This window comes from Pseudomonas sp. B23(2017) (assembly GCF_002113725.1).
GTDB lineage: Bacteria > Pseudomonadota > Gammaproteobacteria > Pseudomonadales > Pseudomonadaceae > Aquipseudomonas > Aquipseudomonas putida_Z.
Genome location: NZ_NEJM01000005.1, coordinates 1 through 360,771, shown reverse-complemented (window position 1 = coordinate 360,771; position 360,771 = coordinate 1). Strand labels below are relative to the sequence as shown.

309 protein-coding genes, 5 pseudogenes and 2 riboswitches are annotated in these 360,771 nt (G+C 63.9%); of the genes and pseudogenes, 172 read left to right on the top strand and 142 right to left on the bottom strand.

Translation table 11 applies throughout. The features are described from left to right. Window positions 1-385: 385 nt before the first annotated feature. Window positions 386-652: a hypothetical protein gene (locus tag CAG46_RS11730; RefSeq protein ID WP_085615397.1), complete on the bottom strand. Its 267-nt coding sequence runs from the start codon at window positions 650-652 to the stop codon at window positions 386-388. A 503-nt stretch (window positions 653-1,155) separates the two neighbouring features. On the opposite strand from CAG46_RS11730, the gene mnxG reads away from it, so the two are divergent. The 25 genes from mnxG (at window position 1,156) to CAG46_RS11605 (ending at window position 30,770) form a co-directional block, all read left to right on the top strand. Next, window positions 1,156-7,005: a manganese-oxidizing multicopper oxidase MnxG gene (gene mnxG / locus CAG46_RS11725; protein WP_085615399.1), complete on the top strand. Its 5,850-nt coding sequence runs from the start codon at window positions 1,156-1,158 to the stop codon at window positions 7,003-7,005. 20 nt (window positions 7,006-7,025) lie between these two features. Continuing rightward, window positions 7,026-9,002, top strand: coding sequence for a cytochrome D1 domain-containing protein (locus CAG46_RS11720; protein WP_085615401.1), 1,977 nt, complete (start codon window positions 7,026-7,028; stop codon window positions 9,000-9,002). Beyond that, window positions 8,999-9,655: an SCO family protein gene (locus tag CAG46_RS11715; protein ID WP_085615403.1), complete on the top strand. Its 657-nt coding sequence runs from the start codon at window positions 8,999-9,001 to the stop codon at window positions 9,653-9,655. Before CAG46_RS11720 ends, CAG46_RS11715 begins: the two co-directional genes overlap by 4 nt. Next, on the top strand, window positions 9,652-10,317 hold the full coding sequence (locus tag CAG46_RS11710; RefSeq protein WP_085615405.1) for an SCO family protein: 666 nt from the start codon (window positions 9,652-9,654) through the stop codon (window positions 10,315-10,317). The genes CAG46_RS11715 and CAG46_RS11710 overlap by 4 nt, the downstream gene beginning before the upstream one ends. 239 nt (window positions 10,318-10,556) lie before the next feature. Beyond that, entirely contained in the window at window positions 10,557-12,047 is a 1,491-nt protein-coding gene (locus tag CAG46_RS11705) for an ABC transporter substrate-binding protein (protein WP_178080699.1), read from the top strand. 12 nt (window positions 12,048-12,059) lie between these two features. Continuing rightward, window positions 12,060-12,701, top strand: coding sequence for a SurA N-terminal domain-containing protein (locus tag CAG46_RS11700; RefSeq protein ID WP_085615407.1), 642 nt, complete (start codon window positions 12,060-12,062; stop codon window positions 12,699-12,701). A 248-nt stretch (window positions 12,702-12,949) separates the two neighbouring features. Continuing rightward, entirely contained in the window at window positions 12,950-13,483 is a 534-nt protein-coding gene (locus CAG46_RS11695) for a response regulator (RefSeq protein ID WP_178080698.1), read from the top strand. Window positions 13,484-13,543: 60 nt separating this feature from the next. Further along, entirely contained in the window at window positions 13,544-15,349 is a 1,806-nt protein-coding gene (locus CAG46_RS11690) for a GspE/PulE family protein (protein WP_256575077.1), read from the top strand. Continuing rightward, the gene (locus CAG46_RS11685) at window positions 15,333-16,124 is read left to right on the top strand and encodes a hypothetical protein (protein ID WP_085615412.1); all 792 of its coding nucleotides are present in this window, start codon (window positions 15,333-15,335) and stop codon (window positions 16,122-16,124) included. The genes CAG46_RS11690 and CAG46_RS11685 overlap by 17 nt, the downstream gene beginning before the upstream one ends. Window position 16,125: 1 nt before the next feature. Then, entirely contained in the window at window positions 16,126-16,668 is a 543-nt protein-coding gene (locus CAG46_RS11680) for a PilN domain-containing protein (RefSeq protein WP_085615414.1), read from the top strand. After that, the gene (locus CAG46_RS11675; RefSeq protein ID WP_085615416.1) at window positions 16,655-17,218 is read left to right on the top strand and encodes a GspMb/PilO family protein; all 564 of its coding nucleotides are present in this window, start codon (window positions 16,655-16,657) and stop codon (window positions 17,216-17,218) included. The genes CAG46_RS11680 and CAG46_RS11675 overlap by 14 nt, the downstream gene beginning before the upstream one ends. Further along, window positions 17,218-17,727, top strand: coding sequence for a hypothetical protein (locus CAG46_RS11670; protein ID WP_085615418.1), 510 nt, complete (start codon window positions 17,218-17,220; stop codon window positions 17,725-17,727). Before CAG46_RS11675 ends, CAG46_RS11670 begins: the two co-directional genes overlap by 1 nt. Further along, window positions 17,724-19,589, top strand: coding sequence for a secretin N-terminal domain-containing protein (locus tag CAG46_RS11665; protein WP_085615420.1), 1,866 nt, complete (start codon window positions 17,724-17,726; stop codon window positions 19,587-19,589). The genes CAG46_RS11670 and CAG46_RS11665 overlap by 4 nt, the downstream gene beginning before the upstream one ends. After that, entirely contained in the window at window positions 19,586-20,065 is a 480-nt protein-coding gene (locus CAG46_RS11660; protein WP_015270589.1) for a type II secretion system protein, read from the top strand. Before CAG46_RS11665 ends, CAG46_RS11660 begins: the two co-directional genes overlap by 4 nt. 5 nt (window positions 20,066-20,070) lie before the next feature. Then, on the top strand, window positions 20,071-20,445 hold the full coding sequence (locus tag CAG46_RS11655; protein WP_024087221.1) for a type II secretion system protein: 375 nt from the start codon (window positions 20,071-20,073) through the stop codon (window positions 20,443-20,445). Continuing rightward, on the top strand, window positions 20,420-20,947 hold the full coding sequence (locus CAG46_RS11650; protein WP_013972856.1) for a type II secretion system protein: 528 nt from the start codon (window positions 20,420-20,422) through the stop codon (window positions 20,945-20,947). The genes CAG46_RS11655 and CAG46_RS11650 overlap by 26 nt, the downstream gene beginning before the upstream one ends. Continuing rightward, window positions 20,944-21,345, top strand: coding sequence for a curli production assembly/transport protein CsgE (csgE, locus tag CAG46_RS11645; RefSeq protein WP_085615422.1), 402 nt, complete (start codon window positions 20,944-20,946; stop codon window positions 21,343-21,345). Before CAG46_RS11650 ends, csgE begins: the two co-directional genes overlap by 4 nt. Then, window positions 21,342-21,755 carry a curli assembly protein CsgF gene (locus CAG46_RS11640; RefSeq protein WP_085615425.1) on the top strand — a complete coding sequence of 138 codons (414 nt, stop codon included), beginning with the start codon at window positions 21,342-21,344 and terminating at the stop codon, window positions 21,753-21,755. The genes csgE and CAG46_RS11640 overlap by 4 nt, the downstream gene beginning before the upstream one ends. A gap of 33 nt (window positions 21,756-21,788) precedes the next feature. After that, window positions 21,789-22,640, top strand: a complete 852-nt coding sequence (locus tag CAG46_RS11635) for a CsgG/HfaB family protein (RefSeq protein WP_085615427.1) — start codon at window positions 21,789-21,791, stop codon at window positions 22,638-22,640. Window positions 22,641-22,917: 277 nt separating this feature from the next. Beyond that, window positions 22,918-23,829: a serine protease gene (locus CAG46_RS28085; protein WP_143493404.1), complete on the top strand. Its 912-nt coding sequence runs from the start codon at window positions 22,918-22,920 to the stop codon at window positions 23,827-23,829. 686 nt (window positions 23,830-24,515) lie between these two features. Next, window positions 24,516-24,752: a hypothetical protein gene (locus CAG46_RS11625; protein WP_015270586.1), complete on the top strand. Its 237-nt coding sequence runs from the start codon at window positions 24,516-24,518 to the stop codon at window positions 24,750-24,752. A gap of 420 nt (window positions 24,753-25,172) precedes the next feature. Then, complete coding sequence (locus CAG46_RS11620) at window positions 25,173-27,083, top strand: sigma-54-dependent Fis family transcriptional regulator (RefSeq protein ID WP_085615431.1); 1,911 nt, start codon at window positions 25,173-25,175, stop codon at window positions 27,081-27,083. Window position 27,084: 1 nt separating this feature from the next. After that, window positions 27,085-28,818: an ABC transporter ATP-binding protein gene (locus CAG46_RS11615; RefSeq protein ID WP_085615433.1), complete on the top strand. Its 1,734-nt coding sequence runs from the start codon at window positions 27,085-27,087 to the stop codon at window positions 28,816-28,818. Further along, on the top strand, window positions 28,808-29,485 hold the full coding sequence (locus CAG46_RS11610) for a peptidase S8 and S53 subtilisin kexin sedolisin (RefSeq protein ID WP_085615435.1): 678 nt from the start codon (window positions 28,808-28,810) through the stop codon (window positions 29,483-29,485). Before CAG46_RS11615 ends, CAG46_RS11610 begins: the two co-directional genes overlap by 11 nt. Further along, window positions 29,478-30,770, top strand: coding sequence for an NAD(P)/FAD-dependent oxidoreductase (locus CAG46_RS11605; RefSeq protein WP_085615829.1), 1,293 nt, complete (start codon window positions 29,478-29,480; stop codon window positions 30,768-30,770). Before CAG46_RS11610 ends, CAG46_RS11605 begins: the two co-directional genes overlap by 8 nt. Before the next feature lie 138 nt (window positions 30,771-30,908). Here CAG46_RS11605 and CAG46_RS11600 read toward each other — a convergent pair whose 3' ends face one another. Together CAG46_RS11600 and CAG46_RS11595 are read right to left on the bottom strand one after the other, a co-directional pair. Further along, a complete protein-coding gene (locus tag CAG46_RS11600; protein ID WP_085615438.1) occupies window positions 30,909-32,222 on the bottom strand; it encodes a hypothetical protein in 1,314 nt (437 codons plus the stop codon). Window positions 32,223-32,373: 151 nt separating this feature from the next. Next, on the bottom strand, window positions 32,374-33,867 hold the full coding sequence (locus CAG46_RS11595; RefSeq protein WP_085615440.1) for an aldehyde dehydrogenase: 1,494 nt from the start codon (window positions 33,865-33,867) through the stop codon (window positions 32,374-32,376). Window positions 33,868-34,361: 494 nt separating this feature from the next. Here CAG46_RS11595 and peaA point away from each other — a divergent pair, with 494 nt between their 5' ends. The 5 genes from peaA to CAG46_RS11570 all read left to right on the top strand — a co-directional run bounded on the left by peaA (window position 34,362) and on the right by CAG46_RS11570 (window position 40,698). Then, window positions 34,362-35,927 (top strand): quinohemoprotein amine dehydrogenase subunit alpha, encoded by a 1,566-nt coding sequence (peaA, locus tag CAG46_RS11590; protein ID WP_085615442.1) that lies wholly within the window; start codon window positions 34,362-34,364, stop codon window positions 35,925-35,927. A 48-nt stretch (window positions 35,928-35,975) separates the two neighbouring features. Next, window positions 35,976-37,406: a quinohemoprotein amine dehydrogenase maturation protein gene (gene peaB, locus CAG46_RS11585; RefSeq protein WP_013972844.1), complete on the top strand. Its 1,431-nt coding sequence runs from the start codon at window positions 35,976-35,978 to the stop codon at window positions 37,404-37,406. A gap of 1 nt (window position 37,407) precedes the next feature. After that, window positions 37,408-37,731 carry a quinohemoprotein amine dehydrogenase subunit gamma gene (gene qhpC, locus CAG46_RS11580; protein WP_085615444.1) on the top strand — a complete coding sequence of 108 codons (324 nt, stop codon included), beginning with the start codon at window positions 37,408-37,410 and terminating at the stop codon, window positions 37,729-37,731. 32 nt (window positions 37,732-37,763) lie between these two features. Continuing rightward, a complete protein-coding gene (gene peaD / locus CAG46_RS11575) occupies window positions 37,764-38,885 on the top strand; it encodes a quinohemoprotein amine dehydrogenase subunit beta (RefSeq protein WP_085615446.1) in 1,122 nt (373 codons plus the stop codon). A 139-nt stretch (window positions 38,886-39,024) separates the two neighbouring features. Next, entirely contained in the window at window positions 39,025-40,698 is a 1,674-nt protein-coding gene (locus tag CAG46_RS11570) for a fatty acid CoA ligase family protein (RefSeq protein ID WP_085615448.1), read from the top strand. 129 nt (window positions 40,699-40,827) lie between these two features. Here the strand turns inward: CAG46_RS11570 and mobA are convergent, their stop codons facing one another. The 3 genes from mobA to CAG46_RS11555 form a co-directional block, all read right to left on the bottom strand. Then, window positions 40,828-41,403, bottom strand: coding sequence for a molybdenum cofactor guanylyltransferase MobA (gene mobA, locus CAG46_RS11565; RefSeq protein ID WP_085615450.1), 576 nt, complete (start codon window positions 41,401-41,403; stop codon window positions 40,828-40,830). Window positions 41,404-41,464: 61 nt separating this feature from the next. Then, window positions 41,465-44,593, bottom strand: a complete 3,129-nt coding sequence (locus CAG46_RS11560) for an efflux RND transporter permease subunit (protein ID WP_085615452.1) — start codon at window positions 44,591-44,593, stop codon at window positions 41,465-41,467. Between the two features lie 11 nt (window positions 44,594-44,604). Continuing rightward, entirely contained in the window at window positions 44,605-45,780 is a 1,176-nt protein-coding gene (locus tag CAG46_RS11555) for an efflux RND transporter periplasmic adaptor subunit (protein WP_024087211.1), read from the bottom strand. Between the two features lie 272 nt (window positions 45,781-46,052). On the opposite strand from CAG46_RS11555, the gene CAG46_RS11550 reads away from it, so the two are divergent. Continuing rightward, window positions 46,053-46,754: a response regulator transcription factor gene (locus tag CAG46_RS11550; RefSeq protein ID WP_085615454.1), complete on the top strand. Its 702-nt coding sequence runs from the start codon at window positions 46,053-46,055 to the stop codon at window positions 46,752-46,754. 6 nt (window positions 46,755-46,760) lie between these two features. Further along, the gene (locus CAG46_RS11545) at window positions 46,761-48,059 is read left to right on the top strand and encodes an ATP-binding protein (protein WP_013972839.1); all 1,299 of its coding nucleotides are present in this window, start codon (window positions 46,761-46,763) and stop codon (window positions 48,057-48,059) included. 206 nt (window positions 48,060-48,265) lie between these two features. Here the strand turns inward: CAG46_RS11545 and CAG46_RS11540 are convergent, their stop codons facing one another. The 4 genes from CAG46_RS11540 to nrfB form a co-directional block, all read right to left on the bottom strand. Next, window positions 48,266-49,357 carry a diguanylate cyclase gene (locus CAG46_RS11540; RefSeq protein ID WP_085615456.1) on the bottom strand — a complete coding sequence of 364 codons (1,092 nt, stop codon included), beginning with the start codon at window positions 49,355-49,357 and terminating at the stop codon, window positions 48,266-48,268. A 141-nt stretch (window positions 49,358-49,498) separates the two neighbouring features. Further along, window positions 49,499-50,338: a DUF4434 family protein gene (locus tag CAG46_RS11535; RefSeq protein ID WP_085615458.1), complete on the bottom strand. Its 840-nt coding sequence runs from the start codon at window positions 50,336-50,338 to the stop codon at window positions 49,499-49,501. Further along, window positions 50,338-53,343 (bottom strand): phage receptor, encoded by a 3,006-nt coding sequence (locus CAG46_RS11530; protein WP_085615460.1) that lies wholly within the window; start codon window positions 53,341-53,343, stop codon window positions 50,338-50,340. Before CAG46_RS11530 ends, CAG46_RS11535 begins: the two co-directional genes overlap by 1 nt. Continuing rightward, complete coding sequence (nrfB, locus tag CAG46_RS11525) at window positions 53,340-55,514, bottom strand: cyclic di-3',5'-guanylate-activated glycosyltransferase NrfB (protein WP_025339343.1); 2,175 nt, start codon at window positions 55,512-55,514, stop codon at window positions 53,340-53,342. The genes CAG46_RS11530 and nrfB overlap by 4 nt, the downstream gene beginning before the upstream one ends. Window positions 55,515-55,707: 193 nt before the next feature. On the opposite strand from nrfB, the gene CAG46_RS11520 reads away from it, so the two are divergent. Next, window positions 55,708-56,139 carry a PACE efflux transporter gene (locus CAG46_RS11520; protein WP_085615462.1) on the top strand — a complete coding sequence of 144 codons (432 nt, stop codon included), beginning with the start codon at window positions 55,708-55,710 and terminating at the stop codon, window positions 56,137-56,139. 181 nt (window positions 56,140-56,320) lie between these two features. Beyond that, complete coding sequence (gene ilvA, locus CAG46_RS11515; RefSeq protein ID WP_085615464.1) at window positions 56,321-57,880, top strand: threonine ammonia-lyase, biosynthetic; 1,560 nt, start codon at window positions 56,321-56,323, stop codon at window positions 57,878-57,880. Between the two features lie 431 nt (window positions 57,881-58,311). Here the strand turns inward: ilvA and CAG46_RS11510 are convergent, their stop codons facing one another. From CAG46_RS11510 to CAG46_RS11495, 4 genes are all read right to left on the bottom strand, one after another. Then, window positions 58,312-59,493 (bottom strand): hypothetical protein, encoded by a 1,182-nt coding sequence (locus CAG46_RS11510; protein WP_085615466.1) that lies wholly within the window; start codon window positions 59,491-59,493, stop codon window positions 58,312-58,314. 63 nt (window positions 59,494-59,556) lie between these two features. After that, complete coding sequence (locus tag CAG46_RS11505; RefSeq protein ID WP_025339339.1) at window positions 59,557-60,024, bottom strand: VOC family protein; 468 nt, start codon at window positions 60,022-60,024, stop codon at window positions 59,557-59,559. A gap of 110 nt (window positions 60,025-60,134) precedes the next feature. After that, window positions 60,135-61,754 carry an NADP-dependent glyceraldehyde-3-phosphate dehydrogenase gene (locus CAG46_RS11500; RefSeq protein ID WP_085615468.1) on the bottom strand — a complete coding sequence of 540 codons (1,620 nt, stop codon included), beginning with the start codon at window positions 61,752-61,754 and terminating at the stop codon, window positions 60,135-60,137. A 148-nt stretch (window positions 61,755-61,902) separates the two neighbouring features. Beyond that, entirely contained in the window at window positions 61,903-65,730 is a 3,828-nt protein-coding gene (locus CAG46_RS11495; RefSeq protein ID WP_085615470.1) for a leucine-rich repeat domain-containing protein, read from the bottom strand. Window positions 65,731-65,891: 161 nt separating this feature from the next. Between CAG46_RS11495 and CAG46_RS11490 the strand changes: the two genes are divergently transcribed. Then, entirely contained in the window at window positions 65,892-66,674 is a 783-nt protein-coding gene (locus CAG46_RS11490; RefSeq protein WP_085615472.1) for an AraC family transcriptional regulator, read from the top strand. 259 nt (window positions 66,675-66,933) lie between these two features. On the opposite strand, the gene CAG46_RS11485 is transcribed toward CAG46_RS11490, so the two are convergent. Continuing rightward, complete coding sequence (locus CAG46_RS11485; RefSeq protein WP_085615474.1) at window positions 66,934-67,521, bottom strand: LysE family translocator; 588 nt, start codon at window positions 67,519-67,521, stop codon at window positions 66,934-66,936. 395 nt (window positions 67,522-67,916) lie between these two features. On the opposite strand from CAG46_RS11485, the gene CAG46_RS11475 reads away from it, so the two are divergent. Further along, window positions 67,917-69,488, top strand: a complete 1,572-nt coding sequence (locus CAG46_RS11475; protein WP_085615478.1) for a TerC family protein — start codon at window positions 67,917-67,919, stop codon at window positions 69,486-69,488. Here CAG46_RS11475 and rarD read toward each other — a convergent pair. Together rarD and CAG46_RS11465 are read right to left on the bottom strand one after the other, a co-directional pair. Continuing rightward, window positions 69,451-70,338: an EamA family transporter RarD gene (gene rarD, locus CAG46_RS11470; RefSeq protein ID WP_085615480.1), complete on the bottom strand. Its 888-nt coding sequence runs from the start codon at window positions 70,336-70,338 to the stop codon at window positions 69,451-69,453. The genes CAG46_RS11475 and rarD overlap by 38 nt on opposite strands. A 32-nt stretch (window positions 70,339-70,370) precedes the next feature. Beyond that, on the bottom strand, window positions 70,371-71,957 hold the full coding sequence (locus tag CAG46_RS11465; protein WP_085615482.1) for an EAL domain-containing protein: 1,587 nt from the start codon (window positions 71,955-71,957) through the stop codon (window positions 70,371-70,373). Window positions 71,958-72,256: 299 nt separating this feature from the next. Between CAG46_RS11465 and hppD the strand changes: the two genes are divergently transcribed. Continuing rightward, entirely contained in the window at window positions 72,257-73,333 is a 1,077-nt protein-coding gene (hppD, locus tag CAG46_RS11460; protein WP_025339331.1) for a 4-hydroxyphenylpyruvate dioxygenase, read from the top strand. A gap of 39 nt (window positions 73,334-73,372) precedes the next feature. Here the strand turns inward: hppD and CAG46_RS11455 are convergent, their stop codons facing one another. Beyond that, on the bottom strand, window positions 73,373-74,158 hold the full coding sequence (locus CAG46_RS11455) for a CSS-motif domain-containing protein (protein ID WP_256575075.1): 786 nt from the start codon (window positions 74,156-74,158) through the stop codon (window positions 73,373-73,375). Window positions 74,159-74,291: 133 nt separating this feature from the next. Then, complete coding sequence (locus CAG46_RS11450) at window positions 74,292-74,972, bottom strand: type 1 glutamine amidotransferase domain-containing protein (RefSeq protein ID WP_085615484.1); 681 nt, start codon at window positions 74,970-74,972, stop codon at window positions 74,292-74,294. A gap of 174 nt (window positions 74,973-75,146) precedes the next feature. On the opposite strand from CAG46_RS11450, the gene CAG46_RS11445 reads away from it, so the two are divergent. Continuing rightward, window positions 75,147-77,213, top strand: a complete 2,067-nt coding sequence (locus tag CAG46_RS11445) for an ATP-binding protein (RefSeq protein WP_085615486.1) — start codon at window positions 75,147-75,149, stop codon at window positions 77,211-77,213. 6 nt (window positions 77,214-77,219) lie between these two features. Here CAG46_RS11445 and CAG46_RS11440 read toward each other — a convergent pair whose 3' ends face one another. The 9 genes from CAG46_RS11440 to CAG46_RS11400 all read right to left on the bottom strand — a co-directional run bounded on the left by CAG46_RS11440 (window position 77,220) and on the right by CAG46_RS11400 (window position 89,874). Continuing rightward, a complete protein-coding gene (locus CAG46_RS11440) occupies window positions 77,220-78,836 on the bottom strand; it encodes a response regulator (protein WP_085615488.1) in 1,617 nt (538 codons plus the stop codon). A gap of 80 nt (window positions 78,837-78,916) precedes the next feature. Next, complete coding sequence (locus tag CAG46_RS11435; protein ID WP_085588518.1) at window positions 78,917-79,972, bottom strand: tetratricopeptide repeat protein; 1,056 nt, start codon at window positions 79,970-79,972, stop codon at window positions 78,917-78,919. Between the two features lie 307 nt (window positions 79,973-80,279). Then, entirely contained in the window at window positions 80,280-80,564 is a 285-nt protein-coding gene (locus tag CAG46_RS11430; RefSeq protein WP_085615490.1) for a helix-turn-helix domain-containing protein, read from the bottom strand. Window positions 80,565-80,577: 13 nt separating this feature from the next. Beyond that, window positions 80,578-80,904: a type II toxin-antitoxin system RelE/ParE family toxin gene (locus CAG46_RS11425; protein WP_085615492.1), complete on the bottom strand. Its 327-nt coding sequence runs from the start codon at window positions 80,902-80,904 to the stop codon at window positions 80,578-80,580. A 681-nt stretch (window positions 80,905-81,585) separates the two neighbouring features. Continuing rightward, window positions 81,586-83,001, bottom strand: coding sequence for an efflux transporter outer membrane subunit (locus tag CAG46_RS11420; RefSeq protein ID WP_075045355.1), 1,416 nt, complete (start codon window positions 82,999-83,001; stop codon window positions 81,586-81,588). Then, window positions 82,998-86,177, bottom strand: a complete 3,180-nt coding sequence (locus tag CAG46_RS11415) for an efflux RND transporter permease subunit (RefSeq protein ID WP_025339324.1) — start codon at window positions 86,175-86,177, stop codon at window positions 82,998-83,000. The genes CAG46_RS11420 and CAG46_RS11415 overlap by 4 nt, the downstream gene beginning before the upstream one ends. Before the next feature lie 12 nt (window positions 86,178-86,189). Continuing rightward, on the bottom strand, window positions 86,190-87,431 hold the full coding sequence (gene mexE, locus CAG46_RS11410; RefSeq protein WP_085615494.1) for a multidrug efflux RND transporter periplasmic adaptor subunit MexE: 1,242 nt from the start codon (window positions 87,429-87,431) through the stop codon (window positions 86,190-86,192). Between the two features lie 251 nt (window positions 87,432-87,682). After that, window positions 87,683-89,269, bottom strand: coding sequence for a rhodanese-related sulfurtransferase (locus tag CAG46_RS11405; RefSeq protein ID WP_085615496.1), 1,587 nt, complete (start codon window positions 89,267-89,269; stop codon window positions 87,683-87,685). Then, window positions 89,266-89,874 (bottom strand): cysteine dioxygenase, encoded by a 609-nt coding sequence (locus tag CAG46_RS11400; RefSeq protein ID WP_075045352.1) that lies wholly within the window; start codon window positions 89,872-89,874, stop codon window positions 89,266-89,268. The genes CAG46_RS11405 and CAG46_RS11400 overlap by 4 nt, the downstream gene beginning before the upstream one ends. Window positions 89,875-90,088: 214 nt before the next feature. Between CAG46_RS11400 and CAG46_RS11395 the strand changes: the two genes are divergently transcribed. Then, window positions 90,089-91,024 carry an ABC transporter substrate-binding protein gene (locus tag CAG46_RS11395; RefSeq protein ID WP_025339320.1) on the top strand — a complete coding sequence of 312 codons (936 nt, stop codon included), beginning with the start codon at window positions 90,089-90,091 and terminating at the stop codon, window positions 91,022-91,024. Window positions 91,025-91,164: 140 nt separating this feature from the next. Next, window positions 91,165-92,472 (top strand): LLM class flavin-dependent oxidoreductase, encoded by a 1,308-nt coding sequence (locus CAG46_RS11390; protein WP_025339319.1) that lies wholly within the window; start codon window positions 91,165-91,167, stop codon window positions 92,470-92,472. Here the strand turns inward: CAG46_RS11390 and CAG46_RS11385 are convergent. Further along, window positions 92,466-93,656, bottom strand: coding sequence for a type II secretion system F family protein (locus tag CAG46_RS11385; RefSeq protein ID WP_085615498.1), 1,191 nt, complete (start codon window positions 93,654-93,656; stop codon window positions 92,466-92,468). The two genes, CAG46_RS11390 and CAG46_RS11385, sit on opposite strands and share 7 nt — an antisense overlap. An 11-nt stretch (window positions 93,657-93,667) precedes the next feature. After that, the gene (gene gspG / locus CAG46_RS11380; RefSeq protein ID WP_025339317.1) at window positions 93,668-94,093 is read right to left on the bottom strand and encodes a type II secretion system major pseudopilin GspG; all 426 of its coding nucleotides are present in this window, start codon (window positions 94,091-94,093) and stop codon (window positions 93,668-93,670) included. Window positions 94,094-94,278: 185 nt separating this feature from the next. Between gspG and CAG46_RS11375 the strand changes: the two genes are divergently transcribed. From CAG46_RS11375 to CAG46_RS11360, 4 genes are all read left to right on the top strand, one after another. After that, window positions 94,279-94,863 (top strand): lytic transglycosylase domain-containing protein, encoded by a 585-nt coding sequence (locus CAG46_RS11375; protein ID WP_023662492.1) that lies wholly within the window; start codon window positions 94,279-94,281, stop codon window positions 94,861-94,863. Window positions 94,864-95,134: 271 nt separating this feature from the next. After that, complete coding sequence (locus CAG46_RS11370) at window positions 95,135-96,592, top strand: sensor histidine kinase (protein ID WP_085615500.1); 1,458 nt, start codon at window positions 95,135-95,137, stop codon at window positions 96,590-96,592. A 300-nt stretch (window positions 96,593-96,892) separates the two neighbouring features. After that, window positions 96,893-98,386, top strand: a complete 1,494-nt coding sequence (locus tag CAG46_RS11365; protein ID WP_085615502.1) for a HAMP domain-containing sensor histidine kinase — start codon at window positions 96,893-96,895, stop codon at window positions 98,384-98,386. Further along, complete coding sequence (locus CAG46_RS11360; RefSeq protein WP_025339314.1) at window positions 98,355-99,782, top strand: sigma-54 dependent transcriptional regulator; 1,428 nt, start codon at window positions 98,355-98,357, stop codon at window positions 99,780-99,782. The genes CAG46_RS11365 and CAG46_RS11360 overlap by 32 nt, the downstream gene beginning before the upstream one ends. 168 nt (window positions 99,783-99,950) lie before the next feature. On the opposite strand, the gene CAG46_RS11355 is transcribed toward CAG46_RS11360, so the two are convergent. From CAG46_RS11355 to CAG46_RS11345, 3 genes are all read right to left on the bottom strand, one after another. Next, window positions 99,951-100,244, bottom strand: a complete 294-nt coding sequence (locus CAG46_RS11355) for a hypothetical protein (RefSeq protein ID WP_013972806.1) — start codon at window positions 100,242-100,244, stop codon at window positions 99,951-99,953. Window positions 100,245-100,328: 84 nt separating this feature from the next. After that, window positions 100,329-101,681 carry a GntP family permease gene (locus CAG46_RS11350; protein WP_015270532.1) on the bottom strand — a complete coding sequence of 451 codons (1,353 nt, stop codon included), beginning with the start codon at window positions 101,679-101,681 and terminating at the stop codon, window positions 100,329-100,331. Window positions 101,682-101,792: 111 nt separating this feature from the next. Further along, window positions 101,793-102,332: a gluconokinase gene (locus CAG46_RS11345; protein WP_025339313.1), complete on the bottom strand. Its 540-nt coding sequence runs from the start codon at window positions 102,330-102,332 to the stop codon at window positions 101,793-101,795. A 206-nt stretch (window positions 102,333-102,538) separates the two neighbouring features. On the opposite strand from CAG46_RS11345, the gene CAG46_RS11340 reads away from it, so the two are divergent. From CAG46_RS11340 to CAG46_RS29310, 3 genes and pseudogenes are all read left to right on the top strand, one after another. Continuing rightward, window positions 102,539-103,558, top strand: a complete 1,020-nt coding sequence (locus CAG46_RS11340) for a LacI family DNA-binding transcriptional regulator (protein WP_025339312.1) — start codon at window positions 102,539-102,541, stop codon at window positions 103,556-103,558. 102 nt (window positions 103,559-103,660) lie between these two features. After that, window positions 103,661-104,479, top strand: a pseudogene (locus tag CAG46_RS29315) (PAS domain-containing protein); the annotation flags it as partial. Window positions 104,480-104,521: 42 nt separating this feature from the next. Next, on the top strand, window positions 104,522-105,016 hold the full coding sequence (locus CAG46_RS29310; protein WP_256575079.1) for a methyl-accepting chemotaxis protein: 495 nt from the start codon (window positions 104,522-104,524) through the stop codon (window positions 105,014-105,016). Here CAG46_RS29310 and CAG46_RS11330 read toward each other — a convergent pair. The 8 genes from CAG46_RS11330 to CAG46_RS11295 form a co-directional block, all read right to left on the bottom strand. Further along, on the bottom strand, window positions 104,991-108,260 hold the full coding sequence (locus tag CAG46_RS11330) for a transporter substrate-binding domain-containing protein (RefSeq protein ID WP_085615506.1): 3,270 nt from the start codon (window positions 108,258-108,260) through the stop codon (window positions 104,991-104,993). The genes CAG46_RS29310 and CAG46_RS11330 overlap by 26 nt on opposite strands. Before the next feature lie 13 nt (window positions 108,261-108,273). After that, window positions 108,274-108,888, bottom strand: a complete 615-nt coding sequence (locus CAG46_RS11325; protein ID WP_085615508.1) for a response regulator transcription factor — start codon at window positions 108,886-108,888, stop codon at window positions 108,274-108,276. Window positions 108,889-109,119: 231 nt separating this feature from the next. Further along, window positions 109,120-109,362, bottom strand: coding sequence for a DUF1272 domain-containing protein (locus CAG46_RS11320; RefSeq protein ID WP_085615510.1), 243 nt, complete (start codon window positions 109,360-109,362; stop codon window positions 109,120-109,122). A 66-nt stretch (window positions 109,363-109,428) separates the two neighbouring features. Further along, window positions 109,429-110,181, bottom strand: coding sequence for a precorrin-4 C(11)-methyltransferase (gene cobM, locus CAG46_RS11315; RefSeq protein ID WP_085615512.1), 753 nt, complete (start codon window positions 110,179-110,181; stop codon window positions 109,429-109,431). Window positions 110,182-110,212: 31 nt separating this feature from the next. Further along, window positions 110,213-110,599, bottom strand: coding sequence for a cobalamin biosynthesis protein (locus CAG46_RS11310; protein WP_085615514.1), 387 nt, complete (start codon window positions 110,597-110,599; stop codon window positions 110,213-110,215). Further along, window positions 110,599-111,285, bottom strand: coding sequence for a CbtA family protein (locus CAG46_RS11305; RefSeq protein WP_085615516.1), 687 nt, complete (start codon window positions 111,283-111,285; stop codon window positions 110,599-110,601). The genes CAG46_RS11310 and CAG46_RS11305 overlap by 1 nt, the downstream gene beginning before the upstream one ends. A 9-nt stretch (window positions 111,286-111,294) precedes the next feature. Beyond that, window positions 111,295-111,483, bottom strand: a complete 189-nt coding sequence (locus tag CAG46_RS11300) for a CbtB domain-containing protein (RefSeq protein WP_025339304.1) — start codon at window positions 111,481-111,483, stop codon at window positions 111,295-111,297. 92 nt (window positions 111,484-111,575) lie between these two features. After that, window positions 111,576-111,800: riboswitch (cobalamin riboswitch) on the bottom strand. A 305-nt stretch (window positions 111,801-112,105) separates the two neighbouring features. After that, complete coding sequence (locus tag CAG46_RS11295) at window positions 112,106-112,585, bottom strand: GNAT family N-acetyltransferase (protein ID WP_085615518.1); 480 nt, start codon at window positions 112,583-112,585, stop codon at window positions 112,106-112,108. A gap of 125 nt (window positions 112,586-112,710) precedes the next feature. Here CAG46_RS11295 and CAG46_RS11290 point away from each other — a divergent pair, with 125 nt between their 5' ends. From CAG46_RS11290 to CAG46_RS11270, 5 genes are all read left to right on the top strand, one after another. Beyond that, window positions 112,711-113,340 (top strand): LysE family translocator, encoded by a 630-nt coding sequence (locus CAG46_RS11290; protein ID WP_170978850.1) that lies wholly within the window; start codon window positions 112,711-112,713, stop codon window positions 113,338-113,340. 21 nt (window positions 113,341-113,361) lie between these two features. Beyond that, on the top strand, window positions 113,362-114,234 hold the full coding sequence (locus CAG46_RS11285) for an alpha/beta fold hydrolase (RefSeq protein ID WP_085615520.1): 873 nt from the start codon (window positions 113,362-113,364) through the stop codon (window positions 114,232-114,234). A 96-nt stretch (window positions 114,235-114,330) separates the two neighbouring features. Beyond that, complete coding sequence (locus tag CAG46_RS11280) at window positions 114,331-115,218, top strand: pirin family protein (RefSeq protein ID WP_085615522.1); 888 nt, start codon at window positions 114,331-114,333, stop codon at window positions 115,216-115,218. A gap of 179 nt (window positions 115,219-115,397) precedes the next feature. Further along, on the top strand, window positions 115,398-116,327 hold the full coding sequence (locus tag CAG46_RS11275) for a DNA-3-methyladenine glycosylase (RefSeq protein ID WP_085615524.1): 930 nt from the start codon (window positions 115,398-115,400) through the stop codon (window positions 116,325-116,327). Window positions 116,328-116,511: 184 nt separating this feature from the next. Beyond that, window positions 116,512-116,772, top strand: a complete 261-nt coding sequence (locus tag CAG46_RS11270) for a DUF1652 domain-containing protein (RefSeq protein WP_025339297.1) — start codon at window positions 116,512-116,514, stop codon at window positions 116,770-116,772. A 19-nt stretch (window positions 116,773-116,791) separates the two neighbouring features. Here CAG46_RS11270 and CAG46_RS11265 read toward each other — a convergent pair whose 3' ends face one another. The 7 genes from CAG46_RS11265 to CAG46_RS11235 form a co-directional block, all read right to left on the bottom strand. Further along, window positions 116,792-117,406, bottom strand: a complete 615-nt coding sequence (locus CAG46_RS11265; RefSeq protein WP_085615526.1) for a Yip1 family protein — start codon at window positions 117,404-117,406, stop codon at window positions 116,792-116,794. A 96-nt stretch (window positions 117,407-117,502) separates the two neighbouring features. Beyond that, window positions 117,503-117,790, bottom strand: a complete 288-nt coding sequence (locus CAG46_RS11260) for a hypothetical protein (RefSeq protein WP_075045331.1) — start codon at window positions 117,788-117,790, stop codon at window positions 117,503-117,505. Between the two features lie 169 nt (window positions 117,791-117,959). Beyond that, complete coding sequence (gene alkB, locus CAG46_RS11255) at window positions 117,960-118,607, bottom strand: DNA oxidative demethylase AlkB (protein ID WP_085615833.1); 648 nt, start codon at window positions 118,605-118,607, stop codon at window positions 117,960-117,962. A gap of 227 nt (window positions 118,608-118,834) precedes the next feature. Continuing rightward, on the bottom strand, window positions 118,835-120,280 hold the full coding sequence (locus CAG46_RS11250; protein WP_085615528.1) for a curlin: 1,446 nt from the start codon (window positions 120,278-120,280) through the stop codon (window positions 118,835-118,837). A 16-nt stretch (window positions 120,281-120,296) separates the two neighbouring features. Then, on the bottom strand, window positions 120,297-120,770 hold the full coding sequence (locus CAG46_RS11245) for a curlin (RefSeq protein ID WP_025339292.1): 474 nt from the start codon (window positions 120,768-120,770) through the stop codon (window positions 120,297-120,299). 15 nt (window positions 120,771-120,785) lie between these two features. Beyond that, window positions 120,786-123,023 (bottom strand): Ig-like domain-containing protein, encoded by a 2,238-nt coding sequence (locus CAG46_RS11240; protein ID WP_085615530.1) that lies wholly within the window; start codon window positions 123,021-123,023, stop codon window positions 120,786-120,788. Window positions 123,024-123,055: 32 nt separating this feature from the next. Then, window positions 123,056-124,384, bottom strand: coding sequence for a hypothetical protein (locus tag CAG46_RS11235; protein WP_085615532.1), 1,329 nt, complete (start codon window positions 124,382-124,384; stop codon window positions 123,056-123,058). Window positions 124,385-124,700: 316 nt separating this feature from the next. Here CAG46_RS11235 and CAG46_RS11230 point away from each other — a divergent pair, with 316 nt between their 5' ends. The 6 genes from CAG46_RS11230 to CAG46_RS11205 all read left to right on the top strand — a co-directional run bounded on the left by CAG46_RS11230 (window position 124,701) and on the right by CAG46_RS11205 (window position 131,100). Beyond that, on the top strand, window positions 124,701-125,612 hold the full coding sequence (locus CAG46_RS11230; RefSeq protein ID WP_085615534.1) for a LysR family transcriptional regulator: 912 nt from the start codon (window positions 124,701-124,703) through the stop codon (window positions 125,610-125,612). Between the two features lie 98 nt (window positions 125,613-125,710). Next, window positions 125,711-126,640: a hydroxymethylglutaryl-CoA lyase gene (locus tag CAG46_RS11225; protein ID WP_085615536.1), complete on the top strand. Its 930-nt coding sequence runs from the start codon at window positions 125,711-125,713 to the stop codon at window positions 126,638-126,640. 24 nt (window positions 126,641-126,664) lie between these two features. Continuing rightward, on the top strand, window positions 126,665-127,855 hold the full coding sequence (locus CAG46_RS11220) for a CaiB/BaiF CoA-transferase family protein (protein WP_025339287.1): 1,191 nt from the start codon (window positions 126,665-126,667) through the stop codon (window positions 127,853-127,855). 12 nt (window positions 127,856-127,867) lie between these two features. After that, complete coding sequence (locus CAG46_RS11215; protein WP_085615538.1) at window positions 127,868-128,392, top strand: gamma carbonic anhydrase family protein; 525 nt, start codon at window positions 127,868-127,870, stop codon at window positions 128,390-128,392. A gap of 67 nt (window positions 128,393-128,459) precedes the next feature. Further along, on the top strand, window positions 128,460-129,776 hold the full coding sequence (locus CAG46_RS11210; protein ID WP_025339285.1) for an MFS transporter: 1,317 nt from the start codon (window positions 128,460-128,462) through the stop codon (window positions 129,774-129,776). A 43-nt stretch (window positions 129,777-129,819) separates the two neighbouring features. Then, a complete protein-coding gene (locus CAG46_RS11205) occupies window positions 129,820-131,100 on the top strand; it encodes an OprD family porin (RefSeq protein WP_085615540.1) in 1,281 nt (426 codons plus the stop codon). On the opposite strand, the gene CAG46_RS11200 is transcribed toward CAG46_RS11205, so the two are convergent. Further along, complete coding sequence (locus CAG46_RS11200) at window positions 131,082-131,960, bottom strand: phosphatase PAP2 family protein (RefSeq protein ID WP_085615542.1); 879 nt, start codon at window positions 131,958-131,960, stop codon at window positions 131,082-131,084. The two genes, CAG46_RS11205 and CAG46_RS11200, sit on opposite strands and share 19 nt — an antisense overlap. Window positions 131,961-131,962: 2 nt before the next feature. After that, window positions 131,963-132,652 carry a histidine phosphatase family protein gene (locus tag CAG46_RS11195; RefSeq protein WP_085615544.1) on the bottom strand — a complete coding sequence of 230 codons (690 nt, stop codon included), beginning with the start codon at window positions 132,650-132,652 and terminating at the stop codon, window positions 131,963-131,965. Between the two features lie 285 nt (window positions 132,653-132,937). Between CAG46_RS11195 and CAG46_RS11190 the strand changes: the two genes are divergently transcribed. The 8 genes from CAG46_RS11190 (at window position 132,938) to CAG46_RS11155 (ending at window position 142,139) form a co-directional block, all read left to right on the top strand. Further along, the gene (locus CAG46_RS11190; protein ID WP_085615546.1) at window positions 132,938-133,678 is read left to right on the top strand and encodes a gluconate 2-dehydrogenase subunit 3 family protein; all 741 of its coding nucleotides are present in this window, start codon (window positions 132,938-132,940) and stop codon (window positions 133,676-133,678) included. A 3-nt stretch (window positions 133,679-133,681) separates the two neighbouring features. Continuing rightward, window positions 133,682-135,466: a GMC family oxidoreductase gene (locus CAG46_RS11185; protein ID WP_025339280.1), complete on the top strand. Its 1,785-nt coding sequence runs from the start codon at window positions 133,682-133,684 to the stop codon at window positions 135,464-135,466. 12 nt (window positions 135,467-135,478) lie between these two features. Further along, window positions 135,479-136,723, top strand: coding sequence for a cytochrome c (locus CAG46_RS11180; RefSeq protein ID WP_084785192.1), 1,245 nt, complete (start codon window positions 135,479-135,481; stop codon window positions 136,721-136,723). Window positions 136,724-136,995: 272 nt separating this feature from the next. Next, a complete protein-coding gene (ptxS, locus tag CAG46_RS11175; RefSeq protein WP_025339278.1) occupies window positions 136,996-138,015 on the top strand; it encodes a transcriptional regulator PtxS in 1,020 nt (339 codons plus the stop codon). A 67-nt stretch (window positions 138,016-138,082) separates the two neighbouring features. Continuing rightward, complete coding sequence (locus CAG46_RS11170; protein WP_085615548.1) at window positions 138,083-138,871, top strand: TIM barrel protein; 789 nt, start codon at window positions 138,083-138,085, stop codon at window positions 138,869-138,871. Further along, on the top strand, window positions 138,864-139,814 hold the full coding sequence (locus tag CAG46_RS11165; RefSeq protein WP_075045318.1) for a sugar kinase: 951 nt from the start codon (window positions 138,864-138,866) through the stop codon (window positions 139,812-139,814). Before CAG46_RS11170 ends, CAG46_RS11165 begins: the two co-directional genes overlap by 8 nt. Before the next feature lie 58 nt (window positions 139,815-139,872). Further along, window positions 139,873-141,165, top strand: a complete 1,293-nt coding sequence (locus tag CAG46_RS11160; RefSeq protein WP_054571847.1) for an MFS transporter — start codon at window positions 139,873-139,875, stop codon at window positions 141,163-141,165. An 11-nt stretch (window positions 141,166-141,176) separates the two neighbouring features. Next, a complete protein-coding gene (locus tag CAG46_RS11155) occupies window positions 141,177-142,139 on the top strand; it encodes a D-glycerate dehydrogenase (RefSeq protein ID WP_085615550.1) in 963 nt (320 codons plus the stop codon). 195 nt (window positions 142,140-142,334) lie between these two features. On the opposite strand, the gene CAG46_RS11150 is transcribed toward CAG46_RS11155, so the two are convergent. After that, window positions 142,335-143,639 carry an MFS transporter gene (locus CAG46_RS11150; RefSeq protein WP_063914168.1) on the bottom strand — a complete coding sequence of 435 codons (1,305 nt, stop codon included), beginning with the start codon at window positions 143,637-143,639 and terminating at the stop codon, window positions 142,335-142,337. 330 nt (window positions 143,640-143,969) lie between these two features. Between CAG46_RS11150 and CAG46_RS11145 the strand changes: the two genes are divergently transcribed. Next, window positions 143,970-144,845 (top strand): AEC family transporter, encoded by an 876-nt coding sequence (locus tag CAG46_RS11145; RefSeq protein ID WP_025339272.1) that lies wholly within the window; start codon window positions 143,970-143,972, stop codon window positions 144,843-144,845. 117 nt (window positions 144,846-144,962) lie between these two features. Here the strand turns inward: CAG46_RS11145 and CAG46_RS11140 are convergent, their stop codons facing one another. From CAG46_RS11140 to CAG46_RS11125, 4 genes are all read right to left on the bottom strand, one after another. Next, a complete protein-coding gene (locus CAG46_RS11140) occupies window positions 144,963-145,556 on the bottom strand; it encodes a hypothetical protein (protein ID WP_025339271.1) in 594 nt (197 codons plus the stop codon). 214 nt (window positions 145,557-145,770) lie between these two features. Then, complete coding sequence (locus CAG46_RS11135; RefSeq protein ID WP_084785191.1) at window positions 145,771-146,904, bottom strand: HlyD family secretion protein; 1,134 nt, start codon at window positions 146,902-146,904, stop codon at window positions 145,771-145,773. Further along, window positions 146,901-148,550: an MFS transporter gene (locus CAG46_RS11130; RefSeq protein WP_085615552.1), complete on the bottom strand. Its 1,650-nt coding sequence runs from the start codon at window positions 148,548-148,550 to the stop codon at window positions 146,901-146,903. The genes CAG46_RS11135 and CAG46_RS11130 overlap by 4 nt, the downstream gene beginning before the upstream one ends. A 728-nt stretch (window positions 148,551-149,278) precedes the next feature. Next, complete coding sequence (locus CAG46_RS11125) at window positions 149,279-151,795, bottom strand: excinuclease ABC subunit UvrA (RefSeq protein WP_085615554.1); 2,517 nt, start codon at window positions 151,793-151,795, stop codon at window positions 149,279-149,281. A gap of 202 nt (window positions 151,796-151,997) precedes the next feature. Between CAG46_RS11125 and CAG46_RS11120 the strand changes: the two genes are divergently transcribed. The 4 genes from CAG46_RS11120 (at window position 151,998) to CAG46_RS11105 (ending at window position 156,859) form a co-directional block, all read left to right on the top strand. Beyond that, window positions 151,998-153,173 (top strand): M20 aminoacylase family protein, encoded by a 1,176-nt coding sequence (locus CAG46_RS11120; RefSeq protein ID WP_085615556.1) that lies wholly within the window; start codon window positions 151,998-152,000, stop codon window positions 153,171-153,173. 82 nt (window positions 153,174-153,255) lie between these two features. Beyond that, entirely contained in the window at window positions 153,256-154,566 is a 1,311-nt protein-coding gene (locus CAG46_RS11115; protein ID WP_015270478.1) for a citrate-proton symporter, read from the top strand. After that, on the top strand, window positions 154,566-156,020 hold the full coding sequence (locus CAG46_RS11110; RefSeq protein WP_178080700.1) for an amidase: 1,455 nt from the start codon (window positions 154,566-154,568) through the stop codon (window positions 156,018-156,020). Before CAG46_RS11115 ends, CAG46_RS11110 begins: the two co-directional genes overlap by 1 nt. A 65-nt stretch (window positions 156,021-156,085) precedes the next feature. Then, window positions 156,086-156,859: an IclR family transcriptional regulator gene (locus CAG46_RS11105; protein ID WP_085615560.1), complete on the top strand. Its 774-nt coding sequence runs from the start codon at window positions 156,086-156,088 to the stop codon at window positions 156,857-156,859. Window positions 156,860-157,006: 147 nt separating this feature from the next. Here CAG46_RS11105 and CAG46_RS11100 read toward each other — a convergent pair whose 3' ends face one another. The 3 genes from CAG46_RS11100 to CAG46_RS11090 all read right to left on the bottom strand — a co-directional run bounded on the left by CAG46_RS11100 (window position 157,007) and on the right by CAG46_RS11090 (window position 159,135). Continuing rightward, window positions 157,007-157,918 carry a LysR substrate-binding domain-containing protein gene (locus CAG46_RS11100; RefSeq protein WP_085615563.1) on the bottom strand — a complete coding sequence of 304 codons (912 nt, stop codon included), beginning with the start codon at window positions 157,916-157,918 and terminating at the stop codon, window positions 157,007-157,009. Between the two features lie 90 nt (window positions 157,919-158,008). Continuing rightward, the gene (locus CAG46_RS11095; RefSeq protein ID WP_085615565.1) at window positions 158,009-158,665 is read right to left on the bottom strand and encodes an HAD family phosphatase; all 657 of its coding nucleotides are present in this window, start codon (window positions 158,663-158,665) and stop codon (window positions 158,009-158,011) included. Window positions 158,666-158,889: 224 nt separating this feature from the next. Then, window positions 158,890-159,135, bottom strand: a complete 246-nt coding sequence (locus tag CAG46_RS11090) for a DUF2790 domain-containing protein (protein WP_084785190.1) — start codon at window positions 159,133-159,135, stop codon at window positions 158,890-158,892. A 219-nt stretch (window positions 159,136-159,354) separates the two neighbouring features. Here CAG46_RS11090 and CAG46_RS11085 point away from each other — a divergent pair, with 219 nt between their 5' ends. From CAG46_RS11085 to CAG46_RS11065, 5 genes are all read left to right on the top strand, one after another. Further along, window positions 159,355-160,386 (top strand): alpha/beta fold hydrolase, encoded by a 1,032-nt coding sequence (locus CAG46_RS11085; protein ID WP_085615567.1) that lies wholly within the window; start codon window positions 159,355-159,357, stop codon window positions 160,384-160,386. A 91-nt stretch (window positions 160,387-160,477) separates the two neighbouring features. Next, window positions 160,478-161,095, top strand: a complete 618-nt coding sequence (gene lexA / locus CAG46_RS11080) for a transcriptional repressor LexA (protein WP_025339260.1) — start codon at window positions 160,478-160,480, stop codon at window positions 161,093-161,095. Beyond that, a complete protein-coding gene (gene imuA / locus CAG46_RS11075; RefSeq protein WP_085615570.1) occupies window positions 161,095-161,715 on the top strand; it encodes a translesion DNA synthesis-associated protein ImuA in 621 nt (206 codons plus the stop codon). Before lexA ends, imuA begins: the two co-directional genes overlap by 1 nt. 6 nt (window positions 161,716-161,721) lie before the next feature. Further along, complete coding sequence (locus CAG46_RS11070) at window positions 161,722-163,140, top strand: DNA polymerase Y family protein (RefSeq protein WP_085615572.1); 1,419 nt, start codon at window positions 161,722-161,724, stop codon at window positions 163,138-163,140. Beyond that, window positions 163,137-166,217: an error-prone DNA polymerase gene (locus CAG46_RS11065; RefSeq protein ID WP_085615574.1), complete on the top strand. Its 3,081-nt coding sequence runs from the start codon at window positions 163,137-163,139 to the stop codon at window positions 166,215-166,217. The genes CAG46_RS11070 and CAG46_RS11065 overlap by 4 nt, the downstream gene beginning before the upstream one ends. A gap of 973 nt (window positions 166,218-167,190) precedes the next feature. Here the strand turns inward: CAG46_RS11065 and CAG46_RS11055 are convergent. Continuing rightward, entirely contained in the window at window positions 167,191-168,012 is an 822-nt protein-coding gene (locus tag CAG46_RS11055; RefSeq protein ID WP_085615576.1) for an aldo/keto reductase, read from the bottom strand. After that, window positions 168,000-168,905: a LysR family transcriptional regulator gene (locus CAG46_RS11050; RefSeq protein WP_025339255.1), complete on the bottom strand. Its 906-nt coding sequence runs from the start codon at window positions 168,903-168,905 to the stop codon at window positions 168,000-168,002. Before CAG46_RS11050 ends, CAG46_RS11055 begins: the two co-directional genes overlap by 13 nt. A 140-nt stretch (window positions 168,906-169,045) precedes the next feature. On the opposite strand from CAG46_RS11050, the gene CAG46_RS11045 reads away from it, so the two are divergent. From CAG46_RS11045 to CAG46_RS11010, 9 genes are all read left to right on the top strand, one after another. Beyond that, window positions 169,046-169,744, top strand: coding sequence for a CoA transferase subunit A (locus CAG46_RS11045; RefSeq protein ID WP_015270421.1), 699 nt, complete (start codon window positions 169,046-169,048; stop codon window positions 169,742-169,744). A gap of 35 nt (window positions 169,745-169,779) precedes the next feature. Next, window positions 169,780-170,436: a CoA transferase subunit B gene (locus CAG46_RS11040; RefSeq protein WP_085615578.1), complete on the top strand. Its 657-nt coding sequence runs from the start codon at window positions 169,780-169,782 to the stop codon at window positions 170,434-170,436. Between the two features lie 190 nt (window positions 170,437-170,626). Next, a complete protein-coding gene (locus CAG46_RS11035) occupies window positions 170,627-172,045 on the top strand; it encodes a short-chain fatty acid transporter (RefSeq protein WP_075045303.1) in 1,419 nt (472 codons plus the stop codon). Between the two features lie 223 nt (window positions 172,046-172,268). Then, window positions 172,269-172,811, top strand: coding sequence for a helix-turn-helix domain-containing protein (locus CAG46_RS11030; RefSeq protein ID WP_075045302.1), 543 nt, complete (start codon window positions 172,269-172,271; stop codon window positions 172,809-172,811). A 251-nt stretch (window positions 172,812-173,062) separates the two neighbouring features. Continuing rightward, entirely contained in the window at window positions 173,063-173,239 is a 177-nt protein-coding gene (gene eppA, locus CAG46_RS28900; RefSeq protein ID WP_075045301.1) for an EPS-associated small membrane protein EppA, read from the top strand. A gap of 243 nt (window positions 173,240-173,482) precedes the next feature. Further along, window positions 173,483-174,040: a polysaccharide biosynthesis/export family protein gene (locus CAG46_RS11025; RefSeq protein WP_025339251.1), complete on the top strand. Its 558-nt coding sequence runs from the start codon at window positions 173,483-173,485 to the stop codon at window positions 174,038-174,040. Window positions 174,041-174,064: 24 nt separating this feature from the next. Continuing rightward, complete coding sequence (locus tag CAG46_RS11020) at window positions 174,065-175,180, top strand: hypothetical protein (RefSeq protein WP_085615580.1); 1,116 nt, start codon at window positions 174,065-174,067, stop codon at window positions 175,178-175,180. A gap of 19 nt (window positions 175,181-175,199) precedes the next feature. After that, window positions 175,200-176,762, top strand: coding sequence for a Wzz/FepE/Etk N-terminal domain-containing protein (locus CAG46_RS11015; protein ID WP_085593461.1), 1,563 nt, complete (start codon window positions 175,200-175,202; stop codon window positions 176,760-176,762). Window positions 176,763-176,772: 10 nt separating this feature from the next. Next, window positions 176,773-177,579, top strand: a complete 807-nt coding sequence (locus CAG46_RS11010) for a CpsD/CapB family tyrosine-protein kinase (protein ID WP_085593459.1) — start codon at window positions 176,773-176,775, stop codon at window positions 177,577-177,579. A 923-nt stretch (window positions 177,580-178,502) separates the two neighbouring features. On the opposite strand, the gene galE is transcribed toward CAG46_RS11010, so the two are convergent. From galE to CAG46_RS10990, 3 genes are all read right to left on the bottom strand, one after another. Then, a complete protein-coding gene (gene galE, locus CAG46_RS11000) occupies window positions 178,503-179,477 on the bottom strand; it encodes a UDP-glucose 4-epimerase GalE (RefSeq protein WP_085615582.1) in 975 nt (324 codons plus the stop codon). Between the two features lie 79 nt (window positions 179,478-179,556). Continuing rightward, the gene (locus tag CAG46_RS10995) at window positions 179,557-182,172 is read right to left on the bottom strand and encodes a cellulase family glycosylhydrolase (protein ID WP_085615584.1); all 2,616 of its coding nucleotides are present in this window, start codon (window positions 182,170-182,172) and stop codon (window positions 179,557-179,559) included. A gap of 5 nt (window positions 182,173-182,177) precedes the next feature. Beyond that, complete coding sequence (locus tag CAG46_RS10990; protein WP_085615586.1) at window positions 182,178-183,704, bottom strand: O-antigen ligase family protein; 1,527 nt, start codon at window positions 183,702-183,704, stop codon at window positions 182,178-182,180. Between the two features lie 373 nt (window positions 183,705-184,077). On the opposite strand from CAG46_RS10990, the gene CAG46_RS10980 reads away from it, so the two are divergent. From CAG46_RS10980 to CAG46_RS10940, 9 genes are all read left to right on the top strand, one after another. Further along, window positions 184,078-185,544, top strand: a complete 1,467-nt coding sequence (locus CAG46_RS10980; RefSeq protein WP_085615590.1) for an FAD-dependent oxidoreductase — start codon at window positions 184,078-184,080, stop codon at window positions 185,542-185,544. 55 nt (window positions 185,545-185,599) lie between these two features. Further along, window positions 185,600-186,556: a glycosyltransferase family 2 protein gene (locus CAG46_RS10975; RefSeq protein ID WP_085615592.1), complete on the top strand. Its 957-nt coding sequence runs from the start codon at window positions 185,600-185,602 to the stop codon at window positions 186,554-186,556. Between the two features lie 8 nt (window positions 186,557-186,564). Then, window positions 186,565-187,089, top strand: a complete 525-nt coding sequence (locus tag CAG46_RS10970; protein ID WP_025339010.1) for a serine O-acetyltransferase — start codon at window positions 186,565-186,567, stop codon at window positions 187,087-187,089. Between the two features lie 5 nt (window positions 187,090-187,094). Next, window positions 187,095-188,072 carry a glycosyltransferase family 2 protein gene (locus CAG46_RS10965; RefSeq protein ID WP_085615594.1) on the top strand — a complete coding sequence of 326 codons (978 nt, stop codon included), beginning with the start codon at window positions 187,095-187,097 and terminating at the stop codon, window positions 188,070-188,072. Between the two features lie 70 nt (window positions 188,073-188,142). Further along, window positions 188,143-189,147 carry a VirK/YbjX family protein gene (locus CAG46_RS10960; RefSeq protein WP_025339012.1) on the top strand — a complete coding sequence of 335 codons (1,005 nt, stop codon included), beginning with the start codon at window positions 188,143-188,145 and terminating at the stop codon, window positions 189,145-189,147. A 60-nt stretch (window positions 189,148-189,207) separates the two neighbouring features. Next, on the top strand, window positions 189,208-190,410 hold the full coding sequence (locus CAG46_RS10955; RefSeq protein WP_085615596.1) for a glycosyltransferase: 1,203 nt from the start codon (window positions 189,208-189,210) through the stop codon (window positions 190,408-190,410). Beyond that, a complete protein-coding gene (locus tag CAG46_RS10950) occupies window positions 190,407-191,594 on the top strand; it encodes a glycosyltransferase family 2 protein (RefSeq protein WP_085615598.1) in 1,188 nt (395 codons plus the stop codon). The genes CAG46_RS10955 and CAG46_RS10950 overlap by 4 nt, the downstream gene beginning before the upstream one ends. Further along, window positions 191,594-192,346: a WecB/TagA/CpsF family glycosyltransferase gene (locus tag CAG46_RS10945; RefSeq protein ID WP_085615600.1), complete on the top strand. Its 753-nt coding sequence runs from the start codon at window positions 191,594-191,596 to the stop codon at window positions 192,344-192,346. Before CAG46_RS10950 ends, CAG46_RS10945 begins: the two co-directional genes overlap by 1 nt. A gap of 157 nt (window positions 192,347-192,503) precedes the next feature. After that, complete coding sequence (locus CAG46_RS10940; protein ID WP_085615602.1) at window positions 192,504-193,925, top strand: undecaprenyl-phosphate glucose phosphotransferase; 1,422 nt, start codon at window positions 192,504-192,506, stop codon at window positions 193,923-193,925. 181 nt (window positions 193,926-194,106) lie between these two features. Here CAG46_RS10940 and CAG46_RS10935 read toward each other — a convergent pair whose 3' ends face one another. After that, the gene (locus tag CAG46_RS10935) at window positions 194,107-195,048 is read right to left on the bottom strand and encodes a LysR substrate-binding domain-containing protein (RefSeq protein WP_075046970.1); all 942 of its coding nucleotides are present in this window, start codon (window positions 195,046-195,048) and stop codon (window positions 194,107-194,109) included. Between the two features lie 146 nt (window positions 195,049-195,194). Between CAG46_RS10935 and CAG46_RS10930 the strand changes: the two genes are divergently transcribed. Further along, window positions 195,195-196,571, top strand: a complete 1,377-nt coding sequence (locus tag CAG46_RS10930; RefSeq protein ID WP_085615604.1) for an L-serine ammonia-lyase — start codon at window positions 195,195-195,197, stop codon at window positions 196,569-196,571. Between the two features lie 140 nt (window positions 196,572-196,711). On the opposite strand, the gene CAG46_RS10925 is transcribed toward CAG46_RS10930, so the two are convergent. Then, window positions 196,712-197,389, bottom strand: coding sequence for a DUF3313 domain-containing protein (locus CAG46_RS10925; protein WP_025339019.1), 678 nt, complete (start codon window positions 197,387-197,389; stop codon window positions 196,712-196,714). Window positions 197,390-197,600: 211 nt separating this feature from the next. Here CAG46_RS10925 and CAG46_RS10920 point away from each other — a divergent pair, with 211 nt between their 5' ends. After that, complete coding sequence (locus CAG46_RS10920) at window positions 197,601-197,984, top strand: type II toxin-antitoxin system RelE/ParE family toxin (RefSeq protein WP_085615606.1); 384 nt, start codon at window positions 197,601-197,603, stop codon at window positions 197,982-197,984. Next, the gene (locus CAG46_RS10915; protein WP_085615608.1) at window positions 197,965-198,270 is read left to right on the top strand and encodes a DNA-binding transcriptional regulator; all 306 of its coding nucleotides are present in this window, start codon (window positions 197,965-197,967) and stop codon (window positions 198,268-198,270) included. The genes CAG46_RS10920 and CAG46_RS10915 overlap by 20 nt, the downstream gene beginning before the upstream one ends. Window positions 198,271-198,373: 103 nt before the next feature. Here CAG46_RS10915 and CAG46_RS10910 read toward each other — a convergent pair whose 3' ends face one another. From CAG46_RS10910 to CAG46_RS10900, 3 genes are all read right to left on the bottom strand, one after another. Next, the gene (locus CAG46_RS10910; protein WP_085615610.1) at window positions 198,374-199,669 is read right to left on the bottom strand and encodes an FAD-binding oxidoreductase; all 1,296 of its coding nucleotides are present in this window, start codon (window positions 199,667-199,669) and stop codon (window positions 198,374-198,376) included. Between the two features lie 13 nt (window positions 199,670-199,682). Continuing rightward, window positions 199,683-200,771: a polyamine ABC transporter substrate-binding protein gene (locus CAG46_RS10905; protein WP_085615612.1), complete on the bottom strand. Its 1,089-nt coding sequence runs from the start codon at window positions 200,769-200,771 to the stop codon at window positions 199,683-199,685. A gap of 139 nt (window positions 200,772-200,910) precedes the next feature. After that, entirely contained in the window at window positions 200,911-202,269 is a 1,359-nt protein-coding gene (locus CAG46_RS10900; RefSeq protein ID WP_025339022.1) for a glutamine synthetase family protein, read from the bottom strand. 183 nt (window positions 202,270-202,452) lie between these two features. Between CAG46_RS10900 and CAG46_RS10895 the strand changes: the two genes are divergently transcribed. Both CAG46_RS10895 and CAG46_RS10890 read left to right on the top strand, forming a co-directional pair. After that, the gene (locus CAG46_RS10895) at window positions 202,453-203,352 is read left to right on the top strand and encodes a helix-turn-helix domain-containing protein (protein ID WP_084785176.1); all 900 of its coding nucleotides are present in this window, start codon (window positions 202,453-202,455) and stop codon (window positions 203,350-203,352) included. Between the two features lie 164 nt (window positions 203,353-203,516). Then, entirely contained in the window at window positions 203,517-205,427 is a 1,911-nt protein-coding gene (locus CAG46_RS10890) for an AAA family ATPase (RefSeq protein ID WP_085615614.1), read from the top strand. 149 nt (window positions 205,428-205,576) lie between these two features. Here the strand turns inward: CAG46_RS10890 and CAG46_RS10885 are convergent, their stop codons facing one another. Next, a complete protein-coding gene (locus tag CAG46_RS10885) occupies window positions 205,577-206,962 on the bottom strand; it encodes an aldehyde dehydrogenase family protein (protein ID WP_085615616.1) in 1,386 nt (461 codons plus the stop codon). A gap of 107 nt (window positions 206,963-207,069) precedes the next feature. Here CAG46_RS10885 and CAG46_RS10880 point away from each other — a divergent pair, with 107 nt between their 5' ends. The 4 genes from CAG46_RS10880 (at window position 207,070) to CAG46_RS10865 (ending at window position 210,027) form a co-directional block, all read left to right on the top strand. Then, the gene (locus CAG46_RS10880) at window positions 207,070-207,936 is read left to right on the top strand and encodes a LysR substrate-binding domain-containing protein (RefSeq protein ID WP_013972688.1); all 867 of its coding nucleotides are present in this window, start codon (window positions 207,070-207,072) and stop codon (window positions 207,934-207,936) included. A gap of 125 nt (window positions 207,937-208,061) precedes the next feature. Continuing rightward, window positions 208,062-208,505 carry a hypothetical protein gene (locus tag CAG46_RS10875; RefSeq protein WP_025339026.1) on the top strand — a complete coding sequence of 148 codons (444 nt, stop codon included), beginning with the start codon at window positions 208,062-208,064 and terminating at the stop codon, window positions 208,503-208,505. Window positions 208,506-208,561: 56 nt separating this feature from the next. Then, window positions 208,562-209,308 carry a phytanoyl-CoA dioxygenase family protein gene (locus CAG46_RS10870; RefSeq protein ID WP_025339027.1) on the top strand — a complete coding sequence of 249 codons (747 nt, stop codon included), beginning with the start codon at window positions 208,562-208,564 and terminating at the stop codon, window positions 209,306-209,308. Window positions 209,309-209,505: 197 nt separating this feature from the next. Then, window positions 209,506-210,027 carry an acyloxyacyl hydrolase gene (locus CAG46_RS10865; RefSeq protein ID WP_015270391.1) on the top strand — a complete coding sequence of 174 codons (522 nt, stop codon included), beginning with the start codon at window positions 209,506-209,508 and terminating at the stop codon, window positions 210,025-210,027. A 117-nt stretch (window positions 210,028-210,144) separates the two neighbouring features. Here CAG46_RS10865 and CAG46_RS10860 read toward each other — a convergent pair whose 3' ends face one another. Together CAG46_RS10860 and CAG46_RS10855 are read right to left on the bottom strand one after the other, a co-directional pair. Then, a complete protein-coding gene (locus CAG46_RS10860) occupies window positions 210,145-212,274 on the bottom strand; it encodes a TonB-dependent siderophore receptor (protein WP_085615618.1) in 2,130 nt (709 codons plus the stop codon). A gap of 242 nt (window positions 212,275-212,516) precedes the next feature. Further along, entirely contained in the window at window positions 212,517-213,407 is an 891-nt protein-coding gene (locus CAG46_RS10855) for a universal stress protein (RefSeq protein WP_025339029.1), read from the bottom strand. Window positions 213,408-213,553: 146 nt separating this feature from the next. Between CAG46_RS10855 and hisN the strand changes: the two genes are divergently transcribed. After that, window positions 213,554-214,345, top strand: coding sequence for a histidinol-phosphatase (hisN, locus tag CAG46_RS10850; RefSeq protein WP_085615620.1), 792 nt, complete (start codon window positions 213,554-213,556; stop codon window positions 214,343-214,345). Window positions 214,346-214,404: 59 nt separating this feature from the next. On the opposite strand, the gene CAG46_RS10845 is transcribed toward hisN, so the two are convergent. Further along, window positions 214,405-215,799 (bottom strand): hypothetical protein, encoded by a 1,395-nt coding sequence (locus CAG46_RS10845; RefSeq protein WP_085615622.1) that lies wholly within the window; start codon window positions 215,797-215,799, stop codon window positions 214,405-214,407. Window positions 215,800-215,980: 181 nt separating this feature from the next. Between CAG46_RS10845 and CAG46_RS10840 the strand changes: the two genes are divergently transcribed. After that, a complete protein-coding gene (locus tag CAG46_RS10840; RefSeq protein WP_085615835.1) occupies window positions 215,981-216,712 on the top strand; it encodes a hypothetical protein in 732 nt (243 codons plus the stop codon). Between the two features lie 139 nt (window positions 216,713-216,851). Here the strand turns inward: CAG46_RS10840 and CAG46_RS10835 are convergent, their stop codons facing one another. Beyond that, complete coding sequence (locus CAG46_RS10835) at window positions 216,852-217,832, bottom strand: LysR family transcriptional regulator (RefSeq protein ID WP_085615624.1); 981 nt, start codon at window positions 217,830-217,832, stop codon at window positions 216,852-216,854. Between the two features lie 417 nt (window positions 217,833-218,249). Between CAG46_RS10835 and CAG46_RS10830 the strand changes: the two genes are divergently transcribed. The 18 genes from CAG46_RS10830 to CAG46_RS10745 all read left to right on the top strand — a co-directional run bounded on the left by CAG46_RS10830 (window position 218,250) and on the right by CAG46_RS10745 (window position 238,069). Further along, window positions 218,250-219,410, top strand: coding sequence for a glycine betaine/L-proline ABC transporter ATP-binding protein (locus tag CAG46_RS10830; RefSeq protein ID WP_025339033.1), 1,161 nt, complete (start codon window positions 218,250-218,252; stop codon window positions 219,408-219,410). Between the two features lie 19 nt (window positions 219,411-219,429). Next, a complete protein-coding gene (proW, locus tag CAG46_RS10825; protein ID WP_025339034.1) occupies window positions 219,430-220,383 on the top strand; it encodes a glycine betaine/L-proline ABC transporter permease ProW in 954 nt (317 codons plus the stop codon). A gap of 70 nt (window positions 220,384-220,453) precedes the next feature. Beyond that, entirely contained in the window at window positions 220,454-221,482 is a 1,029-nt protein-coding gene (gene proX / locus CAG46_RS10820; RefSeq protein ID WP_085615626.1) for a glycine betaine/L-proline ABC transporter substrate-binding protein ProX, read from the top strand. 141 nt (window positions 221,483-221,623) lie between these two features. After that, window positions 221,624-222,679, top strand: a complete 1,056-nt coding sequence (locus CAG46_RS10815; RefSeq protein ID WP_085615628.1) for a GlxA family transcriptional regulator — start codon at window positions 221,624-221,626, stop codon at window positions 222,677-222,679. Between the two features lie 361 nt (window positions 222,680-223,040). Next, on the top strand, window positions 223,041-223,997 hold the full coding sequence (benR, locus tag CAG46_RS10810; protein ID WP_085615630.1) for a benABC operon transcriptional activator BenR: 957 nt from the start codon (window positions 223,041-223,043) through the stop codon (window positions 223,995-223,997). Between the two features lie 94 nt (window positions 223,998-224,091). Continuing rightward, window positions 224,092-224,985, top strand: a complete 894-nt coding sequence (locus CAG46_RS10805) for an RHS repeat-associated core domain-containing protein (RefSeq protein ID WP_256575072.1) — start codon at window positions 224,092-224,094, stop codon at window positions 224,983-224,985. Window positions 224,986-225,068: 83 nt separating this feature from the next. Further along, window positions 225,069-226,427: a benzoate 1,2-dioxygenase large subunit gene (gene benA / locus CAG46_RS10800; protein ID WP_085615634.1), complete on the top strand. Its 1,359-nt coding sequence runs from the start codon at window positions 225,069-225,071 to the stop codon at window positions 226,425-226,427. Next, on the top strand, window positions 226,424-226,909 hold the full coding sequence (gene benB / locus CAG46_RS10795) for a benzoate 1,2-dioxygenase small subunit (RefSeq protein ID WP_085615636.1): 486 nt from the start codon (window positions 226,424-226,426) through the stop codon (window positions 226,907-226,909). The genes benA and benB overlap by 4 nt, the downstream gene beginning before the upstream one ends. A 72-nt stretch (window positions 226,910-226,981) precedes the next feature. Further along, entirely contained in the window at window positions 226,982-227,992 is a 1,011-nt protein-coding gene (gene benC / locus CAG46_RS10790; RefSeq protein ID WP_085615638.1) for a benzoate 1,2-dioxygenase electron transfer component BenC, read from the top strand. A gap of 145 nt (window positions 227,993-228,137) precedes the next feature. Beyond that, window positions 228,138-228,899, top strand: a complete 762-nt coding sequence (locus CAG46_RS10785) for a 1,6-dihydroxycyclohexa-2,4-diene-1-carboxylate dehydrogenase (RefSeq protein WP_085615640.1) — start codon at window positions 228,138-228,140, stop codon at window positions 228,897-228,899. A gap of 58 nt (window positions 228,900-228,957) precedes the next feature. Further along, window positions 228,958-230,307, top strand: coding sequence for an aromatic acid/H+ symport family MFS transporter (locus CAG46_RS10780; protein WP_085615642.1), 1,350 nt, complete (start codon window positions 228,958-228,960; stop codon window positions 230,305-230,307). A 30-nt stretch (window positions 230,308-230,337) separates the two neighbouring features. Then, the gene (gene catA / locus CAG46_RS10775; protein ID WP_085615644.1) at window positions 230,338-231,252 is read left to right on the top strand and encodes a catechol 1,2-dioxygenase; all 915 of its coding nucleotides are present in this window, start codon (window positions 230,338-230,340) and stop codon (window positions 231,250-231,252) included. A 161-nt stretch (window positions 231,253-231,413) separates the two neighbouring features. Further along, window positions 231,414-232,613: a benzoate/H(+) symporter BenE family transporter gene (locus tag CAG46_RS10770; protein WP_085615646.1), complete on the top strand. Its 1,200-nt coding sequence runs from the start codon at window positions 231,414-231,416 to the stop codon at window positions 232,611-232,613. A gap of 54 nt (window positions 232,614-232,667) precedes the next feature. Then, entirely contained in the window at window positions 232,668-233,918 is a 1,251-nt protein-coding gene (locus CAG46_RS10765) for an OprD family porin (RefSeq protein WP_085615648.1), read from the top strand. 309 nt (window positions 233,919-234,227) lie between these two features. Next, window positions 234,228-235,304 (top strand): metal-dependent hydrolase, encoded by a 1,077-nt coding sequence (locus tag CAG46_RS10760; protein WP_085615650.1) that lies wholly within the window; start codon window positions 234,228-234,230, stop codon window positions 235,302-235,304. A 3-nt stretch (window positions 235,305-235,307) separates the two neighbouring features. Beyond that, on the top strand, window positions 235,308-236,000 hold the full coding sequence (locus CAG46_RS10755) for a TraX family protein (protein ID WP_085615652.1): 693 nt from the start codon (window positions 235,308-235,310) through the stop codon (window positions 235,998-236,000). A gap of 76 nt (window positions 236,001-236,076) precedes the next feature. Further along, window positions 236,077-236,988, top strand: a complete 912-nt coding sequence (locus tag CAG46_RS10750; protein WP_085615654.1) for a LysR family transcriptional regulator — start codon at window positions 236,077-236,079, stop codon at window positions 236,986-236,988. Between the two features lie 100 nt (window positions 236,989-237,088). Beyond that, on the top strand, window positions 237,089-238,069 hold the full coding sequence (locus CAG46_RS10745) for an LLM class flavin-dependent oxidoreductase (protein WP_085615656.1): 981 nt from the start codon (window positions 237,089-237,091) through the stop codon (window positions 238,067-238,069). 146 nt (window positions 238,070-238,215) lie between these two features. Here the strand turns inward: CAG46_RS10745 and CAG46_RS10740 are convergent, their stop codons facing one another. From CAG46_RS10740 to CAG46_RS10725, 4 genes are all read right to left on the bottom strand, one after another. Continuing rightward, window positions 238,216-239,313 (bottom strand): alkene reductase, encoded by a 1,098-nt coding sequence (locus CAG46_RS10740; RefSeq protein ID WP_085615658.1) that lies wholly within the window; start codon window positions 239,311-239,313, stop codon window positions 238,216-238,218. Between the two features lie 235 nt (window positions 239,314-239,548). Beyond that, window positions 239,549-240,559, bottom strand: a complete 1,011-nt coding sequence (locus CAG46_RS10735) for an aldo/keto reductase (RefSeq protein WP_085615660.1) — start codon at window positions 240,557-240,559, stop codon at window positions 239,549-239,551. 71 nt (window positions 240,560-240,630) lie between these two features. Continuing rightward, window positions 240,631-242,151, bottom strand: a complete 1,521-nt coding sequence (locus tag CAG46_RS10730) for an FAD-dependent oxidoreductase (protein WP_085615662.1) — start codon at window positions 242,149-242,151, stop codon at window positions 240,631-240,633. A 197-nt stretch (window positions 242,152-242,348) separates the two neighbouring features. Next, window positions 242,349-243,677, bottom strand: a complete 1,329-nt coding sequence (locus CAG46_RS10725; RefSeq protein ID WP_085615664.1) for an MFS transporter — start codon at window positions 243,675-243,677, stop codon at window positions 242,349-242,351. A gap of 163 nt (window positions 243,678-243,840) precedes the next feature. Here CAG46_RS10725 and CAG46_RS10720 point away from each other — a divergent pair, with 163 nt between their 5' ends. Continuing rightward, window positions 243,841-244,938, top strand: a complete 1,098-nt coding sequence (locus CAG46_RS10720) for a sugar diacid recognition domain-containing protein (protein WP_025339054.1) — start codon at window positions 243,841-243,843, stop codon at window positions 244,936-244,938. A gap of 231 nt (window positions 244,939-245,169) precedes the next feature. Continuing rightward, window positions 245,170-246,330: a glycerate kinase gene (locus CAG46_RS10715; RefSeq protein WP_085615666.1), complete on the top strand. Its 1,161-nt coding sequence runs from the start codon at window positions 245,170-245,172 to the stop codon at window positions 246,328-246,330. Window positions 246,331-246,632: 302 nt separating this feature from the next. On the opposite strand, the gene CAG46_RS10710 is transcribed toward CAG46_RS10715, so the two are convergent. Next, complete coding sequence (locus CAG46_RS10710; RefSeq protein ID WP_085615668.1) at window positions 246,633-247,574, bottom strand: LysR substrate-binding domain-containing protein; 942 nt, start codon at window positions 247,572-247,574, stop codon at window positions 246,633-246,635. A 206-nt stretch (window positions 247,575-247,780) separates the two neighbouring features. On the opposite strand from CAG46_RS10710, the gene CAG46_RS10705 reads away from it, so the two are divergent. Beyond that, a complete protein-coding gene (locus CAG46_RS10705) occupies window positions 247,781-248,698 on the top strand; it encodes an SMP-30/gluconolactonase/LRE family protein (RefSeq protein ID WP_256575078.1) in 918 nt (305 codons plus the stop codon). Here the strand turns inward: CAG46_RS10705 and CAG46_RS10700 are convergent. The 4 genes from CAG46_RS10700 to CAG46_RS10685 form a co-directional block, all read right to left on the bottom strand. Further along, window positions 248,688-249,638, bottom strand: coding sequence for a site-specific integrase (locus CAG46_RS10700; RefSeq protein ID WP_075045195.1), 951 nt, complete (start codon window positions 249,636-249,638; stop codon window positions 248,688-248,690). The two genes, CAG46_RS10705 and CAG46_RS10700, sit on opposite strands and share 11 nt — an antisense overlap. A gap of 214 nt (window positions 249,639-249,852) precedes the next feature. Then, window positions 249,853-252,177: a bifunctional diguanylate cyclase/phosphodiesterase gene (locus CAG46_RS10695; protein ID WP_085615671.1), complete on the bottom strand. Its 2,325-nt coding sequence runs from the start codon at window positions 252,175-252,177 to the stop codon at window positions 249,853-249,855. Window positions 252,178-252,258: 81 nt separating this feature from the next. After that, window positions 252,259-253,242: an SCO family protein gene (locus tag CAG46_RS10690; protein WP_085615673.1), complete on the bottom strand. Its 984-nt coding sequence runs from the start codon at window positions 253,240-253,242 to the stop codon at window positions 252,259-252,261. A gap of 123 nt (window positions 253,243-253,365) precedes the next feature. Continuing rightward, window positions 253,366-256,758, bottom strand: coding sequence for an Ig-like domain-containing protein (locus CAG46_RS10685; protein WP_085615675.1), 3,393 nt, complete (start codon window positions 256,756-256,758; stop codon window positions 253,366-253,368). A 242-nt stretch (window positions 256,759-257,000) separates the two neighbouring features. Next, window positions 257,001-257,116, top strand: a riboswitch (TPP riboswitch). An 80-nt stretch (window positions 257,117-257,196) separates the two neighbouring features. Between CAG46_RS10685 and CAG46_RS10680 the strand changes: the two genes are divergently transcribed. From CAG46_RS10680 to CAG46_RS29070, 5 genes are all read left to right on the top strand, one after another. Then, a complete protein-coding gene (locus CAG46_RS10680) occupies window positions 257,197-257,844 on the top strand; it encodes a TenA family protein (protein WP_085615677.1) in 648 nt (215 codons plus the stop codon). After that, window positions 257,841-258,503: a thiaminase II gene (gene tenA, locus CAG46_RS10675; protein WP_084785179.1), complete on the top strand. Its 663-nt coding sequence runs from the start codon at window positions 257,841-257,843 to the stop codon at window positions 258,501-258,503. The genes CAG46_RS10680 and tenA overlap by 4 nt, the downstream gene beginning before the upstream one ends. 178 nt (window positions 258,504-258,681) lie before the next feature. Then, the gene (codA, locus tag CAG46_RS10670; protein ID WP_085615679.1) at window positions 258,682-259,923 is read left to right on the top strand and encodes a cytosine deaminase; all 1,242 of its coding nucleotides are present in this window, start codon (window positions 258,682-258,684) and stop codon (window positions 259,921-259,923) included. A 227-nt stretch (window positions 259,924-260,150) separates the two neighbouring features. Then, window positions 260,151-261,137: a DNA-binding protein gene (locus tag CAG46_RS10665; RefSeq protein ID WP_085615681.1), complete on the top strand. Its 987-nt coding sequence runs from the start codon at window positions 260,151-260,153 to the stop codon at window positions 261,135-261,137. Window positions 261,138-261,192: 55 nt separating this feature from the next. Continuing rightward, complete coding sequence (locus CAG46_RS29070) at window positions 261,193-261,363, top strand: DUF6021 family protein (RefSeq protein ID WP_238066344.1); 171 nt, start codon at window positions 261,193-261,195, stop codon at window positions 261,361-261,363. A gap of 96 nt (window positions 261,364-261,459) precedes the next feature. Here CAG46_RS29070 and CAG46_RS10660 read toward each other — a convergent pair whose 3' ends face one another. Both CAG46_RS10660 and CAG46_RS10655 read right to left on the bottom strand, forming a co-directional pair. Next, entirely contained in the window at window positions 261,460-261,711 is a 252-nt protein-coding gene (locus CAG46_RS10660) for a hypothetical protein (protein ID WP_013972652.1), read from the bottom strand. A gap of 8 nt (window positions 261,712-261,719) precedes the next feature. Continuing rightward, the gene (locus tag CAG46_RS10655; RefSeq protein ID WP_085615683.1) at window positions 261,720-262,220 is read right to left on the bottom strand and encodes a DUF4142 domain-containing protein; all 501 of its coding nucleotides are present in this window, start codon (window positions 262,218-262,220) and stop codon (window positions 261,720-261,722) included. 152 nt (window positions 262,221-262,372) lie between these two features. On the opposite strand from CAG46_RS10655, the gene CAG46_RS10650 reads away from it, so the two are divergent. After that, complete coding sequence (locus CAG46_RS10650; RefSeq protein ID WP_085615686.1) at window positions 262,373-263,941, top strand: sensor domain-containing diguanylate cyclase; 1,569 nt, start codon at window positions 262,373-262,375, stop codon at window positions 263,939-263,941. A 133-nt stretch (window positions 263,942-264,074) separates the two neighbouring features. Here the strand turns inward: CAG46_RS10650 and CAG46_RS10645 are convergent, their stop codons facing one another. Then, complete coding sequence (locus tag CAG46_RS10645; RefSeq protein WP_085615688.1) at window positions 264,075-264,584, bottom strand: GNAT family N-acetyltransferase; 510 nt, start codon at window positions 264,582-264,584, stop codon at window positions 264,075-264,077. A gap of 17 nt (window positions 264,585-264,601) precedes the next feature. After that, window positions 264,602-265,315, bottom strand: coding sequence for an MgtC/SapB family protein (locus CAG46_RS10640; protein WP_013972648.1), 714 nt, complete (start codon window positions 265,313-265,315; stop codon window positions 264,602-264,604). Between the two features lie 397 nt (window positions 265,316-265,712). Here CAG46_RS10640 and CAG46_RS10635 point away from each other — a divergent pair, with 397 nt between their 5' ends. Continuing rightward, window positions 265,713-266,180, top strand: a complete 468-nt coding sequence (locus CAG46_RS10635; RefSeq protein ID WP_085589635.1) for a sterol desaturase family protein — start codon at window positions 265,713-265,715, stop codon at window positions 266,178-266,180. Window positions 266,181-266,348: 168 nt separating this feature from the next. Here the strand turns inward: CAG46_RS10635 and CAG46_RS10630 are convergent, their stop codons facing one another. After that, the gene (locus CAG46_RS10630; protein WP_085615691.1) at window positions 266,349-267,242 is read right to left on the bottom strand and encodes a bile acid:sodium symporter family protein; all 894 of its coding nucleotides are present in this window, start codon (window positions 267,240-267,242) and stop codon (window positions 266,349-266,351) included. Between the two features lie 184 nt (window positions 267,243-267,426). Between CAG46_RS10630 and CAG46_RS10625 the strand changes: the two genes are divergently transcribed. The 12 genes and pseudogenes from CAG46_RS10625 to CAG46_RS10565 all read left to right on the top strand — a co-directional run bounded on the left by CAG46_RS10625 (window position 267,427) and on the right by CAG46_RS10565 (window position 278,454). Continuing rightward, complete coding sequence (locus CAG46_RS10625) at window positions 267,427-268,290, top strand: Dyp-type peroxidase (protein WP_085615693.1); 864 nt, start codon at window positions 267,427-267,429, stop codon at window positions 268,288-268,290. A gap of 89 nt (window positions 268,291-268,379) precedes the next feature. Further along, window positions 268,380-269,288, top strand: coding sequence for an aldo/keto reductase (locus tag CAG46_RS10620; RefSeq protein ID WP_085615695.1), 909 nt, complete (start codon window positions 268,380-268,382; stop codon window positions 269,286-269,288). Between the two features lie 4 nt (window positions 269,289-269,292). Beyond that, complete coding sequence (locus CAG46_RS10615) at window positions 269,293-270,576, top strand: NTP/NDP exchange transporter (RefSeq protein WP_085615697.1); 1,284 nt, start codon at window positions 269,293-269,295, stop codon at window positions 270,574-270,576. Window positions 270,577-270,781: 205 nt separating this feature from the next. Then, window positions 270,782-270,901, top strand: a pseudogene (locus tag CAG46_RS10610) (general stress protein); the annotation flags it as partial. 60 nt (window positions 270,902-270,961) lie between these two features. After that, window positions 270,962-271,159 (top strand): hypothetical protein, encoded by a 198-nt coding sequence (locus tag CAG46_RS10605; protein ID WP_003259932.1) that lies wholly within the window; start codon window positions 270,962-270,964, stop codon window positions 271,157-271,159. Window positions 271,160-271,180: 21 nt separating this feature from the next. Continuing rightward, the gene (locus CAG46_RS10600) at window positions 271,181-272,515 is read left to right on the top strand and encodes an iron-containing redox enzyme family protein (RefSeq protein ID WP_085615699.1); all 1,335 of its coding nucleotides are present in this window, start codon (window positions 271,181-271,183) and stop codon (window positions 272,513-272,515) included. Then, complete coding sequence (locus tag CAG46_RS10595) at window positions 272,515-273,468, top strand: class I SAM-dependent methyltransferase (RefSeq protein WP_085615701.1); 954 nt, start codon at window positions 272,515-272,517, stop codon at window positions 273,466-273,468. Before CAG46_RS10600 ends, CAG46_RS10595 begins: the two co-directional genes overlap by 1 nt. Window positions 273,469-273,474: 6 nt before the next feature. Continuing rightward, the gene (locus tag CAG46_RS10590) at window positions 273,475-274,581 is read left to right on the top strand and encodes a carboxylate-amine ligase (protein WP_085615703.1); all 1,107 of its coding nucleotides are present in this window, start codon (window positions 273,475-273,477) and stop codon (window positions 274,579-274,581) included. A 56-nt stretch (window positions 274,582-274,637) separates the two neighbouring features. Then, complete coding sequence (locus CAG46_RS10585) at window positions 274,638-275,225, top strand: nucleosidase (protein ID WP_085615705.1); 588 nt, start codon at window positions 274,638-274,640, stop codon at window positions 275,223-275,225. A 442-nt stretch (window positions 275,226-275,667) separates the two neighbouring features. Next, window positions 275,668-276,204, top strand: a complete 537-nt coding sequence (locus CAG46_RS28895) for a hypothetical protein (protein ID WP_085615707.1) — start codon at window positions 275,668-275,670, stop codon at window positions 276,202-276,204. A 450-nt stretch (window positions 276,205-276,654) separates the two neighbouring features. After that, a complete protein-coding gene (locus CAG46_RS10570) occupies window positions 276,655-277,560 on the top strand; it encodes an SDR family oxidoreductase (RefSeq protein WP_075045213.1) in 906 nt (301 codons plus the stop codon). A 72-nt stretch (window positions 277,561-277,632) separates the two neighbouring features. Then, the gene (locus CAG46_RS10565) at window positions 277,633-278,454 is read left to right on the top strand and encodes a Ku protein (protein ID WP_085615711.1); all 822 of its coding nucleotides are present in this window, start codon (window positions 277,633-277,635) and stop codon (window positions 278,452-278,454) included. A gap of 315 nt (window positions 278,455-278,769) precedes the next feature. Here CAG46_RS10565 and CAG46_RS10555 read toward each other — a convergent pair whose 3' ends face one another. From CAG46_RS10555 to ligD, 5 genes are read right to left on the bottom strand one after another with little or no spacing between them, the layout of a single operon-like run. Continuing rightward, window positions 278,770-279,429 (bottom strand): glycosyltransferase family 2 protein, encoded by a 660-nt coding sequence (locus CAG46_RS10555; RefSeq protein ID WP_085615713.1) that lies wholly within the window; start codon window positions 279,427-279,429, stop codon window positions 278,770-278,772. Further along, window positions 279,426-280,025 carry a bifunctional 2-polyprenyl-6-hydroxyphenol methylase/3-demethylubiquinol 3-O-methyltransferase UbiG gene (locus tag CAG46_RS10550; RefSeq protein WP_025339086.1) on the bottom strand — a complete coding sequence of 200 codons (600 nt, stop codon included), beginning with the start codon at window positions 280,023-280,025 and terminating at the stop codon, window positions 279,426-279,428. The genes CAG46_RS10555 and CAG46_RS10550 overlap by 4 nt, the downstream gene beginning before the upstream one ends. A gap of 11 nt (window positions 280,026-280,036) precedes the next feature. Then, window positions 280,037-280,792: a PIG-L deacetylase family protein gene (locus CAG46_RS10545; RefSeq protein WP_085615715.1), complete on the bottom strand. Its 756-nt coding sequence runs from the start codon at window positions 280,790-280,792 to the stop codon at window positions 280,037-280,039. Then, the gene (locus CAG46_RS10540) at window positions 280,789-281,832 is read right to left on the bottom strand and encodes an acyl-CoA dehydrogenase family protein (RefSeq protein WP_085615717.1); all 1,044 of its coding nucleotides are present in this window, start codon (window positions 281,830-281,832) and stop codon (window positions 280,789-280,791) included. The genes CAG46_RS10545 and CAG46_RS10540 overlap by 4 nt, the downstream gene beginning before the upstream one ends. Window positions 281,833-281,892: 60 nt before the next feature. Further along, window positions 281,893-284,385: a DNA ligase D gene (gene ligD, locus CAG46_RS10535; RefSeq protein WP_085615720.1), complete on the bottom strand. Its 2,493-nt coding sequence runs from the start codon at window positions 284,383-284,385 to the stop codon at window positions 281,893-281,895. A gap of 128 nt (window positions 284,386-284,513) precedes the next feature. On the opposite strand from ligD, the gene CAG46_RS10530 reads away from it, so the two are divergent. Together CAG46_RS10530 and CAG46_RS10525 are read left to right on the top strand one after the other, a co-directional pair. Beyond that, entirely contained in the window at window positions 284,514-284,978 is a 465-nt protein-coding gene (locus tag CAG46_RS10530) for a phosphotransferase system, HPr-related protein (protein ID WP_085589667.1), read from the top strand. Next, window positions 284,975-285,199 (top strand): metallothionein, encoded by a 225-nt coding sequence (locus tag CAG46_RS10525; RefSeq protein WP_025339091.1) that lies wholly within the window; start codon window positions 284,975-284,977, stop codon window positions 285,197-285,199. The genes CAG46_RS10530 and CAG46_RS10525 overlap by 4 nt, the downstream gene beginning before the upstream one ends. Before the next feature lie 192 nt (window positions 285,200-285,391). Here the strand turns inward: CAG46_RS10525 and CAG46_RS10520 are convergent, their stop codons facing one another. Genes CAG46_RS10520 through CAG46_RS10500 form a run of 5 tightly spaced genes read right to left on the bottom strand, consistent with a single transcriptional unit; the run spans window position 285,392 to window position 289,700 of the window. Next, window positions 285,392-285,820 (bottom strand): hypothetical protein, encoded by a 429-nt coding sequence (locus tag CAG46_RS10520; RefSeq protein WP_085615722.1) that lies wholly within the window; start codon window positions 285,818-285,820, stop codon window positions 285,392-285,394. A gap of 34 nt (window positions 285,821-285,854) precedes the next feature. Next, the gene (locus CAG46_RS10515; RefSeq protein ID WP_085615732.1) at window positions 285,855-286,802 is read right to left on the bottom strand and encodes a lysylphosphatidylglycerol synthase domain-containing protein; all 948 of its coding nucleotides are present in this window, start codon (window positions 286,800-286,802) and stop codon (window positions 285,855-285,857) included. Beyond that, a complete protein-coding gene (clsB, locus tag CAG46_RS10510) occupies window positions 286,802-288,004 on the bottom strand; it encodes a cardiolipin synthase ClsB (protein WP_075045223.1) in 1,203 nt (400 codons plus the stop codon). The genes CAG46_RS10515 and clsB overlap by 1 nt, the downstream gene beginning before the upstream one ends. Continuing rightward, window positions 288,001-288,786 carry an endonuclease/exonuclease/phosphatase family protein gene (locus CAG46_RS10505; RefSeq protein ID WP_085615733.1) on the bottom strand — a complete coding sequence of 262 codons (786 nt, stop codon included), beginning with the start codon at window positions 288,784-288,786 and terminating at the stop codon, window positions 288,001-288,003. Before CAG46_RS10505 ends, clsB begins: the two co-directional genes overlap by 4 nt. Next, complete coding sequence (locus CAG46_RS10500) at window positions 288,783-289,700, bottom strand: DUF72 domain-containing protein (protein ID WP_085615734.1); 918 nt, start codon at window positions 289,698-289,700, stop codon at window positions 288,783-288,785. The genes CAG46_RS10505 and CAG46_RS10500 overlap by 4 nt, the downstream gene beginning before the upstream one ends. Before the next feature lie 166 nt (window positions 289,701-289,866). On the opposite strand from CAG46_RS10500, the gene CAG46_RS10495 reads away from it, so the two are divergent. Then, entirely contained in the window at window positions 289,867-290,241 is a 375-nt protein-coding gene (locus CAG46_RS10495) for a low affinity iron permease family protein (RefSeq protein ID WP_085615735.1), read from the top strand. 22 nt (window positions 290,242-290,263) lie between these two features. After that, window positions 290,264-290,815, top strand: a complete 552-nt coding sequence (locus CAG46_RS10490) for an ATP-dependent Clp protease proteolytic subunit (protein ID WP_025339098.1) — start codon at window positions 290,264-290,266, stop codon at window positions 290,813-290,815. Between the two features lie 108 nt (window positions 290,816-290,923). On the opposite strand, the gene CAG46_RS10485 is transcribed toward CAG46_RS10490, so the two are convergent. Beyond that, window positions 290,924-291,322: an NUDIX hydrolase gene (locus tag CAG46_RS10485; RefSeq protein ID WP_075045227.1), complete on the bottom strand. Its 399-nt coding sequence runs from the start codon at window positions 291,320-291,322 to the stop codon at window positions 290,924-290,926. An 81-nt stretch (window positions 291,323-291,403) separates the two neighbouring features. Beyond that, a complete protein-coding gene (locus tag CAG46_RS10480; protein ID WP_085615736.1) occupies window positions 291,404-295,186 on the bottom strand; it encodes a CheR family methyltransferase in 3,783 nt (1,260 codons plus the stop codon). A 275-nt stretch (window positions 295,187-295,461) separates the two neighbouring features. Here CAG46_RS10480 and CAG46_RS10475 point away from each other — a divergent pair, with 275 nt between their 5' ends. Beyond that, window positions 295,462-295,671 (top strand): general stress protein, encoded by a 210-nt coding sequence (locus CAG46_RS10475; RefSeq protein ID WP_085615737.1) that lies wholly within the window; start codon window positions 295,462-295,464, stop codon window positions 295,669-295,671. Window positions 295,672-295,840: 169 nt separating this feature from the next. After that, window positions 295,841-296,098, top strand: coding sequence for a DUF6555 family protein (locus CAG46_RS10470; RefSeq protein ID WP_025339101.1), 258 nt, complete (start codon window positions 295,841-295,843; stop codon window positions 296,096-296,098). A 255-nt stretch (window positions 296,099-296,353) separates the two neighbouring features. Here the strand turns inward: CAG46_RS10470 and CAG46_RS28745 are convergent, their stop codons facing one another. The 16 genes and pseudogenes from CAG46_RS28745 to paaF form a co-directional block, all read right to left on the bottom strand. Further along, window positions 296,354-296,524: a hypothetical protein gene (locus tag CAG46_RS28745; RefSeq protein WP_158090796.1), complete on the bottom strand. Its 171-nt coding sequence runs from the start codon at window positions 296,522-296,524 to the stop codon at window positions 296,354-296,356. Between the two features lie 156 nt (window positions 296,525-296,680). After that, window positions 296,681-298,732: a phenylacetic acid degradation bifunctional protein PaaZ gene (paaZ, locus tag CAG46_RS10465; RefSeq protein WP_085615739.1), complete on the bottom strand. Its 2,052-nt coding sequence runs from the start codon at window positions 298,730-298,732 to the stop codon at window positions 296,681-296,683. 29 nt (window positions 298,733-298,761) lie between these two features. Beyond that, complete coding sequence (locus CAG46_RS10460; RefSeq protein ID WP_085615741.1) at window positions 298,762-299,994, bottom strand: OprD family porin; 1,233 nt, start codon at window positions 299,992-299,994, stop codon at window positions 298,762-298,764. Window positions 299,995-300,034: 40 nt separating this feature from the next. Next, window positions 300,035-301,603 (bottom strand): annotated as a pseudogene (locus CAG46_RS10455) (cation acetate symporter); the annotation flags it as partial. Beyond that, window positions 301,594-301,902: a DUF485 domain-containing protein gene (locus CAG46_RS10450; RefSeq protein ID WP_004376242.1), complete on the bottom strand. Its 309-nt coding sequence runs from the start codon at window positions 301,900-301,902 to the stop codon at window positions 301,594-301,596. The gene CAG46_RS10450 and the pseudogene CAG46_RS10455, both read right to left, overlap by 10 nt. Window positions 301,903-302,120: 218 nt before the next feature. Further along, a complete protein-coding gene (paaE, locus tag CAG46_RS10445) occupies window positions 302,121-303,197 on the bottom strand; it encodes a 1,2-phenylacetyl-CoA epoxidase subunit PaaE (RefSeq protein WP_025339106.1) in 1,077 nt (358 codons plus the stop codon). Window positions 303,198-303,212: 15 nt separating this feature from the next. Continuing rightward, window positions 303,213-303,746 (bottom strand): 1,2-phenylacetyl-CoA epoxidase subunit PaaD, encoded by a 534-nt coding sequence (gene paaD / locus CAG46_RS10440; RefSeq protein ID WP_025339107.1) that lies wholly within the window; start codon window positions 303,744-303,746, stop codon window positions 303,213-303,215. Further along, on the bottom strand, window positions 303,733-304,491 hold the full coding sequence (gene paaC / locus CAG46_RS10435) for a 1,2-phenylacetyl-CoA epoxidase subunit PaaC (protein ID WP_085615743.1): 759 nt from the start codon (window positions 304,489-304,491) through the stop codon (window positions 303,733-303,735). The genes paaD and paaC overlap by 14 nt, the downstream gene beginning before the upstream one ends. An 8-nt stretch (window positions 304,492-304,499) precedes the next feature. Beyond that, on the bottom strand, window positions 304,500-304,781 hold the full coding sequence (gene paaB / locus CAG46_RS10430) for a 1,2-phenylacetyl-CoA epoxidase subunit PaaB (RefSeq protein WP_013972614.1): 282 nt from the start codon (window positions 304,779-304,781) through the stop codon (window positions 304,500-304,502). A 25-nt stretch (window positions 304,782-304,806) separates the two neighbouring features. Beyond that, window positions 304,807-305,796, bottom strand: a complete 990-nt coding sequence (gene paaA / locus CAG46_RS10425) for a 1,2-phenylacetyl-CoA epoxidase subunit PaaA (RefSeq protein ID WP_025339109.1) — start codon at window positions 305,794-305,796, stop codon at window positions 304,807-304,809. A 257-nt stretch (window positions 305,797-306,053) separates the two neighbouring features. Next, window positions 306,054-307,373 (bottom strand): phenylacetate--CoA ligase PaaK, encoded by a 1,320-nt coding sequence (paaK, locus tag CAG46_RS10420; RefSeq protein WP_085615745.1) that lies wholly within the window; start codon window positions 307,371-307,373, stop codon window positions 306,054-306,056. Between the two features lie 121 nt (window positions 307,374-307,494). After that, window positions 307,495-308,715 carry a 3-oxoadipyl-CoA thiolase gene (gene pcaF / locus CAG46_RS10415; protein WP_085615747.1) on the bottom strand — a complete coding sequence of 407 codons (1,221 nt, stop codon included), beginning with the start codon at window positions 308,713-308,715 and terminating at the stop codon, window positions 307,495-307,497. Further along, on the bottom strand, window positions 308,708-309,148 hold the full coding sequence (gene paaI / locus CAG46_RS10410; RefSeq protein WP_013972610.1) for a hydroxyphenylacetyl-CoA thioesterase PaaI: 441 nt from the start codon (window positions 309,146-309,148) through the stop codon (window positions 308,708-308,710). The genes pcaF and paaI overlap by 8 nt, the downstream gene beginning before the upstream one ends. After that, window positions 309,141-310,658: a 3-hydroxyacyl-CoA dehydrogenase PaaH gene (gene paaH, locus CAG46_RS10405; protein ID WP_085615749.1), complete on the bottom strand. Its 1,518-nt coding sequence runs from the start codon at window positions 310,656-310,658 to the stop codon at window positions 309,141-309,143. The genes paaI and paaH overlap by 8 nt, the downstream gene beginning before the upstream one ends. 2 nt (window positions 310,659-310,660) lie before the next feature. Next, a complete protein-coding gene (gene paaG / locus CAG46_RS10400) occupies window positions 310,661-311,452 on the bottom strand; it encodes a 2-(1,2-epoxy-1,2-dihydrophenyl)acetyl-CoA isomerase PaaG (RefSeq protein WP_085615751.1) in 792 nt (263 codons plus the stop codon). A gap of 34 nt (window positions 311,453-311,486) precedes the next feature. Then, on the bottom strand, window positions 311,487-312,260 hold the full coding sequence (gene paaF, locus CAG46_RS10395) for a 2,3-dehydroadipyl-CoA hydratase PaaF (protein WP_085615753.1): 774 nt from the start codon (window positions 312,258-312,260) through the stop codon (window positions 311,487-311,489). A 355-nt stretch (window positions 312,261-312,615) separates the two neighbouring features. Here paaF and paaY point away from each other — a divergent pair, with 355 nt between their 5' ends. After that, window positions 312,616-313,215: a phenylacetic acid degradation protein PaaY gene (paaY, locus tag CAG46_RS10390; protein WP_038409635.1), complete on the top strand. Its 600-nt coding sequence runs from the start codon at window positions 312,616-312,618 to the stop codon at window positions 313,213-313,215. 77 nt (window positions 313,216-313,292) lie between these two features. After that, window positions 313,293-314,216, top strand: a complete 924-nt coding sequence (gene paaX, locus CAG46_RS10385) for a phenylacetic acid degradation operon negative regulatory protein PaaX (RefSeq protein WP_178080697.1) — start codon at window positions 313,293-313,295, stop codon at window positions 314,214-314,216. Between the two features lie 955 nt (window positions 314,217-315,171). Here paaX and CAG46_RS10380 read toward each other — a convergent pair. From CAG46_RS10380 to CAG46_RS29065, 4 genes and pseudogenes are all read right to left on the bottom strand, one after another. Then, the gene (locus CAG46_RS10380; RefSeq protein WP_085615758.1) at window positions 315,172-316,179 is read right to left on the bottom strand and encodes a hypothetical protein; all 1,008 of its coding nucleotides are present in this window, start codon (window positions 316,177-316,179) and stop codon (window positions 315,172-315,174) included. A 521-nt stretch (window positions 316,180-316,700) separates the two neighbouring features. Beyond that, window positions 316,701-323,324 carry a DUF3320 domain-containing protein gene (locus tag CAG46_RS10375; RefSeq protein ID WP_085615760.1) on the bottom strand — a complete coding sequence of 2,208 codons (6,624 nt, stop codon included), beginning with the start codon at window positions 323,322-323,324 and terminating at the stop codon, window positions 316,701-316,703. Between the two features lie 324 nt (window positions 323,325-323,648). After that, complete coding sequence (locus CAG46_RS10370) at window positions 323,649-323,864, bottom strand: hypothetical protein (RefSeq protein WP_016499708.1); 216 nt, start codon at window positions 323,862-323,864, stop codon at window positions 323,649-323,651. Between the two features lie 676 nt (window positions 323,865-324,540). Continuing rightward, window positions 324,541-324,795: pseudogene (locus tag CAG46_RS29065) on the bottom strand (hypothetical protein); the annotation flags it as partial. Between the two features lie 489 nt (window positions 324,796-325,284). Here CAG46_RS29065 and CAG46_RS10365 point away from each other — a divergent pair. From CAG46_RS10365 to CAG46_RS10345, 5 genes are all read left to right on the top strand, one after another. Then, the gene (locus CAG46_RS10365; protein ID WP_085615762.1) at window positions 325,285-326,508 is read left to right on the top strand and encodes an SfnB family sulfur acquisition oxidoreductase; all 1,224 of its coding nucleotides are present in this window, start codon (window positions 325,285-325,287) and stop codon (window positions 326,506-326,508) included. Between the two features lie 9 nt (window positions 326,509-326,517). Beyond that, window positions 326,518-327,891, top strand: coding sequence for an LLM class flavin-dependent oxidoreductase (locus CAG46_RS10360; protein WP_085615764.1), 1,374 nt, complete (start codon window positions 326,518-326,520; stop codon window positions 327,889-327,891). Further along, the gene (locus tag CAG46_RS10355) at window positions 327,888-328,553 is read left to right on the top strand and encodes a methionine ABC transporter permease (protein ID WP_085615766.1); all 666 of its coding nucleotides are present in this window, start codon (window positions 327,888-327,890) and stop codon (window positions 328,551-328,553) included. Before CAG46_RS10360 ends, CAG46_RS10355 begins: the two co-directional genes overlap by 4 nt. Window positions 328,554-328,577: 24 nt before the next feature. Beyond that, on the top strand, window positions 328,578-329,357 hold the full coding sequence (locus CAG46_RS10350) for a MetQ/NlpA family ABC transporter substrate-binding protein (protein WP_085615768.1): 780 nt from the start codon (window positions 328,578-328,580) through the stop codon (window positions 329,355-329,357). A 64-nt stretch (window positions 329,358-329,421) separates the two neighbouring features. After that, on the top strand, window positions 329,422-330,444 hold the full coding sequence (locus tag CAG46_RS10345) for a methionine ABC transporter ATP-binding protein (protein WP_085615770.1): 1,023 nt from the start codon (window positions 329,422-329,424) through the stop codon (window positions 330,442-330,444). A 131-nt stretch (window positions 330,445-330,575) separates the two neighbouring features. On the opposite strand, the gene arfB is transcribed toward CAG46_RS10345, so the two are convergent. Further along, window positions 330,576-330,989 carry an alternative ribosome rescue aminoacyl-tRNA hydrolase ArfB gene (arfB, locus tag CAG46_RS10340; RefSeq protein WP_085615837.1) on the bottom strand — a complete coding sequence of 138 codons (414 nt, stop codon included), beginning with the start codon at window positions 330,987-330,989 and terminating at the stop codon, window positions 330,576-330,578. Window positions 330,990-331,066: 77 nt separating this feature from the next. Next, entirely contained in the window at window positions 331,067-331,489 is a 423-nt protein-coding gene (locus CAG46_RS10335; RefSeq protein WP_085615771.1) for a hypothetical protein, read from the bottom strand. 218 nt (window positions 331,490-331,707) lie between these two features. Here CAG46_RS10335 and CAG46_RS10330 point away from each other — a divergent pair, with 218 nt between their 5' ends. Continuing rightward, on the top strand, window positions 331,708-332,634 hold the full coding sequence (locus CAG46_RS10330; protein ID WP_085615772.1) for a LysR family transcriptional regulator: 927 nt from the start codon (window positions 331,708-331,710) through the stop codon (window positions 332,632-332,634). Between the two features lie 20 nt (window positions 332,635-332,654). On the opposite strand, the gene CAG46_RS10325 is transcribed toward CAG46_RS10330, so the two are convergent. Continuing rightward, a complete protein-coding gene (locus tag CAG46_RS10325) occupies window positions 332,655-333,116 on the bottom strand; it encodes a Rid family hydrolase (protein WP_015270292.1) in 462 nt (153 codons plus the stop codon). A gap of 263 nt (window positions 333,117-333,379) precedes the next feature. On the opposite strand from CAG46_RS10325, the gene CAG46_RS10320 reads away from it, so the two are divergent. Beyond that, on the top strand, window positions 333,380-334,066 hold the full coding sequence (locus CAG46_RS10320) for a hydrolase (protein ID WP_003258732.1): 687 nt from the start codon (window positions 333,380-333,382) through the stop codon (window positions 334,064-334,066). A gap of 173 nt (window positions 334,067-334,239) precedes the next feature. Next, on the top strand, window positions 334,240-334,644 hold the full coding sequence (locus CAG46_RS10315) for a helix-turn-helix domain-containing protein (protein ID WP_085615774.1): 405 nt from the start codon (window positions 334,240-334,242) through the stop codon (window positions 334,642-334,644). Between the two features lie 16 nt (window positions 334,645-334,660). Here the strand turns inward: CAG46_RS10315 and CAG46_RS10310 are convergent, their stop codons facing one another. Further along, a complete protein-coding gene (locus CAG46_RS10310) occupies window positions 334,661-335,839 on the bottom strand; it encodes an MFS transporter (RefSeq protein ID WP_085615776.1) in 1,179 nt (392 codons plus the stop codon). A gap of 219 nt (window positions 335,840-336,058) precedes the next feature. On the opposite strand from CAG46_RS10310, the gene CAG46_RS10305 reads away from it, so the two are divergent. After that, window positions 336,059-336,991: an AraC family transcriptional regulator gene (locus CAG46_RS10305; protein ID WP_085615778.1), complete on the top strand. Its 933-nt coding sequence runs from the start codon at window positions 336,059-336,061 to the stop codon at window positions 336,989-336,991. Between the two features lie 207 nt (window positions 336,992-337,198). Here the strand turns inward: CAG46_RS10305 and CAG46_RS10295 are convergent. Next, window positions 337,199-337,399, bottom strand: a pseudogene (locus tag CAG46_RS10295) (Lrp/AsnC family transcriptional regulator); the annotation flags it as partial. A gap of 145 nt (window positions 337,400-337,544) precedes the next feature. On the opposite strand from CAG46_RS10295, the gene CAG46_RS10290 reads away from it, so the two are divergent. From CAG46_RS10290 to CAG46_RS10280, 3 genes are all read left to right on the top strand, one after another. After that, window positions 337,545-337,859 carry a hypothetical protein gene (locus CAG46_RS10290; RefSeq protein WP_075045255.1) on the top strand — a complete coding sequence of 105 codons (315 nt, stop codon included), beginning with the start codon at window positions 337,545-337,547 and terminating at the stop codon, window positions 337,857-337,859. A 66-nt stretch (window positions 337,860-337,925) separates the two neighbouring features. Next, entirely contained in the window at window positions 337,926-338,303 is a 378-nt protein-coding gene (locus CAG46_RS10285) for an NUDIX domain-containing protein (protein WP_085615782.1), read from the top strand. A gap of 112 nt (window positions 338,304-338,415) precedes the next feature. After that, a complete protein-coding gene (locus CAG46_RS10280; protein WP_085615784.1) occupies window positions 338,416-339,423 on the top strand; it encodes a zinc-binding alcohol dehydrogenase family protein in 1,008 nt (335 codons plus the stop codon). 49 nt (window positions 339,424-339,472) lie between these two features. On the opposite strand, the gene CAG46_RS10275 is transcribed toward CAG46_RS10280, so the two are convergent. Then, on the bottom strand, window positions 339,473-340,390 hold the full coding sequence (locus tag CAG46_RS10275; protein ID WP_143493428.1) for a LysR family transcriptional regulator: 918 nt from the start codon (window positions 340,388-340,390) through the stop codon (window positions 339,473-339,475). 180 nt (window positions 340,391-340,570) lie between these two features. Between CAG46_RS10275 and CAG46_RS10270 the strand changes: the two genes are divergently transcribed. After that, window positions 340,571-340,987, top strand: a complete 417-nt coding sequence (locus CAG46_RS10270) for a low affinity iron permease family protein (RefSeq protein ID WP_085615839.1) — start codon at window positions 340,571-340,573, stop codon at window positions 340,985-340,987. A gap of 3 nt (window positions 340,988-340,990) precedes the next feature. Here the strand turns inward: CAG46_RS10270 and CAG46_RS10265 are convergent, their stop codons facing one another. The 10 genes from CAG46_RS10265 to CAG46_RS10220 all read right to left on the bottom strand — a co-directional run bounded on the left by CAG46_RS10265 (window position 340,991) and on the right by CAG46_RS10220 (window position 347,155). Further along, window positions 340,991-342,070, bottom strand: coding sequence for a peptidase M42 (locus CAG46_RS10265; RefSeq protein WP_085615788.1), 1,080 nt, complete (start codon window positions 342,068-342,070; stop codon window positions 340,991-340,993). A gap of 102 nt (window positions 342,071-342,172) precedes the next feature. Further along, the gene (locus CAG46_RS10260) at window positions 342,173-342,979 is read right to left on the bottom strand and encodes a DUF3618 domain-containing protein (protein ID WP_085615790.1); all 807 of its coding nucleotides are present in this window, start codon (window positions 342,977-342,979) and stop codon (window positions 342,173-342,175) included. Further along, entirely contained in the window at window positions 342,976-343,404 is a 429-nt protein-coding gene (locus tag CAG46_RS10255; protein WP_085615792.1) for a phage holin family protein, read from the bottom strand. Before CAG46_RS10255 ends, CAG46_RS10260 begins: the two co-directional genes overlap by 4 nt. Further along, entirely contained in the window at window positions 343,404-343,991 is a 588-nt protein-coding gene (locus CAG46_RS10250) for a hypothetical protein (protein ID WP_085615794.1), read from the bottom strand. The genes CAG46_RS10255 and CAG46_RS10250 overlap by 1 nt, the downstream gene beginning before the upstream one ends. 241 nt (window positions 343,992-344,232) lie before the next feature. Next, window positions 344,233-344,757: a hypothetical protein gene (locus CAG46_RS10245; RefSeq protein ID WP_025339189.1), complete on the bottom strand. Its 525-nt coding sequence runs from the start codon at window positions 344,755-344,757 to the stop codon at window positions 344,233-344,235. Window positions 344,758-344,864: 107 nt separating this feature from the next. Beyond that, on the bottom strand, window positions 344,865-345,161 hold the full coding sequence (locus tag CAG46_RS10240) for a DUF6555 family protein (protein WP_025339190.1): 297 nt from the start codon (window positions 345,159-345,161) through the stop codon (window positions 344,865-344,867). A gap of 112 nt (window positions 345,162-345,273) precedes the next feature. Continuing rightward, entirely contained in the window at window positions 345,274-345,987 is a 714-nt protein-coding gene (locus CAG46_RS10235) for a DUF72 domain-containing protein (protein ID WP_085615796.1), read from the bottom strand. Continuing rightward, window positions 345,988-346,284 carry a hypothetical protein gene (locus CAG46_RS10230; RefSeq protein ID WP_085615798.1) on the bottom strand — a complete coding sequence of 99 codons (297 nt, stop codon included), beginning with the start codon at window positions 346,282-346,284 and terminating at the stop codon, window positions 345,988-345,990. Window positions 346,285-346,302: 18 nt separating this feature from the next. Beyond that, entirely contained in the window at window positions 346,303-346,521 is a 219-nt protein-coding gene (locus CAG46_RS10225; RefSeq protein WP_003258752.1) for a hypothetical protein, read from the bottom strand. Between the two features lie 100 nt (window positions 346,522-346,621). After that, window positions 346,622-347,155, bottom strand: coding sequence for a cupin domain-containing protein (locus tag CAG46_RS10220; RefSeq protein ID WP_085589826.1), 534 nt, complete (start codon window positions 347,153-347,155; stop codon window positions 346,622-346,624). A 139-nt stretch (window positions 347,156-347,294) separates the two neighbouring features. Between CAG46_RS10220 and CAG46_RS10215 the strand changes: the two genes are divergently transcribed. Further along, window positions 347,295-349,082, top strand: a complete 1,788-nt coding sequence (locus CAG46_RS10215) for a thiamine pyrophosphate-requiring protein (protein WP_085615800.1) — start codon at window positions 347,295-347,297, stop codon at window positions 349,080-349,082. Between the two features lie 164 nt (window positions 349,083-349,246). Here the strand turns inward: CAG46_RS10215 and CAG46_RS10210 are convergent, their stop codons facing one another. Beyond that, entirely contained in the window at window positions 349,247-350,137 is an 891-nt protein-coding gene (locus tag CAG46_RS10210) for a LysR family transcriptional regulator (RefSeq protein WP_075045265.1), read from the bottom strand. A gap of 127 nt (window positions 350,138-350,264) precedes the next feature. Here CAG46_RS10210 and CAG46_RS10205 point away from each other — a divergent pair, with 127 nt between their 5' ends. Continuing rightward, complete coding sequence (locus tag CAG46_RS10205; RefSeq protein WP_085615802.1) at window positions 350,265-351,095, top strand: oxidoreductase; 831 nt, start codon at window positions 350,265-350,267, stop codon at window positions 351,093-351,095. Window positions 351,096-351,329: 234 nt separating this feature from the next. On the opposite strand, the gene CAG46_RS10200 is transcribed toward CAG46_RS10205, so the two are convergent. The 3 genes from CAG46_RS10200 to CAG46_RS10185 form a co-directional block, all read right to left on the bottom strand. After that, window positions 351,330-351,833 carry a peroxiredoxin gene (locus CAG46_RS10200; RefSeq protein WP_085615804.1) on the bottom strand — a complete coding sequence of 168 codons (504 nt, stop codon included), beginning with the start codon at window positions 351,831-351,833 and terminating at the stop codon, window positions 351,330-351,332. 57 nt (window positions 351,834-351,890) lie between these two features. Beyond that, window positions 351,891-352,544 (bottom strand): dTMP kinase, encoded by a 654-nt coding sequence (locus tag CAG46_RS10195; RefSeq protein WP_085615806.1) that lies wholly within the window; start codon window positions 352,542-352,544, stop codon window positions 351,891-351,893. A gap of 207 nt (window positions 352,545-352,751) precedes the next feature. After that, the gene (locus CAG46_RS10185; RefSeq protein ID WP_075045269.1) at window positions 352,752-353,540 is read right to left on the bottom strand and encodes a LuxR C-terminal-related transcriptional regulator; all 789 of its coding nucleotides are present in this window, start codon (window positions 353,538-353,540) and stop codon (window positions 352,752-352,754) included. 162 nt (window positions 353,541-353,702) lie between these two features. Between CAG46_RS10185 and CAG46_RS10180 the strand changes: the two genes are divergently transcribed. Next, complete coding sequence (locus CAG46_RS10180; protein ID WP_085615810.1) at window positions 353,703-354,524, top strand: carbon-nitrogen hydrolase family protein; 822 nt, start codon at window positions 353,703-353,705, stop codon at window positions 354,522-354,524. Between the two features lie 99 nt (window positions 354,525-354,623). Then, window positions 354,624-355,946: an APC family permease gene (locus CAG46_RS10175; RefSeq protein WP_085615812.1), complete on the top strand. Its 1,323-nt coding sequence runs from the start codon at window positions 354,624-354,626 to the stop codon at window positions 355,944-355,946. Window positions 355,947-355,954: 8 nt separating this feature from the next. On the opposite strand, the gene CAG46_RS10170 is transcribed toward CAG46_RS10175, so the two are convergent. Further along, window positions 355,955-356,899 (bottom strand): GlxA family transcriptional regulator, encoded by a 945-nt coding sequence (locus CAG46_RS10170; RefSeq protein WP_085615814.1) that lies wholly within the window; start codon window positions 356,897-356,899, stop codon window positions 355,955-355,957. Window positions 356,900-357,007: 108 nt separating this feature from the next. On the opposite strand from CAG46_RS10170, the gene CAG46_RS10165 reads away from it, so the two are divergent. After that, window positions 357,008-357,805: an SDR family oxidoreductase gene (locus CAG46_RS10165; protein WP_085615816.1), complete on the top strand. Its 798-nt coding sequence runs from the start codon at window positions 357,008-357,010 to the stop codon at window positions 357,803-357,805. 66 nt (window positions 357,806-357,871) lie between these two features. On the opposite strand, the gene CAG46_RS10160 is transcribed toward CAG46_RS10165, so the two are convergent. Then, entirely contained in the window at window positions 357,872-358,762 is an 891-nt protein-coding gene (locus CAG46_RS10160; RefSeq protein ID WP_085615819.1) for a LysR family transcriptional regulator, read from the bottom strand. 120 nt (window positions 358,763-358,882) lie between these two features. Between CAG46_RS10160 and CAG46_RS10155 the strand changes: the two genes are divergently transcribed. Then, entirely contained in the window at window positions 358,883-359,983 is a 1,101-nt protein-coding gene (locus tag CAG46_RS10155; RefSeq protein ID WP_085615822.1) for an NADH:flavin oxidoreductase, read from the top strand. 673 nt (window positions 359,984-360,656) lie between these two features. Here CAG46_RS10155 and CAG46_RS29060 read toward each other — a convergent pair. After that, a partial coding sequence (locus tag CAG46_RS29060) for a hypothetical protein (RefSeq protein WP_252957594.1) occupies window positions 360,657-360,771 on the bottom strand: 115 nt, incomplete at its 5' end.

Here is a 360,771-nt window from a genome sequence, read left to right as displayed (position 1 = left end):
ACAGCTACAACGGCTATGAAACGCCAGTAGCCATGGAGGAAAAGCTCAAGGCAGCGGCATGAACCTTAACCGGTGTCCAAAATTACTTGACCAGATCAAGGCCGCTCCTACACCGACCGCATCGGTTTCAAGCCATGCGCTGTACCTGGGAGCAACTGTCTTGCTCAAATTCCAAAAGGTGGCGCGATTTGTGTGGGAGCGGCCTTGTGTCGCGAAAGGGCTGCAAAGCAGCCCCAGCAATTTCAACTGTTGCGCATCAACCCTGGGGCCGCGTTGCGGCCCTTTCGCGACACAAGGCCGCTCCCACAGGTACAGCGATAACCTCGAGAGCAATGCTGTACCTGTGGGAGCTGGCTTGCCGGCGATGAGGCCAGTCGACTCTACTTCAATGCCAGGTGATATCCCCGGCCTGTCGGTGGAACAGCAACTCTGTCAGGGCCTTGGTCATCTGAACATGATGTACCGCATTGACCAACATATTGATGCCGGGCTCGCCGGCGTTGGCGCAGATGAATTCGTCCAGCGTGTCTTCGATGCCAGACATCAGCTGAAGGGTGTGGATCAGAGCTTCAACCGAGGGCATGTCCTGGTTGATGGTGTAGAAGGGGCGGGACGTCAGTTTGACGGGTGGGTCGGGGACGAGCTTTTTCATTATGTAATTCCAGCTTCTAGAGGAATGGAACTACCACCGGAATCTTTCTCATGGATTGAAGGTGGCAGCCGTACGCGGGTGTGAGAAAGCCGAGAAGAAGCTAGCAAAGACCCGGCCAGGCGAAAGCCCGCCCACGTACGGCCACCATAGAGGTGCTGCTAGCTTATCTGTCGGGTTCTCATGCCCGGTCACCAAAGCGACCCGAAAACGTTATCCGTGAGGTGTTTCCCCGACAACAGCGATAGTTCGGCAGCGCGCGTAGGATAATTCCCAAGCGGGTCGTTTCTGAAGTATTTGGATTTATGTTCAGAAATGTCTTACAGGCGCTGAAAATCTTGTGACGAACACCTGCAACCCACCCCCCGTTTCGGGGAAAACCGCTGGGGAATCCTCCCCAATCTGTTTCGTTTGCCGCTGCAACCAACTGAAAACAAAAGCAATCCGCTCCTGGCATACACCTTGCTCCAGCTCCACGCAGAGATCCTGTGTCCCGGAGGTGCAGCATGTCTATGCCACTCAAAGGCCCCATCCTGTCATCACTCGTTCTGGCCTTGCTCGGCTGGGAGTCGACCAGCGAAGCCGCCGTGCAGTGCCAGCGCACCCTGGTCGCCAACGTGGTGGCGCTGGACCAGCCACTGATGTTCAACCGCCTTGGCGCGCAAAACGCCAACGGCATGATGTTCGCCCTGCGCGAGGATGTGGTGGACGACAAGATGGTCCCCCTCAGCAGCGGCGGGGCGGCAGTACCGGGCAAGGTCACCCTGCGCCCGGACAAGCGCCCGCGGCCCATCGTGCTGCGGGTGGCCGCCGGTGAATGCCTTACCGTCAACCTGACCAACCTGCTCGACTACAAGGCCAACCCCAACAAGCACGGCATCGAGGCCGAAGAGGCTGAGGGCGAAGAGGAGGGGCCGGAGCTCGAAAACGAAGCCGCCGAAGGCTTCGTCGCCGACGAGCAGGTGGCCGAGCGCATGGTCGGCTTCCAGGTCAATGGCATGCAGGCGGTCAACAGCATCGCCGACATTTCTGCCTACACCGGGCGTAACGGCAACTTCTTCGTCAGCCCTGGCAGCACGCGCAGCTATACCTTGTACGCCGAACGCGAAGGCGCTTTCGCCGCTACCAGCAAAGCCGCCACCTTCGGCGGCGAGGGCACTGCGGGTAACGTTGCCAACGGCCTGTTCGGCCAGGTAGTGGTGGTGCCCAAACTCGGCCGCACCTACCGCAATACCCTCACCGAAGAAGAAATGCGCCTGGCCACCACCGGCCGTACCGCCACCGGCCAGCCGGTGATCGACTACGAAGCCCGCTACCCACAAATGCAGCCCTGGATCGCCGAAGGCAAGGCTGGCAAGCCGATCATTGCCATGGTCGACGGCAACCAGATCATCAACAGCGAAACCGATGCCATCGTCATGGGCCCCAACCCCGATGGCAGCTTCCCCAAATCCACCTATCCGCTGGAAAGCCTGGGCAAGCGCAACCCGGCGTTGCCCAACCGCCTGGAGGCGTTCCGTGACTTCGCCTCGCAGTTCGCCGACGAGGTTGCCGGCACCCAGGCGTTCCCTGGCTACTGGGCGGACCCGGTGATGGGCCACGTACTGGAACCCACCCGCGACTCGTTCATGATCAACTACGGTTCCGGTGGCATGGGCGCCGAAGTGGTGGCCAACCGCCTGGGCGTGGGGCCGATGCATGACTGCCTGTCGTGCGCCTATGAGGAGTTCTTCCTCAGTGCGCACACTGTCGGTGACGTCGGTACCTTGGTGGACGTGCCGGCCAACGTCGGCCTGGAGCACATCCGCCCTGGCGAGGTACCACCGGCCAGCGCTGTCGGGGTCAAGGCCAGCATGGCCCTGTTCCCGGCGGAACCGGCCAACGTGCACCACAGCTACATCGGTGACTTCACCAAGTTCCGCAACACCCACAACGGCCATGAGCAGCACATCTTCCACCTGCACGGCCACCAGTGGCTGTTCAACCCCAATGACGACAATTCCGACTACATCGATGCCCAGGGCATCGGCGCGGGGGTCGGCTACACCTACGAAATCGCCAACGGCGGTTCGGGCAACCGCAACCGGGTGGCGGGCGATGCCATCTACCATTGCCACTTCTACCCGCACTTCGCCCAGGGCATGTGGGCCATGTGGCGGGTGCACGACGTGTTCGAGGAAGGCACCCGCCTCGAGGTGAGCGGGCAGGGCGAGAACGGCTTCCACAGCACCCCGTTCGCCCTGCGCAGCGGCAAGCCGGCGGTTGGCGCCCGGGCCCTGCCCGATGGCGAGATCGTTGCCGGCACGCCGATCCCGGCCATCGTGCCGCTACCTGGCAAGGCCATGGCTCCCATGCCAGGCAAGGTGGTGGTGGTACCGAAGCTGTCCGAAGCGCTGGTTGCCGCCAATGATGACGACGACGAGCCCGAGGAAGAAGAGGATGAGGAGCCAGCCAACCAGGCGCCCGTTCGCAAGGCCATCGGCTCGCTGGCGCTGGTCGACCGCAGCGACGCCAACCGCAACGCCGACGGCACCTTGAAAAACCCTGGCTATCCGTTCTGGATCGGCGGCATGGAAAGCAGTGTGGGCAACCGCCCACCAACCCCGCCACTGGACATGCTCGACCCGGCCATGGCACGCCAGCTCAAGGAAAGCGGCAAGGCACTGTGGGCCAACCTCGACCCGAACCAGGTCGATGGCTGGGATGGCGGCCTGGGGCGCCATGCGCTGGACGGCGTATCCGCCGGCGGCGAGGCCGAAACCACCACCACCAAGCTCGATTTCACCAAGGTGGTACACAAGGCCAAGCCGATCTACCTGCCCGAAGAGGGCACCGATGTCGAGCAGGCGGCCATGCAGTTCCACGCCCTGGCCGAACACCCAAGCTTCGCCCTGATCCCCGGCAGCCAGCCGGTGGCCAAGGCGTTCCGCACCAACGGCGCCCTGCCGACTGCCGGCGCGCCGTTCTACGAGCCGTGCATGGATGACCGGGGCAAACGCCTGACCCAGTCTTCCGGGGTAGGCGAGTACTTCAGCGGCGAGAGCCTGTCGGGCCTGAACTTCCGTGGCGCCTCGGCCTTCACCGCCGACCGCCCACGCATCTACAAGGGCGCCAACATCCAGTTCGACGCGGTGTACAACAAGGTCGGCTACCACTTCCCGCAGGCCCGCATCATCGCCCTGTGGGAAGACGCCTGGCCGGTGATCACCAAGCAGCGCCCGCCAGAGCCGCTGGTGATGCGCATGAACACCTTCGACTGCACCATGTACCAGCACACCAACCTGATCCCGAACATCTATGAGATGGACGACTACCAGGTGCGCACCCCGACCGACGTGATCGGCCAGCACATTCACCTGCCCAAGTGGGACCTGACCGCCGCCGATGGCTCGGCCAACGGCTGGAACTACGAAGACGGCATCCTTTCGCCCGGCAGCGTGGTCGAGCGGGTGCAGGCCATTCGTGCCTACAACGGCTGCACCCAGGGCGATAGCCGCGACGGCACCGCCGCCTGCCCGCAAGCCCGGCAGCACCCGTACTTCGGCCGCTTCGGCCGGGCCGACTGGCTGGGCGCACGCACGGCCATGCAGCGCTGGTTCGCCGACCCACTGGTGAACGTGTACAACGTCGACCGTGGCCTGGGCACCATCTTCACCCACGACCACCTCGGCCCATCGACCCACCAGCAGCTTGGGCTGTATGCCACCGTATTGGCCGAGCCGGCCAACTCCACCTGGTACCACGCCGAAACCGGCGAGAAGCTGTACAACCCGGCCACGCGCCAGGACGGTGGCCCGACCTCGTGGCAGGCGGTGATCCAGACCGGTGACCACGATGGCGACGGCAAGAACGACAGCTACCGCGAGTTCTTCCTGGAATACAGCGACTTCCAGCACGCCTACGAGGCCGGTGTGTACGTCGGCGCCGGGCCGGACGGCATCCCCAATGCCCAGTCGTACCCGGCCACCGCCGACAGCTTCCGCTACGCCATCAACCCGCCGGTGCGCGGCAAGGCGTCGAACCTGCTGGAAGCCATCGTCGAGGAACGCGGCGGCATCAACCCCGGTTGCCCAAGCCGGCCCTGCCCGCAGGCGATCTCGGTGGATGACCCGGGCATGTTCGTCGTCAACTACCGCAACGAGCCCCTGGCCCTGCGTGTGTACGACCCGAACAAGGTCGGCCCGGACGGCAAGCGTGGCATGCAGGCCGACGGCCTGGCCGGCGACCTGAGCTACGCCTTGCAAACCCGTACCGACCGCGCCATCCCGGCACTTAACCTGGCGCCCTCGGCGATCACCTCGGCGGTCGGCCCCACCGGCGGCACCACGCTGTTCCCGCCGCACATCAACGTGGCCGGCAGCGAACCGGGCGACCCGTTTACCCCGATGCTGCGCACCTACTCCGGTGACAACGTACGCCTGCGCATGCACGCCGGTGGCCATGAAGAGGAGCACAACATCACCTTGCATGGCGTGAAGTGGCTGCAGAACGGCACCGGCTACGGCAACAGCTCCAACTCGGGCTGGAAGGCATCGCAGATGATCGGTATTTCCGAACAACTGGGCTTCATGGCACCGGTGTCGATGATCTCCAGTTCCGCAGCCACCAACGGTGACTACCTGTATTCGCTGGATGCGGCCCTGGAGGGCTACTGGAACGGCATCTGGGGCATCATGCGTAACTACACCGCGCAGCGTGCCGACCTGTTCCCGCTGCCCAACAACCCGCAGCCGGTGGCCATGCGCAACACCGTGAACTTCGATGGCATCTGCCCGAAAACCACGGCCAACCCCAACGGCATCGGCAGCCGCCCCACGGTCAAGCGCAGCTACGAAATCGTCGCGGCACTGGCCAACGACATCCTCGAGAACCGCAACGGCGTCAGCATCAACGACCCGGCCGGTGTCGGCCAGCATGTCGGCGGCCCGCTCAAGGCCAACGGCGGCACCCTGGTGTTCAACAGCCGCAAGACCGCCATCCCGCTGGTCAGTGGGGTAGACCCCGAAGATGGGGAACCCTTCACCATCGGTGGCCACAGCGCGCCGCTGCACGACCCGACCGCGATCCTGTACGTGCGCAAGGCCGACCTGGACGCCACCACCGGCAAGCTCAAGGCGGGCGTGCCCGTGGAGCCGCTGGTGCTGCGCGCCAACGCCGGCGAGTGCATCAGCATCACCCTGGAAAACCGCCTGCCACTGGTGATGCCGGACCTGCCCAGCACTGCGGTGATGCACAACGTGGTCAAGCGTGACCGCTTCGACAGCGAGGGTGCCACCGCCTTTGCCAACAACCTGATGCGGCCGTCCAGTCACGTGGGCCTGCATGCCCAGCTGCTGGCCTACGACATCACCAAGTCCGACGGCGCCAACGTCGGCCTCAACCCGGTGCAGACCGTGGCCCCGCGTGCCGGCACCAGCGGCGCCTGGCCGACCCGTACCTACCAGTACTATGCCGGCCACCTGGAGCGTGAAGGCAAGCCGGTGTCGCAACTGGGCCGCACGGTGGACAACATCAACACCACGGCCATCGAGTTCGGCGGCCTCAACCTGACCCCGTCGGACTTCATCAAGCAGCCGCAGAAAGGCCTGGTGGGTGCCATGAGCATCCTGCCGCAGACCGCCACCTGGACCGAGGACACCGCAACACGGGCCCAGGCTACGGTCAAGGTCACCGGCCAGCCGGACTACCGCGACTTCGTCACGGTCTGGCAGCGTGCGCTGAACATGCGCTGGGCCGACGGCCGCCCGGTGGAGGGCATCAATACCGAAGGCAACGGCGCCGCTGGCGACCCGCAGGACAACGGCAACATGGCGGTCAACTACAAGACCGAGCCCCTGTGGCTGCGCTTCGGCATGGCCCCCGACTCACCCTTCGGCCGCGCCGCCGGCCTGGGCTTTGGCGATGTGCCCAACGCCCACATGGCCTACGCCAACGCCCTGGTCGGCGGCGACCCGCAAACCCCGGTGCTGTACGCCAAGCCCGGCCAGCCAGTGCGCAACCATATCGTGATGCCCAGTGGTGGCAGCCGCGGCATGGTCTACCAGCTGGATGGCCACTTGTGGCCGCTGCACAACTACCAGGCCGAGAAGAACGACGTGGACGGCTACCCGCTGAGCCTGCCCGGCATCGGCTCGGTGCGCTTCGGCTACAACCCGATGGCCATGTACATCGGGGCCCAGGAAAGCGTGCTGCCGGCCGCGCACTTCAGCTTCATGCTGCCCAGTGCCGGCGGTGCCAACGCGGTGGCGGGCGACTACCTGTTCCGCGACTACGCCGCCTACGGCAACCTCTCGGGGCTGTGGGGGATCTTGCGGGTGACCAATGAAGCGCCGCCGGCAACGGCACCGGCGCAGTGACGGTAAATGGGGGCGCGAACATGAACAAGAAGACCCGCCTTGCATACATGGGGGTAGCACTGGGGGCTGTGCTGATCGGCCTGGGCGTGGCCTATGAAAGCCTCTGGTGCGATCCGCGCGAGTATTTGCAGGGCTCTGACGACCCGCAGGCCCCGCACCGGCTCAGCCGCGACGGCGTAACCGTGGAGTTCGAGGCCCGGCCGCTGGCGGGGGGCGAGCTGCAGGAGGGCAGCTTCGCCAACATCCGTTTCAAGGTCAGCGACCAGGCCAGTGGCCAGCCGCTGTCGGGCATGGCCCCAGGGGCGTGGATCGACCCGACGCAGTCGGCCCCGGAGGGCGACCGCGACCAGAGCTGCAAGGCCCGTGTCGCGCTGTTCCTCAAAAGCAGTATCGGCGCCCGGCCTTTGCTCGACCTGAACAGCTACTTCCTGTTGATGATGAACAAGGACGCCAGCCTGACGGTGATCGACCCGACCGTATCGGTGGGCGGCGTGACCAGCACCATGGCCCGCATCGACCTGCCTGGGCGGCCCATGGACTGGGTGGCCACCGGTGACGACAAGCTGGTGTTCGTGTCCATCCCGGAGCGCGGCAAGGTTTCGGTGATCGACACCGAAACCTTCACCCGCGTGGCCGACCTGAACGCTGGCGACCAGCCCCTGCGCGTGGCCCTGCAGCCGGACCAGCACCGGTTGTGGGTAGGCAACAACAGCAGCGATCCGGCCAAGGGCGGGGTAACGGTGATCGATGTACCGGGGCGCAACACCCTGAAAACCTTCAATACCGGCGGCGGGCACCACGAAATCGCCTTCAGTGCCGACTCGCGCTACGCCTATGTCAGCAACCGCGACAGCGGCACCCTGAGCGTCATCGACATCCCGGAAATGCGCCTGGCCAAGACCATCAAGGTTGGCCCGCACCCGCTGTCGGTCAGTTATTCGGCGTTGTCCCAGGCGGTGTACGTGGTCGATGGCGAGGAGGGCAGCGTGCGCGTGTTCGATGCCCGCAACCACCAGCTGCGCCACACGGTCCAGGCCGCCCAGGGCCTGGGGCCGATGCGCTTCAGCAGCGATGGCCGCTACGGCATCGTGCTCAACACCCTGGAGAACCAGGCCCTGGTGATCGACGCCAGTACCGACAAGCTGATCCACCAGATCCCGGTGGCGGCCGAACCGTACCAGCTGACCTTCACCAAGGGCTATGCCTACGTGCGCGGCCTGGCTTCGCCGAAGGTGAGCATGATCAACCTGGCCAGCCTGGGCGAAGGGCGTTCGCCGATCATCCAGGGCTTCGAGGCCGGCCCGGCGGCGCCACGCCAGGCCGGTGACCTGCCGCTGGCCCAGGGGCTGTCGGTGTCGCGTGACGACAATTCGGTGTTCGTGGTCAACCCGGTGGACAACACCACCTATTTCTACGCCGAAGGCATGAACGCACCGATGTCCGGCTACAACAACCGTGGCCACCAGGCCCGCGCCGCCATCGTCGTCGACCGCAGCCTGCGCGAACTGGCGCCGGGCGTGTACGGCTCGACGGTTAAGATGCCCGCTGCCGGCAAGTTCGACGTGGCCTTCCTGCTCAACCAGCCGCAGATCATCCACTGCTTCAGCACCGATGTGGCCGCAGCGCCGAATGCCGGCAGGCGCAAGGGCGCCCACGCCGAGTTCATCGGCCTGGACCGGCCGTTGTCGCAGCACAGCGCCGTTACCGCGCGGGTGCGCATCGTCGGCGACGACGGCCAGCCGCGCCTGGGCCTGAGCGACCTGAGCCTGCGCTACTTCCTGGCGCCTTCGTCGATGCCGCAAAACCTGCAACTGGAGGAGGTGGGCGAGGGCATCTATCAGGCAGCCCTGACCCTGCCCGAAGCCGGCGCCTGGTACCTGCACGTGCAGTCGCCGTCGCTGGGGCGCAAGTTCGCCGAGGAAAACTACACCAGCCTGCGCGTCCTGCCGGCCGCATCGTCCACCGTTTCCGAGAATGACGTGAGGAATCTGCGATGAACGCCAAGCATGCTTGCAAACTGTTGGCTCTGAGCCTGGCTTTGGCCGGCAACCTGGCCCAGGCCCATGGTGGCCACGACCACAACGGCCACGCCGAACAGCCGCCGGCGGCGCGCCAGGAAAAGGCCAGCGTGCGCTTTGCCGATGTCTCGCTGCTGAACCAGGACGGCATGCCGGTACGCCTGGAAAAAGACCTGGTGGGCGACCACCTGGTGGTCATGGGCTTCATCTACACCAGCTGCACCACGGTGTGCCCGGTGGTGTCGTCGATCATGGGCAAGGTCCAGCAGCAGCTGGGTGGCCGGGTAGGGCAGGACATTCATCTGGTGTCGATCAGCGTCGACCCGCAACGTGACGACGCCAAGCGCCTGCAGGACTACGCCAAGGCCTTCCAGAAGGGGCCGGGTTGGAGCTGGCTGACCGGCACGCCGTACGCCATCAGCGAAACCCTCAAGGGCCTGGGCAGCTTCAGCGCCGACCTCAGCCAGCACCCGCCGCTGATTTTGGTGGGTGACGGGCGCACCGGGCACTGGACGCGCTACTACGGGTTCACCGACCCGGCAGTGCTGATCGACGAAATCAACCGCCTCGGCGCCCGCCGTGTGCATGCCAAGAGCACGGCCATTGCCGACCATCACGAGGTGCAACCATGAGCCAGGTAAGCAACCGCCGCGTTGGCATGCGCGGTTTTGACTGGCTGGTGCTGGGTGGCTGCCTGTGGATCCTCGCCTCGGTGGCGTTCGCCCATGACGGCCATGCCCCGCAGGCGCCAGAACCGCAACCGGCCCCGCAGGCGATGACCAGTGGCGGCGGCACCCGCGATGCCCAGACCTGGTTCACCGACACTGTGCTCAAGGACCAGAACGGCCGCGAGCTGCGCTTCTACAGCGATGTGCTCAAGGACAAGGTGGTGATGCTCAACGTGATCTTCACCCACTGCACCGACGCCTGCCCGCTGATTACCCGCAAGTTGCGTGAAGTGCGCGAGACCATGGGGCCGCAGGTGGCCAGCCAGGTGACCTTCGTGTCGATCAGCAGCGACCCGCTCAACGACACCCCCGAGGTGCTCAAGGCGTTTGCCGAGAAGCAGGGCGTGGATGGGCCCAACTGGTTGTTCCTGACGGGTGACAAGGCCAATGTCGACCTGGTGCTCGGCCGCATCGGCCAGTTCCTGCCCAGCCCCGAGCAGCATTCGACACAGCTGATTGCCGGCGACGTGGCCGGCAAGCGCTGGAGCAAGATCCGCCCGGATGCGCCGCCTGCGGCGATTGCCCAGCGCATGCAGTTGCTGGCACTGCCTTTGGCAGGGCGGTGAGCATCATGCGATCTCTGCGGCATTGGCCTCTGTGGCATCTGCCACTCTGGGAACTCACTTTGTGGATGCGGTCTTTGTGGGAGCGGCCTTGCGTCGCGAAAGGAGCGCGCAGCGCTCCCCGTTATCTGGGTTGGTGCAACTATCGCTGGGGCTGCTGCGCAGCCCTTTCGCGACGCAAGGCCGCTCCCACAAAGGCCGCTCCCACAGGGCTTGCGATCTGGTTGGCGTTCGTGCTCGGCATGGCACACTTTTCTTCTGCCTTTGCCCTGGACCTGACCGAACATGAACAAGCCGGCAAACACCTCTACCGCGAAGGCGTCTCCAGCAGCGACGCACAGCTGCAAGCCCGTGTCGGCGCCAGTGACATGACGGTCCCCGCCAGCGTGCTGCCCTGTGCCAGCTGCCACGGTAACGATGGCCGCGGCCGCGCCGAAGGGGGGGTACGCCCGCCCAGCCTCGACTGGCAGCGCCTGGCGCAAGGCCAGGGCGAACGCGAGGTCAACGGCCGCCGCTATCCGGCCTACACCGACAGCAGCCTGGCCCGGGCCATTCAGCAAGGCCTCGACCCGGCTGGCAATCGCCTGGACCCGGCCATGCCACGCTTCGAGCTGACCCTGGCCGACCAGCGCAACCTCACGGCCTACCTCAAGCGCCTGGCCCAGGAGCGCGACCCCGGCGTGGAGGAGGGTGTGCTGCGCCTGGGCACCTTGCTGCCGGCATCCGGCCCGCTGGCCGAGGCCGGGCAGGTGGTGCGTGCGGTGCTGGAAGACGGCCTGACGCAACTCAACCAGCAGGGTGGCATCCACGGGCGACGCCTGGAACTGGTAGTGCTCGACCCGGGCGCCGACCCGGCGAGCGCCGAACGGGCACTGCAGCAGTTGCTGGAGCAGGAGCGGGTGTTCGCCCTGATCGCGCCATTGGTACCCATGCTCGACCAGCGCCTGGCAACCTTGCTGGCGCCACACAATGTACCGCTGATCGGCAGCACCCCACGCAGCGGCGGCAGCCCACAGATTTTCGACCCGTTGCCCGGCTTGCCCGCGCAATTGCTGAGCCTGGCCGGCCACGCCCGCGCAGCGCTGGGCCTGGCAGCGGGCGACCTGCGTGTGGTGTATGCCGGCAATGAACATGCGGCGTTGGCCGAACAGGTGCGCGAACGCCTGCAGCAGCAGGGCTGGGCAACACCTGCGGCCCAGGCCTTTGCTGGCCATGCCGTGGACGGGCAGGGCATTGTCTTCCTCGGCCGTGCCCAGGCCTTTGCCGAACTGGCTTCGGCGCTGCAGTCAGCCGGCCGCCAGCCATACCTGTTTGGCGCCTCCAGCCAGGTGACCGGCGCCGTGGCGCGCTTGCCCGAGTTCTGGTCGCAACGGGTGTTCCTGGCTTATCCCTACGTGCCCGAGGACTGGACCGAACAGGGCCTGGCGACCCTGGCCGGCCTGCAGCAGCGCCAGGGCCTCGACCCTCGCCAGGCGTCGTTGCAGGTCAACACCCTGTGCGCCCTGCGCCTGTTGAGCGAAGCGTTGAAGCAGACTGGCCGTGACACCAGCCGCGAGCAGCTGATTGCCGCGCTGGAAGGCCTGCATGATGTGTCCACCGGCCTGACCCCGGCCCTGGGCTTCGGCCCCGGTCGCCGCCAGGGCATGGCCGGTGCCCATGTGGTGGCGGTGGCCCTGCCCGGGCCGCGCTTTACCGCGGTCACCCCGTACCGGCCACTGCCGGACAGCCCTTGAGCGGAGGTTGCCATGCGTGTTCTGTTGTTGTGCCTGTTGCAGGTGCTGGCCAAGGCAAGCTGGGCCGATATGCCGGCGGCGCGGGTCAACGGTGTGGAGATCGAGACGATGCGCCTGGAGCGCTATTTCAGCGAATACCTGGACGCCCAGGGCCGCGCGGTGGCCAGCATCCGCAACCCGAACCTGTACCAGCGCCTGCGCGATCAGGCACTGGATGAACTGATCGACAAGGAGCTGTTGTGGCAGGAGGCCCAACGCCTCGGCATAGCCATCAGCGACGAGCAGGTGTCGGCGCATGTGGGCGACATCGAGGCCGCGCTTGGCAGCCCGGCAATTTTTGAGCGGCGGCTGGCGGAAGCGGGCTTCGATAGGGCACAGTACAATGAGTACACCCGGCGCGAGCTGGCCGCGCAGCAGGTGTACGCCCAGCTCAGCGCGGTCGCCGCGCCCAGCGAGGCCGAAGTGGAGGCATTCTATGATGCCAATTCGCAGAACCTGCAAGGAGTGCAGCAACAAAGTGACGAGCCTTCGGTCATACGCGAACAGGGCCTGGTCCTGGCCAGGGCCACGCTCATCGGGCAGCGGGAGGCGCAGGCGCGCCAGTCCGTGCGCCAACGTTTGCGTGCGTCCGCTACCGTGGAGATCGCCGACTGAGGCCCCTGATGGCGTTTCCCCAATGCTGGGGAATTACGAAATGGCAGTGTGCCATCAGTTTCCCCGCATGTGGGGAACGGGGCCGGTGCGCCTGCCCGCCGCGTTGCGGGGATTGATCGGTGCACCTGCAAAATCAATGAGTTACGGTTATTCAGCATGACTATTCACGCCTGGCACGAAGCCTGCTCAAGCCTGTACAGGGGCGCACTTCGCAGACCGGGTAACCGGGCAGTTCTTGGGAGTCGACCTTGGTGAACAGAGTATTGGTAGTCGATGACGAACAGACTCTTGCGCAGAACCTGCAAGCGTACCTGCAGGCGCAAGGCCTGGAAGTTCATGTTGCCCACGACGGTGCCAGTGGTATCGAGCAGGCTGCAAGCCTGGCACCGCAAGTGATCGTGCTGGATTACCGCTTGCCCGACATGGAGGGTTTTCAGGTTCTGGAGACCGTACGCAGGAACAGGCAGTGCCACTTCGTGCTGATTACCGCCCACCCCACCGTCGAAGTGCGTGAGCGGGCCGCCGAACTGGGTGTGAGCCATGTCCTGTTCAAGCCGTTCCCGTTGGCGGAACTGGCCCGTGCAGTCTTCGACCTGATGGGCATCGAGCGCCGGCGCAGGGCCACGGACAACCCGGCTGAAGGGTTCGTCGAACGACGCCAGAACAGGAACGAATCGTTCCCCCTGCAGTTGTACGATGGAAGCTGGGTATTGGCCGACCGCCGCCGCAACGGCGCCAAGCCCCCAGGGCCCGACGACGATCAACTGCTCACAGGGGAATAGCGGCGCCCGCACCCCTGGCCGAGCCAGCCTGCGACGCGCCCCTGAGCGGAGTCGCAGGCCATGCCAGAAGCATTCGATGCAACCCAGGACGCTCCACCGCCTGCACCGGCCTCTTCGCGGGTAAACCCGCTCCCACAGGGGCACTGCAATCCTGAAGATATCGAAAATCCTGTGGGAGCGGGTTTACCCGCGAAAGGGCCGGCACAGGTAAAAGCATATTCTGCCTACCCCCGCGACCTCTTGGCCCAGGCCCGCCTGCAAACCAGCGACGAACGCCTGCTCACCCGTCTGGAACAGCTGGCCGGCGACACCCCCGACACCTTCACCCAGCGCCTGGGCCTGACCCTGCATTACCCGGTGCTGGGCAGCCACCCGCTGCTGGCGAGCACCCCACGCTTCGACAAGGTCAGCCTGGCGATGTGCCTGAAGCGTGAATTCGTGCTGATCGAGCAGGGCGGCCAACTGCTGGGCGTGTTCGCCGACCCCTTCGACCACGCCCGTCTGGCCTGGATCGACGACGTGCTGCAAGGCGCACCGCTGTACCTGGCCCACGCCGCCGACCTGGCCACCTTCCTGGCCCGCCACGAAGAAAGCTTCCACGCCGTGGACGCCCTTGACCACGACGCCGAAACCAGCAGCGAAAGCGACCCGCTGCAGCGCCTGTCGCTGGCCAGCATCAGCGAAGACCAGAGCCGCGTGGTCAAGCTGGTCAACTCCACGCTGTACGACGCCCTCAAACTGCACGCCAGCGACATCCACCTGGGCATGACCGGCCAGGGCCTGACCATCAAGTACCGCATCGACGGTGTGCTAAACGGCGCCGGCAAGGCCAGCGGCAGCGCCTTCGCCGACCAGGTGATCTCGCGCATCAAGGTGATGGCCGAGCTGGACATCGGCGAAAAACGCGTGCCCCAGGACGGCCGTTTCAAGGTTGCCGTGGGCGACCGGCAAATCGACTTCCGGGTATCGATCATGCCCAGCATCTTCGGCGAAGACGCGGTGCTGCGGGTGCTCGACAAGCAGGACCTGTCCGACCGGGTCAGCGGCGTTCAGCTGCAGGCCCTGGGCTTTGCCGAGGAAACCCTGCGCGCCCTGCGCCGGCTGGCCGCCGAACCCTACGGCATGATCCTGGTCACCGGCCCCACCGGCAGCGGCAAGACCACCACCCTGTACGCCATGATCAGCGAGATCAACCACGGCGTGGACAAGATCATCACCATCGAGGACCCGGTCGAATACCAGCTGCCCGGCGTGCTGCAGATCCCGGTCAACGAAAAGAAGGGCCTGACGTTCGCCCGCGGCCTGCGCTCGATCCTGCGCCACGACCCGGACAAGATCCTGGTCGGTGAAATCCGCGATCCGGACACCGCGCAAATCGCCGTGCAGTCGGCGCTCACCGGCCACCTGGTGTTCACCACCATCCACGCCAACAACGTGTTCGATGTGATCGGCCGCTTCAGCCAGATGCAGGTCGACCCCTACAGCTTCGTCTCCGCGCTCAATGCGGTGCTGGCCCAGCGCCTGATCCGCCTGGCCTGCCCGCACTGCGCCACGCCGTGCGAAGTCGACGACGACACCCTGTACGGCGCGGGCCTGACCCGCGAGAACGTGGCCGGCTGGAAGTTCGTCCGCGCCCAGGGCTGCGGCCAGTGCCGCGGCAGTGGCTACCGCGGCCGCAGCGCCATCGCCGAGCTGCTGCACCTGGACGACGACCTGCGGCAGATGATCGTCGAGCGCCGCCCCCTGTCGCAAATCAAGAACCTCGCCTGCCAGCGCGGCCTGCGCTTGCTGCGGGCCTCGGCCCTGGACCTGGTCCGGGATGGCCGTACCACTCTCGAGGAGATCAACCGTGTCACATTCATCTGATCGTGGCGCTTACAGATACAGTGCCGTACTCGGCGCCGAAGGTGCAGGCCTGGGTAGCTGGCACACCAATCACCACCAATGGCTGGGCAGCCGCGACTTTACCTGTGATGCCGCCCAACCGGCCTGGGAGGCCGCCGTCGATGCCCTGGCCACGCTGCTGGCCGAGCATGCCGTGCGCGGTGCCCAGTTGCGGGTGCTGCTGTCGGCCCGCTACAGCCGCTTCTGCCTGGTGCCCTGGAGTGATGCCATCAGCCACCCGCGCGAACTGGACGCCTACGCCCGGGCCTGTTTCGAAAACCTCTACGGGCAGCCGCTGGACGACTGGCGCATCGTGCTGTCGCCCGAGCCGGCCGGTGCCGCACGCATCGCCACGGCGCTGCCCGAAGCCCTGCTGCAGCGGCTGCAGGCGCTGGGCCGGGAAAGTCACCTGAGCCTGCGCTCGGTGCAGCCGTACCTGATGGCCGCCTACAACCGCTGCTCGGCACAGCTGGAGCAGGGCGACTTCCTGTTCGTCCTGGCCGAACCGCGCCGCAGCGTGCTGCTGCTGGCCGCCGGCGGGGCCTGGCAGCAAGTGCTGGCGCAAGGCTGCGCCGACAGCGACCAGGCCCTGCAAGCATTGATCGAGCGCACCTGCGAGCTGTACGGCGAGCACCTGCCACGGGTCTACCTGCATGCCCCGGGCCGGGGCGAGGTGCCGCAACTGGCGGCGGTGCAGCTGTGCCAGCCGGCCAGCGACGCCGACCCGCTGTGCGCCATGTGGCGGGCGGTGGCCTGACATGCGCCGCCTCGACCTGGAATTCCAGCCCCGGCGCAGCAGCCCGTTGGCCTGGTCGCTGCTGGCCGTGGCGATTGCCATGGTCGCCGGCCTGGTGCTGCTGCAACAAAGCTTGCAGGCCGAGCAGGTCGAAGTGGAGGCCAGCGTGCACAGCCTGGAGCAGCAACTGGGCCGTCGCCCGGCCACTGTCGCACCGCTGGGCAGCGCCGCCAGCCGCGAACAGGCCGAGCGCCTGGCGCAGATGCAAAGCGTGTCGCAGCAGCTGCAACGGCCCTGGCAGCAGCTGTTCGCCATGCTCGAAGCGCAGCCGCAGGACGACGTGGCGCTGCTCAGCCTGGCCCCCGACGCGCGCAAAGGCCAGCTGCGCATCACCGCCGAGGCGCGCAACCTGGAAGCGATGCTGCAGTACCACCAGCGCCTGGAAGCCAGTGCCGAGCTCAGCGATGTGTCGCTGCTCAACCACGAGGTGCTGGCCGCGCAGCCCGAGCACCCGGTGCGCTTCACCCTCACCGCCACCTGGGAGACCGGCCATGCGCGCCCGTGAATCGCTGAACAGCCTGATCCTCCAGGAACGCCTGCGTCGCGTCGGCCCGGTCGGCCTGGCTGCGGTTGCGGTGGGCCTGCTGGCCGTTGGCGTGCTGTGCGGTGGGGTGGTGCCGCAATGGCAGAACCTGCGCGAACTGCGCGCCGCCGAAGCGGACGCCAGCGTGCAGGTCGAGCGGGTCAGGCGTGGCGAGCTGAAGATCGCCATCAAGCCCGAGCAGCAGGCCCTCGACAGCCTGCGCCAGCAACTGCCGGGGCAGCCCCGGGCCAGCGAGCTGATCGAGCGCCTGTACCACCTGGCCAGCGCCGAGCATATCAGCCTGGCGCGTGGCGAATATGCCCTGGGCATCGACCCCAGGACGCAACTGGCGCGCTACCAGATCGTGCTGCCGGTGCGCGGCAGCTACCCGCAGATTCGCGGTTTCCTCAGGGGCCTGCTCAAGCAGTTGCCGACCCTGGTGCTGGAGGACCTGGAGCTGCAACGCAAACGCATTGGCGACAGCGAGCTCAACGCCCGCCTGCGCATGACCCTTTACCTGTCGAGGTCGTGATGAACACACAACGTGCTGTCATCTGGGTTGGCTTCCTCGGCGTGAGCGCGGCGCTGGCCTGGGCCCCGGGTCATTGGTTCGGCGAGGAAGACAGTGTTGCCCCCTTCGCGGGCAAACCCACTACCACAAAATCGGCGGTATCCACGGTCCCTGTGGGAGCGGGTTTACCCGCGAAAGGGCCGGAACAAGCCTCAAGAGATCTCTTCCCAACCCAGCAATGGACCAAACCCCAGGCCCTGGCCACCGTCACCGAACAACCCGTGGTCACCGCACCCGCCGTAGCCGCAGCCCCGACTGCCCCGGCCCTGCCATTCCAGTTCATTGGCCGCATCGGCGACCGCGACGACCTGCAGATCTTCCTGCAGAGCGGCGAAAAACTCTACGTCGTGCGCCAGGGCGACGTGATCGAAGACACCTACCGCCTCGAACGGGTATCGGCCAGCGAGCTGCACCTGGTCTACCTGCCTTTGCATCAGTCGCAGACTTTGTCTGTAGGGAGCGCTCCATGAAGTCGTCAAAGCTGTGCAAACCGGCTCCGTTCCTGCTAGTGGCGCTGTGCGTGGCCATTGCCGGCTGCGGCTCCAACGCGGTACGCAAGGACAGCGACCAGCTGATGAAGGAGGGCCAGTACGAAGCCGGCATCGCCCGCCTGGAAGAAGCCCTGCGCGAGGACCCGCGTGACACCGAGCTGAACATCGCCCTGGCCCACAGCCGCCAGGCCGCGGTCGAAGCGCTGCTGACCCAGGCCGACGCCGACCGCATCCGCCACGACTTCGCCAGCGCCCGCATGGGCTATGGCCGGGTGCTGACCCTGGAGCCGAACAACCGCCGCGCCCAGGAAGGCATCCGCCAGCTGGAGCTGATCCGCACCCTCGACGAGCGCGTGGCGCTGGGCCAGGCGGCGCTGCGCCAGGGCGACCTGTTCGGTGCCGAGCGCTACATGCGCGAAGTGCTGCGCCTGGACCCGCAGAACCAGAAGGGCATTGCCCTGCGCAGCGACATCGAGAACGTGCAGGCGCGCACCGCGCAACCGTTCCCGCAGCTGCGCAGCAAGCTGGAGCGGCCGGTGACCCTGGAGTTTCGCGATGCCAACCTGAAGAGCATCTTCGAGGTGCTGTCCCAGGTCGCCGGCATCAACTTCATCTTCGACAAGGACATGCGCCCGGACATGAAGGCCACCATCTTCGTGCGCGAGTTGCGCATCGAGGACGCCGTGGCGCTGCTGCTGGAGCAGAACCAGCTGCGGCAGAAGATCGTCAACGAAAACACCCTGATGATCTACCCCGACTCGCCGCAGAAGACCAAGGACTACCAGGAACTGGTCATGCGCACCTTCTACCTGACCAGCATCGACTCCAACACCGCGCTGAACATGGTCAAGACCATGCTCAAGACCCGCGACGTGTTCGTCGACGAACGCCTCAACACCCTGACCATGCGCGACACCCCCGATGCCGTGCGCATGGCCGAGAAGCTGCTGCAGTCGCAGGACCAGTCCAACCCCGAGGTGGTGCTGGAAGTGGAGGTGATGGAAGTGGCCACTTCGCGCATCCTCGACCTCGGCCTGCAATGGCCCAACACCTTCGGCGTGCTGAGCTCCGACGGCCAGCCGGTGAGCGTGCTCGACCAGCTCAAGGGCATCGACTCCAGCCGCATCAGCATCGCGCCGGCGCCGCAGGCCAAGATCAACGCCCAGGACAAGGACATCAACACCCTGGCCAGCCCGGTAATCCGCGTCAGCAACCGTGAGCAGGCGCGCATCCACATCGGCCAGCGGGTACCGATCATCAGCGCCACCTCGGTGCCGTCCACCCAGGGCCCGGTGATCACCGAAAGCGTCACCTACCTGGACGTGGGCCTTAAGCTAGAGGTGCAGCCCACCGTGCACCTGAACAACGAAGTGGCGATCAAGGTAGCCCTGGAGGTGAGCAACGCCACCCCGCTGGAAGCCACGCGCCAGGGCACCATCCCGGTCCAGGTCGACACCCGCAACGCCCAGACCACCCTGCGCCTGCACGATGGCGAAACCCAGGTGCTGGCCGGCCTGGTGCGCAACGACCACAACGCCAGCGGCAACAAGATCCCGGGCCTTGGCGACATCCCCGGTCTGGGCCGGCTGTTCGGCAGCAACAAGGATGACATGAGCAAGTCGGAGCTGGTGCTGGCGATCACCCCGCGCATCGTGCGCAACCTGCCGTACCAGAGCCCGTCGGACATGGAGTTCGCCACCGGCACCGAGTCGGCCATGCAGGTGCGGCAGATGGCGCCGTTGCCGCCGGCGGATGTGCCTGGCAATGCCCCGGCCACCGATGCCCCGGTGGTGGAAAGCCAGATGGCGATCGCCCCGGCCAAAGGGAGCCCGCGGCCATGATCGCGCAGCGCCGCATGCAGGGCTTCAGCCTGATCGAGGTGGTGCTGACCCTGGCACTGCTCGGGCTGCTTGCCAGCATGGCCGCGCCGCTGACCGAAACCGTGGTGCGCCGCGGCAAGGAACAGCAGCTGCGCGAGGCGCTGTACCAGATTCGCGACGCCATCGACGCCTACAAGCGCGCGTTCGATGCCGGCTACATCGAGAAGCGCCTGGACGCCAGTGGCTACCCGCCGAACCTGCAAGTGCTGGTGGACGGCGTGCGCGATGTGCGCAGCGCCAAGGGCGCCAAGTTCTACTTCCTGCGGCGCATCCCGCACGACCCGCTGGTGGCGGCCAAGGGTGAGGACGAAGGCGGGTGGGGGCTGCGCGCCTACGACAGCAGCCCCGACAACCCGCGCGAAGGCGAAGACGTGTTCGACGTGTATTCCAAGGCCCGCGGCAAAGGCCTGAACAACATCCCCTACGGGCAATGGTGACAGCCATGAAACGCAGCAAAGGCTTCACCCTGATCGAACTGCTGGTGGTGCTGGCGATCATCGCCACGCTGATGACCATCGCCATGCCGCGCTACTTCAACAGCCTGGAAAGCTCCCGTGAAGCCACCCTGCGCCAGAGCCTGGCGGTGCTGCGCGAGGCGCTGGACCACTACTACGGCGACACCGGCCACTACCCCGACTCGCTGGAGCAGTTGGTGGAGCAGCGTTACCTGCGCAACACCCCGATAGACCCGATCACCGAGCGCAGTGATGCCTGGCAGCTGGTGCCACCGCCCGAAGGCGTGGCCGGCGGCGTGGCCGATATCAAGAGCGGTGCCACAGGGAGGGCGCGCGATGGCAGCCTGTTCGCGGAATGGTAAGGCCGACGCCGGCTTCACCTACCTGGGCGTGTTGCTGCTGATTGCGGTCAGCAGCGTGGCCCTGGCCGCCACCGGCACGCTCTGGGCCAGTGCCGCCCAGCGTGACCGCGAACGCCAGCTGTTGTGGGTGGGCAGCCAGTATGCCCAGGCCCTGCGCAGCTACTACCGCGCCTCGCCGGGGCTGGCCCAGTATCCGCAGGAACTGGCCGACCTGCTGCAGGACAACCGCTTCCCGCAGGCCAGGCGGCACATTCGCCGGCTGTACCCAGACCCCATCACCAACAGTGACGATTGGGGCCTGCTGCGCTCGATCGATGGCCGCATCACCGGCGTGCACAGCCGCTCGGACGCCACTCCGTTCAAGCGCAGTGGCTTCAGCGCCGAATGGAGCGGTTTCGATGGGCTGGAACATTACAGCGACTGGCAGTTCGTCGCCGAGCAGGCCTTTACCGAAAGTGCCGGTGGCGTGCAGACCCATGCCGGCCCGGGAGACACGCCATGAGCCGCCTGGCCGCGCTGTGCCTGGGCCTGCTGCTGGTGGCAGTGCTGGCCACCTCGGCCAGGGCCGGGGACGAGGACGAGATGCAAGGCTTCATCGTCGACAACACCATCTCGCACATCGGCCACGACTTTTACTACTACTTCGCCGACCGCCTGCGCGCCACCAGCCGGCTTGATTTCAACCTGGTGGTGCGCGAACGCCCGGATGCCCGTTGGGGCAGCCTGGTCACCGTGGAATTCGAGCGTGAGGTGGTGTACCGCCGTTTCCTGCCGCCGAACATCACCGAGCTCAAGGACGAGGCCGTTGCAGCAGCCGACCTGGTCAAGCAGCAAATCATCCAACGCAAGTTGCAACGCCTGCTGCAGGACACCACCGATCTGGAGAGGGACGAGCTATGAAGTACCACATACCCCGTTGCATCGCCGCCTGCCTGTTTGCCAGCGCATGTGCCGCCCAGGCCACCGAGCTGGTGTACACCCCGGTCAACCCGGCCTTTGGCGGCAACCCACTCAATGGCACCTGGTTGCTGAACAACGCCCAGGCGCAGAACGACTACGACGACCCCGACCTCAAGGACCGCTCCTCGGCCTTTACCGGCACCACGGCCCTGGAGCGCTTCAGCAACCAGCTGGAGTCGCGGATGTTGTCGCAGTTGCTGGACAACATCAGTAACGGCAACACCGGCAGCATGGCGACCGATGCATTTCTCATCGACGTCATCGACGATTCCGGGGCCTTGAGTATCAAGGTCACCGATCGCGCCACAGGAGAAGTTTCGATCATTGAGGTCAGCGGCCTGAACCCTTGAGGGGGCAAGGCTATTTGTTGGGGAGAGAACACCATGAAACGTCTGCTGAGCACGCTGCTGATCCTCACCGCCCTGGGTCTGCACGGTTGTGGCCTGCGCGAACCGATGCCCGCCGAACAGGATTCGGAAACCCCGACCCTGACCCCGCGTGCCTCGACCTACTACGACCTGATCAACATGCCACGGCCCAAGGGCCGGTTGATGGCGGTGGTGTATGGCTTCCGCGACCAGACCGGGCAGTACAAGCCGACGCCGGCCAGCTCGTTCTCCACCAGCGTCACCCAGGGCGCGGCAAGCATGCTGATGGACGCCCTGAACGCCAGCGGCTGGTTCGTGGTGCTGGAGCGTGAAGGCCTGCAGAACCTGCTGACCGAGCGCAAGATCATCCGTGCTTCGCAGAAAAAGCCCGACGTGCCGGAAAACATCATGGGCGAGCTGCCACCGCTGCAGGCCGCCAACCTGATGCTGGAGGGCGGCATCATTGCCTACGACACCAACGTGCGCAGCGGCGGCGAGGGGGCGCGCTACCTGGGTATAGACATCTCCCGCGAGTACCGGGTCGACCAGGTGACCGTGAACCTGCGCGCGGTGGACGTGCGCACCGGGCAGGTGCTGGCCAACGTGATGACCAGCAAGACCATCTATTCGGTTGGGCGCAGTGCGGGGGTGTTCAAGTTCATCGAGTTCAAGAAGCTGCTCGAGGCCGAGGTGGGGTACACCACCAACGAACCGGCGCAGCTGTGCGTGCTGTCGGCGATCGAGGCGGCGGTGGGGCATTTGCTGGCGCAGGGGATTGAACGGCGGCTGTGGCAGGTGGCGGGGGATGCGGGGGAGGGGCAGGCTACGGTGGACAAGTACCTGAGCCAGAATCAGCAGCCTGATTGAGCTTGAGGGTCTCTTCGCGGGTGAACTCGCTTCTACAGGGACAGCGCTGGCCTCGGGCTTGGAGGTCAGATTGATCCACCGAGCGCCAAGTCAAGGTCGGCCTGGGTCATGGTCGTACGGATTCAGGTTACGGCGATGTTTGCGTGGAGTGGGACAAAATGCTTCTACCCGTTTTAGCAGCTTGCGGATTGCGTCGCTACTGACATTTCTGGCAGCTGTCATATTTAACAGAGTCTGATTCAATTCTGTTTCAACCAGAATTGGCTCGGGATCGAAAATGAAGCGTTTACTGACCACCTTCGTGACATCTGCTGCTTTTTTGTTTGCCGAGGTGGGTGTTTGCGCGCCAATCCGAAGCCCGGAACAAGACGAAGTGAACGTATTGGCTTACTGGACGCCGGAAAACATGAAATTGGCCGAGTCGGCGGTCGGTGGCCCAGCCAATCCGGTCAATGAGGTACTAACAAAATACGGGGATAGATTTGGCTTCATCAAAGTAACTCAAGCACATACAGACAAACTGGGTCGTCGTGCGGGAGTTCTGTTCTACGTTTCCACAGACGGCGTGCCCCAGCACTGCTCGGCCACGGTGCTTGACGCTCCGAAGGGTGACCTGGTGCTTACTGCCGCGCATTGCGTTGTCGAGAGGGGATGCAACTGGAAGGGCATGGCACTTTTTGTACCAAGTTATGATGGCACAGCAGCAGAGTCTCAGCGCACGCCCTTGGGACGCTGGCCTGTTCATTATAAATACATTCCGGTTGAAGACGCTTATGCACGCGTAGATAGCGACCTGGCAATTGTCAGTGTCTTTCCTCAGCAAGGCATGTCGTTGCAGTCCAAGCTTGGTGGTGCGAGCAAGCCATATATATCGGAAACGGAGGAAAAATTACCTAACGGCGAGATCTGGAGTTACCCCGGCGTTAACTACAGCGGCGGTGAGATGCAAAGATGCGTGTCAAGGCTGGAACCCATAGTGAACTCGACCGGTATAAGCACACCTAATTGCGCGACCATGTCTGGCAGCAGCGGAAGCGGTTTCAGAATTGTGGAAGAAGACAGCGATTGGGTCGCCGGGGTTGTACATGGCACTGGTATTTCATCGCGACTGCGCGAAAGCACGTTCGATGGCCTCTATAAATTGGCAAGCGGTGCCAGTGAACAGGCTTCTGAATGTTCAGCCCCATGAGTGCTGAGCATTTGAGGGAAAGTAAAAGGGCCTCTTCGCGGGTGAACCCGCTCCCACAGGTACCGCGTCAACTCGAAGCCAGCGCCGTCCTTGTGGGAGCGGGCGCGCCCGCGAAACAGGCGACGCGGAGGATGGCACCGGCTTTGCCGGTGTTCGCGGGCTTGCCCGCTCCCGCAGGTACCGCGTGATCTCAAGTGCGACGCCGTCCCTGTGGGAGCGGGTTTACCCGCGAAGAGGCCGTTGCAGGCGACACAACATGGTGATCACTGCTGATTCGCCGGCCGGTAATGAGTGAGAGGCGGCAACGGAAGTGTTACTGCACATTCCCTTCGCTTGAAACGCTTCCCCGACACCGGTAGTCTTTGCCCGCTGCTGTAAGTCCAGCAGCCGGGTTTGGTAGCCCGCGATCAATCACAAGCGCCCGCTCTGCGATACAGTTGGCGCTTTTTTGTGCCCGGCTGTTTCGTTTTATGGCGGCTGTGCGTAGGGCGCCTCCGTGCGCGCCGGTTTCCTTGATTCCCGGTCTACCAACCTGCGTACAGCCGTCACCATCTCGTTTGGTAGCGATTTGTGGCGGCTCCAGTGAATCAAGGCGCGACACAATGACAAAAGGCTTACCCGATCCTCCCGTACGCGCCACCACGGCGTTCTCCAGTTTCTCCACGTGCGAATGCAGCCATCTGCCGTTGTTTGCCGTGCGTTCGGGGGTGGACTACGAAGATGCGCTGGTACATCTGTCCACGCTGCTCAAAGGCGCGTTTGCGACCAATCTCAAGGCACTGGAGCTGGCCAAGGGGACCTGTCGTGATCTGTTGTTGAGCAATGACCATGGGCTGGATTCGGCCAAGGCGGTGGTGGAGGCGTTGCTGGATGGGGTGGAGAGGCAGCAGCTGGTTGGGCGGAAGACGGTGCCGGGTGTCTGACGGGCGCTTGGGCTTTGTTTGATTCAAGCGGCAGCCGTGATTGACCTTGAGGGCCTCTTCGCGGGTGAACCCGCTCCCACAGGTACAGCGTGATCTCAAGTGCGACGCCATCCCTGTGGGAGCGGGTTTACCCGCGAATGGGCCGGTGCCGGTGTCTGGCGGGCACCTGGGCTTTGTTGAAATCAAGCGGCAGCCGTGATTGACCTCGATGGCCTCTTCGCGGGTGAACCCGCTCCCACAAAGCTTGTGCAAGCTTCCAGATCTTGGGCAAGGCGGCGCTCCTGCGTCTCCCTTTACGTAAACGTCACCATATGCCACCTTCTACCTCAGCCTGATGACGGCCAGGGATTTCTCCCGCACACTGCGGAAAATTCCCAAGCCCGTTCCCCGCCACCTTGCGGGGCACAGCCGGAGTAGAAAATGGCGCGACAACTAATAACAAACGCCCACGACCCGCTGCACGAATCCCGCCAGGCCCGCCTGAGACTGGCCAGCGAAGGCGAGCTGCCAATGGGCATGCTGCGCGACGAGATCGATGCCTCCTGGCGCCGCAGCCTGGGCCATGGCCTGGACTGCCTGCAGGGCGAGCAGGTCGGTCTGGGCCTGGAGCAGGGCCACGACCTGCGCATGCTGCTGGAGCGCAACCGCCTGCTGGTCGACGCCGTTACCCCGGAACTGGACTACCTGGTCGCGCGCCAGGGCAAGGCCGGCATCGTCATCCTCGGCGACGCCCAGGCCAATGTGCTGGCCATCGAAGGGCAGAAGCACGTGCTGCAACGCGAAGGCCTGCGCGACCTGCACCCGGGCAGTTGCTGGAGCGAATCACTGCGCGGCACCAACGCCATCGGCACGGCAGTGGTGGAAGGCCGGCCGACGCTGATCAACTGCGGCGAACATTACCTCGACCGCCTCAGCCCGTTCTCCTGCACTTCGGTACCCCTGCGCGACCCGCGCGGCGAGGTGATCGGCGTGCTCGACATCACCCGTGAAGGGGTGATGGCGCAACCACAGGACAGCCTGTCGACGCTGATGCTGGCGGCCGGCAACATAGAAAGCCGCATGTTCGGCCTGTGCCACCCGGAGCAATTGGTGCTGGCCTTCCACAGCCGCCCGCAATACCTCAACAGCGCCTGGCATGGCCTGCTGGCGCTGAGCCTGGACGGTGAAGTGCTGGCTGCCAACGACAGTGCCTGCCAGCTGTTGCAGGTGCCGCGCCATGAGCTGTTGGGCCGGCGCAGCAGCGACCTGCTGGGTGAACGGTCACCGGCCTTTATCGCCCGCCTGTGGCAGGGCGGGGTGAGCAGTGTGCAAACGGCCAAGGGCGAGTTCTACTTCCGCGCGCTGCAGTTGCCGCGCCATGGCCGGGTCAACGGCAGCACGCCGGTGGGCAAGCCGGCGCCGGGCAAGCAGGCGCCAGCCCTCGACGCCCTGGCCGGTGGCGACCCGCGCCTGGCGCGCAACCTGCGCATGGCCCGCCAGGGGCTGGGCAATGGCCTGCCGGTGCTGCTGCTGGGCGAGACCGGTACCGGCAAGGAAGTCGTCGCCCGGGCCCTGCACCAGGCCAGCCCGCGCGCCGACAAACCGTTCGTGGCCGTCAACTGCGCGGCCATCCCCGAAGGGCTGATCGAGTCCGAACTGTTCGGCTACCGTGAAGGCGCATTCACCGGTTCGCGCCGGGGCGGCATGGTCGGCCGGCTGATGCAGGCCCATGGCGGCACGCTGTTCCTCGACGAAATCGGCGACATGCCGCTGGCGCTGCAGGCGCGCTTGTTGCGGGTACTGCAGGAACGGCGCGTGGCACCACTGGGGGCGGGCGACGAGCAGGACATCGATGTGGCATTGATCTGTGCCACGCACCGCGACCTCAAGCGCCTGGTGCAGGAGCAGCACTTCCGCGAAGACCTTTACTATCGGGTCAACGGCGTGTCGCTGCGCCTGCCGGCACTGCGCGAGCGCGATGACCTGGCGGCGATCATCCAGGGGCTGCTGGACAAGTCCGATGCCCGGGGCGTGACCTTGGACCCGGCCCTGACCGCGTTGCTCGAAGGCTTCGACTGGCCGGGCAACATCCGCCAGCTGGAAATGGTCGTGCGCACCGCGCTGGCCATGCGCGAGGACGGCGAGCAGGTGCTGACCCTCGACCACCTCACCGACTGCCTGCTGGACGAGCTGGCCAGCGGCACCGCGCCTTCCGGCAGCCTCAAGGACAACGAGCTGGAGCTGATCCGTGGGGCCTTGGCGCGCCATCAGGGCAACGTGTCCGCGGCGGCCGAGGCGCTGGGTATCAGCCGGGCGACGCTGTACCGCAAGCTCAAACAGTTGCGCGGCTGACGTGGGCGGCCTGTTCGCCCGGCTGGTGGAATCCAGCGACCCTGTGCTCATGCGCCAGGCGTTGGCCTGGCTGTATGGTTTCGTGCGCCCCCATCGACGTGCCATCGGCCTGTTGCTCGGTTTGTCGCTGGGCGCCTCGTTGCTGGCGCTGGCGCAACCCTGGCTGGTCAAGACGCTGATCGACGAGGGGCTGTTGGCCAAGGACTACCAGACCCTCTGGCACATGGCCGCGATCATGATCGGCGCGGGCCTGCTGGGTACCGTGCTGGCCGGGGTCAACCGTTACCTGCACACGCGCTTGTCGGGGCGCATCCTGTTTGCCCTGCGTGACGACCTTTACCGCCACCTGCAGCAGCTGTCGCCGACGTTCTACGGGCGGCGGCGCATCGGCGACATCCTTTCGCGGCTGGATGGCGATGTGGCGGAAATCCAGCGCTTTGCCGTGGATTCGCTGTTTTCGGCGGTGTCGGCGGTGATCGGCCTGGTGGGCGCGGTGGTGTTGATGCTGATGCTGTCGTGGCAACTGTCGCTGCTCCTGGCGCTGCTGGTGCCGATCGAAGTGCTGTGGCTGCGCTGGATGCGGCGCAAGGTGGAGCGCGAAGTACGCAACCTGCGCGAACGCTCGGCGGATGTGTCGTCGTTTCTGGTCGAAACCCTGCCGGCGATGAAGTTCATCCAGGCCGCCGGCCAGCAAGGCCGCGAGGCGGGGAGCCTGGACCAGCTGGGCCAGGGCTACATGCGCCAGCTGCTCAAGGTGCAGGTGACCGAATTCTTCACCCAGGCCATCCCCGGCACGCTGACCTCCTGGTGCCGCGCCTGCGCGTTCCTGGTCGGCGGTTGGTGGGTAATCCAGGGCACTTGGCAACTAGGTGCGCTGATCGCCTTTTCCACCTACATGGGCATGGCGGTAGGGCCGGTGCAGAGCCTGCTGGGCCTGTACGTGGCGGTGCAGCGCATGGCGGTGAGCCTGGGGCGGGTGATGGAACTGAAGCAGGAGGCCGTGGCCGTGCGCCCGGCAGCCAACCCGCAGCCGATGCCCGACGGCCCGGGCGAATTGCGCCTCGAGGGGGTGAGTTTTGCCCATGAAGGGCGCCAGGGCGCGGTGCTGAACGATGTGCAGGTGTGCGTGCCGGGTGGCCTGAAGGTGGCCATCAGCGGTGCCTCGGGGGTGGGCAAGTCGACCCTGATCGACCTGCTGCAGCGCTTCTACGACCCGGACGCCGGGCGCATCCTGCTGGACGGCACCGACCTGCGCGAACTGGACCTGGCCGCGCTGCGCCGGCGCATTGCGGTGGTCAGCCAGGATATCGTGCTGTTCCGCGGCACCCTGGCACAGAACCTGGCCTACGGCGTGCCCGAGGCCAGCCGTGAGGAGCTGGAGCGGGTGGTGCGCCTGGCGCGGCTGGACAGCCTGGTCGACAGCCTGCCGCTGGGCCTGGACGGCCTGCTGGGTGAGCGTGGCCAGCAGTTGTCAGGCGGGCAGAAACAACGCATTGCCATCGCCCGCGCGGTGCTGCAGGCGCCGGCGATCCTGGTGCTGGACGAGGCCACCTCGGCGGTGGACGAAGCTACCGAGCGCGAAGTGATCGCGGCCATCGACCAGCTGTTCGCCGGCCGCACGCGCATCCTGATCAGCCACCGTGCTTCGACCCTGGCCGATGCCGACCTGCACTTGCAGCTGCACGCTGGCCAGTTGCAGGTGCTGCCCGAGGAGGTGATCAAGCATGGGCACTGACGTGCGTGTTGGCGTGATCGACAGTGGTTGCACGCCGGAGCAGGCCAGCGCCTTGCTGGGCGCGCGCCGCTTCTGGCTGGAGGACGGCCAGTTGCGCGAAGGTGACATGCTGCCCGACCAGCTTGGGCACGGTAGCGCGGTGCTCGCCGGCTTGCAGCGGGAGGCCGGGCCGGTGCCCGTGCTGCTGGCCCAGGTTTTCGGCGCCCAGGCCAGCACCAGTGCCTTGCAGGTGGCGGCCGCGCTGCTGTGGCTGGTGGAGGCGGGGGTTACGTTGGTCAACCTCAGCCTTGGCCTGCAGCAGGACCGGCCTGTGCTGCACCAGGCTTGCGCCGAGGCTTTGGCCGCGGGTGTGCTGTTGTGCGCCTCCAGCCCGGCCCAGGGCGGGCCCGTGTACCCGGCCAGCTACCCCGGGGTGATCCGGGTTACCGGCGATGCCCGCTGTGCGCCGGGCCAGTGGTCCTGGCTGGGTACCCGGCAGGCGGACTTTGGTGGTTATGTGGGGGCGGGCGGCAGGGCGGGCGCGAGCCTGGGCTGTGCGGCCCTGAGTGGCAGGATCGCTGCGTTGCTGCGTGATGAGCCGGGCATGGGCCACCCGCAGGTTCATGACTGGTTGCGCCACCACGCGGCGTTTGCCGGCCCCGAGCGACGAGGTGCCGGCCATGGCTGAACCACGCATTGTGGTGCTGGGGGCAGGCCCTGCGGGTGCGGCCACGGCCATTGGCCTTCGGCGGCTGGGCTATGCGGTGACGGTGGTGTCCGAGTGGCGCCGGTTCGCGGCGGTCGAAGGGGTTTCGCAGCGGGTGCTGGACGGTCTGCGCCACGCCGGCCTTGGCGGGGCGTTGCGCCAGGCGGCGATGCCGGCGACTCGGCAAGTGCACTGGAACGGCCAGCAGCTGCACCTGAATCAGGAGTTTCTGCTGGATCGGCAAAGGTTTGACCGGGCGCTGCGCGACGACCTTCAGCGTGCGGGTGTGAGCGTGGTCGAGGGGCGGGTGCGTGAGGTGGTTCGCGAAGTCGGTCATGGCATTCGCCTGGACGACGGGCAGGTACTGCAGGCCGATTTCCTGGTCGAAGCCCGAGGCCGCCAGGCCCCGCTGGCTGCCGACCGACTGCGCGGGCCGGAGACGGTCAGCTTGCTGAATGTCTGGCAGGCCGCCCCCGGGGCGCCCGCGTCGGCGGTGGAGAGCCTGGCGGATGGCTGGGCGTGGATGGCGCGCCTGGAAGACGGCCGCTGCTACTGGCAAGTCACCCTGGACGCCGCAGGGCTGCCGGGCAAGGCCGGGTTGGCGGATTATTGCGCGGCGCGGCGAGCCGACAGCGCGCTGGTGGCCGAGCTGTTCGATGCCAGGGCATTGGCGCCGGCAGAGGTGCATGCGCGCAGCAGTACCGCGATTCTGGCCGGTGAGTGCGTCGGGCAGGACTGGATACGCGTGGGCGATGCCGCGATGGCCGTTGACCCACTGTCGGGCAACGGGATCTTCCAGTCGCTGTCTTCGGCGCTGCAGGCGCCGGTGGTGATCAATACCTTGCTGCGCAGGCCCGAGCGGGCCGGGTTGGCGCGGCAGTTTCACCAGCAACGGATCGAACAGCTGTTTTTGCGTTTTGCCCGGATCGGGCGGGATTTCTATGGGCAAGAGCAGGGGCGGGTGGGGCAGCCGTTCTGGGCGCGGCGGCAGGATTGGCCGGACATGCAGGCATTGCACGTGGCGCCGGACTGGAGCGCGGTGAGGGTCGAGCGGCGGCCGGTGTTGCGTGACGGGCTGGTGGATGATGCCGAGGTGGTGGTGACGGCGGATCAGCCGTTGGGGGTGTGGCATTTGCAGGGGGTGGAGCTGGCGCCGGTGGTGCGGGGGCTGCGTAGCGGCCGACCTCTCGAGGCAGTGTTGTCAGGGCTGCCAGGGGAGCAGCAGATGATGGTGCGGCGGTGGTTGTTGGAGCAGGGCTTGGCTTGAGATTGCCGGGGCCGCTTTGCGGCCCATCGCGACACAAGGCCGCTCCTACAGGTCCGGCGATGCCCGTGATGCTTGCGCAGTACCTGTAGGAGCGGCCTTGTGTCGCGATGGGCTGCGCAGCAGCCCCAAGATTTCGAATCAGAAGAAAGTCCCGACGATCAGCTGCATATAGGTCCCGGTATCCCGCCCGCCCAGCTGCGTCCCGCCATTGGCCGCGCTGCGCTCCGGCTTGTAGAAACCTACCAGCGGGCTGATCAGCAGGTGGTCGTTGACCATCCATTCCACATACAGGTCCAGCTCCCGCCCGCCCAGGTTGCCCTGGTCGGTGTCCAGCGTATCGAAGTCGAAGTACAGCGCGCCGACGGTCAGGTTGTCCCGTGGTTTGCCCTTCAGCGCCACGTGGTGCACCTGGCTGTTGCTGTTGAACGGCCCGGCATAGTTGGCTGCCACCTCACCCTGGAACCAGGTGCCATAGCCACGGCTCAGGCCATAGAACAGCGGGTCGAAGTCTTCGGAAAAGCGGCTGTAGCGGTAGGTGGCGGTGGGGGACCAGGGCAGTTCGGAAAAGGTCCAGTTGCCTTCCAGGTACCAGGCGTTCTCCCGCCCGCCGGTTTTGTCCTGGGTCACGTACTCGGCGGCCAGCTCCAGGTCTTTCACCCCCAGGTTGCCACGCCCGCGCAGGCTGGCGGTGTCCATGCCGTCGCGGTGTTCCAGGCCCATGATCTGCGCGTAGCGCTGGTCCACGTCGAGGCCGCGGATCCAGCTCAGGCCGACGGTGCCGGCGTCGGCGACGTGCTCCAGGTTGGCCACTGCCAGCGAGGTGTCGGCCTGGTAGTGGTTGTCGGACTTCAGCCACATCAGGTCGCTGCGCCAGCCTTGCTTGCCGCCCAGGCGCAGCACGGCGGTGCGGTCGAAGGCCTTGCGTGCGGCCAGGTAGTAGGCGCCGCCGCGGTCGAAGTTGGCGCCCAGGTCGACCTTGCCCAGGTTCACCGGGTCGCCCTGGATCAGGAAGCCGTCGCCCAGGGTCACCACCTGGCGGCCGCCGGAAATGTCCACGCCGTCTTCGCCCAGGGCCGGGAACAGGTTGGCCGAGCGCCAGCCCAGGTACAGGTCTTCGATGGCGGTGCGGCGCTCGTCACCCAGGGTCAGGCCGGCGGCATCGCCGTCGCCCCAGGTGGCGGAGCTGAGCAGGTTGAAGGCGCCGTAGAGCGCGCCGCTGTCGGCCAGGGCCTGGCTGCCGCTGAGGCCATATTTGACGTAGCCTTCCTGCCAGGCGGTACTGCCGGGTTTGCGGTTGCCGGCCAGGTTGAAGCTTTCGTCGCTGTGGAAGGCGCCGAACAGGGCTTCGAGGTCGGCGTTGAGGGTGGTGCCGTCGTGGTTGTACAGCTCGTAGGCCTGGGTGACCGGGGCGGCGAACAGCAGGGCCAATGTGCAGGCGAGTTTGTGCCTCATGGTGTGCTCCATGTTTTTGTTGTTGTTTTCGGGTTGCCTGTGCCGGCCTCTTCGCGGGTGAACCCGCTCCCACAGGGACCCACAGTGTTCAGGCCTGTGGTGATCCTGTGGGAGCGGGTTTACCCGCGAAAGGGCCGGTACAGGCTGAAGATCAGAGCTTGATCAACACCGATTTCAGCTCGGTGTAGTGCTCGATGGCAGCCGCCCCCATCTCACGGCCGACGCCGGACATCTTGTAGCCGCCAAAGGGCAAGGCAGGGTCGAGGGCGCTGTGGCAGTTGACCCACACCGACCCCGACTTGATGCGTGGGATCATCCGGTGCACGGCGGCCAGGTCGTTGGACCAGATGCTCGCACCCAGGCCATAGGGGTTGTCGTTGGCCATGCCGATCACTTCGTCGATTTCATCGAACGGCATCGCCACCAGCACCGGGCCGAAGATTTCTTCCTGCACCAGGCGGTGGCGCTGGTCGACATCGACGATCACCGTTGGCTTGACGAAGTAGCCCGGCCCGAAGCCTTCGCCACCGCAGGCGATGGTCGCGCCCAGCTCGCGGCCAAGCTCGATGTAGCCGGTGACGCGGTCCTGCTGCTTGGCCGAGATCAGCGGGCCCATCTGCACTGCCGGGTCCAGGCCGCTGCCCAGCTTCATGCCGTTGGCGATGCCGGCGATGTCGGCCACCACGTTGTCGAAATGCTTGCGGTGCACGTACAGGCGGGACCCGGCACAGCACACCTGGCCCTGGTTGAAGAAGATCGCCGTGGCCGCGCCGGCGGCGGCTTCCTGCAGGTTGGCGTCGGGCATGACGATGGTCGGCGACTTGCCGCCGAGTTCCAGGGTGACGCGGGTCATGTTGTCCATGGCCGCCTTGCCGATCAGCTTGCCGACCTCGGTGGAGCCGGTAAAGGTCAGCTTGTCCACGCCGGGGTGGCGGCTGAGTGCGGCGCCAGCGTTCAGGCCGGTGCCGGTGACCACGTTGAACACGCCTGCCGGGTAGCCGGCTTCGTCCACCAGCTCAGCCAGCTTGAGCACGCTCAGCGGTGTTTCGTCGGCGGGCTTGAGCACTACGGTGCAACCGGTAGCCAGGGCCGGGCCGAGCTTCCAGCAGGCCAGCAGCAGCGGGAAGTTCCAGGCGACGATGGCGCCGACCACGCCCACTGCCTCGCGCCGCACGAAACCATGGAACTGGTCGTTGGGCATCAACGGCATCGAGGCTTCGACGGTGCTACCCTCGATCTTGGTGGCCCAGCCGGCCATGTAGCGCAGGAAGTCGATGGCCAGTTGCACGTCCATCACCTGGGCGACGGCGGCGCTCTTGCCGTTGTTCAGGCATTCCAGTTCGGCCAGCTGGCGGGCGTCGCGCTCCATCAGGTCGGCCAGGCGCCACAGCAGGTTCTGCCGATCGCGTGGGCGCAGGCGGCTCCACGGCGAATCATCGAAGGCCTGGCGCGCGGCGCGCACGGCGCGGTCGACATCTACGGCCTCGGCGGCGGGCACTTCACCCAGTACCTCGCCAGTGGCCGGGTTGCGGAACGACAGGGTGCGACCGCTGGCGGCGTCCTGCCAGTCGGCGCCGATGCGCATCTTCAGCTTGCGTTCGAGAAAGGCGCGGGTGGCGGGCAGGATGGGCAGTTCGGAAAGCATGGGACGGTGCCTCTTGTCATTGGATGTGACAGGCATAGGCGCAATGGGCGTGCCAAGGTCGGTAGATGGCCGCAAGCCGTTGAACGGGTTGGGTTTTGTCCTGGTGCAAGGTTGGGATTGCAGGGTTGCGCTGTTGCACATTGAGACGGTGTGAGACGGTGGTGAAACAGTGGCATCAAGGGCCAATCGCCGGCAAGCCAGCTCCCACAGGTTAACCACTGCCTTGAAGGCCTGTGCTGTACCTGTGGGAGCTGGCTTGCCGGCGATTGGCCTGCGCAGCAGGCCCTTGTCTCAGGATGAAACACCCTGTCGCGAAATGGCACGCTGCAATTGGCCATGCCTGTTGCTGGCCAAGGCTCGAAAACCGGCTAATAGGTTGAAAGAAAACACTTTTACACCACCTGGCACAGTTCCTGTATCACAACCGTCACATGCACACCTGCTGTACCAAAGCGTGCGAAAACGATAAGAACAACAACCGTGGAGGTCTGACCTTGAAGACGACTCGACTCCGGCGGCATGCGGGCAAACTGGCGCTGGTCGCCGCCGCGCTGCTGAGCACCCAGGCCATGGCGGCCGAGCAGGGCCCGAGCCTGTTGCAGAACAAGTGCATGGGGTGCCATATCCCCGAAGGCAACGACACCTACAGCCGTATCAGCCACCAGCGCAAGACGCCGGAAGGCTGGCTGATGAGCATCGCCCGCATGCAGGTGATGCATGGCCTGCAGATCAGCGACGACGACCGCCGCACCCTGGTCAAGTACCTGGCCGACAAGCAGGGCCTGGCGCCCAGCGAAACCGATGGAGTGCGTTATGCCATGGAGCGCCGGCTGAATACCGTCGAGCAGTTCGACACCCAGCTCAGCGAAACCTGTGGCCGTTGCCACTCCGGTGCCCGTGTCGCCTTGCAGCGGCGCCCGGCCAAGGAGTGGGAGCACCTGGTCAACTTCCATCTCGGCCAGTGGCCGTCCCTCGAATACCAGGCCCAGGCGCGTGACCGCGACTGGCTGCCGATCGCCCTGCAGCAAGTGGTGCCCGACCTGGCCAAGCGCTACCCGCTGGAAAACGCGGCGTGGGCCGAATGGCAGAAAGCCAGGCCCAAGGCCGATGCGCTGCCGGGCCAGTGGGCATTCAGCGGCCACATGCTGGCCAAGGGCGATGTACGCGGGGTGATGAGCGTCACGCCTGACCAGGGTGACACCTTCAAGGTCGAGGTCAAGGGCGCTTATGCCGACGGCACGCCGTTCAATGGCAGCGGGTCGGCGATCCTCTACAACGGCTATGAATGGCGTGGCAACGTCAAGGTCGGCGACGCCAACCTGCGCCAGGTGTTCGCCGCGCTGGATGGCGAAATGAAGGGCCGCATGTTCGAGGCCGAGCACGATGAGCGTGGCCTGGACTTCACCGCGGTGAAGGAGGGCAAGGCGCGCCTGCTTGCAGTACAACCGGCGTTCATCAAGGCCGGTGGCGAAAGCGAGATCACCTTGGTCGGCAGCGGCCTGGCCGGCAAACCGGACCTGGGCGCTGGCGTGGAAGTGACCGAGGTGCTGGAGCAGACCCCAACCCTGGTACGGGTGAAGGCCCGCGCCGCGGCCGATGCCAAACCCGGCCAGCGCGAAGTCGCCGTAGGGGCGCTCAAGGGCGTCAACCTGGCGGTGTACGACAAGGTCGAGGAAGTGAAAGTGGTGCCGGCGTTCTCCATCGCCCGCATCGGCGAAAACGGCGCCTCGGTGCCCAAGGTGCAGGGCCGCTTCGAGGCCGAAGCCTGGGGCAAGGACGCCAATGGCCAGCCGCTGCGCATCGGCTACCTGCCGGCCAGCTGGAAGGTCGAGCCGTTCAACGAGCGTGCGGTCGAGGACGAAGACGTCAAGTTCGCCGGGAAGATGCAGGCCGATGGCGTGTTCGTGCCAGGCGGTGCCGGCCCCAACCCGGAGCGCAAGATGATGACCAACAACGCCGGCAACCTGAAGGTCATCGCCACCCTGGCCGACGGTGGCCAGACTGGCGAAGGGCACATGATCGTCACCGTACAGCGCTGGAACAACCCACCGCTGCCGTAACGGCAGGGGGCTTACGGTTTTCCAACGGATCGATTATCGGAGGTCGCCATGGGCGCGCTACTGAACCTGGTCGAACGCAACCTGCATGAAGTGCAGGTCGACGCTGACCGCATGCTGTTCCATATCCCCAGCAGTTCGCTGTTCACCGCCGACGCGGTGACCGGCGGCATCATCGACACCCTGCGCCAGCAAGGCTGCTCGGCCGAGGAGCTGATGCAGCGCCTTGGCCAGCAATTTGCCGGCAGCGATATCCAGGACACCCTGCGCGAGCTGATCGCGCTGGAACTGGTCAGCGACGGCTCGCCGCTGACCCCGGAAATCGCCCTCAAGCAGGTCGAGCGCACGGCGCTGAACACCGTGGTGCTGAACGTCAACACCGGCTGCAACCTCAGCTGCACCTACTGCTACAAGGAAGACCTGGACAAACCGTCCGCGGGCAAGAAGATGAGTACCGCCACCGCCGAGGCTTCGGTGGAGATGCTGCTCAAGGAGTCGCCCGACGAGCAGCGCTACAGCGTGGTGTTCTTCGGTGGCGAGCCGCTGTCCAACCGGCCACTGATCGAGCACATGGTCGCCTACTGCGAGCGGCGCTTCGCCGAGGCCGGCAAGCAGGTGGAGTTCATCATGACCACCAATGCCACCTTGCTCACCGAAGAGATCATCGACTGGCTCAATGCCCACCGCTTCGGCCTGTCGATCAGCATCGACGGCCCCAAGACCGTGCACGACCGCAACCGCATCACCGTGGGCGGGCAGGGCACCTATGACGTGGTGCGGCGCAAGGTCGACATGCTGCTGTCGCGCTACCACAGCCGCCCGGTGGGCGCGCGGGTCACGCTGACCCGTGGCATCACCGACGTCGAGACCATCTGGAACCACCTGTTCAACGAACTGGGCTTCGCTGAAGTCGGCTTTGCCCCGGTCACCTCCGGCGACATGGCCAACTTCAACCTCACCGGCGAAGAACTGGTGCAGGTGTTCGCCAACATGAAGGCGCTGGGCCGGCGTTACCTGGAGGCTGCGCTGGAGCACCGCAACATCGGCTTCTCCAACCTGCACCAGCTGATCACCGACATCCACGAAGGCCACAAGAAGGCCCTGCCGTGCGGCGCCGGGCTGAAGATGCTGGCCGTGGACCATGAGGGCGAGCTGAACCTGTGCCACCGCTTCACCGGCTCCAGCCTGCCGACCTTCGGCAATGTGCACCAGGGCGTGAAGCAGGCGCAGCTCAACGACTTCCTGTCGCAGCGCCTGGACCGCAGCAACACCGGCTGCGACAGCTGCCGCATCCGCAACCTGTGCTCCGGCGGCTGCTACCACGAAAGCTATGCCCGTTATGGCGACCCGCAGCACCCGACCTACCACTATTGCGAACTGATGCGCGACTGGGTCGACTTTGGCATCGAAGTCTACAGCCGCATCATGGCCGCCAACCCGGCCTTCATCGATCGCTACATCACCCCGCGGAAGGCGCACTGACATGAAGCACTTGAAGCCCCTGAACAACAAGGCGCGCATCCTCGAGCAGGCCGCCGCCGAAGACCGCGTCGAAGAAGTCATGGCCATGAGCGCAGTGGCGGGCTGCACCGCCACCACCGACCCGGGTTGGGAAGTGGACGCCTTTGGTGGCGTGAGCTCGCTGTGCCAGCCGATGGAGGCCGACCTGTATGGCTGTTCCGACCCTTGCTGGTGGCCGGCCCAGGTGCCGGACATGATGAGCACCTACCAGGACTGGAACGCCCAGGCGAGCAACTCGGCGGAAGACTGGCGCAACCTCGGCACCGTGTTCCCGAAAGAAAAGTGACCGGCCCAACAAGAATGACAAGGGGAAACCGCATGAAAGCTGGACGCTGCGCGTCACTCGCGCTCACCATCGCCGCCACGGCCTGTGCCGGGCTGGTACAGGCCGCCGACACCGGGCCGGCGCTGAAGGCTGGCCACGAATACATGATCGTGACCAACTACCCGAACAACCTGCACGTGGTCGATGTGGCCAGTGACACGGTGTACAAGAGCTGCGTGATGCCCGACAAGTTCGGCCCCGGCACCGCGATGATGGCGCCGGACAACCGCACCGCCTACGTGCTCAACAACCACTACGGCGACATCTACGGCATCGACCTGGACACCTGCAAGAACACCTTCCACGCCAACCTGTCCAGTGTGCCGGGTGAGGTGGGCCGGTCGATGTACTCGTTCGCCATCAGCCCGGACGGCAAGGAAGTGTACGCCACGGTCAACCCGACCCAGCGCCTGAACGACCACTACGTGGTCAAGCCACCGCGGCTGGAAGTGTTCAGCACCGTCGATGGCCTGGAGGCCAAGCCGGTGCGCACCTTCCCGATGCCGCGCCAGGTGTACCTGATGCGTGCGGCGGACGATGGCAGCCTGTACGTCGCCGGGCCGGACATCTACAAGATGGACGTGAAGACCGGCAAGTACACGGTGGCCTTGCCGCTGCGCAACTGGAACCGCAAAGGCTACAGCGCCCCGGACGTGCTGTACTTCTGGCCGCACCAGAGCCCGCGCCACGAGTTCTCGATGTTGTACACCATTGCCAGGTTCAAGGATGACAAGCAGGACCCGGCCACCGCCGATCTGCTGTATGGCTACCTGAGCGTCGACCTTAAGACCGGCAAGACCCACACCCAGGAATTTGCCGACCTGACCGAGCTGTACTTCACCGGGCTGCGTTCGCCGAAAGATCCGAACCAGATCTACGGCGTGCTCAACCGCCTGGCCAAGTACGACCTCGAACAGCGCAAGCTGATCAAGGCGGCGAATCTGGACCACACTTACTACTGCGTGGCCTTCGACAAGAAGGGCGACAAGTTGTACCTGGGCGGCACCTTCAACGACCTGGCGGTGTTCAACCCGGATACGCTGGAAAAAGTGAAGAACATCAAGTTGCCGGGTGGGGACATGTCCACCACCACGCCGCAGGTGTTCATCCGTTAAACCGGTGTTGCTTTCTTCGCGGGTAAACCCGCTCCCACAAGGATCTCTACAAGGGCTTAATGTTGTGCGGTCCCTGTGGGAGCGGGTTTACCCGCGAAGAGGCCCGCTCAATCAACACAAGAACAACAAGAGACCGCCCATGCCCCAGCCAAGCTACTCCCAGGGCAACCAGGACAAACCCCTGCTTACCCAGTGCATCGGCGACGCCTTCGACACCACCGTCGCCCGCTTCCCCGACCGTGACGCCCTGGTCGTCCGCCACCAGGCCCTGCGCTACACCTGGCAGCAACTGGCCGAAGCCGTCGACCAGCATGCCCGTGCGCTGATGGCCCTGGGCGTGCAGCCCGGTGACCGCCTCGGTATCTGGGCACCCAACTGCGCAGAGTGGTGCATCACCCAGTTCGCCAGCGCCAAGGTGGGCGCGATCCTGGTCAACATCAACCCGGCCTACCGCTCCAGCGAACTGGACTACGCCCTCGGCCAGTCCGGCTGCCGCTGGGTGATCTGCGCCGACGCGTTCAAGACCTCCGACTATCACGCCATGTTGCTGGGCCTGGTCCCGGGCCTGGCCGGCGGCCAGCCGGGCGCCCTGATCTGCGAACGCTTCCCCGAACTGCGCGGTGTGGTCAGCCTGGCCGTCGCGCCACCGCCGGGCTTCCTGGCCTGGCACGACCTGCAGGCCCGTGCCGCGGCCGTCAGCCGCGAAGCCCTGGCCGAGCGCCAGGCACAGCTGCACTGCGACGACCCGATCAACATCCAGTACACCTCGGGCACCACCGGTTTCCCGAAAGGCGCCACCCTCAGCCACAGCAACATCCTCAACAACGGCTACATGGTCGGTGAAAGCCTGGGCCTGACCGAGCATGACCGGCTGGTGGTGCCGGTGCCGCTGTACCACTGCTTTGGCATGGTCATGGCCAACCTCGGCTGCATGACCCACGGCAGCACCCTGATCTACCCCAACGACGCCTTCGACCCACTGGCCACCCTGCGTGCGGTGGCGGAGGAAAAGGCCACTGCGTTGTATGGTGTGCCGACCATGTTCATCGCCGAACTGGACCACCCCCAGCGCGGCGAGTTCGACCTGTCGAGCCTGCGCACCGGGATCATGGCCGGTGCCACCTGCCCGATCGAAGTGATGCGCCGGGTTATCGGCGAGATGCACATGGCCGAGGTGCAGATTGCCTACGGCATGACCGAAACCAGCCCGGTGTCGCTGCAGACCGGCGCCAGCGACGACCTGGAGCGCCGCGTGACCAGCGTCGGGCGCACCCAGCCGCGGCTGGAGAACAAGGTGATCGATGCCGATGGCAACATCGTGCCGCGTGGCGAGATTGGCGAGCTGTGCACGCGGGGTTACAGCGTGATGCTGGGCTACTGGAACAACCCCAAGGCCACGGCCGAAAGCATCGATGAGGACGGCTGGATGCACACCGGCGACCTGGCGGTGATGGACGAGCAGGGCTATGTGCGTATTGTCGGGCGCAGCAAGGACATGATCATTCGCGGCGGCGAGAACATCTACCCGCGCGAGCTGGAGGAGTTCTTCTTCACCCACCCGGCGGTGGCCGATGTGCAGGTGATTGGCGTGCCGTGCAGCAAGTACGGTGAAGAGATCGTGGCCTGGGTGCGGCTGCACCCGGGGCATACGGCCAGTGCGGAAGAACTGCGCGAGTGGGCGAAGGCGCGGATAGCGCACTTCAAGGTGCCGCGGTACTTCCGCTTTGTCGATGAGTTCCCGATGACGGTGACCGGCAAGGTGCAGAAGTTCCGCATGCGCGAGATCAGTGTCGAGGAGCTGTCTGCCGGGTGATGTGTTGCCTGTACTGGCCTCTTCGCGGGTAAACCCGCTCCCACAGGTACTGCACAGGCTTCAAGGGCAGTGGAGAACCTGTGGGAGCGGGTTTACCCGCGAAGAGGCCAGCACAGACAGCGGATGACCTCAGCCTTGCAACAGCTCCGGGCTGTTGAAGTTGCTCAACCTGCGATCATCGTCACTACATTCCAGCCCTTGCACCGCTTCACGCAGCAAGGCCTTCTGCAAACTCCGCTCGCCCGCCGCCCAGGCCTGCTCCAGCACCGGCAACACCCGGCGTGGCAGCACGCTGAACATCGGCTGCCAGTACCCACCCTGGCGCACCATGGCCGCACTGTCGCTGGTCACCGCCAGCCGCAGCAGGTCCTCGATCAATCCCCGGTCAACCAGCGGTGCATCACAGGCCAGCAGCACCACCCATTCATGCCGCGCCACCTTGAGCCCGGCAATCACCCCCGCCAACGGCCCGGGGTAGTCCGCCTCGGCATCGCCCACCAACTGGTCGGCATACGCCCGGTAGGCCTGCTGGTTACGGTTGCAGGAAATCACCAGGTCATCGCTGAGCGGCCGTACCACGCGCTGCACATGCGCCACCAGCGGTTCGCCCTGCCAGTCGACCAGGCCCTTGTCGCGGCCGCCCATGCGCTGTCCACGGCCACCGGCGAGAATGAGGATGGAGCAGGGGGGAAGGGCATCAGACATGAAAAAGGGTTCCGGGCAGTCATTGCCGGGAACCCTCCCATTTCACGCGGGGCTTGTCCAGTCAGCTTTCGCTGGTCACGGTCTGCGTGTCGGCATTACCCGCCTGGCGTCGCCCGGCAAGGCGCATCACCACCACGAAGAACACCGGCACGAACACCACTGCCAGGGTGGCGCTGAGCATGCCGCCAATCACCCCGGTGCCGATCGCCTGCTGGCTGGCCGAACTGGCGCCGCTGGCGATGGCCAGTGGCACCACGCCCAGGATGAACGCCAGCGAGGTCATCACGATCGGCCGCAGGCGCAGGCGCGCGGCCTGCACGGCGGCGTCGGCGGCATCCACGCCCTGGTCGACCAGGCTCTTGGCGAACTCGATGATCAGGATGGCGTTCTTCGCCGACAGGCCGATCAGGGTGATCAGGCCGACCTTGAAGAACACGTCGTTGGGCATGCCGCGCAGGGTCACCGCCAGCACCGCACCGAGCACGCCCAGCGGTACTACCAGCAGTACTGCGGTGGGGATCGACCAGCTTTCGTACAGCGCTGCCAGGCACAGGAACACCACCAGCAACGACAGCGCCATCAGCATCGGTGCCTGGCTGCCGGACAGCCGTTCCTGCAGCGACAGGCCAGTCCATTCCAGGCCGGCACCGGCCGGCAGCTGGGCTACCAGGCGCTCGATTTCGGCCATGGCTTCGCCCGAACTGTAGCCGGCTGCCGGTTCGCCGGAAATCGACACCGCCGGGTAGCCGTTATAGCGGGTCAGCTGCACCGGGCCGCTGACCCACCTGGCCTGGACGAAGGCGCCCAGTGGCACCATCTTGCCGCTGTCGTTGCGCACGTGGATCTTCAGCAGGTCTTCGACCTGGCTGCGCTGGTCGCCTTCGGCCTGCACCACCACCCGCTGCATGCGGCCCTGGTTGGGGAAGTCGTTGACGTAGCTGGAACCCACGGCCACGTCCAGCACCGAGCCGATATCGGCAAACGACACGCCCAGGGCATTGGCCTGGCGGCGGTCGATTTCCAGCTGCACCTGCGGGCTTTCCGCCAGCGAGGCTTCGCGCACGTTGGTCAGCACCTTGCTCTTGCCGGCACTGGCCAGCAGCTCGTCGCGGGCGGCCATCAGCTCGGCGTGGCCCATGCCGCCGCGGTCCTGCAGGCGGAACTCGAAGCCGGTCGACTCGCCAAGGCCGTCGATCGGCGGCGGCAGCACGGCGTAGGCCACGGCGTCCTTGAGCTGGGTGAAGGCCATGGTCGCGCGGTCGGCAATCGACTGGGCGCTGTCGTCGGCACCGCGCTCGGACCAGTCCTTGAGCGTGGTGAAGGCCAGCGCTGCGTTCTGCCCACTGCCCGAGAAGCTGAAACCCAGGATCAAGGTGGTGTTACCCACGCCGGGCTCTTCGGCGTTGTGCGCCTCGATCTGTGCCGCCACCTGTTCGGTGCGCATGCGGCTGGCGCCAGGCGGCAGCTGGATATCGGTGATGGTGTAGCCCTGATCTTCGGTGGGCAGGAATGCCGTGGGCAGCTGGCTGAAGCCATAACCCAGCACCGCCAGCAGCAGCGCGTATACCAGCAGGTAGCGGCCGCTGCGCTTGAGCGCCTGCATCACCCAGCGCTGGTAGCCGTTGCTCATGCCCTCGAAGCGGCGGTTGAACCAGCCGAAGAAGCCCTTGCGTTCGTGGTGCTCGCCCTTGGCCACCGGCTTGAGCAGGGTGGCGCACAGCGCCGGGGTCAGGCTGAGGGCCAGGAACGCCGAGAACAGGATCGACACTGCCATCGACAGCGAGAACTGCTGGTAGATCACCCCCACCGAACCTTGCATGAAGGCCATGGGCAGGAACACCGCCACCAGCACCAGGGTAATGCCGACGATCGCGCCGCTGATCTGGCCCATGGCCTTGCGCGTGGCCTCCTTGGGCGGCAGGCCTTCCTCGGCCATGATCCGCTCGACGTTTTCCACCACCACGATGGCATCGTCGACCAGGATGCCGATGGCCAGCACCATGCCGAACAGGGTCAGCACGTTGACCGAGAAGCCCATGGCCAGCATCACGGCGAAGGTGCCCATCAGGGCCACCGGCACCACCAGGGTCGGGATCAGGGTGTAGCGCAGGTTCTGCAGGAACAGGAACATCACCGCAAACACCAGCAGCATGGCCTCGAACAGGGTGTTGATGACCTGCTCGATCGACACCTTGACGAATGGCGAGGTGTCGTAGGGGATGTCGTACTTGACGCCTTCGGGGAAGTAGCGCGCCAGGTCCTGCATCTTCGCCCGCACCAGGGTGGCGGTTTCCATGGCGTTGGCGCCCGGCGACAGCTGCACGCTGAAGGCGGTGGCCGGCTTGCCGTTCAGGCGCGTGCCGTACTGGTATTCCTGGGCACCGATCTCGACCCGGGCGACATCGCCGATGGTCACCGTGGAACCGTCCGGGTTGGCACGCAGGACAATCCCGGCGAACTCCTCGGGGGTGCTCAGCTGGCCCTTGACCACCACGTTGGCGGTTATTTCCTGGGTGCCACGGGTGGGCAGGTCACCAATACTGCCGGGGGCCACCTGGGCGTTCTGCGCGGCGATGGCCTCGGCCACGTCGTTGGGCGTGAGGTTGAAGCCGATCAGCTTGCGCGGGTCGATCCAGATGCGCATGGCACGCTCTGAACCATACAGCTGGGCCTTGCCGACGCCCTTGAGGCGGCGGATTTCGTCCATCACGTTGCGCGCGAGGATATCCGACAGGGCGGTTTCGTCGAGCTTGCCGTCTTCGGAGGTGAGGGTGGCCAGCAGCAGGAAGCCGGTGGAGACCTTTTCCACCTGCAGGCCTTGCTGGGTCACCGGGCGCGGCAGGCGCGACTCGACCACCTTCAGGCGGTTCTGCACGTCGACCTGGGCCAGGTCCGGGTTGGTGCCCGGGGCGAAGGTGGCAGTGATGGTGGCGCTGCCCAGGCTGCTCTGCGACTCGAAGTACAGCAGGTTGTCGGCGCCGTTGAGCTCCTGCTCGATAAGGCTGACCACGCTCTCGTCCATGGTCGCCGCCGAGGCGCCCGGGTACACGGCGTAGATTTCCACCTGCGGCGGGGCCACGTTGGGGTATTGGGCCACCGGCAGCTGCGGGATGGCCAGGGCACCGGCCAGCAGGATGAACAGGGCGACCACCCAGGCGAATACCGGGCGGTCGATGAAGAATTGCGGCATGAATCAGGCCCTCACTGGCCAGTGTGCTGTGCGATGGGCGATGCCCCTGATGCATTGTCGACCTGCACCTGGTCACCGGCCTTGACGTGTTGCAGGCCCTCGACCACCACTCGCTCGCCGGGGGCCAGGCCTTCGCTGACGATCCAGCGGTCGCCCTGGGCGCTGCCCAGTACTACCTGGCGGTCGCTGACCCGGGCCTGCGGGTCGACCACCAGCACCTTGGGCACGCCAGCGCTGTCGCGCAGGATGGCGCGCTGCGGCACGCTCAGGCCCTTGGGCTGCACGGCCTGCTCCAGGCGCACGCGCACGTAGCTGCCGGGCAGCAGGTCGAGGTCCGGGTTGGGGAACTCGCTGCGCAGGGTGATCTGGTTGGTGCTGGGGTCGACGCTGATGTCGGAGAACAGCAGTTTGCCCGGCAGCGGGTAGGTGCTGCCATCGTCCTGGATCAGCGTGGCCCGGGCCTGGCCGTCACCGACCTGCTGCAGCTCGCCGGCACGCAGGGCACGGCGCAGGGCGTTGAGCTCGCGGGTCGACTGGGTGACATCGGCGTGGATCGGGTCCAGCTGCTGGATGGTCGCCAGTGGCGTGGTCTCGTTCTGCCCGACCAGCGCACCTTCGGTGACCTGGGCGCGGCCGATACGGCCGGAAATCGGCGCGGTCACGGTGGCGTAGCCGAGGTTGAGGCGGGCGCGTTCCAGGGCGGCCCTGGCCTCGGCCACTGCGGCATCGGCCTGCAGGTAGCTGGCCTTGGCGTTGTCGTATTCCTGGCGGCTGACCGCCTTGTCGTCGACCAGCTCGCGGTAGCGCTGCTCCTGCAGGCGTGCCTGGTACAGAGTGGCTTCGGCCTTGGCCAGGGTGGCGCGGGCGCTGTCGTGGTCGGCCTTGAACGGTGCCGGGTCGATCAGGAACAGCACATCGCCCTGCTTGACGTCGCTGCCTTCGCGGTACACCCGCTTGAGCACCACGCCCGCGACGCGCGCGCGCACTTCGGCGGTGCGCGGCGCCAGGATACGGCCGCTGAGCTCACTGCTGATGGCCAGTGGCTGCAGTTGCAGGGTTTCCACCCGCACTTGCGGGGTGGGGGCCTGTTCTTCCTGTTCGGCGCTGTCGTCGCAGCCGGCCAGGGACAGGCTCAGGAACGCCAGAAGCGCCAACGGGCGCAAGCGTGGGGGGAGGGTAGTAGACATACGGATCTTCCGATGATGACCACCGGTATGCTACGGCAGGCGTTCCTTGGGTGGCTGTTAATACCTGTAGGACGAGTGTGAAAAAGTGTGAAGAACAATCCTGCCGACCTGTAGGGTTCTATATTCTGCGTGTACCTGTACCGGCCTCTTCGCGGGTAAACCCGCTCCCACAGGGACCGCACAGCATCTGGAACCTGTGCAGTCCCTGTGGGAGCGGGTTTACCCGCGAAGAGGCCGGCAAGGCCTACCACAACCCAGACTTACAAGCACCTATGCCGAATATTTTCCTGGTCGAAGACGACAGCGCCCTGTCCGAGCTGATCGCCAGCTACCTGCAACGCAACGACTTCCATGTCCAGGTGATCGCCCGTGGCGATCATGTGCTGGACGAGTACCGCCGGCAAAAGCCCGACCTGGTCATCCTCGACCTGATGCTGCCTGGCATCGATGGCCTGCAGCTGTGCCGCCTGCTCCGCCAGGAGTCGCAGAGCCTGCCGATCCTGATGCTGACCGCCCGCGACGACAGCCACGACCAGGTCCTGGGCCTGGAAATGGGCGCCGACGACTACGTGACCAAACCCTGCGAGCCGCGTGTGCTGCTGGCCCGCGTGCGTACCCTGCTGCGCCGCAGCAGCGTCAACGAGCCGCGCCTGGACAACGATTTGATCCTGATCGGTGGCCTGCGCATCGACCTGGCCGAGCGCACCGTGACCTGGCGCGGCGAAGAGGTGGAGCTGTCCAGCGGCGAGTACAACCTGCTGGTGGTACTGGCGCGCAATGCCGGCGAAGTGCTGAACCGCGACCGCATCCTGCAGCAACTGCGGGGTATCGAGTTCAACGGCACCGACCGCTCGGTGGATGTGGCCATCTCCAAGCTGCGGCGCAAGTTCGACGATAACGCCGGCGAAGCGCGCAAGATCAAGACCGTGTGGGGCAAGGGCTACCTGTTCAGCCGTGTCGAGTGGGAGTGCTGACCGCCCATGCTGAAGATTCTGGTGCGGCTGTACCTGGTGATCATCGTTGCCTATGCCGGTGCACTGTTGTTCATCCCCGACACCATCGTCGGCCTGTTCCAGGACCGCTTCATGGCCTACAACCTGGACCAGGCCAAGGGCGTGCAGTCGCTGATCGTACGCCAGTTCCGTCAGGCCCCGCGTGAGCAGTGGCCGGCGGTGGAGCAAGAGCTGGCCAGTGATTTCGCGCCGTTGGAACTGCAACTGCTGCGCATGGACCAGGCCGACCTGAGCGAGGACGAGCAGGCGCGCCTGGAGCACGGCCTGTACGCCGTGCGCATCGCCGAATGGGGCTACTACGAGACGGTGCTGGCGCCGCTGGACAAGGAATGGCTGGTGCGCCTGCACTCACCGCCAGACCCGCTGGATATCAACGTGCTGTCGTGGGGCGTGACCGTACTGATCGGTGCAGCCATGCTCGGTTGCCTGCTGCTGTGGGTATGGCCGCACTGGCGCGACCTGGAGCGCCTCAAGGAAACCGCCCGGCGCCTGGGCCAGGGGCAGATGGCCGAGCGTACGCACATCTCGCCGCACTCCAACATCGGTGAACTGGCCGGGGTGTTCGACACCATGGCCAGTGACCTGGAGCGCCACGTGAACCAGCAGCGCGAGCTGCTCAATGCGGTGTCGCACGAGTTGCGCACACCGCTGACCCGGCTGGATTTCGGCCTGGTGCTGCTGTTCGACGAAGTGCCGCCGGCCAGCCGCAAGCGCCTGCTGGAGCTGGTGGGGCATGTGCGTGAGCTGGATGAGCTGGTGCTGGAGCTGTTGTCCTACAGCCGCCTGTACAACGCCGACCAGGCCCGCGAGCGGGTCGAGGTGTCGTTGCTGGAGCTGGTCGACAGCGTGCTCGGCGGCTTTGCCGAGGAGCTCGATGGCCGGGGTATCCAGTGGGAGGTGCGGGCCGAGGGGGATCTGCCGCGTTTTGTGCTGGACCCACGGCTGACGGCACGGGCGGTGCAGAACCTGGTGCGCAATGCCATGCGTTACTGCGACGAGAGCCTGTTGCTGCGCTTGCGCCTGGAAGACGATGGCGCCTGCCTGGTGACGGTGGAGGATGACGGGATTGGGATTCCGGTGGAGGAGCGCGAGCGGATTTTCCAGCCGTTCTACCGCCTGGACCGTAGCCGCGACCGCAATACCGGCGGGTTTGGCCTGGGCTTGGCGATCAGCCGGCGGGCGATCGAGGGGCAGGGTGGCACCTTGACCGTGGCGCAGTCGGCGCTGGGTGGGGCGCAGTTCCGGATTCGCTTGCCTGCCGGGTGATGGGCTGCCTGTACCGGCCCTTTCGCGGGTAAACCCGCTCCCACAAGGACCGCACAGATTTCAAACACTGTAGAGAACCTGTGGGAGCGGGTTTACCCGCGAAAGGGCCGGGCCTGCTAACCCTGGTCCTCCACAGGGGCCGCACAGATTTCAAACACGGTGGAGCACTTGTGGGAGCGGGCGAGCCCGCGAAGAGGCCGGGCCTGCTAATCACTTTCTGCCAGCCGGGCAGACCACAGCACAAACCGGTCCTTGCCACTGTGCTTGGCCTCGTAAAGCGCCTGGTCGGCGCGCACCAGCGCCGTGGTCAGGCTGTCGCCCTGGTTCACCCGGGCGAGGCCGATGCTGACAGTCACCGGGTGCTCGCCCACATCCTCGCGCACCCGTTGGCACAGCGCCGCCACCCGTTGCTCGGCGCCTTGCTGGTCCAGCCCCTGGAAAAAGATCGCGAATTCCTCGCCGCCCAGTCGGGCAAACTCGTAACCGGCCATGCTCGTCTTGATATGCAGGGCCACGCGCTTGAGCACTTCATCGCCCACGTCATGGCCGAAACGGTCATTCACCCGTTTGAAGTTGTCGATGTCGATCATCGCCAGGTACTGCTCGGCCGTGGCCAGGCGCAGTTGGCGGTCGGCCTGGGCCATGAACGAACGGCGGTTGGGGATTTCGGTCAGGGCATCGACATAGGCCTGGTCCAGCAGCACCTTGGACAGGTAGAAGTTGTGCAGCTTGGCCTTGCGCATCTGCAGGTAGCTGTAGATGACCAGGCCGCTGAGGAACACCGCATAGCTGATCAGCATGGCGCCTTCGAGTTCGTCCGGCCCGATGCGGGTGTGGTAGAACGGGTTGAGCACCACCCAGGTGATGGCCATGGCGCAGAAGAACGACCAGCGCCGCACCGGTAGCACCGACACGGCATACAGCACGGTGGAGACCCCGAGCACCAGCCACACCGGGCGCAGGGCCACCGGGATGCCTTCGATCACCAGGCGCATGCCCAGGGTGATGGAGGCGATGAACAGCAGGTTGAGCACATCGAAATGATGGCTGCGACGGGTGAACCGCAGCACCACGGTGAGGGCGCCGAGCAGGGTGATGAACAGATAGGACAGCCAGGTGAAACCCTGGCCGCCGAGGAAGCTGACGATCAGGTCGAAGACCAGCCAGATCAGGATGCTGACGCAGAATACCAACAGGCAGAATGGGCGCATGGCCTCGAATTCGTGCTGGCGGAATTCGGCGCGCAGGGCGGCGGGGGCGACCTGTTTGCGAACGTGGGCTTCGATGGTCTTGAACATCGCTGGGCTCCTGAGAGTACTGCTTTACCAGGCCTGGCCCTTTCGCGGGTAAACCCGCTCCCACAGGCTTCCCACGGCACTGGAAATCTGTGCGGTCCCTGTGGGAGCGGGTTTACCCGCGAAGAGGCCGGGCCTGGAGACTCAATTGGTGGGCAGAACACCCCGGGCCCATGGCCGGTAACGCAGGTCGAACACCGCCTCGGCATGGCACCCGGCGCCCAGCTTCGGCTGGGCAGGCTCAGCCCGAAACGCCTGGCCTGGCGCGCTCACCTGGCGGAACGCCTCGCGCACCACGCCTACCCGGCACGGCAAGGCCTGCTCGTAGCCCTGGCGCACCAACGCGGGCAAGCGCCCGGTCCCGGCGCCATCCTGCCACCACACAGTCAAGCCCAAACCGGCCAGTTGATCCAGCCATGCGGCATTGACCCGCGGTGAGAGTTTGCCAGCGCTGAAAGCGCTGATGTGCAAAGGCTTGTCCAACTGCCGGTTGAAGGCCTGCAACTGTTTGTAGAGGGCATCCCGGCGCTCGGCCTCGCGAAAATGATGGTCGTCCAGCTCCATGGGCAGGTACCAGCCGTCCACCGGCAACTGCCACGCCTGGCGCAGTTGCTGGTACTGGCTGAGCGAGCGCCCCAGCTGCGCCTTCCAGTAGCTATTCAGGCCTTCACCGTCCAGCTCGTCGATGCGCTGGTAATAGGCCGGGTCCATGTACAGCCCCAGCACCAGTTGCAGGCCCTGGGCACGCGCGCTGCGCAGGCTGTCGGCCAGCCAGCCTTGGGCACCGCCGAAATCGCTGTCGCCATAGGCGCTCCACTGCACGATCAGGGTCTTGCCGCCCTGGGCCACGGTGGCGTGCCACAGTTGCTGCCACTGGGCGGGGGTGACATTGGCGTCGCGGTCGAGGGGTTGGTAGAACAGGCGCTGGTCGGCGCTGGCTGGCAGGCACAGGGCAAGCAGGCAGAGGGCCAGGAACGTACGCATCAGAAGGTCATCTCCGCACCGACCAGCACGCCGTTGGCGCGCTCGTATAGATTGCCGCCCAGCGATTGCTGGTATTCGGCACGCACTTTCAGCGAACCGCGGTAGGCGTTGTAGCGGTCGTCATCGAACCACCACTGCCAGCGCACACCAACCCCGGCCCGGGCGTCCTGGCGCCAGTCGTTGCTCGGGTCCTGGCTGGAAAACTCGACAAAGCCATAGGGCATGATGGTTTGCGGCGAGCTGCCCGGCAGCTTCCAGGCGTGGCCCTGCTGGTAGCGCGACAGCCAGGCGTGGTCGCCGGCACGGGTCCACCAGGCGGCGTCGAGGTAGAGGAAGCGCTCGTTCCAGTCGTCTTCATCGACCCGCCAGTCGTTGCGCCAGTCGCCCTGGTCGAGGAACGAGGCGGTGGCACGCAACAGCAGGTCGTTGCTCGATTCGGCGTGGTGGCGCAGGTCGCCCCAGTTGCCGCCGACCTTGGCCGGGCTCAGCAATTGGCCCAGGCTCAGCCCGCGATAGTGCTCTTCGTCGATCTGACGCTGGTGGTACAGCTCGGCATACAGGTTGAGGTTGGCCTGGCCGAATGGCTTGTAGCGCAGACCGACACCGGTACCCATGCTTTGCGCGTAGTCGGTGCGGCTTTGCCCACCGAACAGTACCCGGCCATACACCGACAGGGTGCTGCCGTTGCGGCTGGGCTCTTCGCCCAGGGCGTGGTCCCACATGGCCAGTTGCACGTTCTGCGATTGCGCGCGGCGCGAAGTGCCGCTGCGCTGGCCATTGTCGAGGAACTTGTCGTTGGTCGAGGTGCCGGCCGGCGACCAGGTGCTGGCCAGGGTGATGGTGTCGCGCCGCGACAGGCTTTCGTGGGCGCGGCGCTGGCGGTACTTGCGGGCTTCCAGGCTGCCGTATTCGTCGTCGCCGTCGACCAGGTCCTGCTCCACATCGAGGATGCGGCGCAGTTCGCGGCGCGCCGAAGCACTGTCTTCGGCTTCGTCGTAGCGCAAGGCCAGCGTCTCGCCAAGGCGGTAGTCCTCGGGGAAGTCGTGGGTGGCGCGCTCCAGGTAGGGGATCGACTGGCGGCGCTGGGCCTTGTCCGTCGAGCTGGCCAGGCGCATGCCGTAGTCGGCGCGGTAGCGTGGCTGGTCGGGGGCCAGGCGCACGGCTTCGGCCAGCCAGGCGCTGCTCTGGGCACTGTCGCCAGCCAGTTGCGCGGTGCTGGAGGCAGCGTAGTAGTGGTCGGCCCGCGGGTTGTGTGCCAGGGCCTGGCGCTGGAAGCCCAGCGCGGCCTGGTAATCGCCTTGGCGCTGGGCGATGGCGGCACCCAGGGCCCAGTCGTCGGCGCTATCGTGTGCGGCGGCGTCCCAATAGCGCCGGGCCGCTTGTGCGTCGCCGGCGTTCAGCGCGCCACGGGCGGCGGTGAGGCGGGCGTTGTCGGTCCAGGCGCTGTCCGGCTGGGTGCGCCAGATGGGCAGGGCCGCTTCGGAGTCGCCAGCGGCTTCCAGGGCATAGGCCAGGGGCAAGCGGCTCCCGCTGTCGCCCAGGCGCTCGGCGGCCTGGTAGTAGACCACCGCTTCGCCGGGCTGGTCGGGCATGGCGCAGCGGCCCAGGGCGCGGTACTGGCCAGCCTCGCTCGGGGTGGCCGGTACGGCCTGGCGCACGGCATCGCACTGGCCAGCCTCGGCCAGGCGGCCGAGCAGCTGGGCCCGGGTACTGGCGTCGACCCGAGGGATCAGGCCGAGCATGCGGCGGCTGTCCAGCGGCCCGTCGTTGCGCGCATACAGGTTGCCCAGGCGCTGCAGCAGCGAGGGTGCAAGGCGGCCCTGGTGGCGGTCGTAGGCCTGCTCCAGCAGTTGCCGGGCGTGTTCGCCATGGCCCTGTTGCATCAGCAGGAAGGTGGCTTGCTCCAGTGCGGCCATATCGCCGCTCTGCCGATAGCGTTGCTCCCATTCGGCGGCGGTGCGTGGTTGCGGGGGCTGGGGCGGGTCGCCGTACAGGCGTTGCTTGAGCACGGCATAGGCCCTGGGGTCGGTGCTGGCGGTGCAGCCCTTGAACTGTGCGCGCGCCAGCTCCGGGTCGCGGCGCGACAGCCAGTCGACGGTTTCCAGGCAGGGGCGTTGCAGTTCGTTGCTCAGGCGCTGTACCAGCGGCGCGTCGTCGCCTTCGCGGGCCAGCTCCCACAGTTGCTGGCGCTGCTCGGGCTGGTTCAGCTGCGCGGCGGGCAGTGCCTGCAGCCAATGCCGGGCCTGCTGGTTCTGGCCGACGGCGATGGCGCGGTTGGCCATGGCCAGGCGGGCCTGGTTGGCTGCTTCGGGGGAAGGGGCGCTGGGCAGCAGGGCGTTCAGCCCTTTTTCATCCACCTGCTGGATATAGGCATTGGCCAGGCGCTGCCAGTCTTGCGCAGGCAACTGGCCTCGGTCGGCCAACGGCTGCAGCTGTTCGATGGTTTCCTTCCAGTTGCGCAGTTGCTCGGCGAAGTTGGCCCGGGCCAGGCGCAGCACTTGGCCGTCCCCCTGAGGCGGCAGATGGTTGAGCCAGTCCAGCGCCTTGGCGGCACCACCGAATCTGGCCAGGCTCAGGCTATAGGCCTGCCACAGACGCACCCGGTGGGTGCCGTCGCTGCTGGCCAGCCATTGTTCCACCTGGCTGGCCGGCGGCGGGTCTTGTTCGATCCAGGTCAGGCGCAGTTCAAGCAGGGCGTTGGCGTATTCAGGGCTGTCGCCCAACTGTTCGGCGAGGGCTTCGGCCTCCTTGTAGCGGCGCTGGTGAGCCAGGGCCTCCACCAGCAGCGCGCGGGCTTCGTCGTTGTTCGGCACCCGGCCCAGCACGTGGCGGGTCAGGCGTTCGACCTCGGGCCAGTTGTCCTTCTTCGCTTCGCGGTAGCTGCGCTCCATGAACGGGTAGCTGGTGAACCGCTGAAAGTCGGTCATCGGCGCCGAAGCGGCGCAGGGCAGGGCGGCGGAGCACAGCAACAAGCCAGTGAAGGTGAGGGAAAAGCGCGGCTTCATGCCACCTCCCGGGTCAGGTCAAAGGCGGCCTGCTGTTCGCTGGCCTGTTCGATCAGGGCCTGCTGCAGCACCTGCTCGGTGATGATGCCGCGGGCAATCAGGTGCTCGCCGAGGCTCTGGTGTTCCGGGTCGAAGTCGATCAGCGCCTGGTTGAACAAAGTGACCGGGACCATGCCGCGCACCTGCAGCAGGGCGCCGAGCATCACCTGGTGGTGGCTGACCTGTTCCAGCAGCACTTCGTCGTCCTGGTGGCGCTCGAGGATGGCCAGCATGTCGCGGGTTTCCGGCTTCTGCCAGGGGCTTGGGTAGTGGTAGCGCAGGCCCAGGGTCACCCGGCCCTGGGGCGCCAGGCGGGCGCTGACCGGGCGCTTCAGGTGGCGGCTGATTACCCCCAGCGATACCTGGCTGACCGGGCTTTCGCTGGCCAGCACCAGCGTGTCGCCGTCTTCGGCCACCGGCAGCACGCCATAGTGCGTCGCCAGCTTGCGCGGCAGTTTGGCGATCAGCTGCGGGTCGAGCTTGAACGGGTTGAGCGGTGCCCAGGGCAGGTCCATCTGCTCGGCCAGGGTGGCGACCAGTTGTTCGCTGTTCAGCCAGCCGCGCAGCAGCAGCTCGCGGCCCAGGCGCCGGCGTACCGGGCTGGTGATCGCCTGTTGCAGCTGTTCGTCGCTGATCAGGCCCTTGGCCACCAGGCGTTGGCCCAGCGGCGTGCGGGCGGGGGCGGCGATGGCGGGGAATTCGTGAGTGGTCTTGTCCCAGGCCACGCGCCGCGAGTCACCCATTTCCATCACCTGGCGCAGGGCACGCAGGTTGGCGAAGAAGTTGACGAAGTTGCTCCACATCATCCGCGGTGCCGACAGCAGCCCTTCGCCGATGCCATAGAAGCGTGTGACGAACCACGCGCGCTGGAACAGGCGGTTGAACAGCATCAGCCCGTTCAGCCACAGCAAGGTGGTCAGCAGCCAGCTGTCGCTGAGGATCGACATGAAGCGCCACGACTCCGGCGCAATCACCGTGACCAGCCACATGGCCAGCAACACCAGCAGCAACAGGTTGACCAGGAAACTCAGCAGGTAGGCGAACAAGCCGCGGCGGTCACGCCAGAGGAAGTAGTTGAGCGCGCCCTTGCGGCTCCAGCCGAGGTTGCTGGTGCCCTGGAACACGATGCCGACGATCCACCGCGACTTCTGCCGGATGGCATGCTGCCAGTCGCGCGGGAAGTGCTCGCGCACGCAGATCACCTGGGAGAATTCGCGGCTCATGCCCGGGCGCCATTCCTGCTTCAGGGTCAGCGCCGGGTCGGTGATGGAGTAGCGGGCGAAAATGCACTTCATGCCCTTCTGCTTCAGGCGGAAGCCGATGTCGTAGTCTTCGGTGAGGCTCTGTACGTCGAAGGCGATGCCGTCGCCGTCCTCGAGCAGCGCACTGATGGCGCGGCGGCTGAAGCAGGTGCCGACCCCGGCGCTGGGCACCTGGCCGGTCAGGGCCTCGCGCACGATCACGTCCTTGCCGTGGTTTTCGGCGAACTCGTCGACATAGTGGCCGGCGGTGAAGCCTTTCCATTCCGGTGCGTAGGGGTACACCGGGATCTGGATCATGTCCTTGTTCGGCAGCAGGTAGTTGAACAGGCGCAGCTCCATGGGCGAGATCACGTCTTCGGCGTCGTGCAGGATGAAGCCGGCAAACTGGATGCCGGCGTCCTGCTGGAAGCGCAGCAGCGCGTCGATGATGTTGTTCAGGCAGTCGGCCTTGCTGGTGGGGCCGGGGCGAGCGCAGACCACCTTGTGCACGTTGGGGTAGTGCAGGCACACCGCGTCGACGTCGGCCTGGGTTTGCGGGTCGTTGGGGTAGGTGCCGACGAAGATCTGGTAGTTCTCGTAGTCGATGGTCGAGGCTGCCAGGCGCGCCATCTCGCCGACCACGCCCACTTCGTTCCAGGCCGGGACCATGATGGCCAGGGGCTTTTCTGGTACCTCGAACAGGCGTTTTTCGTCGGCTTTTTCGTACTTGTCGTAGATGCGAAAGCGCCGGATCAGCTTGCGGCCCCAGTAGCAAAGGTCGATGAACAGGTCATCCAGGCCCAGCAGGAACATCAGCGTGGCCAGGACGATCGCGAGGATCTTCAGGCCGAACAGCACATAGGTGAGAAAATCGATGAATGCCAGGCTCATGTGCCGGTCACCGGCAGGAAGGGGTGGGCCATCGTCTATATCCTCGTTCGATTCCCTGGACGAAGTTGTACGACTTGTCGCCGTTTGTACTGGATAGATACAAGCAGCCGAACGCGGGGTTGTCCAAATTTCAGACTTTTTCTTGTGGGCCACTTCTTGTAGCTTTACAGGTCGTTTACCCAGGGAGCTGAACATGCAAGGCAAGGCACGCAAGATCGTCCAGGCCATTCTTTACGAAGCCATCGCCGTCGCCTGCGTGGCGCCCGCGCTGGAGCTGGCGTTCGGTGCCGGCATGGCGCAGTCGACCGTGCTGTCGGTGCTGATGTCGGGCATCGCGATGAGCTGGAACATGGCCTACAACTGGGTGTTCGAGCGCTGGGAAGCGCGCCAGCACCGGCGTGAGCGCACTTTCCTGCGGCGCCTGCTGCATGCGCTGGGCTTCGAGGGCGGGCTGGTGCTGATCCTGCTGCCGCTGGTGGCGTACTGGCTGGATGTCAGCCTGTGGGCGGCATTGCTGACCAACCTGGCGTTGTTCGTGTTCTTCTTCGCTTACGCGTTCGTCTTCCAGTGGGGCTTCGACAAGGTGTTCGATGTGCCGGTTTCGGCGCAGCAGGCGAAGTGTTGACTTTGTGCCGCACTACCGGCTAAGTTCCTACCCCATGAATACTTTCCAGCACGTCAACGCCATTATTATTACCGCCATTATCAGCTTGGCGGGCTAGCGCGTACGTGCACCGAACCCGCCCTGGAGGCGGGTTTCTTCTCTCTGACTCCTGGGCAACGTGAACACAGCCAAGGAGTCATCGATGACCAGCTTCGTCAGCCCTCGTTCTACCGTCACCCCCCAGCAACTGCTGTCGGAGCAGGTGCGGCGCATTCTTGCCGCCCCGGTGTACGACCTGGCCATCGAAACGCCCTTGCAAGCTGCGCCTGCGTTGTCTGCCAGCCTGGGCAACCAGGTGTTGCTCAAGCGGGAAGACCTGCAGCCTACTTTCTCGTTCAAGATCCGCGGTGCGTACACCCGCCTGTCACGCCTGAGTACCGTGCAGCGCGAGCGCGGCGTGATCACCGCCTCTGCGGGCAACCATGCCCAGGGTGTGGCCCTGGCGGCATCGCACCTGGGCATGAAAGCCACCATCGTCATGCCTACCACCACGCCGTCGCTGAAGGTGGAAGGGGTGCGTTCGCGTGGTGGCCATGTAGTGCTGCACGGCGAGAGCTTCCCCCATGCCTTGGCCCATGCGCTGAAACTGGCCGACAGCGAAGGCGCCACCTTCGTGCCACCGTTCGACGACCCGGATGTGATCGCCGGGCAGGGCACCGTGGCCATGGAGATCCTGCGCCAGCGCCCGGGGGCGCTGGACGCCATCTTCGTGCCGGTGGGTGGCGGTGGGCTGATCGCTGGCATTGCCGCCTATGTGAAGTACCTGCGCCCTGAGGTGAAGGTGATCGGCGTCGAGCCGGAGGACTCCAATTGCCTGCAGGCTGCCATGGCGGCTGGTGAGCGGGTGATCCTGCCGCAGGTCGGCACCTTCGCCGATGGTGTGGCGGTGGCGCAGATCGGCGCCCATTGCTTCGAGCTGTGCCGGCACTTCGTTGACGAAGTGGTGACCGTGAGCAGCGACGAGCTGTGCGCGGCGATCAAGGACATCTATGACGATACCCGCTCGATCACCGAACCGTCCGGGGCGCTGGCCGTGGCCGGGATCAAGAAGTACGTGGCGCGCGACGGCGTGCAGGGGCAGACCCTGGTGGCGATCGATTCCGGGGCCAACGTCAATTTCGACCGCCTGCGCCATGTGGCCGAGCGTGCCGAACTGGGCGAGCAGCGCGAGGCGATCATCGCTGTCACCATTCCGGAACAGCCAGGCAGCTTCCGCGCCTTCTGCCAGGCACTGGGCAAGCGGCAGATCACTGAGTTCAACTACCGCTATTACCCCGGCAAGGAGGCGCGGCTGTTCGTGGGTGTGCAGACACACCCGCTGCACGACCCGCGCGACCAATTGCTGGCCAGCCTGCGCGAGCAGGGCTACAGCGTACTGGACCTGACCGACAACGAACTGGCCAAGCTGCATGTGCGCCATACCGTTGGCGGCCATGCCGCGCCCGGCGCTGACGAGCGGGTGCTGCGCTTCGAATTCCCCGAGCGCCCGGGGGCCTTGCTGGGCTTTCTGGAGCGGCTTGGCAAGCGCTGGAACATCAGCCTGTTCCATTACCGCAACCATGGTGCGGCGGAGGCACGTGTATTTGCGGCGCTGGAAGTACCGGGGGATGAGTTGGCGGGGTTGCCGTTGGCGCTGGATGAGATGGGGTACCGGTACTGGGATGAGACCGACAACCCGGCGTACAAGCTGTTTCTGGGTTGATACGCAAACCTCATGCAGCCTGTACGGGCTTCTTCGCCGGCAAGCCAGCTCCCACGGGTGTAGCGTTGATCTCGAGGTTGTCGCTGTGCCTGTGGGAGCGGCCTTGTGTCGCGAAAGGGCCGCAACGCGGCCCCAGGATTGATGCGCGATAGTTGAAATTGCTGGGGCTGCTTTGCAGCCCTTTCGCGACACAAGGCCGCTCCCACAGGGGATCGCGCCAACTTTTAGAATTTGAGCAAGACAGTTGCTTCCACATGGCCAGCGTCGCCCTCAAGGCATGCACTGGACCTGTAGGAGCGGCCTTGTGTCGCGATGGGCCGCGAAGCGGCCCCTGGGTTTCAGCATTAGTGCATGAATTGCCGGGGCTGCTTTGCAGCCCATCGCGACACAAGGCCGCTCCTACAAGGTTTTGTGTGTGCCGGTAGATTGGCTCAGCGCTCACGCATGAAGAAGCCGGCAACGAATTTGCGGAAGGTTTCCAGGCTCTTGAAGTCGGCGTAGCGCTTGAAGTTCTCGGTATCCGGTTCGGGGCCGATTGGCTGCTCCAGCAACGATACCGACAACACCCGGTCCTGGTCCGAAGTCATTACCAGTTCATCCATCACCTGGCCGCCGATCACCGGGCGGCGCATCTGTACTTTCACACCTTTGCCGGCCATCCAGTCGACCAGCGATACCAGGGCCTTGAGCGGCTCGCGCTCTTCGTCGCGATACACCGGGAACAGGTGGGCGCGGGACAGCACCGGTACGCTGGCGACATGGATCAGCTCGTAGTAATGGCTGCCGGCACTGGTCGGTGAATAGAGCATCAGCGCCAGCAGTGGCCCGTTGGTGCGGTTGCCGCCCCAGTACAGGTGGTGGCCCTGGAAGTCGAAGCCGTCTTCACTGCGGTTGTTGAACAGCTTGCGCCCTTTGATCTGGTCCACGCAGTCCAGCAGCAGGCCGTGGCGGCGGTGGTTGCCGAACACCGTGGCTTCGCGCAGGCGGGACTTGAGCATCATCATGTGCTTCATGTCCAGGCGGGTTTCCAGGTAGTTGCTGGCGGGCACCCGTTCCAGCAGCGGATAGCGGCTGGCAACGCTGCGCAACTCGGCAAACTGCCCGGTCAGGTCCTTTTTCAGGTGCGTGGCATACAGGTTCAGGCCGCTGGTCTCGATCCAGGTCAGCAGCAGTGACAGCAGGCGCTGTTGGTCGCGCCGCTCGCTACCATCGCCGCCGGCACCGGCGGTGCCGCTGCGAAAATCGCCGATCAGGCGCAACGGTGTGTCAGGCGGCAGCCAGGCGGCGGGTGGCGCGGGGTCGTTCTCGCGCTCGGCGGCTTCCCGCTCGTCCTTGGTGAACGGGCAGCCGGGCGCGTGTTCGGCGGTACCCGGGTTGTTCTTGAGAAACAGCGTACCGGTGCTGCCGTTGAGGGTGACATTGAGTACCGGCAAGGCATCGTTGCGGCAGTCGCAGGCCAGCCACTGGTTGGCGTTGCGCACCTTCATCAGCAACTGGTTGGCCTGCAGCAGGCGCGGGCCGGCGAGGCTGCCGGTGGCAAAGCCGACCAGCAGCTCCTCTTCTGCAGGGGTCAGGCTACGGACCTGTGCGGCGGTTTTGTCGATGATTCGCATGAAGCAGCTCCCAGCTACGAGCCCCAAGCTTCAAGCAAAGTCGCGCCGCTTTCAACTTACCGCTCAGTTGCCACCGAACATCTTCGCCGCGCGGGCGCGAATTTCGTCGGGGGTCAGGTCCTCTTTGTGGGTGGAAACGAACCAGATATTGCCGAACGGGTCTTTCAGGGTGCCGCTGCGGTCGCCGTAGAACTGGTCGGTCAAGGGATGCAACTGGGTGCCGCCGGCGGCCAGGGCCTGGGCGTAGACCTTGTCGCAGTCTTCGACATACAGGTGCAGGCCCACGCCTGTGCCGCTGAGCTTCTGGCTGGCGGTGAGGCCGCCTTCCATGTCGCAGGGGTCGCCCAGCATCAGCGACGAATCACCGATTTTCAGCTCGGCATGGCCAACGCGGCCGCCAGGGGCATCGAGGCGGAACATTTCCACTGCGCCAAAGGCCTTCTTGTAGAACTCGATGGCCTTGGCGGCGTCATTGATGGCCAGGTAGGGCGTGATGCTGTGCTGGCCTTCGGGAATGGGTTTGGCTGCCATGTTCGACTCTCCTTGGAAGTGGGCGCCGGTTGGCGCCCTGTTGCTTAGAGTCGTTTGCGCGGATGGAAAATCGACAGGGGTGATAGACCGATTCTCTATAAACGCGGCGGTCAGAAGATGTAGTCGGTGGTCAGGAAACTCGACTGCCGGTTGCGAATGATCTCGCTGATCAGTTCCTTGTTGGCCTCCTGGAAGCGCGTTGCGACCAAGGTGCGGATCGAGAACACACGCAGGGCGTCATGTACCGACAGGGTGCCTTCGGCGCTGTTCTTGCGGCCGTTGAACGGGTAGGTGTCGGGGCCGCGCTGGCATTGCGCGTTGATGTTGATGCGCCCGACCTGGTTGGCGAAGATGTCGACCAGGCTGCCGATGGTCGCCGGGTCATTGCCGAACAGGCTCAGTTGCTGGCCGTAGTCGGAGTCCAGTACATAGTCGATCACCGTCTGCAGGTCGCGGTAGGGCACTACCGGCACCAGCGGGCCGAACTGCTCCTCGTGGTACACGCGCATGTCGCTCTTCACCGGGTACAGCACGGCCGGGTAGAAGAACGAGCCACGGCTGTGCCCACCACCTTCGTTGAGCACGCGTGCGCCCTTGGCAGTGGCGTCGGCGACCAGGCCGTCGAGGTAGTCGACCTTGCCGGGCTCGGGCAGCGGCGTCAGGGCAACGCCTGGCTCCCAAGGCATGCCGGGCTTGAGCGCGGCCAGCTTGCGCTGGAACTTGTCGAGGAAGGCATCGACCACGTCCTCGTGGACGAACAGGATCTTCAGCGCCGTGCAACGTTGGCCATTGAATGACAGCGCACCGGTGACGGCCTCTTCGACGGCGTTGTCGAGGTCCACCTGGGGCAGCACGATGCCCGGGTTCTTGGCATCCAGCCCAAGCGCGGCGCGCAGCCGGTGCGGGCGCGGGTGCAGCTTCTTCAGGTCGCTGGCGGCCTTGTGCGTGCCGATGAAGGCGAACACATCGACCTTGCCGCTGGCCATCAGCGCGCTCACCGTTTCCCGGCCACGGCCGTAGATGACGTTGATCACCCCCGGCGGGAAGCTGTCACGGAAGGCTTCGAGCAATGGCCGAATCAGCAGCACGCCGAACTTGGCCGGCTTGAACACCACGGTGTTGCCCATGATCAGCGCCGGGATCAGCGTGGTGAAGGTTTCGTTCAGCGGGTAGTTGTATGGCCCCATGCACAAGGCCACGCCCAGTGGTGCACGGCGGATCTGGCCCAGCGTGCCCTGTTCCAGCTCGAAGCGGCTGGAACGGCGGTCGAGGTCCTTGAGGGCGTTGATGGTGTCGACGATGTAGTCGCAGGTGCGGTCGAATTCCTTTTCCGAATCCTTGAGGTTCTTGCCGATCTCCCACATCAGCAGCTTGACCACGGCCTGGCGCTGTTCACGCATGCGCGCCAGGAAGGTCTCGACATGCTGGATGCGCTCGGCCACGCGCATGTTCGGCCAGGCGCCACGGCCTTTGTCGTAGGCCTGCACGGCGGCATCGAGGGCGGTGAGCGCGGTGTCGGCATCGAGCAGCGGGGCGCTGCCCAGCACTACCTGACGCTCATCGTTGCCTTCCTTGAGCCAGACCGGGCTGCGCACCGTGGCCAGGGGGCCGTCCCAGCGCCTGAGCTCGCCGTTCACCAGATAGTCGCGTTGTTCCAGGGGGGCTTCCAGGCGCCAGGTTTCCGGGATGTTCTCGGCGCTGGGGAAGAGTGAATCGAGCAGACGGTCCATGGGTACTGCACCTCACATTGCTGGGCGGGTTTCAAGCCGGGGTGAATCGCTTCAGCTAGGAGCATGCACCGGCCACCGGAAAAACACCAGTCTGGCTTAACATGGCGGCAAATGCCTGCCTGTTGTGCAGGCAGGCACCCGGGGGCGGTCAAAGCGGGAGGTTGAACAGGTCGTACGGTGGGTGCGTCAACCATTGCTGACGCAGGGCGGGGTCTGCCTCGATCAGGGCCAGGCGCCGCCAGAACTCTGCACGGGCTTGCCTTGGGTGGGACAGGAACGGTTCAAGTTCAAGCAAGGGCCTGAGGTCGCGCCGATACTGCAGCGGCAAACGCTGCCACAGGGCCAGTTCTGCCGGGCCGGTCTGTTCGAAGAATTCCTGATAGTCGCTTGCGCATACCATCAGGTCCACCTGATGCGCAGCGTTGTAAGCCTCGATCTGTGCAACCACGGGGGCGCCCAGCCATTCGCTTTCCAGGCGCAGCGCCTCTGCGACCGGCCTTGGCACGGTGAAACCGTCTGGCAGCCGCAGCAACTGGTTGTCGGCAATATCCACGATGATGGGCTCGATCATCTGGTCCAGGCCTTGCGGCAATTCGCTGAGCGCACAGTCGTTCAGGAACAGCGTCCTCAGGTAGGCCAGGCCGCGCAGGTCCGGGGCCTGCAGCAGTGGGTTGCCCGAAAGGTCCAGTACTACAAGCCCGGAGCAGCGGTTCAGTGCCTGCTGGGCCTGGCTACTCCAGGTAATGCGGTTGCCTTCCAGATCCAGCCAGGCGAGGCGCTCAGGGTTACCCAGGCGGGGCACGGTGTCGAACCGGCAGTCCGCCAGCAGCAGGCGATTGAGGTTGGGGAAGCGCTCGTAGAACCCGGTTGGCAACTGGCTGAGCGAACGGTTGTAGCTGAGTGACAGGTGCTGCACATGGGTGAAGTCGTCTGGCAAGGCCAGGCTGGCCAAGTCCTGGTTGTCCAGCTCCAGGCCGGACAGGTCCAGGCTGTGCAGGCTGCCACCCCCTTCAAGCGCTACGGTCGACAGCCGCCGCCAGGCGTTGAGGATGGGGCGGATGGCCAGGTGCCGCTGGTGCGGGCGCTGCGGATCGGGCCGGGCCCATTCATGCAGGTCGCGGCGCAAAGTATCCAGACGCTGCTGCAGGTCGTGCAGCCGCTGTGTGGGTGAGCGAATGTCATCGACGTACGGGTTGTCCTCGTCGTTGCCGAGCCAGTTTTCGAATTCCCAGTCGGTGGCGTCGGGGAACAAGCGCCGATAGGCCCCGGCCAGCGAGCCTGCCAGGCGCGGCTGAGGCGGTTCGGGGTCAAGCGGCCGACCGCCGCGCAAGCTGCCCATGGGCTTGCGCAGCAGCGCGCGATGACCCCAGAGGCGTTGGGCCAGTGTCTGTCTGTGCAGGTCGACCCAACCCCGTACGCGCTGGCGTAGCGAGCTGCCATCGGCCGTCGGGATACCCAGCGTATCGCGATGCGAGCGTGGCAGTGCCTGCTCTATGGCACGGCAGAGGTCCGGATCAAGCGGTCCAGGTGCAGGGTGCTCGCCCCGGTCGACCTCATAGCCTTCGGCCGTTTTGATCACACGGCGCAGGGTGCTGGCCTGGTCGCTGCCGACATGCTCCAGCAAAGGGCCTTGGGGGCTTGCGCCATGCAGCTCCAGGCGCAGGTCCGCAGGCCAGTCGGGCATGGCATCCAGGGCGCTGAACAGCAGGCGTTCGCTGTCGCTGCTGGCCCGGGCTGGCTGAAGCACGCCCTCCAGGGCGCGTACCAGGGGCAGCTCGCTGTGCACCTGTTCCAGTGCCTGGCGAACCTGAATGGGTAGCTGACCCTGCTGTTGCCAGGCGAGCAATTCAGCCTCGCCCAGTGGTGTCAGCACACGCGTGGCCAGGGCAGGGGAAAGCCGCGGATAGGCAGCGAGCAGTTTCTGCGTTGACGGGGTGGTGGGCGCGCTGCCGTTGTAGAGGTGCTCGAACAGGCCCGGTGGGGCCCTGTCGGCCAACGCCTCTACCTCGGCCTGTGCCGCCATGCGTTGCAGGGCATCGAGCAACAGCGGGGGCGTTGCTCGGCCTTCCAGGTGCACCCGGCGCAACTGCGCGGCGTCGATGCCGCAGAGGCGGCCGGCTTGCGTCAGCTGTTCTGGCGTGAAAGCGGCATATGCAGGGCCGAGGCGGCGCGCCAGCTTCGCGAATGGCCACTGGCCGGGCTGTTCATGCTGGCCGCGCCAGGCACCTTGGGCATTGTGCGTCAGCGGTGGCTGCCAGGCGTCGGGCGTGTCGGGGTGAATGACCCGCCATTGCTGCAGGTCGTGATCGAAGCGTTGTTCGAAGAGCTGGCCGTCCATGCGGATGAAATACCGTCCCTGATACAGGTACTGGCCAAGTGCATTGGGCTGCAGGGTTTCGGGCAGTGTCACGGCACTGCGGTAGGGGGCGAGGTCTTCATTCCAGAGTCGGTAGCGCCCGTCGTTGCCGCGTACTTGCTGCAGGCTTTCCATCAACGGGCTGTTGAACAGCTTGGGCACGACCTTGCCCGCTGCCACGAACCCTCCGATCAGGGCCAGGTTCAGGCCAACCGCCTCCAGGTGGCGTAGTGCCAGGTGACGGTCGCCTTCATGCCAGGCCTGGTAGCCCTCGAAGGCCTCGCCGAGCAGTTGGCAGGCAGTGACGGCCAGCATCAGGGTGCCTGCACCCGGAACGAAGAACGCGGCAATACCGAGTGCATCCAGGCCAAGGCTTTCCCATTCCTCCAGGCGCCTGGTTCGCGCGTTGGCATCGGCCATTGCTGTCGGGACCGCCAGCAGGCTGGCTTCGTGCTTGAGGCGGGCCAGGTGCAGGTCCTGGTAGTGGCCGAAAGGCTCGGCCGTGATGGCCACGCGTGTGGGGCGCAGGTCCGCTTGCACTGCGCGCTGCCAAGGGCGGTCAAAGGCCGTGTTGCCCGTGGCGTCGAGGTTCTGCTGCAACAGGTCGAGAAAGTGCGTGCGTTGGTCCTGCCTGATGTACGCCGTGAAGGCTTGGCGGGCGTCGGGCTCCAGCAGCAAGGTCGCCAGCGTGTCGTGTACCGCGTCCAGGTTGCTGCATTGACGCAGGGCCGGGTCATGGCCGGGCAGGTACAGCGCCAGCCCCGCACTGCCGGCATCGATCAGCATGACCTCGTGCAGGGGCGTGCCGAACAGCGCCAGTTGCCAGCACCTCACGGCACCACCCTGCAACAGCTGTTCGACCTGATCGCGCGTGCTGCCGTCAAGCAGGTGCCGCAGATAGGCAAGGTCGGCCGCCAGGCGCAGGCGGTCTTTCTGAACCCTGATGGCCAAGGCTCGGGTAGCGGGCTGGGCAAGGTGTTGTTCCAGGTGGGCCTGGTAAGCCTCACCCAGGTCTAGGTCACGGCACTGTGTGGCGAAAGCGGCCGGCTCAAATGGCAGCCGTTCCACCTGATAGTGCTCCGACTGCAATGGAAAGTGCGCGACGGGTGATTGCATGCCGAAGGGGGCGGAGCCTTGCACCAGAATCGGCGTCACCTGAATGTTGTCGCCCAGGGCAATGGCACTTTCAGCGGTGAACACTTCGTCGCTGGCGAAGTTCTGCAGGGCGGCCTGTAGCAGGTTGTCGCGACGATGGCGGTAAAGATAGCGCAGGGCGGCCCAGTGCCAGTTGCGCTCGACCCGCAGCAGTTGGCTATTGCGCAGCGGCGCGTGAAAGCCTTGTTCGGCAAGACGCCGTTGCAGCAATGGCTCGGCGAATTCAGTGATCTGTTTCAGGCCTTTGAGCGAGCCGGCCAAGGCTGCTTGCGCCTGCATCAGGCGCGCCTGGCTGGCATGCACTGTGTCACGCAGGTCGGGGGCAGCATTGGCGAACCAGTCCTGCGCCCTCCACGGGACGATCTGGGTTCGCTTCAACGCGGCCCATTGATTGGGCGTTACCTGGCGCGCCCAGTGCGGCAGCTGCGCCTCGAGCAAGGGTTGATGAGGGTTGATGGCTGGCATGTCGATGCTCCTTTCATGCAAAGAGGGGGCATCAAACGGTATTTATCGATAGCCAAGTGGTAATGGGATAACGCGGTTGGATATATGGCCTGCGGTTGCCTGCTGATTCCGTGACAAGCGTGTAGTATCCAGGCGCATGGCAGCGGCGAGCGGGGTGAGGGATGATCGAAGTATCACGGTTCTGGCGCGACCCGGCGTTGCCCTTTGTCGAAGCCCGGAGGGTAGGGGACGGGCGCCAGGTGTGCTACGCCGCGCATTCCCACGAGAGCTTTTCCATCGGGGTGATCACGGGTGGGCGCAGCACCTACCTGTACGGTGACCAGTGCATCGAGGTAGCGGCTGGTGCCACGGTATTGATGAACCCAGGCGTGGTGCACGCCTGCAACCCCATCGCCGGGGAGCCATGGTCCTACCTGATGTTGTTCGTCGACATGCCCTGGTTGCAGGCGCTGGGGTTTGCCTTGCCGGCCCAGGCGTGGAGTAGCTCGCCGGTATTGTACCGGTGCCTGTTGCAGGCCTTTGCCGACCTGTTCGACGCCAGTGTGCCGGACCGCGAAGGCCGCCTGGCGGCACTGTTTGGCGCACTGCCGGGTTTGCTTGGCGGTAATGCCAGCGTGAACGACGAGGGCAACCCGCGACTGGACGCGGCGGCAGCGTTCATACGCGCCCATCGTGGCGACCCGCTGAGCCTGGACGACATCTGCGCGGCCTGCGGCCTGTCGCGTTCCTACCTGATTCGCGCGTTCCGCCAACGCTTCGGCCTGACGCCGCATGGCTACCTGCTCGACCAGCGCGTCCAGCTGGCCAGGGCGCAACTGCGCCAGGGCCGGGCAATCGCCGAAGTTGCGCAGGAGGCCGGGTTTGCCGACCAGGCGCACCTGCAGCGGGCCTTCAAGCAGCACCTGGCGGCGACGCCGGGGCATTACCGCAATGCATTCGGCTGAATTGCCATTTTGGCTGTGATGGCCCTATCGCCGGCAAGCCAGCTCCTACAGGTACAGCGTTGCTCTCGAGGTTGTCGCTGTACCTGTGGGAGCGGCCTTGTGTCGCGAAAGGGCCGCAACGCGGCCCCAGGATTGATGCGTGACAGTTGAAATTGCTGGGGCTGCTTTGCAGCCCTTTCGCGACACAAGGCCGCTCCCACAGGGGATCGCGCCACCTTTTGGAATTTGAGCAAGACAGCTGCTCCCACAGCCGGTGCAGCTAGCCTTGAATGACCAGATAAACCGCGCTGCCCACTAGCAGCACCGCCAAGCCTCGATTCAGCAGGCGCATGTGCCGTGGGTTGCCCAGGTATTGGCGAACCACGCTCCCGGCCCACGCCCAGCTGGCCACCGAAATGAAACAGATCGGCCCGTAGATCCAGGCAAACAGCCACAGCAACTGCTGCTCGCCGCCGGTGTAGGCACCCACCCCGGCCACCGCTGCCAGCCATGCCTTGGGGTTGAGCCATTGCATCGCCGCGCCGTGCCAGGCCGAGGGGGCCTGAGCGGGATGGGCATTGCCCAGCTGCCCATCGTCGCTGGCCAGCTTCCATGCCATGTACAGCAGGAACGCCACGCCGCCCCAGTGCAGCAGCAGGCCCAGCAAAGGCCAGCGCAGCAACAACTGATGCAGGCCCAGGCCGACCAGCACCAGCAACAGGCAGAAGCCCAGCGTGGCGCCAGCCACATGCGCCAGGCTGGCACGCAGGCCATGACGGGCACCGCTGCCCAGCGCAACGATGTTGACCGGGCCGGGAGAGATCGAGGCCGCCAGTGCGAAAGCGGCCATGGACAGGGACAGGCTCATGAAGGGGATCCGTTTGGTTGAGGGTGGCCTCCATGCTCGGGCATCGATAGCCTGCGGTATTGAAGAAAAGTACCTCACGCCCGGCCAGCGCATTTTTGTGTAGGAGCGGCCTTGTGTCGCGATCGGGCCGCACAGCGGCCCCCGGGTTTCAGCAGCGCTGCATCATTAGCTGGGGCCGCTGTGCGGCCCGATCGCGACACAAGGCCGCTCCTACAAGGTTGTTACAGGTTTTGTAATAGTTTTGCGCTATTACGGAGAGCTGCTGTACTTGTAGGATCGTTTTCCCAATTTGCTATCCAGGTCCATATGAGCACCTTCGCGGAGCCCCCCAGTCCCCGGCCTTCAAGGCCTTCCTTCTCCCGTCCTCGTGACGCTGCCCTCGTGAGTACCCGCTAATGGAATGGCTAGCCGACCCCACGGCCTGGCTGGGCCTGTTGACGCTTATCGTCCTCGAGCTGGTGCTGGGTATCGACAACCTGGTGTTCATCGCCATCCTCGCCGACAAGCTGCCGCCGCATCAGCGCGACCGCGCGCGGGTCATTGGCCTGAGCCTGGCGCTGATCATGCGTCTGGGCCTGTTGGCCAGTATCTCGTGGATGGTCACGCTGACCGCGCCATTGTTCGAGGTGTTCGACAAGAGCTTCTCCGGCCGTGACCTGATCATGCTGTTCGGTGGCGTGTTCCTGCTGTTCAAGGCCACCATGGAACTGCACGAGCGCCTGGAAGGCCATGTGACCCAGGCCAGTGGCGCGGTGCGCCACGCTGCGTTCTGGCCGATCGTTGCGCAGATCGTGGTGCTCGATGCGGTGTTCTCGCTGGACGCGGTGATTACCGCGGTGGGCATGGTCGAGCATTTGTCGGTGATGATGATCGCGGTGATCTTCTCGATCGGCATCATGATCGTTGCCAGCAAGCCGCTGACCCGCTTCGTCAACGCCCACCCCACGGTGATCATGCTGTGCCTGGGCTTCCTGATGATGATCGGCTTCAGCCTTACCGCCGAAGGCCTGGGCTTCCATATCCCGAAAGGCTACTTGTACGCGGCCATCGGCTTCTCGATCCTGATCGAGCTGTTCAACCAGCTGGCCCGTGCCCGCCGCAAGCGCAGCCTGCAGCAGCACCGGCCGCTGCGTGAGCGCACCGCGCATGCCGTGCTGCGCCTGCTGGGTGGCCGCCGGGTCGAGGCGGACGAGGTGGGCGAGGAAATCGCCGACCTGGTCGAAGGCGGTGAGGAGCAGGTGCTGTTCGACCGCCGTGAACGGGTGATGATCAGTGGCGTGCTGAACCTGGCCGAGCGGCCGATCCGCACGGTGATGACCGCCCGCGCCGAGGTCGATGTGATCGACCTGGCGCAGCCGGCCGACGCCATTGCCCAGGCCCTGGCCAATTCGCCGTACTCGCGCCTGCCATTGATCCGCGATGGCCGCGTGGACGAGCCGCTGGGCTTCGTGCACAAGAAGGAGCTGCTCAAGGAACTGCTGTCGGGTAGCCAGCCCGATCTGGAAGGCATGGCCCGGGTACCGCTGAACCTGCTGGAAAGCTTCAGCATCCTCAACGCCCTGGAGCAGATGCGAGGCCAGTCGACGCACATCGCCTTCGTCGTCAACGAGTTCGGCGACTTCACCGGCCTGCTGACCATGACCGATATCCTCGAGTCGATTGCCGGCGAGCTGCCGGATGCCAGCGAGGTCGAAGGCCCGGGCATCGTCCAGGAAGGTGAAGGCTTTGTGGTCAGCGGTGCGTTGAACCTGAGCCAGGTGCAGGCGCGTACCGGCTTCAGCGCCCGCGCCACCGAGGACTACCAGACCCTCGCGGGCCTGGTGATGAGCCTGCTCGACCGCCTGCCCATGGTGGGTGACCGCCTGGCCTGGAATGGCTGGACGCTGACCGTGGAGGCGGTCGAGGAGCGGCGGGTGCGCCAGGTTCGGCTTACACCGAGCGGCGACGTTGACGCAGCAGGTGCTTGAAGCCCTCGATCACCAGCACCAGCACCGCGGCCCAGATCGGCAGGTAGGTCAGCCACTGATCCGGGCCGATGGTTTCGCCCAGCAGCAGCGCCACACCCACCAGCAGCACCGGTTCGACGTAGCTGAGCAGGCCGAACAGGCTGAATGGAAGCAGGCGGCTGGCCAGCACGTAGGCGATCAGGGCCGAGGCGCTGATCGCCCCCAGGATCGGGATCAACGCATACAGCCCGGGGTGTGCCTGCAGATCGGCAGGGGACAGCGGGCCCTGGATCACGAAGTACAACGCCCAGGGCAACAGCAGGCACATGTCGCACCACAGGCCGCCCAGGTGTTCGGTGCGGCAGCGCTTGCGCAACACGAAGTAGATCGGGTAGCCGATCGTCACCACCAGGGTTTCCCAGGCAAAACTGCCATGCTGGTACAGCTCGTGGCCCACGCCCAGCGCGGCGCAGGCCACGGCCACCTTCTGCAGGCGTGACAGGCGCTCGCCATACACCAGCCGCCCGGTCAGGACCATGGCCAGCGGCAGCAGAAAGTAGCCCATCGACACTTCCAGGCTGCGCCCGTGCAGGGGTGCCCAGAGGAACAGCCACAGCTGCACGCCCATCAGCCACGATGTGGCGACCATGCCCAGTAACAGCAGCGGCGTGCGTTTTACCCGGGCAAGCAGTTCACACACCCGTTTCCAGTCTTTCGAGACAAGCATGAACAGGGTCAGGCAGGGCAGCGTCAACAGGGTGCGCCAGCCAAAGATCTCTTCGCCATCGAGCGGCGTGAGCAGAGAGGTATAGAAGTACATCACGGCGAACAGACAGGACGCCATGACCGACGAAAGAATGCCTTTTGACACGAATGCCTCGAATAGGGAATTGAGCGGGTGGATCAGCCGCGCATGATCTCAGGGGGCGCGGCTTGCGGCAACCGCGACGCAGCCGGGCGTGCCGCCAGCGCCTCGAGGAATTGGGCAGCCGGCATTGGCCTGGCGAACAGGTAGCCCTGCTGGAAGTCCACCTCGTGACGGGCCAGGTAGTCGCGCTGGGCTTCGGTTTCCACGCCCTCGGCAACGATGCCCAGGCCCAGCTTGGCCGACAGCTCGATGATGGTCTCGAGGATGTGTACCGACAGCGCGTCGGCACCGATCATGGCGACGAAGCTCTGGTCGATCTTCAGGTAGTCGACCTTGAACTGGCGCAGGTAGTTGAGGCTCGACTGGCCGGTGCCGAAGTCGTCCAGGGCAATCTTCACACCCATGGCGTCGAGCTTTTCGAACAGTTCCAGAGCCACCGGCGTGGCCTCGATCAGCTTGCGCTCGGTAAGCTCCAGGGTCAGCACCACCCGGCCTGGCGGGAAGTGCTGGAGGAAGGTGCGGCAGTCGTCCAGCAGGCTGAAGTCGCGGCAGTGGTCGGCAGTGATGTTGATGCCGATATGGAAACCGTCCTCCAGCAGCCCGGCATAGGGTGCCAGGTTCTGCGCGGTGTGCATCATCAGCGCACGGGTCATGGCGACGATCTGCCCGCTGTGTTCGGCGTAGGGGATGAACAGGTCGGGGCGTACCAGGCCTTCGCGCGGGTGGTTCCAGCGCATCAGCACTTCGGCGCCGGCCCAGCGGTAGTCGCCTTTGCGCACCACCGGCTGGAAGTACGGCAGGAACTCGTCGGCCTCCAGGGCCCGACGCAGTTCGGCACGGGGCGAGGTGGCGCGGCGAACCTGCCAGCGGCACACCAGGGCGGCCACCGCGCCCAGTACCAGCAGCAAGCCGAACAGGGCGGGGTAGTGGCTGCGCCACAGCTGGCCCTGCTTGTCGGCGCCGTAGCCGCCATGCACGCTGAACGGGTAACGGGTCGAGCCCAGCTGCACATTCGCGCTGGCCGCGGCAGGGGGCACGCCCTTGTGCACGATGCCATCCTTGCCCAGCCAGGCATCGCCCACGCGGATCTGCAGCTCTTCATCGGGGCCGATCAGGCGCAGCGCCGTCAGCAGGTGTTCGCCATCCACCGTACTGATCGCGCCGCGGTCGCCATCGCTGGCCCGATACACCAGCAGCGGGTGGCCTGGGGTGACCGAGTTGCCATCCATCAGCCACAGCTTGCCGTCGATGTAGTCGCCGGGGTTGACCGGCTCGTCGAATGCGCCGAACAGCGACGTGCAATAGAGGGTGTTGTGCCGGAACAGGTTGGTCGAGCGCACGAAGGCTTTGCGCGTGACCTGGGCGCGCAGCATGAGCTGGGCCTCGTCGCACGGGCTGTCGACAAGTGGCAGCAGGGCATTGGCAGCGCTGGACAGGTTGTCGAGAATGCGCTCGACGTGTTCCACCACCTGGCGGGCGGTGGCCTGGCTGCTGGCCTGCATTTCGCGCTCGATCTGCCAGTTCATCACGGCCAGGCCGCACGCCACCGGCAGCACGCCGACGACCCAGGGCAACAGGGTGCGCCAGCCGAAGCCGGCGCGGCGTTTGACGGTAAGGGGCATGCTGACCTGATCTGTAGGAAGGATTACGAGAGGATAGCCGCTTGTCGGAAGCCGTGAGCAACTAAAGCGCGACAAACCATTTTACGCAATGTAGAATCGATTTACGAATACAACAATAAGGTCCTTCGATACCGAAGGATCAAGCCCGCCGAGAATGGGTCCATATGACATACCATGGGTTCAAGCTGATAATAGGTGACTTCCTCGCCCGCAGCGTGCGGGGTATCCCGTGCTCACCGCCGTTTCCGTGCCACATCCCACGCAATCAATAATTTTTCGCTGCAGATGAGGACACGAACATGGCTGATATCTTCGACAATCCAATGGGCCTGATGGGCTTCGAATTCATCGAACTGGCTTCGCCGACCCCTGGCGTACTCGAGCCGGTATTCCAGATGCTGGGCTTCACCAAGGTGGCTACCCACCGTTCCAAGGATGTGCACCTGTATCGCCAGGGTGACATCAACCTGATCCTGAACAACGAACCCAAGAGCATCGCCTCGTACTTCGCCGCCGAACACGGCCCGTCGGTATGCGGCATGGCGTTCCGCGTGCGCAACGCCCACGAGGCCTATGCCCGCGCCCTCGAACTGGGCGCCCAGCCGGTGGAAATCGAAACCGGGCCGATGGAGCTGCGCCTGCCGGCGATCAAGGGCATCGGCGGTGCGCCGCTGTACCTGATCGACCGTTTCGAGGAAGGCAGCTCGATCTACGATATCGACTTCAAGTTCATCGAGGGTGTGGATCGCAACCCGGTGGGTGCCGGCCTGAAGATCATCGACCACCTCACCCACAACGTTTATCGCGGGCGCATGTCGTACTGGGCCGGCTTCTACGAGAAGCTGTTCAACTTCCGCGAAATCCGCTACTTCGACATCAAGGGTGAGTACACCGGCCTGACTTCGCGTGCCATGACCGCACCGGATGGCATGATCCGTATCCCGCTGAACGAAGAATCGTCCAAGGGCTCCGGGCAGATCGAAGAGTTCCTGATGCAGTTCAACGGCGAAGGCATCCAGCACGTCGCCTTCCTGACCGATGACCTGCTCAAGACCTGGGACGCCCTCAAGGGCTTCGGCATGCGTTTCATGACTGCACCGCCGCAAACCTACTACGAGATGCTCGAAGAGCGCCTGCCAGGTCACGGCGAGCCGGTAGATCAGCTGAAAGCACGCGGCATCCTCCTCGATGGCGCCTCCCAGCCTGACGACAAGCGCCTGCTGCTGCAGATCTTCTCCGAGACCCTGCTCGGCCCGGTGTTCTTCGAGTTCATCCAGCGCAAGGGTGACGACGGCTTTGGCGAGGGCAACTTCAAGGCCCTGTTCGAATCGATCGAGCGCGACCAGGTACGCCGTGGTGTGTTGAGCACCGACTGATCCCGAGAGTACCGCCGTCACGATTCGATGGCGGCGGTATCAACCCTTCTTCTTGCCCGAAATGGTCAGGCCCAGGTACATGATGAACATGCTGGCGACCCCGACCAGTACCAGCGAGGGCAGCACCTGGTGAAGGGATAGGCGAAACTCCTGGGCGGCGTACCCTTTTGGGTAGCCGCCGATCACCATGTAGCCATATTTCTGGGACACCGTTCGCTCGGTGAATTCGGCCTGGGAGGGGCGTCGTGCGTCGCGGCTGTCTCCCTCGCTCCAGATATACAGGTCGTTGAACTCCAGAAGCAATGTCAGCCCGTCCTGGAAAGCACGCAGTTCGTCACGCAACTGCCGACCGTATGCGGTTGCGATTATCCCGGGGTCGCTGTGCGGTCTCTGGATCTTGATGATCGCCGCGTTAGGCGACGATGGCGCGTCGAATGCCAGCTCCGTCTGCCGTCCGGACAGGGCAAATGCCGAGTTATACGCCAAAGGGTCCATGTCCGTCGCACAATAGGCTTGTTGGTCGCGGGTGAGTATCAATGAGCGAAGGTGCGGGCTGTTGGCGACTCTCTGCTCCAGCGTACCGAGCGCTTCGTCACAGGGCTTGCCTGCCAATGGCAGGATCAGGTCCAGATCGCCTTCCATGCGGCCCAGTGCCTGGTCGATGCTGAAAATCGCCTCCTGAACAGAAACCTTGGCATTCTCTTCAAGTTTTCTTTGCAACTGATAGTCCATCATCAGTAACCCGGATAGCACCGGTATTGCGCCGATGGACAATATCAGCAGTAGTTTCCGCCAGTTGATGCCGACACTCGGTATTGCTGCCATAGGACCGCCGCTCCGTTGAACCTTGCTGTTCGGGTTGAACAGGCCAGCGCTGATCCTATGTGCTTGATGACGCCCCCGGCTGTAGGCCAAAAGTGTTGCAACCTCACAGAAAAGCGGAACCTCGTTGTCGGCTTTACTTCAGCTTGGCGAGCACTTTTTCGGCCAGCTGGGCTGTGGAGGCGGGGTTCTGCCCGGTGATCAGACGATCATCGGTCACGACGAACGGTTGCCACGGGTCATCATGCTTGCTGTAGTTGCCACCGCGCGCGCCCAGCTCGTTTTCGGTCAGGAATGGGACCACTTTGTCCAGTTCGACCAGTTTCTCCTCGGTATTGGAGAAGCCGGTCACCTGACGGTCCTTGAGCAACAGGCTGTTGTCGCTGAGCTTGATGTTCAGCAGCCCGACAACACCATGGCAGACCGCTGCGACTATGCCCTTGTTCTCGTAGACCCGGCGTGCCAGGTCTTGCAACGGCTGGTTGTCGGGAAAGTCATACATCACCCCGTGCCCGCCGGTGTAATAGATGACGCGGTACTCATCGGCCTTCACCTGGCCAGGGCTCAAAGTGTTGCCCAGGCGGGCCATGAAGCGCTTGTCGTCATACCACTGCCAGTCCAGCTCGGGGGCCATTTGCAGGCTATGCGGGTCGACGGGTACGTAGCCGCCCAGCGGGCTGACATAATCGACCGTATAACCGGCTTTCTCGACTTTTTCGACAAAGTGCACGGCTTCCCCCAGCCACAACCCGGTCGCCCGTTTGAGGGTCGGATACTTGGCTGTATTGGTCAGCACCACCAGCATTTTCTTGCTCATGACCACGCTCCCGTCGGCAACCTGAATGGGCCGTTGCTCCCTGGCCCGAGGGAAAACCTAATGAGCATAGCTCTCAGGTGCAAGTACGCCATATTGCGTGGCGTGTGTTGTGCTACCGTGAACCACATTCACGGGGCGCCCGAACTTTTCCTGAACCATGCTGGAGTCACGATAGTGGTCGAAAATGGTACGCCGCGCGAGCCTGCGTCGACGGTCATTCTGCAGGCGCCTGTACTGGCACCGATCGACCCCATGGGCGAACGGATTGCACAGTTCGACTGGGGGCGCACATCGCTCGGGCCGCTGCCGCGCTGGCCGGCCTCGTTGCGCATTGCCGTCGACATGATGCACTTGTCACCGTTCCCGTGTGCCGTGGTCTGGGGGCCAGACCTCAACGTTGTCCACAATGCTGGCTACCGGGCGTTGCGACCGGTTGCCCCGGATGCATTGGGCATGGCCTTCGATGCGCTGTGGAGCGATGTATGGCCGGCGATGGGGCCGTGGGTGTTCAAGGCGCTCGAAGGGCACTCGAGTTTTGTCGAGGACCCACCACTGCGTGTTGGCTGCGGCGAAGGCGGGGAGCCGTTGTGGTATGCGTTCGGCTACACACCGTTGCGCGATGAACTGGGCAACGTGGCAGGTTTTCTGCACGCGGTGATCGAGACCACGGCCAGCGTCGAGGCGCACCGCCACTGGCGCGAGCAGGCGCAAAGCTTCGAGCAGCAGGTCGAGCGCCACCTCGTGGAGCGCGAGCAGTTCTGGCAGTTGTCGCGTGATGCGATGATGACGGTTACGCCCGAACTGAAGGTGCATGCCGCCAACCCCGCCTGGTACCGCATTCTGGGCTGGGCCGAGGAGCAGGTACAGGGTGTTCCGGTATTGGACCTGGTACATCCGGCCGATCGCGCCGAGGTTGAGGTGGCGGTTTCCGGGTGCCTGCAATACCGCAATGCCGAGCAGATAGAGACGCGCCTGCGTCACTGCGATGGCCATTACCACTGTTTTCGCTGGAGTGCGCGGTTCGATGGCAGCCTGCTGACTGCCGTTGGCCGGGACATCACCGAGGAGCATGAAGAGGCCGCGCGTCAATCCGAAGCCCTGATGCGCAACAACGAACGCCTGGAAGTGGTTGGCCAGTTGGCCGGGGGCATGGGCCATGAACTGAACAACTTGCTGTCCGGCATCGGCGGCAGCCTGGAGTTGCTACAACGGCGCCTGCAGGAAGGACGGCTGGAGCGCGTGGAGACCTATGTCGAGGTGGCGCGTGATTCGGTGCAGCGTGCCATGGAGCTGACCCATCGATTGCTGGCGTTTTCCCGTCATCAACCTTTGGCGCCCAGGCCGCTGGATTTCAACCGGCAATTGCGCTTGAGCGAACCACTGCTGCGCAGCACGCTGGGCGCCGAGATGCGTTTGCACTGGCAGCTGGATGTCACGCCGTGGGCGGTGAACCTTGATGTTTCCCAGCTTGAAAATGCCTTGATCAATCTTTGCACCAACGCCCGCGAAGCGTGCCTGGATCGCGGCAATGTCACGCTGCGCAGTGTCAACCAGCGGCTGACGACGTGTTTCCCGGATGAGGGCGGCCTGCCGCCAGGCGACTACGTTGCCTTGCATGTGGAGGATGATGGCCGCGGCATGCCGGCGGTGGACATTGCCAGGGCCTTTGAACCGTTCTTCACCACCAAGCCGGTCGGGCGTGGCTCAGGGCTTGGCTTGTCGATGGTGTATGGGTTTGTCGGCCAGTCGGGGGGCTACGCCTGGATCGAGTCGGAGCCGAACCAGGGCACCAAGGTCTGCATGCTTTTCCCAAGGTGCCATGACCCGCTACCCGAGGCGCCCGCGCTGGTGCAGCGCTCGCAGCGCCTGGCCGGGGGGCAGCGCCTGTTGCTGGTCGATGACGAGCTCGGTTTGCGTGCGGTGATGCGCGAGTACCTGACCGAGCGTGGTTTCGAGGTCATTGATGTGGGCGACGCCAATAGTGCGCTGGAGCGCTTCCGCCATGACGGCCCGTTCGACCTGGTAATCACCGACATCGGCTTGCCGGGTGGTTTCAGTGGCCGCCAGGTGGCCAAGGCCATGCGCATGCAGCTGCCGTTGCAGAAGATCCTGTTCATCACCGGCTATGCGGGTCAGCCGATCGAAGCGCAGTTGCTCGAGCAGCCGGGCACGGCATTGATGAACAAGCCGTTCGCGCTGGCGGACCTGGTGGATGAGGCGCTACGCATGCTGGAGGAGTGAAGCGGTTCAGGGCTTACCCAGTATCTGGGTCACCTGGGCCTGCAGCTGCTTCAGCTCGAAGGGCTTGCAGATCAGGTGCATGCCCGCCTCCAGGAAACCCTCGCGGGCCATGGCCGTTTCCGCATAGCCGGTGATGAACAGTACTGGCAAGCGTGGCCGCAAGTTGCGTGCAATCTCGGCCAGCTGGCGGCCATTCATGCCGGGCAAGCCGACATCGCTGACCAGCAGATCCACCGGTTGTGTCGACCGCAGTACCTTCAGGCCTTCGTTGGCGTCGGCGGCACTGTGGCAGGCAAAGCCATCCTCGCGCAGGGCCTGGCATAGCAATTGGCGTACATGCGGGTCGTCCTCGACCACCAGCACGTGATTGCCCTGGTAGCCTCGCACGGGCTGCACGGGGTTGACCGGTGCCTGGTCCTGGTCGACATGGCGCGGCAGGTACAGGTCCACCCGGGTGCCTTGGCCGATCTGGCTGTGCAGGGTGACATGGCCGTGGGATTGCTTGCTGAAGCCGTACACCATCGACAGGCCCAGGCCGATGCCCTGGCCGATCGCCTTGGTGCTGAAGAACGGCTCGAAGGCATGCTCCAGCGTGCTTTGCGCCATGCCCTGGCCGTCATCGACGATTCGCAGGCGTACATAGTCGCCGGCGCACAGGGCACCGCCGGGGAATTGCCCGGCGCCGATGTGCTGGTTACTTGCCTCGATGCGCAGCTGGCCGCCACTGGGCATGGCTTCGCAGGCATTGAGCAGCACGTTGTCGAGGGCTTCCTGCAACTGCTGGTCATCGGCTTCGACCGACCACAGGCCCTTGGCGATTTGCACGTGCAGGTTCACGGCCGGGCTCAGGCAAGCCTTCAAACGCTTGGCCTGGAGCAGGTCGTGCAGGTCGACCTGCTGGCTGTGCAGCGATTGCCGGGAAGAGAAAGCCAGCAGGCGGTGGGTCAGGCGGGCGGCGCGCGACACCGCCTCGCGGCCCATGCGCAGCACGTTGTCCAGGCCGTCGCTGCGGCCCTGGCGCAAGCGCCGGTCGATCAGCTCGAAGCTGCCGCCAATGCTGGTGAGCAGGTTGTTGAAGTCATGAGCGACCCCCCCGGCCAGTTGGCCGATGGCCTCCATCTTGCGCGTCTGGTGGCGGGCGAACTCGCTGCGCTGCTGGTCTTCGCCGGGAGGCGCGGCCTGGGCGTCAAGGCGTTGCTGCAGGTCCTGCAGCTGGTCGCGCGCCAGGTACTGCCGGCGCCGGTTGCGCAGGGCGGACTGGGTCGTGTGCAGCAGCTGGGCGTTTTCGAACGGTGCGACCAGCAGGAACAGGTTGCCTACCGGGTGGTTGGTCGAGCCCTTGGCCGCTTGGCTCCCTTGACCGAGCAGCACGATGGGCAGGTCCGACCAGCACGGTTGCTGGTCGATGAATGCCTGCAGCAACGCGCTTGGGCCCTGTTTGAACACTTGCTCGGCAATGATCGCCAGGCCCGCGCCTTCGGCCAGGCAGGCTTGCAGGTTGGCCAGGTCGACCGCGCACAGGCTGTCGATGCCCGCAGAAGCGAGCAGGCGAGCAGTATCCGCGGCTATTGGCGGGGGCGCCAGGATCAATGCACGTTCGTCCAGCGCCAACGAACTGGCCAAAACGACTCTCCTGCAGGGTGGTCTGATATCCACTGGACCTTGGGCACAGCCCCAGGGTTCAACAAATTTTCGGACGTTGCCTACAGACCCTGTTGCAGCACGGGGTCGTCCGGGTTCTGCCGCTCCAGTTCGGCCAGCAGTACCTGCACGTTCTGCAACTGGCCGGTTTCCTTCCAGTACTGGATCAGCAACACCCGTGCCCGGCGATTGGCCGGCTGGCGGCTGAGCACGGTTTCCAGTTGCTTTTGCGCGGCGTCGAGTTGTTCCAGTTCATGCAGGGTGACCGCCAGTGTATAGCGGTAGTCGGCGTTGTCCGGGTCCAGTTCGACGGCGCGGGACAAGGCCAGCAAGGCGTATTCGCGCTGCTCGTGACGGTTCAGCCAGAGCCCCAGTTCGTACTGCAGAAAGGCCGAGTCGGGGCTCAGCGCCAGGGCTTTGCCCAGTACCTGACGCGAGGCGTCGTGATGGCCCTGGCGTTCCAGCAGGCGTACCTGGGTCGCCAGTGCGTCGAGGTTGCCTGGCGCTACCGTCAGGGCCCGCTGCAGGGCTGTGGCGGCCAGGGTGTAGTCGTTTTCGTGCAGGTACAGGCGCGCCAGGTGGACCTGGGCGTCTGCGTCTTCGGGTTGTTGCTCCAGGGCCTGCTGGTATTGCTCCAGGGCGACCTGCAGCGGGCCGAAATACAGGCCGATGTCATCCGGGGCAAGGCCGAGCAGGGCATCTACCGCGGCAAAGCGTACGCTTTGCTCGTCGTCATCCAGCAGCGGGCCGAGTACCAGGCTGCGCTGCGCCGCCGGCAGCAGGCGGCGGATGCCGGCAATGGCTGCACGGCGCACCAGCGGGTCGGCATGTTCCAGGTCCTGGCGGGCGAGTTTCAATGCCTGGGGCGAAGGGTAGTTGGGCAGTTCGGCATACAAGGCCGCTCGGCGGATGGGTGGCAGGTCGGTGCGCTGCAATTGTTGGTACAGCACCCGTGCAGCGCCAGGTTGGCCCTCATGAGCCTGGCGCAGGGCCTTGGCGTAGCTGTGCGCGGGCAGGGTTGGCGGGGCTGGCGGAGTGTCGCGCCACAGGTAGCCGAACAGGGCCGATACCAGGATCAACAGCAACAGGGCGATCAGGTAGCGGTTGCGTCTGGGCATCGGACGATCCGTGGCGGCGGGAAGGGCAGAGCTTGGGCTAGCCGGGGGGTAAATGCAACCAGGTGCCTGTCTCGACATTTTCTGCGCCTGTGAGACCGAGCGCCGCCCGCGCGGCGCATCGCCGGCAAGCCAGCTCCCACATCTGTTTCGGGCCAGTCTCTTCTGTGCCTGGCGCGCGCGACCCCTTGTTTGTACGACACGATATCGAAGGTAGCGCTTGGTTTCAGGTTCGGAAATGTCTTACGACGCCTCAGTTCGGTGCGAGTTGAAAACGGCAAGGCCTGGCCCTCATGGTCCAGCCACCGATTCAGGCGAGCTTTTCCTTCACCGTGAAATCCACTTCCAGATCGGCATTGGCCAGCAGATTTACCATGGCATCCAGGGAAAACTTGTCAATCTTCCCATTCAACAGCTCACTCAAGCGCGGTTGAGTGACATGTAGCCGACGCGCCGCATCCTTCTGAGGTAGATCCCAGGCACGCACCGTCTTGACCAAAATCCGCATCAACTGCGAGCGCAGCCGAAGGTTGTCGGCCTCTTCTGGCGTATCAGCCAACGCGTCCCATACAGATGCCGAGCGTTCATTCGCCATTGTTGATCACCTCTCAGTCCAGCGACTTGAAACGGGCTTTCGCCACATCAATATCGCGCTTATCCGTCTTTTCAGTTGTCTTGCGGAATGCATGCAGGACATAGACAGCTTCCGGGCGGTTCACAACATAGAACACGCGAAAAGCACCGTCTTTACACTTGATGCGGATCTCCCGCACACCCCGCCCCACATTCTCCATCGACTTCCAGTCGGTAGGTTCTTCACCGGACTGGATCAAGTCCAGCTGATACCCAGCCCGCTGCCTCGCCACTGGTGGAAACCTGCGCACATCATCCTTGCTGCCGCCTACCCATTCAATAGGCTTCTGACCGTCCCACATGCCGCATATCCCTTCGCCATCGCTCCAATCGCCAGCTGCGCTTGCGCCTCATGCCTCACCCGTGTATTTGGTCATGCCGCTGCACCTTTCTGGCGTACATGGCAATGCACAGATTCCAGGAGCCTGCACACAAATTATATCGATACCGATATAACATCAAGCCTGTAAATGTCCATTATCGACACCGACTAAAACAGAAAGGAATGGGCAACAGAAGTGAGGCAAATCACCTGAAAAGGCGAGCCGAGGACATTAAACCTGGTGTGCTTCCCAGCCAAGACAGCACCTTCCGACAGGTGCTGTAGGATAATTCGACAGGGCGTTCGAACTGAAGCATTTGGTTTCTGGTTCGGAAATGTCTTACAGCTCTAGAAGCTAGGCGAGGGCTTTGCCCTCGATCGCCAGCAAGCCAGCTCCTACATGGTCCGCACCAACTTCAAGGCATGCACAAGCAAGCTTCCACAGGTGAACCACAGGTCTCAAAAGCGGTGGAGTACCTGTGGGAGCTGGCTTGCCGGCGATGCGCCGCGCGGGCGGCGCTCGGTCTCATAGGCGCTGAAGATTCAGAGGCATGCACCCTGCACACACCCTCAATCAGCATAAAAAAGCCCCGCGGACCAAGGCCAGCGGGGCAAACGGTTGGGGGAGGAGCCAACCAAAGGAGTCGTTGAAACGGGTGTATCAGCGCGCGCTGGCTACAGTCTCCGGTTGCCAGCCGCCGCCCAGGGCCTTGTAGATGGAGACGATGCCGCGGTACAGCTCGACCTCGCCCTGGGCTTGAGCATCTTCGGCGCTCAGCCGCTCACGCTCGGCATCGAGCAGCACCAGGTAGTCCACCGTACCCTCGCGATAACGAATCGAGGCCAGTTCCGCCGCCTTGCGGCTGGCGTCGCTCTGGCGCATCAGCGACAGCAGCCGCTGCTGGGTCTTGTCGTAGTCGCTGAAGGCGTTGGCCGATTCTTCCAGGGCCAGCAACACCTGCTGTTCATAGTTGGCCAGTGCCCCTTCGGCATCGGCCTTGGCACCGCGCAGGCGGGCGCGCACGCTGCCCAGGTCGAAGGCCGCCCAGGTGATGCTCGGGCCCAGCGCCCAGGCATTGGCTGCCGAGGAGCCGATCTGCGAGCCACGGGCAGCGGTAAAGCCGAGGAAGCCGCTGAGGCTGACGCGGGGGAACAGGTCGGCCGTGGCCACGCCGACGTTGGCGGTGGCAGCCGCCAGCTGGCGTTCGGCGCTGCGGATGTCCGGGCGGCGGCGCAGCAGTTCACCCGGGTCACCCACCGGTAGCGCCTTGGCGATGGCCGGCAGGGCCTTGGGCGACAGGTCGACGCTGAGCGCCTCGGGGCGCTGGCCGAGCAGGGTGGCGATGCGATGCCGGGCCCGCGCCTGTTCCGCCTGCAGTTGCGGCACGGTGGCTTCGACCCCGGCCAGGCGCGCGTCGGCCCGTACCACGTCAAGGTCGTTGCCCACCCCGGCATCGCGCAGGGTTTCGGTGATGGCCCGCGATTCCTGCTGGGTCTTGAGGTTGGCCAAGGCGATCTTCTCGCGCAACTGCGCGCCGCGCAGCTGGCCGTAGGCATCGACCAGCTCGGCGATCAGGCTGACCTGCAACTGCTGCAGGTCGGCCGCGGCTACCGCTTCCTGGGCTTCGCTGGCTTCGATCTGGCGCTGGATGCGGCCGAACAGGTCAAGCTCCCAGGCCATGTCCAGGCCCAGGTCATAGCGTTCGCTGTTCACCCGTTGCGTGGTCTGGCCGGGGACCTGGCCCTTGCCGAGGTCGCTGCTGGCGCGGCTGGTGACCACCGGGAACTGGTCGTTCTCGGCGTCTTCACGGATCGAACGGGCCGACTTCAGGCGGGCGAAGGCCACGCGCAGGTCACGGTTGCCGTCCAGCGAAGCCTGCACCAGCTGGTTCAGTACTGGGTCGTCGAACTGCTTCCACCACAGGCTTTCGAAACGGCTACGGTCGTAGGCCTTGGCCTGTACATCGCTGGCCAGCTGCGCAGGCTCGGTGGCCGGCGCCTGGTAGTCCGGGCCTACCGCGCAGGCCGCCAGGGCCAGCGCCAGCAGGCTCGGGGTCAAGGGTTTGAGCAGGTTCATGCATGGCTCTCCAGCGAGTGGGCGCGTTCGGCCTTGCGGGCCTGGCGACGCTCGACGAAACGGCGAATCAGGAAGAAGAACACCGGGGTCAGGAACAAGCCGAACACGGTCACGCCGATCATCCCCGAGAACACCGCCACACCCATGGCATGGCGCATTTCAGAACCTGCACCGGAGCTGAACACCAGTGGAACCACACCCATGATGAAGGCGATCGAGGTCATCAGGATCGGCCGCAGGCGCAGGCGGCAGGCTTCCAGTACCGCTGCCAGCGGGTCGAGCCCCTTGGCCTGTTCGTCCTTGGCGAACTCGACGATCAGGATCGCGTTCTTGCACGCCAGGCCCACCAGTACGATCAGGCCGATCTGGGTGAAGATGTTGTTGTCACCACCCGACACGATCACCCCGGTGATGGCCGACAGCAGCGTCATCGGCACGATCAGAATCACCGCCAGCGGCAGACTCCAGCTTTCGTACTGGGCGGCAAGCACCAGGAAGGCCAGCAGTACGCACAGCGGGAACACGAACAGCGCAGTGTTGCCCGAGAGGATCTGCTGGTAGGTCAGGTCGGTCCACTCGAAGGTCATGCCGTTGGGCAGTTCCTCTTTCAGCAGCTTCTCGATTGCAGCTTCGGCCTGGCCGGAGCTGTAGCCCGGTGCCGCGGCGCCGTTGATCTCGGCGGTGATGAAACCGTTGTAGTGCATCACCCGGTCAGGCCCGGAGGTGTCGCTGACCTTGAGGAAGGTCGCCAGCGGGATCATCTCGCCGAGGTTGTTGCGCACCTTCAGCTGGCCGATCTGCTCGGCATCGAGGCGGAACTGCTGCTCGGCCTGGACGTTGACCTGGTAGGTACGGCCAAAGCGGTTGAAGTCGTTGGTGTACAGCGAGCCCAGGTAGACCTGCAGGGTGTCGAAGATGTCGGTGATCGCCACGCCGTGGGTCTTGGCCTTTTCCCGGTCGATGGCGGCATCGACCTGCGGCACGTTGACCTGGTAGCTGGTAAACAGGCCCGCCAGTTCCGGCACGTTGTGGCTCTTGGCGATGATGTTCTGGGTTTCCTTGTACAGCGCCTCGTAGCCCAGGTTGCCACGGTCTTCGATCTGCAGGCGGAAGCCGCCGATGGTGCCCAGGCCTTGTACCGGCGGTGGCGGGAAGATCGCGATGTAGGCGTCCTGGATGTCGGCGAACTGGGCATTCAGTGCAGCAGCGATGGCCGCCGCCGACTGGCTCGGGTCCTTGCGCTCGTCGAACGGCTTGAGCGGGGTGAACACGATGCCGCTGTTCGGGCTGTTGGTGAAACCGTTGATCGACAGGCCCGGGAAGGCTACCGAGTCGGCCACGCCAGGCTGCTTCAGGGCGATTTCGCTCATGCGCTTGATCACTGCTTCGGTGCGGTCGAGGCTAGCCGCGTCAGGCAGCTGGGCGAACGCTACCAGGTACTGCTTGTCCTGGGCCGGTACGAAACCGGTCGGGGTGGACGAGAAGCCCAGGTAGGTCAGGCCCATCAGGCCGGCATACACGAACAGGGCGATGCCGCTGGAGCGGATGACCCGACGCACGCCGCCGACGTAGCGGTTGGAAGCGCGGTCGAAGAAGCGGTTGAACGGGGCGAACAGCCAGCTGCCCAGCAGTTTTTCCAGGAACCGCGAGAAACGGTCCTTGGGCGCATGGTGGTCCTTCAGCAGCACGGCAGCCAGGGCCGGCGACAGGGTCAGCGAGTTGAATGCCGAGATCACTGTGGAAATGGCGATGGTCAGGGCGAACTGCTTGTAGAACTGCCCGGTCAGGCCGGAAATGAACGCGGCAGGCACGAACACGGCGCACAGCACCAGGGCGGTGGCGATGATCGGCCCGGTCACTTCGCCCATGGCCTTTTGCGTGGCCTCCAGCGGTTTCAGGCCCAGGCCGATGTTGCGTTCGACGTTTTCCACCACGACGATGGCGTCGTCCACCACGATACCGATGGCCAGGACCAGGCCGAACAATGACAGCGCGTTGAGCGAGAAGCCGAACAGGTGCATCACGGCAAAGGTACCGATCAGCGATACCGGCACGGCCATCAGCGGGATGATCGAGGCACGCCAGGTCTGCAGGAACAGGATGACGACCAGCACCACCAGCACCAGCGCTTCGAACAGGGTGTGTACCACGGCTTCGATGGAACCACGGACGAACACGGTCGGGTCATAGACGATGCTGTAGTCCATGCCCTCGGGGAAGTCCTTCTTCAGCTCGGCCATCTTCGCCCGCACTTCGTCGGAGATCTCGATGGCGTTGGAGCCTGGACGCTGGAAGATCGGGATGGCCACCGCCGGCTGGTTGTTCAGCAGCGAACGCAGGGCGTACTGGCTGGAGCCGAGTTCGACCCGGGCGATGTCCTTCAGGCGGGTGATTTCGCCATCGGCACCGGCGCGGATGATGATGTTCTCGAACTCTTCCTCATTGACCAGACGACCCTGGGTGTTGATCGACAGCTGGAAGCTGGTCGAACCCGGGGCGGGTGGGGCGCCCAGCTGGCCGGCGGCCACCTGGCGGTTCTGTTCGCGGATCGCAGCCACCACATCACTGGCGGTGAGGTTGCGCGAAGCGGTCTTGTTCGGGTCCAGCCACACGCGCAGCGAGTAGTCGCCCATGCCGAACAGCTGCACATCGCCCACGCCGCCCAGGCGCGCCAGCTCGTCCTTGATGTTGAGGATGGCGTAGTTGGACAGGTAGAGCATGTCGTAGCGGTTGTCCGGCGAGGTCAGGTGCACGACCATGGTCAGGTCGGGCGAGGCCTTGTCGACGGTGATACCGATGCGGGTCACTTCCTCTGGCAGCTTGGGCTGGGTACGGGTGACGCGGTTCTGCACCTGCACCTGGGCGTTGTCCAGGTCGGTGCCCAGGGCGAAGGTGATGGTCAGCGTCAGCTTGCCGTCAGCAGTGGACTGGGAGGACATGTACAGCATGTTCTCCACGCCGGTAATCGCCTGCTCCAGTGGCGCGGCGACGGTTTCGCCGATGACCTTGGGGTTGGCGCCGGGGAAGTTGGCGCGCACCACCACCGTGGGCGGCACCACTTCGGGGTATTCGCTGATCGGCAGCTGGAACAGCGAGATCGAACCCGCGATCAGCAGCACCAGCGACAGCACCGCGGCGAAGATTGGCCGGGTAATGAAGAATTTCGAGAAGTTCATCGGTGTGGTCCCTTAACCGCGTGGCGCCTGGGCGCTGGCGACTTTCACGTTGTTGCCCGCCACCTTCGGCGCCGGGTTGCTGGCCTCCAGGGCCTGGCGCTGCTGGGCGAGGGCGGCGAGGGTCTGTTCGCTGGCCATCGGTGTCTCTTCCGGGGTGACCGGTGAGCCAGGGCGCACACGCTGCAGGCCCTTGACCACGATGCGGTCGTCCTTGCCCAGGCCGCTGCGCACGATGCGCAGGCCTTCCAGCTTCGGCCCCAGCTCCACGGCGCGGTAGGCGGCCTTGTTGTCCTTGTCCATGACCAGCACGAACTTCTTGCCAAGGTCGGTGCCCACGGCTTCGTCGTTGATCAGCACGGCCTGGTACTGGGCGCTGCCCACCAGCTTCAGGCGTGCATACAGGCCTGGGGTGAACTGGCCGTCGCTGTTGTCGAACACGGCACGGCCCCGGATGGTGCCGGTGCGCGGGTTGACCTGGTTGTCGACGAAGTTCATCTGGCCCAGGTGCGGGTTGCCGGTTTCGTTGGTCAGGCCCAGGTACACCGGGGTGCTCTGGCCGCGCTGGCCTTCGCGGGCCAGCTGGGTGTACTTGAGGTAAACGCGCTCGTCGGCGTCGAAGTAGGCGTAGACCTTGTCGGTGGAGACCACGCTGGTCAGCGGGGTGACATCGGCGGTAACGATGTTGCCGGCGGTGAACTGGGCGCGGCTGACGCGGCCGCTGATGGGCGCGGTGACACGGGTGAAGCTGAGGTTCAGGCGTGCCAGGTCGAGCTGGGCCTGGATCGCGTCGACCCCGGCGCGGGCTTCGGCGGCGGCGCTGCTACGCGATTCGGCCAGTTCTGCGGAAATGGCGTTGCTGTCACGCAGGCGTTCGCCACGGCGGGCTTCGTTGGCGCTGCGGATGGCGGTGGCCTTGGCTTGCTGTAGCTGGGCTTCGAGGCGGCGGACGTCTGCCTGGAACGGGCGTGGGTCGATCTGGAACAGCAGGTCGCCTATCTTGACCTGGGCGCCTTCAGTGAAGGCCACCAGGTCGATCTGGCCGGAGACCCGCGGGCGAACCTCGACGGTTTCCGGGGCTTCGAGACGGCCGGTGAACTCGTCCCATTCGTTGATCGGTTGCTCGATCACCTTGGCCACACTGACCTTCGGCGCGGCGGGAGCCTGCACGGCGTCGGGGGTTCGACCGCAAGCGCTGATCACCACCACTGCCAGGGCAGCGAGGGGGAAGCGCAAGGGTTTGAGTGATTGTTCCATGGAGAACTCCGCCAATGTATTAGTAGTGGGCGGAGTGTGAGTGTCTTGCGCGTGATGCACGAATCGAACGGGGCGAAGGTTATTATCACGATGAATGATATGTGTGAGTCGTTCATCGATTTGCGGCATGGTTGGGATTTCTGGGGCTGCGTTGCAGCCCATCGCGACACAAGGCCGCTCCTACAGCTTACGCGTTCCCCTGTAGGAGCGGCCTTGTGTCGCGAAAGGGGCGCAACGCGCCCCCGGCAATCTCAGCTCGATACGCGGAACCCATGGGTGCCATCGCGCTCCAACTGGGCAATCAAGCCGAACTCCCAGTCCAGATACCCCTGCATCGCCTCGTGCGGGTTGTCCGTCCCTTCATAAGGCCGGCGATAACGGTCGGTACGCGCCACGGCCAAGCGCGTTTCGCCGCTCTCCAGCGCCTTGCCCGCCGCAATCCAGCGCGCCGTTCCGCCGTCCAGCACGTACACCGGGGTTTGCGTCAGTGCCTGCAAGTCCAGCGCCGCAAAGCGCGCCAACAGGCTGCTGCCGCAGGTCAGCACATAGCGCTCGGCTATCGGCAAGCGCTCCAGCACCTGTGGCAACTGCGCGCGAATCGCCCAGTAAGCGCCTGGAATGTGCCGTTTCACATAGTTGGCACTGCTGGTGAAGTCCAGCAGCACGGTGCCTGGCGCTTGCAGCCAGTCATCCAGTTCCTCGACACCGATTTCGGTCACCGCTGGCAACACCGGCTGCGGCGCCTGCCACTCGCCGGCTGCACTGAAGTCCGCCGCTGACAAACCGTCCAGCACTGCCACCTGCCAGCCCATCTGCGCCAGCCACGAAGCGCTCATGTTGGCCCGCACGCCGTCATCGTCCACCAGCACGATGCGCGCCCCGCGTACGCTGGCGACATGGTCGGTTTCCTGCACCAGCTGCCCGCCCGGCACGCTGCGGCTGGCCGGCAGGTGGCCCTGGGCGTATTCCTCGGGCGTGCGCACGTCGAACAGGTAGGTGGTGCGGCTGGTATCAGCCTGCCAGGCGGCCAGGCCTTCGGGTTCCAGGCGGGCCACGCCGGCGCGGTCGGCCACGCTGCGCGCGCGCTGTGCGGCATCGGCACGGGTGCTGTCGGTAACCTCGGCGAAACGCCGTTGCTGGCCGTGGGCCAGGGTTTGCCCGGCCAGGGTCCAGCCAATGGTGCCGTTGCGCAGGGCCGCCACCGGGTTGGGGATGCCGGCGTTGACCAGCGACTGGGTGCCGATGATGCTGCGGGTGCGCCCGGCGCAATTGACGATCACCTGGGTGGCAGGGTCGGGCGCCAGCTCGGCCACCCGCAGTACCAGTTCGGCACCCGGGACGCTGATGCCACCCGGGATGCTCATGGTCTGGTATTCGTCGAAGCGGCGGGCGTCGAGCACCACCACATCGGCCTTGGCATCCAGCAGCGCTTGCACCTGTTCGGCTGCCAGCGATGGGGTGTGGCGCACGCTTTCCACCAGTTCGCCAAAGGCCTTGCTTGGCACGTTGACGTCGCGGAACAGTTCGCCGCCTGCTGCGCGCCAGCCGGCCAGGCCACCTTCGAGCAGTGCCACATCGCTGTAGCCCAGTGCCGTCAGACGCTGGCCGGCCTGGGCCGCCAGGCCTTCGCCGTCGTCATACAGGGTGATGGCGGTGTCGCGCCGGGGGACCCGGGCAAACACCTCCAGCTCCAGTTTCGACAACGGAATGTTGGCGGCGAACAACGGGTGTGCCTGGGCGAACGGGTCTTCCTCGCGTACATCGATCAGCGCCAGTTCTTCATGGGCCAGCAATGCCCGACGAATGTCGTGGAAGGCGCGGGTGGCTACGGTACTCATGGGGCAGGGTTCTCTTTGGACAGGTCCCAGATATTGGGCAGAAGGGTGTTGGAATAGCCGGAAATGAACGGTTTCTCGCTGCCGTCGGGCAGGTACACGGCACGGCTGACGGCGCCGATGTTGGCGCCATACACGTGAATGCTGATCGACACCTGGTCGGCGAAGGCGTTGCTGACCTGGTGAATATCACCGATGCGCGGCGATACGGCCTCCACGTGGCCGGGGTCGATGCGCACCGGCTCGCCTGCCGGCAGCAACGTACCGTGCTCGCTACGGACAAAGCCTTGCGAGTATTCGGCGCCGCGCAACATGCCGATCAGGCCCCACACCCGGTGGTCGTGGATCGGCGTCTGCTGGCCTGGCCCCCAGACGAAACTGACGATGGAAAAGCGCTGGCGCGAATCGCAATGCAGCAGGTATTGCTGGTAACGGGCCGGGTCCGGCTGCGCCAGCGCCTCGGGCAGCCAGTCGTCATGGGCGACCAGGCTGCGCAGCAGGCCCTGGCCCTGGTCGAGGAGGGTGGCTTCGTCGGTTTCCCGGTCCAGCAGTTGCGAAAGTGCGTCGATGAAGTGGCGCAGGCGCTCGAGGCGCAGGGGTTGGCTCATGGTTCAGGCTCGGCTGACGGTTTGGTTAAACTCTAGCAAATGCGGTGAGTATTCTTAAAAGTAAAAATATTCATAAGCTAATATGCAAAAAATGCATTTACAGCTTGGCTGATCTGTTTTGAAATGGGCGCAACGAACAGCAAGCCCGCGATTACCCCACGAGACCGCACGCGCGGATCGGCCTTATGTACCTCGACGGTACCTGGAGACGAACGTGCGATACCTCAAGCAATTGGCCGCCGGTGTGCTGGCCAGCTCCCTCAGCCTGGCGGCCGCCGCGCAAACCCTGGTGGTTGGCGACCAGAGCTTCAATGCCCGCGCCGTGATGGAAGCGGCCGGCGTGCTCGACGACCTGCCCTATACCCTGGAATGGAAGCAGTTCACCGCCGGCTCGCCGGTGGCCGAGGCGCTGAACGTGGGCAGCCTGGACATCGGCCTGCTGGGCGATGCGCCGCCGTTGTTCCTCGGTGCGCTGGGTGCGCCGATCAAGGTGATTGCGGTCAGCCGGCAGAACCTGGAGGGCGTGGCCATCCTGGCACGCAAGGACTCGAACATTCACCGCCTCGAAGACCTGCGTGGCAAGCGTGCGGCGATCTGGAAGGGTTCCTGGAGCCAGCAACTGCTGTTCAGCGCGCTGGACAAGGCAGCGGTGCCGCGTGACGCCCTGGAGCTGCGCTACCTCAGCGCCCTGGATGCGTCGCATGCCCTGGATGGTGGTTCGGTGGATGTGATCGCCACCTGGGAACCCTATGTCACCCAGCAGGAGCGCCAAGGCGCCCGGGTGCTGGCCACGGCCGAAGGGCTGATCCCGGCGCAGAGCTTCGTGGTGGCCAATGCCAAGGCGGTGGAGGCCAAGCGGGCGCAGATCAGTGATTTTCTCCAGCGCCTGAAGAAGGCCCGTGACTGGACCCTGAGCGACCCCGCCCACACCGAGGCGTATGCCGATGCCTGGGCCAGGCGCACCCGTGCCGACCGCGACATCGCCCGGGCCTGGTTTGCCAGGGCGCGTACCGATGTGGCGGCACTGAACCCGCAGGTGATCGTGGAGGCGCAGAAGACCGTGGACTTCTTTGCCGGGCTGGGGCTGATCAAGGCCTACCCGGCGGCCAGCCTGTTCGATACCTCGTTCGCGGCGGCGTTCGAGCACTGATTACGCCTGTACCGGCCCTTTCGCGGGTAAACCCGCTCCCACAGGGGGCAGTGCAGCACTCGAATACTGCGCAATTCCTGTGGGAGCGGGTTTACCCGCGAAGAGGCCGGACCAGCCACCACCATTTCCGAGGAATACCCATGACCACCCGCAAGATCAAGCTCGGTGCCCTGACCATGGGCTGCGGCGGCCCTGGCCGGCACAACCTGTGGCTCGACCCGGAGCTGCCTGCCGACGCCAGCGTCAATATCGACTGGTACATCGACATCGCCCGCCAGGCCGAGGCGGCGTTGTTCGACCTGATGTTCATCGTCGACAGCCAGTACATCACCCCCGGCTCGCCGTCCCATTACCTCAACCGCCTGGAGCCGCTGACCCTGCTTTCGGCGCTGGCGGTAAGCACACGCCACATCGGCCTGGTCGGCACCCTGACCACTTCCTACAACGAACCCTTCAACGTCGCCCGCCGCCTTGCCTCGCTGGACCTGATCAGCAAGGGCCGCGCCGGCTGGAACGTGGTCACCAGTGGCGACGCCGGCACCGCCGGCAACTATGGCCGCGACGAGCACTACGACTACGACACCCGCTATGCCCGCGCCCAGGAGCACGTCGCGGTGGTGCAGGGCCTGTGGCGTTCCTATGAAGACGGCGCCTTCCCGCGCAACCGGGCCACCGGGCAGTTCCTCGACCCCAGCCGGATGCATGCCCTGAACCACAAGGGCGAGCACTTCTCGGTGGTGGGGCCGTTGAACATCCAGCGCTCGCCACAGGGCCAGCCGGTCATCTTCCAGGCCGGCGATTCGCAGCAGGGGCGTGACCTTGGGGCCGCCACCGCGGATGTTATCTTCACCCACGCCGCCAGCATCGAGCAGGGCCAGGCGTTCTACCGTGATGTGAAAGGCCGCGCCGCGCGGCTGGGGCGTGACCCCGAGCAGTTGCTGGTATTGCCCGGGGCGGAGATCTATGTCGGCGACACCGACGAACACGCCCGCGAGATCGAGCGCCATTACCACCAGCAGGACCACAGCTTCGAGCTGGCGCTCAAGGAGTTCGGGCGCAACTTCGGCTGGCACGACTTCAGCCAGTACGACCTCGATGCGCCATTCCCGCAAGAAAGCCTGGAGCACGCGCGCAGCAGCTTCTTCACCAACGCCAGGCGCATTGCCGACCAGGCACGGGAGCAGGGCTTGAGCTTGCGCCAGGCGGTAGAGTTCGGTCGCCAGTTGCGGCCGGGGGCCTTCGTCGGTTCGCCGGCAACGGTAGCGGCCAGAATGGCCGAGTGGTTCGAGGCGCGGGCGCTGGATGGTTTCAACATCTATATCGGCCACCCCGGGCAGTTCCGCCGCTTTACCGAGCAAGTGGTGCCGCTGCTGCAGGAACGCGGGGTATACCGCACTGCCTACGAGGGCACCACCCTGCGTGAAAGCCTGGGCCTGGCCATTCAGTGAATGCTCGAGGCCAGTTCGAAGATCGGCATGTACATCAGGATCACGATCAGGCCGATCAGCAGGCCGATGAAGGTCATCAGCAGTGGTTCGAACAGCTTGACGAACCATTCCACCCAGCGGCCGATTTCCTGGTCATGGAAGTCGGCGCAGCGCTCCAGCATCTCGCCCAGGTTGCCGGACTGCTCGCCGGCCCGTAGCAGGCGCAGCGATACCGGCGTGACCAGTTGCCCGGCCTCCAGCGCGTCGGACAGCGGCAACCCTTCGCCAACCCGCTGGCTGGCGTGCTCCAGGCCCTGGGCCGCCGCGCTGCCGAGCAGGCCGCGGGCCATGCCCATGGCGGTGAGGATGGGGATACCGCCTTGCAGCAGGATGCCCAACGAGCGGTAGAAGCGCGCCAGTTCGTACATCATCAGGCGTTGGTGCAGTGCCGGCAGGCGCCGCAGCTGGCAGGCCGCCCAGCGCCGCACCCGTGGCTGGCGGCGCAGCAGCCACAGCGCCATGACCACGCCGAGGGTGCCCAACGCCAGTGGCAATTGCTGGGCATGCAGGAACAGGCCGATCTGCATCAGCAGCCGAGACAGCCAGGGCAACTCGGTGCCCATGCCCTCGAATACCTGGCTGAAACGCGGCACCACGTAGCCAAGCAGGAACAGCACCACGCCACCACCCACCAGCAATAGCAGCAACGGGTACACCGAGGCGCCCACCAGCTTCTGCCGTACCAGGTCCAGGCGCTGGCGGTAGCTGATGTAGCGGGCGAGGGCGTCGCCGAGCGCGCCGGTACGCTCGCTGGATTGCACCAGCGCCACGTACAGCGGCGGGAATACCCGTGGCTGCTGGCCCAGGGCCTGGGACAGCGAGCGGCCTTCGTACAGTTGGCGGACCAGTTCGGCGAGCACTTTGCGCGTTGCCGCTGCGGGGGCCTTTTCCGCCAGGCTCTCCAGCGCGTCGATCAGCGGCAGGCCGGCGTTGAGCAGGGTCGAAAGTTCCTGGCTGAACAGCACCAGGTCAAAGCTTGCTTCGCGGCGCCAGGCCATGCCGCGCAAGGCGCCGCCGTGGCCACGCAGGCTGAGCACGCGCAGGCCCTGGTCCTCGGCCTGGCGGCGGGCCTGGTCGGCGTCCTCGGCGTCGATCTGCAACTGCACCACGCCCTGCCTGCCCAGGGCCTTGAGGCTGTAGCGCATGGCCGTTCTCCCTACTGCCAACTGGTGATTTCGGCGTTTTCCCCGTCGCCACCGGGCTGGCCGTCCTTGCCCATCGACAGCAGGTCGTACTCGCCGCCGTTCTCGCCGGGTTGCCGGTAGATGTACGCGCGGCCCCACGGGTCTTGCGGCACGGCCTTCTGCAGGTATGGGCCGGTCCAGCGCGCTTCGCCACTGGGGGCGATCACCAGGGCCTGCAGGCCTTGCTCACTGCTGGGGTAGTGGCCGACTTCGAGGCGGTACAGGTCCAGGGCCTTGCTCAGCCCCTCTATCTGCGCCCGCGCCACCTTGGCCTCGGAGCGGCCGAGCTGGCTGAAGTACTTGGGCGCGACGATACCGGCCAACAGGCCGAGCACCACCAGCACCACCAGGAGTTCGAGCAGGGTGAAGCCACGTTGAGGGTTGGTTCTGCGCTGCATGGTGAAGCCCTCCGCTGCATGGGGACAAGCTTTTGCAGGCTCCATGCAACAGCCGTGCACGCCTGCGCTGGCGCCTTGCACCATGCGGTACGCAAAGCGGCACAGTGCTTGCGTCGTGGTCATCGACCTCGGGTTTTCCGGGGTATATCCCCCAAATTTGGGGGTACCACGAAGAGGCGACCGACATGCGTGGACTCATTCTCGGTTTGATCTGGCTGGTGGCAGGTGCTGCCCAGGCCGATGTGTACATTTCCATCGACGCCAAAGGCAGCTACATACTGACCAACGTCCATCGACCCGGGCGCCTCTATGAAACGGTGATCAGCGAGCCGAAGGCCCAGGCCGGCCCGGCCAACGCGCAGCTCATCACTGGCCGCCCCTACGCCAAGCTGGTCGCCGCCGCGGCGCGTACCCACGACGTACCCCCGGCGTTGCTGCATGCGGTGATCAAGGCCGAGTCCGGCTACAACCCCAAGGCCCGCTCACCGGCGGGCGCGGTGGGGCTGATGCAACTGATGCCGGATACCGCCCGCGAGATGGGCGTGGAAAACCGCCTGGACCCGGAAGACAACGTGCAGGGCGGGGCCCGCTACCTCAAGCGCATGCTCAACTTGTTCGACAATGACATCACCCTGGCCGTGGCGGCCTACAACGCCGGCCCCGAAGCTGTGCTGCGCCGTGGTGCGGTACCGCCGTTTGCCGAGACCCGGCGCTATGTACCGAATGTGCTGCGGGAGTACCGCAGGTTGCAGGGATTGACGGGTGATTAGCCTCTGTAGCCCCATTCGAAGCTAATGCGGCCCCTGTGGGAGCGGCTTTAGCCGCGAAGAATCCAACGCGGTGCATGGCACCGGCTGCGCCGGTGTTCGCGGCTAAAGCCGCTCCCACAGGGACCGTGTCAGCATCTGGATTTTTGCAAGGCAGGTGCGTTCAATACCGGAAACAAAACAATACCCTTCGGCGGATGCCACCAAGCTGACCCGATGGTTTCCCCAACTCTGGGCTATAACCTTCTGAAGGTGCCCAGTTGTGGAGTCCGCCATGGACATCGCCCCTCGTTCCGACGCTATTGAAGTACCCGCCGGTAACGAACTGGCCACCCCACGCAAGCCGTTCAACCTGCTGCGCTGGTACGCCTGGGTCAGCCTGGCCATCATCCTCTCGGTAGCGCTCGGGCTGGGGTTGATTTCCAGCCGTTTCATCATCGACGAGAGCATCGAGCGCGATGCCTTGCTCACCGCGCAATTCATTACCTCCATCGCCGATGCCGAAGTGCGCCATGTGTCGATCCCCAATGTGCGCACCATGGGTGAACTGCTCGACCCGCGCATCGACCGCGCCAACCTGCTCGATGTCGACCCGGACGCCCGGCGCAGGGCGCGTGGCGAGTTTCTCGACCACATCGCCCACCTGCCCGACATGCTGCTGGCCAACATCTATGCCCCGGACCGTACGGTGATCTGGTCCAGCAACCCGGCGCTGGTCGGCAAGCTGATCGAAGGCGACCAGGATCTGGAGAAGGCCTTCGAATACAAGATGCGAGTCTCGGCCAGCTACCACAACTTCGAACAGGCCCGCGCCGAGCAGAAGTTCATCATCCCACCCGAGCAGTTGTTCATCGAGAACTACATTCCGCTGTTCGATGCCGATGGCGAGCAGGTCACGGCGATGGTCGAGATCTACAAGGAGCCCCATGACCTGATCGTGCGCATCGAGCATGGCCTGATCCTGATCTGGCTGGCGATCACCGTCGGTGCCGGGCTGGTCTACGTCGGCCTGTACGGCATCATGCACCGCGCCGCGCGCCTGCTGTCGGTGCAGCAGAAGCGGCTGATCAGCAACGAAACCTACGTGGCACTGGGCGAGGTGTCCTCGGCGGTAGCCCACAGCCTGCGCAACCCGCTGGCCAGCATCCGTTCCAGTGCCGAGCTGGCCCAGGCGTTCGACGACGGCCCGGCGCAGCGCAATGTCAACGACATCATCAGCCAGGTCGACCGCATGTCGCAGTGGATCCGCCAGATGTTGCAGTCATTGCGCCCGCTCAACGATGAGGCAGTGGCGGTGGATTTGCCGCTGGCATTGCAGGAAAGCCTGCAGACCTACGCGGTGCTGCTGGCGCGTGGCGGCGTGAGCCTGGACCTGCAACCGTTACCGGCGGTGCAGGTGCTGGGGCACCCGGTGTTACTGCGGCAGATTTTCAGCAGCCTGATCGCCAACGCCCTGGAGTCGATGGAGCAGGGTGGGCGGTTGCGTGTCGAGGTGGTGCGCCATGACCGGCGTAACCTGACCCTGCGCCTGTCCGACAACGGCAAAGGCATGAACGAAGAGCAGCAGCGCATGGCCTTCCGGCCTTTCTTCACCACCAAGCAGGGTGGGTTGGGCGTGGGCCTGGTGTTGGTGAAACGCATCATGGAACGCTTCGGTGGCAGCGTCCGGCTCAGCAGCAGTGAAGGCCATGGCACCCGGGTTTCGTTGAGTTTCCGGCTGATGGAATCCTGATAATTTACATTGATAAATATTCGTATCTTGCTGTTTATAAAGGACTTATGTTTTTGGGGTGAAAATCCCCAAATGTGGGGGATTATCCTCCATGCGAATCTAGGAAAATTCATTAACCTATTGATTGTAAACAACTAATCAAATCACTAGGGTGGCTGGCTGGGTTCTTGCAACGTGACAGGCGGAGCGCAACACACGACAAATGGCAGCTGCGGCTGCACGGGTGGAGTGCTATCAATTGGCTACTGTTCGTCGCCTTGATTGCATTTCTGAACGGACGCCCTGCGCGGGAAGCACGCGATGCAGATGCTGGATAATGAAGTGCCAGACAAGGCCAGTACTACCGCCAGCGGTGTGGCCGTGCCATTGCGCGAATTCAACCTGCTGCGCTGGTTCTCGGTCATCAGCCTGCTGATCATCGCCTCGGTGGCAGGCGGGCTGGGTTATGTGTCGACGCGTTTCGTGGTGCGCGACAGCGTCGAGCGCGATGCCATGCTCACCGCCCAGTTCATCCAGGCCATGGCCCAGGCCGAAGTGCGCCATTCGCAGTTGCCGCCGGGCACCACCATGGGCGAGTTGCTTGACCCGCGCCTGGACCAGCAGCACCTGCAGTTCACCCCGGACCTGGCTGAATCTACCCGGGTCGAGTTCCTCGACCATGTCGAGCACCTGCCGGACACCTTGCTGGCCAATGTCTATGCACGCGACCGCACCATCGTCTGGTCGACCAACCGGGAGCTGATCGGCAAGCGCATCGAGGCCGATGGTGACCTCGACCGCGCCTTCCGCTCGCGCAAGGCGGTGTCGGCCAGCTACCACCAGGCCGACGATGACCGCGAAGAGCAGAAGTTCCAGCGTGAGCCGCGCTACCTGTTCATCGAGAACTACATCCCGCTGTTCGACAGCCAGGGCGAGCAGGTGCTGGCGATGGTGGAGATCTACAAGGAGCCGCAAGACCTGGTGCGGCGCATCCAGCGCGGCTACGTGCTGATCTGGGCCTCGACCCTGGTGGGCGGGGCGCTGGTCTACTTCGGCCTGTTCTGGATCGTGCGCCGCGCGGCGCAGCTGCTGCACCTGCAGCAGGATCGGCTGGTGGCCAGTGAAACCTATGTGGCCCTGGGCGAGATGTCCTCGGCGGTGGCGCATAGCTTGCGCAACCCGCTGGCGAACATTCGCTCCAGCGCCGAACTGGCCCAGGAAATCGCCAACCCCGCGGCGCAGAAGAACATCACCGACATCATCAGCCAGGTCGACCGCATGTCGCGCTGGGTGCGTGACTTGCTGGTGTCGCTGCGCCCGACCAGTGACGACGCCGAGGCCGTGGACCTGGTGACGGCCATCGAGGACACCCACCTGGCCTTCGCCCAGCAGATCGAACGCAACGGCGTGCGCTTCTGCTACGAAGGCCCCGCGGCACAATGGGTGGCCAGCCAGCCGCTACAACTCACGCAAATTCTCAACACCCTGTTCTCCAATGCCCTGGAAGCCATGCCCGAAGGCGGCATGCTGCGTGCCCAGGTCAATGTGCAGGATGGGCAGCGTGCCGAGTTCGTCCTCAGCGATACCGGCAAGGGCATGAGCCAACAGCAGGAACGGATGGTGTTCAAGCCGTTCTACACCACCAAGCAGGGCGGCCTCGGCGTAGGCCTGGCCCTGGTCAAACGCATCATGGAACGTTTTGGCGGCTCGGTCAGCCTGAGCAGCCGCGAAGAGGAAGGAACCCGCGTCAGCCTCACATTCAATATCGCAGCGGGAGGGGACCATGGAGCACAGCATCCTGGTAGTCGAGGATGATGAAATTCTCGCCGACAATATTCGCACCTACCTCAGCCTCAAGGGCTTCGAGGTCACCGTGTGCCACAGCGCGGAACTGGCGCTGGAGCAGATCAAACGGGGCCAGCCCGATGCGGTGCTGACCGACAACTCGCTGCCGGGCATGAGCGGGCACGACCTGCTGCGTACCTTGGTGGCGCAGGTGCCGGACCTGAAAGTGATCATGATGACCGGCTACGGCAATGTCGAAGATGCCGTGCAGGCAATGAAGGAGGGCGCCTTCCATTACCTGACCAAGCCGGTGGTGCTGGCCGAGCTCAAGCTGACCCTGGACAAGGCACTGGCTGCCGAGCGCATGGAGCGCACGTTGTCGTTCTACCAGGAGCGCGAGGCGCAGAAGTCCGGGTTGCAGGCGTTGATCGGCGAATCACCGACGATGCTCACCCTCAAGCACACCCTGCGCCAGGTGCTGGATGCCGAGCGGCGCATGGCCAGCGACGACTTGCCACCGGTGCTGATCGAAGGCGAGACCGGTACCGGCAAGGAGCTGGTGGCCCGCGCCCTGCATTTCGATGGTTCGCGCAGCAAGGGGCCGTTCATCGAGTTCAACTGTGCCTCGATCCCGGCCAACCTGCTGGAGGCCGAGCTGTTCGGCCACGAGAAGGGCGCCTTTACCGATGCCAAGGAGCGCCGGGTGGGCCTGGTGGAGGCTGCCGATGGCGGCACCTTGTTCCTCGACGAGATTGGCGAGATGGACCTGGTGCTGCAGGCCAAGCTGCTCAAGTTGCTGGAAGACCGCAGTATCCGCCGGATCGGCGCGGTGAAGGAGCGCAAGGTCGACCTGCGGGTGATCAGCGCTACCAACTGCAACCTGGAGCAGATGGTGCAGCAGGGCAAGTTCCGCCGCGACCTGTTCTTCCGCCTGCGCATCATCGCCCTGAAGGTACCGCGCCTGTATGCCCGCGGGCAGGACGTGCTGCTGCTGGCGCGGCATTTCCTGGCCCATCATGGCCGGCGTTATGGCAAGCCGAACCTGCGTTTTTCCGCCGAGGCGGAAAACCTGATGCTTGGTTACAGCTGGCCAGGCAATGTGCGCGAACTGCGCAACATGCTGGAGCAGACCGTGCTGCTGGCACCGAACGAGGTGGTGCAGGCGCATCAGCTCAACCTGTGCATGACCCTGATCGACGAGCCGCTGGTGCAACAGGCGGCGCCTGCGGTGTTCGAAATGCCCCGGCACGAACCCGAGCCCGGCACCAGCCTGCCGGACATGGAGCGCGACCTGGTGTGCAAGACCCTGGACCGCACGGACTGGAACGTGACCAAGTCGGCGCGCATGCTCGGGTTGTCGCGGGACATGCTGCGTTACCGGATCGAGAAACTGGGGCTGACCAGGCCGGACAAGCGCCAGTGGTGAGGGCCCCCTTGTGGGAGGGGCATTTGTAGGAGCGGCCTTGTGTCGCGAAAGGGCCGCAACGCGGCCCCGGGATTGATGCGCAACAGTTGAAATTGCTGGGGCTGCTTTGCAGCCCTTTCGCGACACAAGGCCGCTCCTACAGGGATTGTTAGAATTTGAGGGCATTGATCAACGCTGATTATCGGCTGCTCCCTGCCGCCCGGTACCTTCCGAGCCACTGCCATCCATACCCGGCAAATCCCGGTTGTCATTCTGTTCAGCGGGCGGGCTGTCCGGGTCGTTGCCTTTTATGCGTGGGTCGGTGTCCCGCGGCATGGGCTTTTCGATCGGGTTGAGGGTGCTGTCCGCGCCCGGCTTGGGCGCCGGGTTGTGCGGGTCGTCGGGGTAGGTGGGGCCGGTGCCGGCAGCGATGGCCAATGGCGCGGCGAGCAGGGCAATCAGCAGGATGCTTGAGCGGGGCATGGCAGGCTCCTTTGCTTCTGGTAGGGCTGATACTTCCGTTCGGCCCTACCCGAAGCTTCAAGGTGCCATTACCCCGATCAACGGTTACACCACCAGCGACAGCAACATGATGAAGATGATGCCGACGATCGAAAGGATGGTCTCCATCATGCTCCAGGTCTTGAAGGTTTCCGCCACGGTCATGTTGAAGTACTGCTTCACCAGCCAGAAACCGGCGTCGTTGACATGGGACAGGATCAGCGAGCCGGCGCCGGTGGCCAGCACCAGCAGCTCACGGTTGACCCCAGGCACCAGGTCGATCACCGGTGCGACGATGCCCGCGCCGGTGATGGTGGCGACCGTCGCGGAACCGGTGGCAATGCGGATTACCGCCGCTACCAGCCAGGCCAGCATGATCGGCGAAATCTCCGCCTGCACGGCCATCTGCCCGATCACGTTGCCCACGCCGGTGTCTACCAGCATCTGCTTGAAGCCGCCGCCGGCACCCACGATCAGCACGATCGCCGCGGTCGGTGCCAGGCTCTGGTCGAGCATCTTCATGATCTGCTGGCGGTTGAAGCCACGGGCCGAGCCGAAGGTGTAGAAGGCCAGCAGCAGGGCAGCGAGCAGGGCGGTGATGGGGTGGCCGATCAGGTCCATCCACTGGCGCACGATGTGCTCGGCTGGCAGCACCACGTCGGCGAAGGTCTTCAGCAGCATCAGCACCACCGGCAGCAGCACCGTGACCAGGGTGATGGTGAAGCTTGGCAGGTTGCCCTGGTCGGACTCCTTGGCGATCTGGTCCATCAGCTCCTGGGACGGGGTGCCCGGGATGTAGCGGGAAATGAAGTTACCGAACAGCGGGCCGGCGATGATGGCGGTAGGCAGCGCCACGATCAGGCCATAGAAGATGGTCTTGCCGATGTCGGCATGGAAGATGCCGATCGCCAGCAGCGGGCCCGGGTGCGGGGGCACCAGGCCGTGCACTACCGACAGGCCGGCCAGCAGTGGAATGCCGATCTTGATCAGCGACACGCCGGAGCGCCGGGCGACGATGAACACCAGCGGAATCAGCAGCACGAAGCCAATTTCGAAGAACAGCGGGATGCCCACCAGGAAGGCGGCGAACATCATCGCCCAGTGCACGTTCTTCTTGCCGAAGGCACGGATGAGGGTTTGCGCGATCTGGTCGGCCCCCCCGGAGTCGGCCATCAGCTTGCCAAGCATGGTGCCCAGGGCAAGCACGATGCCGACGAAGCCCAGCACGCCGCCAAAACCGTCCTGGAACGATTTCATGACCTTGGCCACCGGCATGCCGGAGGTCAGGCCAAGGAAGCCGGCCGCGATGGTCAGGGCGACGAAAGGGTGGACTTTGAAGTGGGTGATCAGCAGGATCAGCCCGACGATGGTAACCAGCGCGTCGAGCAGCAGGAAGGTATCAGTAGCCAGTCCGAACATGGTTTGAAGGCCTCGGTCTTATCGTTGTTTTGGCGTAGCTTTTTTGTAACTTTGCTTGCGCTTATGGGGCAGGGTAGCGCTGTCTTGGGTGGGCCGGGAAAGCCGCCACGGTCAGGCGGTTTGTGCCAGGCCCGGCTCACCGCGGCCCTTTAGCCAGCTGTCCACCGCTTCGGCAAGCGCTTCGATGGGCTGAGTGGCGTCAAGTGCCAGGGTCAGGGGTTCGCCGTGTGGCGCCTCGAGGGCAGCGAACTGGCTGTCGATGAGGCTCGCCGGCATGAAATGCCCGGGGCGGGCCAGCACGCGTTTTTCCGCCTCGGCGGGTGACAGTTCGAGGAACACGAACACCAGCCCGGGCATGGCATCGCGCAGGGAGTCGCGATAGCGGCGCTTGAGGGCCGAACAGGTCAGGATCGGACGTTCCCCGGCCTGGGTCGTGGCTTGCAGCTCCTGACCAAGACGCACCAGCCAGCCGGCACGGTCGCTGTCGTCCAGGGGGATGCCAGCGCTCATCTTGCGGATGTTTTCGGCAGGGTGGAAAGCGTCGCCTTCGATCAGGCGGCCGCCGCTTCGGGCGGCGATGGCAGCGCCGATGCAGCTTTTGCCGCAACCGGCCACGCCCATCACCACGATGGCGGACAGGGGAGAATTCATCAGTACCTCCTGCGGGTGAGATAGCGCTGTCTCGTCGTCGACGAACAGCAACCTCCCCGGTGTTATTGATCTTGTCCTTACGCAGTATGGACGCTTGGCGGCGAGCGCGCGGTGGTTGCTACCAAAGATTACATTGCCTGCGTCCTGAGACAGCGCTACCTTAGTGGCCGTTCCCTTTCCTTGCAAGTAGTAAAATTACAACATCCATGTCCCGCACCGGCTCCCGCACCACAGGTCGTCCCACCCTGGCAGAAGTTGCCAGGCTTTCCGGGGTTTCCCCGATTACCGCCTCGCGCGCCCTGCGTGGGGTCAGCACGGTTGCGCCGGAGCTGGTGGAAAAGGTCGTTGCTGCCGCAGCGAGCCTTGGCTACGTGGCCAACCCGGCGGCCCGTGCCTTGGCGTCGGCGCGCAGCCAGTCGGTGGTGGTGTTGATCCCGTCGCTGTCCAACCAGCTGTTCATCGATACGCTGGAAGCCATTCATGAGGTCATGCGCCCGCGCGGGCTCGAGGTGCTGATCGGCAACTATCACTACGATCTTGCCGAAGAAGAGAACCTGATCCGCAATTACCTGGCCTACCAGCCCTGCGGCATGCTGCTGACCGGTTTCGAGCGCAGCGAGGCATCGCGGCAGATGCTGGCAGCCAGTGGCGTGCCCTGTGTGCACATGATGGAACTGAATGGCGAGGCAGGGGCGTTGTCGGTCGGCTTCTCGCAGCAGCAGGCCGGGCGCGCCGCGGCCCGCCACCTGATCGAGCGCGGGCGCAAGCGCCTGGCGTTCATTGCCGCGCAGCTCGACCCGCGGGTGATGCAGCGTGCCGAAGGGTTTCGCCAGGCGTTGGCCGAGGCCGGCTTGCAGGCGGCCGAGCTGGAAGTGCTGGCGCCGGAGCCTTCTTCCATTGCTTTGGGCAGCGCGTTGTTCAGCCAGTTGCTGCAGCAGGCGCCGGATGTCGACGGTATCTTCTTCTGCAACGACGACCTGGCCCAGGGCGCGGTGCTGCAGGCATTGCGCCAAGGGGTGGAGGTGCCGCGGCAGGTGGCGATGGTCGGTTTCAACGACCTGCCGGCTTCGGCGCACATGGTGCCGCGGCTGACCTCGATTCGCACGCCTCGGGCCGCCGTGGGGCGCGGTGCTGCGCAGGCGTTGCTGGCGTTGCTCGATGGCAAGCGGGTGCCGAATGCGCAGCAGGACCTGGGCTTCGAGTTGATGGTGCGGGAGAGTTCCTGAGCCCGGACGCTTGCCCATCCTGGTCAAGAAGCGCGCTCCGTACTATGAATGCATTAATTACAAGGTGATAGCACTGTGCTTGCATGGCGCTAACGGCGATCTATGCTCAGGACACCGCGCATACAGGAGCCCGGCGTCATGTTCGATTTCCACCGCAAGTCCGATCTGGTCGAGATCCAGCGCAGTCATGAGGCCTTGGCCAGCTTGCAGGCCAAGCTGGCGGCGATCAGCCGCTCCATGGCAATGATCGAGTTCACCCCCGACGGCACGATCCTCGATGCCAATGAGCGCTTCTGCCAGGCCATGGGCTACAGCGCCGAGGAGTTGCGCGGCAAGCACCACCGGCTGTTCTGCGACCCTGGCTACGCGAAAAGCGCCGAATACCAACAATTGTGGCGTGAACTGGGGCAGGGCAAGGCCATCAGCGGTACCTTCGAGCGCATCGACAAGGCCGGACGCGAAGTCTGGCTGGAAGCCAGCTACATGCCGGTACTGGACGAGCAGCGCCAGGTCACCAGCGTGATCAAGGTGGCATCCGACATCAGCCAGCGGGTGATGGAGGAGCACGAGAGCGAAAGCCTGCTCAAGGCCATCAGCCGCTCCATGGCGGTGATCGAATTCACCCCGCAAGGCCGGGTGATCAAGGCCAACCAGAACTTCCTCGACACCATGGGCTATCGCCTGGACGAGGTGGTCGGCCGCCATCACGGGCTTTTCTGCCTGGCGCATGAGCGCGAATCGGCCGAGTACCGCGAGTTCTGGGCTTCGCTCAACCGCGGCGAATACCATTCGCACCGTTTCGAGCGCGTCGACAAACATGGCCGGACGGTCTACCTGGAGGCGTCCTACAACCCGATTTTCGACAGCAAGGGCCGCTTGTACAAGGTGGTGAAGTTCGCCAGCGACATCACCCGCCAGGTCAGCACCCAGCAAAGCGCCGCCGATGCTGCCCATGCCAGTTCGGTGCAGACCGATGCCTGCGCGCGCAAGGGCACCGAGGTGGTACAGCAGGCGGTACAGGTGATCGAGCAGATTTCCCATGAACTCAACGACGCGGCCCGCAGCATCGATGCGGTGAGCAAGCAGTCGGATGTGATCGGGCAGATCGTGCTGACCATCCGTGGCATTGCCGACCAGACCAACCTGCTGGCTTTGAACGCGGCCATCGAGGCGGCCCGCGCCGGCGAGCACGGGCGCGGTTTTGCCGTGGTGGCCGACGAGGTGCGCAGCCTGGCGGCGCGAACCAGCAAGGCCACCCTGGAAATCGTCGATGTGGTGCGGCAGAACCATGACCTGTCGCTGTTGGCCGTGGCCAGCATGCAGTCGAGCCTGAAACGCACCGATCATGGCGTGGCGCTGGCCAATGAGGCCGGCACGGTGATCATGGAAATCCAGCAGGGTTCACGGCACGTGGTAAACGCCATTAGCCAGATCAGTTCGACGCTGCAATTGCATTGAGTGCATCGCCCAGCTCGTCCAGCAGGGTCTCCAGGCTGGCTTGCAATTGCAGGCGCAGGTCAGTCGTCGGCAGGCCTTGGCCTTGGGCCTGTTCGATGGCTTCGCAATCGTGGACCAGCGTGCGTACCTTGAGCATCTTCGCCCCGCCCTTGATCCGGTGAGCCAGTGCGCGCACAGCCTCGCCGGGGGCATCTGCTGCCAGTGCGCGCAAGGTCGCAAGGTCTTCGCTGACGCTTTGCGCCAGCTGTTCCAGCAAATTCCGCGTCAGTTGTTCGTCGTCCTGGGTCAGGTGCCGCAGTTCGCCAAGGTTGAACCCGCTGGCGCGCCGCGCTGGCGGCTGTTGCCGGGGGTGAGCGTGGGGCAGGTGGGCCTTGAGCGTACGCAGGCCAATGGGTTTGAACAGGCATTCGTCCATGCCGCTGGCCAGGCAGCGGGCACGCTCCTCGGCCTGGGCGTTGGCGGTGACGCCGAGAATGCGGCATGCCGCCAGGCCGCGTTCGCCCTCGAGGCTGCGGATGCGGCGGGTCAGTTCGTGGCCGTCCATGACCGGCATGCTGCAGTCGGTGATCACCAGGTCGAAGCGCGCTGCCTGCCAGCGTGCCAGTGCGATTTCCCCGTTCTCCGCCAGCGTGACCCGATGCCCCAGGGTATGCAGCTGCCGCTCCAGCAGCAGCAGGTTGGCGGGGTAGTCGTCGACCACCAGTATGTTCAGCGGGCCGCTGCTGCTTTCCAGCTCCGGGGCGTGCTGTTCGACCTGTACCGGTGCTGCGCACGCGGGCAGCCGCACGCAGACCTGCACCTTGGTACCTACGCCTTCGACGCTCTGCAGGCTCAAGGTGCCGCCCATCAACTCGGCCAGGGTGCGGCTGATGACCAGCCCCAGGCCGGCACCCTGGCGCGCCCGGGGGCCATCGGCCTGGACGAAGGCATTGAACAGCCGGGCCTGGTCGGCTGGGCCGATGCCGATACCGGTGTCTCGCACATTCAGTTCCACTGCCAGGCTGTCATTGTCGGCGGGCGAGAGCAGCAGGCTGGCCTGGACTTCGCCGCGGTCGGTGAACTTGATGGCGTTGCTGATCAGGTTGGACAAGACCTGTTTGAGGCGCAGCGGGTCAGCCAGTACCCAGACCGGCGCAGCGGGCAGCTCGCTGTGCAAGTGCAGGCCTTTGGCCCGTGCATTGCCTTCGAACACCCGTACGGTGGCGCGTACCAGTTCGACCAGGTTGGTGGGCACCGGCTGCAGGGTGATGTGCCCGGATTCGATGCGGGAAATGTCGAGAATATCGCCAATCAGCTCAAGCAGGCCGATGGCCGAATCGTGGGCGGTCTGCAAGGTCTGGGTGTCGCAACGGCCGCCGCGGCTGTCTTCCAGGGCCAGCTCCAGCAGGCCGATCACGGCATTCATCGGGGTACGGATTTCATGGCTCATGGTGGCCAGGAAGGTGCTTTTGGTCTGGCTGGCCTGTTCGGCGTCGTCCTTGGCCTGGCGCAGTTGCTCGAGCAGGCCGCGGCTGAGCGCCAGCTGCGCTTGCAGGGCATGCTGGGCCTCGGTGCGCTGGTTGATCAGCTTGCGCAGGTAGCTGTTCCAGAACACCACCCCGGCCAGCAGCAAGGCCGACAGCACCAGCACCTGCAAGGCCAGGGTGCGGTAGTCGCGCCAAGGGCTGTCACTGACCAGGGTGGTGGTGCGCCAGCGGTTGATCAACTGGTCCAGCTCTTCGGGTGGAATGCTCAGCAACGCCTTGTCGAGGATTGCCTGCAGCTGCGGCTGGTCGGCGGCCACGGCGAAGGCGGCGATGGCCGGGTCGTCGTCGAGCACGCTGGCAATGCGCAGGCGGTCCTTGAATACATGGCTGATGTAGTAGGCGGCATTGATATGGCTGCTCAAGGCGACGTCGGCGGCACCGTTGGCCACGGCTTCCATCAGGCCTAGCGGGTTGTCCACTTCGACCATCCTGGCCTGCGGGTAGCGTTGTTGCAGCACGGCCCGTTGCGGCGAGCCGCGCACCAGGGCGATGCGCTGGCCATCCAGCGCCATGGCCTGCGCCGGTAATGCATTGTCGCTGCGGGTGACCAGCACCCGCGGGCTGACCAGATAGGGGCGGGTATAGCGCAGTTGTTTCGAACGGTCTGCGCTATAGCCCAATGCGCCGATCATCTGTGCATCGCCGCGCGCCAGACGTTCGACCATTGCCTGCGCCGACGGGCTTTCGACCGGCTTGAAATGCAGCCCCGTGCGCAGCGAGATCTGCTTGAGCAGGTCGAGGGTAATGCCACTGGGGCGGTGCTGGGCGTCGTTGAAGGTCAGTGGTGCCAGCGACGTGTTGACCAGCACGCTGATGCTGGGGTTGGCAGCGATCCAGGCTTCTTCTTCGGCGGTCAGGGCGGTGAGGTGGCGTTGTAGCAACAGGCTGGTGTTGCCACTGCTCCAGCGACGCAGGATGTTCAGGCGTTCGCTTTCGCTGATGCGCGCCAGCGCCTTGTCGACCAACTGTTGCAGGCGCGGGTTGTCACTGGCCAGGGCAAAGGCAAACGCCCCGGGGGCAACCTGGCAGAAGTGGTCGATCTTCAGTGTGCCCTGGTAACTCTTGCCAATCGCGAAGTCGGTACTGATGGCATCGCCCAGGTAGGCGTCGGCTTCGCCCAGTTCGACGGCGGCCAGCCCGGCCAGCGTCGAGCGATACAGGCTCAGTTGCGCCTTGGGGTACAGGCTACGGACGCTGCTGGCCGGCAGGTAATGATCGACCATGGCCAGGCGCAGGCCGGCGAGGTCGGGGGTGTTCTTCAGGCTGTGCCCCTCGCGGGTGACGATGACCGGCAGGTCGTCGGCGTAGCTCGCACTGAGGCTGAGCTCTGCATCCGCTGCCTCGAAGGCGTTGGAGCTGCCCAGCAGGTCGATACGGCCGTCGCGTAGCGCAGCGATGGCTTCGTGGCGGCTGTCGTAGCGTCGTACTTCGATGGTGGTACCCAGCTGTTCAGCGATGATGCCTGCGTAATCGGCGCTGAGGCCTTCATAGTCGCGCTGGCTGACATTGATTTCCAGCGGTGGGTAGTCGGGCCGCGAACTGCCAAGCACCAGGTGCTGGCGTTGCTGGAGCCATTGCCGCTCTTCGCTGGACAGCGCCAGCGGGGCGGCGGCGCTGACCGAGCGTGCCAGCAACTGGCGGGGTTCGCTGTTGGCCAGCAGCGCGCCGGAATTGGCCAGGCCGATGACCAGAAGGGCGCTTGCCAGCAGGCGCTTCATTGCCACCGAGCGCTCAATAGACGCTGTTGCGCTTGGCCAGGTCGACCATCTCAACCAGCGATTCGGTCTTGAGCTTTTCCATGATGCGGCCCCGGTAGGTGCTGATGGTCTTGGCACTGAGGTTCATGCAGGTGCCGATATTCTTGTTGTTCTCGCCGCGTGACAGGCGCCTGAGCACTTCCATTTCCCGGTTGGACAGGCTCGCCAGGCGCACCGGCTCGCTTTCCAGCGAGTTGCTGTTGACCGACATCTGCGGGAAGGTCGAGTAGCCTTTGACCAAGGCCTTCAGGGCGAACAGCAAGGCCTCGTGGTCCTCGTCCTTGGTGACGAAGGCTCCGATGCCGGCATCCAGGCAGCGCCGTACATACAGGTCGGTGGCCTGGCCGGTGAGTACCATGATCTTGGGGGCCGGTTCCAGGCTTTGGAGGCGCTTGATGACTTCCATGCCGTCCAGGCCCGGAAGTCCGATATCGAGGATGACCACGTTCGGGCGCAGTCTGCGGACCTCCTGCGTGACTTCACTGCCATCGCCGACTTCGCCGACGACCTGGAAGCGCTCGCGTTCGAGCAACATTTTCAAGGACAGTCGCACTATGGGGTGGTCGTCGACGATCAGCACGGTAGTCATGAAGAAAACTCCTGTCAGGATGTGGTCCGCTTCCTGGATCACTCAGGAATACGTCTGCAAGTAGGGTTATCGGAAGCGCTGCACGATACGACCATTCCCGGAATTTGGTAATGCCGAGTATAGAAGTGTTGAAAGTCCCCGGGCTAGTTGTTGAAAAGTCCTACAAAACGTGGGAAAGACATCACCCTGACAAAGCGGCGATGTCTGTTTTTTTGAATGTTTTGAAGTAGATCACGCGCAGGCGGAGTGTACTTTGCTCACGCGCTGGGTCGAGGCAGGGTTGTTGGCCAGCGCCTGGCCGACGCGTGTCGGGCGTGCCACCAACTGGCCGGTGCAGTTCGGGCAGCGGCCCTGGAAACGGGTTTCGGCGCAGGTGCGGCAGAAGGTGCATTCGAAGGAGCAGATCAGCGCATCAGGGCTGTCACCGGGCAGGTCGGTATCGCAGCACTCGCAGTTTGGGCGTAGGTCCAGCATGGGCATGACTCCTGTTTGCAGGCGGGAAACCGGAGTCTGCTACGCCCGTGGCGAACCTGGCAATGCTCAGTCGCCAGGGCGATAGAGGTGGGCGTGCCCGGCGCGGTACAAGGCCGATTCGGCAAACGGTGTGTCGCCCAGCACATGGCCGACCAGGATCAGCGCCGTGCGCCGGAAGCCCTTGGCCGCGACGCGTTCGACGATATCGCCGAGGGTGCCGCGCACCCAGTCCTGATCCGGCCAGGTGGCGCGATGCACCACCGCCACCGGGCAGTGCGCGCCGTAGTGCGGCAGCAGTTCTTCGACGATACGCGACAGGTGCTTGACCCCCAGGTGGATCGCCAGGGTGCTGCCATGGCGCGCCAGGTCGCCAAGTTGCTCGCCGGGCGGCATCGGCGAACTGTCGCCATAGCGGGTAAGGATAACGGTCTGCGCTACCTGGGGCAGGGTCAGTTCGCAGCCGAGCAGGGCGGCGCTGGCCGCCGTGGCGGTGACCCCGGGGATGATCTGGTAATCGATGCCCAGCGCCTGCAGATGGCGGATCTGCTCGCCGATGGCGCCGTACAGGCTGGGGTCGCCACTGTGTACCCGGGCCACATCCAGGCCTTGCTCATGCGCACTGCGCATGGCGGCAATGATCTGCTCCAGGTGCAGTTCGGCGCTATTGATCACGGTCTCGGCCTGGTGGCCCTCGAGCACGGCGGCCGGCACCAGCGAACCGGCATAGATGATCACCGGGCACTGGCGGATCAGCCGTTGGCCCTTGATTGTGATCAGTTCCGGGTCGCCGGGGCCGGCGCCGATGAAGTAGACCGTCATGGAAAGTCCTTGCAGGAAAGAGGGGAAACGTTCAACAGGCCAGGGCGAGGGTAGCCGGGCCCAGTACCTGGCGCGTCAGCAGCAACCTGGCCGTGCCGAGCCGCTCGCTGGCCAGCGCCAAAGCCGCGCTCTCCGCCACGCCCCAGCAGCCGCAGTGGGCATGGGCAGCGGCGGAGCGGTGGCTGAGCTGGAGTTCGTAGGGTTGCAATTGCGCGGTATCGTACAACACCAAGGGCACGCCGAGGCGTTCGGCCAGTTGCTGCAAGCCGGGTTCGTCGGCCTTCAGGTTGATGCTGGCGATACCGTGCAGGTCGGCCAACGCCAGGCCCTGGTTGGCCAGGGCCTGGCGTAGCAAGGTTTCCAGCGTATCCGCCGGGCAACCCCGGCGGCAGCCGAAGCCGGCGTAGAAGGCAGGCATCAGGCCTGGCTGGAGCGCCGGAACAGCCAGGCGCTGAGCAGGCCCAGGGCCAGCCAGAAGGCGGCGTTGGTCAGCCAGGAGGCCACTTTGAACTGGGTTTCCAGTGCGGCGGGGGCCAGGCTCTCGTGCACCTCGGGTTGCGGCGCACCGATCACATGGGGAATGACCAGCAGCATGACGCCCAGCGCCTTCAGCAACCAGTGGCGGGCGAACACCAGCAGGGCAAGGCCCAGCGCGGTGGCGCTGGCGGTGCCGATCCACCAGGCCTGGCGTTGCCCCAGGTCGGCGGCTGCAGTACCTGGCAGTTCCGGCGGCAGGCCCAGGGTCGGGGCCAGGCAGAACACGGCGAAGCCGGCCAGCCCCCACAGTGCGCCGGTGCCGGCACGCTTGGGTTCGCGCAGGCTGTACAGCGCGGTGAGGATCAGGGCGAAGCCGACCGCGACCACCAGGTTGCCGCCAGTGGTGGACAGCACCCGCTGCCAGCCGTCTTCCGGTGACCAGGCTTCGGCGCTGTGTTCATGGGCCGCCACTTCGCCGGCATGCTCGTGCTGGGCGACCGGGGCCGAGGATTCGTAGGTTTCTGCCTCGAGGATCAGCGGGGCGACCCAGAAGCTTTGCAGCAAGGTCAGCAGCAAGGCCGCCAGCAACCCGCTGAAGCCCGCGGTACGGGCAATGCGTGTGATCATCGGGCGTACTCAGTGGCAGGGGAAGGCGGCGCTGTGGCGGGTGTCGTGGGCGGCGTTGTGCACGGCCTCGATGTGCGAGAAGCCGGCGAAATACACCAGGCACAGGCCCAGCAGGCTGGCGCCGACGGCGATGACGACACGCTGGCTGAGGGTGACGGGGGTGGTGATGCTGTGTTGCTTGGCGCTGGTGACGGGCATGACGCGTTCCTCTGCTTTTTGTGGGCAACGGGCAAGCGCGGCAGCCCCGAGCGTGGCAGCCCAGGGGAATGCAACAGCGCCCGCCCACCGCGGGGTGTTCATGAACGCCAGGCCGGTCTCCGGGCTTGCGAGGAGGAGCCAGGCTCCTGGAAGGCGTCACCTTCCCATGCCGGGTGACCGGGCACAGTGGTACAGACGCTTCGCTCGCTTACCGTTGCGGGGGCAGCACCGGCCTTGTCCGGCCCTGCTGGAGGGCCTGTGACGCACCGGTTTCCCGTTTCACCCCCATCGGGGGCACCTGAACGCGAGGCATAAGGAGACCATGGGGCGGGGCTGCCGTCAATTGCCAGAATCGAGTTTGCGGGCGCTGCGGGTAATCTGTGGGAGCGGCTGAGTTATGTGCAAAGAGAGCGGGCTTGCCGTAATGCCTGTCAGTAACGTTTGCCGGCTTGATTGGGGCTGCTTTGCAGCCCTTCGCGGGCTTGCCCGCTCCCACAGGTTAAGCGCGAGGCTCAGAAAATACGCGGTTCCTGTGGGAGCGGGCAAGCCCGCGAAGGGCCGCAAAGCGGCCCCAATTTGCTTAACTGACTGGCATTAGGGCTTGCCCGCGAAGCGCTCCCGGTCAGCCCCGGGCAAACGCCGCCAGCTTGTCCCCATCCAGCCGGTAGCGCACCCACTCATCCTGCGCTTCAGCCCCGAGCTTCTGGTAGAAGCCGATAGCCGGCTCGTTCCAGTCCAGTACGCTCCATTCCAGCCGCCCGCAATCATTCGCCACCGCTTCGCGGGCAATATGCTGCAGCAATTGCCGCCCGGCACCGTCGCCGCGCTGCTCGGGCGTTATGTACAGGTCTTCCAGGTAGATGCCGTTGCGCCCGAGCCAGGTCGAGTAGCTGTAGAAATACACGGCAAAGCCGATTGCCCGGCCATCGCGCTCGCAAATCAGGCTGTGCACGGTGCTGCCCTCGCCAAAAAGGCTGCGCTCGATATCGGCAACGCTCGCGATCACCTCGTGGCGAGCGCGTTCGTACTCGGCCAGTTCGGTGATGAAGGCCAGGATCTGCTCAGCATCGGCGCGAACGGCAGGGCGAATGGTAAGGCTCATGGTGACGGCTTCCTTGGTCTGGTGGTAGCGGTACAGCGATGTGTATCTACACAATTTAGTGAAACTGTATCGGTCGCAGAGGAGGGCGACTCCGTTAGTGTGACAGCACCCATAAAGAAAGTGGAATGCCTGCCATGCTTGCCTCTGCCGACCTGCTCACCGCCTTCGTGCTGTTTGCCTTCGTGTCCTCCATCACCCCTGGCCCCAACAACACCATGCTGCTGGCCTCGGGCGTCAACTTCGGTGTGCGCCGCTCCATCCCGCACGCCATGGGGATCAGCATCGGTTTCATGGTAATGGTGCTGGCCGTTGGCCTGGGCCTGGGCGAGGTGTTCAAGGCCTGGCCGCCGCTGTACACGGTACTGCGCTACACCGGTGCCGCCTACCTGCTTTACCTCGCCTGGAAGATCGCCACCTCCGGGCCGGTCGGCACAGCCTCGTCCAGTGCCCGCAAACCGCTGGGCTTCTGGGGAGCGGCGGCGTTCCAGTGGGTCAATCCCAAGGCCTGGGTGATGGCAGTCGGTGCAATCACCACCTACACGCCGGCGCAAGGCTATGTGACCAACGTCATTGTCATTGCCGCCTTGTTTGCCCTGGTCAACCTGCCCAGCGTGGGGGTATGGGTGATGTTCGGCAGCGCCCTGCGCAACCTGTTGCAGAACCCGCGCTGGCTGATGCTGTTCAATGTCCTGATGGCCTTGTTGCTGGTGATTTCACTGTACCCGCTGCTGTTTGTAGAATCGGCGTTTTCCTGACCCCGCGAGTACAGCAAGCCGATGCAGTTGATCCCCTGGTCCCACGAATGCGCTGAAGGCTTCACCCTGCGTGGCTGGCGAACCCCGGCCAGTGGCAAGCCGCTGCTGCATTTTCTGCACGGCAACGGCTTCTGCTGCCTTGCCTACCAGCCATTGCTGATGCGCCTGGGCGAACATTTCGACCTGTGGCTCAGCGATGTCCAGGGCCATGGTGACAGCGACCATGGCGGGGTGTTTCGTGGCTGGAACCGCACCGCTGCGCTGGCGGTGGAGGCTTTCGCAGCCGGGCGGGGCGAGTATGGCGACGTACCGCGCTTTGCCGTCGGGCACAGCTTCGGTGGCGTGCTCACCGGCCTGATCCTGGCCAGTGAACCGCAACTGTTCACGCGTGCCGTGCTGCTTGACCCGGTACTGTTCAGCCGGCGCATGCTGGGTGTTATGGGGGTGGCGGCCCTGGTCGGCTTGCATCAGCGTCACGCCTTGGCGCGCAAGGCCGCCAGCCGCCGCAGCCACTGGCCCGACCGCGAGGCAGCCCTGGCTTCGCTGCATGGGCGGGGTATCTTCAAGGGGTGGACCGATGCGGCGCTGCGGGCCTACGTCGAGCATGCCATCGGCGACTGTGGCGAAGCGGTGGTGCTCAAGTGCCGGCCCAGCCGCGAAGTGGAAATCTTCAGTTCCTTCCCCAAGCGCATGTGGGCAAGCCTGACGGCGATCCGCACGCCCACGCGGGTGCTGTACGGCGAGCACACCTACCCCTTCGTGCCCCATTCGGTGAGCCGCCTGGCGGCGCTCAACCCTCAGGTGACCGCCAGGCAAGTTGCAGGTGGGCACTGCTTCATGCAGGAAGACCCGGTCATTGCTGCAGAACAAGTGCTCGGTTTCTTGCAAGGCTGACTGTTCCATGAGTGGAACGATGAATGCCAAACAAGCCTGCTACCGCCTGATTGGCATCATTGATAAGGTTATCTCAACCAAGAGAGGAGCCTTCTCATGAAAACGATTCTGGGTATTCACCGCAGCCCCCACGCCCACTGGGTAGGTGATGGTTTCCCGGTGCGCAGCCTGTTCACCTACGACAACCTGGCCAGCAAGATCAGCCCGTTCCTGCTGCTGGACTATGCCGGCCCTCATGACTTCACCCCGACCAGTGCGCGGCGCGGCGTTGGCCAGCACCCGCACCGCGGCTTCGAGACCGTGACCATCGTTTACCAGGGCGAGCTGGAGCACCGCGACTCTACCGGCGCTGGCGGCTTGATCGGCCCCGATGACGTGCAGTGGATGACTGCTGCCAACGGCATCATCCATGAAGAGTTCCATTCCCCAGGCTTCGCCCGCGATGGCGGTACGCTGGAGATGGTACAGCTGTGGGTCAACCTGCCGGCACGGGACAAGCGCGCAGCGGCTGGCTACCAGACGCTGCTGGCCAAGGACATCCCGGTGGTGGCGCTGGACGGCGAGGGCGGCAGCCTGCGGGTGATTGCAGGTGAATATCGTGGGCATTCAGGGCCGGCGCGAACCTTTACCGCCATGGATGTCTGGGACATGCGCCTGAATGCCGGTGCAACCTTGCAGCTGCCGGTTGCCGCCGGCCGCAATGCGGCGCTGGTAGTGTTGCGTGGCAATGTGCGGATCAACGGCGAGCGCGAAGCCGGCCCATCCAGCCTGGTGCTGCTTGACCGCGGCGGTGAGGATGTTGCCGTCGAAGCGCTGGAAGGTGCCAGCCTGCTGCTGCTCAGCGGTGAACCGATCGACGAGCCGATCGTGGGCTATGGCCCGTTCGTGATGAACAGCCAGGCAGAAATTGCCGAGTCGTTCGACGACTTCCATGCCGGGCGGTTCGGGCAGATGCAGGATGCACGGGGCGGTGCAGCGCATTGATCCTTGCCTGAAAAAGCTGGGGCTGCGTTGCAGCCCTATCGCGACACAAGGCCGCTCCTACAGGGAAGCACGACCCCCTGTAGGAGCGGCCTTGTGTCGCGATAGGGGCGCAAAGCGCCCCCAGCACTCAAAAGCCACGTCCGGATTGAAACCATTGGCATTACTGGCATGATCACCCCATGCCCAAGCTCACCCCCTTGCACGCCGTGCGCCGATCATTGCCCACCCCCGGCCACCACACCTTGTGGCTGCGCTACCGCGCCCCTTACCACTGGCCCTCGACCCTGGCCTTCCTCGCTGCCCGCTGCATCCCCGGCATCGAGACCTGCCTCGACGGCACCTACCGCCGTACCCTGGTAATTGCCGGCCGCCACGCCGTCTTGCACGCCACACCTTCGGGCGGCCAGTACCTGCGGGTCCGCCTTGAAGGCGTCCCGGCCCACGCGCTACCAGGCCTGACCGCCAGGCTGAGGCGGGTCTTCGACCTTGATGCCGACCCCGCGCGCATCAATGCCGAACTGTCCCGCGATCCGCTGATGGCCCGCCTGCTACAGGAGCGCCCGGGCCTGCGCGTGCCACAAGGCTGGGACGCCTGCGAGCAGGCCATGCGCACTGTGCTGGGCCAGCAGGTCAGTGTGGCCGGGGCCATGACCCTGGCCGGCCGCCTGGTGCAACGCCACGGCGTGCCCTTGCGCTGGCCCGCACCGGGCCTGAGCCACGTGTTTCCGGCGCTGCCGGTATTGGCGGCTGCGCAGTTCGAGGATATGGGCATGCCGCGGGCGCGCGCCGCCACCCTGGGCACGCTGGCCAGCGCCTTGCTGGCCGAGCCCGGGCTGCTACGCCGCGGGCAGGTGCTGGATGAACTGCTGCGCAACCTGTGCCAGCTCAAGGGGATCGGCCCCTGGAGCGCGCACTACCTGGCGTTGCGCCAGGCCGGCGCGGCCGATGCCTTGCCGCTGGGCGACGTGGCGCTGGTCAAGGCGTTGCGCCTGCTTGAAGGCGACGACGCCCAGCTGGCACAACGAGCTTTGGCCTGGCGACCGTGGCGAGCCTACGCGGCGCAGCATCTGTGGGCATCGCTGGGGCCTGCCGGCACCGCTCGTCGCTAAGTCTGCCATCGCGTTCGAACACTCGAACTGCGCAGGCAATCTTCCACTAAGGTGCTAGAGGATTCCCCGCATGATCATTGCCCAGGCGCATGGACGCCTGCTCCGGCATGCGCAATATCAATTGGCGCCTCGCCCGACAAAGGCGTACTCACACAACAGGCCATCCCAAAGAGAGGGTCGTACCATGTCGTTGATAGGAGTTTCGATGCTAGAAATGCGGCAGATGATCGAGCAGGCCTGCCTGCCCGACCGTTGCGAAGTCAGCTGCACGGACGGCGCCAACCTGACCATCCGCCTGGGTCAGGGCCAGAGTCTCGACGAGGGCGTGACCCTGAGCGGGGTCCCCCTGCATAGCCTCAACAGTTGCCGCGACCTGGTCAACCTGGTGGGGCAGCTGCACGCGTTGCGTGACAGCCACCCGGCGCCACTCAAGGCGATTGCCTGAGGCGCCTGCCGCGCCCCGGTCAGCCCAGGCTGGCCGGGCGCACATATTCCGGCATCAGGCCGTTGAACCAGAACAGGATCATCGCCACCAGGATGGTCACCAGCAGCAGCAACCCCACCCCCCACACGCAGGTCGCGAACAGCATGGCCTGTTCCTTCTTCAGGCGCAGGAAGGTCTGCAACCCGCCATACAGCAACACACTGGCGTAGGCCGAGGCTGCCAGCAGCGCCGCCAGCGCCAGCCAGCGGATCGGCAGCAAGCCGACCACCCCGGCAAAGAACCATGGCGTGGCGCAGTAGGCGGCAAAGCCGATGCACTGGTTGAGGCTGGGCTGCGCATCGAAACCGCGCGACATCCAGCGGATCATCGTGCCCATCAACATCACCCCGACGACCGTGGTGGCATAGAGCAGGCCAGCCAGTTGCGCAGCGCTGGCCATGCTCAGGCGCACCCGTTCCTCGGCCGCCAGGCTCCAGCCGAAGGTGGTGGTGCCGAAGAACAGGCACACCGCGGGGATCAACGCCAGGGCCAGCAGGCGCGGCAGATACTGCTGCGGGTGGTCTTCCTCGGCCCGGCGAATATCCAGCCAGGCGTCGGCGGGGTGAGTGAAGAGCTTGAGCAACGGACTGTTCATTGGCGTTCTCCGCGTTCTCCGGCAGGCATGGGCCCTTTTGCTATGGAGACATGACGCGCCCGCTGGGTTCAGCCGGGTTGATCGCCGTTGATCGTCTTACAGCAGTTCCAGCAGCAGGTTGAGGCCGCCATCACCGCACTTGCCCTGGTCGCGAACCACACCGTGGTAGCTGCGCCCGTCCCAGACGAAGGCCACGCTGTGGGCACGGTCGACCTTGTCGGGCAGCGGCGGGCAGATGTGCAGGCGCAGGCCCGGGCGGCCTTGCAGGTTGAGGGCGGCGAGTTGGCACTGGCATTCCACGCTTTGTGCCACCGGGCCGAACAGGGTGTCGCGTACGTAATCGAGTTGCAGTGAGGAATTGGGCGCGCGGCAGGGCATTTTCATGGGCGCGCGGCTCCGCTGTGAGGGGTCGGGGAACAGGGCTGGCAGGGCATGGCGGGCTCCAGGCTGAAGAGGGCATGGCATATCGTTTGAAGCTTGCCTGGCCAAGATGTTCAACGTGTTTCATGCGCGTTCATCCTGTTTGCGCCGGGTGGCGGGCCGTTGGTCCGATTCAGCCACCGGCCTTGCGCAAGGTCAGGTTTATCCGCCGTTCACCCAGGCGCGGATGCACGCCGGGCTTGATCGGGAGCACGCCGTGAAAGCGCAAGCGGTCCTCGCCACCCCAGACCAGCACATCGCCATGGCTCAGTGGGATGCGCTGGGTCTTGTCGGCGCGCTGCAGGCCACCGAACAGGAACACCGCCGGCAAGCCCAGCGACACCGACACGATCGGTTGGCCGAAGTCTTGCTCGTCGCGGTCCTGATGCAGGCTAAGGCGGGTGCCCGGCAGGTAATGGTTGACCAGGCAGGCATCCGGCACGAAGCCGTCGAACCCGGCCATGGCCGCGGCGCGGTTGGCCAGCTCGAGCAACACGGGGGGCAGGGCGGGCCAGGGTTTGCCGCTGAGCGGGTCGCAGGGGCTGTAGCGGTAGCCGTGTTCGTCACTGACCCAACCCAGCGAGCCGCAGTTGGTCAACCCTACCGCCATTCGCAGGCCGCCCGGGGTGTGCATGTGCCGGAACGGCGCGGCACGCAGCACCGGGCGCAGGGCATCGAGCAGAGGCTCGATCTCGGCCAGGGCGAAGCCGGGCAGCAGCACGGTGTGGCTGGCCAGGCGTTGCGGCTGGGGGCCGAACAGGTCGAGGTCGGACTGGATCATGGGGCAGGCATCGGTTGGGGTGTGGACCATTGTACTGCGCTTGGCAGGCTTGGCCTATTCGCGGGCATGCCCGCTCCCACAGGGTTGGCGCAGGCTTTGACGGCAGTGGAGTACCTGTGGGAGCGGGCGTGCCCGCGAACAGGTCGGCAAGAAAAGAAGTACTGACAGGAATAAAAAGGAACCGCGGCACCAGGGAGAGGAGCACCGCGGTTCAAGGGGGGAGCGATCTATTGCTGGGTCACGGTGGCCACGTTCGCGCTGCCCAGCTGGCTGATGGTCGCGGTCTGGGTGACACCGCTCTGGTCGACGTACGCCTTGTTGCCCTGGCCTCCCTGGGTCACGTAGGCGACGTTGTAACTGTCAACCTGCTTGATGGTGGCTTCGTTGCCGCCACCGTACAGCTGGTTGGTGTAGCTCTGGTTGCTGTAGCCGGACTGGTCCAGGTTGATGACGTTGCTGGTGCCCTGGCTGTTGCCGTAGGCATAGTTTTCGGTGCCACGCTGGTCGGCGATCAGGATGTTGTCAGTGCCGTTCTGTTCGAAGTACAGCTCGTTGTTCATGTCGTCCTGCTTGGTCTCCATCTGGTTGCCGGTGCCTTTCTGGGTCAGCGTGGCCAGCTGGTTGTCACCGTTCTGGGTCAGGTTGGCGCCGTTGCCATTGCCGTTCTGGTTGATGGTGGCGTTCTGGTTGGTACCGAACTGGCCGCCCATCTTGGCGCCTTTCCAGTTGCTGGCAGTGACGCTGTTGCCATTGCCCTTGGTGTTGATGGTCAGGTTGAGGTTTTCACCGTTCTGGTAGGTGAAATGCAGGTTGTTGCTACCGGTCTGGGTGATGGTGGTGGTCGAGTTGTTGGTCTCGAACTGGTCCGACCAGCTGGCGTTGGCCGTGCCCTGTTGCGACAGGCTGACCTTGTTGTTCATGCCGAAGCTCTGGTCGATATAGCCTTCGTTCAGCTGGCCGGACTGGGTTACCGATGCCTGGCTGGCAGTCTGGTTGTCCTGCCACACTTCCACCGAGTTGCCGCCACCGTACTGGCCTATGCCGATGGTGCCGCCGGTGCCGTCGCGCTGGTCGCCATACGCCCAGTTGCCTTTGCCATCCTGGTAGACCTGGATATCGCCATCGACGTAGCTCAGGTGCTCGGCGGCGGCGTAGTTGTCCTGGCCGGTCTGGTTGATGCTGCTGCTGTTGTTGCTGCCACCAAAGGTCTGCTCGATGAAGGCTTCGTTGCGCTGGCCGGATTGCCAGGTGGTGGCCTTGCTGCCTTCCTGGCTGTCCTGCCACACGGTCGAGGTGTTTTCGGCGCCTTGCTGGGTTTGCAGCGACTGGTTGCCCAGGCCCAGCGACTGGCTGACGAAGGCATCGTTGTAGCTGCCGCTGGCGTGCTGGGTGACCTGGCTGCCGTTCTCGAACAGTTGGTCGGCGTAGCCGGCGTTGTACTGGCCGTTGGCGCTCTGCTGGATATCGCTGGTGCTCTCGGATTGCACCGCCAGGTGGTTGTTGCCCTTGCCGGTCTGGGTCTGGGTGGCCGAGGCGAATGGCGCCAGGGACTGGTTGACTTCGGCGATGTTTTCCTTGCCGTCCTGGGTCTGGGACGAGGTGCTGTCAGCAGCCATGGCCTGACCTGCAAGGGCCAGGACGATAGCGGCACTTAACGGAGCGAGCTTGTACATGGGGGTGCCTCCAGGGCTATCGGTATTGGGTGATCTGAACGTGCTGGCCATTGCCGGCCTGGGTCACGGAGCTGTTGAGGCCAGTGCCGGACTGCACGATGCTGGCGCTGTTGTCGTTGCCGATCTGCTCGATGGCCGCGCTGTTGCTGCTGCCGCTCTGGCGGATCGACGCGCTGTTGCCATTTCCCTGTTGGCTGATGATGGCCATCAGGTCACTACCTTCCTGCAAGATGTACGCTTCCTGCGCGCCACCGGCCTGGACGATGCGGCCCAGCAGGGCCTGGCCGTTCTGGTCGAGTGCGGCGCGGTTGCCCGCGCCTTGCTGCTCGATCACCGCAGCCTGGCCGGCGCCGGCCGGCAGCAGGCGGATGATCACCGGGTCGCCGAGGTCGTTGCCGGGCGCGAGGTCGGCATTGTCCAGCAGGTCGTCGGCCCAGCAGGCCTGGCCCACCAGGGCCAGGCCGAGCAGCAGGGGGTACAGGCGTTTCATTGCAACCTCCGGCCTTTACTGCACGGTTACGTTGACGGTGCGTGTGGTGCCCTGGCTGGTGGTGATCGTCGCCGTCGGTGCCGCAGTCGGGATGATCGTGGTGCTATTGCTCACCGCCAGGCGCCAGCGGCCGGTCAGCGCTACCGTGGCGGTGCCAAGGGTCTGCACGCCGGTAGTGGTGGTAACCCGCACGGTGACGGTGTTGCCGGTGGTGACCGACGAGGTACCGCTGAGGTCCCAGTTGTAACGGTTGTTGGAGCGTGCCGTGACCGTGGCTGCCGTGACCGCGAAGGTTTCGGCGGCGGGCCGTGGCGACACGTTGACGGTGACGGTGGTGGGGTTGGACAGCGCCCCCAGCGAGTCACGAGCCTGGTAGGTGAAGGTGGTGGTGAAGGCGGTGGTCACCGTGGCCGGTGGGGTGTAGGTCACCGTGGTGCCGTCGGTGCTGACTGTGCCCCGACCGGTAGCCGGCTGGGTGAGGGAGGTAGCGGGGACAGTCAGCGGCACGTTGCCTTCCGGATCGGTGTCGTTGGCCAGCACGTTGATGGTCAATGGCACGCCCAGGGTGGCGACGGTTTCCGGGTTGGCGGTTGGTGCCCGGTTGGGCGCGACGTTGATGGTGACAGTAGCCGGTGCCGATTTCAGGCCCTTGGCGTCCACCGCCCGGTAGCTGAAGGTGGCCACCACGGGTTGCGTGGCCCCGGCTGGCGGGGTGTAAGTGACCGAGGTGGTGCCGTTCATCACCACGCCGCCAAGGCCGGTACCGGGCTGGGTCAGGTCGCTGATGGTCAGCGGTACGTTGCCGTCCGGGTCGCTGTCGTTCTGCAGCAGGTTGAGGGTGATCGGGATACCGACGCTGGTGCTGCCGATATCGGCCTGGGCCAGCGGTGGCTGGTTGGCCGCCTCGACCGGTGCGTTGCCGACCACGACCACCGGTTCGACATCGCTGCCGCCACGTGCCGACTTGACCGTGATGGTGGCCGGCGGCTGTGGTACGTCGTTGACGGTCAGGCTCTGCAGCGTGCCTGCCTTGGACAGGCGACCGTAGCCCTGGGCGAGCAGGTCGGGGATTGCCACCTCATCACTGGAACTGGCCTCGATCAGCAGGCGCTTGTTGGCCCAGTCGTAGCGTGCGGTGCTGACCTTGACCACGTCGGTGAGCTTGCTCGACAGCGCGGTCGGCTGAGTGCCGCCGGCGCTGTTGCTGGCGGTGACCACCACCACTGCAGGCGGTGCTTCCTGGCCGAACTGCTGGTGGAAGAACAGCCCGTTGTTGTCGGCGGTGAGGGTGTACTGGCACGGCGAAGGCGGGGTGCCGACCAGGGCAATGCCATTGCGCATGCATAGGCTGGCTGCGCTGGGCGCCTTGGCGAACACTTCCGTGCGGGTGCCGGTGGCATTGCGCGAGTAGGTGGCGCGTTCCAGGCTGACCGGGGTCTGGGCCCGTTGGTCCAGTACCTTGCCTGAAACAGTGAAGGTGTTGGTCTGGATGGTGCCAGCGGGGCCTTGAATGCGCACGAAGTTGGTATTGAAGGGGCTGCCGGTCACCGCCTCGGTGATGTTGGGGTCGCCGATGTAGGTTTCGATGGCGCCGGTATCGGGGTTGACCGCGGTGTAAGGCCCGCCAACACCCTTCAGCCAAGGGCCGATCGCCCCCGCCAGCGCTCCCCGGAAGTTGCCAGGAGCACCAATGCCTATGTCCCGGGTGATGTTGATCGCCCGGCGCCCAGCCGTGGTGACGTTGACCGTCTCCACCCCGTAAGGGTGGGTGATGGTGTAGGTACCGGTACTTGGGACCGAAGCACGGATACGGATGCGGGCGAAGCTCTGCTGGTCACCATCGACCGGGTTTTCAGCGGCGAAGGCTGCCTCCACCCCGGCTACATAGACCTCCAGCTCGTAGCCGCTGTTGCCGACCTGCGGAATGGCGGTTTCAGCCAGGAACCAGAACATCTCTGGCGGCCAGTTGTCCGGGAACACCAACGGCAGGGCATCGTCATAGATGCCGGGCTCGGGCAACAAGGTACACATGTAGGCGGGTGCCCCTGGCGCGCCGGGTGCTCGCGTACTGGTGGCACGGGACTGGCACAGCTCCAGGGACTGGTCGAGGCTGTCCTTGTACCACATCGGATAGCCACCGGTGGCGAAGGTGTAGGGCCCCGGGTCGACATCGGACAGCGCGGCAAACGCGGCGCTGGTAACGGTAAGAGAAAAACCGGCGGCCAACAGCGCACGGCGCGACCAAGTGTTCATGCTGCCTCCTTGAAGGCTGAGCCTTTGTCTGTTCATGGCACCAGCACCACGTCTTCGGTGTCGCTACCGCCATTGGCACTGGTGACCTGCACCTTGGCCGGCGGGATCGGCGACAGGCTGGTGCTCAGCGTCTTCACGGCGCCAGTTCCGCTCAGGTTGCCGATCAGCGCGCCGTTGCCGGTATGTGCGGTGAGCACTGGCGGCGTGGTTTCGTCGCTGGTGCTGGCCACCAGGGTCAGCTCGCCGGTGGACAGGCGGTACTGGGCCTGGGTGATGGTGACCAGGTCGGTCAGCGGCACGTTGGCGGTGGTCAGGCTGCTGGTGGGGATCGCCACGCTGTTGTCGGCGGTCAGCGTCAGGATCGTCCCGGCGGCCGGGTCGAGCACCGACTGGGCGTACCACGCGCCGGTACCGTTGGCCTCGGTGAGGTTCAGGTTGGGTGTCTGGCTGGTCAGGGTGACACTGGCCGGTGGCGGCGGGGCCATCACGAAGATGTCCTGCTGGGCGCGCAGGTCGCCGTTCTCGGTATGCCGCGAGTAGGTGGTGCGTTGCGGCATCAGCGGGGTTGGCAGGGCCACTGCGGAAAGCTTGCCCGAAACCGCGAACAGCTCGGTGCGCAGGTCGATGCCGCCGGGGCCTTCGATGCGCACGTAATTGGTGTTGAACGGGCTGCCGGTCACCCGTTCTTCCAGGTTCGGGTCGCCGATGAAACGCTCGCTGCCTTCGGTGTAGGGGCCGTTGACACTGCGCAGGAACGGCCCGACATCGCCTTTCAGGGCACCGGTGAAATCACCTGCGCCAGCAATGCCGATGTCGCGGGTCATGTTGATTGCCCGGCGCCCGGGCGCAGGTACGTCGAACACTTCAACGCCGTAGGGGTGAGTGACCACGTAGGTGCCGGCGGTTGGCACGTCGACCCGGATACGCACCCGGGCGAAGCTGACCTGGTCGCCGTCGACCGGTTCTTCGGCGGCAAATGCCGCTTCGATCGCGGTGCCGTAGCTGAGGTCGATGCCGCGAGTGGCGTCGACGATGGCGGCGTCGGCGGTGAACCAGAACGCCTCGTCAGGGAAGTTGGTGGGGAAGACGATGGGTTGGGTATCGTCGAACACGCCAGGGGTAGGCAGCAGCGTGCACATGTACGACGGTGCGCCGGGCGCGCCAGGCACCCGCGAGCTGACCGCCTTGGTCAGGCACAGGTCGAGGGTACGACCGTGGCTGTCCTGGTACCAGGCGGGGAAGCCGCCGTTGGCGGGCACATAGGCGCCTGGATCGACAGCGTTCAAGGCAGCCTGCGCCGGGAGCTGGAGCATGCCGGCGAAAATCGCCACTGCCAGCGGGTGGGGTATCGGTCGGTGCATGAGTCATTTCCTCCTGCAAACGGGCCCATGGACTTGGGGCGTCTGGCAGGAGATCGGCAATAGGCGTGCCAAGCCGGAAAAAATGCGCTGCAGCCCTTGCGGGGCAAGGGATCCAATTCTCCTGCAAGGGTATTGGGAGGCGTTTGACGTTGGGCGCCGTGCCCCCAAGGTTGGGGAGTGGGGCAGGTGGTACCGACCCATTCGTGACATCTGTGTGAACGGAATTCCTGTGCGGCTTCGCTGGTGTCTGCGAGTCAAGGCTGCGCGCCCATGCTACATTGCACCGGCCTTTCCATCCTCTCAGGCAAGCCCAGCAATGCAGCCCCTCGACCACTTGTCCCTGAACCTGTTCATCGTCGTCTGTGAGGAAGGCACCATCGCCCGCGCCGGCGAACGCGCGTTCATGGCGCCGTCTGCGGTCAGCAAACGTATTTCCGACATCGAAGCACGCTTTGGCACTGCCTTGCTCAAACGCAGCAAACGCGGTGTGGAGCCGACCCCGGCAGGGCTGGCTCTGCTGCGCCATGCCCAGGAAATGGTCCGGGCCATGGAACGCCTGGACAGCGAGCTGAGCGAGTACGCCGAAGGCGCGCGTGGCCATGTGCGGGTGCTGGCCAATGTCTCGTCGATCATGGAGTTCCTGCCTGAGGAACTGTCGGCGTTCATGCTGGAACACCCGCTCATCCAGGCCGATATCGAAGAGCGCTTCAGCCCCGACGTGGTACGCGGTGTGGCTGAGGGCAGCGCAGACCTGGGCATCTGCCGCAAATCCATGGCGGTGGGCGACCTGGAGTTCGTGCCGTACCGCCAAGACCACCTGGCCGTGGTCGTCGCCGCTGACCATCCCTTGGCAGGGCGCAGCCAGATTGCCTTTGAGGAAACCCTGGGCTACGACCACCTGGGCCTGTCGGCATTCGCCACCCTTAATACCTTCATGCGTAAAAGCGCCGGAGAGTCGGGCCATGAGCTGCGCTTTCGCTGTTACGTGTCGTCGTTCGACGCGGCGTACCGCCTGGTGCAGTTCGGCCTGGGCCTGGCAGTGTTCCCTCAGGAAGCCGTGGCCCGCTATGCGGCGCTGTTCGACCTGCGGGTTATACCGCTGACCGACGACTGGGCACTGGGCGAGTTCGTCATCTGCATGCGCGATCGGCACACGCTGTCGCTTTCGGCGCGGCGCCTGCTGGACCACCTGCTGCTGCGCGCACCGGCTTGGCAGGCGGCGGTCTGATCCATCGTGGCTGACGATGGATCAGACCGTGAAACACGTCTTTTCTGCTCGCCGTCCAGCTCTTAGTCTGGCGCAACGCTTGAGACAGAGAGACCGTGATGACAACAATAACAATCAACGAAGTCGGCATGCGCGATGGTCTGCAGAGTCTGCAGGCGATCATGCCAACAGCCGCCAAGTGCCGCTGGATCGATGCCGCCTACGCCGCTGGCGTGCGCCACATGGAAGTTGCTTCGTTCGTGCCGGCGCGCTTGCTGCCACAAATGGCCGATGCCCGCGAGGTAGTGGCTCACGCCCTCACATACCCGGGCCTGCAAGTCACCGCATTGGCGCCGAACCTGCGTGGGGCCAGGGACGCGCTCGAGTCCGGCGCTCATCGCATCGTTGCCCCCGTCTCCGTCAGCATGGCGCACAGCATGGCCAATGTACGTCGCACGCCCATGGAAATGGTCGAGGAGCTGGGGCGTATGTGCCAATTGCGGACCGAGATGGGCCTGCACGACGTGCAGGTCATGGCCGGCATGTCGGTCGCCTTCGGCTGCACGCGCCAGGGGGAGGTGCCTCTGGCCGACCTCTGTGCGCTCACTCACCAGGTGATCGAAGCGGGCTGCGACCTGGTCTCGCTGGGCGACACCACCGGCTACGCCAACCCGGGCCAGGTGGCGACGGTGATCCAGGCCGTGCGGGCAATTGCCGGTGAGCGGCTGAAGGCCGCGCACTTTCACGATACCCGCGGCCTGGCCCTGGCCAACAGCCTGGTTGCCGTGCAGCAGGGCATTCGCGAGCTCGACGCCTCGCTGGCCGGCCTGGGTGGTTGCCCGTTCGCCCCGGGCGCATCCGGCAACACGGTCACCGAAGACCTGGTGTTCATGCTGCAGAGTATGGGCTACGACACCGATATCGACCTGCCTGCACTGATCGAATCACGCCGTCTGCTGAGCGAAGCGCTGCCGGGCGAGCCCCTGTACGGCTGCATCGCCCGCGCCGGATTGCCGCTGAACTTCCCGGGCGCTGCCCGCCACGCCTGACCTGCTCGAACGAGGAGTAGCACGATGTCCAGACTTCCCTTGGACGGCATCCGTGTCGTCGAGATTTCGCACATGGTCATGGGGCCTACCTGCGGCATGATCCTCGGTGACCTTGGCGCCGAAGTGATCAAGATCGAACCCGTGCGCGGTGACGGCACGCGCCGCTTGCTGGGCGCGGGGGCGGGCTTCTTCCGCACCTTCAACCGCAACAAGCAATGCATCGCCGTCGATGTCGAAACGGCGGAAGGCCGCGACGCCGTGCTGCAACTGGTCGACACCGCCGACGTGTTCATCGAGAACTTCAAGCCTGGGCGTATGCACAAGCTGGGCCTGGACTACGCAACGCTGCGCCAGCGCAACCCGCGGCTGATCTATGCCTCGCACAAGGGCTTCCTCAGCGGCCCCTACGACAACCGCCTGGCGTTGGACGAGGTGGTGCAGATGATGGCCGGCCTGGCTTACATGACCGGGCCAGTGGGCCGCCCGCTGCGCGCGGGCAGCTCGGTGAACGACATCATGGGTGGCATGTTCGGTGCCATTGGCGTGCTGGCTGCGCTCAACGAGCGCCACACCACTGGCACCGGCCGCGAGGTGCAAAGCGCCCTGTACGAGAACTGCGTCCTGCTCGCGGCCCAGCACATGCAGCAGTACGTCGTCACCGGCGAGGCTGCAGCGCCGATGCCCAATCGCATCAGCGCCTGGGCCATCTATGACGTGTTCACCTTTGCTGGCGGCGAGCAGATGTTCGTCGCTGCCACCGGAGAAGGGCAGTGGCATGCCTTGTGCCAGGTGCTGGGGCAGATGGCCCTGCTCGATGACCCGACGCTGGCCAGCAACAACGACCGCGTGTTGCAACGGCCACGGCTGCTGGCGCACCTGGCCGAGGTGTTCGCGCCGTTGGACGCGGGGCAACTGGCGCTGCAACTGGAAGCCAACGGCATTCCTTTTGCACCGATCCGCCGCCCGGAAGAACTGTTCGACGATCTGCACCTGCAGCAGAGCGGCGGAATGGCCGACTTGCAACTGGAAGACGGCAGCCACACGCCGATGCCCTTGCTGCCGCTGTCACTGGACGGCCAGCGCCTGCAGCCACGCCGGGCGATCGCTCGCATTGGCGAGCACACCCGTCAGGTGATGCGCGACCTGGGCTACAGCGATGCGCACATTGCCGAGCTGTGCGCAGCCGGTGTGCTGAAAACCGACGACGCGGCCTGAGGCGGGGTTGAAATGGCGATCTACCAATACGACATGCTCACGCCCAACCTGCACCCGGACACCTTCGTCGCCGAAGATGCCAGCGTGATTGGCGACGTTACCCTCGAGCAGGGCGTCAGTGTATGGCCGCAGGCGGTGCTGCGTGGGGATAACGAACCGATCCGCATCGGCCAGCACAGCAACGTGCAGGAAGGCGCGGTGCTGCATGCCGACCCGGGCTTTGCGCTGACCGTGGGGCAGGGTGTGACCATCGGCCACCAGGCGATGCTGCATGGCTGCAGCATTGGCGATGGGGCGCTGATCGGTATCCAGGCGGTGGTGCTCAATGGCGCGGTCATTGGCAAGAATTGCCTGGTCGGGGCCGGCGCCATCGTCACCGAGGGCAAGGTATTCCCCGATAACTCGCTGATTCTGGGGGCCCCTGCCAAGGTGGTGCGTGAACTGAGCCCTGAGGCCATCGCCGGCATGCAGCGCAACGCCGCCGAGTACGTCGGCAAAGGCCAGGCCTTCAAGGAAAAACTGGTCCGCATCAGCTGAAAAACCTGCAAGCGGCGCCGGCAGAGGCGTCGCTGCTCTCCAATAATTACAAGAATGGAGATCCACCATGGTTGCCATGACCGGCCAACTGGCGCGTGAGCGCAACGACAGCCACATCAATGAACTGCTGCTGTACCGTCGCGTGGCCTGGCGCATCATGCCGCTGGCCATCATCTGCTTCCTGTTCTCTTATTTCGACCGCATCAACATCAGTTTCGCCAAGGCCCAGATGCAGCAGGAACTAGGCCTTGGCGATGCCGCCTATGGCCTGGCCGCGAGCATGTTCTTCGTTGGCTACGTACTCTTCGAAGTGCCCAGCAGCCTGGGGCTGAAACGCTATGGAGCTCCGGCATGGATCTGCCGGATCATGGTGTCCTGGGGCCTGGCGACGGCTGCGCTGGTATTTGCCTATACCCAGTACACCCTCTACTTCCTGCGCTTTCTGATCGGCGTGATGGAGGCCGGCTTCGGGCCGGCGATCCTGTTCTACCTGGCCTGCTGGTTTCCCCGCAAGCACCTGGCGAAGATGAATGGCCTGTGGTTCCTGGCCGTACCGTTGGCTGGCGCGGTGGGTGGCCCGGCGGCGGGTTTCCTGCTGGGGACGATGGACGGCGTGCTGGGCCTGGCCGGCTGGCACTGGTTGTTCCTGATGTCCGGCCTGCCCTGCGTGGTGCTGGGCCTGCTGGTGCTGTGGAAGCTGGACCGCGACATTGAAACCGCGAAATGGCTGAGCCGCGACGAGAAGGACTTGTTGGCGGAAAACCTCGCCCAGGACAAACGTACCGAAAAGCCTGTGCTCGGCTCGATCTGGCGGGTGCTGCTGACCCGTGAAGTGGCGATCATGGCGTTCATCTACTACGTGGTCAAAACCGCGTCCTATGGCCTGAACTTCTGGATGCCGCACCTGATCAAGTCCTCGGGGGTGCAGGACATGCTCTGGGTCGGCGTGTTGTCGGCATTGCCCTACGCGGTGGCCTGCATCGGCATGGTGTTGCTGACGCGTCGCTCCGACCGCACCGGCGAACGCAAGCGCTACCTGGTGTACTGCCTGTTCGCCGCTGCCGTTGGCTATCTGCTGGCGTGCCTGTATTCCGATTCGTCCCTGGCAATGATGGCTGCGCTGGTGCTGGCCACCGCTGGCACCTTCATCGCCATCCCGATCTTCTGGACCATCCCGCAGTCGACCTTCTCGGGCCTTGCGATAGCCACCGGTACTGCGGCAATCAACTCGGTCGGGCAACTGAGCGGCATCGTCGCACCGGTGATGGTGGGCAAGATCAACGATGTCACCGGCAGCACCTACATGGGCATGCTGTCCATCGCACCGCTGATCCTGATCGCTTGCCTGGTGGTGATGCGCTACGTGCGCAACCCCAGAAGCTGATTGGCGCTGAGTCTTCGAACAACAAAAAGAACAAGGCACACCCATGATAATTCTCTCCCGGCGAGCATCGCTGATGCTCGCGGCGCTTTGCTGCGCCTGGCAATCCGCTCAGGCTGCCTTTATCGATGACGGCAGCGGCAGCCTGGAACTGCGCAATTTCTATTTCGACCGCGACTTTCACGGCGCCAGCGCCACGCAATCCCGGCGTGGCGAATGGGCCCAGGGCTTCATGCTGCGCGTACAGTCCGGTTATACCGAGGGGGTGATCGGGCTCGGCCTGGATGCGGCCGGCATGCTGGGGCTCAAGCTCGATTCTTCGCCGGACCGTAGCGGCACCGGCCTGTTGCCGCGCGGCAGCGACAAACGTGCTGCGGATGCCTACGCCAAGGCCGTGGCCACCTTCAAGGCCAGGCTGGCGCAGACCGAGTTGAAAGTGGGTGGCCTTAGCCCGCAGTTGCCGTTGCTGGCGTCCAACAACAGCCGCCTGTTTCCCCAGTGGTTCAACGGCGCGCACCTGGCCAGCAAGGACCTGGACCGGTTTACGTTCACCCTGATGCAGGTGGATGCCACCAAGCTGCGCGATTCCACCGACTATGAGGACCTGACCGCCATGGCGCAACAGGGGGCCTATTCGGCAACGGTTACCAGTGACCGGTTGTACTACGCCGGGGTCGATTATCAGCTGTTGGCCAACCTGACGCTGAGCTTGCACGCCAGTGAACTCGAGGACCTGTTCCACCGCGACTTTGCAGGGTTCAAGTTCAAGGCCGCCCTGGGGCTTGGGGAAGTATTCAGCGAGTGGCGATGGTTCAATGCACGCGAGCAGGGGCGTGCATTGCTTGGCGAGGTCGACAACCAGACGCTCAGCACCAACTTCGGTTATACCGTTCAGGGCCACACGTTCAGTGGTGGTTATCAGAAGGGCCGCGGCGATACGGCGTATGCCTACGTGGGTGGCACCGATACCTACCTGTTCAGCGAGCAGCAGGTCAGCACCTTCGCCCTGGCCAAGGAACGGGCCTGGATGCTGCGCTATGACTACAACTTCGCCGCTTTGGGCATCCCCGGGCTTACCTTCAACGTGCGATATGTGAAGGGCGACCAGGTAGATCCGCAGCGCATCGCCAGCGCCAAGGGCAGGGCGCTGGCAGCCCAAGGTGGGGAAGGGCAGGAATGGGAGCGGACCACGGATATCGCCTACGTGGTGCAGTCGGGCCCATTGAGGAATGTGTCGCTGCGCTGGCGCAACGCGAGCATGCGTTCGAACTTTGCCGATGCGGCGGATGAAAACCGGGTGATCGTGGGTTACACGTTCGAATTCTGAGGTTTTGCACAAGCGGGCATGCTCGCGAGCACCGGCGAAGCCGGTGCCATACACCGCGCTGGATTCTTCGCGGGCATGCCCGCTCCCACAGGCGCTTGCAAAGCGATGCGCCCATAGAAGAACAATGCTGTTATCCAGGTGGTAAACCAGACAAAAATACCGGCCCAGAACGTATGGGACATGTAGTGCCAGCCCTGCAACACCCGGGTAGTGCCGTATACGAACCCGATCAGCAGAATCGCCACCAGTAGCTTGCGGGCATGTGCCCAGCGATAACGCAATGCCACGAAATACAGCGCCAACAAGGTAAACCCGCTGGAAGCATGACCACCCGGCCAGCAGCGGCCATCACCGGCCTTGCCCCACCAGGAGAAGTTTTCGAACCATTCGACCTGGGCCTGCGTACCGCCATACAGCGTGGTTTCCACCGGGCAATACACATTGGTATGGCTTTTAAGGTAGTGAATCACCGTGGTGCTCAGGGCGAACGCCGCCACCACGAACAGCAGGTCGCGGCGGTGGTTGGTGGTAAAGCGTAGGGCCGGTGCGATTCGGGCATTTTCCAGAAACCGTGTCAGGCTCGGTTGCGAACGGTTGGCCAAGCGAGGCCAGATGAACGACAGCAAGCTGCCGATGACCGCCAGTTCACCGGTCCAATCCGGCAGTATCCGTGGCCACTTGTGGGTGACTTTCTCGAACCACTGGTTGTGCAACAGCGGGAACTGGCCGGTGGCCGGGTCCAGTAGCAGGTTGCTGATCCAGCGATCGAGCTCTGTGAGGTCGAAAGCCATGAACACGATAGCGGCCAGCAACAGAGGCAGCAGCAGGTTGTTGCGGTAGTAGGCGGTACGGGGCGGCATGTTCAGAGTTCCATGGCGTCGACGAGTTTGCTCCATTCACTGGCAGCCATCTGGCCTAGCAGCTTCTCTTTGCCATCGCTGCCCTGAGTGATGAACAGGGCGCTGGCATAGCCGTTCGAGCGCGCACTACCAGGCACGTCAAGCGTGCGCTCCAGCTGTTCCATGCACCCACTGTGGCTGACCAGCACCAGGTTGTGGCCGTTTCGCTTGTGGGCAAAGGCGGTCTCGGCAAACTGGCCATCACACTGCTTGAGCCAGCCCTGCGTGGTGATGGTTTTACCGAACATGGCATGTGCGGTCTGCTGGGTACGCACCTCGGGGCTGGCCCATACATCGGCTTTGCCCAGGCCAAGGCGTTGCAGGCCGCGACCTACATCGGCGGCCACCCGGCTGCCCGCGACCGTTATACCGGTTGGGTCACCCAGACAGGCTCCGCGGGAGCGGTCACAGCGCTCGGCATGGCGAAGCACGACAATCACCGAACCTTTCGACCAGTTGGCCTGGAGTTCGCTGTGTTGCGGATGGTGTGTGTTGCCAAGACTGGGGGTGGCAGTGCGGGCATGGGCCCAGGCCGCCGTCACGGTCACTGCCAACAGCATGCACAGTGCTGCGATCAGGACGCCGCGCGAAGGCAGGCGGAAGGTTTGGTACAGCCTCAGGGCCGGGGTTTTGTCGATGATGCCTTGCAGCATGTTGCCACTCCAGTCAGCTCGTTCCATTCGCGAGCGTCGGCACTTTAGGGAGCGGGATGTCAGCGCAGAGTGACCTGGATGTGAAAATTGCCTTGGCCGGATGCGATTTACCGCAGTGGTTCGGTCTGGCTTACGGTAGAGCCGTCAAGCATGAAACCGGTTTCAAAACATTTCTGAACACGCTAAATTGTTCGGCTGTTTTCTTGATGGCCTATCAAGACCACCCCCCATATTGAAAATCAGATGGCGCTTTTCAAGGCCGCACACAGCCGATGAGGATTCGCAATGCCTGACCATGCCCCAGACAACCCGCGCAGGGACTTTCTGCGCAAGACCTTGACCTTGATCCCTGTGGTCACCGTGGCCAGCACGGGGCTTGGCGTGGGTGCCAGTCAGCTGCTTGCGGCCCCGCAACACGAGCCCAAAGTCCCGGCCACGCCGCCAGCGGGCGACTACCAGCCGACGTTCTTCACTGCCGAGGAGTGGGCCTTCGTGCAGGCGGCCGTCTCGCGCATCATCCCGGCCGACGAGCTTGGCCCCGGTGCACTTGAAGCAGGCGCTGCCGAGTTCATCGACCGGCAGATGAACACCCCCTACGCAACCGGCGCACAGTGGTACATGCAGGGCCCGTTCAAGGCCGACGCCGCGCCCGAACTGGGTTACCAGCTGCAACTCAGCCCGCAACAGATCTACCGCCTGGGCATCGCCGCCGTGGACGGCTGGTGCAAGGCCAATTCCGGGCAGGTTTTTGCTGCGCAAGATAGCGCTACCCGGGACCACGTTCTCAGCAAGGTCGAGGCTGGAGAGCTGGTTTTCGACACCGTGCCGGCCAAGGTGTTCTTCAGCTTGCTGGTGCAGAACACCCGTGAAGGGTTCTTCTGCGACCCGATCCATGGCGGCAACAAAGGCATGGTCGGCTGGACCCAGATCGGCTTCCCCGGCGCCCGCGCCGATTTCATGGATTGGGTCGAGCGCAACGAGCCTTACCCGTTCCCGGCTGTTTCGATCCGTGGCGAGAGGGCCTGAGGCATGGCGACCGTGATGAAGAAAGTGGACGCAGTAATCGTGGGCTTCGGCTGGGCCGGCGCGATCATGGCCAAGGAACTGACCGAGGCCGGGCTGCAGGTGGTGGCCCTGGAGCGGGGGCCGATGCAGGACACCTACCCGGAAGGCAGCTACCCGCAGGTGATCGACGAGCTGACCTACAGCGTGCGCAAGAAGCTGTTCGTCGATGTGTCGAAAGAAACCGTCACCATCCGCCATGGCATGAACGACGTGGCACTGCCCAACCGCCAGCTCGGAGCCTTCCTGCCGGGCAAAGGTGTAGGTGGCGCAGGCCTACACTGGTCTGGCGTGCACTTCCGGGTAGACCCGATGGAGCTGCGCATGCGCAGCCACTACGAAGAACGCTACGGGCGCAAGTTCATCCCCGAAGACATGACGATCCAGGACTTCGGGGTCAGCTACGAAGAACTGGAACCGCACTTCGACTTTGCCGAAAAGGTATTCGGTACCTCTGGCCAGGCCTGGACCGTCAACGGCCAGGTCGTTGGCGAAGGGAAGGGCGGCAACCCCTATGCGCCGGACCGTTCCAGCCCGTTCCCGCTGCCTTCGCAGAAAAACGTGGTGTCGGCCAGGCTGTTCGAAAAGGCAGCGGCCAGCCTGGGCTACAAGCCCTACAACCTGCCCTCGGCCAACACCTCCGGCTCGTACACCAACCCGTACGGGGCGCAGATGGGGCCGTGCAACTTCTGCGGTTTCTGCAGCGGCTACGTGTGCTACATGTACTCCAAGGCCTCGCCCAACGTGAACATCCTGCCGGCGCTGCGCCAGGTGCCGAACTTCGAATTGCGGCCCAACGCCCATGTGCTGCGGGTGAACCTGGACGACAGCAAGCGCAAGGCCACCGGGGTGACCTACATCGACGCCCAGGGGCGGGAAGTGGAGCAACCGGCGGACCTGGTGATCCTGGCGGCGTTCCAGTTCAACAACGTGCGCCTGATGCTGCTGTCCGGCATCGGCAAACCGTACGACCCCATCAAGAACGAAGGCGTGGTCGGGCGTAACTTCGCCTACCAGAACATGGGCACGGTCAAGGCGTTCTTCGACAAGGACACCTACACCAACAACTTCATCGGCGCCGGTGGCAACGGCATTGCCATCGATGACTTCAACGCCGACAACTTCGATCATGGCCCGCACGGTTTCGTCGGTGGCTCGCCGATGTGGGTGAACCAGGCCGGCACACGGCCGATTGCCGGCGGCGCCACCCCGCCTGGCACACCGGCCTGGGGCAGCGCCTGGAAGAAGGCCACCGCCGATTACTACACCCACCAGGTTTCGATGGACGCCCACGGCGCCCACCAGTCCTACCGTGGCAATTACCTGGACCTCGACCCGACCTACCGCGACGCCTACGGCCAGCCGCTGCTGCGCATGACCTTCGACTGGCAGGAAAACGACATCAGGATGAACCAGTTCATGGTCGACAAGCTGAGCAAGATCGCCCAGGCGATGAACCCCAAGACCATTGCCGTGCTGGGCAAGAAGGTCAAGGACCACTTCAACACCGCCAGCTACCAGACCACCCACCTGAACGGCGGCGCGATCATGGGCACCGACCCGAAAACCAGTGCGTTGAACCGCTACCTGCAAAGCTGGGACGTGCACAACGTGTTCGTTCCGGGGGCTTCGGCGTTCCCCCAGGGGCTGGGCTACAACCCGACCGGGCTGGTGGCTGCGCTGACCTATTGGTCGGCCCGCGCCATCCGCGAGCAGTACCTGAAAAACCCTGGCCCGCTGGTCCAGGCTTGAGGAGCGATGCGCATGAAGACAATGTTGATCGCAACCCTGCTGGGTGCCAGCGTGGCTGCACAGGCTGCGCCGAATGACGATGCGCAGGTGCGCCAGGGCGAGTACCTGGCCCGCGCCGGCGACTGCGTCGCCTGCCATACCGCCAAGGGCGGCAAGCCGTTCGCCGGTGGGCTGCCGATGGAGACACCGATTGGCACGGTGTACTCCACCAACATCACCCCGGCGGCCAGTGGTATCGGCCAGTACAGCTTCGAAGACTTCGACCAGGCGGTGCGCAAGGGCATCGGCAAGGACGGCAGCACCCTGTATCCGGCCATGCCATACCCGTCCTATGCGCGCGTCAGCGAGCAGGACATGCAGGCGCTGTATGCCTACTTCATGAAGGGCGTGGAGCCGGTCGAGCAGCCGAACAAGGCCACCGACATCCCCTGGCCGCTGAGCATGCGCTGGCCGCTGGCGGTCTGGCGCGGGTTGTTCGCGCCAGAGGCCAAGCCCTGGCAGGCGTCGGCGGCTGCCGACCCGGTGGTCAACCGCGGTGCCTACCTGGTCGAGGGCCTGGGGCACTGTGGCGCGTGCCATACGCCGCGGGCGCTGACCATGCAGGAAAAGGCACTGAGCCCACAGGATGGCGAGCAGTTCCTGGCTGGCAGTGCACCGCTGGAAGGCTGGATTGCCAAGAACCTGCGTGGCGACCACAAGGACGGCCTGGGTAGCTGGAGCGAAGAGCAGCTGGTGCAGTTTCTCAAGACTGGCCGTAGCGACCGCAGCGCCGTGTTCGGTGGCATGAGCGACGTGGTCGAGCACAGCATGCAACACATGAGCGACGCCGACCTGACCGCTATCGCCCGTTACCTGAAGACGCTGCCGCCGAGCAACCCTGATGACCAGCCGCACGTGTACGACAAACAGGTGGCGGATGCGCTGTGGAAGGGCGACGACAGCAAGCCCGGGGCGGCGGTGTACATCGACAACTGCGCGGCCTGCCACCGTACCGATGGCCAGGGCTATACCCGCGTGTTCCCGGCCCTGGCCGGCAACCCGGTGGTGCAGACGGCGGATGCCACATCGCTGATCCACGTGGTCTTGGCGGGGGGCACAGTGCCGGCGACGCACGCGGCACCGTCGAACTTCACCATGCCGGCGTTCGGTTGGCGCCTGAGTGACCAGGAGGTTGCCGAGGTGGTGAACTTCATTCGCACCAGTTGGGGTAACCAAGGGGATGCCGTCACCGCCAGTGAAGTGAAAGCCCTCCGTTAACTGCATCCCTCTGTCTGCACCCCCAATCCACTGTGGGAGCGGGTTTACCCGCGAATGCGTCGGCACATTCAACATCGCATTCGCGGGTGAACCCGCTCCCACAGGGTCTCGTGTTTATATATCTATATATATCAGTCAGTTAAAGCGTATTCTTATTGCATTTGCTACGCATGAATATCGCACACCCGACCAACGGCATGTTGACGAACGCGTGCGATTTTGCTGTATTGAAACCGGTTTCATCGCTATCACAACAATCATAAGGACAGCCCATGACCGACGCGCCTGCCCATGCCCGCGAACGGGTCACCATCAGCGAAGTAGCGCGTGTCGCTGGCGTTTCCAAGGCCACCGTCTCCCGTTACATCGGCGGTGACCGGCAGTTGCTCGCCGAAGCCACCGCCAAGCGCCTGGAAGAGGTCATCGAGCGCCTCGGTTACCGCCCCAACCAGATGGCCCGTGGCCTGAAGCGCGGCCAGACGCGCCTGATCGGCATGCTGGTGGCCGATATCCTCAACCCCTATTCAGTGGCCGTGATGCATGGCGTGGAAACTGCCTGCCGCCAGCACGGCTACAGCCTGGTGGTGTGCAACACCAACCGCGACGACGAGCAGGAGCGTCACCACCTGGTGGCCCTGCAGTCCTACAACGTCGAAGGGCTGATCGTGAACACGCTTGGCCATCACCCCGGCGAATTGCTCAACCTGCAGCGCGACATCCCCATGGTGCTGGTCGACCGCCAGTTGCCCGAACTGAATGTCGACCTGGTTGGCCTGGACAATGCCGACGCGGTCGAGCAGGCCCTCGACCACCTGCAGGCGCAAGGCTACCGCGACATCCTGGCGGTAACCGAACGCCTCGATGGCACCAGCTCGCGCCTGGAGCGGGTGCAAGCGTTCGGCACATCGATCAGCCGGCGCCCCGGCATGCGCCAGCAGGTGCTGGAAATCGGCGCCGGGCTGGATGACCAGCTGGCTTCGTTCCTCGCCGGCAGCGGCCATGGCCCGCAGGCCATCTTCACCTTCAACGGTGTCGCCACCCTGGCCGTGACCCGTGCCCTGCACGAAGCAGGCCGCAATCTGTTCGCGGACGTCGGGCTGATCGCGCTCGACGACCTCGACTGGTACCCCTTGGTCGGCAGCGGCATCACTGCACTGGCCCAGCCCACCGAGCGAATCGGCGTGGCAGCATTCGAGAGCCTGCTTGGCCGCCTGCGCGGCGACAGCGGGGCAGCCCGGCGCATCGACTTCAAGGCCGAGCTGATCATCCGAGGTTCAACCCAGCCACAGTAATCACAGGCAGGCACCTGCGTGCCTGCTGTCAGCAAAAAATGAAACCGGTTTCATAAGGACAACAACAATGCACTCGAGCCCCGTTTCCATCAGCCTCTCCAGCTACGGCGCCGACTTTGTCCGGCAACGTGGCCAGGAGCAGTTCCTTGACCTGCTGGCTGCCGCTGGCGTTACCCGCGTGGAACTGCGCGAAGAACTGTTCACTCGTGCGCCGGACACTGCAGCGCTGGCTGCAGCCATTGCCGCGCTGCGCCTGGAGTGCCTGTATTCCACGCCCCTGGAGCTGTGGACCGCACAAGGCGAGCTTGACCCGCAATTGGCGCAAAAGCTGGAAACCGCCCGCGCCCTTGGCGCGGTAGCGCTCAAGGTTTCCCTGGGCCACTACCATGCGGGCTGTGACGTTGCGGCCTTGGCGACGCTGTTGCCGGCGCACGGGCCGTTGCTGCTGGTGGAGAACGACCAGACCGCGCAAGGTGGACGAATCGAACCCCTGCAGCAGTTTTTCCAGCGCGCCGACGAACTCGGGCTCAGCCTTGGCATGACCTTCGATATCGGTAACTGGCAGTGGCAGGGCGAGCCTGCCCGGCACGCCGCACGCCAGCTTGGTCGCTGGGTGCGCTATGTGCACTGCAAGGCCGTGCAGCGCCGGGCCGATGGCCGCCTGGTAGCCGTCCCGCCAGAGACTGCGGACCTGCAGGAGTGGGCCGAGCTGATGGCCGAGTTCACCCCCGGCGTGGTGCGTGCTGTCGAGTACCCGTTGGTGAGCGACGATCTGCTGGCGCTGACCCGTGCCCAGGTGCGCGACCTGGCGGCGCTGGGGCAGGGCGTATCGAGTGAGGAGCTGAGCCATGCATGAGCATGACGTGCTGTGTTTCGGCGAGACCATGGCCATGTTCGTCGCCGAGCAGGCCGGCGACCTGGCCAGTGTCGGCCAGTTCGGCAAGCGCATTGCCGGCGCCGACAGCAACGTGGCCATCGGCCTGGCGCGGCTGGGCTTCAAGGTCCGCTGGCTGAGCCGGGTGGGCGACGATTCGCTGGGCCGCTTCGTGCTCGACAGCCTGCGCCGCGAAGGCCTGGACTGCTCCGGCGTCGAGGTGGATGCCAGCTACCCCACCGGCTTCCAGCTCAAGGCCCGCTGCGATGACGGCAGCGACCCGGCGGTGGAGTACTTCCGCCGTGGCTCGGCGGCCAGCCGGCTGTCGCCGGCGTTGCTGCGCCCGGGCTCTTTGCAGGCCCGCCACCTGCACGCCACCGGCATCCCGCCGGCGCTGTCGGAGGGCTGCCGGGCGCTGTCGCATGCGTTGATGGACGCCATGCGTGCCGCCGGGCGCAGCATCTCGTTCGACCCCAACCTGCGCCCCTCGCTGTGGCCTGACCAAAGCAGCATGGTGCGCGAAGTCAATGCCCTGGCGGCCAAGGCCGACTGGGTTCTGCCAGGCCTGGAAGAGGGCCGCCTGCTGACCGGCCAGCACACCCCGGCAGACATCGCCGCGTTTTACCTCGACCAAGGGGTGGAACTGGTGGTGATCAAGCTGGGCGACGCCGGTGCCTACTTCCGCAGCGCCAAAGGTGAAGGCCAGGTGGCGCCAGTGCCGGTCAGCCATGTGGTGGACACCGTTGGCGCCGGCGATGCCTTTGCCGTCGGCGTGCTCAGTGCTCTGCTGGAGGGCCACCCGGTAGCCGAGGCAGTGGCGCGTGGCAACTGGTGCGGCAGCCGCGCCGTGCAATCGCGTGGCGACATGGAAGGGCTGCCGCTGCGCCATGAGCTGCAAGCCCACGACCTGCGCAGAAGCGCGTGAACACTTGACCCCGAAACACCTGTTGCAACAAAAACAACAAGCTCAGGAGAAACGAACCATGCAAAGCCAAAGCCTGGCACCTCGCCGCTGGTGGTACATCATCCCGATCGTGTTCTTCACCTATAGCCTGGCGTACCTGGACCGCGCCAACTACGGGTTCGCCGCCGCTTCCGGCATGGCTGAAGACCTGCACATCACCCCCGCACTGTCTTCGCTGCTGGGGGCACTGTTCTTCCTTGGTTACTTCTTCTTCCAGGTGCCTGGCGCCATCTACGCCGAAAAGCGCAGCGTGAAGAAGCTGATCTTTGTCTGCCTGATCCTCTGGGGTGGCCTTGCCACGCTCACTGGCGTGGTCAGCAACGTCTACATGCTGATCGGCATCCGCTTCCTGCTCGGGGTGGTGGAGGCGGCGGTGATGCCGGCCATGCTGGTGTACCTGTGCCACTGGTTCACCCGCGCCGAGCGTTCGCGCGCCAATACCTTCCTGATCCTCGGCAACCCGGTGACTATCCTGTGGATGTCGGTGGTGTCGGGCTACCTGGTCAAGCATTACGACTGGCGCTGGATGTTCATCATCGAGGGCCTGCCCGCGGTCATCTGGGCGTTCTTCTGGTGGCGCCTGGTGGATGACCGCCCGGCCCAGGTGAACTGGCTGAGCGAGCAGGAGAAGGCCGCCCTGGAGCAGGCGCTGGCTGCCGAGCAGCAAGGTATCAAGCCGGTGAAGAACTACCGCGAGGCGTTCCGCTCGCCGCAAGTGATCATCCTTTCGCTGCAGTACTTCTGCTGGAGCATCGGTGTGTATGGCTTCGTGCTGTGGTTGCCGTCGATCCTCAAGCAGGCGGCCAACCTCGACATCGTGCAGGCCGGCTGGCTGTCGTCGGTACCTTACCTGGCGGCGGTGCTGGGCATGGTCGGTGTGTCGTGGGCGTCCGACCGCCTGCAGAAGCGCAAGCGCTTCGTCTGGCCACCACTGCTGATTGCCGCCGTTGCGTTCTATGGCTCGTACGCCCTGGGCAGCGAGCACTTCTGGCTGTCGTACGCGTTACTGGTGGTCGCCGGCGCCTGCATGTACGCACCCTATGGCCCGTTCTTCGCGATCGTGCCCGAGATACTGCCGGCCAACGTCGCGGGCGGTGCCATGGCGCTGATCAACAGCATGGGCGCGCTGGGCTCGTTCGGTGGCTCGTGGCTGGTGGGTTACCTCAATGGCGTCACGGGCGGGCCTGGTGCCTCCTACCTGTTCATGTGCGGTGCGCTGCTGGCCGCAGTGGCGCTTACCGCCGCACTCAATACTTCCCAGACATCCGGCCGGGCCAAGCGCGGCAACTCGCGCCTGGCCATGAACCATTAGGAACCTGTGCAATGAAGAAGCGAATCGTCCTGTACAAACGCCTGTCCGACGACTTGATGGCACGCCTGCAAGAGCGCGTCGAGGTGACCTGGGTGGACACCTCCGGGCCCGATGGCCTGGCGCGCCTGCGCGATGCCTTGCCGGGGGCGCACGGGCTGCTGGGGGCCAGCCTGCGCCTGGACGCCAGCCTGCTCGACCTGGCGCCACAGCTTGAAGTGGTGTCCAGCGTTTCGGTCGGCGTGGACAACTACGACATCGCCGAGCTCAGCCGTCGTGGCGTGATGTTGACCAACACCCCCGACGTGCTGACCGAAACCACCGCCGACACGGGCTTTGCCCTGATCCTGGCCACCGCCAGGCGGGTGGTGGAGCTGGCGAACTGGGTGCGAGACGGGAACTGGCAGGCCAACCTCGGCCCGGCGCATTTCGGCAGCGATGTGCACGGCAAGACGCTGGGCATCGTCGGCATGGGCCGCATCGGCGAGGCCCTGGCCCGGCGTGCCGCGGCCGGCTTCGGCATGCGTGTGCTGTATCACAGTCAGCGTGCCAAGCCTGAGGTGGAGGCGCGCCATGCGGCGCGCCAATGCAGCCTGGACGAGCTGTTGCAGCAGGCGGATTTCGTTTGCCTGACCGTGCCGCTGAGTGCCAGTACCGAAGGCCTGATCGGCGCGCGGGAGCTGGCGCTGATGAAGCCGCAGGCAATCCTGGTGAACATTTCCCGCGGGCGCGTGGTGGATGAGCCGGCGCTGATCGACGCGTTGCGTGCCCGGCGCATCCGCGGCGCCGGCCTGGATGTGTTCGTGCAGGAGCCGTTGCCGGCGCAGTCGCCGTTGTTGCAGCTGGACAACGTGGTGGCGACCCCGCATATCGGCTCGGCGACCGAGGAAACCCGTCAGGCCATGGCGCGCTGTGCGGTGGACAACCTGCTCAGTGCCCTGGCTGGTGAGCGCCCGGCCAACCTGGTGAATGGCTAAAGCCAGATCAACAAACCTGCGCGGCCCCTGTGGGAGCGGGTTTACCCGCGAAGCAGGCAATGCGGTGGATGGCGCCGGCTGCGCCGGTGTTCGCGGGCGCGCCCGCTCCCACAGGTATGGCGCATTCCTTCAGCTGATGGGCACCCTGTGGGAGCGGCCTTGTGTCGCGAAAGGGCTGCAGGGCAGCCCCCGGAGTCAATGCGATTCTGAACGCTGCGCCTGCGCTGGCGCAGCACTCTCCACCGGCTCCAGCGGCGGGTGCTCCTGCGCCGCATGCATCAGGTCTTCGGTCACCCGCAGCTCGGCACCGGTCGGCGAGAAGGTGGTCGAAGCGGTGAACGGGGCCGGGTGCTCTGCCGCCGGGCGCTTGCCACGGCGCCACATGAAGAAGCACACCATGGCCAGGTTGACCACGGCAAAGGCCCAGAACAACCCGGCCTCGCCAAACTCGGTCATCATCGGCGAAATGGCCACCGGCGCCATGGCCGAACCCAGCGAGTTGATCAGCAGCAGGCCTTGGATCATCGGCACCAGTGCATCCGATGGCGCCCGGTCGGCCGCATGGCTGACCGCCACCGGGTACAGGGTGAACACGCCACCACCCAGCAGGAACAGCATCGCCGGCAGCAGGATCGAGTCCGACGGCAGGAACACCGTGACCAGCGACAGCAGCACGCACAGCGCGGCCAGGGCGATCAGCACATCCTGGCGGTCCTTGCGGTCGGACCAGCGTCCGACCGGGTATTGCAGCAGCATGGCACCAAGAATCACCCAGGCCATCATGTTGCCGACCTCGCCCACATCCAGGCCGATGCGCTGCAGGTACAGCGGCAGCAAGGCATAGATGCCGGCAATGGCCACACCCGAACCGAAGCAGCCGACCAGGCCCGATGGCGCAACGCCCAGCAGCTGGCGCGGCTTGAGCGGTTCGACCTGGTCCAGCAGTGGCGACACCCGCGGCAGGATCACGATGGGCAGTACCGACAGGGCGGCGAGCACGCCGGCCAGCATGAACGGTGCGGTGTCACCCATGTGGGTGATTTCGCCAAGGCCGGCCTGGGCGATGACCCCGGCGCCGTAGAAGGCGATCATGTACAGCGCCAGCAGGCGGCCGCGGATCTTGGCGTCACCGGCCAGCAGCAGCCAGCTTTCGATCACCAGGAACACGCCCACTGCCGCCCAGCCGTTGATCAGGCGCAGCACCGACCACCAGGTGACGTCGTAGAACAGGCCTTGCAGCAGGATGGTCACGGCGATCAGCGAGGCGAAGCTGGTATAGGCGCGGATATGGCCGATGCGCAGGATCAGCCGGTCGTTGAAGATGGCACCCAGGGTCAGGCCGATGAAGTAGGTCGAGGAGACCACACCGATGGTGGTGGCCGACTCGCCGGCAGCGCCCAGGCGCAGGGTGGTAAGGGAAGACATGAAGCCGTTGCCCAGGGCAATGATGAACAGCCCGAGCAGGGGCGCCAGCGCCATGGCCAGCAAACGCGGAGACATAGGTACCTCTAGTTGGATGAGCGGAATGAGCGCCTTTTCGGACGCGCACACCGGCTCGACCCGAACGGGGCCGAGGGGCTGCACGGATGTGCCTGGGCTGGATGCGACGCTGCCGGTTGCCACCGTTCAAGGCGACGGGCGAAAAGGAAGCGCGATTCTACGGGCTTGCGCGGTTTTGCCCAAGGGGCTTGGGTGTGCGACGAGACGCCGCAGTCTGTGGGCGACACGAATGCGTCTTGGGCGGACATCCCGGGGCCGCTTTGCGGCCCAATCGCCGGCAATCCCGCAGACTGCGGCATAATGCGGGGCCCACCCCCAAGGAAGGCCCCCATGTTCGCTTCGCTGTTCGCCGTCCTGGCCCCGGTTTTCATCGTCGCCGGCATCGGCTATGCCTGGGCCCGCAAGGGCCTGGACTACCCCACCGAATTCATCGCCCGGGTGGTGATGACCGTCGGCACCCCGTCGCTGGTGCTGTCCACGCTCAGCCGCACCGAACTGGACCCGACCGCCTTTACCAGCATGGCCATGGCCTGCCTGCTGTGCACCCTGGGCATGGCCCTGGCCGGCTTGCTGGTGTGCCGCGCTTCGGGCATGCACTGGCGTGTGCTGTTGCCGGCGTTCATGTTCCCCAACACCGGCAACATGGGCCTGCCGATCAGCCTGTACGCCTTTGGCGAACACGGCCTGGCCCTGGCAGTGGCGTTCTTCCTGACCCTGTCGATCGTGCAGTTCACCCTCGGCATGGCCATTTCCGGAACTGCGGCTTCGCTCAAGGCACTGCTGCGCAACCCCATCGTGATCAGCCTGGCCGGCGCCATGCCGATCATCTTTCTCGATTTCGAGTTGCCGCGCTGGCTGGCCAATACCGCAGACCTGCTGGGCGGCATGACCATCCCGCTGATGTTGCTGACACTGGGTGTGTCGCTGGCCAGCATTCGCCTGCGCCATGTGGGCAGCGGCATGCTGCTGGGCGGTTTGCGCATTGGTCTGGGGGCTGCCGTGGGCTGGGCGGTAGGTGCGGCGCTGGGCATGGGCAGCCTGGAGCGTGCGGTGCTGGTGGTGCAGTCGGCGATGCCGGTGGCGGTGTTCAACTACCTGATGGCGGTGCGCGCCAACCGCGAACCGGAGCAAGTGGCGAACCTGGTGATGTGTTCTACGGTGCTGTCGTTTGCCTGGTTGCCGGTGGTGCTGGCTTGGTGGATGTAAGTCTGTACCGGCCCTTTCGCGGGTAAACCCGCTCCCACAGGTACTGCGCAGGTCTCAAGGCCTGTGATGGACCTGTGGGAGCGGGTTTACCCGCGAAGAGGCCGGCACGGCAAACGGCTATTTCTCCTGCAACCGCCACCCCTGGCTGGTCAGCACCATCGCCCGGGTTTCCTTGAGCGGCGTGTCATTGCTGGCCACCGCCTTGCCCAGTTCGGCAATGCTGGCCTTGACCCCATCATCCCCGGCCCACGCCGGTAACCCAGTGATCTTGTAGGCATAGGTCACATTCGACATCTTCTGCCCGGTCGCCTCGCTCGGTTCACTGAACTGCTCGATGGCAGTGACCTGCGCCTTGCCGAAGCACAGCCCGTTATCCGCCTTGTAATACTTGCGGCCTTCGTCGGTGAGGTCATAGGCGTAGTAGATGTCCGTGCGTGCCGCTTGCCACAGGCGGGCGGGCACCTCGGTGCGCGAGATCTCCTTTTCGCTGACCACACCTACCTGGGCCAGGGCATGCAACGCCTTGTTGGTGCCATGGAGGTCGAAGTCCTGGGTCTTGGTCGGGAATGAACTGATGACGAAGCAGTGCGGGTACTGGGTATCGAGGTAGGCCTGGGCGGCCTTCTGGAAACTGGCCTCGCTGGTGTCCTCGCTGTTCGAGCAACCGGCCAGGGTTGCCAACAGCGCCAGCGGCACGATCTTCCTGTACATGGTGACACTTCCTTGAGTGACAAAGGCAAACGGGTCGTGCGCGATTAGAACCTACGGGCTAGAGCGGCGCAATCATGGCAAGACGGCATCTCTGCATGATCTTCGCTGGCCTCTTCGCGGGTAAACCCGCTCCCACAGGTATTGCACAGTTTTCAAGACCTGTGGTGAACCTGTGGGAGCGGGTTTACCCGCGAAGAGGCCAGTGGCAACAACATCAATCCTGGCTGCGAGTATCGATACTGACCACCACCGACATCCCCGGCCGCAAGCGCCGAGCCTCCGGCTGGTCGGCATCCACGGTGATCCGCACCGGTATGCGCTGGGCAATCTTGACGAAGTTGCCGGTGGCATTGTCCGCCTGCAGCAAGGCGAACTCCGAGCCGGTGGCCGGTGAGATCTGCTGCACGTGCCCATGCAGCTTCAGGTGGTTCAGCGCATCCACGGTAAAACTCACCGGCTGGCCAATGCGCACATCGGCCATCTGGGTTTCCTTCATGTTGGCGATCACCCACAGGGTGTCGGGCACCAGCGCCATCAACTGCGCACCGGAATTGACATAGGCCCCCAGGCGCGTGCCGATCTGCCCCAGCTGGCCGTCGCGCGGGGCGGTGACGCGGGTGTTGTCGAGGTCGATGCGGGCCAGTTCCACGGCGGCCTTGGCGTTTTCCACCGAGGCCTCCAGCGCGGCCCGGTTGACCACCACGGTTTCGCGGTCCTGGCGGGCGATTTCCAGTGCCGCCTTGGCCTGGGCCAGGCTGGCGACCGCAGCGGCTTCGCTGGCCCGGGCCAGGTCCAGGTCGCGCCGTGACACCGAGCCGTCGCTGACCAGCGCCTGGTTGCGGCCGAGGTCGGCCCTGGCCTTGGTTGCCTGGGCGGCGGCATCGCCGATGGCGGCTTGGCGCTGGGCAATGGTGGCTTCGGCACTGTTGCGCTGCTGCAGGTTGTTGGCCAGGGCCGCCTGTTGCTGCTGCAGCTGGGCGATGGCCTGGGCCAGGCGTTGCTTGTAGATGCGGTCGTCCAGTTGCACCAGCAGGTCGCCGGCCTTGACGAACTGGAAGTCATGCACCGGCACATCGACGATATAGCCGCTCAACTGCGGCCCGATGATGGTCACCTGGCCGCGCACCAGGGCGTTCTCGGTGCTTTCGATGGCGCTGCTGAATGGCGGCAGGCGCCAGGCATACAGCACCAGCAGGATGCCGGCCAGGGCCACGCAGGCGAAGCTGATCGACGACAGGATCCGCACCCGCCGCGAACGCACCGGGCTGGTCGGCTCGCTGGGCGGCGTGGCGCCTTCCGGGGTTTCGGCGATGGCAGTGGTGGTCGTGGTGCGGGTGTCGTCGGTCATCGGGTGGGCGCGCCGGGGGTGGAGTCAGGGGAAATGGCCCGGCGTTTGGTGTGCCAGAGCCAGGTACTACGGATGCAGATCCAGATCATGGTCAGAATAGCGATGCTGCCGATCAGCACGAACACATCGTTGTAGGCCATGATATTCGCCTCGCGGGTGGCGGCACTGGCCAGCAGGCGCATGCCGGCTTCGCTGCGCAGGGCCGGGTCGGCGATGATGCCGCCGTAGCCGGCACCGCCACTTTGCACGCGGGCCGTGACCAAGGGTTCCAGGTAGCTGAGGCGGTCCATCAGGTGGCTGGAGTGGAATTTTTCCCGCCAGGTCTGGAAGGTGCCCAGCAGTGCCGCGCCAATCAGGCCGCCGAGGTTGTTGCAGATGCCGAACAGCACCGAGAAACTCACCAGGTTGCGCGGGTTGGCGCGCACATGGCTGATGCCAAGGGCCATGGACGGGCCGAGGAAGAAGGTGCTGCCGAACGCCAGCAGGAACTGGCTGAGGTACATCTGTGCCGGGCGGGTGAGGTTGCTCGAACTGCTGTCCATGAAGGCGCCGGTGGCCATGGCCAGCAGCGAGATGAACAGCGGGATCACCAGGTGGTTGGGGTTGATGGTGAAGGCACTGCTGGCCAGGCCGGCCACCGCGCCCAGCAGCATGACCGCGTACAGCGTGCGCATCTGCTCGCTGCCCAGGTTCAGCGCCTGCAGGAAGCCGACCGCCCCGGTGGACTGCTCCGAGGTGACCATGCGAATCAGCACCACGCACAGGGCCAGGCGAATGATCGCGCCGCTGCCCAGCCAGCGGGTCATCAGCAGCGGGTTCTGGCGGTTGTGCTCGATGGCCAGGCCGCTGAAGATCAGCGCGATCGAGGCCGCCAGGGCCATGCCGATCCAGGGCGCCTCCAGCCACCAGTCGATACGCCCGAGTGACAGCACGGCGCACAGCAGCGCGGTGCCACTGGCCATCAGCGAGAAGGTGAGAAAGTCCAGCGGCTCGAAGGTCTTGAAGCGGTCACCGGGGGGCAGCTTGAGCATCAGCACGCAGCCCAGCGCGGCCAGCGCCAGGCCCAGTTCGAACAGGTACAGGCCGCGCCATTCGGCGATCTGCAGCAGGTCTTCGGAAAATATCCGTGCCAGCGGCAACGCCAGCTGCGAGGCGCCCAGGCCAAGCACCATCGCCTTCAGCCGCCATTGCGCCGGGAACGCCTGGATCATGTAGTACAGCCCCAGCGAGCTGAGCGCGGCTCCGACCATGCCATGCGCTGCCCGCACGGCGATGGCCGAGTTTAGGTCGTTGACCAGCAGGTGGGCGAAGGTGACCAGGGCATAGAGCACCAGGAACACCTCGGTGAACGCGCGCAGGCCGAATTGCTGGCGGAACTTCACCAACAGCAGGTTGATGGACACGTTGGTCATTACATAGGCGGCCGGCAGCCAGGCCATTTCCGCGGTGGTTGCACCCAGCGCTCCTTGCAGGAACACAAGGTTGGCGGTGACCAGCGCGTTGCCCAGGCCACCGGTGATCGCCACCAGCAGCCCGACCACGCCGTAGGCCAGGCGTTTGGCGGGCGTGTGCAGGGGCGTGGAGGGGGAGCCCGGCAGGCTGGGTTTTTCGTGGGGGAGCCACTGGCGGGGGGCGTATTTGTCCATGGGGCAGACTGTACTTCAGCGGCCGTTGCAAAAAAACAGTCTACAGCCTGCACCGGCCTCTTCGCGGGTAAACCCGCTCCCACAGGGTCACCACAGATCTTGCAAGCTGTGCGGTACCTGTGGGAGCCAGAGGTTCATCACAGATCTTGCAAATCTGTGCAGTACCTGTGGGAGCTAGAGGTTCACCACAGATCTTGCAAGCTGTGCGGTACCTGTGGGAGCCAGAGGTTCACCACAGATCTTGCAAGCTGTGCGGTACCTGTGGGAGCCAGAGGTTCACCACAGATCTTGCAAAGCTGTGCGGTACCTGTGGGAGCCAGAGGTTCACCACAGATCTTGCAAGCTGTGCGGTACCTGTGGGAGCCAGAGGTTCACCACAGATCTTGCAAAGCTGTGCGGTACCTGTGGGAGCCAGAGGTTCACCACAGATCTTGCAAGCTGTGCGGTACCTGTGGGAGCCAGAGGTTCACCACAGATCTTGCAAAGCTGTGCGGTACCTGTGGGAGCCAGAGGTTCACCACAGATCTTGCAAGCTGTGCGGTACCTGTGGGAGCCAGAGGTTCACCACAGATCTTGCAAAGCTGTGCAGTACCTGTGGGAGCCAGAGGTTCACCACAGATCTTGCAAAGCTGTGCAGTACCTGTGGGAGCCAGAGGTTCACCACAGATCTTGCAAGCTGTGCAGTACCTGTGGGAGCGGGTTTACCCGCGAAGGGGCCGGTGCAGGCGCTACAAGGCCTTGGCCAGAAACTCCGCCGTGCGGCTTTCAGCACACCCGGCGACCACCTGTGGCGTGCCGCTGACCACCACCTGGCCCCCGGCATCCCCGGCCCCAGGCCCGATGTCGATCACCCAGTCGCTCTGCGCCACCACTCGCATGTCATGCTCGACCACCACCACGCTGTGCCCGCCATCGACCAGGCGGTTGAGCTGCACCAGCAGCCGGTCGATGTCCTGCGGGTGCAAGCCGTTGGTGGGTTCGTCCAGTACATACAGCGTCGCCCCGCGGGCCATGCGTTGCAGCTCGGTGGCCAGCTTGATGCGCTGCGCCTCGCCGCCGGACAGTTCGGTGGCCGGCTGGCCCAGGCGCAGATAGCCCAGGCCGATGTCCTGCAGCACCTGCAGGCAGCGCCGCGCCGCTGGCTGTTCGGCGAACACCAGCAGGGCCTGGTCGACCGTCAGCTGCAGCACCTGCGCAATGTTCATGCCCTGCCAGCTCACCGCCAGGGTTTCCGGGTTGTAGCGGGCGCCATGGCAGGTCGGGCAGGGCGCATAGACGCTGGGCATGAACAGCAACTCGACGCTGACGAAGCCTTCGCCCTCGCAGTTCTCGCAGCGCCCCTTGGCAACGTTGAAGGAGAAACGCCCGGCATCGAAGCCTTTTGCCTTGGCCTGTTCGGTGGCGGCGAACAACTTGCGCACATGGTCGAACAGGCCGGTGTAGGTGGCCAGGTTGGAGCGGGGCGTACGGCCGATCGGCTTCTGGTCGACCTGCACCAGGCGCCTGATGCTGCCAAGGCCAGCGCTCACATGCCCGCCGCTGGCCTGTTCAGGTTCATCTTCCAGGCTCTGCTCTTCGGGCTCGTTGCGTTGGGCGGCATGGCCCAGGTGCGCACCCACCAGCTCCAGCAGCGCCTGGCTGACCAGGCTCGACTTGCCCGAACCGGAAATACCGGTAACGGCGGTAAAACAGCCCAGCGGGAATTGTGCACTGAGGTTGTTCAGGTTGTTGCGGCTGATGCCTTCGAGCTTCAGCCAGTCGTGGGCCTGGCGGAGCGTGCGCGTGGTCTGGGCCGGTGCACTGAACAGGTAGGCCCGGGTGCTCGACTGCTCGACCTGGGCCAGGCCCGTGGGCGGCCCGCTGTAGAGGATGGTGCCGCCATGCTCGCCAGCGGCAGGCCCTACATCCACCAGCCAGTCGGCGCGGCGCATGGTGTCCAGGTCGTGTTCCACCACATAGACCGAGTTGCCCGCATGCTTCAGGCGCTGCAGCGCCTCGAACAGGGCTTCGCTGTCGGCCGGGTGCAAACCGGCCGAAGGCTCGTCGAGCACGTAGATCACGCCAAACAACTGCGAGTTCAGCTGGGTGGCCAGGCGCAGGCGTTGCAGCTCGCCAGAGGACAGGGTCGGGGTGCTGCGCTCCAGGGCCAGGTAGCCCAGGCCGAGGTCGAGCAGGGTGTCGATGCGTTCGAGCAGTTCGTTGGCGATGCGTTGGGCAGCCAGGCGCTTTTCCAGGGTCAGGTCGTCCTGCTGTTGTGCCAGGTAATCTGCTGCCGCCACCTTGCGCAATACCTCGGCCAGCGCCTGCAGCGACAGGTGCGACAGCTCGGCGATATCCAGGCCGGCGAAGGTCACCCCCAGGGCCTCGCGCTTCAGGCGCTTGCCCTGGCACAGCGGGCACGGGCTGGGGCGCATGAACTGGGCAACGCGCTTGCGCATCTGCGCGCTTTGCGAGTGCATGAAGGTGTGCAGCACGTAACGCCGGGCACCCATGAACGTGCCCTGGTAGCTGGGCTCTAGCTTGCGCTTGAGGGCGGCGCGGGTCTGCGCCGGGGTCAGCCCGGCATACACCGGCGCGGTGGGCGTTTCTTCGGTGAACAGGATCCAGTCACGCTGCGCCTGTGGCAGGTCGCGCCAGGGGGTATCGACGTCATAGCCCAGCGTCACCAGGATGTCGCGCAGGTTCTGCCCCTGCCAGGCCATCGGCCACGCAGCCACGGCGCGCTCGCGGATGGTCAGCGACGGGTCGGGGACCATGGTCGCTTCGTTCACTTCGTAGACCCGGCCCATGCCATGGCATTCCGGGCAGGCGCCCTGCGGCGTGTTGGGCGAGAAATCCTCGGCATACAGCATCGCCTGGCCGGCCGGGTAGTGGCCGGCGCGGGAGTAGAGCATGCGGATCGAACTGGACAGGGTGGTCACGCTGCCCACCGAGGAACGTGCACTCGGCGTGCCGCGTTGCTGCTGCAGGGCCACGGCCGGGGGCAGGCCTTCGATGGCGTCGACGTCCGGCACGCCGACCTGGTCGATCAGGCGCCGGGCATAGGGCGCGACCGATTCGAAGTAGCGGCGCTGGGCTTCGGCGTAGAGGGTGGAGAAGGCCAGCGAGGACTTGCCCGAGCCGGACACGCCGGTGAACACCACCAGAGCGTCACGGGGGATATCGACATCGATGTTCTTGAGGTTGTGCTCGCGGGCGCCACGGACGCGTATGAAACCGGTGGGGGTGGTGGGGCGTGGGGGCATGACGCAGTCCTTGGCTTTGGCTGAACAGTGCGTTCAAGGTAACAGCAAAGGCACGACTTTGTGTTCCACCGTGTGAAACCAGATTCGATTGTGCTCCCAGCTTCCTCGCGCTTATCTGTCAGCCAAGCACGACCTGCCTTACCCGTCGTGACCTCAAGGCGAACAACAAGAACGGGAATCCACCCGCGCGAGGAGACTCTACATGTCCCGACATCAGCACATCCTGGCCTGGCTGAACGATGTGGCCAGCGACCTGCACGCAATCCGTCACGATATCCACGCTCACCCGGAACTGGGCTTCGAAGAAAGCCGCACTTCGGCGCTGGTTGCCCGACTGCTCGAAGAATGGGGCTATGAAGTGCACACCGGTATCGGCAAGACCGGCGTGGTCGGCGGACTGCGCAATGGCAGCAGCCCACGCCGCCTGGGCCTGCGCGCCGACATGGATGCGCTGCCCATCCACGAGGCTACCGGCGCCGCGTACAGCAGCCAGCACCAGGGCTGCATGCACGCCTGCGGCCATGACGGGCATACCACCATGCTGCTTGGCGCCGCGCGCTACCTGGCGGCGACCCGGCAGTTCGACGGGACACTGACACTGATCTTCCAGCCGGCCGAAGAGGGCCAGGGTGGTGCCGAGGCGATGCTGGCCGATGGTTTGCTGGAGCGCTTCCCTTGCGATGCACTGTTCGGCATGCACAACATGCCCGGGCTGCCGGCGGGGCACCTGGGCTTCCGCGAAGGGCCGATGATGGCCTCGCAAGACCTGCTCACGGTGACCCTCGACGGGGTTGGTGGCCATGGCTCGATGCCGCACCTGACCGTCGACCCGCTGGTGGCGGCGGCCAGTGTGGTAATGGCCCTGCAAACCGTGGTGGCGCGCAATATCGATGCGCAGGAGGCGGCCGTGGTTACCGTCGGCGCCTTGCAGGCCGGCGAAGCGGCCAACGTGATCCCGCAGCAGGCGCTGCTGCGCCTGAGCCTGCGCGCGCTGAACGCCGAGGTGCGGGCGCAGACCCTGGAGCGGGTGCGGGCGATTATCGTCAGCCAGGCCGAGAGCTTTGGCTGCAGCGCCACCATCGAACACCGCCCGGCCTACCCGGTGTTGGTCAACCATGCCGCGGAAAACGCCTTCGCCCGGCAGGTGGGAGTGGAATTGCTCGGTGCCGAGGCAGTGGATGGCAACACCCGCAAGCTGATGGGCAGCGAAGACTTCGCCTGGATGCTGCAACGCTGCCCCGGCGCCTACCTGTTCATCGGCAATGGCGTATCGCGGCCGATGGTGCACAACCCGGCTTACGACTTCAACGACGACATCCTGCTGACCGGCGCCGCCTACTGGGGCGCGCTGGCAGAGCGCTGGCTCGCGCCCGCCTGACCTTTCCTTTTGACGACTGCCGCTGGAACCCGGGCGCGACTGCGCCTGGGCGATCACCCAATCATTGTGTGGAGTGTTTCCTATGCAGACTTCGAGCACCGGCGTGTCGCGTACCCGGCAAGTGGTCGCCGCCGTCATCGGCAACGCCCTGGAGTGGTATGACTTTATCGTGTACGGCTTTCTGGCCAGCATCATCGCCCGCCAGTTCTTCCCCTCCGACGACGAATACGCCTCGCTGCTGATGGCCCTGGCCACCTTCGGCGTCGGCTTTTTCATGCGCCCGGTGGGCGGCGTGCTGCTGGGCATGTATTCCGACCGCAAGGGCCGCAAGGCGGCGATGCAGATGATCATCCGGCTGATGACCGTGTCCATTGCCATGATCGCCTTCGCCCCCGACTACCTGGCCATCGGCATGGCCGCGCCGATGCTGATCGTGGTGGCGCGCATGCTGCAAGGTTTTGCCACCGGCGGCGAGTACGCCAGCGCCACGGCCTTCCTGGTGGAGAGCGCGCCGGCCCACCGCAAGGGCCTGTACGGCTCGTGGCAGCTGGTGGGGCAGTGCCTGGCGGTGTTCTCCGGGGCGGCGATGGTGGCCCTAGTCACCCACTTGTGCACGCCTGCGGCGCTGGACAGCTGGGGCTGGCGTATCCCGTTCGTGCTCGGCCTGCTGATCGGCCCGGTGGGGCTGTGGATTCGCAAGCACATGGAAGAGCCCGAGGAATTCATCGAGGCGCGCCGCCAGGCCAAGGGCCAGTCGCCCAGCCTGTGGCAGGTGCTGCGTGAGCACCGGCGCAGCCTGTTGGTATCGATGGGCCTGGCCTGTGGCGCGACGGTGTCGTTCTACGTGGTGCTGGTGAACATGCCGACCTTCGCCCACAAGAACCTCGGCCTGCCGCTGGACCAGGTGCTGCTGGTGCAGATGCTTGCGGTTGGGCTGATGACCGTGGTGATCCCGCTGTCCGGGGCGTTGTCTGACCGGCTGGGGCGGCGCCCGGTGCTGATGGCCTTCACCCTGGCGTTCTTCGTCATGGTCTACCCGTTGTATGTGTGGGTGGCTGCCGCGCCGTCGCTGGAGCGCCTGCTGGTGATGCAACTGCTGTTGTGCACCGCCATCGGTGGCTTCTTCGGGCCGGCGCCCACGGCCCTGGCCGAGCAGTTCCCGGTCGAGGTGCGTTCTACCGGTGTGTCGGTGGCCTATAACGTGGCGGTGATGGTGTTCGGCGGCTTCGCCCCGTTGATCGTCACCTGGCTGAGCAAGGTGCTCGGTACCCCGGTGGCGCCGTCGTTCTATGTGCTGTTCGCCTGCCTGCTGACACTGCTGGGCACCTATTGCCTGAAGGAAGCCCCACGTGCGGGCAAGCCTGCCGCTTTCAACCTTGGAGTGAAACCGTGATGCCGCTAGCCATCGACCCCATCGTTGCCCTCGATGCCGAGGCATTGTCCCGGGCCATTCATGCCCGCCAGATGTCGTGCCGGGAGGTGATGCAGGCTTATCTGGCGCATATCGAACGCTTCAACCCGCAGGTCAATGCGCTGGTGTCGCTGCGCCCGGCCGAGGCACTGCTGGCCGAGGCCGATGAGCGTGACCGCGAGCTGGCTCGTGGCCATTCGCGCGGCTGGATGCATGGCATGCCCCAGGCGATCAAAGACCTGGCCGCCACAGCCGGGCTGCGCACCACGTTGGGCTCGCCGCTGTTCGCCGAGCAGGTGCCCGAGCAGGACGCGATCAGTGTGGCGCGGGTGCGGGCCAGTGGTGCGCTGATCGTGGGCAAGAGCAATGTGCCGGAATTCGGCCTTGGTTCGCAGACCTACAACACCCTGTTCGGCACCACCACCAACGCCTACGACCCGGGCAAGGTGGCCGGGGGCAGCAGCGGTGGGGCGGCGGCGGCGCTGGCCATGCGCCTGCTGCCGGTCGCCGACGGCAGCGACATGATGGGCTCGCTGCGCAACCCGGCGGCGTTCAACAACGTGTATGGCCTGCGCCCGTCGCAGGGCCGCGTACCCCACGGGCCGGCGCCGGAACTGTTCGTGCAGCAGCTGGCCACCGAGGGGCCGATGGGCCGCAGCGTGGTGGATGTGGCGCGGCTGTTGTCGACCCAGGCGGGCTTCGATGCGCGGGCGCCGTTGTCGCTGGGCGAGGGCCGGCGCGATTTTGCCGCCGGGTTGCAGCGCGATTTCCGCGGCGTGCGGGTTGGCTGGCTGGGCGACTACGACGGCTACCTGGCGATGGATGACGGGGTGCTGAGCCTGTGCGAAGCGGCCCTGGCAGACTTCGCCGAACTGGGCTGCCGGGTCGAAGCCTGCCAGCCGGCGTTCGACCTGGCGCGTTTGTGGCAATGCTGGCTGACCCATCGCCACTTCCTGGTGCACGGCAACCTCGCTGCGGCCTATGCCGACCCGGGCAAGCGCGCGCTGCTCAAGCCCGAGGCGCGGTGGGAGGTGGAGGGTGGCCTGCAACTGAGTGCGGCGGCGGTGTACCAGGCTTCGGAGGCCCGCAGCGACTGGTACCGCGCGCTGGGCAAGCTGTTCGAGCGTTACGATTACCTGCTGTTGCCATCGGCCCAGGTGTTCCCATTCGATGCACGGCAACCGTGGCCAACGGTGGTCGGCGGGCGGGCGATGGACACCTATCACCGCTGGATGGAAGTGGTGATTGGGCCGACCCTGGCCGGCTTGCCGAGCATCAGCGTACCGGTCGGTTTCAACGCTGCCGGGTTGCCCATGGGCCTGCAGATCATCGGCCCGGCCCAGGCCGACCATGCGGTGTTGCAGCTGGCCCATGCCCATGAACAGCTCACCCGTTGGGTTGCGCGGCGCCCACCCCAGAGCCTGCAAGCGCCATGAAACCGCTGGGCAGGCGCGGATCTTGCTGGCTATCCTGAGCATCCAGCTACAGGGAGGTCACACTCATGGGCATCACGGCAGACAGTGGCGGCGTGCGTTCGGTGGAGCGGGCGCTGGCCATCGTCGACCTGCTGGGCGAACACCAGGCGCTGGGCCTGGAAGAACTGCATTACCTGACGGCGCTGCCCAAGGCCACGGTGTCGCGCATGCTCGCCACCTTGCAGGAGCAAGGCTGGGTCTACCGCGGCCTCAGCGACCGGCGTTACCGGCTGTGCGCGCGGCGCCTGTTCGGTGACCGCCAGCTGCGTTTCAAGCGGCGCCTGGTGGAGCACGCCGCACCCATGTTGCTGGAGTTGAGCGAGCGCACCGGGTTGGTGGTTGACCTGTCATGTTTCGACGGCGAGCGGCTGGAGGTGATGGAAAGCGCCATCCCCCAGGTATTGCGCAAGCGCTACCCGCACACCTGCCAGATCGTCGGCCATCATGCCAGCCTGTTCCACTCGGCGATGGGGCGGGCATGCCTGGGTGAGTTGGCGGTCGATGAAGTGCAGCGCCTGGCGGCCCATGCGCGGGTGGGCGACGAGACGGTGCTGCGCGACATCGAGGAGGAAGCGAACAAGGGCTTCGGCCAGCGCACCGAAGGGCACTGGGAGTACCCGGTGCGCTTGCCGTTCCTGATCCGCGCGATAGCCCTGCCGGTGCATGCCGAAGGGCGCCTGGCCGGGAGCATTGCCTTGCACTGGCCGCTGGACCAGGCGCCGGTGGAGCGGGTGTTGAACCTGCACCTGAACAGCCTGGCTACAACGGTGGGGGAGGTGCAGCGGGCCTTGCTGGTTTGAGTCAGCCTGCACCGGCCTCTTCGCGGGTAAACCCGCTCCCACAGGGTAAGTGCATTGCCCGAGGCTTGCTCGGTACCTGTGGGAGCGGGTTCACCCGCGAAGAGGCCAGTGCAGCAAACAACAAAAGAGGCTGTGTTCCGAGGCCCCTCAGCGCTCCAGGCTGTACATCCGGCATTCTGCCAGCAACGCCAGCAGGTTGGGCTCCCGCTCCCGCGCCTTCAAGAACACCACGCCGATATGCTGCTGCAAGCGATATTGCGGCTTCAGGGCAATCAACCTGACCCGGTTTTCGTACACCGCCGCGATACGCCCGGGCAGCAGGGCAAAGCCCACGCCCGAGCTGACCATGCTCAGCAGGGTGAAGATATCGTTCACCTGCATGGCCACCTTGGGTTCGAAGCCGGCCTGCTGGAACACCCGGGCGCCATCGCGGTGGGTGGCAAAGCCCTGGGTCAGGGTGATGAAGGTGGAGTCGGCCAGGTCGGCCAGGTCCACTTCGGCCTGCTCGGCGAAGGGTGAATCGATGGGCACGGCAAGGAAGATATCGTCGGAGAACAGCGGCAGCTGCTCGCAGGCCGGGTCGCTGACGCTTTCGTCGAGCGACACGAGGATGGCCTCCAGCTCGTGGTTCTTCAGGCGCTGCAGCAGGTCGACGTTGGAGCCCAGGGTCAGGTCGATGTTGAGTTCGCTGCGGCGCAGCTTGAGGCCCATGACCAGCTTGGGCACGGTTTTCACCGTCAGCGAGTAGAGCGCGCCCAGGCGGAAGCGTTCGGCGTAGAAGCCGGCGGCCTCGCGGGTAAGGCGGACCATCTGCTCGGCGTCCTGGATCAGCTGGCGGGCTTTTTTTTCCAGCACGTAGGCGCTTTCCAGCGGGATCAGCTGGCGGCCTTCGTGCTTGAACAGCGGGCAGCGCAGTGCGCTTTCCAGCGAGTGGATGGCACGGTGCACGCTGACAGCACTGGTGGCCAGCTCGACGGCGGCGCGGCCGAGGTTGCCGGTGCGCATGAAGGCGAGGAAGGTTTCCAGCTTCTTGAGGGTCAGTTCTTCGTCGATCAGCATGGGGGCCTAGGGTTTACGGCTTGGGGGTTATGGTGGGTTTGAGATCGAGCGCCGCCCGCGCGGCACTCGATCTCAAACCCACCACATACCTCAAGCCCGACGCTCGATCAACGCCCACAACGCCGGGTCGTTGAAATCATCGATCACCAACCCGGCCCCCGCCGCCAGCAACCGCTCCGGCGTCTGTGTAGTGGCTACGCCCACGGTAAAGATCCCCGCGCCACTCGCTGCCGCCACCCCCGGCAGCGAATCCTCGAAGGCCAGTGCCTGCCCGGCCTCGGCACCCAGCCGCTGCAACCCGGTCAGGTAGGGCAGCGGGTCCGGCTTGGGCCGTGCCAGTTCCTCGGCCACCAGCACATGCTCGAAGCGCTGGCCCAGCCCCATGGCGTTCAACATGTGCTCGGCGTTCAGCCGCGGTGCGTTGGTCACCACGCACATGCCGATGTCATGAGCCCGGGCATGTTCCAGCAGGCGCACAAGGCCCGGCATAGGCTCGAGAGCCGGCGACATGTCGCGGAACAGCGCCTCCTTGCGGTCGGCCAGCTCCTGGCACTGCTCGGCACTGGCACCGGCAAACAGCTCGGCGAACAGCTCGCCGTTGGCGCGGCCGCTGACCTGGGCATCGAACTGCGCCTGGCTCAGCTCGCGGCCGTCATGCTCGCGCAGCAGTTGGCGAAAGGCCTGCAGGTGCAAGGTGTCAGTGTCGGTGAGGGTTCCGTCGAGGTCGAACAGCAGGGCAGTCAGCATTGGGTATCCAGGTCCAAAATCATGGGCGGGCCAGAAGGGAGATTCTTTGCCTTTGGAGTCACGTGAACTTCGCGACTCCCTGAGTGTACTGGAGTACGGCAGCCTTGGCAGAGCTGTGCTCGAACGCGAGGTTGGCGCCTGCGCGTCGAGTCAGCAACTGCCAAAGCTGGAAAGCCAACCGAGTAACCGGCCGTTGGCACGCTCCGGCTTTCGAAGTTTGGTCATCAGTTCTGGTTGGCGGAGGTGGCTGGGCGCAGGTAGCTGATCTTCTGCACCTTGCCGTCGCTGTCACGGTAGGTGAGGGTGGCGGTGTCGGCGTGGTCGGTGGCGTGGCCCGAGGCCTCCACCGCGATCACTTGGGCGATATCCAGGTTCATGCCGTACTGGTACGGGGAGGCGGTCTGGGCGAAGGCGCCGACGCTGCTGCCAAAGGTCAGGGTGGCGATGGCGATTGCTTTGATGAAGGTCATGATCATGCTCCGTTAGCTTGGGTAGTGGGATCAGCGACTGCTTGCTGCCTGGGTTGAATATTGCGCGATAATATTTAGTGCGCAAAATACATTTCCACTATCCGGTCTATTGGAGCGCTGCATCGCCGGAAAGATTGTGTGGGTCGCGGCGAGGGCTGATATGTTTCCCGCGTACCGGTTTGCATCTGATCGACGCTGACCTATCAAGGAAGAAAAACAATGAAAACAGTGCTCGGCTTGTTGCTTTTTATCTGTCTGGACATACCTGCATTCGCTGGCTACAAGACCATTGGCTTCAAGACCTCGACATTATCGGACAGGCAAACTGACCGTCCGCTGGAGCTGGTCGTCTGGTACCCGAGTACGACCACTGCGCCACCACAGTTGATCGCTGATACCCCGGTTTTCAGCGGTGACCTCGCTGTGCGCGATGCACCTCCAACTGCAGGCACGTATCCATTGGTGGTGCTTTCCCACGGCTTTCGCGGCAATTGGGGAAACCAGTCGTGGCTGGCCAGTGCACTGGCTCACCAAGGCTACATCGTGGCGGCGGTCAACCACCCCGGCACTACTACCCGCGATCGCAACCCTGAAGCCGCGGCACAGTTGTGGCGGCGTCCCATAGACTTGCAGCGGGCCATCGATGCGGTCATGGCCCAGGCGGATCAGTTCGGGCGGGTGGCGAAGGGCCAAGTTGCAGTGGTCGGCCACTCACTGGGCGGCTGGACCGCGCTGGAAATTGCCGGCGCCCGCTTTGATCCCAAGCGTTTTGCCCAGGACTGTTCCATCCATCCGCAGCTGTCGAGTTGCAGCGTCTACAAGCAGATCAATGCCGACAGCGCCCCGGCATCGAAAGCTCGACTGGGTGGCGATTTGCGCGACAGTCGTGTCACCGCCATCGTTACCCTGGATCTTGGCCTGTCACGTGGCCTGACCGATGAAAGCCTTGCGGCTTTGCCAGTGCCGACGTTGGTGATTGCGGCCGGCGCGCCTTCTGAAGACCTTCCCGCGCAGCTGGAATCTGCTGACCTTGCCAAGCGTCTGCCCTCGGCGACGAGTCGTTATGTCGAGATCGAGGACGCCAGCCATTTCAGCTTCTTGTCGACGTGCAAACCAGGCGCGATGGCGTTGCTCGAAGACGATGCTCCAGGGGATGGTGTCATTTGCCGGGACGGCGATAACGCCCGGTCGCGGGGGGCGATCCAGTTGCAGATCGCCTCGCTGGTGACTGAGTTCCTGGAGCAGCATTAGCATCATTGCGGTAGTTTCGCGGTCGCAATTGATCGCAGCCGCCAAGCCGTCGACGAAGGGGGCTGTTCAGCGTGCCCCGAAAAGAGTACAAATGTGCTCCATGGACAATCTTACCCCAAAACGCCGCGCCATCTTCGAGTTCATCCGTGAGCGCATCGCCGACCACGGCCAGCCGCCGAGCCTGGCCGATATCGCTACGCGCTTCGGTTTTGCCTCGCGCAGTGTCGCGCGCAAGCACATCACCGCCCTGTGCCAGGCCGGCTACATCGACGTCACGCCGAACCAGGCGCGGGGCATACGCCTGGCCGAACGGCTGCGCCGCCCGGAAATCCTCGAAGTGCCGGTGCTGGGCCAGGTGGCGGCAGGTGCCCCCATCGGCCCGGACCTCGACATTCACGAGCAGTTGCTGCTCGACCCCAGCCTGTTCCGCCGTACCCCCGACTACCTGCTGAAGGTGCGTGGCGACTCGATGATCGACGACGGCATTTTCGACGGCGACCTGGTCGGCATCCTCCAGCAGGCCGACGCTCGCGATGGCCAGATCGTGGTCGCCCGCCTGGACGGCGAGGTGACCATCAAGCGCCTGCAGCGCCAGGGTGGCAATTACCGGCTGTTGCCACGCAACCCGGCCTATGCGCCTATCGATGTGCGGCCTGAACAGGAGTTCTTCATCGAAGGCGTGTTCTGCGGCTTGCTGAGGCGTGACTGATGGGCGCGGTGGTCGACCTCGACAGGTTGCTCGACCAGCGCCGGGTATGGCGCGGTCGGCAGGCCCAGGCGCGGCCGCTCGGCCTGCAGCCCACGGGCCATGCCGCCCTTGACCAATGCCTGCCGGAAGGCGGCTGGCCGGCGGCTGCGCTCAGCGAACTGTTGCTGGCCAGCCCCGGCTGTGGCGAATTGCAGCTGCTGTGGCCAACCCTGGCCCGCTTGAGCGCTGAAGCCAGCCGAATCGTGCTGGTGGCACCGCCATTCATTCCTTACGCCCCGGCCTGGCAGGCCGCGGGGGTAGACCTGCGCTGGCTGGTACAGGTGGACGCCGCACCTGCCGATGCCTTGTGGGCCGCCGAGCAGTGCCTGCGCTCCGGCAGTTGCGCGGCGGTGCTGTGCTGGCCGGAACGTGCCGATGACCGCGCCCTGCGGCGCTTGCAGGTGGCTGCCGAAACCGGGCAGGCGCTGGCCTTCGCCTGCCGGCCGCAACAGGCGGCGCACAACCCTTCACCCGCGGCGCTGCGTATTGCCGTCGACACCCGCCCGGCACAATGGCGCGTGCTGAAAAGCCGTGGCGGCATGCCCCCGGCGCTGCCCATCGCCTCCCCGGGGCGGGGCTGATGCAACATGCTCTGGGCCTGCATCCTGCTCCCGCAGCTGGCGCTGGACACGGTCCTGCGCGAGCGTGACGACCCTGATACCCCCCTGGTGCTGCTTGGCGGGTCGACCCAGCGACGCGTGCTGCAGGCGGTCAACCCGGCCGCGGCCGCGCTCGGCCTGCGGGCCGGGCAAACCCTGACGGCGGCGCGTGCGCTGGCCGATGGCTTCAGCTGCGTCGAAGCCGACCCCAGGCGCATCGACCAGGTGCAGCAGTTGCTGGCAGCCTGGGCCTACCGCTTCAGTGCCCAGGTCAGCCTGCACTACCCACGGGCGCTGTTGCTGGAGGTGGGCTCCAGCCTGCAACTGTTCGGCCCCTGGCCGCTGTTCGAGGCACGCCTGCGCCAGGAACTGGCGGAACTGGGCTTGCGCCAACGCATCGTCCTGGCCAGCAACCCGGTGGCGGCGCGCATGCTCGCCAACGCTCACGATGGCCTGGCCGTGAGTGACGCCGATGCCACCCGTGCGGCGCTGCTGGGCATGCCCATCGAGCGTATCGGCCTGCCTGCGCAGGCTGCCGAGGCCTTTGCCCGCATGGGCCTGCGCCAGTTGAGCCAGGTGCTGGCCTTGCCCCGCGACAGCCTGGCCAGGCGCTTTCCGGCCCAGGTGCAGCTGCACCTTGACCAGTTGCTCGGCCTGCGCAACCTGGGGCTGGGCTTCTACCAGCCGCCGGACCGTTTCGAAGCCCGCCTGGAGCTGAACTTCGACGTCGAATCGCACCAGGCCCTGCTGTTCCCGCTGCGGCGCATGCTCAACGACCTTGCCGCGTTCCTCGCCGGGCGTGACTGTGGCGTGCAGCGTTTCTGTCTGCACCTGGAGCACGCCGAAGGGCCGGATACTTTGCTGAAGGTAGGCCTGCTGGCCGCCGAACGCGATGCGGCAATGTTGTTCGAACTGGCGCGCGGGCGCCTGGAACCGCTACGCATTCCCGCACCGGTGCGCAACCTGCGGCTGGTTGCCGAGGACCTGCCACCCTTCGTGCCGCAACACCAGGCATTGTTCGACCCGCGTGCGCAGCAGACGCAACCTTGGGAACAATTGCGCGAACGGCTGCGCGCCCGCTTGGGGGATGAGGCGGTCAAGGGCCTGAGCGCGGCAGCCGATCATCGCCCCGAATGTGCCTGGCAAGCGGTAGAGCAGGGTGCCCAGGGCAACATGCCGGTCGTTCCTGGCAGCCGCCCTGGCTGGCTGCTGTCGGCCCCCATGGCGCTGGACGAAGGCGGCTATCGCCTGCAAGGCCATGCCGAGCGCATCGAGTCGGGCTGGTGGGATGGCGGCGATGTGCGCCGCGACTATTACCGCATCGAAACCCGCGACGGCCTGCGCGGCTGGGCCTACCGCGACCTGGGCAAGGCCGGCCCGTTGTGGCTGCAGGGCTGGTTCGCATGAACACCCCGGGTTATGCCGAGCTGCACTGCCTGTCCAACTTCAGCTTCCAGCGCGGCGCGTCGAGCGCCGACGAGCTGTTCCGGCGCGCGCGTGAACAGGGCTACCAGGCGCTGGCGATCACCGACGAATGTACCCTGGCCGGTATCGTCCGTGCCTGGCAGGCGGCCAAGGAACACCAGCTGCGGCTGATCGTGGGCAGTGAAGTGCAGTTGCAGGACGGCCCCAGGCTGGTGCTGCTGGTGCAGGACCTGGTCGGCTACCAGAACCTGTGCGCGCTGATCACCCGGGCCCGGCGGCGGGCGCAGAAGGGCGAGTACCAACTGTTTCGCGATGACCTGCAGCAGCACCATCAGGGCCTGCTGGCATTGTGGGTAGCTGATGACAGCGGCGATGCCACCCCCGGGCAGTGGCTGCACGGCGTGTTCGGCGAGCGCCTGTGGCTGGCCGTGCACCTGCACCGCGGCAGTGACGATACCTTGCGCCTTGAACGCTTGCGTAGCCTGGCGGCCAGGGTCGGCATCCGCGCCGTGGCCTGTGGCGACGTGCACATGCACGTGCGCGGTCGTCGCGCCCTGCAAGATTGCATGACCGCCATTCGCCAGCATTGCCTGGTGGCCGAGGCCGGGCGCTTCCTGTTTGCCAATGGCGAGCGGCACCTGCGCAGCCAGGCGCAACTGGGCGAACTCTATCCCGCCGACCTGCTGGCCGAGACCCTGGCCATCGCTGCGCGCTGCCAGTTCGAACTGAGCGAATTGAAATACCAGTACCCACGCGAACTGGTGCCCCAGGGGCATAGCCCGGCGAGCTGGTTGCGCGAATTGTGCCGGCAGGGTTTGCCGTCGCGCTGGCCAAAAGGGCCGAGCAGCAAGGTGAGGGATGTGCTGGCCAAGGAGCTGGCGCTGATCGAGGAGCTGGGCTACGAAAGCTACTTCCTGACTGTGCACGACATCGTCGCCTTCGCCCGCAGCCAGCGCATTCTGTGCCAGGGGCGGGGCTCGGCTGCCAACTCGGTGGTGTGCTTCGTGCTGGGCATCACCGAGCTCGACCCCATGCAACACCACCTGTTGTTCGAGCGCTTCCTGTCGCGCGAGCGCAACGAGCCGCCGGACATCGACGTGGACTTCGAGCACGACCGGCGCGAGGAGGTGATCCAGTATGTATTTCGTCGCTATGGCCGGCACCGGGCGGCGCTCACTGCGGTGGTCAACACCTACCATGCTGCCGGTGCGGTGCGGGATGTGGCGCGGGTGCTGGGGCTGCCGGCCGACCAGGTGGACGCCCTGGCCAAATGCTGCGGCCGCTGGAGCGATCGCATACCCGATGACCAGCGCCTGGCCGAGGCCGGTTTCGAGGCGGGCAGCCCTTCGCTGCGCCGGGTGCTGGTGCTGGCCGGCGAACTGATCGGCTTCCCCCGGCACCTGTCACAGCACCCGGGCGGCTTCGTCATCTCGCAGCAACCCCTGGACGAGCTGGTGCCGGTGGAGAATGCCGCGATGCCGGAGCGCACGGTGATCCAGTGGGACAAGGACGACCTGGACATGGTCGGCCTGCTCAAGGTCGACGTGCTGGCGCTGGGCATGCTCAGCGCCTTGCGCCGTTGCTTCGACCTGCTGCAACGCCACCGTGGCCGGCACCTGACCCTGGCGACCATCCCCGCCGAAGACCCGGCCACCTACGCGATGATCAGCCGTGCCGAGACCATGGGCGTGTTCCAGATCGAGTCCCGCGCGCAAATGGCCATGTTGCCGCGGCTGCGGCCGAAAAAGTTCTACGACCTGGTCATCGAGGTGGCCATCGTCCGCCCCGGACCGATCCAGGGCGACATGGTCCACCCTTATCTGCGCCGGCGCCTGAAGCAGGAACCGGTGACCTATCCCTCGCCGCAACTGAAGGCAGTGTTCGAGCGCACCCTGGGCGTGCCGCTGTTCCAGGAGCAGGTGATGGAACTGGCGATGGTCGCGGCCGACTACACCCCGGGCGAGGCCGACCAGTTGCGCCGCAGCATGGCCGCCTGGAAGCGCCACGGCGGCCTGGAGCCGCACCGCGAGCGGCTGGTGCAGGGCATGTTGCGCAATGGTTACGAGCTGGCGTTTGCCGAGCGCATCTTCGAGCAGATCAAGGGCTTTGGCAGCTATGGCTTTCCGGAGTCGCACGCGGCCAGCTTTGCCTTGTTGTGCTATGCCAGCAGCTGGCTCAAGTGCCATGAACCGGCGATTTTCACCTGCGCGCTGGTCAACAGCTGGCCCATGGGCTTCTACAGCCCCGACCAGTTGCTGCAAGAGGCCCGGCGCCAGGGTATCGAGGTCAGGCCGGTGGATGTGTGCCACAGTGACTGGGACTGCACGCTCGAGCCTGAGCCTGGAGAGGTGCTGGCCATTCGCATGGGCTTGCGCCTGGTGCGCGGCCTTGCCGAGGCCGATGCCAGGCGCCTGGAGCAGGCGAGGGCGCAGCGGCCATGGCGCGATGTCGAAGACCTGTGCCTGCGTGCCGGGCTCGATTCGCGCGCCCGCGCTCACCTGGCCGATGCCGGCGCGCTCCGCGCCTTGGCCAGCGACCGGCACCAGGCGCGCTGGCAGGTGGCGGCGGTGCAGCCGCAGCTGCCTTTGTTCGCCGATATCGAGGCCTTGCCGGAAAGCACCGTCGAACTGCCCGTTTCCAGCGTGGCAGAGGACCTGATGGCCGATTACCAGGCCCTGGGTACCACGCTTGGGCCGCATCCCCTGACCTTGCTGCGCTCACGCCTGCGGGCGCTGGGCTGTCGCAGTTCGCGCGAGCTGCAAGATGTCGAGCATGGTGACAACATTGCCGTGGCCGGGTTGGTGGTGGGTCGCCAGCGGCCCCAGACCGCCAGCGGCGTGACCTTCGTCACCCTGGAGGACGAGCACGGCATGGTCAATGTGGTGGTGTGGCGGGCGCTTGCCGAACGGCAGCGGCGGGCGCTGGTGGGGTCGCAGTTGCTCAAGGTCAGCGGGCGGCTGGAGCAGGAGAATGGCGTGCGCCACCTGATAGCACGGCGGCTGGAGGATGTGAGCCCGCTGTTGCAAGGGCTGGACGTACGCAGCCGGGACTTTCACTGAATCCCCATCTTTGCGCGGGCCCTTGTGGGAGCGGGCAAGCCCGCGAAGCAGGCACTGCGGTGCATGGCACCGGCTTTGCCGGTGTTCGCGGGCACGCCCGCTCCCACAGGAGTCTCGCCATAGTCCGGATTGCGCTGACCTGTGGGGGCGGCCTTGCGTCGCGAAAGGGCTGCGTAGCAGCCCCAGGATTTCGGCGTCACTGCAGATAATGCTGGGGCCGCTTTGCGGCCCTTTCGCGACGCAAGGCCGCTCCCACAAAAAAGCTATTTTGTGCCAGTCGCTACTTGCGCGTCGGTGCCGGGAACGCGCTGATGGAAGTGAGTCCGCTGTTAAATGGCCTTGCACGAATCCCGACCCTTGCGCGGTCCCCTGTGGGAGCGGGCAAGCCCGCGAAGCAGGCACTGCGGTGCATGGCACCGGCTTTGCCGGTGTTCGCGGGCACGCCCGCTCCCACAGGAATCTCGCCATAGTCCGGATTGCGCTGACCTGTGGGGGCGGCCTTGCGTCGCGAAAGGGCTGCGTAGCAGCCCCAGGATTTCGGCGTCACTGCAGATAATGCTGGGGCCGCTTTGCGGCCCTTTCGCGACGCAAGGCCGCTCCCACAAAAAAGCTATTTTGTGCCAGTCGCTACTTGCGCGTCGGTGCCGGGAACGCGCTGATGGAAGTGAGTCCGCTGTTAAATGGCCTTGCACGAATCCCGACCCTTGCGCGGTCCCCTGTGGGAGCGGGCAAGCCCGCGAAGCAGGCACTGCGGTGCATGGCACCGGCTTTGCCGGTGTTCGCGGGCACGCCCGCTCCCACAGGAATCTCGCCATAGTCCGGATTGCGCTGACCTGTAGGAGCGGCCTTGCGTCGCGAAAGGGCTGCGTAGCAGCCCCAGGATTTCGGCGTCACTGCAGATAATGCTGGGGCCGCTTTGCGGCCCTTTCGCGACGCAAGGCCGCTCCTACAAAAAACGATTCCGTGCCAGTCGCTACACCATCGCCAACCGCTGCTTGCGCGTCGGTGCCGGGAACGCCCGGTCGATCGCCCGCAGGTCTTCGCTGGTCAAGGTCAGCATACCCGCAGCCGCATTCAACTGCACATGCTCGGGCGTCACGGCCTTGGGGATGGCTATCACCCCGTCACCACGGGTCACCCAGGCCAGGCTGACCTGGGCCGCCGTGGCACCATGGCGCTCGGCGATTTCCGCCAGCACCGGGTGCTGCAGCAGACGCCCGGCCTGGGCCAGCGGGCAGTAGGCCATGGTCGGCAGCGCGCGCTTTTCGCACCACGGCAACAGGTCGAACTCGATGCCACGCTGGGCCGGGTTGTACAGCACCTGGTTGGTGGCGCAATCGGGGTTGTGCAGTTCGCGCAGGTCGTCGACGTCGAAATTGGAAACACCCCAGCGCCTGATCTTGCCTTGCTCGCGCAAGCGCTCGAAGGCCTCGACGGTTTCCTCCAGTGGGTGCTGGCCACGCCAGTGCAGCAGGTACAGGTCGATGCAGTCGGTGCCCAGGCGCGTGAGGCTGCGTTCGCAGGCCGCCGCCATACCGCGTCGGCTGGCATTGTGCGGGTACACCTTGCTGACCAGGAACACCTGGTCGCGGCGCCCGGCAATGGCTTGGCCAACCACGTTTTCCGCGCCACCTTCGGCATACATCTCGGCGGTATCGATCAAGCTCAGGCCAAGTTCGATACCCTGTTGCAGGGCCGCCACCTCGGCCGCCTTGCGGGCCGGATCTTCACCCATGTACCAGGTGCCCTGGCCGATGGCCGGAACGCTCGAACCTGCCAGTTTCACGTAACGCATGTCACCTCCGGGATGCGGGTATTGGAAAGCAGTACCTCAAGCAGCGCTTGCGCCGCCGTGGAAAGCTTGTGTTCGCTGAGGGCAATCACGCCGATGCGGCGCTCGACCGTGGGCTCGACCAGGGTGACGCAGCGGGCGCCAAGCTCCTGCATCTGGTTGATGCACAGTGCCGGCACGGCACTGACCCCCAGGCCACTGGCAACCATGCGGCCGATGGTCGACAGCTGGTGGCTCTCGAAAGCCACCGCCAGTTTGCCGTGCTGGGCGGCCACGTTCTGTTCCATCAGCAGGCGCACCGCCGAAGGGCGTTGCAGGGCCACGAAGTCTTCGGCCAGCAACTGTGCCCAGCTGACCTGGGGCAGCTGCGCCAAGGGCGAATCGGCGGGCACCACGGCGACGAAGCGGTCCATGTACAACGGGTGGAAATCCAGGCCATCGATGTTGTCCGGTTCGAAGCCGATGCCCAGTTCGACGCGGCGATGGCGCACCAGTTCCTGCACCTGTTCGTTGATCACATCGTGCACCGTGACGTTGACCTTCGGGTAACGCTGGCGAAATACCTTCAGCGAGTAGGGCAGCAGATTGCCGGCAAAGGCCGGCATGGCCGCCACCGAAACCCGGCCCAGTTGCAGGGTGAAACGCTGGCGCAGCATTTCTTCGGTGTCGTCCCAGTCGGCCAGCAGGCGCCGCGCCAGTGGCAGCAGTACCTCGCCCTCGGCAGTCAGGCTGACGCTGCGTGTTGTGCGGCTCAGCAGGGCGCCGCCAAGGTTTTCTTCCAGGGCCTTGATGGTCAGGCTCAGGGCCGGTTGCGAGACATGCAGGTGTTCACCGGCCTGGGCGAAGCTCTGGTACTTGGCCACAGCGACAAAGGCGCGCAGTTGCTTGACGTTCATGACAGGCCTTTTGGTTGTTTTGCAAAAGTTATCAATCGATGATGAAAACAAAATTAACAAATCAGTCGCTTGCGGTGAAGATGTCCCCACACGCTCACCGACAGCCTCGTCGGTTCAACAACTACAAAAGGCGGATCAGCATGGCCGGACTGGACAAGCGCGTTGCAACCTATGAACAGGCCCTCGAAGGCCTGACCGACAACATGACGGTACTGGCTGGTGGTTTCGGCCTGTGCGGCATCCCGGAAAACCTTATCAGCGAAATCAAGCGCCGTGGCGTCAAGGGCCTGACCGTGGTCTCCAACAACTGCGGTGTCGATGGCTTTGGCCTGGGCGTGCTGCTGGAAGACCGGCAGATCCGCAAGATGGTTGCTTCCTACGTGGGCGAGAACGCCGAGTTCGAACGCCAGCTGCTGAGCGGCGAGCTGGAAGTGGAACTGACCCCGCAAGGCACCCTCGCCGAGAAAATGCGCGCCGGTGGCGCCGGCATCCCGGCCTTCTACACGGCTACCGGCTACGGCACCCCGGTTGCCGATGGCAAGGAAGTGCGCGAGTTCAACGGCCGCAAGTACATCCTCGAAGAATCCATCACCGGCGACTTCGCCATCGTCAAGGGCTGGAAAGCCGACCACTACGGCAACGTGGTGTACCGCAACACCGCGCAAAACTTCAACCCGCTGGCGGCCACCGCCGGCAAGATCACCGTGGTCGAAGTGGAAGAGATCGTCGAACCTGGCGTGCTGCTGCCCAGCGAGATCCACACCCCGGGCATCTACGTGGACCGCGTCATCGTCGGCACCTTCGAAAAGCGTATCGAAAAGCGCACCGTCAAGGCCTGAGCGCCATCCACCAGAACAACAAAGAGATCCTGACCATGGCACTGACCCGCGAACAGATGGCGCAACGCGTCGCCCGTGAACTGAAGGACGGCTACTACGTCAACCTGGGCATCGGCATTCCGACCCTGGTGGCCAACTACGTACCCGCCGACATGGATGTGATGCTGCAATCGGAAAACGGCCTGCTCGGCATGGGCGAATTCCCCACCGAAGGCACCATCGATGCCGACATGATCAACGCCGGCAAGCAGACCGTCACCGCCCGCCGCGGTGCCTCGATCTTCGATTCGGCGCAGTCGTTCGCCATGATCCGTGGCGGCCATGTCGACCTGACCGTGCTCGGCGCTTTCGAAGTGGATGTGCAAGGCAACATCGCCTCGTGGATGATCCCGGGCAAGCTGGTGAAGGGCATGGGCGGCGCCATGGACCTGGTGGCCGGTGCCGAGAACATCATCGTCACCATGACCCACGCTTCCAAGGACGGCGAGTCCAAGCTGCTGCCGCAGTGCAGCCTGCCGTTGACCGGCGCTGGCTGCATCCGCAAGGTGCTGACCGACCTGGCTTACCTGGAAATCGAAGACGGCGCCTTCATCCTGCGCGAGACCGCGCCCGGGGTGAGCGTTGAGGAAATCATCGAGAAAACCGCCGGCAAGCTGATCGTGCCGGAAGATGTTAAGGAAATGACCTTCTAATCTATCGCCGCGCACCGCCCCTGTAGGAGCGGCCTTGTGTCGCGAAAGGGCTGCAACGCAGCCCCGCGATTTTGGCATCGATGCCGAGATCGAGGGGCCGCGTTGCGGCCCTTTCGCGACACAAGGCCGCTCCTACAGGGGTTTTGCATTTGCTGATGTATCCGATAAAACCAATAAAAGGAATTGAACTGTGGCCGCTGAAATCCAAGACAGCCGTTCCGCGCGCTTTGCCTTGCGCTGCTCCAACTGGGCCGAACGCTGGTTCCCCGATTCCTGGGTGTTTGCCGCTCTGGCAGTGCTGCTGGTGTGCATCGGCGCCCTGGCCATGGGCGCCAAGCCGACCGACACCGCCAAGGCCTTTGGCGATGGCTTCTGGAGCCTGATCCCGTTCACCATGCAGATGGCCTTCGTGGTCATCGGCGGCTATGTGGTGGCCAGCTCGCCGCCCGCGGCGCGGCTGATCGACCGCCTGGCGCGCATCCCCGGCAATGGCCGTTCGGCAGTTTGCTGGGTGGCGCTGATCTCGATGCTGGCATCGCTGCTCAACTGGGGCCTGTCGCTGGTGTTCGGCGGCCTGCTGGTGCGCGCCCTGGCCCGGCGCACCGAACTGAAGATGGACTACCGCGCCGCCGGTGCAGCCGCCTACCTGGGCCTGGGCGCCGTGTGGGCGCTGGGCCTGTCTTCGTCGGCGGCGCAACTGCAGGCCAACCCGGCCAGCCTGCCACCGTCGATCCTGTCGATTACCGGGGTGATCCCGTTCACCGAAACCATCTTCCTCTGGCAGTCCGGCGTGATGCTGGCGGCGTTGGTGGTGGTCTCGCTGGTGATCGCCTACGCCACGGCCCCGGGCCCGAACAGTGCGCGCAGCGCCCAGGACTGCGGGGTCGACCCCAGCTTCACCGCGCCACCGGCACCCCAGCGCACCCGCCCGGGCGAGTGGCTGGAACACAGCCCCATCCTGATCCTGCTGCTGGTGGCCCTGGCTGCCGGCTGGCTGTACCAGGAGTTCGCCACCAAGCCGGCGATTACCGCCATTTCCGGGCTGAACACCTACAACCTGTTGTTCATCATGCTCGGTGCCTTGCTGCACTGGCGCCCGCGCAGCTTCCTCGATGCGGTGGCGCGTGCGGTGCCGACCACCACCGGGGTGCTGATCCAGTTCCCGCTGTATGGTTCGATCGCGGCCATCCTCACCCAGGTGAAGGGCCTCGACGAGCAGACTTTGGCCCACCACATTTCGCTGTTCTTCACCCAGATCGCCACGCATGACACCTATGCCGTGCTGATGGGCGTGTATTCGGCGGTGCTGGGCTTCTTCATCCCATCGGGTGGTGGCAAGTGGATCATCGAGGCACCTTACGTGATGCTGGTGGCCAATGACCTGCAGTACCACCTGGGCTGGGCAGTGCAGATCTACAACGCCGCCGAAGCCTTGCCGAACCTGATCAACCCGTTCTACATGCTGCCGCTGCTGGGGGTACTGGGGCTCAAGGCACGCGACCTGATCGGCTTCTCGTTCGTGCAGTTGCTGGTGCACGTGCCGCTGGTGCTGGTGTTGCTGTGGGCATTGGGTACGACGTTGCAGTACCTGCCGCCGGTGATGCCGTAACCCTGGGCCTGCGCTGGCTTTTTTGTAGGAGCGGCCTTGTGTCGCGATAGGGCCGCAAAGCGGCCCCAGGATTTCAGCAATAGTGCACAAATTGCCGGGGCTGCTCTGCAGCCCTATCGCGACACAAGGCCGCTCCTACAATACTCAGCGCAGCAGCCCCAGCATTTCCTGAGCAGTCCACGTATCATTACCAGGCTGCCTTCGCCTGGGAAACCCGCGTCACATGTCTATCCGATTGAAACTGCTGCGAAAGAAACTGGGGATGACCCTGGAGCTGCTGGCCGACAAGACCGGCATGACCAAGAGCTACCTGTCAAAGGTCGAACGTGGCCTGAACACCCCCTCGATCGCCGCCGCGCTGAAGCTGGCGCGGGCACTGAATGTCAATGTCGAAGAACTGTTCGCCGAAGAGCAGGCCGGCCAGAGCCGTTACAGCCTGGTGCGCCATGGCGAGCGCCAGGCCCTGGTGGGTGACGGGGCAGGGCCGGGGTACGCGGCCCTCACCAGCCAGGTCGGGCAGCGTAGCCTGCTGCCGTTCCTGATCCAGCCGCCGACCGAGTTCAGCGACCCCACGTTCAAGGAACACCTGGGCGAGGAATTTCTGTTCGTCCACGCCGGCCAGGTGGAGGTGGACTTCATGAACGAGCGGGTGCTGCTGGAGCAAGGCGATGCCTTGCATTTCAATGCCCAGACACCCCACCGGCTAAGGTCGGTGGGGCCGCTGCCGGCGCAGTTGCTGGTCGTGGTACACCACGCAGACGAGTAACACGCTGGGGCGCCAAAGTGCCCACGGCCTTGCCTTTCTCAGCGATGAAACGTTGGCGCCACCAAGACAGCGCCCTTTGCTCAACTTGTACGTCGATATTTTGACGATACTGTTGGGCGCCTATTGAATTTTATTATAGTGTCGAATCGTTGACGCAATGTCATTGTGTTCATAAGCTCAATTCAACAGTGAAACAACTCCCGAACACCACGCCAACAAATAGTTGATTTTCCTCTTTACAGGAGGGGCGTATGCGCACGGCTCTGATTATCAAATCGATGTCTTTGCTGGCGCTGATGAGTGGCGCGGCGCGTGCGGCGGATATGTATATCAATCAGAACAGTATCATCCCTGTTTCAACCGCAGGGTGGTTCTTTGCATTTGCTGTCGTTGGCTTTGTGGCAGTCGCCAACAGGAAACAGATCTGAGTCCGCCAGCCTGGGTTTAACCCTTGACGCCAGCGGCCCGGGGCCTTGCTTGTCAATTCCCCAGCCGTTGCTATATTGCCAGTAGCCCGTGCAGGTCCACGGTTGCAGGCACACAGCGTCAAGGCAAGGCCTCTGAAAGATCGAGGCCATCGCGGTTGGTGGATGCCGCGAAGCGGAGCGAGAGTTGGTGTGTTGTTCTCATTCAGTGCTCTTTGTCGGGCCTTTTCGGCCGGAGGGACCCTCATGGTGCGTTCAATGTTTGCCGCGTTCTGCATGCTGATGGTGTGGTCTGGTGCCGGTAAGGCCGACCCGCACAGTGCTACCTACCTGCTCAGCCCCGGCGATGTGGTGATGGTTTCGGTATGGCAGGAAGACAGCCTGCGCCAGGAAGCCACCGTACTTCCCGATGGCAGTATCACGTTCCCCCTGGCCGGGCGCATCGATGTTGCCGGGCTGGATGTGACGACCGTTGAAAAACAAGTGGCTGCCAAACTCGAGAAGTTTCTCCCCGACCCGAATGTCAGCGTTGTCGTCAAGAGCATCGCCGGCAACCTGGTCTATGTACAAGGCAAAGTGATCAAGCCCGGGCCGGTACAAATGGCAGGCCCTACCGCAGTGCTGCAGGCTTTGAGCATGTCGGGCGGCCTCGACAAGTTTGCAGATGAAAGCGAAATCAAAGTGGTGCGTGGCACCGGCGCTTCCCAAAAAATTCTGCCCGTGCGATATAGAGACCTGGTGTCTGGCCGGGATATGTCCACCAACATCCAACTGCAGGCTGGCGATACGCTGGTCGTTCCTTGATCTTGCCTTTAATAAGAACACTTAATGCCTCTTCTCAGAACAACTAGCATTGCAACGGCAATCTTGGTGTTGCCGTTTACGGATACAGTCCTGGCAGCAAATTGGCAGTCTACGGTGGTGGTACCGACATCCGTCGAACATGACAGCAACCCCTTGCTGCTGTCGTCGGGTGAAAAGGGCATAACGCGCACGATCATCGCGCCGGATTACACCCTGATCGGTACCTTCGACCGTGACGAACTGAGGTTGGGGCTGGGTGTGCATGTATTGCGCTCGTCCGACACGGCGGTGGTCGACAACCGTGAGGACCCCGACGTGAGCCTGGGCTGGCAGCGCCAGACCGAGCGCGGGCGGTTTGGCCTGCTGGCGCGTTACAACGAAAGTTCGACGCTGTCGGGAACGGTGCTGGATACCGGCGTGGTCACCACCGATGGCACGCAAAAGCTGTATACGCTGGCCGGCAACTGGAGCCAGGCGGTTACCGAACGCAGCACCTTGAGCAACGAAACCACGTACAACCGTGCCCGTTATGACATCAGTACGCTGACGGGTTACGAAGAACTGGGCAACGTGTTCACCTGGACCTACGCCTGGAGCGAGCGGGCTGATCTGTACAGCCGCTTTGGCGCCCGGCGCTATGAGCCCGAGCAGGACCAGACGGCGACGGCGTCCAACAGCTACAGCCCGGCGGTCGGGGTCAAGTACCAGTTCTCCGAACGCCTCAGCGCCGATGCGGATGTGGGTGTCACCGAGGTTTCCGGTGACGAAGGTGGCCGACGCGGGGAGGGTGGGGTAGCGCTGCTGTATACCGGTGCGCGCGCCGTCGCCAGCTTTACCGCCGAACGCAGCACGGTGGCCAGCGCCGAAGGCGGCTTCGCCGAGCTGGACCAGGTGCGCGGTGTGTGGAGTTACGCCGTCAGTGAATTGACCCGGGTGGGCGCGGACGCTGCCTGGCAAGACAGCAAAGGGCAGACCCCCAACACCCTGCAGACCTACAGCGTGTGGGCCAGCCGCGAGTTTTCGCCCTACTGGGACCTGCGCCTGTCGCTGATGTACAAGGATCGGCAGCAGGATCACGAAGCTGATGCGAACGCTACGATCGTGGGTTTGACGTTGACGTACAGGTACCCCGACATCTGAACTTCAGGCAGGTGGCCCCATGAAGTCCGACTACGAACTCTCCCTCAGAGATTACATCGCCATAATCAAGGACCGGGCCCTGTTGTTGGGGGTGAGCATAGTAGTCATCCTGGCCGCGACCGTCGCTGTCGCAGTGATGGTGCCGCCGATCTACCAGTCGACCGGCACCATCCTGGTGGAGTCGCAGCAGATTTCCCCCGAGCTGGTATCGACCAACAACACCAGTTTCGCCGATGAACGCATCGAAGTGATTCGCCAGCGGGTGATGACCCGCGAGAACCTGCTGCGCATCATCGACAAGTACAACCTGTTCCCCGACAAGCGCTTCAGCGATAGCGACAAGATCGACCACATGCGCAGTGCCATCGTGGTCGAAACCCTCACCACCTATGTACGCGGGCGCGGCGAAGCGACCGTTGCGTTCAATGTGTCCTTCGAGCACAAGCAGCCGGAGGTGGCCAAGGAAGTTGCCGACGAGTTGGTCACGCTGTTCCTCAACGAGAACCTCAAGCAGCGTACCGAGCGGGCCAACGAAACCACCGAGTTCCTCACCCAGGAGGCGAACAAGCTGGGTGCCGAGCTGGCCAGCCTGGAAAACCAGCTGGCGGATTTCAAGCAGGCTCACGCCAATGCCTTGCCCGAGCACCAGACCCTGCGCATGAACATGCTGTCACGCTCGGAGCTGGAGTTCCGCGAGGTCGACCGTGATTACAAGGCCGCCCAGGAAGAGCTGCGTTACCTTGAGCTGGAACTGTCCGCGGCCAGTGCCGGGCTGGCTACCAAGGTCGGCGAAGGCCCCAGGGTGGCCAGTGCCGAGCAGCCCCAGGACCTGCCCAGCCTGAAAGCCGAGTATGCCCGGCTGCTGAGCCGCTACAAGGAGGCCCACCCCGATGTGGTGGCGGTCAAGCGCAGGATCCAGGCGCTCGAAGCCAGTGGCAATCGCACGGCTGCGGCCTCCACGGTCGGCCTCGATGTCGCCCGCGTGCGCGCCAAGATGAGTGCGGCACAGGTGCGCATAGCTTCGCTGGCCGAGCAGAAGCGCGAGCTGACCCGCAAGATGGAAGGCTACGAGGCCGAGATCCTCGAGGCGCCGCAGGTCGAGCGTGGTCTGGTGACCTTGATGCGTGACCACGACAACGCGCGCAAGAAGTACGAGGAAATCCGCGCCAAGGAAATGGGCGCGAAGATTACCGAAAGCCTGGAGCAGGAGAACAAGGCCGAGCGCTTTGTGCTGCTGGAGCCACCGCTGATGCCCGAGAAACCGATCAAACCCAACCGCAAGAAAATCGCTGCGCTGGGCCTGGTGCTGGCACCGGCAGGTGGCGGTGCGCTGGTGATGCTGCTGGAAATGCTCAACCAGCGCATTCGCGGCGTCGGTGCCTTGGAAAACCTGCTGGGCAGGCGAGTGCTGGTGGCGCTGCCATACATCGATACCAAGGCCGATGTGGCCAGGCGCAAGCGTTGGCGCAACTGGCTGATCCTGGCTGCACTGGTGCTGGCGGCTATCATGGTGGTGCTGGTGCACGTGTTCTACATGCCACTGGATGTGCTGTTGTTCAAAGTCATGTCGCGGTTTGCATAGGAAAGCAGTGATGGACAGGACCAAGCCGGCTGTTGGCAATAATCTTCACCAGGTTACCCCAGGTACCCCGCAGGCCTTGTCACCCGCCCCAGGTACGGCGCTGGTGGAAGTGCCTGGCCAGTTCGATTACGTGAACACCAAGGTGGTGCCGCTGCGCGCGGAGCACCTGGAGCGTCACCGCATCGTCGCCTACAACAAGAACTCCAACATGAACGGGCCGATCGACCTGCTGCGCACGCAAGTGCTCAGGACCATGGACGAGAATGGCTGGCGAACCTTGGCCATCACCTCGCCAACACCTGAAGCGGGCAAGACGGTGCTGTCGATCAACCTGGCCATGAGCATCGCCCACCACACCACCAAGACTGCGTTGCTGGTGGACTTCGACCTGCGTCGGCCCAAGGTCGGCAGCAGCTTGGGCCTGCCCATGGACCAGGCGTTGAACGAGTTTCTGACGGACAAGGCCGAGCTGCAGGACTGCCTGGTCAACCCGACCCTGCCTCGGTTCGTGGTACTGCCCACGCGGGTACCGGTGCCGTTGTCTACCGAGATGCTGTCGTCGCCCAAAGTGAACAACCTGATCAGCGAACTGCGCAACCGCTACGAGTCGCGCATCTGCATTTTCGATTTGCCGCCGTTGCTCAGCTCTGACGATGCGATCACCGTGATACCCAAGTTCGACTGTGTGCTGCTGGTGGTGGCCAACGGTATGAACAACAGGAAGGAAATCGAAGATTGCCTGCATCACCTGGCCAGGGTGAACCTGGTGGGGACGGTATTGAACAAGGCTGACGAGCAGCCTCGGACCTATTATTGAGGCACAGGATTCTGGGGCTGCTTCGCAGCCCATCGCGACACAAGGCCGCTCCTACAGGTACAGCGCATACCCTCAGTTGACGGGGTTTCCTGTGGGAGCGGGCATGCCCGCGAAGCAGGCGACGCGGTGGCTGGCACCGGCTGCGCCGGTGTTCGCGGGTAAACCCGCTCCCACAGGTACAGCACATTCCTTCTGCTGGTGAGGCCCCTGTGGGAGCGGGCATGCCCGCGAAGCAGGCGACGCGGTGGATGGCACCGGCTACGCCGGTGTTCGCGGGCGCGCCCGCTCCCACAGGTATCGCGCATTCTTTCAGCAGGTGGGGGCCCTGTGGGAGCGGGCATGCCCGCGAAGCAGACGACGCGGTGGCTGGCACCGGCTACGCCGGTGTTCGCGGGTAAACCCGCTCCCACAGTTATGGCGCATTCTTTCGGCTGATGGGGTCCCTGTGGGAGCGGGCATGCCAGCAGGCGACGCGGTGGCTGACACCGGCTGCGCCGGTGTTTGCGGGCGCGCCCGCTCTTACAGGTATGGCGCATTCTTTCGGCTGATGGGGTCCCTGTGGGAGCGGGTTCACCCGCGAAGCAGGCGACGCGGTGGCTGGCACCGGCTGCGCCGGTGTTTGCGGGCGCGCCCGCACTTACAGGTATGGCGCATTCTTTCGGCTGATGGGGTCCCTGTGGGAGCGGGTTCACCCGCGAAGCAGGCGACGCGGTGGCTGGCACCGGCTGCGCCGGTGTTTGCGGGCGCGCCCGCACTTACAGGTATGGCGCATTCTTTCGGCTGATGGGGTCCCTGTGGGAGCGGGTTCACCCGCGAAGCAGGCGACGCGGTGGCTGGCACCGGCTGCGCCGGTGTTCGCGGGCGCGCCCGCTCCCACAGGTATGGCGCTTGCCTTCAGTTGGTGGGTAGCGAGCCCCACAATCTCAGCTTTGGCGCTGAACCCAGGGATACTGCAACTCCCATTGCCACGCATGCCGCACAATCGGCTCCAATGCGGCAAACTCCGGCCGCCAGCCCAGCATGCGCATGGCCTTGCCAGCATCCGCCACCAACCGGGGCGGGTCGCCGGGGCGGCGGGGCGCGTCGAGGGTGCGGATCTGCCGGCCAGTCACCGCCCTGGCCATATCGATCACCTGCTGCACCGAAAAGCCCAGCCCATTGCCCAGGTTGAACGCGGTTCGCTCGCCACCCGCCAGCAGGTAATCCACCGCCAGTGCATGGGCCGCCACCAGGTCGGCCACATGCACATAGTCGCGTATGCAGGTACCATCCGGCGTGTCGTAGTCGCGGCCAAATACCGTTACCGCATCACGCCGGCCCGAAGCGGCCTGCAGGATCAGCGGGATCAGGTGGGTTTCCGGGTCATGGCGCTCTCCCAGCCGGCCTTCCGGGTCTGCTCCCGCTGCGTTGAAGTAACGCAGGCATACCGACTTCAAACCGTAGGCCCGGTCGAAGTCCTCGAGAATCTGCTCGACCATCCATTTGCTCAGCCCATACGGGTTGATCGGCCCCTTGGCATGCGCTTCGTCGATCGGCACGTACTGCGGGTTGCCGTAAACGGCTGCACTGGAAGAAAAAACCAGGTGCCTGATACCGGCATTCACCATGGCCTGCAGGAGGGAAAGGGTAGCCGAGACATTGTTCTGGTAATACTTGCCGGGCACGCTGACCGACTCGCCCACCTGGATGAACGAGGCAAAGTGGAACACAGCGTCGAAACGGCAAACCCCGAACAGCACATCCAGCGCGGGTTCGTCGGCGATGTCCAGTTTCGCCCACTGCACGCCGGGGCCGGGCGAGACCAGGTCCGCCACCACCACCTCATGGCCCGCGCCGAGCAAGTGCTTGACCATGTGCGAGCCAATGTAGCCTGCGCCACCGACAACCAGAAACTTCATCCATGCCTCCCGGACTCTGCTGTTGTACAGCCGCGCTTTTCAGCTACAGGTCTGTGGTGAGGGTAGATGGCCATATACCCTATTTCAAGAACAGCCAGTTGGACATGTACTTGCCATCGAACGTGATGCTGTAGCGCCCATCCTGGTAAGCCATCGGCAACGGTTTCAACTGCGCCTGCGCATCCCGGGCGAACAGTTTCAGGCCAGCAGGCGCCTTGATGCTCAAGGTGCCGGCAAGCGGCTCGACGTTGAACGGCGTCTTGTAATCGGCCTTGGGCACGGCACGGGTACCCAGCGACAGCAGCAGTTCGCGTGACTGGCCCACGGGCTTGCCGTCCAGGCTTTGCACCACGACGCTGGCGTACGGCGTTCGTGCTTGCACCTGGATGGCGCCCAGGCTGATCGAGCGACCTCCCAGCCAGCCGGTGGCGGCCTGGGTCAGCGGTGTGTCGATGGTATAGATGCCCTGTTGCCAGTTGCGCTTGAGCTCGCCCGTGTCGCTGAGCGCTTGCGTGGCGTCGGCTGGCAGCACGGACTGCCCCGGGTCCTGCAGTACCTGCGCACCGACAGGGATGGCGGCGGGCTTCAGCCAGGGCAACTCCGGCGTCTGTGGCAGGGCGATCTGCAGTTGGCCCTTTTCCATGGCCGTGCGCAGCAGCGCTGAAGTGCGCGGGGTGATCTCCTGGTTGTACAGGGTGGCGGGCGTCGGCGCGAACACATAGCGGGTAGTGGCCGGCTTTACGTCCGCGCGGCGATAGAGCAGGGCGGCAGCGGGCAGGGTGGCGATCATCGCCGGGTCGTTGTACGCGTGCCAGTTGTCCGCCGTGCGCCAGTCTGGGTTGAAGGCTTGCTGGCTGTAGGCGTACTGCAGCATGGCGTCCCAGCCCTGGTGGGCGGCGGTGCCGGCCACGTACAGCGGCAGCGAGTGGCGGTCGGGCAGCGGGAAGGGTTCGGCGTTCCACTCGGAGACGGTCAGCGGCTTGCCGACTACCTGGGCGGCAGCGAGCCAGTCGATCATGCCGTCGCTGGTCAACGGGTTCTTCTCCAGTTGGCCATTGGCACCGTAGGCATGGGCATCGATGACATCGCCTGCGGTCAGTGCCGGCAGCGCGCTCAGGCCATTGCCGCCCCAGGTACTGGTGGTGGCGATCGGTACTTTCACGCCGAGGCCGCGCAGGTGGGCGATCATGTCGGCGTTGAAGCGCTGTTCCAGGTCGTTGAGAAACAGCTTCGAAGGGCCATGCTCCCAGGCGCGCCAGGTGAGGTCGGTGGGCAGGTCGTATTGTTTGGCGAAGGCTTTGGCCGCTTCCATGTAGCGCTCACTGTGGTGCGGCACATCCTTGTTCGGCATCAGGGCGTTGCCATAATGCTGGGTGAGGTCGTTCTCATTGGTGAGCAGTACGGCAGCGATGGCCGGGTCGTCCTTGTAGGCCAGGCCGGTGTATTCGTTCACATGGGTCAGGTACTGCTCGGCAAAGCGTTTCATCGCCTGTTGGATGCTTTGGTTCATATAGGCGTAACCCTTCAGGTCGACGCGGTTCTCGCCCTTGGCCAGTTCCTTGAAGTCATCGATGTTGTCATTGGCGGTAAGCGCCCGCTGCACGTGCAGGTCCAGCCAGATATAGATGCCTTCGTCCTTGAGCGCCTTGATCCACAGGTCCAGCTTGCGCAGCGATTCGGCACTAAGCTGCTGGGTATCGCGCACCAGGGTGCCGTCGCCAAACACGTTCGGGCTGACCCAGGGCGAATCGTGATGGTGCAGACGCACCAGGTTGAAACCCAGTGCCGACAGGCGCTTGGCCTGTTGGCGGATTTCTTCGTCGGGGCTCTTGAATAGCGAGTAGGCGGACAGGTTGGTGCCCCAGAAGCGCACCGGGGTGTTGTTTTCGAACATCAGCTGCTCGCCCACAGCCTTGACGAAGCCGTGCTTGCCGGCAGGCTTTTCCGCAGCGTTGAGGAATGAAAGGTCCACTGGCGAGGTGCGCCAGTCCAGTTGGTCGTCGGGCCAACCGGCGGGGTCGGCCAGGCCGAAGCGTTCGCTGGGGGTGGGTCCCAGGTCGATGTCGCCGGTGATGTTCAGCACTGCCTTGATCTGCTGCCGACCGGCGTTGATCGGGTCGCTGTAGATGAACGCACGCAGTTCGGACGGGTTGCCGCGCTCGAAATACACCTTGGCCAGCGGCGGGTCGAAGCGCATTTCGATGCGCCGGCCCTGGTCAGCCTTGCCCCACGACCAGCCACGGTTGCCGGGCAGCAACTGCGGTGCGCCCATGTCCCCGGCAATTTGCGCAGGGTCGAACTCGAACACCATGCCGCCGCCCATCACCCCGGCCTGGCGGCTATGGGCGTCGAGGTCGAAGGCCCAGCTCAGGGTTTGCGCCTGCTCCTTGCGGATATCCGCCGTGAGGTCGAAGTCCAGCTCCTTGTTCTTGCCCTGCAGCGTGTAGTGGTAGGGGCCATTGACCTTGAACGTGGTGGAGAAACCGGTCCAGCTCCAGTTGGCCGCCCAGAAGTCGAACTTGGCTTTCATCACCGGCCCACCGCCGCGGGTCACCATGGGCAGGCCGTTCTGTTCATCGACACTGACTTGCCACGCCGATGCCCAGCCGGTGAGCGGCAGCAAGGCCAGGCCGGCAATGGCCGAAACACGCAGCAGGGTTTGAAAACCCCGGCTGCGCAGGGGGAACAGGCTCATAAGTGTCACCTTGGTTGAAGGCCGGGGTCGGCCAGCGCGATGGCCTGGCTGTTGTGCAGCCTGCGGACCATCTGGATGTAGGCCACGCCCAGCCCGGCGACAGTCCAGTACACCACCGGGATGAAGGTGATGCTGCTGACGGTGAAGATGATCACCAGGATGCCGATCAGTGTCGCCAGCAATGCCCGGCCGAGCTGGCGTTGTTCGTCGTCCTTGTCGGGGAAACTGCGCATGGCCTTGCGGATGCCGTGCAGTACGGCGGCGAAGAACGCCACGAACAGGCCAAGCCCGACCAGCCCTACCCGCAGCGCCAGGTTGATGTAGGTGTTGACGATGTCGATGATGCCTTCACCCTGGATCATCGATTGCATTTCCGGGGTGTTGCGGAAGTCGAACGAGCCGAACAGCGGGTTGCGCTGGATGACGATCCACGAGTTGTCCATCAGCCTTGCGCGGTAGGTGATGTTCTCTTTCTCGAGGTTGCCAATGAACGGCAGCATGTCCAGTACCTTGTCGCCACCGGGCACGATGGTCAGCAAGGGCAGGGCCAGCACGCCGGCCGCGGCGAGCAGCGCCAGGCGCCTGACCGCACCTTTGCCCAGGGCGATGAACACCACCACGATGACCACGGCGCCGATCCACGGGCCACGGGACAGTGGCGCGAACAGCCCGGCGGCCAGCAGCAGGGCGCCCAGCGCCCGCTGCAGGGGGCGGCGCACGTAACCCTGGACGAACAGGAACAGGCCGATGGCCACGCTCATCACATAGCCCAGGGCAATCGCCTGCCCGGTGGTGACGCTGGCGCGCAGCGAACCGCCACGGCTCAGGTAGCCGGACATGCTCCACGGCACGCCCATGGCGTCGACCAGGGCGCTGTACAGCAGCCAGTGGCGCACGTACTCGGCCACGCCGATCAGGGCCAGGACGAAGGAGGCAAGCACGAAGGCCAGCAGGGTGTCCTTGAAGTCGCTGATCTGGCGCAGGCCACGGCTGGCCACGTAATACGGCAGTAGCACGTCGACATACAGGTACAGCGTCTGGCGCAGGGTGTCGGTCAGGGTGGTTTCGCGCAGGTACAGCACGCTCATCAGCAGCAGGCCGGCCGCCAACAGCCTGTCGGGCCAGGTGCGGCCGAAGCGCAGGGTGTCGCCGTGCCGGCGCAGGGCCAGTGCCGCCGGCAGCAGCACGCACAGGGTCAGCAGGCGGATATGGTTGAGGTCGACCAGGTAATTGACCACGCCAAACCCGGGCACCTGCACCGAAGCCGGCGGGACCAGGAACAGCAGCATGTAGAACAGCGCCATGGGGTTGTGTTCGCGGCGCCCGGCGATGTACAGGATGACGGCGCCAGCACCCAGGTACAGCCAGAAGCTGTGCGAGAAGAACGCCAGCAGGGTAAGCAGGAACCACAGGTTGCGCCGGCGCTTGAAGTCGCTGAGCGGGATCAGGTCGGTGGCAGGCCGCCGCGCCAGCAGGAAGACCACGCTCGCCAGAAACAGGATGACGATCAACGCACGAAAATGTTCAGGCATTGGCTATGTGCACCTTTGCGTCGGTGGGCAACGGCTAGCATCGTGGCTGATTGAAACTATAGTGACCTTTTAGCCAATCGGTCAGAGATCGACGCCATGCCGTCGATTGTGAAGCTGGCCCCGGGGACTGGCGGTAATGCGGCTTGTCGGGTAAATCTTTCAAAGGTGCAGGTCACTGTGTCATGGGGAAGCTTACTTTTTGTACTGCGCAAACGGGTCGTAGAGGGTTTCTCCAGAGTTGCGTGTTGCTGGGGGTTGGTGGTTTGGTGTTCGCTGCTACGCCAGCCGCTGCCAGCCAACCTGCCGGCAGGCCCGGGTTCGTGGTGATCAACGGCTGGGTATTGCCGTCTCGCTACTTCCGGAACGAACACCCATGATCAAGGATTATCAACAGCAGAAGGCCCTGCGCGACAGTTACGATGTCTGCATCATCGGTGCCGGCCCCGCGGGCATCACCTTGGGCCTGCGCCTGGCCGCCGCGGGCTGGAGCGTACTGCTTGCCGAGGGTGGCGGGCGTGAATATTCGGCGAACTCGCAAGCTTTGTACGCCTGTGCATCCACTGGCCTGGAGCTGTACGCCGGGGAGGCTCGCCTGCGTTACCTGGGCGGCACATCCAACCATTGGGCCGGCCGTTGCCGGCCGTTCAGCCCCTCGGACTTCGCCGTTCCCCCTATTGGCGACCTGCCTGGCTGGCCCATTCCCTATTCGGAGATAGCAGGCTACCTGCCTGTTGCAATGGATATCGTCGACCTGCCGCCCGGGTCGGATTTTCACGCGTTGAATGCTGGCCTCGACGGCGGAGAATTCGAGCCAGACCGCTTTCTGCTCAGCCCGCCCACGCGTTTTGCGCAAAAGTACGCCACAGCCCTGGAACAGACCCAAGGCCTGGACGTGTTCACCAACTGCAATTGCGTGAACCTGGAGTTCGACCAGGCCTCCGGCCACCTGGCCGCAGTCGTACTGTCCGATTACGCGTGCAATCGCCAGCGCCTGGTTGCGAGAAACTTCGTGCTGGCCACCGGTGCCATCGAGAACGCCCGGCAACTGCTCAACAGCGAGTCGTTGCTGGCGGCGGGGGTCGTGAGCAAGGACGGGCTGGTCGGCCGGTGTTTCATGGAGCATCTGAACATTGACCTTGGCTCCTTCATCCTCAAGTCCGGGCTGGCCCCCGAGCCGCGCGAGTACTACACCACCGATGCCTTCGTTGACGAATACAAGGCAGGTAAAGGCAATGTCAGGGCTGCCTTGCTGGCCGATGTGCAAACCTATGGTCGTACTGCCGAGGTGAAGCATTTTCTGGAGAATCTGGCCTGCGACATGGGGGTAGCCGGCAAGATCGCCTTCGTGACCAAGTTCAGTTGCCCCGGTGACGGTGTCATCAGCACCATGATCGAGCAGTTCCCCAACCTGCGCAGCCGCATTTCGCTGCTGGACGAGAAGGACGCACTGGGCGTGGCCAAGGTCAATGTCAACTGGGCCCTGAGCGCTGATGACCGGCACACCATCAAGTGCATTGGCAGTGAACTGGCCAAGCAGTGGGCGGACATGAACCTGGGCTTCATCAAGCTCAATGACTTCGTTTATGACACCTCGATACCGCTGAAGCTGTCGCCACATGCCCACCACATGGGTACCACGCGCATGGCGTCGTCGGCGCAGTTCGGTGTTGTCGATACCAACTGCAGGGTGTTCGGTACCGAAAACCTTTACATCGCCGGCAGCAGCATCTTTGCCACGGGCGGTGCCTCCAACCCGACCATGCCGCTGCTGCAGTTTGCGGTACGCCTGGCCGACCACCTCGATGCCAGGATGAGCGCGGCCAGGGAAGCCGTGGTGTGACGAATGTTGTGCTGATGCTGCAAAGGCGCGGGGACTTCTTCGAGGGATGGCAACAATGGCTAGCAAACCTGTGGACGTCATGGTGGTCAACTTCAACACGGCCGGGCTGCTGCAGCCGATGTTCGATGCGCTGCGCCGGGCCGACAGCGAACGGCTGGCCAGCTACCTGGTGGTGGACAATGCCTCGGTCGATGACTCGCTGCAGCGCATGGCCGAGGTGTGCCCGCAGGCACTGCTGCTGAGCAACAGGCAGAACGTGGGGTTCGGCCGGGCCAACAACCAGCTGCTGGAGCATCTGAAGGGCAAGTACGCCTTGCTGCTGAACACCGACGCCTTCGTCGCCGCCGATTCCCTGCAGAAAACCCTCGACTACATGGAAGCCCACCCGGAGTGCGGGGTGTTGGGGGTGCGCCTGGAGGGCCGCGACGGCGACCTGCAGCCCAGTTGCCGCTACTTCCCCACACCGCTCAACGTGTTCGTCGGGCGTACCGGGCTGGGGCGCTTGTTCCCCGGCCTGAAGATGGTCGACGAAATGAACTGGGACCACGCCTCGGTCCGCGAGTGCGACTGGCTGCCTGGCTGCTTCTACCTGGTGCGCCGCGAAGTGCTCGACCAGGTGGGCCTGTTCGACCCGCGCTACTTTCTTTATTACGAAGAGGTCGACCACTGCAAGCGGGTGAAGGCGGCCGGCTGGAAGGTGGTGTTCTACCCGCATACCACGGTGGTGCACATCGGTGGGGAAAGCTCCAGATCGGTGGCCGAACTTGAGGCGGCCAGCCGGCAGATTTCGTCATACCAGATCGAAAGCGAGCTGCTGTACTTTCGCAAACATCACGGGCTGGCGGGCCTGGCCCTGCACATGCTGCTGGTCACCTTGGGCGACCTGGTGCTGGCACTCAAGGCGCTGTTGAAACGACGCGGCCGGGGCGCGATACAGGCCTGCTGGCGTCACTGCCGGGCGACCTGGTCTCTGTTGTTCAAGACCCGGTACGCCAGCCAACCGACAAGGTAGGTGGAGCCATGTTCGAGAATATACGTGCCGACCTGCGTGCCCATGGTGGCGACTGGGGCGCCCAGGGCTTCTGGGTACTGCTGGTGTACCGCTTCGGCCGCTGGCGCTATGGGGTGCGCCCGGCACTGCTGCGCAAGCTGTTTTCGCTCATCTACAAGGTCCTGTTCAAGTTCGTGCAGATCATCACGGGTGTGGAGTTGCCGTGCGAAGTGGTAATCGGCCGCAACTTCGTCATCGACCATTTCGGCGGCATCGTCATCAGCGGCTATGCCCGCTTTGGCGATGACTGCCGCATCCGCAATGGGGTGGTGGTGGGCCTGAAGAACGTCAACGAGCCGATTGCACCGGTGTTCGGCAACAACGTCGATATCGGCACCGGGGCCAAGGTGCTGGGTAGCATCCGTATCGGCAACGACGTGATCATCGGTGCCAATGCCGTTGTGCTGGTGGATGTGCCGGACAACTCGCTGGCGGTGGGGGTGCCGGCCATCATCAAGGCCAGGCAACCGGCCGCCACGGCGCCCGTCGAGTGAGGCCCATGGCGAGCGGGGTCGGTGTGGTGGTGATTGGCCGCAACGAAGGCCAGCGCCTGGAACGTTGCCTGATTTCGCTGCAGCAGGGGGCGGACAAGGTCATGTACGTCGATTCGGGCTCCACCGATGGTTCACTGCACTTGGCCCGCAGCCTGGGGGTAGAGGTACTGGCGCTGGACCTGGGTACCCCGTTTACTGCCGCACGCGCCCGTAACGAAGGCTTTTTCGCCTTGCAGCGGCGGCTGCCGTCGATGCAACTGGTGCAGTTCGTCGATGGTGATTGCGAGGTGGATAGCGGCTGGCTGCCCGCGGCGCAGGCGTTTCTCGACGACCATCCCGACGTGGCAGTGGTGTGTGGCCGCCGACGCGAGCGCTTCCCGCAGCGGTCGGTGTACAACCTGTTGTGCGACCTGGAGTGGGACACCCCCATCGGCGAGGCCAAGGCCTGCGGTGGCGATGCCCTGATGCGGGTAGATGCCTTTGCCGCGGTCGGCGGCTTTCGCCCCGAGTTGATCGCCGGAGAAGAGCCCGAACTGTGCGTGCGCCTGCGGGCAAAGGGTTGGAAAGTCTGGCGCCTTGACGCCGAGATGACCCTGCACGACGCCGCCATGACCCGTTTCAGCCAATGGTGGCGGCGTAGCCTGCGCGCTGGCCACGCCTATGCCGAAGGGGCCTACCTGCATGGTCAGCCGCCCGAGCGGCACTGGCTTCGCGAATCGCGCCGGGCCTGGCTGTGGGGCCTGGGCATCCCCGTGGTGACCGTGCTGGCCTGCCTGCTGCTGGGCGGCTGGAGCCTGCTGTTGCTGCTGGTCTACCCGCTGCAGGCCGTACGCCTGGCCCGCCGTGGCGGCAAGTCGGTGCGGGAGAACTGGCTACAGGCGGTGTTTCTGGTATTGGGCAAGTTCCCGGAAATGCTCGGGCAACTGAAGTTCTTGCGCCACCGCATCGCGGCCGGCAAATCGACGTTGATCGAGTACAAGTGACAAGGAGTCCGCTCCCACAGGGCCCCTGCTAATTCAATAAGTTATGTGCAGTTCTATGAGAAAGAGGCCCATGATGCTCGGCATGATCGTGAAAAGCGTGTTTACCTTGCAACCGGGCTACTCGTTGCGGGCGCTGAACAACAAGCGCAAGTTGACGCTGCAGATTGCCAGGCAATGGCCTGAGCTGAATGCGTTCCTGCAGCGCATGACGGCGACGCTGGGCCCGCAGGGTTTGCAGCGGCTGGGGGTGGATTGCATCGGTGTCGTGCAGTGGCCTTACCTCAGCAAATGCTGGGAAGCCCCGCAGCGCCTGGAGGTGCTGGCTTCGCACTTCGAAGTGCTGGCCGGGCAGTTTCCGGCGCTGTTGCTGCTGGGGCGGGACGAAAGCCTGACGCTGTGCGAGCTGTCCAGCCATTCGCCGGGCTGCCGCCTGGTGCTGGACCGGCCGATCTGGTTCAAGCGCGAAGGCGAGTTGGTATTGAACCTGTTCCAGGGCGACCTGCGCGTGGCCTCCCTGGCGTTCAGCCTGTGTCGCAGCCAGGGCGAGCTTTGCCTGTTCATCGGTGCCGTGCAGGGCATCCACAAGGGTGTCGACAGCGAAACCTCATTGGCCATCTACCGCGACCTGACCAAGGACTTCGAAGGGTTGCGCCCACGCAGCCTGCTGCTCGAGGCATTGAAGTGCCTGGCCAGGACCCTGGGCGTGGCGCACCTGTATGCCGTCAGTGACGCCTGCCGCCACCATCGGCACGCGTATTTTGGCAACGACAAAGGCCAGGACCTGGCGGCCAATTATGACGTGATCTGGCTGGAGCACGGCGCTACTGCGTCGAACCATGCGGATTTCTTCGCCCTCCCGCTGGCCGCGGTACAGCGGGCGGAACAGGACATCCCGGCGAAGAAACGGGCGATGTACCGCCGCCGCCAGGCGTTGCTCGACGATGTTTTCACCCGCTTGCAGGCCACGTTGCCAGGCAGCGGTCACAACCTTGGACTACAAGGGAAACAGGAGGATGCACCTGACGAGGTGGCATCGGCGGGGCGCCGGCCGCCGGTAATCGACAGCCTGAAGTAACGGCCGGCCCTGCCACGGCAGGCCTGAAGGTTCATTACGCGGGTCTTGATCTGGATTCCTATGCGCATTGCTTATTTCATAAACCAGTACCCGAAGGTCAGCCACAGTTTCATCCGCCGCGAGATCCTGGCGCTGGAGCGCCAGGGGGTTGAGGTGCAGCGTATTGCCCTGCGCGGGTGGGACGCCGAGTTGCAGGATGCCGAGGACTCGAGCGAACAGGCCAGGACCCGCTATGTGCTGCAACGTGGCATCAAGGGCTTGCTGGCACCGTCCTGGCAAGTGCTGCGCGCACAGCCGCGCCGGTTCTTCCAGGCGCTTTGGCTGGCCATGCGCCTTGGCCTGCGGGCCGACCGTGCCTGGCCCTACCACCTGGTCTACCTGGCCGAGGCCTGCCAGGTACTGCAGTGGTTGCAGGCTGGCGAGGCAAAACATGTGCATGCGCATTTCGGCACCAACTCCACCGAGGTGGTGATGCTGGCCAACGTGCTGGGCGGGCCAGCCTACAGCTTTACCGTGCACGGGCCGGAAGAGTTCGACAAACCGCAGTTCCTGCACATGGGCGAGAAGGTGCGGCGTGCCGCATTTGTCGCGGCGGTCAGCTCGTACGGGCGCAGCCAGTTGTTTCGCTGGGTGGCACACGACCACTGGGCCAAGGTGAAGGTGGTGCATTGCGGCCTCGAGCGCAGCTTCCATGAGGTGGCGCCGGTCGGCGTGCCCACGGCGCCACGCCTGGTGTGCGTCGGCCGCCTGTGCGAACAGAAAGGCCAGTTGCTGTTGCTCGAGGCCGCGCGGGTACTGGCCGCCCGGTCGATCGCCTTCGAGCTGGTGCTGGCCGGCGACGGTGAAATGCGTGGGCAGATCGAGGCGTTGATTGCCCGGCATGACTTGCAGCAGCAGGTGCGCATCACTGGCTGGATCAGCAGCGCACAGGTGCGCGAGGAAATCCTTGCGGCGCGTGCGCTGGTGCTGCCCAGCTTTGCCGAGGGGTTGCCGGTGGTGATCATGGAAGCCATGGCCTTGCGCCGGCCAGTACTGACCACCTATGTGGCAGGTATTCCCGAGCTGGTGCGGCCGGGCGAGAACGGCTGGTTGTTCCCTGCCGGCGCCGTGGACGAGCTGGCGGCGGCCATGGCCGACTGCCTGGCGCAACCTGCCGAAGCGCTGCAGCGCATGGGCGAGGCAGCCCGGCAGCGTGTGCTGCAACGGCATGACATCGATACCGAAGCGGCCAGGCTGGCCAGCTATTTCAAGGCATCCGCATGATGAGTGTATTGGCTTGGTTACTGGGCACGCTGGCGGCCATCGCCCTGTTGCCGGTGCTGCTGCTGTTGGTGCAGGTGCTGATGGCTTGCCTGCCCGCGCGCGCGCAGCCGTTGGGCAACAACGCTCGTCCGCAGGTGGCAGTGCTGGTGCCAGCCCATGACGAGGCCTCGATGATTCGTGCCACGCTGGCAAGCATTGCCCCGCAGTTGCGGCCTGGCGACCGCTTGCTGGTGGTGGCGGACAACTGCACTGACGACACCGCGCAACTGGCGCGTGAGGCCGGTGCCGAAGTGGTGGAGCGCCGCGATGCGCGGTTGCGCGGCAAGGGCTACGCCCTGGACGTTGGCGTGCGCCACCTGGCCAGCCAGCCGCCCGAGGTGGTGATCGTGGTGGATGCCGACTGCCAGGTGGATGAGGGGGCGATCGAGCACCTGGCGCGGCGCTACCGCGAGGTCGCTCGCCCGGTGCAGGCGCTGTACCTGATGCACGCATCGGCAGGGGCCGGGCTGGCAGTGCAGGTTGCCGAGTTCGCCTGGCGGGTCAAGAACCTGGTGCGCCCGCGTGGTTGGGCACGGCTGGGCCTGCCTTGCCAGTTGATGGGCGCCGGCATGGCGTTCGGCTGGCGTGACCTGGCCTTGATCGACCTGGCCAACGGGCATCTGGTGGAGGATGTGAAACTGGGCCTGGACCTGTGCCAGCAGGGCAAGCCGCCAGTGTTCTGCCCCGAGGCCGTGGTCAGTAGCCAGTTCCCTGCCAGCCAGCAAGGCTTGGGTAGCCAGCGCACCCGCTGGGAGCATGGGCACCTGAGCCTGATGCTGGCCGATGCGCCCAGGCGTGCGCTGGCCGCAGTCACCCAGCGTAACGGCAGCTTGCTGGCCATGACCCTGGACCTGCTGGTGCCGCCCCTGGCGTTGCTGGTGCTGAGCCTGCTCGGGCTCAACCTGGTGGCCTGGCTGGCGTACCTGCTGTTCGGCCTGGCGGCACCTGCCTGGATCGCCCTTTGCGCGCTGGCATTGCTCGGCCTTGCCGTCGCACTGGCCTGGGCGCGCTTCTGTCGCGAACTGATCCCGTTTTCCGTGCTGCTGTACGCGCCGTTTTACGCCGCAAGGAAGGTCCCCTTGTATCTGGGGTTCCTGGTCAAGCGCCAGGTTGAATGGGTACGTTCGAAACGGGATGAAGACTGATGGCTGAATGGCAGAAACGTTGGAACACCCTTGTCGGCAAGCTGGAAGTGGTGGTGGATACCACTGCCGCGCAGCGCCTGCTGGACAGGCTGAGCGCCCCGGAAGCCGCGACAGTGCTGGGCTTCGTCAATGCCCATGCAATGAACCTGGTGGTGCGCGATGGCGCCTGCCACCAGGCATTGTCGGCGGCCGACGTGCTGCTGCGCGACGGTTCCGGCATGGCGATCCTTTATCGCCGGCTGGGGCTTGAACCGGGGCTCAACATGAATGGCACCGACTTCATTCCTCGGCTCCTGGCCGCCTACCGTGGGCGGCGGGTCGCGTTCTGGGGCACCCGGCAACCTTACCTGGACCAGGCCGTGCAGCGCAGCGCAGCCATGTTCGGGGTGGTGCCAGTGTCGGTCCACGATGGCTTTGCCAGCGTCGATACCTACCTGCAACTGGCCAGGGAGCAACAACCGGAGCTGATCGTGCTGGGCATGGGCATGCCCAGGCAGGAGGTTGTGGCGGCAAGGCTGGCTGCAACTGGCGGGCCGTGCCTGATCGTGTGCGGCGGCGCGATCCTGGATTTTCTCGGCGGCAAGGTCAGCCGGGCGCCTGAGTGGTTGCGGCGGTTGGGCGGGGAGTGGCTGTACCGACTGTTGCGCGAGCCGAAGCGTTTGTTCATGCGTTATGTGGTGGGTAACCCGTTGTTCCTGCTGCGTACCTTGCTGTACCGCCGCGACGGAGGGGCGGCCAGACACCCCGTATGAGCGGCACAATCCGCGCACACTGATGGCGGGTGGCTGCTACAGTGAGATCAATGGGTTGGGGCTGCAGGATTTCGCTTCACGGGCTTTGCATGAGCCGTTGTCAAGTCTTGCTGGTTTGTGGAAGGCACTTGCTGCGCGCAAATTGATGAGGTCTGAAATGGTTCTCGAGCCCAGAAGCAGTCGTTCCTTGCTGCAGAGAAGAAGCAGCGTAAGTAACGCCATTCAGGCCGGCCTCGATGGGATTGCAGTAACCGGTATTGCCTGGTACCTGATCTACGACCAGTTTGGCTACATCACCTCCGATTACGTGATCATGCTGCTGTTGCTGGTTGGCGCCCTGGCAGTCATCTACGATCATTATGCGATCTACCGTACCAACGTTGGCCTTTCCATCAAGGCTTTCCGGCTGTTCAAGGCCTGGTCGGCAACCTTTTGCTTCCTGGTGGTCATGGCTTTCCTGGCCAAGCAGAGCGAAACCTATTCGCGGCTGCTGGTGGTGCAGTTGTTCATCATTGGCTACATCGCCCAGTTGTTCCTGCACTTTGCCGTGCGCGAATTGCAAAAGCGCTTCACCGCCCATGCCCGCCTGGACAACGCCCTGATCATTGGCGCCGGTGACCTGGCCAACTTCCTGTACCAGAAAATCAGCAACAACCCCTGGTTCGGCGAGCGTGTGCTGGGCTGCGTGCTGATCGACAGCGCCGATGAGCCGGGGCGCGAAAGCGCCGACGGCAAGCAGCGCATGCCAGTGCTTGGGCATGTTGCCGAGCTCGACGATGTCGTGGCCCGTTACGGCATCCGCACGGTGTACCTGGTGACTCCACTGGGTGGTTCCGAGGTCATCAATGATGTGTATTTCAAGTTGCTCGACAAGTGCATTGCGGTGAACTGGGTGCCGGATATCTTCTCGTTGCGCCTGATCAACCACAGCGTGCGGGAAATTGCCGGCATTCCCGTGCTGACCTTGTCGGAAACACCGCTGACGGGCATGAGCCTGTTCCTGAAGAACCTCGAGGACAGGGTGTTGGCGGCGCTGATCCTGCTACTGGCATCGCCGGTGTTGCTGGCCGTTGCGCTGGCCATCAAGCTCGATAGCCGCGGCCCGGTGTTCTTCCGCCAGGAACGCACCGGCTGGACCGGGGAAGCGTTCCGCATCTGGAAGTTCAGGAGCATGCATGTCCATCAGCCGGAAGAGGGCGTGGTCAGGCAGGCGCAGAAGAATGACCCGCGGCTGACCCGGGTCGGCGCCTTCATCCGCCGCACCAGCCTGGATGAACTGCCGCAGTTGTTCAATGTGCTGACCGGGGAGATGTCGCTCGTAGGGCCACGGCCGCATGCCTTGCAGCATGACACGCTGTATTCGCAGGACATCGTCGACTACTTTGCCCGCCACAATATCAAACCTGGCATGACCGGACTGGCGCAGGTGCGTGGGTTCAGGGGCGAGACCAGGGATATCGAGCAGATGATCCAGCGGGTGGACTCGGACATCGAGTACATCAACAACTGGTCGCTGTGGCTGGATTTCGTGATTCTGGTGCGCACGTTGAATGCGTTTACCGGCAAGCAGGCCTACTGACGCGCAGATCTCGCAAGCGCTCTGCGCACCCTGTGGGAGCGGGTTTACCCGCGAAGAACCCAACGCGGTGCATGGCACCGGCTGCGCCGGTGTTCGCGGCTAAAGCCGCTCCCACAGGGCCCCTGCTAATTCAATGAGTCATTCGCAATTCCATGACAGTGTGCAAGCGCTCTTGGCTAGCCTAGTCCTTGTTCAGCGGGTGCAACTCCCTGAACCCCCGCGCTTCCTCCACCAGCCAGTCATGCACCGCCCGCGCCCCCGGCTGGTTCAGCCCGCCCGGCGGGTAATGCACCACATAGCGCTTGTGGTTGGCGATCGGCACCCCGAACGGCACGATCAGCGCCCCGCGCTCCAGTTCGTCGTTGAGCAGCGTGCGCCGGGCAATCGCCACGCCAATGCCGGCAATCGCCGCCTCGATGGTCAGGTGGTTGCGGTTGAAGGTATGCCCGCGCCGCACATCCAGGCCGGCGGCGCCGATGCCCTCCAGGTAGAACTCCCATTCGGCATATTCCGAACTGCCGCGCCAGGCCGTGATGTCGTGCAGCAGCGGGTAGTGCGCCAGGTCTGCCGGCCCGTGCAGCGGCGGGCGCCCGCGCAGCAAGGTGGGGGAGCACACGGGGAAGATCTGCTCGTCCAGCAGCGGCGTCGAGAGCATGCCGGGGTAGCTGCCATCGTTCAGGTCGATGGCCAGGTCGAAATCGCCCGGGGTCAACGCCTGGGCACTGTCTTCGGCCACCAGGCGCAGCTCGATGTCCGGGTAGCGTTGCTGAAAGCGCGGCAGGCGAGGCGTGAGCCATTTGGCCAGGAACGACGGGATCGAGCGCAGGCGCAAGGTGCCGCGGATTTCCCCCGCGTCCAGGCGCAGCAGTTCCGCTTCGATGCTGCCGTAGGCTTCGGTCACCGTCTGCGCCAGGCGTTGCCCTTCGGCGCTCAGTTCCACACCGCGCGCCCGGCGCAGGAACAGTCGATAGCCCAGGCGTTCCTCCAGCTGGCGCATCTGTTGGCTGACGGCGCCCGGGGTGATGTGCAGCTCTTCGGCACAGCGGGTGAAGGACAAGTGCCGGGCCGCACAGGCGAACACGTGTAGCCAGACGAATGTCTGGCCATTGAGTTGTCGTCGCATCGTTTAGTACCACTAAAGCCTTGCTTAGGAAGTTTCGTTGGTCATCCATGAGCCAGCGCGGCAGTATCGCGCAAAATCGCAATACCGCTCAATTTCTCCAGATAACCGTGCTGCGGCTTCATACCCGGGCACGGTCAGGCATTAGCATGGCTATCAGTGTTTTCGACCTTTTCAAAATCGGCATCGGGCCGTCCAGTTCCCACACCGTCGGCCCGATGCGGGCGGCGGCTACCTTTGCCCAGGCCCTGCGCGAACAGGGGCTGCTGGCCCGGGCAAGCCGTGTCGAGGTGCGGCTGTACGGGTCGCTGTCGGCCACCGGGGTTGGTCACGCCACCGATCGCGCCTGCCTGCTCGGCCTGATGGGGCAGTGGCCGGACCGTATCGACCCGGCCACCATCGAGTCGCGCATTGGCCAGGTGATGCAGGAGCACTGCCTGATGCTCGATGGCAGCCACCCGCTGGAATTCGAGTACAGCCGCGACATGCTGCTGCTCGACGAGAACCTGCCGTACCACCCCAATGCCATGAGCCTGGAAGCCATGGACGGGCAGGGCAGCCTGTTGCGCCAGACCTACTATTCGGTGGGCGGTGGCTTTATCGTCGAGCAAGCCGAGATCGATGCGCCAGCAGTCGAAGCGAATGCGGTGGTGCTGCCGTACGAGTTCGACAGTGCCGCGCAGTTGCTGGCCTTGTGCAAGGCCCATGGCTTGAGCGTGGCGCAGTTGATGATGGCCAACGAATGTGCCTGGCGCCCGGAGGCCGAGGTACGCGAGGGCCTGCTGCGGATCTGGGACGCCATGCGTGAATGCGTCGACAACGGCCTGCGCAACGAAGGCATCCTGCCGGGCGGGTTGCACGTCAAGCGCCGCGCGGCGCGGCTGCATCGCAGCCTGCAGGAACTGGGCAAGCCCAACGTGATCGGTTCCACCCTCAGCGCCATGGAATGGGTCAACCTGTTCGCCCTGGCGGTGAATGAAGAGAACGCCGCCGGCGGGCGCATGGTCACGGCGCCTACCAATGGTGCGGCTGGCATCATCCCGGCGGTGCTGCACTACTACATGAAGTTCAACCCGGGCGCGTGCGACGCGGACGTGGTGGACTTCCTGCTGGCGGCAGCGGCGGTTGGCATCCTGTGCAAGAAGAACGCGTCGATTTCCGGAGCCGAGGTTGGTTGCCAGGGCGAGGTGGGCTCGGCCTGTTCGATGGCCGCTGCCGGCCTGGCCCAGGTGCTGGGCGCTACGCCGCCGCAATTGGAAAATGCCGCCGAGATTGCCCTGGAACACAACCTTGGGCTGACCTGCGACCCGGTTGGCGGCCTGGTGCAGGTGCCGTGCATCGAGCGCAACGCGATTGCTGCGGTGAAAGCGATCAACGCCGTGCAGATGGCGTTGCGGGGGGATGGCGAGCACTTCATCTCGCTCGACCGGGTGATCCGCACCATGCGTGATACCGGGGCGGACATGCATGCCAACTACAAGGAGACTTCGCGCGGCGGCCTGGCCGTTGCCTTCGTCGAATGCTGACGCGGTCAACTGTAGGAGCGGCCTTGTGTCGCGAAAGGGCTGCGAAGCAGCCCCAGCGATTTCACCTTGAATACGTGGATCTGGGGCCGCTCCGCGCCCCTTCGCGACACAAGGCCGCTCCTACATGGACCAGTGAGGCTTTAGCGGGCTTTCTGCTTCGCTTCCAGGAAGCTCGCACGCATGTCCTTGGCCCAGCCATCCAGCACCGGCTTGACGTCATTCAGGGTCAGCTGCGTGGTCTTGTTCTCCAGATCCTGCCCCGTGCCCTTGCGCACGACCTGGGCCAGCACTTTCTGGCTGGCACCATCGAGGAACGCAGCCTCCACGCCGACATCAACCTCCTGGTCACGGCCGCCCATGGCGGTGTTCACACCGGCTGAAATCAGCGCGATAGGGATGACCTCATAGGGCTTGAGGCCCTCGTTGCTGGTGGACACCGCAGTAATGGCCGGGCGCACCACGATCACGCCCGGGCCGGGGCCCTTGGCCAGCGGTACCACGCTGCCCATTTCACGGCGCAGCGCTTCGTTGAAGTAGCGGGTGATTTCCTGCAGCGTCTGCGCCGAGATGACCGCCGTCGGCTGCGGCCTGGGGTAGAACTGGCTGGGCTCGATGAACACCTGGCTGTACTGGTTGACATTGACCTTGGGGTCGATCCAGCGCATCACCGGGTCACCCGACGGGCTCTTGGTTTCCTGCAGCCGGCTGTAATCCTTGAGGAAGCCGGAGTAGTCCTTTGGGTCCACGCGATTGCTGGAGCAGGCGGCCATGGTAAGCAGTGCGGCGCACAACAGGGTAATGCGGGGCAATGATTTCATGATGAAGATGCATCCATGATAGGTCGGCCAGAACAACGCTAGCAGGTGCGCGACAGTTGGCCAGTGGGCTGGTTCAATCTGTAGTGGGAATTGGCTGCGGTAATGTTCCCAGGCGCGCAAATTCCTACAGTGTCTTGGGACCTCGCTGGCTTTTCAGTTTCTGCCGCCCTTGGAAAACTATGCCCGTTAAGGGTATGGTTGGGGTCCGGTGATGGAAATTTTCAAGCGCAAGGATTTCGCGCGTTGGCAAGCCGCTCACAGGCTCAGCGACGAAGTGCTGTGTAAAGCAGTGGACGAGATGTGCAGGGGCCTGGTCGATGCGAGCCTGGGTGGTGAGTTGTTCAAAAAACGCGTGGCAGCGCATGGTGCGGGAAAGCGCGGCGGTTATCGAACCCTTCTTTCCGCCCGCATCGGCAATCGATGTGTTTTCCTGCATGGCTTTGCCAAAAGTGACAAGGCAAATATCACCTTGGAGGAACAGAAAGCGCTGCGATTCGCTGGCAAAGTCTTTCTGGATTTATCACCGCTAGCGCTCTGCCGGGCGTTGCAGGCGGGTGTGCTGATGGAGGTATGTTGTGAGCAGCAAACTGATTGAATCGTTACGCGAGGACCTTGTCGCTCTGCACGAGGCCGGAGCGATCGGCAAGGTCACGCTTCGGGATTACGAAGCGCTATGCCCTGCACCGGTGCGAGATTTCAGCGCATTGGACATACGCCGTTTGCGCGAGGCACTCAACTTCAGCCAGCCGGTCTTTGCGATGCATTTGCACACGAGCGCATCGACAGTGCGCAAATGGGAGCAGGGCGAGACACGCCCATCGGGACCGGCTTTGAAGCTGCTGAATATCATTAGAAACAAAGGGTTACAGGTTCTTCTTTGAGTCCTTTGTGTGGTTTTTTGAAAGTCCTTTAAAAACAGTGAATTACGGCAATTTTTGAAAAAAATTCTTTAACTTCCGATTCGCAGGCAAGCCCGCTGCCACGTCAACCCAGCACCTCCCGCAGTCGATACCACAACATCCCCAGCGCCAGCAGCGGCGAGCGCAGTGCCTTGCCGCCGGGGAAGGTCAGGTGTGGCACGGCGCTGAACACGTCCAACCCCTGGCTGTGGCCGAGGGCGATGCTTTCGGCCAGCAGTTTCGCCGTCCAGTGCGTCACGTTCAGCCCATGCCCGGAATAGCCCTGGGCGTAGTAAACGTTGGGGTGCTGGCTGAGGCGCCCGACCTGGGGGAAGCGGTTGGCGGTGATGCCGATCATGCCGCCCCACTGGTAGTCGATACGCACGTTGGCCAGCTGCGGGAACACCTTCAGCACCTTGGGCCGCATGTAGGCGGCGATGTCCTTGGGGTCGCGGCCGGAATAGTGGCAGGCGCCGCCGAACAGCAGGCGCCGGTCTGCCGTCAGGCGGTAGTAGTCCAGGCCTACTTTCTGGTCGCACAGCGCCATGTTCTGCGGGATCAGGCTGCTGGCCAGTGACTCGGGCAATGGCTCGGTAGCCACCACGTAGCTGCCGGCCGGCAGCACCTTGCCGCTCAGGCGTGGTTCCAGTTCATCGAGGTGGGCGTTGCAGCCTAGCACCAGGCTGCTTGCCCGCACCTTGCCACGGGCTGTGTGCAGGGTCACGCGGGGGCCGTGCTCGATGCGCAGCACCGGGCTCTGCTCGAAGATGCGTACGCCCAGGCCGCGGGCGGCGCGGGCTTCGCCCTGGACCAGGTCAAGCGGGTGCAGGTGGCCCGAGCCCATGTCCACCAGGCCGCCGGCATACTGCTTGCTGGCGACGATTTCATGCAGCTGGTCGGCACTGACCAGGCGGGTTTCAGGGCGATAACCGAGTGCGGCCAGGTCGTCCTGTTCGTCCTTGAATGCGGCGAACTGCGCTGGGGTATTGGCCAGTTCGCAGAAGCCCCAGCGCAGGTCGCAGGCAATGCCGTACTGGGCGATGCGGCTGGCCACCAGCGCTACCGAATCGATGCCGGCCTGTTTCAGGTAGTGCACGCCGTCCTGGCCGACATGCCGGGCAAAGCCGCTGACGTCATGGCCGATGCCGCGAATCAACTGGCCGCCGTTGCGGCCGCTGGCGCCCCAGCCGATGCGCCGGCCTTCAAGCAGCACCACCGAGAGCCCGCGTTCGGCCAGTTCCAGGGCGGTATTGACCCCGGTCAACCCGCCGCCGACCACGCACACATCGGCGGTCAGTTCGCCGTCCAGGCTGGGATAGGGCGCTGCATCGCGTGCCGTGGCGGCATAGTACGAAGCGGTGTGTTGGGTAGTGAAAGACATGGGCGTTCTCGACTCAGCGGTTGGACTTGATCTTGCTCCAGGAGCGGGTCATGACACGCATGATCTTCGGGCTCGGCGTGCTGGAGATGTACAGCTTGTCCAGCACGTCCTGGGGTGGGTAGATCTCGGGGTTTTTCACCAGCGACGCGTCCATGTAGGCCTGGGCATCGGGGTTGGCGTTGGCATATCCGACCGTGGCGCTGACCTTGGCGATCACCTTGGGATCGAGCAGGTAGTTGATGAACGCCAGGGCCTGTTCGGGGTTGTTGGCGTCCTTGGGGATGGCCAGCAGGTCGAACCACAGGTTGCTGCCTTCCTTGGGAATGCTGTAGGCGACTTTCACGCCGTTTTTCGCCTCCACGGCGCGGTTGGCGGCCTGGAACACGTCGCCGGAGTAGCCGAAGGCCACGCAGACATCGCCATTGGCCAGGTCGGAAACGTACTTGGAGGAGTGGAAGTAGGTGATGTAGGGGCGCAGTTCGAGCAGGCGGGCTTCCGCCTTGGCGTAGTCGGCCGGTTTTTCGCTGCGCGGGTCCATGCCCAGATAGTTGAGCACGGCCGGGAACAGTTCGTCGGGCGAGTCCATGAACGCCACGCCGCACTGCTTGAGCTTTTTCAGATTCTCGGGCTCGAACAGCACCGCCCATGAATCGATATGGTCGACGCCCAGGGCCGCCTTGACCTTGTCGATGTTGTAGCCGATGCCGTTGGTACCCCACAGATAGGGTACGGCGTACTGGTTGCCCGGGTCGTTCTGTTCAAGCTGCTTGAGCAGCTTGGGGTCCAGGTGCTGCCAGTTGGGCAGCTTGCTGCGGTCCAGCGGCAGGAAGGCACCGGCCTGGGCCTGGCGTGCGAGGAAGTGGTTGGATGGCACCACCACGTCATAGCCGGTGCGCCCGGCCAGCAGCTTGCCTTCCAGGGTTTCGTTGGAGTCGAACACGTCATAGACCACCTTGATCCCGCTGCTGGCCTGGAAGTCGGCCACGGTGGTGTCGCCGATGTAGTCGGTCCAGTTGTACACGCTGACCGAGGGAGTGGCCTGGGTGGTGGTGGCGAACAGCAGGGTGAATGCTGTGGGGATCAGGGTTTGCAGATGACGCATGGGGACACCTCGTTGGTCTTGTTCTTGGCGTTCGGTGCAGGGGCTCGTGCCCTGTGGGAGCGGGTTTACCCGCGAATACGTCGTTGAATGCACCACAGCATTCGCGGGTAAACCCGCTCCCACAGGTACCGCGAAAATGTCAGACGCTCAGCATCAGGAATTCACGCTCCCACGAGCTGATCACGCGCTTGTAGTTCTCGTGCTCGGCGCGCTTGACCGCCACGTAACCCTGGACGAACTGCTTGCCCAGGTACTGCTGCACGGTCTCGCAGTCTTCCATGTGCTGCAGGGCGTCCTCGATGGTGATCGGCAGGCGCAGGTTGCGCCGCTCGTAGGCACGGCCCTGCACCGGGGCGCTGGGCTCGATGCGCTCGACCATGCCCAGGTAGCCGCACAGCAGGCTGGCGGCGATGGCCAGGTACGGGTTGGCATCGGCGCCCGGCAGGCGGTTTTCCACGCGCATCGCCTCGGGGCTGGAGGTGGGCACGCGCAGGCCGGCGGTGCGGTTTTCTTCACCCCACTCGACGTTCACCGGTGCCGAGGTGTCCGGCAGGAAGCGGCGGAACGAGTTGACGTTGGGCGCAAACATCGGCAGCAGCTTGGGGATGTACTTCTGCAAACCGCCGATGTGGTACAGGAACAGCTGGCTCATGCTGCCGTCTTCATTGGCGAAGATCGGCTTGCCGGTGGCGATGTCGACCACGCTCTGGTGCAGGTGCATGGCACTGCCGGGCTCGTCGGTGATCGGCTTGGCCATGAAGGTGGCGGCCACGTTGTGCTTGAGCGCGGCTTCACGCATGGTGCGCTTGAACACGGTGATCTGGTCGGCCAGGTCCAGGGCGTCGCCGTGGCGGAAGTTGATCTCCATCTGCGCCGGGCCGTCTTCATGGATCAGCGTGTCCAGGTCCAGGCCCTGGATCTCGCACCAGTCGTAGACGTCTTCGAACAGCGGGTCGAATTCGTTGGCGGCATCGATCGAGAACGACTGGCGGCCGCTTTCGGCACGGCCGGAACGCCCCAGCGGCACTTGCAGTGGCAGGTCTGGGTCTTCGCAGCGCTGGGTCAGGTAGAACTCCATCTCCGGTGCCACGATCGGCTGCCAGCCTTTGTCGGCATACAGCTTGAGCACTTTCTTCAGCACGTTGCGCGGCGACAGCTCGATGGGGTTGCCTTGCTTGTCGAAGGTGTCGTGGATCACGATCGCGGTCGGCTCGATCGCCCACGGGATCTGGTACACGGCGCTCGGGTCTGGGCGGCAGACCATGTCGATGTCGGCGGCATCGAGCAGGTTGTAGTAGATGTCATCGTCAACGTAGTCGCCGGTGACCGTCTGCAGCAGCACGCTTTCGGGCAGGCGCATGCCACGCTCGTGGAGAAACTTGGCGGTGGGCGCGATCTTGCCGCGGGCGATGCCGGTCAGGTCGCTGATCACGCATTCGACTTCGGTGATCCGGTGTTCTTTCAGCCAGGTGGACAGCTGATCGAAGGGGGCGTTCATACAGACCTCTTGGTTGGGTTTTAGTGTGGGAGCAGGCGTGCCAGCGTAAACCGTTCTACGGTTTCGAAGGCGTCCCGCTTCCCAGGTGACGCGCTGGAGACTATCTTGGTCGCAGCCCGCATGGCTGATCTATCCACTTTCTCCGGCAATGAATGCACCAAAAGAGTGCAACTAGGACCGAGCGTGACAACCGCCAATGCCCTGCAAGTCCAGGCTTTCCACACCACCGACGTGACCGAACAAGTACGTGCCACCCCTGGCTGGCAGCAGCAGTACCGGCAGATGTCGCCCGGGCATTTCAGCGGAGAGCTGCGTTGCCTGGGGCTGGACGGGGTGGAGGTATACGAGGAGCGGCTGAACACCCGGGTGGAGCAGTTTTTCCGCGCACCCAGCGGTTCGCTGGCGTTCTGCTTCGACCGCAGCGAGAACAGCCTGTACCTGCTGAACGAACAGAGCCGCAACATCTGGATCACCCCGGAGAATTACCAGGAAGTGGCGGTCGTGTTCGACCAGGCCTTCCTGGCCCGCCATGGGCTGGACCCGCAGCGCCTGGAAGGGTTGTTCATGGTGCCGCTGGGCAGCGGCCAGAACGCGCTGTTCGGCAGCTGGCTGAGCGCGACGCTGACCCGTCTGGGCCAGGCGGATTGCCCGCTGCAGGGGCAGGCCCTGGCGGAGCAACTGCTGGAAGACTGCCTGTTCATCCTCGACAACGCCTGCCAGCGCCTGCAGGGCGTGGCGTTGGGCCGGCGTGACGAGGAACGGGCGATCATGCGCCGGGTGAGCGAGTGGGCGGCTGACTGCCCGGAGGAGACGCTGAACCTGGTGGAGCTGGCGGATGTTGCCGGGGTTTCCCTGCGTCAGTTGCAGCAAGCCTTCAAGGCGTTTACCGGCATGCCGCCGGCGCACTGGTTGCGCCTGCGCCGGCTGAACGGTGCGCGGCGCGATCTGCTGCATGGCGGTGAAGTGACGGTGGCCGAGGTTGCGATGCGTTGGTCGTTCTGGCATTTGGGAAGGTTTTCAGAGAGTTACCGGCAGTTGTTCAAGGAGTTTCCCAGCGAGACCTTGAAGCGGGGCAGGGGCTGAATCTGGTGGTGTAGCTGCTCCCACAGGAGCACCTCAGTGCCAGGCGTTGTGAGGTCCCTGTGGGAGCGGGTTCACCCGCGAAGAGGCCGGCCCAGGCAATACACAACCCAGCATTCCACAGCGAAAATTGCTATCGTGCCGCCCTGATTCCACCCGAGGTGCCGATGTTCTACCTGCCTTTGCCCAGCGACCAGGCCGACCGCCTCGCCAGCGAGCCCACCACCGACTTCTTCACCACCGCCAGCGTCCTCGACGCCGCCGCCGTGCTGTTCGTGCAGAACCTGCCGCGCCAGCCCGCCACCGCCTCGGCGGATGCGCAGGAACGCCGCTTTGCCGAAATAGTGCGCATCGCCAACGAGGTCGAAAGCGCCGCGCCGGGGCGCTTCCAGGGCCAGGTGGCGCAGCACTTCGATCGCGAAGCCTTCGCCATGGGCCTGGGCATGCTGGGCGAAAACGGTATCGCACTGCTGTCGACCGAGGTGGAGTACCAGGCCGACGAGTTGCTGGACGCCGAGGGCCGGTGGAACTTCCAGTTCGCCGACAGCTACCGCCAGCGGGCGACTCCGCTGCACCCGGTGTACCTGCCGTCACTGGCCAGCGACCTGATGCTCAGCGACCAACAGAACCGCCTGCTGCGCGAATTCCTCAGTGGTATCGATGAGTCGGTGGCGGTACAGGGCTTTGCCGGCACCGGCAAGACCTTCCTGATTCACCAGTTCGCGCGCCTGCTCGAGCCGCAGCGCACGCTGTTGCTGGCCTTGACCGAAGGCCAGCTGCGCGCGCTGCAGGCGCGGGTCAAGGATGCCGCCGCCTACACCGCACTGACCTTCGGCCAGCTGGCCGACGAGCTGCTCAACCGCGACCTCACCAGCAACGGCTGGCGCCTGCGCGACCCGTATCGCACCAAGCTGTCGTGGCGCCCGCAGGATGCGCAGGTGGTACGTTGGCTGGCCATCCCCGACATCGGCCCGCTCGCCGCGCGCGATGTGGTTGCCTTGTGCATCCGCGCGGTGCGCACGTTCTGCCACAGCGCCGACACCCAGCTGCAGTTGCACCACCTGCCCTGGGCCGGGCCGGGGACCACGCCACTGGACCAGGAAGTGTTGCTGGAAAAGGCACGGCTGTACTGGCAGGAGCTGATTCGCCCGTCGGCACGGGAAATCCAGTTGCCGGTGCGCGACTACCACCGGGTCAAACTGCTGTCGCTGACTGGTCAAGTGATCGACAGCCGCTACACCCATGTCATCGTCGACGAGGCCCACGAGCTGTCGGCACCGATGCTTGCCGTGCTCGACCGCAGCCCGCAGTCGATCATTGCCCTGGGTGACGAGCTGCAGAACCTCAACGGCCTCAGCGCGCACCATGGCGGCTTCATCCGCCAGCGTTACATCGACCACTCGCTGCGGGCCGGCCCGGCTATGGACAACGTGCTCAACCCGCTGATCCAGGCCCACCCGGCGGCGATCCAGGCAGCCTTCAGCGGCAGCGCCGAGCATTACACGCGGGTCAGCTTCTTCGATGCGGTGACGGTGCCGGAACAGCCCACGGCGTTGATCGTCGACGATGAATGGGGCCTGTTTGGCTGGTTCCAGCGCCTGACCCACCAGGGCGTGCCGTTCGTGCTGCTGAAAAGCGCGCGCAAGGACTTCGAGCTGTTCGTCGAAGACTGCATCGAGCTGTACCGCCATGGCACCCGGCCGCGTCACCCGATGCTGTTCCGCTATGCCAGCTGGCAGGCGCTGGAGCAGGACAAGGGTGATGACAAGGCGTTCGTCGCCGTGGCCAACATGCTGCGCAAGGGCTACACGCCAGAGCACTTTGCCAGGGCCAAGAGCCGTTACCGTTGGGACAAGGCGCCCAAGCTGTTCCTGGGGCGGGTGCGGGATGTGAAGAACATGGAGTTCGCCCGGGTGATGGTGTCGCCGGAGCTGATGGTAGCGCCGCAGGTGGCGGGGAACCGCAATGAACGGGCGCGGATGCTGGCGGGGTTGTACACCGCCTGTTCGCGGGCGCGGCATGAACTGATCGTGCCGGGGGGGATGCTGGACTGGGTCAAGGACCAGGTTCGGGATTGAGGCCCTGGGGCCGCATTGCGGCCCTTCAAAGTCCTTGTGGGAGCGGGTTCACCCGCGAACACCGGCGTAGCCGGTGCCTGGCACCGTGTCGCCTGATTCGCGGGTAAACCCGCTCCCACAGGGCCGCAATGCGGCCCCTAAGCATCGAATCAGTTACGGTCCAGCCACACCGTCTGGGCATTGGTGAACTCACGCACACCAAAGTGCGACAGCTCACGCCCGAAGCCGCTCTTCTTCACCCCGCCAAACGCCACGCGGGGGTCGGAAGCGCAATAGCCGTTGATGAACACGCCGCCGGTATCCAGCGCCGCGGTCATGCGCTCGGCCAGCGCGTAGTCGGCGGTGTAGATGGTCGAGGCCAGGCCGAACTCGCTGTCGTTGGCCAGCTCCACCGCATGCTCCGTATCACGTGCGCTGATGATCGCCGCCACCGGCCCGAACAGCTCCTGCTTGAACGCAGTCATCTGCGGGGTGACGTTGGCGAACACGGTCGGCGCGTAGAAGTTGGCAACGCCATCGACCTTGTGGCCGCCCAGCAGCAGGGTGGCGCCTTCGGCGATGGTCGCCTGGACCTGGCCATCCAGCTCGTCGCGCAGGTCGTAACGGGCCATCGGGCCGATGTAGGTATCTTCTTCCAGCGGGTTGCCGACCTTCAGCTCGCGAGTGGCCTCGACGAACTTGCGGGTGAATTCGTCAACGATGCTTTCCTCGACGATCAGGCGCTTGGCCGCAGCGCAGACCTGGCCGGTGTTCTGGTAACGGCCGATCACGGCTGCTTTCACGGCGGCATCCAGGTCGGCGTCGGCCAGCACGATGAACGGGTCGGAACCGCCCAGCTCCAGCACGCACTTCTTCAGCGCGGCGCCGGCTTGCGCACCAATCGCCATGCCGGCACGCACACTGCCGGTCAGGGTCACGGCGGCGATGCGTGGGTCGTTGATGGCGCGGGTGACGCCGTCCGGGGTCACGTTCAGCACTTCGAACACGCCTTCCGGCAGGCCGGCATCCTTGAACAGCTCGCCCAGCAGGTAGGCGCTGCCCATCACGTTCGGCGCGTGCTTGAGTACGTAGGTGTTGCCGGCCAGGATCGCCGGCACGGCGCCGCGCAGTACCTGCCAGACCGGGAAGTTCCATGGCATCACGGCCAGGATCGGGCCCAGCGGGCGGTACTCGATGCGGGCTTTCTCGACCTGGGTCGGCTCGGCGGCGAGCATGGCCGGGCCATGTTCGGCGTACCAGCGGCACAGGCCGACGCACTTGCTGACTTCACCACGGGCCTGGACGACAGGCTTGCCGATTTCGCGGCTGATCATTTGCGCGAAGGCTTCGGCCTTGGTTTCGAGGGTGCTGGCCAGGGCAAGCAGGTATTCGCTGCGCTGACCCAGCGACACCTGGCGCCACTGGCGGTAGCCAACCTTGGCGCGTTGCAGCGCCGCTTCCAGTGCGGCGTCGGTGTCGAACGGGTAGGCGCCGATCTGCTCGCCGCTGTACGGGTCGAGGGAGATGGCGTGGGTCAGGCTGCTGATCGCGCTCATGGCGGGACACTCTCGTTGTTGTTGAACCGTGACGCCAGACTAGTGGGCTATGTCTTTAATGAAAACTGAATAATAATGAGCGAAACATTCACGTTTGGAGAAAGGCTGTGGACTTGGTGCAACTGGAGATCTTCAAGGCCGTGGCAGAGCAGGGCAGCATCAGTGCCGCCGCGCAGCATATCCATCGGGTGCCGTCGAACCTGACCACGCGTATCAAGCAACTGGAGGAGGACCTGGGCGTGGAGCTGTTCATCCGCGAGAAGAGCCGCCTGCGCCTGTCCCCCGCGGGCTGGAACTTCCTCGAATACACACGGCGCATCCTCGACCTGGTGCACGAGGCGCGGCTGACCGTGGCCGGTGAAGACCCGCAGGGCACCTTCGCCCTGGGGTCGCTGGAAAGCACGGCCGCGGTACGCATCCCGGCCTTGCTGGCGGCCTACAACCAGCGCTACCCCAAGGTCGACCTGGACCTGTCCACCGGGCCGTCCGGGACCATGCTCGAAGGCGTGTTGTCTGGCCGCCTGGTGGCGGCGTTCGTCGACGGGCCGGTGCTGCACCCGACGCTGGAAGGCATGCCGGTGTTCGAGGAAGAAATGATGGTCATCGCGCCGCTCAACCACGCCCCGGTAACCCGCGCCCAGGACGTCAACGGCGAAAGCATCTACGCCTTCCGCGCCAACTGTTCCTACCGCCACCACTTCGAGAACTGGTTCGTGCAGGACCAGGCGGTGCCGGGCAAGATCCACGAAATGGAGTCGTACCACGGCATGCTGGCCTGCGTCAGCGCCGGCGCCGGCCTGGCCATGATGCCGCGCAGCATGCTCGACAACATGCCCGGTTGCAGCACCGTCAGTGCCTGGCCGATGTCGGAGGATTTCCGTTACCTGAAAACCTGGCTGGTGTGGCGCCGGGGCACGGTATCGCGCAGTTTGAGCATGTTCGTGAAACTGCTTGAGGAAGGGCGCGCAACCTGATGTTCTGGCGCAATATCCACACCATTGATGCGAATTTCATCAAGACGACCATGCATCAGCACGAACGCCGTTACGCCCGAAGGATCAGATAATAGGTAAGCCATCCTCGAAAGGAGGGTCGTACCATGCGTAACCATCACTATGCCCTCGGCGCGGCGCTGCTGATCACCCTGGCGCTGCCATGGACCCTGGCGGCCGCCGCCGACCTCAATGCCCCCATCGACATGCAGGCCGTGCAACTGCAACAGCAGGAGCAGAACGGCGTCCGCTACCTGCAAGGCGGCATCGGCCAGGATGAAGCCAACGCCCTGCGCAAGACCCCGGGCTATGACCTGCACGTGGAACTCTCCACCGGCCCGGAAGGCAAGTTCCAGAGCGGTGCCACCGTCGACATCCAGAATGCACAGGGCCAGCCCGTGCTCAGCCTTACGGATGCCGGGCCGCTGCTGTATGTGCAGTTGCCTCCCGGCAAATACAAAGTGACTGGCAACGCCCAGGGTGAGACGGTGCAGCAATTGGTGACCGTGAATGGCAAGACCCCCGCGACCGTGAACCTGAACTGGCGTTGATGAAAAAAAAAGGGCAGGAGTACGGATGTGCTCCTGCCTGAAAGGAGCGCATCGCCATGAGCCTGGACCTTCAGCTGGAGATGTTGGACGAGCGGGGCTATGTGTTGCTCCCCGGTGTGCTCGAACCCTTGCGTATCGCCTTGTTGCGCTGCGCCATCGATGACTTGCAGCCCATCCACTGGGATTACCAGGGGCTGCTGGAACACTACAAGTGCGTGTTCAACCGCAACCCATTGTGGTTGCCCTTTCTCGACCTGCCGCCGCTGATCGCCCTGGCCGAAGCGGCACTGGGCGCCGACTGCCATGTGATCGGCCAGACCGCCTGGCGCAGCCACCCGGGTTACCCCGGCGTGGCTCTGCACCTGGACCATCTGCCCATGCAGTTGCCCGACTGGCTCAGCGAGCGCGGCGACTTCACCCAGCCCCCGCAGATCCTGACTGCGCAGCTGTACCTCAGCGATATCGACCATCACATCGGGCCGACCTGGATTGTGCCCGGCAGCCACCGCGCGGCGCGGCCACCGCAGGCTGGCGAGCAACACTGGCAGGGCCGTGAGGCCCAGCCGGTGCTGTGCAAGGCAGGGGACGCGCTGGTGTTTCGCAGCGATGTCTGGCACAGCGGCGGGGCCAATTGCACCCAGTCACGCGAGCGCGACATGCTGCAAGTGCACTATGGCCGGCGCATGGTCGCGCAGAAGTTTTCGCCGTACCTGAACTGGCGTTTCAACCCGCAGGTGCTGGAGGAGGCCACCCCCAGGCAAAGGCGCCTGCTGGGCGAGCACGAAGAGGCGGAATACGACTGACCGCTGCTGTTCGGCATGGCAGATGCTGGCGCAGGGTATTAGCCAATGGTGGCAATTCACTTTCAACTTTCTGTTTATCTGGTCGATAATCAGAAAAGTATTACTTCGTGTGACCGGTCTGGATGCATCCGGTCGCCACATAAGATCGAGGGGCCCAAGCCCCCACTTGCCGTATAGACCATCAGGAGAAGTCATTGATGAAAACCCGTCTAGCAGCTTCGCTGGCTGCTGCAGTGCTGGCCTTTGCCGGGGCGAATCTGGCCCAGGCAGCGCAGGTGAGCGGTGCCGTTGGCGCCACTGGCCAAGGTGACATGACCTACCGTATCGGCCTGTCGTTCGACTGGGACAAGAAATGGCTGGAAAGCAGCACCGGTCATCTGACCGGGTACTGGGATGCGGCCTACACCTATTGGGAAGGCGGTGAGGCCAGTGGCGCACACTCGCTGTCGTTCAGCCCAGTGTTCACCTATGAGTTCAGCGGTTTCACCTATACCCCGTACATCGAGGCCGGCATTGGCCTGGCGGCGTTTTCCAAGACCGATGTGGGCGACCAGCGCCTGGGCTCGTCGGTCAATTTCGAAGACCGCATCGGCTTCGGCCTGAAACTGCCGGGGGAGCAGAAGGTGGGGATCCGCGCGATGCACTACTCCAACGCGGGGCTCAAGCAGCCTAACGACGGCATCGAGTCGTACTCGCTGTTCTACAGCAAAGGGTTCTGAGACCGGGGGGCCGCTTTGCGGCCCATCGCGACACAAGGCCGCTCCTACAGGAGATCGCGGTTTCCTTGTAGGAGCGGCCTTGTGTCGCGATGGGCTGCAAAGCAGCCCCAGGAACGGTCAGAAGGTATACGAAACCCCAGCCTGCACCGTCCGCGGCGCACCCGGGTAGACGTAGTTGTTGAACGCGCCCTCGTCATAGCCCTTGTTGAACACGTTCTTCACGTCCAGGTTCAGCCGCACGTGTTCGTTGACCTTGTAGAAGCTCAGCAGGTCGACCACGCTGTAGCGCTCCATGGTGTAGGTCGTGGCTGCCGTCTGGCCGGCGCGATCATCCACGTACTTCACCCCAACCCCCAACCCCAGCCCTTTGGCCAGGCCATCCTGGAACTCGTAGGTGTTCAGCAGGCTGAAGCTGTTGCGCGGGATGTTGGCCAGGCGCGTGCCCTTGGGCAGGGTCGTATCCTGGGTCACTTCGGCGTCCACGTAGGCATAACCGCCGATCACGCGCCACTCCGGCGTCAGGTTGCCAGCGATGTTGATGTCCAGGCCACGGCTGCGCACTTCGCCGGCCGCAATACTGTAGGTACCGGTTGGGTCGTTCGGGTCGCGCGCCAGGACGTTCTCCTTGACGATGTGATAGATCGCAGCATCGATGCTCAGCTGGCGGTCGAGTGCCTCCCATTTCACACCCAGTTCGTAGGACTTGCCTTTTTCCGGGTCGAAGCCTCCGCCCCCGCTTGGCGTGCCCGTGTTGGGCTTGAACGAGCGCGCGGTGTTGGCATAGACCGCAACCGTATCGGTCAGGTCGTAGATCAGGCCAAAGCGCGGGGTGACGCCGTTTTCGCCCTTGCTGAAGTCGCGGTTTGCGGGCCGCTTGTCGTCGTAATCATGCTCGAAACGTTCGAAGCGTACACCGGCCAACGCCTTCAGGCGCTCGGTAAGGGCCACCTGGTCCTGGATGAAGAAAGCCCAGGTTTTCAGGTTTTCTGTATCCCAGGTTGTAGGCACTGAAGCTAATGCCGGCCTTGGCTGGCCCAGTACCGGGTTGTAGATGTCGATTGGGTAGGAGGCAGTGGATCGTCGGATGATAGAGCTGTAGTCGTAGTCTTCGTACTCGATGCCAGTCAGCAGGGTGTGGCTGAACACTCCTGTATCGAAATGCCCGGTCAGGTTCAGTTGCCAATCGCGATCAGTCCACTCCAGCTTGCGATAGTTGAAGTTTCGCTGCAGCGTGCGGCCGTCTGCGGGTGCGCCATTGGCTTCGACAGCATTACCCTTGAGCGAGCCATCCAGAAACTGGAACCCGCCACCCAGCGTCCAGTTATCGTTGAGCAGGTGTTCGAAACGCACCTGAGCCATGTTGTTGTCGTTGTGCAGTAGGTTGTCGCTGCCTTTTTCCCAGATATAGGTGTCGCGCGAGGCGCTGCCAGTCTGGGTGGCGTAGCGGGTCAGGCCACGGTCAAGCGGGTGGTTGTTGCGCATGAAATCGCCCTCGAAGACGATCTTCGTGCTGTCGTTGACCTGCCAGCTGAGCACCGGCGCCACGTCATAGCGCTCGCTTTCCACATCGTCACGGAAGCTTTCGCCGCCTTCGCCCAGCAGGTTCAGGCGGTAGGCCAGCGAGCCGTCCTGGTTCAGCGGCCCGGTGGCGTCCAGGGTCGCGCGGTGCATGCCCTGGTCATCGAACTGGCTGCCCAGGGTGACTTTCGACTCTGGCAGCGGCTGCTTGCTGACCACGTTGAAGGTGCCGCCGGGGTCGCCACGGCCGTACAGGCTGCTGGCCGGGCCACGGATCACTTCCAGGCGTTCGACGGTGTTGGCGTCGGGGGCGTTGGGGTAGCCGCGGTTGATCGGGAAACCGTTGCGGTAGAACTCCCCGGTGGTGAAGCCACGCACGGTGAAGGTGGTCAGGCCCTGGCCGCCGAAGTTGTTGGCGCGGCCGACACCGCCGGCGTAGTCCAGGCCATCCTGCAGGCGCGTGGCGCCGGTGTCTTCCAGTACATCCTTGGGCACCACGCTGACCGATTGCGGAGTTTCGTGCAGGGCGGTGTCGGTGCGGGTGGCGCTGGCCGAGCGGGTAGCCTTGTAGCCCTCGACCGGGCCATCGGCACGTTCGCTGTCGGCGCTGCTGGTGATGTTCAGGGCCTGGAGTTCGATCTGGGCGGGTTCGCCGAGCGGTTCAGGCTCGGCAAAGGCCAGCGGGGAGACAGCATGAAGCACACAAAGCGAAACGAACGTGCGACGCATCGACGGTACGATCCTGGAGTAGGGCGCTGAGGGTAGGGTGGGCAAGCGCCGAGAAACTACTACGAATCATTATCAAATGCATTCTTTTTGTGTGGCACTGGTGTACCAGATACCAAGTGGAATTTGTGCTGGATTCTTCGCGGGCACGCCCGCTCCCACAGGTTCGTCACAGGCTCAGGCTTTGTGCATGACCTGTGGGAGCGGGCGTGCCCGCTAATTGGCCAGTTCAGGTGCAGCAGCTCTCAGCGAACCGCCTTGATCGCCAGCACATTGCACAGCGGATGCTCCAGCACATGCGCCGTGGTCCCGCCCAGGAACGTCTGCATGGCGTCATGCCGGTGGCTGCCCATCACGATCACATCCGCCCGGCTGTGCCCGACGAACTGGGCAATCACCTTGATCGCGGCCCCTTCCAGGAAGTGCCTGCGCTCCAGCGGGATCTGGTGGTGGTCGCCCAGCCGGTTGAACGCCGCCCGCTGCGCGGTGCGCACGCTGACATCGAAGCCAGGCATGGTCACTGTGCCGGCGCCGAAGTCGGCAATGTGGGTCTTGGCCGCGTCGCACACATGCAGCAGGTGCAGTTCGGCATTGCACTGCAGGGCCAGGGCATGGGCACAGTGGATCACCTGCTCATCCAGGTGCTCGCCGGCGCCATGGCTGTTCAGGTCCACCGCGGCGGCAATCTGCCGGGGCAGCGGCAGGCGGATATCGCTGACCAGGTGCACGGCGACCGGGCTGTCCTTCAGCAACTGCCAGTCCAGTGGCGTTACCAGCAGGCGCTTGAGCACAGGTTCGTGCTGCACGTCCTTGATCAGCAGGTCGCAACCCAGCCGTTCCACCCGCTCCAGCACGCTGCCCAGCGGGTCGCGGGTCAGCAGCAGTTCGGTAGACACATCCAGGCCGGCGTTGGCCAGTTGTTCGGCTTCGTCCGCCAGCCATTGGCGGTTGTCGCTGAGCAGCCGCTCACGCTCGCGGCTATCGCTCATCAAACCGAAGGTGTCGACATCGTCGACGAACACGTTGATATCCAGCAAGGCACCGCTGGATTCCGCCAATGCCGCAGCGCGTTGCAGCGCTGGCGTGTGGCGCATCTGCGGGCCGAGCATGACGAACAGACGCTTGAACTGGCTCATCTCACACCTCCACGTGTGGCAGCCCCCCGGTGTCTGGTCTTGTTCAGTCTAGACCGCGCAGGGCCGCATGAGCAGCCGACGGAGGCTGGCGCGGCACGGTGTGTCGGGTATTATGCGGGCCCCATCATTTTCACGAGGCCCGCCCCATGTCCCTGAGTGCTGAACAGATCGGCGAATTCCGCGCCTTCGCCGAGCAGCTGGCCGATGCTGCTGCCGTGGCGATCAAGCCATACTTTCGCGCCAGCCTGGACGTCGAGGACAAGGGTGGGCGCCTGTACGACCCGGTGACCGTGGCCGACAAGGCAGCCGAGGACGCCATGCGCGAGCTGATCCAGGCCCGCTATCCCGACCACGGCATCCTCGGTGAAGAAGCCGGCGTGGCAGTCGGCAGCAGCCCGCTGACCTGGGTGCTCGACCCGATCGACGGCACCCGTGCCTTCATCACCGGCCTGCCGCTGTGGGGCACGCTGATTGCCCTGAACGACGGCACGCGCCCGGTGGTAGGGGTGATGAACCAGCCGTTCACCGGCGAACGCTTTGTCGGCACACCGGAAGGCGCCTGGCGCAGCGGTACACCGTTGCAGACCCGCGCCTGTGCCGACCTGGCCTCGGCCACGCTGATGTGCACCACCCCGGACATGTTCGATACCGCCGCGCGCAAGGCTGCATTCGAAGCCGTTGCCGGCAAGGCGCGCCTGATGCGCTACGGTGGCGATTGCTATGCCTACTGCATGCTGGCTTCCGGGTTTGTCGACGTGATCGTCGAGGCGAGCCTGCAGCCCTATGACGTGCAGGCGCTGATGCCGATCATCGAAGGGGCGGGCGGGGTGATCACGGCGTGGGATGGCAGCAGCGCGCAGAATGGCGGGTGCGTGGTGGCCTGTGGTGACCCGGCGCTGCATGCGCAGGTGGTGGAGATGTTGCGTCACCAACAATGAACAGGCATTGACGCAAACGTGGCAAGCCTGCAAAGGCTTGCCACGGGTTATAGCAACATTCAGATGAAAAGCTTCATGGCACAATAACCACCATCATTCTCATTCAGTTGCGAGATGAATCGGAAACCGTCTGATCCGAGGTGGGCTCCACGAAGGGCGTTAACTTTATCTTCGGGTGCCAGGTAGCGCCCCTGGGAGGCGAAGTTGGTGTCCAGTTTGCCGTCCCGGGTTATTCTGTGGATGATGCCCTGTAGGTAGAACGTGGACCCTCCCGCGTGCATCAAGTTACCTGCGATGTAGATCGTGCCATTTGGGTCAATGATGACGGAATGGGTTGTGAGGGCTCTGATATCAGAGCCAGGATCAACGTTGATGCTTAATATCCCATTTTCGTTGAACTGCGCATCCGGTAAGCCCGTGTGCTTGTCGTAGACTCTGATCGTGAGGTTGATTGGGTGCCCAGGCTGGGAAGTGTAATAGGTACCTTGAGCGATAATGACCCTGCTTTCGTTAGCGCCAAGCTGGATATTGCGGTTTTCCAGTTCTATGAAACCGCTCTTGTTGAAGTCCATATCAAGTTCGCCGCTGCTCTTGTATCTTGCGACGATGCCAGGCGCCCCTTCCTTCCCGGCCAAGGCAAAACCACCGTCTTCGAAGAAGTGACAGCCCGACGGTTCGAACGTGTTATCCAAAAAATTCTTAATATGCCATTGTGTTTTGGTGCCGTCTGGACCGAGCCCGGCTACCGGGACGCCAGTCTTGGCATCGTGTAGAGCGACCCACAGTGTTTGACTGTTCGGCTCGTTATCGAGCGAAGAAGCGTACAAGGTTTTTATCGAGTTACCCAGCAGCACACTACGGGCGGCGGGCGCGAACACCTCTTGTTTGTACCTGTTTTTCAGGTTACCCGGAATGTTTGCGTCGTCTGAAAGTTTTGTTTTCCTGGGCAGGCATTCGCGTCTGGCGCTGGACGCTGTCGTTGAACTGGACTGGCCGTCAGGTCGGAGGAGTATCAATCCTTTCTTGCCGAAACCGTCCAATGGTTTGAAGTTGTTTCGGTAGTGGCCGACAGCGCCTTGCCAGAGCCAGTCCTCACCTGTCCATGTTGCACATTTTGAGTACGCGATATAGTTCGAGTCGGGCGCAGCTGTCGAGGGCGTGACGAAGTCGAAGCCCAGGGCAAAGGAAAGTGAGGGATCCAGTTCAGGGTCTTCAATTGCAACCAAGCCAGGGTCGGGCTCGCAAACACCCTTGGCATCCAACCTTGCGAAATAGTAGAAGTCTTTTCCGTCGACCGGAGCTCCGGCGGCCAGAATAATGCGGTTTACAGAATCGACTGTTGTCGAAAATGCCACTCCCGGCTCCTGTGCGCCTGGGGGAGCAGGTAGCTTGGCATAACCCTCGATGCCGAAGTCAGTGTCCAGTTCGCCGGGCTTCCTTAAGTGCTTGCTCATGGTGTTTCCTCCATTGTTTGAAGAAAATCTTCTATTACCGTCAGCAAATCCGAAACTGGCAAATCTGTCAGTTGACTCACTCTTTGTCGGCCAGATACGCACTTTTCCCGCTTTCCAGACTCTATGCCTGGTCAGGCCACACTGATCCCCGGTGCGGCCGCCGAATATCGACCCGGTGCCGATGGTTGCAAGCAAGCCAAAATTCTTACTCCGCCTGCTATTGGCAGGCACCCTCACGTGCCTGTGCGCCTGCACCCAGCAGCAGGGTCGCGACATGGTCAACCAGCTCGGCAACGGCAAGCCCAGCGAACTGTTCCAGACCAGCGTCGACCGCCTGGCCACGCTGTCCATGCGCGACAACCTGCAGAGCTTGTACCTGCTTATGAACAAGCTTTACCTGCGCAACCCCAACCAGTGGAAGCTGTCCGGCTACGTGGACGCGGCAACTGCCGAGCGGCAGATCCGTATCGCCATCGAACAACGCCAGCCCTTGCCGCAACTGGGCAACCGTCGCGACCTGGCAGCCTTGAGCTATGCCCTGAGCCCCGAGTTTCGCGGTGACCGGGTGGGCGCCTTCATCTACGCCATCGGCAGCATGCTGATCACCGCGCACGGCGGGCGTACCGAGTTCTACATGACCGATACCATCGACCCGCTGTTCGTCAACAACGCGGCGCGCAATATCGAGAAGGCCACCTGGATGTTGAGCCAGCGGCAGGATGCCAATGGCGTGCTGCTGTTGTTCTCCAACGAAATCTCGGAAGAGGGCAGCAACCTGAGTTTTGCCGTTGAGTTCGGCAAGATCGTGGCACGGCTGGACTTGCTGGCGGAGTTGCTGGATGAGCGGTACAGGCGGATTGGCTTGAATTATGCGCAAAGCCTGCTGTTGATGAACTTCCTGCCGGTGCAGTGAAGTGGGCGGTTCCGGGTTGCCTGTGCTGGCCCCTTCGCGGGCATGCCCGCTCCCACAGGGATATCACCAGCCTGAAGGGCGATGAAGTACCTGTGGGAGCGGGCGTGCCCGCGAAGGGGCCAGCACAGGCAACCGATATTCAGCGGGTACGCAACGACTCCAGCAACGGCTGAAACTCCGCCAGCAACCAGTCCCGCAAGCGGCAGCAACTGGAGTCATGGTCCTTGTCTTCGTTGAACGCCAGGAAGTGGAAGGTATCCTTGAGCACCAGTTCCTCTTCCACCGGCCTTGCCAGCAGCCCTTGGGCCACCAGCGGCTCTACCAGGTGGTGCCAGCCCAGCGCCACGCCCTGGCCGCCCAGGGCCAGCTGCACCAGCAGGTTGTAATCGTTGGCATTGAAGAAGTGCGGGCCGGTGTTGGCGCGGCTTTTCAGGTCGATGTCATGGAACGCCAACCAGACGTTCCAGTCCACGTGCTCGGCGACCTGCGAGCGGCCATAAGGGCTGAGGTTCAACAACGTGCCATCACGCAGCCCCTGCAGGGTACGCACCTCTGGGTGCTGCGCCAGGTACAGCGGCGTGCACACCGGGTAGATCACGTCGTGGTTGAGCTGGTGCGAGCTGTAGCCCGCCTGCACCTTGCCCAGTTTGGTGATGTAGATGTCCGGGCGCACCCCGGGCTCCATGGCCAGGAAGTTCTGCGTGGTCACCAGGTTGATGTCGATGTCCGGGTTCTCATCGAAGAACCTCGGCATCCGCGGCCCCATCCACAAGGCGGCGAAGGCCGGCGAACAGCACAGGGTGACCACCTGCTTGCTGTTGTTGTTGCTGCGAATGCGCTCGGCAGCCTGGGAAATGTTGACGAACGACAACTGCACCGCATCGAAGAAGATCGAGCCGGCCACCGTCAGCTCCACCGCACGGCCCACGCGGGTGAACAACTCGGCGCCCAGGTAGGTTTCCAGTTCGCGGATTTGCCGGCTGACCGCTGCCTGGGTCACGCACAGCGCCTCGGCGGCGCGGGTGAAGTTCTGGTACTTGGCGGCGGCGACGAAGACTTTGACCGCACGCAGCGAGGGCATCTTGATCAGCGTCTGATCGGGTTCGGAGTGTCTGACCATGTCGGTGGGGTGCAGTCCTTTGTAGGAGCAGTCTTGTGCTGCGAAAGGGCCCCTGCAGGCACCCATGGCTCAAGTGTATGAGCCGGTCTCTTCGCTGCACAAGGCTGCGCCTGCATTCAAGCGCACTGCGCCAGGCTGTGGCTCGGGGCTCAGGCCCTGATTGATAACTTCAGGTAATGGTTTGCGTGAAACAAATGTCGTTGGACCCGCTCTGGCTCAAGGCCTAACGTTAAACCCACGGCGCGACATTCGAGACATCGATAGTCGGACAATTTTGAAGCAGGACATTCTGCGTGCCGGTTTTGACTCACGTTCGAATTTGAACGGACTGCCAAGCGTACTCGCACTGATCTCTACCCGCCTTATTGAAAGTGCGAAGTTGAAAGATTGGTTAATAAGCATAATAAAGAGGGTCGTATGAGCCATGCCGATGAGATTCTTTCGGTAAAAAACATCTTCAAAGTGTTCGGTCCCAACCCGAACATGGCCATGGAGATGCTCCGCAAGGGGGCCGACAAGAACGAAATCTTCAGCAAGACCGGCCACGTCGTCGGCGTGTTCGATGCAAGCTTTTCCGTCAAGCGTGGCGAAATCTTCGTCATCATGGGCCTGTCCGGTTCGGGCAAGTCGACCATGGTGCGGCTGTTCAACCGCCTGATCGAGCCCACCTCCGGCAGCATTCACCTCAACGGCAAGGAAATCACCGGGCTCTCCGACAAAGCCCTGCTGGATGTGCGCCGCAAGGAAATGGGCATGGTGTTCCAGTCCTTTGCGCTGATGCCGCACATGAGCGTGCTGGAAAACACCGCGTTCGGCCTGGAAATTGCCGGCGTAGCGGAGGCCGAACGCCACAGCCGCGCCCGTGAAGCATTGAGCCAGGTTGGCCTGGCCGGCCATGAAAACAGCTACCCGCACCAGTTGTCTGGCGGCATGCAGCAGCGTGTAGGCCTGGCCCGGGCCCTGGCCAACGACCCGGCGATCCTGCTGATGGACGAGGCGTTCTCCGCGCTCGACCCGCTGATCCGCAGCGAAATGCAGGGCGAGCTGATCCGCCTGCAGGCCGAGCAGCAGCGCACCATCATCTTCATTTCCCACGACATCGAGGAAGCCATCCGCATCGGCCATCGCATCGCGATCATGGAAGGTGGTCGCGTGGTGCAGATCGGCACCCCGCAGGAGCTGATCAACCAGCCGGCCAACGACTACGTGCGCACCTTCTTCAAGAGCTTCGACAGCTCGCGGGTGCTCAAGGCCGGTGATGTGGCCAAGTTCGACCCGGCGGTGGTGTGCAAGGTCAACGGCAAGGCACCAAGCTTCCAGGCCGGCGTGCCGTTCGGCTACCTGGTCGATGACCGCGGGCAGTTGCTGGGCGTGGTCGACACCGACGCCAACGGCGCTACCGCCAGTGAGCGTTACAGCCTGCACGAGCAGTGCCCGGTATACACCGACACGCCACTGCACGAAGTGCTCGGGGTGGCGGCCGACCTGCCGTACCCGGTACCGGTGCTCGACCGCCAGGGCGCCTTCAAGGGCACGCTGTCGAAGAACGAGCTGTTGCAGACCCTGAGCCGCCACTAATACCCAGAGGTACACCCTCATGTCCGAATTCAGCATTCTCGACCCGTTCCAGGCGGCCACCATCCCCTTGGGCGACTGGGTCACCGCCACCCTGAACTTCCTGGTGCACAACTTCCGCGAGGTGTTCCGCGCCATCCGCTGGCCGATAGACCAGGTGCTCAATGGCATCGAATTCACTCTGCAGAGCATCCCACCCACCATCGGCATCATCCTCTCCTCGCTGCTGGGCTGGCAGCTGGCCGGCAAGCGCATGGCCGTGCTGTGCTTCGTCACCCTCACCCTGCTAGGGCTGATCGGCGTATGGGCCGAATCCATGACCACCCTGGCGCTGGTGCTGACCTCGGTATTCTTCTGCGCGGTCATCGGCATACCGCTGGGCATCCTGTGTGCCCGCAGCGACCGCCTGGAGCGCATCATCCGCCCGCTGCTCGACGCCATGCAGACCCTGCCGGCCTTCGTCTACCTGGTACCGGTGGTGATGCTGTTCGGCATCGGCAACGTGCCCGGCGTGCTGGTGACCATCGTGTTCGCCTTGCCGCCACTGGTGCGCCTGACCAACCTGGGCATTCGCCAGGTGCCGGAAGACAAGATCGAGGCCGCCCGTGCCTTCGGCTGCACCCCACGGCAGATGCTGACCCGCGTGCAACTGCCGCTGGCCACCTCGACCATCATGGCCGGCCTCAATCAGACCCTGATGCTGTCGCTGTCGATGGTGGTGATCGCCTCGATGATTTCCGTCGGCGGCCTGGGCCAGATGGTCTTGCGCGGTATCGGCCGCCTCGACATGGGCCTGGCCACGGTCGGTGGCGTAGGGCTGGTGCTGCTGGCGATCTTCCTTGACCGCCTGACCCAGGCCATGGGCGCCCGCACCAGCGCCGACCCGAGCCTGCGCTGGTACCACACCGGCCCGGTAGGCGTGGTCATGCGCCTGTGTGGCGTGGCGCAACCGCAAGGGCGGCGCAAGACCGCCTGAGCACTACAAGGCTTTTGAGACGTTCGATCTGCCGCACTTGAAGATAAAAATCAGAAGAAGGTAAGCGACGATGCACGAATCCAAGTTCTCCCGCAGCATCCTCAAATGCGCCACTGCGCTGACCCTGGTGGCAGCCGCGCTGGGCGCGCACGCCTCGGCCGAAAAACCGGGGGAGGGCGTGAAGGTTACGCCGATCTTCCCTTCCATCGCCGAAGAGCGCTTCCGTGGCGAAGTGGCCATGGAAGGCCTGCGCGAGCTGGGCTACAAGGTTCAGGAGCCGAAGGAGACCGAGTACGGCGTGATGATGGTGGCCCTGGCCAACGGCGATGCCGACTTCACCGTGCACCTGTGGGACAAACTGCACAACCAGTTCTACCAGCAGGCCGGTGGTGGCGACGTGATGGTCAAGACTGGCGACATCCTGCCGGGCGTTGCCCAAGGCTACCTGATCGACAAGAAAACCGCTGACCAGTACAACATCAAGTACATCACCGACCTCAAAAAGCCAGAGATCGCCAAGCTGTTCGACACCGACGGTGACGGCAAGGCCGACATGACCGGTTGCAACCCGGGTTGGGGTTGCGAGCTGGTGATTGCCCACCACATGAAAGCCTACGACCTGGACAAGAGCATCACCGTCAACCAGGGCTCCTACTTCGCGCTGATGGCCGACACCATCACCCGTTACAAGGAAGGCAAGCCGATCTTCTACTTCACCTGGGTGCCACAGTGGATCGCCAGCGTGCTGGTCGAGGGCAGGGACGTGGTCTGGCTGGAAGTGCCGAAGACCGACCTGCCGGATGGCAAGAATGATGTCGACACGATGTACCACGGCAAAAACCTCGGCTTTGCCATCGACAAGGTGGTGGCTGTGCTGAACAAGGACTTTGCCGAAGAGAACCCGGCAGCGCTGAAGTTCCTGTCGCTGGTGCAGATCAGCACCGACGACGAGAGCAACCAGAACCTGAAGATGCAGCAGGGCGAGAAGAAGCCTGCCGACATCACCCGCCATGCCAAGGAATGGGTAGCGGCGCACCGCCAGCAGTTCGACCATTGGCTGCAAGCCTCCCGTGACGCTGCGGCCCAGGCTGGCAAGTAACCTGATCCATTAGCATTGGCTCCTTCGCGGGTGAACCCGCTCCCACAGGTACTGCACAGGCTCTGAATACCGTGCGATACCTGTAGGAGCGGGTTCACCCGCGAAGGGGGCAACGCGATTTCCGCTGTTGAGTGAATAGCCATGAGCCACTTCGAAAGCATCCTCAAGAACACCAACCTGGCCCACCTGGACCCGGCCATCCGCACTTCGCTGTCGATGCCATGCCAGCGTGTCGCCTTCGTCCTGCGCGAGCACTTCTCGATGATGGCCTTCACCGCCGCCATGGACAGCCTGGTCACCGCCAACCTCATGAGTGCCACGCCGTTGTTCCAGGTCCAGGTGGTGGGTGAGGGTACCCAGGTGATGAGTGACCTTGGCATCGCCCTGCCGGTCAACACCCAGCTGGCCGACCTGGAGGTGCAAGGCCTGGACTGCCTGCTGGTGTGCGGCGGCTTCCGTGTGCGCCTGGAAACCGCACCGCTGCTGCGCGCCAGGCTGCGCCAGGCCGACCAGCACGGCTGCCAGCTGGGCGGTTTGTGGAACGGTGCCTACTTTCTGGCCGAAGCCGGTTTGCTCAACGACCATGATTGCGCCTTCCACCCCGATGGCCGGGCGATGATGAGCGAGCTGTTCCCCAAGGTGCGCATCAGCCGCCAGGCCCATGTGCTGGACCGCCGGCGCATGAGCTGCGCGGGCGCCAGTAGCGCGCTGGACATGATGCTGGCGCTGCTTGAACAGTGCGGTGGCGTAGCGTTGCGCCGCGCCGTGGAGCAGATGCTGGCATGCGACCGGGCGCGGGTACTGAGTGATGCACCTGCCAGCTCGCCGGAAATCGACCCCAGCCTGCCCAACGGCGTGCGTCTGGCCCTGGAGCTGATGCACGCCAATATCGAAGACCCGATCGGCATCGACGAGATCGCCGAGCATGCCGGCTTGTCCAGGCGGCATCTGGAGCGCCTGTTCCGCCGGCATGTACAGGCCACGCCACCGCGTTACTATCTGGAGCTGCGGTTGACCCATGCGCGGCAGTTGCTGCAGCACACCAGCAAGTCATTGACCGAAGTGGCGGTGGCCAGCGGGTTTGTCAGCTTCCCGCATTTCTACCGGCGCTTCCGTGAGCTGTTCGCCATTGCCCCGCGGCAGTACCGGGCAAGGAGCCAAGGGTGGGCAGGACGGCAGGATGTGGCTATGCACTGAACTTTCGGTTGCCTGTGCTGGCCTCTTCGCGGGTAAACCCGCTCCCACAGGTATTGCACAGGTCTTGCGGCAGTGGTGATCTCTGTGGGAGCGGGTTCACCCGCGAAGAGGCCGGCACAGGAAAACACCGTTCGATAACCGAACATCTCTCCTGTCATGAGCGTCCGCTATCCGCCCATCCATTCCCAAGGTCGCATTGCCCAACCCCCGCCTTTTTGCTTAAGTGTGCCCATCCACCGGTTGTCGCCTGCCCCCGCGACTCGCAGCCGGCCCGATAGAATGACCGTGACGACCGCAACCACAGCCCCACCGGGCCGTAGGAAGCGGCGACCAGAACAATAACGATCCGAGTGCCTTGCCTATGGAAAGCCGCCTGCTGAGCGAGCGCAGTAGCGTGTTTCATCACGCCGACCCTTATGCTGTGTCCGATTATGTGAACCAGCACGTAGGCCAGCATTGCATCGGTCTGTCCCGCACCACTCATCCGCAAGCCAGCCTCAGCCACCGCAAGTTCGCCGAACTCGACCTGTGCCGCATCAGCTACGGCGGTAGCGTGCGCGTTACCTCGCCGGCACTGGAAACCATCTACCACCTGCAAGTGCTGCTCAACGGCAACTGCCTGTGGCGTGGACACAAGCGCGAGCATCATCTGGTGCCAGGCGAGCTGTTGCTGATCAACCCCGACGACCCGGTTGACCTGACCTACTCGGAAGACTGCGAAAAATTCATCCTCAAGGTGCCGACCCGGCTACTGGACTCGATCTGCGACGAACAGCGCTGGCACCGCCCGGATGGCGGGGTGCGGTTCTTGCGCAACCATTACCGGCTGGACGAGCTGGACGGGTTCGTCAACCTGCTGGCCATGGTCTGCCAGGAAGCAGAGGTGAGCGATTCGCTGCCCAGGGTGCAGGGCCATTACAGCCAGATCGTCGCCAGCAAGCTGCTGACCTTGATGAGCACCAATATCCGCCGCGAAAGCCTGAGCGCGCCGCAAGCGGGGCTTGAGCGCATTCTTGACTACATTGAGCGCAACCTGAAGCAGGAGTTGTCGGCTGAGGTGTTGGCAGAGCAGGCTTGCATGAGCTTGCGCTCGTTGTATGCGTTGTTTGACCAGCATTTGGGTACCACACCCAAGCATTACGTGCGTCAGCGCAAGCTGGAGCGGGTGCATGCGTGTCTGAGCGATCCGACCTGCGGCGTACGCAATGTGACAGAGCTTGCATTGGACTATGGGTTCCTGCATCTGGGGCGGTTCTCTGAAGTTTACCGCCTGCAGTTTGGTGAGCTGCCTTCGCAGACGTTCAAGCGGCGCGTGTGAGTGCGTTTGGCTTGTCGGCCTGGCATTTTTGCTAGTTGAAGGCGCTTTGCTCTTGAACCACCATTTGTTCTAAGTCGGATAAATGGTGACAACGATGCCGCAGCCACAGAAGCAGTTGTATTTCTACTCTCCGGAAGGCCTTGCACTGGTCAAAAATACCGTCACAGGATCCACGGTGATGTTGCGCGCAGCAGGACGGGTCTTGGCGGAGCGCGATGATGTCCATGCAGCTCTTTACTCCGCGGACCTACAAGGCTCGATACTTCGATACCTTGGGAGAAATTCATCGGGCTGGGTGAGGTACATGGCGTATGGATGGGACAGCCAAGGGAATGAAGCACCATTGTTGCGGTTCAACAGTCAGCGGAAAGAGACCCTTTCAGCGAACTATTTGTTGGGGAATGGCTATCGCGCCTTCTGCTCGTGGTTGATGCGATTCATTGCACCAGACAGCCTAAGTCCGTTTGGTGAAGGTGGTCTCAATGCTTACTGTTACTGCAGTAATGACCCAGTGAACAAAGTGGATCCAAGTGGTCACGTAAACTGGCCGCCCAACAGCTTCCACAATGGAGGTCTGTTTACCACGCGTTGGGAACGTCGTAGGACCGCATTGAAGCAGTCTGCAAACGCCCCAGCGTTGACCCCCCTCCCAGTGAAGAGTGTGATTGATGCCTACCATCCTGATCTGCCACGCATAGTAAAAATGGCAAAAAAAGATCAATCTTTGCAGCAGCTCGCTGTAAATAGACTGAACCATGCGCAGTCTACTCTACAAGGACTATCCAACCGTTTCGAGTTAACTGCAGAGCATTATGGAAAAGGACACCCGGTGGAGGTACAAGCAGCTCTGGAGATACGCGACGAAATTTTAGCTGCCAAAGATTGGGTGTACAGCAAGAAAGTAAAGTTTGGAGTGGCAAAACTTTTCAGTGCTTTACCATTTCCAGAAACCGATGTGCAAATGCTCAATGTGCGGCAAGATGGATAACACTCTGCACAATCCGGATAGTCCCCCGCCAGCGGTCTCCCTAACCTGACCAGGTCTAAACAATAACAAGGGAGACCCTGGCCATGTCCCTGGGATTCGACTACCTCAATGCCTTGCTCGAGGACGACCGTGAAAAGGGCATCTACCGCTGCAAGCGCGAGATGTTCACCGACCCACGCCTGTTCGACCTGGAGATGAAACACATCTTCGAGGGCAACTGGATCTACCTGGCCCATGAAAGCCAGATCCCCGAGAAAAACGACTTCCTCACCCTGACCATCGGGCGCCAGCCGATCTTCATCGCGCGCAACAAGGACGGTGAGCTCAATGCCTTCCTCAACGCCTGCAGCCACCGCGGCGCCATGCTCTGCCGGCACAAGCGCGGCAACCGCTCCAGCTACACCTGCCCGTTCCACGGCTGGACCTTCAACAACAGCGGCAAGCTGCTCAAGGTCAAAGACCCAAGCAACGCCGGCTACCCCGACAGCTTCAACTGCGACGGCTCCCATGACCTGACCAAGGTGGCGCGCTTCGAGTCGTACCGTGGCTTCCTGTTCGGCAGCCTGAATGCCGACGTCAAGCCACTGGTCGAGCACCTGGGCGAGTCGGCCAAGATCATCGACATGATCGTCGACCAGTCGCCGGAAGGCCTGGAAGTGCTGCGCGGTGCCAGCTCGTACATCTACGAAGGTAACTGGAAACTCACCGCCGAGAACGGCGCCGACGGCTACCACGTCAGTTCCGTGCACTGGAACTACGCCGCCACCCAGAACCAGCGCAAGCAGCGCGAGGCGGGTGAAGAGATCAAGACCATGAGTGCCGGCGCCTGGGCCAAGCAGGGCGGTGGCTTCTACTCCTTCGACCACGGCCACCTGCTGCTGTGGACCCGCTGGGCCAACCCCGAAGACCGCCCGGCCTACGAGCGCCGTGACCAGCTGGCCGCCGAGTTCGGCCAGGCCCGTGCCGACTGGATGATCGAGAACTCGCGCAACCTGTGCCTGTACCCGAACGTGTACCTGATGGACCAGTTCAGCTCGCAGATCCGCATCGCCCGGCCGATTTCGGTGAACAAGACCGAAATCACCATCTACTGCATCGCGCCGAAAGGCGAGAGCGCCGATGCCCGCGCCAAGCGCATTCGCCAGTACGAAGACTTCTTCAACGTCAGCGGCATGGCCACCCCGGATGACCTGGAAGAGTTCCGCTCGTGCCAGACCGGCTACGGCGGCGGCACCGGCTGGAACGACATGTCCCGCGGCGCTGCGCACTGGGTGGAAGGCGCCGACGAGGCGGCCAGGGAGATCGAACTCAAGCCGCTGCTGTCGGGCGTACGCACCGAAGACGAAGGCCTGTTCGTGCTGCAGCACAAGTACTGGCAGGACACCATGATCCAGGCCCTGAAGGACGAACAGCAACTGATCCCCGTGGAGGCCGTGCAATGAGCCTTCATGAAACCGTGCGCGACTTCCTCTACCGCGAAGCGCGCTACCTGGACGATGCCCAGTGGGACCAGTGGCTGGAGCTGTACGCCAGCGATGCCAGCTTCTGGATGCCGAGCTGGGACGATGACGACACCCTTACCGAAGACCCACAAAGCGAAATCTCGCTGATCTGGTACGGCAACCGTGGCGGCCTGGAAGACCGGGTGTTCCGCATCAAGACCGAGCGCTCCAGTGCGACCGTGCCCGACACCCGCACCTCGCACAACATCAGCAACATCGAGATCGTCGAGCAGGGCGAGGGCAGCTGCCAGGTGCGCTTCAACTGGCACACCCTGAGCTTCCGTTACAAGACCACCGACAGTTACTTCGGCACCAGCTTCTACACCCTCGACCTGCGCGGCGAGCAGCCGCTGATCAAGGCCAAGAAAGTGGTGCTTAAGAACGACTACGTGCGCCAGGTCATCGACATCTACCACATCTGATCCAGGGTTTTGCGAGCGCTGCCCGGTGCGTCCTGCGACGTGTCGTGGCCCGGCTCGCCCGCGAGGTGCAACATGAGCTACCAGATCGCACTGAATTTCGAAGACGGGGTGACCCGATTCATCGAGGCCACCGGCCATGAAACCGTGGCCGATGCCGCCTATCGCCAGGGCATCAACATCCCGCTGGACTGCCGCGACGGCGCCTGCGGTACCTGCAAGTGCAAGGCCGAGTCCGGGCGCTACGACCTGGGCGACAACTTCATCGAAGCTGCCCTGAGCGAAGACGAAGTCGCCGAAGGCTACGTACTGACCTGCCAGATGCGCGCCGAAAGCGACTGCGTCATCCGCATCCCGGCCTCGTCGCAGTTGTGCAAGACCGAGCAGGCCAGCTTCGAGGCCGCCATCAGCGATGTCCGCCAGCTGTCGGCCAGCACCATTGCCCTGTCGATCAAGGGCGAGGCACTCAGCCGCCTGGCCTTCCTGCCGGGGCAGTATGTCAACCTCAAAGTGCCGGGCAGCGAGCAGAGCCGCGCCTATTCGTTCAGCTCGCTGCAGAAGGACGGCGAGGTCAGCTTCCTGATCCGCAACGTGCCGGGCGGGCTGATGAGCAGCTTCCTGACCAACCTGGCCAAGGCCGGCGACAGCATGACCCTGGCCGGGCCGCTGGGCAGCTTCTACCTGCGGCCGATCCAGCGCCCGCTGTTGCTGCTGGCCGGTGGCACCGGCCTGGCGCCGTTCACGGCGATGCTGGAGAAGATCGCCGAGCAGGGCAGCGAGCACCCGCTGCACCTGATCTACGGCGTGACCAACGACTTCGACCTGGTCGAGCTCGACCGCCTGCAGGCGCTGGCGGCGCGCATCCCCAGCTTCACCTTCAGCGCCTGCGTGGCCAACCCGGACAGCCAGTACCCGCAGAAGGGCTACGTGACCCAGCACATCGAACCGCGCCACCTCAACGACGGCGATGTGGATGTGTACCTGTGCGGCCCGCCACCGATGGTCGAGGCGGTCAGCCAGTACGTGCGCGAGCAGGGCATTACCCCGGCGAACTTCTATTACGAGAAGTTCGCGGCGGCGGCCTGACAGATCGCCGGGGCCGCTGTGCGGCCCTTTCGCGACACAAGGCCGCTCCCACATGCACCGCGTTCCCCTGTGGGAGCGGCCTTGCGTCGCGATGGAGGGCGCAGCCCTCCCAATTGCCCTTACACGGATCAAGCAGGAGACACACATGAACAACCGATTCCAAGGCAAGGTCGCCCTGGTCACCGGTGCCGCCCAGGGCATCGGCCGTGGCGTGTGCTGGCGGCTCAAGGCCGAAGGTGCGCAAGTGGTCGCGGTAGACCGCTCCGAACTGGTTCACGAACTGGCCGGCGAGGGCATGCTCACCCTCACTGCCGACCTGGAACAACATGGCGACTGCGCCCGGGTCATGGCCAGCGCGGTTGAAGCATTCGGCCGCCTCGACATCCTGGTCAACAATGTCGGCGGCACCATCTGGGCCAAGCCCTTCGAACACTACGAAGTGGACCAGATCGAAGCCGAAGTACGCCGTTCGTTGTTCCCCACCCTGTGGTGCTGCCATGCCGCACTGCCGTACATGCTCGAACGCGGCAGCGGCGCCATCGTCAACGTCTCGTCCATCGCCACCCGTGGCGTCAACCGCGTGCCCTATGGCGCGGCCAAGGGCGGCGTCAACGCGCTGACTGCGTGCCTGGCCTTTGAAACTGCCGGCCGAGGCATCCGGGTCAACGCCACCGCTCCCGGCGGCACCGAAGCGCCACCCCGGCGCGTGCCGCGCAACAGTGCCGAGCAGACCGAACAGGAAAGGCACTGGTACCAGCAGATCGTCGACCAGACCCTCGACAGCAGCCTGATGCACCGCTACGGCAGCATCGACGAGCAGGTCGGCGCGATCCTGTTCCTGGCTTCCGACGAAGCCTCGTACATCACCGGCGTGACCTTGCCGGTAGGGGGCGGCGACCTCGGCTGAGCGACACCCACAAGGCAAAGAGCTTTCTTTCACAACAAAAACAAGAGCGACAGATGCCATGCGAACCCTTGACGTACACCCGATCATCGATAACGCGCGCTTTACCCCGTTCCACTGGATGGTCATGGCCTGGTGCGGCCTGCTGCTGATCTTCGACGGCTATGACCTGTTCATCTACGGCGTGGTACTGCCGGTCATCATGAAAGAGTGGGGCCTGACCCCGTTGCAGGCCGGTGCACTGGGCAGCTATGCGCTGTTCGGCATGATGTTCGGCGCCCTGGCCTTCGGCAGCCTGGCCGACCGCATCGGGCGCAAGAAGGGCATCGCCATCTGTTTCACCTTGTTCTCCGGGGCGACCATCCTCAACGGCTTTGCCAGCAGCCCGAGCGAGTTCGGCATCTACCGCTTCATTGCCGGCCTGGGCTGTGGCGGCCTGATGCCCAACGCCGTGGCACTGATGAACGAGTACGCGCCCAAGCGCCTGCGCAGCACGCTGGTGGCGATCATGTTCAGTGGCTACTCGCTGGGCGGCATGCTCTCGGCGGGTGTCGGCATCTTCATGCTGCCGCGTTTCGGCTGGGAATCGATGTTCTTCGCCGCAGCGGTGCCACTGCTGCTGTTGCCGGTGATCCTCTACCACCTCCCGGAATCGATCGGTTTCCTGGTGCGCCAGGGCCGTACCGACGAGGCCCGCAAGCTGCTCAAGCGGCTGGACGCGGATTGCGACGTGCAACCTGACGATGTACTGGTCGCCCCTGTGGGAGTGGGCTTGTCCCGCGAAAGGGCCGGCAAGTTCACCGCTGTAGTCGAACTGTTCCGCAACGGCCTGGCCATTCGCACCCTGGCGCTGTGGCTGGCGTTCTTCTGCTGCCTGCTGATGGTCTACGCGCTCAGTTCCTGGCTGCCGAAGCTGATGGCCAACGCCGGCTACAGCCTGGGCTCGAGCCTGTCGTTCCTGCTGGCACTGAACTTCGGCGGCATGGCCGGGGCGATCCTCGGCGGCTGGCTGGGCGACCGCTACAACCTGGTCAAGGTCAAGGTGGCGTTCTTCATTGCCGCCGCGCTGTCGATCAGCCTGCTGGGCGTCAACAGCCCGATGCCGGTGCTGTACCTGCTGATCTTCATTGCCGGCGCCACCACCATCGGCACGCAGATCCTGCTGTATGCCGGCGCCGCCCAGCTGTACGGGCTATCAGTGCGTTCCACCGGGCTGGGTTGGGCCTCGGGCATCGGCCGTAACGGCGCCATCGTCGGCCCGCTGCTCGGTGGCGCACTGATGGGCATCAACCTGCCCCTGCAACTCAATTTCATCGCCTTCGCCATCCCCGGCGCAATTGCCGCGCTGGCCATGGCCGTGCACCTGGCCAGCGGCCGTCGGCATGCCCGGGCCATTGCGGCGCAGGCGTAACTCCAGAACAACAACATGAGGTAACCCACCATGACCGTGAAAATTTCCCACACTGCCGAGGTACAGCAGTTCTTCGAAGAGGCCGCAGGCTTTGGCAACGATGCCGGCAGCCCACGCCTGAAGCGCATCGTGCAGCGCCTGCTGCAAGACACCGCGCGGCTGATCGAAGACCTGGAAATCAGCGAGGACGAGTTCTGGCATGCCGTCGACTACCTCAACCGCCTGGGCGGCCGCGGCGAGGCCGGGCTGCTGGTGGCGGGGCTGGGCATCGAACACTTCCTCGACCTGCTGCAGGATGCCAAGGACCAGCAGGCAGGCCTGGTCGGCGGCACCCCACGCACCATCGAAGGCCCGCTGTACGTGGCCGGTGCGCCCATCGCCGAAGGTGAAGTGCGCATGGACGACGGCAGCGAGGAGGGCGTTGCCACGCTGATGTACCTGGAGGGCCAGGTGCTCGACCCGCAAGGCCGGCCGCTGCCGGGGGCCACGGTCGACCTGTGGCATGCCAATACCCGTGGCACTTATTCGTTCTTCGACCAGAGCCAGTCCGAGTACAACCTGCGCCGGCGCATCGTCACCGATGCCCAAGGGCGCTACCGCGCGCGCTCGATCGTGCCGTCAGGCTACGGCTGCGACCCGCAGGGGCCGACCCAGGAGTGCCTGGACCTGCTGGGCCGCCATGGCCAGCGCCCGGCGCATGTGCACTTCTTCATCTCGGCGCCTGGGCACCGGCACCTGACCACGCAGATCAACCTGGCCGGGGACAAGTACCTGTGGGATGACTTTGCCTATGCCACGCGCGATGGGCTGGTGGGCGAGGTGGTGTTCGTCGAGGGCAAGGCGGGGCGGCATGCCGAGCTGAAGTTCGACTTCCAGTTGCAGCGGGCCCACGGCGGTGCCGATGAGCAGCGCAGTGGGCGGCCGCGGGCGCTGCAAGAGGCCTGATCCACCCAGTTGGCTTCTTCGCGGGTGAACCCGCTCCCACAGGTACGGCGCAAATGCTGGAACCTGTGTAGTCCCTGTGGGAGCGGGTTTACCCGCGAAGAAGGCAACACAAGAACAAGAGCCGGTCACCTAGCCCGGCCAGATGCCTTGCGAGAGGTGCCATGAAAACCCTGATCAAGGACAGTTCACTGTCCGCCATCGTCGCCGGCTGCATCGCCACGATGATCTCCTACGCAGGCCCCCTGGTGATCATCTTCCACGCCGCAGAAGCCGCCGGCCTGTCCCATCGGCAACTGTCCTCCTGGGTCTGGGCAGTGTCCATGGGCAGCGCCGTGCTCGGCGCGCTGCTCAGCCTGCGCTATCGGGTGCCGGTGGTGATCGCCTGGTCGATCCCCGGCTCGGCGCTGCTGGTCACCGCCTTGCCGCAACTGGGCCTGGAACAGGCCGTGGGCGCCTACCTGGTGGCCAACCTTGTTTTGCTGCTGATCGGCATCAGCGGGGCCTTCGACCGCATCATCGCGCGCCTGCCAGGCTCCATCGCCGCCGGCATGCAGGCCGGCATCCTGTTCAGCTTCGGCGTCGAGGTGTTCCGCGCCTTGCCGGTGCAACCGCTGCTGGTACTGGCAATGTTCGTCACCTACGTGCTGATGCGCCGGCTGCAGCCGCGCTACGCCGTGGCGGCGGTGCTGTGCGTGGGCACGGTGGTGACCGTGGCCAGCGGGGCGTTTCGCAGCGAGGCGCTGGTGTTGGAGCTGGCGTCGCCGCAGTGGGTCACCCCGCAGTTCAGCCTGGAAGCGGTATTCAGCCTGGCACTGCCGCTGGTGCTGGTGGCCCTGACCGGGCAGTTCATGCCGGGCATGGCGGTGCTGCGCAACGCCGGCTACCCCACACCGGCCAGCCCGATCATCAGTGCCAGCGCCCTGGCCGGTGCCGCGCTGGCGCCATTCGGTTGCCACGGGCTGAACCTGGCGGCGGTCACCGCCAGCCTGTGCACTGGCCATGAAGCCCATGAAAACCCACGGCGGCGCTATGTCGCGGCGGTGGCTGGCAGTGCGCTGTACCTGCTGCTGGGGATCGCCGGGGCCACGCTGATGTCGCTGTTCGCAGCATTCCCCGCCGCCCTGATCGCCGCCCTGGCCGGGCTGGCCCTGTATGGCGCCATCAGCGAAGCCCTGGCCCGCAGCCTGGCGGAACCAACCGAGCGCGATGCCGGGCTGTTCACCTTCCTGGTCACCGCTTCGGGGGTGGCCTTCCTGGGCCTGTCGGCAGCGTTCTGGGGCCTGCTGTTCGGCCTGCTGAGCCATGGGTTGCTCAGGCTGCGCCAGCCACGTGCCCGGGAGGTGCTGCGCCGTACCCCATGAACCGTCGTGCTTCCAACGCTTTACCCATAAAAACAAGATCAAGAGAGCTTCGGAATGAACCACACCCCTTGCGTCGCCCTGGGCCTGACTTTGCTCAGCCAACCGTTGCTGGCCGCCGAAGGCGGCTTCTTCGAAGATTCGAAGGCCACCCTGAGTGCCCGTAACTACTACTTCAGCCGCGACTTCTCCGACATCGTCGGGGCCAACCGGCAATCCAAGGCCGAGGAGTGGGCCCAGGGCTTCATCCTCGACTTCAAGTCGGGCTACACCCCGGGCACGGTCGGCTTTGGCGTTGACGCCCTGGGCCTGCTGGGCATCAAGCTCGACAGCAGCCCCGACCGCACCAACACCGGGTTGCTGCCGGTGCACGGCGATGGCCGCGCTGCCGACGAATACAGCCGCCTGGCGCCCACCTTCAAGGCCCGGTTGTCCAGGACCGAATTGCGCGTCGGCGAACTGCAACCCAACCTGCCGGTGCTGACCTTCAGCGACATCCGCCTGTTGCCTCCCACCTACCAGGGCGCAAGCCTGAGTTCGGCGGAAATCGACGGCCTGACCGTGCAGGCCGGGCACCTGAAAAGCACCCACCTGCGCAACGAAGGCGGCGACGGCAAGATGAACGCCATGCTCGGCCATGTGCCGATGCGCCAGGCAGAAAGCGATGCCTTCAACTACCTGGGCGGGGACTATGCGTTCAATGCCAACCAGAGCAGCGTCAGCCTGTGGTACGGGCAGCTGGAGGACATCTATGAACAGGGCTTTGTCGGCCTCAAGCACAGCAAGCCCGTAGGCAACTGGGTGCTCAGCGCCAACCTGGGGTATTTCACCGCGCGCGAGGATGGCGATGCGTTGCTCGGCAATATCGACAACCAGGCGTTCTTCTCGATGTTCACGGCCCGGCATGGCGGGCACAGCTTCCATGCCGGCTACCAGGGCATCTATGGCGACAGCCCGTTCCCACGGGTATTCGCCAACATCTCGCCGCTGGGTAACGAAGTGCCGACCTATGAGTTCGCCTACACCGACGAACGCTCGTACCAGGTGCGCTACGACTACAACTTCGCGGCCATGGGCGTGCCGGGGCTGACTGCGACCGTGCGCTACATCACCGGTAACAATGTCGACACTGGGCTGGGTTATGAAGGGCGCGACCGCGAGCGCGACCTGGACATCGGTTACGCCGTGCAGGGCGGGGTGCTGAAGGGGCTGGGGATCCGGGTGCGCAATGCCATGGCCCGGTCCAACTACCGCAGCGACATCGACGAGAACCGCTTGACGCTGGTGTACACCTGGCAGTTGTTCTGACGCATCCACAGGATGCCTGCGGGACCTTTGTAGGAGCTGCACATAACTCATTGAGTTAGCAAGGACGCTGTGGGAGCGGCTTTAGCCGCGAACACCGGCGCAGCCGGTGCCATGCACCGCGCTGGATTCTTCGCGGCTAAAGCCGCTCCCACAGGGTACGCGGATTGCTTGCAATTTCCGTTATCTACGCGACAGCGCAGCCCAAAGGGCTGGGCCATCTCCCACAATGAAAACCCATAACCAAGGGAATTGCGCATCAGGGCAGGATGAAGGTAGCTTCTGGAAACCACCTTTTCAGGAATGCCACCCTTGGACTCCATCACCCAGGCCGTACTCGGCGCGGCCCTGCAGGGTACCGTACTCGGCCGCATCCAGGGCCGCCGCTCACTGCTGTATGGCGCGGCGCTGGGCACGCTTCCCGACCTGGACGTGATCATCCGCTACGCCGACCCGGTGTCGCAGATGACCTACCACCGCGGCTTTTCTCATTCCCTGTTCGTGCTCACCGGGTTGGCCTTGCTGCTGGCCTGGCTGGTCAACAAGTGCTGGCCTGGCAAAGGCTATACCTTGCCCAGGCTGTTCCTGGCGTTCTGGCTGGTGCTGGTCACCCACCCGTTGCTCGATGCCTTCACGGTCTACGGCACGCAGTTGTTCTGGCCCTTGCAGGCGACCCCGGAAAGCTGGGCAGCGGTGTTCATCATCGACCCGGTCTACACCGTGCCGCTGCTGGCCGCGGTGATCTACGCAATCATCAAAGGGCTGACGCGCAAGGCTACGCAGTTACTCACCTTGGCCCTGGTATTCAGCGCAGCCTACCTGGGTTTCGGCCTGGCCGGACGCATGGTGGCCGAGCAGCGTTTTCAGGCTGCCCTCGATCGCCAAGGTATCGCCGTCAGCCAGGTACGTGCCGTGCCGATAGCCTTCAACAGCCTGGTCTGGCGGGTGCTGGCCAAGACCCCGGATGGTGATTACTACGAAGGCATCAGCAGCGGGTTCGACCAGCAAGCGCCAGAAATGCAGCGTTTGCCGCGTAATCTGCAACTGGCGCAAGCGCTGGCCGGGCACCCGCTGCACCAGCGTTTGCGCTGGTTCACCGATGACTGGCTGCGCTACGACCAGGTCGGCGATGCGCTGGTGGTCAGCGACCTGCGCATGGGCATCCCGGGGAACTACACGTTCCGCTTCAACATGGCCCACCGAGACAGCCAGGGGCACTGGATTGCCGATGTGCCGTCGATGTGGAAGGGCGCCGGACCAGGGGCGGCGTTCAATGGCGACGACCTGGTGCTGATCTGGCGACGGATCGTCGAGCAGCAGCCACCTTTGCCGCTGGCTGCCTGGACCGACCGTTACCTGGGGCCCGCCACAGTCGAGCCCGGGCGCTGAGGCATGCGATCAGCCGGGCAGGACCTGGTCAAGTGGACGGCGATGCTGACCATGGTTGCCGACCACCTGCGTTTCCTGTGGCCTGCTGCCGATGGCCTGTTCGTACTGGGCCGGTTGGCGTTTCCGCTGTTCTGCCTGGCGATTGCAGTGAATGTGGGGCGCGCCAGGGGCGGGGCGCTGTATACCCCCGGCAACCTGCGTTATCTGGGGTTGATGCTGGTGTTCGCGGGGCTGTCGGAGCCCGTATACCGTTGGCTGGAAAGTGGTTCGCCAACGTTCAGCGTGATGCCGACCCTGGTGTTGGGCTTGCTGGTTGCCTGGGGCGTGCATCATTCGTCGAGGTCGGCGCGCGTGCTTGGCGTTGCCGGTCTGCTTGCAGGGTGGTTGTTCAGCGAACAGCTGATGTACGGGCTGCCGGGGGTGATGCTACCGGGCGCCTGGTTGATGGCCCGCCGCAAGGGAGGGGCGGCCTGGGTGTTGCCTTGCCTGTTGGCCATGGGTGGGAACCTGACCAACAGTTGGTTGCGGGAACATCTGTTGGCGCCCATTACCGTGCTGACGCTGATTGCTGCAGCCTTGGCGATTCCGGTCGGGTTGCTGTTGCTGCGTCATGATGATTGGCGGGTGCCAGCAGTGGGGCGTTGGGGCTACCTGTTCTATCCGGTGCATTTATTGGCGATCAAGGTTTTCGCTTGATCGCTCTCGACGGTCCTGCTTGCATTTCACAAATCCATACCCATCTAAACCGGCCGCACCAGACTCAGGAACCCCCATGGAACCCAACCGCTTCGGCGACATCGCCGCCTTCGTCAGCGCCGCGAAGGCCGGCAGTTTTACCGCCGCCGCCGCCACCTTGGGCCTGACGCGTTCGGCGGTGGGCAAGAGCATCGCTCGCCTGGAGGCGCGCATGGCCGTGCGCCTGCTCAACCGCACCACGCGCAAGCTCAGCCTGACCGACGAGGGCCTGGTGGCCTACGAGCGCTGGCGGCAGATTCTGGATGACCTGGACGAGGTGGAAAGCACCATGGCCCAGCGCCGTGGCAAGCCCACCGGCACCCTGCGCCTGACAGCACCCCTGTCGTTCGGCCAGCGCCATGTGCTGCCGATTCTCGACCGCTACCTGAAGCAGTGGCCCGAGCTGCGCGCGGATATCCGCTTCACCGACCGTTTCGTCGACCTGGTCGAGGAGGGTATCGACGTTGCGGTGCGTATCGGTGCACCGAAGGAAGACTCGCAACTGTTGACGCGCACGGTGGCCTGGCAGCAGTTCGTCACCTGCGCCTCGCCCGCATACCTGGATGCACGCGGCGTACCGCAGGTGCCCGGCGACCTCTACGGCCACGACAAGATCGCCTTCCTGGCCGGTGAAAAGGCCATGCCGTGGCGCTTCCATACCGAAGCGGGGCTGCACCTGTGCGAAGACCCCGGGCGGCTGAACATCGACAGCTCCGAGGCGATGCTCGACGGCGCGCGTGCGGGTTTCGGGCTGATTCACCTGCCCACCTACATTACCGGCGACGACCTGCGCGCCGGCACCCTGGTGGAAGTGCTGCAAGCCTATCGGCCGCCAGCGGACCCGATTCGCATCGTGTACCCAAGCAAGCGCCACCTGTCGCCACGGGTACGCGGCTTCATCGATCTGCTGGTGGCCAGCTGGGAACCGGGCGTGCCCTGGGAATACTGATTGGGGAATGGCAGGCCCCTATGCCGGGCCTGAAGCCGGGTTTATCACTGGCTGCGCAGCAGGGAAACTGGCAGTCACTGATAATCCCTGTGGAGACCCCATGACTGCACTGTCCGTACTGGACCTGGTCATGATCGGCGAAGGCAAGACCTTCGCCGACGCGATCGAAGAGTCCCGCCAACTGGCGCGCCATGTCGAGCAACAGCACTACAGCCGCTACTGGATCGCCGAACACCACGACATGCCGGGCATCGGCTCGGCCGCCACGTCACTGGTCATCAACGAAATCGCCAACGCCACCCGGCATATCCGCGTCGGCGCCGGTGGCATCATGCTGCCCAACCACGCGCCGCTGGTGGTGGCCGAGCAGTTCGGCACGCTCGACACCCTGCACCCTGGCCGCATCGACCTGGGCCTCGGCCGTGCGCCGGGCAGCTCCGGGCCGACCGTGCGCGCCTTGCGTGGTGCTGCGCCAGAGCGCGACTTCAGCCAGGACATCGCCGAACTGCGCGACTACCTGGCCGACAACGGCCAGCGCCGCGTGCGCGGTGTGCCGGGCAAGCATGACATCCCGGTGTGGATCCTCGGCTCCAGCCTGTTCGGCGCCGACCTGGCAGCGAAACTGGGCCTGCCCTATGCCTTCGCCTCGCACTTTGCCCCGCGCTACCTGCTGCAGGCCATTGCCCATTACCGGGCCAACTTCCAGCCTTCGGCACAACTGGCCAAGCCGTATGTGATGGTGGGCATGAACCTGTTCGCCGCCGACAGCGACGCCGAGGCGGATTACCTGGCCAGCTCCCATCGCAAGTGGATGCTGGACCTGCATGTCGGGCGCTTCGGCCTGTTGCCCAAGCCGCAGGAGGGGTATGTCGAAAGCCTGCCGGACCATGAGCGCGCGGTACTTGAGCAGGTGATGGCCTGCACCGTGGCCGGCGGACCGGAGCGGGTAAGGGAAGGGTTGCGCACGCTGATCGAGCAGACCGGTGCGGATGAACTGATGATCGACTGCCGCATTCACGACCCGCTGGCGCGGCAGCGTTCGCATGCCTATGCCGCGCAGGCCCTGGCGCAGCTGGGTTAAAGCTACCGGCCTCTTCGCGGGTGAACCCGCTCCCACAGGATCACCACAGACTTGAACTTTGTGGAGTCCCTGTGGGAGCGGGTTCACCCGCGAAGAGGCCGGCACAGGCAACAAAAAAGGGAGCCCATGAGCTCCCTTTTTCAGCATCAAGCCTGCTTGAGGAACGGATAATCCGTATACCCCTCAGCCCCATTGGCATAGTCGAACTGCGCCCGGTGCGCATTCAACGGCGCCTGCACCCGCAGCCGCTCTACCAGGTCCGGGTTGGCAATGAAGCTGCGCCCGAACGCTACGGCATCGATCAAGCCACGCCCGATCAGGTCTTCACCTTTCTCGGCGGTGTAGGCACCGGCAGCAATGATCACCCCCGGGTAGGCCGCACGAATCGCCTGGCGGAATTCGTCACGCAGCGGCTTGCCACCGGCCCAGTCCGGTTCGGACAGGTGCAGGTAGGCAAGGTTGCGCTTGGCCAGTTCGCGTATCAGGTACAGGCCTGCGGCTTCCTGGTCCTCGCCATTGTCCACGCCATTGAAACCACCCAGCGGGAACACACGGATACCCACGCGCTCGGCGCTCCAGTTGGCAATCGCCGCGTCCACTGCTTCAAGCACGATACGCGCACGGTTCTCGACGCTGCCGCCGTAGCGGTCTTCGCGTTGGTTGGCGCTAGGGGTGAGGAACTGGTGCAGCAGGTAGCCGTGGGCGGCGTGCAGCTCGATGAAGTCGAACCCGGCTTCACGGGCATTGGCCGCCGCCTGGCCGAAGTCGGCAACGATGCCGGCGATTTCCGCCTCGCTCAGCGCCCGCGGCGCAGAGGTTTCCACACGCATCAGGTTGCCGTGCTCGTCACGCAGGGTAGTGCGGGCAGCGGCCGGCAGCGCCGAAGGTGCCACCGGGGCTTCGCCGCCGGGTTGCAGGGAAGTGTGCGATACCCGCCCGGTGTGCCACACCTGCACGGCGCTATGGCCGCCATCGGCGTGGATGCCTTCGTTGACACGCTTCCAGGCGGCGATCTGCTCGGCGCTGTGGATGCCCGGCGAGCCGGAATAGCCTTTGGCCTGGAAGGAAATCTGCGTGGCTTCGGTGATGATCAGCCCGGCGCTGGCGCGTTGGCGGTAGTACTCGGCCATCAGCGAGGTAGGTACGTCACCCGGCTCGAGGCTGCGCAGGCGGGTGAGGGGGGCCATGAACACGCGGTTGGGCAGGGTGAGCGGGCCGACTTTCAGGGGTTGCAAGAGTTTCATTGCTGCTCCAGAGGTGGAAAACCAATGGTGCGCACGATACCGAGGTGATTGGGGAAAGGGGGGACCGGGAGCCCGGCATTGGGCTCCCCAATGATTTGTTCCAGCAGCTTGGATGTCGCCTGTTCCGGCCTCTTCGCGGGTAAACCCGCTCCCACAGGGGTTGCACAGGCCCTGAAGGCATAGGTGATCCTGTGGGAGCGGGTTTACCCGCGAAGAGGCCAGAACAGGAGAACGATCAGCTACGGGCCAACCGCCCACTCACATAATGCGCCACATCATTGAACCCCGGTGTCGACGCATGCCCCGGCGTGACCAGCGAATCAATGAACGCTTCATCCTCCGCCGTGATCTTCACCGCCAGCGCGCCGCCATAGGTATCCCACTGTTCCTCCGTACGCGGCCCGACAATCGCCGAACTGACCAGCCGGTTGTTCAGCACCCAGGCAATCGCGAACTCGACGATACCCACGCCCTTCGCCTCGACATAGGCCTGGACCTGCCGGGCAATGGCCAGCGACTCCTGGCGCCATTCCACCTCCATGATGCGCTTGTCCTGGCGCCCGGCACGGCTACCGGCATCCGGCACCGCCCCCGGCGCATACTTGCCGCTGAGCACGCCCCGCGCGAGCGGGCTGAACGGCACCACGCCCAGGCCATGGGCTGCCGCAGCGGTAAGCTGTTCCGGCTCGGCCTGGCGGTTGACGATGTTGTACAGCGGCTGGCTCACCACTGGCCTGGGCACGCCCAGGCGCTCGGCAATGTGGCAGGCCTCGGCGATGCGCCAGCCGCGGAAGTTGGACACGCCCCAGTAACGGATCTTGCCCTGGCGCAGCAGGTCGCCGATGGCCTGCACGGTTTCTTCCAGCGGCACCTTGTGGTCTTCGCGGTGCAGGTAATAGATGTCCAGGTAGTCCATGTCCATGCGCGTCAGCGTGGCCTCCAGGGCATTGAAGATGTGCTTGCGCGACAGCCCGCTGCGGTTGGGCAGGCCATCGGCCGGGCCGAAGCCGACCTTGCTGGCCACGATCCAGTCCTGGCGATGGCGGGCCACCGCTTCGCCGACGATTTCCTCCGCACGCCCGGCGTTGTACACGTCTGCGGTGTCGATGAAGTTGATGCCCTGGTCCCAGGCCTTGTCGATGATGCGCAGGGCGTCCTCGGTGCTGGTCTGCTCGCCGAACATCATGCTGCCCAGGGTAAGGGCGGAAACCTGCAGGCCACTGTGGCCGAGGGGGCGGTAGATCATGCGCTTGGGTCCTTGTGCAGTAGGCTGATCTTCCTGTTTTACACACAACCGGGGCGCAATGAAAGGCAGCCTCAACCGATCAGCGCCAAGGCCTCCTGCAAGGTCAACGGGCGCTTCAGGCGTTGCGACAGTGTCGCCATGGCATCGGAATAGCCCTTGGCGATGACCGCCTCGACCCGCTCATCCACGCATTGCAAGGCGATGAAGTCGCCTTTTTCCGGCTCGCCGACGAACTCGATGCGGTTCCAGTCCCGCGCGTGGCCCAGTACTTCGTAGGTGCGGCCGTGCTGGTAGGTCCAGAAGAACGGCACGTCGGCATAGCGGCGCTGCTCGCCGAGCATGTTGGCGGCGGCGATCACCCCATGTTGCTGGGCCAGGCGCCAGTGTTCGATACGCACTGGGCGCCCGCTGAGCGGGAAGGTGGCGATATCCCCTGCTGCCCACAGGCCATCTGCAGCGCGCATTTCAGCGTCGACTTGCACCGACTTGTCCTCGGTCAGCAGCACCCCCTGGATGAAAGCGGTCGCCGGTCTGACCCCGGTGCCCAGCAGCACCAATGGCGTCTGTAGCCGTTCACCGTTGGCCAGCAGCACGGCCTCGACCTTGCCCTGGCCCTCGATCCGCTCGACCTCGGTGGGGCCGTGGAAGGTGACCCCCTTGCGTTCGTGCAACTCGCGGATGCTACGGCCGATGCGCTCGCCCAGCTGCCGGGCCAGGGGGACCTCATGGCGGGTGACCAGGTGCACCTGCACGCCGTACTTGCGCAAGGCCGAGGCGGCCTCAAGGCCGATGAAACCGTCGCCGACGATCACTGCCGGCTGGCCGGGCTCGGCAGCGTCCAGCAGGTGCGCGGCATCTTCCCGTGAGCGCAGGGTGAATACCCCGGGCAGGTCGACACCCGGGATATCGGGCCGCAGCGCCTTGCCGCCGGTGGCCAGCAGACAGGCGTCATAGTCGATCTGCTGGCCGTCGGCCAGGGTGATCTGGCGTTTCTGGGTGTTCAGGGTGCGCACCTTGCCATGCTTGCGCTCCAGCTGGCCCTTGCGCAGGGCGTCGGCGTCGAGCAGGGCCGGCACCTCATCGGGCGGCATCTGCCCGGCGATCACGAATTTGCTGAGGGAAGTACGATCGTAGGCTGGCTGGCGCTCCTGATCGACCCAGACCAGGCGGCCGGCAAAGCCATGGGCCAGCAGGGTGGCGACTGCGGCGCTGCCCGCAGCACCGGCGCCGACCACCACGAAACAGCGGGCGTCGCTGTGGCGGGGCGGTTCGGTTCTGGGCAGGGGTTGGTCGTCGACCCAGACCTCGTCGCCCTTGACCCAGGTTTTGTAGCGTCGCAGGTCGGCCAGGGCCGGCGGCTCGCAGACCGCGCCCTCATCCACGGCGAACGCGGCCTTGTGCCAGGGGCACACCAGCAGCCCGCCGCACACCACGCCTTCATTGAGTGGCGCGCCTTCGTGGGGGCAGTTGCCCTGATAGGCGTGCACCTGGTCGCCCTGGCGGATGAGGATGATCTCCTCGCTGCCGGCCTGGACGCGCAGGGGGCGGTGTTCGTCGAGTTGGGCCAGGCGGGCCACGGCGTGCTGGGTCATGGGGGTTCTCCAAAGGGACCTTTGGAACCATTTGACGCCTGGGCTGGGGAGGGGATGCGTTGAGCTGACGATCGGTGGAGGGTGGGGATTGTGTGTGGTCTGGGCGGGCCTCTTCGCGGGTGAACCCGCTCCCACATGGATCCCACAATCTTCAAGTTGGTGGTGATCCTGTGGGAGCGGGTTTACCCGCGAATGCCTCAATTGGCCCTTGCGGTACTCAGCGCACCGGCCCGGGTAACCCGCAAGGCCACCAGGCTACCCAGCACGATCAACGCCGCCAGCGAATACAGCGCGGCATCGGTCGAGCCGGTCTGGTCCTTGATGAAACCGACCAGGTACGGGCTGAGGAAACCGGCCATCTGGCCCACCGAGTTGATGATCGCCAGGCCCGCGACAGCCGCGCCGGCGCTGAGCAGCGCGGTGGGCATCGGCCAGAACATCGGCAGGCCGGTGAGCGCGCCCATGGTGGCGATCGACAGGCCGAGGATGGCGATGGCCGGGTTGCCGGCGAAGTTCACCGCTATCAGCAGGCCGATGGCGCCCATCAGCATCGGCACCACAAGATGCCAGCGGCGCTCGTTGCGCAGGTCGGCCGAACGCCCGCACAGGATCATGAACACGCCGGCCAGCAGGTACGGGATGGCGCTGAGCCAGCCGATCAGCAGCGGGTTGTCGAAGCCCATGTTCTTGATGATCGACGGCAGCCAGAAGTTGATCGCGTACACACCGCTCTGGATGCAGAAGTAGACAAAGCCGAACGTCCAGATCAGCGGGTTGGTCAGCACGGCGAGCACGCCGTCGCCGGTGGTGCTCGGCTTGCTGGCGGCATCGGCCTCGAGGTCGGCGGCGATCAGCTGGCGTTCGGCCGGGCTCAGCCAGGCAGCTTTCTGGTAGCCGTCACTGAGCAGGAACACCGCCAGTACACCCAGGGCAACGGTCGGCAGGCCCTGGATCAGGAACATCCATTGCCAGCCGGCCAGGCCGTGCTGGCCGGCGGCGAAGTGTTGGAGGATCCAGCCGGAGAACGGCCCGCCGAGCAGGCCCGAAACCGGAATCGCCGACATGAACAGGGCCATGATGCGACCGCGGCGGGCCGCCGGGAACCAGCGCGAAAGGTACAGCACCACGCCCGGGAAGAAGCCGGCTTCGGCGGCGCCGGTCAGCAGGCGCAGGGCGTAGAACTCGGTGGGCGTGGTGACGAACAGCAGGCAGGTGGAGAGGCTGCCCCAGGCGATCATCATCAGCGCGATCCAGCGCCGCGGGCCGAAGCGGTTGAGTGCCAGGTTGCTCGGCAGGCCGCAGAGCACGTAGCCGATGAAGAAGATGCCGGCGCCAAGGCCGTACACCGTTTCGCTGAACTTCAGGGCGTCGAGCATCTGCAGCTTGGCAAAGCCGACGTTGACGCGGTCCAGGTAGTTGAACAGGTAGCAGATGAAAATGAACGGAATCAGCCGCAGGGTGATGCGCCGGTACAGCGCGTTGCGGTTGGTGTCCGTGCCTTGGTCAGGGGCGGGGCTGTATGCCATGATCGGGTTCTCTGTTGTTATGGTTGTCGCCGCGTCGCCTGTTCCGGCGCTCGCCCTGACGAGTCTCGGGGACTGCGGCGTGCCTGTCTTTGTGCTTTTGCACAGCACTTGCACCGGGCTGCTGTGCCCGAGCCCAAAACCCTGACACCCAAAGGACCGTTCAATGTTCGAACTCGACCATGACCTGGCGCAGGATATCGTTGACCGCGCGATGGCCATTCTGCCATGCAACGTCAATGTCATGGACAGCCAGGGGTTGATCCTTGGCAGTGGCGAACCGGAGCGTATCAACACCCGCCACGAGGGCGCGCAACTGGTGCTGGCCAACGGCCGCATCGTCGAGCTGGATACCGACGCGGCCAAATGCCTGAAGGGCGTGCAGCCCGGGGTGAACCTGCCGCTGATGCTGGATGGCCGATTGATGGGCGTACTCGGCCTGACCGGTGACCCGCAGCAAGTGCGTACCTATGGTGAACTGGTGCGCATGACCGCCGAAATGCTGCTGGCCCAGCGCCATTTGCAGGCCGACCAGCAATGGCGACGGCAGCGCTGTGACGATTTGCTGGCCCTGCTGCTGGGCGGCAGCGGCGATTCTCCGCGGTTGCTCGACGAGGCCCGGCAACTGGGCCTGAAACCCCAGTTGCCACGGGTACCGTGCCTGTTCGAACTGGCCTCGGGGCCAGCCGCCGAAACCCTGGCGGCATGGTTGATGAGCCGCTACCCGGACAGTTGGTGCGTAAGCCCGGCCCGCCAGTCGTTGTTGTGGTGTCGCCCGGCAGGCGTGGTGCTGGACGAACCTCGCCTGCTGGAACGCCTGCAGCGCCATGGCTGGGAAGTGGAGCGGCTGGCCCTGGGCAGTGCCGCGCAAAGCCTGGAGCAACTGCGCCGGGGTTATCGCCGGGTGCGCGACCTGCTGGCCTATGGGCGCGAGGTACTGCCCGGCGAGCGCCTGCTCAGCCTGCAACGCTACCGGTTGCCGGCATTGCTGTGGCGGCACCGCAACGATGATGCGCTGGATGAATTGCTGGAGCCGTTGCAGCGTATTCGCAGCAAGGACAGCAGCGGGCAGTTGCTCACCACCCTGCGCGCCTGGTGTGCCCATGACGGCCAGAGCCAGGCCTGTGCCGATGCCCTGGGCATCCACCGCAACAGCCTGCGCTACCGCCTGGAGCGGATTGCCGAGCTGGGCGAGGTCGACCCGCTGCGCATGGAAGGGATGCTTAGCCTCTACCTGGGGTTGCAGCTGCTGCCTGCCGACTGAAGGGCTGCCTGCACCGGCCCTATCGCCGGCAAGCCAGCTCCCACAGGATGCATGCTGCTCTCAGGCCTGTGTTGAACCTGTGGGAGCTGGCTTGCCGGCGATAGGGCTAGTACAGGCGAAACAGGCGAAATGCATCTGCCCAAACAACCCGCCCGGCGTTTTGTGCATTTGACCGAGGCCTCCTTGGCAGCCACCTGTCAGCATGCCGCTCATCAGGACAGGAGAAACCCCATGAAGATCGTCATTGCCCCCGACTCGTTCAAGGACAGCCTCGACGCTGCCGGTGTCGCCCGCGCCATTGCGGCGGGCCTGGGCGAGGCCTGGCCGGAGGCCGAGCTGGTCGAGTGCCCGATGGCCGACGGTGGCGAAGGCACCATGGATGCGATTCTCGCCGCCAGCCACGGCGAACTGCGTCGTCAGACCGTGCGCGGGCCGCTGGGGCAAAGCGTGGAGGCGGGCTGGGGCTGGCTGCCGCAAAGCCGCACGGCGATCATCGAAATGGCCCAGGCCAGTGGCCTGCAGCTGGTGCCGCCAGGCCAGCGCGATGCCTGCCGCAGCAGCACCTGGGGCACCGGCGAGCTGATTGCCGCTGCTCTGGCCGCCGGCGCGCAACGGGTAGTGCTGGCCATCGGCGGCAGCGCCACCAACGACGCGGGCAGCGGCATGTTGCGGGCGCTGGGCCTGCGCCTGCTGGACGCCGATGGGCAAGCGCTGGAAGAGGGCGGCCTGGCCTTGGCCAAGCTGGCCCGCATCGATGCCAGCGACCTCGACCCGCGCCTGGCCGAGGTGCAGTTCGAAGTCGCAGCAGACGTCGACAACCCGCTGTGTGGCGCCAATGGCGCCTCGGCGATCTTCGGCCCGCAGAAGGGCGCCAACCCACAGCAGGTGCAGGCGCTGGACCAGGCCCTGGGGCATTTTGCCGACCATTGTGCGCAGCTGCTGGGTGAGGATGTGCGGGACTACCCTGGCTGTGGCGCTGCCGGCGGCATGGGGTTCGCCGCGCGTGCTTTCATGGGCGCGCAGTTCCGCCCAGGGGTGGAAGTGGTGGCCGAACTGGCCGGCCTGGATGCCTTGGTGCAGGGCGCGGCCCTGGTGGTGACCGGCGAAGGGCGCTTCGACGCCCAGACCTTGCGTGGCAAGACACCGATGGGCGTGGCCCGGGTTGCCAAACGCCACGGGGTGCCGGTGGTGGTGTTGGCCGGTACCTTGGGTGAAGGTTACCAGCAGCTGTATGCCCATGGTGTCGATGCTGCCTTTGCCCTGGCCAGCGGGCCGATGAGCCTGGAGCAGGCATGTGCCAATGCAGCTGGGCTTCTGCGGGCGCGGGCTTGTGATATCGGGCGGCTGTGGCGCTGCGCAACGCAGAGTCCCTTGGGCTGTGCTGTCGCGTAGAGAACTGTATTCGCAAGCGGTCCGCGTACCCTGTGGGAGCGGCTTTAGCCGCGAAGAACTCAACGCGGTGCATGGCACCGGCTGCGCCGGTGTTCGCGGCTAAAGCCGCTCCCACAGGGACTGCACGGATTCAGCCTTTGCGGTGATCCTGTGGGAGCGGGTTTACCCGCGAAGAGGCCAGTACAGGCGACACAAGAAGGACAGGTGTGAACGCGATCGTATCCATACCGAAGACAGTGACCAGCAGCTCCCACAGGGCCCCTGCTAATTCAATGAGTCATGTGCCGTTCTATGAGAGGGGGTTATGTGGCGCTGTTCCTGGACAGTGCCCCCTGATGCCCAGCCCCGCCCAGGTTCTCGAACATGGCAATGAAGTTGGCCAGCGCCGGTGAAGCATTCCGGGCGTTCCATTTCATGTACAAGCCCAGGCCCGGGGTGGGCTGGTCGTCGATTGGCAGGATTGCTCGGAACTGCACGCGCTCGCGCGGTATGGAGCCGATGAACGATGCCGGCACCAGGGCTACGCCAAAACCACAGGCCACCAGGCCGAGCAGGGTGTGGACCTGTGCCGCTTCCTGCACCACCCTGGGGTAGAAACCCGCCGCCTCGCACAGCGCCGTCAACTGCGCGTGGTAGCCGCTGCCCAGGGCTTGCGGGGTGAAGACGAAATCCTCATCGGCGAACTCGCGCAGGTCTACCGCCCCTTCCTGTGCTTTGGCGTGGCGGGCGGGCAGGGCCATGACGATTTGCTCGTCGAGCAGCAAACGTGACTCTAGGGTGCCTGCCGGCAACGGCAACCTGCGCATGAAGCCGATATCCGCCTCACCGGCCAGCAGGGCCTTGGCCTGCGAGGCCGATGGCATCTCGCGGATGGTCAGCTGCACGTTCGGGTACGCCTCGCGAAAGCAGCGCAAGGTGGTGAGCAGCGACTCGTAATAAGCGATGGAAATGGCGGTGATGTCCAGTTTGCCGCAGATGCCGGCGGACACATTGCGCGCATACTCGATGCCCTGTTCCAGCTCGGCCAGCGTGCGGTAGGCGGTGTCGAGGAAGGCCGTGCCCGCTGCAGTCAGCCGCACCCCGCGCTTGTTGCGCAGGAACAGGCTGAAACCGAGCTTGTCCTCGAGGCGGCCAATCGCCTGGCTCAGCGGTGGTTGCGCCATGTGCAGGCGCTCGGCGGCCTTGTGAAAGTGCAGCTCTTCGGCCACGGCAACGAACTGCCGAAGCAAACGTGTTTCGATCATCCTGCGGTCCTTCGGGCCCGGTGAACCGGCGGTGATATCCATGAGATATCAAAGTTACATGCTTTTAATATTAAGTCATTGATTTTTTTGTTGTTATCGTAGAAAGGAGAATCGAAGGTAGCCAGCAAATGCCCGTCACAGAGCCTTTCCACGACAACGTTGCGGTCTTCACCGATGCCGCACAGGGCCTGGGACTGGCCTGTTCCATGACGCTGGCGGAGGTGGGCGAACTGCGTGACCGCCTCAAGGCATGCAGCCATGTGCCAGTCAACGTCGCCAACACCCGCGCCGACCTGGGCGAAAGCCTGGTCTGGGATGAATGCAGCGGCGCGTTGTACTTCGTCGATATCTCTGGCGGGCGGATCAACCGCCTGACAACCGATGGCGAAGCCGAATGCCTGTACGAATCCGCGGCACGCATCGGCGCGTTGGCGTTGACCGACCAGGGCAACCTGATTTTCACCGAGGATGCCTGCGTGGCCATCTTCGACGTGCCGCTGCGCAAGGTACGCCGGCATTCGGTCTCGGTTCACCCACGGTCGACCTACCGTTTCAACGACGGCGCCTGCGACCCGCAGGGCCGCTTCGTAACCGGGCTGATGGACGATGCCCTGAGTGGCAACACTGGGGCGCTGTTCCGCTTTGACGGGCAGTTGAGTGACCAGGTGATCCACGACGACATGGCGTTGCCCACCGGCCTGGCTTGGTCGCAGGACGGCCACACGGTGTACTTCGTCGATTCGGCGGCGCGCTCGATCTACCGCGCCAGCTACCTGGCCGAAGGCCGGCTTGGTGCGGTCACCCTGTTTGCCGAAACCCCTGCCGAACTGGGGCGCCCGGACGGCCTTGCGCTGGACCGCGAAGGCGGCCTGTGGGTGTGCCAGTACCATGGCAGTTGCCTGCTGCGCTATGACAGCAACGGCCACCTGACCGACCAGGTGCTGATGCCAGTGCCGTGCCCCACCAGTTGCTGCTTTGGCGGAGCGGGGATGAACACCTTGTTCATCAGTACCGCGCGCTTCGGCATGAGTGCCGAAGACCTGCACCATTACCCCGACGCTGGCGACCTGTATGCCATCAGCCCGGAAATTGGCGGCATCGCCCGGCACACCTTCAAGGAATGAGCTTTTGCGCCTGGCTGGCCGGTAGCACGGCCAGTTCGCCAAAGCGCTGCGCCGCGTCGATGTAGCGCAATGCCGACTTGGCGTCTTTCCAGCCCACATAGCTCATCAGCGCCTTCAACTCCCAACCGTTGGCCGTGGCCCAGGTAGCGAAGCCACGGCGCAGCGAGTGGCCGGTATACAGCGCCGCCGGTACCCCGGCGCGTTCCAGCATGCGCCGCAGCAGGCCGACCAGGCTGTTGCTGTTGAGCGCGGTGTCGCCGAGGTTGCCCCAGCGGTCGAGCTTGCGGAACACCGGCCCATGGGCGATGCCGGCGACTTCCAGCCATTGCAGGTAGGCCGTCACCGGGCACAAGGCCTTGAGGGCCGGGGTGCGGTGTTGTACGCCCAGGGCCTCGCGGTCGCCCTTGCTGCGCGGCAGGAACAGGGTGATGCCGACACCGGCCTCGGCCTGGATATGCTCCACGCGCAGGCGTGCCAGTTCATCACCCCGAAAACCGCGCCAGAAACCCAGCAACAGCAGCGCAGCGTCGCGACGCGCCCGGCGCAGGGTGGCCAGGTCATGCTGTTCCCGGGCCTGGCGGGCTTCTTCTTCGAAACATTCCACTGCGCTTTGCAGGTGCTGCAGCAACAGCGGCGCGGCCTGCCTGGGCGGGGTCGGGTGCAAGGTGCGGATGCCGCGTAGCACCTGGCGCACCAGCGGCGCCTTGGTCGGGTCGGGGAAACCTTGGGCGACGTGCCATTGGCTGAGCGCCGCCAGGCGCTGGCGCAGGGTGCTGACGGCATGCTGGTCGGCGTGATCGGCCAGGTAGCGGGCGATGCTCTCGGCCGTGGCCGGCAGAAAACCGCCCCAGTGGGTTTCGAAATGCTCGATGGCGGCCTGGTAGCTGCGCCGGGTGTTGTCACGGGTGGCGGCGCGGAGGTAGCGCTCGATGTCTGTCATGGTGCGGGGGCGAGTGGATGATGGGCACACGATAAACCGAAATGGGTTGCCTGTCCTGGCTGCGATGCTGGCGGGATTGTCGGGGGCGCTTTGCGCCCCTTTCGCGACACAAGGCCGCTCCCACAGGGTTGCGCTGCCTGCAGGTCCAGCGCTGCACCTGTGGGAGCGGCCTTGTGTCGCGATGGGCTGCGAAGCAGCCCCGATCTGGCTTGCGTTACACGCAGGCCTTGTCCTCGACACCGTTGAAGAGCGGGTAGTCACGCAACTGCGCCGGCGACAGCGGCCGGCTGAAGTGGTAGCCCTGGGCGATATCGCAGCCGGCAAGCTTCAGGCACACCACTTGTTCGCGGGTTTCCACGCCTTCGGCCACCACTTCCAGGCCCAGGCGTTTGGCAAGGATGATGGTGGACGACACGATCGGGCTGTCGTCGTGGCTGTTGGACAGCGGCGCAATCAGCGAGCGGTCGATCTTCAGTTTGCTCAGCGGCAGCGAGTGCAGGTGGGCGAAGCCGGCGTAGCCGCGGCCGAAATCGTCCAGGCTGATGCCCAGGCCAGCGTCGCGCAGGGTGTGCAGGTGCGCCACCGCCGTGCCTTCGGGGTCGAGGATGGTGGTTTCGGTGATTTCCAGCTCCAGCCGCTGCGGGGCGATGGCGTACTGCTGCAGTTTGCTCAATAGCCGTGCAGCGAAGTCCGCCTGGCGCAGCTGCAGGGCGGATACATTGACCGCCAGCCGCGTCTCGCGGCCCTGGGCGTCCCAACCCGACAAGGCCTCGCAGGCCAGGCGCAGCACCTCCCAGCCCAGTTCGACAATGAAGCCGCTGCGCTCGGCAAGGTCAATGAACCGGTCCGGGTACAGCAGGCCGAACTCGGGGTGGTCCCAACGCACCAGCGCTTCGTAGCCCAGCACCTGCTGGGTGTCGAGGCGGATCTGTGGCTGGTAGTGCAGCACGAACTGGCGCTCGGCCAGGGCGCTGCCGAAGGCCTGTTCGAGGGTGAAGGCGTGGATGTCGGCCAGGTTCAGCGACGGGTCGAAGAAACGGTACTGGGCGCGCCCGGCCTGCTTGGCCGAGTACATCGCGGCATCGGCACTGCGGATCAGGCTGTCGATGTCCTGGCCATCGCGCGGGCAGATGCTCACGCCCACGCTGGGGCTGGTGTTGACCTCCTGGCCGTCCAGCGCGTAGGTGGCCGACAGCTTCTGCACCAGTACGCGGACCCAGGCATTGATCTGTTCCTCGCTGCGCTCGCCGGCCAGCAGCACCACGAACTCGTCGCCACCAAAGCGCGAAGCCTCGTCGCCTGGCTCCAGCAGACGCTGGATACGCCCGGCCACGGCCTGCAGCAGCAGGTCGCCGATCTTGTGCCCGAGCGAGTCGTTGATCGACTTGAAACGGTCCATGTCGATGAACAGGATCGCCATCAGCCGGCGCTTGCCGCGTTGCCGGGTCAGCGCCTGGCTGGCCACCTCGACGAACTGGCGCCGGTTGTGCAGGCCGCTGAGGTGGTCGGTAGCCGCGGCATGGCTGCTGCGCCGGTGTTCGTCCTCGAGGCGGCCGATCAACTGCTGGTTGACCTGCTGGGCCTGTTCCAGCGCGTTGAAGGCCTCCTGGCGCTTGCGCAACAGGCGCAAGGTCCACAGCAGGCTGGCGAGGATCATCAGGGTCATGCTCAGGTTCAGCCAGAACTGCCGGGAATAGGCCAGCGTCGAAGGCGCGAGGATTTCGTCCTGGCGCTGGCTGACCACCACGCTGAAACCCCGCTCGGGCAGGCGCCGGTACAGGCTCTGGTACGGGTCGCCGGCCGCGTACTGGGTCAGCATGCCTGCTTCACTGCCGCTGTCCGGCAGCCCGGGCAGCAGGGCGTCGCCGGCCGCCACCACGCCGCTGCTATCGATGCGCAACCGCTCCAGGCCGTCATCCTGCAGCAGGCGCACCAGCCCGCTGCTGCCCAGGTCGATGTGCTGTAGCAGCACCGCCAGGTAGCCGATGTCCAGCTGCACCACCAGGATATTGTCGATTTCGCGGCCGGGCAGGTTGGTCAGCGGCAGCAGGAAGGGCAGGTGCCAGTTGGGCAGGGTGGCCGGTTGGCCGGGGGGCTGCACGCTGGGCAGGAACGGTTTGAAACCGTAGCGGGCAACGTGCCGCTGCAGCTGGCGCAACCAGTCTTCGGGCAGCTCGGCGGCCTCGTCGGCATGGCTGGCCGACAACAGCCGGCCTTGCCGGTCGTACAGGCTCATGCGCTTGAAGACCGGGTCTTCGGCAAGCATTCGCGCCAGGCTGGCGCTGCCCTGGCGCAGCACCTTCATGTCGTCCTGGGTGACCCGGCCCACGGCCTGGGCACGATCCACCAGCTGGCGCAGGCTTTCGCCGACGATACTGGCCAGGTTCAAGTGCTCGGCGGCCTTGGCCGACAGCGCGTCCTGGCGGGCGGCGGCCTTCTGCGAAACGTGCAGCCCCCAGAGAAAGGCGAGGGTGGCTGCACAGAGCATCAGGATCAGCAGCCGCAGAAGGCTGGCGGATGAAAGCGAACGGCGAATCACTGCTGATAGTTCCCGACCCTGGGTGATGGTCGAAAAATACGACAGTAAGATGACAGCCTAATGACTGATGGCTAATTGCCTTTAAGGATTTCCCTTATCGGCCAGCGGCGTCTGCAGGCGCGCGGTTTCTTCCTCCATGTAGCTCATCAGCGCGCTGACTTCGGTATCGCCCAGGCGCATGTTGGGCATGGCCACGCGGTTGTACTGTTCGTACAGCAGCATGGCCAAGGGGTCTTTCTGGGCCAGCATCAGGTCGGGCTCCTTCAGCCAGCGGGTCAGCCAGCTGGCATCACGCTGGCGGGTCACGCCCAGCAGGTCGGGGCCGATGCCGGGCTGCCCTGGCTCGGCGTTGCCCAGGGTGTGGCAGGACGAGCAACGGGTACGGAACAGCTGCTCGCCACTGCTGGGGGCGCGCACCTCGGGAGCCTGCGCGTAGTCGTTGGCCATGGCGCTGGCCTGTTTCCAGTTGTGCAGGCTGTTGCCCAGGCGGTCGGCGAGGATGTACGGGCTTTCGAAGGGCGAGGCTTTCATCCAGCGGCCGGTGGCCTGGTTGCCGATGATCAGGCTGAGGTTGTGGTCTTTTGAGCGGCCGTTTTCCAGGCCATCGATGTACAGGCCCAGGCTGCGGCGCAATTGTTCGATATCGGCTGGCTCGCCGGTGAGCAGCGTCCAGCCGGGGCCGATACCGAACTTTTCGGCGTAGCGCTTGAGGGTGGCGGGGGTGTCGTTGTAGGGGTCGATGCTGATGGAGTAGAGGAAGATGTCCTTGCCGACCCGGTCACCGAGGATTTTCTGCACCTGGCGCAGGCGGGCGGTTTCCACCGGGCAGGAATCGGAGCAGCCGGTGAAGATGAAGTTGATGGCGACCACCTTGTCCTTGATCAGGTCGTCGAAGAAATGCACTTTTTCACCGTCCTGGGTGAGCAGCGGGATGTTGGGGAAGTAGTCGGCACCCCAGGGCGTTGCAGCTTCCTCGGCCACGGGTTGCTGCGGTTGCAGCGGCCAGAACGGGATGCTGGCGGCGAACAGCGAGAGCACCAGCAGGAAACGCCATGAGCCGGACATGATGCGGTCCTCGTCGATAACGGGATCGGGGCTGCCATGCAGCCCATCGCCGGCAAGCCAGCTCCCACAGGGACTGCACATGGCTTGCCGGCGATGGGCCGCATGGCGGCCCCCGCCTTACCCTCACTTGTATCTGACTGGCGCAGTCACGCTCTGCCCCAGCGCCGACTTCACGGTCACTGTCGCCGGCGTGGCCGGGCCGTAGCCGGAGGTGGTTGCCACCAACCGCCAGCTGGCACCGCTGCCCGTGGCGGTCATCGTGGCGGTGCCCAGGTTCACCGGGCCGCCGGTAGTGGCCGCGGTCACAGTGATGCTGTTGCCCGTGGCCACCGTGGTAGTGCCTGCAATTTCCCAGGTGAAACGGTTGCTGCTGAGCACCTGTACCGTGGCACTGGTGACCTGGATCTGGTCGACCACCGCTGCCGAGCCTACCGCGATGCTGACCGTGGCCGGTGCTACCGATTCGGCGCCCTTGGCGTCACGCGCCGAGTAGTTGAAGCTGGCGGTGAACGGCGTGGTGACAGTGGCCGGCGGGGTGTAGGTCACCTTGGTGCCATCGGTGCTGGTATTGCCTTGGCCGGAGTCCGGCTGGCTGAGGCCGACGACGGTCAGCGGCAGGTTGCCTTCCGGGTCGGTATCGTTGGCCAGCACGTTCAGGGTGATCGGCTTGCCGGCCGTGGTAGCCGCGCTGTCGTTGGCCGCGACTGGCGGTTTGTTGGCCGCGTCGTCGTCGTCATGGTCTTTGGTGCGGAAGGTCGGCAGGCCAACCGAAGCGACGTACTCCACGCCATCCCAGCCTGGCAGCGGGGTCGGCATCACCTGGAACTGGCCTGGGTGCTCCAGGTCCCAGCGCAGCAGCATCGACGAGTCTTCATGCTGGGTGTTGTGGCAGTGTTCCATGTAGGTACCGGCAAACTCGCGGAAGCGGATCGCCACTTCCACTTCTTCCGAAGAATCGATGTCCGGCCCGATGCGATACACGTCCTTGCGCGCCCATTTTTCCCATTCTGGGGGTGCCTTGCCGTCGCGGCTGAGCACCACACCTTCCTCGAAGTGCACATGCACCGGGTGGCTCCAGCCATTGCCGCCGTTGATGATCTTCCACACTTCCAGGGTGCCGTCGCCGCTGAAGCCGGCATCGGTGGACTGCTGGGCCAGCTGTGGCGCCGCGCTGATGCGCCGTGGGTCCATGCTGTAGCCAAAGCCGCCATCGGTCTTGATGGTCCAGGGCTGGGTGTCGGTGCCGTCGGAACGACCGAAGATGAACTCGCGGTGGCGGGCTGCCTTGAGTTTGGCCTGGTCGGTGGCAGAGTTGCGGTCGATCGGCAGCGGCAGCATCTTCATGCCTGCGGCCTTGCCCGGTTTGGCCGGTTCATAGGCTGCCGGGTTCATGCTCAGGTCCTGGCCGCTGTAGGGCTGTACCACAAGCTGCAGGAACTTGCCGATCCCTGGGTCGCCGTTTTCCCAGCGTGGGCCTGTGCTGGTCTGCTTGATCACTGGCTTGTACTTTTCCGTCAGCACGTCGGCCAGCGAGATGGCGCCTTCCGGGCCCTTGCCGCTCTGATGCTCCTCGAGGTTGACGAAGTACAGCTTGTCGCCGACCTTGATGCCGTTCTTGGCGAAGTTGATGATGATGTCGTAGCGCTCGGCGATGCCTTGCAGCGGCAGGATGCCGTTGTTGTCCTGCAGGTTGCCGTCACCGTTGAGGTCCATCGTCCCGTCGAACGGCACGGTGTGTTCCATGATGTTGCCGTCGTTGGCGATCATGTGGAACGGCACCCGCGCATACGACAGGTTGGAGCCGGTGGGGCCTTTGAACTCGCCACTGGTACCGGCAATTTCACGCACCACGGCGAACTTGAAGTAGCGCGACACCGAGCCGTTGAGGATACGGAAGCGGTAGCTGCGCGCGCGTACCTTGAGCGTGGGCCGGTACTGCCAGTTGACCAGTATCTGGTCGCCGAGGAAGCCGTCGGTGTTGAACGGGTTGAACCACAGCTGGCCGTTGGCATCCCAGGCCTTGTCGGCGATCACCAGGTTGACGTCGTAGTCGCGGTTGCCCCACGGCATGCCCGAACCGCTGGGGAAACGCAGGTTGACGCCATCCTGCAGCGCCTCATTGCCGCGGTCCAGGGCGCTGTAGTAGTTCATCATCACGGCGTTGCCTTTGTAGACGTTCTGCGCCGTGAAATCCATCATGTGGTCGTGGAACCAGTGGGTGCTCATGGTTTCGCGCCAGTCACCACGGATCTTGATGCTGCCGTTCTGGCAGGTTTTCAGGCCTGGCGAGGCGTCATTGACGAACAGGGTTTCGCCCGGCGAGCAGGGGAACGCCGCACGTGCATCCTGGGCGCGGGTGTTGATGGTGTCGTAGCCGGCCAGCTGCAACGGCCAGCGGTAATCGTAATACTGGCCGGGGAAGAAGTAGGCATTGGCATAGCCATCGCTCTCAGCCGGCGAATGGCCGTTGTGCTCGTGGGTGGAAAGGGTGTGCAGGCCAAAGCCGTTGTTGGCCGAAGGGTCGATCGGCAGGGCGTTGTAGTGGCGCATCAGGATCGGCTGGCCATAGCGCGCCATCAGCAGCTTGGGCGGGAAGGTGCCGTCGAAGGTCCATACCGATTTGTGGTTTTGCAGGGGCATCCTCGGATGGAAGCGGGTGTCGATACCCTTGGTGGTGCCCAGCGTGTTCGGGATGTCAGAGGTCTGGTAGTACAGGCCGCCCGGGGCGAACTCGCCGACCGCATAGTTGTGCAGTTGCTTGCGGTCACGCAGGCCTTGATTGATGCGCGCACCGGCCTGGGCGGTCTTGAACCCCGCCTGCGGGTAGAACTCGTTCCAGCGCTGGTGCGACCAGCCTTTTCCTGGTGGCCGGCCTTCCGCCGGGGAGCCGACCGGCTGACGGTTGAGGAACATCTCGATCTGCGCCTTCCACGGGTTGCGGTCGAGCACGTTGGAATACTGGGTCGGGAACGGGTACAGGCCCGGTTGTTTGAGGAAGGCTTCCAGGGCCGTGCCGCTAGGGCCGCTGCGCGCCACCACGTTGGGGTCCTGCGCCGGTGCTGCGCCCAGGGTGGGCACCGGGAAGGTCAGGGGCGGCTGCGGCAACGTGGGGTCGAGTTTCTCCGTGCCGAACTCCTCGAACAGCAGTAGCTGCTGGGTAAACGGCAATGCCCCGAACAGCGGGCTGGGCTTGCCATTGGTGGGGTATTTGTTGTCGGTTTGCAGGGCCGGTGGCAACACGTTGTTGGCGCGTACCGTGTCGCGGTCGCCGTACACGCCATTGGTCAGCTCCAGCGAACCTTGGTTGGCCGGCGGCATGTTGAACAGGTCCAGCAACGCCTGGGTCGGGTCGGCTGGCTGGTCAGTGTAGGCCGACGGGTCAGTCGGCGGGGGCATGCTGTTGTCGTCGAGGGGAGCGGCGGTAGCCGTGACCAACCCGAGGCCGAGCATCAGCGTGGTGAGGGTGGACAGCTGGAATGCATGCCTGGCAGGGTTGATCACGGCAGGTGTTTTCATTGCCTTATGCCTCGCTCGCGGCCTTATGGCTTTTAGCTATCAGTGGCGTTTTGCCCGTTTCTGGGGCTGGAGCAACGGCTGTGCCAACCCAAATGCGAGGAATATGTTTCTAAACAAATCCTTGTGGCGCCTGATGTGCGCTAAATGCCATTGCGTCAAAAATGGGTGAGGGGCCCCACTAGTGGGTCACCCATTGCCCACAGATTGGGTGGTGACAGCAGCGGCGCCCTGGGGTATATCTGAGCGCCACCAAGGGGAGCCCGGGCAACGGGCTGAGAAACCGCTGGATGCTGCAGCGCGGTGACCCTTCGAACCTGATCCGGATCATGCCGGCGAAGGGATGGGACTTGAAACCTGCCTTTTTGCCGGCCTCACTGCGAGGCCCGTCCATGCCAACCATCGCGGTCTCGCTGTCACCCCCCCATCAAGGACAGCAACATGACCGAACGCTTCAGCCAGTCCCTGCGCCGCCGCAGCGAGCCGACCTGGTCGGCGGCCGTTGGCCACCGCTTCGTCACCCAATTGTGCGACGGCAGCCTGCCGGACCCGATCATGGTCGACTACCTGGTGCAGGACCACCGCTTCCTCGACAGCTTCCTGACCCTGCTGGGCGCGGCCATCGCCACCGCCGACACCTTCGAGGCGCGCCTGCGCTTCGGCCGCTTTGCCGGGATGATCTCCAGTGACGAGAACACCTACTTCCTGCGCGCCTTCGAGGCCCTGGGGGTAAGCCCCGCGCAACGCAGCGAACCGGCCGACACCGTGCCAACCGCAGGCTTCAAGGCGATCATGCGCGAAGCGGCGGCCACCCGGTCCTATGCGGCCGCGCTGGCGGTGCTCAACGTCGCCGAAGGCCTGTACCTGGACTGGGCGCTGAAGGCGCCAGAACCGCTGCCGGACAACTTCGTCCACGCCGAATGGATCACCCTGCACGACAACCCGGCATTCCAGGACTTCGTTGCCTTTCTGCAAGCCGAACTCGACCGCGTCGGCCCGCAGGAAGCCGCGTTGGCGGCTGACTTTTACCAGCGCACCGTGGCGCTGGAGCTGGCCTTCTTCGATGCCGTCTACCCGGAGGACAAATGAGCATGGATATCTTCGACCGCCTCAAGGCTGCTGCCACGCCGCAATGGAACAGCTACGTCGACCACGAGTTCGTGCGCCAGATGGGCGAGGGTACGTTGAGCGAAGCCGCCTTCCGCACCTATCTGGTACAGGATTACCTGTTCCTCATCCAGTTCGCCCGCGCCTGGGCGCTGGCCGCCTACAAGAGCCGACGCCCGGCCGACATCCGCGCCGCGCAGGCCGGGCTGGCGGCGATTCTGGATGAAACCGAGCTGCACTTGCGCCTGTGCGCACGCTGGGGCCTGACCCAGGCGGATATCGAAGCCGCGCCAGAACACCAGGCCACGGTTGCCTATACCCGCTATGTGCTGGACTGCGGTGCCGCGGGTGACTTGCTGGAGTTGCATGTGGCGCTGGCGCCTTGCGTGATCGGCTATGCCGAGATTGGCCGGGCGTTGTCCGAGCGTATTGGCGATCTGAGCAATCACCCGTACCGCGAGTGGATCGCCGAGTATGCCGGTGAAGGCTACCAGGGTGTCGCCACCGCGGCGCGCAAGCATCTGGACGAGCTGGCAGCGCGGAGCATGACCGAGCAACGGTTTGCCGAGCTGGTGGGGATTTTCGGCCAGGCGTCCAGCCTGGAGGCGGACTTCTGGCAGATGGGGTTGGACGGAGCCTGATTTGCTGCCTGCGCCGGCCCTATCGCCGGCAAGCCAGCTCCCACAGGTACTGCACAGACTTCAGGGCTGTGGTTTACCTGTGGGAGCTGGCTTGCCGGCGATAGGGCCAGTAGCAAATACCACAAGGCTTGGGCCACTATGCGGGTAGGGCCACCCGCAAAGCCCAGGGAGAAGCATCATGAACATCATCAACGCACGCCTGCGCGGCAAGCCCGGCCTGTTCCGCATCGAGCTCAGCGGCGAACTCATCACCGCCATCGTGCCCCAGGCCGAAGGGGTGGCGACGCGCGCTGCCGATGACCTGGATGCCGGGCAGAACCTGGTGGTGGCGCCCTTCATCGAGCCGCACATCCACCTGGACGCCACGCTCACAGCCGGCGAGCCGCGCTGGAACATGAGCGGCACCCTGTTCGAAGGCATCGAGCGCTGGGCCGAGCGCAAGGCGATCACCACCCACGACGACATCAAGAACCGCGCGAAAAAGACCATCGGCATGCTGGTGGACCATGGCATCCAGCATGTGCGTACCCATGTCGATGTCACCGACCCCACCCTGACGGCGCTGAAAGCCATGGTCGAAGTGCGTGACGAAGTGCGCCACCTGCTCGACCTGCAGATCGTCGCCTTCCCCCAGGAGGGTATCGAGTCTTATGCCAATGGCCGGGCGCTGATGGCTGAAGCGGTGGCCATCGGCGCCGACGTGGTTGGCGGCATCCCGCATTTCGAGAACACCCGCGACCAGGGCGTGTCGTCGGTCAAGTTCCTGATGGACCTGGCCGAGCGTACCGGCTGCCTGGTGGATGTGCATTGCGACGAGACCGACGACCCACAGTCGCGCTTTCTCGAAGTGCTGGCCGAAGAGGCGCGGGTGCGCGGCATGGGGGCCCGGGTGACAGCCAGCCATACCGTGGCCATGGGCTCGTACGACAATGCCTACTGCTACAAGCTGTTCCGCCTGCTAAAGCAGTCGGGTATCAATTTCGTGTCCTGCCCGACCGAGAGCATTCACCTGCAAGGGCGTTTCGACAACTACCCGAAACGCCGCGGCGTCACCCGCGTGGCCGAGCTTGACCGGGCCGGGATGAACGTGTGCTTTGGCCAGGATTCCATCGTCGACCCTTGGTACCCGCTGGGTAACGGCAACATCCTGCGTATTCTCGAGGCCGGCCTGCACATCTGCCACATGCTTGGCTACGAAGACCTGCAGCGCTGCCTGGACCTGATCACCGACAACAGCGCCCGCACCCTGAACCTGGGCGAGCGCTACGGCATCGAAGTGGGGCTACCGGCCAACCTGTTGCTGCTGTCGGCACCGGACGATTACGAAATGGTGCGCAGCCAGGGGCATGCGCTGGTGTCGGTACGCCACGGCAAGGTGCTGATGCGTAGAACACCTGCCAGGGTTGAACACTACACCTGACGCTACCTGTGTCAGCTTTTGCAGCGCCCCGCCGGCTTGAAGCCGAGCGGGGCGTTTTGCTGTCTGGCGTACTGCTTTATTCCCTTGCACGGCCTTCATGAACCACTCACATGCGATAAGCCGTGATTATTCCGCCATAGGAAATGTTTGCATGGGCAATGGCATGTCTCCATAATTGGTACGTAATTACATGGTACATAACACGTTACAAAATCGTAGGAGCAAGCATGGCCCGGGGCGGTATCAACAAGGTTGTAGTGCAGCAGGCGCGTCAGGCGCTGATTGCCCGGGGCGAGAACCCCAGCATCGATGCCATACGTATCGAGCTGGGCAACACCGGCTCCAAGACCACGATTCACCGCTACTTGAAAGAGTTGAATGGCCAGCAGCCTGTTGCCTCTGAGGGCGGCATTGCACTGAGTGATGTGCTGAGCCGGATGGTCGGGCAACTGGCAACCCAGTTGCAGGACGAAGCCGACCTGAAGATCGAGCAGGCCGAAAGCGCCTTCACTCGACAGCGCGAACAACTGGAGGCGCAGCTGGCGATTGCCCAGCAGGCACTGGCTGCGGCGCATCAGCAGCATCAGATCGACGCGGCCGCGCTGGCGGCCGAATCGGAGAAACTGCTCTCCACCCAAAGCACCCTGCAGGCCGAACAGCTGCGCAGTGCCAGCCTCAACCAGTCGCTGGGCGAGCTGCAGGTGCGCCTGGCCGACAAGGACGAGCAGGTCAAATCACTGGAAGACAAGCACCGGCATGCCCGCGATGCGCTGGAACACTACCGCAACGCCAGTCGCGAACAGCGTGAACAGGAGCAACGTCGCCACGAAGCACAGCTGCAACAGTTGCAGGTAGAGGTGCGTCAGCTGCAGCAGGGCATGATCGTCAAACAGGACGAGCTGACCCGCCTGCACCGCGACAATGAGCGCTTGTTGGGCGAGCACCGCCAAGCCGCCAGCGCCTGCAGGGCGCAGGACGAATTGCTGGAGCAGCGCGACGCGCAGATTCAGGGTTTGCGAACGATCCTGGCCCAGGCGCAGGGTGCCAGCGAGGAAATGCGTCGGCAGCTGGATGTACAGGCACAGAGCCTGGAGGCCAGGCGCGACTTGTGCACGGAACAGGCTCGCCAACTGCAGCAACTCGAGGAGCAACTGAAGCAACGTGATGCAGCGTTGGTTCAATGCCGTGCCCAGCTAGCGGTGGATACAGATTAATCAAACTTTTCCTGGCCGGTGGTTTCTTCCCTAGACACTCACCGGAGAAAGCCTCATGCCTGAACCACAACAGCCAGAAAAACATCCCCAAGGGCCCCATTCGTCCGAGCAGGCGAACAAACGCCAGGACTTGGGTTTCGACCCCGATTCGCCAGATGTGGAGGATCCGCAAGTCGACCCTCAAGGGCCTGCCAAGCCACCGCGGGACGTCGAAAAATCACCGTGAAGGTAGCATTTGTCGCAAAGGGCCGCTCAGCGGCCCCCGCGATCAACACGGCACTGCTTGGGGCAGGCTGTCTCAGGCAAGCTACGCCCGCTTGACTCAGGACTCTGCCTGCCTGGCTGCCTCCACGCCCGCAGCCGAGAGTTTGATGGGGTAGTTCACGCTGATCTGATGGTCGCTACTCACCGCCACGCTGCCATCCTGAATCAAACCGGCCTCCTGCAGCGTCTTGAGCATACCGGCCACGGCTTTCTCGCCCCGGTAGTTGTCCAGCACTTCCTTGCCCAGCCCCTGGGGGTGAGCGTGCAGCAGGCGAGTCAGCACTTCGGCTTTCAATGCATCGTTACTCATGGCGGGCCTCACTTGCCGTGTTTGGCCTGAAGCGCCTTGGCATGCTCCAGATGCTGTTCGAGTTTGGGCAGGGTTTCGCTGGCAAAGGCCTTCAATTCAGCCTTGTCAGAAGATGCCGCTTCCTTCTTGAACAACTCCACCGCCTTTTCGTGAGCGTCGACCTGGTTGTTGACGTAAGACTTGTCGAACGACTCCTCCCGCCATTCCAGGATCATTTTCTTGACCTTGTCGGTTACTGCCGCCTCATCGGGTACGGATATATCGAGCTTGCGAGCGATGTCGCCGAGTTTCTGATTGGCCTTGGTGTGGTCAGTGACCATCTGCTGGGCGAAGGTCTTGATTTCGGAATTCTGAGTTTTTTCCAGAGCCAGCTTGCCGGTGACCACTTCGGCAATACCGGCCTCGGTGGCCGCTTCGACGAAGTCATCGGAACTCGCCGCCATCGCGTGTACCGATGCCAGGCCCAACACCATGGAAAAACCGACGCGCTTGATGAAGAGACTGCTCATGCTTCACTCCTTAAACCGTGGCGCGACCTCAGTGTCGCGTACGGTTGAGGGTGAATGAGCGGCAAAGGTTTAATCTTTTTCCTGGCCGGCTGCGCCCAGGTGGTGCTGAACTATAGTGAAAGGCGGCGAACGCGGTATGGCTAGGGATTTCAATGTGTGCAGCCAGGAAACAGGATGAAGACGGGTTCTTCGCGATAACAGGCGAGGGCCGCGCTGTGGCGCTGTTCCGCCTGGTACTGGCGTTCATGCTGGTGGTGATGCTGGCCTTCGTCGTGGTGGAAGGCTGGCGTATCTGGCGCGACTACCGGCACGCCTTCACCAACGCCGAAAACATGGTCACCAACCTGGCCCGGGCCACGGCGCAGCATGCCGAAGACGCCATCCGCCAGGTCGACGCAATTACCGCGGCGCTGGCCGAGCGCCTGGAAGGCGACGGCTTCGAGCACATCGACCGGCCGCGTCTGCATACCTTGCTGGTGCAGCAGAAAAGCATCATGCCGCAGTTGCACGGGTTGTTCGTGTATGGCCCGGATGGCAGCTGGATCGTGACCGACCAGGCGGTAGTCCCGCCCAATGCCAACAATGCCGACCGCGACTACTTCATCTACCACCGCGACCATACCGACCGTGGGGTACACATCGGTTCGGTGGTGCGCAGCCGTTCCACTGGCGACCTGATCATCCCCATTTCACGGCGCCTGCAATATGCCGATGGCAGCTTCGCCGGGGTGTTGTTGGGCACCATCAAGGTGGAGTGGTTCGTGCGTTACTACGGCGACTTCAAGATCGATGAACGTGGCGCGCTGGTGCTGGCCAAGCGCGACGGCACCATCCTGGTACGGCGGCCGTTCGTCGAGCAGGTGGTGGGCCGCAGCCTGAGCAGCAGCGAGATCTTCCGCAAGCACCTGCCGTATGCAAGCGAAGGGGTGGCCGAGGCGGTCGCCGTGGTGGACGGCACGCCACGGCTGTATGGCTTTCGCGCGCTGGGCAGCTACCCGTTGGTAGTGGAGGCGGGCTTGTCGCGGGAGTCGATCGTTGCGCCCTGGCGACACGATGCGATCAAGTCGGTGGCGGTCTTGCTGCTGTTGCTGGTGGGGCTGGCGGCCTTTGGTGGCGTGGTGTTGCGCCAGTTGCGCGAGCGTATCGTGATCGAGCGTGCGCTGCACCAGGCACACCAGACCCTGAAGGCCCTGGCACTGACCGACAGCCTGACCGGCCTGGGTAACCGTCGTCGGCTGGATGCAGTGTTCGAGCCGGAGCTGCGCCGGGCGCGACGCCAGGGCTATCCGCTGGCGCTGGTGATGCTCGACCTGGATTACTTCAAGGCCTACAACGACCGATACGGGCACCCCGCGGGTGACCAGTGCCTGCGGCGCTTTGCCGAGGTGCTGCAGCAGGCGCTGAAGCGGCCGGCCGACCTGGCTGTGCGCTATGGCGGCGAGGAGTTCACATTGCTGCTGCCTGATACCGATGTTCGCGGGGCGGAACTGCTGGTGCAGGAAGTGCAACAGCTGTTGCGTCGGCAGCCGCTGGAGCATGCGGGCAGCCCACTGGGGCGTGTTTCGTTCAGTGCGGGGATTGCCGTGGGTGACCTGGCGCGGGAGGGAGTGACGGCCGAGCGCCTGATGGCGGCAGCGGATGCGGCGCTGTACCAGGCCAAGCGCCAGGGGCGGGATGGGTATTGTGTAGCAGAAAGTTCGGTGGTGGGTGTAGAGGAATGAAGGCTTTGGGTTGCCTGTACCGGCCCCATCGCCGGCAGGCCAGCTTCCACAGGTAATGTGCATCTCTTTGGCACGGCGCGGTCCCTGTGGGAGCTGGCTTGCCGGCGATGGGCTGCAAAGCAGCCCCGGGGGTCTAGTTATCTACGCCAAGGCGCATCGCACAACGGCCCTCAAGCCCACGGGCACGCTCCTCGGCCAGAATCTGCTGCAAGCGTGCATCCAGCAGCCCCTCATCAATCACCTCGAACCCCAACCGCGCATAGAACGGCGCATTCCACGGCACATCGGCAAAGGTGGTCAAGGTCAGCTCCCGCACCCCCGCCTGACGTGCCGCATCGGCCACCTGCTGCAGCAGCTTGCGCCCGACACCTTGCCCCTGGGCCTCCCGACGCACTGAAATTTCATGAAGATGCAGCGCCTGATCCTCGAACCGGGCACAGGCAAACCCCAGAATGCGCCCATCCGGCCCCTCGGCCACCCAGCTCCCGCCAGCTTCGACAAATGCCTGATGGGTGCCGCAGTCCATCACATCTCCTTGCGCCAGCCATGCCAGCGCCGGCCGGGCGGCAAAGACCTGGGCAGCCGAGCGTTCGACGCCCGGCAGCCATTGAATGTCTTGCTCGAGGGTAGGGCGAATGCGCATGAAGAAGTCCTTTCGTTCTAGTCTGCCGCCAGCACCTGCGGCTGCAATTGCCAGCGCACCGAGCTTACACCTTTCTCCAGGCTGACCCGGCTGACCAACCGTTCCAGTTGCGCTGGTGCCTGCGCGGTGCCGAGCAGTTCGGCGCGCACTTCCAGGCGTGCGGGGTTCGCCAGGTCTTCGCTGTGCAGTGACTGCAGGCGCAGCTGCGGGTCGCCCAGGCTGTGCAACATCAGGCTGCGGACCTGGATCTCGTCCTCGGCGCGGCAGACGATGCGCACCTCGAAGTGCTGTTCCACCTCGCTGGCCGGCACCACTTCCTGGCGGTCCAGGCGCTGGGCAATGTCGCGCAACAGGATATTGGCACACAGCACCACCAGGCTACCCAGCGTCGCTTCCAGCAGCAGCCCGAGGCTGCACAGCACGCCGACCGCGGCCGTGCACCACAGCGTGGCGGCGGTGTTCAGACCACGTACGTTGAACCCGTCACGCATGATCACGCCGCCACCAAGAAAACCGATGCCCGATACCACGTACGCGGCGATACGCGACGCATCGGTGGGCGCCATGCCCGGCACCGCCTGGGTCATCAGCACGAACAGGCAGGCACCGGTGCTGACCAGTGCATTGGTGCGCAGCCCGGTCAGGCGCTGGCGCAGTTGACGTTCGGCGCCGATCAGCGCCCCCAGCAGCAGGGCGATGCTGACACGCAGCAGAAATACTTTCCAATCCATAGCAAACCTCTTCCACGGGCACACGCCCGCAAGAACGCCATCAGCTGGCGCGGTTGAAAAACCAGAAAATGCGCAGGACCACGAAGGGGGAGGGAGAAGAGGGGGATTACAAGAAACCACCGTCTTGCCAGGCAGGCCAGACAGTGCAGGACACTGCCGGACTAGCGCGCCACGTGGGCCTGTCGCATGCGACTGGGGCTACTGTCCAATGCAGGTCTCCTGTTCAGGGATGCAAAATTGCGCCGCGGACCTTACGCCCCGTGGCAGGCCAGGTCAAGGGCAAAAACATGACAATGGCTTCATCCGCAATGGGCCTGCTACCGGTCACGCCTGCATGGAAAAAAACGCGGGCAATCGGTACCCTTGCGCCTTCCCTTGCCATCCCCCGGACCGTTCCATGCTGTTCAATCTCGCCGTGCTGTTCGGCACCCTGGTGGCCATGGAGGGCGTTGGCACGCTGGCTCACAAGTACATCATGCATGGCTGGGGCTGGTGGCTGCACCGCTCGCACCATGAGCCGCAACTGGGCATGCTCGAAACCAATGACCTGTACCTGGTGGCCCTGGGGCTGATTGCCACGCTGCTGGTGGCCCTGGGCAAGGGTGGTTATGCGCCCTTGCAGTGGGTGGGTGGCGGGGTGGCGGGGTACGGCGTGCTGTATGTCGTGGCCCACGACGGTTTCTTTCACCGGCACTGGCCACGCAAGCCACGGCCGGTCAACCGCTACCTCAAGCGTTTGCATCGCGCGCACCGGTTGCATCACGCGGTGAAGGGGCGCACGGGGAGTGTGTCATTCGGGTTTTTCTATGCACCGCCGTTGAAGGTGCTGAAACAGCAGTTGCGGCGTAAGCGCAGCCAGTTGTGACAGGGACTGGCAGAGCAGCCCACGATGATGCAACTGCAAATGACTCATTGAGTCAGCAGGGACCCTGTGGGAGCGGCTTCAGCCGCGAACACCGGCGCAGCCGGTGCCATGCACCGAGTTGGATTCTTCGCGGGTAAACCCGCTCCCACAGGGTACGTGGAAAGGCCCTCAGTTCACTGTTTCACCCCTGGGCTGCGCCGCCACATGCCCGCGGCTCACCCACCAGCCAAACGCCGCCGCGGTGAAGAACATGATCAGGCTGTACAGCGCCGCCGGCACCGCCATGGTGGCGTTGTTCAGCAACGAAGGGCTCAATGCCAGGGCAATTGCCAAGGTGCCGTTGTGGATGCCGATCTCCATGCCGATGGCAATCGCCTGGCGCTTGGGAATGTTCAGCAGGCGCGGCACCCAGTAGCCCACGCTCAGGCTCAGCAGGTTGAACAGCAGCGCGGCCAGGCCCACCACCGGCGCGTACGCAACCACGGTCTGCCAGTCCTTGGCCAGCGCCAGGACGATGGTGAACGCCAGGAACAACGCGGCCACCAGCTTCATCGGCTTCTCCATGCGCGCGGCAAAAGCGGGTGCGAAGCGGCGAACCAGCATGCCCAGCGCCACCGGTAGCAGGACGATGGCGAACACCTGCATCACCTTGGCAAATTGCAGCGGTATGGCCTGGTCCGATGCCATGAACCAGCTCAGCGACAGGTTCACCAGCAGTGGCATGGTCAGGATCGCGATCAGCGAGTTGACCGCCGTCAGGGTGATATTCAACGCCACATCGCCATGGGCCAGGTGGCTGAACAGGTTGGCCGTGGTGCCGCCAGGCGAGGCGGCCAGCAACATCAGCCCTACCGCCAGGGCCGACTCCAGGCCAAAGCCGTTGGCAATCAGGAAGCACACCAGCGGCAGCAGCAGGATCTGGCAAACCAGGCCTACCACCACCGGCTTGGGGTATTTCACCACGCGGGCGAAGTCGGCCAGGGTCAGCGATAACCCGAGGCCGAGCATGATGATGCCCAGGGCCAGCGGCAGAAAGGCGGTGAGCAAAGGTGATGCGGTCATGGGCGGTCTCTCGGGCGAAGGATCCCGAGGAGTGTAGGTCGGCCCTGATTGATAGATAATTGCAAAGCGCCAGCCCTTGGTAACCGTTTGTTACCAAGCGCAGCGGCCAGCGAGGCTGTATGCCGCGTTGCAGTAGGCCTGCAGGCGCAGTAGCATTCCGGTTTTTACCGAGGATTAGCCTGTCATGCCGTTCCAGCAAGGTCTGCTTGCCACCCCGGTGCCGGCCCACGCCCGTCACCTGTTCTTCACCCTGCAGTCGCCAGAGGCCCTGCCTGCCGCCCTGGATGCCTTGCTGCCGCAGGTCGATGGCGAACAGCTGATCCTGGGTGTCGGCGCCCCGCTGGCCAAGGCCCTGGGCCGTGAAGTACCTGGCTTGCGCGCCTTCCCGCAGCTGGATGCTGCAGTGGAGAACCCCAGCACCCAACACGCCCTGTGGCTGTGGCTGCGCGGCAACGAGCGCGGCGACTTGCTGCTGCGGGCCCAGGCCCTGGAGCTGGCATTGGCACCGGCCCTGCGCCTGGCCGACAGCGTCGACGGCTTCCTGCACCGTGGCGGCCATGACCTGACCGGCTATGAGGACGGCACCGAAAACCCGGTGGACGAAGAGGCCGTGCAAGCGGCCATTGGCGCCGATGGCTCCAGCTTTGCCGCGTTCCAGTTGTGGAAGCACGACCTGGAGTACTTCAAGTCGCTGCCCCAGGCCGACCAGGACAACATCATCGGCCGCCGCCTCAGCGACAACGAAGAGCTCGACGACGCCCCCGAGTCCGCCCACGTCAAACGCACGGCCCAGGAAAGCTTCGAACCAGAAGCGTTCATCGTCCGTCGTTCGGTGGCCTGGGCAGACCAGCGTGGCGCTGGCCTGGCCTTCGTGGCCCTGGGCCACAGCTTCGATGCGTTCGAGGTGCAGCTGCGGCGCATGAGCGGCCTGGAGGACGGCATCATCGACGGCCTGTACCGCTTCAGCCGGCCACTGACCGGTGGTTACTACTGGTGCCCGCCCATGAGCGAGACGGGTGTCGACCTGAGCCTGCTGCTGCAAGCCTGATCGCTAAACATCCAGATACAGAAACACCGGACGCAGCGGGGTACAGCGGCTAGCCTTGAAAGTTTCCGCTTCGTGACGGGAGCTTTTCCATGTACGCACGTCGTGATGTCCTACGTGCGGGTGCTACCTTGGGCTTGCTGGCCGCCAGCCCCTGGTTGCACGCCGCTGCCCCGGCGGGCTTGCTGACCCGCAACGTGCCGAGCACCGGTGAAGCGCTGCCGGTGATCGGTGCCGGTACCTCCGGCAGTTTCGAAGTGCAAGCCGGTTCGGCTCAGTACCAGCAGCTGAAAGTTGTACTGAAGGCGTTCTTCGAAGGCGGTGGCCGGGTCATCGACACCTCGCCCAACTACGGCGGCGCCGACAGCATTCTCGGCCAGTTGCTGGAAGAGGGCGGCTGGCACCGGCAGTGCTTCATCGCCACCAAGATCGCCGCCGACAGCCGGGCAGACGCCGAAGCGCAATGGGCCGGCAGCCTCGAGAGCCTGCGCACCGACAAGGTCGACTTGCTGCAGATCCACAACCTGCGCGACTGGCAGACCCAACTGCCCTATGCCCGCGAGTTGAAGCAGCAGGGCAAGACCCGCTATGTCGGCATCACCCATTACCTGAACAGTGGCCAGGACGAGGTCGCCCGCATCGTGCGCAGCGAACCGCTGGACTTCATCCAGATCAACTACTCGGTCAATGCCCCCGACGCCGCCCGCGAACTGCTGCCGCTGTGCCAGGACAAGGGCGTCGCCGTGCTGATCAACCGGGCATTCGACGATGGCCGCCTGTTCGCCCGGGTGAGGGACCAGGCCTTGCCCGGCTGGGCCGCAGAGGCAGGTATCGGCAGCTGGGCGCAGCTGTTTCTGAAGTTCGCCATCAGTCACCCGGCGGTGACTACGGTCATACCCGCGACCAGCCGGCCCGAGCGCCAACTTGACCAGCTCAAGGCCGGGCACGGGCCGTTGCTGACCCAGGCGCAGCAACAGGCGCTGATCAAGCAGTTTGCCTGACACCATGGCAGCCTGGCGGCGGCGCCTGGACCAGGGGCTGAACATCCAGCCCGGCGAAGGGCCGGCGGTGATCGCCGGTTTGCTGCTGTTCTACCTGTTGTTCACTGGCTATTTCATGCTGCGCCCGGTGCGCGAAACCATGGGCGTTGCCGGTGGCGTGGACAACCTGCAATGGCTGTTCACCGGCACCTTCATCGCCACCCTGGCGTGCCTGCCGTTGTTTGGCTGGCTGGCCTCCAAGGTGCAGCGCCGGTACATCCTGCCCTGGACCTACGGCTTCTTCGCCAGCAACCTGCTGCTGTTCGCCGTGCTGTTTGCCCGCAATCCGGAAGCTTCGTGGACGGCTCGGGCCTTCTACATCTGGTTGTCGGTGTTCAACCTGCTGAGCATCTCGCTGGCCTGGAGCGTGCTCGCCGACCTGTTTTCCACCGCGCAAGGCAAGCGCCTGTTCGGCCTTCTGGCGGCCGGGGCCAGCCTGGGTGGGCTCAGTGGCCCCATCCTGGGCACGCTGCTGGTGGCGCCGCTGGGCCATGCCGGGTTGCTGGTGCTGGCCGCGGCGTTGCTGCTGGGCAGCATCGGCGCCACGTTGTACCTGCAACGCTGGCGAACGCGGCATCCACTGCCGGCGCAAGCCGAACGGGCAGGTTCCCGGCCACTGGGCGGCAACCCGTTTGCCGGTGCCACTGCCGTACTGCGCTCGCCCTACCTGCTGGGCATTGCCCTGTTCGTGGTGTTGCTCGCCAGTGTCAGCACCTTCCTGTATTTCGAACAGGCGCGCATCGTCAGCGAAACCTTCACCGACCGTACCCGGCAAACCCAGGTATTCGGCCTGATCGACACCGTGGTACAGGCCTTGGCCATCCTCACCCAGGTGTTCCTCACCGGGCGCCTGGCCCGCCGCCTGGGGGTGGGCGTGCTGCTGGTGGCGGTGCCGCTGGTGATGGCTGCAGGCTTCCTGGGGCTGGCACTGGCCCCGGTGTTCGCCGTGTTCGTGGTGGTGATGGTGGTGCGCCGGGCCGGTGAGTACGCGCTGGTGCGGCCGGGGCGGGAGATGCTGTTCACCGTGCTGCCCGCCGAGGACAAGTACAAGGCCAAGAACTTCATCGACACCGTGGTCTACCGCGGCGGTGATGCGCTCAGCGGCTGGGTCAAGCGGGGGCTGGATGTGATGGGCGAGTACCCGCAACTGGCGATGTTGATCGGTACGCTGATTGCCCTGGGCTGGGCGATGACCGGAGGTTTGCTGGGAAGGCGACAGGCACGCCTGGAAACCACATCGCGCGACTGACAGGCGCGCCAAATATGCTGATGCCGCTTATTTAATGCCGTTGGTCCGAACGCTTCGCATTAAACCGAATCCGCCGAAATGACCGAACTCCCAACTGGTGTACGGCAGGTAATGCCGTGCATTCCGAAGTCATACGAGGTTTAAGACCATGGCCAACAAAGAGAACAGCCGCACCGGCAACCAGCAAGGCAGCCAAGGTGGCAACAAGAACCCGGGCAACTTTGCCAATGACCGTGAAAAAGCCTCCGAAGCTGGGCGCAAGGGCGGCCAGCAATCCGGTGGTGGCCGTACCAGCGAGTCGGGCCGCAAGGGCGGCCGTTCGTAAGTGAGGCTACGCAGTGCCCGGGCGATCGGGCACTGCGATTCTGCACATGAGGAGAACCCCATGCGATTGATCCCTCTGATAGCGCTGGTAGGCACGCTTGGCTTGCTGGGCGGCTGTTTCGACCGGGACAACGACCACCCGGCAAAGGATGCCGACCAAAGCAAACCTTCGCTGCAGATGCAGCAACCCGGCGACAAACCTGCTCCCCAACCTGCGCCGGACCCCGAGCCGATGCCTGGCCAGAAACCCAGCCAATAAAACGCGGACAAGGACTACGGCATGACGGTAATGACCCGCAAGACCGGCGCGGTGATACCGGCTTCGGCAAATGGGCCAAGCCTGAAGGAGCGTTACCACAAGTTGCTCGTGGCCCACGACACCACGAGCGCGGCGTGGCTGAGCGAACAATTGGCGCGCGCGCAGCGTTTGCCGGATGACCTGCCTGCCGACCCTGCTCAGCTGGAAGCCTGGAGCGCTAGCCATGCAAGCCAGGTGGCCGAGGCCTATGCCAGTTACCTCGAGCACCGCCGCCAAGGCGCGCCGCGGCGCTATTTTGCCAACCGCGCCCAGGCGTTGTGGTTCCTGCAACAAGTGGCGCCCACCAAGGCAGTGGACGGGGCATGGCTGCACAGTACCTTGCGACAGTGGAGCGATCCGCGCTATCACGGCCTGATTCGCACCTACCTGGAAGAACTGGGCGGCGGTGATCCGCGCTGCAACCATGTGCTGATCTACCAACGGCTGTTGAGCCGGCTGGGTTGCCTGGGTATGCCTGAACTGGACGACCAACGTTACCTGCAGGGCGCCTTGCAATTGGCATTGGGGCGCCACGGCGATGATTTCCTTCCCGAGCTGATCGGCTACAACCTGGGCTATGAACAACCACCGTTGCATCTGCTGATCACCACCTACGAACTGGCGGAACTGGGCATCGATGGCCATTATTTCCAGCTTCACGTGACCATCGACAACGCGGCCAGCGGGCATGCGCATCTGTCCATCCAGGCGCTACGCCAACTCTGCCCGGCCGACGAAGCTGGCCAGTTCTACCAGCGGGTGCGCAGTGGGTACCGCTTGAACGACCTGGGGCTTGATACACCCAGCCTGATCAGCAGCTTCGATCTTGAATCCGAGTTGCTGTCGGCACTGGAGCACAAGCGCAATTTTGGCCAGTTCATGCATTCCGACCATTGCCGCCTGCAAAAACGTACCGTCAACCAATGGCTGGCCGAACCCGGCGCCATGCCCGCGTTTCTGCAGGCCCTGCAGGCGCAGGGCTGGATCCGCCGTGGTGAAGCACCCGCCAACAGCCGCTGGTGGGGGCTCATCAACGGCCCCTCGGCACCGATGTATGGCGTGTTCACGGCGTATGAAAAACAACTATGGCACGACTGGATCGCGGCAGGTTGGCAAGCCCGGGGGCGCCGCGTGCTGCCTGGCAGCTGGGAGGTGCAAGTGCAATCGGATGATGCGCTTTCCACTCCTGCCGCGGACGCTGATATCGAGACGTTGATCGACACGATGTCCGGTAACCGCCATGCAACACCGGAAGGCTTGCTGGCCACTCGGCGCTATATGCGTGCTACCGGCCTTGTTCAGGAGATGACCCGCTGATGCTGCTCGATCCGCAACAGACCCAGGCTGACCAGGCAATGCTGCAACTAGGCAGGCGCCTGCGCGCCGACGGCTACCGCTTCACCTGCGTCACCCCGGCAACCCATGCTCGCGTGAATGCGCGCCCGGAAGTCGGGCAGGCCAGGACAGTGCGCGATGTGTTCGGCTGGAACCGTCCGTTCCAATCGTCACTGGTTTCTGCCGATGAGCTGGACCAGATGCGGCAGGCCCAGGTACTCGAGGAGCACGGTGATTTGCTGATCAGCCGCGTGCGCTGGTCCACGCTCGACGACCTGCTGCTGGTGCACTCCGCGTACCCCACCCAACAATCCGACGCGGTGTTTTTCGGCCCCGACAGTTACCGTTTCGCCCAGGTCATCCATGATCACCTGCAACGCACGCCGAAGCGTGTCGAGCATGCCGTGGATATCGGTTGCGGCACGGGTGTCGGCGCCTTGCTGATTGCCCGGGCGGCTCCCCATGCCCAGGTCAGCGCCGTGGATATCAACCCGCTCGCGCTGCGTTACACCGCGATCAACGCGGCATTGGCGGGCCTGAGCAATGTGTCCGTGGAGCCAAGTGACCTGCTCGGCGGCATTACCGGGCTGTTCGACCTTATCGTTGCCAACCCGCCGTACATGCTCGATGCCAGCGAACGTACCTATCGGCATGGCGGCGGTTCGCTCGGCGCGCAGCTTTCGCTGCGGATCGTCGAACAAGCCTGCGAGCGGCTCGGCTCGGGGGGCTCGCTACTGTTGTATACCGGCGTGGCGATCGTCGAAGGCCGGGACGCCTTGCTCGAAGCCATTCGCCTGCGCCTGGCGGGCCCGGAATGGTCCTGGGTGTATCGGGAAATCGACCCGGACGTGTTCGGCGAGCAACTGAACGAACCCGGTTACGAGCAGGTCGAGCGCATCGCCGCGGTGGTGCTCACAGTTACCCGCAACAGCTGAGGCAGCATGGCCCGACCCTGCACGTTCGGCATCGAGGAAGAATACCTGCTGGTGAACCTGGACACAGGGCAGGTGCCAGCTACGCCTTCGCCAGCTGTGCTGGAGCGTTGCAAGGAGACCTTGGGCCAGCATTTTGCCCAGGAAATGTTCCGCAGCCAGATCGAGGTGGCCTCGCCGGTGTTCGCCAACCTGTTCGAGGCACGCGAGTTCTTCCAGCAAAGCCGCCAGCGGCTGAATACAGCGCTGGCCGAAGAGGGCATGGGCCTGTACGGTGCGGCGAGCCACCCCAATGCCGCCTGGCTGCGGCAGAAACCTGCTACCCCGGCGCACTACCAGCAACTGTTCGCTGACTACCGGCATGTGGCGCGGCGCAGCCTGCTCAACGGCCTGCATGTACACGTGGGCGTACCGCCAGGTTGCGACCGCATGCAATTGATCAACCGCGTACTGGGCTGGTTGCCCCTGTTGCTGGTGCTGAGTGCGTCATCTCCGCTGTGGGAAGGCCAGTGCACCGGCTACATGAGCTACCGGCGGGTGATTTGCGGGGAATGGCCGCACATGGGCTTGCCCGAGCCTTTGCCGGACTGGGCCGCCTACGAGCGCTACCGCGCATTGCTGCAACGCACAGGGTCGCTGGCCGCGGATGGCGACTTCTGGTGGGCGATCCGGCCTTCGCGGCGCTTCCCGACGGTCGAGCTGCGCATCTGCGATGGCTGCCCGCGGCTGGAGGACGCGCTGTGCATCGCTGCGCTGTTTCGTCACCTGGTGGAGCACAGCATCGTGTACCGGCATGACCCGGCGGCCTGCAACCGCGAACAGCGCTGGATCACCCAGGAAAACTACTGGCGCGCCATGCGTCATGGGCGCCAGGGCGAGTTCATTGGCCTGCATGAGCAACAGCCGGTCACGGCCGAAGGTTGGTTGGCCCAGCTGCAGGAGCAGTTGCCGATCGACACCGCAGACGCCGAGCGTGCCTTTCACCATGCACAACGCCTGCTGCGCGACGGCACCCATGCCGATCAGCAACTGCAATGCCTGGCTCAGGCCAGCGCTGCCGGCCTGGGCAGGGCGCAGGCGTTACGGGCCGTGGTGGCCGCCGGGGCTTGCAATTAGCCGGGGTTTGCCGAAAATGGCCGCGCCTTTCGCAGCCACTCGGAACCACCTGCGCCATGATGCTGATCAAGCAATTCCCCGACATTTCCCTGGACGACACGTTGTTTGTCTTCGCCCTCGAAGCCGAGGCCGGCGATGTATTCGCTGACGTCAACACCGTGTTCACCGGCATCGGCAAGGTCAATGCCGCCATCGCCCTGACCAAGGCCATTGCCGCGCGCCGGCCCAGGCTGATCGTCAACCTCGGCTCGGCCGGCAGCCAGCGCCATGGCAAGGGCGAGGTGGTGTGCTGTACCCGCTTCGTGCAGCGCGACATGGATGTGACCCCGCTTGGCTTCGCCCGCTACCAGACACCTCTGTCGGATATCCCGGTGGTGCTGGAGCATGGGGCGCAAATCCCCGGCCTGGCCCTGGAAACCTGCGGCAGTGGCGACAGCTTCGAGATCAACCATGGCGATGCACCTTATGACGTGGTCGACATGGAAGCCTACGTGCTGGCGCTGATCGCACGCGGCGAAGGCATCCCGTTCGTGTGCCTGAAATACATTTCCGATGATGCTGGCAGTGACGCGGCGCAGGACTGGGCGGTGCAGGTGCACCTGGCGGCCGAGGCTTTCAGGCAGGTGCTGTTCAGCCAGGCGTGACGGCTAGCTTGACTGGGGCTGCTTTGCAGCCCTTCGCGGGCACGTCGGGACGCCGAACCGCCGCGAAGGGCCGCAAAGCGGCCCCAACAGTCTCACAACGTACCTTGGCCTGATATTCGGTCCTTTGAACTCAGGCAGACAGTACTAGTCTTAATATGTGGGAATATTTCCCACGCAAAGATGCTGACTGGCTCTGAAGGATCGTGCGAAACCGAAGCTGCTCGCTGACACTGCAGATCTATGGCCGCGCCGGTTGGCTGTCCGCTCCATGGGCGGTTGCGAACTCATTGGTCATTGCGTTCGATACGGAGATGACGACGCAACTCCAAGCGGAGGTGCATCATGTTGCTCAAGAAATGTTTGTTGGCATTGGCAATAGGTGGCGTCCTGTCGGCCTCGACCGTCCTGGTGCCTGACTACATCGGTAGTTTCTCCAGCGTGTATGCCAAAGACGGTGGCAGCGGCGGCGGTGGTGGTGGCCACGGCGGCAGCGGCGGTGGTTCTGGAGGTGGCGGCGGTCACGGTGGTGGCAGCGGTGGTTCTGGAGGCGGCGGCGGTCACGGTAGTGGCGGCGGTGGCTCTGGAGGTGGCGGTGGTCACGGTGGTGGCAGCGGTGGCTCTGGAGGCGGTGGCGGTCACGGTGGTGGCAGCGGTGGCGGAGGCAGTGGTCACGGCGGTGACGGCGGTGGCGGTCATGGCGGCCATGGTGGCCCGGGGGCCGGCGATGGTGACCATGGTGGCATGGCCGGCAGAGGCCCAGGCGATGCGCATGACAACGACAACGACAACGACAACGACAACGATGCGGCAGATGCCGCCAGGGACGCAGCCCGAGACGATGCTGATGCAGCCAGAGACGCTGCAAGGGCTGAAGCAGATGCCGCCCGTGATGCGGCAAAAGCTACTGCAGATGCCGCCAGAGACGCTGCCAGAGCCGAGGCGGATGCAGCCCGCGACGCCGCAAAAGCTGCTGGCGTAGCCGGCGCAGATGAAGCCAGAGACGCTGCCAGGGCCGCGGCAGATGCTGCCCGCGACGCAGCCAGAGACGAAGCTGATGCCGCCAGAGATGCTGCCAGGGCTACGGCAGATGCCGCCAGGGACGAAGCCAAAGTCGCTGCCAATGCAGCCAGAGACACTGCAAGGGCGGATGTGGACGACGCGCCAGATGCTCCAGACGCGCCAGATGCACCGGATGCGCCGGATGTCGACGCAGCTGAGGTACGGAACTAGTCACTTTGAGTGACGTATCGACCGCTGGTCAGTGTTTGGGCCAGTCGGAAAAAACCATCGATGGCGGTTTACCTCGAAATCGGTAGAACGGCCTTCGCGGGCTTGCCGCTCCCACAGGACTACCACCAGTTTCAATACCTGTGGGAGCGGGCAAGCCCGCGAATGGGCCAACACCGGTTTCACCAGAGGAGTGGCCCCCATGCCCAGCAAACCGCACGACCAGTTCAGCATGCAGAACCCGCTGACCCAGTACCCGCACCCTCCGTTCCCGGCCCAAGGCCAGCCAGCACCGGGGCTGGACGCCAACATGCAGCCCGAACCAGACCACGGCGAAACCACCTACAAGGGCTTTGGCCGCCTGGCGGGGCGCAAGGCGCTGATCACCGGCGCGGACTCGGGCATCGGCCGGGCAGTGGCCATTGCCTTCGCCCGCGAAGGTGCCGACATTGCCCTCAATTACCTGCCCATCGAACAACCCGATGCCCGCGAAGTCATCAAGCTGATCGAAGCCGAAGGCCGCAAGGTGGTGGCCCTTGCCGGTGACCTGAAGGACGAGCAGTTCTGCAAGGAACTGGTCGACCAGGCCCACGAGCAGCTCGGCGGCCTGGACATCCTGGTCAACGTCGCCGGCAAGCAGGAGGCGCGCAAGGACATCAGCCAGGTCAGCCACGAGCAGTTCGACCACACCCTGAAAACCAACGTCTACGCGCTGTTCTGGCTGTGCCAGGCGGCCGTGCCGCTGATGCCGGCGGGGGCGACCATCATCAACACCGCCTCGATCCAGTCCTACCAGCCTTCGGCCACCTTGCTCGACTATGCCACCACCAAGGCCGCGATCGTTGCCTTCACCAAGGCCTTGGCCAAGCAGGTGATCGAGCGCGGTATCCGGGTCAACGCCGTTGCCCCAGGCCCCATCTGGACCGTGCTGCAGCCCAGCGGTGGCCAACCACCGGAGAAAATCCCCGACTTCGGCGCGCATACACCGATGAAGCGACCGGGGCAGCCCGCCGAATGTGCGCCGGTGTATGTGTTGCTGGCCAGCCAGGAGTCCAGCTACATCACCGGCGAGGTGTTCGGCGTGACCGGCGGCAACCCGCTGCCGTAGGGCGGGGCGGCTAAACCTTCGCCGCCCGTTGCAGTCGATTCAGGTATTGGCAGGCAACCTGGGAGCACCTCCATGGCTAGGGCAATCTGGAAAGGCGCCATCAGTTTCGGCCTCGTGCACATCCCCGTGGCCCTCAACACCGCGGTGCGCACCGAGCGGGTCGATTTCGACTGGCTCGACAAGCGCAGCATGGAACCGGTCGGCTACAAGCGGGTGAACAAGGTCACCGGCAAGGAAATCGACAAGGACCACATCGTCAAGGGCGTCGAGTTCGAAAAGGGCCGCTACGTGGTGATCAGCGAGGAGGAAATCCGCAAGGCCCGGCCCGAGGCGACCCAGACGATCGATATCTTTTCCTTCGTGGAGGCTGGCGAGATCCCGCTGCAGCACTTCGACACGCCGTACTACCTTACCCCCGACCGCCGTGGCGGCAAGGTGTACGCCTTGCTGCGCGAAACCCTGGCAAAAACCGGCAAGGTGGCGCTGGCCACGGTGGTGCTGCACACCCGACAGCACCTGGCGCTGTTGCGCCCGCTGGATGATGCGCTGGTGATGATCACCCTGCGCTGGCCCGAAGAAGTGCGCGGGCTGGAAACGCTGGAACTGGACAGCAGCGTCACCGAGGCCAAGGTGGACAAGCGCGAACTGGACATGGCCAAGCGGTTGGTGGAAGACATGAGCGGGCCCTGGAAGCCCGCGGATTACCACGATGCCTTCCGCCAGACCATCATGGACCTGGTGGAAGAGAAGGCCAGCAAGGGCAAGATCGAGACTGTGGAGAAGGGCGAGGCGACGGAAGCAGGGAAAAGCGCCGACATCCTCGACCTCACCGAACTGCTCAAGCGCAGCCTCGGTGGCAAGAAGCCGGCGAAGAAGACACGCAAGGCGTCGTGAAAGGAATCGTCACCGCAAGCCAGCTCGCATGGAACTGTACATAACGCGGCCCCCTGTGGGAGCGGCTTTAGCCGCGAACACCGGCGCAGCCGGTGCCATGCACCGCGTGGAATTCTTCGCGGCTAAAGCCGCTCCCACAGGTACAGCGTTGCTCTCGAGGTTGTCGCTGTACCTGTGGGAGCGGCCTTGTGTCGCGAAAGGGCCGCAACGCGGCCCCAGGATTGATGCGCAACAGTTGAAATTGCCGGGGCTGCCTTGCAGTCCTTTCGCGACACAAGGTGCTCCCACAGGGATCGCGCCGCTTGCGAACCAGGATCAGACCTGCGTCTGCAACCCCGCCAGATAATCACCAAACCCTTCGCGCGCGCGGCTGTCGCGCCGGCTGCTGGTGGCCACGCTGTGCCTGGCGGTCCATACGATCTGCGCACCACTGGCCTGCAGGTCGTTGACCAGTTGCACATCCTCATGTGCCGCCAGGGGCTGGAAGCCGCCCACCCGATCATAGGCGTCGGCACACACACCCAGATTGGCCCCATGCACATGCCGATGCCCCTCACGTGCCTGGTAACGGCTTTGGTACAGCTTGCGCAAGGCCGCTGTCTGCCAGGGTTGCCAGTACTCGACGTGCACCGTTCCGCACACCACCTCGGCGCCGCAGGCCAGTTGCGACAGCAGCCAGTGCGCTGGCACCCGGCTGTCGGCATCGGTGCAGGCCAGCCACTGCGCGCCGCGCTCGACCATGTATGCCGCGCCCACCCGGCGGGCCATACCGACGTTGCCAGCATCCACCGTCAGCACCTGTACACCGAAACGCCTTGCCACGGCGGCGCTGCCATCGCTGCAGCGGTCCAGCACCACCAGCACCTCCACCTGGTGCCCCGCCTGCTGCGCCTGCAGGGCGGCAGCCAGTACTGCCCGCAGGCAGCGCCCAAGGCGCCGGGCCTCGTTGTGGGCCGGGATCACCACGGCAATCATGGGCAGGTCTCGTCGAGGTCGACCACGCTGGGCTGAGAGGCCCAGTACTCCAGCACGAAGTCCGCCTCGTCATGCTGGAACTGCAGATACAGCGGCAGGTGCCGGGCCAGCATGCGGTGCACTTCACGCCCGTCCTGCGGGCAGCCGGCGATGGGATGCTTCCAATGGCAGGCCAGCAGCCCACCGTCGTAGGTCAGGCTGGCCACCGACTGTTCGATCACCTGCAACCAGTCAGTCGGGTCGAGGTAGTAACCCACCTCGCTCAGCACGATCAGGTCGAAATGCCCATGCGGCCAGTCCGAGGGCAGCCGCGCCAGTTCCACCGAGACATTGCTCAGTCCAGCCAAGCGTTCACCGGCCAGCGCTACCGCAGTAGGGTCCAGGTCCTGGCACAACAGGTTGGCACAACGCTCGGCCAGCAACGCGCTCAGCTCGCCATTGGCACAAGCCGGCTCGAACACGCGCTGGTAGCACTGGCGCGGCAGGCTGGCCATGACCAGCTCGCGCTTGCGCTTTTCGTACCAGCGGGTGCGAAAGGCCCAAGGGTCTTCACTGGTGGCGTACAGGTCGGCGAAATACTGTGGGTCGAGGCTCATGACAACTCCATTTACAGGAACACCAGTTCGAAAGGTTGCAGCAGACAATCCAGCAAGTTCGGCGGCAGTACGGGCGGGCGCTGGCCATCCGGCTCCAGCTGGCTGACATGGGCGGCCAGGGCCTTGCGCTTGCGGGCCAGGCTGGCCTCGTCCAGCTGGATGCGGTGGGCCCGCGGCCAAGGCAGGCGCGGGTCGTCCGGTTGCGCCCAGTGCCAGGCCCACACGGGTACCTCCAGGCATTGCACCTTGCGCATCCGGGCCGCCTGCGCCGCAGCCCGGCCCACTGCCTCGTGGTCACAGTGACCATCGCCGCTCCAGGTGGCCATCAGCAGGTCGTCAGGCCTGAGCAACTGGCTCAGGTGGTTGAGCAGAAACGCCTCGTCACGTGGCAACGCGCCGTCCTTGAGGTGGAGCCGCCGCCAGTCCAGGCGGCCGAGGTCGAGATCAAGCTGTTGCAGTGCATGGCGGCTTTCCAGCGGCCTTTGCCGGCGCAGGCGGTGTTCGCTCCAGTGGGCAGAGCCGGGGTGGCTGGCTTCACCATCGGTGGCGGAGATCAGCACCAAGTCGTCTTCCCGGCCATGAAAGCCCGCCAGCAGCCCGCCGGCCATGAGAATTTCATCATCGGGGTGCGGAGCCAGCAGTACCAGGCGGCGGCCTGGCGGGCACAGCTGCTGCGGGGTGATCCAGGTGGCCCTGGCCAGGTGCGCGGCCTGCTGCCAGGCCGCCCACGGCGTACCGCTGTTCGCCTGGATCAGGTTCTGCCTCATAGCTGCCAGACTCCCGCCGGCCGTTGTGCCAACTGCTCGCCGAGCGCCGCCAGGTCGCGCTCGGCATGGCTCTGGCGCAGGAATACCGGCAAGTCGGCGCTCAGCCGGGCAAAGTGGTTGTCGCGGCAGAAAGGCGTGGCGCCCAGCGCCCGGCCAACGTGGTGGATCACCTGCTCCACCGCCTGTTCCACCTGGGCGCGGGTGCGGCGTACTTCGAAGCTGGCGTCCGTGCCTGGCTGGCGGTCGATCCACGCCGCGCATTCGCGCAGTGCCGCCCTGGCGCCGTACAAGGCTGCATCGACCGCGCCCAGGTGAGCATCGGCATGTGGGTCGAGGCGGGGGTTGCGGCAGTGTTCGCGCAGGTAGTCTGCCAGGGCTTCGGCGGCGCCGTACCAGCAGGCCGCAATGCCAGCGCCGCCGTGCCAGAACCCGGGGCGTGACAGGTATTGCCCGGGGCGGCCGATGGCGATGCCGGGGGTATGGTTGAATTCGACTTCGACACTGGCGGTGGTGGCCATGCCGATGGCCTGCCAGCGGTCTATGGCAAGGCCCTGGCTGGGATGGGACAGTTCGATGGCCACCAGCTGGGGCTGGTCGTGCTGGTCCCAGGCCGTGACCAGCGCCCGGTCGATCTGCAGTGCGCCCGAACACCAGGCCTTGCGACCCTCCAGGCGGACCTGGTCGCCATCACGGGCGACGATGCAGGCGCGGGCACCCGGCGGTTCGGCGGCCCACACGCCCCATATGCCCTCGGCAGCGTGGTGTGCCGCAGCGCATTCGGCAAGGATCGCCAACGCGTCGGTGTGGCCCTCGTACAGCTTGGCCAAGGCCAGGTCACAGCCCGCCACCCGGGCCAGGGTTTGCCAGCGCCGTAGCGTATTGCCCTGGCCGGGCAGGGGCAGCAGGTCGAGGTGGTCGGCTTGCAGTGCCTGGATCAGCTGCGGCAACTGGGTATCCAGGTTGAGCGGTTGCTGCCGCTCGCTGAAGGCTCGCAGCAGGCGATCGAGGTTGGTCAGGTCAAAATCCTGGACGATGCTCATGGGCTCGGCTCCTTGGTGAGGCACTGCGGGCGTAGGCGTAGCGCTGGAGGCAAGCCGCCATCAGGCCAGCCCCAGCTGCTTGCGCATGCCCACGGTGATCGATTGCCTTGTCTTGCCATAATCCGCCCAGGGGTCGTCCACCTCGCCCAGGCGTTCAAGCACGTTGCCGATGTTCCACTGGTTGGCGCCCTTGAGTTGCGGCAGTTCCTCGCGCCAGATCGGCACGGATACCGGCAGGCCTTCGCGGGCGCGCAGGGTATAGGCGCAGGCGGTGGTCGCGCCCTTGCCGTTGCGCAGGTAGTCGATGAAGATGCGCCCGATGCGATTCTTGGGCCCGGACACGGCACTGAGCCTGTCGGGGAACAGCCTGGCCAGGTACTCGACGATGCCGTGGCTGAACGCCTTGACTTCATCCCAGCTGGCCCGCCGGGTCAGGGGCACGACCAGGTGCATGCCTTTGCCGCCACTGGTCTTGAGAAACACCTTCAAGCCCAGTTCATCCAGCAGCGTCAGGGCCAGTTGGGTCGCTTCGAGCATGGCCTTCCACGGCAGCGCCGGGTCCGGGTCGAGGTCGAGGACGAAGCGGTCGGGCTTGTCGAAGTCCTTGTCGGTGGCGTTCCAGGTGTGCAGCTCGATCATGTTCATCTGCACGGCACCCAGCAAGGTGTCGGCGCGGTTGACGACCATCGCCGCCTGGCCGGCCTCGGCCTTGTCGTAGCTGAGCACGTTGGGCAGATGCAGTTGGCCGGCGTTCTTCTGGAAGAACAGCTCCCCGGCCAGGCCATCCGGCGCGCGCACCAGCGCCACCGGGCGGTGCTCAAGCTGGGGCAGTATCCACTGGCTGACGGCGGCGTAGTACTCGGCGACCTCACGCTTGGTAACGCCGCTGGTGGCGTCGACCACCCGCTCGGGGTGGGTCAGGCGCAGCTCGCCCAAGGTCTCGGGGGCCTTGGCCTGCTTGCGCTTGGGCAGGGTCTTGGCGGGCATGCTGCGCTCCAGGTCGATGGCGGTAGCCGGTTTGTCATCACGCAGGCCGTGAAACACCGAGTGGCGCACGATGCCGTCACGGGTCATCTGGGCGTAGGCGACTTCGGCCAGCAGTTGCGGTTTCAGCCAGTGCACGCCCCGGGCTTCGGCCCCGGTGGGCGGGTTGGGCAGGGCCGGCCTGGCGATTTCCAACGGTTTCAGCCGGGCATGGATGCTGGCCAGCGTGGTTGCACTGAAGCCGGTGCCGACCTTGCCGGCATAGCGCAACTCGCCGCTGTCGTTGTCGTGCAAGGCCAGCAGCAGGGCGCCGAAACCGCTGCGGCTGCCTTTGGGGTCGGTGTAGCCGACGATCACGAACTCCTGGCGCTGCTTGCACTTGAGCTTGATCCAGTCGGGGCTGCGGCGGCCGCTGTAGGGGCTGTCGACGCGCTTGCCGATCAGGCCTTCGAGTTGCAGCCGGCAGGCGCTGTCGAGCAGGGATTCGACGGGCTGGTCAAAGTCGGCGGAGTACTTGAGTACGTCCGATTCGTTGTGTTCCAGCAACTGCTGCAAAGTGTTGCGCCGGTCCTGCAGCGGTAACTGACGCAGGTCCTGGCCGCCCAGGAAGGGCAGGTCGAACAGGTAATAGGTGATGTGCTCGTCATGCTCGGTGTCGAAAGCGTTCTGCAGCGCCTGGAAGTCCGCCGCGCCGTCTTCGCCGGCCACCACCACCTCGCCATCGAACCAGGCCGAATCGAGGCCCAGCGCACGCAAGGCGGCAACCTGCCTGGGCATCTTGCCGCTCCAGTCATGGCCATTGCGGGTGAACAGGCGCACGTCATCACCGTCGATGCGGGCAAGGATGCGGTAACCGTCGAACTTGACCTCGTAGCGCCAGTCGCCACTGGGCGGGGTGTCGACCAAGGTCGCCAGTTGTGGCTGCAGCTGTGCCGGCAACGGCACCTTCCGGCCTTTGCTGGCGGTTTTGCGACGTGGCGCGGCGGCCTTTTTTGCTGCCGGCTTGCGCGGCACCACCGTGCGGTCGCTGAGCACGCTGTCGGGCTGGGCGTCGACGATGCTGTAGTCGGCTTCGCTGCGCGCCTGGCTGTCGTGCGACTTGACCAGCATCCACTGCTCCTTCTTGCCGGCCAGATGGGTGCGGAACAGGTTCCATACACCGCCGAGCTTTTCGCCTTGCAGGCGAAAACGCAGCTTGCCCTTGGCATAGGCCTCACGCGCATCGCCTTCGGGCTCCCAGATGCCCCGGTCCCAGACGATCACGTCGCCCGCGCCGTAATGGCCTTCGGGGATATGGCCTTCGAAGTCGGCGTAGTCCAGCGGGTGGTCCTCCACGTGCACGGCCAGGCGGCGCACCTTGGGGTCCAGCGACGGCCCTTTGGGGATGGCCCAGCTTTTCAGCGTGCCATCGAGCTCCAGGCGGAAGTCGTAGTGCAGGTGGCTGGCATCGTGCTTCTGGATGCAGAACTGCAGCGCGTGGGCCCGCTTGCCACGGCTGCGCTTGCCGCTGGGCTCGGGCGTGGCATTGAAGTCGCGCTTGCGCGCATATTCCTGCAGGGGCTTGGCCATGGCGGGCTCCGGGCGGTTCGCAGTCTCTAATCTCGGAGGCAGCGGCCCGGGCGGTAGTTCAAAAAAACTCTGAATCTTCCAGCAGCAGGTGCAGTCGACCGAATGAAGCCACCTGACGGAGAACGCACATGGCCCGAGCAGATGAACCGAAGCCGTATACCCCCACTGAAATCGACGACACCGAAGACCGCATGGGCAGCGTGCATGAACTGGACTTCGACGAGCGCCTGGATGAACGCGAGGGGCGTGTGGGTGACGAGCGACCGGCCGCGGACGTGGCCCGCGAGTTCCCACCGCGGCGCGTGGCCGAAAGCGGCATGACCGGCGGCGAGGCGTTGAGCGACAGCCTGCACGAGGACAACGTCACTTACGACGACCTGAGCCCGGACACCTTGCTGGATGAAACCGGTGCCCGCGACCCGCATGAACCGGGCGGCAGCGGCGGCCCAGCGGACAAGACTCTGAGGCGGGTAGAGGCCAACGAGATTGGCGGCGGCATAGGCCTGGACGAAGCCGAACTGGCCCGCTCCGCGCCGCTGGATGGAGAGCCTTGGGCCGATGATGTGATCGATGACGAGGAGAGCAAGCCATGAACGAGGTACGTTGTGCCTGTGCGCATTGTTCCTGCACCGTGGATGCCAATGCCTTGCAGCTCGAAGGCAAGGTGTATTGCTGCGAGGCCTGTGCCAGCGGGCATCGCAATGGCGAGCCGTGCCGGATGCCTGATTGCCACTGTGGTGAAAAGACCGGGGAAAGCGCGGTGGACAATGCGCTGGACGAGACCTTCCCGGCGAGTGACCCGATTTCACCCTGAACATCGCCGTCTCATAGGCTCTGCATAGGTCTATGGGGCTGTGATGATCCTGTAGGAGCGGCCTTGCGTCGCGAAAGGGCCGCAAAGCGGCCCCGGCAATTTTCCGTGCGAAGCTGAAATCCTGGGGCCGCGCTGCGGCCCTTTCGCGACACAAGGCCGCACCTACACAAAGCAGCGCGCAGGCCCGCAGAATCAGTGAGTCTGCCAGATACCGTTGCTACGCTCGCAATCGGTGCGGGCCTGGCCCAGGCTGGGGGTGTCGTAGTAGTAGGTGATCACCCGTGCATCCTTGGGCAACGCCGGCTTGTCACCGCCAGCTGCCTTGGGGTTGGCCAATGCCTCTTGGGTCAACGGCGCGATGCAACTGCCGACGCTGCCATCCGCACAACGCGCGACCTTGTGCTTTTCGCTGTTGAGCATGTCCTTGCTCTCGTTGCTGCATGACCAGTTGATCGCTTCGGCGGGCAGGTTGCTGTAGCTGTAGCAGCTGTGCCGCTCCACCGGCGTTATCGCCTCGCTGGAGGAGCGGGTGAGCACATTGCAGGCTTCGGCCAGGACTTGGCCGCTGACCAGGCTCGCCACCATCAGTATCAACATCGGCTTCAAGACAGCGCCACGCATTTGCCACCTCCCGGGCCAGTGGCCCTCGATAGGTCTAGGCAGGCTTGTCGCGCCGGCGCATGGCCTTGGCGCGTTTCTCCAGGATCAGGTAGGTCAGCACCGCCAGCAACAGCGGCACCAGGTAGTACAGCGTGCGGTAACCCAGCAGGGCCGCCACCAGTGTGCCCTGGGCAAGCTGCCCATGCAGCAGGGCCAGGAACACCGTTTCCAGCACACCCAGCCCGGCCGGGATATGCGCGACCACACCAGCCACGCAACTGATCAGCAGGATGCCAAGTATCGACGGGTAGAAGGCTTCGCCAGGCAGCAACCAGAAGATCAGCAGTGCCATCAGCGCCCAGTTGCTGGCACCCAGTACCACCTGGCACAGCGCCAGGCGCAGCGACGGCAGCGTTACCTCATGGTCACGCCAGCGCCAAGTGCGCTTTTTGGCGAAACCACAGGCCAGCAGGTAGCCTGCGGCAATCGCCAGCAATACCAGGCCGATCAGTTGCAGGCCACTGGCGCCGACCGCCCAGTTGGCGGGCAGCTCGACCAGGCGCAAGGCGAACACCGTGCCAGCCAGCAGCATGTAGCCCATCCAGTTGGTCAGCAGGCCCAGGGTGAGGATGCGCGTGATGGTTGGCGTGTCCAGGCCCAGGCGGCTGTACAGCCGGTAGCGCAAGGCAACGCCACCCACCCAGGTGGTGAAATTGAGGTTGAAGGCATAGCACACGAAGGCAACCGGCAACACCTGGCGGGCCGGCAGGTGGTGGCCGGTGTAGGCCCGGGCCAGCAGGTCGTAGCTGGCGAACGTCAGGTAGCTGCACCCGGCCAGCACCAGGCCGATGGCCAGGGTGCCAGGCTTGTAGGCCAGCAACGACTGGCGCACTTCGTTCCAGTCCAGGTTGCGCGCCAGCAGGTACAACAGCGCAGGGATCAGGATCAGGAATGCCAGGGTGAACAGCCGCTTGCCCCAGATTTGCCAGTGTTTTCGCGCCATCAGGTCTTGCCCTCGTGATAGTCAACCTGTGCCTCGGCCTCCGGCTGCACCGAGCGCAGGTGCTGACGGTGCGCCGGGAACCAACCGGCAATCCGCGGGAAATGGCGGATCACGTGGAAACACACGAAAATCAGCGGTGCCCGCCACCAGTAGCCGCGAACCATGCGTTCCAGGGTGACCGGCTTGCATTGTTCGCGGGCCAGCGCCTGCAGGTGCTGGTTGAGCTGCTGGTTGAAGGCGCGGTCACGGATGAACAGGTTGGCTTCAAGGTTGAACGACAGGCTGAGCGGGTCCAGGTTGCTGGAGCCGACCGTGGCCCACTCATCATCCACCAGCGCCACCTTGCCGTGCAGCGGCCGTTGGCAATACTCGTGAATGGCCACACCGTCGCGCAGCAGGTAGTTGTACAGCAGTCGCGACAGCGCCCGTACCCAGCGCATGTCTGGCTGGCCCTGCAGGATCAGCCGGACCTCAACGCCGCGCCGGGACGCATTGCGCAATTCACGCATCAGCCGGTAGCCCGGGAAGAAATACGCATTGGCCACCACGATGCGCCGCCGGGCACTGCGAAACGCCTGCAGGTAGTGGGCCTCGATATCGGTGCTGCGCACCTTGTTGTCGCGCTCGACCAGCACGGCGGTGCAGGTACCGGCAGGCTCGGTCAATGGCCTTACTGCGCTGGGCGGCTGCAGCACCGGTGACATCAGGCGCTTGCTCGAGGCATGAACCTGTGCCACCACCGGGCCGACGACCTCCACGGCATAGTCCTGCTTGGCCATGGGACCAAAGTCGCCCAAATGGTCGGCGCTGTAGTTGATGCCGCCAATGAATGCCCGCTCGCCATCGACCACCACGATCTTGCGGTGCAGGCGCCGGAACAGGTTGGTGCGCATGCCCACCAGCCGCGGCTGCGGGTCGAAGGCGTGGAAACTGACTCCGGCATCGGTCATGGCCGCAATGAAAGAGTCGGGCAGGTCGGCCGTGCCGTACCCATCCACGGCCACTTCGACACGCACGCCGCGGCGGGCGGCATCGATCAGCACCTGCTGCAATTGCTGGCCAACCTTGTCATCGAAGATGATGAAGGTCTCCAGCAGGATTTCCTCCCGTGCCTGGCTCATGGCCTCGAACACGCGGGGGTAGTATTGCTCGCCATTGATCAGCAACTGCACGCTGTTGCCGTCTACCCAGGGTCGGTTCACAGTTTGATCTCCGAAGCCAGAGGGGCGTGGTCGGAAAGGTGCGACCACGGGTACTTCGACAGCACCTGGGCAGTGCCGGGCATGGCGTTGCGCAGGTAGATGCGGTCCAGGCGCAACAGCGGCAGACGCGCCGGGAAACTGCGTGCCGGGGTGCCGAAATGCTCGCCGAACGCTTCCACCAGGTGTTCGCACAGCACCGCGTCGGCCTTCAGCCGCCAATCGTTGAAATCGCCGGCAACGATCACCGGGGCCTTGGGCGGCAGGCTGCCTAGCAGGTCCAGCAGGAGCTTCACCTGGCGTTGCCGGTGGGCCTCGCGCAAGCCCAGGTGCACGCACACCGCATGCACCTGGTCATGGCCAGGCACTTCCAGCTGGCAATGCAACAGGCCGCGCTGCTCGTTGCCCTGCACCGAGACGTCCAGGTTGTCGAAGCGGCTGATGGGGAATTTCGACAGCAGCGCGTTGCCGTGGTCGCCATGGGGGTATACGGCATTGCGGCCGTAGGCGAACTGCGGCCACATGCTGTCGGCCAGGAACTCGTACTGTGGCGTATCCGGCCAGGCCGGGTGGCGCAGGGCATGCTGCTGGTGGCTGCCGTGCACTTCCTGCAGGAACACCAGGTCGGCGCCGGTGGCGCGCACGGCTTCGCGCAACTCGGGCAGGATGAAGCGCCGGTTGAAGAAGGTGAAGCCCTTGTGCACGTTCAACGTCAGTACATTCAGACTACGCACGGCGGTGATCTTGTCGATGATGCAGTGCGGGGCAGGCAGGGTCCTGTTCACAGGGTCACCTCCGGCACCACGCCAGGCTCGGTCATCAGCTCATGGTCCAGCGACAGCTTCTGCAACAGGCGCCGGGCGTCATAAGGCGCATGGACTTTCTGGTCGTTGTCGAAATAGCAGTAGACGTCACGGGCGGCGCGCCGCGGTGGCGGCCCTGGCACCACCAGCTGGGCATCGTCGGCCTGGCGGCCCTGGCTCCAGTGCTGGATGCGCTGCTTCCAGCGCCGCAGCGCCTGGGCGGTGTAACCACTGCTGTACAGTTCGACATCGCCATGCAGGCGCATGTACACGAAGTCGGCGGTAAGGTCCTCGACATAGGGCCATTTTCCGGCGCTGTCGGCCACTACCAACGCCACACGGTGCTTGCGCAGCAGCTTGATGAACGCTTCGCACAAAAAGCTTTCGTTGCGGATTTCCACCGCGTGACGCAGCCGTGCGTTGCCCTTGATATCGGTGCTGCCGTTGTCCTTCAGGCGCGGTGCACACCCTTGCGCGCATTCACGGGCATCCTTGCGGCTGTGCGGCAGCAGTTCGAGAAAACGGGCGAAGCGGGGCTCGTCGAACTTCATGTTCGGCGGAAACTGCCACAGGAACGGGCCCAGCTTCTTGCCGAGCAGCAGCGGCCCGGATGCGAAGAAGTTGGCCATGGCCTCTTCGATGTCCTTGAGCCGCCGTACATGGGTGATGTAACGCGGGGCTTTCACCGCGAACACGAACCCGGGCGGCGTTTCGTCATGCCAGCTCTGGTAGCGTTCGGGTGTTTGCAGGCTGTAGAACGAGCCGTTGATTTCAATGCTGTTGACCGCTCGCGAAGCGAACGCCAGTTCGTTGTCCTGGGGCAGGCCCTTCGGGTAGAAATCCTTGCGCCACGGGCCGTAGCGCCAGCCGGAGATGCCGATGCGGATATCGCTCACGCTGCCTTCCTCATTGCCGGGTCCTTGTTCGGTCACTCTGAAAGTGCGACCGGTCAACAGCGGCCAGGGTTCAGCACGGTTGACCAACGGAAAAGGCTGATGCCGCGCGGAACTTTGCGGCCCGCAGCGTTTCCACCGCATACCTGCTACGAGGAAGGGCGCCAGGATGAAATTCGACCGTTTCGCCCAATGGCTGGCCAATTGGGCCGGCCGCCCGCTGACTTTTGGCATCGCCTGCCTGCTGATTCTGGTCTGGGCAGTGACCGGGCCGCTGTTCGGCTTCAACGACACCTGGCAACTGGTGATCAACACCTCGACCACCATCATCACCTTCCTCATGGTGTTCCTGATCCAGAACACCCAGAACCGCGACAACGACGAACTGCACATCAAGATCGATGAGCTGTTGCGCACCACCCAACAGGCGCACAAGGCGCTGCTGGACCTTGAAGACATGGACCCGGCCGAGCTGCATGCCCTGCGCAAGCAGTACCGGCAGATGGCCGGGCAGGGTGACGATGCGCAGAAACCCAAGGAATGACCTGCCAACCCTGGAGGCAAGCATGGCCAGACATATCGTCCACTTCACCGGGCCTATCAATTCATCCACCTGCGGCAACCTGATCAACACCTGTTCGCGGGCGTTGCAGCAGGGGGCCGAAGTCCTGCAACTGAACATCGCCACCATGGGCGGCGAGTGCAGCTACGGGTTTACCTTGTACAACTTCCTGCGGGCGTTACCGGTCGAGGTGCATACCCACAACCTCGGCACGGTGGAATCCATGGGCAACATCCTGTTCCTGGCCGGGGATCGGCGCACGGCATGCAGTTACAGCAAGTTCCTGTTTCATCCGTTCCACTGGACCTTGCATGGCTCGGTCGACCACTCCCGCATGGCCGAATATGCGATGAGCCTGGACTATGACCTGCGCCTGTATGCACAGATCGTCGCCGAGCGGACTGAAGGGGCGGACGAGGTGCTGGATGTACCGCGGTATCTGATGGCCTACCCGCGGATACTCGGGCCCCGGGAGGCATTGGCGAACGGGATGATCCATGCCATAGACGAGATGCCGATCGAGGCAGAGGCGTGTCAGTGGAGTGTGCATGCCTAGCGGATTCCTGCGCCGGCCTCTTCGCGGGTGAACCCGCTCCCACAGGTTCGGTGGAATGCCTGTGGGAGCGGGTTCACCCGCGAAAGGGCCGGCACAGGTGAAGAAGGTCTACCTCACTGACGCCGCCGTAGCCCGGTCACAGGCCAGCAACGAGCGGATCAGCAGCTTGATCTCGTCCTTGAGCATGGGCACCTGGTCCGGGTGAGCGAACCGGCAATCGACAATTTCATGCTGCGCCTTGGGATGCGGGGCGTCGGCGAACTCCGCCTCGAACACATAATGCATGCGCTCTGCCGCTTCATGACGCATCAACAGGGTCAGCGATTCTGCCTGCAACCCGGTTTCCTCAAGCAATTCACGCTCCGCTGCCTGCACCGGCGTCTCGCCGGGCTCTATCTTGCCGCCGGGCAGGGTCCAGGCGGCGTTTGGCTTTCTCACCCACAACCATTTGTGGGTTTGTTTGCCATGCCGGCAGATGATGGTGGCGCGATGCTTGACTGGCTTCATTCAGGCTCCTGGGCAAATCCCTCATTCCATGAAGATTCGGCCTTCGGCAGCAATGAACGTTGCGTTTAAAGCGACCAACGGTCAGTAAGGCACCGAACCGCTCAGTGCCTCGATGACCTCTACCAGCTCGTCATAGCCCACCGGCTTGCTCAGATGCCGGTCGAAGCCCGACTGGCGCGACTTGTACTGGTCGGCACTGGCGCCATAACCGGTCAAGGCGATGGCCGGGGTATGGCGCAGGTGCACGTAGCCACGCAGGGCCTTGATCAGCGCATGGCCGTCCATCACCGGCATGCCGATATCGGACAGGATGATGTCGTATTCCTCACCCGCAGCGGCGTCCAGGGCCTCACGTGGCTTGCTGAAGGCATTGACAGTGGCGCTCTCCATTTCCAGCAGCTCCTGCATCACCGCCAGCACCTCTACGGAGTCATCCACCAGTAACACGCGAATTCCGTTCAGGCGGCCCTCGCTCGGCGGCTCCGAGCCCTGCGTATGCTGCTGGGGCTGCGTTTCGCAAAGGGGCAGGGTGACCGTGAAGGTGCAGCCCAGGCCAAGCCCCGCTGATGTGGCGAGGACGGTACCGCCATGGGCCTCGACCAGTTGCCGTACCAGCGACAGGCCGATGCCCAGGCCTTCGCGGCTGTGGCTGGCATGTTGCGGCGCAGCCTGGCTGAACAGGTCGAAGATATGCTCGAGGCTGTCGTGGCTCAGGCCCACGCCATGGTCGATTACCTGCAGGCGGGCATGGTCCTCGTCGTGGCTCAGCACCAGGCGTATGTCATTGCCCGCCGGGCTGAACTTCAGCGCGTTGTTGAGCAGGTTCCAGATGATCTGCTCCAGGCGGGTAACGTCACCCTCGATCATCACCGGCAGGTTGTCGGCGGGCAGCTCCAGGCGAACTGTGCAGGGATGTTGCTCGCTGACTACCACGCCATGGATGCCCTGCAGGACGGCAAGCAGGTCCACAGGCTCGGTCTTGAGTTTGAGTTTGCCGGTGCGAATGCGCGCCACATCCAGCAGGTCGTCGATGATCCGCGCCTGGCTGGTTACCGCATCGCAGATGGTACCAACGGCCTTGCTCGCTGCACTGATGTTACGCAGCGACGGCAGGCGGCGCAGGATTTCGGCATTGAGCTGGATCAGGTTGAGCGGGTGCTTGAGTTCATGAGACATGACGGCGAAGAATTCGTCCTTCATGTGGCTGGTGCTCTGCGTCTCGGCCAGCTGCTTGCTCAGGCGCTCTTCGCCCAGGCGCACGCGCTCCTCGGCGGCATGGCTGCTGCTGATGTCGATGAAGGTCAGCACCGTGCCGTCGATTTTCTGCTCGCTGGAGCGGTAGGGCAGCAGGCGCGCCAGGTACCAGTGATCGCCCTGGCCGCCGATTTCACGCTCTATGATGGCCTCGCCCTGGGCCACGGCGCGGGCATCGTCGGCCAGCGCCGGGTAATCCAGGCGGTGGGTGATGTCGAGCAGGGAGCGGCCGGTATCGACCGGCAACATATTGAACAGGTCGGTGGCGCGCGGGGTGAACCAGCGGATATGCAGGTTGCGGTCGACGAACACCGTGGCGATCTCGGTGCAGGCGATCAGGTTGCTGAGGTAGTCGTTGACCTTGTCGGTTTCCTCGACCTTGTTCTTCAGCTCGTAGTTGACCGTGAGCAGTTCCTCGTTGATCGACTGCAGCTCTTCCTTGCTGGTTTCCAGTTCTTCGCTGGCCGAACGCAACTCCTCGTTGATGGCCTGCATCTCTTCGTTGGAGGCCGTCAGCTCCTCGCTGGAGACCTCTGACTGCTCGATGGTTTCCTGCAGTTGCAGGCGAGTGCGCTGCAGTTCGCGTTCGAGGTTGTGCAGCACCATGCTGTCGGTCTGGCGGATGACGCCGGGTAACGGCAGGGACGGGTCGGGCGCGCGTTCCTCGAACACCACCAGCAGGCAATCGCTGGCGCTGAGGTCGTCCTTGTACGGCTGCACGGTGATCTCCACCTGCAGTTTGCCCATGGTTTCCGCCAGGTCGACAGGGCGCGAGGTCACCGCCTCGGTCCCCTGACGCGCCTGGAACAAGGTGCTGCGCAGGGCCAGGCGCAGGGGCGGCAGCACCAGGTTGAGAAGGCTGCGGCTCGGTTCGCCACCGGCCACTTGCAGGAAACGCCCCACGCCTTCGCTCATGTGCAGGATATTGCCGTCGATATCGACGATCAGGCTGGGCGGCATGCGGCGCGCCAGGGCGCGGTAGTGCAGGTCGGCGAACGATGGCTTGCGCCCCGGCTTGGCCTTGGCCAGCGTTTCCAGGGGCATGTTGGCGGCAGATGTGCCGGCCAGCTGACGGCCGGAACGGCGGCCGGTATTGCTGGCATCGAGTGCGCGGAAAATGCGGTTGCGCTTGTCCACCGGGGCGAACAGTTCACTGGCCATGTCGGCCGACTCGGACGACCCGAGGAACAGGTAGCCACCCGGGCGCAGGGCGAAGTGGAACATCTGCAGGATGTCACGCTGCACCTCGCGGTCCAGGTAGATCAGCAGGTTGCGGCAGACAATCAGGTCGATCTGCGAGAACGGTGGGTCCGACAGCAGGTTATGCCGGGCGAACAGCACCTTCTCGCGAACCTCTTTGCGCACCCGGTAATGCTGGTCTTCCTTGAGGAAGAACTGGCGCAGCCGGCTGGGCGGCACGTCGGTGACGATCGCTTCGGGGTAGGAGCCACTGCGGGCGATGCCGATGGCGCGTTCGTCCAGGTCGGTGGCGAACACCTGTACCTTGTGCGAGCGCTGCTCCAGTGCCAGCTGCTCGCAAACCAGCATGGCCAGGCTGTACGCCTCTTCGCCGGTGGAGCAGCCGGCCGACCACACGCGTATCTCGTCGGCGCCCTCGGCCGGGTCGCGTTCGCAGACCAGCTGTGGCAACACATGGCGCTCCAGGGCTTCGAACGCTTCGCGGTCGCGGAAGAAATTGGTCACGCCAATCAGCATGTCGGCCAGCAACGCCCGGGATTCCGCGGGGTGTTGTTCCAGGTAATGCAGGTAGGCCGCCAGGTCTGCCTGGCCGGTCACATGCAGGCGGCGCTCGATGCGCCGCAGCACCGTGGCGCGCTTGTAGTGCTGGAAGTCGTGGCCGGTATTGCTGCGCAATTGCAACAGGATCTCTTCGAGCATCGGCTCGCTGGCCTGGGCATCGCCGGCACGGGTGCCCAAGGCCGGTGGCAGGGTGTCGTCCTCGATTTCCGGGAGCCTTACCTGACGGGCATTGCGCCACAGCTCCAGCAGCTTCTGCGGCATTTCTGCCGCCGGCAGCACCAGGTCGACCATGCCGGTCTCGATGGCGGCGCGGGGCATGCTGTCGTACTGGGCGTCGTCCGGGTTTTGCGCCAAGGTCACGCCGCCTTGCTCCTTGATCCGCGAAAGGCCCACGGCGCCGTCGGCACCGGTACCGGACAACACCACGCAGAAAGCGTGGTCCTTGTGCACGTCAGCCAGGTCACGGAAGAACAGGTCGATGGCCACGTGGTCGCCACGGCGCCGGTTGGCCGGGGTCACGCGCAGGTAGCCATCGTTGGTGGACAGGCGATTGGCCGGTGAAATCACGTAGATGTGGTTGCGCTCGATGGGCACCGGCTCGGTCACCTGGCGCACCGGCATTTGCGTGGTCTCCTGGATGATGCGGTCGGCGACGCTCTGGTGGTCGGGGGACAGGTGCAGGACCACGACGAAGGCCATGCCGCAGTCGCTGGGCATTTGCCGGAACAGCGTACAGATCGCTTCCAGGCCGCCTGCCGATGCACCGATGCCCACCACCGGGAAATCCAGGTGGCTGGGGCTGAGTGCCGGGTTCTGGGGCGAGGCAGGTTGCTTGGGGGACGACTTCATGGACGGAGCCTTGTGCAGAGCGGAACGTTCCGCCCTTAGCAGCATCATCGGGCGTGTGTGTGGCGGGATTATAGGCCGTCGCCATGTTATTGAGACCTCTGCTTGCGAAGGAAAGTGCGACCCGCCTGCTTCAGTCACGCAAACCTTTTGCCGGCCCATGTTTGGTGCCACTGGTCAGTTGCCGGCAAAACCATTGAGCAGACTGTGTGATCGGCGGCTCGGAACCAAGGCATGGCAAACATCCATGCGACCCATTCATCGCAAGGAGAAACCACATGGCGCAGGATCAAGAGCGCACCAGCCAGCGCGGCGGCACCAAGGAAACCAACCCAGGCAATTTCGCCAACGACCGGGAACGGGCCTCCCGCGCGGGGCACAAAGGCGGGCAGGCTTCTGGCGGCAACTTCGCCAATGACCGCCAACGGGCATCGGAGGCCGGTCGCAAGGGCGGCCAGAACAGCCACGGCGGGGGCCGCCAGCATTAAGTTGAAGGGTTGCTGGACACCCGGTATCCGCAGGTACCGGGTGCCGGCCAGGCCCTGCGTAACGAGGCTGCAATAGCCTCTGGTACCTGTTGTTCGACAATTTTTTGAATCTTCTGGCCGTGCCCCGATCAATCAGGGTGTCATCCATGGAGAAGAGGAGGCCCCTGCGATGCCAAGCCCACAGCTGTACATCATCGATTACCAACTGCATGGCCAGCCGCGCAGTTTCATCATCCGTCTGGAGACGCTGGACAATGCCGAGGCCTGGCATTGGGCAAGTTGCGATGCGGGCATCGGCATCATTCCCAAGTTCGGCCGGGAGAAGATCAGGAAAGTCAGCAGGCCGATGGCCGAGCGCTATGGCATTACCGCGGTGAGCTGGCGGGTATCCGGCGGCAAGCCGAACCAGTCTGCGGCGACAATGTGATTCCCCGACTGCACAATCCGTGCGGGAACAGATGTCCTGCTCAAATTCTAAAAGTTGGCACGATCCTCTGTGGGAGCGGCTTTAGCCGCGAACACCGGCGCAGCCGGTGCCATGCACCGCGTTGGATTCTTCGCGGCTAAAGCCGCTCCCACAGGGTACGAGGATCGCTTGCGAATTCCGTTATCTGTGCGACAGCGCGGCCCAAAGGGCTGGGCAATCTCCCACAGGGGATCGCGCAGACCGTCTGCATGACGGTCATGCACCGGACTCGGGGTCGCTGGCCGGCACGCCCGGGCGATTTTCTTCGTCATCTGTCACATTGGGGTCGGCATCCGGGTCATCTGCCCGGTCATTGCGCCGGTCCGGCTCGAGCTCTGGCCAGTCATCCTGTGCGCTACCGCCACCCATCGCAGTAAAATCTTTCATCTCGCAACCCTCGCTCTCGATGAAAAAAAGGCCCGCGATCAGGCGGGCCCAATACAGGAGTGAGAGGCGAAGCCATTGACCACCCCTCATTGAATGAGAGCGGTAACAGCCAGGGGAGGTCGGTTGGATATCCACCGCCCCTGACCAACGGCACTGTCAGGGCTGTTTCAGCACCAGGGTGAGAATGTCGTAGCTGGCGACCAGCTCGCCCAGCTGGTTGGTCACCTCCACATCCCACGCCACCACGCCCTGGGGCTGGCCCAGCGGGCTGGTCTTGCCCTGGTCGATCTTGCGCTTGCAGGTCAGGCGCGCCTGGATGGTGTCGCCGATGCCCACCGGGTTGATGAAGCGCAGGGTATCCAGGCCGTAGTTGGCCAGTACCGGGCCTGCACCCGGGGAGACGAACAGCCCGGCCGCTGCCGACAACACGAAATAGCCGTGGGCGATGCGCTTGCCGAACTGCGATTGCTTGGCGGCGATCTCGTCGAAGTGCATGTAGAAATGGTCACCCGACAGGCAGCCGAAGTTGACCAGGTCGGCTTCGGTCACGGTGCGCCGGTGGGTGAGCAGCGACTCGCCGATGCGCAACTGCTCGAAATAGCGGCGGAACGGGTGCACTTCGGTTTCGATCACTTCGCCACCGCGCACGTATTCGCCGGTTACCGCCGTGAGCATGCTCGGCGAACCCTGTACAGCGGCACGTTGCAGGTAGTGCTTGACGGCACGCAGGCCACCCAGCTCTTCACCACCACCAGCGCGGCCCGGGCCGCCGTGCTTGAGCTGCGGCAATGGCGAGCCATGCCCCGTGGATTCCTTGGCTGCCTCGCTGTCGAGTACCAGCAGGCGGCCATGCCAGGCGGCAGCCACCGGGATGGCCTTGGCTGCCACGCTGCGGTCGGCGGTGACCAAGGTCGCCACCAGGCTGCCTTTGCCCCGCGCGGCCAGCGCCAGGGCTTCATCGAGGTCGTCATAGGCCATCAGCGTGCTGACCGGGCCGAACGCTTCGATATCGTGGGCACCGCCTTCGGCATGCGGGTCACGGGCCTGAAGCAAGGTCGGGGCAAAGAACGCGCCCTCGGCCACGCCCTCGCCACGCGGCGCAAAGCCATCGCTGGCGCCGAACAGCTGGTCGCAGCTCTGCAGCAGGCTGCGCACCCGCTCGGCCACATCGTGCTGCTGGTCGTGGGAGGCCAGGGCGCCCATGCGCACACCCTCCACCGACGGGTCACCGACCACCACCTTGGCCAGCCGCTCGCGCAGGCGCGTGGCAACGGCGTCGATGTGCCTGGCCGGTACGATGGCGCGGCGGATGGCGGTGCATTTCTGCCCGGCCTTGGTGGTCATTTCGCGGACCACCTCCTTGATGTACAGGTCGAACTCTTCGCTGTCCGGGGTCACGTCCGGGCCGAGGATGGCGCAGTTCAGCGAATCGGCTTCGGCGGTGAACGGCACCGAGTTGCGTACCAGGTTCGGCGTGACGCGCAACTTGGCGGCGGTGTCAGCGGAACCGGTGAAGGTCACCACGTCCTGGCCTTGCAGGCGGTCGAGCAGGTCGCCGGTGCTGCCGATCACCAGTTGCAGGCTGCCTTCGGGCAACAGGCCGGATGCATTCATCAGCCGCACCACGGCCTCGGTCAGGTAGCTGGTCGAGGTCGCCGGCTTGACGATGCACGGCATGCCGGCCAGGAAGGTCGGGGCGAACTTCTCCAGCATGCCCCAGATGGGGAAGTTGAAGGCGTTGATGTGCACCGCCACGCCGGCGCGCGGCACCAGGATGTGGCTGCCGGCGAAATGGCCTTGCTTGCCCAGCGGGATGGCCGGGCCTTCGTGCACCAGGTTGCCCGACGGCAGTTCACGGCTGCCGATGCCCGCATAGGAGAACAGCGTGGCGTTGCCGCCTTCGATGTCGATCCAGCTGTCGGCACGGGTGGCGCCGCTGTGGTGGGACAGGGCGTAGAGCTGCTCCTTGCGCTCGGCCAGGTACAGGGCCAATGCCTTAAGGCGGGCAGCGCGTTGCTGGAAGTCCATGGCCATCAGCGCGGCCAGGCCACGGGCGCGGGCAAAGTCCACGGCTTCGGCGAAGTCCGGGCGCTCTTCGTGGCTGTAGGCCAAAACGTGGCCATCCAGGGCGCTACGCAGGGCCTGGGCGCCGTGCTGGCCAAGCCAGCGGCCGGCGATGAAGCTTTGCAGGGTAGGGGCGGCAGACATGCTGTTCTCCAATGTAGAGGGGGGCGCTGTTACCACAGCGCCACGGTGTAGCCGATGATCAGGCGGTTTTCGTCCACGGCGTTGGTCAGGCCATTGCCGGAACGGAAGGTGACGTTGCGCCAGCGCAGGCTGACGTCCTTGAACGGGCCGCTCTGGATGACATAGGTAATGTCGGTGTCGCGCTCACGCTCACGGCCATTGCTGACAGTGGCGGTTTCGGCGTGGCGGCCATCGGTGTAGCGGGTCATGAAGCTCAGGCCGGGGATACCCATGGCGACGAAGTCGTAGTCGTAGCGCACCTGCCACGAGTCCAGCCCGGCGCGGGTGAAGGTGTTGTAGGTGACCAGGTTGACGGTGAACGGGTCGCCGCCGTTCACGAACGGGAAGGCACTGTCGCCGGACATCTGCTGCCAGGCGGCGGTGAACTTGTGGGCCCGTACGCCGAGGGTGAACATGGCGTTGAAGTTACGGTTGTCGATGTTGCCGGCACGCTCGGCGCCGTCGTTGCGGCTGTCGAAGTAGCGCAGGTCGGTGCGCAGGCTCAGGCCTTCGCCCAGCGGGCGGGTATCGATCAGGCCGACGAACTGCTGGCGGTAGATGTCCTCGAGCTTGGCGTAGTAGTAGCTGACGCTGGTTTGCGGGGTGATGGCGTAGCTGCCGCCGCCGAAGTCCAGGTGGTCGCTGCTGGCGGCGCCGTAGCCGATGTCGTCGCGGCCCGAGGAATCACGCAGGTTGGACTTGGTCAGGCGGCCGGCGTTGAAGGTCAGGCCGGCCAGGTCCTGGCTGGTGAGCAGGCCACCCTGGAAGGTGGAGGCCAGCAGGCGGGTGTCGTTGTACACCACCACCGGCAGGATCGGTTGCAAGGTCCCCAGGCGCAGGGTGCTCTTGGCCACCCGCACCTTGCCGGTGAGGCCCAGTTCGCTGTAGTCATCGACCGGTTCATGGCTGTTCGGGCCGAAAGGCAGCAGGCCGGTATTGCGGCGGTCGCGGCTGGAGTCGAGCTTGATGCCCAGTTGGCCCATGGCGTCGACACCAAAGCCGACCGGGCCTTCGGTGAAGCCCGACTCCAGCTTGGCGGTAAAGCCCTGGCCCCATTCCTCGGCCTTGGCCTGCGGTGCGTTGCTCTGGCGGAAGTCGCGGTTGAGGTAGTGGTTGCGCAGCTCCAGCCGGGCGTGGCTGTCGCCGATGAAGTCTGCCATTGCCTGCATCGGCAGGGCGAGGGTCGCCAGCCAGGCGGCCGAAATGAAGTGCGTGCGGTTCATTGTTGTTGTTTTACCCGACATGGTTGTTCTTCCCTGAGAGTCAGTGCTTGCTGGCGCCGGCAGCGCCGATTCCGGTCATGGAACGGATGAACTGGGCGAGGTAGCGGCCACGTTCCTGGCTGGCGCGTTCGGAGCTGTCAGTGACCGAGAACACCCAGGCGCCGAGGAAGGCCAGGCTCATGGAGAACAGCGCCGGGTTGCTGTAGGGGAACAGCGCCTTTTCGTGATGCAGCACGTTGACCCATACCGCCGGGCCCAGCACCACCAGCAGCACCGCCGAAACCAGGCCGGCCATGCTGCCGCACACCGCGCCGCGGGTGGTCAGGCCTTTCCAGAACATCGAAAGCAGCAGCACCGGGAAGTTGACCGAGGCGGCCACCGCCAGCACCAGGCCGGAGAGGAAGGCGATGTTCTGCGACTCGAACATCAGGCCGAGGATGACCGCCAGCAAGCCGATCAGCAGGGTGGCGATACGCGATACGCGCATTTCCTCCTGTTCGCTGGCCTTGCCCTGGCGCACCACGCAGGCATACAGGTCGTGGGAAACGGCCGATGCACCGGACAGCGCCAGGCCGGCGACCACCGCCAGGATGGTGGCGAAGGCCACGGCGGAAATGAAACCGAGGAACAGATTGCCACCCACGGCCTGGGCCAGGTGCACGGCGACCATGTTGCCGCCGCCGATGATCGCGCCGGTGGCGTCACGGTAGGACGGCTCGGTGCCGACCATGACGATGGCACCAAAGCCGATGACGATCAGCAGCAGGTAGAAGTAGCCGATGAACCCGGTGGCATAGAACACGCTCTTGCGCGCTTCCTTGGCATCGCTGACGGTGAAGAAGCGCATCAGGATATGCGGCAGGCCGGCGGTACCGAACATCATGCCCAGGCCCAGGGAAATGGCGTCCACCGGGTTGGACAGCAAGCCGCCCGGGGCCATGATCGCCTGGCCCTTGGCATGCACGGCCACGGCGCTGGCGAACATCGCCTCGGTGCTGAAGCCGAAATGCTTGAGCACCATGAAGGCCATGAAGCTGGTGCCCGACAGCAGCATCACCGCCTTGATGATCTGCACCCAGGTGGTGGCGAGCATGCCGCCGAAGGTGACGTAGGCGACCATCAGCACGCCGACCAGCATCACCGCGTACAGGTAGCTTATGCCGAACAGCAGTTCGATCAGCTTGCCGGCACCGACCATCTGCGCCACCAGGTACATCAGCGCCACCACCAGAGTGCCGAAGGCCGAGGTCAGGCGCACCGGGGTTTGTGCCAGGCGGTAGCTGACCACGTCGGCGAAGGTGTACTTGCCCAGGTTGCGCAGGCGTTCGGCGATCAGGAACAGGATGATCGGCCAGCCGGCCAGTACGCCCAGGGCATACAGCAGGCCGTCGTAGCCGTTCATGAACATCATTGCCGAAATGCCCAGGAACGACGCGGCGCTGATCATGTCGCCGGCGATCGCCAGGCCGTTCTGCATGCCGGTCAGTCCCCCGCCGGCGGTGTAGAAGTCGCTGGCCGAGCGGGTGCGCATGGCAGCCCAGCGGGTGACCAGCAGGGTAAAGCAGACGAACACCATGAACATCGAGATGGCGGTCCAGTTCATTGTGCGCACTCCTGCTTGACCTTGTCGTTGAGCGGGTCGAGCACGTTGTTGGCGCGGTGCACGTAGATACCGGTCAGGGCGAAGGACAGCAGCACCATCAGCACGCCCACCAGCATGCCGACGGTGGTGACGCCACCACTGAGGGACTGGCCGAGGGTGCTGGGGGAGAACGCCACCAGCAGGACGAAGCCGTAGTAGATCACCAGCATGGCCAGGGTCAGGCTGCCGTTGAGGCGGCGTTTGCGCTGCACCAGGTGCTGGAAGTCGGGGTGGTTGGCGATGCTTTCGATGCGTTCGGGTGTCATGGGTTGCGATCTCTGGGTGTTGTAATTGTTTTGTTGAGGTCACGCGGGTGTTGCCTGTCGGTGTTGCAAATGCGGTTCTTGTTGCTGACGCGGTCTCTGTGGGAGCGGCCTTGTGTCGCGATAGGGCCGCAACGCGGCCCCAGGATTCAGGCTTTGATCACAGATTGCCGGGGCTGCTGCGCAGCCCTTTCGCGACACAAGGCCGCTCCCACAAGGTTTCAGAGCTGGTCGAAATCGAGCACCACCTTGTCGCTCACCGGGTAGGTCTGGCATGACAGCACGTACCCGGCCGCCACTTCGTAGTCCTCCAGGGCATGGTTGCTGTCCATCTCCACTTCGCCCTCGATCACCCGGCACTTGCAGGTCGAGCACACGCCGGCCTTGCACGAGTACGGCAGCTCGGCGCCGATGGCATTGCCGGCGTCCAGCACGTTCTGGGTGTTGCGTGGCAGGTCGAAGGTGAGGGCGCGGCCGTCGCTGATCACGGTGATGTGGCTGAGCGCCGAGTCCACCTGGCGCGCCGCCTCGCGGGCTTCACGACGGGCTTCGCTGCCGGCTGCGGCGAACAGCTCGAAATGGATGCGTTCCTTGGCCAGGCCATTGGCCCGCAGGCTGTCGCGCACCGTCTCGGTCATCGCCTGCGGGCCGCAGATGAATGCGGCATCCAGGTTGGCAACGTCCATCCAGCGCGAGAACAGCTGGCCGCACTTGTCGGCATCGATGCGGCCGTTGTACAGGTCGACATCCTGCTGCTCGCGGCTGAACACGAAAATCAGGTTCAGGCGGTCGAGGTAACGGTTCTTCAGGTCTTCCAGCTTGTCGCGGAACAGTGCGCCAGAGCTGGAGCGGTTGCCGTACAGCAGGGTGAAGCGGCTGTGTGGCTCGCTGGCCAGGGTAGTGGCGATGATCGACAGGATCGGGGTGATGCCGCTGCCGGCAGCCACGCCCAGGTAGTTGCCCTGGCGGGCCGGTTCCAGTGGTACGAAGAAGCTGCCCGACGGCGGCATCACTTCCAGTTGCTGGCCGGCCTTTAGCACGTCATTGGCAAATGCCGAGAAGCGCCCGCCAGGCACGCGCTTTACCGCCACACGCAGTTCGCCGTCCTGCACGGCACTGCAGATGGAGTAGGAACGGCGGACTTCTTCGTTGTCCAGCTGGGTACGCATGACCAGGTACTGGCCCTGGGTGAAACGGAACTGCGCCTGCAGGTGCTCGGGCACGTCGAAGGCAATCGACACCGCATCGCGGGTCTCGTTGCGCACTTGCTTGATGGTCAGGCTGTGAAACTGGCTCATGGCGTTCTCCACGGCTCAAATGCATTTGAAATAGTCGAACGGCTCCAGGCACTCGCGGCAGCGGTAAAGCGCCTTGCAGGCCGTGGAGCCGAACTGGCTGAGCAATTCGGTATGGGCGCTGCCGCACTGCGGGCAGCACACCTGCGGCGCCTCGCCGAGCAGGCTGCGTTTGCTGGCGCTGCCCTGTGGCGGGGCGATGCCGTAGGCGCGCAGGCGCTCGCGGCCCAGTTCGCTGATCCAGTCGGTGCTCCAGGCCGGGGTCAGCCGGCGCTCCAGAGCCGGGGCTGGGAAACCGGCCTGTTCCAGCGCCTGGCGGATATCCCCTTCGATCACCTCGGTGGCCGGGCAGCCGGAGTAGGTCGGCGTGACGACCAGGTGCAGGTGCCCGGCGCGCCAGTCGAGGTCGCGCACGATCCCCAGGTCGACCACGCTGACCACGGGCACTTCCGGGTCCATGACCTGGGCCAGTACCGCCCAGGCCCGGGCCAGGTCGTCGCCGCGTGGCGCGCGGGCGCCACGGTCGCCGGCAATCAGCTCACCAGGTTGCATCGGGATACGCCCTTGGCAGGAACTGCATCTCGGCCAGCAGCAGGCCCAGGTGCTCGGTGTGCAGGCCTTTGCGACCGTCCAGGTAGAAGTGGCTGGCGGCCTTGGGCAGCGGCAGCTCGACCGAAGCGAAGGTCTCGCCAACCTGCTTTAGCCAGGCCGCGCCGACGGCAGCGGGGTCGGCGGCGATACCCGCCTGTGCCAGGTGCACTTCATTGTCGCTACCGGCGGTCAGTTCGACGGTGAAGCGCCACAGTGCCGGGATGGCCGCGAGCATGCGTTGGCGGCTTTCGTCGGTGCCACCGCCCAGGCGTTGCACCCACTCGCTGGAGCGGCGCAGATGGTAGGTGACTTCCTTCAGGGCCTTGGCGGCGATACCGGCGATACGCTCGTCGTTCGAGCCGACCAGGCCCTGAAGCACGGCGAAATGCCAGGCGTCATAGAAGAACTGTTTGGTCATGGTCACGGCGAAATCGCCGTTGGGCTGCTCGACCAGCAACAGGTTGCGATAGGCCCGCTCGTCACGGCGGAAGGCCAGGGCGTCGGCGTCACGGCCATCATCGAGCAGCTCGGCGGCGTACTCCAGCCAGTTGCGCGCCTGGCCTACCAGGTCGAGGCCGACGTTCATCAGGGCCAGTTCTTCTTCAATGGCCGGGGCGCGGCCACACCATTCGCAGAGGCGCTGGCCCTGCACCAGGGCACTGTCGCCGAGCAGCAGCAGGTAGGGAACAAGGGTTTCGTTGTGCATGGCCAACCTCACATGTGTCCGACTTCGTCGGGCAGTTCGTAGAAGCTGGCATGGCGGTAGACCTTGTCGTCCGCCGGGGCGAACAGCGGGTCTTTCTCGTCCGGGGAAGAGGCGGTGATCAGTGCCGAGGGCACCACCCACAGGCTCACGCCTTCGCTGCGGCGGGTGTACAGCTCGCGGGCGTTTTCGATGGCCATGGCGGCATCGGCGGCGTGCACGCTGCCGACATGCTTGTGGTTAAGGCCGTGCTTGCTGCGCACGAACACTTCGTAGAGGGTCCAGACAGACATTTTCGATCTCCGCATCAATCGCCGCTCAGGCGGCGTTCTTGTTCTGTTGCTTGCGCGCGTAGGCCACGGCGGCCTCGCGTACCCATGCACCGTCCTCGATGGCCTTGCGTCGGGTGGCGACGCGTTCCTGGTTGCATGGGCCATTGCCCTTGATCACTTCGTAGAACTCGTCCCACTGGATTTCGCCGAAGTCGTAGTGGCCGCGCTCGGCGTTCCACTTCAGCTCGGGGTCGGGGGCGGTGCAGCCGAGCAGTTCGAGCTGCGGCACGGTCTGGTCGATGAAGCGCTGGCGCAGCTCATCGTTGGTCTGGCGCTTGATCTTCCAGGCCATGGACTGGGCGCTGTTGGGGGAGTGCTCGTCGCTGGGGCCGAACATCATCAGTGCCGGCCACCACAGGCGGTCGATCGCGTCCTGGACCATGTCGCGCTGGGCCTGGGTGCCGTGGCGCATCATGGTCAGGAGGATTTCGTAGCCCTGGCGCTGGTGGAAGCTCTCTTCCTTGCAGATGCGGATCATCGCGCGCGAATACGGGCCATAGGAGGTGCGCTGCAGCACCACCTGGTTGACGATGGCGGCGCCGTCCACCAGCCAGCCCACTGCGCCCATGTCGGCCCAGCTGAGGGTGGGGTAGTTGAAGATGCTCGAGTACTTGGCTTTGCCACTGTGCAGCTTGGCGATTTCTTCGTCACGGTCGGCGCCCAGGGTTTCCATGGCGCTGTACAGGTACAGGCCGTGGCCGGCTTCGTCCTGGATCTTGGCCATCAGCTGCAGCTTGCGCTTGAGGCTGGGGGCACGGGTGACCCAGTTGCCTTCGGGCAGCATGCCGACGATTTCCGAGTGGGCGTGCTGGGAGATCTGCCGGATCAGGGTCTGGCGGTAGGCCTCGGGCATCCAGTTCTTGGCTTCGATCTTGATTTCGGCGTCGATCTTTTCCTGGAAGTTGCGCTCCTCGGGCGACATCTCTTCCAGCGACTTGACGCGCTTGACTCCGGTTTCCACTAGCTGTGCGTACATGTGTTCCGACTCCTGCTAAGGCATGAGTCATTTGTAAGCGATACAAAACATAACGTCAAACAGTTTTATGTGTATCGAATAGATTTGTGTATCACATTGGCGGCCCTTTCGCGGGTAAACCCGCTCCCACAGGTCATGTGCAGCCCCCAGGCATCATGCAATTCCTGTGGGAGCGGGTTTACCCGCGAAGAGGCCAGCCGAAAAAATGCAAAAAAAAGCCCCGGACGACGCCGGGGCCGAAAAGGCAGCCGAATGAATCAGCTGGCCAACCGTTTGTCGAACACGTGGCAGGCCTTGCCCTCGGAACGCTTGAGCGTGCCGCAGGGCTGCAGGCGCACCTGGGTGCTGATGCCGATGTAGGTCTTGATCTGCTTGGTCAGCTCCACGGTCAACAGCTTGCGCTGGCCTTCATCGAGGTGCTGGCATTCCGCACGCAGTTCCACATGCACCTCGACGCTGTCCAGGTTGCCATTGCGATACAGATGAATCTCATAAAGCTCGGAAAGCTGTTTTATTTTTAGCACCTGCTCCTCGATCTGGGTCGGGAACACGTTGACCCCGCGGATGATCAGCATGTCATCGCTGCGGCCGGTGATCTTGCCGATCCGCCGCATCGGCCTGGCGGTACCGGGCAGCAGGCGAGTGAGGTCGCGGGTGCGATAGCGCACCATGGGCAACGCTTCCTTGCTCAGCGAGGTGAACACCAGTTCGCCCAGCTGGCCGTCCGGTAGCACCGCACCGGTGACCGGGTCGATGATCTCGGGGTAGAAATGGTCTTCCCAGATGGTCGGGCCATCCTTGGTTTCGATGCATTCCATCGCCACCCCAGGCCCCATGATTTCCGACAGGCCATAAATGTCGAGGGCATCGATGCCCAGCCGTTGCTCGATAGAGCGGCGCAGCTCGTCGGTCCACGGTTCGGCGCCGAATATGCCCAGGCGCAGCTTGAGATCTTGCGGGTCGATGCCCTGGCGCTCGATCTCGTCGGCCAGGTTGAGCATGTAGGAGGGGGTGACCATGATGATGTCGGGCTGGAAGTCGCGAATCAGCTGCACCTGCTTCTCGGTCTGGCCACCGGACATGGGGATTACCGTGCAGCCCAGGCGCTCGGCACCGTAATGCGCGCCAAGCCCGCCGGTGAACAGGCCGTAGCCGTAGGAGACATGCACCTTGTCCCCCTTGCGCCCACCCGCGGCACGGATCGAGCGGGCGACCACGTTGGCCCAGGTGTCGATGTCGTTCTGGGTGTAGCCCACCACCGTCGGCTTGCCGGTGGTGCCACTGGAGGCGTGCAGGCGCACCACCTCTTGCTGGGGCACGGCGAACATGCCGTAGGGGTAGTTGTCGCGCAGGTCGTTCTTGCCGGTGAAGGGGAACTTCGCCAGGTCTTCCAGGCACTTGAGGTCGTCGGGGTGGGCGCCGCACTCGGCAAAGCGCTGGCGGTACAGCGGCACGTTGTCGTAGGCGTGCTTCAGGCTCCAGCGCAGGCGCTCCAGCTGGTGCTGGCGCAGGGCGTCGACACTGGCGCTTTCCATCGGGTCCAACAGGGCACGATCGGCATCATGGTACATGTTCATGGCTTCACTCGAATTGTTCTTGTACGCCGCGCGGTACCGGTTGCAGGCCGCGTGGTGAGTGTCATGGAAGCAGCATATACGGCTGCGTTCGGTTCGGTAACAAGCCGATGGTCTGAGCCGCTCAGAGGCGTTCGATGACCATCGCGATGCCTTGGCCAACGCCGATGCACATGGTGCACAGGGCGTAGCGTCCGGCGGTTTCTTCCAGCTCGTGCAACGCGGTGGTGACCAGGCGTGCACCGCTCATGCCCAACGGGTGGCCGAGGGCGATGGCACCGCCGTTGCGGTTGACCCGCTCGTCGTTGTCGGCCAGGCCGAGCTCGCGCAGTACCGCGAGGCCCTGGGCGGCAAAGGCCTCGTTGAGCTCGATGACGTCCATGTCGGCCAACGACAACCCGGTAAACTCCAGCACCTTGCGGGTAGCCGGCACCGGGCCGATGCCCATCAGCCGTGGTTCGACCCCGGCCACCGCCATGCCGACGATTCGGCCGCGAGCCTTCAGGCCATGACGGCGGGCGGCGGTGCTGCTGGCGAGCAGCAGGGCGCAGGCACCATCGTTGACCCCGGAAGCATTGCCAGCGGTGACGCTACCGCCCTCACGGAACGGGGTACCCAGCCTGGCCAGTTGCTCCAGGGTGGTGTCGCCGCGGGGATGTTCGTCGTGCTCGACCACTTTGGCCGGGCCTTTGCGCTGCGGGATCTCGACCGGCACGATTTCCCGTGCCAGGCGCCCGCGTGCCTGGGCGGCGGCGGCCTTGTGCTGGCTGCGCAGGGCAAAGGCGTCCTGGTCGGCGCGGGAAATACCAAACTGCTGCGCAACGTTCTCGGCCGTTTCCGGCATCGAGTCGGTGCCGAAGGCCGCCTTCATCAGCGGGTTGACGAAACGCCAGCCGATGGTGGTGTCGAACAGTTCGGCCGCACGGCCGAACGCCTGCTCCGCCTTGCCCATGACGAACGGCGCGCGTGACATCGACTCCACGCCGCCGGCCAGCATCAGCCCGGCTTCGCCGCAGCGCAGGGCGCGGGCTGCATTGCCGATGGCATCCAGGCCGGAGCCACACAGGCGGTTGATGGTGGTGCCCGGCACTTCGATCGGCAGCCCGGCCAGCAAGCTGGCCATGTGCGCGACGTTGCGGTTGTCCTCGCCAGCCTGGTTGGCACAGCCAAGGATGACGTCGTCGATGGCTTTCCAGTCCAGTTCGGGGTGGCGCTGGATCAGGGCCTTGAGCGGGATGGCGGCCAGGTCATCGGCGCGCACGCCGCTCAAGGCGCCGGCATAACGGCCGATGGGGGTGCGCACGGCGTCGATGATCAAGGCATCGGCCAGGGTGTGTTCAGTCATCTTGCGTCTCCTGCGCCAGCACGGTGCCGCGCACTTTGTAGGATTTGCCATGGAACATCGCGACCAGCTCACCGCGCTGGTTCTCGATGCGGACGTGGTACAGCCCGGTGCGGCCCTTGCGGCTGACCTCGCTGGCGCGGGCGGTAAGCACGTCATCGCGCAGCGCCGGGGCCAGGTAGTCGATGCTGCAGCCCAGGGCGACGGTGGCCTGGTCGTGACTGTTGCAGGCGAAGGCAAACGCCGAGTCGGCCAGGGCGAACAGGAAGCCGCCATGGCAGGTGCCATGCCCCTGGATCATGTCGGCGCGTACCGGCATGCGCAGGCATGCCTGGCCCGGGCCGGCTTCCAGCAGGCGGATGCCCAGGCCCTGGGTGGCCTGGTCGCGGGCGTACATGGCCTCGGCACAGGCTTGTGCCAGTTCGACTTCAGTCATGCAGGGTGCCTCCTTTGGCTTCGCAGCGGCGTAACAGCAGGGAAGGGCGGTAACGGCTCTCGCCGTAGCTGCGCTGCAGGTTGTCGAGCACGCGCAGGGTGTGGAGGATGCCGATGTTCGCGGCCCAGGCCAGCGGGCCGCAGGGGTAATTGACGCCGGCGCGCATGGCCAGGTCGATGTCGGCGGCGCTGCCGACACCTTGCAGCACGGCATCGGCGGCCTCGTTGGCGAGCATCGCCACGGTGCGCAGCACCACCAGGCCGGGCAGGTCGGCGACCGCCATTACCTTCAGGCCGGCACGCCGCAGCAAGGCCACCGCCTGGTCACGAGCGTTGTCGCTGGTGTCGGCCGACCAGCTGATGGCGAGGCGGGTTGCGGTGGTGTAGTCCAGGGCCAGGTCGAGCAGCACCAGATTGCGCAGGCCGTCTTCCCGGGCGCGCTGGCTGGCCAGGCGGCCATCGGACAGCGCCAGGGTGGCATCGCCCACCTGGATCAGGCCGCTGCCGGCGCGCTGGGTCACGGCGACGCCGCTTTGGTGCAGGCGTTCGACCAGCGGCTGCATCACCCCCAGGTCGCCTTCGACGACGCAGGCATCGACGATGGCAGGGCTGTGCAGTTCGGCTGGCTGCGGGCGTTCGGCGCCTTCGGCATAGCTATAGAAGCCTTGGCCGGTCTTGCGCCCGAGGCGGCCTGCGTCCACCAGTTCTTTTTGCACCAGCGAAGGCTGGAAGCGGAAGTCGCCGTAGAACGCATCGAAGACCGAACAGGTAACGGCGTAATTGACATCGTGGCCGATCAGGTCGGTGAGTTCGAACGCGCCCATGCGGAAACCGCCGGCATCACGCAGCAGCGCATCGAGGCTGGCGCAATCGGCTGCACCTTCCTGCAGCAGACGCAGGCTTTCAGCGTAGAACGGCCGCGCCACACGGTTGACGATGAAGCCCGGCGTGGAGCGCGTGTGCACCGGCTGCTTGCCCCAGGCCTGGGCGGTGGCATGAATGCACGCGGCAACGGCCGGGGCCGTGGCCAGGCCCGAGACCACTTCGACCAGGGCCATCAGCGGCGCCGGGTTGAAGAAGTGCATGCCAACCACCTGGTGCGGGCGTTGCAGCCCGGCGGCGAGGCTGGTGATGGACAGCGACGAGGTGTTGCTGGCGAGGATGCAGTCGTTGGCGCACAAGGCTTCCAGCTGGCTGAACAGCGCCTGCTTGACCTGCAGGTTCTCGACGATGGCCTCGATCACCAGTCGGGCATCGGCCAAGGCTTCGAGGTCGTCTACCGGGCACAGCCGGGCGCTGATGGCTTCCCGCTCGGCAGCCTGCAACTTGCCTTTTTCCACCAGGCGGGCAAGTTGCCGGTCTATGCCGGCCACCGCCTGGGCTGCAGCGCCCGGGCGGTTGTCGTAGAGCTTTACCGGGTGGCCGGCCTGGGCCGCAACCTGGGCGATGCCTGCGCCCATGGCGCCTGCACCGATCACCGCCACCTGGGCATTGCTTGCGAGTGCGCTCATGATCAACGCCCCTTGAATGCCGGCGTGCGCTTGTTCATGAAGGCACTCACGCCTTCGCGATAGTCCTCGCTGCGCCCGGCCAGGCGCTGCAGGTCGCGCTCCAGCTCCAGCTGTTCATCGAAACCGTTGTCGAAACTGGCGTTCAGGCTGCGCTTGATCAGGGCCAGGCCGTAAGTGGGCTGGGTGGCGAGCTGGCGGGCGAGGGTGAGGGCTTCGTCGCGCAGCGCGGCATCGTCCACCACGCGGTGGATCAGCCCCCATTGCTGGGCCTGTTCGGCGCCCAGGCGCTCGCCCAGCATGGCCAGGGCCTTGGCCCGCGCCATGCCGACCAGGCGCGGCAGCAGCCAGGTGCCGCCGGAGTCGGGTACCAGGCCGATCTTGCAGAAGGCCTGGATGAAGCTGGCCGAGCGGGCGGCCAGCACGAGGTCGCAGGCCAGCGGGATGTTGGCACCGGCGCCGGCAGCCACGCCGTTCACCGCGCAGATCACCGGCAGCGGCAGGTCGCGCAGGGTGCGCACCAGCGGGTTGTAGAACTTGTCGATCGATTCGCCCAGGTCCGGCACCTCGGCGCCCGGGGCGACGTTGCGGTCGGACAGGTCCTGGCCGGCGCAGAAACCCCGGCCTTCGGCAGTCAGCAACAACACCCGTGCTTCGCTGCTCTGGCGTACTTGCTTGAGTGCCTCGCGCACTTCCAGGTGCATGGCGGTATTGAAGCTGTTCAGCTGCTCGGGGCGATTCAACGAGAGGAGGGCGACGCCGTCCTCGATGGAAAACAGGATGTGCTGGAAAGTCATGACAGACTCGCTCCGTCAGTCGAGGGAAAGATGATCAGCGGCCCTGGAAGCGGGCCTGGCGTTTTTCCTGGAAGGCACGGATGCCTTCGTCGCGGTCGGCGGTGCCGGCCAGCAAGGTGAAGGCATGGCGTTCGAAGCGCAGGCCGCTGGCCAGGTCGGTATCGCCGGCCTTGAGCAGCGCTTCCTTGGCCAGGCGCACCGCCAGTGGGGCCTTGGCGGCGATGCTGCGGGCGATGTTCAGGGCGCGTTCTACGGTGAGTTCCGGCTGGGTGATTTCGCTGACCAGCCCGGCCTGCAAGGCATGACGGGCGGTAATGGCTTCGCCGGTCAGCACCATTTGCATGGCCAGCGGCTTGCCTACTGCCCGCAGCAGGCGCTGGGTGCCACCGGCGCCGGGGATGATGCCGAGGTTGATTTCCGGCTGGCCGAAACGGGCGTCGCTGCCGGCGATGACGATGTCGGCACACATCACCAGTTCGCAGCCGCCACCCAGGGCGTAGCCGTTGACGGCGGCGATCAGTGGCTTGGCGAAGGCGGCGATGCTTTGCCAGTGGGCCACCCGCGGGTCGTTGAGGATGCCGACCAGGTCGCGCTCGGCCATCTCGCGGATATCGGCGCCTGCGGCGAATGCCTTGCGGCTGCCGGTGAGCACCACCGCGCGGATCTGTTCGTCTCGCCCGGCCGCTTCCAGCGCAGCGGCCAGCTCTGCCAGTAGCTCGGTGCACAGGGCGTTGAGCGCCTCGGGCCGTTGCAGGGTAATGAGCTGGACGCCGTGTTCGGGCGCCTGCACATCGAGATATCGCGGCATGTCGGGTTCCTCTGGCTGCACGCACGGCACATCGTGGGGCCGGCATTTCTTGGAATTGTTTGCAGGGGCGTGATGCGAGGATCACGTCCAGGTGGAACCAGTATATGCATTACGCGATACAACTATGCAACATTCAAAATTGTTTCATGTATCTCTTTTTGCAGGAGTGACAACTGCCTCAGCAAAGGGTTTCATGATGTTGAATCGCTTCATCACCTTGTATTTAACGCATAATGCTGAATTTATGGGAGCGCGATGACCTCAGCAAAAGCGATACACGACCATGCTGATTGACGCACAACAAGATTGTGATACAAGATCAAGGCGCATTTGAAATCATTTCAGGAGCTTTGCCATGCCTTGCTATCGACTCGACGGCCTGACGCCCGTGGTTCATCCGACAGCCTACGTGCACCCCAGCGCCGTGCTGATTGGTGATGTCATCGTCGGCCCTCGTTGCTACGTCGGCCCGCTGGCATCACTAAGGGGGGATTTCGGCCGAATCGTGCTGGAGGAGGGTGCCAACCTGCAGGACACCTGCGTGATGCATGGTTTCCCGGGTGGCGATACGGTGGTCGAACGCAACGGGCATGTCGGGCATGGCGCCGTGCTGCACGGCTGCCGCGTGGGCGAAGACGCCTTGATCGGCATGAACGCGGTGGTGATGGATGGTGCCCATGTGGCACCGCGCTGCATCGTCGCGGCCACGGCATTCGTCAAGGCGGGCTTCGAATGTGCGGCACAAAGCCTGGTAATGGGCTCGCCAGCCCAGGTCAAGCGCCCACTGACCGAACAGGAACTGGCCTGGAAGCAACGCGGCACGGCGGAGTACCAGCACCTGGCGCAACGCTGCATGAACAGCATGGTCGAATGCCCACCACTGACCGAGGTCGAGCCCGAGCGGCCACGCATGGAAGACACCGGCGTCAGGCCCAAAGGCCAGGCATCGGCATGAGCCTGGCAGCGTCACGCAATGGTCAGGCGGCCCGCCGCGCAGGTATAGTCGGTGCTTTAACCGCGCACAGTTCGCCCATGAGCAATCTCGCCCCACTGAACAACCTGATCACCCGCTTCCAGGAGCAGACGCCGATCCGCGCCAGTTCCCTGATCATCACTTTGTACGGCGACGCCATCGAACCCCACGGCGGAACCGTCTGGCTGGGTAGCCTGATCAATCTGCTGGAGCCGATCGGCATCAACGAGCGCCTGATCCGCACATCGATCTTCCGCCTTACCAAGGAAGGCTGGCTCACCGCCGAAAAGGTTGGCCGCCGCAGTTACTACAGCCTGACAGGTACCGGCCGCCGGCGGTTCGAGAAAGCCTTCAAACGGGTCTACAGCCCGAGCCAGCCAGCCTGGGACGGTGCCTGGACGCTGGTGTTGCTCTCGCAACTGGAGGCCGGCAAGCGCAAGGCTTTGCGTGAAGAGTTGGAGTGGCAGGGCTTCGGCGCCATGGCGCCGAACCTGCTGGGCTGCCCACGGGCAGACCGTACCGACCTGGCCGCCACCTTGCGTGACCTGGAGGCGAGCGACGACAGCATCGTCTTCGAAACCCACACCCAGGAAGTGCTGGCATCCAAGGCCATGCGCGCCCAGGTGCGGGAAAGCTGGCGTATCGACGAACTGGGGCAGCAATACAGCGAGTTCATCCAGCTGTTCAGGCCGCTATGGCAAGGTTTGAAAGAGCAGCAACAGCTCGATGCGCAGGATTGCTTCCTGGCACGTACGCTGCTGATTCACGAATACCGCCGGCTGCTGCTGCGCGACCCGCAACTGCCGGACGAGCTGCTGCCTGGGGATTGGGAGGGAAGGGCCGCGCGGCAGTTGTGCCGTAACCTCTATCGGCTGGTGTTTGCCAAGGCGGAAGAATGGCTGAATGCAGCGCTGGAGACGGCTGATGGGCCGTTGCCGGATGTGAATGAAGGCTTTTACAGGCGTTTTGGCGGGCTTGTTTGAGGATTGGGTGCAGAGGCGGGTTCTATATAACTACGCTAAATGAGTATTTAGTGTAGTTATACCTAATTTGCATATACGGCATGGCAAATGGGGGGGATGCCTGGCCCTCAGGTATCAAGCGGTCCTCATTATCTTTTGTCGCTTGTACTGGTCACATCGCTTGCAGGCCAGCACCCACAGGGATGGTTCGTGGTTTGAGGTCTGCGGGAGATGTAAACAACTGTCTTCCCAATCCTACGGACCCTTGTAGGAGCGGCCTTGCGTCGCGATGGGCTGCAAGGCAGCCCCAGCAATTCATGCGTCTGCTTTGAAACCTTGGGGGCTGCTGCGCAGCCCATCGCGACACAAGGCCGCTCCTACAATTGACCGCGTTAACCGATCGACCGGGAGTTGGGTTGCCGGCGATGGGCAGCGTGACAACCTCAATGGCGCTGGCTGACAGGCGCTAGTCGTCAGTGTGGTCATGCATGCGTCGGATTTGTCCTGATAAACAAAGTCGAGGATGACCGTACCAGGTTTCTTTCAAGCACTCAGGGTACAGGTGCAAATGGCTGGCCTGATGTCCAAGTCGCGGTAGCCAACAGTCAAAAGGCAAGGCTAACGCATCCAGCACCAAAGTCGACGAAGCGGGCGATGGATCAGGACGGATTATCTAGACCAGGGAGCTTTCCCTGGTCCCAAAGTGCCTCACTCGTGGTCGGGTGACCAAATATAGACTAGCGCATAATGAGTATTATGTTAAATGACGTATTTGGAAGTGCCCGACCATATTTGTGCCATCCCTCACACCTCCGGTCAAATCCCCACAAACCCCCGTTTCCCAGAAAATCAGGAGCTTGGGCTCCACTCATAACCCTATCTCTGCGCATGTCCCTTCACTAACTGCACCTGAGTCTGCCCGCCTAGGGCTGTAATCTAAATCGCTCCAAGCTTCTGCTTCGGGGCGATTTAGACCTCATGCCTCGACACCAGCAAAGCGCTGTGCGTTTAGAGCTTGCACTGCCGAAAATCCTCCACTTTTCTTAAAACTCATGTTGTGTACAAAGTTCTTCATCGCGTCTGATGGGTCAATCGCCTCAAGGTTCAGGCCGTCGACTGTGGCCCGAGAGAACGCAACGCTGAGAATCGGTTGATCCTCCATGTGTCCGGTTGAGCTGTTCAACACATTATCCATGGCAGTAACGATTACCAGCTCGTCCGGAAGGATGGCTAGCAGCTCCCGCCCAACTCGCAGAGCACAACTGCAGACGTAGTCCTGGTGCAGCTCATTAAAGCGCCCACCTGGCATCGCTTTGGTTGAGAGCTTGCCGCTCTTGAGCAGAGACTTGATTTCGGACGGGATAACGTGTGAACCGTGGATGGCCAGCTTCGCTTCCAGAACTCCGCCCTCATGGACGATCATCTGGATAGATGAGCCTAGGTGGGAGATTTCCTCAAAAGATTCGAAAGCCTCTATAGCATCAAGCTTCGCTTGGCGGTCACCATCCAGGATGCGCAGAGCAATATCGCGCTCCTCAGCCCAATCGTCGTGTGCAGTCTTCCACTCATTAAGCTCTGCCTGGAACAGTTTTTCATCTTCGGCCGCGGCGACGCCGACTCTCCCCAAAAGCGCTTCGCGCTTGCGATCCTCAAGCTTGAAAAGCCGTGCCCAAAAGTTAGGGCGATAGGTAGCAGATGCATGAAGTGCGGCTTGCTCGAGCGCTCCGCTCTTCAAGGGTTGCCGGGGCTCTGGCGTTGAGAGGATCTTTTTCCACTGCACCGGCTCAGCGCATTCCTTGTGCATGGAAAGTAGGAGATCGATGTGATTTTCGTAGACCTCTACCTCGTACGCTGCTTGCTCTAGAGCCTCCATCTTGTCGAACTCTTTTTGCCGCTTCTCGAGTTCACGCTGCCGACGATGAGCGTTGCGCTCAGCTCGTCTGGCTGATGCCTGCAGCGATCTTACAGTCCCTTTCCAACCCATCACGATGCTCCATACCGAATGCGTGATGGCACATTAGCATATGCCGTCGAACAGTCGGCACACTGCACGGGCGTAAAAATTTAGAAATTTAAAGGGATCCAAAACACTTGCGAACACCAGCGGAGCGCATTATGTTGTGTCTTGCAGCAAGGAAAACCACCATATGATGTGTTAAAACCTTTCTGCGCGGCTCGCGATTTACTGAAAACCTCTTGTATCTCACATTGCTGGATGAAGGAGATTCCGTATGACAGATCGTCGCCCTCTCAACCCCAACGTGAACGTTCCAAAGCCTGGCGGTGGTGAACAACCACGGTCTCGCAACAAGGACGGTCAAGTCCGCGATAAACGGAGCGATGCTGGCAAACCGCGCGGCAAATGACGGTTTACAGGTCAGCAGCATACGATCTCGCTGCTGACCTGTTCTGCCACTGCAAATTAGCCTTCGTGTGTACACAGGCGCGGCACAATTCGAAGCCCCTGAATCGATAAGGGGCGCTGGTAATGCGCCCTATCGAGTATCACTCTGCGATCCGCTTTATCGCTTTTTCGATACGCTGACGGCCTGCGTGGGCAAGCTTACCGACCCCGGCTTCCTTGGCTACTGCGTAAACCAGCCCCTCTCCTACGTGACCATGCTTGGTCATTTCATCTACTAAGGCACCTAGTTCGGGCAAGCAGATTTCAGCAAGTGGGCGAATGGCATCGTCATCACCCGGCCTACGAAAGACAACGTTCATATCCGGCTCGAGATGAGTCGGCCAGAAGAATGTTCCTGCCTGCTCCTCTTCATGAGATCGGAATCGTGCCCGCGCTATTTGATCGACGCGATCACGAATGCGCGAGCCCGTTCTGACCCAGCCATGAGCACGCGCGATACGCCGTGCAAGCGCCATATCGAGCACAGGCCCCTCCTCTGCCACCACATGGGCAATCATCTGTTCCAAGATAGTCGTGTAGCTCGCTTCGAAGAATCTGTCTGGATCAACCCCCTTCACAGCCTCGGCAGGGTCTGCTTCCTTGTAAACCAGGTGCTCTACTGGCACATAAGGAATCACGGTATCTTCTGCTGCTTGAGCCGCGGCAGCTCTGGCGTATTTCAACTCTGGCATTGCGCCAGACGGATCATTGGCTCCGGCAGCTGAAGTCGAAGTTACAACAGCAACCTGATCCACAACCTCAATGACTTCAGCCATGGCAGCATCGACTTTTAGGCGCTCAGCCTCATGGGCAGCATCGATGACCGCCTGCTTGGCCCTCGATTCGGCAAGCAGTTCGGTGAGACGTTGATGCACCTTTTCTGCAGTTCCCACGGCATCAACCCACCAATCGGTCGACCAGATCCTGACGATCTCCCAGCCAAGTCCACGCAGCACAAACTCACGCAGCTTGTCGCGATCACGCGCAGTCGCACTGCGGTGATAGGTAGCCCCATCGCACTCGACACCGGCTAGGAAGCGCCCTGGAGCATCAGGGTGCACAACCCCCAAGTCTACTCGGAAGGAAGAGACACCAATCTGGGTATGGATCTGCCAACCCTTCTTGGCCAAGGCAGCAGCGACTGCCTCTTCAAATGGGCTATCGAATCCACCCACACTACCGAAATTGGCTTCAGCCAAGGCCTGCGGCCCACGTTCAGCAAACTCGAGGAAATGCTTCAAGTCACGCACCCCGACGGCTTGCGTCCGAGCGAGGTCAATGTGCTCTGGGCGGAGGGTCGAGAACAGCACCAGTTCTTGGCGAGCACGCGTAATTGCAACGTTCAGTCGGCGCTCGCCACCCGGACGGTTCATCGGGCCGAAGTTCATAGACATCACGCCGGCAGCGTCTTTCCCGTAGGTGGTCGAGAAATAGATGATGTCCCGCTCGTCGCCCTGGACACTTTCCAGGTTCTTCACGAACACAGGCTCGAGCTCAGACTCAGCGAAATACGAGTCGAGCGACGGATCCCTCCGGCATGCCTCATCGAGCATGTCCATGATGAGCTTCTGCTGCTCACCGTTGAACGTGACCACTCCCACAGTACGACGGCTCTCACGGAAGGCCGGCGACTGAAGGCGAGCAACAAGGTCAGCAACTAGGGCTCTTGCTTCAATCAGGTTGGTACGTGAACCGCCCTTGTCGTAGACACCAGCAACTGGACACAGCCTCACAGCCTTATCAGCTGTGAATGGCGAAGGGAACGTCACCAGCTTCGAGCCGTAGTAACGCTGGTTGGAGAACGCGATCAGGCTCTCGTGGCGACTACGGTAGTGCCAGTTCAGATTGCGCATCGGCAGGTTCGCGCTGATGCATTCATCCAGGATGCTTTCCAGATCCGCCTCAACATCTTCGTCATCGGCCGTGGACTCAGCCCGATCGAAAAACGAGGTCGGCGGGAGCTGTTTCGGGTCGCCCACCATAACAACCTGCTTTCCTCGCGCCATCGCACCAATCGCATCCCAGACTGGGATCTGGGAGGCCTCGTCGAAAATGACGAGGTCAAACGGGGTCGAAGCCGGCGGCAGGTACTGAGCGATCGAAAGCGGGCTCATCAGCAAGCACGGGGTGAGTTTCGTGAGCGCCTCTGGTGCCCGAGTCATCAACTCACGCAATGGAATATGCTTGGTTTTCTTGCCCATCTCATGACGCAGCAAGCCCCACTCAGAAGAGCGGCTCACGCTGTCTTGACTTGGCAGGTCAGCACACAGCCGAGCACGGAGCCAGTCCTTCGTCAGCTCGGTGAACTTGTCATCCAGCGTTCGGAAATCGCGAATACGCTGTTCGTGCTCAACGCTGACAAATTTCCGGATCACTTCCTCGTTATCGACAGTGGTATTCAGCCACCAGCGAGCGTAATTCACCTCGAAGACGCGGCGGACTTTTCCGGAGGTGATCGCTCCGCTTTCCATGGCCTGGACAATTGGGGCGAGGCCAACGGCGAAGGCCTCATCGCGCACCTTCCTCCAGGCACACCATGCCTTGAGTCTCGCCTCGGAAGAAACTACGGTCTCGCAATTTTTCTTGAGGTCATTCAACGAAAGGTGTGAGGTCTCATCAGCACCGGCCTCGGTGAAGTGACCGATCGAAGTCAGATGTGATGAACGCTCCTGCAACAACGCAAGCTTTTCACGCAGGCCAACGCCTGCGAGAGCTATCGCACCTTCAGGCTCTAGCAAAGCGTTGCCATCGCCCAAGAGCGTTTGGAGGGGAGCCTTGTAAGCTGCGATCTGCTCCGGGTTCAGCGCGAGCTTCGCAATAGCAGTTGCTACCTGCCCTTGGAACACCACAGCCTGACGTGCAATCTCAAGCTTAGTCTTCAGGTCACTCCAGACCGGCACCAGCTCTCGAAGGTCAGCCAGGTCGGACAGATCACGTTCAACCGCTGCCCGCTGCTTCAGCAGGTCGAAGTCACCTTTCAGCAACGCTCCACAGCGGCCCTCCTGCACTTCTGGGTGATCATCAACAAGGCGACCGCGCTCTTCGATATCCCGACGCTCAGACTGGAAACGCAGCGCTGCAGTAAGGAGATCAACGTTAGTGTCCTTGCCGCACCAAAGTTGCTGAGTGCTCGAGCCAAGGTCGGACAAGGCAGCCATGTCGCTATCAAGGCGAGTCAGCGTGCGAAGCCGCCGGAGCTCTTCCTTCAATGCATCTCCCAACTGACCTTGCTCGACCAACTGGAGTCCATCATCAATCCAGTCCAAGTCTGCTTGCTGGAGCCGAATGGCCTCTTGAAGCTTGATCGACGTCGAAAGCTGCTCAGCCACAGACTTTGAACCTTGCCAAACGGCAACGCACTCGTGCCCGGGCTCAAGCTCATCAATAGCGCGGCGCACGGCGCGGATTTCTGCCCAGGTGGCCAAATCTTTACCGTGATCAGCCTCGCCTGCAATTTGAGTCGGGGCTAGCAAGCCCGCAATACGACGCTTTCCGAACCATGATTTTGGCCAGAACGATTCCTCAGCCTCCCTCCACTCACGCAGCAACAGATCGATGTCGAGCGATTCGATCGTATCGCCATAGGTCGCACTGAGCTGCTGCTTGAGCTCTACTATTTGGCCAAACAGTGCCACCGCCTGAGCAAGAACATCAGTGACACTCTCCGGCCAGGCCGGGCTGAACTCACCGAATATGATGCGACGTTGGGACAGCAGGTCAATACCCTGCTTCGCATCCGCCACAACGCGAGAGGGCCAGAGCGGCGAAAGCTTAGCGTTGAGCTCTCGGTGTTGTTCAACCCACGCACAGCCATCGCTCAGCCGTTGAGAAATGGAGCGGGCATCAGGCCGCAACGCGAAGCGCCAATCCTGTCCTGCTGCCGCGGGCAATGCCTGGGAAAGTACTGACAGACCTTCTAGTGCACTCGGGGTGTATTCCGCAGCTGGGAGCCCAGCCAGCTCAACGAACCGATCAGCCGCACGCTGCACATCCAGCACAGCAGGCAACACATCACGAGCCGCCTGCACGAACTGTTGCTGCCAATGAGGTGACCATTCCGCTTGGCCAACCGCAGACAACGCATTGCCAGCGAGCTGGCTGTAACCAACCTCCTGTGCATTCACTTCGAGGCGATCGCCCAACTGACGAAGATCGAGCATGGCTTTGTGGTCATGCGTGTCAGGTGACGCCCACCCAACAGGCGCAACAGCTTCATCGCCACCCGAAGTGACCGTGCCGATCGCATCGTAGATGGTGTAACCGTTGCGATGGCGCCGGTGCAGTCGCTCAACGTAAATGTTCAGGCTGTCGCGCAGCGTTGCGAGACGCTGAGCCTCAACCTCCCAGGCCGCAGAATCCACTTGTCCCTTGGCTTCCCAGGCTGATTGCAGTTGGGCAAGGACATCTGTTTTGCGAGCCTTGCTCGAGTGAAGCTCCAGGCAGAATTCACCCAGGCCAATCTCACGCAGCCGGCGGTACACGACATCCAGCGCCGCGATCTTCTCCGAAACAAACAGCACGCGACGGCCCTGAGCAATCGACTGAGCGATCATGTTGGAGATGGTCTGGCTTTTGCCGGTACCTGGTGGGCCGATGAGCACAAAGTCTTTGCCTTTGGCCGCAGCCATCACTGCAGCCAGCTGCGATGAATCAGACGGCAGCGGACAGAAAACATCGGTCGGGCCGTAATCACGATCCAGCGATTGCGCCTCTGGGAACGGTGTATCCGAAACGAACGAATCGCGTGGGGAATCCAGGAGGTGCTGAACCACTGGGCTCTGCCGCAGGTGCTCAGCGTTCTCGGCCAGATCCTTCCACATGAGATATTTGGCAAATGAGAACATCGACAGCACGACGTCTTCGCTCAACTCCCAACCTGGTATGTCCTTGATGGCATGGCCGACCTTGTTCCAGATGCCGGCGATATCAAGACCAGAATCGTCTCGAGGCAATTCGTGCTCCAGCGACCCCAAGCCCAACTCGAAATCCTGACGAAGCATCTCAATAAGAGTTGGGTTGAAGCGTGGCTCATCATCGTGCAGCACCATGGTAAATCCGGAGCGAGCGCTCTTGCGCTCCAGCGTGACCGGAACCAAAACCAATGGCGCTTTGTACTTTTGCCCTGCTCTGTCCTCGCGCGTCCAACTCAGGAAGCCAATGGCCAGGAAGAGCGTATTTGAGCCGCCTTCCTGCAGCGCTGTGCGAGCACTTCGGTACAGTTCGGTGAGTCGAACATCCATCTCGTTGGATGTTAGCGCAACAAAAACCTCTCTGCGCTTGAGGGCATCCTCGGCATGCCGGCGACGAACATCCTCACGCTCACGTTGCTCATACAGAGCGCGCTCCCGCGGATCAGCACCATCCATCAGATCTGGGCGGGTGAGCAGCTTCAGCGACTGACCACTGGCCAATACGTCCTCGAGGGCTCCTGGATCTGGGGACTCCAGCTTCAGCGCCCGCTTGCCCGTCTTGAAGTTCAAGAGGTTGTTTCGAAGCGAGAGATCCAGGAGTTTGCGCTGCCACCGGCCAAGCCGGTCTGCTGGGTCGAGCTTGGAAAGGTCTTCGACCACTACCTCGTGGATCTCATCAGGGATTCCAGCCCCGTCCTCGACCAGGAGCGTCGGAGAATCCAGCGGAACCTCATCAGTAATCCGTGCGATCTGAGCCTCAGCACTTGCGAGCGGCTTGATCCGTTGCAGTCGAGCCCGGCGAATGTCGAGCAGCATTTCAAATTCGCTGTCCGCGTCTTCGGCAATCTGCTTCTCACCTCTCTCGACTGCGTAAGAGAAGGTTGGGACAGGATTCTGCGCACTGAGCGTCGTTTCAAATAGAACCAGTTCCCGCAGCTTCACCCGCTTGCGTACCGCCGTCACATCATCGACAAGGGCAGTAGTGAACTCTTCGGGCTTCATCCACAACCCTGCGAAAGCGTGACCGCGGGTGAACACGATGACTGGGTTCAGCCCGATTTGCTCCAGGGCAGCGCAGAACAGCAGGGTAAGATCCATGCAGGTTGCCAAACCAGTATCGGCAATCTGGCTTGGGCTTCGCACCTTTTGACCTGACTGTTCAAAACTTGCCGGCGGCAATGCATAGTCGAGCTTCATCCGTGCGACGGCGCTCCAGACCGCAGACGCCAGCTGCCAAGCTCGCTTCGCGCCACCCTCGTAGCCATCCAGCGATGAGGACAGTTCGCTTTGGCGAAGCAACTCCGCCGTCTGCTTCAAGAGTCGTTCAACTGCCGGATCATTCGGCTGCACGAAGGCAGCCGTCATGTCAGGAATATGCCGCAAACCACCCCACTGATTTCGGGGCAGAAGGTCTACGACTTGCTCCAAACGGGAGACCTCCTTTCTGCCGCTCTCGGCTTCCTTGTCGTCCGCCTCAAGCACGAAGGTGAATGTCGACAGCTCAGCTTCGGTCAGACGACTAAGCAACGGGCCGTCCAAGACCAGATCAAGACCAGGAATGATCCGGAAGCTATCTGCCCCAATCTCGTCGATCCGCCACACCTTGGCCTTGAACACCTCAGGTTCTGAGGTCAATGTCAGGGTCGCATTAACGAAACGGTCTTCGGTCTCGTTCGCTATACGAAGTTCGCGAATTACGGGAATGGCGTTCTGGAAGTCGGCAAGGTTCAGCTTCGCCACAAGGGTGGCAAGGATCTTGACTTCTTTGGGTGGGATTTCTTCTTGAGCAGCGGGGGGCTGAACGATCTCGTCCATGCGCAACCTTCCTTGTTGTGATGCTCAAGGGAGTGCCGGACTGACCGGCCGCGAAGGGATCCTCTTGAGCTGATGGCGGGATGATAGCGCTTCCTGCTTCAGGCGTAATGATCCTTTGGTCGTTCGCTGATGCTTAATCTGTTCAGCTAAGCAGCGATCTGCAGCAAAGCGCAGATGCATCCTGACTTGCCACAGACCTATCAGCTCTATCGGGGGTAAAAAATTAGTATCAAAGGTTTTTCAAAAGTGGCACAAAACTGCAAAAAGCCACATCAAGACTGACTAGCTCAAGGAAAGCCCAGCCACCTAAAACATTCCAGCGAACTATAAGCTAGACGTATTGGACTCAATACCTATCAATCTCATCTCAATGTTGTTCAAGCCGTCATACACAACTTTTGCATAGGAATGTTCACCAACCCAGTTCAGCTCATTTTTTATTTCTGATAAATCATATTTTATATCATCTAGCTTTTGTGAAACCTCTTCATTGATAGCGACAAGCCGCTCCAGAAGCGTCTCAATATTTTCAGTACTCATAAAAACTCCTTTTCAAAGCAGAGGAAACGGTCTGGTAAGTTCTGCGCAAAGTGCTTGGAGGCTGGCCTAGCTTGGCTGCAAATAGACATCTTGAGGCGCAGCTTGCACATCAAGCAGTGGCGCAGTGCCATCATTAGCATAAAAATGACCTCCTGTGGAAGACCTACGCTTCGTAGTACCGCTCCATCGCCTCAACAGCGTTAGTGCTCAAGGCCACCGCGGCGCTGTTCGATCAGGCTCAGTAGCGATTTTATAGCCACACTCTGCGGCTTGGTTAAATCGTGCTGGTGAAAAATCCTCCCCGATCAGCTAGGTTGCTGATCAAGGACTCGCCCCTTCAATTTGAATGCATCAATCGGCGATACCGAGATACTTGCGGAACAGGTTCTGAATCGCCCTGAGCTTCGTAGGCACCTCTTTGTCTTGCAAGGCCAATAAAGCTAGTTTTATAAACATCAATCGATGAACGGCCGCATTCGTTTCGAGGACTTTGAGTCAGTAATCTCCGGCCCGTGAGTGGCTTATAAACATTTGACATCGCCCACTTGTTAAATCACGTATTTGGATCAGCCCACCACACGCCCTGATACCACCGAATTTTTTAACGAAATAAGTGGAAAAATTCTTCGGCCAAAAAATCGCAAGGTATCCCCCGGTGTCAGGATAGTTGTCGCCTCGCCAGATTCACCTGAAACCAGATCCCGGGGGCGGAAAGGTTGAGGCTGAAATAGCGCTGGTAGTAGTCGGTCTTCTCAAGCATTCAGGGGCGACATCCGAGAGCCGGAACAGTCCAGTGGCCGCTGATTCACGGCTGGCTACGTAGAACGGATCGAGCAAACACAATCCATTCAGGTGGTCCTGGAACAGAGGATACCGAGTATCAAGGCTTTTCATACAGAGCCTAGGGCAACCCAGCTAGCGACTCGATCATTTGGCCCACAGATCGGTGCCAGGCAATGTCCTGCAGTTGTTAAATTGATGCTCTACCCCTGTGGGATTACCTCCCGGGCCCTGTCCCTACCAGGAAACGGCAGGGCCTATTCCCCGGATTTTTACTCAGCCCGATGAAAGACAATCGGGCTTCGGCAACTGACTGTTCAGACTTTTCAGTGACACCTCCCCACTCCTGCACGCAGGCATCGCCGGTACCTCTCGGCGTGTTTTTCCAGCCATCATTTCCTAGACAACGAGCCGCAGAGGCTCAATGTCGTATTCATGCATTCCAAAAAACTTGAGTACCGGTGTTGTGCTGGCGACTGTATTTACACTAACTGTTGCCCGAAAAACACCAACTCAACAGTTGGTTGCGAGCCCAACACAAATGGAGCCATTTTTACGAATTAAGCACCTGATTTTACTGATTTAATCCATTGGCACGGCATATGCACCACATAGATTTTAGATTGCATGTGAGCACGCCATGAGCCTCGAAACCGTACCAGCCAATTTCCAAATAAACACACCCAAAGCCCACATCATCCTAGACGACTCGGAAGCCATCGCCATTGCTCATGAGATAGCTAACCTTCTACGCCCGGGGGCTGCGGAGCGCGATCGTGATCGGCTGGTACCTGCCGAAATTGTTGATGCCTACTCAAACAGCGGACTATGGGGCATCACCGTTCCACGGGAATACGGCGGAGCCGAGGTGTCTTTCGCCACGCTGGCAAAAGTCATAGCCACTCTCTCCACTGCGGATCCATCGCTTGGGCAGATTCCTCAGAACCACTACTGCCTGCTCGAAGACATTCGGTTGCAAGGCACCCCGGAACAGAAGCGCTATTTTTTCGACCTGGTTTTGCAAGGACATCGCTTCGCGAATGCTCTATCTGAAACGGGCGGGAAGACCGTTCAGGATATTCGCACTCGAATCATCCCAACGCCTGATGGCTACCAGATTGATGGTCGGAAGGGCTACTGCACTGGTTCCCTGTACGCCCACTGGATCGGTGTTCTGGCACTGGATGAGCAAGACCGTGCGCAACTGGCGTTCGTCCCTCGCCATACACCAGGGCTGGTCATCGTTGATGACTGGAGCAGCATGGGCCAACGCACCACTTCAAGTGGCACGGTACTGCTGGAAGGATTGCGCGTACCTGCATTCAATCTCTTCCCCACGTACCGCTCTTACGACCGCCCTACCCTTGCTGGCCCGTTCGCTCAGCTGACCACCGCAGCCATCGACGCCGGCATTGGCCGAGCAGCCCTGAACGACACCATCACATTTGTCCGTGAGCAGGCCCGACCTTGGATTGATGCCAAAGTTGATAACGCCAGTGAAGACCCGTTGACCATCATTCAGGTGGGCTCAATGGAAATTCGCCAGGAGGCCGCTGAAGCGCTGCTGGAACGTGCTGGATGGGCATTGGACGCAGCCAAACCTTCGCCGGATGAAGACAACGTAGCAACAGCCTCGGTTGCCGTTGCAAAGGCCAAAGTGCTCACAACCGAAGTAGCCATCGAGGCAAGCAACCGGTTGTTCGAACTGGGAGGCACACGCTCGTCACTTACCAAGCACAACTACGATCGCCATTGGCGCAATGCCCGGGTGCACACCCTCCATGATCCCGTGCGCTGGAAATACCACCTGGTCGGTAACTGGGCTCTCAACGGCATTAAACCAGCCCGTCACGACTGGAACTGAGGGCGCGCCATGACCAAGCAGATTCGCCTTAACGCCTTCGCAATGAACACAGTCGGGCACCTTTCGCCCGGCTTGTGGCGCCACCCTCGAGATCAGGCTACGCGCTACACCGACATTCACTATTGGATCGAGCTAGCCAAAACCTTGGAACGCGGGTGCATCGACGGTCTGTTCATCGCGGATGTACTGGGTGTATACGACGTCTACGGTGCCAGCGCGGACGCGGCCTTGAGCAGCGCCGCCCAGGTACCGGTCAATGACCCATTGCAACTGGTACCCGCAATGGCGGCAGCGACGCAACACCTAGGTTTTGGCGTAACGGCCTCTGTGTCGTTCGAGCACCCGTTTCCCTTTGCTCGACGCATGAGTACCCTCGATCACCTTACCCAAGGCCGAGCAGGTTGGAACGTTGTCACCTCATATCTCGCCAGTGGCGCTCGCAACCTCGGCCAGCGCGACCAGCTCACTCATGACCAGCGCTACGCGCTAGCCGAAGAATACCTTCAGGTCTGCTACAAGCTTTGGGAAACCAGTTGGGAAGACAACGCTGTAGTTGCCAATCGCGAGAGTGGCGTTTACGCCGACCCTGCCAAAGTGCATGGCATCGGGCATGAGGGCGCCTATTTCAAAGTCCCTGGTTTTCACCTCAGTGAGCCCTCACCGCAGCGCTCCCCGGTCATTTACCAAGCAGGTGCATCAAGCCGAGGTCGAGCGTTTGCAGCAGCAAATGCAGAGTGCGTTTTTGTAGCCGCACCGAGTAAAGCGGTGTTGAAAAAGCAGGTTACAGAACTGAGAGCGGCTGCGGTAGGTGCCGGGCGAGCTGCCGATGACATTCTGATTTTTGAGCAGTTGACCGTGATTGTCGCGCAGACCGACGAGGCTGCACTCGCTCTGCTTCGGGAGTATCGAGAATATGCGAGCAAAACCGGAGCGTTGACGCTGATGGCCGGTTGGACAGGCATCGATTTCGCACAGTATGACGATGACCAGGTGCTGCGCGAGGTGCCAAGCGAAGCGATTCAATCCGCCGTTGAGGCGTTCACTCGCGCCGATCCTTCACGAACTTGGACTACTGCCGAAATCGCCGACTATTGCTCTATTGGGGGCGATGGCCCGGTGCTGGTCGGCTCCGCAAAATCCGTAGCCGATCAGCTTCAGGCGTGGGTAGAAGAAACCGACGTGGACGGCTTCAATCTCGCGAGCGTGGTTGCCCCGGAGACCTTCGTCGCCGTGGTCGACTTACTCATCCCGGAGCTGCAATCTCGTGGCCTGTTCAAGCGTGAATACACGCCGGGAACATTGCGCAACAAGTTGTTCGCAAGAGGAGATCGATTGCAAGCGCCCCATCCAGCAGCCGCACTCCGCGCTGAGGCACTCCGATGAATGACCTGCTCGCGAATCTAAACTGGCTGGAAATAGCCCAGGCCTGTGTCGAAACCCTCAGCATGCTAGGCGCTGCGTTAGGGTTCACCGTATTGTTCGGCCTTCCTCTGGGGGTGCTGCTGTACCTCACAGGGCAACGCCAACTGCTCGCACACGCCCCCGTTTATCGCAGCCTTTCGCTGGTAGTGAACGTGCTGCGCTCGCTCCCCTTCATCATTCTGCTAATCGTACTGATTCCGCTGACCACTTTAATCACCGGCACCTCTCTAGGCGTGCGGGGCACCATCCCACCCCTGGTGGTGGGTTGCACGCCGTTTTTCGCACGTTTGGTGGAAACCGCTCTGCGAGAAGTCGACCGCGGGCTGGTGGAGGCAAGCCAAGCCATGGGCGGCAGTATCCGCCAAATCATCTGGCACACCCTGTTACCCGAAGCCCGAACCGGACTGATCGCCGCAGTAACCATCACAGCAATCGTCCTGGTCGATTACACCGCCATGGCCGGTGTAATCGGCGGCGGTGGTCTGGGCGATCTGGCGATCCGCTTTGGATATCAACGGTTCCAGACCGACGTGATGGTGGTCACCGTCCTGCTATTGATCTTGCTGGTGCAGGCCCTGCAGATGAGCGGCGACCGCCTCGTAAAGCATTTCACTCGACACTGACTCCAACCCACAGGTACTGACATCATGAGAAAAACCCTGACTGCCCTCGCCGCCTTCTTGGCACTCAACTCGTTGAGTGCCCATGCCGCCGAACATTTGGTTGTCGGCGCCACGCCTGTACCTCATGCAGAGATCCTCGAGTTCATAAAACCAACCCTCGCCAAGGAAGGGGTTGATCTCGACATCAAGGTGTTCAATGACTTCATCCAACCCAACCTGCAACTCGCACAGAAGAATCTGGATGCCAACTACTACCAGTACCGTCCGTTTTTGAACGATTTCAATAAAACCCGCCACACGGATCTGGTACCCGTGGTCGGAGTCCACATCGAACCCTTCGGCGCCTACTCCGGGAAGTACAAAAGCATCGCTGACCTCCCAGACGGCGCCAACGTGGCCATTCCAAACGATCCAGTGAACACCGGTCGTGCTCTGGTGCTCCTGGCAGAAGCTGGGCTCATTAAGCTCAAGGATCCAAGCAATCCGCAGTCGACCCAGCGCGACATTATCGAGAACCCTCGTCATCTGAAGATTCGAGAGCTCGAGGGCGCCATGCTCGCGCGCTCAGTGAAGCAGGTCGACCTGGCGTTCGTGTTCGCCAACTACGCCTTGGAAGCTGGGATTGATACGCACAGCGCCCTAATCACCGAGAAGGGTAAGGATCTCTATGTCGAGTACCTGGTCGCCCGTCCAGACAATCTGGAGGATCCCGGGATTCAAAAACTGGCAAAAGCGCTGAATTCCCCCGAGGTGCGGGAGTTCATTCTGACGCGCTACAAAGGGCAAATTGCGCCGGGGTTTTAACCCTCCCTATCAGTGATAGCAGGCAGTAAAAATCCACGCCAAATAATGAATCCGAGATACTGAAATGAGCCGCTTCGAGCAAGAAATCCATAATCATACCGCCCACCTCCAGCTACGAGGCGTTCACAAGCGCTACGGATCCGTATGTGCGCTGGATGACATTTGCCTCGAGATTCAACGCGGCGAGGTTTTTGGGATTATTGGCCGAAGCGGTGCAGGCAAATCATCACTGCTCCGGTTGCTCAACCGACTCGAAACAACGAGTAACGGCCAAGTCATCGTTGATGGAAGAGACATCGCCATTCTGAATGCACAGGGTCTGCGCGAATTTCGCAGAAAGGTGGGCATGATTTTTCAGCACTTCAACCTACTTTCCAGCCGGACAGTAGCAGAGAACGTTGAGCTGCCCCTGGTTATGGCGGGGATACCAAAACAAGAGCGAGCGCGTCGGGTAGAGGATCTGCTTAACGTGGTGGGGCTTTCAGAACGTGCAGGCGCCTATCCCGCCCAACTTTCGGGCGGGCAAAAACAGCGAGTTGGAATAGCCAGGGCGCTCGTGCTTCAGCCAGAGATTCTTCTGTGCGATGAAGCCACGTCTGCACTCGACCCAGAAAGCACCAAATCCATTCTCATGCTGCTTCGGGATATCAACCGACGCCTAGGCCTGACCATCATCCTCATCACTCATGAGATGGAGGTCATTCGAGATCTGTGCGATCGGGTTGCTGTACTGGAGCGAGGCCGCGTTGTCGAATCAGGTGAGGTATGGGAGGTTTTCGGAGCACCTAAACATGAGGTGAGCAAAGTGCTTCTCTCGGCTTCGCACCCCGCCAGCGAGTCAAAGAAAGAAACTCGACGATACCTTGACCTACACTACACAGGGGTCAAAGGGTTGCAGCCAAACCTGATGAGCATCTCGAAGGTATTGGGTGGAGATGTATACCTCCACCAGAGCTCCATTGAGCAAATTCAAGGACGCACGCTAGGCTATCTCACCCTAGCAATATCAAGTGATTTACCAACTGAGCACATCAATGCTCTGGCAGCTTCCTTTGCGGATCAAGTCGTTTGGCACGATTCGCCTTAATCAAAAAAAACAAGTGAAAGAAGCATCATATGAATAAGCAACTCGTGGCGCTTGCGACACTTAACGTTACACCGCCATGGTCGCACTGACTTATTCCAGGCAGCGTTCGCGATATCTCTTTTATCCAGAGCCTAGAACGGCACCTTGCCTCGACCCGCCTTAACAGTGCTGCGCCTGGCTTTCCCTTCGAGGCGACGGGTCTTCGAGCCAAGGGTCGGCTTGGTGGGACGGCGTTTCTTCTCGGTCTTGCCGGCATTGATGATCAACTCGGCAAGACGCGCCAGTGCGTCAGCGCGGTTCTGCTCCTGTGTACGGTATTGTTGTGCCTTGATGATCAACACGCCGTCGCCGGTGATGCGACTGTCACGCAGCGCCAACAGCCGCTCCTTGTAAAACTCGGGCAGCGACGAGGCGGGAATGTCGAAGCGCAGATGCACGGCGCTGGACACCTTGTTGACATTCTGCCCGCCTGCGCCTTGCGCGCGGATGTATGTCAGTTCGATGTCGGCATCTGGCAGATGCACGTTATTAGAGATGGTCAGCATGGCATAGCCCTTGTGATTCCCCTCCATTATCCAGGTTCGCCAAGCAATCATGCCAGTCATTGATGTACGCAGCGCCATCACATCAGGCAATAAAATTCCCTAACCTCTGCCACAATCTCTCCCTTCCCATCATAAAGCCTCGCCTCTGGCGTCATGGCCATGGAGCGGGCCTCGAGCACGTAGCGCTGCCCAGCCTTGAAATGCTCGTAGTCTATGGTCAGGTAGCATTGCCTTACCGTGGTACCTCCCATCAGGCTGATGCCACCGCCACCATTTACTTCGTAGTCGAACCTGACGACCAATTCATGGCTGCCGGGGCTGACCTCAAAGAAGCGCCCGTCGCGCAGGCGTTGTTTATCCAGGCGTTCGGCCAACAGCACACGGTCATTCGGGAATGGCGTCGACAGATCGACCCAAGCCATCTGTGGGTTGGCAGTGGGCATCGGCGCCTGGCAACCCGCCAATGCAGCGATCGCGAACAACAGTGTCAACTTGCGCATGGGTAGTTCCCCAAAGGCTCCTGGGCTCACTATTCAGAATAACGCCGACAAGTGTCGATGTGCGCATGAAGGGACGACCGAAGCCCCCTCCTTCGCCTTCATGCTGATACTTGGTTCACGCAGCCCCTTCTCGTATGATCGTCGCAATCTGATCTGGAACGGATTTAGTGAAGTCGTTACCTGGAAATGTCCCAATTACCCCGGTTGCCCCCAAGGACGTGAAATGGAACGTGGGCGAGGCTGCCAACCAGCTCTCCTGGGACGACCTGCGGATCATCAAAACACTCAGTGAGTGTGGCAGTCGCGCTGCAACAGCCAAGAAGCTCGGCATCAACGTGTCCACCGTCTCTCGCAGGGTCTCCCAGGTTGAAAAAACACTTGGCGTAGCCTTGTTCGATCACCGCAAATCAGGCTATCTGCTCACCATCGAGGGCGCGGAACTGCGTGCCCTCGCCGAGCGCGTTGAGCTGGACATCGTCAGCGTGACGCGGCGTGTCTCACGTGCCGGCCAGGGGCCACTCGGAAAGCTTCGTATCACCACCAGCGACTCACTGCTGCTTTACTTCCTCACCCCCATCATCGCCGACTTCAAGGCCCTCAATGAAGGCATCACGATCGAGGTGCTGGTGGGCAACGAATCACTGAGCCTTGCGCGAGACGAATCGGATATTGCGGTTCGGGCGACCAGGAAACCCGCCGAAAGCCTGGTGGGCCGCAAACTGGCCACAATCGCCTGGGCTCCCTACGGCAGCAGCAACCACACATCGCCTGCTCCTCTGTTCACTGAAGGCCAGGCATGGGTTTCCTATTCCGCGGCGCTACGCGGGCTCAAGGCAACGAGCTATGTCGAAAACAGGGTCGCTGCCGAGTGCATCTCGTACCGCACCGATTCGGTTGCGGCGGCAAGTGCTGCAATCGCGGCTGGCCTGGGAGTGGGCTTTTTGCCCTGCATGCTGGGTGATATCACGCCTGGGCTTGAACGCGTCGGCCCGGTGGTGCCGGAGCTGCAGGATGAGCTGTGGCTGCTGACGCACCAGGACATCCGCAAATCGTGGCGGGTCAAAGCATTCATGACGTTCTGTGCAGCTGCCGTTGCCAACCAGAAGCCGTTGATCGAGGGCCAACTGGTGCTCCCGGTCACGTAGAGCGAAACCGGGAGTGCGGGTCACTCAGCGTGTGAGCCAAGTACCGCTTTGCAGGCGATTTCGATCAGCTGTGGGCGCTGGGCAAGCCTCGAGACGCCGATGATGTTGCTGGCGCATTGAGGCCGCTCCGTGCCGTAGGCGGCCTTGCGCACCTTGCCGACCACGGCAAAGGCCGCGTCCATGTCCAGTACGTAGAGCGTCTCTTCCACGACATCTTCAAGCGTTGCGCCATACAGCGCGAGCAACTTGGCGATATTGTCGTAGGCGGCGCGCATCTGATCCCCCATCGAAGAGAAATCACAGGGCCTGCCGTCACGATCCAAGGGTGCCGGCGCGACCAGGTTGCCTTCTTCGTCATGATTGAACTGGCCCGATACGTAGATCTCGTCCCCTACCCGCCGGGCCTGCGGATACCCGTAAGAATTCTCCCACGGAACGCCCCAATAGGCGGTTTGTTTGTTGAGTGGTTGTGAAGCTGCCATCGCTTTCTCCTGGCGTAAACCGGATCAGGTAGATCCGCGTTTGCGTGCGAATCCTAGCATCAGGATGAACAAGCGAATGGCGCATTAATGCGCTCCTGAGAGCGCAAAGGTGCGCCACCGCTTCGCTCTGCGATTCGCTATCTTGTGCTCGGACTCAAGCAACGGGCATCACTGAGGACGTCATCCAGTGCCTCAGCACAGTCTGCACAAAGCAGGCGCCGTGACTTGTGCGATGACCATCATCCAGCTGACAGGGAACAAGAATGAACAATCCAAAAACTGAAGTACTGACCCCATTCAACAGCCAACTGATCTTCATCGATCAGCAGCCACAGATGGCCTTCGGCGTTCAGAGCATCGATCGCCAGACCCTGAAAAACAACACCGTAGGCCTGGCCAAGGCAGCCAGGATCTTCAATGTGCCCACCACCATCACGACGGTCGAGACTGAAAGCTTCTCTGGGCACACCTACCCCGAACTGCTCGCCGTCTTCCCCGACGCTCCGCTGCTGGAGCGAACCTCCATGAACTCCTGGGATGACCAGAAGGTGCGTGACGCGCTCAAGAAAAACGGGCGCAACAAGATCATCGTTTCCGGCCTGTGGACGGAGGTGTGCAACACCACCTTCGCGCTGTCGGCGATGAACGATGCCGGCTATGAAATCTACATGGTTGCCGACGCCTCCGGTGGCACCACCAAGGAAGCCCACGACTACGCCATGCAGCGCATGATCCAGGCAGGCGTGATTCCGGTGACCTGGCAACAAGTGCTGCTGGAGTGGCAGCGCGACTGGAAAAACCGCGACACCTACGATGCCGTCATGGAACTGGTGAAAGAACACTCCGGCGCCTACGGCATGGGTGTCGACTATGCCTACACCATGGTGCACAAAGCACCAGAGCGCGTTCAGCACGGCCCAACCCTGGCCCCGGTTGCTGCCGCTGTCTGACCATTGCCAGCCCCTGCATCCAGGGGCTGTTCATTGACCCGCTGATGGGTACGCCGGCTGGCTGAGCCAGGCCATCGAATCGAGCGTTATCGTCTGTAGCCCGCCCGAGGCTGCAGTGGCCTGCTCTGCCCACTCGAAACGTGCGTGCCCACTTCATTGATTAATGGATTTGTATGAACAGCGATCACTGCACTGTGCTGGCGACTGTCGCACTGAAAACGACCGGGCTCCTCAAGCCCTGGCAAGTCACGACTGCCAAGAGGTTGATGCTGGAGAACCTGGACACCGGCATAACTGTTACGGAACTCGCCCAAGCCTGCTCGCTGTCGCGTAGCCATTTCACACGAATGTTCAGGGATACCCTGCATGTGCCCCCGCAGCAGTGGATGCGTGAACAACGGTTGCGCAAAAGCAAGGAACTACTGGGGGGCTCGGGAATGATGCTCGCTGAGATCGCACTGGAGTGCGGTTTCTGCGATCAGTCCCACTTCTGTCGCACATTCGTCAAGGCCGAGGGGATGTCGCCGCAGGCTTGGCAGCGACAAGCGTCTATTCAACCTGGGCCTTTGCTCAATTAGGGAGCACATTTGTACTCTATCGATGCCGCCCTACCCTCATGGTCAAGGCAGTCGCTACCAAGAGCATCATCCCACTGGCGATGAAGGTCGCCTGGTACCCAACGCCGTCATAAAGCACCCCACCTAAGGTCGCACCTACAGTAATCGCCAGTTGTATCACCGCGACCATCAGGCCTCCCCCGGCCTCTGCGTCTTCGGGCAGCATCCTGGCCAGCCAGGTGAACCAGCCCACTGGCGCACAAGTGGCAATCAAGCCCCAGCCACCAAGCAGCACCGCCGTCGGGACGACCCAGGAACCTGTCGAAATCACAGCGAATGCGATGACGGCCATGAGCAGTGGAATACCGGGCAGCACTCTGAACAGATGGCGTCCTACGAGCGAACCTACCATCATCGTTCCCACCAGCCCCGCGACGCCGATGATCAGCAGAAGCAGCGACAACGTGGGCACGTCCACCTGTGTCACGGTTTCCAGGAACGGGCGAAGGTAGGTGAACAGCGTGAACTGCCCCATGAAGAGGAATGCAACTGCAGCCATGCCAAGCGCAACCTTGCTGTCCAGCAGCAAACGCAGGGATGCGGTCGCCGAAGCCGTACCACGCTCGCCAGGCATCGCCGGCAGCGTGAAGGCCTGCCAGATCAACGCAATTGCGGCCAAAGGTACGACGCAGAAGAAGGCCCCTCTCCAGCCGATCAGGCCGCCCAGGTAACTGCCGACCGGGGCCGCGATCGCCGTGGCCAGCGCAGTACCGCCCTGCATCACGGCAATGGCCTTGGGAACGAGGGCTTCAGGCGCGATACGCATCATCACTGCGGTGGACATCGACCAATACCCACCAATGGCGATCCCAAGCACGGCCCGCCCCAACATCAAGGTCAGGTAGTTCGGGGCAAACGCCACCATTGCACCGGAAACCAGCATTAGCGCCGTGGTGGCCAACAGGACAGGTTTTCGATCAATACCCTGCGTCAGGGTGGACAGCAACAAACTGGTGACTACGGCGAAGAAACCCGAGATCGAAATGGCTTGACCGGCCTGGCCTTCGGTAAGCGACAAATCAGTGGCAAGTGGTGTAAGCAGGCTCACCGGCAGAAATTCGGACGCTACCAGGGCAAAGGCGCAGAGTGACATTGCCAACACGGCGCCCCAGACCTGTCTGCTGGAATGTTGAAGGGGGATCGCTGAGCTGGTCATGGTGGTTCTCGTGCAGCAGGTTATGAAAAGCGGGTGCCCTCGCGTTACTCGAGCACTTTGGCAACATTGCCTGCCGCCCATCTTCCTCGCGAAAAACGGTGTATCAGTAGATCAAACGACCAGTTTTCTTGCCTGATTCTCCAGACCCTGTCGACGGGGCATGGACAGCGGAAGTGACGCGCGAGTAGTGTCTTTCCAAGAGATGACCTGAGGCTTCCTATGTCCGCCACCACACAACCGACCTCACACGCGCACCCGATGGCCACGCTGTGCAAGGTCATCGGCGCCCACGCGCCAACGGCTGGCGATTTCGCGACACGCATCGCAGACCTCAGCGTCTATCGACGCAACGCACCGGCCCCACCGGTCACCTGTATCGTCGAGCCAAGCATCGTGCTGGTCGTGCAGGGCGCCAAGGAAATGGTCATCGGCGGCGACGTGTTCCCTTATGACTCGACCCGGTTCCTGGTCACCTCGCTGAACATCCCCGCCCATTCGGCAGTGACGATGGCCAGCGAAGGCGCACCTTGCCTGGGCCTGGTGTTCAAGCTCGACCTGCGCACACTGGCAGAGTTGATCGCGCAAGATGGCCGCCTGCCGGCGGGCAGCCAGTCTGTTCACACAAGCGCCGGCGTGGGTTTGCTAAGCCCGAAGCTGCTGGAAAGCTTCAGCCGACTGATCGGGCTTTTGGAAGAGCCTGATGCGATACCCGTGCTCTGGCCGCTGATTCAGCGAGAAATCCACTATCGGTTGCTACAGAGCGACCAGGCCCTCCTGCTCCGCTACATCGCCTCGGTCGGCAGCAAGGGGCATCGAATCGCCAAGGCCATCGACTGGCTGAAGGTGAACTACGCCGCGCCGTTGCGGGTAGATGAGTTGGCCTCTCGGGTGCAGATGGGGCTTTCAACCTTCCATCAGCACTTCCGCCAGCTCACCGCGATGAGCCCGCTGCAGTATCAGAAATGGTTGAGGTTGAACGAGGCAAAACGACTGATGCTCAATGAACACCTGGATGCTGCCACGGCAGCCTTCAAGGTCGGCTATGAAAGCCCTTCGCAGTTCAGTCGCGAATATGGGCGGCAGTTCGGTACGCCGCCGAAACGCGATATTTCGGAGTTACGTCAAACAGCGCCAGCTCAAAGGGCAAGGTAATCTCCCAAAGAGATCGCACATGCCTTGCATCGAGCTTCTGGCCTGCAAAGGATCCTGTGGGAGCGGCCTTGTGTCGCGATTGGGCTGCGAAGCGGCCCCAAGGTTTCAGCACAAGTGCACAAATGGCCGGGGCTGCTTCGCAGCCCAATCGCGACACAAGGCCGCTCCCACAAGAGTCCGCGCAAAGCCACGAGGTTGGAAACACGATCAGGCATCGACAGCCTGCTGCAGCCCTCCTCCCAGCGGCAATTCATACGATTTCTTCACCGTACGCACCACCAACGTCGAGGAATAAGTGCGAATCGGAATATCCCGGTAAGTGTCGAGAAACCGGTAGATATAGTCGGTGTACTCGGTGGCATCGCGAAACTTGGCAACCATCACGAAGACGAACTCGCCTTCAGATAGGTTCCTGGCCGCACACCAACATTTCGCACCCTTGAAATTAATGCGTTTAGTCAGCTTGCCAAATATTCCTTGCACACCGCGGGAACGGGCTTCGGTCATAACAGTACACACAGACCTTCCTGTGTCTGACCTGAGGTAAGCGATCATGGCAAACAATCAAGACAAGGGTGGCAACCAAGGCAATGCTGACACCGGCATGGGTAACAACACTGCCGGCACCGGCCAGCAAGGCGGCCAGGGTTCGGGCGGCCGGATGCCCGGCCAACAGCAGCAAGGTGGCAGCCAGTCCGGCCAGAAACCTGAGGACAAGATGAACAAGGACTGGGAACGTTCCCGTGACACAGGGAGCCAAGGCGGCCAACGTACGACCGACAAGCAGAACCAGAACCTGACAGACAAGGACCGCATGGGCGGCCAGCAAAACCAGGCAGATGATCAACAGTGGGATAAAGATCGCTGATCATCCGCAGCCGGCATCAGGGTGAGTTTTGCCCTGATGCCACCTCCAACGTACGGGAGGCTCCTGATGAACAACTCCAGAGAACGGCATTCGACGGTCATTTGCCTGCAAGCAGGACGCATCCTTTTCGTGCGCAAGCAAAGCGCTGAATGGTCGTTGCCAGGCGGGAAAATAGATCCGGGCGAGCATCATCTGGACGCTGCGCAGCGCGAGCTGATGGAGGAGACTTGCCTACCCTTCAATGGTGCTCGATTCCTCAACCACTACGTGCTCGCAGGCGAGGAACATTACCTTTATCAGCTGCCTGTCGAACCTGGCGCAAAACCTACCGCAAATCACGAGATCGTGGAGTGCCGCTGGTTTGCAGCGCCTGAACTTCACGAAGTGCAGGTCAAGCCGTCCAACATCCAGCTGCTTGAACGAGAGCACCTGCTCCCTGTGTAGGGGTACCCGATTATCAGCGAAACGCGGAAAGTGTTCCGGCAACAACCTGGTTTTTCAGGGGGCTCGACGCGATTAACCTGCCACCACTGCTCACCTGAAAGGTCACATCCCAATGAAAGCAATCGTCTATGACACCCCCGGCCTCCCGATCCAGGATTCCCGATCGTTGTACGAGCACGAACTGCCCAAGCCCACACCCGGTGCCAGGGACCTGTTGGTGGAAATCAAAGCCATCGCGGTAAACCCTGTCGACACCAAGGTCAGAGCCAGCCGCAGCGGTGACCAGCCTCAAGTATTGGGATGGGATGCCGTGGGGATCGTTCGCGAAGTCGGCGCCGAGGTGTCGTTGTTCCAGCCTGGCGACGAAGTGTTCTACGCCGGTGCAATCGACCGCCCGGGCAGTTACTGCGAATATCACCTGGTCGACGAGCGAATCGTCGGGCACAAGCCTCGTAGTCTGGACAATGCCAGCGCCGCAGCCTTGCCGCTCACATCCATCACCGCCTGGGAATTGCTGTTCGACCGCCTGGGTGTGGAGGAAAATGGCGGCGCTGGCAAGAGCCTGCTGATCATCGGTGCCGGCGGCGGTGTTGGTTCGATCCTGGTACAGCTTGCACGCAAGCTTACCCAGCTCAAGGTGATCGGTACCGCGTCACGCCCTGAAACCCAGGCCTGGGTCAGCGAACTCGGGGCACATCATGTCATCGACCATTCGGCATCCTTTGCCCTGCAACTGGAACAACTTCAGTTCAACTCGGTGGATTACGTCATCAGCCTGACCCACACCGATGCATACCTCGCGCAGATCGTCGAAGTGCTGCGCCCACAGGGCAAGCTCGCGCTGATCGATGACCCTCAGCATCTCGATATCGTGCCGTTCAAGCGCAAATCGCTGTCGGTGCACTGGGAGCTCATGTTCACTCGCTCGCTGTACCAGACCGAGGACATGATCAAGCAGCACCACCTGCTGGAAACGGTATCGGCGCTGGTCGACGAGGGGGTCATCAAGACCACCGTTGGCGAGCACTTCGGCAGCATCAGTGCCAGCAACCTGAAACGCGCCCATGCCCTGATCGAAAGCGGCAAGGCAAAAGGCAAGATCGTTCTGGAAGGCTTCTGATCACTCGCCCGGTCAACGCAACGAAGGCGGGGCCATGAGCCCCGTCATCTTATCCATCAGCAGCGATGAGCTGCTCGAAACGCTCCGCCAGAAACGCTCTGAGCACCTGCACAGCAGGTGTGAGCGATGTTCGATGAGCGCACACCAGCTGCAACGGCGCAGGTTGACCGTAATCCCCGGGAAACAACTCGATCAGCCGCCCGGCACGTATGTCCGCCAGCACGTCCAGCCTGGATTTGTAAACGACCCCCAATCCGTCAACACCCCAACGCCGAACGATATCGGCGTCATCGCTCACGCGGTCGCCTGTGACTTGCACGGTCTTGACGCCATCGGGCAAATGGAAGCTCCATCGCTCGTAGGTTTGCTCGCCCATCACATACCGCAGGCAATTATGCCTGCCCAGATCTTCCAAGGCCCCTGGTGCCCCATGTCGTGCCAGGTAATGTGGCGAGGCGCAGACCGTTCTGCGATTTCCAGGGGCAAGCATCAGTGAAACAAGGCTGGAATCTGCCAGCTGCCCATATCGGATACTCGCATCCAGTTGCTGGCCGACAAGGTCGGCCACCTGATCGCTGATCCGCAGTTGCAGCATCACCTTGGGGTGCAATCGCTGGAAATCGTCCAACCAGGGCAGCAGCAGATTCCTGCCAATATCCGAGGGCATGGACAGGCGAAGTGTACCCGCGATCTCATCTCGCCCCTCGGTCAGCGCCACCACACCGTTGTCCAGTGCCTCCAAGGCCTGACGGGCATGAGGCAGGTATCGCTCGCCATCATCCGAAAGCCGCAAACGCCTCGTGGAACGCACGAACAACCTGGCACCCAGGCAGCTTTCCAGGCGCTGGACTGCGCCGCTGGCCAAGGCCGGTGAAATATCCAACAACCTGGCCGCTGCCGAGAAGCTGCCGGCAGAGGCTGTTGTGACGAAGACCTGAAGATCATCAACCCGAACTGTTTTCTTCACTGTGGAAAATTCTTGACCTGGCGCGAGGATCAAAGCGTAGCGGCAATGCTGATACGTGCCCAGCGTTGGCTTGCAGGAATTGCAGCGCGCCGGGTGTATCCCGTCATCCAGGCGAAAAAGCAAAAAAGATTTCAGCGCACCGCTGCGGTCAGAATCGTAGATAGCAGTGGAGATAACACCATGAAATTCGCGCTGTTCTGCCAATGGCTCGCCAAGCACGCTGGTAAACCCAGTACCTTCCTCATCGCCGTGGTGCTCATCACCCTGTGGGCTGCGTCCGGGCCCTGGTTCCACTACAACGACACCTGGCAACTGATCGTCAACACATCGACGACCATCATCACTTTCCTGATGGTCTTTCTGATTCAGAACACCCAGAACCGTGACAACGACATCATCCACGTGAAGCTCGACGAACTGATCCGCGCTACAAAGTCCGCAGAGCAATCGGTACTAGGTCTCGAATCTCTCGACAACCGAGAGATCCATCAACTTCGCAAGGAGTATCAGGCGATGGGCCGAAACTGCGAAACGGCCCCACAGTCGCCTCACGAACAGCAGACAGACGATGCCGCTCGGGACAACCTGCAGCGCTAGAGGTCAATTATGGTCGTTCGTTGCGTGCTGTTCGTCCTGGCAACCCAGCAGAAATTCAGCCAAGGTTTCAGCACAGGCTGAAATGCCGTCCAGGAGCACCATCTCAAAACCATGGGTATTCTCTGTCGGGATCGCGATACAGCCCGCCCGGGCATCGATCCCGGCGCTCAATACCGCACTCGCATCTGACGCGAAGTCGACGAGCAATGCCGCCTGCGGCTCATAACCTGCCTTGCGGCCAGCAGCGATCAGGCCTTGCACCACGGTGCGACTGTAGTAGCCCTTCTGGTCACCGGTATTGATGATCGGGTTTACCGATAGCTCCGTACCGTACTCATCAAGCACCGGGCCGACCTCGACGGCAATGGTGGTATCGCCGGGCAGCCGGGACGCGGCGTACATGGCACCGGCATTCGATTCCTCCTCCAGCGTGGTGAGCACGAACCAGACATCCTGCTTCAGCGCCTCCCGCCTTTCACTCAGCAGCTTCGCACAGAGGATGACAGCACTGATGGGAGCACGGTCATCGAGAAAGTGGGCAGCAATACAGTCCTGTACTTTGAATGGCTGACGCCAGTGCTGGCTGAGCACGACCCGGGTACCCGGCCGAACCCCCAATTCCTGGAGGTCCTGCCGGGTCTTGCGTGTGACCACGTGGACGTCCTTCCACTGAACGTTTCCCGCCAGCACATCTCTTCCGTTGGCAGTCCGATCGCTACTGTGCATCGAGCCAAAGGACAGCACGCCAGGCAGTATCTGCTCATCACCCAAGATATCGACGGGGCAGACACCAAAGCTGATCGGTTGCGCTCCCCCGAGGGCCAGCACCTCCAGGGTGCCGTTCTCGTGGACATTCTTGACGATCATCGCTATCTCATCGAGATGGGCCATTACACGTATGGCTTTCTGCGGATTGCATGCAAGCCCGGCGCGAATGACCCCCACCACGTTGCCGGCGGCATCGGTGTGCGTGTCATCGCAATAACTGCCGAGCTCTCGAAGGCAAATAGCCCGCACCTCATCCTCTTGCCCCCCAGGGCCACGGGCATTGAGGAGTTCGGTCAACAACGAGTCGATCTTCAAAGCAGAGCCTCCTTGATTCAAGCTGCAAGCGATTGTCCTGCACACAGATAGCCGCCGGCCCTCTGCCGGGGCAGTTGGGCCGACGACGAAGATGCCGCAGGATCAGGAATTGAAGCCCAACCCTGAGGAAAGGTCGGAGTCTCCAGGCCTGCGCTCTGCCTGTGTCGACGCTTTACCACTTGCCTGATCGAGCGACTCTTCGACCGACGCCTTCACCTCGCGACCCTTGGCCTTGAGTGTGTCGGTCAAGCGATCGCTGCTGGCGCCCATCAGCTGGTCTTCCTTGCGGGTACTGGGTAGCGCCGCCCCCAATGCCGCACCCAGTGCTATCCCCAAAGCGGCCAATACCAGCGGTTGCTCCTGAAGCAGATGGTCGAACTGGCCTTTCAGGGCCGTGGCCTGGTCTGCGGCCTTGTGTGCCGAATGGCGCAGGGTATCCGCAGAAGCCCCCACGGAGTCGCGGGCGCCGCTGCCGAGTTCGCTGGCCCGATCGCGCATGTCATGGGCTTTCATGCGCACCTTCTGGCTGGCGTCGTGCACTGCCTCCCCCGCCTGCGCGAAAGCGCCCTTCACCGTGTCCACCGCGTCGCCGAGCTTTTCGCCCAACCCCGGGCCCTGGTGCGCAGGCCCGGGGTTGAAGGGGCGGTTCTGGTTCAGGCCCAGCCAGGCCAGGCCCAGTACCGTCAGGGTAGCGGGTACGGGGTTGTTCTTGAGGGTGGTGCCCAGGTTCTGGAAGAACTCGCCGCCATTGCCTTTGGCATAGGCCAGTACTCGGTCGACCATCTGGCCCGGGCTCAGGCGCTGTTCGAGGGCGTCCACCAGATCGCTGATGTGCTCGCGCTTGGCGTTGATTTCCTGCTCAAGCACGTCAGGGTCTTTGTGCGCCTCATGTTCGAAGGAAGTGGTCATGGCAGTTTCCTCTTCAGCGTGTCCTTGTCCTGCTGCATGGCATGCAAGGTGCGGTCAGGGGCCAGGTGCGTGGGTTCGAACCGTTTCTTGCCCGACTGCAACATGATGAACCCGATCACCAAGGTGACCGCGCCCACGATCAAGGCTGCCAGCCAAGGCTCGACCACCATCGCCAGGGCGTAGACTGCCGCCAGCAACAGGATGACGAAGCCCGCCAGCATCACGATCGCTCCCGCCGCCACCGCAGCCGTGCCGGCCTTCAGGGTGGCGAGGTTCTGCTGCAGCTCTGCCTTGGCCAGGGCCAGCTCTTTGGTGAACAGGTCCGGTACTTCCCGCATCAGTTGGCGCAACAAACCGCCAACACCGACGGCGTCGTCTTCCACCGTGTGCAGGCCTGGGGTGGTATGCAAGGGGTCTTTGTTCATCATTCACCTCCTTTGAGTGGATCGCGCTCGAACGGGCTGCCACTGACCGGCGTGCCTGCACCAGGGCCGACTGGGTCGACGGGGGTGAAAGGTTCACGGGTGGATACGTCGCTACCACGATCAGGCACTGGCTGCGCGGGGCCGGACTGTTGCCAATCAGCGGACGACGCAGGGGTGGTGGACTCATGGCTGGTGCTGGCTCGCATGAAACGCGACACGGCAAACCCGATGGCGACGCTACCGGCCAAAAAGAGCGCCGGGTTGCTCCTGGCCAACTGAGCACCACGCTGCAGCAGGCTTTCGGCACTTTCATGGCGTACCTGCTCGGCAAACTCACCCACGCACTCTGCTGCCTGGTTCAGGTACTGCGACAGCCCGAGACTGTCGTTGCCTTGCAGCGCAGCAGCAGCCGAGCGCGCCCCCTCCTCAAGCGAATCAAGCTGATCGGCTGCGTTATCGCGGTAGTGTTCGAACTGCTCGCTGCCTTTGTGCCTGGCCTCGCCAAGCAGCGCACCGGCGTCATCGATCAAGGCATGTTCCTGGGTGCTGCCGGGTGGAGAGGTCGAGCTTTGATTGGTCTTGTCCATCGTTTCGCCCTCGAAGCTGATAGTTGGGTGGATGCCGTCTTTAATGGGGCATTCATTCGAGGGACGCAGGTGAGGCGGCAGGAGTTCAGCGTTTGTGATCTATGACATTTGCTTGGAGGCCCAGAGAAAATGGCGCAATCAAACCTGGTTGTTGGTACCGGAGCAAAGGCTTTGAAGGTGGCGGTAATCAGAGTCGACAACGATTGGAGCACCGCGTTGTCTCGGGGGGCAGCCGCGCTGCTCAGGCCAGCTGGATGAAGACCGCGTAAATACCGAGAATCATCCAGAAGACCAGGAATATCCAAGGTGTACGCAGCGAAAACAACAACGACTTGCGGTGCCCGGCCAGGGAGGTTTCCGCCTCGCTGAACAGTGGCGATTCGTCATATGCCAGACCCATCAGTGGCTCGCTGCGCAGAAGGTGGCTCTGTTTCAATTGCCAGTGCTCGATGATCTTGTAGGCCGCGCGAATGCCCGGCCAGGCATTGAGCGAACTCAACACGCCCAGCAATGCGAGAAACGGCGGAACCACCAGCGTGAACATCTCGCCCCAGCTCTGGTTGAGGTTACCCATCGACGATACGAAGGCGATCACCAGAAACGACTGCGCGGCAAGATAGGCGTCAGTGCGGTTGGCGAGGATGCTGGTCTCGTACTGGATTTCACGGCGGTAGAAATCAAGGCGCTCTTTTGGCGAACCGAACATGCGGGCGTTTCGCTCGCTGATCTCGTGTTCAGGGGTGCCTGGAGTGATGATTCGCGGCACGTACTGGCTCCTGAAAGTGAGAATGATGGTGCCTCGAAACTTGAGAAGCGAACCCATGAGTGAAGGCCTGCCTGAAGATTTCAGGCAGGTCCTGGTCACAACAAGCTTCAGGTACCGCCGGTACCGCTATTGGAGAATTTCTTTACATCAATGGTCGGTGCGACGAACTCCGGCCCGTCGCCCGATACCCGCCAGCGCACATTGTTGATGCCGTAGCGCTCAGCCATCGGCCGGCTGACCTTCTTGATCTTGTGCTGGCCGAACCGCGGGATGATACCCACGCCGGCATCGCAACTTGCCCAGTGCCAGGCTTCGGCGTTGTCCATACGCTCGAGCCGGATGATGAAGGTGCGAAATTCCCCATGAAGCTCGTACTCGATCACATACAACTGCTGTCCAGCCATTGCACTCTCCTTCACCAATTCAGACTAATGGAGCGAGCAACGTGTAAAAAGATTCATTAATTTTGACTGGTTGGTCATCGCTCTTTTCCATCGCCATGTTTCCATCACGTCCTCAGCGCAAATGCCGCTCCAGAGCCAGTGCATCGGCTATCGCAGCACCGGAGGCGGTGTTGTCGAAAATGCACCAGGTGGGCACTCCAGCGGCAAGGCTGTGCTGCAAGCGTTCAGCCAGACGCTGCAGATATTCGTCGGGATATTCGCTGTGGTAGATCCTCGGTTCGCCATGCAGGCGCCAGTAGACCAGCCCTGGCCAACCACCCGGTTGCGCATCGGTAACGAAACGCGACGGGCTCGCGGCAACCTGGGCGATGCGCAAATCGACCAGCATCGGCTGCGCCGATTGCCAGCTGGCGTGCCTGGGCTCCAGCGCTAACGGCCCGTCATACCGTTGCCGCAGGCTTTCGAAGAAACGTCGCGCATGCTCGGGGTCATGGCCAAGCGATGGCGGCAGTTGTACCAGCAGGCAACCCAGGCGGTCGCCCAACTGCCCGCATTGAGCAAGAAACCTGTCCAGCGCGTCCTCGCACCCGCAGAGCCGCTGCTCATGGCTGATGGCCTTGGGCACCTTCACCGCAAAGCGGAAATGCTCAGGCACGGACGCAGCCCAACGGGCGTAGGTTTCGGGGCGATGGGGTCGGTAGAAGGAACTGTTGATTTCCACCGCATTGAAGCGGCTGGCGTAGCGTTGCAGGTGGCTGCCGGGCTGCGCAAATGCCTCGGCGTAACGGCTCGACAGGCTCCAGCCAGCGCAACCCAGATAAATCATTCAACTACCTGCTGGTTCGCTACGCAACGCCTCGCCCTCACCCGCGACGCGCCGGGCATACCCAACACCCCACAGCAGCGCCCGCCTCATGGTTTCCCCTGCGCGCTGGTCGTAGATCCGTTCGTATAGCACCGAACCGTCGGTGCGATAGACACCGATGAACAACTGCGTGGCGCCTGTGCGTGACAAGCGTGTCTGCACCTCCAGGCAGGTGCCGGTGCCGAGCGTTTCCTCATGGGTTTGATGGTGCAGGATCGGGTCGCACCACCGTCTGTAGGTTTCACCTCTTCGTTTCATCTGCCAGCCCTCACCTTTTCATGGCTGCTGATAATGCCCCGGCGATGTGCCTGGCTCATGGTCGTGCTCCAGACGCTGCACCTGCACGTCAGTGAAAGATGACGCTTCGTTGCGGTGCATGCCTTGCAGGTAATCGCGCGCCGCTTCGCGGCTCAGGTCCTCCTGGTCGCTGCGCAACTCGCAGGTGCCGGGTTGGTTGTCGAGGATGTAGCTGATCAGGTACAGGTACTTGGCCATCGCTGTAACTCCTGCTGGCTGAGTGAAATCGGGCGACTCAGCTCGATTGATCCTGGCTTGAGTGCAGCCGTTCAGCAGCGACGACGACCGGCTCAGAAACTCAGCGCCAGGCCGTCATCAGGGCGCCACGCGTGCCGTTGACCGGGTCTTGTGCGGGGTCGGGCACGGAAGCGATTCGCGCCAGCGCCTGCTGGTGCGCTGCGCTTTCCGGGCGCTGGATATCGTAGTTTTCCTGCCCCTTGGGATAGGCGCCGACCACCAGAAAATCATCGCTGCTCTCGACGCAGCGATGGCCAGTTCCTGCCGGCAGTACCAGTACGTCGCCGCACTTCACGCTTATGGTCTGCCCCGCTTCGCCGCCCAGCGTCACCCGCGCCCGGCCGCATGCGACGCCCAGAACCTCATGAGCATTGGGGTGGAAGTGATGGTAATCGAAGATCCCGCCGCGCCACAGCGGCACCCACTGGTGTGCGGTGAACAGCGCCTCGAAGGCACTGGCGCAGTCTTGCGACGGGTTGAGTTGCAAGCGGTACAGCAATACCGGGAAACGGCTGTTCGGCGTTGCACCGTCGTCCTTGAAATACAAGGTCTGCACGGTGGCACCCGCAGTGTCTGTCGCATTCATGTCGAGCATCCTGATCCTGTTGTCCGTTCACTTGCGAACCCGATGGCTCATGCAAGGTTCCAGTCGGCAGACCAGTGCGCACACGCTTGAAACTTTCCCGATCCGAGCCAAGTCCAGACCCCTATCGGTCACAGGACGGGAGAAGACAATGACCAGCACGGTAGGCGACTTTCTGGTGGAGCGCTTGTATCAATGGGGGGTGCGGCGCATCTTCGGTTACCCCGGCGACGGCATCAACGGGGTATTCGGGGCGTTGAGCCGGGCCGAGGGCAAGATCCAGTTCATCCAGGCACGCCACGAGGAAATGGCAGCCTTCATGGCCAGCGCCCATGCCAAGTTCACTGGCGAATTGGGCGTGTGCATCGCCACCTCCGGCCCCGGCGCTTCACATCTGCTTACCGGCCTGTATGACGCGCGCATGGATCACCAGCCAGTGCTGGCCATCGTCGGTCAGCAGGCGCGAGCAGCGCTTGGCGGGCATTACCAGCAGGAGCTGGACCTGCTGTCGATGTTCAAGGACGTCGCAGGTGCCTTCGTCCAGCAGGCTTCGACCCCGGAACAGGTGCGCCACTTGCTCGATCGCGCTGTACGTACCGCCGTCGGCGAACGCCGGGTCACCGCCATCATCCTGCCCAACGACCTGCAGGACCTGCCCTACCACGAACCACCGAAAGCCCATGGCACGGTGCATTCCGGCATCGGCTACAGCAGGCCCAGGGTGGTGCCTTTCGAGCAGGACCTGCAACGTGCCGCCGAGGTACTCAACGCTGGGCGAAAAGTGGCGATCCTGGTCGGTGCCGGTGCACTGCAAGCCACCGAACAGGTGATAGCGGTAGCCGAAACGCTTGGTGCAGGTGTGGCCAAGGCGCTGCTGGGCAAGGCCGTAGTGCCAGACGACCTGCCCTGGGTCACCGGCGCCATCGGGCTGCTAGGTACCGAACCGAGTTATCGGTTGATGAGCGAATGCGACACCTTGCTGATGATCGGTTCCGGCTTCCCCTACGCCGAGTTCCTGCCTGAGGAAGGCCAGGCCCGTGGCGTGCAGATCGATTTGCAGCCAGACATGCTCAGCCTGCGCTACCCCATGGAGGTCAACCTGGTCGGTGACGCCAGCGAAACGCTGCGGGCACTGCTGCCATTGCTCGAACACAAGACCGAGCGCCGTTGGCGCGACAAGGTCGAAGGCTGGCGCACAGACTGGGACAAGACCCTGCAGAAACGCGCCTTGCTCAAGGCTGACCCGATCAACCCCCAGCGCGTGGTGCACGAACTCTCCCCTCGCCTGCCCGACCACGCCATCGTCACCAGCGACTCCGGGTCCTGCGCCAACTGGTTTGCCCGCGACCTGCAGATACGCCAGGGCATGCAGTGTTCGTTGTCCGGTGGCCTGGCCAGCATGGGCGCGGCGGTACCCTATGCCATCGCCGCCAAGTTCGCCCATCCGCGGCGCAGCGTGGTGGCATTGGTGGGTGACGGGGCGATGCAGATGAACAACCTGGCCGAGCTGATCACCGTCGCCAAGTACTGGCGCCTGTGGGAAAACCCCCAGTGGATCTGCGCGGTGTTCAACAACGAAGACCTCAACCAGGTGACCTGGGAGCAACGGGTAATGGAGGGCGACCCCAAGTTCGAGGCCTCACAGACGATTCCTGATGTGCCCTACCATCTGTTCGCCATCTCCATCGGCTTGCAAGGCATCTATGTGGAACGCGAAGAAGACATTGCCGACGCCTGGGAGCGAGCCCTGGCGGCTGACCGGCCGGTGCTGATCGAGTTCAAGACCGATCCGGACGTACCTCCCTTGCCGCCGCACATCAAGCTTGAACAGGCGAAGAAGTTCGCCAGCAGCCTGCTCAAGGGCGACCCGGACCAGGCTGGGGTCATCGTGCAGACGGCCAGGCAAGTTCTCGGTTCGGTATTGCCGGGCAAGAGATGAGATGTGCGCGGCAGCGGGGCCTTACACATCTGCCCGGCGAAACACCAATACCCTTGAAACAGTGGTTTGGCATATGGCATCGCAGGCAGCGACGGCAAAGCGAAACGCGCTGGAACTGGCGCCAGTTTAGCCCTTCTCTACCTGCCTCCAAAAGCACGCTCACGCTAGCGCTGCTCCCGTACGAACTCGATGAAGGCCCGCAACGCCGCAGGTACCTGGCGGCGGCTCGGGTAGTACAGATACAGCCCCGGGTAGTAGTGACACCAGTCCCCCAGCACCTGCTGCAGATGGCCACGCTCCAGGTGCTCCTTGGCCATGTCTTCGAACACATAGGCCAGGCCGAGCCCTTGCAAGGCAGGCGCCAGCATCAGGCTGACGTCACCCAATACCAAGGGCCCCTGTACATCGACCTCCAGTTGCACGCCCCCGCGCTCGAATTCCCATCGATAAAGTGCGCCACCTGGGAAGCGGTGCCCGATGCAAGGTAGCTGCTTCAAGTCTTGCGGGTGCTGTGGAACAGGATATCGATCGAAGAACGCGGGCGCCGCTACCACCACCGAACGAAGGTAAGGGCCGATGGGCAGCGAAACCATGTCCGCCTGGAGTCGCTCCCCCAGGCGCACGCCGGCGTCAAAGCCGGTACCCACCATGTCCACCAGCGCATCGTCACTGACGATTTCCAGGCGTATATCCGGATACGCCAGCAGAAAGCGATTGGCCAGTGGCAGTAGCGCGAGCTCTACTGCGGCACGCCCGGCGGTGATGCGCAGGTTGCCTGACGGTTTGTCGCGGAAGTTGTTGAGGTCCTCCAGCGCGTCGGCGATGTCCCGAAAGGCCGGTTGCAGCCTCTGGTAAAGACGCTCCCCTGCCTCGGTAAGCGCCACACTGCGCGTGGTGCGGTTGAACAGGCGAACATCCAGGCGGGTTTCCAGGGCCCGCAGCGCATGGCTCAGGGCCGAGGGCGTAAGGCCCAGCTCGACCGCCGCGCGGCTGAAGTTCAGGTGGCGGGCAATGCACAGGAACAGGGACAGATCGGCGGTGCTGGTTGGCTTCATTGCTGAAAGCTACTCAAAGGCCTATGTAATATTCATGGGATTATCACAGCAATCCGCAGATTTTAAAGTTCGCTCAACTCATCGAGAAGGCCCGCATAGTGCAGGGTCGGATACAGGAGGAGTTGACATGCGTACCTGGCTCATTACTGGCGCTTCCCGCGGTTTCGGCACCCTGATCGCCCAACAGGCCCTGGCAGCGGGTGACGCCGTCATCGCAACGGCGCGTAACCCGGAAGACATCGAGGCTCGCCTTGGCCAGCACCCGAACCTGCTGGCCGTGCGGCTGGATGTGACCCGCGAAGAGGACGCCCATGCGGCGGTCGCCGCTGGCATCAAGCATTTTGGGCAAATCGACGTGCTGGTCAACAACGCCGGTTTTGGCGTGCTCGGCGCGGTAGAAGAAACCAGCGCCAGCGAAACCGAACGGCTGTTCGCCACCAACGTTTTCGGGCTGCTCAACGTAACCCGCGCCGTACTGCCCCACATGCGTCGCCAACGCAGCGGCCACGTGATCAACATCTCGTCGCTCGGCGGCTACCAGGCCTACATGGGCTGGGGGGTGTACGGTTCGACCAAGTTCGCGGTCGAAGGCATCAGCGAAGCGATGCACCAGGAACTGGCCCCCTTGGGGATCAAGGTGACGGTGGTCGAGCCGGGCTTCTTCCGTACCGACTTCCTGGATGACCAATCGCTGGTGAAGACGGCCCTGGAGCTGCCTGACTACGCAGCCACCGTCGGCGTCATGCGTTACTACGCCGAGGCGGCCAACCATGCCCAGCCCGGCAACCCGGCGAAGCTGGCCGAAGCCCTGCTGGCCCTGGCCAATGCGGCGAACCCGCCACTGCGCCTGGCGCTGGGCAGCGACGCCGTCGCGCGCATCGAGGCCAAGAACAGCGCGGTCGAGCAAGAACTGGCCCAGTGGCGGGACCTGTCGCTCTCTACCGACTTTGCCGCGTAGCCGTTACACCGCATGCGCTCCCATAGAACTGCACATAACTCATTGAATTAGCAGGGACTCTGTGGGAGCGGCTTTAGCCGCGAACACCGGCGCAGCCGGTGCCATGCACCGCGTTGGATTCTTCGCGGCTAAAGCCGCTCCCACAGGGTACGAGGATCGCTTGCAAACTCCGTTATCTGTGCGACAGCGCGGCCCAAAGGGCTGGGCAATCTCCCACAGGACCTGTGTATGCCTTCAGGGCTTACAAACAGCCAACATGCTCGCGGCGTCGCTGCACTCGAACTTGCCGGGTGCTTCGACCGCGATGTGCCTGACCACCAGGTTGTCGACCAACATGGCATAGCGTTGCGAACGCCGGCCCATGCCGCGTGCCGAGAGGTCCTGGATCAGGCCCAGCGCCTCGCTGAACTCACCGTTGCCATCGCCAATCATCCTGACCGCCTCGCCCACCTGCAGGCTCGCGCCCCAGGCATTCATGACGAATGCATCATTGACCGAAACACAGAGAATTTCGGCAACCCCAGCAGCGAACAGATCTTGTGCCGCAGCCACGTAACCCGGAACATGCCGTTCCGAACAGGTGGGCGTGAAGGCACCAGGCAAGCCGAAGATCACCACTTTTTTCTGCTTGCAGCGCTCGTGCAGGGAAAACGCGTTCGGGCCGATCGCACAGCCGTCCTCGCCGTTGCTGTACTGGTAAAGCGTTACGTCGGGCAGTGTATCGCCGGTCTTGATCATCGCTGTCTCCCTGGGGCGGTAAATGGCCAGGCATGATGCAGCATCCTCCGGGGTACGTCAGCTACCACCGCGAACAGGCCAGCCCCCAGCCCGATCAACACACTGAAGTACACCATCGATCTCGGCCACTACCTGCAGCGTTGCATCCTCGATGGCCCCTTCATTACGGCACAGTACCCAGCCGTGTTCCGCTACCGCACGTTCGAACGCCTCGGTACAGGCAACCTGCTCGTCCAGGCTATGGATCACCGTACTACCCAACCCGCGCGTTCGTGCCGCGGCCCTTGCCCATGAAGTATCAGGGGCCGTGACAACGCCGACATGCAAATCGGGCACTTGCACATTTCGCTCGAGGTTCAGGCGCAGGATCTCGTCGAACGCCACGCTGCGGCGAAATGCGGCATCAGACGGGTACCAGCGATCGATCAGGATGATGCTGTCTACTGGCTGCCTCGGCAGCACATGCCGGGAAATCCAGGCACGGCTTTCGGCGAAGCGCTCGCATACCCTCAATTCCAGGTCCCGGGAGGGGTTTCTGACCAGTTGGTTGACGAGGGCCATGGTTTCTCCCCGGTAGGGATCGCTTTTTTTCTCGCAAAGCCGGATCACTTTCTTGTTGTCAGCCCTCAGGGCCTTGGTAACCGCCTCCAGAAGCGTGGTCTTGCCAGTGCCCTTGGGCCCATCGATGGAAACAAACAGCGGGCGGGTCATTTTTAATTACCAGTCGAATCTGAAGATGCAGCGCAGCCCTGGATGCCAGCGCGGTCCTTGTGGGAGCGGGCATGCCCGCGAAGCAGGCGACGTGGTGGATGGCACCGGCCAAGCCGGTGTTCGCGGGTAAACCCGCTCCCACAGGGTCCCTGCCAAAGCAACAAGTCATGTGCAGCCCCATGAGAGGGGGCATGCAGTTGGCCGGAATCAACCCAGCTGGGCCTGAAGAAACAGCGAAAAAAGCTCCGACTGCGATTTGATACCCAGCTTGCTGTACATATGCTTGCGGTGCACTTTCACTGTCTCCACGGAGATTTCAAGCTTGCGCGCGATCTCTTTGCTGGAACACCCGCTGAGCATCAGCCGGCCCACCTCCAGCTCACGCCCGGTCAATGGCGACTCCATCTGCTCGACCCTGTCCTCCATGCGGCTTTGCCAGTGCGGCGCAGGCTTGGTGGCCTCTTCCAGCAACTCCCGCTCGAAGGTCATCCGCTGGCGCATCAGCGCAGTGACCCACGGCCGCAACAGTTCCAGCAGGGTGACCTGTTCGATGCTGAACCGGCGCTTGCTACCCAGCGACAGGCACAGCGTGCGCTGCGCATCCAGCTGCACGTTGAACTGAATTTCATCGGCAACCACGTTAAGCCGGAAATAGCGCTGGTAGTAGTCCGTCTGCTCGAAACATTCAGGGGCCACATCCGCCAGGCGCACCAGGCCAGACACCGCAGCCTCTCGGCTGGCCACGTAGAACGGATCCAGCAGGTACAGGCCGTTCAGGTAGTCCTGGAACAGCGGGTCAGGGTTGCCGTCTGCACTGGGGCATTCGGCGAACACCTGCGGGCGCCCTGCGGAAAACAGCAGCGCAACCCAGCTGTCGCAGGCAACGTACTCGTTCAGCAACCGCACCAGGGCTGTCCAGAAGTGGTCCTTGTCGAGGGTTTCGATCAATTGGCCTACCGATCGGTGCCAGGCGATGTCGTGCAGCGTAAAATTCATCCTCTACCCCTGTTGGGTTACCACGTGGGCGTAATACCCCCCGCCATGATGACCACCCCATAATCCGGGCTAGCTTACGCTGAGCGAACCTGTACCGGGATCGTTTTTTACACCCCATGCCGCCAGGGCATGGCGGTCGAAGCCGTTAGTCGAGGATTGGAAATGAAGGTAGAGCTTGTCCAACTGGCCGGTCGCGATGGCGATACCGCGTACAACCTGCAGCGCACCATCGAGGCGATCGGCAACTGCGGCGCCGATACCGATCTGCTGGTCTTCCCGGAAACCCAGCTGATGGGCTTCCCAACCGAAGAAAACATCGGCCGCATCGCCGAACCACTGGATGGCCCGAGCATCACGGCAGTCCAACAGGCCGCACAAGCGCAAAACGTTGCCGTGGTCGTCGGGATGGCCGAAGCCGCAGACGACGGTCGTTTCTACAACACCACCGTGCTGGTCACGCCTGAAGGCGTAGCGCTCACCTACCGCAAGACCCACCTTTGGGCATCGGACTGCGGGGTTTTCACCCCAGGCGACCGTTTTGCGACAGCCCTGTTCAAAGGCATCCGTGTCGGCCTGCTGATCTGCTTTGACATCGAATTCCCCGAAACCGCCCGTGCCCTGGGGCAGCTGGGCGCAGAACTGATCATTGTCACCAACGGCAACATGGACCCGTACGGGCCCACCCACAGAACCGCCATCACTGCACGCGCCATGGAAAACCAGGCCTTCGCGGTCATGGTCAACCGCGTGGGCGATGGTGATGGCGGCCTGGTTTTCGCCGGCGGCAGTGCCGTCGTCGACCCGTACGGCCAGTTGCTGTGCGAAGCCGGCCGTGGCGAGTGCCGCATGACCGTCGAGCTGGCCATGGAGCAACTGCAGCAGTCACGGCGCGACTACACCTACATCGCCCAGTGCCGCATCCAGCTGCCGGGTGAACAGGTCGAGCACGCCAACGGCCTTCGCGAACTGATCATCCCCTCCTGAATATTCCACCCTTCCAGGCTCTCTTACTGGAATGCAAGGCCGCCAGGGACGGCAGCGTGTTCGACTCTGAATAACAATCACAAGCTGGAGCAAGCAGTAATGGCCACACTCAAGCGAACGCTTTCGCTGGGCTCGGTGGTGCTTTTCGGCATCGCCTACATGACCCCCATCATCGTCCTGGGCACATTCGGTATCCTGGCCGAGACCACGGGAGGGAGGGTACCCGCAGCCTACCTCGCTGCCGCCATCGCCATGCTCTTTACCGCCTTGAGCTACGGCCACATGGCGCGCGCCTTCCCGGTCGCCGGGTCCGCCTATACCTACGTGCGCAAATCGATCAGCCCGCAGCTGGGCTTCATCACCGGGTGGGCGGTGTTGCTCGACTACCTGTTCCTGCCCATGGCGATCTGGCTCATTGGCGCGGCCTATCTGCACTCGGCGTTCCCGGGCGTGCCGCAAGCCATTTGGGTGCTGGCATTCATCGGCATCACCACGACGATCAATGTGATCGGCCTGCGGCTGGCCAAGGCCGTCAATGGCCTGTTGATGTTCATTCAGCTGCTGGTGCTGGCCGCGTTCGTTGCACTCGCGGTGCATTATGTCTGGGGCGACCCCACGGTGCCGCTGTGGACACTCGAGCCGTTCTACAAGGAAAGCACCCAGTTGCCGCTGATCATGAGCGGCGCGGCGATTGCCTGCTATTCATTCCTGGGCTTCGACGCGGTCAGCACCCTGACCGAAGAAACCAGGGAACCACGCAAGAACATCCCGAAAGCCATCCTGCTGATCACCCTGATCGGCGGTGGGCTGTTCATCGCCTGCAGCTACTTCGTTCAGCTCGCTCACCCGTCCACTGACTTTGCCAACGCCGACGCGGCGGCTTATGAAATTGCCCAGAACATTGGTGGCGACATCTTCGTCAGCATCTTCCTGCTGGGGCTGATCGTCGGCCAGTTCACTTCGGGCCTGTCGGCGCAAGCCAGCGCCTCCCGGCTGCTGTATGCAATGGGGCGTGACGGTGTGCTGCCCAGGTCATTCTTCGGCAAGCTGAGCGAACGCTTCAGCACGCCGGTGCCCAGCATCATCCTGTGCGGAGTGGTCGCCCTGCTCGCCTTGCGCATGGACGTGACGACCTCCACCTCGTTCATCAACTTCGGTGCCTTTCTCGCCTTCAGCCTGGTCAACCTGGCGGTGATCTTCCACTACTGGGTTGCCATGCAGCAGCGTGGTGCCAACGCGCTGCTGATGTACCTCGCATTCCCCCTGGTGGGCTTTGCCTCCACCTTGTGGCTGATGGCGAGTCTCGATCACCTGGCGATCTACCTGGGGGCAGGCTGGCTCTGCCTCGGGGTGCTCTACCTGACCGTGATTACTCGTGGTTTCAAGCGCAAGCCACCGGAGATGCATTTCGAGGAAGCCTGAACGACCCTCTAGACCACTCGCCTGGCATCCCTGCGCACCGCCTGCGGCGGCACGCCAAACCCGCGGATGAACACCTCGCGCAGGTGCCGGCGGTCTCTGAAGCCGGTCTCCCTGGCCACCACGTCCAGGCTGTGCCGGCTTTGCTCGATCATCAGGCGGGCAGCTTCCAGGCGCAGGTTCTCCACGGCCTTGGCCGGGGACTGCCCGGTTTCGGCAGTGAACACCCGGGTGAACTGCCTGGGGCTCAGGTGCACCACGCCGGCCAGCTCTTCGACACTGAGCGGGCGGCTCAGGTGCTGGCGGGCGTATTCCAAGGCGCTCTGGATGCGGTCCGACTTCGGCGCCAGGGCGAGCAGTTCGGAATGTTGCGACTGCCCGCCCGAGCGCCGCTGATGCATCACCAGCTTGTGCGCCACCGACCTGGCCAGCTCTGCCCCCAGGTCTTTCTCCACCATGGCCAGCGCCATGTCGAGGGCCGCGGTCATTCCCGCCGATGTCCAGACCGGCCCATCGATGATGAAGATCCGGTCATCGTCGACCTCGACCTTGGGGTGCAGGGTGCGCAGTGCCTTGGCATAGGCCCAGTGGGTGGTGGCCCGGCGATTGTCCAGCACGCCGGCCTGCGCCAGCACGAAGGTGCCAGTACACAGCCCGGCGGTCCTGCGCGCACTGGCAACAAAGCCTTGCACACACGCCAGCACCTCATCGGCGGGGGGCGTCTCGGGGGTCAGGGTACCGCTGACCATCCAGGTGTCAGCCAGGCCTGGTGCAGCCAACGGCAGGGTTTCGATGGGCATGCCCAGCGATGAGCGGACCATGCCGCCACCTACCGAGAAGTTCTGCACCCGGTAAAACGCCTCCCCGGCGACGAGGTTGGCGACCTCGAACACCGTCTGCGTGGCCAGGCCCATGATTTGAAAACCTTCGGTGATCAGATAGCCGATGCGATGCATGACCGGGCTCCGTCTGGTAGTGTCCCGAAACACTACCATATACGTCATTTGAGCCAGTGAAAATCTACCGCATCATGGCCCCAGTCCCCAACCACTGGAGCTTGAATCATGACTCACTCGCACAAAGGCACCGCCCTCATTACCGGCGCTTCCTCGGGTATCGGCGCGGTATACGCCGAGCGCCTGGCCCGCCTCGGCTATGACCTCGTGCTGGTCGCACGCAACCGTGACCGCCTCAATGCACTGGCCAGCCGCATCAGCCAGGAAACCCGGCAAAGTGTCGAAGTCTTCCCGGCAGACCTGGCAATCCCCGATGAACTCGCCCGGGTCGAGCGCAAGTTGCGTGAAGACGCGAGCATCACCCTGCTGGTGAACAATGCCGGTATTGGCACCCATACTCCCCTGCTGGAAAGCGATGTCGAACGCATGGCCGAGATGATCAGCCTCAACGTCACCGCCCTCACCCGCCTTACCTATGCCGTGACGCCAGGCTTCGTTGCCCGCCAGCAAGGTGCAGTGATCAATATCTCGTCGGTCGTCAGCCTGGTCCCGGAGCTGCTCAATGGCGTTTATGGCGCCAGCAAGGCGTACGTCACCGCCTTCACCCAGTCGCTGTACAAGGAACTTTCGCCACACGGCATCCAGGTCCAGGCCGTGCTGCCTGGCGCCACGGCCACCGACTTCTGGGCGATTGGCGGTTTGCCGGTGGAGAACCTCGACCCAGGTATCGTGATGTCGGTTGACGACCTGGTCGAAGGCGCCCTGCAGGACTTCGAAAACAAGGTACTGATCTCCATCCCTGCCCTGCATGACCTGCAGCGCTACACAACCTACGAGAGCAACCGTCAGGCCCTGTTCGGTGAGCTTTCCAGCAACCGGCTGGCACCTCGCTACAGTGCCAGCTGAAACTGATTGCCTGGTCGAAGACCCGCGCAGGGGATACATTTGTGCTCCTCTTCGCGGGCGGGCGGTTCAAGCTGGCCGGCCGTGACGCGCCAGCGCGCCTTCCAGCGCCTCGAGAAACACTCTCACCCGCGCCGGTACGTAGCGACGGGTCGGCATCACCGCCCAGACGGCCAACTGCTCCATCTGTGCGTCCTGCAGCGTGATCTCTACCAGCAGGCCGTCACGGATGTGCTGAAACACATCCCAATGAGCCAGCATGGCGATGCCTAACCCTTGAACAGCGGCCGACCTCACAGCCTCCACGCTGCTGGTACTCACCCGCGCCTGCATGCGTCGATGCTGCAGGCCCCCGTCGACCACGAACGGCCAGCGTGGCACAGCCTGCAGCATGATGCAGGCATGTTGCTCCAGGTCCGCCATTGTGCGCGGCTGGCCGTGCTGTTGCAGGTAAGCGGGCGCTGCGCATAGCACCCTCGGGTTGGGGGCAATCTTGCGCGCCACCAGTTCCGAGTCGGCCAGGGGCGCTACGCGCAAGGCCAGGTCAAGGCCCTGCCCGACCAGGTCCACCAGTTTGTCCGACACATCCAGGTCGATGCGCAGGTCCGGGTACCGAGCCAGCAGTTGCGGCAGCAGCCCAACCACGATGCCCTGGCCGAAAACACTGGGCGCTGTGATGCGCAACAGCCCTTTGACGGTGCTTGATGACGGCCGCAACTCGCCAAGCGCGCTGTCCTCGGCTTCCGTCATGGTCCTGGCATACGGCAGCAGCGCTTCACCCTCGGCCGTCAGGGCCACGGCACGGGTGGTTCGATGGAACAGGCGCGCGCCGAGTTCTTCCTCCAGCGCCGCAAGCCTGCGTGATACCTGCATGGGCGACACATCGAGCTGGCGGCCTGCCGCTGACAGGGTGCCGGCGGCGACGACAGCGAGGAAAACCCGCAGGTCGGCAACGAGCATGATCATATCCTTTGGCGTTATACCGGCTTCTCTGCGGCCTACCTTGGTCAGGCGTACATCCAACAGTAGCCTCAGTGCATCGGCGCCATAGTGTGCGCGCCCTGATCCGAGAGAAATCCGATGACAGCTTTCAAAACACGCACTTTAACGCAAATCGATATTGCTGGGCTGGCATTGCCCAATCGCCTGGCGGTAGCGCCCATGACCCGCGTCAGCGCGAGCGAAACCGGTGATGCCACGGCAGCCATGGCCCACTACTACGAACGTTTCGCAAAAGGCGGCTTTGGCTTGGTCATCACCGAAGGCCTGTATACCGACCAGCAGTACTCGCAGGGCTACCGGTACCAGCCCGGCATGATGGATGAGCAGCAGGCAAGTACCTGGCGACCAGTCGTCGAACGGATACACACCCACCAGGGTGCGGTGTTTGCGCAACTGATGCATGCGGGCGCGTTGAGCCAAGGCAACCGTTTCAAGCGTGAAACCGCGGCGCCTTCGGCGGTTCGGCCCAAAGGCGAGCAGATGCCGTTCTACCATGGGGATGGGCGCTATGCAGAGCCCAAAGCCATGACCGATGAAGACATTGCCGATGCCATCACCGGTTTCGCCAATGCCGCAAAACGGGCCATGCAGGTCGCCGGTTTCGATGGTATCGAGATTCACGGTGCCAACGGTTACCTGCTCGACCAGTTCCTTACCGACTACAGCAACCAACGGAGCGATCGCTGGGGTGGCAGCACCGAGCGGCGCGTGCAACTGACGCTCGAGGTGGTCAGGGCCGTTCGCGCCAACGTGGGTGATGTGCCGCTTGGCGTGCGTATTTCCCAAGGCAAGGTCAACGACTTCGGGCACAAGTGGGCGGGGGGCGAGCGGGACGCGGAAGCCATCTTTGGCTCGCTGCGTGATGTGGGCGTCGACTTCATCCATGTCACCGAGCACGAAGCCTGGCAACCGGCATTTTCCAGCAGTGCTGCCAGCCTGGTACAGCTGGCACGGCGTTATGCGCCTGGGGCCCTGCTGATTGCCAATGGTGGCTTGCAGGATGTGCAGCGTGCCGACAGTGTTCTGGATGAGGGTGCCGATATCGTTGCACTCGGCAAGGCAGCGCTGGCAAATCCGGACTACCCGCGGCGCCTGGCGAGCCAACAGGCGCTTGCGCCATTCGACCCAGCCATTCTTGGCCCGATTGCCAATATCAAGGACACCGAACTCGCCCGTTGAGCGATGCAGTGGATGGCAACGGTCAAGGATTCTGAGGCAGGTCGCTGTCCCTGTATGGGCGGCCTTGTGTCGCGATGGGCTGCATGGCAGCCCCGGCGATTGTTGCGTTGACGCTGAAATCCGGGGGGCCGCTTTGCGGCCCATCGCGACACAAGGCCGCTCCTACACAGGATCGGCGCCAGCTTTGGGTGGTGCCGATCCTGTCAGGCCTTACACCGCCAAGGACACCGAACTCGCCCTTTGAACGATGCTGTGGATGGATTCTGAGGCAGGTCGCTGTCCCTGTAGGAGCGGCCTTGTGTCGCGATGGGCTGCATGGCAGCCCCGGCGATTGTGGCGTTGACGCTGAAATCTGGGGGCCGCTTTGCGGCCCATCGCGACACAAGGCCGCTCCTACACAGGTTCGGCGCCAGCTTTGGGTGGTGCCGATCCTGTCAGGCCTTACACCGCCAAGGACACCGAACTCGCCCGTTGAGCGATGCTGTGGATGGATTCTGAGGCAGGTCGCTGTCCCTGTAGGAGCGGCCTTGTGTCGCGATGGGCTGCATGGCAGCCCCGGCGATTGTTGCGTTGACGCTGAAATCCGGGGGCCGCTTTGCGGCCCATCGCGACACAAGGCCGCTCCTACACAGGTTCGGCGCCAGCCTTGAGGTGGCGCCGATCCTGTCAGGCCTTACACCGCCAGCGCACGCTCACGCAGCTCGCTGTTGAGGATGCGGTCGTTCTCGCTGTAATCGACCGGGCAGTCGATCACGTGCACGCCCGGGGTCTTGATGCAGTGCTCCAGC

What these genes read in the sequence shown, in the direction of transcription:
- CAG46_RS11730 (WP_085615397.1), bottom strand. Translation starts at nt 652, where the DNA reads ATGAAAAAGCTCGTCCCCGACCCACCCGTCAAACTGACGTCCCGCCCC.
- mnxG (WP_085615399.1), top strand. Translation starts at nt 1,156, where the DNA reads ATGTCTATGCCACTCAAAGGCCCCATCCTGTCATCACTCGTTCTGGCC.
- CAG46_RS11720 (WP_085615401.1), top strand. Translation starts at nt 7,026, where the DNA reads ATGAACAAGAAGACCCGCCTTGCATACATGGGGGTAGCACTGGGGGCT.
- CAG46_RS11715 (WP_085615403.1), top strand. Translation starts at nt 8,999, where the DNA reads ATGAACGCCAAGCATGCTTGCAAACTGTTGGCTCTGAGCCTGGCTTTG.
- CAG46_RS11710 (WP_085615405.1), top strand. Translation starts at nt 9,652, where the DNA reads ATGAGCCAGGTAAGCAACCGCCGCGTTGGCATGCGCGGTTTTGACTGG.
- CAG46_RS11705 (WP_178080699.1), top strand. Translation starts at nt 10,557, where the DNA reads ATGGCACACTTTTCTTCTGCCTTTGCCCTGGACCTGACCGAACATGAA.
- CAG46_RS11700 (WP_085615407.1), top strand. Translation starts at nt 12,060, where the DNA reads ATGCGTGTTCTGTTGTTGTGCCTGTTGCAGGTGCTGGCCAAGGCAAGC.
- CAG46_RS11690 (WP_256575077.1), top strand. Translation starts at nt 13,544, where the DNA reads ATGCCAGAAGCATTCGATGCAACCCAGGACGCTCCACCGCCTGCACCG.
- CAG46_RS11680 (WP_085615414.1), top strand. Translation starts at nt 16,126, where the DNA reads ATGCGCCGCCTCGACCTGGAATTCCAGCCCCGGCGCAGCAGCCCGTTG.
- CAG46_RS11675 (WP_085615416.1), top strand. Translation starts at nt 16,655, where the DNA reads ATGCGCGCCCGTGAATCGCTGAACAGCCTGATCCTCCAGGAACGCCTG.
- CAG46_RS11670 (WP_085615418.1), top strand. Translation starts at nt 17,218, where the DNA reads ATGAACACACAACGTGCTGTCATCTGGGTTGGCTTCCTCGGCGTGAGC.
- CAG46_RS11665 (WP_085615420.1), top strand. Translation starts at nt 17,724, where the DNA reads ATGAAGTCGTCAAAGCTGTGCAAACCGGCTCCGTTCCTGCTAGTGGCG.
- CAG46_RS11660 (WP_015270589.1), top strand. Translation starts at nt 19,586, where the DNA reads ATGATCGCGCAGCGCCGCATGCAGGGCTTCAGCCTGATCGAGGTGGTG.
- CAG46_RS11655 (WP_024087221.1), top strand. Translation starts at nt 20,071, where the DNA reads ATGAAACGCAGCAAAGGCTTCACCCTGATCGAACTGCTGGTGGTGCTG.
- CAG46_RS11650 (WP_013972856.1), top strand. Translation starts at nt 20,420, where the DNA reads ATGGCAGCCTGTTCGCGGAATGGTAAGGCCGACGCCGGCTTCACCTAC.
- csgE (WP_085615422.1), top strand. Translation starts at nt 20,944, where the DNA reads ATGAGCCGCCTGGCCGCGCTGTGCCTGGGCCTGCTGCTGGTGGCAGTG.
- CAG46_RS11640 (WP_085615425.1), top strand. Translation starts at nt 21,342, where the DNA reads ATGAAGTACCACATACCCCGTTGCATCGCCGCCTGCCTGTTTGCCAGC.
- CAG46_RS11635 (WP_085615427.1), top strand. Translation starts at nt 21,789, where the DNA reads ATGAAACGTCTGCTGAGCACGCTGCTGATCCTCACCGCCCTGGGTCTG.
- CAG46_RS28085 (WP_143493404.1), top strand. Translation starts at nt 22,918, where the DNA reads ATGAAGCGTTTACTGACCACCTTCGTGACATCTGCTGCTTTTTTGTTT.
- CAG46_RS11620 (WP_085615431.1), top strand. Translation starts at nt 25,173, where the DNA reads ATGGCGCGACAACTAATAACAAACGCCCACGACCCGCTGCACGAATCC.
- CAG46_RS11610 (WP_085615435.1), top strand. Translation starts at nt 28,808, where the DNA reads ATGGGCACTGACGTGCGTGTTGGCGTGATCGACAGTGGTTGCACGCCG.
- CAG46_RS11605 (WP_085615829.1), top strand. Translation starts at nt 29,478, where the DNA reads ATGGCTGAACCACGCATTGTGGTGCTGGGGGCAGGCCCTGCGGGTGCG.
- CAG46_RS11600 (WP_085615438.1), bottom strand. Translation starts at nt 32,222, where the DNA reads ATGAGGCACAAACTCGCCTGCACATTGGCCCTGCTGTTCGCCGCCCCG.
- CAG46_RS11595 (WP_085615440.1), bottom strand. Translation starts at nt 33,867, where the DNA reads ATGCTTTCCGAACTGCCCATCCTGCCCGCCACCCGCGCCTTTCTCGAA.
- peaB (WP_013972844.1), top strand. Translation starts at nt 35,976, where the DNA reads ATGGGCGCGCTACTGAACCTGGTCGAACGCAACCTGCATGAAGTGCAG.
- qhpC (WP_085615444.1), top strand. Translation starts at nt 37,408, where the DNA reads ATGAAGCACTTGAAGCCCCTGAACAACAAGGCGCGCATCCTCGAGCAG.
- peaD (WP_085615446.1), top strand. Translation starts at nt 37,764, where the DNA reads ATGAAAGCTGGACGCTGCGCGTCACTCGCGCTCACCATCGCCGCCACG.
- CAG46_RS11570 (WP_085615448.1), top strand. Translation starts at nt 39,025, where the DNA reads ATGCCCCAGCCAAGCTACTCCCAGGGCAACCAGGACAAACCCCTGCTT.
- mobA (WP_085615450.1), bottom strand. Translation starts at nt 41,403, where the DNA reads ATGTCTGATGCCCTTCCCCCCTGCTCCATCCTCATTCTCGCCGGTGGC.
- CAG46_RS11560 (WP_085615452.1), bottom strand. Translation starts at nt 44,593, where the DNA reads ATGCCGCAATTCTTCATCGACCGCCCGGTATTCGCCTGGGTGGTCGCC.
- CAG46_RS11555 (WP_024087211.1), bottom strand. Translation starts at nt 45,780, where the DNA reads ATGTCTACTACCCTCCCCCCACGCTTGCGCCCGTTGGCGCTTCTGGCG.
- CAG46_RS11550 (WP_085615454.1), top strand. Translation starts at nt 46,053, where the DNA reads ATGCCGAATATTTTCCTGGTCGAAGACGACAGCGCCCTGTCCGAGCTG.
- CAG46_RS11545 (WP_013972839.1), top strand. Translation starts at nt 46,761, where the DNA reads ATGCTGAAGATTCTGGTGCGGCTGTACCTGGTGATCATCGTTGCCTAT.
- CAG46_RS11540 (WP_085615456.1), bottom strand. Translation starts at nt 49,357, where the DNA reads ATGTTCAAGACCATCGAAGCCCACGTTCGCAAACAGGTCGCCCCCGCC.
- CAG46_RS11535 (WP_085615458.1), bottom strand. Translation starts at nt 50,338, where the DNA reads ATGCGTACGTTCCTGGCCCTCTGCCTGCTTGCCCTGTGCCTGCCAGCC.
- CAG46_RS11530 (WP_085615460.1), bottom strand. Translation starts at nt 53,343, where the DNA reads ATGAAGCCGCGCTTTTCCCTCACCTTCACTGGCTTGTTGCTGTGCTCC.
- nrfB (WP_025339343.1), bottom strand. Translation starts at nt 55,514, where the DNA reads ATGAGCCTGGCATTCATCGATTTTCTCACCTATGTGCTGTTCGGCCTG.
- CAG46_RS11520 (WP_085615462.1), top strand. Translation starts at nt 55,708, where the DNA reads ATGCAAGGCAAGGCACGCAAGATCGTCCAGGCCATTCTTTACGAAGCC.
- ilvA (WP_085615464.1), top strand. Translation starts at nt 56,321, where the DNA reads ATGACCAGCTTCGTCAGCCCTCGTTCTACCGTCACCCCCCAGCAACTG.
- CAG46_RS11510 (WP_085615466.1), bottom strand. Translation starts at nt 59,493, where the DNA reads ATGCGAATCATCGACAAAACCGCCGCACAGGTCCGTAGCCTGACCCCT.
- CAG46_RS11505 (WP_025339339.1), bottom strand. Translation starts at nt 60,024, where the DNA reads ATGGCAGCCAAACCCATTCCCGAAGGCCAGCACAGCATCACGCCCTAC.
- CAG46_RS11500 (WP_085615468.1), bottom strand. Translation starts at nt 61,754, where the DNA reads ATGGACCGTCTGCTCGATTCACTCTTCCCCAGCGCCGAGAACATCCCG.
- CAG46_RS11495 (WP_085615470.1), bottom strand. Translation starts at nt 65,730, where the DNA reads ATGCCAGCCATCAACCCTCATCAACCCTTGCTCGAGGCGCAGCTGCCG.
- CAG46_RS11490 (WP_085615472.1), top strand. Translation starts at nt 65,892, where the DNA reads ATGATCGAAGTATCACGGTTCTGGCGCGACCCGGCGTTGCCCTTTGTC.
- CAG46_RS11485 (WP_085615474.1), bottom strand. Translation starts at nt 67,521, where the DNA reads ATGAGCCTGTCCCTGTCCATGGCCGCTTTCGCACTGGCGGCCTCGATC.
- CAG46_RS11475 (WP_085615478.1), top strand. Translation starts at nt 67,917, where the DNA reads ATGGAATGGCTAGCCGACCCCACGGCCTGGCTGGGCCTGTTGACGCTT.
- CAG46_RS11465 (WP_085615482.1), bottom strand. Translation starts at nt 71,957, where the DNA reads ATGCCCCTTACCGTCAAACGCCGCGCCGGCTTCGGCTGGCGCACCCTG.
- hppD (WP_025339331.1), top strand. Translation starts at nt 72,257, where the DNA reads ATGGCTGATATCTTCGACAATCCAATGGGCCTGATGGGCTTCGAATTC.
- CAG46_RS11455 (WP_256575075.1), bottom strand. Translation starts at nt 74,158, where the DNA reads ATGGCAGCAATACCGAGTGTCGGCATCAACTGGCGGAAACTACTGCTG.
- CAG46_RS11450 (WP_085615484.1), bottom strand. Translation starts at nt 74,972, where the DNA reads ATGAGCAAGAAAATGCTGGTGGTGCTGACCAATACAGCCAAGTATCCG.
- CAG46_RS11435 (WP_085588518.1), bottom strand. Translation starts at nt 79,972, where the DNA reads ATGCCCAGACGCAACCGCTACCTGATCGCCCTGTTGCTGTTGATCCTG.
- CAG46_RS11430 (WP_085615490.1), bottom strand. Translation starts at nt 80,564, where the DNA reads ATGGCGAATGAACGCTCGGCATCTGTATGGGACGCGTTGGCTGATACG.
- CAG46_RS11425 (WP_085615492.1), bottom strand. Translation starts at nt 80,904, where the DNA reads ATGTGGGACGGTCAGAAGCCTATTGAATGGGTAGGCGGCAGCAAGGAT.
- CAG46_RS11420 (WP_075045355.1), bottom strand. Translation starts at nt 83,001, where the DNA reads ATGAACCTGCTCAAACCCTTGACCCCGAGCCTGCTGGCGCTGGCCCTG.
- CAG46_RS11415 (WP_025339324.1), bottom strand. Translation starts at nt 86,177, where the DNA reads ATGAACTTCTCGAAATTCTTCATTACCCGGCCAATCTTCGCCGCGGTG.
- mexE (WP_085615494.1), bottom strand. Translation starts at nt 87,431, where the DNA reads ATGGAACAATCACTCAAACCCTTGCGCTTCCCCCTCGCTGCCCTGGCA.
- CAG46_RS11405 (WP_085615496.1), bottom strand. Translation starts at nt 89,269, where the DNA reads ATGAGTACCGTAGCCACCCGCGCCTTCCACGACATTCGTCGGGCATTG.
- CAG46_RS11400 (WP_075045352.1), bottom strand. Translation starts at nt 89,874, where the DNA reads ATGAGCCAACCCCTGCGCCTCGAGCGCCTGCGCCACTTCATCGACGCA.
- CAG46_RS11390 (WP_025339319.1), top strand. Translation starts at nt 91,165, where the DNA reads ATGACCACCCGCAAGATCAAGCTCGGTGCCCTGACCATGGGCTGCGGC.
- CAG46_RS11385 (WP_085615498.1), bottom strand. Translation starts at nt 93,656, where the DNA reads ATGCGCTACAGCCTCAAGGCCCTGGGCAGGCAGGGCGTGGTGCAGTTG.
- gspG (WP_025339317.1), bottom strand. Translation starts at nt 94,093, where the DNA reads ATGCAGCGCAGAACCAACCCTCAACGTGGCTTCACCCTGCTCGAACTC.
- CAG46_RS11375 (WP_023662492.1), top strand. Translation starts at nt 94,279, where the DNA reads ATGCGTGGACTCATTCTCGGTTTGATCTGGCTGGTGGCAGGTGCTGCC.
- CAG46_RS11370 (WP_085615500.1), top strand. Translation starts at nt 95,135, where the DNA reads ATGGACATCGCCCCTCGTTCCGACGCTATTGAAGTACCCGCCGGTAAC.
- CAG46_RS11365 (WP_085615502.1), top strand. Translation starts at nt 96,893, where the DNA reads ATGCAGATGCTGGATAATGAAGTGCCAGACAAGGCCAGTACTACCGCC.
- CAG46_RS11360 (WP_025339314.1), top strand. Translation starts at nt 98,355, where the DNA reads ATGGAGCACAGCATCCTGGTAGTCGAGGATGATGAAATTCTCGCCGAC.
- CAG46_RS11355 (WP_013972806.1), bottom strand. Translation starts at nt 100,244, where the DNA reads ATGCCCCGCTCAAGCATCCTGCTGATTGCCCTGCTCGCCGCGCCATTG.
- CAG46_RS11350 (WP_015270532.1), bottom strand. Translation starts at nt 101,681, where the DNA reads ATGTTCGGACTGGCTACTGATACCTTCCTGCTGCTCGACGCGCTGGTT.
- CAG46_RS11345 (WP_025339313.1), bottom strand. Translation starts at nt 102,332, where the DNA reads ATGAATTCTCCCCTGTCCGCCATCGTGGTGATGGGCGTGGCCGGTTGC.
- CAG46_RS11340 (WP_025339312.1), top strand. Translation starts at nt 102,539, where the DNA reads ATGTCCCGCACCGGCTCCCGCACCACAGGTCGTCCCACCCTGGCAGAA.
- CAG46_RS11330 (WP_085615506.1), bottom strand. Translation starts at nt 108,260, where the DNA reads ATGAAGCGCCTGCTGGCAAGCGCCCTTCTGGTCATCGGCCTGGCCAAT.
- CAG46_RS11325 (WP_085615508.1), bottom strand. Translation starts at nt 108,888, where the DNA reads ATGACTACCGTGCTGATCGTCGACGACCACCCCATAGTGCGACTGTCC.
- CAG46_RS11320 (WP_085615510.1), bottom strand. Translation starts at nt 109,362, where the DNA reads ATGCTGGACCTACGCCCAAACTGCGAGTGCTGCGATACCGACCTGCCC.
- cobM (WP_085615512.1), bottom strand. Translation starts at nt 110,181, where the DNA reads ATGACGGTCTACTTCATCGGCGCCGGCCCCGGCGACCCGGAACTGATC.
- CAG46_RS11310 (WP_085615514.1), bottom strand. Translation starts at nt 110,599, where the DNA reads ATGCCTGCCTTCTACGCCGGCTTCGGCTGCCGCCGGGGTTGCCCGGCG.
- CAG46_RS11305 (WP_085615516.1), bottom strand. Translation starts at nt 111,285, where the DNA reads ATGATCACACGCATTGCCCGTACCGCGGGCTTCAGCGGGTTGCTGGCG.
- CAG46_RS11300 (WP_025339304.1), bottom strand. Translation starts at nt 111,483, where the DNA reads ATGCCCGTCACCAGCGCCAAGCAACACAGCATCACCACCCCCGTCACC.
- CAG46_RS11295 (WP_085615518.1), bottom strand. Translation starts at nt 112,585, where the DNA reads ATGAGCCTTACCATTCGCCCTGCCGTTCGCGCCGATGCTGAGCAGATC.
- CAG46_RS11290 (WP_170978850.1), top strand. Translation starts at nt 112,711, where the DNA reads ATGCCTGCCATGCTTGCCTCTGCCGACCTGCTCACCGCCTTCGTGCTG.
- CAG46_RS11285 (WP_085615520.1), top strand. Translation starts at nt 113,362, where the DNA reads ATGCAGTTGATCCCCTGGTCCCACGAATGCGCTGAAGGCTTCACCCTG.
- CAG46_RS11280 (WP_085615522.1), top strand. Translation starts at nt 114,331, where the DNA reads ATGAAAACGATTCTGGGTATTCACCGCAGCCCCCACGCCCACTGGGTA.
- CAG46_RS11275 (WP_085615524.1), top strand. Translation starts at nt 115,398, where the DNA reads ATGCCCAAGCTCACCCCCTTGCACGCCGTGCGCCGATCATTGCCCACC.
- CAG46_RS11270 (WP_025339297.1), top strand. Translation starts at nt 116,512, where the DNA reads ATGTCGTTGATAGGAGTTTCGATGCTAGAAATGCGGCAGATGATCGAG.
- CAG46_RS11265 (WP_085615526.1), bottom strand. Translation starts at nt 117,406, where the DNA reads ATGAACAGTCCGTTGCTCAAGCTCTTCACTCACCCCGCCGACGCCTGG.
- CAG46_RS11260 (WP_075045331.1), bottom strand. Translation starts at nt 117,790, where the DNA reads ATGAAAATGCCCTGCCGCGCGCCCAATTCCTCACTGCAACTCGATTAC.
- alkB (WP_085615833.1), bottom strand. Translation starts at nt 118,607, where the DNA reads ATGATCCAGTCCGACCTCGACCTGTTCGGCCCCCAGCCGCAACGCCTG.
- CAG46_RS11250 (WP_085615528.1), bottom strand. Translation starts at nt 120,280, where the DNA reads ATGTACAAGCTCGCTCCGTTAAGTGCCGCTATCGTCCTGGCCCTTGCA.
- CAG46_RS11245 (WP_025339292.1), bottom strand. Translation starts at nt 120,770, where the DNA reads ATGAAACGCCTGTACCCCCTGCTGCTCGGCCTGGCCCTGGTGGGCCAG.
- CAG46_RS11240 (WP_085615530.1), bottom strand. Translation starts at nt 123,023, where the DNA reads ATGAACACTTGGTCGCGCCGTGCGCTGTTGGCCGCCGGTTTTTCTCTT.
- CAG46_RS11235 (WP_085615532.1), bottom strand. Translation starts at nt 124,384, where the DNA reads ATGCACCGACCGATACCCCACCCGCTGGCAGTGGCGATTTTCGCCGGC.
- CAG46_RS11230 (WP_085615534.1), top strand. Translation starts at nt 124,701, where the DNA reads ATGCAGCCCCTCGACCACTTGTCCCTGAACCTGTTCATCGTCGTCTGT.
- CAG46_RS11225 (WP_085615536.1), top strand. Translation starts at nt 125,711, where the DNA reads ATGACAACAATAACAATCAACGAAGTCGGCATGCGCGATGGTCTGCAG.
- CAG46_RS11220 (WP_025339287.1), top strand. Translation starts at nt 126,665, where the DNA reads ATGTCCAGACTTCCCTTGGACGGCATCCGTGTCGTCGAGATTTCGCAC.
- CAG46_RS11215 (WP_085615538.1), top strand. Translation starts at nt 127,868, where the DNA reads ATGGCGATCTACCAATACGACATGCTCACGCCCAACCTGCACCCGGAC.
- CAG46_RS11210 (WP_025339285.1), top strand. Translation starts at nt 128,460, where the DNA reads ATGGTTGCCATGACCGGCCAACTGGCGCGTGAGCGCAACGACAGCCAC.
- CAG46_RS11205 (WP_085615540.1), top strand. Translation starts at nt 129,820, where the DNA reads ATGATAATTCTCTCCCGGCGAGCATCGCTGATGCTCGCGGCGCTTTGC.
- CAG46_RS11200 (WP_085615542.1), bottom strand. Translation starts at nt 131,960, where the DNA reads ATGCCGCCCCGTACCGCCTACTACCGCAACAACCTGCTGCTGCCTCTG.
- CAG46_RS11195 (WP_085615544.1), bottom strand. Translation starts at nt 132,652, where the DNA reads ATGCTGCAAGGCATCATCGACAAAACCCCGGCCCTGAGGCTGTACCAA.
- CAG46_RS11190 (WP_085615546.1), top strand. Translation starts at nt 132,938, where the DNA reads ATGCCTGACCATGCCCCAGACAACCCGCGCAGGGACTTTCTGCGCAAG.
- CAG46_RS11185 (WP_025339280.1), top strand. Translation starts at nt 133,682, where the DNA reads ATGGCGACCGTGATGAAGAAAGTGGACGCAGTAATCGTGGGCTTCGGC.
- CAG46_RS11180 (WP_084785192.1), top strand. Translation starts at nt 135,479, where the DNA reads ATGAAGACAATGTTGATCGCAACCCTGCTGGGTGCCAGCGTGGCTGCA.
- ptxS (WP_025339278.1), top strand. Translation starts at nt 136,996, where the DNA reads ATGACCGACGCGCCTGCCCATGCCCGCGAACGGGTCACCATCAGCGAA.
- CAG46_RS11170 (WP_085615548.1), top strand. Translation starts at nt 138,083, where the DNA reads ATGCACTCGAGCCCCGTTTCCATCAGCCTCTCCAGCTACGGCGCCGAC.
- CAG46_RS11165 (WP_075045318.1), top strand. Translation starts at nt 138,864, where the DNA reads ATGCATGAGCATGACGTGCTGTGTTTCGGCGAGACCATGGCCATGTTC.
- CAG46_RS11160 (WP_054571847.1), top strand. Translation starts at nt 139,873, where the DNA reads ATGCAAAGCCAAAGCCTGGCACCTCGCCGCTGGTGGTACATCATCCCG.
- CAG46_RS11155 (WP_085615550.1), top strand. Translation starts at nt 141,177, where the DNA reads ATGAAGAAGCGAATCGTCCTGTACAAACGCCTGTCCGACGACTTGATG.
- CAG46_RS11150 (WP_063914168.1), bottom strand. Translation starts at nt 143,639, where the DNA reads ATGTCTCCGCGTTTGCTGGCCATGGCGCTGGCGCCCCTGCTCGGGCTG.
- CAG46_RS11145 (WP_025339272.1), top strand. Translation starts at nt 143,970, where the DNA reads ATGTTCGCTTCGCTGTTCGCCGTCCTGGCCCCGGTTTTCATCGTCGCC.
- CAG46_RS11140 (WP_025339271.1), bottom strand. Translation starts at nt 145,556, where the DNA reads ATGTACAGGAAGATCGTGCCGCTGGCGCTGTTGGCAACCCTGGCCGGT.
- CAG46_RS11135 (WP_084785191.1), bottom strand. Translation starts at nt 146,904, where the DNA reads ATGACCGACGACACCCGCACCACGACCACCACTGCCATCGCCGAAACC.
- CAG46_RS11130 (WP_085615552.1), bottom strand. Translation starts at nt 148,550, where the DNA reads ATGGACAAATACGCCCCCCGCCAGTGGCTCCCCCACGAAAAACCCAGC.
- CAG46_RS11125 (WP_085615554.1), bottom strand. Translation starts at nt 151,795, where the DNA reads ATGCCCCCACGCCCCACCACCCCCACCGGTTTCATACGCGTCCGTGGC.
- CAG46_RS11120 (WP_085615556.1), top strand. Translation starts at nt 151,998, where the DNA reads ATGTCCCGACATCAGCACATCCTGGCCTGGCTGAACGATGTGGCCAGC.
- CAG46_RS11115 (WP_015270478.1), top strand. Translation starts at nt 153,256, where the DNA reads ATGCAGACTTCGAGCACCGGCGTGTCGCGTACCCGGCAAGTGGTCGCC.
- CAG46_RS11110 (WP_178080700.1), top strand. Translation starts at nt 154,566, where the DNA reads ATGCCGCTAGCCATCGACCCCATCGTTGCCCTCGATGCCGAGGCATTG.
- CAG46_RS11105 (WP_085615560.1), top strand. Translation starts at nt 156,086, where the DNA reads ATGGGCATCACGGCAGACAGTGGCGGCGTGCGTTCGGTGGAGCGGGCG.
- CAG46_RS11100 (WP_085615563.1), bottom strand. Translation starts at nt 157,918, where the DNA reads ATGCTGATCGACGAAGAACTGACCCTCAAGAAGCTGGAAACCTTCCTC.
- CAG46_RS11095 (WP_085615565.1), bottom strand. Translation starts at nt 158,665, where the DNA reads ATGCTGACTGCCCTGCTGTTCGACCTCGACGGAACCCTCACCGACACT.
- CAG46_RS11090 (WP_084785190.1), bottom strand. Translation starts at nt 159,135, where the DNA reads ATGACCTTCATCAAAGCAATCGCCATCGCCACCCTGACCTTTGGCAGC.
- CAG46_RS11085 (WP_085615567.1), top strand. Translation starts at nt 159,355, where the DNA reads ATGAAAACAGTGCTCGGCTTGTTGCTTTTTATCTGTCTGGACATACCT.
- lexA (WP_025339260.1), top strand. Translation starts at nt 160,478, where the DNA reads ATGTGCTCCATGGACAATCTTACCCCAAAACGCCGCGCCATCTTCGAG.
- imuA (WP_085615570.1), top strand. Translation starts at nt 161,095, where the DNA reads ATGGGCGCGGTGGTCGACCTCGACAGGTTGCTCGACCAGCGCCGGGTA.
- CAG46_RS11070 (WP_085615572.1), top strand. Translation starts at nt 161,722, where the DNA reads ATGCTCTGGGCCTGCATCCTGCTCCCGCAGCTGGCGCTGGACACGGTC.
- CAG46_RS11065 (WP_085615574.1), top strand. Translation starts at nt 163,137, where the DNA reads ATGAACACCCCGGGTTATGCCGAGCTGCACTGCCTGTCCAACTTCAGC.
- CAG46_RS11055 (WP_085615576.1), bottom strand. Translation starts at nt 168,012, where the DNA reads ATGCGTTACGTGAAACTGGCAGGTTCGAGCGTTCCGGCCATCGGCCAG.
- CAG46_RS11050 (WP_025339255.1), bottom strand. Translation starts at nt 168,905, where the DNA reads ATGAACGTCAAGCAACTGCGCGCCTTTGTCGCTGTGGCCAAGTACCAG.
- CAG46_RS11045 (WP_015270421.1), top strand. Translation starts at nt 169,046, where the DNA reads ATGGCCGGACTGGACAAGCGCGTTGCAACCTATGAACAGGCCCTCGAA.
- CAG46_RS11040 (WP_085615578.1), top strand. Translation starts at nt 169,780, where the DNA reads ATGGCACTGACCCGCGAACAGATGGCGCAACGCGTCGCCCGTGAACTG.
- CAG46_RS11030 (WP_075045302.1), top strand. Translation starts at nt 172,269, where the DNA reads ATGTCTATCCGATTGAAACTGCTGCGAAAGAAACTGGGGATGACCCTG.
- eppA (WP_075045301.1), top strand. Translation starts at nt 173,063, where the DNA reads ATGCGCACGGCTCTGATTATCAAATCGATGTCTTTGCTGGCGCTGATG.
- CAG46_RS11025 (WP_025339251.1), top strand. Translation starts at nt 173,483, where the DNA reads ATGGTGCGTTCAATGTTTGCCGCGTTCTGCATGCTGATGGTGTGGTCT.
- CAG46_RS11020 (WP_085615580.1), top strand. Translation starts at nt 174,065, where the DNA reads ATGCCTCTTCTCAGAACAACTAGCATTGCAACGGCAATCTTGGTGTTG.
- CAG46_RS11015 (WP_085593461.1), top strand. Translation starts at nt 175,200, where the DNA reads ATGAAGTCCGACTACGAACTCTCCCTCAGAGATTACATCGCCATAATC.
- CAG46_RS11010 (WP_085593459.1), top strand. Translation starts at nt 176,773, where the DNA reads ATGGACAGGACCAAGCCGGCTGTTGGCAATAATCTTCACCAGGTTACC.
- galE (WP_085615582.1), bottom strand. Translation starts at nt 179,477, where the DNA reads ATGAAGTTTCTGGTTGTCGGTGGCGCAGGCTACATTGGCTCGCACATG.
- CAG46_RS10995 (WP_085615584.1), bottom strand. Translation starts at nt 182,172, where the DNA reads ATGAGCCTGTTCCCCCTGCGCAGCCGGGGTTTTCAAACCCTGCTGCGT.
- CAG46_RS10990 (WP_085615586.1), bottom strand. Translation starts at nt 183,704, where the DNA reads ATGCCTGAACATTTTCGTGCGTTGATCGTCATCCTGTTTCTGGCGAGC.
- CAG46_RS10980 (WP_085615590.1), top strand. Translation starts at nt 184,078, where the DNA reads ATGATCAAGGATTATCAACAGCAGAAGGCCCTGCGCGACAGTTACGAT.
- CAG46_RS10975 (WP_085615592.1), top strand. Translation starts at nt 185,600, where the DNA reads ATGGCTAGCAAACCTGTGGACGTCATGGTGGTCAACTTCAACACGGCC.
- CAG46_RS10970 (WP_025339010.1), top strand. Translation starts at nt 186,565, where the DNA reads ATGTTCGAGAATATACGTGCCGACCTGCGTGCCCATGGTGGCGACTGG.
- CAG46_RS10965 (WP_085615594.1), top strand. Translation starts at nt 187,095, where the DNA reads ATGGCGAGCGGGGTCGGTGTGGTGGTGATTGGCCGCAACGAAGGCCAG.
- CAG46_RS10960 (WP_025339012.1), top strand. Translation starts at nt 188,143, where the DNA reads ATGATGCTCGGCATGATCGTGAAAAGCGTGTTTACCTTGCAACCGGGC.
- CAG46_RS10955 (WP_085615596.1), top strand. Translation starts at nt 189,208, where the DNA reads ATGCGCATTGCTTATTTCATAAACCAGTACCCGAAGGTCAGCCACAGT.
- CAG46_RS10950 (WP_085615598.1), top strand. Translation starts at nt 190,407, where the DNA reads ATGATGAGTGTATTGGCTTGGTTACTGGGCACGCTGGCGGCCATCGCC.
- CAG46_RS10945 (WP_085615600.1), top strand. Translation starts at nt 191,594, where the DNA reads ATGGCTGAATGGCAGAAACGTTGGAACACCCTTGTCGGCAAGCTGGAA.
- CAG46_RS10940 (WP_085615602.1), top strand. Translation starts at nt 192,504, where the DNA reads ATGGTTCTCGAGCCCAGAAGCAGTCGTTCCTTGCTGCAGAGAAGAAGC.
- CAG46_RS10935 (WP_075046970.1), bottom strand. Translation starts at nt 195,048, where the DNA reads ATGCGACGACAACTCAATGGCCAGACATTCGTCTGGCTACACGTGTTC.
- CAG46_RS10930 (WP_085615604.1), top strand. Translation starts at nt 195,195, where the DNA reads ATGGCTATCAGTGTTTTCGACCTTTTCAAAATCGGCATCGGGCCGTCC.
- CAG46_RS10925 (WP_025339019.1), bottom strand. Translation starts at nt 197,389, where the DNA reads ATGAAATCATTGCCCCGCATTACCCTGTTGTGCGCCGCACTGCTTACC.
- CAG46_RS10920 (WP_085615606.1), top strand. Translation starts at nt 197,601, where the DNA reads ATGGAAATTTTCAAGCGCAAGGATTTCGCGCGTTGGCAAGCCGCTCAC.
- CAG46_RS10910 (WP_085615610.1), bottom strand. Translation starts at nt 199,669, where the DNA reads ATGTCTTTCACTACCCAACACACCGCTTCGTACTATGCCGCCACGGCA.
- CAG46_RS10905 (WP_085615612.1), bottom strand. Translation starts at nt 200,771, where the DNA reads ATGCGTCATCTGCAAACCCTGATCCCCACAGCATTCACCCTGCTGTTC.
- CAG46_RS10900 (WP_025339022.1), bottom strand. Translation starts at nt 202,269, where the DNA reads ATGAACGCCCCCTTCGATCAGCTGTCCACCTGGCTGAAAGAACACCGG.
- CAG46_RS10890 (WP_085615614.1), top strand. Translation starts at nt 203,517, where the DNA reads ATGTTCTACCTGCCTTTGCCCAGCGACCAGGCCGACCGCCTCGCCAGC.
- CAG46_RS10885 (WP_085615616.1), bottom strand. Translation starts at nt 206,962, where the DNA reads ATGAGCGCGATCAGCAGCCTGACCCACGCCATCTCCCTCGACCCGTAC.
- CAG46_RS10875 (WP_025339026.1), top strand. Translation starts at nt 208,062, where the DNA reads ATGCGTAACCATCACTATGCCCTCGGCGCGGCGCTGCTGATCACCCTG.
- CAG46_RS10870 (WP_025339027.1), top strand. Translation starts at nt 208,562, where the DNA reads ATGAGCCTGGACCTTCAGCTGGAGATGTTGGACGAGCGGGGCTATGTG.
- CAG46_RS10865 (WP_015270391.1), top strand. Translation starts at nt 209,506, where the DNA reads ATGAAAACCCGTCTAGCAGCTTCGCTGGCTGCTGCAGTGCTGGCCTTT.
- CAG46_RS10860 (WP_085615618.1), bottom strand. Translation starts at nt 212,274, where the DNA reads ATGCGTCGCACGTTCGTTTCGCTTTGTGTGCTTCATGCTGTCTCCCCG.
- CAG46_RS10855 (WP_025339029.1), bottom strand. Translation starts at nt 213,407, where the DNA reads ATGAGCCAGTTCAAGCGTCTGTTCGTCATGCTCGGCCCGCAGATGCGC.
- hisN (WP_085615620.1), top strand. Translation starts at nt 213,554, where the DNA reads ATGTCCCTGAGTGCTGAACAGATCGGCGAATTCCGCGCCTTCGCCGAG.
- CAG46_RS10845 (WP_085615622.1), bottom strand. Translation starts at nt 215,799, where the DNA reads ATGAGCAAGCACTTAAGGAAGCCCGGCGAACTGGACACTGACTTCGGC.
- CAG46_RS10840 (WP_085615835.1), top strand. Translation starts at nt 215,981, where the DNA reads ATGGTTGCAAGCAAGCCAAAATTCTTACTCCGCCTGCTATTGGCAGGC.
- CAG46_RS10835 (WP_085615624.1), bottom strand. Translation starts at nt 217,832, where the DNA reads ATGGTCAGACACTCCGAACCCGATCAGACGCTGATCAAGATGCCCTCG.
- CAG46_RS10830 (WP_025339033.1), top strand. Translation starts at nt 218,250, where the DNA reads ATGAGCCATGCCGATGAGATTCTTTCGGTAAAAAACATCTTCAAAGTG.
- proW (WP_025339034.1), top strand. Translation starts at nt 219,430, where the DNA reads ATGTCCGAATTCAGCATTCTCGACCCGTTCCAGGCGGCCACCATCCCC.
- proX (WP_085615626.1), top strand. Translation starts at nt 220,454, where the DNA reads ATGCACGAATCCAAGTTCTCCCGCAGCATCCTCAAATGCGCCACTGCG.
- CAG46_RS10815 (WP_085615628.1), top strand. Translation starts at nt 221,624, where the DNA reads ATGAGCCACTTCGAAAGCATCCTCAAGAACACCAACCTGGCCCACCTG.
- benR (WP_085615630.1), top strand. Translation starts at nt 223,041, where the DNA reads ATGGAAAGCCGCCTGCTGAGCGAGCGCAGTAGCGTGTTTCATCACGCC.
- CAG46_RS10805 (WP_256575072.1), top strand. Translation starts at nt 224,092, where the DNA reads ATGCCGCAGCCACAGAAGCAGTTGTATTTCTACTCTCCGGAAGGCCTT.
- benA (WP_085615634.1), top strand. Translation starts at nt 225,069, where the DNA reads ATGTCCCTGGGATTCGACTACCTCAATGCCTTGCTCGAGGACGACCGT.
- benB (WP_085615636.1), top strand. Translation starts at nt 226,424, where the DNA reads ATGAGCCTTCATGAAACCGTGCGCGACTTCCTCTACCGCGAAGCGCGC.
- benC (WP_085615638.1), top strand. Translation starts at nt 226,982, where the DNA reads ATGAGCTACCAGATCGCACTGAATTTCGAAGACGGGGTGACCCGATTC.
- CAG46_RS10785 (WP_085615640.1), top strand. Translation starts at nt 228,138, where the DNA reads ATGAACAACCGATTCCAAGGCAAGGTCGCCCTGGTCACCGGTGCCGCC.
- CAG46_RS10780 (WP_085615642.1), top strand. Translation starts at nt 228,958, where the DNA reads ATGCGAACCCTTGACGTACACCCGATCATCGATAACGCGCGCTTTACC.
- catA (WP_085615644.1), top strand. Translation starts at nt 230,338, where the DNA reads ATGACCGTGAAAATTTCCCACACTGCCGAGGTACAGCAGTTCTTCGAA.
- CAG46_RS10770 (WP_085615646.1), top strand. Translation starts at nt 231,414, where the DNA reads ATGAAAACCCTGATCAAGGACAGTTCACTGTCCGCCATCGTCGCCGGC.
- CAG46_RS10765 (WP_085615648.1), top strand. Translation starts at nt 232,668, where the DNA reads ATGAACCACACCCCTTGCGTCGCCCTGGGCCTGACTTTGCTCAGCCAA.
- CAG46_RS10755 (WP_085615652.1), top strand. Translation starts at nt 235,308, where the DNA reads ATGCGATCAGCCGGGCAGGACCTGGTCAAGTGGACGGCGATGCTGACC.
- CAG46_RS10750 (WP_085615654.1), top strand. Translation starts at nt 236,077, where the DNA reads ATGGAACCCAACCGCTTCGGCGACATCGCCGCCTTCGTCAGCGCCGCG.
- CAG46_RS10745 (WP_085615656.1), top strand. Translation starts at nt 237,089, where the DNA reads ATGACTGCACTGTCCGTACTGGACCTGGTCATGATCGGCGAAGGCAAG.
- CAG46_RS10740 (WP_085615658.1), bottom strand. Translation starts at nt 239,313, where the DNA reads ATGAAACTCTTGCAACCCCTGAAAGTCGGCCCGCTCACCCTGCCCAAC.
- CAG46_RS10735 (WP_085615660.1), bottom strand. Translation starts at nt 240,559, where the DNA reads ATGATCTACCGCCCCCTCGGCCACAGTGGCCTGCAGGTTTCCGCCCTT.
- CAG46_RS10730 (WP_085615662.1), bottom strand. Translation starts at nt 242,151, where the DNA reads ATGACCCAGCACGCCGTGGCCCGCCTGGCCCAACTCGACGAACACCGC.
- CAG46_RS10725 (WP_085615664.1), bottom strand. Translation starts at nt 243,677, where the DNA reads ATGGCATACAGCCCCGCCCCTGACCAAGGCACGGACACCAACCGCAAC.
- CAG46_RS10720 (WP_025339054.1), top strand. Translation starts at nt 243,841, where the DNA reads ATGTTCGAACTCGACCATGACCTGGCGCAGGATATCGTTGACCGCGCG.
- CAG46_RS10715 (WP_085615666.1), top strand. Translation starts at nt 245,170, where the DNA reads ATGAAGATCGTCATTGCCCCCGACTCGTTCAAGGACAGCCTCGACGCT.
- CAG46_RS10710 (WP_085615668.1), bottom strand. Translation starts at nt 247,574, where the DNA reads ATGATCGAAACACGTTTGCTTCGGCAGTTCGTTGCCGTGGCCGAAGAG.
- CAG46_RS10705 (WP_256575078.1), top strand. Translation starts at nt 247,781, where the DNA reads ATGACGCTGGCGGAGGTGGGCGAACTGCGTGACCGCCTCAAGGCATGC.
- CAG46_RS10700 (WP_075045195.1), bottom strand. Translation starts at nt 249,638, where the DNA reads ATGACAGACATCGAGCGCTACCTCCGCGCCGCCACCCGTGACAACACC.
- CAG46_RS10690 (WP_085615673.1), bottom strand. Translation starts at nt 253,242, where the DNA reads ATGTCCGGCTCATGGCGTTTCCTGCTGGTGCTCTCGCTGTTCGCCGCC.
- CAG46_RS10685 (WP_085615675.1), bottom strand. Translation starts at nt 256,758, where the DNA reads ATGAAAACACCTGCCGTGATCAACCCTGCCAGGCATGCATTCCAGCTG.
- CAG46_RS10680 (WP_085615677.1), top strand. Translation starts at nt 257,197, where the DNA reads ATGACCGAACGCTTCAGCCAGTCCCTGCGCCGCCGCAGCGAGCCGACC.
- tenA (WP_084785179.1), top strand. Translation starts at nt 257,841, where the DNA reads ATGAGCATGGATATCTTCGACCGCCTCAAGGCTGCTGCCACGCCGCAA.
- codA (WP_085615679.1), top strand. Translation starts at nt 258,682, where the DNA reads ATGAACATCATCAACGCACGCCTGCGCGGCAAGCCCGGCCTGTTCCGC.
- CAG46_RS10665 (WP_085615681.1), top strand. Translation starts at nt 260,151, where the DNA reads ATGGCCCGGGGCGGTATCAACAAGGTTGTAGTGCAGCAGGCGCGTCAG.
- CAG46_RS29070 (WP_238066344.1), top strand. Translation starts at nt 261,193, where the DNA reads ATGCCTGAACCACAACAGCCAGAAAAACATCCCCAAGGGCCCCATTCG.
- CAG46_RS10660 (WP_013972652.1), bottom strand. Translation starts at nt 261,711, where the DNA reads ATGAGTAACGATGCATTGAAAGCCGAAGTGCTGACTCGCCTGCTGCAC.
- CAG46_RS10655 (WP_085615683.1), bottom strand. Translation starts at nt 262,220, where the DNA reads ATGAGCAGTCTCTTCATCAAGCGCGTCGGTTTTTCCATGGTGTTGGGC.
- CAG46_RS10650 (WP_085615686.1), top strand. Translation starts at nt 262,373, where the DNA reads ATGTGTGCAGCCAGGAAACAGGATGAAGACGGGTTCTTCGCGATAACA.
- CAG46_RS10645 (WP_085615688.1), bottom strand. Translation starts at nt 264,584, where the DNA reads ATGCGCATTCGCCCTACCCTCGAGCAAGACATTCAATGGCTGCCGGGC.
- CAG46_RS10640 (WP_013972648.1), bottom strand. Translation starts at nt 265,315, where the DNA reads ATGGATTGGAAAGTATTTCTGCTGCGTGTCAGCATCGCCCTGCTGCTG.
- CAG46_RS10635 (WP_085589635.1), top strand. Translation starts at nt 265,713, where the DNA reads ATGCTGTTCAATCTCGCCGTGCTGTTCGGCACCCTGGTGGCCATGGAG.
- CAG46_RS10630 (WP_085615691.1), bottom strand. Translation starts at nt 267,242, where the DNA reads ATGACCGCATCACCTTTGCTCACCGCCTTTCTGCCGCTGGCCCTGGGC.
- CAG46_RS10625 (WP_085615693.1), top strand. Translation starts at nt 267,427, where the DNA reads ATGCCGTTCCAGCAAGGTCTGCTTGCCACCCCGGTGCCGGCCCACGCC.
- CAG46_RS10620 (WP_085615695.1), top strand. Translation starts at nt 268,380, where the DNA reads ATGTACGCACGTCGTGATGTCCTACGTGCGGGTGCTACCTTGGGCTTG.
- CAG46_RS10615 (WP_085615697.1), top strand. Translation starts at nt 269,293, where the DNA reads ATGGCAGCCTGGCGGCGGCGCCTGGACCAGGGGCTGAACATCCAGCCC.
- CAG46_RS10605 (WP_003259932.1), top strand. Translation starts at nt 270,962, where the DNA reads ATGCGATTGATCCCTCTGATAGCGCTGGTAGGCACGCTTGGCTTGCTG.
- CAG46_RS10600 (WP_085615699.1), top strand. Translation starts at nt 271,181, where the DNA reads ATGACGGTAATGACCCGCAAGACCGGCGCGGTGATACCGGCTTCGGCA.
- CAG46_RS10595 (WP_085615701.1), top strand. Translation starts at nt 272,515, where the DNA reads ATGCTGCTCGATCCGCAACAGACCCAGGCTGACCAGGCAATGCTGCAA.
- CAG46_RS10590 (WP_085615703.1), top strand. Translation starts at nt 273,475, where the DNA reads ATGGCCCGACCCTGCACGTTCGGCATCGAGGAAGAATACCTGCTGGTG.
- CAG46_RS10585 (WP_085615705.1), top strand. Translation starts at nt 274,638, where the DNA reads ATGATGCTGATCAAGCAATTCCCCGACATTTCCCTGGACGACACGTTG.
- CAG46_RS28895 (WP_085615707.1), top strand. Translation starts at nt 275,668, where the DNA reads ATGCCAAAGACGGTGGCAGCGGCGGCGGTGGTGGTGGCCACGGCGGCA.
- CAG46_RS10570 (WP_075045213.1), top strand. Translation starts at nt 276,655, where the DNA reads ATGCCCAGCAAACCGCACGACCAGTTCAGCATGCAGAACCCGCTGACC.
- CAG46_RS10565 (WP_085615711.1), top strand. Translation starts at nt 277,633, where the DNA reads ATGGCTAGGGCAATCTGGAAAGGCGCCATCAGTTTCGGCCTCGTGCAC.
- CAG46_RS10555 (WP_085615713.1), bottom strand. Translation starts at nt 279,429, where the DNA reads ATGATTGCCGTGGTGATCCCGGCCCACAACGAGGCCCGGCGCCTTGGG.
- CAG46_RS10550 (WP_025339086.1), bottom strand. Translation starts at nt 280,025, where the DNA reads ATGAGCCTCGACCCACAGTATTTCGCCGACCTGTACGCCACCAGTGAA.
- CAG46_RS10545 (WP_085615715.1), bottom strand. Translation starts at nt 280,792, where the DNA reads ATGAGGCAGAACCTGATCCAGGCGAACAGCGGTACGCCGTGGGCGGCC.
- CAG46_RS10540 (WP_085615717.1), bottom strand. Translation starts at nt 281,832, where the DNA reads ATGAGCATCGTCCAGGATTTTGACCTGACCAACCTCGATCGCCTGCTG.
- ligD (WP_085615720.1), bottom strand. Translation starts at nt 284,385, where the DNA reads ATGGCCAAGCCCCTGCAGGAATATGCGCGCAAGCGCGACTTCAATGCC.
- CAG46_RS10530 (WP_085589667.1), top strand. Translation starts at nt 284,514, where the DNA reads ATGGCCCGAGCAGATGAACCGAAGCCGTATACCCCCACTGAAATCGAC.
- CAG46_RS10525 (WP_025339091.1), top strand. Translation starts at nt 284,975, where the DNA reads ATGAACGAGGTACGTTGTGCCTGTGCGCATTGTTCCTGCACCGTGGAT.
- CAG46_RS10520 (WP_085615722.1), bottom strand. Translation starts at nt 285,820, where the DNA reads ATGCGTGGCGCTGTCTTGAAGCCGATGTTGATACTGATGGTGGCGAGC.
- CAG46_RS10515 (WP_085615732.1), bottom strand. Translation starts at nt 286,802, where the DNA reads ATGGCGCGAAAACACTGGCAAATCTGGGGCAAGCGGCTGTTCACCCTG.
- CAG46_RS10495 (WP_085615735.1), top strand. Translation starts at nt 289,867, where the DNA reads ATGAAATTCGACCGTTTCGCCCAATGGCTGGCCAATTGGGCCGGCCGC.
- CAG46_RS10490 (WP_025339098.1), top strand. Translation starts at nt 290,264, where the DNA reads ATGGCCAGACATATCGTCCACTTCACCGGGCCTATCAATTCATCCACC.
- CAG46_RS10485 (WP_075045227.1), bottom strand. Translation starts at nt 291,322, where the DNA reads ATGAAGCCAGTCAAGCATCGCGCCACCATCATCTGCCGGCATGGCAAA.
- CAG46_RS10480 (WP_085615736.1), bottom strand. Translation starts at nt 295,186, where the DNA reads ATGAAGTCGTCCCCCAAGCAACCTGCCTCGCCCCAGAACCCGGCACTC.
- CAG46_RS10475 (WP_085615737.1), top strand. Translation starts at nt 295,462, where the DNA reads ATGGCGCAGGATCAAGAGCGCACCAGCCAGCGCGGCGGCACCAAGGAA.
- CAG46_RS10470 (WP_025339101.1), top strand. Translation starts at nt 295,841, where the DNA reads ATGCCAAGCCCACAGCTGTACATCATCGATTACCAACTGCATGGCCAG.
- CAG46_RS28745 (WP_158090796.1), bottom strand. Translation starts at nt 296,524, where the DNA reads ATGAAAGATTTTACTGCGATGGGTGGCGGTAGCGCACAGGATGACTGG.
- paaZ (WP_085615739.1), bottom strand. Translation starts at nt 298,732, where the DNA reads ATGTCTGCCGCCCCTACCCTGCAAAGCTTCATCGCCGGCCGCTGGCTT.
- CAG46_RS10460 (WP_085615741.1), bottom strand. Translation starts at nt 299,994, where the DNA reads ATGAACCGCACGCACTTCATTTCGGCCGCCTGGCTGGCGACCCTCGCC.
- CAG46_RS10450 (WP_004376242.1), bottom strand. Translation starts at nt 301,902, where the DNA reads ATGACACCCGAACGCATCGAAAGCATCGCCAACCACCCCGACTTCCAG.
- paaE (WP_025339106.1), bottom strand. Translation starts at nt 303,197, where the DNA reads ATGAGCCAGTTTCACAGCCTGACCATCAAGCAAGTGCGCAACGAGACC.
- paaD (WP_025339107.1), bottom strand. Translation starts at nt 303,746, where the DNA reads ATGCAACCTGGTGAGCTGATTGCCGGCGACCGTGGCGCCCGCGCGCCA.
- paaC (WP_085615743.1), bottom strand. Translation starts at nt 304,491, where the DNA reads ATGCACAACGAAACCCTTGTTCCCTACCTGCTGCTGCTCGGCGACAGT.
- paaB (WP_013972614.1), bottom strand. Translation starts at nt 304,781, where the DNA reads ATGTCTGTCTGGACCCTCTACGAAGTGTTCGTGCGCAGCAAGCACGGC.
- paaA (WP_025339109.1), bottom strand. Translation starts at nt 305,796, where the DNA reads ATGTACGCACAGCTAGTGGAAACCGGAGTCAAGCGCGTCAAGTCGCTG.
- paaK (WP_085615745.1), bottom strand. Translation starts at nt 307,373, where the DNA reads ATGAACATGTACCATGATGCCGATCGTGCCCTGTTGGACCCGATGGAA.
- pcaF (WP_085615747.1), bottom strand. Translation starts at nt 308,715, where the DNA reads ATGACTGAACACACCCTGGCCGATGCCTTGATCATCGACGCCGTGCGC.
- paaI (WP_013972610.1), bottom strand. Translation starts at nt 309,148, where the DNA reads ATGACTGAAGTCGAACTGGCACAAGCCTGTGCCGAGGCCATGTACGCC.
- paaH (WP_085615749.1), bottom strand. Translation starts at nt 310,658, where the DNA reads ATGAGCGCACTCGCAAGCAATGCCCAGGTGGCGGTGATCGGTGCAGGC.
- paaG (WP_085615751.1), bottom strand. Translation starts at nt 311,452, where the DNA reads ATGACTTTCCAGCACATCCTGTTTTCCATCGAGGACGGCGTCGCCCTC.
- paaF (WP_085615753.1), bottom strand. Translation starts at nt 312,260, where the DNA reads ATGCCGCGATATCTCGATGTGCAGGCGCCCGAACACGGCGTCCAGCTC.
- paaY (WP_038409635.1), top strand. Translation starts at nt 312,616, where the DNA reads ATGCCTTGCTATCGACTCGACGGCCTGACGCCCGTGGTTCATCCGACA.
- paaX (WP_178080697.1), top strand. Translation starts at nt 313,293, where the DNA reads ATGAGCAATCTCGCCCCACTGAACAACCTGATCACCCGCTTCCAGGAG.
- CAG46_RS10380 (WP_085615758.1), bottom strand. Translation starts at nt 316,179, where the DNA reads ATGGGTTGGAAAGGGACTGTAAGATCGCTGCAGGCATCAGCCAGACGA.
- CAG46_RS10375 (WP_085615760.1), bottom strand. Translation starts at nt 323,324, where the DNA reads ATGGACGAGATCGTTCAGCCCCCCGCTGCTCAAGAAGAAATCCCACCC.
- CAG46_RS10370 (WP_016499708.1), bottom strand. Translation starts at nt 323,864, where the DNA reads ATGAGTACTGAAAATATTGAGACGCTTCTGGAGCGGCTTGTCGCTATC.
- CAG46_RS10365 (WP_085615762.1), top strand. Translation starts at nt 325,285, where the DNA reads ATGAGCCTCGAAACCGTACCAGCCAATTTCCAAATAAACACACCCAAA.
- CAG46_RS10360 (WP_085615764.1), top strand. Translation starts at nt 326,518, where the DNA reads ATGACCAAGCAGATTCGCCTTAACGCCTTCGCAATGAACACAGTCGGG.
- CAG46_RS10355 (WP_085615766.1), top strand. Translation starts at nt 327,888, where the DNA reads ATGAATGACCTGCTCGCGAATCTAAACTGGCTGGAAATAGCCCAGGCC.
- CAG46_RS10350 (WP_085615768.1), top strand. Translation starts at nt 328,578, where the DNA reads ATGAGAAAAACCCTGACTGCCCTCGCCGCCTTCTTGGCACTCAACTCG.
- CAG46_RS10345 (WP_085615770.1), top strand. Translation starts at nt 329,422, where the DNA reads ATGAGCCGCTTCGAGCAAGAAATCCATAATCATACCGCCCACCTCCAG.
- arfB (WP_085615837.1), bottom strand. Translation starts at nt 330,989, where the DNA reads ATGCTGACCATCTCTAATAACGTGCATCTGCCAGATGCCGACATCGAA.
- CAG46_RS10335 (WP_085615771.1), bottom strand. Translation starts at nt 331,489, where the DNA reads ATGCGCAAGTTGACACTGTTGTTCGCGATCGCTGCATTGGCGGGTTGC.
- CAG46_RS10325 (WP_015270292.1), bottom strand. Translation starts at nt 333,116, where the DNA reads ATGGCAGCTTCACAACCACTCAACAAACAAACCGCCTATTGGGGCGTT.
- CAG46_RS10320 (WP_003258732.1), top strand. Translation starts at nt 333,380, where the DNA reads ATGAACAATCCAAAAACTGAAGTACTGACCCCATTCAACAGCCAACTG.
- CAG46_RS10315 (WP_085615774.1), top strand. Translation starts at nt 334,240, where the DNA reads ATGAACAGCGATCACTGCACTGTGCTGGCGACTGTCGCACTGAAAACG.
- CAG46_RS10310 (WP_085615776.1), bottom strand. Translation starts at nt 335,839, where the DNA reads ATGACCAGCTCAGCGATCCCCCTTCAACATTCCAGCAGACAGGTCTGG.
- CAG46_RS10305 (WP_085615778.1), top strand. Translation starts at nt 336,059, where the DNA reads ATGTCCGCCACCACACAACCGACCTCACACGCGCACCCGATGGCCACG.
- CAG46_RS10290 (WP_075045255.1), top strand. Translation starts at nt 337,545, where the DNA reads ATGGCAAACAATCAAGACAAGGGTGGCAACCAAGGCAATGCTGACACC.
- CAG46_RS10285 (WP_085615782.1), top strand. Translation starts at nt 337,926, where the DNA reads ATGAACAACTCCAGAGAACGGCATTCGACGGTCATTTGCCTGCAAGCA.
- CAG46_RS10280 (WP_085615784.1), top strand. Translation starts at nt 338,416, where the DNA reads ATGAAAGCAATCGTCTATGACACCCCCGGCCTCCCGATCCAGGATTCC.
- CAG46_RS10270 (WP_085615839.1), top strand. Translation starts at nt 340,571, where the DNA reads ATGAAATTCGCGCTGTTCTGCCAATGGCTCGCCAAGCACGCTGGTAAA.
- CAG46_RS10260 (WP_085615790.1), bottom strand. Translation starts at nt 342,979, where the DNA reads ATGACCACTTCCTTCGAACATGAGGCGCACAAAGACCCTGACGTGCTT.
- CAG46_RS10255 (WP_085615792.1), bottom strand. Translation starts at nt 343,404, where the DNA reads ATGAACAAAGACCCCTTGCATACCACCCCAGGCCTGCACACGGTGGAA.
- CAG46_RS10250 (WP_085615794.1), bottom strand. Translation starts at nt 343,991, where the DNA reads ATGGACAAGACCAATCAAAGCTCGACCTCTCCACCCGGCAGCACCCAG.
- CAG46_RS10240 (WP_025339190.1), bottom strand. Translation starts at nt 345,161, where the DNA reads ATGGCTGGACAGCAGTTGTATGTGATCGAGTACGAGCTTCATGGGGAA.
- CAG46_RS10235 (WP_085615796.1), bottom strand. Translation starts at nt 345,987, where the DNA reads ATGATTTATCTGGGTTGCGCTGGCTGGAGCCTGTCGAGCCGTTACGCC.
- CAG46_RS10230 (WP_085615798.1), bottom strand. Translation starts at nt 346,284, where the DNA reads ATGAAACGAAGAGGTGAAACCTACAGACGGTGGTGCGACCCGATCCTG.
- CAG46_RS10225 (WP_003258752.1), bottom strand. Translation starts at nt 346,521, where the DNA reads ATGGCCAAGTACCTGTACCTGATCAGCTACATCCTCGACAACCAACCC.
- CAG46_RS10220 (WP_085589826.1), bottom strand. Translation starts at nt 347,155, where the DNA reads ATGCTCGACATGAATGCGACAGACACTGCGGGTGCCACCGTGCAGACC.
- CAG46_RS10215 (WP_085615800.1), top strand. Translation starts at nt 347,295, where the DNA reads ATGACCAGCACGGTAGGCGACTTTCTGGTGGAGCGCTTGTATCAATGG.
- CAG46_RS10210 (WP_075045265.1), bottom strand. Translation starts at nt 350,137, where the DNA reads ATGAAGCCAACCAGCACCGCCGATCTGTCCCTGTTCCTGTGCATTGCC.
- CAG46_RS10205 (WP_085615802.1), top strand. Translation starts at nt 350,265, where the DNA reads ATGCGTACCTGGCTCATTACTGGCGCTTCCCGCGGTTTCGGCACCCTG.
- CAG46_RS10200 (WP_085615804.1), bottom strand. Translation starts at nt 351,833, where the DNA reads ATGATCAAGACCGGCGATACACTGCCCGACGTAACGCTTTACCAGTAC.
- CAG46_RS10195 (WP_085615806.1), bottom strand. Translation starts at nt 352,544, where the DNA reads ATGACCCGCCCGCTGTTTGTTTCCATCGATGGGCCCAAGGGCACTGGC.
- CAG46_RS10185 (WP_075045269.1), bottom strand. Translation starts at nt 353,540, where the DNA reads ATGAATTTTACGCTGCACGACATCGCCTGGCACCGATCGGTAGGCCAA.
- CAG46_RS10180 (WP_085615810.1), top strand. Translation starts at nt 353,703, where the DNA reads ATGAAGGTAGAGCTTGTCCAACTGGCCGGTCGCGATGGCGATACCGCG.
- CAG46_RS10175 (WP_085615812.1), top strand. Translation starts at nt 354,624, where the DNA reads ATGGCCACACTCAAGCGAACGCTTTCGCTGGGCTCGGTGGTGCTTTTC.
- CAG46_RS10170 (WP_085615814.1), bottom strand. Translation starts at nt 356,899, where the DNA reads ATGCATCGCATCGGCTATCTGATCACCGAAGGTTTTCAAATCATGGGC.
- CAG46_RS10165 (WP_085615816.1), top strand. Translation starts at nt 357,008, where the DNA reads ATGACTCACTCGCACAAAGGCACCGCCCTCATTACCGGCGCTTCCTCG.
- CAG46_RS10160 (WP_085615819.1), bottom strand. Translation starts at nt 358,762, where the DNA reads ATGCTCGTTGCCGACCTGCGGGTTTTCCTCGCTGTCGTCGCCGCCGGC.
- CAG46_RS10155 (WP_085615822.1), top strand. Translation starts at nt 358,883, where the DNA reads ATGACAGCTTTCAAAACACGCACTTTAACGCAAATCGATATTGCTGGG.